This window comes from Sulfurimonas sp., from assembly GCF_028713515.1.
Classification (GTDB): Bacteria; Campylobacterota; Campylobacteria; order Campylobacterales; family Sulfurimonadaceae; genus Sulfurimonas.
Genome location: NZ_JAQTOD010000001.1, coordinates 288358 through 749730, shown reverse-complemented (window position 1 = coordinate 749730; position 461373 = coordinate 288358). Strand labels below are relative to the sequence as shown.

General features: G+C 34.5%; 444 protein-coding genes, 5 tRNA genes, 1 other RNA gene and 4 pseudogenes (2 of these 454 cut by a window edge). 211 read left to right on the top strand and 243 right to left on the bottom strand.

The genetic code is table 11. The annotated features are described in order from the left end of the window. The 8 genes from PHV22_RS03725 to PHV22_RS03690 all read left to right on the top strand — a co-directional run. Nucleotides 1-1687: the 3' portion of a flagellar assembly protein A gene (locus PHV22_RS03725; RefSeq protein WP_295023027.1), read on the top strand. 218 nt of this gene lie to the left of the window's left edge; the window shows 1687 of its 1905 coding nt (coding positions 219-1905); its start codon lies beyond the left edge, outside the window; the stop codon is at nucleotides 1685-1687. A gap of 12 nt (nucleotides 1688-1699) precedes the next feature. After that, entirely contained in the window at nucleotides 1700-2269 is a 570-nt protein-coding gene (gene ruvA, locus PHV22_RS03720) for a Holliday junction branch migration protein RuvA (protein WP_295023028.1), read from the top strand. A 13-nt stretch (nucleotides 2270-2282) separates the two neighbouring features. Then, nucleotides 2283-3320 (top strand): D-alanine--D-alanine ligase, encoded by a 1038-nt coding sequence (locus PHV22_RS03715; protein ID WP_295023029.1) that lies wholly within the window; start codon nucleotides 2283-2285, stop codon nucleotides 3318-3320. Beyond that, nucleotides 3320-4054, top strand: coding sequence for an alpha/beta hydrolase (locus PHV22_RS03710; RefSeq protein WP_295023030.1), 735 nt, complete (start codon nucleotides 3320-3322; stop codon nucleotides 4052-4054). Before PHV22_RS03715 ends, PHV22_RS03710 begins: the two co-directional genes overlap by 1 nt. Then, nucleotides 4055-5500 carry a UDP-N-acetylmuramoyl-tripeptide--D-alanyl-D-alanine ligase gene (locus PHV22_RS03705; RefSeq protein WP_295023031.1) on the top strand — a complete coding sequence of 482 codons (1446 nt, stop codon included), beginning with the start codon at nucleotides 4055-4057 and terminating at the stop codon, nucleotides 5498-5500. 47 nt (nucleotides 5501-5547) lie between these two features. Beyond that, the gene (locus PHV22_RS03700; RefSeq protein WP_295023032.1) at nucleotides 5548-6039 is read left to right on the top strand and encodes an HIT domain-containing protein; all 492 of its coding nucleotides are present in this window, start codon (nucleotides 5548-5550) and stop codon (nucleotides 6037-6039) included. Nucleotide 6040: 1 nt separating this feature from the next. Then, entirely contained in the window at nucleotides 6041-7354 is a 1314-nt protein-coding gene (locus tag PHV22_RS03695; protein ID WP_295023033.1) for a M23 family metallopeptidase, read from the top strand. A 154-nt stretch (nucleotides 7355-7508) separates the two neighbouring features. Then, nucleotides 7509-7910, top strand: a complete 402-nt coding sequence (locus PHV22_RS03690) for a DUF3617 family protein (RefSeq protein ID WP_295023034.1) — start codon at nucleotides 7509-7511, stop codon at nucleotides 7908-7910. A gap of 109 nt (nucleotides 7911-8019) precedes the next feature. Here PHV22_RS03690 and PHV22_RS03685 read toward each other — a convergent pair. The 5 genes from PHV22_RS03685 to ovoA all read right to left on the bottom strand — a co-directional run bounded on the left by PHV22_RS03685 (nucleotide 8020) and on the right by ovoA (nucleotide 11999). Next, a tRNA-Gln gene (locus PHV22_RS03685) sits at nucleotides 8020-8094 on the bottom strand. Nucleotides 8095-8112: 18 nt separating this feature from the next. After that, nucleotides 8113-8189: transfer RNA gene (locus tag PHV22_RS03680), tRNA-Met, on the bottom strand. A gap of 125 nt (nucleotides 8190-8314) precedes the next feature. Beyond that, nucleotides 8315-8539: a DUF2798 domain-containing protein gene (locus tag PHV22_RS03675; protein WP_295023035.1), complete on the bottom strand. Its 225-nt coding sequence runs from the start codon at nucleotides 8537-8539 to the stop codon at nucleotides 8315-8317. 179 nt (nucleotides 8540-8718) lie between these two features. Continuing rightward, nucleotides 8719-9903, bottom strand: a complete 1185-nt coding sequence (locus PHV22_RS03670) for a PatB family C-S lyase (RefSeq protein WP_295023036.1) — start codon at nucleotides 9901-9903, stop codon at nucleotides 8719-8721. Then, complete coding sequence (gene ovoA, locus PHV22_RS03665) at nucleotides 9900-11999, bottom strand: 5-histidylcysteine sulfoxide synthase (protein ID WP_295023037.1); 2100 nt, start codon at nucleotides 11997-11999, stop codon at nucleotides 9900-9902. Before ovoA ends, PHV22_RS03670 begins: the two co-directional genes overlap by 4 nt. A 158-nt stretch (nucleotides 12000-12157) precedes the next feature. On the opposite strand from ovoA, the gene PHV22_RS03660 reads away from it, so the two are divergent. The 9 genes from PHV22_RS03660 (at nucleotide 12158) to dsbD (PHV22_RS03620) (ending at nucleotide 22286) form a co-directional block, all read left to right on the top strand. After that, complete coding sequence (locus PHV22_RS03660; RefSeq protein ID WP_295023038.1) at nucleotides 12158-13186, top strand: bifunctional 3,4-dihydroxy-2-butanone 4-phosphate synthase/GTP cyclohydrolase II; 1029 nt, start codon at nucleotides 12158-12160, stop codon at nucleotides 13184-13186. A gap of 168 nt (nucleotides 13187-13354) precedes the next feature. Continuing rightward, nucleotides 13355-14074 (top strand): ribonuclease E inhibitor RraB, encoded by a 720-nt coding sequence (locus tag PHV22_RS03655; RefSeq protein ID WP_295023039.1) that lies wholly within the window; start codon nucleotides 13355-13357, stop codon nucleotides 14072-14074. A 9-nt stretch (nucleotides 14075-14083) separates the two neighbouring features. Continuing rightward, a complete protein-coding gene (locus tag PHV22_RS03650; RefSeq protein ID WP_295023247.1) occupies nucleotides 14084-15889 on the top strand; it encodes an MFS transporter in 1806 nt (601 codons plus the stop codon). A 25-nt stretch (nucleotides 15890-15914) separates the two neighbouring features. Next, nucleotides 15915-17099, top strand: a complete 1185-nt coding sequence (locus tag PHV22_RS03645; protein ID WP_295023040.1) for a saccharopine dehydrogenase family protein — start codon at nucleotides 15915-15917, stop codon at nucleotides 17097-17099. A 2-nt stretch (nucleotides 17100-17101) separates the two neighbouring features. Then, nucleotides 17102-17968: an HDOD domain-containing protein gene (locus tag PHV22_RS03640; protein WP_295023041.1), complete on the top strand. Its 867-nt coding sequence runs from the start codon at nucleotides 17102-17104 to the stop codon at nucleotides 17966-17968. 4 nt (nucleotides 17969-17972) lie between these two features. Beyond that, a complete protein-coding gene (gene nspC, locus PHV22_RS03635; RefSeq protein WP_295023042.1) occupies nucleotides 17973-19121 on the top strand; it encodes a carboxynorspermidine decarboxylase in 1149 nt (382 codons plus the stop codon). 11 nt (nucleotides 19122-19132) lie between these two features. Then, entirely contained in the window at nucleotides 19133-19687 is a 555-nt protein-coding gene (locus PHV22_RS03630) for a methyltransferase domain-containing protein (protein ID WP_295023043.1), read from the top strand. A gap of 88 nt (nucleotides 19688-19775) precedes the next feature. Beyond that, nucleotides 19776-20354 (top strand): thiol peroxidase, encoded by a 579-nt coding sequence (gene tpx / locus PHV22_RS03625; protein WP_295023044.1) that lies wholly within the window; start codon nucleotides 19776-19778, stop codon nucleotides 20352-20354. A 24-nt stretch (nucleotides 20355-20378) separates the two neighbouring features. Continuing rightward, entirely contained in the window at nucleotides 20379-22286 is a 1908-nt protein-coding gene (gene dsbD, locus PHV22_RS03620) for a protein-disulfide reductase DsbD (RefSeq protein ID WP_295023045.1), read from the top strand. A gap of 27 nt (nucleotides 22287-22313) precedes the next feature. On the opposite strand, the gene recO is transcribed toward dsbD (PHV22_RS03620), so the two are convergent. Further along, nucleotides 22314-22931, bottom strand: a complete 618-nt coding sequence (gene recO / locus PHV22_RS03615) for a recombination protein RecO (protein WP_295023046.1) — start codon at nucleotides 22929-22931, stop codon at nucleotides 22314-22316. 177 nt (nucleotides 22932-23108) lie between these two features. Here recO and gltB point away from each other — a divergent pair, with 177 nt between their 5' ends. The 9 genes from gltB to PHV22_RS03570 all read left to right on the top strand — a co-directional run bounded on the left by gltB (nucleotide 23109) and on the right by PHV22_RS03570 (nucleotide 34419). Then, entirely contained in the window at nucleotides 23109-27548 is a 4440-nt protein-coding gene (gene gltB, locus PHV22_RS03610; RefSeq protein ID WP_295023047.1) for a glutamate synthase large subunit, read from the top strand. A 1-nt stretch (nucleotide 27549) separates the two neighbouring features. Beyond that, the gene (locus PHV22_RS03605) at nucleotides 27550-28935 is read left to right on the top strand and encodes a glutamate synthase subunit beta (RefSeq protein WP_295023048.1); all 1386 of its coding nucleotides are present in this window, start codon (nucleotides 27550-27552) and stop codon (nucleotides 28933-28935) included. A 125-nt stretch (nucleotides 28936-29060) separates the two neighbouring features. Next, nucleotides 29061-29906 (top strand): acetyl-CoA carboxylase, carboxyltransferase subunit beta, encoded by an 846-nt coding sequence (gene accD, locus PHV22_RS03600; RefSeq protein WP_295023049.1) that lies wholly within the window; start codon nucleotides 29061-29063, stop codon nucleotides 29904-29906. Continuing rightward, complete coding sequence (locus PHV22_RS03595; RefSeq protein WP_295023050.1) at nucleotides 29906-30469, top strand: thiamine phosphate synthase; 564 nt, start codon at nucleotides 29906-29908, stop codon at nucleotides 30467-30469. Before accD ends, PHV22_RS03595 begins: the two co-directional genes overlap by 1 nt. Then, complete coding sequence (locus PHV22_RS03590) at nucleotides 30466-30924, top strand: 23S rRNA (pseudouridine(1915)-N(3))-methyltransferase RlmH (protein WP_295023051.1); 459 nt, start codon at nucleotides 30466-30468, stop codon at nucleotides 30922-30924. Before PHV22_RS03595 ends, PHV22_RS03590 begins: the two co-directional genes overlap by 4 nt. 8 nt (nucleotides 30925-30932) lie before the next feature. After that, nucleotides 30933-31289: an RNA polymerase-binding protein DksA gene (gene dksA / locus PHV22_RS03585; RefSeq protein WP_295023052.1), complete on the top strand. Its 357-nt coding sequence runs from the start codon at nucleotides 30933-30935 to the stop codon at nucleotides 31287-31289. Nucleotides 31290-31306: 17 nt separating this feature from the next. After that, a complete protein-coding gene (locus tag PHV22_RS03580) occupies nucleotides 31307-32323 on the top strand; it encodes a hypothetical protein (RefSeq protein WP_295023053.1) in 1017 nt (338 codons plus the stop codon). A gap of 15 nt (nucleotides 32324-32338) precedes the next feature. Beyond that, complete coding sequence (dusB, locus tag PHV22_RS03575) at nucleotides 32339-33292, top strand: tRNA dihydrouridine synthase DusB (RefSeq protein WP_295023054.1); 954 nt, start codon at nucleotides 32339-32341, stop codon at nucleotides 33290-33292. Further along, complete coding sequence (locus PHV22_RS03570) at nucleotides 33286-34419, top strand: hypothetical protein (protein ID WP_295023055.1); 1134 nt, start codon at nucleotides 33286-33288, stop codon at nucleotides 34417-34419. The genes dusB and PHV22_RS03570 overlap by 7 nt, the downstream gene beginning before the upstream one ends. Here PHV22_RS03570 and PHV22_RS03565 read toward each other — a convergent pair. The 3 genes from PHV22_RS03565 to PHV22_RS03555 are packed head-to-tail and all read right to left on the bottom strand — an operon-like array spanning nucleotide 34416 to nucleotide 36057. Further along, nucleotides 34416-35303, bottom strand: a complete 888-nt coding sequence (locus PHV22_RS03565; RefSeq protein WP_295023056.1) for a hypothetical protein — start codon at nucleotides 35301-35303, stop codon at nucleotides 34416-34418. The two genes, PHV22_RS03570 and PHV22_RS03565, sit on opposite strands and share 4 nt — an antisense overlap. Beyond that, a complete protein-coding gene (fliN, locus tag PHV22_RS03560; RefSeq protein WP_295023057.1) occupies nucleotides 35300-35635 on the bottom strand; it encodes a flagellar motor switch protein FliN in 336 nt (111 codons plus the stop codon). Before fliN ends, PHV22_RS03565 begins: the two co-directional genes overlap by 4 nt. Next, nucleotides 35632-36057: a chemotaxis protein CheX gene (locus PHV22_RS03555; RefSeq protein WP_295023058.1), complete on the bottom strand. Its 426-nt coding sequence runs from the start codon at nucleotides 36055-36057 to the stop codon at nucleotides 35632-35634. The genes fliN and PHV22_RS03555 overlap by 4 nt, the downstream gene beginning before the upstream one ends. 85 nt (nucleotides 36058-36142) lie before the next feature. Between PHV22_RS03555 and PHV22_RS03550 the strand changes: the two genes are divergently transcribed. Then, nucleotides 36143-36886 carry a sulfite exporter TauE/SafE family protein gene (locus tag PHV22_RS03550; protein ID WP_295023059.1) on the top strand — a complete coding sequence of 248 codons (744 nt, stop codon included), beginning with the start codon at nucleotides 36143-36145 and terminating at the stop codon, nucleotides 36884-36886. Between the two features lie 15 nt (nucleotides 36887-36901). Continuing rightward, nucleotides 36902-39742, top strand: coding sequence for an excinuclease ABC subunit UvrA (gene uvrA, locus PHV22_RS03545; protein ID WP_295023060.1), 2841 nt, complete (start codon nucleotides 36902-36904; stop codon nucleotides 39740-39742). A 32-nt stretch (nucleotides 39743-39774) separates the two neighbouring features. Here uvrA and PHV22_RS03540 read toward each other — a convergent pair whose 3' ends face one another. Further along, nucleotides 39775-40095: a hypothetical protein gene (locus PHV22_RS03540; protein WP_295023061.1), complete on the bottom strand. Its 321-nt coding sequence runs from the start codon at nucleotides 40093-40095 to the stop codon at nucleotides 39775-39777. 100 nt (nucleotides 40096-40195) lie between these two features. Between PHV22_RS03540 and PHV22_RS03535 the strand changes: the two genes are divergently transcribed. From PHV22_RS03535 to PHV22_RS03510, 6 genes are all read left to right on the top strand, one after another. Further along, complete coding sequence (locus PHV22_RS03535; protein WP_295023062.1) at nucleotides 40196-40927, top strand: molybdopterin-binding protein; 732 nt, start codon at nucleotides 40196-40198, stop codon at nucleotides 40925-40927. Between the two features lie 165 nt (nucleotides 40928-41092). Then, the gene (gene mscL / locus PHV22_RS03530; protein ID WP_295023063.1) at nucleotides 41093-41533 is read left to right on the top strand and encodes a large conductance mechanosensitive channel protein MscL; all 441 of its coding nucleotides are present in this window, start codon (nucleotides 41093-41095) and stop codon (nucleotides 41531-41533) included. Nucleotides 41534-41619: 86 nt separating this feature from the next. Beyond that, a complete protein-coding gene (locus PHV22_RS03525) occupies nucleotides 41620-42978 on the top strand; it encodes a circularly permuted type 2 ATP-grasp protein (RefSeq protein WP_295023064.1) in 1359 nt (452 codons plus the stop codon). A 3-nt stretch (nucleotides 42979-42981) separates the two neighbouring features. Continuing rightward, nucleotides 42982-43653, top strand: coding sequence for an alpha-E domain-containing protein (locus PHV22_RS03520; protein WP_295023065.1), 672 nt, complete (start codon nucleotides 42982-42984; stop codon nucleotides 43651-43653). A gap of 2 nt (nucleotides 43654-43655) precedes the next feature. Next, nucleotides 43656-44600, top strand: coding sequence for a M14 family metallopeptidase (locus PHV22_RS03515; protein ID WP_295023066.1), 945 nt, complete (start codon nucleotides 43656-43658; stop codon nucleotides 44598-44600). Continuing rightward, complete coding sequence (locus tag PHV22_RS03510; protein ID WP_295023067.1) at nucleotides 44597-45532, top strand: M14 family metallopeptidase; 936 nt, start codon at nucleotides 44597-44599, stop codon at nucleotides 45530-45532. The genes PHV22_RS03515 and PHV22_RS03510 overlap by 4 nt, the downstream gene beginning before the upstream one ends. 1 nt (nucleotide 45533) lies before the next feature. Here PHV22_RS03510 and PHV22_RS03505 read toward each other — a convergent pair whose 3' ends face one another. From PHV22_RS03505 to coaBC, 10 genes are read right to left on the bottom strand one after another with little or no spacing between them, the layout of a single operon-like run. Continuing rightward, a complete protein-coding gene (locus PHV22_RS03505; RefSeq protein WP_295023068.1) occupies nucleotides 45534-46466 on the bottom strand; it encodes a transglutaminase family protein in 933 nt (310 codons plus the stop codon). Between the two features lie 5 nt (nucleotides 46467-46471). After that, nucleotides 46472-48955, bottom strand: coding sequence for a circularly permuted type 2 ATP-grasp protein (locus PHV22_RS03500; protein WP_295023069.1), 2484 nt, complete (start codon nucleotides 48953-48955; stop codon nucleotides 46472-46474). A gap of 3 nt (nucleotides 48956-48958) precedes the next feature. Beyond that, nucleotides 48959-52330 carry a DUF2126 domain-containing protein gene (locus PHV22_RS03495; protein WP_295023070.1) on the bottom strand — a complete coding sequence of 1124 codons (3372 nt, stop codon included), beginning with the start codon at nucleotides 52328-52330 and terminating at the stop codon, nucleotides 48959-48961. A gap of 55 nt (nucleotides 52331-52385) precedes the next feature. Then, entirely contained in the window at nucleotides 52386-53120 is a 735-nt protein-coding gene (locus tag PHV22_RS03490) for a hypothetical protein (protein ID WP_295023071.1), read from the bottom strand. A 55-nt stretch (nucleotides 53121-53175) separates the two neighbouring features. Further along, nucleotides 53176-53886, bottom strand: coding sequence for a tRNA pseudouridine(38-40) synthase TruA (truA, locus tag PHV22_RS03485; RefSeq protein ID WP_295023072.1), 711 nt, complete (start codon nucleotides 53884-53886; stop codon nucleotides 53176-53178). Continuing rightward, nucleotides 53887-54897, bottom strand: coding sequence for an LptF/LptG family permease (locus PHV22_RS03480; RefSeq protein WP_295023073.1), 1011 nt, complete (start codon nucleotides 54895-54897; stop codon nucleotides 53887-53889). Further along, nucleotides 54897-55712 (bottom strand): A24 family peptidase, encoded by an 816-nt coding sequence (locus tag PHV22_RS03475; protein WP_295023074.1) that lies wholly within the window; start codon nucleotides 55710-55712, stop codon nucleotides 54897-54899. Before PHV22_RS03475 ends, PHV22_RS03480 begins: the two co-directional genes overlap by 1 nt. Continuing rightward, a complete protein-coding gene (locus PHV22_RS03470; protein WP_295023075.1) occupies nucleotides 55712-56389 on the bottom strand; it encodes a di-trans,poly-cis-decaprenylcistransferase in 678 nt (225 codons plus the stop codon). The genes PHV22_RS03475 and PHV22_RS03470 overlap by 1 nt, the downstream gene beginning before the upstream one ends. Continuing rightward, entirely contained in the window at nucleotides 56386-57144 is a 759-nt protein-coding gene (locus tag PHV22_RS03465; RefSeq protein WP_295023076.1) for a hypothetical protein, read from the bottom strand. Before PHV22_RS03465 ends, PHV22_RS03470 begins: the two co-directional genes overlap by 4 nt. Further along, entirely contained in the window at nucleotides 57141-58409 is a 1269-nt protein-coding gene (gene coaBC / locus PHV22_RS03460; protein WP_295023077.1) for a bifunctional phosphopantothenoylcysteine decarboxylase/phosphopantothenate--cysteine ligase CoaBC, read from the bottom strand. Before coaBC ends, PHV22_RS03465 begins: the two co-directional genes overlap by 4 nt. Nucleotides 58410-58566: 157 nt before the next feature. Between coaBC and PHV22_RS03455 the strand changes: the two genes are divergently transcribed. After that, complete coding sequence (locus tag PHV22_RS03455; protein ID WP_295023078.1) at nucleotides 58567-60924, top strand: fatty acid cis/trans isomerase; 2358 nt, start codon at nucleotides 58567-58569, stop codon at nucleotides 60922-60924. A gap of 55 nt (nucleotides 60925-60979) precedes the next feature. Here the strand turns inward: PHV22_RS03455 and PHV22_RS03450 are convergent, their stop codons facing one another. From PHV22_RS03450 to PHV22_RS03440, 3 genes are all read right to left on the bottom strand, one after another. After that, entirely contained in the window at nucleotides 60980-62326 is a 1347-nt protein-coding gene (locus PHV22_RS03450; protein ID WP_295023079.1) for an OprD family outer membrane porin, read from the bottom strand. 541 nt (nucleotides 62327-62867) lie between these two features. Then, complete coding sequence (locus tag PHV22_RS03445; RefSeq protein ID WP_295023080.1) at nucleotides 62868-63257, bottom strand: hypothetical protein; 390 nt, start codon at nucleotides 63255-63257, stop codon at nucleotides 62868-62870. A gap of 438 nt (nucleotides 63258-63695) precedes the next feature. Continuing rightward, nucleotides 63696-64217, bottom strand: coding sequence for a hypothetical protein (locus PHV22_RS03440; protein ID WP_295023081.1), 522 nt, complete (start codon nucleotides 64215-64217; stop codon nucleotides 63696-63698). A 194-nt stretch (nucleotides 64218-64411) separates the two neighbouring features. Between PHV22_RS03440 and PHV22_RS03435 the strand changes: the two genes are divergently transcribed. The 4 genes from PHV22_RS03435 to PHV22_RS03420 all read left to right on the top strand — a co-directional run bounded on the left by PHV22_RS03435 (nucleotide 64412) and on the right by PHV22_RS03420 (nucleotide 70595). Further along, nucleotides 64412-64882 carry a YhcH/YjgK/YiaL family protein gene (locus PHV22_RS03435; RefSeq protein ID WP_295023082.1) on the top strand — a complete coding sequence of 157 codons (471 nt, stop codon included), beginning with the start codon at nucleotides 64412-64414 and terminating at the stop codon, nucleotides 64880-64882. A 195-nt stretch (nucleotides 64883-65077) separates the two neighbouring features. Next, nucleotides 65078-67264 carry a flagellin gene (locus PHV22_RS03430; protein WP_299945755.1) on the top strand — a complete coding sequence of 729 codons (2187 nt, stop codon included), beginning with the start codon at nucleotides 65078-65080 and terminating at the stop codon, nucleotides 67262-67264. Between the two features lie 126 nt (nucleotides 67265-67390). Continuing rightward, nucleotides 67391-69616 carry a DNA translocase FtsK gene (locus tag PHV22_RS03425; protein ID WP_299945752.1) on the top strand — a complete coding sequence of 742 codons (2226 nt, stop codon included), beginning with the start codon at nucleotides 67391-67393 and terminating at the stop codon, nucleotides 69614-69616. 61 nt (nucleotides 69617-69677) lie between these two features. After that, the gene (locus PHV22_RS03420) at nucleotides 69678-70595 is read left to right on the top strand and encodes a manganese-dependent inorganic pyrophosphatase (RefSeq protein ID WP_299945749.1); all 918 of its coding nucleotides are present in this window, start codon (nucleotides 69678-69680) and stop codon (nucleotides 70593-70595) included. On the opposite strand, the gene PHV22_RS03415 is transcribed toward PHV22_RS03420, so the two are convergent. Next, complete coding sequence (locus tag PHV22_RS03415) at nucleotides 70592-71104, bottom strand: flagellar basal body-associated FliL family protein (RefSeq protein ID WP_299945746.1); 513 nt, start codon at nucleotides 71102-71104, stop codon at nucleotides 70592-70594. The two genes, PHV22_RS03420 and PHV22_RS03415, sit on opposite strands and share 4 nt — an antisense overlap. Next, nucleotides 71094-72752 (bottom strand): AMP-binding protein, encoded by a 1659-nt coding sequence (locus PHV22_RS03410; RefSeq protein ID WP_299945743.1) that lies wholly within the window; start codon nucleotides 72750-72752, stop codon nucleotides 71094-71096. Before PHV22_RS03410 ends, PHV22_RS03415 begins: the two co-directional genes overlap by 11 nt. Before the next feature lie 177 nt (nucleotides 72753-72929). Between PHV22_RS03410 and PHV22_RS03405 the strand changes: the two genes are divergently transcribed. Genes PHV22_RS03405 through PHV22_RS03380 form a run of 6 tightly spaced genes read left to right on the top strand, consistent with a single transcriptional unit; the run spans nucleotide 72930 to nucleotide 77347 of the window. After that, the gene (locus tag PHV22_RS03405) at nucleotides 72930-73178 is read left to right on the top strand and encodes an RNA-binding S4 domain-containing protein (protein WP_295023088.1); all 249 of its coding nucleotides are present in this window, start codon (nucleotides 72930-72932) and stop codon (nucleotides 73176-73178) included. Next, nucleotides 73175-74161, top strand: coding sequence for an anthranilate phosphoribosyltransferase (gene trpD / locus PHV22_RS03400; protein ID WP_295023089.1), 987 nt, complete (start codon nucleotides 73175-73177; stop codon nucleotides 74159-74161). The genes PHV22_RS03405 and trpD overlap by 4 nt, the downstream gene beginning before the upstream one ends. Next, entirely contained in the window at nucleotides 74158-74586 is a 429-nt protein-coding gene (gene tsaE / locus PHV22_RS03395) for a tRNA (adenosine(37)-N6)-threonylcarbamoyltransferase complex ATPase subunit type 1 TsaE (protein WP_295023090.1), read from the top strand. Before trpD ends, tsaE begins: the two co-directional genes overlap by 4 nt. Further along, complete coding sequence (gene lptB / locus PHV22_RS03390) at nucleotides 74564-75286, top strand: LPS export ABC transporter ATP-binding protein (protein ID WP_295023091.1); 723 nt, start codon at nucleotides 74564-74566, stop codon at nucleotides 75284-75286. Before tsaE ends, lptB begins: the two co-directional genes overlap by 23 nt. A gap of 15 nt (nucleotides 75287-75301) precedes the next feature. Then, on the top strand, nucleotides 75302-76570 hold the full coding sequence (locus PHV22_RS03385) for an RNA polymerase factor sigma-54 (protein WP_295023092.1): 1269 nt from the start codon (nucleotides 75302-75304) through the stop codon (nucleotides 76568-76570). A gap of 27 nt (nucleotides 76571-76597) precedes the next feature. Continuing rightward, complete coding sequence (locus PHV22_RS03380) at nucleotides 76598-77347, top strand: TIGR02757 family protein (protein ID WP_295023093.1); 750 nt, start codon at nucleotides 76598-76600, stop codon at nucleotides 77345-77347. Between the two features lie 10 nt (nucleotides 77348-77357). Here PHV22_RS03380 and PHV22_RS03375 read toward each other — a convergent pair whose 3' ends face one another. Further along, the gene (locus tag PHV22_RS03375; RefSeq protein WP_299945737.1) at nucleotides 77358-78554 is read right to left on the bottom strand and encodes a GGDEF domain-containing protein; all 1197 of its coding nucleotides are present in this window, start codon (nucleotides 78552-78554) and stop codon (nucleotides 77358-77360) included. A gap of 88 nt (nucleotides 78555-78642) precedes the next feature. Here PHV22_RS03375 and PHV22_RS03370 point away from each other — a divergent pair, with 88 nt between their 5' ends. From PHV22_RS03370 to PHV22_RS03360, 3 genes are read left to right on the top strand one after another with little or no spacing between them, the layout of a single operon-like run. Next, entirely contained in the window at nucleotides 78643-79461 is an 819-nt protein-coding gene (locus tag PHV22_RS03370; protein WP_295023095.1) for a thiamine-phosphate kinase, read from the top strand. 15 nt (nucleotides 79462-79476) lie between these two features. Then, nucleotides 79477-80553 carry a tRNA pseudouridine(13) synthase TruD gene (gene truD, locus PHV22_RS03365; protein ID WP_295023096.1) on the top strand — a complete coding sequence of 359 codons (1077 nt, stop codon included), beginning with the start codon at nucleotides 79477-79479 and terminating at the stop codon, nucleotides 80551-80553. 51 nt (nucleotides 80554-80604) lie between these two features. Next, nucleotides 80605-81435, top strand: coding sequence for a phosphatidylserine decarboxylase (locus PHV22_RS03360; RefSeq protein ID WP_295023097.1), 831 nt, complete (start codon nucleotides 80605-80607; stop codon nucleotides 81433-81435). Here PHV22_RS03360 and PHV22_RS03355 read toward each other — a convergent pair. The 10 genes from PHV22_RS03355 to folD all read right to left on the bottom strand — a co-directional run bounded on the left by PHV22_RS03355 (nucleotide 81415) and on the right by folD (nucleotide 89614). Next, a complete protein-coding gene (locus PHV22_RS03355) occupies nucleotides 81415-82014 on the bottom strand; it encodes a hypothetical protein (RefSeq protein ID WP_295023098.1) in 600 nt (199 codons plus the stop codon). The genes PHV22_RS03360 and PHV22_RS03355 overlap by 21 nt on opposite strands. 44 nt (nucleotides 82015-82058) lie before the next feature. After that, nucleotides 82059-83159, bottom strand: a complete 1101-nt coding sequence (gene ychF / locus PHV22_RS03350; RefSeq protein ID WP_295023099.1) for a redox-regulated ATPase YchF — start codon at nucleotides 83157-83159, stop codon at nucleotides 82059-82061. A 122-nt stretch (nucleotides 83160-83281) separates the two neighbouring features. Further along, a complete protein-coding gene (locus PHV22_RS03345) occupies nucleotides 83282-84697 on the bottom strand; it encodes a leucyl aminopeptidase (protein WP_295023100.1) in 1416 nt (471 codons plus the stop codon). A gap of 13 nt (nucleotides 84698-84710) precedes the next feature. After that, the gene (trpB, locus tag PHV22_RS03340; protein WP_295023101.1) at nucleotides 84711-85934 is read right to left on the bottom strand and encodes a tryptophan synthase subunit beta; all 1224 of its coding nucleotides are present in this window, start codon (nucleotides 85932-85934) and stop codon (nucleotides 84711-84713) included. Then, a complete protein-coding gene (locus PHV22_RS03335) occupies nucleotides 85934-86482 on the bottom strand; it encodes an adenine phosphoribosyltransferase (protein ID WP_295023102.1) in 549 nt (182 codons plus the stop codon). Before PHV22_RS03335 ends, trpB begins: the two co-directional genes overlap by 1 nt. 8 nt (nucleotides 86483-86490) lie before the next feature. Continuing rightward, nucleotides 86491-86823, bottom strand: a complete 333-nt coding sequence (locus tag PHV22_RS03330) for a hypothetical protein (RefSeq protein WP_295023103.1) — start codon at nucleotides 86821-86823, stop codon at nucleotides 86491-86493. 9 nt (nucleotides 86824-86832) lie between these two features. Continuing rightward, entirely contained in the window at nucleotides 86833-87270 is a 438-nt protein-coding gene (gene rpiB / locus PHV22_RS03325) for a ribose 5-phosphate isomerase B (RefSeq protein WP_295023104.1), read from the bottom strand. Nucleotides 87271-87282: 12 nt separating this feature from the next. After that, nucleotides 87283-87960: a site-2 protease family protein gene (locus PHV22_RS03320; protein ID WP_295023105.1), complete on the bottom strand. Its 678-nt coding sequence runs from the start codon at nucleotides 87958-87960 to the stop codon at nucleotides 87283-87285. Then, the gene (gene lepB, locus PHV22_RS03315; RefSeq protein WP_295023106.1) at nucleotides 87947-88756 is read right to left on the bottom strand and encodes a signal peptidase I; all 810 of its coding nucleotides are present in this window, start codon (nucleotides 88754-88756) and stop codon (nucleotides 87947-87949) included. The genes PHV22_RS03320 and lepB overlap by 14 nt, the downstream gene beginning before the upstream one ends. Then, nucleotides 88757-89614, bottom strand: coding sequence for a bifunctional methylenetetrahydrofolate dehydrogenase/methenyltetrahydrofolate cyclohydrolase FolD (gene folD, locus PHV22_RS03310; RefSeq protein ID WP_295023107.1), 858 nt, complete (start codon nucleotides 89612-89614; stop codon nucleotides 88757-88759). Between the two features lie 99 nt (nucleotides 89615-89713). Here folD and PHV22_RS03305 point away from each other — a divergent pair, with 99 nt between their 5' ends. Next, nucleotides 89714-90058: a c-type cytochrome gene (locus PHV22_RS03305; RefSeq protein ID WP_295023108.1), complete on the top strand. Its 345-nt coding sequence runs from the start codon at nucleotides 89714-89716 to the stop codon at nucleotides 90056-90058. After that, nucleotides 90055-90990 (top strand): aldolase/citrate lyase family protein, encoded by a 936-nt coding sequence (locus PHV22_RS03300; RefSeq protein ID WP_295023109.1) that lies wholly within the window; start codon nucleotides 90055-90057, stop codon nucleotides 90988-90990. Before PHV22_RS03305 ends, PHV22_RS03300 begins: the two co-directional genes overlap by 4 nt. A 23-nt stretch (nucleotides 90991-91013) precedes the next feature. On the opposite strand, the gene PHV22_RS03295 is transcribed toward PHV22_RS03300, so the two are convergent. From PHV22_RS03295 to PHV22_RS03285, 3 genes and pseudogenes are all read right to left on the bottom strand, one after another. Beyond that, entirely contained in the window at nucleotides 91014-91928 is a 915-nt protein-coding gene (locus PHV22_RS03295; RefSeq protein WP_295023110.1) for a cation diffusion facilitator family transporter, read from the bottom strand. Nucleotides 91929-92220: 292 nt separating this feature from the next. After that, nucleotides 92221-92610, bottom strand: a pseudogene (locus PHV22_RS03290) (arsenate reductase ArsC); the annotation flags it as partial. Further along, nucleotides 92607-92930: a metalloregulator ArsR/SmtB family transcription factor gene (locus tag PHV22_RS03285; protein ID WP_295023111.1), complete on the bottom strand. Its 324-nt coding sequence runs from the start codon at nucleotides 92928-92930 to the stop codon at nucleotides 92607-92609. The pseudogene PHV22_RS03290 and the gene PHV22_RS03285, both read right to left, overlap by 4 nt. Before the next feature lie 128 nt (nucleotides 92931-93058). On the opposite strand from PHV22_RS03285, the gene PHV22_RS03280 reads away from it, so the two are divergent. After that, the gene (locus PHV22_RS03280; protein ID WP_295023112.1) at nucleotides 93059-94312 is read left to right on the top strand and encodes an arsenic transporter; all 1254 of its coding nucleotides are present in this window, start codon (nucleotides 93059-93061) and stop codon (nucleotides 94310-94312) included. On the opposite strand, the gene PHV22_RS03275 is transcribed toward PHV22_RS03280, so the two are convergent. The 4 genes from PHV22_RS03275 to PHV22_RS03260 form a co-directional block, all read right to left on the bottom strand. Continuing rightward, a complete protein-coding gene (locus tag PHV22_RS03275; protein ID WP_295023113.1) occupies nucleotides 94309-95982 on the bottom strand; it encodes an NAD-binding protein in 1674 nt (557 codons plus the stop codon). The two genes, PHV22_RS03280 and PHV22_RS03275, sit on opposite strands and share 4 nt — an antisense overlap. 12 nt (nucleotides 95983-95994) lie before the next feature. Further along, nucleotides 95995-96372: a DUF6394 family protein gene (locus PHV22_RS03270; RefSeq protein WP_295023114.1), complete on the bottom strand. Its 378-nt coding sequence runs from the start codon at nucleotides 96370-96372 to the stop codon at nucleotides 95995-95997. A 61-nt stretch (nucleotides 96373-96433) separates the two neighbouring features. Further along, nucleotides 96434-96877, bottom strand: coding sequence for a YchJ family metal-binding protein (locus PHV22_RS03265; RefSeq protein ID WP_295023115.1), 444 nt, complete (start codon nucleotides 96875-96877; stop codon nucleotides 96434-96436). 15 nt (nucleotides 96878-96892) lie between these two features. After that, on the bottom strand, nucleotides 96893-97792 hold the full coding sequence (locus tag PHV22_RS03260; protein ID WP_295023116.1) for an AEC family transporter: 900 nt from the start codon (nucleotides 97790-97792) through the stop codon (nucleotides 96893-96895). Between the two features lie 88 nt (nucleotides 97793-97880). Here PHV22_RS03260 and PHV22_RS03255 point away from each other — a divergent pair, with 88 nt between their 5' ends. After that, on the top strand, nucleotides 97881-98699 hold the full coding sequence (locus PHV22_RS03255) for a TIGR01777 family oxidoreductase (RefSeq protein WP_295023117.1): 819 nt from the start codon (nucleotides 97881-97883) through the stop codon (nucleotides 98697-98699). Between the two features lie 58 nt (nucleotides 98700-98757). Here PHV22_RS03255 and PHV22_RS03250 read toward each other — a convergent pair whose 3' ends face one another. Beyond that, nucleotides 98758-99924 (bottom strand): MFS transporter, encoded by a 1167-nt coding sequence (locus PHV22_RS03250; protein WP_299945720.1) that lies wholly within the window; start codon nucleotides 99922-99924, stop codon nucleotides 98758-98760. Between the two features lie 178 nt (nucleotides 99925-100102). Between PHV22_RS03250 and PHV22_RS03245 the strand changes: the two genes are divergently transcribed. The 3 genes from PHV22_RS03245 to PHV22_RS03235 all read left to right on the top strand — a co-directional run bounded on the left by PHV22_RS03245 (nucleotide 100103) and on the right by PHV22_RS03235 (nucleotide 105875). Beyond that, a complete protein-coding gene (locus PHV22_RS03245) occupies nucleotides 100103-100732 on the top strand; it encodes an NAD(P)H-dependent oxidoreductase (RefSeq protein ID WP_295023119.1) in 630 nt (209 codons plus the stop codon). Between the two features lie 136 nt (nucleotides 100733-100868). Next, nucleotides 100869-103409: a bifunctional aconitate hydratase 2/2-methylisocitrate dehydratase gene (gene acnB / locus PHV22_RS03240; protein WP_299945716.1), complete on the top strand. Its 2541-nt coding sequence runs from the start codon at nucleotides 100869-100871 to the stop codon at nucleotides 103407-103409. A 96-nt stretch (nucleotides 103410-103505) separates the two neighbouring features. Next, nucleotides 103506-105875 carry a sensor domain-containing diguanylate cyclase gene (locus PHV22_RS03235; protein ID WP_299945713.1) on the top strand — a complete coding sequence of 790 codons (2370 nt, stop codon included), beginning with the start codon at nucleotides 103506-103508 and terminating at the stop codon, nucleotides 105873-105875. On the opposite strand, the gene lolA is transcribed toward PHV22_RS03235, so the two are convergent. Next, nucleotides 105865-106380 carry a LolA-like outer membrane lipoprotein chaperone gene (lolA, locus tag PHV22_RS03230; protein WP_295023122.1) on the bottom strand — a complete coding sequence of 172 codons (516 nt, stop codon included), beginning with the start codon at nucleotides 106378-106380 and terminating at the stop codon, nucleotides 105865-105867. The genes PHV22_RS03235 and lolA overlap by 11 nt on opposite strands. 225 nt (nucleotides 106381-106605) lie before the next feature. Here lolA and secA point away from each other — a divergent pair, with 225 nt between their 5' ends. Continuing rightward, nucleotides 106606-109173: a preprotein translocase subunit SecA gene (secA, locus tag PHV22_RS03225; RefSeq protein ID WP_295023123.1), complete on the top strand. Its 2568-nt coding sequence runs from the start codon at nucleotides 106606-106608 to the stop codon at nucleotides 109171-109173. Further along, nucleotides 109170-110372: an ABC transporter permease gene (locus PHV22_RS03220; protein ID WP_295023124.1), complete on the top strand. Its 1203-nt coding sequence runs from the start codon at nucleotides 109170-109172 to the stop codon at nucleotides 110370-110372. The genes secA and PHV22_RS03220 overlap by 4 nt, the downstream gene beginning before the upstream one ends. Before the next feature lie 38 nt (nucleotides 110373-110410). Here the strand turns inward: PHV22_RS03220 and PHV22_RS03215 are convergent, their stop codons facing one another. Then, complete coding sequence (locus PHV22_RS03215; protein ID WP_295023125.1) at nucleotides 110411-113596, bottom strand: AsmA-like C-terminal domain-containing protein; 3186 nt, start codon at nucleotides 113594-113596, stop codon at nucleotides 110411-110413. On the opposite strand from PHV22_RS03215, the gene mltG reads away from it, so the two are divergent. The 10 genes from mltG (at nucleotide 113556) to PHV22_RS03165 (ending at nucleotide 124475) form a co-directional block, all read left to right on the top strand. Next, nucleotides 113556-114482, top strand: a complete 927-nt coding sequence (gene mltG / locus PHV22_RS03210; protein ID WP_295023126.1) for an endolytic transglycosylase MltG — start codon at nucleotides 113556-113558, stop codon at nucleotides 114480-114482. The genes PHV22_RS03215 and mltG overlap by 41 nt on opposite strands. A 134-nt stretch (nucleotides 114483-114616) precedes the next feature. Next, nucleotides 114617-116815, top strand: coding sequence for an NADP-dependent isocitrate dehydrogenase (locus PHV22_RS03205; protein ID WP_295023127.1), 2199 nt, complete (start codon nucleotides 114617-114619; stop codon nucleotides 116813-116815). Nucleotides 116816-116954: 139 nt separating this feature from the next. Next, nucleotides 116955-117911, top strand: a complete 957-nt coding sequence (gene mdh / locus PHV22_RS03200; protein WP_295023128.1) for a malate dehydrogenase — start codon at nucleotides 116955-116957, stop codon at nucleotides 117909-117911. 4 nt (nucleotides 117912-117915) lie between these two features. After that, nucleotides 117916-119307 (top strand): class II fumarate hydratase, encoded by a 1392-nt coding sequence (gene fumC / locus PHV22_RS03195; protein ID WP_299945707.1) that lies wholly within the window; start codon nucleotides 117916-117918, stop codon nucleotides 119305-119307. Between the two features lie 43 nt (nucleotides 119308-119350). Beyond that, nucleotides 119351-120523, top strand: a complete 1173-nt coding sequence (sucC, locus tag PHV22_RS03190; protein WP_295023130.1) for an ADP-forming succinate--CoA ligase subunit beta — start codon at nucleotides 119351-119353, stop codon at nucleotides 120521-120523. A 5-nt stretch (nucleotides 120524-120528) separates the two neighbouring features. Then, the gene (sucD, locus tag PHV22_RS03185) at nucleotides 120529-121401 is read left to right on the top strand and encodes a succinate--CoA ligase subunit alpha (protein WP_295023131.1); all 873 of its coding nucleotides are present in this window, start codon (nucleotides 120529-120531) and stop codon (nucleotides 121399-121401) included. 166 nt (nucleotides 121402-121567) lie between these two features. Continuing rightward, nucleotides 121568-121903 carry a 4Fe-4S dicluster domain-containing protein gene (locus tag PHV22_RS03180; RefSeq protein ID WP_295023132.1) on the top strand — a complete coding sequence of 112 codons (336 nt, stop codon included), beginning with the start codon at nucleotides 121568-121570 and terminating at the stop codon, nucleotides 121901-121903. Next, nucleotides 121903-123057 carry a 2-oxoglutarate synthase subunit alpha gene (locus tag PHV22_RS03175; RefSeq protein WP_295023133.1) on the top strand — a complete coding sequence of 385 codons (1155 nt, stop codon included), beginning with the start codon at nucleotides 121903-121905 and terminating at the stop codon, nucleotides 123055-123057. The genes PHV22_RS03180 and PHV22_RS03175 overlap by 1 nt, the downstream gene beginning before the upstream one ends. Then, nucleotides 123057-123911 carry a 2-oxoglutarate ferredoxin oxidoreductase subunit beta gene (locus PHV22_RS03170; protein WP_295023134.1) on the top strand — a complete coding sequence of 285 codons (855 nt, stop codon included), beginning with the start codon at nucleotides 123057-123059 and terminating at the stop codon, nucleotides 123909-123911. The genes PHV22_RS03175 and PHV22_RS03170 overlap by 1 nt, the downstream gene beginning before the upstream one ends. A gap of 9 nt (nucleotides 123912-123920) precedes the next feature. Continuing rightward, on the top strand, nucleotides 123921-124475 hold the full coding sequence (locus PHV22_RS03165) for a 2-oxoacid:acceptor oxidoreductase family protein (protein ID WP_295023135.1): 555 nt from the start codon (nucleotides 123921-123923) through the stop codon (nucleotides 124473-124475). Nucleotides 124476-124565: 90 nt separating this feature from the next. Here PHV22_RS03165 and PHV22_RS03160 read toward each other — a convergent pair whose 3' ends face one another. Further along, the gene (locus PHV22_RS03160; protein ID WP_295023136.1) at nucleotides 124566-125183 is read right to left on the bottom strand and encodes a TetR/AcrR family transcriptional regulator; all 618 of its coding nucleotides are present in this window, start codon (nucleotides 125181-125183) and stop codon (nucleotides 124566-124568) included. A 177-nt stretch (nucleotides 125184-125360) separates the two neighbouring features. Between PHV22_RS03160 and rnpB the strand changes: the two genes are divergently transcribed. Next, an RNA gene (gene rnpB / locus PHV22_RS03155) (RNase P RNA component class A) lies at nucleotides 125361-125722 on the top strand. 323 nt (nucleotides 125723-126045) lie between these two features. Here rnpB and PHV22_RS03150 read toward each other — a convergent pair. Next, complete coding sequence (locus PHV22_RS03150) at nucleotides 126046-127605, bottom strand: SagB/ThcOx family dehydrogenase (RefSeq protein WP_299945701.1); 1560 nt, start codon at nucleotides 127603-127605, stop codon at nucleotides 126046-126048. Between the two features lie 101 nt (nucleotides 127606-127706). Then, entirely contained in the window at nucleotides 127707-128234 is a 528-nt protein-coding gene (locus PHV22_RS03145; protein ID WP_295023138.1) for a DUF1003 domain-containing protein, read from the bottom strand. 112 nt (nucleotides 128235-128346) lie between these two features. Between PHV22_RS03145 and PHV22_RS03140 the strand changes: the two genes are divergently transcribed. From PHV22_RS03140 to PHV22_RS03130, 3 genes are all read left to right on the top strand, one after another. Beyond that, on the top strand, nucleotides 128347-129057 hold the full coding sequence (locus PHV22_RS03140; protein ID WP_367187068.1) for a ferredoxin-thioredoxin reductase catalytic domain-containing protein: 711 nt from the start codon (nucleotides 128347-128349) through the stop codon (nucleotides 129055-129057). A gap of 9 nt (nucleotides 129058-129066) precedes the next feature. Next, nucleotides 129067-129579, top strand: a complete 513-nt coding sequence (locus PHV22_RS03135) for a ribonuclease HI (RefSeq protein ID WP_295023139.1) — start codon at nucleotides 129067-129069, stop codon at nucleotides 129577-129579. Nucleotides 129580-129708: 129 nt separating this feature from the next. Next, nucleotides 129709-131148 carry a YdiU family protein gene (locus PHV22_RS03130; RefSeq protein WP_295023140.1) on the top strand — a complete coding sequence of 480 codons (1440 nt, stop codon included), beginning with the start codon at nucleotides 129709-129711 and terminating at the stop codon, nucleotides 131146-131148. A 25-nt stretch (nucleotides 131149-131173) separates the two neighbouring features. Here the strand turns inward: PHV22_RS03130 and glmU are convergent, their stop codons facing one another. Next, nucleotides 131174-132478, bottom strand: coding sequence for a bifunctional UDP-N-acetylglucosamine diphosphorylase/glucosamine-1-phosphate N-acetyltransferase GlmU (gene glmU / locus PHV22_RS03125; RefSeq protein ID WP_295023141.1), 1305 nt, complete (start codon nucleotides 132476-132478; stop codon nucleotides 131174-131176). A 201-nt stretch (nucleotides 132479-132679) separates the two neighbouring features. On the opposite strand from glmU, the gene fliP reads away from it, so the two are divergent. From fliP to mog, 22 genes are all read left to right on the top strand, one after another. Then, on the top strand, nucleotides 132680-133417 hold the full coding sequence (fliP, locus tag PHV22_RS03120) for a flagellar type III secretion system pore protein FliP (protein ID WP_295023142.1): 738 nt from the start codon (nucleotides 132680-132682) through the stop codon (nucleotides 133415-133417). 4 nt (nucleotides 133418-133421) lie between these two features. Beyond that, entirely contained in the window at nucleotides 133422-134540 is a 1119-nt protein-coding gene (gene trmA / locus PHV22_RS03115) for a tRNA (uridine(54)-C5)-methyltransferase TrmA (protein WP_295023143.1), read from the top strand. After that, entirely contained in the window at nucleotides 134537-135535 is a 999-nt protein-coding gene (locus tag PHV22_RS03110; RefSeq protein WP_299945693.1) for a hypothetical protein, read from the top strand. Before trmA ends, PHV22_RS03110 begins: the two co-directional genes overlap by 4 nt. 9 nt (nucleotides 135536-135544) lie before the next feature. Next, nucleotides 135545-136951 (top strand): COG3400 family protein, encoded by a 1407-nt coding sequence (locus PHV22_RS03105; RefSeq protein ID WP_295023145.1) that lies wholly within the window; start codon nucleotides 135545-135547, stop codon nucleotides 136949-136951. Between the two features lie 334 nt (nucleotides 136952-137285). Further along, nucleotides 137286-138281, top strand: a complete 996-nt coding sequence (gene gap, locus PHV22_RS03100; protein ID WP_295023146.1) for a type I glyceraldehyde-3-phosphate dehydrogenase — start codon at nucleotides 137286-137288, stop codon at nucleotides 138279-138281. Continuing rightward, the gene (locus PHV22_RS03095; protein WP_295023147.1) at nucleotides 138281-139519 is read left to right on the top strand and encodes a glucose-6-phosphate isomerase; all 1239 of its coding nucleotides are present in this window, start codon (nucleotides 138281-138283) and stop codon (nucleotides 139517-139519) included. The genes gap and PHV22_RS03095 overlap by 1 nt, the downstream gene beginning before the upstream one ends. Before the next feature lie 155 nt (nucleotides 139520-139674). Beyond that, entirely contained in the window at nucleotides 139675-141345 is a 1671-nt protein-coding gene (gene glgP, locus PHV22_RS03090; RefSeq protein WP_295023148.1) for an alpha-glucan family phosphorylase, read from the top strand. 127 nt (nucleotides 141346-141472) lie between these two features. After that, nucleotides 141473-142669, top strand: coding sequence for a phosphoglycerate kinase (gene pgk / locus PHV22_RS03085; RefSeq protein ID WP_295023251.1), 1197 nt, complete (start codon nucleotides 141473-141475; stop codon nucleotides 142667-142669). A 4-nt stretch (nucleotides 142670-142673) separates the two neighbouring features. Beyond that, nucleotides 142674-145178: a sugar phosphate nucleotidyltransferase gene (locus PHV22_RS03080; protein WP_295023149.1), complete on the top strand. Its 2505-nt coding sequence runs from the start codon at nucleotides 142674-142676 to the stop codon at nucleotides 145176-145178. Then, nucleotides 145178-147175 carry a glycoside hydrolase family 57 protein gene (locus PHV22_RS03075; protein ID WP_295023150.1) on the top strand — a complete coding sequence of 666 codons (1998 nt, stop codon included), beginning with the start codon at nucleotides 145178-145180 and terminating at the stop codon, nucleotides 147173-147175. The genes PHV22_RS03080 and PHV22_RS03075 overlap by 1 nt, the downstream gene beginning before the upstream one ends. 9 nt (nucleotides 147176-147184) lie before the next feature. Further along, the gene (locus PHV22_RS03070) at nucleotides 147185-149215 is read left to right on the top strand and encodes an alpha-amylase/4-alpha-glucanotransferase domain-containing protein (protein ID WP_299945686.1); all 2031 of its coding nucleotides are present in this window, start codon (nucleotides 147185-147187) and stop codon (nucleotides 149213-149215) included. Then, a complete protein-coding gene (locus PHV22_RS03065; protein ID WP_295023152.1) occupies nucleotides 149208-150212 on the top strand; it encodes a UTP--glucose-1-phosphate uridylyltransferase in 1005 nt (334 codons plus the stop codon). Before PHV22_RS03070 ends, PHV22_RS03065 begins: the two co-directional genes overlap by 8 nt. After that, nucleotides 150205-151626, top strand: a complete 1422-nt coding sequence (locus PHV22_RS03060) for a glycogen synthase (RefSeq protein WP_295023153.1) — start codon at nucleotides 150205-150207, stop codon at nucleotides 151624-151626. Before PHV22_RS03065 ends, PHV22_RS03060 begins: the two co-directional genes overlap by 8 nt. Continuing rightward, nucleotides 151623-152465, top strand: coding sequence for an ROK family protein (locus tag PHV22_RS03055; RefSeq protein WP_295023154.1), 843 nt, complete (start codon nucleotides 151623-151625; stop codon nucleotides 152463-152465). The genes PHV22_RS03060 and PHV22_RS03055 overlap by 4 nt, the downstream gene beginning before the upstream one ends. Then, nucleotides 152458-153933 carry a glycogen synthase gene (locus tag PHV22_RS03050; protein WP_299945681.1) on the top strand — a complete coding sequence of 492 codons (1476 nt, stop codon included), beginning with the start codon at nucleotides 152458-152460 and terminating at the stop codon, nucleotides 153931-153933. The genes PHV22_RS03055 and PHV22_RS03050 overlap by 8 nt, the downstream gene beginning before the upstream one ends. Further along, nucleotides 153926-155851, top strand: a complete 1926-nt coding sequence (glgB, locus tag PHV22_RS03045) for a 1,4-alpha-glucan branching protein GlgB (protein WP_295023156.1) — start codon at nucleotides 153926-153928, stop codon at nucleotides 155849-155851. Before PHV22_RS03050 ends, glgB begins: the two co-directional genes overlap by 8 nt. A 263-nt stretch (nucleotides 155852-156114) precedes the next feature. Continuing rightward, nucleotides 156115-157164, top strand: a complete 1050-nt coding sequence (gene aroB / locus PHV22_RS03040) for a 3-dehydroquinate synthase (protein ID WP_295023157.1) — start codon at nucleotides 156115-156117, stop codon at nucleotides 157162-157164. After that, on the top strand, nucleotides 157165-158826 hold the full coding sequence (locus PHV22_RS03035; protein WP_295023158.1) for a mechanosensitive ion channel domain-containing protein: 1662 nt from the start codon (nucleotides 157165-157167) through the stop codon (nucleotides 158824-158826). After that, nucleotides 158823-160070 (top strand): tRNA (N(6)-L-threonylcarbamoyladenosine(37)-C(2))-methylthiotransferase MtaB, encoded by a 1248-nt coding sequence (gene mtaB / locus PHV22_RS03030; protein WP_295023159.1) that lies wholly within the window; start codon nucleotides 158823-158825, stop codon nucleotides 160068-160070. The genes PHV22_RS03035 and mtaB overlap by 4 nt, the downstream gene beginning before the upstream one ends. Continuing rightward, on the top strand, nucleotides 160057-161700 hold the full coding sequence (locus tag PHV22_RS03025) for an AAA family ATPase (protein WP_299945675.1): 1644 nt from the start codon (nucleotides 160057-160059) through the stop codon (nucleotides 161698-161700). Before mtaB ends, PHV22_RS03025 begins: the two co-directional genes overlap by 14 nt. Beyond that, entirely contained in the window at nucleotides 161687-162208 is a 522-nt protein-coding gene (bioV, locus tag PHV22_RS03020; protein ID WP_295023161.1) for a pimelyl-ACP methyl ester esterase BioV, read from the top strand. The genes PHV22_RS03025 and bioV overlap by 14 nt, the downstream gene beginning before the upstream one ends. Before the next feature lie 11 nt (nucleotides 162209-162219). Then, nucleotides 162220-162750, top strand: a complete 531-nt coding sequence (gene mog, locus PHV22_RS03015) for a molybdopterin adenylyltransferase (RefSeq protein WP_295023162.1) — start codon at nucleotides 162220-162222, stop codon at nucleotides 162748-162750. Between the two features lie 133 nt (nucleotides 162751-162883). Here the strand turns inward: mog and PHV22_RS03010 are convergent, their stop codons facing one another. The 11 genes from PHV22_RS03010 to sdhA form a co-directional block, all read right to left on the bottom strand. Next, nucleotides 162884-163144, bottom strand: coding sequence for a Txe/YoeB family addiction module toxin (locus tag PHV22_RS03010; RefSeq protein ID WP_295023163.1), 261 nt, complete (start codon nucleotides 163142-163144; stop codon nucleotides 162884-162886). Continuing rightward, nucleotides 163141-163392 carry a type II toxin-antitoxin system Phd/YefM family antitoxin gene (locus tag PHV22_RS03005; RefSeq protein WP_295023164.1) on the bottom strand — a complete coding sequence of 84 codons (252 nt, stop codon included), beginning with the start codon at nucleotides 163390-163392 and terminating at the stop codon, nucleotides 163141-163143. Before PHV22_RS03005 ends, PHV22_RS03010 begins: the two co-directional genes overlap by 4 nt. Before the next feature lie 136 nt (nucleotides 163393-163528). Further along, nucleotides 163529-163942 (bottom strand): GNAT family N-acetyltransferase, encoded by a 414-nt coding sequence (locus PHV22_RS03000; protein WP_295023165.1) that lies wholly within the window; start codon nucleotides 163940-163942, stop codon nucleotides 163529-163531. A gap of 90 nt (nucleotides 163943-164032) precedes the next feature. Then, a complete protein-coding gene (locus tag PHV22_RS02995) occupies nucleotides 164033-164857 on the bottom strand; it encodes a GyrI-like domain-containing protein (RefSeq protein ID WP_295023166.1) in 825 nt (274 codons plus the stop codon). 95 nt (nucleotides 164858-164952) lie between these two features. Further along, nucleotides 164953-165741, bottom strand: a complete 789-nt coding sequence (locus tag PHV22_RS02990) for a transposase (RefSeq protein WP_295023167.1) — start codon at nucleotides 165739-165741, stop codon at nucleotides 164953-164955. 148 nt (nucleotides 165742-165889) lie between these two features. Further along, the gene (locus tag PHV22_RS02985) at nucleotides 165890-166846 is read right to left on the bottom strand and encodes a hypothetical protein (protein WP_295023168.1); all 957 of its coding nucleotides are present in this window, start codon (nucleotides 166844-166846) and stop codon (nucleotides 165890-165892) included. A 488-nt stretch (nucleotides 166847-167334) separates the two neighbouring features. Beyond that, nucleotides 167335-167616: a type II toxin-antitoxin system RelE/ParE family toxin gene (locus PHV22_RS02980; protein WP_295023169.1), complete on the bottom strand. Its 282-nt coding sequence runs from the start codon at nucleotides 167614-167616 to the stop codon at nucleotides 167335-167337. Continuing rightward, nucleotides 167613-167858: a hypothetical protein gene (locus PHV22_RS02975; RefSeq protein ID WP_295023170.1), complete on the bottom strand. Its 246-nt coding sequence runs from the start codon at nucleotides 167856-167858 to the stop codon at nucleotides 167613-167615. Before PHV22_RS02975 ends, PHV22_RS02980 begins: the two co-directional genes overlap by 4 nt. 172 nt (nucleotides 167859-168030) lie before the next feature. Continuing rightward, nucleotides 168031-168912 (bottom strand): CoB--CoM heterodisulfide reductase iron-sulfur subunit B family protein, encoded by an 882-nt coding sequence (locus tag PHV22_RS02970; protein ID WP_295023171.1) that lies wholly within the window; start codon nucleotides 168910-168912, stop codon nucleotides 168031-168033. A gap of 10 nt (nucleotides 168913-168922) precedes the next feature. Further along, nucleotides 168923-169900, bottom strand: a complete 978-nt coding sequence (locus PHV22_RS02965) for a succinate dehydrogenase/fumarate reductase iron-sulfur subunit (RefSeq protein WP_295023172.1) — start codon at nucleotides 169898-169900, stop codon at nucleotides 168923-168925. Nucleotides 169901-169910: 10 nt separating this feature from the next. After that, complete coding sequence (gene sdhA, locus PHV22_RS02960; RefSeq protein WP_299945664.1) at nucleotides 169911-171623, bottom strand: succinate dehydrogenase flavoprotein subunit; 1713 nt, start codon at nucleotides 171621-171623, stop codon at nucleotides 169911-169913. Nucleotides 171624-171880: 257 nt separating this feature from the next. Here sdhA and PHV22_RS02955 point away from each other — a divergent pair, with 257 nt between their 5' ends. From PHV22_RS02955 to PHV22_RS02925, 7 genes are all read left to right on the top strand, one after another. Next, nucleotides 171881-172309 carry a CoA-binding protein gene (locus PHV22_RS02955; protein ID WP_295023174.1) on the top strand — a complete coding sequence of 143 codons (429 nt, stop codon included), beginning with the start codon at nucleotides 171881-171883 and terminating at the stop codon, nucleotides 172307-172309. A 26-nt stretch (nucleotides 172310-172335) separates the two neighbouring features. Next, a complete protein-coding gene (ilvA, locus tag PHV22_RS02950) occupies nucleotides 172336-173538 on the top strand; it encodes a threonine ammonia-lyase (RefSeq protein WP_295023175.1) in 1203 nt (400 codons plus the stop codon). A gap of 254 nt (nucleotides 173539-173792) precedes the next feature. Then, nucleotides 173793-175490: an acetolactate synthase large subunit gene (locus PHV22_RS02945; protein ID WP_295023176.1), complete on the top strand. Its 1698-nt coding sequence runs from the start codon at nucleotides 173793-173795 to the stop codon at nucleotides 175488-175490. Continuing rightward, the gene (gene ilvN / locus PHV22_RS02940) at nucleotides 175490-175966 is read left to right on the top strand and encodes an acetolactate synthase small subunit (protein WP_295023177.1); all 477 of its coding nucleotides are present in this window, start codon (nucleotides 175490-175492) and stop codon (nucleotides 175964-175966) included. The genes PHV22_RS02945 and ilvN overlap by 1 nt, the downstream gene beginning before the upstream one ends. Nucleotides 175967-176056: 90 nt before the next feature. Then, the gene (lpxD, locus tag PHV22_RS02935) at nucleotides 176057-177007 is read left to right on the top strand and encodes a UDP-3-O-(3-hydroxymyristoyl)glucosamine N-acyltransferase (RefSeq protein ID WP_295023178.1); all 951 of its coding nucleotides are present in this window, start codon (nucleotides 176057-176059) and stop codon (nucleotides 177005-177007) included. Nucleotides 177008-177053: 46 nt separating this feature from the next. Beyond that, nucleotides 177054-178751, top strand: a complete 1698-nt coding sequence (locus PHV22_RS02930) for an autotransporter assembly complex family protein (protein ID WP_295023179.1) — start codon at nucleotides 177054-177056, stop codon at nucleotides 178749-178751. Beyond that, entirely contained in the window at nucleotides 178751-181381 is a 2631-nt protein-coding gene (locus PHV22_RS02925) for a translocation/assembly module TamB domain-containing protein (protein WP_299945657.1), read from the top strand. The genes PHV22_RS02930 and PHV22_RS02925 overlap by 1 nt, the downstream gene beginning before the upstream one ends. A 5-nt stretch (nucleotides 181382-181386) precedes the next feature. On the opposite strand, the gene PHV22_RS02920 is transcribed toward PHV22_RS02925, so the two are convergent. Further along, nucleotides 181387-182253, bottom strand: coding sequence for a hypothetical protein (locus tag PHV22_RS02920; RefSeq protein WP_295023181.1), 867 nt, complete (start codon nucleotides 182251-182253; stop codon nucleotides 181387-181389). An 84-nt stretch (nucleotides 182254-182337) separates the two neighbouring features. Between PHV22_RS02920 and hemL the strand changes: the two genes are divergently transcribed. The 3 genes from hemL to PHV22_RS02905 are packed head-to-tail and all read left to right on the top strand — an operon-like array spanning nucleotide 182338 to nucleotide 184433. Next, nucleotides 182338-183630 carry a glutamate-1-semialdehyde 2,1-aminomutase gene (hemL, locus tag PHV22_RS02915; RefSeq protein ID WP_295023182.1) on the top strand — a complete coding sequence of 431 codons (1293 nt, stop codon included), beginning with the start codon at nucleotides 182338-182340 and terminating at the stop codon, nucleotides 183628-183630. Continuing rightward, complete coding sequence (locus PHV22_RS02910; protein WP_295023183.1) at nucleotides 183623-183949, top strand: AtpZ/AtpI family protein; 327 nt, start codon at nucleotides 183623-183625, stop codon at nucleotides 183947-183949. The genes hemL and PHV22_RS02910 overlap by 8 nt, the downstream gene beginning before the upstream one ends. Then, entirely contained in the window at nucleotides 183933-184433 is a 501-nt protein-coding gene (locus PHV22_RS02905; RefSeq protein ID WP_295023184.1) for a hypothetical protein, read from the top strand. Before PHV22_RS02910 ends, PHV22_RS02905 begins: the two co-directional genes overlap by 17 nt. On the opposite strand, the gene PHV22_RS02900 is transcribed toward PHV22_RS02905, so the two are convergent. Then, a complete protein-coding gene (locus PHV22_RS02900) occupies nucleotides 184430-185113 on the bottom strand; it encodes a hypothetical protein (protein ID WP_295023185.1) in 684 nt (227 codons plus the stop codon). The two genes, PHV22_RS02905 and PHV22_RS02900, sit on opposite strands and share 4 nt — an antisense overlap. Nucleotides 185114-185124: 11 nt before the next feature. Continuing rightward, the gene (rpoD, locus tag PHV22_RS02895; protein WP_295023186.1) at nucleotides 185125-186996 is read right to left on the bottom strand and encodes an RNA polymerase sigma factor RpoD; all 1872 of its coding nucleotides are present in this window, start codon (nucleotides 186994-186996) and stop codon (nucleotides 185125-185127) included. A gap of 164 nt (nucleotides 186997-187160) precedes the next feature. On the opposite strand from rpoD, the gene PHV22_RS02890 reads away from it, so the two are divergent. The 10 genes from PHV22_RS02890 (at nucleotide 187161) to PHV22_RS02845 (ending at nucleotide 193104) form a co-directional block, all read left to right on the top strand. Further along, nucleotides 187161-187625, top strand: a complete 465-nt coding sequence (locus PHV22_RS02890) for a globin (RefSeq protein ID WP_295023187.1) — start codon at nucleotides 187161-187163, stop codon at nucleotides 187623-187625. 76 nt (nucleotides 187626-187701) lie between these two features. Next, the gene (locus PHV22_RS02885) at nucleotides 187702-188523 is read left to right on the top strand and encodes a flagellar hook-basal body protein (RefSeq protein WP_295023188.1); all 822 of its coding nucleotides are present in this window, start codon (nucleotides 187702-187704) and stop codon (nucleotides 188521-188523) included. A gap of 3 nt (nucleotides 188524-188526) precedes the next feature. Next, a complete protein-coding gene (flgG, locus tag PHV22_RS02880; protein WP_295023189.1) occupies nucleotides 188527-189315 on the top strand; it encodes a flagellar basal-body rod protein FlgG in 789 nt (262 codons plus the stop codon). Nucleotides 189316-189451: 136 nt separating this feature from the next. Then, nucleotides 189452-189955 (top strand): 3-isopropylmalate dehydratase small subunit, encoded by a 504-nt coding sequence (locus PHV22_RS02875; RefSeq protein ID WP_295023190.1) that lies wholly within the window; start codon nucleotides 189452-189454, stop codon nucleotides 189953-189955. Continuing rightward, the gene (leuB, locus tag PHV22_RS02870) at nucleotides 189955-191022 is read left to right on the top strand and encodes a 3-isopropylmalate dehydrogenase (protein ID WP_295023191.1); all 1068 of its coding nucleotides are present in this window, start codon (nucleotides 189955-189957) and stop codon (nucleotides 191020-191022) included. The genes PHV22_RS02875 and leuB overlap by 1 nt, the downstream gene beginning before the upstream one ends. After that, nucleotides 191019-191267: a tetratricopeptide repeat protein gene (locus PHV22_RS02865; RefSeq protein ID WP_295023192.1), complete on the top strand. Its 249-nt coding sequence runs from the start codon at nucleotides 191019-191021 to the stop codon at nucleotides 191265-191267. Before leuB ends, PHV22_RS02865 begins: the two co-directional genes overlap by 4 nt. Then, a complete protein-coding gene (locus PHV22_RS02860) occupies nucleotides 191258-191644 on the top strand; it encodes a hypothetical protein (protein ID WP_295023193.1) in 387 nt (128 codons plus the stop codon). Before PHV22_RS02865 ends, PHV22_RS02860 begins: the two co-directional genes overlap by 10 nt. Further along, nucleotides 191641-192477, top strand: coding sequence for a formyltetrahydrofolate deformylase (gene purU / locus PHV22_RS02855; protein ID WP_295023194.1), 837 nt, complete (start codon nucleotides 191641-191643; stop codon nucleotides 192475-192477). Before PHV22_RS02860 ends, purU begins: the two co-directional genes overlap by 4 nt. 10 nt (nucleotides 192478-192487) lie before the next feature. Further along, nucleotides 192488-192958, top strand: a complete 471-nt coding sequence (locus tag PHV22_RS02850) for a tRNA (cytidine(34)-2'-O)-methyltransferase (RefSeq protein ID WP_295023195.1) — start codon at nucleotides 192488-192490, stop codon at nucleotides 192956-192958. After that, the gene (locus PHV22_RS02845) at nucleotides 192955-193104 is read left to right on the top strand and encodes a hypothetical protein (protein WP_295023196.1); all 150 of its coding nucleotides are present in this window, start codon (nucleotides 192955-192957) and stop codon (nucleotides 193102-193104) included. Before PHV22_RS02850 ends, PHV22_RS02845 begins: the two co-directional genes overlap by 4 nt. Before the next feature lie 2 nt (nucleotides 193105-193106). On the opposite strand, the gene ybeY is transcribed toward PHV22_RS02845, so the two are convergent. Further along, complete coding sequence (gene ybeY, locus PHV22_RS02840; RefSeq protein ID WP_295023197.1) at nucleotides 193107-193526, bottom strand: rRNA maturation RNase YbeY; 420 nt, start codon at nucleotides 193524-193526, stop codon at nucleotides 193107-193109. 38 nt (nucleotides 193527-193564) lie between these two features. Here ybeY and queC point away from each other — a divergent pair, with 38 nt between their 5' ends. Both queC and PHV22_RS02830 read left to right on the top strand, forming a co-directional pair. Next, entirely contained in the window at nucleotides 193565-194239 is a 675-nt protein-coding gene (gene queC, locus PHV22_RS02835) for a 7-cyano-7-deazaguanine synthase QueC (RefSeq protein ID WP_295023198.1), read from the top strand. Continuing rightward, entirely contained in the window at nucleotides 194220-194888 is a 669-nt protein-coding gene (locus PHV22_RS02830) for a M48 family metallopeptidase (RefSeq protein ID WP_367187070.1), read from the top strand. Before queC ends, PHV22_RS02830 begins: the two co-directional genes overlap by 20 nt. An 11-nt stretch (nucleotides 194889-194899) precedes the next feature. Here the strand turns inward: PHV22_RS02830 and PHV22_RS02825 are convergent, their stop codons facing one another. From PHV22_RS02825 to mobB, 5 genes are read right to left on the bottom strand one after another with little or no spacing between them, the layout of a single operon-like run. Next, nucleotides 194900-195895, bottom strand: a complete 996-nt coding sequence (locus tag PHV22_RS02825) for a hypothetical protein (protein ID WP_295023199.1) — start codon at nucleotides 195893-195895, stop codon at nucleotides 194900-194902. Further along, complete coding sequence (gene metG, locus PHV22_RS02820; protein WP_295023200.1) at nucleotides 195892-197826, bottom strand: methionine--tRNA ligase; 1935 nt, start codon at nucleotides 197824-197826, stop codon at nucleotides 195892-195894. Before metG ends, PHV22_RS02825 begins: the two co-directional genes overlap by 4 nt. Nucleotides 197827-197840: 14 nt before the next feature. Next, the gene (locus PHV22_RS02815; protein WP_295023259.1) at nucleotides 197841-198032 is read right to left on the bottom strand and encodes a hypothetical protein; all 192 of its coding nucleotides are present in this window, start codon (nucleotides 198030-198032) and stop codon (nucleotides 197841-197843) included. Then, the gene (locus PHV22_RS02810) at nucleotides 198016-198858 is read right to left on the bottom strand and encodes a class 1 fructose-bisphosphatase (protein WP_295023201.1); all 843 of its coding nucleotides are present in this window, start codon (nucleotides 198856-198858) and stop codon (nucleotides 198016-198018) included. The genes PHV22_RS02815 and PHV22_RS02810 overlap by 17 nt, the downstream gene beginning before the upstream one ends. Beyond that, nucleotides 198859-199362, bottom strand: a complete 504-nt coding sequence (mobB, locus tag PHV22_RS02805) for a molybdopterin-guanine dinucleotide biosynthesis protein B (protein ID WP_295023202.1) — start codon at nucleotides 199360-199362, stop codon at nucleotides 198859-198861. A 96-nt stretch (nucleotides 199363-199458) separates the two neighbouring features. On the opposite strand from mobB, the gene PHV22_RS02800 reads away from it, so the two are divergent. Continuing rightward, nucleotides 199459-199941 carry a hypothetical protein gene (locus PHV22_RS02800; RefSeq protein WP_295023203.1) on the top strand — a complete coding sequence of 161 codons (483 nt, stop codon included), beginning with the start codon at nucleotides 199459-199461 and terminating at the stop codon, nucleotides 199939-199941. 14 nt (nucleotides 199942-199955) lie between these two features. Here PHV22_RS02800 and PHV22_RS02795 read toward each other — a convergent pair whose 3' ends face one another. The 4 genes from PHV22_RS02795 to PHV22_RS02780 form a co-directional block, all read right to left on the bottom strand. Beyond that, nucleotides 199956-200240: a YggT family protein gene (locus PHV22_RS02795; RefSeq protein ID WP_295023204.1), complete on the bottom strand. Its 285-nt coding sequence runs from the start codon at nucleotides 200238-200240 to the stop codon at nucleotides 199956-199958. Further along, nucleotides 200237-201535, bottom strand: a complete 1299-nt coding sequence (gene gltX / locus PHV22_RS02790; RefSeq protein ID WP_295023205.1) for a glutamate--tRNA ligase — start codon at nucleotides 201533-201535, stop codon at nucleotides 200237-200239. The genes PHV22_RS02795 and gltX overlap by 4 nt, the downstream gene beginning before the upstream one ends. Nucleotides 201536-201697: 162 nt before the next feature. Beyond that, nucleotides 201698-202000: a sulfite:cytochrome C oxidoreductase subunit B gene (locus PHV22_RS02785; protein WP_299945640.1), complete on the bottom strand. Its 303-nt coding sequence runs from the start codon at nucleotides 201998-202000 to the stop codon at nucleotides 201698-201700. 12 nt (nucleotides 202001-202012) lie between these two features. After that, a complete protein-coding gene (locus PHV22_RS02780) occupies nucleotides 202013-203218 on the bottom strand; it encodes a molybdopterin-dependent oxidoreductase (protein WP_299945637.1) in 1206 nt (401 codons plus the stop codon). 125 nt (nucleotides 203219-203343) lie between these two features. Between PHV22_RS02780 and PHV22_RS02775 the strand changes: the two genes are divergently transcribed. Then, nucleotides 203344-204210: a LysR substrate-binding domain-containing protein gene (locus PHV22_RS02775; RefSeq protein ID WP_299945634.1), complete on the top strand. Its 867-nt coding sequence runs from the start codon at nucleotides 203344-203346 to the stop codon at nucleotides 204208-204210. 92 nt (nucleotides 204211-204302) lie between these two features. Here the strand turns inward: PHV22_RS02775 and PHV22_RS02770 are convergent. Continuing rightward, a tRNA-Glu gene (locus PHV22_RS02770) sits at nucleotides 204303-204377 on the bottom strand. Nucleotides 204378-204440: 63 nt separating this feature from the next. Then, complete coding sequence (locus PHV22_RS02765; protein WP_295023209.1) at nucleotides 204441-204650, bottom strand: hypothetical protein; 210 nt, start codon at nucleotides 204648-204650, stop codon at nucleotides 204441-204443. 397 nt (nucleotides 204651-205047) lie between these two features. Here PHV22_RS02765 and PHV22_RS02760 point away from each other — a divergent pair. Further along, nucleotides 205048-205129: transfer RNA gene (locus PHV22_RS02760), tRNA-Leu, on the top strand. 116 nt (nucleotides 205130-205245) lie between these two features. Here the strand turns inward: PHV22_RS02760 and motB are convergent. Next, the gene (motB, locus tag PHV22_RS02755) at nucleotides 205246-206079 is read right to left on the bottom strand and encodes a flagellar motor protein MotB (RefSeq protein ID WP_295023210.1); all 834 of its coding nucleotides are present in this window, start codon (nucleotides 206077-206079) and stop codon (nucleotides 205246-205248) included. Between the two features lie 12 nt (nucleotides 206080-206091). Further along, entirely contained in the window at nucleotides 206092-206862 is a 771-nt protein-coding gene (motA, locus tag PHV22_RS02750) for a flagellar motor stator protein MotA (protein ID WP_295023211.1), read from the bottom strand. Between the two features lie 293 nt (nucleotides 206863-207155). Between motA and flgA the strand changes: the two genes are divergently transcribed. From flgA to PHV22_RS02725, 5 genes are all read left to right on the top strand, one after another. Continuing rightward, complete coding sequence (gene flgA / locus PHV22_RS02745; protein ID WP_299945629.1) at nucleotides 207156-207914, top strand: flagellar basal body P-ring formation chaperone FlgA; 759 nt, start codon at nucleotides 207156-207158, stop codon at nucleotides 207912-207914. Next, nucleotides 207911-208429, top strand: a complete 519-nt coding sequence (locus PHV22_RS02740; protein ID WP_295023213.1) for a UbiX family flavin prenyltransferase — start codon at nucleotides 207911-207913, stop codon at nucleotides 208427-208429. The genes flgA and PHV22_RS02740 overlap by 4 nt, the downstream gene beginning before the upstream one ends. Before the next feature lie 2 nt (nucleotides 208430-208431). Continuing rightward, nucleotides 208432-208923 (top strand): pantetheine-phosphate adenylyltransferase, encoded by a 492-nt coding sequence (coaD, locus tag PHV22_RS02735; protein WP_295023214.1) that lies wholly within the window; start codon nucleotides 208432-208434, stop codon nucleotides 208921-208923. After that, nucleotides 208908-209483: a dTMP kinase gene (gene tmk, locus PHV22_RS02730; RefSeq protein WP_295023215.1), complete on the top strand. Its 576-nt coding sequence runs from the start codon at nucleotides 208908-208910 to the stop codon at nucleotides 209481-209483. Before coaD ends, tmk begins: the two co-directional genes overlap by 16 nt. Before the next feature lie 344 nt (nucleotides 209484-209827). Then, nucleotides 209828-210382 carry an HPP family protein gene (locus PHV22_RS02725; protein ID WP_295023216.1) on the top strand — a complete coding sequence of 185 codons (555 nt, stop codon included), beginning with the start codon at nucleotides 209828-209830 and terminating at the stop codon, nucleotides 210380-210382. On the opposite strand, the gene PHV22_RS02720 is transcribed toward PHV22_RS02725, so the two are convergent. Beyond that, entirely contained in the window at nucleotides 210379-211281 is a 903-nt protein-coding gene (locus tag PHV22_RS02720) for a protoglobin domain-containing protein (protein WP_295023217.1), read from the bottom strand. The two genes, PHV22_RS02725 and PHV22_RS02720, sit on opposite strands and share 4 nt — an antisense overlap. A gap of 94 nt (nucleotides 211282-211375) precedes the next feature. Here PHV22_RS02720 and hisS point away from each other — a divergent pair, with 94 nt between their 5' ends. From hisS to PHV22_RS02695, 5 genes are all read left to right on the top strand, one after another. After that, the gene (hisS, locus tag PHV22_RS02715; protein ID WP_299945622.1) at nucleotides 211376-212587 is read left to right on the top strand and encodes a histidine--tRNA ligase; all 1212 of its coding nucleotides are present in this window, start codon (nucleotides 211376-211378) and stop codon (nucleotides 212585-212587) included. After that, nucleotides 212587-214317, top strand: coding sequence for an FMN-binding glutamate synthase family protein (locus PHV22_RS02710; protein WP_295023219.1), 1731 nt, complete (start codon nucleotides 212587-212589; stop codon nucleotides 214315-214317). The genes hisS and PHV22_RS02710 overlap by 1 nt, the downstream gene beginning before the upstream one ends. A gap of 9 nt (nucleotides 214318-214326) precedes the next feature. Further along, a complete protein-coding gene (speA, locus tag PHV22_RS02705; RefSeq protein ID WP_295023220.1) occupies nucleotides 214327-216156 on the top strand; it encodes a biosynthetic arginine decarboxylase in 1830 nt (609 codons plus the stop codon). An 8-nt stretch (nucleotides 216157-216164) separates the two neighbouring features. Beyond that, nucleotides 216165-216866: a serine O-acetyltransferase gene (gene cysE, locus PHV22_RS02700; RefSeq protein WP_295023221.1), complete on the top strand. Its 702-nt coding sequence runs from the start codon at nucleotides 216165-216167 to the stop codon at nucleotides 216864-216866. A 69-nt stretch (nucleotides 216867-216935) separates the two neighbouring features. Next, the gene (locus PHV22_RS02695) at nucleotides 216936-218117 is read left to right on the top strand and encodes a pyridoxal phosphate-dependent aminotransferase (protein ID WP_295023222.1); all 1182 of its coding nucleotides are present in this window, start codon (nucleotides 216936-216938) and stop codon (nucleotides 218115-218117) included. Between the two features lie 52 nt (nucleotides 218118-218169). Here PHV22_RS02695 and PHV22_RS02690 read toward each other — a convergent pair whose 3' ends face one another. From PHV22_RS02690 to PHV22_RS02625, 14 genes are all read right to left on the bottom strand, one after another. After that, nucleotides 218170-219201: a DUF475 domain-containing protein gene (locus tag PHV22_RS02690; RefSeq protein ID WP_295023223.1), complete on the bottom strand. Its 1032-nt coding sequence runs from the start codon at nucleotides 219199-219201 to the stop codon at nucleotides 218170-218172. A 45-nt stretch (nucleotides 219202-219246) separates the two neighbouring features. Then, nucleotides 219247-221037 carry a penicillin-binding protein 2 gene (gene mrdA / locus PHV22_RS02685; protein WP_295023224.1) on the bottom strand — a complete coding sequence of 597 codons (1791 nt, stop codon included), beginning with the start codon at nucleotides 221035-221037 and terminating at the stop codon, nucleotides 219247-219249. Between the two features lie 415 nt (nucleotides 221038-221452). Then, entirely contained in the window at nucleotides 221453-221869 is a 417-nt protein-coding gene (locus PHV22_RS02680; RefSeq protein ID WP_295023255.1) for an N-acetyltransferase, read from the bottom strand. A gap of 34 nt (nucleotides 221870-221903) precedes the next feature. Next, nucleotides 221904-222521: a ribosome biogenesis GTP-binding protein YihA/YsxC gene (gene yihA / locus PHV22_RS02675; RefSeq protein ID WP_295023225.1), complete on the bottom strand. Its 618-nt coding sequence runs from the start codon at nucleotides 222519-222521 to the stop codon at nucleotides 221904-221906. Beyond that, nucleotides 222518-223012: a lipopolysaccharide transport periplasmic protein LptA gene (lptA, locus tag PHV22_RS02670; protein WP_295023226.1), complete on the bottom strand. Its 495-nt coding sequence runs from the start codon at nucleotides 223010-223012 to the stop codon at nucleotides 222518-222520. The genes yihA and lptA overlap by 4 nt, the downstream gene beginning before the upstream one ends. Then, a complete protein-coding gene (lptC, locus tag PHV22_RS02665) occupies nucleotides 223009-223530 on the bottom strand; it encodes an LPS export ABC transporter periplasmic protein LptC (RefSeq protein ID WP_295023228.1) in 522 nt (173 codons plus the stop codon). Before lptC ends, lptA begins: the two co-directional genes overlap by 4 nt. Next, on the bottom strand, nucleotides 223531-224025 hold the full coding sequence (locus PHV22_RS02660; RefSeq protein WP_295023229.1) for an HAD family hydrolase: 495 nt from the start codon (nucleotides 224023-224025) through the stop codon (nucleotides 223531-223533). Beyond that, nucleotides 224022-224594: an imidazoleglycerol-phosphate dehydratase HisB gene (gene hisB / locus PHV22_RS02655; protein WP_299945612.1), complete on the bottom strand. Its 573-nt coding sequence runs from the start codon at nucleotides 224592-224594 to the stop codon at nucleotides 224022-224024. Before hisB ends, PHV22_RS02660 begins: the two co-directional genes overlap by 4 nt. 3 nt (nucleotides 224595-224597) lie before the next feature. Then, complete coding sequence (locus tag PHV22_RS02650) at nucleotides 224598-225407, bottom strand: septal ring lytic transglycosylase RlpA family protein (RefSeq protein WP_299945609.1); 810 nt, start codon at nucleotides 225405-225407, stop codon at nucleotides 224598-224600. Next, nucleotides 225400-226626, bottom strand: a complete 1227-nt coding sequence (locus PHV22_RS02645; protein WP_295023234.1) for a lytic transglycosylase domain-containing protein — start codon at nucleotides 226624-226626, stop codon at nucleotides 225400-225402. Before PHV22_RS02645 ends, PHV22_RS02650 begins: the two co-directional genes overlap by 8 nt. Nucleotides 226627-226739: 113 nt before the next feature. Beyond that, nucleotides 226740-227516, bottom strand: coding sequence for a TatD family hydrolase (locus tag PHV22_RS02640; protein ID WP_295023257.1), 777 nt, complete (start codon nucleotides 227514-227516; stop codon nucleotides 226740-226742). Continuing rightward, the gene (locus PHV22_RS02635) at nucleotides 227506-229053 is read right to left on the bottom strand and encodes an AAA family ATPase (protein ID WP_299945605.1); all 1548 of its coding nucleotides are present in this window, start codon (nucleotides 229051-229053) and stop codon (nucleotides 227506-227508) included. Before PHV22_RS02635 ends, PHV22_RS02640 begins: the two co-directional genes overlap by 11 nt. After that, entirely contained in the window at nucleotides 229019-229903 is an 885-nt protein-coding gene (locus tag PHV22_RS02630) for an NAD(+)/NADH kinase (protein ID WP_295023238.1), read from the bottom strand. The genes PHV22_RS02635 and PHV22_RS02630 overlap by 35 nt, the downstream gene beginning before the upstream one ends. 69 nt (nucleotides 229904-229972) lie before the next feature. After that, complete coding sequence (locus PHV22_RS02625; protein ID WP_299945601.1) at nucleotides 229973-231925, bottom strand: EAL domain-containing protein; 1953 nt, start codon at nucleotides 231923-231925, stop codon at nucleotides 229973-229975. A gap of 252 nt (nucleotides 231926-232177) precedes the next feature. Here PHV22_RS02625 and aspS point away from each other — a divergent pair, with 252 nt between their 5' ends. From aspS to PHV22_RS02605, 4 genes are all read left to right on the top strand, one after another. Beyond that, nucleotides 232178-233932: an aspartate--tRNA ligase gene (aspS, locus tag PHV22_RS02620; protein ID WP_295020934.1), complete on the top strand. Its 1755-nt coding sequence runs from the start codon at nucleotides 232178-232180 to the stop codon at nucleotides 233930-233932. 159 nt (nucleotides 233933-234091) lie between these two features. After that, nucleotides 234092-234661 (top strand): adenylate kinase, encoded by a 570-nt coding sequence (locus PHV22_RS02615; RefSeq protein ID WP_295020935.1) that lies wholly within the window; start codon nucleotides 234092-234094, stop codon nucleotides 234659-234661. Nucleotides 234662-234965: 304 nt separating this feature from the next. After that, nucleotides 234966-235625 (top strand): S24 family peptidase, encoded by a 660-nt coding sequence (locus PHV22_RS02610; RefSeq protein WP_295020937.1) that lies wholly within the window; start codon nucleotides 234966-234968, stop codon nucleotides 235623-235625. A gap of 12 nt (nucleotides 235626-235637) precedes the next feature. Then, nucleotides 235638-237089: an SH3 domain-containing C40 family peptidase gene (locus PHV22_RS02605; RefSeq protein WP_295020939.1), complete on the top strand. Its 1452-nt coding sequence runs from the start codon at nucleotides 235638-235640 to the stop codon at nucleotides 237087-237089. A gap of 40 nt (nucleotides 237090-237129) precedes the next feature. On the opposite strand, the gene PHV22_RS02600 is transcribed toward PHV22_RS02605, so the two are convergent. After that, the gene (locus PHV22_RS02600) at nucleotides 237130-237435 is read right to left on the bottom strand and encodes a hypothetical protein (protein ID WP_295020940.1); all 306 of its coding nucleotides are present in this window, start codon (nucleotides 237433-237435) and stop codon (nucleotides 237130-237132) included. 101 nt (nucleotides 237436-237536) lie between these two features. Further along, nucleotides 237537-238733: a tetrahydrodipicolinate N-succinyltransferase N-terminal domain-containing protein gene (locus PHV22_RS02595; RefSeq protein WP_299945596.1), complete on the bottom strand. Its 1197-nt coding sequence runs from the start codon at nucleotides 238731-238733 to the stop codon at nucleotides 237537-237539. A gap of 76 nt (nucleotides 238734-238809) precedes the next feature. On the opposite strand from PHV22_RS02595, the gene PHV22_RS02590 reads away from it, so the two are divergent. Further along, entirely contained in the window at nucleotides 238810-239313 is a 504-nt protein-coding gene (locus PHV22_RS02590) for an ankyrin repeat domain-containing protein (protein WP_295020944.1), read from the top strand. A gap of 63 nt (nucleotides 239314-239376) precedes the next feature. Here the strand turns inward: PHV22_RS02590 and PHV22_RS02585 are convergent, their stop codons facing one another. Next, complete coding sequence (locus PHV22_RS02585; RefSeq protein ID WP_295020946.1) at nucleotides 239377-240042, bottom strand: DUF6166 domain-containing protein; 666 nt, start codon at nucleotides 240040-240042, stop codon at nucleotides 239377-239379. Nucleotides 240043-240358: 316 nt separating this feature from the next. Between PHV22_RS02585 and PHV22_RS02580 the strand changes: the two genes are divergently transcribed. The 3 genes from PHV22_RS02580 to PHV22_RS02570 all read left to right on the top strand — a co-directional run bounded on the left by PHV22_RS02580 (nucleotide 240359) and on the right by PHV22_RS02570 (nucleotide 242831). Continuing rightward, the gene (locus PHV22_RS02580; protein WP_299945592.1) at nucleotides 240359-241135 is read left to right on the top strand and encodes a TOBE domain-containing protein; all 777 of its coding nucleotides are present in this window, start codon (nucleotides 240359-240361) and stop codon (nucleotides 241133-241135) included. Between the two features lie 143 nt (nucleotides 241136-241278). Next, nucleotides 241279-241974 (top strand): molybdate ABC transporter permease subunit, encoded by a 696-nt coding sequence (gene modB / locus PHV22_RS02575; protein ID WP_299945589.1) that lies wholly within the window; start codon nucleotides 241279-241281, stop codon nucleotides 241972-241974. Further along, nucleotides 241974-242831: an ABC transporter ATP-binding protein gene (locus PHV22_RS02570; RefSeq protein ID WP_299945586.1), complete on the top strand. Its 858-nt coding sequence runs from the start codon at nucleotides 241974-241976 to the stop codon at nucleotides 242829-242831. The genes modB and PHV22_RS02570 overlap by 1 nt, the downstream gene beginning before the upstream one ends. A gap of 61 nt (nucleotides 242832-242892) precedes the next feature. Here PHV22_RS02570 and PHV22_RS02565 read toward each other — a convergent pair whose 3' ends face one another. From PHV22_RS02565 to efp, 13 genes are all read right to left on the bottom strand, one after another. Next, nucleotides 242893-244122, bottom strand: a complete 1230-nt coding sequence (locus tag PHV22_RS02565) for a hypothetical protein (RefSeq protein ID WP_295020954.1) — start codon at nucleotides 244120-244122, stop codon at nucleotides 242893-242895. Between the two features lie 31 nt (nucleotides 244123-244153). Continuing rightward, the gene (locus PHV22_RS02560; protein WP_295020956.1) at nucleotides 244154-244783 is read right to left on the bottom strand and encodes an HAD family hydrolase; all 630 of its coding nucleotides are present in this window, start codon (nucleotides 244781-244783) and stop codon (nucleotides 244154-244156) included. 6 nt (nucleotides 244784-244789) lie between these two features. Further along, a complete protein-coding gene (gene hemH, locus PHV22_RS02555; RefSeq protein WP_299945582.1) occupies nucleotides 244790-245740 on the bottom strand; it encodes a ferrochelatase in 951 nt (316 codons plus the stop codon). A gap of 2 nt (nucleotides 245741-245742) precedes the next feature. Then, nucleotides 245743-246444 (bottom strand): DUF2461 domain-containing protein, encoded by a 702-nt coding sequence (locus PHV22_RS02550; RefSeq protein WP_295020960.1) that lies wholly within the window; start codon nucleotides 246442-246444, stop codon nucleotides 245743-245745. Between the two features lie 10 nt (nucleotides 246445-246454). Next, nucleotides 246455-249580: a cytochrome c biogenesis protein gene (gene ccsA, locus PHV22_RS02545; RefSeq protein WP_295020961.1), complete on the bottom strand. Its 3126-nt coding sequence runs from the start codon at nucleotides 249578-249580 to the stop codon at nucleotides 246455-246457. Nucleotides 249581-249644: 64 nt separating this feature from the next. After that, entirely contained in the window at nucleotides 249645-249929 is a 285-nt protein-coding gene (locus PHV22_RS02540; RefSeq protein ID WP_295020963.1) for a hypothetical protein, read from the bottom strand. A gap of 61 nt (nucleotides 249930-249990) precedes the next feature. Further along, complete coding sequence (locus PHV22_RS02535; RefSeq protein WP_295020965.1) at nucleotides 249991-250980, bottom strand: HAMP domain-containing sensor histidine kinase; 990 nt, start codon at nucleotides 250978-250980, stop codon at nucleotides 249991-249993. Next, a complete protein-coding gene (locus PHV22_RS02530) occupies nucleotides 250980-252239 on the bottom strand; it encodes a M18 family aminopeptidase (RefSeq protein WP_295020966.1) in 1260 nt (419 codons plus the stop codon). The genes PHV22_RS02535 and PHV22_RS02530 overlap by 1 nt, the downstream gene beginning before the upstream one ends. Next, nucleotides 252232-252537 carry a DUF167 family protein gene (locus PHV22_RS02525; protein WP_299945574.1) on the bottom strand — a complete coding sequence of 102 codons (306 nt, stop codon included), beginning with the start codon at nucleotides 252535-252537 and terminating at the stop codon, nucleotides 252232-252234. Before PHV22_RS02525 ends, PHV22_RS02530 begins: the two co-directional genes overlap by 8 nt. Beyond that, entirely contained in the window at nucleotides 252537-252848 is a 312-nt protein-coding gene (locus tag PHV22_RS02520; protein WP_299945571.1) for a hypothetical protein, read from the bottom strand. The genes PHV22_RS02525 and PHV22_RS02520 overlap by 1 nt, the downstream gene beginning before the upstream one ends. A 9-nt stretch (nucleotides 252849-252857) precedes the next feature. Continuing rightward, entirely contained in the window at nucleotides 252858-256466 is a 3609-nt protein-coding gene (gene dnaE, locus PHV22_RS02515; protein WP_299945568.1) for a DNA polymerase III subunit alpha, read from the bottom strand. 152 nt (nucleotides 256467-256618) lie between these two features. Continuing rightward, the gene (locus PHV22_RS02510) at nucleotides 256619-256915 is read right to left on the bottom strand and encodes a hypothetical protein (RefSeq protein WP_295020973.1); all 297 of its coding nucleotides are present in this window, start codon (nucleotides 256913-256915) and stop codon (nucleotides 256619-256621) included. A gap of 149 nt (nucleotides 256916-257064) precedes the next feature. Beyond that, nucleotides 257065-257631, bottom strand: coding sequence for an elongation factor P (efp, locus tag PHV22_RS02505; protein WP_295020974.1), 567 nt, complete (start codon nucleotides 257629-257631; stop codon nucleotides 257065-257067). A 100-nt stretch (nucleotides 257632-257731) separates the two neighbouring features. On the opposite strand from efp, the gene tgt reads away from it, so the two are divergent. Together tgt and PHV22_RS02495 are read left to right on the top strand one after the other, a co-directional pair. After that, nucleotides 257732-258850 carry a tRNA guanosine(34) transglycosylase Tgt gene (tgt, locus tag PHV22_RS02500; RefSeq protein WP_295020976.1) on the top strand — a complete coding sequence of 373 codons (1119 nt, stop codon included), beginning with the start codon at nucleotides 257732-257734 and terminating at the stop codon, nucleotides 258848-258850. Continuing rightward, nucleotides 258834-259094 carry a VF530 family protein gene (locus PHV22_RS02495; protein WP_299945563.1) on the top strand — a complete coding sequence of 87 codons (261 nt, stop codon included), beginning with the start codon at nucleotides 258834-258836 and terminating at the stop codon, nucleotides 259092-259094. The genes tgt and PHV22_RS02495 overlap by 17 nt, the downstream gene beginning before the upstream one ends. A 76-nt stretch (nucleotides 259095-259170) precedes the next feature. Here the strand turns inward: PHV22_RS02495 and PHV22_RS02490 are convergent, their stop codons facing one another. Together PHV22_RS02490 and PHV22_RS02485 are read right to left on the bottom strand one after the other, a co-directional pair. Further along, the gene (locus tag PHV22_RS02490) at nucleotides 259171-259407 is read right to left on the bottom strand and encodes a YdcH family protein (protein WP_295020980.1); all 237 of its coding nucleotides are present in this window, start codon (nucleotides 259405-259407) and stop codon (nucleotides 259171-259173) included. Nucleotides 259408-259464: 57 nt separating this feature from the next. Then, on the bottom strand, nucleotides 259465-260685 hold the full coding sequence (locus PHV22_RS02485; protein ID WP_295020982.1) for a dihydroorotase: 1221 nt from the start codon (nucleotides 260683-260685) through the stop codon (nucleotides 259465-259467). A 172-nt stretch (nucleotides 260686-260857) separates the two neighbouring features. On the opposite strand from PHV22_RS02485, the gene PHV22_RS02480 reads away from it, so the two are divergent. The 5 genes from PHV22_RS02480 to PHV22_RS02460 are packed head-to-tail and all read left to right on the top strand — an operon-like array spanning nucleotide 260858 to nucleotide 265013. Then, nucleotides 260858-261220: a c-type cytochrome gene (locus tag PHV22_RS02480; protein WP_299945556.1), complete on the top strand. Its 363-nt coding sequence runs from the start codon at nucleotides 260858-260860 to the stop codon at nucleotides 261218-261220. After that, on the top strand, nucleotides 261217-262272 hold the full coding sequence (lpxB, locus tag PHV22_RS02475) for a lipid-A-disaccharide synthase (protein WP_295020986.1): 1056 nt from the start codon (nucleotides 261217-261219) through the stop codon (nucleotides 262270-262272). The genes PHV22_RS02480 and lpxB overlap by 4 nt, the downstream gene beginning before the upstream one ends. Continuing rightward, nucleotides 262262-263353: a DegT/DnrJ/EryC1/StrS aminotransferase family protein gene (locus PHV22_RS02470; RefSeq protein WP_299945552.1), complete on the top strand. Its 1092-nt coding sequence runs from the start codon at nucleotides 262262-262264 to the stop codon at nucleotides 263351-263353. The genes lpxB and PHV22_RS02470 overlap by 11 nt, the downstream gene beginning before the upstream one ends. A gap of 2 nt (nucleotides 263354-263355) precedes the next feature. Further along, nucleotides 263356-264264: a Gfo/Idh/MocA family oxidoreductase gene (locus PHV22_RS02465; RefSeq protein WP_295020988.1), complete on the top strand. Its 909-nt coding sequence runs from the start codon at nucleotides 263356-263358 to the stop codon at nucleotides 264262-264264. Beyond that, nucleotides 264264-265013 carry an acyl-ACP--UDP-N- acetylglucosamine O-acyltransferase gene (locus tag PHV22_RS02460; RefSeq protein ID WP_299945547.1) on the top strand — a complete coding sequence of 250 codons (750 nt, stop codon included), beginning with the start codon at nucleotides 264264-264266 and terminating at the stop codon, nucleotides 265011-265013. Before PHV22_RS02465 ends, PHV22_RS02460 begins: the two co-directional genes overlap by 1 nt. Nucleotides 265014-265060: 47 nt before the next feature. Here PHV22_RS02460 and metE read toward each other — a convergent pair whose 3' ends face one another. The 3 genes from metE to dsbD (PHV22_RS02445) all read right to left on the bottom strand — a co-directional run bounded on the left by metE (nucleotide 265061) and on the right by dsbD (PHV22_RS02445) (nucleotide 269564). After that, entirely contained in the window at nucleotides 265061-267337 is a 2277-nt protein-coding gene (metE, locus tag PHV22_RS02455) for a 5-methyltetrahydropteroyltriglutamate--homocysteine S-methyltransferase (protein WP_295020991.1), read from the bottom strand. A gap of 65 nt (nucleotides 267338-267402) precedes the next feature. Beyond that, nucleotides 267403-267588 carry a hypothetical protein gene (locus PHV22_RS02450; RefSeq protein WP_295020993.1) on the bottom strand — a complete coding sequence of 62 codons (186 nt, stop codon included), beginning with the start codon at nucleotides 267586-267588 and terminating at the stop codon, nucleotides 267403-267405. A gap of 194 nt (nucleotides 267589-267782) precedes the next feature. After that, nucleotides 267783-269564, bottom strand: a complete 1782-nt coding sequence (dsbD, locus tag PHV22_RS02445; RefSeq protein ID WP_299945543.1) for a protein-disulfide reductase DsbD — start codon at nucleotides 269562-269564, stop codon at nucleotides 267783-267785. 163 nt (nucleotides 269565-269727) lie between these two features. On the opposite strand from dsbD (PHV22_RS02445), the gene PHV22_RS02440 reads away from it, so the two are divergent. The 8 genes from PHV22_RS02440 (at nucleotide 269728) to PHV22_RS02405 (ending at nucleotide 279727) form a co-directional block, all read left to right on the top strand. Further along, the gene (locus tag PHV22_RS02440; protein WP_295020995.1) at nucleotides 269728-271314 is read left to right on the top strand and encodes a PAS domain-containing sensor histidine kinase; all 1587 of its coding nucleotides are present in this window, start codon (nucleotides 269728-269730) and stop codon (nucleotides 271312-271314) included. Then, complete coding sequence (locus tag PHV22_RS02435) at nucleotides 271311-272741, top strand: response regulator (protein WP_295020997.1); 1431 nt, start codon at nucleotides 271311-271313, stop codon at nucleotides 272739-272741. The genes PHV22_RS02440 and PHV22_RS02435 overlap by 4 nt, the downstream gene beginning before the upstream one ends. 144 nt (nucleotides 272742-272885) lie before the next feature. Further along, nucleotides 272886-274820: a thioredoxin domain-containing protein gene (locus tag PHV22_RS02430; RefSeq protein WP_295020998.1), complete on the top strand. Its 1935-nt coding sequence runs from the start codon at nucleotides 272886-272888 to the stop codon at nucleotides 274818-274820. 12 nt (nucleotides 274821-274832) lie between these two features. Next, complete coding sequence (locus tag PHV22_RS02425) at nucleotides 274833-275528, top strand: lysophospholipid acyltransferase family protein (protein WP_295021000.1); 696 nt, start codon at nucleotides 274833-274835, stop codon at nucleotides 275526-275528. Nucleotides 275529-275533: 5 nt separating this feature from the next. Then, the gene (locus PHV22_RS02420; RefSeq protein ID WP_295021571.1) at nucleotides 275534-276316 is read left to right on the top strand and encodes a pyridoxine 5'-phosphate synthase; all 783 of its coding nucleotides are present in this window, start codon (nucleotides 275534-275536) and stop codon (nucleotides 276314-276316) included. Further along, entirely contained in the window at nucleotides 276313-277263 is a 951-nt protein-coding gene (pdxA, locus tag PHV22_RS02415) for a 4-hydroxythreonine-4-phosphate dehydrogenase (RefSeq protein ID WP_295021001.1), read from the top strand. Before PHV22_RS02420 ends, pdxA begins: the two co-directional genes overlap by 4 nt. 60 nt (nucleotides 277264-277323) lie before the next feature. Continuing rightward, entirely contained in the window at nucleotides 277324-279324 is a 2001-nt protein-coding gene (locus tag PHV22_RS02410) for a diguanylate cyclase (RefSeq protein ID WP_295021002.1), read from the top strand. A 28-nt stretch (nucleotides 279325-279352) separates the two neighbouring features. Beyond that, on the top strand, nucleotides 279353-279727 hold the full coding sequence (locus PHV22_RS02405) for an EAL domain-containing protein (RefSeq protein WP_295021003.1): 375 nt from the start codon (nucleotides 279353-279355) through the stop codon (nucleotides 279725-279727). A 44-nt stretch (nucleotides 279728-279771) separates the two neighbouring features. On the opposite strand, the gene PHV22_RS02400 is transcribed toward PHV22_RS02405, so the two are convergent. Beyond that, entirely contained in the window at nucleotides 279772-280404 is a 633-nt protein-coding gene (locus PHV22_RS02400) for a YceI family protein (RefSeq protein ID WP_295021004.1), read from the bottom strand. Between the two features lie 172 nt (nucleotides 280405-280576). Here PHV22_RS02400 and PHV22_RS02395 point away from each other — a divergent pair, with 172 nt between their 5' ends. The 9 genes from PHV22_RS02395 to PHV22_RS02355 all read left to right on the top strand — a co-directional run bounded on the left by PHV22_RS02395 (nucleotide 280577) and on the right by PHV22_RS02355 (nucleotide 288604). Further along, nucleotides 280577-281635 carry a quinone-dependent dihydroorotate dehydrogenase gene (locus PHV22_RS02395; RefSeq protein WP_295021005.1) on the top strand — a complete coding sequence of 353 codons (1059 nt, stop codon included), beginning with the start codon at nucleotides 280577-280579 and terminating at the stop codon, nucleotides 281633-281635. Nucleotides 281636-281673: 38 nt separating this feature from the next. Next, a complete protein-coding gene (locus PHV22_RS02390) occupies nucleotides 281674-282933 on the top strand; it encodes a pitrilysin family protein (protein ID WP_299945535.1) in 1260 nt (419 codons plus the stop codon). Then, nucleotides 282930-283823, top strand: coding sequence for a 4-hydroxy-tetrahydrodipicolinate synthase (dapA, locus tag PHV22_RS02385; protein WP_295021007.1), 894 nt, complete (start codon nucleotides 282930-282932; stop codon nucleotides 283821-283823). The genes PHV22_RS02390 and dapA overlap by 4 nt, the downstream gene beginning before the upstream one ends. Further along, entirely contained in the window at nucleotides 283823-284590 is a 768-nt protein-coding gene (locus PHV22_RS02380) for an enoyl-ACP reductase (protein WP_295021009.1), read from the top strand. The genes dapA and PHV22_RS02380 overlap by 1 nt, the downstream gene beginning before the upstream one ends. 42 nt (nucleotides 284591-284632) lie before the next feature. After that, nucleotides 284633-285541, top strand: a complete 909-nt coding sequence (locus tag PHV22_RS02375; RefSeq protein WP_295021010.1) for a uroporphyrinogen-III synthase — start codon at nucleotides 284633-284635, stop codon at nucleotides 285539-285541. A gap of 72 nt (nucleotides 285542-285613) precedes the next feature. Further along, the gene (locus PHV22_RS02370; protein WP_295021011.1) at nucleotides 285614-286147 is read left to right on the top strand and encodes a hypothetical protein; all 534 of its coding nucleotides are present in this window, start codon (nucleotides 285614-285616) and stop codon (nucleotides 286145-286147) included. Nucleotides 286148-286322: 175 nt separating this feature from the next. Next, nucleotides 286323-286877: a CDP-diacylglycerol--glycerol-3-phosphate 3-phosphatidyltransferase gene (gene pgsA / locus PHV22_RS02365; RefSeq protein ID WP_295021012.1), complete on the top strand. Its 555-nt coding sequence runs from the start codon at nucleotides 286323-286325 to the stop codon at nucleotides 286875-286877. Beyond that, nucleotides 286874-287926, top strand: coding sequence for an RIP metalloprotease RseP (gene rseP, locus PHV22_RS02360; protein WP_295021014.1), 1053 nt, complete (start codon nucleotides 286874-286876; stop codon nucleotides 287924-287926). Before pgsA ends, rseP begins: the two co-directional genes overlap by 4 nt. A 3-nt stretch (nucleotides 287927-287929) precedes the next feature. Further along, nucleotides 287930-288604, top strand: coding sequence for a YggS family pyridoxal phosphate-dependent enzyme (locus PHV22_RS02355; protein ID WP_295021016.1), 675 nt, complete (start codon nucleotides 287930-287932; stop codon nucleotides 288602-288604). Between the two features lie 114 nt (nucleotides 288605-288718). Here the strand turns inward: PHV22_RS02355 and PHV22_RS02350 are convergent, their stop codons facing one another. The 3 genes from PHV22_RS02350 to PHV22_RS02340 form a co-directional block, all read right to left on the bottom strand. Next, nucleotides 288719-289549, bottom strand: a complete 831-nt coding sequence (locus tag PHV22_RS02350) for a carbonic anhydrase (protein ID WP_295021018.1) — start codon at nucleotides 289547-289549, stop codon at nucleotides 288719-288721. A 189-nt stretch (nucleotides 289550-289738) separates the two neighbouring features. Further along, a complete protein-coding gene (locus tag PHV22_RS02345; RefSeq protein ID WP_295021019.1) occupies nucleotides 289739-290290 on the bottom strand; it encodes a thiamine phosphate synthase in 552 nt (183 codons plus the stop codon). Between the two features lie 19 nt (nucleotides 290291-290309). Next, nucleotides 290310-290732 (bottom strand): hypothetical protein, encoded by a 423-nt coding sequence (locus PHV22_RS02340; protein WP_295021020.1) that lies wholly within the window; start codon nucleotides 290730-290732, stop codon nucleotides 290310-290312. Nucleotides 290733-290889: 157 nt separating this feature from the next. On the opposite strand from PHV22_RS02340, the pseudogene PHV22_RS02335 reads away from it, so the two are divergent. The 3 genes and pseudogenes from PHV22_RS02335 to PHV22_RS02325 all read left to right on the top strand — a co-directional run bounded on the left by PHV22_RS02335 (nucleotide 290890) and on the right by PHV22_RS02325 (nucleotide 295567). Continuing rightward, nucleotides 290890-293154, top strand: a pseudogene (locus tag PHV22_RS02335) (ribonucleoside triphosphate reductase). After that, a complete protein-coding gene (locus tag PHV22_RS02330; RefSeq protein ID WP_295021021.1) occupies nucleotides 293117-293818 on the top strand; it encodes an anaerobic ribonucleoside-triphosphate reductase activating protein in 702 nt (233 codons plus the stop codon). The pseudogene PHV22_RS02335 and the gene PHV22_RS02330 overlap by 38 nt, the downstream one beginning before the upstream one ends. A 45-nt stretch (nucleotides 293819-293863) precedes the next feature. After that, nucleotides 293864-295567 (top strand): nitrite/sulfite reductase, encoded by a 1704-nt coding sequence (locus PHV22_RS02325; protein ID WP_299945524.1) that lies wholly within the window; start codon nucleotides 293864-293866, stop codon nucleotides 295565-295567. Here the strand turns inward: PHV22_RS02325 and PHV22_RS02320 are convergent. Both PHV22_RS02320 and PHV22_RS02315 read right to left on the bottom strand, forming a co-directional pair. After that, nucleotides 295554-296231 (bottom strand): response regulator, encoded by a 678-nt coding sequence (locus PHV22_RS02320; RefSeq protein WP_295021025.1) that lies wholly within the window; start codon nucleotides 296229-296231, stop codon nucleotides 295554-295556. The two genes, PHV22_RS02325 and PHV22_RS02320, sit on opposite strands and share 14 nt — an antisense overlap. Continuing rightward, nucleotides 296228-297433, bottom strand: coding sequence for an ATP-binding protein (locus tag PHV22_RS02315; protein ID WP_299945521.1), 1206 nt, complete (start codon nucleotides 297431-297433; stop codon nucleotides 296228-296230). The genes PHV22_RS02320 and PHV22_RS02315 overlap by 4 nt, the downstream gene beginning before the upstream one ends. A gap of 167 nt (nucleotides 297434-297600) precedes the next feature. Between PHV22_RS02315 and radA the strand changes: the two genes are divergently transcribed. Beyond that, entirely contained in the window at nucleotides 297601-298947 is a 1347-nt protein-coding gene (gene radA / locus PHV22_RS02310; RefSeq protein ID WP_295021028.1) for a DNA repair protein RadA, read from the top strand. Nucleotides 298948-299113: 166 nt separating this feature from the next. Here radA and PHV22_RS02305 read toward each other — a convergent pair whose 3' ends face one another. From PHV22_RS02305 to PHV22_RS02225, 17 genes are all read right to left on the bottom strand, one after another. After that, nucleotides 299114-299305 carry a hypothetical protein gene (locus PHV22_RS02305; protein WP_299945518.1) on the bottom strand — a complete coding sequence of 64 codons (192 nt, stop codon included), beginning with the start codon at nucleotides 299303-299305 and terminating at the stop codon, nucleotides 299114-299116. Continuing rightward, entirely contained in the window at nucleotides 299306-299992 is a 687-nt protein-coding gene (locus PHV22_RS02300) for a hypothetical protein (protein ID WP_299945515.1), read from the bottom strand. 73 nt (nucleotides 299993-300065) lie between these two features. Then, nucleotides 300066-300407 carry a hypothetical protein gene (locus tag PHV22_RS02295; protein WP_299945512.1) on the bottom strand — a complete coding sequence of 114 codons (342 nt, stop codon included), beginning with the start codon at nucleotides 300405-300407 and terminating at the stop codon, nucleotides 300066-300068. A gap of 11 nt (nucleotides 300408-300418) precedes the next feature. Next, nucleotides 300419-300766 (bottom strand): hypothetical protein, encoded by a 348-nt coding sequence (locus PHV22_RS02290; protein WP_299945509.1) that lies wholly within the window; start codon nucleotides 300764-300766, stop codon nucleotides 300419-300421. Nucleotides 300767-301386: 620 nt separating this feature from the next. Further along, the gene (locus PHV22_RS02285) at nucleotides 301387-301743 is read right to left on the bottom strand and encodes a hypothetical protein (RefSeq protein ID WP_299945506.1); all 357 of its coding nucleotides are present in this window, start codon (nucleotides 301741-301743) and stop codon (nucleotides 301387-301389) included. Then, nucleotides 301743-302120, bottom strand: a complete 378-nt coding sequence (locus tag PHV22_RS02280) for a hypothetical protein (protein ID WP_299945503.1) — start codon at nucleotides 302118-302120, stop codon at nucleotides 301743-301745. Before PHV22_RS02280 ends, PHV22_RS02285 begins: the two co-directional genes overlap by 1 nt. A 1-nt stretch (nucleotide 302121) precedes the next feature. Then, nucleotides 302122-302253 (bottom strand): hypothetical protein, encoded by a 132-nt coding sequence (locus PHV22_RS02275; RefSeq protein WP_299945500.1) that lies wholly within the window; start codon nucleotides 302251-302253, stop codon nucleotides 302122-302124. A gap of 13 nt (nucleotides 302254-302266) precedes the next feature. Further along, nucleotides 302267-303025 carry a hypothetical protein gene (locus PHV22_RS02270; protein ID WP_299945497.1) on the bottom strand — a complete coding sequence of 253 codons (759 nt, stop codon included), beginning with the start codon at nucleotides 303023-303025 and terminating at the stop codon, nucleotides 302267-302269. A gap of 2 nt (nucleotides 303026-303027) precedes the next feature. Next, nucleotides 303028-304017, bottom strand: coding sequence for a hypothetical protein (locus tag PHV22_RS02265; RefSeq protein WP_299945494.1), 990 nt, complete (start codon nucleotides 304015-304017; stop codon nucleotides 303028-303030). After that, entirely contained in the window at nucleotides 304017-304427 is a 411-nt protein-coding gene (locus PHV22_RS02260) for a hypothetical protein (protein ID WP_299945491.1), read from the bottom strand. The genes PHV22_RS02265 and PHV22_RS02260 overlap by 1 nt, the downstream gene beginning before the upstream one ends. Continuing rightward, on the bottom strand, nucleotides 304424-304870 hold the full coding sequence (locus PHV22_RS02255; protein ID WP_299945488.1) for a hypothetical protein: 447 nt from the start codon (nucleotides 304868-304870) through the stop codon (nucleotides 304424-304426). The genes PHV22_RS02260 and PHV22_RS02255 overlap by 4 nt, the downstream gene beginning before the upstream one ends. Nucleotides 304871-304882: 12 nt before the next feature. Then, nucleotides 304883-305182, bottom strand: a complete 300-nt coding sequence (locus tag PHV22_RS02250; RefSeq protein ID WP_299945485.1) for a hypothetical protein — start codon at nucleotides 305180-305182, stop codon at nucleotides 304883-304885. Nucleotides 305183-305199: 17 nt separating this feature from the next. After that, complete coding sequence (locus tag PHV22_RS02245; RefSeq protein ID WP_299945482.1) at nucleotides 305200-305571, bottom strand: D-Ala-D-Ala carboxypeptidase family metallohydrolase; 372 nt, start codon at nucleotides 305569-305571, stop codon at nucleotides 305200-305202. A 23-nt stretch (nucleotides 305572-305594) separates the two neighbouring features. Then, nucleotides 305595-306995, bottom strand: a complete 1401-nt coding sequence (locus PHV22_RS02240) for a hypothetical protein (RefSeq protein ID WP_299945479.1) — start codon at nucleotides 306993-306995, stop codon at nucleotides 305595-305597. Then, nucleotides 306995-307231, bottom strand: coding sequence for a hypothetical protein (locus tag PHV22_RS02235; RefSeq protein WP_299945476.1), 237 nt, complete (start codon nucleotides 307229-307231; stop codon nucleotides 306995-306997). Before PHV22_RS02235 ends, PHV22_RS02240 begins: the two co-directional genes overlap by 1 nt. An 84-nt stretch (nucleotides 307232-307315) precedes the next feature. Continuing rightward, on the bottom strand, nucleotides 307316-307696 hold the full coding sequence (locus tag PHV22_RS02230) for a hypothetical protein (protein WP_299945473.1): 381 nt from the start codon (nucleotides 307694-307696) through the stop codon (nucleotides 307316-307318). 163 nt (nucleotides 307697-307859) lie between these two features. Further along, the gene (locus PHV22_RS02225) at nucleotides 307860-308825 is read right to left on the bottom strand and encodes a transposase (RefSeq protein WP_299945470.1); all 966 of its coding nucleotides are present in this window, start codon (nucleotides 308823-308825) and stop codon (nucleotides 307860-307862) included. A gap of 231 nt (nucleotides 308826-309056) precedes the next feature. Here PHV22_RS02225 and PHV22_RS02220 point away from each other — a divergent pair, with 231 nt between their 5' ends. From PHV22_RS02220 to PHV22_RS02200, 5 genes are all read left to right on the top strand, one after another. Continuing rightward, complete coding sequence (locus tag PHV22_RS02220; protein ID WP_295021030.1) at nucleotides 309057-309785, top strand: NnrU family protein; 729 nt, start codon at nucleotides 309057-309059, stop codon at nucleotides 309783-309785. A gap of 71 nt (nucleotides 309786-309856) precedes the next feature. Continuing rightward, nucleotides 309857-311224 carry a TolC family protein gene (locus tag PHV22_RS02215; protein WP_295021032.1) on the top strand — a complete coding sequence of 456 codons (1368 nt, stop codon included), beginning with the start codon at nucleotides 309857-309859 and terminating at the stop codon, nucleotides 311222-311224. After that, on the top strand, nucleotides 311221-312378 hold the full coding sequence (locus PHV22_RS02210; protein WP_295021033.1) for an efflux RND transporter periplasmic adaptor subunit: 1158 nt from the start codon (nucleotides 311221-311223) through the stop codon (nucleotides 312376-312378). Before PHV22_RS02215 ends, PHV22_RS02210 begins: the two co-directional genes overlap by 4 nt. A 3-nt stretch (nucleotides 312379-312381) precedes the next feature. After that, nucleotides 312382-313095 carry an ABC transporter ATP-binding protein gene (locus PHV22_RS02205; protein WP_299945465.1) on the top strand — a complete coding sequence of 238 codons (714 nt, stop codon included), beginning with the start codon at nucleotides 312382-312384 and terminating at the stop codon, nucleotides 313093-313095. Beyond that, complete coding sequence (locus PHV22_RS02200) at nucleotides 313092-314312, top strand: ABC transporter permease (RefSeq protein WP_295021036.1); 1221 nt, start codon at nucleotides 313092-313094, stop codon at nucleotides 314310-314312. The genes PHV22_RS02205 and PHV22_RS02200 overlap by 4 nt, the downstream gene beginning before the upstream one ends. A gap of 26 nt (nucleotides 314313-314338) precedes the next feature. Here the strand turns inward: PHV22_RS02200 and PHV22_RS02195 are convergent, their stop codons facing one another. After that, on the bottom strand, nucleotides 314339-314734 hold the full coding sequence (locus PHV22_RS02195) for a hypothetical protein (RefSeq protein ID WP_295021038.1): 396 nt from the start codon (nucleotides 314732-314734) through the stop codon (nucleotides 314339-314341). Nucleotides 314735-314986: 252 nt separating this feature from the next. On the opposite strand from PHV22_RS02195, the gene PHV22_RS02190 reads away from it, so the two are divergent. Genes PHV22_RS02190 through PHV22_RS02180 form a run of 3 tightly spaced genes read left to right on the top strand, consistent with a single transcriptional unit; the run spans nucleotide 314987 to nucleotide 315503 of the window. Beyond that, nucleotides 314987-315181: a Na+/H+ antiporter NhaA gene (locus PHV22_RS02190; RefSeq protein WP_295021040.1), complete on the top strand. Its 195-nt coding sequence runs from the start codon at nucleotides 314987-314989 to the stop codon at nucleotides 315179-315181. Next, entirely contained in the window at nucleotides 315124-315321 is a 198-nt protein-coding gene (locus tag PHV22_RS10180; RefSeq protein WP_367187069.1) for a Na+/H+ antiporter NhaA, read from the top strand. Before PHV22_RS02190 ends, PHV22_RS10180 begins: the two co-directional genes overlap by 58 nt. After that, a complete protein-coding gene (locus PHV22_RS02180; RefSeq protein WP_295021041.1) occupies nucleotides 315318-315503 on the top strand; it encodes a Na+/H+ antiporter NhaA in 186 nt (61 codons plus the stop codon). The genes PHV22_RS10180 and PHV22_RS02180 overlap by 4 nt, the downstream gene beginning before the upstream one ends. A 75-nt stretch (nucleotides 315504-315578) precedes the next feature. Here the strand turns inward: PHV22_RS02180 and glyS are convergent, their stop codons facing one another. Continuing rightward, complete coding sequence (glyS, locus tag PHV22_RS02175) at nucleotides 315579-317600, bottom strand: glycine--tRNA ligase subunit beta (RefSeq protein WP_295021043.1); 2022 nt, start codon at nucleotides 317598-317600, stop codon at nucleotides 315579-315581. 108 nt (nucleotides 317601-317708) lie between these two features. Between glyS and PHV22_RS02170 the strand changes: the two genes are divergently transcribed. Then, nucleotides 317709-319346 carry a SulP family inorganic anion transporter gene (locus PHV22_RS02170; protein WP_295021045.1) on the top strand — a complete coding sequence of 546 codons (1638 nt, stop codon included), beginning with the start codon at nucleotides 317709-317711 and terminating at the stop codon, nucleotides 319344-319346. A 97-nt stretch (nucleotides 319347-319443) separates the two neighbouring features. Further along, nucleotides 319444-319830: a class II SORL domain-containing protein gene (locus tag PHV22_RS02165; RefSeq protein ID WP_295021047.1), complete on the top strand. Its 387-nt coding sequence runs from the start codon at nucleotides 319444-319446 to the stop codon at nucleotides 319828-319830. 41 nt (nucleotides 319831-319871) lie between these two features. Here PHV22_RS02165 and PHV22_RS02160 read toward each other — a convergent pair whose 3' ends face one another. Then, nucleotides 319872-321440, bottom strand: coding sequence for an EAL domain-containing protein (locus tag PHV22_RS02160; RefSeq protein ID WP_295021049.1), 1569 nt, complete (start codon nucleotides 321438-321440; stop codon nucleotides 319872-319874). A 112-nt stretch (nucleotides 321441-321552) separates the two neighbouring features. Here PHV22_RS02160 and PHV22_RS02155 point away from each other — a divergent pair, with 112 nt between their 5' ends. The 3 genes from PHV22_RS02155 (at nucleotide 321553) to PHV22_RS02145 (ending at nucleotide 324858) form a co-directional block, all read left to right on the top strand. Further along, on the top strand, nucleotides 321553-322215 hold the full coding sequence (locus PHV22_RS02155; RefSeq protein ID WP_295021051.1) for a uracil-DNA glycosylase: 663 nt from the start codon (nucleotides 321553-321555) through the stop codon (nucleotides 322213-322215). A gap of 268 nt (nucleotides 322216-322483) precedes the next feature. Further along, nucleotides 322484-323446: an SLAC1 anion channel family protein gene (locus tag PHV22_RS02150; protein WP_295021053.1), complete on the top strand. Its 963-nt coding sequence runs from the start codon at nucleotides 322484-322486 to the stop codon at nucleotides 323444-323446. A gap of 233 nt (nucleotides 323447-323679) precedes the next feature. Beyond that, complete coding sequence (locus PHV22_RS02145; RefSeq protein ID WP_295021055.1) at nucleotides 323680-324858, top strand: hypothetical protein; 1179 nt, start codon at nucleotides 323680-323682, stop codon at nucleotides 324856-324858. On the opposite strand, the gene PHV22_RS02140 is transcribed toward PHV22_RS02145, so the two are convergent. The 5 genes from PHV22_RS02140 to PHV22_RS02120 all read right to left on the bottom strand — a co-directional run bounded on the left by PHV22_RS02140 (nucleotide 324835) and on the right by PHV22_RS02120 (nucleotide 328606). Beyond that, nucleotides 324835-325215 carry a YbgC/FadM family acyl-CoA thioesterase gene (locus tag PHV22_RS02140; protein ID WP_295021056.1) on the bottom strand — a complete coding sequence of 127 codons (381 nt, stop codon included), beginning with the start codon at nucleotides 325213-325215 and terminating at the stop codon, nucleotides 324835-324837. The genes PHV22_RS02145 and PHV22_RS02140 overlap by 24 nt on opposite strands. 11 nt (nucleotides 325216-325226) lie before the next feature. Next, nucleotides 325227-326408 (bottom strand): site-specific integrase, encoded by a 1182-nt coding sequence (locus PHV22_RS02135; protein WP_299945457.1) that lies wholly within the window; start codon nucleotides 326406-326408, stop codon nucleotides 325227-325229. Further along, nucleotides 326401-326748, bottom strand: a complete 348-nt coding sequence (locus PHV22_RS02130) for a hypothetical protein (RefSeq protein ID WP_299945455.1) — start codon at nucleotides 326746-326748, stop codon at nucleotides 326401-326403. Before PHV22_RS02130 ends, PHV22_RS02135 begins: the two co-directional genes overlap by 8 nt. A 100-nt stretch (nucleotides 326749-326848) precedes the next feature. Then, nucleotides 326849-327967: an AAA family ATPase gene (locus tag PHV22_RS02125; protein WP_299945453.1), complete on the bottom strand. Its 1119-nt coding sequence runs from the start codon at nucleotides 327965-327967 to the stop codon at nucleotides 326849-326851. A 21-nt stretch (nucleotides 327968-327988) separates the two neighbouring features. Then, nucleotides 327989-328606, bottom strand: coding sequence for a hypothetical protein (locus tag PHV22_RS02120; protein ID WP_299945451.1), 618 nt, complete (start codon nucleotides 328604-328606; stop codon nucleotides 327989-327991). Nucleotides 328607-328708: 102 nt separating this feature from the next. Here PHV22_RS02120 and PHV22_RS02115 point away from each other — a divergent pair, with 102 nt between their 5' ends. Next, a complete protein-coding gene (locus tag PHV22_RS02115; RefSeq protein ID WP_299945449.1) occupies nucleotides 328709-329461 on the top strand; it encodes a helix-turn-helix transcriptional regulator in 753 nt (250 codons plus the stop codon). A gap of 24 nt (nucleotides 329462-329485) precedes the next feature. On the opposite strand, the gene PHV22_RS02110 is transcribed toward PHV22_RS02115, so the two are convergent. Continuing rightward, a complete protein-coding gene (locus tag PHV22_RS02110; RefSeq protein WP_299945447.1) occupies nucleotides 329486-329650 on the bottom strand; it encodes a hypothetical protein in 165 nt (54 codons plus the stop codon). A 475-nt stretch (nucleotides 329651-330125) separates the two neighbouring features. Here PHV22_RS02110 and PHV22_RS02105 point away from each other — a divergent pair, with 475 nt between their 5' ends. After that, nucleotides 330126-330995 carry a hypothetical protein gene (locus PHV22_RS02105; RefSeq protein ID WP_299945445.1) on the top strand — a complete coding sequence of 290 codons (870 nt, stop codon included), beginning with the start codon at nucleotides 330126-330128 and terminating at the stop codon, nucleotides 330993-330995. A gap of 99 nt (nucleotides 330996-331094) precedes the next feature. Further along, nucleotides 331095-331943 carry a hypothetical protein gene (locus PHV22_RS02100; RefSeq protein ID WP_299945443.1) on the top strand — a complete coding sequence of 283 codons (849 nt, stop codon included), beginning with the start codon at nucleotides 331095-331097 and terminating at the stop codon, nucleotides 331941-331943. A 289-nt stretch (nucleotides 331944-332232) separates the two neighbouring features. On the opposite strand, the pseudogene PHV22_RS02095 reads toward PHV22_RS02100, so the two are convergent. The 11 genes and pseudogenes from PHV22_RS02095 to PHV22_RS02045 all read right to left on the bottom strand — a co-directional run bounded on the left by PHV22_RS02095 (nucleotide 332233) and on the right by PHV22_RS02045 (nucleotide 347775). Beyond that, nucleotides 332233-333422, bottom strand: a pseudogene (locus tag PHV22_RS02095) (IS256 family transposase). 70 nt (nucleotides 333423-333492) lie between these two features. Next, nucleotides 333493-334440, bottom strand: coding sequence for a restriction endonuclease (locus PHV22_RS02090; protein ID WP_299945441.1), 948 nt, complete (start codon nucleotides 334438-334440; stop codon nucleotides 333493-333495). Between the two features lie 46 nt (nucleotides 334441-334486). Beyond that, complete coding sequence (locus PHV22_RS02085; protein ID WP_299945439.1) at nucleotides 334487-336841, bottom strand: DUF2971 domain-containing protein; 2355 nt, start codon at nucleotides 336839-336841, stop codon at nucleotides 334487-334489. Nucleotides 336842-336888: 47 nt separating this feature from the next. Further along, nucleotides 336889-340023: a type I restriction endonuclease subunit R gene (locus PHV22_RS02080; protein ID WP_299945437.1), complete on the bottom strand. Its 3135-nt coding sequence runs from the start codon at nucleotides 340021-340023 to the stop codon at nucleotides 336889-336891. After that, nucleotides 340023-341240 (bottom strand): AAA family ATPase, encoded by a 1218-nt coding sequence (locus tag PHV22_RS02075; protein WP_299945435.1) that lies wholly within the window; start codon nucleotides 341238-341240, stop codon nucleotides 340023-340025. Before PHV22_RS02075 ends, PHV22_RS02080 begins: the two co-directional genes overlap by 1 nt. Before the next feature lies 1 nt (nucleotide 341241). Continuing rightward, entirely contained in the window at nucleotides 341242-342465 is a 1224-nt protein-coding gene (locus PHV22_RS02070) for a restriction endonuclease subunit S (RefSeq protein ID WP_299945433.1), read from the bottom strand. Then, complete coding sequence (locus PHV22_RS02065; RefSeq protein WP_299945431.1) at nucleotides 342462-344015, bottom strand: type I restriction-modification system subunit M; 1554 nt, start codon at nucleotides 344013-344015, stop codon at nucleotides 342462-342464. The genes PHV22_RS02070 and PHV22_RS02065 overlap by 4 nt, the downstream gene beginning before the upstream one ends. A gap of 167 nt (nucleotides 344016-344182) precedes the next feature. Further along, on the bottom strand, nucleotides 344183-344806 hold the full coding sequence (locus PHV22_RS02060; RefSeq protein ID WP_299945428.1) for a recombinase family protein: 624 nt from the start codon (nucleotides 344804-344806) through the stop codon (nucleotides 344183-344185). 384 nt (nucleotides 344807-345190) lie between these two features. Next, nucleotides 345191-345673 carry a Mov34/MPN/PAD-1 family protein gene (locus PHV22_RS02055; RefSeq protein ID WP_299945425.1) on the bottom strand — a complete coding sequence of 161 codons (483 nt, stop codon included), beginning with the start codon at nucleotides 345671-345673 and terminating at the stop codon, nucleotides 345191-345193. Further along, nucleotides 345663-347351: a ThiF family adenylyltransferase gene (locus PHV22_RS02050; protein WP_299945422.1), complete on the bottom strand. Its 1689-nt coding sequence runs from the start codon at nucleotides 347349-347351 to the stop codon at nucleotides 345663-345665. Before PHV22_RS02050 ends, PHV22_RS02055 begins: the two co-directional genes overlap by 11 nt. Then, a complete protein-coding gene (locus PHV22_RS02045) occupies nucleotides 347344-347775 on the bottom strand; it encodes a YegP family protein (RefSeq protein WP_299945419.1) in 432 nt (143 codons plus the stop codon). The genes PHV22_RS02050 and PHV22_RS02045 overlap by 8 nt, the downstream gene beginning before the upstream one ends. Before the next feature lie 250 nt (nucleotides 347776-348025). On the opposite strand from PHV22_RS02045, the gene PHV22_RS02040 reads away from it, so the two are divergent. Next, entirely contained in the window at nucleotides 348026-349051 is a 1026-nt protein-coding gene (locus PHV22_RS02040) for a WYL domain-containing protein (protein WP_299945416.1), read from the top strand. 200 nt (nucleotides 349052-349251) lie between these two features. On the opposite strand, the gene PHV22_RS02035 is transcribed toward PHV22_RS02040, so the two are convergent. The 3 genes from PHV22_RS02035 to PHV22_RS02025 all read right to left on the bottom strand — a co-directional run bounded on the left by PHV22_RS02035 (nucleotide 349252) and on the right by PHV22_RS02025 (nucleotide 352692). Then, a complete protein-coding gene (locus tag PHV22_RS02035; protein ID WP_299945413.1) occupies nucleotides 349252-350247 on the bottom strand; it encodes a hypothetical protein in 996 nt (331 codons plus the stop codon). 714 nt (nucleotides 350248-350961) lie between these two features. Next, the gene (locus PHV22_RS02030; RefSeq protein ID WP_299945410.1) at nucleotides 350962-352437 is read right to left on the bottom strand and encodes a hypothetical protein; all 1476 of its coding nucleotides are present in this window, start codon (nucleotides 352435-352437) and stop codon (nucleotides 350962-350964) included. A 12-nt stretch (nucleotides 352438-352449) separates the two neighbouring features. Then, complete coding sequence (locus tag PHV22_RS02025) at nucleotides 352450-352692, bottom strand: hypothetical protein (protein ID WP_299945406.1); 243 nt, start codon at nucleotides 352690-352692, stop codon at nucleotides 352450-352452. A gap of 114 nt (nucleotides 352693-352806) precedes the next feature. Here PHV22_RS02025 and PHV22_RS02020 point away from each other — a divergent pair, with 114 nt between their 5' ends. Next, a complete protein-coding gene (locus PHV22_RS02020) occupies nucleotides 352807-353058 on the top strand; it encodes a helix-turn-helix transcriptional regulator (protein ID WP_299945403.1) in 252 nt (83 codons plus the stop codon). Between the two features lie 62 nt (nucleotides 353059-353120). Here the strand turns inward: PHV22_RS02020 and PHV22_RS02015 are convergent, their stop codons facing one another. The 5 genes from PHV22_RS02015 to PHV22_RS01995 all read right to left on the bottom strand — a co-directional run bounded on the left by PHV22_RS02015 (nucleotide 353121) and on the right by PHV22_RS01995 (nucleotide 354681). Further along, nucleotides 353121-353366 (bottom strand): hypothetical protein, encoded by a 246-nt coding sequence (locus PHV22_RS02015; RefSeq protein WP_299945400.1) that lies wholly within the window; start codon nucleotides 353364-353366, stop codon nucleotides 353121-353123. A gap of 42 nt (nucleotides 353367-353408) precedes the next feature. Next, nucleotides 353409-353693 carry a hypothetical protein gene (locus PHV22_RS02010; protein ID WP_299945397.1) on the bottom strand — a complete coding sequence of 95 codons (285 nt, stop codon included), beginning with the start codon at nucleotides 353691-353693 and terminating at the stop codon, nucleotides 353409-353411. Between the two features lie 16 nt (nucleotides 353694-353709). Continuing rightward, the gene (locus PHV22_RS02005; RefSeq protein WP_299945394.1) at nucleotides 353710-353880 is read right to left on the bottom strand and encodes a hypothetical protein; all 171 of its coding nucleotides are present in this window, start codon (nucleotides 353878-353880) and stop codon (nucleotides 353710-353712) included. Nucleotides 353881-353882: 2 nt separating this feature from the next. Then, nucleotides 353883-354158, bottom strand: a complete 276-nt coding sequence (locus PHV22_RS02000; protein ID WP_299945391.1) for a hypothetical protein — start codon at nucleotides 354156-354158, stop codon at nucleotides 353883-353885. A gap of 94 nt (nucleotides 354159-354252) precedes the next feature. Continuing rightward, on the bottom strand, nucleotides 354253-354681 hold the full coding sequence (locus tag PHV22_RS01995) for a hypothetical protein (protein WP_299945388.1): 429 nt from the start codon (nucleotides 354679-354681) through the stop codon (nucleotides 354253-354255). A 177-nt stretch (nucleotides 354682-354858) separates the two neighbouring features. Between PHV22_RS01995 and PHV22_RS01990 the strand changes: the two genes are divergently transcribed. Next, nucleotides 354859-355617 carry a hypothetical protein gene (locus PHV22_RS01990; RefSeq protein WP_299945385.1) on the top strand — a complete coding sequence of 253 codons (759 nt, stop codon included), beginning with the start codon at nucleotides 354859-354861 and terminating at the stop codon, nucleotides 355615-355617. 76 nt (nucleotides 355618-355693) lie between these two features. Here PHV22_RS01990 and PHV22_RS01985 read toward each other — a convergent pair whose 3' ends face one another. From PHV22_RS01985 to PHV22_RS01940, 10 genes are all read right to left on the bottom strand, one after another. After that, nucleotides 355694-356611, bottom strand: a complete 918-nt coding sequence (locus PHV22_RS01985) for a nucleotidyl transferase AbiEii/AbiGii toxin family protein (RefSeq protein ID WP_299945382.1) — start codon at nucleotides 356609-356611, stop codon at nucleotides 355694-355696. Continuing rightward, entirely contained in the window at nucleotides 356598-357383 is a 786-nt protein-coding gene (locus PHV22_RS01980) for a type IV toxin-antitoxin system AbiEi family antitoxin domain-containing protein (RefSeq protein WP_299945380.1), read from the bottom strand. The genes PHV22_RS01985 and PHV22_RS01980 overlap by 14 nt, the downstream gene beginning before the upstream one ends. Nucleotides 357384-357902: 519 nt before the next feature. After that, nucleotides 357903-359225, bottom strand: coding sequence for an aminotransferase class V-fold PLP-dependent enzyme (locus PHV22_RS01975; RefSeq protein ID WP_295021194.1), 1323 nt, complete (start codon nucleotides 359223-359225; stop codon nucleotides 357903-357905). Then, the gene (locus PHV22_RS01970) at nucleotides 359218-360780 is read right to left on the bottom strand and encodes a nitrite/sulfite reductase (protein ID WP_295021196.1); all 1563 of its coding nucleotides are present in this window, start codon (nucleotides 360778-360780) and stop codon (nucleotides 359218-359220) included. The genes PHV22_RS01975 and PHV22_RS01970 overlap by 8 nt, the downstream gene beginning before the upstream one ends. An 8-nt stretch (nucleotides 360781-360788) precedes the next feature. After that, nucleotides 360789-362195 (bottom strand): sulfate adenylyltransferase subunit CysN, encoded by a 1407-nt coding sequence (gene cysN / locus PHV22_RS01965; protein ID WP_295021198.1) that lies wholly within the window; start codon nucleotides 362193-362195, stop codon nucleotides 360789-360791. Between the two features lies 1 nt (nucleotide 362196). Then, entirely contained in the window at nucleotides 362197-363108 is a 912-nt protein-coding gene (gene cysD, locus PHV22_RS01960; RefSeq protein ID WP_295021200.1) for a sulfate adenylyltransferase subunit CysD, read from the bottom strand. Then, complete coding sequence (locus PHV22_RS01955) at nucleotides 363105-363815, bottom strand: phosphoadenylyl-sulfate reductase (protein ID WP_295021202.1); 711 nt, start codon at nucleotides 363813-363815, stop codon at nucleotides 363105-363107. The genes cysD and PHV22_RS01955 overlap by 4 nt, the downstream gene beginning before the upstream one ends. Before the next feature lie 10 nt (nucleotides 363816-363825). Beyond that, nucleotides 363826-364056 (bottom strand): DUF2061 domain-containing protein, encoded by a 231-nt coding sequence (locus tag PHV22_RS01950; RefSeq protein WP_295021204.1) that lies wholly within the window; start codon nucleotides 364054-364056, stop codon nucleotides 363826-363828. A 5-nt stretch (nucleotides 364057-364061) separates the two neighbouring features. Beyond that, nucleotides 364062-364985 carry a cysteine synthase A gene (gene cysK / locus PHV22_RS01945; protein ID WP_295021206.1) on the bottom strand — a complete coding sequence of 308 codons (924 nt, stop codon included), beginning with the start codon at nucleotides 364983-364985 and terminating at the stop codon, nucleotides 364062-364064. Further along, nucleotides 364982-365428 carry a DUF4395 domain-containing protein gene (locus PHV22_RS01940; RefSeq protein WP_299945373.1) on the bottom strand — a complete coding sequence of 149 codons (447 nt, stop codon included), beginning with the start codon at nucleotides 365426-365428 and terminating at the stop codon, nucleotides 364982-364984. The genes cysK and PHV22_RS01940 overlap by 4 nt, the downstream gene beginning before the upstream one ends. A gap of 385 nt (nucleotides 365429-365813) precedes the next feature. On the opposite strand from PHV22_RS01940, the gene PHV22_RS01935 reads away from it, so the two are divergent. From PHV22_RS01935 to acpS, 3 genes are read left to right on the top strand one after another with little or no spacing between them, the layout of a single operon-like run. Next, on the top strand, nucleotides 365814-366074 hold the full coding sequence (locus tag PHV22_RS01935; protein ID WP_295021209.1) for a hypothetical protein: 261 nt from the start codon (nucleotides 365814-365816) through the stop codon (nucleotides 366072-366074). 44 nt (nucleotides 366075-366118) lie between these two features. Then, nucleotides 366119-366694, top strand: a complete 576-nt coding sequence (gene fliL / locus PHV22_RS01930; RefSeq protein ID WP_295021211.1) for a flagellar basal body-associated protein FliL — start codon at nucleotides 366119-366121, stop codon at nucleotides 366692-366694. Next, entirely contained in the window at nucleotides 366695-367060 is a 366-nt protein-coding gene (gene acpS / locus PHV22_RS01925) for a holo-ACP synthase (protein WP_295021213.1), read from the top strand. Here the strand turns inward: acpS and thiS are convergent. Genes thiS through PHV22_RS01900 form a run of 5 tightly spaced genes read right to left on the bottom strand, consistent with a single transcriptional unit; the run spans nucleotide 367037 to nucleotide 369446 of the window. Next, nucleotides 367037-367237: a sulfur carrier protein ThiS gene (thiS, locus tag PHV22_RS01920; protein WP_295021215.1), complete on the bottom strand. Its 201-nt coding sequence runs from the start codon at nucleotides 367235-367237 to the stop codon at nucleotides 367037-367039. The genes acpS and thiS overlap by 24 nt on opposite strands. A 19-nt stretch (nucleotides 367238-367256) precedes the next feature. Further along, entirely contained in the window at nucleotides 367257-367940 is a 684-nt protein-coding gene (locus PHV22_RS01915; protein ID WP_295021217.1) for a class I SAM-dependent methyltransferase, read from the bottom strand. Beyond that, nucleotides 367940-368566, bottom strand: coding sequence for an ATP phosphoribosyltransferase (gene hisG, locus PHV22_RS01910; protein ID WP_295021220.1), 627 nt, complete (start codon nucleotides 368564-368566; stop codon nucleotides 367940-367942). The genes PHV22_RS01915 and hisG overlap by 1 nt, the downstream gene beginning before the upstream one ends. Continuing rightward, entirely contained in the window at nucleotides 368560-369192 is a 633-nt protein-coding gene (locus PHV22_RS01905) for a type III pantothenate kinase (protein WP_295021221.1), read from the bottom strand. The genes hisG and PHV22_RS01905 overlap by 7 nt, the downstream gene beginning before the upstream one ends. Further along, nucleotides 369177-369446, bottom strand: a complete 270-nt coding sequence (locus PHV22_RS01900) for a hypothetical protein (protein ID WP_295021223.1) — start codon at nucleotides 369444-369446, stop codon at nucleotides 369177-369179. Before PHV22_RS01900 ends, PHV22_RS01905 begins: the two co-directional genes overlap by 16 nt. A gap of 167 nt (nucleotides 369447-369613) precedes the next feature. Between PHV22_RS01900 and PHV22_RS01895 the strand changes: the two genes are divergently transcribed. The 5 genes from PHV22_RS01895 (at nucleotide 369614) to PHV22_RS01875 (ending at nucleotide 376245) form a co-directional block, all read left to right on the top strand. Next, on the top strand, nucleotides 369614-370570 hold the full coding sequence (locus tag PHV22_RS01895) for an HD domain-containing phosphohydrolase (protein ID WP_295021225.1): 957 nt from the start codon (nucleotides 369614-369616) through the stop codon (nucleotides 370568-370570). A 199-nt stretch (nucleotides 370571-370769) separates the two neighbouring features. After that, the gene (locus tag PHV22_RS01890) at nucleotides 370770-372140 is read left to right on the top strand and encodes a TolC family protein (RefSeq protein WP_295021227.1); all 1371 of its coding nucleotides are present in this window, start codon (nucleotides 370770-370772) and stop codon (nucleotides 372138-372140) included. Beyond that, nucleotides 372137-372970: an efflux RND transporter periplasmic adaptor subunit gene (locus PHV22_RS01885; RefSeq protein ID WP_295021229.1), complete on the top strand. Its 834-nt coding sequence runs from the start codon at nucleotides 372137-372139 to the stop codon at nucleotides 372968-372970. The genes PHV22_RS01890 and PHV22_RS01885 overlap by 4 nt, the downstream gene beginning before the upstream one ends. Before the next feature lie 9 nt (nucleotides 372971-372979). Continuing rightward, nucleotides 372980-374563: an efflux RND transporter permease subunit gene (locus PHV22_RS01880; protein WP_295021231.1), complete on the top strand. Its 1584-nt coding sequence runs from the start codon at nucleotides 372980-372982 to the stop codon at nucleotides 374561-374563. Next, on the top strand, nucleotides 374563-376245 hold the full coding sequence (locus PHV22_RS01875) for an efflux RND transporter permease subunit (RefSeq protein ID WP_295021232.1): 1683 nt from the start codon (nucleotides 374563-374565) through the stop codon (nucleotides 376243-376245). The genes PHV22_RS01880 and PHV22_RS01875 overlap by 1 nt, the downstream gene beginning before the upstream one ends. Before the next feature lie 97 nt (nucleotides 376246-376342). Here the strand turns inward: PHV22_RS01875 and serA are convergent, their stop codons facing one another. From serA to pheS, 7 genes are all read right to left on the bottom strand, one after another. Next, nucleotides 376343-377932: a phosphoglycerate dehydrogenase gene (gene serA, locus PHV22_RS01870; protein ID WP_295021234.1), complete on the bottom strand. Its 1590-nt coding sequence runs from the start codon at nucleotides 377930-377932 to the stop codon at nucleotides 376343-376345. After that, nucleotides 377932-378411, bottom strand: coding sequence for a hypothetical protein (locus PHV22_RS01865; RefSeq protein WP_295021236.1), 480 nt, complete (start codon nucleotides 378409-378411; stop codon nucleotides 377932-377934). The genes serA and PHV22_RS01865 overlap by 1 nt, the downstream gene beginning before the upstream one ends. A gap of 5 nt (nucleotides 378412-378416) precedes the next feature. Continuing rightward, entirely contained in the window at nucleotides 378417-380069 is a 1653-nt protein-coding gene (locus PHV22_RS01860) for a 30S ribosomal protein S1 (protein WP_295021238.1), read from the bottom strand. Nucleotides 380070-380158: 89 nt separating this feature from the next. Continuing rightward, a complete protein-coding gene (locus PHV22_RS01855; RefSeq protein ID WP_295021240.1) occupies nucleotides 380159-380986 on the bottom strand; it encodes a 4-hydroxy-3-methylbut-2-enyl diphosphate reductase in 828 nt (275 codons plus the stop codon). 30 nt (nucleotides 380987-381016) lie between these two features. Further along, nucleotides 381017-382294 (bottom strand): 3-phosphoshikimate 1-carboxyvinyltransferase, encoded by a 1278-nt coding sequence (gene aroA, locus PHV22_RS01850; protein ID WP_295021242.1) that lies wholly within the window; start codon nucleotides 382292-382294, stop codon nucleotides 381017-381019. Beyond that, nucleotides 382291-384624, bottom strand: a complete 2334-nt coding sequence (gene pheT / locus PHV22_RS01845) for a phenylalanine--tRNA ligase subunit beta (protein WP_295021244.1) — start codon at nucleotides 384622-384624, stop codon at nucleotides 382291-382293. The genes aroA and pheT overlap by 4 nt, the downstream gene beginning before the upstream one ends. Continuing rightward, entirely contained in the window at nucleotides 384621-385628 is a 1008-nt protein-coding gene (gene pheS / locus PHV22_RS01840) for a phenylalanine--tRNA ligase subunit alpha (protein ID WP_295021246.1), read from the bottom strand. The genes pheT and pheS overlap by 4 nt, the downstream gene beginning before the upstream one ends. 134 nt (nucleotides 385629-385762) lie before the next feature. Here pheS and PHV22_RS01835 point away from each other — a divergent pair. Next, a pseudogene (locus PHV22_RS01835) lies at nucleotides 385763-386128 on the top strand (histidine triad nucleotide-binding protein); the annotation flags it as partial. Nucleotides 386129-386165: 37 nt separating this feature from the next. Then, complete coding sequence (locus tag PHV22_RS01830; protein ID WP_295021248.1) at nucleotides 386166-387353, top strand: murein transglycosylase domain-containing protein; 1188 nt, start codon at nucleotides 386166-386168, stop codon at nucleotides 387351-387353. A 214-nt stretch (nucleotides 387354-387567) separates the two neighbouring features. On the opposite strand, the gene PHV22_RS01825 is transcribed toward PHV22_RS01830, so the two are convergent. The 12 genes from PHV22_RS01825 to PHV22_RS01770 form a co-directional block, all read right to left on the bottom strand. Next, complete coding sequence (locus tag PHV22_RS01825) at nucleotides 387568-388032, bottom strand: OsmC family protein (protein WP_295021250.1); 465 nt, start codon at nucleotides 388030-388032, stop codon at nucleotides 387568-387570. After that, on the bottom strand, nucleotides 388033-389412 hold the full coding sequence (argH, locus tag PHV22_RS01820) for an argininosuccinate lyase (protein WP_295021252.1): 1380 nt from the start codon (nucleotides 389410-389412) through the stop codon (nucleotides 388033-388035). 108 nt (nucleotides 389413-389520) lie between these two features. Beyond that, nucleotides 389521-389862, bottom strand: a complete 342-nt coding sequence (locus tag PHV22_RS01815) for a cytochrome C (RefSeq protein ID WP_295021254.1) — start codon at nucleotides 389860-389862, stop codon at nucleotides 389521-389523. A gap of 93 nt (nucleotides 389863-389955) precedes the next feature. Then, nucleotides 389956-391770 carry a menaquinone biosynthesis decarboxylase gene (locus PHV22_RS01810; protein ID WP_295021256.1) on the bottom strand — a complete coding sequence of 605 codons (1815 nt, stop codon included), beginning with the start codon at nucleotides 391768-391770 and terminating at the stop codon, nucleotides 389956-389958. A gap of 31 nt (nucleotides 391771-391801) precedes the next feature. Then, nucleotides 391802-392761 (bottom strand): hydroxymethylbilane synthase, encoded by a 960-nt coding sequence (hemC, locus tag PHV22_RS01805; RefSeq protein WP_295021258.1) that lies wholly within the window; start codon nucleotides 392759-392761, stop codon nucleotides 391802-391804. Further along, on the bottom strand, nucleotides 392762-393589 hold the full coding sequence (locus PHV22_RS01800) for a thioredoxin domain-containing protein (protein ID WP_295021260.1): 828 nt from the start codon (nucleotides 393587-393589) through the stop codon (nucleotides 392762-392764). Continuing rightward, nucleotides 393543-393971, bottom strand: a complete 429-nt coding sequence (locus tag PHV22_RS01795) for an FxsA family protein (RefSeq protein WP_295021263.1) — start codon at nucleotides 393969-393971, stop codon at nucleotides 393543-393545. The genes PHV22_RS01800 and PHV22_RS01795 overlap by 47 nt, the downstream gene beginning before the upstream one ends. Then, nucleotides 393972-395273 carry a proline--tRNA ligase gene (proS, locus tag PHV22_RS01790; protein WP_295021264.1) on the bottom strand — a complete coding sequence of 434 codons (1302 nt, stop codon included), beginning with the start codon at nucleotides 395271-395273 and terminating at the stop codon, nucleotides 393972-393974. After that, entirely contained in the window at nucleotides 395270-396571 is a 1302-nt protein-coding gene (gene hemA / locus PHV22_RS01785; protein WP_295021265.1) for a glutamyl-tRNA reductase, read from the bottom strand. Before hemA ends, proS begins: the two co-directional genes overlap by 4 nt. Then, entirely contained in the window at nucleotides 396571-397458 is an 888-nt protein-coding gene (locus PHV22_RS01780; protein WP_295021266.1) for a polyprenyl synthetase family protein, read from the bottom strand. Before PHV22_RS01780 ends, hemA begins: the two co-directional genes overlap by 1 nt. Beyond that, the gene (locus PHV22_RS01775) at nucleotides 397445-397885 is read right to left on the bottom strand and encodes a hypothetical protein (protein WP_295021268.1); all 441 of its coding nucleotides are present in this window, start codon (nucleotides 397883-397885) and stop codon (nucleotides 397445-397447) included. Before PHV22_RS01775 ends, PHV22_RS01780 begins: the two co-directional genes overlap by 14 nt. Continuing rightward, a complete protein-coding gene (locus PHV22_RS01770) occupies nucleotides 397886-398167 on the bottom strand; it encodes a DUF2018 family protein (RefSeq protein ID WP_295021269.1) in 282 nt (93 codons plus the stop codon). 178 nt (nucleotides 398168-398345) lie between these two features. On the opposite strand from PHV22_RS01770, the gene PHV22_RS01765 reads away from it, so the two are divergent. Then, on the top strand, nucleotides 398346-399509 hold the full coding sequence (locus PHV22_RS01765; RefSeq protein WP_295021271.1) for an FAD-dependent oxidoreductase: 1164 nt from the start codon (nucleotides 398346-398348) through the stop codon (nucleotides 399507-399509). Here the strand turns inward: PHV22_RS01765 and PHV22_RS01760 are convergent, their stop codons facing one another. From PHV22_RS01760 to PHV22_RS01740, 5 genes are all read right to left on the bottom strand, one after another. Continuing rightward, nucleotides 399510-400850, bottom strand: a complete 1341-nt coding sequence (locus tag PHV22_RS01760) for an FAD/NAD(P)-binding oxidoreductase (RefSeq protein WP_295021273.1) — start codon at nucleotides 400848-400850, stop codon at nucleotides 399510-399512. 204 nt (nucleotides 400851-401054) lie between these two features. Then, nucleotides 401055-401906, bottom strand: coding sequence for an acetylglutamate kinase (gene argB, locus PHV22_RS01755; RefSeq protein WP_299945348.1), 852 nt, complete (start codon nucleotides 401904-401906; stop codon nucleotides 401055-401057). Then, nucleotides 401906-402811: a tetraacyldisaccharide 4'-kinase gene (locus tag PHV22_RS01750; RefSeq protein ID WP_299945345.1), complete on the bottom strand. Its 906-nt coding sequence runs from the start codon at nucleotides 402809-402811 to the stop codon at nucleotides 401906-401908. Before PHV22_RS01750 ends, argB begins: the two co-directional genes overlap by 1 nt. Nucleotides 402812-402822: 11 nt before the next feature. Beyond that, nucleotides 402823-403944 carry a DegT/DnrJ/EryC1/StrS aminotransferase family protein gene (locus tag PHV22_RS01745; protein WP_295021279.1) on the bottom strand — a complete coding sequence of 374 codons (1122 nt, stop codon included), beginning with the start codon at nucleotides 403942-403944 and terminating at the stop codon, nucleotides 402823-402825. Nucleotides 403945-403955: 11 nt separating this feature from the next. After that, nucleotides 403956-404762, bottom strand: a complete 807-nt coding sequence (locus PHV22_RS01740; protein ID WP_295021280.1) for an NAD+ synthase — start codon at nucleotides 404760-404762, stop codon at nucleotides 403956-403958. A 117-nt stretch (nucleotides 404763-404879) separates the two neighbouring features. On the opposite strand from PHV22_RS01740, the gene PHV22_RS01735 reads away from it, so the two are divergent. Continuing rightward, nucleotides 404880-405476, top strand: a complete 597-nt coding sequence (locus PHV22_RS01735) for an MBL fold metallo-hydrolase (RefSeq protein ID WP_299945341.1) — start codon at nucleotides 404880-404882, stop codon at nucleotides 405474-405476. A gap of 130 nt (nucleotides 405477-405606) precedes the next feature. Here PHV22_RS01735 and PHV22_RS01730 read toward each other — a convergent pair whose 3' ends face one another. Together PHV22_RS01730 and PHV22_RS01725 are read right to left on the bottom strand one after the other, a co-directional pair. Continuing rightward, nucleotides 405607-406362: an arylamine N-acetyltransferase gene (locus tag PHV22_RS01730; RefSeq protein WP_299945338.1), complete on the bottom strand. Its 756-nt coding sequence runs from the start codon at nucleotides 406360-406362 to the stop codon at nucleotides 405607-405609. After that, on the bottom strand, nucleotides 406362-406973 hold the full coding sequence (locus tag PHV22_RS01725; RefSeq protein ID WP_299945335.1) for a pyridoxamine 5'-phosphate oxidase family protein: 612 nt from the start codon (nucleotides 406971-406973) through the stop codon (nucleotides 406362-406364). Before PHV22_RS01725 ends, PHV22_RS01730 begins: the two co-directional genes overlap by 1 nt. 87 nt (nucleotides 406974-407060) lie before the next feature. Between PHV22_RS01725 and PHV22_RS01720 the strand changes: the two genes are divergently transcribed. After that, nucleotides 407061-408431 carry a PLP-dependent aminotransferase family protein gene (locus PHV22_RS01720; RefSeq protein ID WP_299945332.1) on the top strand — a complete coding sequence of 457 codons (1371 nt, stop codon included), beginning with the start codon at nucleotides 407061-407063 and terminating at the stop codon, nucleotides 408429-408431. 82 nt (nucleotides 408432-408513) lie between these two features. Continuing rightward, nucleotides 408514-409320, top strand: coding sequence for a hypothetical protein (locus tag PHV22_RS01715; RefSeq protein ID WP_299945329.1), 807 nt, complete (start codon nucleotides 408514-408516; stop codon nucleotides 409318-409320). A gap of 40 nt (nucleotides 409321-409360) precedes the next feature. Here PHV22_RS01715 and PHV22_RS01710 read toward each other — a convergent pair whose 3' ends face one another. Further along, complete coding sequence (locus PHV22_RS01710; protein ID WP_299945326.1) at nucleotides 409361-410668, bottom strand: 2-isopropylmalate synthase; 1308 nt, start codon at nucleotides 410666-410668, stop codon at nucleotides 409361-409363. Nucleotides 410669-410920: 252 nt separating this feature from the next. Beyond that, nucleotides 410921-411331, bottom strand: a complete 411-nt coding sequence (locus PHV22_RS01705; protein WP_299945323.1) for a hypothetical protein — start codon at nucleotides 411329-411331, stop codon at nucleotides 410921-410923. Between the two features lie 123 nt (nucleotides 411332-411454). Here PHV22_RS01705 and PHV22_RS10175 point away from each other — a divergent pair, with 123 nt between their 5' ends. Next, entirely contained in the window at nucleotides 411455-411610 is a 156-nt protein-coding gene (locus PHV22_RS10175) for a DUF1294 domain-containing protein (RefSeq protein ID WP_367187067.1), read from the top strand. A gap of 145 nt (nucleotides 411611-411755) precedes the next feature. On the opposite strand, the gene polA is transcribed toward PHV22_RS10175, so the two are convergent. The 7 genes from polA to PHV22_RS01670 all read right to left on the bottom strand — a co-directional run bounded on the left by polA (nucleotide 411756) and on the right by PHV22_RS01670 (nucleotide 419218). Continuing rightward, complete coding sequence (polA, locus tag PHV22_RS01700; protein ID WP_295021283.1) at nucleotides 411756-414473, bottom strand: DNA polymerase I; 2718 nt, start codon at nucleotides 414471-414473, stop codon at nucleotides 411756-411758. A gap of 9 nt (nucleotides 414474-414482) precedes the next feature. Further along, on the bottom strand, nucleotides 414483-415292 hold the full coding sequence (locus tag PHV22_RS01695; protein ID WP_295021284.1) for an HDOD domain-containing protein: 810 nt from the start codon (nucleotides 415290-415292) through the stop codon (nucleotides 414483-414485). A gap of 84 nt (nucleotides 415293-415376) precedes the next feature. Further along, nucleotides 415377-416102, bottom strand: a complete 726-nt coding sequence (locus PHV22_RS01690; RefSeq protein WP_295021286.1) for a sulfite exporter TauE/SafE family protein — start codon at nucleotides 416100-416102, stop codon at nucleotides 415377-415379. A gap of 9 nt (nucleotides 416103-416111) precedes the next feature. Further along, on the bottom strand, nucleotides 416112-416618 hold the full coding sequence (locus PHV22_RS01685) for a hypothetical protein (protein WP_295021288.1): 507 nt from the start codon (nucleotides 416616-416618) through the stop codon (nucleotides 416112-416114). A 180-nt stretch (nucleotides 416619-416798) separates the two neighbouring features. Next, the gene (locus tag PHV22_RS01680; RefSeq protein ID WP_295021290.1) at nucleotides 416799-417626 is read right to left on the bottom strand and encodes a tyrosine-type recombinase/integrase; all 828 of its coding nucleotides are present in this window, start codon (nucleotides 417624-417626) and stop codon (nucleotides 416799-416801) included. A 4-nt stretch (nucleotides 417627-417630) separates the two neighbouring features. Continuing rightward, complete coding sequence (locus tag PHV22_RS01675) at nucleotides 417631-418644, bottom strand: hypothetical protein (protein ID WP_295021292.1); 1014 nt, start codon at nucleotides 418642-418644, stop codon at nucleotides 417631-417633. Continuing rightward, nucleotides 418631-419218 carry a hypothetical protein gene (locus PHV22_RS01670; protein WP_295021294.1) on the bottom strand — a complete coding sequence of 196 codons (588 nt, stop codon included), beginning with the start codon at nucleotides 419216-419218 and terminating at the stop codon, nucleotides 418631-418633. Before PHV22_RS01670 ends, PHV22_RS01675 begins: the two co-directional genes overlap by 14 nt. Nucleotides 419219-419331: 113 nt before the next feature. Between PHV22_RS01670 and gatC the strand changes: the two genes are divergently transcribed. Continuing rightward, nucleotides 419332-419622, top strand: coding sequence for an Asp-tRNA(Asn)/Glu-tRNA(Gln) amidotransferase subunit GatC (gatC, locus tag PHV22_RS01665; RefSeq protein ID WP_299945316.1), 291 nt, complete (start codon nucleotides 419332-419334; stop codon nucleotides 419620-419622). A 98-nt stretch (nucleotides 419623-419720) separates the two neighbouring features. Next, complete coding sequence (locus tag PHV22_RS01660) at nucleotides 419721-420803, top strand: type IV pilus twitching motility protein PilT (protein ID WP_299945313.1); 1083 nt, start codon at nucleotides 419721-419723, stop codon at nucleotides 420801-420803. Between the two features lie 63 nt (nucleotides 420804-420866). On the opposite strand, the gene PHV22_RS01655 is transcribed toward PHV22_RS01660, so the two are convergent. The 8 genes from PHV22_RS01655 to PHV22_RS01620 all read right to left on the bottom strand — a co-directional run bounded on the left by PHV22_RS01655 (nucleotide 420867) and on the right by PHV22_RS01620 (nucleotide 432255). Further along, nucleotides 420867-423899, bottom strand: coding sequence for a CusA/CzcA family heavy metal efflux RND transporter (locus tag PHV22_RS01655; RefSeq protein WP_299945309.1), 3033 nt, complete (start codon nucleotides 423897-423899; stop codon nucleotides 420867-420869). Nucleotide 423900: 1 nt separating this feature from the next. Further along, a complete protein-coding gene (locus tag PHV22_RS01650) occupies nucleotides 423901-424953 on the bottom strand; it encodes an efflux RND transporter periplasmic adaptor subunit (RefSeq protein ID WP_299945307.1) in 1053 nt (350 codons plus the stop codon). Beyond that, nucleotides 424953-426197 (bottom strand): TolC family protein, encoded by a 1245-nt coding sequence (locus PHV22_RS01645; protein ID WP_299945304.1) that lies wholly within the window; start codon nucleotides 426195-426197, stop codon nucleotides 424953-424955. The genes PHV22_RS01650 and PHV22_RS01645 overlap by 1 nt, the downstream gene beginning before the upstream one ends. 176 nt (nucleotides 426198-426373) lie before the next feature. Continuing rightward, nucleotides 426374-427369 (bottom strand): SAM-dependent methyltransferase, encoded by a 996-nt coding sequence (locus tag PHV22_RS01640; protein WP_299945301.1) that lies wholly within the window; start codon nucleotides 427367-427369, stop codon nucleotides 426374-426376. Beyond that, entirely contained in the window at nucleotides 427359-428582 is a 1224-nt protein-coding gene (locus PHV22_RS01635; RefSeq protein WP_295021300.1) for a TolC family protein, read from the bottom strand. Before PHV22_RS01635 ends, PHV22_RS01640 begins: the two co-directional genes overlap by 11 nt. Next, nucleotides 428539-429723 carry an aspartate aminotransferase family protein gene (locus PHV22_RS01630; protein ID WP_295021302.1) on the bottom strand — a complete coding sequence of 395 codons (1185 nt, stop codon included), beginning with the start codon at nucleotides 429721-429723 and terminating at the stop codon, nucleotides 428539-428541. Before PHV22_RS01630 ends, PHV22_RS01635 begins: the two co-directional genes overlap by 44 nt. Next, nucleotides 429720-431453, bottom strand: coding sequence for a molybdopterin-dependent oxidoreductase (locus PHV22_RS01625; RefSeq protein WP_295021304.1), 1734 nt, complete (start codon nucleotides 431451-431453; stop codon nucleotides 429720-429722). The genes PHV22_RS01630 and PHV22_RS01625 overlap by 4 nt, the downstream gene beginning before the upstream one ends. Nucleotide 431454: 1 nt before the next feature. Next, the gene (locus PHV22_RS01620; RefSeq protein WP_295021305.1) at nucleotides 431455-432255 is read right to left on the bottom strand and encodes an HlyD family secretion protein; all 801 of its coding nucleotides are present in this window, start codon (nucleotides 432253-432255) and stop codon (nucleotides 431455-431457) included. Nucleotides 432256-432412: 157 nt separating this feature from the next. Between PHV22_RS01620 and PHV22_RS01615 the strand changes: the two genes are divergently transcribed. Then, a complete protein-coding gene (locus PHV22_RS01615; RefSeq protein ID WP_295021307.1) occupies nucleotides 432413-433360 on the top strand; it encodes a chemotaxis protein in 948 nt (315 codons plus the stop codon). A 55-nt stretch (nucleotides 433361-433415) separates the two neighbouring features. Here the strand turns inward: PHV22_RS01615 and PHV22_RS01610 are convergent, their stop codons facing one another. The 3 genes from PHV22_RS01610 to PHV22_RS01600 are packed head-to-tail and all read right to left on the bottom strand — an operon-like array spanning nucleotide 433416 to nucleotide 436782. Next, a complete protein-coding gene (locus PHV22_RS01610; RefSeq protein WP_299945291.1) occupies nucleotides 433416-434732 on the bottom strand; it encodes a sodium ion-translocating decarboxylase subunit beta in 1317 nt (438 codons plus the stop codon). Between the two features lie 4 nt (nucleotides 434733-434736). Beyond that, complete coding sequence (locus PHV22_RS01605) at nucleotides 434737-436554, bottom strand: biotin/lipoyl-containing protein (RefSeq protein ID WP_295021311.1); 1818 nt, start codon at nucleotides 436552-436554, stop codon at nucleotides 434737-434739. Nucleotides 436555-436563: 9 nt separating this feature from the next. Continuing rightward, nucleotides 436564-436782, bottom strand: a complete 219-nt coding sequence (locus PHV22_RS01600; RefSeq protein ID WP_295021312.1) for an OadG family transporter subunit — start codon at nucleotides 436780-436782, stop codon at nucleotides 436564-436566. Between the two features lie 135 nt (nucleotides 436783-436917). On the opposite strand from PHV22_RS01600, the gene PHV22_RS01595 reads away from it, so the two are divergent. Genes PHV22_RS01595 through PHV22_RS01585 form a run of 3 tightly spaced genes read left to right on the top strand, consistent with a single transcriptional unit; the run spans nucleotide 436918 to nucleotide 437738 of the window. Beyond that, nucleotides 436918-437208, top strand: coding sequence for a DUF3817 domain-containing protein (locus PHV22_RS01595; RefSeq protein ID WP_295021313.1), 291 nt, complete (start codon nucleotides 436918-436920; stop codon nucleotides 437206-437208). A gap of 52 nt (nucleotides 437209-437260) precedes the next feature. Continuing rightward, complete coding sequence (locus PHV22_RS01590) at nucleotides 437261-437557, top strand: hypothetical protein (RefSeq protein WP_295021314.1); 297 nt, start codon at nucleotides 437261-437263, stop codon at nucleotides 437555-437557. A 25-nt stretch (nucleotides 437558-437582) separates the two neighbouring features. Then, nucleotides 437583-437738: a hypothetical protein gene (locus tag PHV22_RS01585; protein ID WP_295021315.1), complete on the top strand. Its 156-nt coding sequence runs from the start codon at nucleotides 437583-437585 to the stop codon at nucleotides 437736-437738. 11 nt (nucleotides 437739-437749) lie between these two features. On the opposite strand, the gene PHV22_RS01580 is transcribed toward PHV22_RS01585, so the two are convergent. Together PHV22_RS01580 and htpG are read right to left on the bottom strand one after the other, a co-directional pair. Further along, nucleotides 437750-438256, bottom strand: coding sequence for a hypothetical protein (locus PHV22_RS01580; RefSeq protein ID WP_295021317.1), 507 nt, complete (start codon nucleotides 438254-438256; stop codon nucleotides 437750-437752). Nucleotides 438257-438397: 141 nt separating this feature from the next. After that, on the bottom strand, nucleotides 438398-440290 hold the full coding sequence (gene htpG, locus PHV22_RS01575) for a molecular chaperone HtpG (protein ID WP_295021319.1): 1893 nt from the start codon (nucleotides 440288-440290) through the stop codon (nucleotides 438398-438400). A gap of 172 nt (nucleotides 440291-440462) precedes the next feature. On the opposite strand from htpG, the gene PHV22_RS01570 reads away from it, so the two are divergent. Then, nucleotides 440463-440783, top strand: a complete 321-nt coding sequence (locus PHV22_RS01570; RefSeq protein WP_295021321.1) for a hypothetical protein — start codon at nucleotides 440463-440465, stop codon at nucleotides 440781-440783. A gap of 11 nt (nucleotides 440784-440794) precedes the next feature. Here the strand turns inward: PHV22_RS01570 and PHV22_RS01565 are convergent, their stop codons facing one another. From PHV22_RS01565 to PHV22_RS01525, 9 genes are all read right to left on the bottom strand, one after another. Continuing rightward, nucleotides 440795-441586 (bottom strand): shikimate dehydrogenase, encoded by a 792-nt coding sequence (locus PHV22_RS01565; protein ID WP_295021323.1) that lies wholly within the window; start codon nucleotides 441584-441586, stop codon nucleotides 440795-440797. A 6-nt stretch (nucleotides 441587-441592) separates the two neighbouring features. Then, on the bottom strand, nucleotides 441593-442996 hold the full coding sequence (locus tag PHV22_RS01560; protein ID WP_295021325.1) for an anthranilate synthase component I family protein: 1404 nt from the start codon (nucleotides 442994-442996) through the stop codon (nucleotides 441593-441595). A gap of 43 nt (nucleotides 442997-443039) precedes the next feature. After that, nucleotides 443040-443915 (bottom strand): SPOR domain-containing protein, encoded by an 876-nt coding sequence (locus PHV22_RS01555; RefSeq protein WP_295021326.1) that lies wholly within the window; start codon nucleotides 443913-443915, stop codon nucleotides 443040-443042. Nucleotides 443916-443999: 84 nt separating this feature from the next. After that, nucleotides 444000-444542: a DUF1882 domain-containing protein gene (locus PHV22_RS01550; RefSeq protein WP_295021327.1), complete on the bottom strand. Its 543-nt coding sequence runs from the start codon at nucleotides 444540-444542 to the stop codon at nucleotides 444000-444002. 12 nt (nucleotides 444543-444554) lie between these two features. Continuing rightward, complete coding sequence (locus tag PHV22_RS01545) at nucleotides 444555-445802, bottom strand: serine hydroxymethyltransferase (RefSeq protein ID WP_295021330.1); 1248 nt, start codon at nucleotides 445800-445802, stop codon at nucleotides 444555-444557. Between the two features lie 18 nt (nucleotides 445803-445820). Continuing rightward, nucleotides 445821-447335 (bottom strand): lysine--tRNA ligase, encoded by a 1515-nt coding sequence (lysS, locus tag PHV22_RS01540; RefSeq protein ID WP_295021332.1) that lies wholly within the window; start codon nucleotides 447333-447335, stop codon nucleotides 445821-445823. 13 nt (nucleotides 447336-447348) lie between these two features. Then, complete coding sequence (locus PHV22_RS01535; protein WP_295021334.1) at nucleotides 447349-447825, bottom strand: Fur family transcriptional regulator; 477 nt, start codon at nucleotides 447823-447825, stop codon at nucleotides 447349-447351. After that, nucleotides 447826-448464, bottom strand: a complete 639-nt coding sequence (locus PHV22_RS01530; RefSeq protein ID WP_295021336.1) for a CvpA family protein — start codon at nucleotides 448462-448464, stop codon at nucleotides 447826-447828. It lies immediately after the preceding gene. Then, on the bottom strand, nucleotides 448465-449379 hold the full coding sequence (locus PHV22_RS01525; RefSeq protein ID WP_295021338.1) for a GGDEF domain-containing protein: 915 nt from the start codon (nucleotides 449377-449379) through the stop codon (nucleotides 448465-448467). Nucleotides 449380-449536: 157 nt separating this feature from the next. Here PHV22_RS01525 and PHV22_RS01520 point away from each other — a divergent pair, with 157 nt between their 5' ends. Beyond that, the gene (locus PHV22_RS01520) at nucleotides 449537-450898 is read left to right on the top strand and encodes a class II 3-deoxy-7-phosphoheptulonate synthase (protein ID WP_366826232.1); all 1362 of its coding nucleotides are present in this window, start codon (nucleotides 449537-449539) and stop codon (nucleotides 450896-450898) included. A gap of 17 nt (nucleotides 450899-450915) precedes the next feature. On the opposite strand, the gene abc-f is transcribed toward PHV22_RS01520, so the two are convergent. Together abc-f and PHV22_RS01510 are read right to left on the bottom strand one after the other, a co-directional pair. Next, nucleotides 450916-452862 (bottom strand): ribosomal protection-like ABC-F family protein, encoded by a 1947-nt coding sequence (abc-f, locus tag PHV22_RS01515; protein ID WP_299945276.1) that lies wholly within the window; start codon nucleotides 452860-452862, stop codon nucleotides 450916-450918. A gap of 125 nt (nucleotides 452863-452987) precedes the next feature. Then, on the bottom strand, nucleotides 452988-454004 hold the full coding sequence (locus PHV22_RS01510; protein ID WP_299945273.1) for an aldo/keto reductase: 1017 nt from the start codon (nucleotides 454002-454004) through the stop codon (nucleotides 452988-452990). Between the two features lie 168 nt (nucleotides 454005-454172). Here PHV22_RS01510 and PHV22_RS01505 point away from each other — a divergent pair, with 168 nt between their 5' ends. From PHV22_RS01505 to PHV22_RS01485, 5 genes are read left to right on the top strand one after another with little or no spacing between them, the layout of a single operon-like run. Next, nucleotides 454173-455279 carry a homoserine O-acetyltransferase gene (locus tag PHV22_RS01505; protein ID WP_295021345.1) on the top strand — a complete coding sequence of 369 codons (1107 nt, stop codon included), beginning with the start codon at nucleotides 454173-454175 and terminating at the stop codon, nucleotides 455277-455279. A 10-nt stretch (nucleotides 455280-455289) separates the two neighbouring features. Beyond that, nucleotides 455290-455727 (top strand): thioredoxin family protein, encoded by a 438-nt coding sequence (locus PHV22_RS01500; RefSeq protein ID WP_295021347.1) that lies wholly within the window; start codon nucleotides 455290-455292, stop codon nucleotides 455725-455727. Next, entirely contained in the window at nucleotides 455724-456161 is a 438-nt protein-coding gene (locus tag PHV22_RS01495; RefSeq protein ID WP_295021349.1) for a hypothetical protein, read from the top strand. The genes PHV22_RS01500 and PHV22_RS01495 overlap by 4 nt, the downstream gene beginning before the upstream one ends. Next, nucleotides 456154-456366 (top strand): exodeoxyribonuclease VII small subunit, encoded by a 213-nt coding sequence (gene xseB / locus PHV22_RS01490; protein ID WP_295021351.1) that lies wholly within the window; start codon nucleotides 456154-456156, stop codon nucleotides 456364-456366. The genes PHV22_RS01495 and xseB overlap by 8 nt, the downstream gene beginning before the upstream one ends. Continuing rightward, on the top strand, nucleotides 456363-457151 hold the full coding sequence (locus tag PHV22_RS01485; protein ID WP_295021352.1) for a carbon-nitrogen hydrolase family protein: 789 nt from the start codon (nucleotides 456363-456365) through the stop codon (nucleotides 457149-457151). Before xseB ends, PHV22_RS01485 begins: the two co-directional genes overlap by 4 nt. Nucleotides 457152-457303: 152 nt before the next feature. Here the strand turns inward: PHV22_RS01485 and PHV22_RS01480 are convergent. The 4 genes from PHV22_RS01480 to asnB form a co-directional block, all read right to left on the bottom strand. Continuing rightward, nucleotides 457304-457380 (bottom strand) — tRNA-Ile (locus PHV22_RS01480). A gap of 66 nt (nucleotides 457381-457446) precedes the next feature. Continuing rightward, nucleotides 457447-458373 carry a glycosyltransferase family 4 protein gene (locus PHV22_RS01475; RefSeq protein ID WP_295021353.1) on the bottom strand — a complete coding sequence of 309 codons (927 nt, stop codon included), beginning with the start codon at nucleotides 458371-458373 and terminating at the stop codon, nucleotides 457447-457449. Nucleotides 458374-458445: 72 nt separating this feature from the next. Continuing rightward, nucleotides 458446-459564 carry a glycosyltransferase family 4 protein gene (locus PHV22_RS01470; RefSeq protein WP_295021355.1) on the bottom strand — a complete coding sequence of 373 codons (1119 nt, stop codon included), beginning with the start codon at nucleotides 459562-459564 and terminating at the stop codon, nucleotides 458446-458448. After that, on the bottom strand, nucleotides 459557-461373 hold the 3' portion of the coding sequence (gene asnB, locus PHV22_RS01465; protein ID WP_295021357.1) for an asparagine synthase (glutamine-hydrolyzing). 82 nt of this gene lie beyond the right edge of the window; 1817 of the gene's 1899 nt are visible here — the last part of the coding sequence; its start codon lies beyond the right edge, outside the window — the gene reads right to left on this strand; it ends in the stop codon at nucleotides 459557-459559. Before asnB ends, PHV22_RS01470 begins: the two co-directional genes overlap by 8 nt.

The window sequence follows — 461373 nt, the reverse complement described above, 5'->3', positions numbered from 1 at the left end:
AATGCTTCATAAGATAAGCGATGATGCTGAAATTTTAAATAAAAATTTTCAGATAAAACAGATATATGAAGTTAAAATATTTTTAAGAGAAAATGATTCTATTTTTAAAAATTTTAACTCAGCAGTCGGTGCAAATGCAACAAAGTGCAAGATATATCTAAGTATAAAAGCAGGTTCGAAAATTAAAGTTGATAAAACATTTGAGAAAGAGTTTGTGGACTATATAAATAAAAGTAAAGTTCGTGCTGGAATTTTAATCTATGTATTTGACAAAATGCTCAAAGAACTTGTTTTAAAGATTTCAGCACAAGCAAAAGTAGATGGAACTTTAAGCTATGATAAATCTATAACCCTCCTTATTGCCGAGTCTCATGAGCCGGTAGCAACAATACACGACAATCTGATTTTTCACTATAAAAAGGACACAACGCAGCCGATTAATGGTGCTATTGATTACTCCAAAAGAGGTTTTATTAATGGTGTTGGCGAAGGCAATCTGCTTATTGAGTATATAAAGCCAAAAAAAGGTCAGCCTGGTAGAAACTGCTCTGGAGAGTTTTTAGATCCAATGGAACCATTTGTTAGATATGCCCCTTCATTTGGCGTTGATGATACAATAAGTGTTATAGAGAAGGCAGACACTATAGAGTATGTTGCTAAAAAAAGTGGGTACATAGTTTTAGAAAATGGAGTTTATCAGATAAAGTCAGATTTGCAAGTGAATACCATAGATTTTAAAACAACTGGCTCAATCGTCTCTGGTTTAGATTCTGATATAGCTTTGAATGTAAAAGAGAGTGATTTTGAAAAAGATGCTATTGGTGAAGGAATGGAAGTTGAAGTAAATCAAATAGATGTAGAGGGGAATATTGGAGCCAGAGTAAAAGTTAGAGCAAGAAGAGCAACTATAAATGGTCAAACCCACAAAACATCAGAAGTTAATGCAGATGAGCTGACAATAACAGTACATAAAGGTTTAGCAGTTGGTAAAAATATTAAAATTGGACGATTAGAATCTGGAGAAGTTAGAGGTAGAATGGTTTCAATCGGACAAGCAGTCGGAGGAGATATAAGAGGTCAAGAGATAGAAATTTCTCTCTGTGGTTCACATGTTAAAGCGACCGCTTCAAAGCTTATAGAGATTAAAAAATTACAAGGAAGTGAAAATATTTTTACAATAGATCCGCTGGTTCATAAAGAAAAAGAGGAGCTATTTTCAGAAAATATGGATAACATAGATGAGCTTGGAAAAGAGACCAAAGAGATTGCTAAAGAGATAGTTAAATATGAAAAGTTAGTAAAAGATAACACAGCTGCATTCAATGAGATAAGAAAAAAATTAATTCACTATCAGCAAAACAAGATTGCAATGCCAGCGTCTTTTGTTGATAAGTATAAACAATTTCAAAAAATTCAAGAGCACTTAGAGTTAATAAAAAAAGAATATATTGAAAAGCAGGAGAGATTTAAATATTTAACAATGAAAATTGCCTCTTTTCAAGAGAGTATATTTGAAGCAAGAATTATAAATAGAGATAAATGGAATGGATATAATGAGTTGATTTTTAAGTTAGTAAGCCCATCAATAGACATAGTATATAAGCCGTTTGAGGGTTCAACAGAGCAGATTTTTGCTCTTGTTGAAACAGAAGAGGGAACTTTTGAAATTAAACCAGTACATGAGTGAGGTTAGTTTAGGATGATAGTTGGATTAAATGGCAAGGTTGAAAAAAAAGAGCCGTCTTTTGTGCATGTTGAGGTTAATGGCGTTGTGTATGAGGTTTTTATATCTCTGCAAACATTTTCAGCACTTCCAAAAGATGAGGTAAAATTGTTTATCTCCCACATTATTCGTGAAGATGCTCAACTTTTATATGGCTTTTTAGAGAGTGGCGAGAAAAATCTTTTTGAGAAACTTATAAAAATAAATGGAGTTGGTCCAAAGGTAGCGATGGCAATCTGCTCGACTTATACGCCGTCTCAATTTGCAACCGTAATAAGCTCTAGCGATATAAAAGCGGTGCAGAGAGTTCCAGGAATTGGACCAAAGAGTGCAGGGCGTATTTTGGTAGAGCTAAATGGTTTTGATGTTGAACTGCTTATGACAAAAGGTGAACCACAAAATCTAGCCTATTCTCAAGCAAGTGAAGCGCTGGAATCTCTAGGGTTTAAAAAAGATAAAATCTCAAATGCGCTCAGTTCTTGCAGCGTTGGCAGTGATACGGCTTCTCTCGTAAAAGAAGCTCTTAGACTTCTACAAACAATTTAATTAAGGAAAAATATTGAAATTAACAATTTTATTTGGCGGCGCTAGTTTTGAGCATGAGATTAGCATCGTGAGTGCGATAACAGTAAAGGGAAAATTAGCAGGATTTGATTTAGATTTTATCTTTTGTGATCAAGACCATCTCTTTTATTTGATAGACTCATCAAGCATGAAGGCTGTCACTTTTTCAAAAGGTTTGCATAAAAAAATGCCGCAACTCTCTTTGACAAATGGCGGTTTTGTTCAAAAAACTCTCTTCTCGTCAGTTTTACACACAGGTACGGTTTTAAATCTCATACATGGTGCCGATGGAGAAGATGGAACAATTGCTGCACTTTTGGACTTTTTCTCTATCAGATACATTGGACCAAGAGTTGATGCGAGTGTGTTTTCTTATGATAAAAGATACACAAAATGGCTCTGCAGTGCAAGAGGTGTAAAAAGCGTGGCTCATGAAGAGCTAAGTTTAAGTGAGCATAAAAATATAAATATCCAATATCCTGTTATAGTGAAACCAGCTTGTCTTGGAAGCTCTATTGGAGTGAGTATTGTAAAAGAGGATAGTGAACTTAGTTACGCTCTAGATAGTGCATTTGAGTATGATAAAAATATTATAGTTGAACCATTTTTAAACGGTGTAAAAGAGTACAACTTAGCAGGCTTTATGGCAGATGGTAAAATGTATTTCTCAATAGTTGAAGAGCCACATAAAGAGGAATTTTTGGATTTTGAGAAAAAATATATGGATTTCTCAAGAAGCGAGCAGGTTTTAAAAGCCGATGTTGATGAAGAGTTGGAGCTAAAACTAAGAATTAATTTTGAAAAAATCTATAGAAATCTTTTTGAAGGCTCACTTATAAGATGTGACTTTTTTGTAGTTGACGGCGAGGTGCTCTTAAATGAGATAAATCCAATCCCTGGTTCTATGGCAAACTATCTATTTGCAGATTTTAAAGAGTCTATAGCTCTTCTTGCAAACTCACTGCCGCACACAAAAAGAGTAAAAGTAAACTACGAGTACATTCACTCAATCTCTAAAGCAAAAGGTAAATAGTGGCGGTAAAATCTATTTTATTTAATCATCACACCTTGGATATTAGTTATGAAATTGTAAATCCTAACGCAAAAATTGATTTGATTGTTTTGCATGGTTGGGGTAGCAACAAGGGATTGATGAAGCAATCATTTTCACCATATATGGATAGTTTTCGCCACATTTATATTGATTTGCCAGGGTTTGGAGGAAGCACATGCAACTTGCCTTTAACTACGAGAGACTATGCAAGAGCAGTAGAGCTTTTAATGGTTCATCTAAATGCATCTAAAGATATTATTTTAGGGCACTCTTTTGGTGGAAAAGTGGCGCTTATTTTAGAGCCTCAAGTGCTTGTTCTGGTATCAAGCGCTGGCATCTATGTGCCAAAATCTCTTAAAGTTAGAACAAAGATAGTGATATTTAAACTTTTAAAATCATTAGGACTATCAAAATTTAGAGAATTTTTTGTGGCAGCTGATGCAAAAGCGCTGAGTGAGCCGATGTATCAGACATTTAAAAATGTAGTTAATGAAGATTTTTCCGAAGAGTTTTCTCTCTATGGCGGAAAGGCTCTTCTTTGTTGGGGAGCGGAGGACAGCGCAACTCCACTTAGCTCTGGAGAGACTATGAAGAGCCTTATAAAAGACTCCAAACTCATAGTCTATAGTGGTGATCACTACTTCTTTATGAAAAACGCTAAAGATATATCTAAAAATATAGAAGAGACATTTTTAAAAACATTGGAGCACTAGATGCAAAACTATGAAATCTTGGTGGCTTTTGTCACAAATGTATTTTTTGTAACCACGCTTGGCTGGTATCTTATAACAAATCTTCAATGGTATGACTACAGACTCTCTCGCGTTATTTTAAAGCACCACAAGCCGCTATGGCATATTTTTTACTTTCTAATCCCATTCGTTGCATATTACGCATTTCATGACTATTTTTACCTGTTTTTTTATCTAATACTGTTGCCAGCTATGTTTATTTGGCATAAAAAATTGGATAAGAAGCTTATTTTAACTTGGAGAGTCAAGAGATTTCTAATTCTTCTTATCTCTTTGGTGTTGCTTTTTGATGTGTTATGTACTCTGAAATCAGCATGTCATGTTTACAGTGTGTTTATGCCTTTAGCTACTGCTTATATGGGTAGTTTTTTGATAGAAAAATTTCTGTTTATGGCATTTAAAAGAGAGGCAAAAAAAAGGCTTCAAAGTATTGCCAACCTTCAGATTATAGCCATCACTGGAAGTTATGGTAAGACTAGCATTAAAAATTTTATGGCAGAGATACTAAGTAAAAAGTTTAGGGTTTATGCAACTCCTAGAAGTGTAAACACCATCGGTGGGATTATCAGAGATGTAAATGAGTCTTTACCACTTGATACAGAGATTTATATTTGTGAGGCAGGAGCCAGAGAGAGTGGCGATATATATGAAATCACTTCATTTTTAGAGCCACAAAGAGTTGTTGTTGGAAAGATTGGCCTAGCACATATAGAGTATTTTAAAACTCTTAAAAATATTATCACAACAAAGCTAGAAATCATACACTCCCCTAGGCTAGAGAGAGCGTTTATACACTACTCTGTAACAGATGAGCCACATGATAAAGTGATTTTTTTTGGGGATGAGATTCAAAATGTTGACTCAAATCTATATGGAACCAGCTTTGATTTAGAACTTGATGGAGAGATTTTATCTCTTCACACAAGCATATTAGGCTCTTTTCAGACAATGAACATAGCGGTTAGTGTGAGAATTGCTAAAGAGTTTGGCATGAGTAATGAAGATATAAAATTAGCAGTTAGCAAGTTAGCTCCAGTTGAACATAGACTTCAAAAAATAGTTGCAGGTGGAAAAATAATACTTGATGATGGATATAATGGAAATATAGAGGGAATGCTTGAGGGCGTAAGACTCTGTTCACTCCATAATGGCAGAAAAGTTATAGTAACACCTGGTTTGGTTGAGAGTAGTGACGAGCTAAACATAAAACTCATAGATGCGATAAACGAAGTTTTTGACATAGTTATAGTCACAGGCAAACTAAACGCGGAACTTTTTGATAAGCATCTGAAAGTAAAAAATAAAATTATGCTGCATGATAAATCCAAGTTAGTAGATGTTTTAGCACAAGAGACAGCCTCTGGAGATATAATCTTGTTCGCAAATGATGCTCCAAACTTTATCTAGGTAACACTGTTTTTTATTGAAAAAGTCTATTTTTATAAAGGATTATTATGAAAGATATTTTGTATGCCCCATGGCGGGATGAGTATATAAAAAGTCATGATGTTGAGGGCTGTGTTTTTTGCCATATAAGCCAAAATGAGCCGCTTGACGAAGAGTTACATGTTTTATATAGAGATGAATTTTGCTTTTTGGTCATGAATAAGTACCCATACACTCCTGGCCATTTTATGATAATTCCGCATAAGCATACGGATAAACTTGAAGATTTAGAGCCTGAAGTTTGGCTTCACATGAGCACTTTGGCTCAAAAAGGCGTAAGACTTTTAAAAGAGGGCATTAACGCTCATGGAGTAAACATTGGGATGAATCTAGGCAGTGCAGGCGGAGCGGGAATAGCTGAGCATATCCATATGCATCTGGTTCCAAGATGGGAGAGAGATACAAATTTTATAACCTCCATTGCCAACAATAGGGTCTATTCAACCGATTTTTTAAAAATTTATAAAAAAATAAAATCTCTAATACCGAAGTATATCTAGCTTGTTTAAAATCATCTTTTTTTGTACTATTTTTTTTGGTGCCATAAACGGTGCTGAATTTCCTCTGATTTATGCAAATCTAGGTGACCCACTCTACAAAACTATAATACCACTCTCAAATCTTTGTGATATTGAAGAGCTGGGAGATGAGGGAGCAAGATATATAAATGATGCAAGTGCCACCATGGAGCTGGGTCGCAAGGCTGAAGTATCAACCTCAGATAAAGATAAAAGAGAGTATCTCAGTAAACTGCGAATTCTTCAAAAGCAGTATGGCTATGTTTTAAATGTTTTACATAAAAATATCAGTATATCTATAGACAAAGATGAGTATGAACTTTTTTTAAAATTGACTAATTATGAGTTTGACAATCTACTAAAAAGTAGAGCTATATCACAAAAAGCTATTGAGTACTACAAAAAAAAATCATCAGATAAGAAGTGTCAACTTCTAGAAAAAAAGATGAAAACAGATAAATTAATACAGGAGAGTCAAAAAGAAGTTTTTGAAGAACCAACCACAACTACGCTGGTTTCAGATAAAAATGACTCAATATCTTCCGCAAAAAACAGTGTAGAAATAAGAGCTACAAAAGAGCAAAACTACATATCCATAACCATACAAAACAGTAATCCATACAAAATTACTCTCAGGGTTGATGGCAAATATGAGAATTTAGAGTATGACAAAAATCAACAAAATGAAGTAGTGGTTGATGCAAAAAGTAAAGTGGAGTATATAAAACTCTATTTTACAAAAGAGCCATACTCTTATAGCTTTACAACTAGCTGGATAATTGGTTCAAAAAATGCAATTCACGATGATAACTATATCTACAGACTTCCATTTGCAACAAATGCAATCTGCAGAGTAACACAGGGCTATAATGGGCAAAAATCACATAAAGGGCATGGCAAATTTGCTATTGATTTTGGGATGAGTGTTGGAACTAAGATTTATGCTGCACGAGACGGTATAGTTGTGAAAACAAAATCAGACTCAAATATAGGTGGTTTTGGAGAAGAGTATAAGAAATATGGTAATTTTATAACTATAGAGCACAGTGATTTTACATTTTCAACATATTATCATCTTATGCAAAATGGAGTGGCTGTTAAGGTTGGAGACTCCATTAAGAGAGGTCAGTATATAGGAAATTCTGGAAGCACCGGAAATCTAGATGGGCCACATTTGCACTTCGCAGTATTTAGAACAAAAGATGCAGGCTCGGTGGAGACAATTCCAATTAAATTTGAGTGTCAAACTGGGACAATTACAGAGCCAATAAAGGGAGCTTTTTATCAAGCTAAGTAGCTTTACAGAAGTGGTTATAAATAATTTTATTCGCCAATTTTAGTTTGTAGGAGATATTGCAAGTGGACACTCAACTCTTCATAAATCTTATTAATTTTGTAAGCTTGTTTTTAATACAATCTATAAGAGTCATAAAATATCAAAAGGATTTATAGTGGGTGGATTTATTCGCAACTTTTTTTTGTTTTCTTTTTTTGCAGTTGTATCGCTCAGTGCAAAAGAGTTAGATGTAGAAGTTGGCATATGGGAGTGGAAAAGCACTATGGAGATGTCAGGGATGTCGTTTGTATCACCTTCATATAGTGTTTGTTTAACAAAAAAAGATTTAGTACCAAAACAATCTGAAGAAAATAAAGATTGTAAAATGGTAGAAAACAAGATTTCTAAAAATAGTGTTTACTGGAAAATGGAATGTACAAACGATGGTGTTAAGTCCGTCTCAACAGGCACCATACTCTACAACAAAACAACAGCCAATGGTAAAATAGAAATAGATACAAACGGCATGACTATGATATCAAATATAAGTGGTAAACGCACGGGGGCATGTAAATAAGACTATTTGAAGTATTTTTCAGTGAAATGAGTAGAAAATTAGTGAGTTAGTTTAGGTGAAAATTGCACTTGTTGCTAGAATTGGCGTAGTGTTTAATGAAGTTTTAAAGTGGATGGGGTGAAGGGATTCGAACCCCTGAGTGTTGGTACCAAAAACCAATGCCTTACCGCTTGGCGACACCCCAGTGTTTAATTTGAAATGTTGGTTGCGGAAATAGGATTTGAACCTATGACCTTCGGGTTATGAGCCCGACGAGCTACCGAACTGCTCTATTCCGCGGTGTTTCAGACAGCTTTTGTGCTGTTGAGGCGGAATTATATAGCAATTGTCTTTGTTTGTCAAGGACTTTTTTGTAAAATTTAAAATCTATTTCACGACAGAGATGTAGCTGGAATGGAATATTTTTATCTTGATGCAATCTTCATTGCAATTTTGTGTGCAAATGGAAAAACAAGCAGTATGGTTGGGAATGCGATGATATATGCAACCAACCACGCATGAATCCAAATATTAACAAATCCATTTACTGGTCCAAGATTTATAAGCGTAATTGCTCCGGACATAATAAAGCTCATAAATCCAGATAGAAGAAACGCTTGAACCTGATGAAGATATTTGATTGAGACCATATTTTGAGCCTTTTTTATTTTAATTTAGTTAACTGATGTTGTATGCTAAAGTGAACAGATCCACTTTAGCAGGAGGGATTGCCATTTCTTCCAACCCCATAAAGCTAGGAAAAACAATTTTTTCGAGAAATACAAAGTGTGTTACGCTCCTTTTTGCAAAAGTGTGTAACATCAGTTAGCTAACTGTTTTTATATTCTTGTAGAGCTTTTTCCAGTTTTTCCAGTATAAGCGACATCTTTGTGGATGATACCGCAAAATTTAATCTCATAAATCCACTGCCTTCTCTGCCAAAATTAAGTCCAGCACTAAGTCCAAGTCCTGCTTTATGGATAAAGAAGTCTCTTAAACCTTTGCCATCAAGTTTCATGTCTCTACAATCTAACCATGCCAAATAAGTTGCTTCTATCGGAGTTATTTTTATAATTGACGGAAATTTTTCGCACAACTCTTTTAGCATAATATAGTTTTTTAGCAAATGAATTTTAATCTCTTTAAGCCACGCATCACCATTTTTATATGCACTCTCAAAAGCTACATGAGAAAGTGCATTTCCTTGGGCGAAGTGTATGCGGTTATAGCTTTTTAAAAATTTAGCATGTAACTCTTTGTTTGGTATAGCAACGCTACTCATGGCAAATCCTGCCATATTAAAGGTTTTTCCAACTCCAATAGCCGTTACGCTTATTTCCCTTGCTTGCTTACAGAGCGAGGCAAATGGAATATGGATATTTGGTTCATAGACCAAATCAGAGTGAATCTCATCGCTAAAAACCACAATATTGTGCTTTAGACAAACCTCTAAAATTTTCTCCAGCTCCTCTTTTTTCCAGACTCTTCCAACGGGATTATGAGGTGAGCAGAGAAGCAGAAGCTTCGTCTTTTCATCTATTTTTGATTTTAGATCTTCTATGTCAAACGAGTATATCCCATTATCATCAAGCTTTAGCGGATTTTTCAAAATTTCTCGATTGTGCTCCATAACGCTATGAAAAAAAGGCGGGTAAACTGGTGTTTGAACTATAACTTTATCGCCAATCTCGCTAAAAGCATCTATTGCGGTATTCATACTAGCTACAACGGAGTGTGAAAAAAGCATATCTTCGAGCTCAAATTCCACTCCATGAACCATTTTCATCCACTCTATCTGAGCCAAAAATGCACTTGCTGGCACCTCTTCATAGCCAACTATTGGATGCTCTAATCGCTTTTTAACTGCATCAATCACAAAATCTGGCGTGTCGATATCCATATCAGCAACCCAAAGAGGCTCTACATCCTCAGTTCCAAAGAGTTTTTCTCTTAGAGTATATTTTTCTGCGTTTGTGTTTTCTCTTGCTGCTGAAGTTGAAAAGTCATAACTCATCTTTTTCTCCAGACACTAACCTCTGCAACACTATGTTGGTATTTTCGTTGCGTCTCTTTTATGACAAACTCCAAATCCTCAACATGTAGAAATTCAAAATTTTTCTCCAGTATTTCTTTTAAAGTATTGATGGTTTTAATCTCTCTGCCACTATCATCTTTGTATCCACCGAGCCAAAACGCTTTTTTAGTGGAACTCTCTTGCCAAGTGTATGGAGATGTCAAGACTAAAATCCCATCACCATTGAGTCTCTCGTGCACGGTATCTAAAAATAGTTTTGGATTATAGAGTCTGTCTATAAGATTTTTTGCCAATATCAAATCATAAGAGTTAAAGTTTGGTTTCAAATTACAAGCATCACCTTGCCAAAAAGAGACCCGCTCTTTTATATTTTCATATCCAAGCTCCTCAATTGTTATTTTTTTGTTTTTGTATAGCTTACCCTCTTGATATGTTCTAAAAGCTATATAGCCATCATTTTTCAACTTTGAGCCAACTTGAATAAATCTAACTGAAAAATCAATACCTTCAACTTCTTGAAAACTTTTGGCTAGTTCAAATGTTGCGCGTCCCGTTGCACAACCCAAATCGAGCGCCTTATTTGTGTTTTTAACAAATCTTGAAGCTATTTTCACGCTCTCTTTTGCAAAATTTTTAACGCCAAAGTATTCATCTCCATACTGAAATTCACAATATTGCGAGACAAGTTCATCGCTCTCGTAGATGTCGGATTCTACTTTTGTCTTTGCATTTGAGATCACATATCTAAAGCCTGCGTTTTGATAAAAATGTTTTCTAAAAGCGTATCTGGAGTGCTTCATGATAAGATTTCCACTACTTGCCCAAGATGAGCCGAGTATAAGTACATGTCTGTTGTCAAAAGTGGGAATCGAGAAGTCATCATAAGCAGGATGTATCTCAAAGCCGCTAAAACCAAAAATTGGAGTTCTGCTCCACTGCCAAACATTTCCTACAACATCATATATGCCATTAAAATCAAACTCGTTTACAGGACATGAGCTAAAGTAGTGATAAAAATTCAGATTTGCTCTGCTCTCATGAAAATCTGGAATATCTTCTAATTTTGCATGGTTATAAATCAGTCTATACTCTGCTTCACTCGGTAAAGAGTAGGTTACGCTATCTTTTTCTCCTTTATATCTACAAAAAGCCTCTGCTTCAAGTGCGTTTACATCTACAGGCCAATCAAGTGGCATCTTGATTTCTCTGCTTAGGGTTCTGTATTTGTAAGTATCGCCACTCTTAACCCAGAATGATGGATGTTTAGCGCCGCTTATTTTTAAAAACTTTTTGCCCTCGTCATCCCAATATTTGTCATTTTCATATCCACCATCTTCTACAAACGACATATATTCGCCGTTGCTTACAAGGTATTTTGATACTTGAAATCTTTCTATGTTCTCTTTGTATTGTCCATATTCATTATCCCAGCCATAAAGATTGTGCGACTTCTCTTTTCCTAAGATTACAGCTCCACTGTTTATCTGAACCATCTCATTTTTTGGAGTTTTTGAGCTGTGAGAGCAGATATTAAACTCATTTACATCTTTTATAAACTCCAATGGCATCTGTCTGTGTAACACTAGCGATGTTTCTATGTGAATTCGCTCATGCTCAATTCCCATAAGTATAATCCACATATCACTATCTTGGGTTATTGGCAAAGTTAGTGGAATGTCCATGATAAGTTCATTTACTAACTCCCTGACTTTTGCTCTATAATCCCTCACATCGGTAACATTTGGCCATTTGATGTTTGTTGAATCCATATCATCCCATACCATCTCATCAACACCAACTGCAAATATTGACTCAAATTTAGGATTGATTCTCTCTTTGATTATTCTCATATTTATTAGCTTGTTTACAAAAAAAGTTGCAGTGTGACCAAAATAAAATATCATTGGATGTCTGGTAATTTCTGATTTTTTATAGAAAACAGTGTCATCTTTTAACAGTTCAAAAATCTTCTCAAAAATTGAAAATGTATTGTTAAAATAATCTCTAATCTCTTCCCTTTTTGCTTTTGCGTCCGTCCCATCAAGGGTTACTGGGTATAAACTAAAATTACTCAAAAAATGCCTTTGTGCTTAGTGTGGTTATTATTGTAGCGAATAATTAAGATATTTTTTTAGATTGAAGTACTTGTGAAGCTAAAAAACACTCACCAATATCAAACTGCGATTAATCAACAATTTTATATAATTAGCGAACTTTAAAAGAAGAAGAGTTTATGACACCAACAAATAGAGTATTAGAAGCTATAGAAGAGATAAAAAAAGGAAAAATGGTCATCATGATTGATGATGAAGATAGAGAAAATGAGGGCGATTTAGTTTACGCATCTGCTTTTTCAACACCATCACATGTTAATTTTATGGCTACACACGCAAGAGGTTTGATTTGCGTTGCGCTCAGCAAAGAGATAGCAACCAGACTGAATTTAAATCCCATGGTAAGCTCAAACACATCATCGTATGAGACGGCTTTTACGGTCTCTGTTGATGCAAGAGGTGCGGCAACTGGAATATCTGCACATGAGAGAGATGACACTATTAAGATTTTAGCTAACCCAATTAGCCACGCTGATGAGTTAGTTAAACCTGGACATATTTTCCCGTTGATTGCTAAAGATGGTGGAACACTTGTTAGAACTGGACATACAGAGGGTTCGGTTGATTTGTGCCGCCTAGCAGGGCTTAGTCAATCATCTGTTATTTGTGAAATTATCAAAGAAGATGGAACAATGGCAAGACGAGATGATCTTGATATTTTTGGTGAAACGCACAATCTTAAAACTGTTTTTATTTCTGATATTGTTGAGTATCGACTAGCAAATGAGCGACTTGTTAGTGAGATAAGTGTTGAGGAGATGGAATTTTTTGGTGTAAAAACTAACAAACATACTTTTAGGGATCACGATGGAGTTGAGCATACAGCCATAGTGTTCGGCAAGGCCGGTGAAATTGCTAATGTAAGAGTTCACAATATAATCCCCGACATAGAGTTGTTGCTAAATCAGAAAAAATATAACAATTTAATAAATTCAATAGAGTATTTGAAACTAAATAGTGGTGTTTTAATCTTCATCAATAAACCAAATCATCACGATAATGCAACAATGAAAGAGTTTGGAATAGGCGCACAAATACTAAAATCACTAGGTGTTTCGAAGATGAATCTTTTAACCTCAATGAAGCAGGCTGACTTTGTTGGTCTTGGCGGATTTGGTCTTGAAGTTAATGAAATTATAGATATATAATTTGATGTTACGCACTAAAGTGAACAAGTCCACTTTAGTGGGAGGGACTGCGGTCCCTTCCAACCCCCTAAAGCTACGAAAAACAAGTTTTTCGAGAAATACAAAGTGTGTTATGCTCTTTTTTACAAAAGTGCGTAACATCAGAAAATAAAATAGAGTTGGTTGTAGATGAGAGAAATTTTTAGCAGAATAGAAGATGGTAAAATAGTAAAAATTGAGGTTGTTTTTGGTGCAAAAGAGTATCAAGAGCTTAACCCATGGTTGTTTAGTGTATTTATAAAATATAACTCATTTAATGATTCTGATGACGGAATAGATGAGTTTTTTGAGACAAAAGAGGCGCTTATAATTGCGCTTGAGCATCAAGACCAAGCACACTTTGTCGGTAACAGACTTGTTGATGATTGGAGTGAGCTTTACTTTTACGCACCTGACTCCAAGGGACTTGATATAACAACCATGAAGATTTTAAAATCAAGCGGATATGTTTATGAGAGTAGCGTTGTAAAAGATGCAAAGTGGGAGTTTTTTGATTTCAATATATTTCCAACAGAATTAGAGATATGCATTATGCAGAGCAACAAAATAGTTGAACTTTTAGAGGAAGAGGGCGATAATCTCTCGATAGCCAGAGAAGTTGAACATTATGCTTCATTTGATACCCCAACTCAAAAAGATAGGTTTGTAAGAAAAGCACTGGACGCTGGATTTGTTTTTAAAGATGATATAAGTAGTGAAGAGTTTGACCATGGTGTGGCACTTACAAAAGAGCACAGTTTAGCGGAAGAGGAACTCTTAGGCGTCATAGCGGAGATTTTTGCCCTTATAGAAGAAGAGCGAGGTGAATATGAACTTTGGAGTACAACTTTAGCGCAAGAGCTTGAGTAAGTGAAAAAAATGTTTGCTATCGCTGGCGTTATAAACTACCTTTTGGTAGCTTTTTTAAACGCCTTTACTGATTTGGGTCATAAAATAATCATTCAAAATACAATCTTCAAAGTTTACGATGGAAACACGCAGATAGTTCTAACGGCAATCGTAAACGCGCTTATGCTTCTGCCTTTTATACTGATGTTTTCGCCATCTGGTTTTTTATCTGACAGATTTGCAAAAAATATCATCATGAAGTATTCTGCACTTTTTGCTGTTGTTATAACGCTAGTCATAACATACTCATATTATCAAGGGTGGTTTCTCTTGGCGTTTGCTATGACTTTTATGCTTGCACTTCAGAGTGCTCTTTATGGGCCTGCGAAGTATGGATATATAAAAGAGTTGGTTGGCGAAAAGTTTTTAAGTGCAGGAAATGGCGCAGTTCAGGCGACTACTACGGTTGCTATACTTTGTGGAATTATTTTTTATACGGTGCTTTTTGAGAATTTACTGGGTAATAACTTTACTTCAAAAGAGGATATATTAAAAGTCATAGCGCCTTTGGGTTGGCTGTTGGCATTAGGTTCTGTTGTTGAATTTTTATTGGCATCTAGACTTCCAAACAAGATGGTGGAAGCAAGCAAAAGAGAGTTTAAACTGCTTAGATACATTGGAGGCGCATATTTAAGAAAAAATATGTTGATGATAAGGCGAAAAAAAGAGATTTATGACTCTATTGTAGCATTAGCTCTGTTTTGGTCAATATCACAAGTTGTTCTAGCTATTTTTGGAGAATATGCAAAAAGCAATGTTGGCATAACAAATACAATAGTGGTGCAAGGTCTTCTCTCACTTGCTATTTTTGGGATAGTTTTTGGTTCAGTTTTAGCTGCAAATCTCTCAAAATATTACATAAATATGGGCTTATCGGCACTTAGCGCTATTGGAATTACTATAGTTGTTTTTTTGGTTCCTTTTACAACTTCAACCCCATTTTTAGGTATAGAGTTTATATTTTTTGGGCTTTTTTCAGGTTTTTTGATGATTCCTTTAAATTCAAAGATACAGCTTTTATCTTCAAATGTTCATCTTGGAACTATACTCGCCGGAAATAACTTTATACAGACTATTTTTATGTTTGTTTTTTTAGTTTTGACAACAATTTTTGCATATTTTGGAATGGATGCTAAGATTTTGTTTTATCTTATGGGTATTGTTGGCATATATCTTAGCTATAGGCTTTTGAGACGATATTTCGTAGCGCTGCTTTGGGCACTTTTGGAGTTAATCCTTAAAACTCGTCATAGCTATAAATATATTGGTTTAGAAAATATTCCACAAAATAAAGGAGTGCTGCTTATTGGCAATCATGTAAGCTGGATTGATTGGTTTGCTATGCAGTTGCCAATAGAGAGGCGGATAAACTTTATGATAGATAGAGATATATACCATTGGAGACTCTTTAATTGGTTGCTTAGAGCAGGAGAGGCTATTCCTATATCGACAAAAGCTGCCAAAGACTCATTTGAAGAGGCATCTAAAAGACTAAAGAGTGGTAAAGTTGTTGCCATTTTTCCAGAGGGTGGGATAGCTGATAGTTTGGATGTTGGAAAATTTCAAAGAGGTTATGAGTTTATAGAGCTTGGAGATGCTGTGATTGTTCCTTTTTATATAGACGGCGTTTTTGGAAGCTTATTTTCAAGATATAAGGGCGAAAGTAGGAGAAATTTTTTTACAAAAAGAGAAATTATTGTATACTTTGGCGAACAAATTTCAACAAAAATCGCAGCTGATGAGCTTAGAGAAGTAGTTATAAAATTAAAAAGATAATATAAATTTAGGAGATAGACTTTTTATGAGAACAACATTGATAATCGGTGCAGGCGGAGTTAGTAGAGTAGTTGTGTACAAGTGTGTTCAAAACGCTGATGTATTTGGAAAGATAGTGTTAGCAAGCAGAAGCATCGGTAGATGTCAAGATATTAAAAATGAACTTCCAGATGCAAATATAGAGATTGCGACAGTTGATGCTGATAAAACAGAAGAGGTTATAAAATTAATCAACTCTTGCAAACCAGACATTGTTATAAATGTTGCACTTCCTTACCAAGATTTGGCGATTATGGACGCTTGTATTGCTACAAAAACACCATATTTGGACACTGCAAACTATGAGCATCCAGATGAGGCAAAATTTGAGTATAAACTTCAATGGGCAAGAGATGAAAAGTTTAAAGAAGCTGGAATTATGGGGCTTTTAGGCTCAGGATTTGACCCAGGGGCTACAAATGTTTTTTGTGCCTATGCTCAAAAACACTATTTTGATGAGATTCATACAATAGATATTTTAGATTGTAATGCAGGAGACCATGGATACGCTTTTGCAACAAACTTTAATCCTGAAATAAATCTTCGCGAAGTCTCTGCAAAAGGACGCTATTGGGAGAATGGAAAGTGGATAGAGACTGAGCCAATGGAGATAAAGATGGTTTGGGATTATCCTGAAGTTGGAGAAAAAGATAGCTATCTGCTCTATCATGAAGAGATGGAGTCGTTGGTTTTAAACATCAAAGGGTTAAAGCGAATAAGATTTTTTATGACATTTGGGCAAAGTTATTTAACTCACATGAAGTGCTTGGAGAATGTTGGGATGTTAGGGATAGAAGAGGTTGAACACAAGGGCATGAAAATAGTTCCAATGGAGTTTTTAAAAACACTGCTTCCAGACCCAGCATCACTTGGCTCTCGTACAAAAGGTAAAACAAATATAGGTGTTGTTGTTGAAGGCATTAAAGATGGCAAAAAAAGAAAGATATATATCTATCAGGTAAAAGATCATGAGGAGTGTTTTCGTGAAACAAACTCTCAAGGTGTCTCTTACACAACGGGTGTTCCGGCTATGATTGGTGCAAAACTTATGTTAAAGGGCATCTGGAGTGGTGTCGGAGTGTTTAATATGGAGCAACTTAATCCAGATCCATTTATGCAAGAGATGAACACTCAAGGACTTCCTTGGAAAATTATTGAGCTAAAAATATAGTCATGACTTTTAAAAATATCATAACAGACATAGAGTCTTTAGCACCACTTTCAAATACTGCCTTTATGATACAGCAGGTATATAGTTGTTCAACAGAAAATATAGATATCATAAAGCTTGTAAAAATCATAGAGGATGACGCGGCATTAGCCGCTAATATCTTAAAGATGATAAACGCTCCAATCTTTGGTTTTTCAAAGAAAATAGCTTCAGTATCACAGGCAGTAACTCTTTTTGGAACAGATATTATTTATGGTTTAGTTCTGAAATACTCAGCACAAGAGCAACTAAAAGCAGATACATCCATCTATGGGATTGATAACAAAGTGTTCAATGATGTTTGTCAGCTTCAAAGCAATCTAATGCTTCAGTGGTACTCAAAAATTGATTTAAGACATGCTCAACTTATGGCTCCTTTAGCCTTAATTATGGAATCTGGAAAACTTGTTTTAGCCAATGAAGTTATGAGAAGTAATTATGTAAAGAAGTTTAAGCTTGGATACGCAAAGAGCGATGATATTGCTAAATTTGAGCATGAGATTCTAGGTACAACTACATATTATATTAGTGCAATGTTGTTTGAGCATTGGAACCTTGAGCCGTTATATGTCAAGATACTAAAAGGTCTTGATTTTGAAACTAATGGTGGTGAAAAAATTGAATCATTTATAAACTCACTCGATGTTATCAGAGTAGCTGTAAACTTAAGAAATGTACTAACTAAAAAATCCATAAAAGAAGCGTCTTTGGTTGTTGAAGATCTTGGATTTGATCCTGAGTATTTTATAAAAGTTGCAAATAGGGTTAGGGCGCAATATGATAAGGTGCTGATAAATAGAATAAAAAATATTAAATTAGAACAAGAGTAGGGTGATGAACAGATTAGAAACAATAGCCACTCCATACTACATGTGTGAAGAGTCGCTACTTAAGAGAAACCTTGAAATCTTAGATTATATCCAAAAGCAAAGCGGAGCCAAAATAATCTTGGCTCTTAAGGGTTTTGCTATGTGGAGCACATTTGATTTGGTAAAAAAGTACCTAAAAGGGTGCACTGCAAGTGGGCTTCATGAGGCTCTTTTGGCAAGAGAAGAGTTTGCAAAAGATAGTAAAATTTTGGAAGTGCACACATATTCGCCAGCTTATAAAGATGAAGATATAGATGAGATAGCACGGATATCTGACCATATAGTTTTTAACTCTCCAGCTCAGCTGTTTCGTTATTGTGATAGAGTAAAAGAGATAAATCCAACTGTAAGCCTTTCTTTAAGAATAAATCCTGAGCAATCATCTTCTCCAAAAGATATCTATAATCCATGCGGACTTTACAGCCGTCTTGGAACAACACTCGAGAATTTTGATGAGAGTGTGCTAGAGCACATTGATGGACTTAATTTTCATGCGCTCTGTGAACAGGATGCCGATGCCTTAGAGGATGTTTTAGTGGCATTTGAAGAGAAGTTTTCAAAGTATTTTAAAAACTTAAAGTATATAAATTTTGGTGGTGGACATCATATAACTAAAAAAGGGTATGACATTGAGAAACTCATAGCCATCATAAAAGAGTTTAAAGCTAAATACGGCGTAACTATTTATCTCGAGCCTGGTGAAGCAGTTGGATGGGAAACTGGAGTGCTCGTTAGCACTGTTTTAGATATAGTTCACAACAGAATGGATATAGCTATTTTAGACACTTCAGCAGAGGCTCATATGCCAGACACTCTCGCTATGCCATACCGTGCAATGGTGCGAGAGAGTGGCGAAGCGGGTGAAAAAAAATATACATATCGTTTTGGTGGAAACACATGTTTAGCGGGAGACATCATGGGAGATTACTCTTTTGATAAACCTCTGGAAGTCGGAGATAAGGTCATTTTTGAAGATCAAATCCACTATACATTTGTAAAAAATACCACATTTAATGGTATAAAACTACCATCGTTAGTTATAAAAAGAGAAGATGGTGCTTTGGATTTAATAAAAGAGTTCGGTTATCAAAATTATAGAAATAGATTATCTTGAAGGAGATTAAAATGATAGATGATAAACAAAGATGGAATGAGAGATATTTAGAGAATCCTATGCCACAAACTGTCTCGCCTTTGGTTGAAAAATATGTAAATCATGCCAAAGTTGGCAATGCCATTGATGTGGCGTGTGGAACTGGAAGAAATGCTCACTATTTAGCAGAGCTAGGTTTTATAGTTGATGCTGTTGATATCTCTGACTATGCTTTAGGCAGAGTCAAAAACAGCTCAACTATTACTAAAATAGATGCAGATTTGGATAAATACAACCTAATCCCAAATAAATATGACTTGATAGTAAATATAAACTATTTAAATCGTCGTTTGGTTTCTCAAATGAAAGATGCACTAAAGAGTGGCGGAATTATTATTTTTGAAACTTTTATAGTTGCACATGGAGATTTTAATCTTCCAACTACAAATTTAGATTTTCTTTTACGAAAAAATGAACTTTTACACTCTTTTATAGGATTAGATGTTATTTATTATGAAGAAAAAATTGATATAAATTTAAAAGGAGAGAAGATTAAAATCGCTTCTCTTGTTGCTAAAAAAATATAATATTTTATTATGATTTATTATAGTCTAGTATAATATTTTATAATTAGGTATAATAACTTATTATTTTATTATAAAGGATGTGTAGTAGATGAAAAGAGTGCAAATATTTTTTCTTTTTATGATTTTTTCAACGCTATTAGCTGGATCTAATGTTTCAGTTAATTATAATGGTGAAAAGGTTGATGTTAAAGGAAATTTTCCGAGTGTTGGTAAAAAAGCACCGATTGCTCGTGTTACAGGAACTGATTTTTCCATAAGAACTGTTGGGGGTAAGAGCAATAAAGTTCAGGTAATTGCAACTGTACCCTCAATTGATACACCAATATGTTCAGCGCAATCAAAAAAATTTGATGATGAAATCAAAAAGATTCCAAATGTTGATATGATAGTTGTCTCTATGGATCTTCCGTACGCAGATGATCGTTTCTGCAAGGGTCAAGGTATTAAAAACATAACAATCGCTTCTGATTTTGCTTACCAAGAAGTTGGCAATAAATATGGTGTAGCTATTGCAAACGGAGAGTTTAAGGGTTTGCTTATTAGATCTATATTTATTGTTTCAAAAGATGGCAGAATTATTTATCAAGAAATTGTTCCAGAGATAAATGTGGAGCCAGATTATAATAGGGTTATTGAAGCTATTAAAACTGCTAACTCAATGAAATAGATAAATTAAGTGCATTGCTTAATTTTGAATAGATTCAGAGTTTTTATAAAAAATATTTTAGTTTTGTTTTTTCTAATCTTAGTTATTTTACCATCTGTTTTATTCTCTAAAGCAGATGAGTTAGCTAAGGTGAATGTAGTACAAGATAAAAATAATTTTAATATAATTATATCCACAACAAAAAATTCATATATTTTAGAAGATACTCTAGATGTTAGTGTGTCCGGTAAATCAGCTCTTTTAAATAGTGCCTTTTATCAAGATTCAGAACTAGCTGATGGTCATAATGTTTTTTGGAATAAAACAAAAATTAAAATAATTGTTAACTCTAAAGCCGATGAAAAATTTACGATTAAGACCACCTACCAAATCTGTAATGATTTGCATATATGTTCAAAACTTCAAAAAAATGAGAAAACATTTACAATCTCAAAGCCGATAGAAACCGTTGTCGTAGATGAAGCAAAAAAATATGTCGTTGATAGTAGTAAAAATATTGAAGAGATAGATTTGTGCGCCAAGCAAGATATATGCCCTAAGATTTCTGAATTATTGCAGTCATCAGAATTTAAAGCAAAAGCAGCAAATCAAAAAGAGAACAAGAGTACACAGGGTGCTAAAAAGGTAGTTAGTGAACAAGATAGTATTGTTGATATGATTAAGAGCAGCAATTTACTCTTTACGCTACTAACATTTTTTGGTTTTGGATTGCTTTTGGCGTTTACACCATGTATGCTTCCCGTTATTCCTATATTGTCTGCGGTTATTATCTCTAAGAAGGAGCGTATAAGCACTAAAGAAGGTTTTTTGCTCTCTTTGACTTATGTTGTATCTATGTCTGTAGTTTATGCATTTGCTGGTGTTGTAGCTGCTTCCTTAGGAAGTAATATACAGGCCTTTTTTCAACAAACATGGATTATTATAATTTTTAGTTCTCTATTCTTTTTGCTTAGTTTGGCGATGTTTGGGACATTTTCAATAGAGATGCCAAAGAAAATTCAAACATTTCTTAATCGTAAAGCTACTTACGGGAAAGATAGGACATACTATGGCGTTGTGCTTCTGGGTATTCTCTCGGCACTCATTGTTGGGCCGTGTGTTGCACCGCCATTAGCTGGTGCGCTTATATATATTGGGCAGACGGGAAATGAGTTAATTGGAGGACTTTCTCTATTTTTTATGAGTCTTGGTATGGGGGTTCCGTTACTTCTTATAGGTGCTGGTGCTGGTAGGTTTATACCAAAGCCTGGGCCATGGATGGTTGATGTAAAGCTATTTTTTGGTTTTACTATGATTGGTTTTTCTATATGGATTCTTTCTCGTATATTAGAGCCACAAATTGTTCTGTTATTGTGGGGTATATTGCTTGTAGCAATAGCTATTTTTATGAATATTTTTGAGAACAAAGCTTGTGCAAGTATTGACAGTATATATCATTTAAAAAAACTGATTGCATTGCTAATTTTAATGTATGGAATTATACTTATGGTTGGTTCTATTGCTGGTGCAAGCAGTATAAAAGATCCATTGGAACCATTTAAGACAAGGCTTACTCACTCTGAAATTGCTTCAAGGGTTTCGTTTAAAACAATACTATCTGAGCAACTGGACAGTGTTGTGAAAGAGTCATCCAAGCCAATAATGGTAGTTTTTACTGCAAAATGGTGCGATAATTGTAAAGAGCTTGAAGCAAATGTATTTAGTCATGATGATGCAATGCAAGAGCTAAAAGAGTTTGAACTATTTAAGGTGGATATTACTCAGCTAAGCGATCTTGATATAGCGCTATTAAAGAAATACTCTCTTTTTGGTCCTCCTGGTATGATATTTTTTGATAAAAACAAGGAAGAGCTAAAACAATACCGTTTGTCTGGCAAAAAAAAGAAAAAAATCTTTATTGAGCATATACGAAAAGTGAAGAGTAGTTTGTAAAATCCTCTAACCACTTAAATTTTTTATTTATAACCCTTCAAGTAAAACAAGCCATAGGCTATCTATCTCTTTGTCACTAAGAAAAAGAGTAGATTTATTTAAAAACAGCTCCATAAAAGCACTTTGGCTTATACCTAGTTTACGACTACACTCTTTGTGTGTTGGTAAAAAAGCTCTTAAAAGAGATATATCATCATCTATTTTAAAAGAGCATAAAAAACAGCTCAACTCCTTGTGAAGTCTTCCTTCGTGCTCTAGAAGTTTTACATAAGATTCAATGGCAACTCTTTTTGGATTTTGTCTATTCCAGTTTTGTGAAGCACTCTCTATGAGATTGAAGTAAAATTCATCTAGTTCAGATGCATCTTTTAAGTGTTTGTAAAATAGAGCTAAAAAATCTTGCCACAATCTTAAAAGTTTATAATCATTTATCCACTTGTAGCCTATATGAATTACATCTTTAAGTCTAAGTATTGTTGATTTTGCAGAATTCTCTTTTTCATAATCAATTTTGAAGCCAAGATTTATAACCCCATGTCTGGCACCATAAAATCTATAAAGGATGTCTAAGCTCTCTCTTGATAAAATAACTACTATTAAATCTTCATCTTTAACTTTATTGAGATTTAAAATAAATCCTTGCATCTTCCGCTTCTTTTATACACAAATTTTAATTTTTAACAAAAATTTATCTAAGAATTATACTTCTTTAAACCTTTAAATAGTAGAATATAAAGATTTGTCTTCGTATAGACTAAGTTTCTTTAAAAGAATATTAAATTCATAAAGAAATTTGATAAATTATTAAATTTAGGAGTGAAAATGGTTGAACATCATGACTTATTAAGATCATTTAAAGATAATTGTGGTTTTGGGCTTGTTGCCAATATTAAAAATATAGCTTCCCATAAAGTTTTAAATGATGCAATAACTGCATTAGAGAGAATGATGCACCGTGGGGCTGTTGCGGCAGATGGAAAAACTGGTGATGGAAGTGGACTTCTTTTGTCATTACCAGAAGAGTTTTTGCGAGGGGAAGCTTCTGCTAATGGTGTTGAGTTGCCGATGCAGTTCGCAGTTGCAGCTGTTTTTACAAAAAACATAGCAAACATCCAAGTGTTAGAAAAAATTTGTGAAAACAATGATTTAAAGATTGTTTTTACTCGTATTGTGCCTGTTGATACAAAAGCTCTTGGAAATCAGGCCATGGAATCTTTGCCAAATATTATTCAACTTTTTATAGCTCCAAACTCCATTATAGCCACAAATAGATTTGATGCACTTTTATACCTATCTCGCAAAGAGTGTGAGCATAAACTAGTCAATGATAAAGATTTTTATATCGCATCTATGTCTTCAAAAGTTCTTTCATATAAAGGGCTTGTTATGCCTACGCATATAAAAGAGTTTTACAAAGATTTACAAGATGAAAATTTTAAAATCTCATTCTCTCTTTTTCATCAAAGATTCTCAACAAATACACTTCCAGAGTGGAGGCTTGCTCAACCATTCCGTGCAGTTGCTCACAATGGTGAAATTAACTCTGTTGAGGGCAATCGTTTTAATGTTGCTATAAAATCAGAATCTATTAAAAGTGAAGTTTTTACAGATGAAGAGATACAAAGAATTCTTCCAATACTTCAACTTAACGCATCAGATAGTGCCAGTGCGGATAACTTTTTTGAGTTTTTGATAGTAAATGGTATGGATTTTTTTAAAGCTGTTCGTGCAGTTATCCCTGGAGCTTGGCAGAATGCTCCTCACATGGATGCAGAACTTCGTGCATTTTATGAGTTTCACTCTACTGTTTTTGAGGCTTGGGATGGTCCAGCTGCATTTTCTGTAACAGATGGTCGCTATATTGGGTGTGTATTGGACAGAAATGGTCTTCGTCCATCAAAATATATAGTTACAAAAGATGATAATCTTTTAATTGCCAGTGAGTATGGTGTTGTTGATATTGCAGAAGAGGACATAAAAGAGAGAGGTCGCCTGCAATCTGGCGAGATGATAGGACTTGACCTGAAATATGGAAAATTACTTAAAAATGATCAAATAAATGATTACATAAAAAGTTCAAATCCATATATGAAGTGGCTAAATGAGCATATGATTTATCTACAGGAGCATGTTGATGAGCAGTATGTAACTCAATGTAATTATGATAGAGAAAATTTTATAAACAAGCAGCGATATTTTAACTATACCCACGAAGTAATTGAGCAAGTTATTGAGCCCATGATAGTGGAAGGCAAAGAGGCTGTTGGCTCAATGGGTGATGATACTCCTTTAGCTGCTTTTTCCATTAAGCAAAGATCATTTACTGACTTCTTTAAACAAAAATTTGCTCAAGTAACAAATCCACCGATTGATCCAATCCGTGAAAAAGTTGTAATGAGTTTAAACACAGGCTTTGGCGAAGTTCATAATATACTTGATGAGTTGCCATCTCACGCACATAGACTAAAATCAATTTCTCCTATTGTTACTTACGAAAAGCTTCAAGTTTTGAAATCATTCGGAGATCCTAAGTCGCCTCGTTATCAATCTTTTTATAAAAATGAGAAATTTTCTACAGCTTACGATAACAATCTAAAAGATGCGCTAGATAAATTGGTGCTAGATGCTATAGATGCTGTGAAAAATAGGGGCATCAGAATACTTATTTTAGATGATGGTGAGTTTAGCAAAGAGAAGAGGGTTATTCCGATGGCTATGGCTATTGGAAGACTAAATATTGCCCTTTTAGATGCAGGTGTTCGTCATCTTGCATCTATGATTGCAGTAACTGGAGAGGTTTTTGACTCACATGGAGCTGCCGTTTTGATTGGATATGGTGCTAATGCAATATATCCAAATCTTCTTTTTGCAACAGTAGCTGAGCATGTAGAGAGATCAAAGGCAATTACTATTAGTTGCACTGAAGCGTTAAAGTTAGTTCATGAGGCGCTTAATGCAGGTCTTTTAAAAATCATATCAAAAATGGGTATCTCTACAATTGCTTCATATCGTAATGCGGGTCTTTTTGATGTGATGGGGCTTAATAAGGAGATAGTAAAAGATTGTTTTAGCTCATCTCATGCGGTACTGAGTGGACTTAATTATGAAGATATTGACAAACGACTTATTAAGTACCATACAGATGCTTTTGAAGAGAGTGGATTCAATAGAATCTTTCCTTTAAATATTGGTGGTTATTACAAGTTTTACAACGGACAAGAACATCATGATTTTGGTCCAGCTGTGATTCACGCTATCCATGCGACGGCTGGAAGTGGAGATAAAAAAGATTATGAAGTACTTAGAGATTTGGTTAACAAAAGAGGTCTAAAATTTATTCGTGACTTCTTTGAGTTAAAATCTGACAGAAAACCAATTAACATCTCTGAGGTTGAACCAAAAGAGGCTATCTTTAAGCGATTTGCTTCAGCGGCTATGAGTCTTGGTTCTATCTCACCAGAAGCACATGAGACTATTGCAATTGCCATGAATAGGCTTGGTGCGCAATCAAACTCTGGCGAGGGTGGAGAAGATAGTGAAAGATTTGGGACTGAGCGAAACTCTAAAATTAAACAGATTGCATCTGGTAGATTTGGTGTTACTCCGGCTTATCTAAGAAGCGCGGAAGAGATTCAGATAAAAGTTGCTCAAGGTGCAAAACCTGGCGAGGGCGGTCAACTCTCTGGGTATAAAGTAAGTGCGTACATTGGGAAGCTTCGTCACACTGTGCCGGGAGTTACACTTATATCTCCACCGCCGCATCATGATATCTACTCCATAGAAGATTTGGCTCAACTTATTTTTGATATGAAGCAGGTAAATCCAAATGCAAAAGTGGCTGTTAAGCTTGTTTCATCTATTGGAGTTGGAACAATCGCTGCAGGTGTTGCAAAAGCGTATGCTGATAAAATTATTATTTCAGGTGGAGATGGCGGAACGGGTGCAGCACCTCTTACTTCTATAAAATTTGCTGGTAATCCTTGGGAGCTTGGATTAAGTGAAGCGCACAACGCTCTAAAAGCAAACAATCTAAGAGGGTTAGTTGAAGTTCAAACGGATGGCGGACTGAAAACTGGCTTAGATGTAGTAAAAGCTGCGCTACTTGGTGCAGAGAGTTACGCATTTGGTACTGGAGTATTAACGATTGTTGGTTGTAAAATGCTTAGAATATGCCATGTCAATAAATGTTCTGTGGGTATTGCAACCCAAAATGAGACTCTTCGTCAGGAGTTTTTTAAAGGACATGTAGATCAAGTTATTAACTATTTCACGCTTATGGCGGAGGATATCCGCTCTATTATGGCTGAACTTGGCTATAAAACAATGAAGGAGATGATTGGTAGAGTTGATTTACTAAAAGTTGTGGATGATGAGTTTGCTCAAAAGTTTGATTTTTCATCAGTTCTTCATCAAGAGAGTGGTGTAAATACATGTCAACAAAAATTCAATAACCCTTTTGATGACAACAGCTATGAAAAAGAGATTTTAAAAGAGGTTATGGGCGCTATAAAACATCCAGAGCATCCAATGACTTTAAATAGAGAAATAGCAAATGTAAACAGAAGTTTTGGAGCCCTAATAAGTGGTGAGATAGCACAATATTATGGTGATAACGGCTTAAAAGCAGATACTATCAAAATCAATCTAAGCGGTATATCGGGACAAGCATTAGGCGCATTTTTGATTCCGGGTGTTTCAATCTACTTGGATGGTGTCGCAAATGATTATATCGGTAAAGGTATGCATGGCGGTAAAATAATCATCACTTCTAAAAACGAGGGTGAAGCGTTTAGTGCTGGCGGAAATACATGTCTTTATGGTGCTACTGGCGGCAAACTCTATATCTCTGGAAGTGTTGGCGAGAGATTTGCGGTTCGTAACTCTGGGGCATTAGCCATTGTTGAGGGAACTGGTGATAACGCTTGTGAATATATGACTGGTGGTATCGTTGTTATTCTCGGCAAAACAGGAAATAACTTTGGCGCTGGTATGACTGGCGGTGTTAGTTTTGTTTACGATAGAGAGCATAAATTTATAGAGAGTGTTAATCGTGAGTTGGTTGAGGCTGTTCGCATTGATATGGATGATGGTGATGAAGCTAGACACTATCTAAAACGCCTTCTTAAAGATTATGCAGTAGAGACACAAAGTAAAAAAGCAAAAGAGCTTCTTGAAAATTATAGAGTAGAGGTTCGAAATTTTTGGTTAGTTCGTCCTAAAAACCTAAAAAAATTACCTATGAACCTAGAGATTGGAGATTAATATGAGAGAATATTTAACAATTGAGAGAGTTGAAGCTAAGAAGAGATTAGTTGTAGAGAGAACAAAAGATTTTGAAGAGATTTATGATATTTTTGGTCAAAATGATGCCGCTTCACAGAGTGAGAGATGTATTCAATGTGGAGATCCGTTTTGTCTAAATAAATGCCCACTTCACAACTATGTACCACAATGGCTAAAAGCTGTGAGTGAAAAAGATTTGGAATTTGCATTTAAACTCTCAAACGAACCATCTCCATTTCCAGAAGTTATGGGCAGAGTTTGTCCTCATGATAGACTTTGTGAGGGTGCTTGTACTCTAAATGATGGTCATGGTGCTATTACAATCGGCTCAGTTGAAACTCACATAACAGAAGAGGGTTTTAAGGCTGGTTATAAGCCAGAATTCCCAGGAGTTACAACTGATAAAAAAGTTGCAATTATAGGAAGTGGTCCAGCAGGTCTCTCTGCGGCAACATATCTTCTTCGCTCAGGAATTGCTGTTACGGTTTATGAGAGAAGTGATCGAGCAGGCGGGCTTTTAACTTATGGAATTCCAAATTTTAAGTTGGATAAAAAGATAGTTGAGCGCCGTGTAAAGTTTTTGCAAGAAGCTGGAATGGAGCTTGTGTTAAATTGTGAAGTTGGAAGAGACATCTCGTTTGAAGAGATAGCAAGTACACATGATGCAATGTTTATTGGAGTTGGAGCAACTAAAGCTAAAATTGCTCATATAAATGGCGAAAATGCAAAAAATGTTTATAAAGCTATGGACTATTTAACTGCTATTCAGAGAAAGATTTTTAAACTTACATATGATAAAAAATTTGATTTTAAAGATAAAGATGTTGTTGTAATCGGCGGTGGTGATACTGCTATGGATTGTCTAAGAACGGCAAAAAGAGAGGGTGCGAAAAGTGCAACTTGTCTTTATCGTCGCGACGCGCATAATATGCCAGGAAGTCAAAAAGAGTATAAAAATGCAATAGAAGAGGGTGTTAATTTTATGTTTTTTGCCTCTCCAAAAGAGATTGTACTAAACGAAAATGCAAATGCAATTGCAGTTGAGGTTATTAAAACTACACTTGGTGCAAAAGATGAGAGTGGACGACAAAAGATTGAAGAGGTAAGAGGCAGCGAGTTTAGAGTAAATGCTGATATTATTATTTTATCTTTAGGCTTCAATCCAGAAGTCCCACCGTTTTTGCATGAAAATGGTATTGAGACAAACAAATGGGGTGGAATCATCATCAATGAAGAGACTTTTGAGACAACAACTGCTGGAATTTATGCTGGTGGAGATTGCTTTAGAGGTGCTGATTTAGTTGTGACGGCTGCATATGATGGTCGTGAGGCTGCTAGAAATATCTCTAAAAAACTACTAAAATAAACAAATTTATTTTTCCCGCTAACCCCTATATCATGGGAGTTAGTGCTGCTAAAAATTAAATAAACTCACAAACAAATCACAAATTAGATATAATTCCGCTTTATTTGTAACTACAAGGATACTCTATGAATCTCTTAAGCATTTTTTCTAAAAAAGTCGAATTGAAACAGCCTGTAAAAAATGAAGCATCTTCTCACTGGGTAAAGTGTCAATCTTGCCAATCTCTCATGTATCACAAAGAGGTTGAAAATCAAAAATTTGTATGTCCAAAATGTGGTTTTCATATTCGCATAGGAGTAACTGATCGCATCGCTCTTTTGGCTGATGAGGGGACTTTTGTGGAGTTTGATGGTAGCTTAAAACCCATAGACCCGCTAGAGTTTGTTGATAAGATATCTTATAAGCAGAGAATTGCAGATGCTACAAAAAAAACAGGTAAAACATCATCTGTTGTAAGTGGCGAGTGTATGATGAACGGCGTACCTGCACAACTTGTTGTGTTTGACTTCGCATTTATGGGTGGCTCTTTAGGCTCTGTTGAGGGTGAGAAAATTGTTCGCGCAATCGACCGTGCAATACAAAAAAGGCAAGGTCTTATAATCCTTAGTGCAAGCGGTGGTGCTAGAATGCAAGAGAGCACATTTTCACTCTTGCAGATGAGTAAAACTTCAGCAGCACTTGCAAGATTAGCAAGTCACAACCTTCTTTATATCTCTGTTTTAACTGACCCAACTATGGGTGGCGTTAGTGCTTCATTTGCTACACTTGGCGATATAATCATCGCAGAGCCAGGCGCTCTCGTTGGTTTTGCCGGACAGAGGGTTATCGAGCAAACTATAGGCTCTGCTCTTCCTGATGGATTTCAACGAGCAGAATTTCTACTTGAAAAAGGTTCTATTGACATGATTGTAAATCGTGGTGAGCTTAAAAAAACACTCTCAGACTTACTAGCACTTTTTAAAGTAGCATAGTGATACTTTATGCTCTTTGCGACCAAGAGTTTCTGGATAAAAAAGCTCTCTTGGTTGAGGAGTTTGTGGAACTTGCAAAATCACAAAATGCAGAAATTTTACAGTATCGAAACAAGAAGGATGATACAGAGTTTATAAAACAACAACTTGTAAAAATTAGAAAAATATTTGATGGTGTGTTGATAGTGAATGATCTTTTTGAACTTGCAGAGTATTGTGATGGTGTACACCTCGGACAAGATGATTTAAAAATGATAGATAAAGATATTTTCAAAGCCGTAGAAATCGTAAGAGCTACGATAGGTGAAGATAAGATTTTAGGTATATCAACACATAATGATTTTGAAGTAATTCAAGCGAACGATATGGACCTAAACTACATAGGTTTGGGTGCTTATAGAGATACAAATACAAAAAAAGATGTAAACAATATCTTAGGTAATAAACTTGATGGAATAGCCTCTAAATCCAAGCACCCAGTTGGCGCAATTGGTGGGATTTTGCTAGATGATAGATTTTCGCATGTAACATATCTCGTAATTGGAAGCGGACTGCTTAAATGAATATAGATATTGTCTCTATAGCCAAAAAAGAGCATTCAACTTATGATCCGCTTTACAAAGAACTAGAAAAAATGATTTCTCGTTTTGCAAAAGTTAATGACATAGAGATATTTAACAAAGATATACTAAAAGCGCATACAACTTCGCCACTTGCTTCAAAGCAGGTATATACAAAAGTTTTAGAGCCATATTTATCAAAGAGTTTCAATATAGCTCTTCATCCAGATGGAAAAATAATAGATAGTTATGAATTTAGTAAGCTACTTGATGGTAAAATTGCAATTAAATTTTTTATTGGCGGAGCTTATGGTTTCGAGGATGAATTTTTAAAGCGTAACGATGCTGTTATAAGTTTAGGTAAATTAACTATGAGCCACAAGATAGCAAAAGTTGTTTTGCTTGAGCAGGTTTATAGAAGTTTTTCAATACTAAGTAATCATCCATATCACAAATAAGGGAAAAAGTGCAAGATAGTGAATTAAAATACTTTAAAGAAATTTTAGAGGGTAGAAAAGAGCAGATAAAGAAAAATATTTTAGGTGTAAATGAAGAACTTTTACAACTAAGTTCATTAGAGTTAAATGATGAGGGCGATTATGCTTCTGTTGGAAATAGTTCAATTGTTGAGAGTGCTATAGTTCATCAGCAAGAACAAGAGTTAAAAGAGATTAATGTTGCTTTAGGGAAAATAGCAAATGGTGGTTACAATGTTTGCGATATGTGCGAAGAGCCGATTGGTATTCAGAGATTAAAAGTTAAGCCACACGCAGCTTACTGCATAGTTTGTAGAGAGATTGTAGAAAAATCTAGAAAAATCTAGAAAATAAGGATTGGATTATGCAGATTAAACGATATACGATTGCAACGCTTATGTTTGTTGTTTTGGTTGGTTGGTTTGTCTTCGCTTATGTAACAAAAGAGAGCATAAGTGTTGACTTTTTTGGAACAATGTTGCCATCGCTACCTATTGCTTTTTTGGTTATTGTTCCATTAATTACCTTTTATATCGCAACTGTTGCTCATATGTTGTTTCACTCTCTTATAAGTATTTTAAATCTACAAAAATATAAAAAAGATCACCAAACTCTAGTTGATGCAATAGTCGACGCTTATCTTGGAAAAATGAATCGTTCACATAAGTTTAAAACTGAGAGATATAAGCTTCTTGGTACGATTGTTGATAACGCTACAATTTTGCCTTTAGGTGAACTTGAAGTAAATATTGATAACAAAAAGGTAAGCGAAGTTATAGGGATAATAAACAGTATTAAAAATGGTGAAGTGGTGGATCTTAAAAAATACTCACTTCTGATTTCTAATAAGTTTGTTATCCAAAATGAGAGAAATAGATATAAAAAAGGTGAGATAAGTGCCGAGCATATAATCAGTAGTAGCAATAAATATGACAATACTCTTGCGCAAGAAGTATATGTAGATTTTGTAAAAGATGCTCCATTTTATGCTATTGAGAAGTACAAGAATTTTTTAACAAAAGATGCACTTTTTGAGATTTTATCAAGAGTAAATGCCGATAAGAACACTTTAGATGTATCAAACGAAGCGCTAATGTCACTTTTTAGTGAATTAGAGCTTAACTCAGATGATTATATAAAAGCATCTCAAAAACTCTCAAGAGGAATGATTCCAGAGCAGAGAATTAAGCTATTTGAACAGTTAAGTGTTGAAAATGAAAACACAATGGAAGCTTACCTGTTTACACTTTTTGATCTTGAAATGTTAGACCCAGCAAAAGAAATTTTGGGTAATTCTCAAAATAAAGAGTATGTCTATTTTAAAGCATATAGCTCGTTAAGAGATTGTGGTAAGCATTTTGACATTAATCTTTTTATGTAAATTATAATTGCCAAAATGTTAAAAAAATTATCTTTCGATAGTCCAATTTATGTTTTGGCGCCACTTGCTGGATATACAGATTTGCCATTTAGAAGTGTTGTAAAAAAATTTGGAGCAGATCTTACTGTTAGTGAGATGTTAAGCTCTAATGCTCTAGTTCATGGCTCCACAAAAACTCTCCATATGATAGAAAAAAGCCCAAATGAAGATCCATACTCTGTTCAAATAGCAGGCGCTGAAGTTGATGTTATAAAAAGAGCTGTTGAGATTTTAAATGAGCAAGATGGTATTGATGTAATTGATTTAAACTGTGGATGCCCAGTTCCAAAGGTGGTTGGTCATGGAAGTGGAAGTTCACTGTTGCTTAATCTCCCACTTATGGGTGAGATAATAAAAACTATAAAGACAACTTCCAATAAAAGCTTAACAAGCGTAAAGATTAGACTTGGTTTTGAGAAAAAAAATCATATCGAGATTGCTAAGATGGTAGAAGATAGTGGTGCTGATTTTATAGCTGTTCATGGAAGAACTCGTGCTGGAAAATTTAGGGCGGCTGTTGATTATGACGCTATAAAAGAGATAAAAGAGAGCGTTGGTATCCCGGTTATCGCAAATGGAGACATAGACTCATACGAGAAAGCAAAATGGGTTTTAGAGCATACTGGTGCGGATGGTGTAATGATAGGAAGGGGCGCGGTTGGTGCTCCTTGGATTTTTCATCAACTCCGCACTGGGAATAGTGACATTGACAATAATCTTAAGCACGCTATAATAATGGAGCATTTTGATAAGATGATAGAATTTTATGGTTCACATGGCGTGCCCATGTTTAGGAAGCATATACATACCTACTCTAAGGGTTATGGTGGAGCATCTGCGCTTAGAAATATGATTAATCATATAACGGATGTTAATGAGTGTCGCGCTCTGATAGATAATTTTTTTAAAAATAGTGAGATAATTTGTTAGATATAAGCAAATCAATTAATTCCCTTGATGATAGTGATATAGCGGATAATCTGCTTCATTATGATTACAATGTTAAGCATCTTTTATCGCTTATAGAGAGTGGCATAGATAAAGAAGATCCGCTTTATCTTAGCTCTTATCGCTCTTTTGAAGGTGAAGTATTTGAGAATTTTGTTTATGAAAAACTGCTTAGATATGCACTTACAAATGATCATGTTGATAAGTTTGTACTAAAGGGTTTTCATCAAGATAAATCAAAAGCTCACTCAAACACTCTCTCGATTAGTGAAAAACAGCAGATAGTTTACAGAACAAAGAGCAGAGAGATTAGTGAATTTGATGCTATGTTTATTACAAAAGATAAAGAGTTGTATTTTGTAGAGATGACACTTGTGAAGTCTGTACTTAAACTAAGGAAAAGACTTAGAAAGAAAAAGGCGTTATTGGAGATTATCTTTCCAGATTTTGAGATTAAAGCCCTTATTATTTTAAACGATGGAGCTACTGGTGTTAAGCAGTTTCCATCATATTGTAAGGTTTGGATTACAGAAGAGTTTTCAGCTAAAAATGTATTTGATTATATTGTAAGCAAAGATAGCAAAAAACTAGTTTCAAAACAGAGAGTAGAATCGCCAAAAATGATAGAGGCAGAGTCTCTAAAGTTGTACCCTTTTAGATATTATAATACTATGAGCTGGATTACAAAAAATCTTAGAGGTAGTAAAAAACATATATTAGATATGAATTTTTTAATGAGTCAAAAAGTTCAAAGATATCATGACTTGTACAATAAGTTTTATATAGGTTATATAGATGCAAAAGATATAAGAGATGAGCTTGGATTAGATAGCAAGTGCGATGATGCCCAAAGAGTTATAATTGCAATTGAGAAAAAACATTCAGATGAGATTGTCTTAACATATTACACGCAACTTGGACGAAAAAATCTACTTTTATATACTTTTGATAACGGTAAGGTCGTAAAAGAGAAAAAAGACCCTTATGGTATTACGATAACTGAAGTTTATCATATAAGCAAGATGATGGACGAGAGCTACAAGTTAAGCATTCAAAATTTAGACATCATAAAAAAGTTGTTAGAAGATAGATTTAAAAGAGCTCTCTAGGCTTCGTAAAGCATAGATGCGGCTCTCTCTTTGTAGGCTTGAATCGGCTCTTTTTTCTGCTCACTCATATTTAAAAAATCATTTAACTCTTTATTTCTATTTTGTAAGACGGTATTGAAATCATCTTCTGTTATGGGTTTGTTGTCTGTAAATTTATCAAGAAGTATATTGCTTTTGCCAATTAGAACAAGATAACTCTGCTCCCCAAATTCTAGTAAAACAACACTGTTCTCGCCATTTATAGGCTTTTGAAATTTTATACTAATCTCATTATTGTTTAGTTTGATATCTGGCGCTTGATATTGAGTTTTAGCTGTTTTTTGTGGATTATTATTAAATAGCCATGAACTATTTAGTTCTAAACCTTGTTTTGTAGCAATTCTTTTTTTAATAAAAAATAACAAGATAATCCCAGCGATAAGAACAGTTATCACTATATAATAACTTTGAGATACGCCCTCATCTTTTTTCGTCGGCAGAGAGCCAAGTTGTGCCACTGGCTTATCCATCTCATTTTTCTCAAACGAAGCCTTAGAGGCAAATCTTAGTCTTAGCCCATAAGCATCAGATGTTTTTGATGCTGATAAGATTGTAGAAGGAGTAACCACGGCAACTATTCTAGTGTTGTTATCCGTTGGGGTAATACTTAAAGAAGTTATGTAGTTTGAAGTGACTGAGTTTAATTTTTCAGACTCTATGGTTGCATCTTCAAGCTTTATTATAATGGAAGAGTCACTTTTTCCCTGCTTTATGACACCGCTGTACGGGGTGTCAAATGTTATCATTACATCAACTCTATCTTCTCTTTCATAAATATTGTAACTCAAAATTTTAGAAGCGTATAGTGAGAATGGCAAGATAGCGAGTAGTAAAAATTTAATCATAATTTCTCTTTTGAAAGGTGATATAAAACTGCACTAGAATCAAGGATTTCATTTATACGAATGGCGAGATTTTTCTCATAAACCATAACTTCGCCTTTTCCTAGAATACGACCATTTACATAGGACTCAACACTCTCTCCAGCTGGTTTTTTTAGATCTATTACGGAGCCCTTTTTTAATTTCAGAATCTCCTCTAGAGAGAGTTCTGTTTGACCTAAATCAGAAACAAACTCAACTTCCATATCCAACAGTCCAGAGTAGTCCATCCACGCCAACTCCTCTTCCGAGTTGAAGGTATGTGATGATTTGTCATATTTATTTTTACTAATCAACTTAATTCCTTGATTGCAATAAGCATCTCACAGCCTTGGATTCTTATAGCCTTTATCTTATCATACTGAATGTCAAATACACTCTCTTCTTTAAAGTAGGGCGTTGACATTGAGTACATATTGCTATTTGTCTCTTCTGCAATAACTTTAGCACTTCCTACAATAAGGTTTAGAGTCTCTAGTAACATATCAACAAGTGTCTCTTCATCACTCTCATCCTCTTCTAGAAAAAGATTAGAGATTTTTTGTATAAACTCTTTGTTGGATGCAATATAAACTCTATGCTTTATCTCTTGGAGTGTTTCTATATCAATATAAGCAATAAGTGTTCTAGTTTTTATGATGTTGTCATGGATTTCAAATGGCTCTCTGATTTGATGTGCACAAAAATTTTGTGAAGCTTCAATTATTTTTTCAAACATTTCCTAATCCTCTTTATGATACCTCGTAGAATATCAAAAATAAAATTAAAAAATAGTTTGGTTATAATTCACGAAAGGTTTTCAGTTGACTATAGAAATTTTAGAATTTATTTTGTTGGGCAGTGGCGTAGGATTTTTGTCTGGATTTTTTGGTATTGGTGGAGGAACTATTTTGGTTCCAGCACTCCTTTATATGGGATTTGTCACCAAAGAAGCCATTGGGATATCAGTTGTTCAGATGGTCTTTAGCTCTATTTATGGGAGTTATTTAAACAACAAAAAAGGCTCGCTTGATATTGCTATGATTTCCACAATAAGTATTGGTGGATTTTTTGGTGCGCAGATTGGCGGTATAGTAACATCAAGTATGAACGACAAGACGCTTGAGTTTCTATTTTTGATATTTGTTATTTTTGCGATTATTAGAATGTTTTTTAAAGTACCACATAATCACCCACAAAAAAATGTAAACAAGATTATACTTTTTATGCTTGGTGTGGTTGTTGGTATCATTGGTATATCTATTGGAGTTGGAGGAAGTATAGTGCTTGTTCCTGTGTTAGTTGGGTTTATGCATGTGGAGTTTAAAAAAGCTATCTCTGCGGGGCTGTTTTTTGTAATGTTTTCATCTATTTCTGGTCTTATTTCCCACTCAATGAGTGGAAATATTGATTTTAAACATGGAATTTTAATCGGTGGAGCATCTCTTGTTGGCGTTCATTTTGGGGTGATTCTTCATGGCAAGGCAGAGTCGGGATTTCAAAAAAAATTATTAATAAGTTTTTATCTTATTATTGTAGCATACCTAGCAAAAAGATTGTTTTTTTAGAGGAAATAAAAATATATGAAAAATTTAGATGTAATCAAAATAACTGGTGCAAGAGAAAATAATCTAAAAAATATCTCACTAGAGATACCAAAAAACAGACTAGTAGTGTTTACTGGACTGAGCGGAAGCGGTAAGTCAACTTTGGCTTTTGATACGCTTTATGCGGAGGGGCAGAGACGATATATGGAGTCGCTGTCATCTTATGCGAGACAGTTCCTTGATCGCATCACAAAACCTGATGTAGATAAAATAGAGGGGCTTACTCCAGCTATTGCAATTGATCAAAAAACAACTTCTAAAAATCCCCGTTCGACAGTCGGAACAATCACGGAAATATATGACTATTTTAGACTTTTATATGCTCGTGTCGGTATTCAGCACTGCTATAAGTGCAGTAAAGTTATCTCCCAGATGGGTGTCTCGGATATTATAGCCGAAGTTGCAAAACTCCCAGAGGGCTCAAAGATAGTTCTTCTTGCACCGCTTATCAGAGAGAAGAAAGGCTCTTTTGCTGATGTCTTAGAGTCACTCGTACATAAAGGGTATGTTCGTGCCATGATAGATGGTGTGATGATAAGACTTGATGAAGAGATTGAGTTAAGTAAAACAAAAAAACATACTATCAAAGTCGTGATAGACAGAGTTGTTGTAAATGAGCAAAACAGAGAGCGGATTGCAGCGGATGTCGAAAAGGCGCTAAAAGAGAGTTATGGTGAACTTGAGATTGATATTTTAAACCATGAAGAGTTAGGTCTGAAGGAGTCTAGCAGATACTACTCTGAGCACAACGCTTGTTTTGATTGTAAAATAAGTTTTGATCCACTTGAACCATTGTCTTTCTCTTTTAACTCTCCAAAGGGTGCATGTAGCGAGTGTGACGGACTTGGACTTCGTTATGCGCTTGATCATGATAAAATAATTGACATTGACCTGAGCGTAGAAAAGGGTGCCGTTAAGATAGTTTATGGATTTAACAAGGGCTACTATTTTACATTTTTAAAAGGATTTTGTTCTGCAAACAAGATAGATATAACGGTTCCATACTCATCCCTCCCTGAACATCAAAAAAAAGCGATTCTTCATGGCGGGATAGATGAAGTTTCGTTTTTGTGGAAAAGCCATGAAGTAAAAAGAGTGTGGCCAGGGATTGTAAAAATAGCGTACGATATGTTTAAAGATGAAAAAGAGTTAGCTGATTATATGAGCGAAAAAACTTGTAATATCTGCGAAGGACATAGACTAAAAAGAGAGTCTTTAGCCGTGAAAGTAGGTAAGAGAGGAGTAGCAGAGCTCTTAGATATGCCAATTTCAAAAACATACGAGTGGTTTAATAGTGAAGAGAATTTTGCTTACTTAAATGATCAAAACAGAAGAATTGCACAACCTATTTTAAATGAGATTAGAGAGAGACTATACTTTTTGTTTGATGTCGGGCTTGGATACATTACTTTAGGAAGAGATGCTAGAACCATTAGCGGTGGTGAAGCTCAAAGAATCCGCATCGCAAGTCAGATAGGAAGCGGCTTGACTGGCGTTATGTATGTTCTTGATGAGCCAAGTATCGGACTTCATGAGAGAGATACACTAAAACTTATCAGAACGCTTAGAAGCTTGCAGGAAAAAGGCAATAGCGTTATAGTTGTTGAACATGACAAAGAGACTATTGAGAATGCTGATTTTATAGTAGATATTGGTAATGGGGCTGGAAAATTTGGTGGGGAAGTTGTATTTAGCGGCACGCTGGATAAGTTAAAAAAAGCAAAAACACTCACAGCAGATTATCTTTATGGACGAAAAAAAATAGAGTATTTTTATAGACGCGAACAGAAAAATTGGATAGAGATAAAGAATGTAACTGTAAACAACATTACTAATCTCAGCGCAAGAATCCCACTTAATAATTTTGTTTGTATAACTGGTGTAAGCGGAAGCGGAAAAAGTTCTCTTATGCTTCAGACTCTCCTTCCAACCGCTAGAGAACTTTTAAATCATGCCAGAAAAGTAAATAAAGTTGCAGGTGTTGAGATAACTGGACTTGATAAGGTTGATAAAGTTATCTATCTAGACCAAAGTCCAATTGGGAGAACTCCAAGGTCAAATCCTGCAACATATACGGGTGTTATGGATGAGATAAGAAATCTTTTTGCACAAACAAAAGAGTCGCAAATAAGAGGTTACACAAGCTCAAGATTCTCTTTTAATGTTAGAGGCGGAAGATGTGAGAAGTGCCAAGGTGAGGGAGAAATCAAGATAGAGATGCACTTTTTGCCAGATATTATGGTTAAGTGTGATGACTGTAATGCCTCAAGATACAACCAGCAAACACTAGAAGTTCTTTATAAAGCAAAAACGATATCTGATGTATTAAATATGAGCGTTGATGAGGCTTTTGAGTTTTTTAAACCGATTCCAAAGATTCATCAAATATTAAAAACATTGGTTGAGGTTGGTCTTGGATATATCACGCTAGGTCAAAATGCCGTAACTCTCTCAGGTGGTGAAGCACAGAGAATTAAGCTAAGCAAAGAGTTAAGCCGAAGAGATACGGGGCAAACCCTCTACATCCTTGATGAGCCGACAACAGGACTTCATTTTGCGGATGTAGATAGACTGACTGGGGTTTTACACAAATTTGTAGAGCTTGGAAATAGTGTTTTAATCATTGAGCATAATCTGGATATGATTAAAAATGCTGACTATGTTATAGATATGGGACCAGAGGGCGGAAGCGGTGGTGGACTTATTATAGCTGAGGGAAGTCCTGAAAAGTTAGCTAATGAGTATGAAAAAACAGGAAGTTACACAGGAGAGTATCTTAAAAAAGAGCTTGCTTTGCATAATACTAAATCTAGCTAACTAGATTTAGTATTGGATTATTTAACAGACAGCTATTTGTTTTCTTCTTCTTCGTCGTCATAATCTTCTTCATAAAAATCATCTTCATTCTCATCACCATCATCTTCTTGTGCAGAAGTTATGTCATCGATAAGCTCTTTACATTCATCTTCTTCAATATCTCCACTTTCTATATCTCTTAGGACATCTTGAAGGTCTTCTTTAAATTCACGAAGCTCTTCTATCTCTTCTTTTGCATCTTCGCCAGCCTCTTTACTGTCTGCAATTTCTTCAAAAATCTCGTCCAATCTTTCATCAATATCTGGAATAACACTTTTTGTAATTAACTCTTTTAATTCTTGCGCGTATGACATAAAAATACCTTTATAAATAAAATTTTGAAATTATACTCTACATAAGAGTAAATCAGGCTGGATATGAGCTACAATAAAGAAAATTTAGTAGGTGTTTGAAATGAGAATATATGCGTGTATTATTGGTAGTGAGATATTAAATGGTAGAAGAGTTGACAAGCACTTTGAGTTTTTAAGAGAAAAATTAAGTGAATATGGACATGAGCTTTTTGCATCTTTTGTCATAAAAGATGATAGAGAGTTGATTGCAAATATATATAATTTGATTAAAAATGATAAGGAAGCAGTTATGTTTTCCTTTGGAGGCATTGGCTCTACACCTGATGACTTAACAAGAGCCATAGCTGCGGAAGTTTTTACATCAAGCAAACTAGAAAAACATAAAAAATTTGAGCAAGATATTATTGACAGATTTGGTGATGAAGCGTATCCATACAGAATAAATATGGCAAATTTGCCAAAAAATTCTGAGTTACTTTTCAATCCCATAAATAATATGTCAGGATTCTCACTAGAAGATAGATACTTTTTTACTCCCGGTTTTGTACAGATGTCGCATCCGATGGTTAGTGCTGTTATTGAGAGATTATTTAGCAAACATATTCAAAAATATAGATTGACGCTTATTGCTCAAACTAGCGAAAATACTCTTATCTCTGTTATGGAGAAGGTGTCCCCAGAGGTTGAATTTTCATCTTTGCCGATGATAGAAAATCAAAAAATATCTGTTGAGATTTCTCTGAGTTCAACAGATAAGTTGCTTGTGGAGAAAAATTTTAAGCTATTTACTGACTTTTTGGATAGTTCAAATGTATCATACGAGTTACTGTAAAGTAAAATTTTAGCTTTTATGGTTATATTATTCTTAAGCTAGAGCTTAAAATGGAATGCTCGCCATCAGTTAGATGAGTACCAACTTGGTGAATATCAACATGTAAAAAAGATAAAATAGTTTCCAGCTATGATAAAATTGCTTATTATCAAAAAGAGGTTATGAATGTTTGAAGAGTTTAAAAAGTTTCTTATTAGAGGAAACATGGTTGATATGGCGGTTGGTTTTATCTTTGGGGCGGCGTTTGCTACTCTCGTGCAGTCTCTTGTTAAAAATATAATTATGCCACCCGTGGGTATGCTTCTTGGAAAGGTTGATTTTTCAAACCTCTTTATCGCGCTTGATGGAAACAGCTACAACACAATTGCAGAGCTTGAGAAGGCTGGCACTCCTGCTATTAAGCTAGGCGTTTTTGTAAATGACACTATCTCATTTTTGATTTTAGGAACTGTTATGTTTATACTCGTGAAGAGCTATAACAAACTAAGAGCTAAAGATCTAGAAGCTGCGCCGCTTCCACCTTCTGAAAAAATCTGTAGCCAATGTGCTATGAGCATTCCAGTTGCTGCAAAAATATGTCCATATTGTTCAAACAAAGAAGTTTAAGTAATCTCTTTGTATCTATAATTTAAATTAATTCCTCTTTTTTGATGGTATAATTATTTGAAGCCATAAATTGGAGGTGTTCATTGTTGGAAAAATCGACAGAGTCGCATGAGAAGTTTTGGGAGATTTTTTCAAAACAAGATAGAAAAAAAATAGATGAATTTCAAAGATATATGGATAAATTTGCAATAAATTTTAATCTCTACAAAGATGGTAATTTTATAGAGAGATCACTTCCTTTTGATGTCATCCCGCGCATTATCTCAAAAGAAGATTTTTCAAAAATAGAAAAAGGGTTAATCCAGAGAGTAACCGCATTAAACATGTTTTTAGAAGATTTGTATACAGATGAGAAGATTATAAATGACGGAATAATTCCTAGAGAGTTTGTGCTTCAAGCAAAAGGGTATCTGGAGAAATTTAAAGGTTTTTCACCCTCAAAAAAAATAAGAACTCACATAAATGGCATTGATCTTGTTAAGGATTCCGTAAATGATGAATGGGTTATTTTAGAGGATAATTTAAGAGTTCCTAGTGGTTCCAGTTACCCGCTTTCAATTAGAGATACATATAGAAAAATATATCCTGACTTTTTTGAGACCATGAAAATTAAGCCAATTAAACAGTATCCAAAATATATAGCAGATGCCATGAATTATGTAAATTGCGGAGGGATAAATATTGTTTTATCGCCTGGTAGATTTAACGCAGCTTATTATGAGCATAGCTATTTGGCAGACAAGATTGGTGCTGAGTTAGTTCGTGCTCATGAGCTCAAAGTAGTTGATAAAAAGTTATATTTTAAAAACTATAATGGAAAGCTTGTGAGAGTTGGTGCAGTTTATAGAAGACTTGATGATGATTTTTTAGATCCAACATTTTTTAATCCAGAGAGTCTCATCGGTGTTCCTGGCTTAGTTGAGGCTTATTTGAGTAAAAATGTTGCAATAATGAATGGTATTGGAAATGGTGTTGCTGATGATAAGGGGATATACTACTTTGTTCCTAAAATGATTAAGTACTACCTTGGTGAAGAGCCAATACTGCAAAATGCACCAACTTATTTGCCATATTTCAAAGAAGATATGGAGTATGTTTTTAACAATATGGAAAAATTAGTTATAAAAGATGTTGCTGAAGCTGGTGGATACGGAGTTTTGTTTGGACACACTATGACGGCTACTCAAATAGCGGATTTAAAGCTAATTATTAAAGCAGACCCCAGAAGATTTATTGCTCAAGAGCTGATAGAGTTTTATGATGAGAAGTGTTATATTGACGGAAAATTACAGGATAGAAAAGCAGACTTTAGAGCTTATGTTGTAATGGGTGAGGATGTTAAGGTTTGGGAGTGCGGGCTTACAAGATATGCTCTTGAAGCTGGAAATTATCTTGTAAATTCATCTCAGGGTGGCGGATTTAAAGATACATGGATTATGGAGTAGAGTATGAAACAACTGTTAACAGCAAATGTAGCTACGCACTTATACTGGCTTGGAAGATATCTAGAGAGAATTGAATCAACGCTTATTTGGGTAATGAAGGCTTATGATTTCGTAATAGATGTTGATAAAAATGCTGGGATTGCCCTTTATAAAAAGTTCGGCATAGATTTAGAGTATTCGGACTCACAAAGTTTTTTAAATAATGCACTTTTGGGTGAGCATACAGCAAATATATATAGCTTAACTTCGAAGGCAAGAGAAAATGCAATTATTTGTCGCTCTCAAATAGATGCGGAAGCGTTTGGTGAGATTATGGAGTTAAACAGTATTTTTGATAAAGCCTACAAGAATAAAATAGACATAAATCATCAGTGTATTGACAGTGCACACTCTCTTATTCGTGAGATTTGGGGGTCGCTCTCAAGAAGGAAAAGCAGACAGTCGAGTGACTACTTTTTTAGACTTGGAAAAATTGTTGAGGAGCTTGATTTTTATCTGAGGTTTGGTGCGGATAGAGATATAGTTGAAATAGTGATTAAAAACATAGATGTAATTATAAAAAAACTTTCATGTGAAAGCGAGTCTGATGCCAAAGAGTATCAAAGCTTAAGTATGGAGCAAGAGAACATTATGTTTGAGATTGATAAGAGAATCGCAAAAATAATAGTAGGATAGTAATGCAGGTAAAAGAGATATTTTCATCGCAACTGCCAGTAGGTGAGACACTTAGCATAAAGAGAAGCAGGTTTGAACCGTTTAAAAAGAGTGATAATTTAAAAAGAATAAGCATAGTGAGTGGTACACACGGGGATGAGCTAGAAGGTCAATATGCTATCTATCTTCTTACTTCTTGGCTAAGTGAAAACCCGGATGCTATAAGCGGAATTATAGATATATATCCGGCAGTAAATGCTCTTGGAATTGATACTATCACTAGAGGGTTTCCTCTTTATGAGGTTGATCTAAACAGAGTCTTTCCAGGTGGAGAGGATGGATTTTTACCTGGACAACTTGTTCACGCCCTTGTGCAGGATGTAAAGGGGAGTGACATAGCAATAGATATACACTCATCTAACATCTTCTTAAGAGAGATACCGCAGATAAGAATTAACAAGGAGTTTTCAAACTCAACGCTTCCTCTTGCAAAAGAGTTAAACTGTGATTTTATCTGGATTCATGACGCTGTTACGGTTCTAGAAGCTACTTTTTCACATACAATGAACTCTTTGGGGACAAAAACCCTAGTTGTAGAGATGGGTGTCGGTATGCGAGTTACAAAAGAGTATGGAAAACAGCTTTTGTGCGGGATGTTGAACCTTATGAAAAAAGAGGGGATTATCACTACCGAGAAATCATTTGAGGCAAGAGAGCCATTTTTGTCCGAGGTTGGAGAGGTATTTTATCTTAACTCCCCATCAAGCGGACTATTTGTTCCAGCCCTTGACCATTGCGCAATTATCAAAAAAAACGAGAAAATAGGTACGATAGTTGAGCCACTAACTGGCACTGTTTTAGATACGCTTTATGCCCCAAACGGCGGTATTTTGTTTACTCTTCGCGAGTTTCCGGTTGTTTATGAGGGTTCGCTGCTTGCTAGAATCTTTGGAGAAAAAGATAGATGAAAATAGTTGAAATAGCAAAATTTACCTCTTTAAATCGTGCCCCTTTGGTAATTGAGGGTTATCTCTTTGAGGGGAGTGACCCAGAGGCTCCGAGCGTTGCCGTTGTCGGCGCTATGGAGGGAAAAAACATACTTCCTCTCTACACTGCCTCAAAGTTAGTCGATTTTCTAAAAAATAAGATTCAAAATGAAGATAAGATAAAAGGAAATATACTTATTATCCCATCTATCAACAGCTATGCGCTAAATATTAACGAGAGATTTTGGCCATTAGATAAAACAGATATAAATATGATGTTTCCTGGGTATGAGCTTGGAGAAACAACACAAAGAATAGCAAAAAAAGTGTTTGACGCAATTTGTGGTTATAACTATGGAATTATTTTGGAGAGCAGAGATGATCTCTCCAACTGTATTCCGTATGTCAAGCTTTTTAAATCTGGTTTTGAGGATATAGAGGGTGCTAAAACATTTGGTTTTAGACTTATCAGTCATAAGGAATTAACCCCAATAGATACTGTTACGCTTCAGTATAATTGGCAGCTTTGGGAGACAAAAGCCTACTCTATAATTTGTCCGAATGCAAATCAGATTGACATAAATAGTTCAAATGAGATTTTTGAGGGTATTGTTCAGTTTCTTAGTAAAAATGGACTAATAGGGTATAAAGTTTTAAATGGTTTTGAGTCAACAGTCGCAACACAAGATGAGGTCGAGATAGTAAAAGCACCCAAAAGCGGTATCTTTATTACTACGAGAAAAGAGGGTACTTGCGTAAGTAAAGATGATGTGATTGGTCAGATTGTTCACTCTCTAAATGGGGAGATTATATATAATTTCCTAGCACCATGTAATGGAATGATTGTCTGCTGTTATAAAAATGGTTTGATTTTAGAAGGTACATTGACATTTAGGCTAATTGGGAGCGGATGAGTTACTGTGATTGCATCTGCATCTGCTGTCTCATAAGCTCCTCTGCATCTACTCTTTTTACATCTACCATAACACTAAGCCGGCTGCTTCCACTGCTTGAAACCACTCCCTTTAGAGGCGATATGTCGTTATAGTCTCTTCCTGAACCTAAAATGATATGTTGATCAGTCGGGATTATATTATTAGTTGGATCAAAATTTGCCCATCCTGCATTTGGTATATATACGCTAAACCAAGCATGTGATGCATCTGTTCCAAAAAATTTCACCTCACCATCTTGCGGCTTTGTTTCGATATACCCGCTTACATATTTTGCAGGCAATCCTATGGCTCTTAGAGCTGATATTGCGAACTGCGCAAAATCTTGACATACGCCTTTTTTTGCCTCGAAAATTGTCTCTATCGGTGTTGTGATAGTGCTAAATCCGCTAATAAACGCAAAATCATTAAAAATTCTTCTCATAAACTCATCCGTTGCTTCAAAAATATCTCTGTTTTTATGAAACGACTCAAGAGCATATTTTTTTATAGCCAAAGAGGCATTTGGAATAAGTTCCGACTCAAAAAGAAACTGTTTTGCGCTTATGTCGTCCGAATGAAAACCGGAGAGTCTCTCCAGCGCTTTAGCATAGGTTATACTGTTTCGCATAATAGAGTTAGTGTTGTTTTGTATTAAATCCGTATAGAGATGAACTTTTGATTTCCCGACAACACTTAAAGATTGGTGAGGCTCTCTGATAAGGAGATGTTTGTTGTTGTTCCCAAACATATCTACAAACTCAAATGACTCAAAAACTTCAGGTTCTATCTCCATAGAGAAATTCAGTAATTTTTGATACGCACTCTCTCTTGGTTTTATTCTTGCTATGTTGTGACTAAAAGTTACTATGCTTTGGTAGTCAAATATTGTTCTGTGGTAAATTTCATAAATCATTTTTTTTACTCGTCATAATGGGAAAAATATGTTTTTGTAAACTCGTTTGAGCACTCTGAGAAGTAGTTTGACAACTCAGATAAAGCACTGTCTAATTTCATATAAACAGCTCCATCGTCATCCATTGCCATCATATCTTTTATGTTTAGTTGTTCTAAAAATATGCGTGCCTGATTAATAGGTTTTTCATAATTTGTTAGATAATTTTTAGATTTTGGAAGCAGTTTGAAATCTTCTGCCAGTCTATCTGCCATATGTGCAATAGACTTTGGAAATTGCCTGTTGAGCACTAAAAATTCTACTACGCTCTCGAGCATTAATGAGCTTTTATATTGCGCCCTGTAGGCATTCATACTCTCCATAGAGTTGAGCATCGCTTCAAGGATATCATATGTAACGGATTTGCTTAGTCTTAAGCATAACATAGATCTGGCTTTTGAGATAAGTACTAAGGTACATTCGATGTTGTATCCTATATCATAGAGTATTAATCCCTGCTCTTTAAATATACTATCTCTAACAAGCTCTTTGTAGGCTATAAGATAGATAAGCAGTTTGTCGAGATCATTGGCAACTTCAATGCTTGTAGAGTCTGTTTTAGGTATAAATTGACCGAGCTCTCTTTGTATATTTTCTAAAAGTTTAGTGGATTCTATAGCTAGTAGATCTTTTAAGCTTATGTTTGAGTTTGAGAGCATATATATTATCGATGAGAGCGAACCACTATATGAACTGTTTTTAATTACAGATAAAATTTCAACCATCGGATCTATGTCTATTTTATCCTCATCTAAAAACCCGGGATATGTCATAGTTAGATGTGTTAAGGCTTTTTGTAGAATATCTTGCGCTTTTTTCGAATTTGAAATCTCGTAGCGATACAGATTTGTCAATTTTTTTACAATGAAAATTATAAATCTTGTTGTGTATATTGCTCTAGAGAGGTATCTTCCCAGCCAAAATAGATTTTCCGCTCTAAGTGTTGAGATGTTCTCTATGGCGGTAACTATATATTTTGTGTGTCTTGAAGCATCATCTTGATACTCAATTTCGTCTTTGCTTGAGAGTATCCATAAATCTTTACTTGTTCCGCCTTTTTGCGATGAGACTAGAGGTGCATTCTCAACATGAGATACCCTGACAAGTCCGCCATCCATAACACTATAGCTATCACTGTTTTTTAGACAAAATGTTCTAATAAGTGCATTTCTTGGCTCAATCTTGCCATTGCCGTAGTATGGTGTTGTCGAGAAGCTTATCTCCTCTTGTGCTATATATTTGCTTGGGTTTTGTCTTATGAGTTTAGCGAGACTAAGAAGCTCTTTTTTTGTTAAATCTTTTCCGAAATAGACTACACTCTCTTGTGTGGTATCTATTTTTTTTATTATTAGAAGGTTTAGATTTTTTAGAACAAATTTTAACTCCTCTTTTTGACCGCACCACCATGTTGCGACTTGAGGAAGGATTAGCTCTTCTTGTAGAAAATACTCCGCAATCTTGTTCATAAAAGGGTTCAGCTCTCTGTTTTCTAAGATGGCACTGCCTATTGGGTTTATGACTCGTAGGTTATTTTGTCTAATCGACTCAATAAAGCCGGCAACACCGAGTTTTGAGCTGCTGTTTAACTCAAGAGGATCGCAAAATCTATCATCAACTCTTCGCAGTAGCGTATCTATTTTTTTAAGACCGCCGAGGCTCTTTAGCCACAATGCGCCATTTTTGCTAAGCAGGTCATCACCTTGCACTAGGTTTATCTCCAAAAAGGAGCTTAGATAGGCATGCTCAAAATATGTCTCGTTATATGGTCCGGGGGTTAGTATTGCAGCCGAAGATGTGTCGCCGTTTGTTAGATTTTTGATCAGCTCTTTAAATTCATCAATAAAATGAAACAGCTTTTTTGTGTTTATATTTGGATATAGCTCTTTTGAGATGATATTCATAGTGAGTCTATTTTCTATTGCATATCCAAGCCCTGAGGGTGCTTGTGTTTTATCGCCGATAACCCACATCTTGCCATCAGGTCCTCTTGCGATGTCTGTTGCATAGAAGTAGAGATTGAAATCATCCCTCTCCCCAAGATTAAATACTTCAGTCGCATAACCTTTGTCTGTATAGATAATCTCAGCCGGAATGATGCCGTCTTTGATTAACTTCTGCTCGGAATATATATCTTTGAGGATTAGATTTAGAAGTTTTGCTCTTTGGACTAGCCCTTTTTTTATCTGCTCCCACTCACCCTCACTTATAACAAATGGTATTGGGTCTAGGCTCCATGAGCGGTTAGTAATATTATCATTCCCATATATGTTGTAAGTAACACCATTATCTTGCAGGTGCCAATCGATATCTGCTTGTTTTTTATTTAGAGTCTCTAAACCGGCAGACTCAAGAGCCTCAAGTATGTTTTTCCAATAATCTCTTATGTTACGGTTGCTATCAAACAGTTCATCAAAAGATGATTCCGAAATATATGAATCAAAAAGAGCCATGATTTACTGTTTTGCCCATTTTCTTCTTAAGTCAAGCGTGTTTGGATACTCTAGACTTTGAGGCACATGCTGATATAGAAATTTTTTCTTCTCTTTGGAGCTCTCTTTTGCTAAAACTGCTCTTTTTGTGCCGTTGATTTCCACTACCGATTGTTTAACGATGGCCGATGAGATATACTCAATCTCGCCTTGCGTATGGTTAAAATTCCAAAATCTATTTGTGCGTCTTGACTCTGCTTCATAGCTGTTTACCGGGAAAGTATCATATGTTCGCCCACCGGGATGAGTGACAAAATAGCTCATGCCGCCAATGGAGCGTTGGTTCCAAGTATCAACCACATCAAAAACAAGCGGAGTATCAACACCGATTGTCGGATGAAGAGCCGACCATGGTTGCCACGCTTTATATTTTACTCCGGCGACAAACTCTCCCTCAACACCCGTTGGACTTAGCGGAACAACAACGGAGTTACATGTTAGAACAAATCTCTCCGGTGTAAAATTACTAACCTTTACTTGAACTCTCTCTAGTGAAGAGTCGACATATCTTGCCGTTCCCTGCGAGCCGCTCTCTTCGCCTAAAACATTCCAAGGCTCAATTGCTCCGCGGAGTTCAAGATGAAAATTCTCAACACTCGCCATTCCATAAAGCGGAAATCTAAACTCAAAAAATGGGTCAAACCAATCAAGTCTGAACTCATATCCCTCGTTATTTAAAAACTCAACTATATCTCTGATATCCTCTTTAACATAGTGTTCTAACAAAAACTTATCATGAAGCTGTGTCCCCCAGCGAACAAGTTTATGCTTATACGGTTTTCTCCAAAACAGTGAAACAAGTGTTCGCACAAGAAGCATTTGCAGTAGTGCCATTTGCGGGTGCGGCGGCATATCAAACGCACGAAGCTCTAAAATGCCCAGCCTCCCAGAGCTAGAATCCGGCGAATAGAGTTTATCTATGCAGAATTCAGAGCGATGCGTGTTTCCCGTGATGTCTGTTAACATATGGCGAAACAGCCTATCCGTAAGCCAAAAAGGAACTTCGCCATCTTCTGGGATTTGTGAAAATGCAATTTCCAGCTCATAAAGATTCTCGGCTCTCCCCTCATCAACGCGCGGTGCTTGAGATGTAGGACCGATAAACGCACCGGAGAAGAGGTATGAAAGACCAGGATGATGCTGCCAAAATGTAATAAGGCTTCTTAGCAGTTCTGGGCGTCTTAGAAGCGGGCTGTCCGATGGCTTCATGGCACCGATTGTTACATGGTTTCCTCCGCCCGTTCCGGTGTGTTTTCCATCAAGCATAAACTTCTCGGTTCCAAGGCGAGATTTTCTTGCATCGTCGTACAGTTTTAAAAGATTATCGCTCAAATCTCCCCATGAAGTCGCCGGTTGGATATTTACTTCAATAACCCCTGGGTCAGGAGTTACTTTTATGGTGTCAAGGCGTAAATCATGAGTAGGTTCATACCCCTCCAGAACAACTTTTATGTTTAGGTTCTCGGCAACTGCCTCAATGGATGCCGCAAGCTCTAAAAATGGTTCAATGCTGCTAAGCGGTGGCAGGAAGATGTGTAGCTTCCCGTCTCTTATTTCAATGTTTAGTGCAGTTCTAACAAAGATGTGTTCTTCATTGTGAGTTATTTGGAGTTCTTGCAACTCTTTTAATTTTTTTCTTGCTTGCTTTCTATATTTTGCAAGCTTTTGCGCATCTGCAAAAAAGTCAGATTCAAAATTTGCCGGAACTTCCGCTTTTGGTTTCTCCATCAGAGAATCCATCGGAAGCCTAAGCCCCAGAGGCGAATTTCCAGGGATTAGATAGAGTTCTCCTCTTCTAAATGCCCATCCGGAACTTATCCATTTTTCTTGCGAAAAGTTTAGCGGCAATACAAATCCAACCGGATTGTTTAGACCGTGAGAGAGAGCTTTTGCTATATTTTGTCTCTCTAGTGAATCCTTCAAATCAACTTTCATTATGTCGATGTCTATCGGCAGAGACGCCTCTTTCATAATGTAGTAAAACGGGTCTTCATAGGCTTTTAGAATATTTTTTCTATTTACGGACAAAGCAAGTGCTAGAGTGTTTATAAACATCTCTGCATCTTCGTTTGTATAGTTGTAACTCTCGTTCATATCTGCAAACAACTCCGGATTTTTCCAGATATTTTTTCTATCTTTTCTCCAGATAATCGAAGTTTGCCATCTCGGAACAGGTTCTCCAGGGTACCATTTTCCCTGTGCGTAGTGAAGCAAACCGCCTCTGGTAAATGAGCCAAGAAGTCTGCGAGAAAGTCTGTCTGCAAGCTCTCTTTTGTGTGCTCCATCAGCCTCTGTGTTCCATTGCGGCGATTCCATATCGTCAATCGATACAAATGTCGGCTCACCGCCCATGGAGAGTCTTACATCGTTTCGCTTAAGTTCGGCATCAACATCAAATCCAAGCTTGTAAATATCACTCCATTGGTCATCTCTGTAAGGTTTGGTTACGCGCGGAGACTCAAAGATTCTAGTCACCGTATTTGAGTAGGTAAATTCTGTTTCACACTTATCGCTCATCCCCTCAATAGCGTGCGCACTCTCAAACGATGGAGTACAAGCAAGCGGGATATGACCCTCTCCTGCAAAAAGTCCGCTTGTTGAATCAAGTCCAACCCAGCCAGCCCCCGGTAGATAAACTTCAGTCCAGGCATGCAGGTCTGTAAAATCATCCTGCGGACCGCTAGGACCATCAAGCGACTCAACATCGGCTTTTAACTGCACAAGATAACCAGAGACAAATCTTGAAGCAAGACCTAAATGACGAAGAGTTTGAACAAAAAGCCATGCGTAATCCCTACAGCTTCCAAGCTTTTTATTTAGTGTAACTTCACATGTTTGCACACCAACTTCTAGCCTGATAGTATATTTTAGATGTTTGTAGATTTCTGAGTTAAGATAGACTAAAAAGTCAATGATCGGACGAGGTTTTAAGTCAAGTGAATTGATAAACTTTTTGAGTTTTTTTCCATCTTCTGTAATCTCAAGATATGGAACAAGCTCTTTTTGTAGCTCTTTGCTGTAGATAAAAGGGAAATTTTGTGCCGATTCGTCTACAAAAAAATCAAATGGATTTATAGATATCAAATCCGTGATAATCTCGACATCAATCCCAAACTCTTTTACTTTTTCTGGAAAAACGATTCTAGCTAGATAGTTTCCAAATGGGTCTTGTTGCCAATTTATGAAGTGGTTCTCAGGCGTAATTTTTAGTGAATATGCTTCAATCGGTGTTCTGCTATGAGGAGCAGGACGAAGTCTGATGATATGTGGTGAGAGCGAAATATATTTGTCATATTTATAGTGTGTTTTGTGAGATAGTACAACTTTTAGTGACATAATTTTCCTTTTGTTCTATTTTGTGCACGCTCAAAGAAGCGTGCAAAGTCAGCTATTAACTGACTTTAATTATCGAAGGCGGGAAAGTTGCAAATGCTTTTTTGAAAGCATTTGCTCTGACATCTTTTAATTTTCCAGTTGCAACTGGAGGTAGGAAATACGCTATCTCTTGACTCTCTTTTGCATCGTAGTTGTTATCATACATAAAAGCAACTTCTTTTCCTAGTTTTGTCGCCTGCGCAGATAGATTTCTTGCATAAGCGATAATGTTCTTATGATGTTTGTCATACTTATTTCCAGAACCAAAGAAAACAAACTTGCCAGTTAGACGGATATTTAGGTAATCCTGATAGTTTAACTCTCTATCGTAGCGAGTGAGTTGGTTGCTGTTATATCCGCCTAAATCTTTATCGAATTCCTCTAAAATTGGCGTTGGCTCAATGTCTGGTCTGTTTATGTTAAAAAGATACTTGATCTCAATCAACTTTCCTCTATATCCATTTTTTATAGCAGATGAGAAGACATTGCAGTTGTTGTCAAAGTTTAGTTCATGAAATTTATTATCAAACACAAAACCTTGAGATACTAGTTTTGTGTTAGTGTTGTATCCAACTGGGGCAATTGTTGGGTTGTATAAAAATATAGTCCCAGCAACCGTTTTACGCCTGTTTTTAAGCATATCTTCAAGTTGCGCTATATCTATAATCTCATCGCTCTCTTGAATGTAAATGTACTGTTCTGTTAGATACTCGATGTCGAAGTTTGTTGAAAATTTTCCAAATGTTTGCAAGTTAAATCCTAGTTGATGGAGCCTGGTATTATATTATTGGTTTATTATACTATAACTAGTATTTTATTTTAGCTAGGTAGAGTCCATTTGCTGGCGCTGGTTTGATTTTATAGTTTTTTTTACACTCTAATTTATCTCTGATTTCATTAGTATTAAGCTTTAAAAGTGCTCCAACCATTAGCCTTATTTGACTTCTTAAAAATCCATTTGCTTCAAAAGTTAAAACAATACACTCTTTATGTTTGTAAGCAAAAGCTCTATAAATGGTTCTGTTTGTTGTTTTAACATCGCTACCACTCTTCATAAACTGCTTAAAATCAAACTCACCACAAAAAAGTTTTATCTTTTCTTTAATCTCTTCAAAGTCAACAGAGTCCAAAAATGTAACAAAATCATCCTCAAAAGGATTACTCTGCCCATGCTTGATTATGTATCTATAAAGTCGTTTTTTAGCACTATATCTCGCATGAAACTGCTCATCAACCTTTTTTATTTTTTTAACATAGATTGAGTTTGGAAGCATCTCGTTTAAAACTCTCTTTAGTTTTTCTAAGTCATTCCAAAATGGTGGTAAGTCAAGATGACAAACCTGTCCAGTTGCATGAACGCCTTTATCTGTTCTGCCACTCGCAACAGCTTCTGAATCAATATGTAATTTATTTAGAGTATGCCTCAGTGCCCCAAGAATGGTATTTTGAGAGCTTTTTTGTGTTTGTGAGCCTAGGAAGTTTGTTCCATTATAAGATATTGTTAATGCGCATCTCATCTAAAACTTTGCAACAATTGTTCTTTTGTAGATGAAGTAGGTCGTGATAAACCAGCTAATCAGTATGATAGGAACAGAGTAAGCACCAACAATCTCTTGAAAACCAAGAGCAAGTCCATAGTAAAGAAGTACACTTAAAAATAGGTATAGATAAACCTTTCCCTTTTGGTGCCTAACATGAACAATCCCAATACTGGCAATTAAAAACAGAGTCAGCAGTGGAAAAAAGCTGAGAATAGAGTTTGTTATAAGCATTTTTCTGTTCTCTTTACTTAACCAATATTCCAGCGGTGTTTGATAGACTCTCTGCTGATTATCCATAGTGTCATTTATAAACATCGTCTCAAAGTTTACTTGTGTAAATTTATCTTTTGAGTAGTTGTAGCCCTCACCAGAGATTAGCTTTAGTTTTAAAACTCCAGAGTCATTGATAACAAACGCTTTTTTTGCTTTTACAAAAATCTCATCTTTTGTTTCGCTTTTGTTAAACAACACTACATCTGAGTAACTCTTGTCTTTGTTTTCCTTGTTTATGTAAAGCAACCAATTACCAAATTTATGTCCAAACTCTGAGGCTGAGAGATTAAATTTTGCCTCACTTTTTTTATATGATAGGAAGTTTTTTGAAAGAATTTTAATATGTGGATATATCATGTAAAAATTAAATATCAGAGTTGCAGATAGAAGTGCAGCTGGGAATAAAAAAACCTTTAGTATTGTTTTTGGCTCTATCCCAAGAGAAAAAATTACAACGATTTCATTATCATTTGAGAGCTTAAAAAGAGTTAGAGTTGCTGCTACGAAAAAAGAGATGGGTAGTGTGTAAAAAAATAGCTCAGGAACCATAAACAAAAACAGAGTTATCATCTCCCATAGGCTTAATTGAATGATTGCCGTATATGTGGCGAGTTTAATTAAGAAAACAATAGATGCTATAAAAAATAGAGGTAAAAATATGGATAAAAAAGTGATAAAAAAAGATTTTTTTATATACTGAGTTAAAATTTTCATTAGTAATTTGCTTCTATGTAGGCTAAAATAGGGCTATCAAACATATATATTATAAAAGTGGCTATTGCTAAAAATGGTACAAATGGGACTCTCTGTTCCTCTTTTGAGCCTCTTTGAACAAGCAACATAACAGGAAGGGCGAGAAGAGCTGATAGGAAAATGGCAACTAGCGTTAGTTTAACTCCAAGCAGAGCACCCATTGTTGCTGCAACCATTATGTCACCTTCGCCCATCGCTTCTATAAATGGGTATCTGTGGTAGTTTTTGCTCCATGAAGTTGTATATTTTTTTGATTTTCTGCGTGCTGATGATGTTAAAATATATGAGAGTCCAAAACGAAGCAGAGTAAATCCACCAGCAAAAAGCAGGGCATTTTGAAGATTTGTAACTACTCCACTAAAGCTCCAAGCCCCAAAAATTGCAAATAAAATAGCTAAAAGATTTAGTGAATCTGGAATCATCTTATATCTAAAATCTATCATTGAAAGTGCTAAAAGTGTTAAAAAACTAAAACCAATAAAGAGAGTATGAATATTTATGCCAAATTTAGTAGCTAGTGCTAAAAAAATAAATCCAGAGATAAGTTCAATAAGCGGATATTGAGCCGAAATAGAAGATTTACAAAAAGAGCATTTGCCTCTAAGGAACAGCCAAGAGATAAGTGGTATATTATGCCAAGGTTTCAGCGGACTGTTACAAGTTGGGCAGTGAGAAGCCGTAAAAACAACACTCTCGTCTTTTGGTATGCGTAAAATTACAACATTTAAAAAAGAGCCGATAAGTGTCCCAAGTATAAAAACAAATAGTGGTTCCATTACTTTAATCCTCCAAATCTTCTCTCAATTTTTGTAAAATCTTTTATAATGTTCTCTAGATTAGAGGTTGTAAAATCTGGCCAAAGCGTGTCTGTAAAGAAAAGTTCAGCATATGCTGCTTGCCAAAGAAGAAAGTTTGAGAGCCTATGGTCTCCACCGGTTCTTATAAGCAAATCAACATCATGTTTACAGTCGAGCGCATTTCCTAGCATTGCTTCTGTTATGTCATTCTCGCAGTTTTTTATCTTATTTATGGCTCTTAAGATCTCATTTTGAGAGCCATAGTTTAGAGCCAGCGACTGAACTAAACCATCACAATGTGCAGTTTTTTCTTCAACATTCTTGATGGTTTCTTGAAGAGATTTTGAAAATGCTCTGATATCACCTATTGACTCAAATTTAACATTATTTTCTATATAAGTTTGAAGCTCACTTGTCAGATATTTATCTAGAAGTTTCATTAAAAACTCAACTTCAAGGCGAGGTCGCTTCCAGTTTTCAGTTGAAAAAGCATAAAGAGTTAATCTCTCAATATCTTTGTTGGCTGCACAAAAGGCAGTTATATCTTTAACAACTTTTGCCCCAATCTCATGCCCATAAGCTCTTTTTTTGTTTTTAAGTTCAGCCCATCTGCCATTTCCATCCATGATGATGGCGATGTGTCTCGCTTGATTCATATGCTTATATCCAAAATACACTCCATATTTGCGTTGTAGAGAGGTTCAATTTTTTCTAGAAGAGAAATTTTTACGCCATAAGATATATCATTTATGCTGTTTTGTAAAAATTGTTTACTTCTCTCAAACGCTACGCTAAGCTCTATGCTTATTTTGCCCTCATCTAGCCAAATAAGCCCAGAAATAGGACCTAAAAATTCTAGTGAAGCGTAAAAATCTATAGCCGTTTTTTTAGTCTGCTTATTGTACCTTTTTTTAAATTGTAAAATAGAAAAATAGCCTTGATAATTAAGCGGAATCGTGAGTGTTTGGTTTTGAAGGGAGAGTAGCATCGAGGCTATGTTTGTAAATTCGTCCTTGTTTGTTGCGCTATTTAATTGCTCTAACAAATCGTATTTAACTATATTTTGGGGATTTTTAGAACTTAAAATAGTTTGCAAATCTTTTAGTGAATACTCCAAAGATGAGCTTTGAAGATTTTGAAACGGTAGTGGCTGCTTCATAGGATTTAGGAGTTTTGGAAGTTCATTTTTTTTATGTGAGAGAAGTGCCCAGTACCTTTCGCCTTCGTTTAGGGGCTTATCGCTTTGCGCCGTGAGAGCATCTTTTGCGGATGAGTTTTTCTCACTAACGAGATATTTTCCATCCCCAAGAGATTTTAAAACATCAATAGAGAGTAGTTTCACAAGCGCTTTCGCCTCATTAGGATTTGTAGTAACTAGGTTGAGGATAGTGCTTAAGGCTGAGATATTCATAAACTCTTTGCGTGCTCTATGATCTCAAATGCAACGCTTAGTTTGTCTGCACTCTCTAGTGATTCTGTCTTATCTGCCACGATAAAATCTATTTTATTTGTATCGCTTCCAAAACTTTGTGAATTTTTTAGAACATTTAGACAAACTGCATCAACGCCTTTGTTTTTAATCATAGCAGAGGCGTTAGATAAGGCATTTTGTTCATCCATTTCAGCTTTAAAACCAACCGTTATAATGTCTGTTTTGTCAATCGAACCTAAAATATCAATATTTTGTTTTAGTTTCAGACTCCACTCTTTACCAAGAATCTCTTTTTTTATTTTTCCATCTTGTGCAAACTCTGGCACAAAATCACTAACAGCTGCCGCCATAAATAGATACGGTTTTTTCTGAATAAGATGGATTTGTTCATCTCTCATAAGTGATGCTTTAGAGAGTTTGCCTTTTTTTGCAACCCTAATTGAGTCACTCAAATACTCGAGCATCTCGGCCGAACTCTCAACAGCTATTGTGTAGAGCTCTTTTGGCAGTTCAGGTTCAAATTTTGTAGCTATTAGGTTTACATCTGCACCCATACAGTAGAGTGCCGTAGCGATGGATGATGCCATTTTTCCGCTTGAGTAATTCGAGATATATCGCACATCATCAATCTTCTCGAGCGTTCCGCCACCAGTTACTATAACTCTTCTGTTTTCCCAGAACTCTTCTTTTAAAAGAGCTCTGGCACAGTGCCAAAAAATATTTAGTGGCTCTGCCATCGCACCATCACCAACAGTTTTACACGCTAACTCTTTTACTTGAGTGTCGATTATCTCATAGTTTGCGATGTTTAGCATCTTTAAGTTGGCTTTTGTTATTGGATTTTCAAGCATATTTGTATTCGCAGATGGAGCAATGATTTTTAGATTTGGATAGGCCAGGGCGCACTGCAAGAGCATGTTGTCAGCTATGGCATTTGCTAGTTTTGCTATGGTGTTTGCAGTAGCTGGAGCTATAACAAACAGATCCGCCCACTGCGTTGTTTTTATATGGTTGTGATTATCCGCCCATGACTCATTTGTGTCATCTAGTACTCTATTTGAGCTAACAGCTTCAAATGTTAGTGGTGTTATGAATTTTTTTGCACTCTCACTCATCACAACTCTCACATCAGCTCCAGCCTTAACAAAAAGTCTAACAAGCTCAAGTGATTTGTAGATAGCGATAGAACCAGTAACACCAAGAACTATTTTTTTATTTTTGAGTAAATTTGATGGGATAAGCATTTTTAAATCCTTTAGGTGTGGCATTATACCAAATCTTATATTTTAGATAAAATAGTGAATAATACCAAACTACATTAACTACACATACTTAAGCAGGATTAGGTTTTGTGTATAGTTAATTGAATTTGGTGTAGGTACCTTTTAAATTGGAAGTTTTATGAAAAATATCTTTTTTCTTATCGTAACTGCTCTACTTTTTTCTGCCTGTTCCGTTGAACCACTTAAGCCAATCATCATAGAAACTTCACATAAAAGAGTTGATTATATTAAGGATGTGAAACCAATACTTGACAAAAGATGTGTGGTTTGTCACTCGTGCTACAACTCCCCATGTCAGCTAAAACTTAGCTCATTCGAGGGTTTAGATAGAGGCTCATCTAAAGAGAGAGTTTATCTTGCCGAACGACTATTTGCGCAAGATCCATCAAGGCTGTTTGTAGATGCAAAAAATACCAAAGAGTGGAGAGATAAAAAGTTTAACAGCGTTACAGAGAGCAAATCTAAAAAGGGTACAAACAACTCAGTGTTGCTTCATCTCTTAAATCACAAAATGAACAATCCAAAAATTGTCGGAGACTATTTTAGCGAGAGTGATAAACTTAAATGCTCAAGAGATGTGGATGAGCTAGCTGAATTTTTGGATGACAACCCAAATCAAGGTATGCCATTTGGATTTCCAGCACTAAAAAAAGATGAGTTTGAAACTATAGCTGCGTGGCTAGACCAAGGTGCAATCTCTCCAACGAAAGAGGAAAATATAGCGATGAAAAAACCATCTGACAAAGCTCAAAAAGAGATAGATAAATTTGAGGAGTTTTTCAACAATCAAGATGCAAAAAATATCATGAGCGCTAGATATATTTATGAGCATCTATTTTTGGCACATATAGTGTTTAGTTCGGCTCCAAATGAGTATTTTGAGCTTGTTCGCTCCAGCACTGCATCGCCGAAAAAAGCAGAGATTATCCCGACTCTTAGACCTTATGATAACCCAAAGATAGAGAGGTTTTATTATAGATTTGAGAAAATTCACTCAACAATTGATTATAAAACCAACATAGTCTATAAGATGGACGACAAAAAACTACAAAGATACAAAGAGCTCTTTATTGAGCCAGAGTGGACAGAAAAACCGCATGTTATGACTTATGATTTAAATACCAGCACACAACCGTTTGTTGCTTTTGAGCAAATCCCAACTCTATCAAGATATAAATTTTTGTTAGATGATTCTGAATATATAGTGCGAACATTTGTACATGGTCCGGTATGCAAGGGTCAAATAGCTCTAAATGTCTTAGACGACCATTTTTGGGTTATGTTTATGGATCCAAAATATGATTTATCAATCAAAGATAACAACTTTTTAAAGAGCCAATATAAAAATCTTGTTATACCTATAAGTGAAGGAAGTACAGTTGGACTCATTCATGCGATTAGTGATCGTTATAATGATGCTTCGATAAAATATAGTGAAGATAGACAAAATATGTATGATTTTTTTTATAAAGATGGGCTTACAATGGAGAGCATCTGGAGAGGCGAAAATGCCCCTGATTCTCCACTTTTAACCATCTATAGACATTATGATAACGCTTCGGTACATAAAGGCGCACTAGGCGCACTTCCAAAAACTGCTTGGATTATTGACTATCCGCTTCTTGAGAGGATTTACTACTCACTAGTTGCTGGCTTTGATGTTTACGGAAACGGCGGACATCAGTTGGTAATTAGAAGATATGCAAATAGGTTGAGAGTTGAAGGAGAGGTTAATTTTGTAAATCTACTGCCAAAAGAGGATAGAAAAAATATGATTGACTCTTGGTACCTTGATGCTAGCGATGATGAAAAGTTTTCTATATCGAAAAATGAGACGGGTATAAAGTATAAAAAAAATAACTCAAAAAGAGAACTCATAGAAAAAGTTGTTGAAAATCATCTACTAAAATCAACAAATATAAGTTTTGACGATATTAACTATCGCCAAGAAGATGAGAGAGTGGTTCCAATGCCAAAGACATTTAGTGTAGTTCAAGACTATATAGATGGATTTAAAGCGCTAACCAAAGATGGAACTGCATTTGCAAGATTTGTAAACTGGCAAAGTGCAAATTCTGCCTACATAAGAATCAAAATGCCAAAAGAGTTGGGTATGCAAGACATCGTGATTTCCGCTGTTTTAAACAGATGGCACAACAATGTCTCGTTTATGTACAACGAAGAGAGCAGGCTTGATGCGTCTAAAAATTATTTTGATTTTATAAGTGGTTTTGTGGGAGCATATCCAAACCTATTTTTTGTAATTGAGTATAAAGATCTACCAGATTTTTTTGATATGATTAAAAATTTTAAAGATAATGAAAAGTATATGAGTAGGTTTTCAAAATACGGAATCAGCCGTGACAGCAAAGATTTCTGGGAAAACTACGACTGGTTTCAAAATGAATTTAACAAAAGTAACCCAATAGACGGCGGGCTTTTTGATCTAAATCGCTACTACAATAAATCTTTTTAGTTTGTTTGACATTTGTAAAAAAGCGCCTAAGCGCTTAATTATATGGTTGTTTGTTTTAGAATTTATAGTTTGCGATAATGCGATATTGAGTAAGTTTGTCATTTTGAGAGATGACACTGCCGTTCGCGCTAGCAGAACTATTTTCTTTAACCCATATTCCTTTGAAGTCTAAAGAGAACTTATCTTTTGTGTACCCAATAACTGCATTTATATCCTCTTGAGCTTTTGGGAAGATGCTGTTGTTGTAATGCGCATACTCTAAAACAGCTTTAAACCCTTTAACTCCAGTAAAGTCAAACTTTTGAGCTACTCCTAGTTTGATGCCTGTTGTGCCACCAATATAGGCAGTATCGCTTGTTAAGCCTTTCCCATAATTAGAGATAAACAGATCATTTGAGGTGATAGTGTTTGTGAAAAGTGGCGTTCCATCCCACGGAAGAACCAACGAATCATGTTTCCCACTACTACTTGCCACATTGCTATATGCCACTATAAGAGTTGTTTCTTGATGTGTTAGTGAAACTTTTGCTCCAATTGCCTTAGCGTTAATCTCGCCTCCCATAATAGCTTTTGCGGCGGCACTGTTTGCATTTCCTATGGAATCCTGCATGATGCCCTGCATAGAAGCGCTGCATGACCAGTCGTTATCAAGTCTGTTTTTAACCATCACATCCGCATATACTGAGTTCATAAAATCTGGAGCATAATAGTCATAAATATGAGTAGAAACATCTCTGTTTTTCCAACCTAGAGAGATAGGAACAATATACCCGCCATCATCACCGGTAATCGCTCTAGTGTTTGCGCCAAGTGCATGTTCTATGATATTTGTAAACACATTGGAAGTACGCTGTTTAAAACGATCAATATATCCAGCACTTACTTCTATGCCGTTCTCAAATGTTGCCGTTCCCATGGCGCCTTGCACCGTACTAGGAAGCATTCTTACATCTTTTGCATCAATGAGCGGTGTCTCTATTATCTTGCGTCCATACCAGATATTATAACTATCTTGAGCATATTGAGCGTATGCTTCTCCTAAAACAGAAAAACCATCATCTGCGTTAGAGGCGTTTGTATTTCCGTTGACTCTAACTCCATTATCACGCCCAAGGATTGAGGTGTCAACATTTGCTGGATTGCTTGGAGTTGCAAATGGATTTGTAGTCATAAATGTCGCGCCAATCTTTAGTCCATAGAGTGATCCTGTTGTATATCCAAGTTGACCACCGACTGAATTTGCGTGTTGAGAAGTTTGTGTTGCGCCAGTCTCTTTTGCTGTATTGATGTAATAGTAGCGAATATTGCCATGCGCTTTCCCATCCTCAAACCATGTATTTATGCTATCTGAAGCTTGAAGTGAAAATGCGCATAGTACTGATACAATAATTATTTTATTCATTTTTTGCCTTTTTTTACTGATGTTACGCACCAAAACAGACTTGTTCTGTTTAGTGCTTAGTATCAGTTGTTTAGTTAAAATTGTAAGCAACAACAAAGAGCTAATACCATACTGTCTTATAGCTTTTTGTTATTTTTATAATACTAGCAAGAATTACTAAATATAATAATAGTATTTGGATTTATTGGCTAAATTAGGAGTTTGTTTGTGTAAAAACTTAACATATTTTATATACTATATTTATCTGAGAAAACTAAATATCTATATTTTTCTAATATATAATGTTTGTTTGTGGTGTAATTTTAGATTATTTTTAAAGAAGGGGATAGTCACTCACGAGAAAGCGTGAAATCAGTCCCTTTTGTCAAAATGATACCAAGCGCTGTTGTTGGGCTTATAGATATGCAAAACAAAAGGTATATATTTATATTCCGATTGACTAGTTTTAAACTCAAAAGAGAGTGTTGCTTTTTCAGTAATCTAAATTTTTTCTAATAAAAGTGGAGATTCACTCAATGGATGTAGTTGAGTGTAGTTTTCATTAAAGTTCAAAATGTGCAAAAGCACCCTCTACGCTCAACACATTTTTATAGCTAGTCTTTGAAATTCTTACATTTTTTGTATTTAAGTCACACACCGCAATACGAAAGTTTGAACTCATGTATGGTTCAACAATGCATATAATCTTGTCATCAATTTGCCTTGTCGCATGAATAACACCGCTAAGTGTATGAAAAAAATATTTTGGATAACTCAGAGGCGTGATTTCTACAACCTCCGCAACTATTTTTTTACCAAGATTTTGTCTAATGAGATTAGCATCTTCATAGTTATCAAACTGAATACACCAGTCGTCAAACTCTTTATTGAAGCGTTTTAAACCCTCATCCAAAAAACCGCCTGCCGCTGATTGTAGAGCAAATATACTCATTTGGTAAATCCTATAAGAATATTCATAATTATACTCGCTAGCCTCTTTGATATCCTTTACAGTTCCACAACTAACTCAAACATCATTTTTGTCTCTAAAGTTATAAAAAAGTGGAGATTCACTCATAGGAATCCCAACTTTTACAGATATCGACATGAGGAAATAAAATGACAAAAAACAAGAACAACTACCTGTGCCAGTTGCAATACTTACAGAGCGGTAAATATATTGTATTAAGAAAACAAAACTGTTTGAACGAAGTGAGTTTTCTGTTTTTAGTAAGTTATTTACTGTTTTTTAGGAACCAGACAGAGTCTGACTCGAAGCCGTTGCAAGAGCTTTTTGCTTACTTTTTTGTGAAAAAAAGCATGAAAAACTAGCTTGGAGATAAAAATTACACCCCCGCGAGTGAATAAGTACCAATCGTTTAGCTGAGAGTTAGTTATGTCCAATAAACAAATCTGGATTATTTTCAATGTTATTTTGTAATTTTTTATATTCTGTTTTTGGCAAGTTTGCAACACTATCTTTGTCAACAATTTCAATATTTACCACACTGCTATCACCATCTTTTCGCAAATATTTTAGTACAAGTTTTCCAAGAGCGTAAACTTCTTGTTTGATTATTTCATCGTTTTCATTGTAGGTTATACTCTCACCATGTAGCTTGCCATCATCGTATGTCTTGGTGCTTTTTACGCTGTTGTTTGCTTTAGCAATAGAGTATTTTGTCTCAATGCCATGCCTCTTCTCTTGTACAAAATATTCTAACTTTGACAAAACACCTTTTACACTAAAGTGTTTAACTTCTTTGATGCCATTTTTTACGCTAATAAGCTCCCTAACATAAGCGTCTTTTGCATTGTAGTAGTGCTTTGTAATGAATGTATCGCCATCTATATAGGTTTCAGTTTGTATGTTTTTGCTTGGATAATTAGTTATTTTATGTTTTTCTTTCATGATAATCCTTATAGATGGAATTATATCAGGATAGATTTAGTGTGAAGATTTAAAAGTCTGATTTTTTTTATAGACTAAAAACTTGAGAAAAAGCATCATAAAAGTCCGTTTATCTGTGGCTAATGATATCTACAAATATGTTATGATTTTAACCTGATGAAACAAACCGCATCAAGCCCATATGAGAGAAAAATATGATTATAGATAAACTACAAAATGCCAAACTTTACTATTTTGGTTCGGCATGGGAGCGGGCTTTTGAGTTTTTGAACTCTTTAACTCCAGATACTTTGGAAGGAAAATATGTGATTGATGGCGAGGATATTTTTGCAATCATTATGAGTTACGAGACTACTGTGGCGGATGAGAAGATTTTTGAGTCACACCGTGAGTATGTGGATATCCAGAGTGTTATTGTTGGAAGCGAGCGGTTTGAGTGTGATTTTGCAGATGCTCTAGAGGTAGAAACCCCTTATGATACTTTAAAAGAGGCGGCATTTTATAGACGAAATATACAGGGGCGGGTAATTGTGGATATTTATCCCGAGACATTTTTGATGCTCTATCCAAATGATGCGCATCTAGCTGGAGTTATGATTGGCGACAGTTCTAAGAGTGTTAAGAAAGTTGTTGTAAAGATACGAAAAAGTTTGCTTGAGTGCTGATTTTGAAAAAGTATCTTAGAGTTATTTTAGTGTGTTTTAGTTAATTTAAAGGGTGAGATAATGAACTGCTTTACATATATAATAAAAGATAGATGATATTTGCCGATATTGCTGTAATAAGATATTAATTATGGAACCTATATTGCTTTAGTAGGTTAAAAGTTTGATAATCTAAAGATTGAGGTGAGGTTTATTATGAGAGTAACATCCAGTATGTATTATAAAAATATCAACACCGAGAGCTCTAGAGCTAACGAGAGGCTGTTCGATGTAAATAAGCAGATTGCTTCTGGGTTGAAGATTCAACATGCGAGTGACGATGTAAATGTTTTTAGTAATACCATGAGATTAGACAATGAAATTACTGCTCTTGGGCAGATTAAAAAGAGTACAGAAAGTGGATCCAAGATAGCGAATCAGACAGATACGACTCTAAATGATTTTGAAGATTCTCTTAGTCAAATGAAGTCACTTTTAAATAGAGCTGCAACAGGGACAAATAGTAACGCTTCTCTTGATGCAATAGCAAAAGAGTTGCGCGGACTAGAGAGTCATTTAAAAAATCTGTCAAATACCTCAATAAACGGACAGTATATCTTTTCAGGCTCAGCAACCGATACAAAACCGATTTCAGATAATGGAATTTATAATGGTAATAGTGCTTCAATGAAATCTTTTTTGGGCTCAAATGTTCAACAGCAGTACAATATTTCAGGCTCAGAGCTGTTTTTGGGAGAAGAGATACTTACCAAAAAGGAGATAACAACAAATGTACCACAGTACAGTTTGTCTGCAAAATACCCAGATTTTACAGATAAGACAAAAACTGGCACAGATGAAGTTATCACTGCAAACAGTAAGATTCGTGACTTGATGGGTGATGTGGATAACGATATTGATAGTACTAACGCGAAACATCATTTTTATATAAGTGGTATAAAAAGTAGTGGAGAATCTTTTAGTCAACAAATCTCAATGCGTGATGATGAGTCTATGCAGTCTTTGCTGGATGGGATTGGCAAGGCCTATGGCAATACTCCAAGTTTGAGCGTTGTAAATGTTTCTTTAAATAGTCTTGGCGAGATTGTTATAGAAGACAAACTTAAAGGATCTAGCAAGTTAGATTTTCATATGGTTGGAGCAACTGATTTAAGTAGAGATGCCTTTCATGATGGTGGTGATGTTGGCGATGGTATGTATGGGGCCAATATTGGAAAAATTGACAACCTAGATGGTGGTGAAACTGATTTTAACAAAATAATATATGGTGTATCGACGGCGTCGAATCCAAAACTATTTGTAAAAGAGTTTGTAAAATCAGATCTTTCTCCAGCTTCTGGTGCGGCTTCAAATATAGGTGGATTGCTTTATGATAGAACACAGTTTGAAAAAAATGGAGCAAAACTATCTTCAAATGTGTCCCAGATAGTTAAAGGCTCTAATGCCTTTGCCTCACCATCTACAAAAATTTCAGAAGTCGCTGATATATCCAAAGGAACAACAACAACTGATGATGATACTCTTAATTTCACTCAATTAAAATTAGCAGGTAAAGATGTTTACGGCTCTGCATTTAATGTTCAGATTGATCTTAGAGATACGGTCAATGGTGGTTCAACATTCTCTCTTGATGGCGGAAATACAAACTACAGTATTTATAACACGCAGACACCAAGAACAGCTATAAATGCCGATGATATGACATATAAGCAGTTAATGGATGTTGTCAATATGGTTGCTACGGGAAATATCCCAAGTTTAGCTAACGACATTACAGCTTATGATAGTGCTATTGAAAATGCATCGTTGATTGGCAATACAAAACTAAGCTACGATGGTAAGATTGAGTTTGAAGATATTAACAGTACAAATACAAAAGCTAGCATCTCTATGTTTGATTCAAATAGCGGAAACTTCAATATAAATAATGATGGAAATGGTGATGGTACAACAGATAAAACAACCTCTTCCGCTTTTACTTTCAACTCCAACAGTGCTCTTGTTATTCGTGACTCAAAGACAGATTTTTTTCAATCAATAGACAAAATAATCAAAGCCGTAGAGAGTTATGATATTCAGCCAGATGCACTAAATGGAGATAAAAAAAACATAGGTATACAGAATGCACTGAAGTTAGTAGATGATTTGAGTAATCATATATATGGAGTGCACTCAAAAATTGGTGCTCAATCAAACGCACTTGCAAAAGCCCTAGATAGAACTAGTACTCTAGAGATAAGTACAATGACGCTTCGATCATCATTTATAGATACTGATCAAGCAGAGTCGTATCTGAAGTTAACACAACTCTCAAATAATTATCAAGCTATGCTCTCTACGGTTGCAAAAATCTCAAAACTTAGTCTTGTTAATTATCTCTAAATATCTTTTATGAAATAGACTAAACCTAATCATCTGCGCATATTTAAGAGTGTAGTTGGTTGAGTTTAGCAACGGTTTAGGCTATACTTCTTTTTTAAAAATCATAATTTTAAAGGCAATAATAGCTTGAGAGACACAATATTTATTATCACATTTGGTTTACTGATTTATCTTGGATTTGCAACAGTTTTAGGCGATAACGCTATTATGGGGAGTTTCGGCGCTATATTTGCGTCAAACAATCACTATTATTTTGGTTATATTTCTTATGTTTATATTTTTGCTCTATTAATCCCGCTCTATTTTTTCTATAAAAATAGCACAATAGATTTGAGAAAAATAGAGCTAATGATGGCTCTGTTTTTAATCCTTTTCTCTTTGTTGTTAGCTCAGGCACTTCTTTTTAATGGTGCATTAAAGGGAGTAATTGGTGAGAGTTTTATAGTTGGTATCTCACCGTTTATCGGGGTGTTTGGTGTATGGATTTTTTGGTTAATTATCACCGTCGTTTCAATTGTAATAGTTGCAAACAAAAGTGCTCATGAGTTAGTTGCTATTTTTAGTGCAATTGTTCAAAAAAAAAACTCACAGAGATTGGAAGCCAAACTCAAAAAAAGATTAGAGACACAAAAAGATGATAAAGCTAAAATAGCTACTAAAAGTGTGCATGTTGAAGAAAAAAAGGAAGAAATCAAAAGAAAAATAGTAAAAAATACTCCACTTGATGATTTTAACGAAGAGATAGAAAAGCCTGCATATCTCAGACATAATGAGACTATCAAACCTCAAAACAGTGATGAGAAATTACACCAAGAAGATTTGCCACAAAGCAAGCCTCATAACATCTTAGAGCTTGTTAATGAGATTAAAGAACATACTGGTGCAATCATTATTGATGAGCTGGAAGAAAATACAAAACTTTTAGAAGGAATCGAAAAAGGAGAGGTCGAGAAACCTAAAAACTTTACTCTTCCTTCAGTTGATTTTTTTCAAAAGCCAGATGTTACATCACACAGCGTTGATGAGAGTGAGGTTGATGGCAAAATCCGTTATCTTATAGAAAAATTGGCTCATTTTAAAATAGATGGAGATGTTGTAAGAACTTACGCTGGACCAGTTGTTTCAACTTTCGAGTTTAAACCTGCTGCAAATGTTAAAGTATCTAAAATACTGAATCTTCAAGATGACTTAGCGATGGCTCTAAGTGCTGAGACTATCCGCATCCAAGCGCCTATCCCTGGAAAAGATGTGGTTGGCATCGAGATACCAAATGACACAGTTGATACAATCTATATGCGTGAACTCCTAGATAGTCAGCTCTTTAAAGAGTCATCTTCGCCACTAACTATTGCTCTTGGAAAAGATATTGTAGGTCGACCATTTGTCACAGACCTTAAAAAACTTCCGCATCTTCTTATAGCTGGAACTACTGGTAGTGGTAAGAGTGTTGGAATAAACTCTATGATTTTGTCTCTTTTGTATAAAAATTCGCCAGATCAGCTAAGACTTATCATGATAGATCCAAAAATGTTAGAATTTTCCATATATAACGGCATCCCACATCTTTTAACACCTGTCATAACAAAACCCAAACAGGCGATTGTTGCGCTAAATAACACTGTTTTAGAGATGGAGCGTCGTTATGAACTTATGAGCGATACAAGAACTAAAAACATTGAAAACTATAATGAAAAGATAAAAAAAGAGGGTGGCGAATTTCTTCCATATATTGTTGTTATTATAGATGAGCTAGCGGACCTTATGATGACGAGCGGAAAGGATGTTGAGCATTCAATAGCGAGATTAGCACAGATGGCAAGAGCATCTGGAATTCATTTGATTGTAGCAACACAAAGACCATCTGTTGATGTTGTAACGGGCTTAATTAAAGCAAACTTACCATCTCGTATATCTTATAGAGTAGGGCAGAGAATAGATAGTAAAATCATCCTAGATCAACAGGGTGCAGAATCACTTCTTGGGCGTGGAGATATGCTCTTTACGCCTCCTGGTTCAACTGGATTAGTTAGACTTCATGCACCTTGGAGCACAGAGTCTGAGATAGAAGCTGTTGTTGAGTTTATCAAGTCGCAAAGAGAACCAAACTATAATAAGAGTTTTTTAGTGGAAGATAGTGAAAGCAAAAGCTCTTCAGGCGAGACATATGAAGAGTTAGACCCACTCTACGAAGAAGCAAGAAATGTGATTCTCTCAGATAGAAAAACATCCATATCGTACCTTCAAAGAAAGCTCCAAATTGGATACAACAGATCTGCTAGAGTGATTGAACAACTTGAGGCTGAGGGCGTTTTATCCCAAGCAAACTCAAAAGGAATTCGAGAAATTTTATAGAAGCAGAAGTTTCACTTTAATCAAATTTGATATAATCTCAAAAAAATAAAAGGCTAAAAAAATGTCAACATATATTTTTGGACACACGAACCCAGACTCTGATTCTATTGTCGGAGCTATCTCTCTAGCGTACCTTAAAAACCAACTAGGTGAGGATTGTATCGCTGTTCGTCAAGGTGAAATTTCCCCAGAGACGGAGTTTATACTTAAAAAGTTTGGAGGAGTTAAGCCAGAGCTTAAAACTTCATTTACAGGAGAGAGCGTTTATATAGTTGACTTCTCAGATATTGCTCAAGCTCCAAAAGATATAGCAGAGGCTACAATCTTAGGTATAGTGGATCATCACAAACTTGGCGACTTAACAACTGACACGCCATTAGAGTGTTGGATAAGACCTATTGGCTGCTCAAATACAGTCATAAAAGAGATGTATGACTATTATAAAGTTGAAATACCAAAAGATATAGCTGGAATGATGATGTGCGCGATTTTAAGCGACACTGTAATCTTTAAATCTCCAACATGCACAAAAATAGACACGAAGGCTGTAAAAGATCTTTCTGTTATCTGCGGTATTGAGGATTATAAGGCTCTTGCTATGGAGATGTTTATAGCAAAATCACAAGTAGAGGGCGCATCTGCTCGAAATTTAAATACAAGAGATTATAAACCATTTGACATGAATGGCACTAAGGTTGGTGTTGGTCAATTAGAGATGGTTGATATTTCTGTTCTTGATAGCAGAATCGATGAACTTTTTGCCGATATGAAACTTATGAAAGAAGAAGATGAACTTCATACTATTATGATGCTCTTAACTGATATTATGAAAGAGGGATCAAAAATCTTGGTTTTAAGCGATGATGCATCCAAAGTTGAGAGCGCGTTTGGTATAAAACTTGAAAATAACCAAGCTTGGCTAGAGGGTGTTTTGAGCAGAAAGAAACAGATTATTCCATTTCTTCAGCCACAGTTTTAATACATAATAAATTTATTAAAATAGATCTCTTCAACCTTTATGGTTGTTAGATTTTTATTTAAAGTCACTATTATTTCTTGCTTCATCTTTTTATTATCTATTGTAGTCATGGGACTTGCAAACATAACGCTAATAACTCTATCTCTTAAAATAGAACTTTTTGCTTTAATCTCGTCTTCTATGCTATCTTCTATTTTAAAGATACCACTACTATTATCATTTATTTTTTTATATTTAAACGATATGTTTGCTTCAAGCTTTCTGTTGTCTGCCAAAACAAAGAGAAAATCTCCTAGATTTATAAACTTGTCATTCGTAACAGTTGCCTCTAGGCACTTGTTATCGCTCTTGTGTGTATCTTTTTTAGATGTAGATTTATCTTTAAAGTTAAACATTTTAATATATGATGAGCTTGAAATTTGAACAACTAAAGCTATTGATAAAATTACAATTAGCGCAATGGTTACTGAAATAGCTTTTTTTATATTTTTATCTATTTTAGTCCACATATAAGTATCTTTTTATTTTTTTTGTTGGAGTTTTTATAAATGGTTCTAACTGCTCCTCAAATTTAACTATCCTAGAAAAAGATGAAACTTGTGAATTTACATTATTGCGCATCTCTTCAAGATAGTTAGCTATATCTTTTCTTACTTTTTCATTTGAGCTGTTTAGCGCATCAAATTTTTTATTAACAAACTCTTCGTCTAGATGAACTTTGGCTACTATTTTTCCGCCACTCTCAATCACAAGAGATTCCACAACCGCTTCTTGTTGATTTATAATAGATTCTATCTGTTCCGGGTATATATTTTCACCACTAGAGCTTATGATTACATTTTTACTTCTTCCATCAATAAACAAGAAACCATCGCTGTCTATATAGCCCAAATCACCAGTCAAAAACCATCCATCTTCCATAACCTCGGCAGTTTTTTGTTTATCTTTATAATAGCCCATCATTACACTAGGTGATTTAACTAATATCTCTCCACTCTTATCATTTGGATCTGTTTTTTTTATCTTTATCTCAACTCCTGCAAAGGCAGTTCCGGTTGATTTTAATCTTGGTTTTTCGCCAATAACAGAACCAGCAATTAGTGGGGCAGTTTCTGTTATCCCATAGCCAACTATATATGGAAAATTTGCTTCTATAAGAAACTCTTCCACAAAAGGAGAAAGAGCTGCTCCGCCAATAGCAAAAAATTTTAGTCTTCCTCCAAATATTTTTAGTAGCTTTTTACCGGCTATCCTGTTTAATATCTTTCTAAAAAATGGTATTTTATAAAGATGTCTCATGATAAAAGAGCTGTTAAATTTTTCTAAAACTTTGTTTTTGTAAATTTTCTCTATTATAAGTGGAACGCTAAACATCATAGTTGGCTTTACACTGCTAAATGCTTTTATGAGAATAGATGGCGTAGGAATTTTATCAATATAGTATACACTGCTTCCATGAAGTACTGGAACTATCATTCCGGCAGTGCACTCAAATGTATGTGCTAACGGCAAGATAGATAAGAAAACATCAGAAGGCAGTATTTTTACTTTAGAAAAAGATGACATAGCATTTGTGACAATATTTTTGTGTGAGAGCATAACTCCTTTTGAGTTACCTGTCGTACCAGATGTGTATATAATTGCTGCTAAATCATCTTCTAGCGGTTCTGTAGAGATTAGATTTGCCTCGCTTAGATTATCCGCTATGCTATAGTTTGATGGTTTGTTGATTATTTTTAATTCATCTATATTTATGATGAGTTTTATTTCTGATTCTTTGCTATTTTTTATTATCTTAAACTGTTTGTCTGATGTAAAAATAGCTCTTGCTTCCGAGTGTTTGAGTATGCTAATAATATCTTCTGGATGAAAATCTACAAGTACAGGAACAACCACTGCTCCAAAATATGTAATAGCAAAGTATGCAACGCCCCAATTGGGCATATTCTCGCTAAGAAGCAATACTTTATCACCTTTTGAAATGCCATTTATCTGAAGGAGCTCAACTGCTTGTTTTACTCTCTCCATAAACTCGCCGTAACTCATAGCACTCTTATCTACCATACCAAAAGATGGTCTCTCTTTGTAGAGCCTTATAGAACGATTTAATAGATTTGGGAGTGTGTGGTGGTTTAAATCATTATAAGGATAATTCATCTCTCTACTTTATTGTGGTTTTATAAAATATGATTATACATATAAAACATAAAAATATAATTTTTTAAAACTATTTTAAATTTAGCAAAATTATAATGCAAAAATTGTTCCAACTCTTACATTATTTTCAGTTTTAATACTCTACAATACACAAACAATACAATAAATGGTTGGGTGATGAGAATAGATAAGTTTTTAAATTCAGTAAATATCACAAAAAGACGCTCAGTAGCACAAGATATGATAGATAATGGCGTGGTTTTAGTAAATGGCATAGTTGCTAAAGCTAGCAAGAATGTAGAGGTTGGAACTGTAATAACTATCAATTATTTAGAACATATTAAAAAATATGAAGTCTTACAGATACCATCTGTAAAGTCAACACCAAAATCACTTCAAGATGAGTATATCAGGGAGTTATTATGAACTATGAAGAGACAAAAAAAGCATTTACTTCTCTTTTTAATCACGAGATGAGCAATACGCAGATGAGGGATTTTCTACTGAGTGTTAAGCTTGATAAGAGCACCTCTGCGCAGAGTATCTCCGCAGCTGCAGAAGTTATGAGGTCTTACGCAATTCTTCTTCCTATCCAAGATAATCTTCGCGCCTCCGTAATTGATATTGTCGGAACAGGTGGAGATAAGATAGGCAGCTTTAACATCTCTTCGGCGGTTTCAATTTTGGTGGCATCTTGTGGTAGTTTTGTTGCAAAGCATGGAAGCCGCTCTGTTACCTCAAAGTCAGGTAGTGCGGATTTATTCGAAGAACTTGGAATAAGACTAGATTTAAGCATAGAAAATAGCGCAAAATTGCTTCAGGAGAGCGGCTTTACTTTTATGTTTGCGGCAAATTACCACCCTGCTATGAAGTTTATTATGCCTATTAGAAAAACTATAGAAGATAAGACCATTTTCAATATTTTAGGACCACTTACAAATCCAGCTGGTGCTAAAAAATCACTTATTGGTGTTTTTGACAAATCTTTTGTGACTAAAATGGCGGAAGCCCTTCAAGATAGTGGCTCAACCTCAGTCATGGTGGTTAGTTCAAAAGAGAGAATGGATGAGATAAGTATTAGCGATATTACTTATGCTGCTCAATTTAGTGGAGGAGCTTTAAAAGAGTTTATAATTGACCCAGAACAGCACAGAATAAAAAAAGCACCTCTAGAGGCGATAGTTGGAGGTGACTCAAAAGAGAACGCGAAGATTTTATATGACATTTTTGGTGGCACAGCAACAGATGCGCAAAGAGATATAGTGTTAATAAATGCAGCTGCAGCACTTATGGTAGATGGTTTGGCTCGTGATTTCCAAGATGGCTTAGAGATGGCAAAAGAAGCTATAGAAAAAGGAAAAGCCAAAGAAAAACTAAAAAATATTATTGAAATATCAAATAAATTATGATAAAAAATATAGTAAAACTAGATGGTATTATCTTAATTATTGAAGAAATATTTAAAAATTTCAATAATGGTGTGATAATTTTAAGAGGTGATCTCGCATCTGGAAAGACAACTTTTGTAAAAGAGGTTGTAAAGTTTTTAAAAGTTAATGAGGAGGTTACTTCACCTACTTTTTCACTTCAGCATTGCTATGGAGATAAAATATTTCACTATGACATATACAATCATGGACTAGAGCACTTTATATCTTTAGGAATGTTAGAGGAACTAGACAGGGACGGACTACACCTTGTGGAGTGGGGTGATGAGGAACTTGTAAAAATACTTGATTTGGCAGATATAAACACTTTAGTTATAGATATAGAAAAAATTTCAGATGATAAAAGAGAGTATAGGATAAGTTATGCACACACTAAAAGCAATTAATCTAAATAAAAAAATAAAAAATTTAGAGATAGTAAAATCTATGAGTCTTGAAGTAAATAGTGGTGAAGTTGTGGGACTTTTAGGCCCAAACGGAGCAGGTAAAACAACTACTTTTTATATGATCTGTGGCTTAGTTGAAGCCAGTGGAGGGAATGTCTATTTTGATGATGAGAATCTATCTGGTATGCCACTTCATGAGAGGGCTTTAAAGGGAATCGGATACCTTCCACAAGAAGCTTCTATCTTTAAGGATTTGAGTGTTGAAGAAAACTTGCTTGTAGCTGCTCAAGTTACTATAAAAGATAAAAAAGCCCAAGAAGATCGAATACTTGAACTTCTTGATATGTTTAACATTGAGCCGATTCGTTACCGTAAAGGTATAAGTTTGAGTGGTGGAGAGCGTCGTCGTGTTGAGATTGCAAGAGCTTTGATTAATTCGCCAAGATTTCTGCTCTTAGATGAACCATTTGCTGGAGTGGATCCAATCGCAGTTATGGATATACAAATGGTTATAAAACAGCTTGTTTCTTATGGTATTGGTGTGCTCATAACTGATCACAATGTTCGTGAAACTTTGGATGTTTGTGATAGAGCTTATGTTATTAAGTCAGGTGAGCTTTTAGCAAGTGGTACCAGCGATGAGATAGGTCAAAATGCAGATGTTCGCAAGTACTATTTAGGCGAGGAGTTTAAGCTTTAAGAAGCTTAAAAAAATATGGCAACATTAAGACAGAGTGGCAGTTTAGAAAATAAGCACAAGCTTTCAAATACACTTCGTAATTGGTTGCCTATTTTGCACTCAAGTTTAAGTGATTTGAGTGAGGTTATGTCGCCTTTTGTTGAATCAAATCCGCTGATTGAAGTTAAGTCTGGATTTGAAGTAGATTTTGAAAAAAGTATCCCAAAAAAAATCATAAGTGGTTCCGTAAGCAATAGCAGAACTGAGCACATAGAGGCACTTACGGTAGCTTTTCGTTCACTTTATGATGTGTTGGACGAACAACTGGAGGCCCCACTTTTCACAACACCATCCTCACAAGCAGTTGCAAGATTTGTTGTGGCAAATCTAGATGAAAATGGCTATTACGAAGGAGATAGTGAAGAGTTTTGTGCAAAGCATAATACTAGTTTAGATGAATTTGAGAAAATTCGCTTGAGATTCGCGTATGTTGAACCAGTTGGAATAGCAGCAAAAAATCTCTCAGAATCATTTTTGTTTCAACTTGATAGTTCAGATGTAGATGATAAGGCTTATGGCTTGTGTGTGAAAGTAATTAAAGACATTGAAAACATATATAACTATTCGGATGAAGAGAATTTCAGTGAAGTTATGCGAGTTTTAGGTACCTTTAAAAACCCACCTGCCATTGAGTATCTGGAAGAATCAGCACAAGTTATACCAGATTTGATGATATTTTTTAATGAAGATGAATCTGTTGAAGTAAAGTTAAATGACGCATACTACCCCGTTATAACAATAGATACTAACTATAGAGTTGAACATGACTATGTATCGCAAAAGATTAAAGAAGCAAAAAGTTTAGTTGATGCCCTTGAGATGAGAAAGGCAACTCTTTATAAAGTTGGACTTATGATAGTTGAGTATCAATATGAGTTTTTTACAGGTGGGGCAATCATGCCACTAACTTTAAAGACTTTAGCGGATGAGTTTGGGCACAACCCATCAACCATATCAAGAGCAATTGCAAACAAGTATATAGCCTGCAATAGAGGTGTTTTTGCGATGAAAGAGTTTTTTACTACAGCCATAGATGATGATGTCTCAAATGCAGCTATAAAAGAGTTTTTAATTGGAATTGTCAAACAAGAAAATAGACTAAAACCACTTAGCGACATGAAACTTCTGGAGTTAATTCAAGATAAATTTAAAGTAGTGATGGTGCGAAGGACTATAGCAAAATACAGAAAGCACTTAAATATCGCAGGTTCAAGTGAGAGAAAAAAATTATATCATCTGCATTAGGAAGAAATTTACAAGATAGGTTGATTTATGAATGTTAAAGAACTACTAGATGCAGAAGTTGCTAAACGCAATTGCGAAGGTGAGATTTGCGAAGATAGGCTAGACCCCATAATGGTGGCTCACAGACACAGAGATGAGATTATTTCGCTTGTTTGTGCACTTTTTGCTTATGGAAATGTAAAGCAGATTGTAAAGTTTTTAAACTCATTAGATTTTTCTCTGCTTCAAAAAAGTGATGAGGAGATAATCGAAGCTCTAAAAAATCACTACTACAGATTTCAAAAATCCAATGATATTGCAGTGCTTTTTATAGCACTTAAAAGATTAAGCGAAAAAACAACACTGGAAGAGGTTTTTAAAACTGGATATAACAAAAATAAAAGTGCGATAGAGGGTATAAACAAGCTAATAGAAACGCTGCAAAATCTCTATCCGTACCAATCACAAGGATATAATTTTCTAATCTCTCAAGTAACTTTAAAAACAAAAGGAGCAGGTGCACTAAAGAGATGGATGATGTACCTTCGCTGGATGGTAAGAGAAGATAGCATAGATATGGGTTTGTGGAGCGGGATTGATATGGCGGATTTGATTATCCCGCTTGATACACATACTTTCAATGTTTCAAAAAAGCTTGGGCTTTTGAGTAGAAAAAGTTATGATTTAGAAGCTGCAATCGAGCTGACAAGTGCACTGAAAGCATTTGACAACAAAGACCCACTTAAGTATGATTTTGCACTTTATAGGATTGGGCAAGAGAGATTGCTAGAAGAGTAGAAGGTGAACCCTAGAGTTCACTATGGGCTACATCTCTGATTTGAGAAATTCTATCTCCACCTGCTTTTTGAGCATAAAGCATTATTGCCTTTGCTTGTTTTATAGCTTCTTCGAGATTCGTATTATTCGGCTTTATAATATATCCGCCGCTAATAGTTATCTTAACTTCTCCATTAAAATTTAGTTCAGAGATACTTTTTCTAATAATATCCATATCTCTAAATGACTCTTCTTTATTTTTACGAGAAAGAATAACGGTAAATTGTTCACTATCCGTTCTTCCTATAACATCTGTAGCTTGCTCGTTTAGTGATAGCGAAAAAGCTATCTTTTTCAATACGCCATCTATAAATTCTTGAGGATACTTTTTATTATTTTCTGAAAAATTATCAATTTCAAAAACAGTAACTGATGTATAACTATTATCTTTCATCCCTTTTTTTTCAGAATACGAATTCATTAGACCTCTTAAGTTGTTTATGCCAGTAAGTGGATCAATCATTGCTGGATTTTCAGATGAAATGGGCTTTCTCTTCATTCTCATTGCGATTGAATCAGCTTCTTTGGTAGATACAATGTAGCCTTTTTGTTCAGTATTATATAAATATTCTAAATCTTTATATACCAGCTTTAATTTTTTTCTATACCAAAAGGTAACCAACAAGACAATAATAAACTCTGCAAAAGAGATGTCTTTATGGATATCAAATTTTAATTTATCATAAGCAGAGGCTCTTAATAGTAATAAATCTATATGACTTAAAAGAGAATTTTTGCTTATTTGTAACTCTATCTTTTTTTCTTCATTCTCTTTCTTATTTATGGAGCTTATAGAATAGTAGTCATTTGCCTTTTTGTTGAAGGCTACTACGAGAGAATCCAGTTTGTCTAAATCTGCCAGATAAACATGACTATTCATGATTATGTATTTTTCTGCAAAATTATACTCATATAAATTACGAAGTTTTTTAGTGTTGTCTTGAAGCTGAGCACCTTGTCCGCTTAGTTTAATCAAAGATAATTCAATATCATCAAGCGATAGCTTATCTATGGAGTTAACAATTTCTTTTTGACTAAAAAGAGTATTAATTTTTGCATATGAATTATCATAATCAATTAGCATAAATACACTTATCCCAATAAAAATAGTTACTAAAATAAGATAGTTAATAAGGTTGTTAAATATGCTTTTTATTGAGTATTTCAAGGTGATTTTCCTATATAGATGGTATAATATTTACTATTTTATATGCATTGGCTTTAATTGTAACTTAAACCATTTTTAAGAAGTGTCATTGAATCTAGAAAATTACTTTATTTCACTGTTTGATAGCGACCGCATTGGTGATGATGGTGCTTATATTGATGGCTTCATTTACTCTAAAGATGCATTTTTTGAACATGTTCATTTTAAAACTAAATGGATGAGTTATTATCAGATTGCATCAAAAGCTATGATGGTTAATCTCTCGGATGCTATTGCTATGAATGCAAAGCCAAAGTATGCACTGCTGAGTGTTGCAATGCCAAAAAGTATCACAAAAGTACAAATGAGAGAACTTTTTTGTGGCTTTAGAGATGCTGCTTCTAGCTATGGCGTTGAGATAATTGGTGGTGATACCATTAGTAATATAAAACTAGATATAACCATAACAATTATCTCAAAAACAGATAAGCCACTCTTTAGAAAAGGCCTGAGAGATGGGCATTTAGTGGCATATACTGGTAATCTAGGCAGAAGTGCCAAGGATCTAAAAAAATTAATGAATCTTGGTGAAATTCATAAAAAATCAAAATTTGTGAACATAAAACTTAGAGACAGATTTGTATCAAAAAGTGCTAGGTTTTTAAGTTCAGCTATGGATATCTCTGATGGCCTTTTTAGTGATTTAAATAAACTCTCATCAGCAAATAAGATGGGTTTTAAGTTTAAAAAACCAATATCTAAACAGATTGGCTGTAGCGGTGAAGAGTATGAGATGCTTTTGGCATTTAACAAAAGGGATAAAAAAGCAGTTTTAAGACGAGCCAAGCAGAGCAGAACGCCGCTAAATATCTTTGCAAAAAGCATTAGAGGTAAATATAAAAATATGTGTAAAGCACATCACTTTTAAAATTAGGATTATAATATGGATAGATTTTACTCTTTAAACCATGCTAGTATCGACTTTCACTTTAGACAAAACAACAGAGATTTTGTTGTTGATGAGTTACCTCTTTATGAGTTTTCAGGCGAGGGCGAGCATCTTGTTCTTCATGTAAGAAAAAAAGATCTCTCTACTCTTGAGTTGGTTTCCATCATTGCTAGATATTTAGGAATTAAAAACAAAGAGATTGGTTATGCAGGGCTAAAAGATAAACATGCTATGACAAAACAGTACATCTCAGTCCATAAAAACTTTGAAGCTAAAATGGATCAATTTTCTCATGAAAATGTAAAGATTTTGTCAAAAACATATCATCTTAACAAGATTAAAATAGGACATTTAAGAGGTAATAGGTTTTTTATTAGACTAAAAAAAGTAAATCCAACTTCTGGTGTGAAACTAGATGAAGCTCTAAAAAATATAGCAACATTTGGTATGCCTAACTTCTTTGGTTTTCAAAGGTTTGGAACTGATGGTAACAACCATATAGATGGAGAAAAAATCGCAAAAGGTGAGAAAAGAGAGAAAAATCCAAAGATAAAACAACTGCTTATAAACGCCTATCAGAGTCATCTTTTTAACCTTTGGTTAAGTAGAAGACTGGAGATTAACTCTCTAGTTGGTAAATTTGAAGCAAAAGAGCTTGAATCACTTCTCAATATTCCAAACGGTGAACTTTTAAAAATGAAATCTCAAAAACATCCATTTAAGCTAATGAACGGCGACATCATGGAGCATTATCCACATGGAAGATTGTTTGATTTTGATGGACAAGATGAAGATCGCATTAGATTTATGGAAAAGAAGATCTCTCCAACTGGACTTTTGTGTGGTAAAAAAGTTAAGCTCTCTTCTGATATTGCTGGAGTTATAGAAAAAGATTATAACGATACGATTGATGAAGATGGAGCAAGAAGATATGCTTGGGTATTTCCTGAGAATGTTGAGGGAAGATATAAAGAAGATGAAGCGCACTATGAGCTAAATTTTTCTCTTCCAAAGGGATCTTATGCGACGGTATTGCTCGAAGAGCTGGCAAAGCGCAAACTCGACAAGTAATATAAAACTTTTTTTAAGTCAGAAATTTATAAATTATTAGGAAAAATATATATGAGCAAACACATCACCTCGGCAATTTCACAAAGTTTTGCAAAATTTGCAAATAAAAAATTCTCAAAACCAATGCAAAATTTTATAAATAGTTCTTATGTAAATATTATGGGGCTTGATATGAGCGAGTTTAAATCGCCTAACAGCTACAACACTTTAAATGAACTATTCACAAGACGATTGATAAAAGATAGAGATTATTCGCCAAACTATGATGACTTTATATCGCCATGTGACTCGTTTATCTCTGAGTGTGGGAATCTGAAAAGTGATTACGCACTTCAGATAAAAGGCATGAGATACAAAAGCGATGAACTTTTAGGAAGCAATTTTACTCAAGAGGAGAAAAATATAGTTCATAACGGAGTGTTTGTGAACTTTTATCTATCCCCAAAAGATTATCATCGTTATCATATACCGATGGATTTAAGGGTTTTAAAGGCTGTGCATATTCCTGGTAAATTTTATCCAGTAAATATGCCCTCGCTTAAAAAAAGAGTAAATCTTTTTGTTGAAAATGAGCGAGTTGTGATACTGTGCGAGACTAATGAAAAGAAAAGATTTTACATAGTGCTTGTGAGTGCTTTAAATGTTGGAGTTATGAATGTTAGTTTTGAATCAAAAATAAAAACAAACAGTGATGCAACCAAGAGTAGTGCTTATAGTTATGAGGGTGTTTATTTGAAAAAAGGTGATGATTTTGGTTGTTTTGAAATGGGCTCAACAATTGTTATTCTTGCAGAAAAAGATATGTTGGAGCTAAGCGTTAAAGCTGGGCAAAATGTTAAGTATGGACAAAATATAGCAAAGTTAAGAGTTTTTAATCACTAGCTTTGTATAAAGTTTTCCATCTTGCATGTAGATTTGTATTTCCGTTTCTATGGGGTTTTTTAGTACGCTTAGCGCACCTTGGATAGAGTGAAAAACATGATTGAAATTTTGGAACATTGGTGTTATAAGATAATCAATGTGATCTCTTTTTAAAATATCAGCCAAAGCATTAATGGCACAGTAATACACATTTTTGTTAATTGATCTTTGAATCATATAATCATGCATTATTCTTATATTGTTTTGAAGAGCCACTTTATCTGCTTCTGATAAAATTTTATTTTCATGAGCCCTTTGAATATTGTGCTCTATTTCACCTTCAATATTATGATTTTGTTTTTCAAGCAAAGATTCTATATTTGGACAAATTTTTTTTATCTCATCTTCCATCTCTCTTTCTGAGAGTCTTTTAGAGTCAATATCATAGTTGTAAACTCTATTTTCGATATATGGGTGATCTAGAGCGTTGATAAGCTGTATAGCTATGTTTAAATAGCTATATTTGTCATCTTTGTTATTATCAAATTGGATTCCAGTATGTGAAATAATAGGTTTTGGTCCGACATATTTTAATTTCATATAAAAACCTTTTTTGAAAGATTGTTTTTATATTGTACTATTTTTTAAATATTAAATCTAAAGTGCATGACATCACCATCATTTACTATATACTCTTTACCTTCTAATCTCATTTTTCCAGCTTCTTTGGCTTTTGCTTCACCACCAAAAGCAACAAAATCATCATACGCTATAACTTCTGCGCGAATAAATCCTTTTTCAAAGTCATTATGGATAACTGCTGCTGCTTTTGGTGCGGTTGTATTTTTGCGAATTGTCCATGCGCGAACCTCTTTAACACCAGCTGTAAAATAGCTCATAAGACCAAGTTTATCAAAACCTTTTTGAATAATTTGCTCTAATCCTGATTCAGCAACACCAAGATCTCTCAAGAATTCATCAGCCTCTTCATCATCAAGACCAATCAACTCCTCCTCTATTTTTGCACAAAGCTTTATAAGTTCACAGCCGTTTTTAGCTGCATGCTCTTTTAATTCAATAACATATTTGCTATCTTCAACTAAACCATCTTCATCTACATTTGCCCCGTACATTATCTCTTTTTGAGTTAAAAATCTAACTTCACGATTTAAAAGCTGATATGTTTCGCTATCGGCTTGAGGGTAGTTTCTAGCTAAATTTCCATCAGCTAAAAACTCTAAAAGTTCTTCTGCCATAGCTAGAGATGCAGCGGCAGTTTTGTCTGTTTTTGCATATTTTTTGAGCCTCTCCATTCTATTTTGCAAAACTTCAATATCTGCTAAAATAAGTTCGCCTTCAATTATAGATACATCTCGCAGAGGATCAATTCCCCCCTCTGTGTGGACAATATTGTCATCTTCAAAGCATCTAACTATCTGTAAAATTACCTCTGTTTCACGGATGTTTGATAAAAATTTATTTCCTAAACCTTCGCCCTTGGATGCACCTTTTACAAGACCTGCAATATCCACAAAGTCTAGAATTGAGTGTTGAATTCTCTCTGGTTTTACTATTTTTGCTAAAGCATCAAGTCTCTTGTCTGGAACAGGAACAACTGCTTTGTTTGGTTCGATTGTACAAAATGGATAGTTTGCCGCTTCCGCGTTTTGTGCTTTTGTTAAAGCGTTGAAAGTTGTTGATTTGCCTACATTTGGAAGTCCTACAAGACCGATGCTTAAACCCATGATTAAAACCTTTTTTTGTTTGATTAAAAACGCAAAAGAAACATGTTTCCTTTGCTATGTTAGCCGATATGGCACTAAAACTTGTCTGTTTTGAGGCAGAATAAAACGATTGATCTTGTTTGCTACTTAATATCCCTCAAAAATTGTGTCATTAAACGAACCCCAGCTCCTGTTGCACCGTAAACATTACAATCCCATGGAGCTTCTGTGTATGCAGTTCCGGCTATATCAAAGTGCATCCACTTGTTTTTGTTCTCTTCTCTTATAAATTTATCCAAAAACATACCTGCCGTTATTGCTCCACCGTAAGGTTTTGAAGCTGTATTGCTTATGTCCGCTATTTCGCTTTTTAGTAGTTTTTTGAGATGGCTGTTAAACGGTAGCGAGCTGATAAGTTCTCCGGCATCACTTCCTGCTCTTGAGAGGTCATGTTTTAGTTTATGTGAATGACCCATTAGTCCTGTTGTGTACTGTCCAAGAGCAATCATACAAGCCCCTGTGAGTGTTGCAAAGTCAAAAATATAATCAGCATTTACCGCATCTTGTGCATAGTCAAGAACATCGGCTAGCACTAAACGACCCTCGGCATCTGTATTTCTTACCTCAATTGTTGTTTTACTTCTTGAGACTAGAACATCATCAGGCTTATAGGCATTTCCGCCAACCATATTTTCAACTGCGCCTATAAAAGCGTGAACTTCAATGTCAAGTTTTAGTTCACTTACTGCTTTTATCATCCCAAGAACTGCACATGCTCCAGCCTTATCCATCTTCATAGTAACCATTGAAGTTGGTGCTTTTAGACTTAGTCCACCGCTATCATATGTCAAACCTTTGCCAACCAGGGAGATGATTTTTTTAGGATTTTCTGGTTTATAGCTTAAATGAATCAAAGCACTTCCATGAACCGAAGCACGACCAACCGCAAGCATGGCACCCATATTCTCTTTTGCTAAATCATCTTCTTGAAGAATGGTGCATTGCAGTTTATTATCAACCGAGAGTTTTTGTGCAAGCATCGCTAGTGTTTGCGGGTTAATCTCTTGCGGTGCTTTGTTTACTATATCGCGAGTAAAATTTGTAGCGTTTGAGACAATTATAGCCTCGTTGAAAATAGTTTCTAATTTTTCAAAATCCAAATCATCAGTTGTTAAAAATATTTCTTCAAGTGCACTTTTTTTCGGTTTTGATTTGTACTCATTAAACTCATAGCCACCCAAGACAAGTCCTTCAACTAGAGCACTTAGTGTCGATTTGCTGATAACACTTAGTTTTGCAGATATGAAGTTTGAAGATTTTAGAGCTTTTATGGCGCAAGCAGACGCACTTCTTAAGTCATCGCTTTTTTTACTCTCAACACCACAAAAAAGTATAGTTTTCTCATATAAAAAACATGTTGAGTCTTGCTCGGCTTTAAAACCAGCCTGCTTTAAGATTTTTGCCTCTTTATGGCTCTCTAGATCATCTTTTGTTAAGAACTCTACTAACACTTCTGCAGAGACTTCCGATATATTTTTGTTTACTAATTTAATATTCATTTTATCCTCATTTTTAATTATCAAAATTTAGCATCTCTTTTGCTTGGATCATATCTTTATCCCCACGCCCAGAGATATTTACGATGATAAGTTTATCTTTTATATTTTCTATTTTTTTGAGATATGCAATTGCATGAGCGCTCTCAAAAGCGGGAATAATTCCCTCTTTTCTTGATAGCCACACAAATGCATCTAACGCCTCTTGGTCTGTCGCATAATCATAACTTACAGATTTGTTGTCATGATGAAATGCGTGTTCGGGACCTATTCCTGGGTAATCAAGTCCTGCTGAGATTGAGTGAGCTTCTAAAATTTGCCCGTCTTCATCTTGAAGAAGGTAGCTCATTTGACCATGTAAAACTCCAGGACGACCTTTTTTTAGGGAGCATCCATGTTTATCTGTTTCAACTCCAAGACCCCCAGCTTCGATGCCTACGCATCTAACTTTCTCATCCTCTAAAAAGTGTTGAAATGCGCCAATTGCGTTGCTTCCACCACCAATACAAGCGATTACAAAGTCCGGTAAACGATTCTCTTTTTCTAGTATCTGTGCTCTTGCTTCATAACCGATAATGGCTTGAAAGTCTCTAACCATCATAGGGTAGGGGTGAGGTCCTGCAACTGTGCCAATTATATAAAAAGTGTCTCTTGCGTTTGTGACCCAGTGACGAATTGCATCATTCATCGCATCTTTTAGTGTTTTGCTTCCACTCTCAACTGAATTTACTTTTGCGCCAAGAAGTTTCATACGAAAAACATTTAATTCTTGCCTTGCTACATCTTTTGCACCCATAAATATTTCACACTCTAGACCCAAAAGTGCACAGATAGTTGCAGTTGCAACACCGTGCTGACCAGCACCCGTCTCGGCTATAATTTTTTTATAACCTAATCTTTTTGCCATCAGACCTTGAGCGATAACATTGTTTACTTTATGCGCGCCTGTGTGGTTTAAGTCTTCTCTTTTTAGGTAGATTTTTGCACCAAGCTCATCAGAGATATTTTTCGCATAGTAAAGTGGAGAAGGACGACCGACATAATCTTTGAGATAGTAATCAACTTCACTCCAGAACTCTTTGTTGAAACGGATAGTCTCATACTCGGACTTTAGCTTTAAAAGTGCAGGCATTAGCGTCTCAGGAACATATCTTCCACCAAAAGCTACGCTCTCGTCAGAGAAAACTCCGAAGTGCCCATTTTCATCTGGATCAAATTTAGATGCGGATGGGATGTACATTAGCTAACCTTTACTACGGAATAAACAGGGCTTGTTTCACTTAGTTTTTTTGCCCCATCCAAGAAACTAAGCTCGATTATAAAACAAGCTTCCACGCACTGAGCACCTGCTTGTTTTATGAGCTTTGCAGCAGCATTTGCGGTTCCGCCTGTTGCAATCAAGTCATCTATGAGTAAAACCTTTGCATTTGGAATCCCACTAAAAGCATCTATATGAACCTCTATCTCATCTATACCATACTCTAGCGCGTATTTTTCACTTATGGTTGTGTATGGGAGTTTACCTTTTTTTCTTATTGGTACGAAGCCAATTCCTAGCATTTGTGCAAGTGCTGCACCAAATATAAAACCTCTAGCATCAATTCCAGCAATATAGTCTAGATTGCACCCTTTGTATTTTTGATGAAGATGACCCATAAGAACACCATATGCTTCTTTATCGTTTAGGAGTGTTGTGATATCTTTAAATACTATTCCAGCTTTTGGAAAATCTTTTATATCTCTTATGGAGTTTTCTATAATTTCTCTATCTTTACTGCTTAGTGTCATTTTATTCCTTATATTAGAGCGTCTATGCGTGATTCGAGCGCTTTGATTTTGTTGTTTAAGCGATCTATATCGCCTCTATGTTTAGTGTTTCTCTGTTTTAAAATTTTAAGTTCATTTCTTAATTTTATCAGCTCATCATTTAAAATATCAACATTCCCAAGTGCTCTCTCAAGTTGTATTTGGTACTTTCTGATAAGTATTTCTGCTTCTTGAAGTGTTAGTTTCATAAGCTCATTGCTTCGTTGCTCTTTGTTTGTAATACTTTTAAAGTAAAACATCTTAACAAAGAGGTATATAGAAAGTATTGCTAGCGTTGTTAAAAGAGACCATTCAAAAAACATCTATTATCCTTAAACTTTTATAGCTTCAATTTTATTTACTCTATCAAGGTGACGACCACCATCAAAACCACCAGCAATCCATGCATCTAAAATAGACTCAGCAACGCCATATCCAACAACTCTCTCTCCATAGCATAAAACATTTGCGTCATTATGACCTCTTGCAACTGTTGCTGTGTATGCGTCATGGCAGAGTGCCGCGCGGATACCATGATGGCGATTTGCTGCCATGCTCATGCCAATTCCAGAACCGCATATTAAGACACCATGAGCCTCTTTATCTGCTAAAACAGCGTTACAAACTTTTATGGCATAATCTGGATAATCAACTCTATCTTTGTTAAATGGACCAAGGTCTATAACCTCATGACCTTTTTTTTTCAACAGCTCTACCGTGTAATCTTTAAGGTTTAAACCAGCGTGATCGGTAGCAATATAAAATTTCATTTAATCTCCTTTTTATGGTAGTAATAGATTAAGAATCATCCGCACAGGCATCAAAAGTAGATAATCTTTTAGTGGTGTCATGATGATTATAAGAACTACAAAGATACTATATCTCTCGTTTTTATAAAAAAATTCAGCAACGCTGTTGATTTTGTATTTTAGTGATAGGTGCATAACGAAATGTGCACCATCAAACTGAGGAATAGGAAGTATATTGAAAACCGCTAAGAAAATATTTATAATAAGCAGTTGATACACAAGAAGATAGCTAAATATATAAAACATATCATCCGCTGATGTTGGTTGATGCATAGCAACAATAGCCATTGATGCAAAAACGGCCGTAGTTAAGTTAAAAACAATACCCGCCAAATCAACTTGCATAGCTCCGCTGTACCCAGCATTTCTTATAACTGTTGCCATATTTACAGGAACTGGCTTTGCCCAGCCAAATAAAAATCCACTATCGGCACCAAGGAGCATCGGTAAAAAGTACATACTTAGAGGAACTATGATTGTGCCAACCATATCCACATGAACTAGTGGATTTAGAGATAGTCTCCCTGCGTTTTTAGCGGTAGAATCACCGTATTTGTTTGCTACCCAGCCATGCATAATCTCATGACCAATAATAGCAACAGCCAAGGCGATAACGGCGGTTAAAATCTTTAATAAATCAATAGACTCCATGATCATCTTTATCTAGTCTTTTTCTCTCTTCAATAGCTTTGTTTAGATGTTCTGGTTGCTCTAGATCAGTTGGAGTTTTACCAACTCTATCCCATCTAATCTCCCATTTTTCATCAACGCTAAAATAAACAAACCAAGGAGTCCCTTCTATATTATCATAAGGAACTGCTCCCCAGAAACGGCTATCGTTTGAGTGGTCGCGATTGTCACCCATCATAAAGTAGTTATCTTTATTGACTCTTATTGGAGCAAAATTAAAAATTTCCATAGGGTGTTGTCCATCGTCAATAATTTTTTCATCATGATGAATACCTGGGTGCTCTTTTTCGTATGGATTTTTAACCCAAAGTTTTCCAACAAAAACAATTATCTCATAGTTTTTAAAATTGTTTTTAATCCACTCATCACCCTCGTGAAAGTGTATATATAAATTTTTATCTACCAAAAAAAGCTCATCATCAGGAAGTGCTACACATCTTTTTACAAAGTGTTGTTTAATATTGCCTGGATATCTAAAAATTACAATATCACCTCTTTTTGGCTTCTCTCCATCCATAAGACGAAGTTTGTCGCTCCATGGCATGATAGATGTTTCTATAAAAGGAAGGTGTGGCATCGGGATGCCATATGCAAACTTTTTAGCAAAAAGGTGATCCCCTATGAGAAGTGAATCTTTCATGGAGCCAGAAGGGATTCTAAAAGCTTGCGCAATAAAAAATATAACAAAAAGAACTATTATTATGGTTCCAGTCCACGAGTTTGAAAATTTATATGTTTTATGTAGGAATTTTTTCATTTATACTCTTTTGTGTGATTGAATTTGTGCAGCTTTTAGTGTATTGCTCAGCAACATGGCGATTGTCATCGGTCCAACTCCGCCTGGAACGGGTGTAATATATGAGCATTTTTTACTAACCTTTTCAAAATCAACATCTCCAACCAATCTGCCATCTTCATTTCTACTTATACCAATATCCACGATGATTGCGCCATCTTTTACCATATCTTCTTTGATGAGATTGATAACGCCAACCCCAACAAAAATCATATCAGCGTTGAGGGTGTGTTTTTTGAGATCATCTGTGAAAATATGACAAATCTCAACCGTAGCATCTTTGTTTAAAAGTAGTGCAGCCATAGGCTTTCCTACGATGTTAGACGCGCCAACAACTACACAGTTTTTACCTTTTACATCTATGTTGTACTCTAATAAAAGCTCCATTACGCCAAGCGGTGTACATGGAACAAAACCGTCTAAACCAGTCGAGAGTCTTCCGACATTGTATGGATGAAAGCCATCCACATCTTTGCTCGGCTCAACAAGCTCAAGTATTTTTGTTGTATCTATTTGTGGTGGAAGTGGAAGTTGTATAAGAATTCCGTTTATATTTGGGTTGTTGTTCATCATGGTTATTGTGTTTTCTATGGCATCTTGAGAAATATCCGATGGCATCTCGTGAGTAACTGAGTAGAAGCCAACTCTATCGCAAGCTTTTTTCTTCATGTTCACATAAGCCGCACTAGCTGGATCTTGCCCAACTAAAATCACAGCTAGCCCTGGTACTAAACCAGTATCACTTTTAAATTTTTTAACTCCAGCCATTACGCTGTTTTCTATTTTAACTGAGAGTGTTTTGCCGTCAAGAAGTTGCATCTAAACCCCATAAATTATTTTTTTGGTATTATAGCGATTTATTTCATAACCAAAATAAAATGCTAATATGGTTTTGAAAAACAGACTAAAGGTTACTCCGTGAAAAAAATAGTATTTTTCTTATTTCCGCTATATATCTTTGCTGCAACTGACTTTATAACTCCTATGGAATATGCGTCTTCACTATATAAAAACCCAAGAGGCATAGGTTGTCACAAGTGCCATGGTGACAATGGCGAGGGTAAAATAGTTGCTACATATATTCATAAAAAAGAGAAAAAAGAGTTTGGTGGCTCAATCATTAACAATCTTGACTATGATACATTTTATAGAGCTTTGAATGTCAGAAAAAATGGTATGCCTAGATATTTTTTAACAGACAAAGAGATTCAATCGCTATACTTCTATCTCCAAGAAAAACAGAAAAAAGAGAATAAAAAGTGATAGATAATTTCGAGTCAATAAAAAAAGCATATGACGCAAGAGATTTAAAAGCGCTAGATGCGTTTGCGGTAGCAAAATCAAGGACACTTAACAAAAAAAACGATTTTCGCTCGGCATTGATGCTCTCATGCAATAATCTAAATCATCTACTAAAGATAGAATCACTCGAAGCTGACTGTATAATTTTAAATCTTGAAGATGGCGTAAGCAAACAAGATAAGCACTTTGCACTTGTACTATGTGCAATATTTTTGTCATATTATAGAGAGTGTAGTAAAAAACTAGTTGTTAGAGTAAATGCGCTTAACCAAGGTGGATACGAAGAGATAACCTACCTAAATCAGTTTTCGCCAGATGCGGTGAGGGTTCCAAAAATAAGAACAAAAAAAGAGGTTGAGCTAGTTAATGCACTTTTAAATGATGATATAGAACTTCATCTCTCTATTGAGACAAATGAGGCGTGGCAAAATCTGTCACAACTCAAAATTGACAAAAGAGTTACAACATTTTATCTAGGCATTTTAGACCTTTTTGCAGAGATGGGACTCTCTCAAAGCCTTATAAGCAGAGATAACCCAACGGTTTTATATATGCTTTCTCATTTTCTAGTAACTTGTGAGACTATGGGAGTTAAGCCTGTCTCTTTTGTGTACCAAGATTATAAAAATTTAGCAGAGTTCTCACGGTGGATTGAACTAGAGAAACGGATGGGTTATACTACAAAAGGGTGTATATCTCCAGCGCAGGCTGAGCTTGTGAACCAAGCATTTGTAGATGAAGCAAAGCAGATACAAAGGGCTCATGCTATTGTTAAGCTGTTTGAGCTTCATAGAGATGAGGGCATAACTGGCTTTAGTGATGAAGAGTTTGGTTTTGTTGATGAACCAATATATAAGGGTGCTTTGGCACTTATTGAAAAATCTCGTCTATAAACACAGATAGAGAGATCTAAAATCTAATGATGATGATCACACAAAATTTCATGTGTTGCATACTTTAGTGTCTCTGGTTGAAGCAGAGCGTGCGTTATGCCAAGATACTTTAGTGTCTCACGAATCTTCTCTAAAAGTGCTTCAACCTCTTGCAGTCCAGGATTATCATAAAGAACAAGGTGCATAGAGCAGTAAAACTCTTTTGAGTTTGGGCGCGAAATATGTAAATCATGAATACTATGAACTTCATCAAATGCCTTTACTATGGTGATAATTTTTTCAGTTGAGTCGCCATTTACATCCATTAAACTTAAAAAAGATTGTCTCAAAACAGCATAAACTCCCTTTAAAATAAACAGTGAAAACAAAACCGAGAGAAGTGGGTCAATCCACGAGATGTTCCATAACCAAATCGCAACTCCACCAAAAACAACCCCTAGGGATATTGCCGCATCAGCCACCATATGCCAGTAAGCGGCGGAGATATTGGCATCATGATGATGTTCATGAGTCTCTTCACCATGCGAATGGCTATGCTCCATTCCGCTCTCTTTTAGAAGCAGGACGCTTATGGCATTTGCTACAAGTGCGATAGATGCGGCAATAATTACAATTGGTGCATTGATATCTGTTGGATGGAAAAACTTCTGGATTGACTCAAAGATGATAAAAATCATTGTCGTCGATAAAAAAAGAGCATTAACAAATGCCGCCATCATCTCAGCACGAATAAATCCAAATGTCATAGCCTCGCTAGCGACTCTGCGACCATAAATAAGAGCAATAAATGTGATAGTAACTGCTAAAACATCGCCAAGATTATGAAACGCATCAGAGAGAAGTGCCATTGAGTTTGCATAAACACCAGCGCCGACTTCAGCAACAACGATAATCATATTAAGAAGAAGAACAATTTTTATCTTTTGCTCTTTTGTCATTTTAAACTCCTGTTTGCTTTAGATGCTGCTATAAAACTTTTGATTTTGAGAGTGCGGCTTCTATCTCCTCTTTGCTTATTTCTCCGCTGATATTTAGCTCTATAGAGCCATCTTCTCCATCAACTTGCATATCAGTGATTTTAGATTTTGTCTCATCATCCATACATTCACACTGTCCATTTTTGCAGTTTTGTACCATCGTAAAAATGCTTGCTTTTGCAACCGCACCTGTAAAATTTATCTTTACTCCACTGTTTGTTTTCATAACTTTTTTTCTGATTGGATTAAAGAACTCTTCTATTTTTGGCAGTAAAACTGTCTCTATCTCACTGTATATTTTCTCAAATGCCTCATATTCTTTGCCGTCTGGATCTTCAAAACCTACATGGATTTTAGGAGTAGGATGCGGAAATATTGGGCAGGTTTCTTTTGCACTGTCGCACACAGTAATTATGAGGTCAAACTGCTTATCAATAACAGCATCTAGAGTTTTAGAGTGATAATCATCTCTCCATATACCCTTTTCTTCAAGTAATTTTTTGGCGTTTGGATTTACACTTCCACTAGCTTTTACGCCAGAACTAAAAGCTTTTACGCTATCGCTCATTTTTGCATTTATAAGCGCTTCTGCGATGATTGAGCGGCAACTGTTGCCAGTACAAAGGATAAGAACGGTTTTCATAATTTACACTCTCCAGTTTGTTGTGATTTTTTAAGTGGTGGAAGTTCAATTCCAAGAGAACGGATTTCAGCCAATGCCTCAATTCTAAATTTATCTAGTGGGCTTCTAATAGAGTAGTGCGCCCATGTGCCACATCTCTCAACACGCAAAAATCCTCCATCTTTTAGGATTTTCAGATGACGCGAGAGACGAGATTGAATCATCCCAAAACTCTCTTGCATATCACAGACACACAGCGCACCATGAGTATCCAAAAAAGCAAGCAGTTTTATGCGAGTTTCATCATTTAGCGATGAGATAGTTTTCAAAAATATTTCCATTTTTTAACCTCCGAATGAGGTAGTTTAACAAAATAAAAATAATATATCAAGATATGTTGATATATAAATTAATATTGTGGTACTATTTCGTTATCGTAGCAGATACTACACGCCAAGGAGTTTATATTATGATTTTAGCAATAACGGTTTTTTTAGTAACGCTAGTTTTTGTGATATGGCAACCACGCGGTCTGCAGATTGGAACAACGGCTGTAGTTGGTGCAGTCGTAGCACTACTGCTTGGCGTGGTTAGTGTGACCGATATATGGACGGTAACCTCAATCGTCTGGGATGCAACGCTCGCTTTCATAGGGATTATAATCCTCTCAATGGTGCTTGATGAAATTGGATTTTTTGAATACGCGGCTTTAAAAATGGCAAGATTTTCTGGCGGAAACGGGCATCTCATGTTTGTTTATATGCTTATACTTGGAGCATTGGTTTCTGCTTTTTTTGCAAATGATGGCGCAGCGCTCATTCTTACGCCGATTATTTTAGCAAAAATGAAGCATCTAAAAATGGAGCCGTTGCCAATTTTTGCTTTTTTAATGGCTGGCGGATTTATTGGTGATAGTGCTTCTAGTCCGTTAGTCATCTCAAATCTCACAAACATTGTGACAGCTGGATACTTTAACATCGGGTTTTGGGAATATGCACAAAATATGTTTCTTCCAAATCTTCTCTCTATTTTTGCATCTATTGTGGTTTTGTTGTTTTACTTTCGTCACTCGATTCCCTCTCGCATTGACATCAGGGCTCTTGCAACTCCAGAATCTGTTATTAAAAATATGACTATGTTTCGTTTAAGCTGGTGGTTTTTGGCGTTGCTTATGGCTGGTTATTTTATTGGGGACAGATATCACTTGCCAGTCTCACTCTTTGCTCTAGGTGGAGCACTGATTTTTTTAGCTATCGCGACCTACTTCAAAGCAACAAAACCAATTATGACAATAAAAGCGGCGCCATGGCAGGTGGTATGGTTTAGTATCGGTCTTTATGTTGTTGTTTATGGTCTTAAAAATGCTGGAATGACAACATATCTATCATCCATTATTGTTCATATGCAAGAAGCTGGACATATTTATGCTGTAATTGGCACTGGATTTCTCTCAGCAGCCCTTAGTTCGGTGATGAACAATATGCCAACTATTATGATTATGGATATTGCCATAGCTAAAACTGGCGATACAGCACTAGCTTACGCAAATATTATAGGCTGTAACTTAGGACCAAAAATGACTCCGATTGGTTCTTTAGCAACACTTCTATGGCTTCATGTGTTGGCGCAAAAAGGTGTAAAAATAGGTTGGGGTGAGTATATGAAAGTTGGATTGATAATAACTCCACCTGTGCTTTTAGTTGCACTTATTGGACTGATTTAATTATTTTTATCTCTCCAAGGCAGTGAAAAACGGCTCTTTTCTACACCGTCAATAACATAACATAGTTCATAGTAGTGATTAACAATAGTTTTAAAGTACTCTAGACTCGCTTGTGTAGTTGCAAAAAGTAGATGATCACTCTCTTTAAGTAATGTTTTATCATCAGGCAAAAGGATAAACTCTCCATCTGCTCGCTTTAGTCCAAGCATAACAATTTCCAAATCTTCTCCATCACGGTAAGGGTTTTCGAGAAGTTGCCCAATAGTTACGGATGTTTCTTTGAGGTAGTTACTTAATGCATACATCTTTTGCTCGCTAATCTCCATTTCTATCAGTGCTGGTCGTTTATTCACTCTTTTAGTAATTCGCAGTAGTGTGTCAATAAACATATCTTTGCTGTATTTCGCAATTTCATCAATAAACTGATATGTCATTGGACGATCAATATAGTTATAACCATCAAGTGCCGTTATTTGGTCAAGTACAAAGATTTTATCAACCCGTAGGTTTGAGAAAAGACTTCTCTCTTCAATCTCATTTTCACGAACGATTGCAAAAATATTTGGATTTAGCGCACGAGCTGTTGCAACAATCGAGAGATTTATTGCATCATCATTGGTTCCAGCAATAATGCAAGAGGCGTTCATAATGTCTGCTTGCATAAAAAACTCCTGATCAGAGGAGACTTTCTCATGAGTATCTTTGTTTATATCGAGATATGTGTAGTTGATGCTATTTCTATCAAGGGTGTTTTGGATTGTTTTGCCGAACCTGCCGCGAGAACATACAATATATTTTCCAGTTGGTAAGATATCGCTTTTGCTAACATGCAGATTTCCACCCTGAACCCAGCTGAGAAGATTAAATAGATATGGCGATTGTAAGGCAAAATCGATTCTTTTTGCAATTATGGAGAATGCATCTATTACATGATTTACGCCAATATTGATTAGGTTTTCTCTTCCTTGTTTGAGACCTGATTTAGCAATAATCTTAATATTTTCATTTAAAATACGCCCGCGTACTGAAATTTTAAGATTGAGCTGATCATCATCAAAGAGAGTAACAATAAACTTGCATCTAGGAGATTGAATGCCTGATGATATCAAAACATCAGTCATAGAGGCATCAGCTACAATAGCAGGAATGGATGGAAGATATAGTTCGCTATTTAATGATTCAATTTTTTCAAAATTTTTATCAATAACTACAATGCGGTAAAGATTATCTCTGTTTAGTTTATCAATAAGCAGTTTGCCAGCATCAGTATAACCACAAAGAATAATAAAATCTTGTCCGAGATGGCGAACTTTTCTTCGAAAAGCATTCATTTTTAGTGCATATATAAATGTTTTATCTTGCACTAATGCGATGATAGAACCAAGCGCATAAAGCCATGCGGGAACCGTAAGATACATAGTGAAAAGAACTATCATTCGTTGAGTATATGTAAATGCGTATGGAATCTCACCAAAACCGATGGTTGTCGCTGTGTAGCCAACAACATACATTGCATCAAAGAAGCTTAAGTAGTATGGTTTACCTTCTGGAGTGATTCCAGATACTAGAGTTAATAGAAGAACAGGGAAGGCATGTGCAAGATTTAGAACAATGAGAGGTGCTCTCATTTTTCGTAAAAAAAGCCAGATAGATGATTCGTTATTTTGCATCACTGAAAATAGTTATCGTTTAAGAAGTAGTGTTTCACCTACAAAAAGTACTACTGAAATAATATTAGCAATCAATGCTCCAACAGCCAAAGAGACAACAATAGTAAATAGCTCTGGTGTCATGATGCTAGTCATATTGACAATACCCCAAAACAGTGCGGCGGCAATTAGCTGTAAGTCCGCAACAAAGCTTGTTGCAAGTAGTACCGAACCAGTCTGAGTCTTATCTCCAAGTTTCATTATGGTGGCGATTATATTAACCGTGATGGCAGCAAATAGCTCATAAACGCTGTGATAAGCAATCACATCAAAGTCGCCATATACAAAACCAAAATTTAGTGTTAATGAAAAGATAATAAAAAAGCCAGATATAACTTTTTCTGAGTTCATGTTGATTCCTTGATTTTATTGCTAAATTGTAACATTTCAAGAGTGCAACGAACCTTATAGGCTAGATTTTAAAACAGCACTTTTTATATTTCTTATTGCTTTTGCAGGGACACGGTTCGTTTCTCTCTATCTTAGAGTTGAAAAGTTCCCCATCTATGTATAGCCACATCCCATTTTTAAAGATAAAATTGCTTCTCTCATGTTGGACTTTTACTCCATCTCTGTCTCTATAATAAGCTTTAAACTCAACCATATTTTTGGCTTCATTTATGATATCTAGTTTTAACCACACAACGCTTGATGAAAACTCTTGAATCAGTTTTATATCATCTTCATAACGATTTTCATCTACTGTAGTGGTGACTAAATACGCACCATTTCCCAAAATATAGGCACTATATCTGCTTCTCATAAGCTCTTTTGAAGTTGATGGTTTTGATGAACAGTTTAAAAATGGCTCACAACACTCATTAAATTTTTTTTGACTATCACAATAACACTTCATGGCTAGTGATGCCTCCTAGATGATGATATGATAAACAATCCAAGTAGTAAGAAACGAAAGAAGCGTTCCGTATCCTATGATGGATGAGCTGAGTCGTGGAGCTAGACCTGACATACTTGCGACTGCACCAGCGGTTATCATAGGTCCCATACTCGCTTCCATTATGGACACCTGCGAAGCTAAGTTTTGCCATGAAAATAGAGCTGTTATGCCGTAAGCGATTATGGGTGCGATGATGAGTGTTGTCATAAGAGCAAGTGCAAATGGCTTTAGCTCATCTGCATGAATTTTAAACTTCAACTGAAGTCCAACCGCAACAAGAGCAAGAGGGACTATGGTATTTGAGAGTGAAGTAAGAACACTTAAAACTATAGGATGAAACGAGGTTCCTATGAAAAACAGTGCCACAAGAAGAGATAAAAATGGCGGAAATGTTGTTATCTTTTTAAGAATGGCGCCTATGTTTACATCTTTTGTATTTGAATAATAGACTGATACAAAAGTTCCATATGTTGATAGGGCTATAAAAGAACCCAATTGGTCATACATTAAAACATATCCGAGAGCTTCTTCCCCAAGATAGGCTCTAATAATAGGAATACCTAAGAAGGAAGTATTCCCAAGCACTCCTACTAGCATCAGAGCACCTGTTGTGTTTTTTGTAAATCCGAGTAATTTTGAAGTCTGAAAAATAAAAAGAGCGCTAAGACTCATGACACTCCATGCTATTAAAACTGGTATAACAACTTCATAAGAGAGGGTTAATTTTGGTATTTGAAGCAGTGCCATAGCAGGGAGCGATATATAAAGAATAAATTGATTTAAGATGATATGTGTATCTTTTGGAAATATATCTGCTTTGTTGATAATATATCCAATAAAAAGAGCAGTGAAAATAAGGGCGAAGTTTTCCATAAAATATCTTTTTTCATTAAGTTTGGAAGTATATAATCTTTATTATGAGAAAAGATTTAGAGTGTAAAAAACAGCGGAGGTAAAGTTTATGAAAATTGCATTAACGGGGGCGAGTGGTTTTGTCGCCGCACATTTAAAAGAAGAATTTAAAGATTGTGTAGTCATAGAGAGAAAAGATACTCATGAAGAAATTTTGTCTAAGCTGGATGGTATCGATGTTGTTATAAATCTAGCTGGCGCGCCCATTATAAAGAGATGGAGCGAGGAATATAAAAAGGTTTTAATTGACAGCAGGGTTTATAGCACTAAAAAGCTAGTAGATGCTATAAATGAGTCAGATGTAAAACAGCTGATCTCTACTTCAGCAATAGGGGCATATCCTGATAATATAGCTTGTGATGAGAGTTTTGTTGGATATGGAAATGACTTTTTAGCATCACTCACAAAAGAGTGGGAAGCTGAGGCATTAAAATGCAATAAACCAACCGCCATTGTCCGTTTTGGAGTTATTTTAGGTGCAGATGGCGGAGCTTTGGCTAGTATGCTTACCCCGTTTAAATTTGGAGTTGGCGGGATAATTGGAGATGGGAAAATGATGATGAGCTGGATTGATATAGATGATTTGGTTCGAATCTATGGTTTTATAATAGATAAAAAACTCACAGGAGTTTATAATGCCACTTCGCCTAAACCTGTTACAAATTATCAATTTACAAAAACACTTGGTAAAGTTTTGAGTCGACCTACTATTTTTCCACTGCCAGAGTTTGTTTTAAAACTTATTTTTGGAGAGGGTGCATCGGTTTTAACTGGTTCAAAAGAAGTTTATCCAAAAGCGCTAATTGATGCTGGATTTGAGTTTAAATACAGAGATATTAACTCGTCTTTAAAGCATCTTTTGGGGTAAATTTAAAATTGTTATAGTTTAGATTTTTTTTGGTATTCATTACAACCCAACGGTTGCGTTAATGGCAAAGTAAATGACGACGCATCATAAAAAGGGCAATCGCCAAGAATATTGCCGAAACTGCAGCAATCATAAAAGGATAAATACTTCCGTAGTGATCCCACAGCCATCCAGCAGCCGTCAATGAGATGAGGGTGGTGATCCCGACCGCCGTATAATAAACCCCATAAGCTGTTGCTTTTAGCTCATTGGGCGCTGTATCTGATATAATCGCTTTTGCTAATGCGTTAAACCCTCCTGCAAAAAATCCGTAAATTCCAAAACCGAGCCATACCCCTGCAACTGTCCCTGAAGCCATAGCAAGTGCTCCTAAACCAAAAGCTAGATAGACAATAGAAAGAAGAGTCGCTTTACCGAAGCGATCCGCCATTTTTCCAATAGGGATAGCAAATGTTGATTGAGTAAGATTATATAACGCATAGGAAAGAGGGATCATTGCCAATGCAAGACCGTTAGATTCGGCTTTAAGGAGCATAAATGAATAGTTCATTGCAAAGAGGCTAAAGAGGCTCTGAAATCCGACTAGCCAGTAAAATTCGCCAGGAAGTGATTCAGGATGAAAGCGGCGTACAGCAGGGGTAAAAGGGGCATCTGTAACGAGAAAGATGAGAATCCCCATCGAGATGAGTCCAGGGATGAGACTGATAGCAAAAATGCTTCGAAATGTTCCTTCACTCTCCCCCCAGAGATATAAAAGGGCAAATGCGGTCAATGAACCTGCTAATGCACCCGCACCATCCATCATTTTGTGAAATCCAAAGACAAATCCGCTAATCTCTTTTGGAGTGGAGGCACTGATAAGAGCATCGCGTGGTGCGACTCGTACCCCTTTTGCCAAACGATCCCCAATACGGATAGTTGCAATCATCGAGGAACTCTGGGCAAAAAAAGCGAGCGGCTTGATAATGTTGGACATCCCATATCCAAATACCGTTAACCCTTTGCGTCGACCCAGACGATCGGAGTAGAATCCTGATAATGCAATCAACATTGCTACACCGAATTCTGCCAGACCTTCAATCAAACCGATTTCACTTTTGCTTGCATGTAAAAACCTTTCTAAAAAAATCGGCAGAAGTGGGAGAATCATCTCTGTGGAGAAATCAGTAAAGAAGCTGTTAGCACCTAGGGCAATGATATTACGATTAAGGGATAAGAGTTTCATGCTTGTAGCTTAACATTATAAATTTTCATCTCACTGGTAATTTTAAAATGACTTGAATTGAGCCATTTTTATTTATTTTAACTTTTTTGAAAATAAATTTCGTTGAAATTTTGTCTTTATTTTTTAGACCATTATAATATACTAAATTTTAAAAAAGCCACTAAGAGGAGAAACAGTTATGAGTAAAACATTTCAAGAGGCTATGGATTTTAGACATGCTTGTAAAATTTTTGATGAAGATAAAAAAATATCTGACGCAGATATAAGAAGTATACTGGAGGCAGGAAGAGGCTCGCCATCATCTTTCGGTATGGAACCATGGAAATTTCTAGTAATTACAAACAGTGATTTAAAGGCAAAATTAAGACCTTTTTGTTGGAATCAAGTTCAGATAACCAGTTGTTCGCATCTTGTTGTTGTTTTGGCTGCAATTGATGATGCTAGAGTTGAGAGCGGTGTTGTGAAAAAGAGATTTTTAAGGAGAGAGATGAGTCAAGAAAAACTTGATTCTTATATGAATCTATACGCAAATCATCTTCAAAAAACGCTAAGCAGTGATGAAAATATCTATGCTTGGACTTCAAAACAGTGCTACATCGCTTCTGCAAATATGATGACATGCGCAGCAGTTTTAGGGATAGATAGTTGTCCTATAGAGGGGTTTGAGAAGGAGAGCTTGGAGGAGATTTTAAATCTTGATACTAAGAAATATCAACTAGCATTACTGTTACCATTTGGATATAGAATTAAAGAGCAGTCAAAACAGTTGAGAGTTGATTTTGATGATGTTGTAGAATTTATTAAGTAGGAACTAGTATAACTTTGTTACAAAAAATCACACTATTTTGATTGGGTTAATATCTTTTGAGTAGTATTGTAACATATGATATCTACTGTTTTTATATTTGGATATAATCCGACAAATTTCACAAACAGGAACTATTATGGCATTTTTAGAAGAGTATAAGGCACATATATTAGAGAGAGAGAAGCTTGGTGTACCACCGCTTCCACTTTCGGCACAGCAAACAGTAGAAGTAGTTGAGCTAATCAAATCAAACTGTAATGATGAGCTGCTAGATTTGTTAACAAATCGTGTCTCACCAGGTGTTGATGATGCTGCGTATGTAAAAGCTGCATTTTTGAACGATATTGCGTCTGAAAAAATTAGTGTAAGTGCAATCTCTGCGGCTCATGCAGTGAAAATGATGGGTATGATGCTTGGTGGTTACAATGTTAAGCCACAAGTTGATGCATTAACTTCTAAAAATAGTGAAGTTGTTGATGCTGCCAAAGAAGCACTTAAGCATACTTTGCTTGTTTATGATGCATTTAATGATGTTGAGGAGCTATATAAAGCTGGAAACAGCGCTGCTATTGAAGTTATGAACTCATGGGCAAATGCTGAGTGGTTTAGTTCAAAACCAGCGTTAGCGGAAAAAATAACTGTTACTGTATTTAAAGTTCCGGGTGAGACAAATACTGATGATCTCTCTCCTGCATCAGAAGCGTTTACTCGTTCGGATATTCCTCTTCATGCAAACTCTATGCTTGCTGCAAAAATGCAAAATCCACTAGAAACAATTAAAGAGCTTAAAAAACTAGGACATACAGTTGCTTATGTTGGTGATGTTGTAGGAACTGGTTCAAGCCGTAAATCTGGTGTAAACTCTGTTCAATGGCACATGGGTGAAGATATCGCTGGTGTTCCAAACAAGCGCACTGGCGGCGTAGTTCTTGGTAGTATTATCGCTCCTATTTTCTTTGCTACATGTGAAGATTCTGGTGCATTACCATTGGAACTTGATGTTTCACAGATGGAAACTGGGGATGTTATTGATATATTTCCATACAAAGGTGAAGCGCATAAAGATGGAAAATGCATTGCTACTTTTAAATTAAACCCAAATACTATTACGGATGAAGTTCGTGCAGGCGGTCGTATCCCACTTATTATTGGTCGTGGATTAACTTCGAAAGCTCGCAGCATTTTAGGGCTTGGCGTATCAGATATGTTCTTAACTCCAGAGCAGCCTGCTGATAACGGAAAAGGCTATACTTTAGCACAAAAAATGGTAGGAAAGGCTTGTGGTATGGCTGGTGTCCGCCCTGGAATGTATGTTGAGCCAACCACATCAACTGTTGGCTCTCAAGATACAACTGGACCAATGACAAGAGATGAGATTGTTGAACTTGCTGCACTTGGATTTAGTGCTGATTTAGTTATGCAATCATTCTGTCATACAGCAGCATATCCAAAACCATCAGATATTGAAATGCATCATACTCTCCCAGAATTTATCTCTAAGCGTTCAGGTGTTGCACTTCGTCCGGGTGATGGTGTTATTCATTCATGGTTAAATAGAATGGTGCTTCCAGATACTGTTGGAACTGGTGCAGATAGCCATACTCGTTTCCCAATCGGTATCTCTTTTCCTGGTGGATCAGGAATAGTTGCATTTGCTGGTGTAACTGGTTCTATGCCTTTAACTATGCCAGAATCAGTTCTAGTTCGTTTTAAAGGTGAACTACAGCCTGGAATCACTCTTCGTGATTTAGTAAATGCTATCCCTTATCAAGCGATTAAAGAGGGACATTTAACTGTTGAGAAAAAAGGTAAGAAAAATATTTTTGCTGGTCGTATCTTAGAGATTGAAGGTATGCCAAATATGAAGTGTGAGCAAGCATTTGAGCTTTCAGACGCGTCTGCGGAGAGAAGTGCTGCTGCATGTACAGTTCTGTTAAATGAAGAGCCTGTGATTGAGTACTTAAAATCAAATGTTGCACTTTTAGAATCAATGATAGAAGCTGGTTACAAAGATAGTCGTACAATTGCTCGTAGAGTTGAGAAGATGAAGGAGTGGTTAGCGAATCCAACACTTATGAAACCAGATGCAAATGCAGAGTATGCGGCGATTATTGAAATAGATTTAAACACAATCACTGAGCCTATTTTGGCTTGCCCTAATGATCCGGATGATGTTGCTACACTTAGTGAAGTTTTGGCATCAAGTCGCCCAACTAAGATCGATGAAGTATTTGTTGGTTCATGTATGACTAATATTGGTCACTATCGCGCACTTGGTGAAGTTTTAAGAGGTGAGGGTGCTGTTCCTACAAAACTATGGGTTTGTCCTCCAACAAAAATGGATGAAAAACAGCTTACAGAAGATGGTTATTATACTGTTTTTGGTGAAGCTGGTGCTCGCACGGAAATTCCAGGATGTTCACTATGTATGGGAAATCAAGCTCGTGTTAGTGATGGCGCAGTTGTGTTTTCAACTTCAACTCGCAACTTTGATAACCGTCTGGGTAAAGATACTCAGGTTTATCTAGGTTCAGCTGAGCTTGCTGCAGTATGTTCGATGCTTGGCCGTATCCCAACAAAAGAAGAGTATTTAGAAAAAACTAACAAAATTGTTGGTAAAGAGGACGAGATATACAAATATCTTAACTTCAATCTAATCAAAAACTACAAATTATAAAAATAAGAAAATATCACAGAACTCTCTGTGATAAAAAAATAATTTTTTTGCTACAATCATATTAAAAATCTATTTTTAATATGATTTGGAGATGTAATGCAAAAAATATATAAATTCATTATCTTGATTTTACTCCTCTCTGGCGGCTCCCTTTTTCTATTTACTCAGTTCGTATTAAATTATAATCAACAGATCAACAAAACAAAAAATGAGATTAATGGTCTTGCTTTTGCGCAAAAATTACAATTTTTTATTCTAGATATTCAAAAAATAAGAGGTTATGGGCAGTTTGAAAAAGAGTTTTTAGATGATGCGGAGTCTAAGTTAGTGCAGGATGAGATTAGATTCGTAACCCTAAGTATAAAAAAAGATATTAATGAGCTCAAAGCAAGTCAAAAGCTATACCCACAAATATATGACACACACTATAACTCCATAATAGAGGAGCTTGGCGAAACGCTAGGCTCTAACCAAGACAGTGAGATAAAATTTAAAAAACTCACTTATATTATTGAGCAACTAAAAGAGAAGATGTATTATCTTGGCTTTAAATCAGAGCTTCTGCTAGAGTCTGATAATGATAAATACTATTTAGTAGATATGATGTTAAAACATATTCCAAGTCTGATAGAGACAGTTGCTAAGATTCGAGGCGAAGCTTCAAGAGCTATGCTTGAAAACTCGGCCACAAGTGAACTTAAATACTCTCTTGCTAGTAGCTGTTCATCATGTAAAGATAGCAGTAAGCAGATTATGAAAATCTTAAATGACATGAATGAAAATGTGGAAAAAACAAGATTGATTGCTCTATTGGATGGAATTACTTTAGAGTCACAAAAAATGCAGGAGTATATTAAACAAACAGTTGTTTCCGATAATGCAGATTTAAATGCATTTGAGTTTTTCAAAGTATCTACTGATGTCATAAATAAAATACTGGAGTTTTATAAAACCGATGCTGAATTTCTAAATAAACGATTAAATGACAAGCTAGATGCATTAGAAACAGCAAAACTAAAAGGAATAATTATTGGCGTAGCGGTTGTTTTGTTTATAATTTTGATGATATTTTCAATGATTAGAAGCTCGCTTCTTTATATAAAAAGTGAAAAGCGAATAAAAAATAATTTAACATCAATAATAAACCTTAAAAACAGTCTTGAAAAATGCAGTTCGATTCAGGATATATCATCAACTTCACTCTATTTTTTTGCAGATAAATTTAATATCGTTCAGGGAGTAATCTATCTTTTTAATGAAGAGAACAACAAGCTATATCTAGCTTCATCTTATGCAACAAACAAAATGCAACAGATTGTTGAGTTAGGAGAAGGTTTTGTTGGTGAAGTCGCTGTTCAAAAGCGACATATTCATACACTTATGAGTGATAGCAAAAGAGCGACTGGAATAGAGTCTATTATAATAAGCCCATCAAGTATTTATACAGTACCTCTAATAAGCTATGATAAACTTTTTGGTGTATTGCAACTAGGGTTTATAGATGATAACAATATAGTCCACAACGATGACTTTAAATATTTTATTGATATGATTATTGGTTTTTTACGAGATGCAAAAAATTCTGAAACAAGCCGGAAATATATAGATCTTATAGATAAATATGTCATTACTTCAAAAACAAATACAAAAGGTGTTATTACTGATGTTAGTGATGCATTTACTAAAATTACAGGCTATACAAAAGATGAAATTATAGGAAATTCACATTCAATAATTAGGCATCCAGATACTGAAGATGTAATATATGAAGATATGTGGAAAATCATAAAAAGTGGAAAAATATATAAAGGAGAGATGAAAAATCTCAATAAGGCTAATAAGGAGTATTGGGTTGACGCAACCATAACGCCACTGACTGATAGATATGAAAATATATTGGGCTACTCTGCGATATATCACGACATAACAGATAAGAAAAGAATTGAAGAGTACTCTATAACGGATGCTCTCACTGGACTTTACAACAGACGCTTTTTTGATATAACATTAAGTAACGAATTAAGAGTCTCAAAAAGAGAGAATAAAAACTTAATTCTGTTGATGGTTGATATTGATTATTTTAAACAATACAATGATACTTATGGCCATTTAAAGGGAGATGAAGTTCTTAAGGCAATATCTTCGGTAATGAAAACATTTTTTAAGCGAGCAAATGACCATGTTTATAGATTAGGTGGTGAAGAGTTCGCAGTTTCGTTTTACTCGAATAATTTGAAGAACGGGCTCGATAGAGCAGAATCGTTGAGAATAAACATAGGGAACCTAAAAATAGAACACAGCACAAGCCCAATATCTAAATATGTTTCAATTTCGGCTGGAATCTCTTTTATACCAAAAGAGTGCGTTATGGAGATGAATGAGATATATGAAGCGACAGATAAGGCGCTTTATAGGGCTAAAGAGAATGGAAGAAATAGGATTGAAGTATCATCTGTTAATCTCTAATCATATCGTATGTCAAAGGATATGATGGAGCAAAAGTAGTTTCACTAATTTTTTGATTTTGCTTTTGATTTTTAAACATTATTTTAACTCTATTTTCGAACTCATCAATATATGAGATTGATTCTATAAAATTTGCATTTTTTACTATTTTGAATTTTGAATTTTTATAGCTTGTTTCATATGTGTTTTTTTTAATCTCTTTTGAGTTACTTATCATTCTAAAAAAGTTAAAATCAGATTCAACTTTTCTAAATATGACTTGCTCTATTTCTGGCTCAACAACTGTCACCTCAAAACTATTAATATAAATCTCTTTTTTTACTGGCTTTAAATATGTCCACCGTACACTTTGAGGTTTTGAGGCAAACATATGCCCACTGTATGCAAGAACTGTATTTTTTTCATCTGTAATTGTCTGTGTAAAATCAGCTTCGAATGTATTAATATTCTCAAGAGAAGCAAATGCCTGAGATAATAGCATCATGATGAAAATTATTGACTTCATTTTGTTCCTTGTATTTTTGAAAAATTATATCTAAGCAATCGTTTACATATCGTTTGGTATCAATAAAAAAAATATAATTACTCACAACTTAAATCTCTATATTCTGCTGTGTAACTAGTATGTCTAAAGGTTTGATTTATATAGTTATAATTATATCTGTGTTAAAATAAACGCAATTTCAGTGATAGATAATTACAAGGTTAGCTATCGATAATAAGGTTGAAAATGCTACAAGCATTACTAGGTAAAGTGTTCGGTACTACAAATGACCGTGAGATAAAAAGATATATAAAAATAGTTGATAGCATTAATGCTCTTGAGAGCAGATACAAATCTCTTAGTGATGATGAATTAAAAAATAGTTTTAATGAACTTAGAGATAGTGTTTTAAGTAAAAAGATAAGCTTAGATGATGCCCTAATCGACTCTTTTGCAATAACAAGAGAAGTTGGTTCTCGTGTCTTAAATATGAGACATTTTGATGTTCAGCTCATCGGTGGAATAGTTCTACATGAGGGTAAAATTGCAGAGATGAAGACAGGTGAGGGTAAAACACTGGTTGCAACCCTAGCTATTGTCCTTAATGCAATGGACGGAAAGGGTGTTCATCTTGTAACTGTTAATGATTATCTGGCAACAAGAGACGGTAATGAGATGAGACCACTCTATGAATTTCTTGGTTTTAGTGTTGGTGTTATACTTGAAAATATGAATGACTTAGCTATAAAAAGAGAGATCTACGCAGCAGATATAACCTATGGAACAAATAACGAGTTTGGATTTGACTATCTAAGGGATAATATGAGCTATTCAGCTGAAAATATGGTTCAAAGAAGCCATAATTTCGTTATCGTTGATGAAGTTGATAGTATCTTGATTGATGAAGCCAGAACGCCTTTGATTATATCTGGACCAACAAACAGAATTATGCAAAACTATGTAGATGCGAACAACATTGCACTTAAACTTGAAAAAGATACTCACTTTACGGTTGATGAAAAAGATAGAGTTGTTTTGATTACGGAAGATGGAATAACAAAAGCTGAAGAGTTATTTGGTGTTGAAAATTTATATAGTGCAGAAAATGCATCTCTACCACACATGCTAGATCAAGCTTTAAAAGCTAACTATCTTTTTGAAAAAGATGTTGACTATGTCGTAAATAATGATGAAGTTGTGATAGTAGATGAGTTTACAGGTCGTCTTAGTGAAGGTCGCCGTTTCTCGGAAGGTCTGCATCAAGCGCTTGAAGCAAAAGAGCAGGTTCACATAAAAGAAGAGACTCAAACACTTGCTGATATAACATTCCAAAACTATTTTAGAATGTACAACAAACTAGCTGGAATGACAGGAACAGCGGAGACAGAAGCATCTGAGTTTGCTCAAATCTACTCATTAGATGTTGTCTCAATCCCAACAAACATACCTATTTCAAGAAAAGATTTAAATGACTTGATTTATAAAACAGAAAGAGAAAAGTTTGAAGCTGTAATTGAAACTATAAAAAAATTATCAAAAACAGGTCAGCCTGTATTGATAGGTACGGCATCAATTGATAAATCAGAAGTCCTTCATGAAATACTAAAAAAAGAGAAGATAGCGCATACGGTTTTAAATGCTAAGAACCATGCTCAAGAGGGTGAGATTATTAAAAGTGCTGGTGTAAAAGGTGCCGTAACGATTGCCACAAATATGGCTGGACGCGGTGTTGATATTAAAGTTAATGATGAAGTTAGAGAGCTTGGTGGACTTTACATTATTGGAACAGAAAGACATGAAAACCGCCGTATAGATAATCAGCTTCGTGGTCGTAGTGGACGACAAGGTGATGCTGGTACTACTCAATTTTATCTTAGTTTAGAAGATAGTTTGCTTCGTATATTTGGAAGTGATAAGATTAAGAGTATTATGGAAAGACTAGGTATCGAAGATGGTGAATATATAGAGTCAAAGATGGTAACTCGTGCAGTTGAAAAGGCTCAGAAAAAAGTTGAAAATATGCACTATGAGGGCAGAAAACAGATTGTTGAGTATGATGATGTTGCAAATGAGCAGAGAAAAATAGTATATAAATTTAGAAATCAGCTGATTGATAAAAACTTTGATATTGGTACAAAAATTGATGAAATTAGAGCTGAATATATAGAGCATCTCTTTTTCGAGGCAAATATTTTTGGTAGCGGCACTAAAGAGGATTTTAACCTAGAAAAGTTATCAAAGATAATTAAAGAAGAGATAAATCTAGAGTTAGATATCACGGCTCTCTCTTCTTTTGAGTATGATGAGTTACTAAAAGTAGTCACTGATAGCGTTAAAAAATCTTATGATCATAAAATGAGTGTAATTGATAGTGAAACTGCAAGCAATATTGAGAGAGAGCTTTATTTAAAAGAGCTAGATAGTGCTTGGAGAGAACATCTTTACGCTATGGATAATATGAAAACTGGAATTAGACTAAGAGCCTATAACCAAAAAGACCCATTAGTCGAATACAAAAAAGAGAGTTATGGTCTTTTTACAGAACTTGTAAGTAGTATTAAGTTTAATGCAATCAAAACCCTTCAAATTATCCAATTTAGAATGGAAGATCCAGAGGAAGAAGCGAGAGAGGCTGCTGAACATTTAGAGCTACAAAGAAGAGTTGATGAGTTTGCTACAACGCAGATGAATCATCAAGAAGAGACGGACAATAAAAAAGTCTCTAGAAATGAAGATTGCCCATGTGGAAGCGGTAAAAAATATAAGCAGTGCTGTGGAAAAAGTGGTCCAAAAAAAGGTGTTTTTGCTTCTTGAAAAATTCAATAGTTCCATATCTTGTCAAGAGATTTTTACGCTTCGATAAAGAGCAACCATTTATCTTCCTATCGGCACTTCTTGCGTTTTTGGGGATATCTTTGGGCGTTATGGTGCTTTTGATTGCAATGGCGCTTATGAATGGTTTTGACAATGAGTTCAAGAAAAAACTCACTATTATGAACTATCCATTAACTGTTATGCCTAAGTTTTATGGAGCAGTTGATAACAATCTGCTTGTAAGCTTAAAGGCAAAATTTCCAGATTTAAAATTTAGTCAGTATGTTCAGTCTACAATTATGGCAAGAAGTGGGTCTGTCTTGGAGGGTGGTTATATTTTTGGAGTTGATTTTGACAGCGAGGCTCAAGTTAACAGTATTCTAAAAAAAGCTTCAGCGAATAAAAAATTTGAAAAATTTGATGTTATCGTGGGTAAATCACTAAAAGATGAATTTTCTCTTTTTGATGGTGATAAAGTTATGTATATATTTACAGATGTTGAGCCGGGCGGACTCTCTATCACCCCAAAGATAAAAAGATTCCAACTTAAATCAGTTTTTGATTCTGGGCTCTCAGCCTACGACAAAGCCTATAGTTATACAACAATTTCTTCACTTCAAGCTATTTTAAACCTGCCAAGTGGTCAATATGATGGAATTCACATTTTTTCAAACAATCCACAAGAAGATATTCTAAAAATCAAACAATTTCTACCAGAAAATGTTGTTATTAAAGGTTGGTGGGAAGAAAATACAAACTTTTTTGCGGCGCTAGAGTTGGAAAAAGCCTCACTTTTTATAGTTTTAATGCTTATTATTTTAATAGCAGCAATTAATATAATCTCTTCACTTTTAATGACTGTTATGAACAGAAGAAGTGAAATTGCTCTGCTTTTGTCTCTTGGGGCAACAGCTGTTGAAGTAAAAAAAGTATTTTTATATCTCGGTATAGTTATAGGCGTTAGTGGTATTTTGGCTGGAGTTGCTTTTGGTATGGGCGGAATGTGGATTCTTAGCACTTTTGATATTGTCCATCTTCCTAAAGATGTTTATCCAACCACAACTCTTCCGCTTGATTTGAGTGTTAAAGACTTTGTGCTTATTGTTATTGGTGCATTTGGGATTGTTGTAGCATCATCATACTATCCTGCCAAAAAGGCAAGCGAAGTGGATATTTTAACTGTTCTTAGAAATGAGTAGAAAAACCAACATTAAACCAAGCAAGATAGTTAATTGGTTTAATGTGGTTGTTTATCTTTATCTTTTTTAAATAGCTCAAATGGATACATAAGTGTTCTTTTTATAATATTCAGAGGTGCCACAGCTATATCTCTAGCTATTTGTGTATCTACTTTTGGATCATTAAGCGCTCCTGTGACTTTTAATGAAGTAGATATTGCATTGTTTTCCAGCAATATATATCCAACTACTGGTATTTTTGCGATAGAACTACCAAGGTCAGTTTTTAAATTTAAATCTAAGTTTACGGTATTATTTTTTATGCTAGCTTCCCCAAGACCGACAATTGTGACCTCTTTTGACATAACAGAGATATCATCTATCTTGTAGACATCATTTTTGTATTTAAAATTTATATAGGCGCTAGTAGTATCAAATCCGCTTCTGTTATATCCAGGAAGGGAGAATGTCACAAGAGATGGTATTGTGTTCACAAAAGCAAGTACATTGTTTAACACTTTGTGATCTTTAATTGTTGTGTTTTTAGCTTCAATCAGTCCACTGTATTCGTCAACTGAACCGTTTATTGAGAAGCCAAATACACCACCACTAAATTTTGATAAATATGAGATTTTTTTTGCAAACTCATCATCAAAATCTTTGCCATTTAGGGTGAATTTATCATTATAATATGTTAGGTTAGCACTTCCTTTCTTGTGAGTCAATTTGGCTGTTAAAATTTTATCAAGATAACTGAGATTTATTGCGTCAGAGATTATATGTCTATGCTTACTTAGGAATATATTGCTATTAAATGCATCAAAATAAAGCTCTTTATCATTATTATTTTTGACCCTATTTTCTACAATATTATTTGGTGTGCTATCTTTATTGATATCCACAAGCAGTCTTATTAATTCATCAAAGTTTATTCCAATATTTTTAGCTTTTATTTTTATGTCATCCCCAATTAGTACATCCACCGAATTGTTTACACTAAAAGAGATACCTTTTGTTTTGTTATTTATCTCTCCATACGCCATATAGGTTTCTACTGGATTTTCACCGTTAACCAAGACTTTATATTTATAGTTTGTATGCGCAGAAAAATTTATATTTTCCTCATCATCCTTGTTGTAAAAATTTATATTTCCATTTGTTATTCCATATTTTTTTAAAAATTCAGAATTATTAGCTATCTTATCTATGGATTTAAATTTTAGTTCCCACCTGTTTTGCGCCATAACATACTCAATGTCATAATCTTTTGAGTTTATTACTGTTTTGTTATCCCTGTTTTCAATATTTAATCTTATATTTTTATCTTTTTTAAATATCTCTTTTAAGTCATTATCAACAAAAGCAATATTGTACATATCTGTGATTCCGCTTGAAGTTGATGTATTGTATTGCGCATTTATAGATGTTTGTATTAGTTCATTAACATTTAATTGCATATTTTTTATCTGTAGTAGACCATCTGAAATATTTAATTTTGCATTTTTTAAAGAGCACTTTTTATCAGCAACCATAAGATTTATATTACTATTTGATAAAAAAGTAAAATTGTTATCATATGTAAATTTTATTGGTAGTGACGACTGATTGAGTTTGATTTTATTGTAGCTAAATTTAGATAAGTTGATATCTACATTGGCTCTTAATGGCTTTAAGTATAGGTTTCCTGAGGCAGAGGCGGATAAAAATCCACTTGATTCTATTGATGTTTTTGGTATCATTATCTTTAAATTTTTTGTATCAACCAACGATTGCATTGGAGAAACTTTTATTAAATTATCTTTATAGTTCCACGAGGATTCACCAATCTTTATAATCTCCTGTTTTGGAGAGATGCTATAAAGTATGTTTAATGGTGTTTTAGTGTTTGTTAGCTCTAAGCCTATTTCGCTAAAAGCTATTTTGTTGACCTTAAAACTTAAATTTCCACTGGACTCTTTTGTGTTAAAATCTATATCCAGGTACGAAGAGGCAATATCTTGATACTTTGCAAATATATTTTTTGCTTTTACAATGGAGTTGTCCAAAGAGACATTTGCATCAAAAATATCAATATTTAGCCCTTGATATTTTATCTGCGCATTTTCAGTTTGAAAGTTGCCAGTTGCCTTAACATCTACTGTTCTTAGATTTATATCTAGCGTTAAATTAGTTTTGAGCTCACCTTTCGTCTGCAGCAAGGGTAGGTTTATTTTATAGTGATTAAGAAGGTTTAACACATCTTGATTTGCTTGACCAGTAAAAAGTAGATATATAGATAGCAGTTCTTCTTTTTTTGAAAAATCAATCTTTAGCCAGCTCTTATCAAGAAAGAAGTTGTATGTGTGTGTATCTTTTGGTTTTATATATAATACGCCATGAAGTAATTCAATATCTGTCTTACTTGTATTGATTGGCTCTAATTTTGCATCATATCTGTATACAAGGTTGTTGGCGGTTGCTTTTAGTGATATATTTTTATATGCGTCTTCCGTTTTACTGTATTCAACCCATCCGTGAAAACTTTCTAGTGACAGATCTGAGAGTGTCATGGCATCATAAAGCCAATATTTAATATCTGGTTTAAAATTAAATATATCTACTATTTTTTTTATATCTTTTATATTGCTTGGAGATTCTATGTTGTAAAAAAATTCTTTCATATTACTAGTAGCATATAGTTTGAGTGGAGCATTGTCATTTATGCTGATGTTTAGAAGCGAAGTAAGTTCGGCTTCACTTGAGGTATCATATATTAAATTGCCATCTATTTTTATATCTTTTTTCTTGTCTTGAAGAGACTCTATATTTAGATTTAAGTATTTAGAAGAGAAAGATATGGAACTTTTTAGATTAAAGTCAGCAGAAGAGAGCGTAAATAGTCCACTTTTGCCATCCAGATACTTAAATGAACCAGACATATCATTGTAGTGAATTGTCTGCACTGATATTTTTTCAAACCAGTGATTAAAAAGTTTTATGTACTTTAATAATTTTTTTATATCAGTGAGTTCTATAGGCGGTTTTTTTGGATCTGTCTCTTTTTTTATGTTTATTTCATCTATCGTTACACTTAATTTATTGTTCCATTTCACATCTATTTTTTTAATGTTTATGTTTGGAAGCGATACATTATTTAGATATACTCCATTTAATAAAAGTAGAAATAAGACAGAGAGTGTTACAAAAATGATAGAGAGAGTGTTGATGAAAAAAGAGTGGATTTTAGAGATTGTATTAATAATCATTTTAACTTTCATGTACTACCTAAACAAGCCTATAAATTCCCCAAAAGTCATATATGTACCTGAAGGTTCGATAAACAAGATTATAACACATCTGGGCAACAAAAACTACAATGTAAATAAACTAGATTCGCTGATTTTAAGATTTATGGGAACACCGCAGTATGGATGGATTAATATAGGTGCAACTACAAATACAAAAGCTGATTTTTTATATAAATTAGCAACCTCAAAAGCCGCGCTTAAGGAGATAATGCTTATTCCTGGTGAAACAACTTATATCTTTTTAAATTATCTAGCAAGTGAACTTGCTTTAAATAGAGACTTACTTCAAAGCGAATACGACGCTCAGTCCAATAAGCCAGAAGGTGCTCTTGTTCCAAATACATACAAGTTTCCTTTTGGTATAACCGAAAAGATGGTTATAAAAATACTACTATCCAAATCCATTATTCAAATGAAAGAGGCGTCAATTAAGATATTTGGTAACTACGATGAGAAAAGATGGTTTCATTTTGTAACAGTTGCTTCAATTATACAAAAAGAGTCGGCAAATACTAGGGAGATGCCAATAGTTAGTTCTGTAATTTACAATAGACTTAAGCAAAATATGAAGCTTCAGATGGATGGAACACTTAATTATGGTAAATACTCACACGAAAAGGTAACCCCAAAGAGAATCAAGGATGATTATTCCCCATACAATACATATAAGTATAGTGGCATTCCTGCCTCTCCTGTATGCAATGTAAGTTTTGATGCAATTAAAGCAGCTATATTTCCAGCACAGACAAAAAACCTCTATTTTATGAAGTCTAGCAGAGGAACGCATGATTTTACTAGTAACTATTCTACACACTTAACCAATATAAAGCGTGCTACTAAATGAAACATAAACTAAAAATAAATGAATCATAGTCGCTTTATTTAAGTATGTTATTTATCTGGTGGTAATATACATTTCATAAATTTTTATGAAAATTATTTATTTATAAAAATAAAATATTACCCCAAGGAGTAAAGATGTCAAAAATTATTTGGTCTAAAATTGATGAAGCACCAGCTTTAGCAACATATTCACTTTTACCTATAGTAAATGCTTTTACACAAGCAGCAGGAGTTGAAGTTGAAACTAGAGATATCTCATTGGCAGGTAGAGTTATCGCCACATTTCCTGAGTTTTTAAGTGATTCACAAAAAATAGCTGATGATTTAGCATTTTTAGGTGAGGTTGTTCAGCAGCCTGATGGAAATGTTATCAAGCTTCCAAATATTTCAGCGTCTATTCCTCAGCTTAAAGAGTGTATTGCTGAACTTCAATCTCAAGGTTATAAACTACCAGATTTTCCAGAAAATCCATCAACTGATGCGGACAAAGAGCTTTTAGCTAAGTATTCAACTTGTCTTGGTTCAGCCGTAAACCCAGTTCTTCGTGAAGGCAACTCAGACAGAAGAGCTGCAGCTGCTGTTAAGAATTTTGCAAAGAAAAATCCACATAAATTAAGAGCATTTTCTGAAAATTCTAAAACATATGTTTCTCACATGAATAGTGGAGATTTTTATGAGAATGAAAAATCTGCAATTAAGAGCGGTGATGGGAAAGTAAGAATTGAGTTAAATGGTAAGCTTTTAAAAGAGATTTCTGCATCTGATAAAGAAGTTTTAGATGGTACTTTTATGTCGAAAAAAGCACTTAGAGCATTCTATGCGAAAACTCTTGAAGAAGCAAAATCTAAAGATGTTTTATGGTCACTTCACTTAAAAGCTACCATGATGAAAGTTTCAGATCCTATCATGTTTGGACATGCTGTTGAAGTGTTTTTTAAAGATGTTTTTGCAAAATACGCAGCAGAGTTTAAAGAGATTGGTGTAAATGCCAATTTGGGACTTGGTGATTTATATAAAAAATTAGCAAAACTTCCAGCTGATAAAAAAGCTGAAATAGAAGCTGCGATAATGGCTACTTATGAGATCCAGCCTGCTATGGCAATGGTTGATTCTGATAAAGGAATCACAAATCTTCATGCATCAAATGACATTATTATTGATGCTTCAATGCCAGTGGTTGTTCGTGATGGTGGAACTATGTGGAACGCTGCTGGCAAAGTGCAAGAGTGCGTATCTGTAATTCCTGATAGATGTTACGCAACAATGTACAAAGAGATAGTTGATGATTGTGTAAAAAATGGTCAATTTAGTGTATCTACTATGGGAAGTGTTGCGAATGTTGGACTTATGGCACAAAAAGCTGAAGAGTATGGTTCTCATCCAACTACTTTTGAGATAGCAGAAGATGGTGTAGTTAAAGTACTTGATACTGATGGCTCAACTTTAATGGAATTCAATGTTGAAGCTGGCGATATTTGGAGAATGTCAAGAGCTAAAGACATTCCAATTAAAGACTGGGTTAGACTTGCAGTTGAGAGAGCTAGGCTAACAAAAACACCAGCTGTTTTCTGGCTAGATGAAAATCGTGCTCATGATGCAAATATGATCAAAAAAGTAAACGAATACTTAAAAGATTATGACACGACTGGTTTAGAGTTGCCAATACTAGCACCTGAAAAAGCTATGACTTATTCACTAAAAAGAGTTAGAGCAGGGCTCGATACCATATCTGTAACTGGAAATGTTTTAAGAGATTATCTAACTGACCTTTTCCCAATTTTAGAGCTTGGAACATCTGCAAAAATGCTTTCAATCGTTCCTCTTTTAGCTGGTGGCGGTCTGTTTGAAACTGGTGCCGGCGGATCTGCTCCTAAGCATGTTGACCAATTCTTGGCTGAGGGACATTTAAGATGGGATTCTTTAGGGGAGTTTTTAGCGCTTGCTGAATCTTTAAGATTTATTGCTCAAAAAAATAACTCTAAAAAACTTGAAGTTGTAACTGCAGCTTTAGATATCGCCAACAACGCATATCTTGATAACAACAAAGAGCCGAGTAGAAAATGTGGAGAGCCTGACAATAAAGCATCTCACTTCTTCTTAGCTCAATTCTGGGCTGATGCACTCGCAAAACAGACAGATGATGCAGAGTTAGCTGCTAAGTTTGCTCCCGTTGCTGCTGCACTAAAAGATAACGAAACAACAATTATTTCTGAGCTTCTTTCAGTCGAAGGAAAAGCTCAAGATATTGGCGGATATTATCATCCTGATGACGCTAAGGCTGAAGCTGCAATGAGACCATCGGTAACGCTAAATAGTATTGTAAATAAAATCTAGTACTATTTGATTACAAAGAGAATTATTTCTCTTTGTAATTTTTACTTTTTATATGAAACTTTTTTAGTATTATATAAAAGGCAAAATTGTCTTTAGTTTAGTATTGATATGATTTAATATTTTAATGCAAGGAGTCTAAATGAATCAAGGAAAAAGAGTAGGGATCGTTGGTGCTGGTAATGTTGGCGCAACAGTGGCTTACTCTCTGGCTATGCTTGGAGCATGTCATGAAATAATCCTTAGAGACAATAAAATTGATATAGCACGCGGTAAAGCGCTGGATATGAGTCAAGCTGCTTCAGCTGTTAGAAGTCATACGATTGTGACCGTGGCTGAAGAGATGTCTGATTTGTCAGATTGTGATGTTGTGATTGTAACAGCTGGAAGTCCTAGACTTCCAGGCATGAGTCGTGATGATCTTCTTATGATAAATGCAAACATCACAAGAGAGGTTATTTTGGGTGTCGCTAGATACTCCCCAAATGCGATAATCATAATGGTTTCAAATCCGCTTGACGCTATGACTTATGTTGCGCTGAAAGAGAGTGGGTTTGAGAGAAGTCGTGTTATAGGAATGGCTGGTATACTTGATAGTTCTCGCATGGCTAGTTTTATACAAGAAAAGCTAGGATACGGCGGAGGTCAGATTCGTGCATCTGTGATGGGTGGACATGGAGATGATATGGTTCCTCTTCCTCGCTACTCTACTGTGGCTGGGGTCCCACTAGCTGATATTTTAAATAGAGATGAAATTGATGAAATAATAACTCGTACTCGTAATGGTGGTGCAGAAATAGTGAGTTATTTAAAAACTGGCTCTGCTTATTATGCACCCGCAAAAGCAACATCTATAATGGTTGAAGCAATCTTAAAAGATACAAAACAGATCTACCCATGTGCTGTGTTTTTAGACGGTGAGTATGGTTTTAGCGATGTTGTCTCTGGTGTTCCGGTGATGCTTGGAGCAAATGGAGCTGAGAAAATCATAGAGATAACCCTTGATGACGCAGAAAAAGAGATGTTTAGAGGCTCTTGTGAATCAGTAAAAACATTAATTGAAACATTAAATAAAAATAATTTTTTTGAAGGAGAATAGTAAAATGAAGACGCGTACAGAAAAAGACACAATGGGAGCAATCCAAGTTCCAATAGATGCATATTGGGCAGCTCAAACACAAAGATCAATTGAAAATTTTGCAATTGGTGAAGAGACCATGCCTTATGAGATAACAAGAGCTTTCTCTTATCTTAAAAAAGCGGTTGCTTTAGTAAACAGTGATTTAGGCAAACTCGATGCTAAAAAAGCAGAAGTAATTGCACAAGCTGCTGATGATATGTTAAATGGTAAACTTGATGGAAATTATCCTCTTGTTGTTTGGCAGACAGGTTCAGGAACTCAATCAAATATGAACCATAATGAGGTTCTTGCAAATCGTGCTACTGAGATTCTTGGAGGCGATTTTAGGGTTGAAAAACTTATTCATCCAAATGATGATGTAAATAAATCTCAAAGTTCAAATGACACTTATCCAACAGCTCTTCATGTTGCTGCTGTTATTGCAGTTGAAGAGAGAGTTTTGCCTGCGATTGCAAAACTCAAGGCAACACTGATTGATAAATCCGCAAAATTTGAGTCAATTGTAAAAATCGGACGAACACATCTTCAAGACGCTACTCCAATCACGCTAGGTCAAGAGATAAGTGGTTGGGTTGAGATGTTAAATAAGTGTGAAAAAATGGCTAAAACTTCTTTAGAGGCTGTTCGTGAACTTGCACTTGGTGGAACTGCCGTTGGAACTGGACTTAACGCTCATCCAGAGCTAGGCGAGAGAGTTGCTAAAAAACTAACAGAACTAACGGGTCATCAATTTATTACTGCACCAAATAAGTTTCATGCGCTAACTTCACATGACGCATTAGTATTTGCACATGGTGCACTAAAAGCACTCTCTGCTGATATGATGAAAATTGCTAATGATGTTAGATGGTTGGCGTCAGGTCCTAGATGTGGTATTGGCGAAATTGAGATTCCAGAAAATGAGCCAGGTTCGTCTATTATGCCAGGAAAAGTAAATCCTACTCAAGCTGAGGCTGTAACTATGGTTACTTGTCAAGTTTTTGGAAATGATGTTGCTATATCTATGGGTGCATCCCAAGGTAATTTCCAGTTAAATGTTTTCAAGCCAGTTATTGCGTATAACTTTTTACAGAGCTGTCGTTTGTTAGCCGATTCAATTGTCTCTTTCAACGATCATTGTGCGGTTGGAATTGAGCCGGTTGTTGAAAAAATTGATCACTACTTACATAATTCACTTATGTTGGTTACGGCTCTTAATCCACATATCGGATATGACAATGCAGCAAAAATCGCAAAAACTGCTCATGCAAACAAATCAACCCTTAAGCAAACAGCAATAGATTTAGGTCTTTTAACTGCTGAGGAGTTTGATAAGTATGTTATACCTGAAGACATGATTTCACCCAAGGCTTAAAAACTAGAGTAGTGTAAAAACCCATTTAAAACAAGGAGAATATATGAATATACATGAGTATCAAGCAAAACAAATTTTTGCTAAATATGGTGTCCCGACACCAAAAGGAATGTTAGCTAGTTCTGTTGAAGAAGCAGTAGAAAACGCAAAAGTACTTGGTGGTCCAGTTTGGGTTGTAAAAGCTCAAATACATGCAGGTGGTCGTGGTTTAGGTGGCGGTGTCAAACTAGCTCGTTCACTGGATGAAGTTAAAAAATACGCTTCTGAAATTCTTGGAATGACTTTAGTTACTCATCAAACAGGACCAGAGGGAAAATTAGTTCAGAAATTATATATCGAAGATGGTGCTGATATTAAAGATGAGTTATATTTAGGCGTTGTTTTAGATAGAGCAAAAGAGATGCCAATCATAATGGCTTCAACTGAGGGCGGTATGGCAATTGAAGATGTTGCTCATAATACTCCAGAGAAAATTATTAAAGTTGCAGTAGATCCAGCTGTTGGTTTTCAAGGTTTTCACGGTCGTGAGCTAGTTTTTGGACTCGGGATTACTGATCCAGCAGAGCAGGGCAAGTTTATTAAATTTGCAGCGGCGCTTTATAAACTATACCTAGAAAATGATGCAGAGATGATTGAGATAAATCCACTTGTAAAAACAGGAAGCGGTGATTTTATAGCTCTTGATGGAAAAATGGGATTTGATGATTCTGCACTTAGTCGTCATCCGGATATTGAAGCTATGAGAGATATATCAGAGGAAGATGCTGACGAGATGGAAGCTGCAAAATATGGTCTTTCATATATACCTCTTGATGGTGAAATCGGTTGTATGGTAAATGGTGCCGGTCTTGCAATGGGTACTATGGACACAATCAACTATATGGGTGGAACTCCAGCAAACTTTTTAGATGTTGGTGGAAAAGCTAATGCAGAAACAGTTGCAAAGGGCTTTGAGATTATTCTTAAAAATAAAAATGTTAAGGCTATATTTGTAAATATTTTTGGTGGAATTGTTAGATGTGATCGCATTGCCAATGGTATCCTTGAAGCTACAAAATTAGTAGATGTTCATGTTCCAGTAATCGTAAGACTAGATGGTACAAATGCGCCAGAAGCAGCAGAAATTCTTAAAAATGCAAATATTGCAAATATTATAACAGCAACAGATTTAGCAGATGGTGCCGCAAAAGCAGTAGCTGCAGCGAAAGGAAAATAATTTATATGAGTATTTTAGTAAATAAAGATACAAAAGTTATCGTTCAAGGTTTCACAGGTAAAGAGGGTACTTTTCATGCTGAGCAGTGTTTAGCTTATGGAACAAAAATTGTTGGTGGTGTTACGCCAAATAAAGGTGGTCAAGAGCATTTAGGTAAACCAGTATTTAACACAGTTAAAGATGCTGTAAATTCAACTCACGCAACTGTTTCTATGATTTTTGTTCCACCAATGTTTGTAGCAGATGCTGTAATGGAAGCTGCTGAAGCTGGGATAAAACTTGCTGTAATCATCACAGAAGGTGCGCCTGTTCGTGATATGCAAAAAGCAAAAGCACATGCAAACAAACATGGAATGATGACAATCGGGCCAAACTGTCCTGGTATTATAACTGCTGAAGAGTGTAAGATTGGAATTATGCCTGGTATGATTTTCAAAAAAGGAAATATTGGACTTATCTCAAAATCTGGCACACTTACTTATGAGGGTGCAAATCAGGTTTGTAGAGAAGGATTTGGTATAAGCACTGCTGTTGGTATCGGTGGAGATCCAATTATCGGTCTTTCATACAAAGACCTTCTTGCAATGTTTGAGGCAGACACAGAGACAAAAGCAATTGTTATGATTGGTGAGATTGGCGGAGATTTAGAGATTCAAGCAGCATCTTACATCAAAGAGCATATCACTAAGCCTGTTGTAGCTTTTATTGCTGGACAAACTGCTCCTGCTGGTAAGAGAATGGGTCATGCTGGTGCTATAGTGAGTGGTGGTGCTGGAACAGCTAAAGAAAAAATGGCTGCACTAGAGGCTGCTGGTGTAAAAGTTGTTATTTCGCCTGCTGATATTGGAAAAGCTGTAGCGGAAGTTTTGGCTAAATAACTTATCTTGTGCGAGCCCCGTAATGTAACATATTTTGTTATTTAAAGGGCGCTATTAGCACAATTCATAGTAATGTTAAGAAAAATTAGATAACCTAATTATGAAAAAGGTAGCGCTATAAAAATAGTGTAGATGAATCTGCATTTTAATAAAAATAGGAGAATAAATGGGAACTTTTAAAACTGAAAACCCAGGTAATCAGCCTGTGTGGATAAACACAAGTAACTGTAAAGCGTGTGATATTTGTGTTTCTGTATGTCCATCTGGTGTACTTGGTATGGTGTATGAAGTAACATCAACTTTAGGGGCTATGATATCTATAAATAATCCTGAAGCTTGTATTGGTTGTAGTGAGTGTGAGCTTTCATGCCCAGATTTTGCTATATATGTAGCAGAAAAGGCGGATTATAAATTTGCGAAACTAACTGATGACTCTAAAGCTCGTCAAGCGGCAATCGTTGCAAATAATTATATGTCACTAACTGAAAAAGGAGTTAAATAATGGCAAGAGAAGAAATTTCAACTGGTAATGAGCTATGCTCAATGGCAGCGATTGATGCTGGAGCTATGTTTTTTAGTGGATATCCAATTACTCCATCATCTGAAGTAATGCATGTTGCATCAGATTTATTACCAGAAGTTGGTGGTAAGTTTATTCAAATGGAAGATGAAATTGGTGGTATTTGTGCTGCACTTGGCGCTTCTATGACTGGTGTTAAATCATATACTGCAACTTCAGGCCCTGGTATTTCACTAAAAGCTGAGCAGATTGGTTTAGGTTTTATTGCCGAAATCCCACTAGTTATTGTAAATGTTATGCGTGGTGGCCCATCAACTGGTCTTCCAACTCGTGTTTCTCAAGCAGATATTGGTCAGGCGCAATATCCAACTCATGGTGATTTTGCTTCAATAACTCTTTGTGCAGGTAGTTTAACTGAATGTTATACGCAAACAGTTCGCGCGTTTAACTTAGCTGAGAAGTATATGACTCCGGTTTTCATACTTTTAGATGAGACAATTGGTCACATGCACGGAAAAGCTATAATTCCAGATCTTGCAGAAGTTAAAGCAAGTATTGTAAATCGTGCAACATTTGATGGTGCTCCAGCTGATTATAAGCCTTATGATGTTCCAATGAATAAACCAGCAGTTTTAAACCCAATGTTTAAAGGTTACAAATACCATATCACTGGACTACACCATGGACATGAGGGTTTCCCTACGGAAGATGCAGTTCAATGTGAATTTAATATTGAAAGATTAGTTGGTAAAATAAATACAGTTGCTGCTGAGAATGATGGTTTAGATGATTTACCAGATTATGAGGAGTATATGCTAGATGATGCAGAAGTTTGTATCATAGCTTACGGATCAATTGGTCTTGGTGCATATGAAGCTGTTAATAAGCTTCGTGAACAAGGTATTAAAGCTGGTATGTTTAGACCAATTTTATTATGGCCTTCACCAGCTAAAAGATTAGTTGAAATTGGTGCTAAATTTAAAGATAAAATTTTTATTACAGAATTAAACATGGGTCAATACTCAAAAGAGATAGAGAGAGTAATAAAACGAAATGATTTTACAACTCTATTAAAAGCAAATGGTCGTCCAATCGCACCTGCAGAAATGGTAGCAAAAGTTAAGGAGATGATGTAATGGCATTTAATTATGATAAATATTTACGCGTAAATAAGATGCCAACACTTTGGTGTTGGGGATGTGGTGATGGTGTTATTTTAAAAGCTACTATCCGTGCTATTGATAAAATGGGATGGGATATGAACAATGTTTGTGTTGTTTCAGGCATTGGATGTTCTGGGCGCTTTAGCTCATACATTGATTGTAACACAGTTCATACAACTCATGGTCGTACTATTGCGTATGCAACTGGTATCAAACTTGCGAATCCACATATTAATGTAATTGTAGTTGCTGGTGATGGCGATAGTCTTGCAATTGGTGGTAACCACACAATTCATGGTTGTCGTCGTAATATAAATTTGAATTTTATTCTTATTAATAACTTTATATACGGTCTTACAAATTCTCAAATATCTCCAACTACTCCTCAGGGTATGTGGTGTGTATCTGCACAAAATGGTAATATTGACCCAACTTTCAATGCAAGTAATCTTGCAATTGGAGCAGGTGCATCTTTTGTTGCTCGTGAATCAATGATTGACCCTAAGAAACTAGAAAAAATTCTTGTTAAATCTTTTGAACACAAAGGTTTTAGCTTTGTTGAAGTTTTATCAAACTGCCATATTAATCTTGGTCGTAAAAACAAGATGGCTAGTGCAATGGAAAACCTTAACTGGATTGACAGCATTACGGTTGGTAAGAAAAAATGGGATACACTCCCAGAAGATGAGCAGTTAAACTTGCTTCCAACTGGAGTATTAAGACAAGTTGAACAACCTGAATACACTGATATGTATGAAGAAGTTATAAAAGCTGCTCAAGGTAAACGCGGTAAGATTACTCAAGCTGATTTTGTGAAAAAGATATAGGGGTCTACTATGAGAAATTCTTTAAGATTTACTGGTGTTGGCGGTCAAGGTGTTTTGTTGGCTGGTGAGATTATGGCTGCGTGTAAAATCAAAGATGGTGGAAATGGTTTGAAAACCGCAACATACACATCACAAGTTCGTGGTGGTCCAACAGTTGTTGATATAACACTAGATGACAATGAAATTCGTTACCCTTATGCAAATGAAGGTGAGATAGATTTTATGCTTTCTGTTGCAAATGTGAGCTATAACCAATTTAAAAATGGTGTTAAACCAGGTGGAACAATTGTTGTGGATCCAAACTTAGTCCACCCAACAGACGAAGATAGAAAAAAATGGATAATTCATGAAATTCCAATTATCACAATAGCAAAAGAAGAGGTTGGTAATGTTATTACTCAATCAGTAGTTGCACTTGCAATTACAAATACTATGACAAATGTACTTTCAAAGCAATCATTGATTGATACTATGCTTTCTAAAGTACCAGAAAAAGTTCATGCTGCAAATAAGCTAGCATATGAACTTGGCGAAAAATACGCAAACAAAGCTATGGGTAAATAGTTTTAAAAAACAAGTGAAGGCATCCTTGAAAGAGGGTGCCTTTTTTAAATGAGAGCTGTAATATTATTTAGTATCTAATACTTAATAATATTAAATTTTTATTCCTTCCCAGAAAAACTCAACATGTTTTTCAAACTGAGTTGAGAGATTGTTGGCAGAGTTGCTATCAAATCTCATAAGTGTTACCTGCAATCTAATATAGAATAGGGTAGAGATAAACTCATATGCAACCAACATAGGATCAGATGATTTGATAAGTGAATTTTGCATCATAATAAAGAAAGCTTCTGATAGTACTTTTATGTTTTCATTATGAAATTCGCTCATAAACTGCTCTCTAAGCTCTCTGTTTTGGAAAAGCTCAATCATAAGTAGTCTAAACATATTTTCGCTGCTCTTATCAAATGTAAGCAGCTTATACTGCATCGCATATTTTTGTATAAAAGCTTTTCCTTTTATCGCTGATTCTTTAATATTTGATTCATCTTTAGAGAATGGTGTAGTGAAGATATCTTTTGCAACAGACAGAAATATCTCCTCTTTATTTTTAAAGTGATTATATAAAGCACTCTCTCTAATTCCTACTTCTGAAGCTATTTTTCTAACGCTTGTACCTTTGTATCCATGCTCAGAGAATAGGGATATCGAAGCTTTTAATATCTTATCTTTAGTGCTTACTTTTTTTTGAACTACCGTACTATTGGGCATTTATGAACCTTTCTTAGTTGTATGAACAACCGTTAATATATCTAGAATTATATATGAACAACTGTTAATAATAGCTTATTCAAAAAGAACAACTGTTCATATATTATTTTTCTTTAGTGAACAGTTGTTCTTGTATCATTTTAAACGAAAAGCAAAGAAGATTCTAGTAATATTTCGTAGGTACAACAGATAGTGACTTGATGAATTTCAAGAGGAAAGTCCGAGCTGCTATAAGAAAGTGTTCCATTTAACTAATGGCCGTAGTAATACGAGGGAAAGTGCAACAGAGAGCAGACTTCTATCATTTATGATAGTAAAGGTGAAAGGGCGGTGTAAGAGACCACCAGTCTCTATAGTAATATAGAGAGCTTGTAAACCCAACATGGCAGCAAGAAACAGATGGTCAGCTTCTTAATTGTAGAGAGATGTAGAAATACATGGTATCTGCTTATGCTACTGTTTCGCTAGAGTTACTATGTAAATAGTAAAGTAGATTAATACTATCAAAACAAAACTCGGCTTATAGTTGTACCTACTTCTTTAAAAGTCTTATTTTAGGGTTTATTATCATTTTTTAAATTGTTACCTATTTGTTGCAAATGCCATTATTAAATAAATAAAATTAGCTCCTGCGCGAATGTTTTAAATCAATCAGCTTTATATAACTATCCATATTTAAAAGTAGTAAAGATATATTTTATTGTATTAACGACTATTTTGCTCACAAGAGAGTTCAGTTTTTGTTTTGAGGATAGACTGTAACTGATGGGTTATGTAGCATAGATGTTGTTGAATCAGATTATTTCAAACAGAACCCATGATATTCTTTAATATTTATGCAATAAATCATATTTATTTTTTATTATCTGTTTTCATAAGCAACTCTTGTCTGGATTCTACTGTCTGTGTAGCCACGACCGACTGTAAAATGGTATAGAGTTTGAAAGCGATTATCTCTTAATCCTAGCATGTTGTGAACCAAATCATCTAAAAAGCATCCAATTCCAGTTCCTTTTAATCCGATAGAGGTGGCTTCAAGATAAAGCTGTTGGCCAATAGCACCACACTCCCAATGAAGTTCTTTATATCTATGGGCGCCATGAGCTTGTAGTTGATCTGAAAAACTACATAACATCCCAAGGCTAAAGGCCCCATCACTAGCTATCTCTTGCGAGCAACTTACCGCTTTAGAGCTCACTCTTAAATCTCTCTCTTCTAATAGAAAAAGGTTCTTAAGTTCACTCTCTTGCCATTTGAATGATGGGTATGTATGCTCTTTGAGCGCTTCTTTATCCGCGCTGTTTCTAACTAAAATATATAGACCCTCTTTGTACTCTTCTACTCTATGCACAAATAAAACCAAGTGAGCCGAATTTTCTTTGCCATCAAGTGAACCATAAACACTTTTTAGAATCGTATGAAACTGCTTTTTTGTTATAAGAGAAGTCTCGGCTTCCATAACATGAACGCTTCTTCTGTTTATGATGACTGCTTTAGACTCCATTGTTGGTTCTCTTAAGACTTTGCTTTGTTGCACACTCTTTTGAGGTACTTGCATAACAGAGGTTGCATTTTCTACTTTTGGGATTATCTCCCACTCTTGCATTTTAGAGCTTAGCTTGTTTGCGATGCCATCATACCTTAATGGAAGGTTCTCTAACAACGATTCGATGCTAAGCGAAGAGCTAACATTTTCTGTAGAGACAACAAGGAGCATATCTGCGATTTCGCTCTCAAAAAATCTATTTTCCTGCTTAAGTCCTAGTAGATAATTGAGATCCTTATCACAAATATTATCAAGTCTTGTCAGTTTCCAACCTAGCATTTTGGCAGAAATCGTAAGAGCTTGCATGGCGTGACCGGCATCTAGATTTGTATATCTAAATGCTCGCTCACCATATTTCCAAACCTCTCTCCATGAAATGCTAGAGAGCCCAACTAAAAAGCTACCATCTGGTAGCTCATCCCAAAAAGAAGTCTCAAATTCCGCCAAAATATCAAGTCCATGATTTTTTGGAGTATAGTGAAAGATTGTGCTTTTGCTGTTTTGTTCTTCAAGTACTGGAGGCAAAATCACATATGCTTCCGTTGGCTGTAAATTGCCACTAGAGGCGTTACATCTGAGCGCCCATGAACTTTCTCCAGAAACTTTCCAAACAGCAATTCCCATAGAAAACTGTAAAAGCTGAGATAGCGACTCTCTGACGAGCGGTGCACATGGTAAATCTGAGTCTAGCAGATGATAAGGAGGAGTTGTATTTTCTAGCGCCAAAGGCAAAACTATATTTTTTGCGCCGTTATAGCTTCTAAATGGATCCGGTTGAGTAGCCCAATCCATATAGCCAACAGAGCGAGCATACTTCTGTTGTGAATGTTTTGTATCTTCGTGATAGAAAAAGAGTGTTTGTAAGTTTTTATTCATGCAACAATTTTAATTGTTTTTTCTTAAACTATTTAGATGAAAAAATATGGTTAAATAATTTTAACTTACTTTTCTATTTTGGAGATATTGGAAAATGAAAGTTACTTATTGTTTTCTACAAATTTAGCGTGAACTTCTCGTGTTAAAGACTCTATATGTAGGCTTAATTCTTTAGTAAATTCAGTTAATTCTGTATTTTTTTGAAGTAGCTCAAGTAGGCGTGCTGTTTGTTCGCTTTCATAAACTTCACGCTCTTTGCTCTCCTGTGCGATAGCTTCTCTATGTTTTGCATCTGCTTCAGAATTTGCTTTGTCTCGTTCTGCTTGACGCGTTTGTGCTAAGAGTATGAGAGGTGCTGCATATGCGGCCTGAAGGCTAAATGCAAGATTTAGAAGAATAAATGGGTATTGGTCAAATTTTGTAAACCCTAAAACATTTATGGTGATCCATAATGCAACGATGGCTGTTTGTGCAACTAGAAAAAAAGGTGTTCCAAAAAACCGCGCAAAAGCTTCTGCTTTTAAAGAGAACCAATCATTTCCAAATGTAGATGAAAGGTAAGAGTGAGGCAGATGAAAGCGAAAATAGTGATTTTTTGCTTTTTGTTTTTCTGAATCTTCAATATTCACTACATGCTCCTTGATAATTAAAATATTTAATTCGATATACTATTTTAGAAACATTATATATGACTTTAGTGGAGATTTACCAATTAAAGCCCAATTTAGTAAAATCTGTTTAATGCACCATATATCTGTGAAGGTGTATAACTTTGGCTATGATTGCAGCTACATATGCCTCGTTCAGAGAAAAAAAGGAAAAACAACAGTGCTTAAAATGATGATAGGATTTTTTAAAGATCTATGGAAGTATCGACGCCAAGTAAAAAAACAAGATAAGTGGATGCAAAAATATATAACACAGAAAAACTACGCTCTCAATCCTAGCTGGATGATGAGCACAAACCTTAAGGTATGGTTGAGTGATATGGAAGCAACTTTTGGACAACGCTTTTGTCCATGTTTTGAACCATCAAGTGATCCAGTGTTAAATAGAAAAATGATGTGTCCTTGTGAATTTGTTGAAGATGAGATTAGGGAGTATGGAACATGTCATTGTGCTCTGTTTGGTAGGGCTGATTTGGACAAAGCGGGCTGGAATGCTTCATCAAAAAGATTGATGCAAGAGTATCAAGTACCATTGAACCTAAAAGATGGTGTGCTTGACGCAAGAGGCAAACCACTGGATCCTCGACGAAATTTACCTATCCCAGACGCGATGCATCAGCTAAAATCTGCTCTAAATAGTTATGGCGGGAACTCTTTAAAGATAATTGTCTCCACAAAACAAGAAGTTCTAAATTTGGAGAAAATAGCCTCTTACCGTAACTATAAATTTACACAAGCAGAGCATCAAGACCATCATGAAGTAACACTACAACTTAAAGATTAGTAGCTATAAGTGATAAATAATAAGTCTAAATTTTTTCTCTTTACGGATGGCAGTATAAATCCACAAACGCATGTTGGTTATGGAGCTTATCTCTTTCTGAGCGAAAATCAGCTGAATCTTGCAGTATCTATGAATGATGTGAAAATAAAGAGATTTGAAAACAGTAACTCCTCAAAGCTTGAACTTGAAACTCTTTTGTGGGCTTTAGGTGAGATTAGTCTCGATGGCTGTAAGCTCACCATCTATACGGATTGTCAAAATACAATAAGCCTAAAAGATAGGCGAGAGCGCTTTAAAAAAAATGATTATATGAGCAAAACAAACAAGCGCATAAAAAATCATGAGATATATAGAGAGTTTTTTAAAGCAATTGATGCTATTGATTGTGAGTTTGTAAAAGTAAAAGGGCATAAAAAGAAAGAGAATAAAGATAAAATTGATAAAATATTTACTTTTGTTGATATAGCCTCAAGAACTGCTCTAAGAAAACTGTATCCACATAAACAAACAACACCCCTTTAGACTTGTTATATAAAAGAGATTGTGAGTTTATATAGCAATTGGTGTTTGATTTTCTTAAACTATACACAAAATAAAAGCCACTCTTTTTTATCTAGCTTCTTTTAATATTTCTAATGGTAAAAGCTTGTTATGAAATTTTCAAACTTAAAACTAACCACACCATACTTAAATCTTGAACCTATTTTCTACTGTGAAGTGGAGCCATCACCTCTAAAAAATCCATTTGTAATCTCTGTCTCAGACGATGCCGCAAGGCTTTTAGGAGTTGATGAGGAGTTGATGCTTGATGATAAATTGTTGGAGATAATTAACGGTACAAAAAAGCTAAAAGGTTCAAAACCGTTTGCCATGTGTTATGCCGGACATCAGTTTGGCTACTTTGTTCCACGCTTGGGTGATGGAAGAGCTATAAATCTTGGCAAAGTGAATGGGCAGAATTTGCAACTCAAAGGTGCAGGACAGACGCTCTATTCTAGGCATGGAGACGGGCGAGCGGTTTTGCGTTCTAGCATAAGGGAGTATCTTATAAGTGAGGCTATGTATGGGCTTGGAATTGCCACTTCTAGGGCCTTGGCAATTATCGGAAGTGATAGTGATGTTGCTAGACAAACTTGGGAAAAGGGTGCCATAGTGCTTCGTCTCTCTCCAACTTGGATCCGTTTTGGGACATTTGAGTATTTTTATGCAAAAGGTGATTATGAGAGACTGCAGCTTTTGGCTGATTATGTTATAGGTGAGTCATTTGCACATCTGAAAAACACAAAAAATTTATATCTTGAGATGTACAAGCAGATAGTGAAAAACACAGCCGCAACCCTTGCTCATTGGCAAAGCGTAGGCTTTAACCATGGAGTTATGAATACAGACAATATGTCTATTGATGGACGAACAATTGACTATGGACCTTTTGCGTTTTTGGATGATTATGAGTCCAATTATGTTTGCAATCATACGGACACAGAGGGCAGATATAGTTTTAAAAATCAACCTGGAATCGCTCATTGGAATCTTGCCAAACTTGCAAATGCACTCTCGCCAATTATAAACTATGAACACTCTTTGGAAGTGCTGGAAGAGCATTTTGGCACTACTTATGAGAGTAAATATTTAGAGCTCATGTATAGAAAAATGGGACTTTTTGACACTAAAGAGGGTGATATAGATCTGTTAAAGCTGATGCTTAGTTCACTAGAGAGAGCAAATATTGATTTTTCCATGTTCTTTTATAAGCTATCAACTTATAGTGGTAAAAAAAAGTATATTTTAGAGATAGCAGTTTTTCAAGAACCACTGCAAGAGTGGCTTGAGTCTTATGATGAGAGGTTAAGATGTGAGAGTTTACGGCAAGATAGACGCCATGAAGAGATGCTAAAAGTAAATCCAAAATATGTACTGAAAAATCATATCTTGCAAGAGGCGATAGAAAAAGCAGAGAGACATGATTTTGGTATGGTAAACGATTTGCTAAAGGTTGCACTCAATCCCTTTGGCGAGCATAAAGATTTGGAGTACTTGGCAAAACCAACGCCACTAAGCTCTAAAAATATCAAACTGAGCTGTTCTTCATAGAGGTGCAAATAGAGCTGTTTAACCTCTATTTTTTACAAAAAAACTTAAAATAGAAACCTTTGATTGTTCTAATATCCACTCTACTTATAGCCAAGGAGCCACTCTCTATTTTACCGCTTGTAACGGTAGTTCCAGCGGCTATCATGACATTGTCTTCTATGATTAAAGGTGCCACAAGTTGGCTATCACTTCCAACAAAAACATTTTTGCCTATGATGGTTTTGTACTTTTTGATGCCGTCATAGTTACAAGTAATAACGCCTGCACCAATATTTGTCCCCTCATTAACTTCTGAGTCGCCAATATAACTTAGATGACCAGCTTTTACGCTCTTGAGTGAGCTTTTTTTAATCTCTACAAAATTTCCTATATGTGTATCTTCAATATACGAAGCAGGGCGTATATGCGCCATTGGACCGATGTCTGAGTTTTTTATAATGCTATCCTCAATAACGCTGTGAGCTTTTATATGAGACTCTTTTATGAGAGTGCTTCCAGTTATCCGACATCCATTCTCAACAATACACTCACCCTCAAAAACTACTCCCTCTTCGATGTAAATAGTTTGAGGAAGTTGCATTATGACGCCGTTTTCCATCCACTCTGCTTTGATTTTATTCTGCATTAAAACCTCACTATCAGAGAGGTCTTTTTTTGAGTTCACTCCCTTAAAATGCTCTTCATCAACTAAAAGAGGAGTTATTTTTAACCCATCTGCTCTTGCCATAGAGATAACATCCGTCAAATAGTACTCTTTTTGAACATTATCATTTTTTAGCAGTGGGATATATTTCTCTAAAATGGTTTTAGAAAAGAGATAAATCCCTGCATTTACGGTTGTTATTTTTAATTCATCCGCTGAAGCATCTTTTTGCTCAACTATCTTTTGAGCCTCGTCATTTTGTATGATAACACGACCGTATCCATCCGGGTTTTGTAGGTCAAAAATTGACATAATAATATCGCTTGATTTGTTTAGAAATCCTTCTAATGAGGACGCAACAACAAGTGGCATATCGCCGTTTAAAACTAAAACTTTCTCATTTTTAACAACGACACCTTTCATCGCTCCGCCAGTTCCTGGGAAATTTTGTGCATCTTGGGTTACAAAGTTTATATCATCAAAATATCTGCCCATCTGCTCGACTACAGCCTCTTTTTGATGTGCAACAACAACTGTTACATCACTGCTTACTTCTCTAGCTGTTTTTATGATGTGATAAAGCATCTCTTTGCCACAAACTGTGTGTAAAACCTTTGCTTTTGGCGATTTCATGCGACTACCTTTTCCAGCCGCTAAAATTACTATACTTATACTATCTCTATTCATTTTATTTCCATTTTATTTGATGGTAAAAGTATATCTTTTTGAGGCTTGTAATTGAAATTAAAATATAAAAAACTCTCCCTTTAATGATTAGCCTAATAATTTTGTGGTATTATTGCCAGATTTTTAAAGCTCAGATTATTTTAGTGAGCAAGATTGAACAGTCCTGATTTTATGGACAATAAACAAGGCAATAGGTAAGTGATGTTAAGAATTATTCTTCTAGTTTTAGCCATAAATATTGCTCTTTTTGCTGCTAATTCGCCAGTTATTCCTACTATGAATTTTGAGTTATCTGCTCCAAACAGCCCACAACAGCTTGTGAGTTCACTAAATGTTTTAGTTCTTTTAACTATCCTCTTTTTAGCACCGAGTATGGTTTTGGTTATGACAACTTTTACAAGATTTGTTATTGTCCTTGGTTTTTTACGCCAAGCTATGGGAACGCAACAAGTTCCACCTACACAAATTTTAGTTATGCTTGCTATGATTTTGACATTTTTTGTGATGGAGCCAGTTGGGACAAAAGCTTATCAGGACGGGATTAAGCCATATATAGAAGAGAAAATGGGTTACGAAGAAGCTTTTGATAAAACAACTTTGCCATTTAAAAATTTTATGATTAGAAATACAAGAGAGAAAGATTTGGCTCTTTTTGTAAGAATCAGAAAGATGGAAAATCCAAAAACAGTAGCCGATGTGCCACTCTCTGTAATCATCCCTGCTTTTGTAATTAGTGAGCTTAAAACATCATTTGAGATAGGATTTTTACTATTTTTACCATTCTTGGTAATTGATATGGTTGTTGCATCTATCCTCATGTCAATGGGTATGATGATGCTTCCTCCAGTTATGATTTCGCTCCCCTTTAAGATACTTATTTTTGTTCTGATAGATGGTTGGAATCTCATTATCGGTAATCTTATTGCCTCCATCAAGTAAGAATATGAATTGTAAATATTTTGGAAAATGCGGTGCCTGCGTTATTTATGAGGGCGACTATGACTCTTCTTTGAATCAAAAACTGCTTTTAAATCAGCAGAGGTTTAAATCTTTTTATGATGGTGAAATATCAGTTTTTAGATCACAAACAGCACATTACAGATCTAGAAGTGAGTTTAAAATCTGGCATACTGGGGAAGAGATTAGCTATGCTATGGGCAATCTAGAGAAGAATGGCTCTATTTTGATTGATGAGTGTCCTCAGGTAAATCAGTTTATTTTTGAGTTAATGCCGAAACTTTTGCTTGAAATCAGAAGTGAAAATATCGACTTTAAGCTCTTTGGTGTTGACTTTTTAAGTTCAAGTAGTGGTGAGATTGTCGTATCTTGTCTTTATCATAGAACTCTTGATTCGTTATGGCAAGAGACAGCTACTAAAATCTCAAAGAAGTTAAATATCTATATCATAGGTAGAAGTAGAGGACAAAAAGTTGTAATTGGGCAGGATTACATTACCGAGACGCTAAATATTCAAAATAGAAAATATCAATTTAGACATATTGAAAACAGCTTCACACAGCCAAATGCACAAGTAAACGAGCAGATGGTTTCGTGGGCGCTAGAGAATCTCTCAAGCGTTGGTGGGGATTTACTTGAGCTATATTGTGGGGCTGGAAATTTTACAATCCCATTTGCAGATAAGTTTGAGAAAGTTTTAGCAACGGAGATATCAAAATCATCAATCAATGCCGCCAAAGAGAATATGCGATTAAATGGTGTGCAAAATATAGAGTTTGTGAGAATGAGTTCAGAAGAGTTTGTAGATGCACTTGATGGCGTAAGAGTTTTTAATAGAATGAGTCATGTTGATATTAATACATATGATATCAAAAGTATCTTTGTTGATCCCCCAAGAAGCGGGATGAATGAGCTAACTTGTCAATTCGCATCTAGGTATGAGTATATACTTTATATATCTTGTAATCCAGAGACACTATATAGAGATTTGGAGGTTTTGTCTAAGACACACGAGGTCTTAGAGATGGCTCTTTTTGATCAATTTCCATATACGCACCATGTTGAAATGGGTGCAAAACTAATTAAAAAAGGAAAAATCAGATGAAAATATTATTTATATTTATATTTTTACTATCATCACTCTACTCAGATGAAGCACAAAGGATTGAGACTATCATTAAAGATATTGCTCAGTTAAGAGGTGATTATGAGAAGTGCCAAGCTAAATTGCAAAGCAAAGAGTCTCTTAGTGCTCAAAGTAGAAGTTATGTTGCTCCAAAAATAAAAGAAGATAGCTCTAAGAGCAGAGAGTTACTTGCAAGAATTAATAAATTGGAGAAAACAGTAAAAGAGCAAGAAAAACTTTTAAAAACCAAAGAAAATAGAATAAACAATCTAATAAATGAGCTAAAAATTTGTAGTTCTAAAGCAAATACAGAGCAAAAAAAACATAAAAATGAGCTTGAGCATCAAAAAAATATAGCAAAAATTGAGAATTTTAAATTTGCAAATAGAGAACAATCTAAAGAGAAGATAGCAAAAAAAGAGCAGCAAAAAGTGCTAGAAAAAACAGTTGTTCAAAACAAAACAGTTAAAAAAGAGCAACCAAAGTTAGATGAAAAAGTGGTGCCTCAGAAAAGTATGGCAAAAAAAGAACAACTAAAATCAATTGAAAATATTCAACCTAAAGAGAGTGAAACAAAAAAAGGACAGCTGAAACTGGTTGAAAAAACTTTGCCAGAAGAAGATGTTTTGAAGAAATTACAAGATGTAGCAGATAAACATCGCCCAGAAAATAGTTCTAAAAAAGTAAATGAGAGCATAAAAAGCTCACAACTGCAAGGAGTAATAAAATTTGAACCGACATCTTTTCGCTTAAATGCCAGAAGTTCTATTTTTAATGCAATTAATGGTACCAAGGTTGATGAGTGGGAAAAGGATAGAACATTTACTTCTAATCAAAAAACAGATAATTGGATTAAAATAACTGGCTATTTTATTGATAGAAAGTGGCAAAGCACGGGCGAACAGATGTGGATAAGAGAAAAAGATGTTTTTAAAAAAAATATTTCAGATAATATAATTTCACAAAATAAATAAAAGATTGATATGAAAAAGATTTTAATAGTCAGTAATAGCGATACATCAAAATATTTTTTAGATAGGGTACTAGAGACATATATCAGTGATAATATGTACTATATTATAGAAGCAAAAGCCAAAAATTATAAAGATGTAAACCCATCTCGCTTTAAGTTTTATGAGTTTGATCCAACAAACTTTTACAAGTTATCAAACCTACTTAAAATGGATTTTACTCAAATAATTGTACTTATGGATGATATGCTTGAGATGCAGTATATTTTAAAGAATATTAGAACAGTTAGAAAAACAGTTAGAATCATAGTTTTAAACAAGTGGAGCATTGAGAATGAGGACCCTAATACGGTTTTTATAAATTCAGATGAAATCTTAGCTCAAAAACTTCTCAACTATCTGCCAAATGTTCCAATAATAGCGCAAAATATTGGAATGGGCGAGGGTGAAATAATGGAAGTTTTAGTTCCATTTGGAAGCTCATTTGTTTATCGCCATATTGGAGTTATAGAGCAGAAAGATTGGAGAATTGTCGCGATATATAGAAATAAAAAACTTATTTTTCCGAATCGTAGAAGGATGATTCAGCCGAACGACCTGCTTTTGCTTATGGGAGAACCAGCTGTTTTAAAGTCTGTTTATCTTGCAATAAAAAGAGAGCTTGGTCAGTTTCCAGAACCATTTGGTTCAAATATTTACCTCTATATTGATATGAATCTTCTAAATCTAGAAAGTGCTGAAAAACTAGTAAGAAGGGCGATGCTTATACATGAGAAACTTGGCAAAAAGCTCATTATAAAAATAGTAAATCCTGGGCATATTGAGACTATTTGGAAAATAAAAGAGTACAGAAGCAGTGAAGTTATTGTTGATATAGAGTATGCCTTTGAAAACCTAAAAGAGAGATTTCTTAGTGATATAAAAACTCTACACATAGGGTTGGTTATTGTCTCAAAGGAGCACTTTAGAGATGAAAAAAGCAGACAAACACTGTATGAAGCAAATGTACCTGTTTTTAAAATCGCCGATAAAGCACTATCTTCAATAAAAGATGTCTCTATAATACTTGGTGAAGATAGAGAAATTGAGAATATCTCTTCAACTATTTTTGATGCTTCTGCTCAAATGGGTCTCAATATAGAGCTTTATAATTATCTCAACGAGCATCAAGAGGAAAAAGAGCAGGTTATTGAACATTTTAATAATCTATCATCAATTTTTTCAAAGAGCATTAAAGTTGTACAAGGTAGTGAAAATCCAATCAAGGCGCTGAGAAAAAGAGATAATTTTATACAGATTTTATCCTTTTCAAAAAGCATTACGGAGTCAAGATTATCTTCACTATTGTCAACAAACAGCGAAAAGTTATACTATAAGTTTGATGACTATCATCAGATTTTTATTCCTACTCAGATGTAATATTGAGCCCAATAAGTAATAAGTAAATATAGTTCAAAAATTCTAATATCTGTATTGTTGCTATAGACTTACAGGCTGGTGATTTGTTGATACTACTTCAAAAATAGATCTGCACACCATTTTAAAGCAGTACTATAAAAATTAATCAGATAATTAAATATAAAAATAGCTATTTTGTTTTATGTGAAAATTGCACCCGATTTTAGAATTGGTAAAATAAATTTCACTAAAAATTTAAGCTATTGCAGAGTTTAGAATGTTTCACTTTTTAACAACTGTTTTATATATTTTTGTTAGAATGGTTTGGTATATTTTAATTTTTATAGGAGTTTTTATGGCACTTAAAGTAGCAATTAATGGTACGGGGCGAATAGGGATTATTGTAGCTAAAATTATTTCACAACGAAGTGATGTTGAGCTTGTTGCTCTTAATACAACGGCGAAGCCAGAGATGCTTGAGTATTTGTTAAAATTTGACAGTGTCCATCGTGGTGTTGATGCAAAAGTAGTTGATGCAAACACTATTGCCATAGCTGGTAGAAATGTTAGGATGTTTTGTGAACGCGATATTAGCAAAGTTGATTTTGGTGGCACTGGAGCAGAGGTTGTGATTGAGTGTACTGGTGTATTTTTAGATCAAGTGAGTTGTCAAAAACATCTAAGAAATGGTGTGCGCAAAGTTGTAATGTCGGCCCCAGCAAAAGATGATTCGCCAACCTATGTTTTGGGTGTAAATTCAGATAACTACAAAGGAGAGGCAATTATTTCTAATGCAAGCTGTACAACCAACTGCCTAGGACCAATCTGCAAGGTTCTTGATGACGCTTTTGGAATTGAAAATGGTCTTATGACAACAATACACTCCTATACTAACGATCAAAACATCTTAGATACAAAACACTCTTCTGATCCTCGCAGAGCTCGTGCAGCAGCACTAAATATGATTCCTACATCGACAGGAGCAGCAAAAGCTATTGGCAAAGTTATGCCACAGCTTCTTGGAAAATTAAATGGCTATGCGATGCGCGTGCCGACGCCAGATGTCTCTGTTGTTGACCTGACGGTAAATCTTAAAACCAATGTAACAAAAGAGGAGATTGATGTCGCATTTAACACTGCTGCAAATGGGATGCTAAAGGGTCTTCTTGAAGTAGATAGTGATAAGCGAGTGTCATGCGACTTTATAGGATCAACTTATAGCTCAACTTATATCCCAGATATGACCAGCGTTGTTGATGGAAAGACAGTTAAAGTTTTAGCATGGTATGACAATGAGTGGGGATATAGCAGTCGCCTTGTGGATATGACGGTTCTTATAGGAAATCATTAATGCTGTACTTCACAAACCATTTTGATACAGCATTGATTGATCCTTTGTTGCTAGAGAAGGGGTTTGAGGCACTTAGATATGAGGCCAATAGCAATCAGGTTGGATACTATAATCTTCCAGTAGTGTCACAAGCTTTTGTTGCTGAAGCATCTCTTTTGCGTAGTGAGATTGATAAAGAGATTAACACAATTGCTATTATTGGAATTGGTGGCTCTTCGCTTGGGATTAAAGCAATAGAGCGGCTGCTTCGTCCAAGCACTCCAAATACAAAAAAAATTATCTATCTTGAAAATTCTGATCCAGTTAGTATTCAGCATGAAATTTCAGAGATTGACCCAAAACGAACTCTTTTTATTATTGTTTCTAAATCTGGCGCAACCATAGAGACTCTTTCTATCTTCAAATATCTTATTGTAATATTTACTCTTATTGTTAAGGATTCAGAACAGATTTTAGTGATTAGTGACGAAGATTCGATTCTCTCTCGTTTTGCAGATGAGAACCATTTACGCCGTTTTGTGATTCCTCATAATGTAGGAGGTCGTTTTTCAGTCTTGAGTGCTGTTGGAATTGTGCCATTAACGATAGCTGGATTTGATACTCAAAAATTGTTATTGGGAGCACAATCTTTTTTAGAGAGTTTTTGGAGTAGAAAAGAGGATCATCTTCTGCAAAAATCAGCCTATTATGTATCAAATAGTGAGCGATTTCCCATAAATGTTCTCTTTGCTTATTCTGATATGTTTGAAGAGTTTGGAAAATGGATGGTGCAACTTTGGGGCGAATCGTTAGGAAAACGAAACCGCAATGGAGAGCGTGTTGGTCTAACGCCAATCGCATTAATCGGTTCGGTAGATCAGCACTCTTTTTTACAGCTCATAATAGATGGCCCATTAAATAAGACAGTGACTTTTATGCACATAGCGCACTCCATGGAAGAGTTGATGATACCAAAATTATCGCTAAAGTATTTAGAAAAGTCAGATTTTCTTAATGATCACTCATTTAATGAGCTTATTAATGCTCAGTGTATGGCAACTATGCAGAGTGTTATCGAGGACGGTGTGAGTGTTGATGAGATTCTTTGGAGCCAGATTAATGAGCAAACAGTAGGAAAGATGGTGATTTACTATGAACTTCTTACCTCTGCTAGTGGTGCTTTATTTGAGGTAAACACATATGATCAGCCTGGTGTTGAACTCGGAAAACAAATCTTAGCAAATCATTTCAAAAATTAAACAGACAATAAAGTTCACCTCTTTAATCTCTATGAGATGAGACAAAAATAAGCAGTATCTATTGTTATATGCAGTGTTTTTTAATATCTAACATCAAAATGAGATAAATTTATATACAATAGGTTTATAAGATTAAATAATAAAAGTGAGAAAATATGATTCTGAACGACTATGAAATAGATTCAAAATATGCTACTAGTGTTGCCTATTTTTCAATGGAGTTTGCCATTGAGCAAGCACTAAAAATTTATTCAGGTGGTCTGGGGTTTTTGGCTGGATCACATATGCGAAGTGCTTATGATTTGCGTCAAAATATAACTGGCGTTGGTATCTTATGGAGCTATGGCTACTATGATCAATCACGAAATGAGGATGATAGCCTTAGGGCTGAGTTTATTAGAAAGAATTACTATTTTTTACAAGACCTTGGAGTTAGAGCAACAGTAAATATTCACTCAAAAGATGTGCATATTAAAGCTTTTTATCTTCCGTCTGATGTGTTTGGTTCTGCTCCACTTGTACTGCTCTCTACGGATATTCCTGAGAATGATTTTCTATCTCGTACAATCACACATAAGCTCTATGACGCCAACGAGGATACTCGCATCTCCCAAGAGATTGTACTTGGAATAGGTGGAGTGAAAGTTCTAGAATCTCTAAGACAAAAAATTGATATTTATCATATGAATGAAGGACATGCACTGCCTTTAGTCTATGAGCTTTATGCAAAATATCGTGATATTAATGAAGTTAAAAAACGAGTTGTTTTCACAACACACACCCCAGAAGACGCCGGAAATGAACAGCATAATATTAATCTCTTGCATAAATTTGGTTTTTTTAATGGCCTAGATTTAGAAACTGTGCGCTCAATTACAATGGTGCATGGCGATATGTTTAACTTAACGGTTGGGGCATTAAGATTATCTAAGATTACAAATGCCGTATCAAAATTTCATGGTGAAGTTGCAAATCGTATGTGGCAAAATTGTGAGGGCAAATCAGAAATCATCTATATCACCAATGCTCAAAATCGTCGTTTTTGGACAGATAAACTAATGATTTCTGCTCTTGATGAGTATGAAGATTATGCTCTTATTGGGCGAAAAAAGCATCTTAAACATCTGCTTTTTAACCTTGTTGCCAATCAGACAGGAAAAGTTTTTGATCCTGATGTTTTGACAATTGTTTGGGCTCGTCGTTTCGCTGAATATAAGCGCCCAGGGTTATTAAAATATGATTTTGACAGGTTTAGAACTCTTATGGAGCGAACCGATAAAAAAGTACAGGTAATTTGGGCGGGAAAACCTTACCCATTTGACACAAGTGCCATTAATGCGTTTAATGAACTTCTGCATATTAGTCGTAACTTTAAGAATATGGCGGTATTAGTTGGTTATGAATTAGAGTTGTCAGCCATACTTAAAAAAGGTGCTGATGTCTGGCTTAATACACCGCGAGTTTCTCGTGAAGCAAGCGGCACTAGTGGGATGACTGCAAGTATGAATGGAGCTGTTCACTTCTCTACAGATGATGGATGGCATCCAGAGTTTGCTAAAAATAGAATAAATGCCTTTACTATACCAACAACCAGTAATAATATTAGCATTGAAGAACAAGACTACCTTGACAATAAAAATATGATGGATATTCTTGAGAATGAAATCATACCAATATACTATAATCATTTAGATCAGTGGACACAGATAATGAAAGCAGCAATGACTGATGTTATCCCTGCGTTTGATTCGGGTAGGATGGTATACGAATACTACACTAAGATGTATGACTATAAAGTAAATGCAGAAACTCATCAAGCGGTGTAGTTTTATAAAAATTCTATCAATTAGTTGTTTTAAGAGTGGAATAATGCCATCGTTTGGCGCACAGCTTAAATCAACTATTTAAGAAACATATAACAAAGGTGGCAATGTGATTAATAATATTGTGATAATGAACAGAGTAAAAAGTTTAAGAAATGTTAATGTAAGTGGAAAAAGAGTTTTAATTCGTGTTGATTTTAATGTGCCAATGGATGCGCAATTTAACATCTCTGATGATAGTCGTATTCGCGCGGCACTTCCTACTATTAACTACTGCATTGACAATGATGCTCACTTTATCATTTTAGTGAGCCACTTAGGTCGTCCAAAAAATGGATATGATGAGCGTTATACTCTTAAACATATCCAAAAAAGATTAGAAAATTTGATTCAAAAACGAGTTGAATTTATGGATGATTTAGAGACACTAAAATCACAAAATGTTCAAGATTGTGCTAAGAGAATTTTTTTGCTTGAGAATGTTCGTTTTAATGAAGGGGAAAAAAAGAACGACCCAGAATTTAGTAAGCGCTTAGCAAGTTTGTGTGATATTTATGTTAATGATGCCTTTGGTACTTCTCATCGTCGTGAGGCATCTAACTATGGAATAGCTGATTTTGTTAAAACAAAAGTAGCTGGTTTTTTGATGGTAAAAGAGATTGAAGCATTTGCAAAAGCATTAGAAAAACCAATTCGTCCAACTGCACTTATTGTTGGGGGATCTAAAGTGTCATCTAAAATTACTCTTCTCTCATCTATCATGCCAAAGATTGATAAGTTGGTTATTGGTGGAGCTATGAGCAACACATTTCTGCAAGCACTTGGTTATGATATGAAAGCTTCTTTGGTTGAACCAGATTTTATAGAGACAGCCAAGGAAGTTCTAGAAGAGGCAAAGCAACATAATGTTAGTGTTTATTTACCAGTAGATTTAGTTATTGCTGATTCGATTGATCACCCAGTAGTTATTGAAGTTGCACCTATTCAAGATGTTTTGGACGGGTTCCATGCGGTTGACATTGGACCTGCTACACTTAAGCTTTTTTCTGAGGTAATTGAGCTTTCTAACACAATTATTTGGAATGGACCGATGGGAATTTATGAAAAAAGCCAGTTTTCAAAAGGTACATTCAAGTTAGCTACTACTATTGCTGACTCTTACGCATATAGCATTATTGGCGGAGGAGATACTGCTGATGCTGTCGAGAAGGCTGGTGAGAAAGATAAATTTAGCTTTGTATCGACTGGTGGAGGGGCAAGTTTAGAATTGCTTGAGGGTAAGATTCTTCCTGGATTTGAAAAACTTGACATTAAAGAGGAGGGTTAAACAGATGAAAGCTGTAGTTATGGCTGGTGGATTTGGTACTCGAATTCAGCCACTTACAAACTCTATACCTAAACCAATGTTGCCAATTATGAATCGTCCAATGATGGAGCACACTATTGTGAGCTTGAGAGACTTGGGAGTTAAAGAATTTATTATCTTGCTCTATTTTAAACCAGAGATTATCAAAGAATATTTTGGTGATGGAAGCGCGCTTGGTATCAATATCACATATATTACCCCAGATAGTGATTACGGTACGGCAGGTGCAGTAAAAAAGGCTCAAGAGTATATAGGCGATGAGAGCTTCATAATTATTAGTGGCGATTTGGTTACTGATTTTAATTTTCAAGAAATTTTTGATTATCACAAGGCAAAAAACTCTAAATTAACAATCACACTTACCTCCGTTGAAAACCCGCTTGAATTCGGTGTGGTTATCGCCAATGAAGAGGGTAAAATTGAAAAATTTCTTGAAAAACCAAGTTGGGGAGAGGTGTTTAGTGACACAATAAACACCGGTATTTATATTATTGAACCTGAGATTTTAGACTATATTCCAGAAAATGAAAATTTTGATTTTGCTAAAGATCTTTTTCCGCTTTTGATGCATAAGGGTGTTGACTTGATAGCTGGTTATGCCCAAGGATATTGGCGTGATGTTGGAAATCCAGAGAGCTATCGTGATTTATATGATGATATCTTTAGCAAAAAGATAAAATTTCAACTTAGTGGTAAAGCAATTAAATATCCAGATGGTATATTGCTCTATGATGAAAACACTCAAATTGATAAAAGTGTTGAAATTACTGGAATTGTGCTTATTGGAAAAAATGCAACAATAGAAAAAGGTTCAAAACTTAACAATGTTGTTATGGGAAATAGCGTTCATATTGGCGACTCTTCTAAAATTTCAAATTGTATTATTTGGGATGATGTAGAGATTGGTAAAAATGCAAAGTTAGACGGATGTGTTATCTGCAATAAAAATAAAATTGGGAAAAATGTAACCGCAAGAGCAGGGTTAATTTTAGCTGAAGAGTGTGAGGTGGGGGAGTTAGTTACAATAGAAAAAGATGTAACGATATGGCCTAGCAAAGTAATTGAAGATGCAGCAATCGTTGGTAGAAGTATTATTTTAGGAAGTAAATATAAAAATTCAATCTTTGAATATGGCATGGTTGTTGGAAAATCAAATGTTGAACTCTCATGTGAAATGGCAACAAAACTAGCCGAAGCGTTTGGTGCACAACTCCCGCTCGGTTCTACGGTATTGGTTTCGCGCCATCATGGTAGAAGCTCGCGAATGCTTAAGCGGGCATTTTTGGGTGGTCTTCTATCTGCTGGTGTTAATGTTGTTGATTGTAATGCCATGCTTACAGTTGTTATGCAGAGCAGAATCTCCCTTAATGATAACTATGTAGCAGGTGTTAGCTTCCATCAAAAAATTAATGACCCTACTAGCACTGTGATTACTTTTTATAACAGTGAGGCATTGCGGATAAACAATGAAGTTGCAAAAAAAGTTGAAAAAGCATTTTTCAAAGAGACATTCCGTCGTGTTGAATACTCACAAATAGGACAAATCTACGAGATTGATCAAAAAAAAGAGTATCAAGAGTATAGAAAATCAATAGAGTCAGTACTGCAAGCGCGGCAATTTAAGTGTCATGATTGTCGTATCGCAGTTGATCTTACACATGGACTAGCGGCAGAAATTTTCCCTGATATATTAAATGATTTAGGAATTGAACACATTATGTTTAACTCCTATGAGGATGATAAACGACTTTTAAATATTGACACTCTACTAAAGAGATCATACGAAGATATGGGAGCTGTAGTTAGAGCTCTTCATCTTGATGCTGGATTTATTTTATACCCACATGGACAGCGCTTAGATATAGTTTGTGATAACGGGGTAACACTCTCAAAACAGACAGCACTACATGCAATACTAAGTCTGCTAGACATGGAAGCTAAAGTGTTAGGGACTAAAAAAAGTGTATTTTTACCGACTTGGGCAGCAGATATTATGAGGTTTGAGCATTTGATCATCATATATGGACAATCTTCAAATTTTGAAGTATCTGAGCTAAAAAAATATGATTTGGTCTCTACTGAAAATGGGAATTATACATTTACTGAATTTTCAGCGCATGGTGATTCAATGTACTCAACATTGAAGATTTTAACTATGATTTTAACGCTTGGGCAAAAACTCTCTGATATTGTAAAGTCATTGCCAAAGTTTTTTTACACAACCATTCAACTTGAGTGTCAACAATCACTTAAGGGCAAAATGATGCGAAAGTTCCTTCAGCACGCAAAAGGAAAGAGGTCATCAACACTTAATGGGGTTAAAATATGGCTTGACGAAGATGATTGGATTTTAATGATACCTGATCAATATAACGACAAGCTAAATGTCACTGTTCAAGCCGTAAACGATGAAAAAGGTGAATATTATATGCAAAAATATAGAGAAAAAATCAAGGAGTGGAAGGCATAATGGGAAAGCCGCTTCTTAATCTCTCTTTTTTTTGGCACATGCATCAGCCAGATTACAGGGGACTTGATGGAGTGATGAAGATGCCGTGGGTATTTTTACATGCAATCAAAGACTACTATGAGATGCCGTGGCTACTGAGCGAGTATTTAGGGCTTAAAGCAACTTTTAACCTTAGCGCCTCACTTATTGAGCAGATTAAGCTTTATGATAAACCGATTGAGAATGACTATTTTTTAAGTCTCTGGATACAACATCCATCAATGCTAGATGCCAATGAGCGAGGGTGGCTAATTAAACTTATTGGTGCTATGCAGTTTGAGACGATGGTTCGACCGATAGGCAGATATGCTGAGCTTTACTACAAGAACAATCTAAGTGATGATGAGTTTATTGATTTGGAAGTGGTATTTATTTTGGCATGGTGTGGGAACTATCTACGACTTCATAATACTTATGTGAAGATGTTATTTGAGAAAAAGCAAGGATATACGCAATCCGACAAAACTATTTTGCTCGAATCTCTTGCTGAGTTCATTAAAGGTATACTCCCTTTTTATGGCGAACTTCAAAAACAGGGAGTAATCTCTATCTCAACAACCCCATATTTTCACCCAATATTACCACTATTGCTGGATATGCAAAATGCTTCTTTAGCAAACAGCGCAACAGCACTGCCAAGTGGAGCTTTCTCACTACAAGAAGATGCAAATGAGCAAGTTGAGCGCTCAATTGTACTCTATAAAGATACTTTTGGATGCAATCCAAATGGATTTTGGCCTGCAGAGGGCGCAGTTGATGAAAAAAGTGTTCTAATCTATAAAAAGCATAACATCAAATGGATAGCAACAGATGAAGCTATTTTATACAAATCATTAAACAGATATGACCCATCGGCACACTATCAGCCATATATATTTAATGATGTTGCCATAGCTTTTCGCGACCATGGACTAAGTGATCAAATTGGTTTTGAGTACCGTCATAAAGATGCAAATGAGGCGAGCGGACAATTTATGAATGCACTTGAGCAAATAGCACAAAGTGAAGTTAATCCGACAGTTTGTGTTATCGTTGATGGAGAAAATGCGTGGGAATTTTACGAGAATAATGGATTGAATTTTTTCAAATCCCTCTATGGTTCTCTCTCTTCATCCTCTTGGTGTTCTACGCTAACAATGGATGAAGTTGCATCTCTAAAAACAGCAGGTCATCTTGACGCCCTTGCTCCTGGGAGTTGGATACATGGTACTTTTGATACATGGGCAGGACATCCTGAAAAAAATCGAGCTTGGGAGTTTATATTTGGCGCATATCGTGATATGAAAGAGCACTCAGAAAATATTAGCGATGAAGTTATGAAAGAGATTCGTTATCATCTATTGGCATCAGAGTGTAGTGATTGGTTTTGGTGGTATGGAGAGGATCATTTCACTGGTTTTTCTATCGAATTTGATAAACTTTTTCGTGATCATCTAATTCGTATATATCAACTTTTAGATATTGCTATCCCAAAAGAACTGTTTGAGCCAATCATCTCAAGCATTAAACCAAAACCTTTTTGGATTAAACCAATCAATGCTATTTCACCGACGCTAAGTGGAGGAAAGACACTCTTTTTTGAGTGGATGGGATGTGGTGTGATAGATGAGCGCCACGCTTTTTCAACTATGGATCGCCTGCGTGGCCCAGTTGATATTATGTACTATGGTCTTGATAAGAACAGGATTTATTTTGCGTTAGAGGGGAGTTTCAGTAAGTTTAAGGAACCACAAATTAAAGTGAAGATAGCTGAGTGCAAAGAGACAGTTATAGTGGAGCCAATTATACTAAATAGGCGAGTTGAATTTTCGCTTTCACGAGACTCTTTAGATGGATTAAAGTCTATTCATCTGCGTATTTTTCTTCTAAATGAGGCAAAAACAGTCCAAAGTCTTCCAGGGTTTGGAGTCTTAGAGCTAAATTTAGATGATTATTTTACAACTAACTGGTTTATTTAGGAACACGCTATGAAAACGACACTGCTATTTGGTATCCACATGCATCAGCCGGTGGATAATTTTGAATGGGTAATAGAACTAGCCATAAAGACCTGCTACGAGCCTTTTTTTGATGTGATGAGTCGTTACCCATCATTTCGTTTTAGTGTTCACTGTAGTGGTTGGTTAATGCAGAAAATAGAAGAGTTGCGTCCATCACTTTATGAGCAAATAACAACATTAGCAAAAAATGGAAGCATAGAGTTTTTTAGTGCAGGATATTATGAACCGATTTTAAGTGTTATCCCATCAAAAGATCGCGTAAGTCAGGTTGAACGGCTAAACGCATCAATAGAGGAGCGTTTTTCTCAAACTCCACATGGTTTATGGCTAACGGAGCGAGTGTGGGAATCCTCACTTATTCCAGACATCGCTAAAGCTGGTATCCGATATACAGTTATGGATGATTACCATTTTCAGTGTGCTGGATTTGATGAAGATGTGCTTGATGGGTACTACATGAGCGAAGAGGGCGGAGTTGAGATGGGGCTTTTTCCTATTAGTAAAAAACTTCGTTATTCGATTCCGTTTTTAAATGTAGAAACTGCCATTAATGCAATTAAATCCTTTAATCGCGAAAACAACTCTGTTGCAATTATTTTTGATGATGCTGAAAAGTTTGGAATGTGGCCTGGGACTTACGAGTGGGTTTATGAGAAAAAATGGCTAGAGCGATTTGTTGAGGCGATTTTAGCTGATGAGATGATTACAACAAGCCACTATGGAGAGTATTTTGCATCTAATACTCCTCGTGGAATCGCCTACTTGCCAAATGTTTCGTACTATGAGATGGGAGAGTGGAGCCTCAGAGCCGATGATGCACTTGCTCTTGCGGCGCTTAAAGATGAGATGGGTTTTGAGCGCTATGAAAAAGAGGGAGTTAAGTTTCTAAAAGGCGGGATTTGGAAAAACTTTTTTGTCAAATATCCTGAGAGCAACCGACTGCATAAGCGGATGCTTGAACTCTCTCTTGCATATCACGAAGAGGGTGGAGATTTCCAGACACAACTCTACAAATTACAAACAAATGACTCTCTGTGGCACGGTGTTTTTGGAGGGCTCTATCTTCCCAATTTGCGTGATAACAGCTATCGTTATTTGATAGAGTGTGAAAACATCCGTTATGGTAAAAAAAAGGGGCTCTTTTGTGATTTTAATGAGTTAGATGGTTTTACTAAATACAAATTCGTAGTACCAAAACTAATAGTACGGTTTGACTCTGCTCATGGTGGGCAGTTGGTTGAGTTGGATGACAGAGAAAACTGTTTTAATTATCAAAACACTCTTACGCGCAGGAAAGAGGCATATCACAAAAAACTATTTGATGCACCAAAAGAGCCATCAACACAAAACGAAGATGGAATCAATACTATCCATCACTCATCAGTTGAAATAAGCGATGTATTTCGTGACGCGCTGATTTACGATTGGTATCTCAAAAATTCATTTATTGACCATATCAGCGATGAGTATTTTAATGAACAAAATTTCCGTTACTGTAATTTTAATGAACTAGGTGATTTTGCCAATCAACCTTATGAGTCATCTCAAGCAAAAAACAGTGTGACATTTAAACGCGATGGCGGCATATATAAAGACGATAAATCCGCTACAACTCTAGAGAAAAAATTTACTTTTAACTCAGATAAAATAGACTTTTCACTTCACTTAAAAACTCAGGCCAAGGGAGAATATACTTATATAATGGAGCACAACTTCCATTTTTCTGAATATGAACAGCTTTGTATCAATGGAGAAGCACTTCAAGAGAGTTTAACGATAGAATCAACTAATACTCTTGAAATCCTAGACCTCTATTTGAAGAGAAAAATAACCATTGAGGTTGATAAACCTTTTAAAATTCACTACTTTAAACTCCAAACACTCTCTCAAAGTGAGCAGGGGTTTGATCTTAGTATCCAAGGAGTTAGTATAGCTTTGGTATTTGACTTTGAGACAACAGTTGAGCTTAACGGTGCATTAGAGATAGCCCATGTCTGAAATTCGCTATAATCAACTGCACGACACTTATGTCATTATGGCTCCACAGAGACTTCGCCGTCCAGATTTTGCCACAATTAAAACACAAGCTGAAAATGACAGACTATGTCCGTTTTGTGAGGGAAATGAAGCTTTTACACCAAAAGAGATATTCGCTATGCGTAATCCTGAATCTATGGCAAATCATAGAGATTGGTATACTCGTGTCATTCCAAATCTATATAAAGCCGTAGAGATAGAGGCTCCATATCAAAAATATGATGGAAATTTTGTGCATTGGGATGGATTTGGTGCGCATGAGATAATTATTGACACGCCTTCTCATAAAATATCTATGAGTGAGTGGAGCCTTTGGGAGATGGTTGTTTGGTTGAAAACTCTGCGTAGTCGTGTTGAGGATTTGCGCCGTGACCATAGACTTGTCTTTATCTCACTATTTAAAAACGAGGGCGCAAATGCTGGCTCAACTATGAGTCACTCTCACACACAGTTGATTGCTCTGCCTATTATCCCAAAAATTCAACATGAGATGAATGTACGCTGTTGTGAATATTTTGAGAAAAATTCACAAACACTTATGGAGTCGATAATCCTAAATGAAGAAGAGGCAAAAGTTCGAATGGTTGAGAGCTATGGAGAGTTTAGTGCATTCTGCCCCTATGCAAGCAGTTACCCGTTTGAAGTCATCATAAGTTCGAAAAAAAATATTGGTCAAATAGATACTATTAATGATGTTCATATTAATGAGCTAGTCACACTTCTTTTTTCCATAATACAAAAGATGAAAAACATACATGGAGATGTCCCATTTAACCTTTGGATCTCTACTCCTCCACTTGGAGTAGATGCTCCATCATCTGAGCCATATCGACTAATGATTCGTATTATGCCGCGTATCTACCGACTAGGTGGGTTTGAAGTTGGCACACAGATGATGATTAATCCAGTAGAGCCAGAATTCGCAGCTAAACTTTTAAGAGGAGAAGAAGATGTCTAGACGCATATTGTTTGTATCGAGTGAAGTATATCCTTTTGCAAAAACTGGAGGATTAGCTGATGTGTCGCATAGCTTACCGCGTGCTCTAAATGCTATCTATAATGTCGAAGTTGTGATGCCCCTTTATCGCTCTATTGATAAAGAAAAATACAACATCTCTCCTTGGGGGAAGCCTTTTGATCTGCTTATGGGAGGAGTTTCTTACCCACTGCAATTTCATAGCTGTACATTTGAGGGAATTAAGTATCTTTTTATCTACACTCCTTGTTTGTGTGATAGAGAGTTTTTATATGGAACGCATGAGGCTGGTTACGAGGACAATGCTATCCGTTTTGGGCTTTTTTCTTGGGCAATTATGCTGTTGCTAAAAGGTGAACATTATGATATTGTCCATCTAAATGATTGGCAGAGCGCATTGGTTGCTCTGCTAGTAAATGAAGAGAGTTTGATTTCAACTAAAACTATCTTCACTATTCATAATCTAGCCTATCAAGGGGTGTTTGAGCACTCTGTTTTAAAATTCATCGGAATAGATGAGCGATATTTTACGATGGATGCTCTTGAGTTTTATAATAAAGTGAATTTCATAAAAGCTGGAATCGCTTACGCACAAAGCGTTACAACAGTCAGTCCTACTTATGCAAAGGAGATTTTATCTCATAAATATGGATGTGGACTGGAGGGTTTTTTAGAACTTCATTCTTATAAACTAAGAGGCATACTCAATGGCATTGATGCAGAGCATTTTTCCCCTGTTAGTGACACGGCTTTAGTTGCTACCTATAATAGCGTAAAAGGCAAACGAGTATCTAAGAGTGCCTTTTTAAAGCACATTAAACTCAAAGGAGTGACAAAACCACTTTTTGTGTTTATTGGTCGTTTTGCTGAGCAAAAAGGGATGGATTTGTTGATTGAATCTCTTGATAAAATTGCCCATATGGATTGCAATATCGCACTTTTAGGGGAAGGTGCAAATCACTTTCATGAAGAGCTAACGCTTCTCTCTCAGCGCCATAAAAATATACATTTAACGATTAAGTATGATGAAGCATTTGCACATCAGATGTACGCCGCAAGTGACTTTTTACTGATGCCATCACTTTTTGAGCCGTGTGGTTTAAATCAAATGATTGCTTTTGCTTATGGGTCTATCCCAATCGTCCACCATGTTGGAGGATTGGCGGATACTGTAAAGCGTTTTGATGGTTATGATGCTGCGAGCTCGTATGGATATGGAGTGCTGTTTAACACCCCAAAATCTCGTTCTTTTGTAGGGGCAGTTCAAAAAGCACTTGATCTTTACAGTGATAAAAAACTCTTTGAAGAGATTGCCAATCACAATATGAAATGTGATTTTTCTTGGACGAAAAGCGCGAAAATTTATAGCGATCTTTATGAGAAACTTCTAAAATGAAAAAACTTTTTATAGATGTTGGTGGCACCTATCTGCGAAGCGAAATCTATAGTGACGGAGTGGTTTTGCAGGAGAAAATCAAAACTGATTCTACAGGGTTAATGCAGTATATTGACACTATAATTATGGCTCATAATGATATTGAATTTATTGGGATTTCGTACGCTGGGCAGGTAGATGGTGGGGTTATTATTGCTGCTCCAAATATTCATATTGATGAATATGAGATTATGCACCGTGTAAAAGAGCGCTATGGCGTTGAGCTTAAGATTGACAACGACCTCAACTGTGCTATTTTTGCAGAAGCGGAGTATTGGAAATCAGATAATATCGCTCTGTTGTTTGTAGGAACTGGCATCGGTTCAGCAGTTATAGATAACAAAAAATTAGTACGAGGAAGTAGAAATATCTCTTACGAAATAGGGCACATTCCCTATAGGAAAGCTCCATTTTTTTGTGGATGTGGACGAAATAACTGCATTGAACTCTACTCATCTGGCTCTGCTATGGCTAAATGGCTAAACTATTATGGGAGCAATAAACTTTCAAATCTTACGGAGCTTAAAAATTCACAAATCAAAGAAGAACGCCAAGTTGCAGAGAATTTTGAGCAGGGACTACTTTATGCCATTGGAACGCTAATAACCATCTCTAATCCAGAAATAGTTGTTTTAGGTGGAGGTGTTATAGCTCAAAATTCTTATCTAATTGACTTTATAAAAGAAAATATAAAAAATTATGCGCTAGGTCCATCCCTAGAATCACTTCGCATCGAACAGAGTTTTTTAGAAAATGCATCACTTGAGGGTGCAAAATTATTAGGAAAAATTTATGAATAAATTAAAGATACTCATAGCAGCCTCAGAGGTTGTTCCTTTTGCCAAAACTGGCGGTTTGGCTGATGTGGTTGGCGCACTTCCTAAAGCGCTCCACTCTCTTGGACATGATGTGCGAGTGGTTATGCCTCGTTATTATGTTGTAGATATCAAGAAGTATAAGTTAAAACCATTAGTAGGTGCCCTTGGAGTTCCTATGGGAATTATGGGCGAAATTTGGGCTTTGGTCTATGAGGGAGTTTTGCCTGATAGTGCGGTCCCTGTATATTTTATTGAGTACGAAGATTTTTTTGGTCGCAGTGGTCTGTATGATGATGGTGTAAATGGATATGATGACAATGATAATAGGTTTATCTTCTTCTCGCGTGCCGTGATGCAGTTGGCAAAAAAGCTTGAGTTTCATCCAGATGTGATTCACGCAAATGATTGGCATACCGCAACTATACCAATGCTACTAAACACAATTTACGCGTTTGATAGTAATTTCGCCTACACAGGCTCTCTTTTGAGTATCCACAACCTCCAACATCAAGGGAAGTTTTACAAAGGAGTGATGGATGTTATGGGAATCGGCTGGAATCACTTTTATGAAATGCAAGAGCATGACAGCGTAAATCTTCTTAAAGGTGGTATCGTTCACGCAGATGCAGTGAGTACAGTAAGTCAAAAATATGCGCAGGAGATTCGCTCAAACGAGTTTGGTTGGGGGCTTAATGGGTTGATTGACTCATACTCATATAAACTTCATGGGATACTTAATGGCGTAGATTATGATGAGTGGAATCCTTCACTTGACTCATTTATTGCCAAAAAATTTGATACTAAGAATATGAGTCCAAAGGCTATCTGTAAAGCGGATATTCAGGCGAGTTTTAACCTTCCCCAAAGAGGAGATGTCCCTCTGATTGGATTTGTTGGCAGGTTAGTTGAGCAAAAAGGAATCCACCTGCTTGCATCTGCTATTTACAAAATTTTAGAGATGGATATTCAGATTGTGATGCTAGGTGCAGGAGAGAAGTGGGCTGAGCACTTTTTTGGAGAAATTGCGTTTAAATATCCCGAAAAATTTAGTTGTTACATTGGATACAGAAATGATTTAGCACACAAAATAGAAGCTGGAAGTGACCTCTTTTTGATGCCTTCACTTTTTGAACCATGTGGATTAAACCAAATCTATAGCCTTCGCTATGGAACACTTCCCATTGTTCGCGCAACTGGTGGCTTAGATGATACGATTGAGAGTTACCACAACGATTCAAAGTACGGCAACGGATTTAAGTTTACCGATGCTACGCCAGAGGCTCTTTTTAATACAATTGGCTGGGCTGTTTATACCTACTATAACGATAAAGTAGGATTTGATAATTTGCGTAAAAATGCTATGTCCGCACGCTTTGACTGGATTGCTGCAGCTAAAGAGTATGAAGCACTTTACTATAAGATTGCAAAAGGGAGAAAAGGACATGTATAATCACCCTATATATCACGATATATCTCTGCTTAGCGAGATGGATATTTACCTATTTAAACAAGGTAATCACACTAAACTTTACAACAAATTTGGGGCTCACCCAATGGAGCGTGATGCAGAGATGGGAGTTCATTTTGCAGTGTGGGCTCCAAATGCGGCGTCTGTAAGTGTTCGTGGCGATTTTAACCACTACAGCACAACAACACACCCTTTGGCTCTTAGGAGCGATGATTCTGGGATTTGGGAAGGGTTTGTTCTTGGTGTTACAATGGGAGTTACCTACAAATATCACATTGTCTCAAAATTTCATAATATCATCCATGATAAGAGCGATCCTTTTGGATTCTATGCAGAAGTGCCAGCAAAATCAGCATCTAAAGTTTGGAATATTGATAAAAATGTTTGGAACGATGGCGAGTGGATGGCAAATAGATTTAAGAAAAATGCACATGACGCACCAATCACTGTTTATGAGATACATCTAGGCTCGTGGCGAAGAAAGGTGGAGGAGGATAATCGCTCTTTAACTTATTTTGAGCTGGCAAATGAGCTTGTAGAATATCTTAAGATGATGAATTATACTCATGTTGAGTTTATGCCACTCACGGAATTTCCGTATGATGGCTCATGGGGATATCAAGTTGTTGGATATTTCTCAGCAACAGCGCGTTTTGGAACTCCAAATGATCTTATGTTTTTGATTGATACTCTTCATCAAAATGGCATTGGCGTTATTATGGATTGGGTGCCTTCACATTTTGCGGTTGATATGCATGGACTTATAAACTTTGATGGAACGGCACTTTATGAACATGACGATCCGCGTCAAGGTTTTCATCCTGAGTGGGGTAGCATCATCTTTAACTATGGACGAAATGAAGTGCAGTCATTCTTGCTAAGTTCCGCAATGTTTTGGTGTGATAAATATCACATTGATGGGATTCGCGTTGATGGAGTTGCATCTATGCTCCATCTTGATTATGCGCGCAAAGAGGGAGAGTGGATACCAAATAAACATGGCGGAAATAAAAATCTTGAAGCCATAGAATTTTTAAAAAAGCTAAACACGCTCATCTATGGTGAATTTTGTGACATTGTGATGATTGCTGAGGAATCAACTGCTTTTCCGATGGTAACTCGTCCTGTTAGCGTTGGAGGATTGGGATTTGGATTTAAGTGGAATATGGGCTGGATGCATGACTCACTAAAATATATGAGTTATGACCCAATCTACCGATCGCATCATCATCATCAGCTCACATTTAGTATGTGGTATGGATTTGATGAAAACTTTATGCTGCCGCTTAGTCATGATGAAGTTGTCCACATGAAAGGCTCTTTGATTAACAAGATGCCAGGCGACAACAACCAGAAATTTGCCAATTTACGCTCTTTGTATGCTTACATGATGGCTCATCCTGGAAAAAAATTGCTCTTTATGGGAGGCGAAATTGCCCAGTTTGCAGAGTGGAATTTTGAGCGCTCACTTGATTGGCATCTGCTTGAGTACCCTCTGCACAGTGGTTTGCAAAAAATGGTTAGTTCTCTAAACCAACTGTATCGCCTTGAGCGAGCTTTACATCTATATGATGAGAAACGAGAGGGGTTTGAGTGGATTGATGATAGAGACTACAGCCACAACTGTATCAGCTTTATGCGCAAAAGTGATAATCCCCTTGAGACTATTTATGTTGTTTGTAATTTCTCTGATATAACGCGAGATGGTTATCTTTTAGGTGTTCCCCATGAGGGAGAATACGAAGAGATATTTAACTCTCAATCCACTGCTTATGATGGGTGGAACATTGGAAACACTAAACCAGTTCAAGCAACCAGAGAATCAGCCATGGGAAGAGAGCTTTCCATCTCGCTAACTCTACCTCCGCTTGGGGTAATTTATCTGAAGCGTAATAGCTAAGAGTGTCATAGGTATAGAGATTTTTATCTATACCCAGATAAAATAGAAAGCTCCACTAAAGATAGAAAAATGAAACCGCGCCACCCTAAAGAGACGCAAAAAACAGCTAAAAAAACTAAAGAAAAATAAGCACTCTTTAAAAATTTAAAATAGTTTTTTAATTTTTGTCTATATCAGATTCTTGATTTGGCACTTTATTAGCGATTTATTAGTATTTTTTAAGTATCATCTACGAGATTATATAAATTATTTATGGATAAAAAATGCAAGTAAATATCGCTCTTAAAAAGATTGTTGATGATTCGTATGACATTACAATCGACACACTTCCAAAGCTTCATTTTGATAAAAAAGTAGCTATTGTTACAAACTCCACTATCTCTAAACTTCACTTAGGGTATCTTCTTTCAAAAATTAGTGCAAAAGAGCTTCATGTCATAACTTTAAAGGATGGCGAAGAGTATAAAAATCAAGAGAGTATAGATGAGATTTTAAACTCTTTGTTTGAACATAGATTTAACCGTAAATCTATGTTGATTGCCTTTGGTGGCGGTGTTATTGGTGATATGACGGGATACGCTGCTAGCATCTATCAAAGAGGGATTGATTTTATTCAGATTCCAACAACGCTTCTCTCTCAAGTAGATGCAAGCGTTGGTGGCAAAACTGGCATGAATAATGCCTTTGGGAAAAATCTTATTGGCTCTTTTCATCAACCAAAAGCGGTCTATATCGACCCATATTTTTTAACGACTCTACCAAAAAGAGAGTTTGGTGCTGGTTTTGCTGAAATAGTCAAAATGGCAGTTACTTTTAATGAAGTTTTTTTTAAATTTTTAGAGGGCGCAAATCTTGATGATAAAGAGATTTTAGTTGATGTAATAAAACAAGCCGTACAAACAAAAGCTAGTGTTGTGGCGCAAGATGAGAAAGAGCATGGGCTAAGAGCTGCTCTTAATTATGGGCATACTTTCGGTCATGTTATAGAAAATGAGACTGCATATAAAGAATTTTTACATGGTGAAGCGGTGGCTATTGGCATGGTGATGGCAAATGAACTAGCTGTTGAAGTCGGACTCATGAACGCCGAAGAAGCATCCAGAGTTAAGGTGCTTTTGGAAAAATATGCACTGCCGGTGTCTTACGAGATTAAAGATGCAGATGCTTTTTATGAGCTTTTCTCTTTGGATAAAAAAAGCTCTGATTCATCGGTAACTTTTATTTTGCCTCGTGGAATAGGTGATGTTGTTATAACTGACAAGATTGATGCTAGCACTGTTGTTTCTGTTTTGAATAGATTTGGAGATAGATAGATGAATAGAACACTGTTTTTATTGCTGATTGCTTCCACATTGCTTTTTTCAGCCACCATTAAACAATTTGATTCAGGCAGTAAACAAAAAACAATAGAGCTCACAAAAGAGCAAAAAGAGTTAGAAAAAGAGAACTTTAAAAAAGAAAATGTTTCCTTATATTTGTCTGATTTAAAAACAATTGAGGCAAAAATAGCTAACAAAAATAGTGTTTGGATAAAGAGTCGTGACTCATACCTTACATCATTGGAAGTTTCCAAAAATTTAGAAAAAGTAAAAGAAAAAATCAGCTATCTTCAAAGAAAACCAGATAAATCACTAGATGAGATTGATGAGTTAAATACACTTGTTTCAAAAAGAAGTATTTTGATATCACAAACAAGCGAGTTAAAAAAGAAAGATGGCTCTCCATTTTCAAATCTACTAACTCCGCCAATCATAGAAAAAGCACAGCCAATAACCAATCCAATTGATATATTTACCGGTATATCTCACATTAAGGCACTAGAAAAGAATTTTGATGACTATGAATTAAAAAAGAAAGAGCTTAGTGAAATTATCGCTCTTTTAAAATCAGAAATGCAAATATACAAAGAGATAGAGAAGTTAGACCCAGAAAATAAATTTTTAAGCGATATTAAAAATAAAAATAAGCAACTTGAACAGTTTGAAATTGCCATAGATACAATGGTTGTCGCTTCTGAGGTCTACAGACAGAGGCTTGATATTGTAGAGATAGAAGTTGATAAAAGCATAGATGCACAGATAATCAAGCTTGTAAAAATAGGAATAACTGTTCTAGTAATATTTGTTATATTTTTTCTTCTTAAGCTCTTCATAAAAAAATATATCACCGATAATGATAGATTTTATATGGCCAACAAAGTCATTACTTTTATAAATTTTACTCTGATAATTTTAATTGTGTTTTTTAGTTATATTGAGAATGCAGGATATCTAGTAACAATACTTGGATTTGCATCTGCTGGTATCGCTATTGCCATGAAAGATTGGTTTATGAGCATATTGGGATGGCTTGTAATAGTGTTTGGCGGTAGTATTCGCGTTGGAGACAGAATCCGTGTGGATATGGATGGTATGCAGTATATAGGGGATGTTATGGATATTTCGCTTCTTCGCATGACTATACTAGAAGATGTTACTTTAACTTCTATTATGAAAAACAGAAGAGCCGGAAGAATTATATTTGTACCAAATAATTACATATTCACTAGAATGGTTGCAAATTACACACACGGTTCTTTAAAAACTGTTTGGGATGGTGTTCAAATAACCATAACATTTGATTCAAATCATAAAAAAGCCATGCATCTTTGTAGAGAAATAACAAAAAAATATGCCAAGGGCTATACTGATATAACTAGAAAGCAGTTGGGTAAATTGAGAAGTGAATATAGTCTTAAAAATACAAATGTGGAGCCTAGAATATTCTCTTTTATAGAGCCAAACGGTATATCTATTGACTCTTGGTATTTGACTAATGCTTACGGTACATTAGTGTTAAGAAGCACTATATCTACTGAAATTATTGATGCTTTTAACAAAGAAGATGACATTATAATTGCTTATCCTACTCAAAAAATCAATATTGAAGGTTCTGAGACAAGAGCACTTTTTACAGAATTCGGAGATGTTCAGTGAAGCAAAAAGTATATTTTAAAACATTCGGCTGTAGAACAAACCTTTATGACTCGCAAGTTATGATGGGCGCTTTAAAAGATTATGACATTACAGAAGATGAAAACGAAGCAGATGTTGTTGTTGTAAACTCTTGCACCGTTACAAACGGTGCCGACTCCCATGTTCGCTCATATATCTCGCAAGTAGAAAAAAATGGCGGGGCTAAAATATTTTTAACAGGTTGTGGAGCGCATACAAAGGGTGAAAAACTCTTAGAACAAGGCAGAGTTTCAGGCGTATTTGGTCAAAGTGAAAAGCTAAAAATAGATGAGATGTTAAAAAGAGAAGAGCCATTTTATGAGCTTGGCGATTTAAACTACATAGATGAAGCTGTTGTTGATGATTTTATCGGCAAGAGCAGGGCGTTTATAAAGATTCAAGAGGGTTGTGACTTTCGCTGTTCATACTGCATAATCCCATCGGTTCGTGGAGATGCCAGAAGTATGCCAGAGAGCAGAATTTTAGAGCAGATCACAAAGCTTGCAGGAAATGGCTTTGGAGAGTTTATCTTGACGGGTACAAATGTTGGAAGCTACGGACAAAAAACAGATAGTTCTATAGCATCTCTTATGAAAAGAATCTCACAGATTAGAGGTGTTAGACGCATTAGACTTGGGAGTGTGGAACCTGTTCAGATGAGCGATGAATTTAAAGAGATTTTGAGTGAACCTTGGCTTGAAAAACACCTGCATATTGCACTTCAACACACCTCTCCTCAGATGTTAAAGTATATGAATAGACGAAATATTTATAAAAAAGATAGAGAGCTGTTTGAGCTCTTGGCAGAAAAAGGGTTTGCGATAGGAACTGATTTTATCACAGGGCATCCAGGAGAGAGCCAAGAGCTTTGGGCAGAGGCTATGAGAAATGCTAAGGATTTGCCACTAACCCATCTTCACGCATTTACCTACTCAAAAAGAGATGGGACACCAGCAGCAACCATGAAACCAGAGGTAAGTGGAAATATCGCAAAAGAGAGACTTCATGAGCTTGAAACACTGGTTGTATCAAAAAATCTTGAGTTTAGAAAGAGTTTTAGCGGGGAACTTGATGTTTTGGTTGAGAGTGAAAAAGATGGTTTGTTTGTAGGATACGACCAGCATTTTAATAAGATAATTATTGAGTCCGATGAAGATTTGGTTGGAAACTGGATAAATATCACAAAGTATGACGCAAGAGAGGATGCCAACTATGCTAGAGTCTAAATCAAACAGAATTGCACTCTATACATCTGCTTTTTTGATAATCATCTTGATTTTATTTGCAATGTTAAGAGATAGCGCAGATCCAATAACACTTAATAATGCAACTGATATTTTAGAAAATCACAAAGTGAAAAAAGTGATAGTATCTAAAGAGTATGTATATCTTAAAACAGACAGCGAACTATATAAAATTGCTTCTTCACAAGTCACCCCAAAAATGTTTGTAGATTATGAAGTAGAAGTGCAAAGTGGTCCAAGCATCATTGTTTATCTTCTCTTTTTAGTTTTGTTTTTGGGCATCGGCTCTCTTATTTTTAGATGGTTTCAAAGAAGCAACTACTCCATAGGTACTAAGACAGAACAAAATTCAGCAAAATCAATGCTGGAATCATCATCTGTAATTGAATCAATCAAGAGTGATGTATCCTTTGGCGATATTGGTGGCATAAGTGATGTAAAAGCAGAACTTGAAGAGATTATAGACTTTATGAAAAATCCAAAACGATATAAAAGTTTTGGTGCTAGAATGCCTCGTGGTGTTCTTTTGGTTGGTCCTCCGGGGGTTGGAAAAACTATGATAGCAAAAGCTGTGGCACACGAGGCAGGTGTACCGTTTTACTATCAAAGTGGTGCATCTTTTGTCCAGATTTATGTTGGGATGGGAGCAAAGAGAGTTCATGACCTTTTTACAGCTGCCAAAAACAACTCTCCTGCTATTATATTTATAGATGAGATAGATGCTGTTGGTAAAAAAAGAGATGGACAGAGAAATGATGAGAGAGAAGCCACTCTAAACCAACTTCTTACAGAGATGGATGGTTTTGAGAGTTCTAGCGGTGTAATTGTTGTCGCAGCTACAAACAAGATAGATGTCCTAGATTCGGCACTTCTTAGAGCTGGACGATTTGATAGAAGAGTTTTTGTAGAACTTCCAACAAAGAAAGAGAGGGAGTCAATCCTCTCTAAATATCTAAGTAAAATACCAAACAATGTAGATTTAAAAATATTGGCAAATATGACAGTCGGTTTTAACGGCGCATCATTGGCGGCACTGGTAAATGAAGCAGCACTCCTTTCAATCAGAGAGCAAAATTTTCAAGTTACATTAGAGCATTTTCATCAAGTCAAAGATAAGGTAATGTTTGGAAAGAAAAAACTCCAGATTTTAAGTGAAAAGCAAAAAGAGTATCGCATAACTTACCAATCTGGAAAAGTTATCTGCGCTACTTACTTCGACTTGCCATTTGAGAAATTGATGCTATCAAGCGAGAAACTTACCCCAGCAACTGATGAGCCATTGATTGAGCATGAACTAGAATCAAGAGTAAAGATGCTCTTAGCTGGTTTAGTAGCTTGTGATATAAAATTTAAAGAGCATGTAAGCAGTGCCAAAGATGATTTGGATGAAGCAAAAGAGATAGTCCATAAAATGCTCAAAGAGTATGGCATGGGAGCAACGCTTATCTCTAAAAATGGTGAAGCAGAGGTTTTGATGAGTAGGTTATATGAAGAGACAAGAGTTTTTCTTAGTTCTATGCTTTTGGTTATGAGACAAGTTGAGAATATTCTTTATGAGAGGGAAAGCATAACAAAATCGGCAGTTAGAGGGTTGATAGATGAAGTTTTATAGTGGATTTTCTCTAAAAAATGATGAGCACTTCTTCAAGGAGTATATAAATAGTTCAGATTACAGTGTTTGCGGATTTAGCTATGGAGCTACCAAAGCACTAAAATACGCTAAAGAGCAGTTAGAGAACTCCAAAAGAGTAGATACTCTGCAACTGTTTTCCCCAATATTTTTTCAAACCAAAAGTAGAGAGTTCAAAAAAACCCAGATTTTGGGCTTTATTAAAGATAAAAAAAGCTATTTGGAGGAGTTTGTAAAAGTTGCTTTTTATCCATACCCAAAGAGAGATTTGGAGCATTATGATGCAAGCTTGGATGAACTTGAAGAGTTACTAGATTATGTGTGGGATGCAAAAGAGCTACATTTTTTGGTTAGTAAAGGTATAAAACTAGAAGTTTATCTTGGCGGTGAAGATAAAATCATAGATGTCGTTGGAGCAAGAGAGTTTTTCTTAGAAGTAGCAACTGTGACATATATTAAAAATGCAAACCATTTTTTACAAACGAATTAGGAGATATTATATTGAGCAAGATTAAGATAGGCGTAATAACGGCAAGTGATAGAGCAAGCAAAGGCATATATGAGGATATTTCAGGAGTAGCGATTCAAGATACTATGAAAGATTATCTAAAAAGTGAGTTTGAGATAGTTTACAGATGCATCCCTGATGAGCAAGATATTTTAGAATCTACAATGATAGAACTTTGCGATAAAGAGGAGTGCTGTTTGGTCGTTACAACAGGCGGAACAGGTCCAGCCCTAAGAGATGTAACTCCAGAAGCAACTGAGAATGTATGCGAGAAGATGATGCCGGGATTTGGTGAACTAATGCGTCAGGTGAGTCTTAAGTATGTACCAACAGCAATCCTATCTCGCCAAAGCGCAGGCATAAGAGGCAAAAGCCTAATCATAAACCTACCGGGAAAACCAAAATCAATAAGAGAGTGTCTAGATGCAGTCTTCCCAGCAGTTCCTTACTGTATCGACTTGATTGAGGGACCATATATTGAAACTAACGAGGAAGTTATAAAAGCTTTTAGACCTAAAAACTAAGTGCTATAAATTTTGCCTGTGTCTAAAATAGTTGAAACTATATTGTATATTTGTACCTAATCATCAAGTCTCATTATATCTTTTAGTAAGTTTGTTTGGATTTCGTTTTGTGTAAATTATTGCTAGTAGTTAGTTAGTAATGAAATTTGCATTGCGCAATCACAAGCAAATCGTCAATTATTTTATAAACCAGCCTATGTTCTGCGGTTATTCTTCTAGAAATATATCCTTGATAGTTTTCTTTTAGTCTCTCAGGTTTACCTAATCCATTTGAGTCAATCGGATTTCTTTTTATATCCTCTATAAGCAGATTGATTCTTTTTACTATTTTTTTGTCATTTTGCACCCAAAACTGATAATCTTCCCATGTATTATCAGAAAATCCAATAATCATAACTCAATTTCTCTTTTTGAAAATTTTAAATTCTCAATTTGATCCATGGATTCATTTAGTCTATCTCTATTGTTTTTGGATGAGAGCAGATACATGGTCTCTTTCATAGAACTATACTCCTCGTAAGAGATCAAAACCGCTGATTTGTCATCTTTTGTTGTGATGATATACTCATCAAAATCATCACAAACTTTGTTGATAAGATCTCTTAAATTGTTTCTAGCTTGTGAATAAAATACTGCTTGCATATTAAAACTCCTAATTGACAAGATATTGTCATTTTATCTTAATATTTTTAGGATGTCAATTTTTCTAACTTCCATATTGTTAGTGTTGGTTATATACATTTCCATTGAGGACGATGAGAACAAGCAACACATCTGTTTATACTATCTTTTTATCTCTCGCAAGAGTCCAAGCTGAAGCGTGTTGTGTAAATCCTACTTTTGGATAATACTCTGTTGCGCTTGGTGCAGATAGTAAAATAATTTTACATTTTTCACCCAGTTGTTTTTGTGTCATATCTATAAGTTTCTTACCAATGCCTTGTGCCTGATATTCTTTATCTACCGCTAAATCAGATAAATAGCAACAGTAGTTAAAGTCAGTTACTGACCTAGCTACACCAACTATTTTTTCATTCTCGGTTGCTATAACAATAATATCTGCATGCTTTATCATGCCATTAATGCACTCTTTGTCATCAATAGGTCTTCTTTCGCCTAAAGTTGAACGATTAAGAATATCTATAAATTCATTTTCTGTTAGGCTTGGATTTAATTTATACTCTATATTCAATGTAAGTTCCTTTTGGTGTATAACATTTTACTTGAGAAATATGAATCCCGCTAGGGTAAACTATTTCTTTCCAAAGTTTTGTTATCAATATCAGTTAATTGGTACATAAAGCTCTGTTCGTAAATCTTCTTCTTTTATTCCTGTAGGGTCAAGATTAAGATATTTTTGAAATGATGGTTCATCTCTTAAACTTACACCACTTTCAACTATCCAATCACCTATGTTTCTAAAAGTTTCACCTATAAGTGCATAAGAACCTTTATGCATAAAAAGAGCATATTTACCGCCGGCAATTTGTTTGATAGATACTTCTCCCATTGGATTTACACTTTCATTTAATTCCAAACAAGCATCATATCTCAAATTATGTTCTTCTATCACATTTGGATTATCATGAGAAATACCATACCGTGCAACTGCTTTTTCAAATAGCTCATTCTGACTAACAAATGTTACCATCGTTTTCCACGCCTCATCAGCAGAATGCATATAACTTCCAGTTTTTCTCACATACAAAACATCAATAGTTTCTATCTCTACAATTTTTGGTTCTAACATTTTGTTTCCTTTTTTCTTTTTTGCATTTTTTGAAAACTCTTTTGGAGTTATCTTAAAATGCTTTTTAAAAGCTTTAGAAAAAGAAGCGTGAGTTTCATATCCGCTTGTTTGTGCTATTTGGGTGATGCTTAGATTTGTTTTAAATTTCATTGTTGTACTTGAAAGTCTTACTCTTCTTATATAGTCACTCAAATTCTCATCAATTACAGAGCTGAAAATTCTATGAAAATGGTATTTTGAAAAACTTGCAACTTTTGACAACTCTTCAAGAGTTAAATCATTATTATAATTTTGTTCAATATAATAAATAACTTTATAGATACTTTGAAGATATTCATCTTTAGTTGTTTTTTTCATAGAACCTCTTTTTAAAACTTTGTAGGAGAATTATAGGAAATAGCAAAATTTAAAACTACTCTGAGATTGCTATTTTTATGGATAATGTTTGTAAATTACACCCCTTTGAGTGAATCTCCACTTTTGCTTTTTACAACTTTACATATCAATGATTTTGATAGATTCAAATATGAGGCTATGCTTACTTGAGAGTAACCGTCTTGGTATGCATTAAGTATTGCTAAGTTTCTATCTGAATTTGTGGAAATATCATAAAAATGCTCTTGAAATTGTTTTTCTTGCTTCACATATAAAATACCATCTTCTTTGAGTATTTTTTGCTTCTCTTTTGTTTTTATACATTGTAGCTCTTTGTCATTCATAGGTTCTCCTAAAAATTCGTTCAAAGTTTTGAGGTCAAATTGTTTGATTAAGATAGAATCACTACAGCATGGATAGTAATCTTTTGCGTTAAAAATCAGAAATGATAATGTGTATGGATAAGCACCTATCTTATGAACCATAGAGGCCTCAAGAGGATTGTTTTCAATATATCTGATTAGTGAATAAAGATAGTTTTCAGAGGTAATGTATTTTGATTTGTATCTATCTTGCCATAGATGCCCACTGCGTTTATATTTTTTGTTAAAATATTTTGCATAGTTTGCGTTAACTACTCTCATAAAAGATGATAGATTTTCCTTTTGTGTCTCTATCAGAAAGTGATAATGATTGTCCATTAAACAGTAATCATGTAGTGTTGTCTTATAAAGCATGGCACTTTTATTGATGATTTGTAAAAATATTTCTTTATCCTCATTGGAGTTGAAAACATCACAACGATTTACTCCACGATTTACAATATGATGATAACCAGCTAAGTCCACTCTTAATCTTGTCGGCATTTGTCAATCCTATATTTTAATCATGCATCTTAGCCATTTATATTCATTACAATAAAATATATGGCAAATTGAAAGATTTTAGTTTAGTTGAAATTTAGAGTATATAATTTTTTGATAAAAAGTGGAGATTCATTCACAGGGGTGTAATTTAAAAAATTGGGAAAGATGGAAGAAATAATAAAACTATAATAGCAATAAAAGAAATAATAAAAAGAATAGGGCCAAACAGTATATTCTGTGTTCTAATATTGTATAAATTTGCATTACGCACATAGTTGATACCCTCTTGTTTGGCTCTAACAAGCTCGAAATCAGAAATAGTTTCTAATGGGGTAATATATGCAGAAATTAATTTTTTCAAATCATTAGGTTTTACAAAGAGTAGTGGAGCAGAATTATAATAATCTTCGTATAATTTTTTGAGCTCTGAGAAGTAATCTTCTTTTTCAATGCTTTTCAAAGTAGGTAAAGATTTAAGAAATGCAAAAATTTTATCAAGTTTTGAATCATTTTTTATTAAAAAAAGTCCATCAATAGTAATTAACATAGCAAAAATCATTAGTAAATACCAGATTATATTTATAGATTTGAATCGTTTGGTTATTGTTGGATTTTTAATTTCATTAACGAACGTGATCGTTTTAATTTCTTTAATTTTTTGATGGATATTCAGTTTGATTGGTTCAGTTGAAAAAATTAAGACATTTATACTTTCATCTGGATTAAATAAATCCCATTTAATAGTTATTGAGTCATTTGTATGAGTTAGTAGATGATTGTTTGATGTTACTTTTAAAATACTATTTTTATTACCAATAGATATTTGGATTGGCTCATAAATATAATCTCTAGTTAATGCTCTTTTCCCAGTATTTTTTAGTGTATATTTAGTTAGGTAAAGAGAGTTGATTCCAACCCCATTATATGCCATAGTTAGGCCAATATTAGAATGTTCATTTTCAATAAGTTTTTCTTCACTTTTCAAAAAAAGAGATAGCTTATAATCTTCTAATGAAACTAATTCATTATAAAAAGACCAAACTCCACCTACTACTCCTATGAAGATAAGTAATGCATATATTGACCTTGCCATTATTTTGAACATTGAAATTCCATATTTTTAAATCATTGAAATATTATATCTAATATTAATTACACCCCTGTGAGTGAATCTCTACTTTCACTTTTCACAACTTTACTTATTAATGATTTTGATAGATTCATGCTTACTTGAGAGTAACCGTCTTTTCTAGTTTCCACGCTCTGTGATCGTCAGTATTAGTTGTGTGTGTTCCCATCGAAGACGATGGGAACGAGTAAAAGGTGGAGATTCATTTACAGTAGTGTAATTTTATGACAAATTGAAAGACTGTAGTTTAGTTGAAATTTAGAGTATATTATTTTTGACAAAAAGTGGAGATTCGTTCACAGAGAGTAATCTAATATTTACATATAACATTCAAACTCAGTGGCATGCCGCTTGAGGCATATACCTATGTAGCGGAGGACTTATAGCCTTATTGGCTTACTTTTTCGAGTTTTGAAAAAAATGCCCCTGTGAATGAATCCCTACTTTTCGCTCAATCTGTTCTGTTATGACGGTTTATTTTTATTGAATATTTTCATTATTTCTATAGTATTTCTTTCTAATACCACTTGATAGACTATAGTATATTTTTTATATGTCATGTCTCTTACATCTTTATCATTAAAATACTGTGATGGCGGATACATATATGGGTTATTTGGAATATTTTTGATGTTTTCTTTTAGCTCTTTAGCAAATTTTTTGCTAGCGAGTGGCTTATCGTTTGCTATATTTTTGAGTATATCTTTTAATTCTTTAGAAAATTCTGGATTATTTATAATTCTCATTTTTTCAGAGTTTCTACATAATTATCTATATCATCCCAAAAATCATCATTTTCTATCATTTTAATTTTACCATTATCAATATCATTTTTTATTTGATGTAACTCTTTTTGTCTCTCATAAAAATATGGGTCACATTCTAAGTTTTTATCTTTTGCGATGGCAATATGCTCACTATGACTATTAACATACTTCATAAACTTCTGAACATAATCATTTTTAATTTGCACTGCTATTGTTTGCATAATAAACTCCAATAATTTATTGATATACCATTTTATCAAAACTTAAGTGAATTTCACAAAAATTAAAATTATACTGTGAATAAATTTTCATTTTAACAACTTCTGAGACTAATTTACGCGATAAAAGGAGGAGAGAAAGAAAACAGAGAGAAAACCTCTCTATTTTTTAGTTTTAGATAAAGTTAACTTCCGTAACATGGTGTTTTAGTCCAAGTTCGGCTGGAGTACATCCAAGAGCCAAGCCTATCATCTGTTGCATGTGAAGAACTGGGAGTGAAACTTCTCTTCCGATTGCTTTTGATGCGTGGTGTGCTTGCGTGTCTAGTTTTAGGTGGCAAAGTGGGCATGGTGTTACCATCATGTCTGCGTTTTGGTCAGTTGCACCTGCGATAGCATTTCCTGTTAGAACTGCTGCTGTGTGCGGTGCTTGTAGCTCGATGTGGAAACCACAGCACTTATTTTTTTGCTCATACTCAACATTTTTACCACCACAAGCGATAATCAAATCATCAAGTGAAGTAGGGTTGTATGGGTTTTCCGCTGTTTTGTGAGACTCGTTGTGAAGCTCAGATGGGCGGATATTATGACATCCGTAAAATGGAGCTATGTTGAATTGGCTAAGAGGTTTTACAACCATCTCTTTGATTTTATCTAAACCAAAATCATCAATAATTGCATAGAGGAAGTGAGTTACAAGTGAAGTACCCTTGTACTCTAAGCCAACTTCTGCAAGTTTTTCATTTACTCTTGCTTTTAGCTCTGCATTGTTGTCGAGTCTGTGTTTTGTCATAGCTGTGTTTAGTTGACAAGTATTACAGATTGTTACCATTGTAAGCTCATGTTTTTCGGCATAAGCTATATTTCTAGCGTTTAGAACAAGAGATAAAAAGTCATCATAATCTTGTAGATGCGAAGCACCACAGCAAGATGCTTCTGTTAGTTCGATTAGTTCTATGTTTAACTTGCGAGCTACTGCCATTGTTGACATCATCTGTTCTGGAGTACTCTGTTTTGCTGTACATCCTGTAAAAAGTGCATATTTTAATTTTTTCATTTATCTACTCCTAGAACTTTACTGTTGACGATGATTTTATAAGTTTTTGAATCTCATCTAGATTGTCAGATTTTGGCATATTCCAAGGCATTGTTATTTTACCTTTTCTAAACATTTGAAGTGCGACAGGTATATGTTTTACGATTGATGGACCCTCAGAGTATAGAACTAAGCCGCCCTCATCAAGCACACCGCGCTTTTTGATTGAGTGGAAGAAACCAACGGCGTGGCGAGTTGCAACATTGTTTTTCGCAACACCTTTTTTAAATGCCATTTGGTGTAGTTTTGTGATTTTTGAGATAGGGTTTACATCTTTTGGACAAACCTCTGCACACTCAAAACATTTAGCACAATCCCAGACACCTTGTTTCTCTTCATTTACCGCTATAAGTCTATCTGCGTCACTATCGCGAACATCGGATTCAAAGCGATATGCCGCAGCAAAAGCAGCTGGACCGAAGAAATCTTCATTTATCTCAACAACAGGACAAGCGTAGTGACATGCACCACACTGAATACAAAGATCCGCTTCATCTAACTCTTCTGCTTCATGAGGCGATACAAGATTTTCACAAGTCGGAGCTTCATCTATGTCTGCAACAAGGTAAGGGTTCACTTTTGCATGTTTATCCCAGAAGTCAGCCTTATCAATAATCATATCTTTAACAGCTCTTTTTGTACTTAACGGCTCAATTGTAAGCTCGTTTCCAAAGTACTCAATCATAGTTGTCATACTCTCTTTACAAGCAAGAGTTGAACGACCATTTACTTTGATAGCGCAAGCCCCACAGATGCCATGACGACAGCTACGGCGGTATGAAAAGCTACCATCATGATCCCATTTGATTCTGTTTAATATGTCTAAAACAACCTCTTCAGATGTAACATCCATGCTGTAGTTTTCATAGTATGGAAGATAATCATCTTCGGCATTGAAACGAAATACTTTAAAATTTACTTTTTGTGTGGTGATTGTATGTGTACTCATGCACCTCTCCTTAATAAGTTCTAGCTTTTAACTCATGTTTGCCGAGAACGACATCCATATAATCAAGCGTAATATCACCATTTTCATCCATATAAGCCATTGTATGTTTTAAGAACTCTTCATCGTTACGAGTTTCAAAATCTTCTCTATAGTGTGCGCCACGACTCTCGTTTCTAGCAACAGCACTCTCAACAATGAACGCAGAGTAATCAATCATATGACCAAGCTCTATAGCTTCTTGAAGTTCTGTATTGAATACTTTTGATTTGTCTTTAATGCGAATATCTTTATATCTTTGACGAAGCTCTTTTACTTTAGCAATAGCGATTTCAAGAGTCTCTTTTGTTCTAAATGCACCAGCATTTGCAGTCATACACTGTTGTAGCTCTTCGCGAAGAGCAGGCACAGTCTCATGACCATTTTTGTGTAGTAGAGATTCGATTTCATGCACAGCAGTTTTTGCATCTTCTTGCGTTGCAACACGAAGTTTAATGTCGTCAATTTCGCTAACCATTGTTTTACCAACATAACGACCAAACAGAAGTGCTTCAAGAACTGAGTTTGCTCCAAGACGATTTGCTCCATGAACAGATACGCAAGAACACTCACCAGCTGCATAGAAACCTTCAATCAATTCTGAGTTGTTTTTACGAACATTTCCAGCGATATTTACAGGAATTCCACCCATTGAGTAGTGAGCTGTTGCAGAGATTAGAATAGGCTCTTTAATCATATCAAGACCTAAGAATGTGATAGCCAAATCACGAAGCTCTGGAAGTCTTTCCATGATTTTTTCACGACCAAGATGAGTAACATCTATAAATACCGCATCTTTTCTAGGTCCAACACCGCGACCCTCTCTGATTTCATTTAAGATTGCACGAGAAACAACATCACGAGATGCTAACTCCATAGCACTTGGAGCATACTTTTCCATAAATCTCTCGCCTAAAGAGTTAAACAGTTTTCCACCTTCACCACGAGCAGCTTCAGAGATTAAAACACCATTTCCTGAAAGTCCAGATGGATGAAATTGTACAAACTCCATATCTTCAAGCGGAAGACCATGACGAGCTACAATAGAGAGACCGTCACCAGTGTTGGCGTGAGCGTTTGAGTTGATTTTGTATGCACGAGCATATCCGCCAGTGGCAAACATTACCGACTTAGCGTTAAAAATCGCCATTTCCATATCTCTAATGTTAAAAGCTACAACACCTGAAACTTTGCCATCTTTGTAGATTAAATCCGCAACATACCACTCATCCCAGAACTTAACGCCAACACGGAAAGCTTGTTCGTATATGGTTTGAAGAAGAGTAAGTCCTGTTCTATCTTTTGCATAGCATGCACGAGGAGAAGATTGCCCACCAAAAGGTCTTTGAGCGATTTTGCCATCTGGCGTTCTACTAAATGCAGCACCCATTCTCTCAGCCCAACGAATAGTCTCTGGAGCATTTTTACACATAAACTCTACAGCATCTTGATCAGCTAAATAGTCGCTTCCTTTTACTGTATCAAACTCATGAAGCTCAACACTGTCTTTATCACTAAAAGCGGCATTTATGCCACCTTGTGCAGCACCTGAATGGCTTCTTAGTGGATGAAGTTTTGTAATGACAGCAACTTTTTTACCTGCATTTTGTAGCTCTCTTGCAGCAGCACAGCCAGCCAATCCTGCACCAACTACAATCGCGTCGTAAGTATAAATGGGAATACTCATATAGCTTTCCTTTGTTTTTTAAAATGGTCAGGATTTTACAATCTCTACCCTTTATCTAGCCTAAATATGCGACTTTAATGATATTAATTACATATATATTTCTATTATATTTTTCTAACTTATTTTTATTATAAGAAGCAGATAAATTTTTATATAATATTGTTTAATATCTAAAATATTAATACTTTTATTTTAATTTATCTTAAAAGATATAGTCACTCTGGTATAATCACTGATATTTTTTTAAAGGATGTCTTATGGAGTGCGAATTTCCACTAGTAAATTCAAATAAAGAACAAATCAGAGAAATTTTTAAAACAACTAAAACAATTGCAATATTTGGCTTATCACCCGATGAGACAAAAGATAGTAATAGAGTGGCGAAGTACCTAAAAGAGCAGGGCTTTAAGATAGTGCCAATCTACCCTAAAGAGGATGAGATTTTAGGTGAGAAAGTTTATCGCACACTTCTAGAGGTACCTTTTGAGATAGATATGGTTGATGTTTTTAGAAAGCCAGATGCACTTCATAGCGTTGCTGATGCTTGTATAAAACGAGGCGATGTTAAGATTTTTTGGGCTCAAAAAGGAGTTGTAAACAACGAAGCTGCGCAAAAAGCTAAAGATGCAGGAATGCAAGTTGTTCAAAATATGTGTACGATGGTAGAACATCGCGCACTTCAGTAGAAACATCCATAAAAAAAGGTTTTTAGTTGTTAGATATAAATAAAATATATGAAGCAAGAGATCGAATAAAGGGCGTAATCGTAGATACTCCTCTCTCATATGCACCAAATCTTAGTCAAGTTGCAGAGTGTCAGGTTTATCTTAAAAAAGAGAATCTCCAAGTGACTGGAGCCTTTAAAATAAGAGGTGCGTATAACAAGATAGCAACTTTAAGTGACGAGCAACGGGCATCTGGTGTTGTAGCTGCGAGCGCTGGAAACCACGCTCAGGGAGTAGCACTCTCAGCCTCTTTGTTTAATATAAGGGCGGTGATTGTTATGCCAGAGTCAACACCTCTTACTAAAATAAATGGTGTCAAATATTATGGCGCAGAGGTTATCCTAGCTGGCGGAAATTATGATGAGGCTTATGCCTATGCAACTAAGTATGGCAAAGAGAATTCACTTATTTTTGTGCATCCGTTTGAAGATGATGAAGTTATGGCAGGTCAGGGCACTTTAGCTCTTGATATTTTAGATGGTTGTAGCGACTTTGATGCTGTCATTATTCCCGTTGGTGGTGGTGGACTTATCTCTGGTATGGCAAAGGCGATTAAGAGTAGAAATCCCAAAATTGAAGTGATTGGAGTAAGTGCCAAAGGTGCTCCAGCACTTAAAAACTCATTTGATTTGGGTCAAGCCATTGATAGTTTAAGCGTGAGAACTATTGCGGACGGAATTGCTGTCAGAGACACTTCAACTATTACACTAAACTATATGCTTGAGAGTGTAGATAAATTTGTAAGTGTTGATGACGAAGAGATTGCAAGTGCGATGCTGTTTCTGCTGGAGAGACAAAAACTTGTTGTTGAGGGTGCTGGTGCGGTTGGTGTTGCTGCGCTTCTTCATCATAAACTAGAGCATCTTAAAGATAAGAAAGTAGCAGTTGTGCTTAGTGGCGGAAATGTGGATGTAACACTGCTCTCTGTGATTATCGAAAAAGGATTGTTGAAATCCGGTAGAAAAATGAAGCTAACCGTTACGCTTATCGATAAACCCGGTTCGCTTATGCGTTTTACGGAGATTTTACAACAACTAAATGCCAACATAGTACATATTGCATACGATAGAACTTCTGTTTCTCTTGATTATGGCGATGCAAATGTTACGGTTCATGTAGAAACAAAAGGTGAAGAGCACCAGCAGATGATAAAAAAAGTACTGAAAGAAGAAAATTACATAAGAGAGTAGCAGTTAATTAAAAATATAAAAAGATACACATTGTTGTTAATTAACAGATTATGTAACAATGTATATCGAAGTTTTTTTTTAAATATTCTGTAATAGAGTTAAATTCAACATCTCAAACTCAACTCCTCATGAATAGTTAGATGTCATATACAATGATTAAGTCCGTATTATAGTGGAAAACTAGATTTAGCTTTAAACTGCGATATAACTTGATTTGATATAATTAAACAATTTTTTTAAATAGGAGACTTCTCATGCAAATTAGTGGCGCACAGATGGTCATTGAGGCTTTAATCGCAGAGGGTGTTGAGACAATATTCGGCTATCCAGGCGGAGCTATTATGAATGTCTACGATGAGATATATAAACAAAAAACTTTTAAGCATATTCTAACGAGACATGAGCAAGCCGCAATCCACGCAGCCGAAGGATACTCAAAGGCCAGTGGAAAAGTTGGTGTTGCTATTATAACAAGTGGCCCAGGTTTCACTAACGCCGTAACAGGTTTGGCTGACGCGTATATGGACTCTATTCCGCTTGTTGTTATTAGCGGACAGGTTCCTATGAGTCTTATTGGTACGGATGCATTTCAAGAGATTGATGCTATTGGAATCAGTCGTTCTTGTACAAAGCATAACTATCTTGTAACAAACGCAGCTGACCTTCCTGGAGTTTTAAAAGAGGCGTTTTATATTGCTTCTAGCGGTCGTCCCGGTCCTGTTCATGTTGATATACCAAAAGATGTAACGGCACAAATTGCAGAATTTGACTACTCAATTGAGCTAGACCTTGAAACATACAAGCCACACACAAAAGGCAATCCTCGTCAGATTAAAAAAGTGATGGAAGCTATAGCAAACGCTAGAAGACCGCTTTTTTATCTTGGCGGAGGTGTAATAAATTCAAATGCAGCATACGAAGTAAGAGAGCTTGTTAAAAAAACAGGTATTCCGGCTGTTGAGACTTTTATGGCTAGAGGCGTTTTGAGCCATGATGATGAACTTCTTGTTTCTATGCTCGGTATGCACGGCTCATATGCCGCAAATATGGCGATGAGTGAGACTGACTTGGTTATTGCCCTTGGTGCTAGATTTGATGACCGTGTAACTGGAAAGCTATCTGAATTTGCTAAAAATGCAGGTGTTGTTCATGTTGATATAGATCCAGCTAGCATCTCCAAGCTTGTAAGTGCTGATTATCCAATAGTTGGTGATATTAAAAATGTTGTTTGCGAGATGCTTGAGCAGTCGATAGTGATAAAAGCCGAGAAATATGAACAATGGAGAAAGACAATCAAAAATTTTGATGAGCTTCATCCATTGGCATATCATGATGACACTGAAAATATAAAACCTCAATGGGTAATTGAAAGGGTAGGCGAACTTCTCGGAGACAGCGCAAATATCTCAACAGATGTTGGACAACATCAGATGTGGAGTGCGCAATTTTATCCATTTTCTCGTCCACGCCAGTTTATAAGTTCTGGTGGACTTGGAACCATGGGCTTTGGTTTCCCTGCTGCCATAGGTGTTAAAGCAGCATCTCCTGAGAAAATAAGTATAAATTTTACAGGTGATGGCTCTATTCTTATGAACTGTCAAGAGTTGATGACTGCCGTTGAGCAAAAATTGCCAGTTATTAACATTATCTTAAACAACAACTATCTTGGGATGGTTAGACAGTGGCAAACACTATTTTATGATAAAAGATACAGTGAAACAGATTTAAGTATTCAGCCTGATTTTGTAAAACTCTCAGAAGCTTTCGGCGGAATCGGATATAAAGTTGCCACAAAAGAGGAGTTTGATATAGCTCTTAAAGATGCGATTGAGAAAAATATTGTAGCCTTTATAGATGTTGCCGTAGAGAGACTTGAAGATGTTATGCCGATGGTTCCATCAGGTGGTTCACTTTACAACATGATGCTACTAGAGAAAAAGGAGAAAAAATAATGCAAGACGAAAATGCAAGAAGAGTTATCTCTGTTATAGTAGTTAATGAAGCTAGCGTGCTTTCTCGTATTACAGACCTTTTTTCTGGTCGTGGGTATAACATAACATCTCTAACTGTTGCTCCAATCCCAAACAGTAAATACTCTAGACTAACCATAGTAACATCTGGTTCAGTGAGAGTAATAGAGCAGATAACAAAACAGCTTCATAAGCTTATACCGGTTTTAAAGGTTTATGAACATGCTGACTTGGTTGAAAAAGAGATGGCGTTGATAAAATTTCCAGTAACTGAAAATATCACAGATATAAGCACTCTTTGTGCTGCTTATAATGGCAAAATTGTAAATGCTAGTGAAAATATAATTATAGTTATGGTCGCAGACGAGCCAAAAAGAGTTGAAAACTTTTTAAATCTCATACAGAGATATAATCCTAAAGAGATAGTTAGAAGTGGCTCTGTAGCGCTGGAACGCTAATATATTTTTAGTCAAAGTGGCGTGATAAATACTATAGATAATGAATAATCCAGGGTAAAATTGCAGAATTAAATTCTTAAGGTAGTTAGTATGAAAATAAAAGAGATAGCTTTCATAATTGGTGCAGAGTATCATGGCGTGGACTTTGAGGTAACTAGAATGAACACTCTCGCCGACGCAACAAAGGACGAGATATCTTTTGTTTCAAACTCGAAGTACATAAAAGATATTCAAAACTCTAAAGCTGGTGCGGTTATTGTAGATGAGGCAACAAAGGTTTATGTTCCAGATGGTTGTGTCGCTTTAGTTGTTGATTTTCCATACTATCAAATGGCAACTTTATCAAAACATTTCGCTCCACCTATTGAAGAGAGTGATTTACAGCCTGCCATAGTTGGCAAGGGTACCACTGTGTCGCCAAAAGCTGAGATTGCAAATGGTGCTGTTGTCGGTAAAAACTGCACCATTATGGCTCATGTTTATATTGGTTGTAAGGCTGTAGTTGGAGATAACACTATAATTTACCCAAGTGTTACAGTTTATAGAGATTGTAAAATTGGCAGCGACTGTATCATTCATGCAAACACAACTATTGGAAGTGATGGCTTTGGTTTTGCTACTTCTAGGATGGGTGAGCACAAAAAGATTTATCAAAATGGAATCGTTATCATTGAAGATAATGTTGAGATTGGAAGCTCCACCACGATCGACAGAGCTGTTTTTGGTGCAACACTTATAAAAAAAGGTGTCCGTATAGATAATCTTGTTCAAGTCGGTCACAACTCTATCATAGGTGAGCACTCTGTTCTTGTTTCTCAAACAGGAATCTCTGGCTCAACAAAAATGGGTAGAAATGTTGTTATGGGTGGACAAAGTGCAACAGCTGGGCATCTTGAAATAGCTCCGTTTACAACAATGGCCGCAAGAAGTGGTGTAACAAAAAGTATAAAAGAGAGTGGCTTAACCTTCGCTGGCTTTCCACTTATGGAACATAGGATGTGGCTAAAGCTTCAAGCAAGGCTATCAAAACTAATCAAATAAAAAGCACAATAGAGCCAGTGCTATTTTTTTCTAAACCGGAGTTTCATTGAAGAGAAAATTACTTATATATTTTTTTCTCTCATCGCTGCTTTTTGGTGATAAATTGCCTCTTTTGCTTGAGGGGAACAAGAAAATAAGCTCAAGAGAGTTATATAAGTCTATCAATCTAGAAAAACCATACTTTTATGAGTTTGGAAAAGAAGAACCATCTATCAACATAAAAACAGTCTCGCTGATAACTCAAACACTTAAAGACTACTACAAAACAAGAGGTTATTTCCATGCAGAACTTTCACACAGTAGTAACAACAAAAATATAACTATCCAAATAAAAGAGAACGAACCAACAATCATCAAAGATATAGCGATTATCTCAGATATAAAGCTCGATGGCACGCTAAATATAACAGATGGAGAAGTTTTTGACGCAGATAAGTTTGCACAAAGTAAAAAGGATATAACCACCATGTATGCAAATAAAGGCTTTTGCGATATTGATCTGGAATCAAAAGCATGGATTGATAAAGAGGAAAACAGAGCATATATTGTTTATGAAATAAAACCAAAAAATATATGTCATTTTGGAAAAATAGAAGTAGTTGGCTCTAAAAATATAGATAAAAATATAGTAAAATCTCTTTTAAAGATAGAAGAAAATGAGCAATTTTCTCTAAATAAAATCGCACAAAGTTATGAAAATCTGTATGCAAATGACGGCATATCAAAGGCTATTATAGATACAACCATCCACTCTGAGGACAACAAGGTTGATGCAAAAGTAACGATTACGGAAAATGAGAAGCCGATTCGTTTTCAGGCCAGCATTGGGGCTAGTAGTAATGAAGGTGCTATGGCTAAACTCAGTATAAAACATAGAAATTTCTTTGGAAATCTAAAGACATTAAGTCTAAATACAAGAGTAACTCAAATAAAGCAAGAGATAACTACAAACTTTGATATGCCACTAAATAATAAAAATTCTATGGGGACAGAAGTTGGTTTATCCAATGAAGATTTTATAAGTTTTAAAGAGAAAAGTAGTTTTGGTTCTGTTTATACCAGACAACTTTTCTCTTCTAATACCTTTAAGGAGAGTCTAGTTTTTGATAGTTCTGTCTCTTATGCTAGTGAAAATATTTATGAATTTCCAAATAAATCACTTTTTGTAATATCTCCAAAATTAGAGTGGGGATACGATGTAAGAGACAATATTTTTGACCCAACACATGGACACTACATAAATGCAGAAATAGCTGGTTCTGTGTTGAGCAATATCTCAGATGCCTCGTACTACAAATATAAGATAGATGGTGGGTATATTATGCCTGTCTCATCTCTAATCTTGGCTTTAAAGGCAGGTTATGGCTCAATGGATGTACAAGAGGGTAGCATTCCAAACTCATACCACTTTTTTGCAGGTGGTATGAATTCAAATCGTGCATATGGATATAGAAAATTAGGTCCAGTAGATAGCCAAAACAATGCAGTTGGCTCAAACTCTATTTTTGAAACAACAGCTGAGCTTAGATTTAAAATTTATGGAAATGTTGGAGGCGTTGTTTTTAACGACAACACTTTTTTAGGAGATGGAACCACTCCTGATTATAGCATTGGCTACTATAGCGCTGGATTTGGGGTTAGATACAAAACCCCGATTGGACCATTGGCGATTGATTTTGGATTTAATGTTGATAATCCAAGAGAGAATTATGCCGTACACTTTCATATTGGAGAGTTATTTTAGTGAAATACCTATATCTTTTTCCAAGATTTATCACTCTTGTTTCGCTTACAATTTTAGGAGCCATCTTCTTTTTGCTGTTTAGTAAAAGCATAGTTCCTTATCTAGCAAAAGAGTATTCGAAAGATTTTGGCATAGAGTATAAAACTATCAAAGGAACCATATTTGACGGCTTTATCGTTGATGAATTTAGATATAAAAACGAAGTATCAATTGGAGTATTGAAGGTAGAGTATAATTTTTTATCACTCCTTAGCCCAACTCCAACGCTAAAGAAGATAGAAGCAGAGGGAGTTGCTTTAGATATAGATGAGATACAAAAAGATAAGACTAAAACAAAAATAATAGCTTTTAACATATCGAAATTAACAGTAAAAAGTGCAAAAGCTATTTTTCATAGTAACGAATATCTGTTTGATTTGAATGGCTCAAAGATAAACTATAGAGATGAAAATGTAGATATGGCTACAATTTCTTCAAATTTAAAGACACCACAAGCAAATGCTTATATCAATGGACATATAAAATCTAACAACATTATTGTTGATGCGGATGCAGAATTAAGCAAAGATATAACTGATAAATATTTATACTTCATAAAAGTGGTACCTAAAAGATTAAATGCTAGAGTTGACATAACTAAAGATAGAGTGATTCTTACAACAAAACTAAAAGATATAGCAATAAACAGCGAGCAAAATATAAGCATAAGCAATACTGATATAAATCTCTCATATTTTATAAAAAAAGATAATTTTTACCTAAAGACGAAATATAACCTATCCTACAATGAGCACAGAGCTAAAATAAAGCAAGAGGTTTCATTTAATACAAAAAAAGAGTATAGCTCAAATGTTGATCTGAGTATAACCTCGCAACTACCGCAGTATCTACTAAGAAATATAAAAATTACGATAAATGGTAATGTTAAAAAACATACTGCAAATATCAGCGTTGGTAACACAAAAGCAAAGTTATCGACAGTTGATTTTAAAGATTTTTTGTTTGATTTGGATTGGTTGCATTTTAGTGCTACTGGCAGTTTAATTAAAAATGGGGATGAACTCTCTTTAAATAGTATAATTTTTCCGAAAAAAGATAGCAGATTTCTCAAGAATATCGATATTAAAAAGCTTCTTCCTATAACTTTAAGTGCACACCGAAAAAACAAAACGACAATGCTTAAGATTGATGCAAATATATTTAATATTGCGCTCAACGAAAAGAGCGCAAAAATAGAAGGTTCTGGTAATTTAGGAGCAAGCAGATTCGCTCTTCTTGGAGACTTGAATAGCAAAACTCTAGAGATAAGATCAAAAGCAAGATCTCTAAAGAAATTTTTAACAATTTTTGGTGTGGAGCAAAACAGTAAAGAACTTGAGTATGAAGCCTCCTTAGAGGCACAAGCAACTCTCTATTTTGGGGATAAATTGGCTGTTAAGGGCAGGGTAGATGTACCGTTTTATAGAGTCAAAATGAAAGATGATGAAAAGTACAGTGGAGATAATGGATTTTTTGAGTTCTCTTTCGTTGAAGGCGAACTCAGTATTGATAGATATGATTTTATGGTAAGAGATTATAAAATTTACTCAAATAAAAAATCTAAAATATTGATAGATTCTCAAAATAATTTAGAGTTAGTAGAATTTTATCTGTTTGATAATTTGCTTATACGCGGCACCATCTCGCCATCAAAAAAGATAGCAGATCTTGAGCTAAAAAGTGATGGGTATCATTACAGAAAAAAAGATATAGATATAACGCTCAAAGCAGACCTAAAAGGTAGTTTTAACGCCAATGGCAAGCAGGATATTAGTGGAGATATCACTATCTTGGATGGTGAAATCAGCTATGTACTTCAAAATGATTATAAGATAAGTGATGAGGATATTATCATTATCCAAGATTTAAAAGAGAAAAAAACAAACACAAATAGAACTTTAAATATTCATATAGACTCAGCTAAACCAATCAGATACAAAGTAAAAGGAATCGACCTTTTGTTTAAACCAGATATTGTTGTATACCAGAACGATACAAAAGGTGTGCAATTCTTTGGCATAATCTCTATAAATAGTGGTAAGGTTAAAGTTGAAGACAATATATTTGAGTTTGATAAAAGTGAGATATATCTTTATGGAGAGAGACCATTAAACCCACATCTAAACCTAACTCTTCATTTTCAAACACCAGACAGTAAAGAGATAGAAATTTATATCACAAACACAATGTCCTCGCCAGTAATTCTATTTTCATCAAAGCCAACCATGAGTCAAAACGACATCATCTCATATATTCTTTTTGGAGAAGCTTCCTCGGAGCTCTTCAATAATAATGAGAAAAACACAAATAAAATTTCATTAAATACACTCTTTTTAGGGACTGGTCTTAAAAATATGTTAAGTGAAAAAACTGGAGTCAGAGTTGATACGTTAAGTATTTTAACTAACAAAACTGGAAATTTGGGATATGAAATTGGTGCTAGATTTAACAAAGATTTTAGACTAGTTTATAAAAATAACACCATTTCAAGCATAATCATCCAATACAATCTAAGAAAATCTTTAAGATTTGATGTAGAAGTTGATGAAAACGATCAAGGTGTCAGCATAGTTTATGTGAAGGATTTTTAAACTCTTTATCTACCCATATTGTAGTAGACATTATATCTGATAAGTATCTTTTCAGTTGGTCGTGGATACCTGCTGTACGCGTACTCAATAGTCTCTTTAGTCGTATCATCTAGTACATAAAACCCACTATTTTTTAGAAATTTAAAATCGCTCATGTCTCCATTTGGATGAAGATAAAACTCTATCACATTTACTCTATTTGCATTAAAATCTCTTGGTATATTTACCCTTGCAACCCTAGTTAAAACCTCTTGTGTTATTCTTCTCATAACCTCTTGATTGTCAATAATATATTTTTGTTGCCCAGCTGTTAATTTTGAAAATTCATCTCCATATAGCTCTTTTATACTACTGCTAATGCTGCTACCGCTTTTTTGTATGCTTTTTTGTTGTTGAGATACCTCTGAAGATCTATCTTCGCTCATCCATGCCAATGGATCTTTTGGTTTTTTTGGCTCAACATGTATATACGCTTCTTTTTTTGGAGGCGACTCTTTTGTGGGTACTGGCTCTGGCTTTGGTTCTACCTTTGGTGCTTCTGTAGCTTGTGATTTTTTTTCTACTTCTTTTGGATCAAACTTAATAAACTCTTTTTTTTCTGGTTCTGCTTTACTCGATTTATTCATCTCTTTCAATTGTTTACCATGAGGCATAGCAGCTGTTTTTTCATCAAGAGGCTTTGGTTGCTCTTTAGCTGGAGTTGGCTCTTTGTCCCTTTTTGGCATCTCTTTGAGGGATATTTTGATTTTGTTCTCTTTTGGTTCAACTGATTTTTTTATATCATGCTTTATACTACCTAAAAACAGAAATAGAAGAAGTAGTAAAGCGTGAATAAGAAGTGCCACAAAAAGTGCAAAGTATGAACGATTCAAGGTACCTCTTTTTTTAAAAAGGATTATATCAAATCAAGATTAATGCTACTTCGCTATAATTGCAAAAAATATTAAGGTATTCAAATGAGTAGAGATGGTTCACTAAAAGCTTTTAAGGAAGCACAAGATTTAATCCCAGGTGGAGTTAATTCACCTGTTAGAGCATTTAGTAGTGTTGGTGGAACTCCCCTGTTTATTAAAGAGGGTAATGGCGCATACTTGACTGATGTTGATGGCAACAAATATATTGATTATGTTCAAAGCTGGGGACCTCTTCTTTTTGGACACAGAGATGAGAGCATTGAAAAAGCTGTCATAGAGGCTGTAAAGCATGGACTTAGTTTTGGCGCTCCGACTCAGGCTGAGAGTGATTTGGCAAAACTTGTTATCTCTATGTTTGACTCGATTGAAAAGATTAGATTTGTAAGTAGTGGAACAGAGGCAGTTATGAGTGCCATTCGTCTTGCTCGTGGATATACTAACCGTGATGATATTGTAAAGTTTACAGGGTGTTATCATGGTCATAGTGATTCACTTTTAGTTCAAGCTGGAAGTGGGGCGGCTACATTTGGAAACCCAAGTTCTCCTGGAGTTCCAGCAGATTTTACAAAACATACACTTTTAGCAGAGTATAACAATATAGAGAGCGTTAAGAAGTGTTTTGCTGATTCTAAAAATATTGCTTGTGTCATAATAGAGCCAATTGCTGGAAATATGGGACTTGTTCCTGCCGATAAAGAGTTTTTACATGAGTTGAGAAAACTTTGTGACGAGAATGGAACTTTGCTTATTTTTGATGAAGTCATGAGTGGTTTTAGAGCATCCGTAAATGGTGCAGAGTCTATAACTGGAGTTAAACCAGACATAGTTACACTTGGCAAAGTTATAGGTGGCGGTATGCCGGTGGGTGCTTTTGGCGCAAGAAGAGAGATAATGGCAAAACTCTCACCAGAAGGACCGGTTTATCAAGCAGGAACGCTAAGCGGAAATCCAGTTGCTATGGCGGCAGGGTATGCATCATTATCAAAATTAAAAAATAATGCAAAAATTATTTCAGTTCTTAATGAGAGAGCAGAGAGGCTTATGAACGGTATGCAAAAAGAAGCATCTTTGTGTGGAATCCCAATGCAGATAGATACAAGAGGAAGTATGTTTGGATTTTTCTTCAACGAAAAACCTGTAAAAAATTTCGCTGATGCTTGCAACTCAGATGCAGAACTTTTTGCTAAATTTCATGCGGGTATGATTAATGAAGGTTTTTACTTCGCATGCTCACTTTATGAGACAGGATTTATTTCAACTGCCATAACTGATGAGATGATAGAAGATACCATCAGAGCGAGTGCTAGAGTATTTAAAGCTATTACAAATGGCTGAGAAAAATAAAGAGGAGCAAAAAGCTCCTAGAATAAAACCTATTATAGAGGCGGCTGATAATCTATCTTTAGGAATTTCTATAGTTGTGGCAGTTGCTATGGGTGTGGGAATCGGGATACTGCTTAAAAAATATACTGGAATTGGATGGACACTGTGGATAGGTATTTTTATAGGTATTGCTGCAGCTATCTCAAATGTTTATAAGGCTTACTCAAAGCAGATAAGAGAGTATGAAGAGCTAGCAAAAAAACCTCGCTACGCTATCAAGAAAAAGCTAAAAGAAGATGATGACGAGGATTATGGTGAAAAAAACTATTAGATTTATAGCTCTTGTAGAATTTTTTATTCTTCTTACGAATATAATTTCATTTGAATTTTTTATTAATCTTCAAATCTCATTTCTTAGTAGTTTTTTTATTATCTTAGGTTCGTCAATCGCCTATAAGAAGATGATAATAACGCAAGTTTTAGCAGAAAATATAGATGAAAAAAGAGACATTCTTGATGAGATAGAAGATCCGTATGAACTTTTTAATGATGAAAAACAAGAAGAGTCATTAGTAGAAAAGGATTTTAAAGATGTGATCAAAGATGAGAGAGAAAAGATAAAAATTTTAAATATAAAAGATATCAAAAAAGGCTCAAAAGCTGGTTTTTCACCATTTAGACTTGTTCCATATCTGTTTTTAATTTTAGGATTTATTGCTCTAAAAAACAATGAACTTTTAAATATTGCAGTGTACCTTCCATCATTACTGCTAGGTATAGTTATTGGGCATATCGCTTCTAAAGATTTTAACTAAGCAGTAATCATTGGAATATTTATGAGTATACTCTTTTTTATCTCTATATAAAAACTAGCAGTCGCCGTTAAAGCCTCTAAAGTATTTATTTTTTGTTTATCTATAATTTCTGCACTTATTTCAATAGAAAAAATACTATATTTTTTATCCTCATATTTTATATGCTCACCAACTCTATAAAATATTTTTGTATTTATTTTACTGTTTTGCTCAAAACACTCATATGCTTTACTAAGAACTTTTATAAAACTGTTTGAGTCGATTGTAATCTCTGGGATAGTTGGGTCAAAATCTTTTGTAAACTCTATTTTTGAGTTGATGGATTTGGATGAGATACACAAATCAACTAAGGCATAGATATTTATAAGCTCGCCACTTGGTTTTGGTTTATTTATCTTAAATGATGGTGTTCTGTATAGTTTTATACCTATTTCATTCTCATTTTCATATCCAATGGTAATTGCAAAAAAGCTATATCTTCCAAATTCTAACTCTATAAATGTTGTCTTAAAACCAAACGAAACATTGGCATAAGTTGTTGCAATACTAAAGAGCTCATCCGTAGTTGCAACGCCTAAAAGAAACTGAGCCTCAGAGTTCAAGGACAATACTTTTGCATTTTTATCAAAAATAACAAAAGGATTGTAATCGTTTTCTATCCACTGTTGCTCAAAAGTCATCTGTTATTTGACTACTCTTCCATATAATTTTTAAGTTTTCTACCAACTTTAGGATGTTTGAGCTTCTTAATAGCACTTGATTCTATCTGACGAACTCTCTCCCTTGTAACATTTAACTCTTTGCCTATCTCTTCTAGGGTTCTATCAGATTCATCATCCATAATTCCAAAACGAAGTTTTATAACAGCTTTCTCTCTCTCATTTAGTTGTTCTAAAACACTCTCAATTTGAACTTTTAAATCATCTTTTAATATCGCATCTGAAGGAGATAGTGATGTTTTATCTTCAATAAAATCACCAAATCTTCCATCATCTTCGCTTCCGATTGGAGCTTCAAGGCTTATTGGCTCTTTTGTGATTTTTATTACATTTTTAACTTTCTCAACAGAGAGTCCAACCTCTTCGGCAATTGTCTCAACATCAGGCTCTTTGCCATTTTCTTGAAGATGTTTACGGATAATTTTGTTGATACGGTTTATAGTCTCAATCATATGGATTGGAATACGAATAGTTCTTGCTTGGTCTGCAATAGCGCGAGAAATCGCTTGACGAATCCACCAAGTTGCATATGTTGAAAACTTATAACCTTTTTGGTATTCAAACTTATCAACCGCTTTCATAAGTCCAATATTTCCCTCTTGGATAAGGTCAAGGAACGGTAATCCACGATTTGTGTATCTTTTTGCGATTGATACAACAAGTCTAAGATTTGATTTTGCCATTTTAGTTTTAGAGATTTCAGAGATATTTTTACCTCTTTTAATCTGCTCTAAAATATCCATAAGTTTCTCAGGTTCCATGTCAAAACTATTTTTTGATGCCTCTTTGGTTTGAACTAGTTTTTTAATCTCCATGTATGTGCTAACCATGGTCGCCTCTGGAACCATACCGGAAATATCTTCTTTTGTAAGATCACAAATTTTGCTTATCAAAACTTTATGATTAGCCTTTAGAGTCGCATTAAAAAGTGGAAGTTTATACTCCAGTCTTCTTAACTCTTTATCATAACCCTCATCACTCTTAAGCGCTGTCTCCATAGCTTTAACAAGCTCATTTATAAGCTTTGAAGTTGGTCCTAGTTCTAAAAGTTTTTCTTTTAAGATAGATTTTTTGAATGTTACATTTAAAAAGTATTGAAAAATCTCTAAAGTAAGTTCGCCATCTAAATTTTCTGGCATCTTCTCAGCGAGCTTTATCCACTCTTTTTTTGCTTTTTCTAACTCTTTAAAGCTGATTGTTACTTTTTCAACCCTTGTTTTATCTTTTACAGTTAAAACCTTCTCTTTCTCTTCACCTTCTTCATCATCTTCGTTTTCATCAACCTCTTCGCCGCTATCTGCATCTTCTTCTTTTTCATCTTCAAAGCTTCTAAAGAGCTCTTTTACTCTTCTTTCACGGTTGATGAGAGGCTCTTTATAGTCTAAAATAAACTCTATCAAGTATGGAACAGAACATATTGCATCTATAATAATGCTCTCTCCACCCTCGATTTTTTTAGATATCTCTATCTCTTCTTCTTTGCTTAAAAGTGGAATTTGACCCATTTCACGAAGATACATACGAACTGGCGAATCAGAACGAGACCACTCAAGAAGCTCATGCTCTTTTAGTATGTCAAACTTATCTGTTTCATTATTTTCAAGCATCTTTCTTTGAGCATTTTTTCTAGCTTGAGCTTCTTTATCATTAAGAAGTTTTGCATGCTCAGAAGAGGTAAAAATACATGATTTGTTTTTTACTGCAAGTTTAAACATATTGTTTATCTGTGCAGTTGATGGCTGTTTGTCAAAAAGCTCTATGATTGATTCGTAAGTTAAACACTCTTTTGATTTCTGATTTGCAAAAAATGCGTCGATAGATTTGTTGAGATCTTTAGCTGTCATATAGATTATGCCTTATGGAGTTGAAGGATTTTTAAAAATTGGATTATACCCAAATATTTTAATTTTGTGTTTTTTATGGTAAATTTGTATAAAATAAAAATTTATTTTGGAATGTTCCCTATAAACTAGACAGTTTCTAATCAAATAAAATAGCAGGGGTAAATATGAGTTTTGAGATAACAAAAGCAACCAAGGGTGAGAGAGTGAAGTTTAATAATCCTAATCCTGCCTTTTATGAAGCACTAGGTTACAATGGCATGCAGGAGCTTATGTATAAATTTTATGATGAAATCTACCATGGTGATATTGCTCACTTTTTTCCACAAGATCATGGAGAGTTTGAAGAGGTTAAAAAGAGGAATACAAAGTTTTTTATTCAAATCTGTGGTGGACCCTCTATTTATGATGATGAGATGAGAGGCAAGGATTTAGACCAATACATGATTGATATTCATAAAAACTTCTCTATATATTTAAAGTCTAGAGATGAGTGGCTTGGTACATTTAGAAGCGTGCTTATGGAACTAGATATTGACCAAGCCATAAAAGATGATTTTTGGGACTATCTCGATAAGTTTTCAAAACTTACGGTAAATAGGTGGCCAAAAGAGTCTGCTTATCTTTACTAAGCAGATATTTTACTCAATTAACACAACTTGGAACACACATTGCTTTAGCTACAAAAAACAGAGCTAAAGGGCACCTATGCAAAGTGGATATTATAGTTCAGCGGCTGGTATGGTCACTCAATTTAATCGTCTAGACACTATTTCAAACAATCTTGCCAATATGAACACTATTGGTTTTAAAGAAGACAATATAGTCATAGGAGATTTTTTGCGTCTTTATAAAGAAGCGAGGGATGATTTACCACTTGCAAATCAAACCAAAGAAGCAGCTCAATTTCTAAATAGATCTCTAAATAAAGCGCCACAAATAGTAGATTCATACACAGATCACTCTCTTGGCGTTATGCAAAAAAGTGACAATCAACTAGATTTGGCTCTCTCCAAGGAAGGTCTCTTCTTTTTAGTAAAAACACCCCAGGGGATTAGACTCACACGAGATGGTGCTTTTACAGTAAATGATGAAGGAACAATCACAACTAAGGGCGGTTTTGAGGTTTTGCCAAGTGACTATTTTACATCTAAGAAATCTATGCGAATAAATCAAGAGGATACTGCTCTTCAAATAAGTAAAAATGGCGAGATAGTCACAGCCATACCAAATAGTGCTAAGTTTGCTCAAGGAGCTAAATTTTTTATCGCCCAGCCAGACAATATGGCACTTTTAAAAAAAGAGGGCAATAACCTATATAGATATGATGGGGAAGGTGAGCTAAAGAGTGCAGACAACAGTGGTGCTGTTCTACAGGGTTTTGTTGAGAAAAGCAATGTTAACGCAATTGGTATGATGACACAAATGATAGAGACTAACCGCCTAGTAGGGATGTATCAAAAGGCTATGAGCACACAGATGGATGATATGAACAACGACGCTATAAATAAAATTGCCAAAAAAGGATAATCTATGATGCAATCACTCTACACTGCTTCTACCGGGATGATAGGAATGCAGACACAAATAAACACGACTGCAAATAATATTGCCAATGTCAACACGATAGGTTTTAAGAAGTCTCGTGCAGAGTTTGCTGACCTTATGTACAAAGTAATGGAGTATGCTGGAACTTCAACAAGTGATGCCACCAAAAGTCCTACTGGTATAGAGGTTGGTCTTGGTTCCAGACCTACAGCTATCAATAAAATATTTGCAGAAGGTAGCTTAAAGCAGACAGATAATCAACTAGATATTGCAGTTACCGGCAGAGGTTTTTTCAAACTTGAGCTTCCAACTGGCGTTGAGACATACTCAAGAAACGGTGCTTTTAAAGTTGATCAAAATGGAACACTAGTAAATAGTGATGGATATAAACTTCTTCCTGAAGTTGTTATACCGCCAGATGCAACAAGTATAACAATTGGTACAGATGGCACAGTTACTGTTGTTCAGCCAGGACAAGCTCAAGCAGCTCAAGTTGGACAAATTACGCTAGTTAACTTTATAAATCCTGCCGGACTTCACTCTATGGGAGATAATTTGTATGTTGAGACAGATAGTTCTGGTCAACCGTTAGAAGGAACTCCAGGTTTAGACGGCTTAGGCAATTTAAGACAAGGTTTTGTTGAGCTTAGCAATGTTGAACTTGTTGTTGAGCTAACTGATTTGATAACGGGACAACGAGCCTATGATTCAAACTCAAAAGTTATCACAACCAGTGATGAAATGCTACAAACTACAAACAATCTAAAAAGATAAAAATCTCCTAAAAACAGCTTAATACTATTAAATATCAAGCTGTTTATCCCCAACTGTTTTTTTATGTTTTATTAAAATAAAATTTCATTTTAGCTACAATCGCAAACTTAATTAAATAAATACTTAGGATTTTTATATGCAAAAAGCAAATATTGACGGGAAAGTTTGGACTTTTGGAAAAGATATTGATACAGATTTAATTATAGCAGCACGCTATTTAAATACATCAGTACCAGAGGAGTTAGCTAAACATGTGATGGAAGATGCTGATCCAGAATTTGTAGCTAAAATGAACAGAGGCGATGTTATAGTTGCTGGTGAGAATTTTGGTTGCGGAAGCTCTCGTGAACACGCGCCAATCGCACTAAAAGCTGCTGGAGTCGCTGCTGTGATTGCTCCAACTTTTGCAAGAATATTTTATCGCAATGCATTCAATATGGGGCTTCCTATATTTGAACTAAAAGAGAGTGACGAGATAAAAGAGGGCGATGAGATAACTGTTGATATGAATAATGGAACAATCACAAACAAAACAGCAGGTAAAACTTACAACTTTATTCCTATTCCAGCATTTATGCAAGAGCTGATTGACGCCGGTGGATTGATGAATTTTGCTCAAAATGAGATTAAAGGTAAATAATGAAAACATACAAAATTGCACTAATTAAAGGTGATGGAATCGGTCCTGAGATTATAGATGAAGCGGTTAAGGTTTTAGACTTCCTTTCATCTTGTTTTGATTTTAATTTTGAGTACAAAGAGGCTTTGATGGGAGGTTGTGCTTACGAAGCAACTGGCGATCCTCTGCCTCAAGAGACTATTGATATCTCACTTGAGAGCGACGCTGTTTTATTTGGCGCAATCGGTGGATTTAAATGGGACAACCTTCCTCGTGAAAAAAGACCAGAGAGCGGACTACTGAGATTTAGAAAAGAGCTTGGCGTTTATGCAAACCTTCGTCCAGCAATAGTTTATGATGAACTAGTAAATGCTTCATCTCTTAAGCCGTCTATTGTTCAAGGTGTCGATTTGATGGTTGTTCGTGAACTTATTGGTGGAATCTATTTTGGTGAGCCAAAAGGGCGAGATGAAAACAGAGGCTGGAACACCATGGTTTACACGCGTGATGAGATAGTAAGAATAGCTCATCACGCGTTTAAAATAGCTATGACAAGAACTAAAAAAGTGTGCTCAATCGATAAAGCAAATGTACTTGATGTTTCTCAACTTTGGAGAGATGTTGTTACTGAAGTAGCAAAAGAGTACCCAGAAATCGAGCTTTCTCACATGTATGTTGATAACGCAGCTATGCAGCTTATCCGTGATCCAAAACAGTTTGATGTAATGCTCACAGGGAATATTTTTGGTGATATTTTAAGTGATGAGGCAAGTATGCTCTCTGGCTCTATCGGACTTCTTCCATCTGCTTCAGTTGGTGCTAAAATAGGAGTTTATGAGCCAATTCATGGTTCGGCTCCAGACATAGCTGGTCAGGGCATAGCAAATCCAATCGCTACAATCTCTTCTGCGTCAATGATGCTTAGATATGCGTTTGGCGAAAATGCGGCGGCAGATAAGATAGATAACGCTATAAAGTTGGTTTTAAAAGAGGGTTACAGAACAAAAGATTTAGCACAGTTTGATGCTAAAGTAGTCTGCTCAACAAGCGAAATGGGCACCATTATTGCCAACTATGTAGCAAAATGAAAACATTAACTCTAGCAAATATCTATGAGCTTCAAGGATTAAAAGATGATGCTCTTGAAATTTACAAAGAGATTTTAAAAAAAGACCCAGCAAACAGCGATGCAAAAATTGCTATCAGAAGACTCTCTGGAATGAGAAAAAAGTTTCTAAATGTAAATGCAGAGATGAAAAATTTCTTCCTAAGGATGGAAGAAGAGATTGAGTTTTATGAATTTGAAAGGTGGTTGTTAAAATCATGGAATTAAAAGATGTAATACTGTCAACTTTAGCAGAGATGGAAGAGATAGGGGTTGAGAAAAATAGTTTAATACAAACGCATGAATTTAAACAAAAAATAAACTATGAGCAAAACACAAGGGAAGAGTATATATCTGAGCGTGAGCAAAAATATGAGCCTTTAGTGGAGGCTCAACCTGAAATACAACGAGAGCAAAACAGTAATAATGAACTATTTTTCTTAGAATCAATAAGAGAGAGAATGCTTGTCCTTTTTGAGGGGTTTCAAGCACCAAACAACACAAATATAGAAGCAAAAGTAGATATGACGCTTAATTTTTTAGAGTATGTTTTAGTCTCTATCGATTCTAGAGTTAGCGAGATTGAAAAAGGATCTAAGAAATGAGTCAATACAGAGTTTTGATAGATGCTGATGATGAAAAAGGGTTGGTTTATAAAGTTTCTACAGTTTTTTACAATAATGATCTGAATATATTGTCAAATAGTGAGTTTGTCGATAAAGATAATAATAAATTTTTTATGAGAAGCGTTGTTGATGGTGAGATAGCACTAGATAAACTAAAACAGCTTATTGTAGAAATATTACCGAGCAATGCAAATGTTAAAGTTATAGAACCAAAGAAGAAAAATATAATAATTATGGTTACAAAAGAGATGCACGCTCTAGGCGATATTCTTATCCGTCATGAAGCAGATGAGTTAGAAGCTAACATCTTGGCTGTTGTATCTAATTATGATGAGCTAGAATCTCTTGTTGGTAAATTCGGAATCCCTTTTATCACTATCTCACACATTGATTTAAGCAGAGACGAGCACGAAAGTAAAGTTTTAGAGTGTTTAGCCCAGTTTAAAGATGTTGATTATATTGTTTTAGCAAAATATATGAGAATTCTAACACCAAAATTTGTAGAAGTGTATGAGAATAAAATTATCAATATTCACCACTCATTTTTACCTGCATTTATAGGCTCGAATCCATATAAGCAGGCTTATGATAGAGGCGTGAAGATTATCGGAGCAACATCACATTTTGTAAACAACAACCTTGATGAAGGTCCAATTATTGCGCAAGAAGTTATCCGAGTAGATCACGCTTACAGCTGGAGAGATATGCAACGCTCTGGCAAAGATGCAGAAAAAGTAGTTTTATCTCACGCCATCAAGTTAGCGCTTGAAGATAGAATCTTTGTTTTTGCAAACAAAACAGTAATCTTTTAGGGTAACTTTTTTGTTTAATATAGTTTTAGTCAATCCTCAAATACCAAACAATACAGGTGCAATAGGGCGCTTGTGCGTAAATGCTGGTGCAACGCTACATATCATAAAGCCGATTGCATTTGATATTGATGAAAAAGCCGTAAGAAGAGCAGGACTTGACTACTGGCACAAGTTGGATCTAAAAGTTTGGGAAAATATAGATGAGTTTTTTGCTAACAATGAGATAGAAGATAATGCACATTTTGCGACTACAAAAACAGATAAACCTTACTTTCAAGCAAGTTTTAAAAAAGGTGATTTTATATTTTTTGGAAGCGAAACAGCAGGTATTGCGGAAGAGATTTTAAATACATACAAAGAACAAAACATAACAATACCCATGACAAAAGATGGCAGAAGTTTAAATCTAGCAATCAGCGCTGGCGTGGTACTTTATGAAGCTATAAGACAAAACTACAATCAGTTCATGGATATAGAGTGAGCACAATAATCAACATAGTCGTAATCTCTCTTTTTATTCTGTTTATGATTTTTATTTTTGGCGGCTATCACAAAAATAAATCATCTAAAAGAGAAGAGTTAAGGGAGCTAGAAGAGATGCAAAGCAGTGAGAATCTTAAAAAATAAATCTACTCTTGCGTTCTAACAATTAAACTCTTAGGAAGATTAAACTTCTCTATAAGCCTAGCTTCTTCGTCTCTCATCTCTCCGCTATCAACCTCATGATCAAAACCAAGTAGATGCAGTAGTCCATGTATAAAAAGAAGCCCGCACTCATCGTTTATGCTATGACCAAACTCTTTTGCTTTATCTTCTATATGGTTTGCTGAAATTACGATACTTCCAAGTGGAGCAAGCGGCATCTCCTCAAATGGAAAACTAAGCACATCAGTATCTTTGTCAATGCCTCTAAACTCTCTATTTATCTCTCTTATCTCTTTGTTATCTGTGATGATAAGCTCTATCTCTTTTTTTGTTAGAGAGAGTGCGATATTTTCTAAAATATCTATATCTATTTTAAGTAAAGTTCTGTTATCAAATTCAATCATAAACGCGATTATATCAGATATTATGCTAAAATATTTTTATGATTTTAACAAATAAAAAAGCCGTCTGCGTTATGAGTGGTGGCATGGATTCAACACTTTCTGCATACATGATGAAACATGATGGGTATGAAATTATTGCCCTGCATTTCAACTACAGCCAAAGAACTCAGTCGAAAGAGCTTGCCTGCTTCAACAGTATCTGCAACGAATTAAATGTTACCAATAAGTATGTACTTGATTTGGATTTTTTTGCTCAGATTGGTGCATCTGCATTAACTGATAAAAACATAGAAGTACCAACTGGTGGTATAGAGCACGGTATTCCAGTAACTTATGTGCCTTTTAGAAATGGAATATTTTTAAGTATGGCAGCTGCAATTGCAGAGAAAGAGGGTGCTGAAGCTATATGTATCGGTGTTGTAGAAGAGGATAGTAGTGGCTATCCTGATTGTAGAGAAACTTATATAAAAAGTATGCAGGAGAGCATAAATCTTGGAACAAAAGATGAAACAAAAATAGAGATAAAGATGCCGTTGGTTCATCTTAGTAAATCCCAAATAGTTCAAAAATCTCTGGAATTAAATGTTGCATTAGGTTTGACTTGGAGTTGCTATAAAAATGAAGATGAGGCCTGTGGCGTTTGTGATAGTTGCAGGCTAAGATTAAATGGTTTTAAGTTAACAGGAGTAAAAGATCCAATTAGCTACAAATAGAATACACTTCAAAGATTTACAAATCCAGCATATCTGTAAACCAAGACTAAAAAACAGCTATATAAGTGTTAAAAAAAGTGGCGAAATTACACTTAAAACCCCAAAAGTATCAAGCATATTTATCCAAGATTTGCTTACAAAAAAAGAGTTATGGATAAGGGAGCGACTATTTGCGTTAGAGCAAAATCAGCCAATAAAAGTAAATTTAGAGGATGAAGTTTTACTTTTTTATGAAATCATCAGTATTGATATGGATGAAGCTAGAGTCTTAAGAGAGTATCTTGAAAAAATCAAAGTTCAAAATGAAAAAAATATTTTAATCTGTTATGATAAATTTTATATGTCTTATGCGAAAGAGTACTTACCATCAAGAGTTGATTATTTTGCAAAGCTTATGAACCTAAGTTATAGCGAGTTAAAGTTTAGAAAAATGAAGGGCAGGTGGGGAAGTTGTAGCTCAAAAGGAGTAATTACTCTCAATACTCAACTGATTAAAATTGATAAAAAAATAATCGATTTTATAGTTGTTCACGAGCTCTCACATCTAGTACATATGAACCATTCAAAAATGTTTCATGGTTTAGTTAAACAGTATATTCCAGATGCAAAAGCATTAAATAGGGCTTTAAAAGAAACTAATATTATGTGATGCCATAAAACTTAAAACTCAAACAATAGTTGCTGTTTACTTGTTGTTGGTCTATTTAACAGTGATTTATCAACGCCTACAATAAGAGCAAAATGAAAAATAGAACTCTTAAGTATCTCTATTATCTCTCTCTCGTCTTTGTAATAAAAAATATTTTCATCATTTTCACACTCTATATTTTTTGGAATTATATATATTATTTTTGCCCAGTTTGCATTTTTTTGAAGAAATTTAATTTCTGAGTGAATTAGTTGGCTATTTTTTTCAAAAATCAACACTTTATCGCTTGTTCCAAACTCTTTTGGTTCAAAATTTCTGTTAGTAAATACCGCCATAAAGTGCTCAATCGGTACAAATTTTTTAACCCTATACTCTATTTTAAGAATTTCTAGTGTATTTAAAAGCTCTTCGAGGTATGGTATAAAAAAAGGCGACAGTAGTTGTCTTTCGTAAAAAATATTTTTAAATATAAAAGATGTTTCAAAAAGTGTTTGCTCCATAATTTCAATAGGCTCAACTATTGTTTGTGGTAGTTCTTTTATGGAGACAAATATATCTTTATTTGTTAGGGTAGGGCAAAACAGTACAGTAGCTCTATCTTCAATGTTCCAGAGTTCTTTAAATATGACTCTAACATTACCAGACAGAGCAAGAAAGTTTGTTTGGGTTATGATTTGCAAAGAGAGCTTCAGTATAATTTCATTACACTCGTAAACAGTAACTTCTTTTTCAATCATCTTAAATCTGATTAACAGATTTAATGCAACATCGAGATTATCTACTTTTACCCAAGCAATTTCACTATCACTTACTTTAGCAGAAGTGTCAAAAACTACACCATACGCACCATTTAAAACAGCTAGCTCAATCTCGCCACTGTCATAAGCAAAGAAAAGATCTCCTCTTTTTACTTTTGAAGCTTCAAAGATTATGTTCTCAAAACTGTTTATACATGGTTCGTTTATAAGTGTAGCATTTGTGAGTGCTAGAAAATTTTCAAGTCTCATCCAATAGGCGTGCCAGCTTTTTTAGGCTTTTCTGGCCTAATTAGAGATAAGCCATCCTCATCTTTGGCAGCAAGAAGCATTCCTTCTGAGAGCATTCCCATAAGTTTTGCGGGTTTTAAATTTGCGACAACACAAACTTGCGTACCAATAAGCGACTCGGCACTATAAAATTCTTTGATTCCAGCCACAATTTGTCTGATTCTGCCATCACCCAAATCAACTTGAAGTTTTAGCAATTTAGTACTTTTAGGAACTTCCTCGGCCTCAAGAACAGTGCCAACTTTTAGAGATGTTTTAAAAAACTGACCTATCTCTATTAGATTATCTTGCTCTTTTATGCTCTCTATTGTATTTTTACTCTCTTCTTTTAGTAAAACAGGCTGAGCTGCTGGAGCTTCTGGCATTAAAGGCTCCTCTACACGAGGAAACAGAGGTGGAACTTTTTTAATACTAAATAATTTTAATAATTTTCTATCTAATACAAGCTCTCTATAGCTAATATTATCAATTGTAAAATTGAGTGCATCGGCTATAATATTTGTCGTTTTTGGCATAACTGGGCTTAGCATAATTGCGGCTTTTGCGAGTATATTTGCAACCAACGCCACTGTTGCAGCTGCTTCATCTTTTTTACCATTTTTCATCTTAACCCATGGCGCATGTTCTTCGATTGCTTTGTTTCCAATCGAAAACAACTTCCATAACTCTTCCAGATATCTATGTGCTTGAACTTGCTGCATTAGAGAATCAAGTGAATCAAGCACGATATTCATGGCATCTAGCTCTTTTTTGTGGTACTTTTGTACATCAACACTGTTAATTTCATAGTCTGAATACTTCTCGCTCATGCCAATAATGCGGTTTAGGAGATTACCAAGATCATTACTCAGCTCAGAGTTTATTCTATCTATAAAAGCCCGCTGTGAAAAATCGCCATCTTGGCCAAATGGAACTTCTCTAAGCATAAAATATCTTAAATTTTCAACCCCATAAGCATCTGCAACCTCTTTTGGAGCAACAACATTTCCCTTAGATTTTGACATTTTCTCACCATCTCTAGTCCACCAACCATGCGCACCAATATGTTTTGGAAGAGGTAAATCAAGGCTCATTAAAAAAGCTGGCCAATAGATAGCATGAAAACGAAGAATATCTTTGCCTACAAATTGAATAGATGCTGGCCAATATCTCATATTAGCATCATCTTTTCCATATCCAAGAGCCGTAATGTAGTTCATGAGAGCATCTAACCAAACATACATAACATGTTTGTCGTCATTTAACGACTCTGGCATTTTAACGCCCCAAGTAAAAGATGTTCTTGTTACAGAGAGATCACGCAAGCCAGTCTTTACGAAGTTTATAACCTCATTTGTGCGAGAGCGAGGAAGAACAAAATCTGGATTATCTGCATAATGTTTTAAAAGTGCACCTTCATATTTTGAGAGTCTGAAAAAATAACTCTCTTCTTTAACGATAGTCGTAGCTCTTCCACAATCAGGGCAAAATTGACCATCTATCAGTTGCGTTTCAGGGAAAAAAGTCTCACAGCTCACACAGTAGTGACCCTCGTAAAAATCTTTATAAATATCACCTTTTGCGTACATAACTTCAAATGCCTTCTGGACACCTCTTTTATGATCTTCATCGGTAGTTCTTATAAACTTATCATAACAGATATCAAACTCATCCCATAAATTTTTAAAAGTAGCACTGATTTCATCCGCAAACTGTGCAGTTGATTTATTGTTTTTTATAGCAGACTCTTCTATCTTCTGCCCATGCTCATCAGTTCCAGTTAAAAAGTATGTATCTTCTCCCTTTAGCTTCTCATATCTAGCCATAGTATCTGCGATAAAGGTCGTATAAGCGTGCCCAATGTGAGCCTCGCCATTTACATAGTATATGGGTGTCGTTATATATTTACTCAATTTTTTATCCTCATCTAAAATTCAAATCCGCCAGTATCGCCTTTTGACATACTGTTGTAAACTGATTTTACATAATCAGTTCTTAGCTCACAACTAAAATACTCTTTGCAGTCACTACAACTCTTTAGATTTTTACTGCTTTGGCACTCTTTAACTTTGATTATCATCTCATCAAGATGAAGATCAAATCTATCTTTGTTTTGCATAGACATCTTTTACTCTTGCGGTTTCATATTTTGAGCCGAAAAAGCAGACTGCTGTATCATGAATATGAGCATGTGAGAGCGTCATTAAATCATTAAAACCATCAATTGCCTCGCCACCAGATGTTTTAAAAATAAAAGCAAAAGGGAAAACTTCAAAAAGTTTGCGAAGCTTACCATTTGGTTTGTCGGAGGTTCCAGGATAACTAAATAGTCCGCCACCTTTTAAGAGTATTTGATGTAAATCAGGAACCATTCCGCCAGAGTATCTTAGACGATAGCCCTCATTAAAAAAACTATCAACCATTTCTTTATGATAAGGTGCCCAGTTTTGTTGGGTGCCGCCAGGTGCGTTAAGATTGCCTTTCTCTTTTAAGCGAATCTCTTTTACAAACTCAAACTCACCTGCTTGAAGTAGATAAAGCTTTGTTTTGTTCTCTGCAAAAACCATCTCAACTCTTGGTCCGTAAACAACATAGCAAGAAGCAACCATATTTTTAGAGCCGAAATCATTTTCATAAATTCCAAAAATAGAACCTACACTAAGATTTACATCTACCAACGAAGAGCCGTCTAATGGGTCGTATGCTATGAAATATTTTCCATCTTTATGCATTGGCATAGGAAGCTCTTTCTCTTCGCTGGCAATTGTATTTACTGATAAAACTCTTGAGAACTCTTCCTCAATAATCATATCGCACTTAATATCAAGCTGAAGCTGAGTCTCTCCAGAGCTATTTTCTTGCTGTGAATAGCCTATATCTTTAACATCTATAGCCTCTTTTATTCTTATTGCGCTTCTTTGAATGGCGTCAAATATATCTCTCAATTAAACTTCCTTTGCGTTTTTTAAAATCCACGATATAACATTATCGCAGTTATTTACATCTAAAATATCAATATTCGCTGGTAAATCATATTTTTTAATATCTATGCTGTTATCCGTTGCCAGAGCATCCATATATGGAAAATAGTCACAATCTAGTGAATTTCTAAACACGCTTATTCGCGGTAGTGGTAGGTTTTTAAGTCCCTCAACCAACAAAACATCAAAATCATCAAAAAGTCTAATCATCTCATCAAGTTCTTTTTGTTTTTTTGAAAAATATGTCGTTCTGTTTGGGGAAGTGACAATAACTTCAGCACCAGTATCCGAAAACTTGTAGCTATCTTTCCCCTCAACATCGAATCTAGCCTTGTCTTTTGGATCATGCTTGATGATAGCAACAGCTTTTCCATGCTCATGAATAAGCCTTCTTGCTACTTTTAATATAAGTGTAGTTTTTCCACTATTTGATGGACCTGTAAATGCGACGGCTAATCTTTTTTTCAATCAATATCTCTTTTATTGTTTAAGTGATTATACAAAATAGTCTTTAAAAACTGGTTTAACTAAGATATAATTCCTCAATTTTCAACAGGATTAAAAATGAAATATTTTTTTATAATCTCTATATTTTTGCTATTTTTCACAGGATGTTCAGAAAAAAATGCGTTTGTTAAATTTAAGATGAGCAAAGATGAAGAGCAAAGTGTTTCAAGTTTACAAACAAGTCAAATCAAATTTAAAAATGCAGAGATTGCTGGAGTTATTTCGGCTGTATATTTAAATGAGATTTATCCAGAAAGATTTAAAGAGTATGACTCATTTTTTGTATATATCTACATGAAAGACTCAAAAAACACAGACTCCATAAATCCTAAAATAAATCTAGAGATGAATGAAGCAATACCTAAAAATATAACAGAACTCTCAAGCAATAATGAGTTTACGCATCTAGTAGATATTAAAAGCAGTTGGAATAGATACTATTTAGTTGAGTTCGAGAAGGATTGCAATACGCTTAATCTTACTTTTGATAATGGATTATCTATGTCTAGTGTATTAAAATATATAAAAGGCGATCAGTAAGAAACCCATACGCCCTAAAGCGTATGAAGTAGCGAATTTATAACTACGATAAGAAGCTGCAGCGCAATTATAATAATCATTGGGGCCAAATCTAGGCCGTTAAAGTTTGTTTTTATATATTTTCTAACCAATCTATATGCCGGATTTGTAACTCTATATAAAAACTGAACTATTGGATTATATGGGTCAGGATTAACAAAACTAAGAAGCGCCGTTATAATAACCAACCATATATATATATTTATAAGGCTTAGAATGATAGCACCAAACCCTTGTATGATTTCCACTAATATGCTCATTTAACAATCTCCCCAATATAATTTTTCAAATATTTATAGACAGCAGCTAGATCTGGTCCATGCTCAACTCCAGTCAATAAAAGGCGAAGTGTTTTAAAGAAATCCTTTCCTTTAAGTCCAGACTCTTTCATGATGAAGTTCTTAAAATCATCATATTCCTCAAAGTATGGTGCCTTTTTAATAGTTTCGATGAGGATTAAAGATGCTTCCTTAAACTCTTGTGGAATCTCTTTATTTGCAAAAATAGGAGCTATTTTAGCTCTTAACTCTTTTATAGTTGAAATCTCTTCAAGATATACTTTTGCTAGTTCGCCTATCTCAATATCTGCAAAACCAACATATCTTGATAGCTCTTTTGCATCTAGATTTTTAAGATGCTCTTTGTTTATATATCTTAACATGTCAATACTAAAGCGGGCAGGGGATTTTGATACACTGTCTAGATTGAACCACTCTACTGCTTCACTCATATCAAAAATCTCTTTGGGAGGTTTATTTCCCATGAGAATTAGATAGTTTGCTATAGCTGATGGTAAAAAGCCCTCTTCTAAGAGCCATTTAACGCTCGAAGCATCATCTCTTTTACTCATCTTTTTACCATCATCGTTTAAGATAATAGGCAGATGCGCGTACTCGATTTTTTTACTGTAACCTAAAGCAGTGCGAATATGATCCTGTTTTGGTGTGTTGCTCATATGGTCTTCGCCACGAATAATTAAAGATATATCAGCTAGCATATCATCAACTGCACAAGCAAAGTTGTACATAGGTGTTTTATCTTGTCTCATAATTATAAAGCTGTCAACCGCATCTGGCTCGAAACTAACATCACCTTTTATGTGATCATGAACAACCACTGTACTGTCTGGTCTTTTGATTCTTATAGTAAATGGGTTTGGATTATCTATAACTAACTCATCTGGTAAGTTTCTACATGCATCGTCATATCTATATGCAGTTTTGCTATCTTTAGCTTCTTGTCGTTTTTTATCTAGCCAATCAGAAGAGCAAAAACAGCTAAATGCTTTTTTGTCATGTATGAGTTGAAGCGCCATAGCCACATGAAAACGAATATTTTCACTCTGATAAATAACTTGTGAGTACTCTATGCCAAAGAGAGCTAACATCTCTAATATCTCTTGGTCTTTACCCTCTATATTTCGTTCTTTATCGGTGTCTTCAATTCTGATGATAAGCTCTTCGCCTCTCTGCTTTGAAACAATATAATTAAATATAGCAACTCTCAAATTGCCTATGTGCATATCGCCAGTTGGGCTTGGTGCAAATCTTAACATTAAAAATCCTATGAATAATTTTTTTGTGATTTTATCGTAGCTAAGGTTTTGTTTTGCTTGATTGTTTTATTGTGCCGAAAATACGACAGTTTCGAGGAAAATTGAACTTCACAAAATAATTATCGTCCAGCGTTAGCTGAACTGCTCAATACAAATAGAAAACTATTTACCATTACCATAGTAAGTAGTTAAATAATTTTCAATAGTTTTTGCATCTTTGTCGGATATAGGTGCTTTAAACGCATCTACCATTTTAATAATTTTTTCTCTCCAAAAAGCACGAGGCTGTGGTCCTTGGTTTATAATATATCCAAAAGAGTGACACATAAGACAATTTGTATTAACCTCTTCAAAGCCTTTGCCCATTTTAATTGAGTATGAAACATATGGAACTTCTATGTTCTCTTTTACTTGCGCAAAAAGCGATGTTATTGTTAGAATTGTTATAAGTATAATTTTTCTCATTCCGTCTCCTTTTTATATGACTTCAACGGTCACAATATCTATGCCGTTGTATTTGTAACCACCATGGTTCCATAAAACATTTTGGGCAAAAGGTTGTTCATGTCCAAATCTATCCACAGCTTTTGCCATAATTTCCAGTTTACCGTATGTTTTTGGCTTAAAACTGAATCTAAATGTTCTATAGGCATAGCGTCCTCGTGCATCATTATCAAGCAGTGATGCTTCCCAAGTTGTACCACCATCTAAAGAGATAAGAACATTCTGTATACCAATCCCACCATCAAAGGCAACACCACGAACTACAAGTTGTGAATTAATTGTGATTGTTGACTTGTCTTCTGGAAAGCCGATAACAGACTTTATATTCATCCTTGTAATTGGCTTTGTTTTTTTAACCAAATTGTCAGGTAGCTCACCTTCTGTTATGTTATCTGGAACGCGATAAGCCTCATCCATAAAGAAATGGTGCTGATAATCACTTGTTACAGTGATATTTTTAAGCATTTTGACCCAGCTATCAGAAAAGTATCCAGGAAGAACAAGACGAACAGGATAGCCGTTAAGATATGGGAGATCCTCGCCATTCATCTGATAGGCAACTATGACATGGTCGTCAAGCTCATCGATATTAAGTTCACGCACAAAACCAGGGGTTTTATAATAAGCGGCGGTTTCCATACCATTAAATCCTATCCACTTGGCCCCATCTTTAAGTCCTGCTCTATGCAGAAGATCACTTAATCGCACACCTTTCCATTTTGCACAACCCATTGCTCCGCTACCCCATTGAACACCGCCAGTAATAGGCACAAATGCCGAACGACTATTTCCACCGCACTGCAAAACAGCTGTGACTTCTACTTGCTCAAAGTCATGTTTCAACTCATCAAGAGTAATAATATAATCCTTTTCTACAAGTCCGTTGACGCTAATAATGAACTTTTTAGGATCAATATATGTAGGAATTTCGGGCATATGCCATCTCACAAAAAACTCATCATTAGGCGTAATGGCTTGAGTAAAAACATCACGCGGAGCCTCTAAAAGCGGAGGGCGATCTGAATGTGTAATCATTGGTCTTTTTTCTGGAAAATTAAACTTTAATATAGGCTGATTATCAATCGGCTGTCTCATCTTAACTTCACCACCAAAAGCACTAGCGCCAAGAGTAGAAACTCCTACAACAGCGGCAGTTTTAAAAAAATCTCTTCTTTTCATTAAGTATATACTCCTTATCTTTTTTGGGAAGTTTATCGCAAAGTATCGCTTATCGATATATCTATTTTTTCATCTTCTTATTCAATTTTTTTGTATATAATTTTAAAAGTCACAAAGGAAAAGTAATGTTTACACTCAAACAACTTGAAGTATTTATCTCATTGGCATATAAACAAAAAGTGATAGATGTTGCTATGGAGTTTCAATTAAGCCAGTCCGCAATCTCAATGTCCATAAAAGAGCTAGAGAGCATAATTGGTGAGAAGTTATTTGAACGCATCGGAAAGCGTTTGACTCTCAATGAAAGAGGAGTACTTTTCTTAGAGCTAATCACCCCGCAGGTCGATGCTTTACGCAAAATTTACGCTAATTTTTCCTCACAAAAAATTGAAGGAAACCTCCGGCTGTGCGCAAGTGCAACAATAGCGAACTATCTTATTCCAAAATATATCAACAAATATAACGAGACACATCAAAATGTAAAATTTTCATTAAAATCCACCAACACAAACGATGCAATAAAGTTAATCAAAGATGGAACTTACGATATTGGCTTTATAGAAGATAGATGTAATGATGAGATGCTTATATGCAAAAAAATAGCTTCGGACGAGCTTGTCGTTGTTGTTGCAAACAGTGAACTTGCCAAAGTCAAAGAGCATTTTATAGATACTCTCGCTAGCATGCAGTGGATTATGAGAGAGGTTGGCTCTGGAACAAGGTCAACATTTTTAAACACAATATCTCCAGAAAATATTAACATATATATGGAATTTGACCATACAGAAACTATCAAGAATTTTCTAAAATTGAGCCCAAACTATATTAGCTGTCTGCCTCGTATCTCTGTTGAGCAGGAGTTAAAAGATGGCTCTCTTTTTGAGCTTCCGATACGAGGATATGATTTTAAACGCGATTTTATTCTTATAATGAGAAAAGAGAAAAAAAACAGTATGCTGGCTAACGATTTTATGAAGTTTATTTTACATTAAATAGAAGTTCTTCCAAGAGAAAAATAAATATAACTCAATAAAAGTTTAAGATTTGGAAACACTTGTTTTGTTGATTTTAAAAAGTGAGTGAGTGGTGACCCCGAGGAGAATCGAACTCCTGTAACATGGATGAAAACCATGGATCCTTACCGCTAGACGACGGGGCCACTATTCGGTACTAAACCGAGCCGAAATTATATATATATCTTTCTTAATAAATCATAAAACTATCAATCTTGATGCTTTTTAAACTTCTCAAGCCATTCTAAGTCTGACTCTTTTGAGTGCTCTTTTTGATTAAGCAGAGAGTCTATAATGCTAATCAAAGTATTTTCATCCATAAACTCTAGAAGAGCAGGGTTTATAGTCGTTTTATGTATGCCATCATATGTGTTTAGAAGGTTCTCTATATCGTTTATTAGTTGTTTTTTTCTGCTCATTTTTTCCTCTGTATTTACATCTTCTTAATATTTTTTTTATTTTTTGCAAATTATACACAAAGCAACATCAAAGTGTTTTTGAGTAAAACTTATCATCTTGAACAGCCTGTTCCTAAAATTTATATTTTCATCTATTTTCCTTATAAATTTAATTTTATACTTAGTTAGCTTTTTTTTCTACATAAGGTCTAGCATCTCTTGTGTCTTTATTTTCATATCTTTGGTTTCTTTATAATCAAATCCTTTTTGGTTAACATAATGTAAATTCTCTTAAGTAATACATACTCCACTTTTATTCTTTTATAGTGTGATTATTAAGGTAATTTTATGATGATGGCTTATGTGTATATCTTATTTTAATATTTCTTTTTGTATAATCTCAGTCTTAAAAAGAAAAGCCGCTGTGGTGGAATGGTATACACGCTCGATTCAAAATCGAGTTCGAAAGAATGTCGGTTCGAGTCCGACCAGCGGTACCACACCTTTTAAAAATTAAAATCTTAACTCCGCCAACTCTAGCAACAATCAAATAAACACTTACTTCATCTTAATATTGCCAATCTACAATAACAAATACTCTTTAATATATAAATTACTACTTTTGAAGCTTGCTTAGTGCATCTAAGATATCTTTCTCTTTCTCTTTCACAAGTGGTGTATCTTTAGAGATAAATATATAGAACTCAACTCTTCTGTTTTTCGCCCTATTCTCTTGCGTTGTGTTCTCTGCTATTGGTTTCGATGAGCCAAAACCTGCCGTAGATATTCTCTCAGCAGATATGCCGTTTTTAATTAATTCTTGTGCAACAGTCTCAGCTCTTTTGTTAGACAGCTCCATACTATTGCCTGCTGCTGGTTGAGCATCTGTATACCCACGAACAGATATATCAATATTTTCAGGAAGCGTTTTAATTATTTCAGCGATTCTTTTTAAAAAAAGATGGATATCCTGATTGCTTATAGCAGCTGAAGAACCAATAAAAGGCACAGAGGTAGGTAGTTTTAACAGTACGCCATCCATGCTTTGCTCCAGTGAGCCTTCGCCACCAGCAGATGCATCTTTCAACTCTTGCTGAATCTTAACAATAGAATCATTTATGCTTTTTTGTTCTTTTTTTTCATTTGAATCAGAAGAACCGCCATTTTCTAAAACAGAACTTCCGTTATTCTTACCTTTTGCATCAGGGTCAAGCTTTTTCTCTTCTGGAGTCATTTGCTGTACCGGTGTAGCTCGCTCAGGAGTAGGTGCAAAATCATAAATTTTTATAAACTCTTCTTTTACGGCCTTCATTTTTTCTGTATTTACAGAAGCAATAGCAAAAAGAGCAATAAAAAGTGCCAACAAGAGACTAAAAAAGTCAGCAGTTGGAACAGCCCATTTTTCAGCTGGTGGACAAGCCGGACATTTTTTACATTTTTTCTTTGCCATTATTATGCTTTGTTACTTAAATTGACTATGTTTTGGTTCTCCAGGAGGGAGAAAGTTGAGTAATTTTGCCTCAAGCGTACGAGGATTATCACCATGTGTGATACCAATAATGCCCTCTAGAATCAACTTTTGTTCTTTTACAATATGGTGTGATTTAGCTATCATTTTTGCTCCCATTGGACCAAATAAAACATAAGAACTAAAAATACCAGTTACAGTCGCTGTAAACGCCCCAGCAATACCGATTGCCATCTCAGGTGGATTGTCTAGCTTTTGAAGAGCCAGAATTAGACCCAAAACTGCTCCAATAAGACCCAAAACTGGTGAAGTCTCTCCTGCTAGAATCCAGTAATGGCCACATCCATGATAGTAGTGTTCAGTCTCTTCTATAGTTAGCTCAAGTGTTTCTGTGATGGTATCAATCTCATTACCATCAACCGCCATACTAAGTCCTTGTTTAAAAAATTCATTATCCATTTGCATAACTTTAGGCTCTAGTGATAGCAATCCTTCACGACGAGCCATAATTGACAAATCAATTATCTCTTTAATTCTTGCTTCTAAATTAATTGGAGATTTTTTAAAAATCATTCCAGCATTCTTAAAAGCACCCTTTATATATTCTACATCAGTACTAACCATAGCAGCAAGAAGTGTTGTTGGCATAATGATGATAAGAGAAGTTATATGAACAATATGAACTGGATTTCCACCCTCCATCAAGTCACCAACAGAGATGGTTGTTATAGCGCCTAGTATTCCGAGAATAACCGTTAAATCCATATAAGTCCCTTTTTTATGCGATTAAATCAAATTATTTATTTTTATGTTCCGCAGTATAGCAAATATTTCAATATAGCAATCTTATTAAATTTTATATTAGCGTTAATTATCAAAATAATCTCTATTATTTACACAATATGTTAGAATTGTAAAAAAAATAAATCTGAGTCAAAATAATGTCAAAAAATTTTATACTTTTTATTTTCCTCTGTCTGAGCCTATCTGCAGACAACTTGATAGTTTTAAATAATACTTATTATGTAAAAAATCATAAAATTAATCTTAGTACTATCGTGCCCAATCTCTCAACTGACTCCGAACTATATACAATCGAGGAAAATAGGCATTCACTAAGAATAAAAACAGCAGATTTATTAAAAATATTAAAAATAAATGGCTATCAAAATTATACTTCCAAGCATCAGTATATAAATTTTATTGTAAAAAGCGATATTGACACATCTAAAATTAATCTAGTGCTTAGTGATTATTATAAAGAAAAATATAGAGATATTAATATAAAAGAAATCACAATTACTCCAATGAGCTACACAGTAGCCATACCTGAAGGTTTTACAGTAAATATTCAAAAAGATAGTTACTTGTCAAAAAAAGGAATACTAAGCATAAAAACTCTAGAAAATAAAAAAATATTTTTAAACTATATAATAGATGCGGAAATAAGCCTATTTCTAAGCTCAAAACAGATTAAAAAAGATGATGAAATTTCACTGTCAAATAGTTCTAGAAAAAAGGTAAAATTAGAAAAACTCAAAGATACTCCAGTGCAAAACATAGGAACCAGCTCATATCAAGCTAAACACTACATAACTGAGAATATGATTTTAACTACAAGAGATATTAGAACTTTAGTTTTAGTGAAGAGAAACTCTTCTGTCAGCGTTAGCATAAATGATGAAAATATGGTTATCTCATCTGAAGCAAAAGCCTTAGAAGATGGTGCATTAAATGATACAATTGACATTCAAAAGAGCGATAAAGTCAAATTAAAAGCTAAGGTAATTGGTAAAAATATGGTAGAGATAATATGAAGATAGTAGTAGCTTCTAGCGGTGCCAGTGGTGTTAATCTGGGAATAAAAATACTTAAACTACTTCCTGAAAATATAGATAAACATTTTATAATGAGCGAAAACTCCAAAACAGTTTTAGATAAAGAGATGGGTATAAAATATCATAAAAACGAAAATATATCGGCAAACATTGCATCTGGTTCTTTTGGCGTAGATGCTATGATAATTGCACCCTGCAGTATGAATACATTAGCAAAAATAGCATGCGGAATTGCTGATAATCTAGTTACTAGATGTGCAAGTGTGATGATAAAAGAGCATAAAAAACTAATCTTGGCACCTAGAGAGATGCCATTTTCCGCTATTGCATTAGAAAATATGCACAAACTAGCTTCTTTGGGCATAATAATTGCTCCACCAGTTATGGCGTACTACTCAGAACAACAAACACTTGAAGATATGGAAAATTTTATTATCGGCAAATGGTTTGATCTGCTTGGTATTGAAAATAGTCTTTATAAGAGATGGGAATAATATTGAAAAAAATAGCACTCTATCCTGGTACTTTCGACCCAATAACAAACGGGCACTTTGACATCATAGAGCGGGCTTTAGGACTTTTTGATGAAGTGATAGTTGCAGTTGCTACATCTCAAGATAAAAAGCCAATGTTTGCATTAGAAGAGCGAATATATATGACCAAAGAAGCCGTAAAAGATTTGAAAAATGTAAAAGTGCTTGGTTTTGATAATCTAACAGTTGAATTTGCAAAAACACACAATGCTACCGTCTTGATTCGAGGTCTTCGTGCTGTTAGTGACTTCGAATATGAACTTCAACTTGGGTATTTGAACAACTCACTTGATAACACAATTGAGACTGTCTATCTTATGCCAAAACTTCAACACGCCTTTATAAGCTCCTCAATTGTGAGAAATTTACTAAAATTTAACGCGAAAACAGAGCATCTTCTTCCAAATGAGGTGCAAAAAATTATAGGAAGTATGAATTCATGTACATTGCAATAGAGGGAATTGATACGGCTGGCAAAAGCACACAGATACAAAAACTACGCGAGCATTTCAAAGATGCAATAATCACAAAAGAACCTGGTGGCACAGAAGCTGGAAAAGAGATAAGAGAAATAGTTCTTAGTGCTAAAACAAAGAGTAAAAAAGCTGAGTTTCTACTCTTTTTAGCTGACCGTGCAGAGCACATAAAAGAGGTAATTGAGCCAAATTTAGGAAAGATGATTATCTCTGATAGAAGTGTTATAAGTGGCGTTGCTTATGCTTTAGTTCAGGGTGAGATCAGTGAAACCGCTATAGTTCACTTAAATAGATTTGCTACAAGTGGGATATATCCACAAAAAGTTTTTCTACTTAAACTAACAAAAGAGGCACTCTCTTTTAGACTTTCACAAAAAGAGTTAGATGGCATTGAACTAAGAGGTGTGGAGTATCTTTTAAAAATTCAAGAAGCTATTATAGAGGCCTCAAAACTCTTAGAGATAGAGCTTGTACTCATAGATGCAACTAGAGACATTGACTCCATAACACAAGAGATAATAAACAGCATAAATATCTAACTAATTTTATACACTTTTTTAAAATTATTGATTCTTTATCTTTTAGCTACTATTTTATGCTGCATCGAAATATCTTCCTTAAAGTTCTTGCGCCAATTTCTTAAACTCTCTAACTAGAGCCAACTGTCTACTTGCCACATACTCTGTTAAGAGTTTTTTTATTTTGACATTATTATCAAATAATAAAATTATCATAAACTCCCTTTTTAACTCACTCAGATTTATTACCTTTGCTTTTGTATTAACTATAAATTGGACGATTAACTTAATATTGATTTGCATCAACTTCTATTACCAAAAAAATATCTATTATTCTTTATTGTTATGTAAAAAATGGAGATTGGATGCGCCTTAGAAACTACTTCAATAGAATGAAATCAAAAGATATTCGACCTCATAGAAAACCGTTAAACAAAATAGCATGGTCCGTTGTGGGTGCATTTATTGGCATATATGTAATGTCAATTTTTAGCAACTCTTTTTCAGTAAAAGATAGCTTCTTTCTTCTTGGATCATTTGGAGCATCTGCAGTTTTAATATATGGTGCTCCGGAGGTGCATTTTTCACAGCCAAGGAACTTAATAGGCGGTCATGTTTTATCCGCTTTTATATCAGTATTTTTAGTAAAATCATTAGGTGGTTTTTTAAGCTTAGAACTTTTATGCTCTCTTAGCGTAGCTCTTTCAGTTTTAGTTATGCATCTAACACTCACTATGCATCCTCCAGGTGGAGCAACAGCTCTTTTGTATGTGATTGGGAGCGAGCACATACAATCACTTGGTTGGCTATACCCTTTCACGCCAATCGCACTTGGAGTATTTATAATGCTTGCGATTGCTCTTATTGTAAATAATATGTCAAACAACACAAAAAGGCATTATCCTCTTTATTGGTACTAAAGGGGTGCTTTATTTTTTACATTTACAAGCCAGTACGCAATAGCCAATGAGACAATTACGGCACCTATAATTAAAAGCTCATTTCCTTTTTCCGAAGAGAGAGAGTAGATAAGAATTTTTCTAATGAGTGCTGCCATTGCAAGCATTATAAAAGCACCTATCGCAAAACCTTTTCCTTGAAGATGATTTATCTCTTCATGTATAAGCTCTATCGCAGCCCACAAAACAAGCAAACTTCCCAAAACAGTTAAAATTCCCTTCTCTATTCCTATATCTGAGGCAAAAAGCAGATAGATATCATACGAGAAAAGCCCAATAGCAAAAAAGGCGACAAGTGCTAAGGAGCCTGCTAAAAAGAAGTTTATGTATGAGTTAAATTTTTTAAGACCACTCAAAATTGTCTTTTCAAACTTTGACAGAGATAAAAATTTGCTAAGTTCTTCTTCTCTGTAAGAACTCGTTAGTGTGTCAAGATTTATATCTACAATTTTCTCAACTGCACCTATTGTTTTTAGGAGAGGCTCTTTATCTCTTACACTTTCCTCAATATTTTTAACTATAAATGTTCTTACGAAAGTAAAAGCTGCATTAACATAGTGAGTTGGAAGCCCTATTCTTACATGAACCTCACCTATCTTATACAGATACATAAAATATTGTAAATCATACTTTCCACAAAATAGATTTACAAACCACTCTTTAATTTTTTCCCTATGATAGTCAATAATTTTCTGATTTTTAAGAAATTTTGCAGTTGAACCAAACCCCCAAATATAGTCATAAAACTCATCTATAAACTTCTCTGAAAGTTCACTCATTCTAGGCTGCAGAGCTGCTAAGATGCGAGACTCATCTTCTGTAAATTTGTAGTGTTCCTTTAAACTCTCATATCGTTGCATCCCCAGCCTTTTTTTTGTTCATATTTTGTTATTATACGCAAAAAAATGGTATTCTTTCAATCTTAAAAAACTGTGTTATGCGTAAAGGGGTAAGATGATCAGCTCGTTAAGAGGGATGAATGATATTTTAAGTGATGATTATGAGAGATTCACATACTTTATAGAGATTGCTACAAATGTTGCAAAAAGATATGGTTTTCACTTTATAGAAACTCCACTGCTTGAAGAGACTGCGCTTTTTAAACGCTCAGTTGGCGAATCAAGTGATATTGTCGGCAAAGAGATGTATCAGTTTATAGACAAAGGTGAAAATGATGTTTGCCTTCGCCCAGAGGGAACAGCAGGCGTTGTTCGAGCTTTTGTGCAAAAGAAGCTCGACCGTGCTGGTGGCTTGCACCGATTTTTTTATCATGGCGCTATGTTTCGTTACGAGAGACCTCAAAAAGGAAGACTTAGACAGTTTCATCAATTTGGAGTTGAGAGTTTTGGAGAGGCAAGCGTTCATGAAGATGCTACCATGATTATGATGGTTAGCGATATATTAAAAACACTTGGTATTGGCTATAGGCTCCAACTAAACTCTCTTGGCGATGAAAATTGCATGCCACAGTATCGTACATCTCTTATAAAATTTATAGAGAGTATGGAAGATAAAATTTGTGAGGATTGCCAAAGAAGAAAAACCACAAATCCAATCCGCGTTCTTGATTGTAAAAATCAGGCGTGTCAAGAGATTTATAAAAATGCTCCGAAATTAGTAGATAACCTCTGCGATGGATGCAGTAATGACTTTACAAAACTTAAAAAAATCCTTGAGAATAATGAAATATTATACGAAATAGATACAAATCTGGTTCGCGGACTTGACTACTACTCAAAAACTGCATTTGAGTTTGTAAGCGATAATATAGGAAGCCAAAGCGCTATTGCTGGCGGTGGAAGATACGATAAACTTGTCGAGTTTTTAGATGGCAGAGCAACCCCTGCTGTTGGCTTTGCTATTGGCATCGAGAGGCTCATGGAGCTTATAATTATGCCAGAGAACGCAAGGAATGGATACTATATAGGAGCCATGGACACAGAGGCTATTGATATAGTTGTTGAGCTTGCACAAAAAAAACGAAAAACAGAAAAAACGGTGATTGACTACAAAGTTAAAAATCTACAAAATCATCTAAAAGCTGCTGATAAAGTTAATGCGAAATATTGTGCAGTTATTGGCTCACATGAGATGAAAAACAAAACGGTATGGATAAAAAATCTAGAAGATAAGACCGAACAGATAGTTGAAGTGAAGAATTTTTAATGGAGTTTATACATAATATATGGGATTTTTTTATAAATTTTATCCAATTTTTTATTCTTATTGCTATACTTGGGCTATTTGTCTTATATATTTACGATAGATTTGTTCAAAGAAATCATGCCTTACTTGTAAATTATCCAGTCATTGGAAGGATGCGTTATTTTTTTGAAGCGCTCAGGGAGCCTTTGCGCCAATATTTTGCAGAAGAGACATTTTATGAGTCAAAAGATAAGGTTGACTGGGTTTATAAAGCCGCAAAAAATGTACCTAATTACCAATCATTTTCCATCTCTCAGCCTCATAGTGATTTTAAATTTATGATTAAACATACAGCTCATGTTTTAAATGATGATGAGATAAAACAAGACATGAGTGTGGTGTTTGGCAAAAACAGAGAGATACCATTTATTTCACACTCTCCAATTATCCGTTCAGCTATGAGCGATGGCGCAATTAGTCCAGAGGGTATTCGTGCATTTGCGCTTGGTGGTGCTAAATCACATCTAACGGTGAACACAGGAGAAGGCTCTCTTACTTCTAATCACCTCTTCACACATAAGCCGGATTTGAAAAATTGTGATTATTTAAATATTATCTATGGTACTCCCGTTGCCGAACTTGCTTTTAAAATTGCCACATTTTTATTTAATCATGCGGTAGCAATAAAGTGGTATAGAGCTATTTTACTCTTTGGCAACAAGACTAAAAATACATATATTTACGACACTCCCTCGCATGTGCTCTTCCGCGTAAACTGGAGTGCTCCTATTGAATCGTTTCCAAAAGAAGTACCAACAGATATACCAAATATAATTTTTCAGATTGGCTCAGGACTTTATGGCGTTCGTGATGAAAATAGCAAGTTTGATGAAATAAAATATCAAAAAGTTATGAAATTTTGTCGCATGACAGAGATAAAAATAGCTCAAGGAGCAAAACAGACTGGCGGAAAATTGGCTGGGTCTAAAGTAACTGCCGATATATCATACTTCAGAGGTGTTCCCGAAGGCAAAGATGCCTTTGCTCCAAATAGATTTCCGTATGCAGACACAACCTCCGATTTACTTGATTTTGTTGAGAGACTACAAGTTTTATCAAAAAAACCAGTTGGATTTAAGATAGTAATCTCTGATTCTACTTCGATTGAAGAGCTAGCAAAAGAGATTTTGGCAAGAAAATTAGCAAACAGAGCACTACCGGACTTCATAACCGTTGATAGCGGAGAAGGTGGAAGCGCCACCGCACCTCTTGAACTTATGGAGTCAATTGGTCTTAATACAAATGATGCCCTTTATGTACTAGATACTGTACTTAAAAAATATGGCATTAGAGATGATCTAAAAATTATTGCAAGTGGTAAGATTTTAACTCCCGATGACGCAATTATAACAATGTGTATGGGTGCCGACGCAGTTGGAATAGCAAGAGGCTTTATGATGAGTGCAGGATGCATCCGCGCTAGAATGTGTTCTGGTTTTGGCACACATGTCTGCCCTGTTGGTTTAGCTACACAGGATGAGAGAAAAAGGGCTTCATATCTTGTTGTGAAAAAAGGATTAGAGATTGCAAACTATCATAAAAATCTCTTAAAAGGGATGAAAACACTGCTTTCAGTCATGGGAATAGATCATATAAGTAAGATAAATAAATCTCATCTTACTTTTAAAAATGCAAACGATGAGATATTTTTCGATGTAGATCAATATTTTCATAAAAAATTACGAGTATAGGTTAAAAATATGACAAACTTTGGGTTAGATATATGGTCAAATAAGAATTTTATTATTGAAGATGGGCAGATAAAATTAAATTACAAGTGCATGCCATCTCTTTTAAAAATAACAGAAGATATCAGGGATAGAGACATTAGAGGTCCAATACTTCTTAGATTTCCACATCTTATTAAAAAACAGATAAGAAGTCTTTATTGGTATTTTGATAAAGCTATAAAAGAGAACAATTACAAGGGTAATTTCAATGCTGTTTTTCCACTTAAAGTAAATCAGTTTCCCTATGCCGTAGAAGCTGTTACAACTCAAGGGGAAGAGTTCAACTATGGGCTAGAAGCTGGCAGTAAAGCTGAGTTAATTTTAGCTATGAGCAAAACACCAAATGGCTCAAATATTACAGTCAATGGTTTTAAAGATAAAGAGATGATTTTTTTGGGATTTATTGCTGCTCAAAGCGGACATAACATTACCATAACTATAGAGGGACTTGGTGAGCTAGAGACAATTATAGAAGTTGCTACAGAGTCAAAAATTAAGGTTCCAAATATTGGAATTCGCATAAGACTGCACAGCTCAGGAAGTGGCGTTTGGGCAAAAAGCGGTGGAATGGATGCTAAGTTTGGCTTAACTTCAACAGAAATTCTTGAGGCGGTTTCACTTCTTAGAGAAGCTGATTTATTAAACAATCTAACAATGATTCATTTTCATATTGGTTCTCAAATGTCAGATATTGCTCCACTTAAAAAGGCTCTAAGAGAGGCGGGAAATATCTATGCAGAACTTAAAAAGATGGGTGCTGATTCGCTAAACAGCATAAATATAGGCGGTGGTTTAGCGATTGAATATGATCAGCATACACACACAAAAGGTCACAACTACTCAATAGAAGAGTTTTCAAGCAGTGTTGTCTTTTTGCTCGCTGATATCATGAATACAAAAAAAGTTTCTCATCCTGATATTTTTACAGAGTCAGGAAGATTTATTGTGGCTTCACATGCAGTTCTTATTGCTCCTGTCTTAGAGCTGTTTTCGCAGGATTATCAAGAACAACATCTAAGAATAAAAGATAAGAACCCTCCACTCATAGAGGAGCTTTTAGAGTTAAATCAACTACTTAACAATAAAAATTGTATAGAGTACCTTCACGATGCACTTGATCATATGGAATCACTACTTACTCTTTTTGATTTGGGCTATATTGACCTAAAAGATAGATCTAACGCTGAAATTTTAGTTCACAGCATCATCAAAAAAGCGCTCTATCTTAAATCTGCTACACCAACTGATGAGCTAGAGAGGCTTCAAGAGAAACTTCAAGAGAGATATCTAATCAATGCTTCTATATTTCAGAGCTTGCCTGATTACTGGGGTCTTGGACAAAATTTTCCAATTATGCCGCTAAATCATCTTGATGCAACTCCGCTTCGTGCTGCATCTCTTTGGGATATCACATGTGACAGTGATGGCGAAATTGTCTTCAACCAAGATAGACCACTCTACCTTCATGATGTAAATCTTGATGAGGAAGATTACTTTTTAGGATTTTTTAATGTTGGTGCATATCAAGAAACACTAGGCATGAATCATAACCTATTTACTCATCCAAATGAATATACCATAAATATTAGCGATAGCGACTATGAAATTATAAATGAAGTAGAGTCTAAAAATATTTTAGAGATATTAAGCTCTATCGGATATGATGAAAATGAAATTTCAAATAAACTTAAAACTGATTTGGCAAATAGTATATTTATAACCGAGCAAGAAAAAAATGATACACTTGCAAAACTTGAGTTATATTTAAATCAAAATGGTTATTTAAGAACTACACTTTAAGGTATACAATGGGACTTTTTGCAGAAATAAGGGAAGATTTTTCAAATGCTTACAAAAATGACCCAGCACTAAACTCTGGATTAGATTTTTTATTTAATTATCCTGGTGTTTGGGCTGTTGCATGGTATAGAATTGCGCACAAGCTATACAAAGCAGATTTTAAGAGTCTAGCTAGAATAATTATGGGACTTAATCAAATTATTACAAATATTGATATCCATCCTGGTGCTGTTATTGGAAAAAGAGTCTTTATAGATCACGGAATTGGCGTTGTTGTTGGTCAAACTGCAATCATAGAAGATGATGTTGTGATATATCAAGGAGTAACTCTTGGCGGAGTCTCCCTTGAACTTGGAAAGAGACACCCTACCATTAAAAAAGGCGCCGTGCTTGGAGCTGGTGCAAAAATACTTGGAAACATAACCATTGGTGAGTATGCTAAAATTGGAGCAAATTCAGTAGTTGTAAAACCAGTGCCCGACTGCTCAACAGCTATTGGAATTCCTGCCCATGTTATAGAAAAAGGTAGATGCAAAGATCCATTTATGCACAATATGCTTCCTGATATAAATAAAGAGATGTTTGAATATCTACTAAGAAGAGTCGCCGTTTTAGAGCATATTCTAATGGAAGATAATAAAAATCTACTAGAAGAAGATTTAGAGTTAGAAAATATTTACGAATCATTCATAAAAGCCATGAAAAATTAAAAAACAACCCTAAAATATTAAAGATTTTTAAGTATAATTCCAATTATTTTTCATATACAAAGGGTTTATATGCTAACAGATCGCGTTAATTCACTATCTGAATCAATCACGATTGCTATTGCAACACTAGCTCAAGAGTTAAAAACTTCTGGCAAAGATATCATTAGCTTTTCTGCAGGTGAGCCTGATTTTGACACCCCACAAGTTATTAAAGATGCAGCCATAGAAGCAATCAATGATGGATTTACAAAATATACACCAGTTGACGGGATTCCTGCACTAAAAAAAGCAATTGCAGACAAGCTTTTCAAAGAAAATGGTCTAATATATGCCCCAAATCAAATAATCACAAATAATGGTGCAAAGCACTCACTTTTTAATCTCTTTGCAGCGGTAATCCAAAAAGGTGATGAAGTTATCATTCCAGCCCCATATTGGGTTACCTATCCAGAGCTTGTTTTGTATCATGGTGGAGTTGTGGTGGAGATTCATACAGATGACAATAACTCATTTAAGATGACTCCAGAACAACTTAAAAATGCAATTACACCAAAAACCAAGATGATAGTTTTAACCTCCCCATCAAATCCAACTGGTTCAGTATATTCAAAAGATGAGCTAATGGCTATTGGAAAAGTTTTAGAGGGGACAGACATATTAGTTGCAAGCGATGAGATGTACGAAAAGCTTATATACGATGGAGAGTTTACTTCATCCGCTTCTGTAAGTCAAGACATGTTCAAGCGAACAATAACCATAAATGGTCTTAGCAAATCAGTTGCTATGACTGGATGGAGATTTGGTTATATGGCAGCTTATAACTCAGATATCATTCAAGCAACAAAAAAACTTCAAAGTCAAAGTACATCAAATATTAACTCAATCACTCAAAAAGCTGCCATTGTTGCCCTAAACGGTTCAGCTGATGCCGATATAGAGATGATGAGAAAAGCGTTTAAAGAGCGAAGAGACGAAGCAGTTAAGCTCATAAACGCTATTGATGGACTTAGTGTCGTAAAGCCAAATGGTGCTTTTTATCTCTTTATAAATATAAAAAAAATTAGCAATGACTCTATGCAATTTTGTAAGGATTTGTTAGAGAGAAAAGGTGTGGCACTAGTTCCTGGGGTTGGTTTTGGAAGTGAAGGATATGTAAGATTTAGTTTTGCAACTGATATAGAAAGTATTCGTAAAGGAATCAAGAGAGTTGAAGAATTTGTAAAAGAGTTAAAAAAACCAACTGCTGCTTAAGCTTGTTTCAAACAGGGTGCCTGTTTTTATAAAATAAGCACTCCTAAAAAATTTAGACTTTATCTCTCCTGTGCCTAATCGACGACCAAATAGAGAGCGCTATAAAGACTAGTCCGATTGTTCCCGTAAATAACTCAGATATATGAAATTTCAAGCTAAGTATCATAATCAATGCTAAAGCGCCAATAGCATAGTGTGCTCCATGCTCCAAATATTTATACTCATCAAGAGTATCTTTTTCTACTAAAAGAATAGTCAAGGATCTCACAAACATTGCTCCAATCCCAAGACCAAGCATAATAACGACTATATCTTTAGTTATTGCTAATGCTCCTATAACACCGTCAAGAGAAAACGATGCATCTAGCACTTCTAGATATAAAAATCCACCTATGCTTCCTTTCTTTACAATATCACCAACAGAAAAATCACTGCTCTTGTCTTTTAAGACAGCGCCAAGGATATCAACTCCAACATAAGTTACCACACCAAGAAGTCCAGCAAGCAGTACGGATAATTTTTGCTCAACCGGCACTAGCATCAAAGACATCAGCAAGGCGATAAGTGCTACAAAAATTGAGATTGAGTTTATCTTTCCAAGCTCCATCAACTTCTTTTCTGCAACTTCTATCCAATGAATATCTTTTTCATCATCAATCAAGAAATTCAAAAAAACAAGAAGCAGAAACATTCCTCCAAAAACAGATATCTCGGCATGATGTGATATTAGTTTGTTTGAATATTCAGCCGGATTATCTATGGCTAAATTCCACACTTCGACAATGCTCAAATCTGCTGTTTGAGACACTATAGCCAGCGGAAAAAGCAATCTCATACCAAACACTGCAATAAACATACCAGCAGTCAGAAAAAGTTTTTTCCAATACTCATCCCAGTTTTTAAGGATAGAAGCATTAACAACGGCATTATCAAAAGAGAGTGATATCTCCATAATACTAAGTATTATTACAATAAATATGACATTAACAACACTTTTTATATCTCCACCTGTCTTAAAACCCCACCATCCTGCAATTAGCAAAGATATAAGTGTAAACACAAAAGTAAATTTAAAATATTTCAAAAACAAATCCTTTATTTATAATAGACAGCATATGCAAAGCAAAAGTTATATTTTTTTTATATAACCTAGCTCCAGAAGCTTGTCATATATATCTGAAACTATCTTTCCAGTAGCTGCGCCACCATGGCCACCATGTTCCATCATTACAGTAACGATATACTGAGGGTTATCATATGGTCCGTATGTTGTAAACCAAGCATGTGAACGAGTGTAATAACTCATGTCATGTTCGAGTGTTCTATTTTTTATATTTTGCAATATTCCAATTACCTGTGCTGTCCCTGTTTTTCCAGCAAGTTGAACTTTCGAGCTCACATAAGCCTTAGCTGTTCCACCAGGTGCATTACAAACCTCATACATTGCTCTTTGTATAAGTGGTAACTTTTCAAGTTCATTGGCATTTAATACGCTTTCATATTGAGGGGCCACCTTTTGAACACCTATAGATTTTGCAAAAAATGGGCGAGGGAGTTTTCCTGTAGCCATCAAAGCGGTATACTGAGCGATTTGCATTGGAGTTGTTAAGAAATTACCCTGCCCTATAGATGTGTTTAGCGTCTCTCCTAGTTGCCATGATTGGTTATATCTTTTTTTCTTCCACTCTCGAGATGGAACAGTACCTAAAAATTCATTTGGCAAATCTACACCAGTTTTTCTACCAAGTCCATATCGCATAAGTCCATCACTCATTTTTTTGATACCCAACTGCAAACTTCCCTTATAAAAAAAATCATCACAGCTTTCTCTGACAGCCTTCACAATTCCAACACCACCATGTCCATGGTCTTTCCAACATCTAAATACTCTGTTGCCAAGAGGAAGTTCACCCGTACAGTAATTTCCAAAATCAGCACCTAGCTCTGGAGATGTGATATACAATAGTCCAAGACCAGTTTTTATAGTAGAGCCAGGAGGGTATAGTCCGTTTACCAGCTTGTTTGTAAACGGTTTTTCCACTGAAGTTGATAATTTATCCCAAATTTCATGAGACACACCAGAAACAAAGGTGTTTAAATCATACTCCGGAAAACTACCAGCAGCTAAAATAGCACCATCTACCCTCATTACAACGACGGCTCCAGATTTACCAACAAACAGAGCTGATATAAAACTTTGCAAATCCATATCAATATTTAAAGTAAGCCTGGTGTCTTCTATTGGCTTAGAGTTTGATATCTCTTCAACTATCTGGTTATTTGCATTTACTTTTATCTCTCTCTCTCCAGCTGAGCCTTGCAGGTAGGAATTATAATATTTTTCCACTCCTGTTTTACCGGTATAACCTATAAGCTCCTGCAGTTTATCTTTAGCTACATCTTCTTTGTTTGCACGAGAAACATATCCAACAACATGTGCTGCAATATCCCCATACGGATATAACCTTTTTGGAGCAATAACTATTTTTACATTTTTATTTAAATTTAAAAAAGAGTATATTGGTAGCATCTGCTCATAGGATACAAAAGGAACAATATCTATAAAACTATGATTGTAAAAAGAGTCAAATTTTGTATATTCATCAATCATCTTTTTTTTATCTAAATTTGGTATAAGTTTTATCAAGCTGTCAATCTCTTCATTGAGTATATATAAATTTTTTTTAAGAGCCAAATGTGGTGCCAGTTGTATTTTAAATCCAAGCTCATTTATTGCTATAGGCTTGTCATTTATATCTATAATTTCACCTCTGACTGGTGCAATTTGCTCTATTTTTATACTATTGTCATTTGAGAGTTTTTCATAATAACTGTTTGACTCAACAGAGAGAAAAAAAACTCTTGCAAGTATAGACAACCATACAGACGCAAAAACAAAAAGGATAAATTTAATTTTCAAATTATGCTCACAATAAAAAAGTCAATAATCATATAGTAAACAACATAATAGTTAAGACCAGGCAAAGGTAACATAAAAATATTTGATAAAATATAGTGAAAAACAAAAAAGCCAATATAAATAAACAGAACCATTAGGCCTCTGGTGCACGAGGCGCAGCTGATAACTTTTACTATATTTGGCATTATGTACCTATAAATTATTAAAAAATAGATAATTGTGCTAAAGAGCACATAACCATTTTCTGCCTCAAAGATAAGCAGACATATAGAAATCAAGGCTAAACTTAAGCTGTCGTTTTTTTTAAGTGCAATAGTAAAAAAAACAAATATCACAGCAAGAAAATGCGGCAAAAACTGGTAAACACCACTTAATGCACTATATATCATAAATAAAATGACATATACGAATGAAGTTAGATAGTTTTTATTAATGATACTTCGTTGCATATTGGGAAATGTTTACATTTAATACAGTCAGCCCATATTTTATGTTCAGGAATAGACTCTTTTGGGATTTCAACAAATCCAAGTTTTTCAAAAAAAGATTGTCTATATGTAAGTGTGAGAACTTTTTGGATATTAAAAAATCTAGCCTCATCCAGTGCTTTTGATATTAGATTTGCGCCTACACCTTGGCTTCTATAACTCTCCTTAACTATAAGTGATCTTATCTCCGCCAGTGATGCGGCATGTATATGAAGCGCACAAAATCCAACAAGCTCATCACCATTTTTCGCTAAAATATATGATCTAATGTTTGTTGCGATTTCATCAGAACTTCTAACTAAAATAACACCAGACTCAACCTCTGGCTGAACTAGACTTTGCATATCTTCGATATCTGATAGCTTAGCTTTTATAAACTCAATCTTCACTATCTTTCTCCTTTAGTATCTCATATATAGTTTGTACAACTTTTTGTAAACCTTTCTTTTTGGAGCTTGAAACAACAAGAGCATTGGGAAATTCTCTCCTTAGCGCGTTCTGCTCTTTTTGATTTAATTTATCAATTTTTGTAAAAATCTGAACAATAACTTGATTCTCTTTTATGTTGTTTAGTAAAAAACTAGAAACATCTGTGTCTATCTCTAGATTTGGATGTCTGCAATCCACTAAATGTATAAAGATTTTTATCTGCTCTCTTTTTGATATATAATCAGTTAGATTTCTCTCCCAATCATACTTCATAGATTTCGCTACTTTTGCATAACCAAATCCAGGCAAATCAACAAACTTTGCAAAACTTTTTTCCGAAGTTTCTCTATCTATAAATGTAACATCAAAATAGTTTATAAGCCTTGTTTTTCCTGGTGTAGATGAGACTTTGGCAAGGTTTTTATGGTTTACTAGAGCATTTAAAAGTGAGCTTTTGCCAACATTAGATCTCGCCATAAAAGCAACTTCATTATATTCGGATGCTTCTGGGGCACCAGCTATCGTAGCTGCTGATGTTGCAAATTTTGCGTCAACTATATCAATCATTTTTCTTTATTACTCTTCTTTTTCTTCTCTTTTTCTTCAGGCATATCAAAAATCATAACAACTGGCTCGTCTTTAACACTATTTGCATATGCTTTTCCTTCAATAGTTTTTAAAACTACTTCGTCACCAATTATCTCTTTTCTCTCATTTATCTGCTTTAGATGAACGCTCTGATAAAAATAGTACTCTTTCACCTCTGGAATATATACAACTTTTTGTGCTTTTCCTACATACAAGGCTTTTTCTTCCGTTAAAACACTAAATGATGCATTACCTTCTGCAATATACTTTATTGGCTTTTGTTCTGCATCTGTATAGATAGTAACTCTTGAAGCATTGAGCTCATCATTCCCCTTAATTACATTTACTGTGCCTTCAAATATAGAAATACCTTTTTTCTGATCCGCGTTAAAAGATTTTGATTTTACTCTTAGTTCTTCCGAAAATAGTGCTGTTGCCATAAAAATTGTCAGTATTACTATTTTTTTCATTTTTTACTCTCCTTAAGTTGAAATATTGCAGAAATATCTTTTGCAGATACACTATTTAATTGATTGTTGTATTTCAACTCTCTACCAACAACACTATTTTTAGCTCTATGAATTAAATAATCCCCATCCGCTCGCGCAATTGTTGTTATCTTGTCGTAAACGGCTTTTTGAGTCTCAAAAGTTAAGCCATCCTCCCTGAAAAAAACTACATCGCCGTCTAAATAAACAACTTTATCTTTATAAATTCCATTTTTTGCTTTTATATTTATCATATATTTTTTTGAATTATCGGTATAATCTATATTTTCAACCGTATCTCTATCAGCATACTTTGTTGCTTTGTCGCCTTTTATAAAAGTTTTCAGACCGTTGACATTTAACTCATACATCAAAAAATTAGATATATCAAAAACTGGCACATCCACAAATTCTCTCTGCTTAATATAGATTGGCTTAAACATTGCGAATATCGCCAGCAGTATTGAAGCTACAAGCACAAAGAAAATATTTATATTCATCTATAGCCATACAGATAGAAATTCATCTTTTTGATCGTTTTCTCTTACTAACATATCTATCATTTCTCTAGCGGCTCCATTGCCACCATTTCTGGATAAAACAGTATTTACAATCTCTTTTATCTCATCCACTCCATCTTTTGGAGTAAAGCTTCTACCAACAAACTTCAACATCTTATAGTCATTTATATCATCACCAATAGCAGCGATTTCATAAGATTTAAGGTTTAGCTCTTTGGCTAACTCTTTTAGTTTTGTATCTTTATCTTTTATCCCTTGAAATAGATATTTGATACCAAGTTCTTCTGCTCTTATCTCAACTATTTTTGAATTTCTTCCTGTAATTATTGCCACATCGTTGCCCATCTTTATCCAAGTGCTTATGCCAAGGCCATCTTTTACATTAAAAGTTTTGCTCTCAATCGCGTCAGCAGAGTATATAAGTCCACCATCGCTTAAGCAGCCATCAACATCCAAAATAATCAGTTTAATCATAAAACATCTTTTGTGCTTGGAATTCCAACTCTGTCATTTTTTTGAGTTGCGCGGCGAATTGCTACAGCTAACGACTTAAATGCAGCCTCTATGATATGGTGTTTATTTTTACCTCTAAGAGCAACTATATGAGCACTTATCTTGGCATTTAAAACAAATGCTTTAAAAAACTCTTCAACCAATTCTGTATCAAATGCTCCGACTTTTCCAGAAAGATTAACCTCATAAACTAAATATGGACGATTACTTAAGTCCAAATCACAACTAACACATGCCTCATCCATTACTATATTTGCACTACCAAATCTTTCCATACCATTTACGGGATATATGGATTGGGCCAAGAGGGAGCCAAGAACTATACCTACATCCTCTACGCTATGGTGATCATCTATATAGGTGTCGCCTTTGCAAACGATATCTAAATCAATCAAAGAGTGTTTTGAAAAACTCTCAAGCATATGATCTAAAAAACCAACACCTGTGTCAATCTTGCTAACACCAGTACCACTTAATAAAAGCGAGATTGTTATATCTGTCTCTTTAGTTTTTCTGCTTTTAGTAATCATCTCTTAATCCTCTCTTGTGATAAATGCGTGTTTAAAGTTCCCAAGCGCTATATAATCTCTAGCCTCAGCTTCGCTTTTAAACCCTTTTAACCAAACCTTATACATTCTATCGCTGTTTGTTTGTATATCTTTTATGATAGTTTTATATCCATCAGTATTGTTATACTTTTGCTGCGTTGTAATAGCACCTTCAATCTTAGAGAAAGAACCAATCTGGATAGCAAACTCATCAAGCGATTGCGCTCTAGGAGAGCCCTCTAGCTCCTTATCTGTAGGGATTTTTCTATCTTTAGCATCAAAACCAAGCACCTCTATTGCAACAGGAGCAGTGCCAGCTGCGATTAAATCAATTTTTTTTGCCGCACTGTTTGATAGGTCTATAATTCTTGTTTCAACAAAAGGTCCTCTATCATTAATTCTAACGACAGCGCTAAGCCCATTGTTTTTATTTGTAACTTTTACAATAGTATTCATGGGTAGCGTTTTGTGAGCCGCCGTCATATCATACATATTATAAGTTTCCCCATTTGAGGTTGTTTTACCGTGAAAATCTGGACCGTACCAACTTGCATTTCCATTAAATTCATCACCAACATTTACAACTGTTGGATAATACTTTATACCTCTTATCTCGTATGGTTTCATAGTTGGATGAATGTAATCCTTCTTGTTTATAAAAGATGAATGTGAATCTCTATCTGGTGAGTAAGTTTTTGTTTTTTCATCATTTGTAAATGTTCTTGTTCCCCTAGTGCTACATCCAGCAAAGATAATAATCACAGAAACAATTAAAATAGTAGATATTTTATTCATACAGTCTTATCCTTTCACCAACGGTTACCAAATCATCTTTAAATGCGTTGTGAAGCTTTAGCACTTTGATACTTACCTGATTTTCTCTTGAGATTGATTTTAGCGTATCTCCATTTTTTACCAAATAGTAAAAATTGCTATTTACTTGAACATCTTCTAAGCTGTTATCTATTGGGATTATTAGCTTTTGTTGTTTTTGAACCTTCGCTTCTTTTAGTTTATTAAAATCAACTATAACATTTTGAGAAATGTTATACATTTTACTTATTTTTAAAAGGGTTTCTCCATTTTTAACAATATGAACTTTATATCTATTTTGGATATCTTCTGCAAAATAGCTCTCATTGAATTCAGAGAGTTTAATATATGGAATATGTATACTATAGCCATCTTCATACGGAGGAATAAAGTCGTATTTTAGATGTCTGTTTAATTTTCTTATCTCTTGTATTGGGATTCCGGTTAACTCAGAAACTCTAAAAAGTGACTCGCCAGCTGGTAGTTTTATTGTTGAAGTTGAAGACGCATTCGCACGATTTAGAAGGTATTCATACTTGTTATTTATTAAAAATTGTTCATCATTACCCATTAGTGCAAGTTCAACAATTTTTCTGATGTACATCCTGCTCTCTTTTGGCAGATATTTTTTTTCAGGGTCAAGCAAAACCGACAGCTCATCACTCCCTGCTTCTTGAATAGCTTGAGTAACCCTTCCTCCACCGCAATTATATGCAATTGCGGCTAAATACCACTTCCCAAATCTTTGGTGTAGCTGTGATAAAAATTTTGCGGCCGCTTCTGTTGATTTTATAAAATCTCTTCTCTCATCAACATAATCATCAATTTTTAGTCCGTACTCTCTGCCAGTTTCAGGCATAAATTGCCAAAATCCTGCTGCTTTTTTATTTGAATACGCTCGTGTAGAAAAGTTTGATTCAGCCATGGCTAAAAAAAGAAATTCTGGAGGTAAAGAGTACTCTGCAATAATTTTTTTTATAATTGGGATAAATATATAGGCATCTTCCATGGCTTGGAAGAATTGCTGTTCTTTAGAAATAGAATAACTACTGTTTCTCATTTCATTCATAGTTTGATCATAAAGAAAGGATGCCTCTATGTCGAATGACTCTAGTATGGCAACCTCTTTTGTTGAGTTTGATGTATAAATTAAGTTGGCACTTAGCATAATTGGCAGTAAAATTAATATAAAAAATCTCAATACTAGCCCTTCTTTTAAATTTTTGAAGTAGATTTTACCTAAACCAATATTAAAAGTAGTTAAGCAACAGTAGCGTTAAGCGCCGATATTACACCATAAAATTAAGATAATAATTAAGAAATGCTAAATATTTTAAAAGCGTTTTTTGAAGTAATATCTTTTACTTCGTCAAGTGATATATCTAGCTGTTTCGAAATCTCCTGGGCAATAATTGCCGTATACGATGGCTCATTCCTCTCACCTCTATGTGGCATCGGAGTCAGATAAGGTCCATCTGTCTCTATCAAGAGTCTATCATGAGGAATTTTTGGTAAAACTGCGACTAATTTTTTAGCATTTTTAAATGTTATAACGCCGCCTATACCAAAATAAAAACCCTCTTTTGCCAAACTTAAAAGTTCTTCATCGGCGTTGTAGCAGTGTAAAACTCCACCAACTTCTTTTGCATTATGCTTTATCAGTATCTCTTTTGAGTCTCTTGAAGCATCTCTAATATGCACAATCAGCGGTTTTTTGTATTTTTTTGCCAGTTCAATTTGAAATATAAATAGCTCTTTTTGTTTCTGCTTTTCTATCTCTTTCTCTTCATGTGTTCCCTCAAACCTATAGTAATCAAGCCCACATTCACCAACAGCAACGCATCTCTCATGCTTTATATATTTCTCAAAATCAAAACCATCAAAAGCGCTCATGTCATACGGATGGATACCAACAGCAAAATAGACATCACTGTTTGCCTCCGTTATCTCTATGGCTCGTGCAAGAGTTTTAGGATCTGCTCCAGGGATAACAAATCGCCATACACCAACCTCTCTCGCTCTGTTTAAAACTTCATCTAAATCATCAAAATATCTACTATCATCAAGGTGTATATGAGTGTCAACTATCATTTTTATCACTTGTTTGCATAAGTTCTCTTGCAAAATTTTTAGCTTCGTCAGTTACGCTGGAACCGCTTATGATTCTAGCTATTTCATTAACTCTGGCTTCCAACTTCAACTCACTAACAAGCGATTCTTCGCCATTTTTATATATTAAGAAGTGCTGATCTCCCATAGAAGTGAGCTGTGGTTGATGTGAGATAACAAATATCTGAAAATGTTTTGATAACTGTTTTAGAACTTTTGCAACACTCATCGACTCTTCACCACTTAAATTAGCATCTATCTCATCAAGCATTAAGATACCACCATTTTTACTCATAAACTCTGATTTTAGTGCCAAAATAGCTAATCTTAGTCTGTTAAATTCACCAGTGCTGATCTTTTGCAAATCAGTATTGTTTAACTTGATTATAATTTCATCTCTACCAGATGTGCCAAGTTCGGTTTCTCTGATTTCTACTTGCGCATCTCTTAAGTATAATTCGCTCAGATATCTATTTAAGTTATCTTGAAGTAGCTCCAACTCCGCGTGACGAAGCTCACTTATTTTATTCGACAAATCTTCTGTTTTTCTACCGAGAGTAGCTTCGCTAAGCACTAAATCATCTTTTAAAATTTCTATATTTTCATACTTTTTAAGCTCTAAAATTTTTTGTTCTTTATACTTTAGTGCCTCTTCCACGCTTCCATATCTTTTTTTAATCTCCGCCAACGCCTCGATACGGTTTAAAATCTCTTCTATATCAACTTCATCAAGAGCACTAAATTTTTCCTGCGCGTTTTCTAAAATTGCCCTAACTTCATTCATTGCATCTGAGAAAAAAGAGCTCTCAACACCAAGCGAATCAAACGCCACAAAAACGCTGTGTTCATGCTCAAATATAGAGTTTGCCAAAGATATATTCTGAAGAACTTTTTCTTTCTTTGATAGCTCTTTTTTAATCTCTAAAAGCTCTATATCCTCTGAAATTTTTGGATTTATATCTTCAATCTTTTTTATCTCAAAAATTGCAAATTCTTTAAGCTCAACTATTTTTCTCTGTTCTTCTTCAATTGCAAAAAGTTCTTTTTTAACTCTTTTGTGTTCTAAATAAACAGCAAGATATTCATCTTTTAGATCATAAATAGCGTTATTTTTATCCCAAATTCTGCTATCTATGATTGAGAGTAAATTTTCATTTTCAAAATCACTAAAATCTTTTAGCGATAGATGCCTCAAATAAGTTGAGGCTAGAGTACTCATATCTTTTTTCGAGACACTCTGGTTGTTTATGAAGTATCTAGATTTCTCTTTTTTTATATGTTTAAAAACATTTATATCGCTATTTTCTATACCTACATCCTGAGTATCCAAATCCCATGTAACACTGGATTCACACAATGCTGCATCGCATGAAGCACCACCAAGAGATGAGAGTATTGAGCTCATTAAAATAGATTTACCACTACCGCTCGGACCCGTAAAGACTATAAGTCCAGAGTTTAGATTTAGCTCAATCTCTTTAAAACTAAGATAATCTTTCAGAAAGAATCTTTCTATCATTGCCCCATCCTAATTTTTCTTTTAAAACATCAAAATAGTTAAACTCTTCTTTGTGAATCAGTTTTACAGTTTTTGAAGCTAATTTTATATAAATGCTCTCTCCAAGACCTAGCTCGTGCATATCTTGTCCATCTATGATTATCAGCGCATTCTCTTCTGATGCTCTTAGTTCTATAGCAAATTTACCTGGCAAAACGATTGGTTTTTGGGTAAAAGAGTGTGGACATATAGGCGTTAGCGCAAATACATCCGTCATAGGAAAGAGCACTGGGCCTCCAGCGGAGAGGTTGTATGCCGTTGAGCCTGTTGGAGTGGAGACAATAACACCATCTCCGTAGTAAGTATTAAAGGATTTAGAGTCAATCAGAGTCTCAATATGTATCATATTTGAAACACTCGTTCGAGTTAAAACAACATCGTTAAATGCGTACATCTTTACTTTTTTTGACTCTTTAACAACCGTCACCTCAAGTATCGCTCGCTCGTCAATCCTATATTCACCCTTTAACATTTTTTTAACAAAAGAGTCAAGTTGCTCGATAGACAAATCAGCTAAAAAACCCAGATTCCCTGCATGAATACCAAGGATTGGAATGTTAAACTCAAATGATTTTCTAACAGTTGAGAGCAGTGTTCCATCGCCACCTATTGTGATTAGAAAGTCTGATTCTATGCAGATTTTATCAAAACTCTCTCCAGCAACACCAATCATAAGAGCACTCTCACTCTCAAGTACTACCGAGATATTATGACCAACAAATATAGCTTCTAGCTTTTCATAGTCGTCTCTTAACTCTGGTGTTGATGGTCTTAAAACTACACCAACTTTATTAAATTTTTTACTATTCAAAAAAGACTCTTTTATAATATTTTGTGGATTGTACACATTTATAGATAAAAAATAAAAAAAAACATTTTGTCATATATCTATATCACCAACTAACTCACTTTTTGGCTCCCCAATATAATACCCTTGAGAATAGTCAATACCAAGCTCAACAACTTTATCATGTATCTCTTTAGAGCTAACAAACTCAGCAATTGTTTTAAGATTTTGTTTTCTTGCAAAATCTATAATTATTTTTACAACCTCTTCACTATCCTGATTTATTATAATATTTTTTATCATAGAACCATCTATTTTTATGTAATCTGGATGTAATTTTATTAGATATTCAAAGTTAGAATATCCTGTTCCAAAATCATCGATTGCAATTCTACAAGAGTTGTGTTTAGCTTTTCTTATAAACTCATACACATTGTCTACTCCCTCTAAGCCCTCGCTCTCAACTATCTCATACACAACTCTTGAATTGAATCGTTTATCGCTCATTCTAAAATCAAGAAGTGAATTTATCTCTATATTTGAGATATCTTCCATTGTAATATTGATTGAAAACTCTACATCTACATCCTTGAATTTTTCAAATGTATTTTCAATAACTTTTTTTGTAATTGAGGTATACTGCTTTGATTTTTTTGCAATATCTAAAAACTTATATGGAGAGATGATGGTTCCATCAACATCAACCATTCTAACAAGCGATTCATACTTCTCTATTTTCTTTGTACGATTGTTGTATATTGGCTGATAATAGTTAATAATTCTATCTTCACGCAAAGCATCTTTTACCTTTTTATTCCACACAATATTATTTTTTATCTCATCTTCAATGCCAAGAGTTTTATCGTAAATCAAAAAATTAAGATTTCTTTTTTTAAGTTCTTTGAGAATCATATCGGCACTCTGGATGATGTACTCTTTTGACTCAAAAGAGACTGCAACGCTGAGTTTTATGGAGGCTTTTAAATCCTCAAAACTATATACATAAATATCTGCTTCATGTAAAATTGACTCAACAAGTGATAGAAAATAATTTCTATCTACATCATCAGCCAGCAAAACAAATTTATCGCTAGCATATCTATATATAAATGCTTTTTTATAGACTAAAAGTTTTATATTTTTTCCCAATTCTTTAAGTATATAGTCGCCCATCTCATGACCATAAAAATCATTTATATCCGAAAATCCATCTATATCAAAAATTGCCAAAGATGGATTTTTTCTGTTTTCCAAATCTACTATAAATTTTGCTCTATTATCAAGTCCGGTTAAAGCATCTGTCGATACAGACTTAATAAGCTCTTTTTTATTATCGCGAAGCTCATTTAGCGCCATCTGGATATCATTAGTTTTTATATTTATATCTTTTTCAAGCTCCCTATTGTAATTGTTTAATATTCTGTATGTTACAAAAAGTAAACCTGACAGCAATATGAATGCAATAAAATCAAAAGCTAGACTTATTTTTTTTTGAATATTAAAGAATTCGCCAATATGCTTTGTTGGAATCTTAACGCTTACAACTCCTCTAACATCATTTAGCTTATATCCAAACGCACCACTATACTTTTTTGCTATAAATGCAGGTGCACTATCTCTGCTGGAGTGGCATACTAAACATGACTCTTTAATTTTTAAAACAGATGTATAGAGATAGTAATCTCCATCTCTTTTCTCTATTTTTTTAAATGTCTCTTTTAAGTCTGGATTATTCTTATATTTTTCAATTGCCTCTAACTCAAGAGCATCTGCATTGTTTAACTGGTTTCTTGCATTGTCTGACACCGTTTTAACGCTTATCTTAAAATCATTATTATTTGAAAAATTTTTACCTATTATTGTTGATGAATATGCAGGAAGTACTGGTAATGTTTTATCGTTTAATTCTAATCTGCCATCTACAAAAATAGCTTGATAATAGTGCCTATATTCACTCATATAGGTATTTAATATTTTAGCTTGCTGATATGCGAATCTCTCCTCGTGATTGTCGTATGTTTTTTCGGATATAAAAATTTTAGACACAGCAAAAAGAATATTAATTGTTAAAAAAATAGTTAGTAAATATTTTTTTTGTTTTTTAAGAAAATTTACCAAATCCTGCTTCATCTCTTTGCCTTAAATTACTATTTTTTATATTATTGCTTTCGATTATATCGCCATTAACTTAATAATTAACTTATTTTTAATTAGAACAAAAAGAATAAAGTAGCTCTAATTGTTCAATAAGTCCTATTTAGATACAATCGCGAAAATTATTTATAGGACTCTATTATTATGAGAAGTCATTATTGTGCAGAATTAAACGAGAAAAATGTAGGTGAAAATGTTGTTTTAGCCGGCTGGGTAAACAATCATCGTAATCATGGTGGTATTATTTTCATAGATTTACGCGACAAAAGCGGATTGATTCAACTTGTTTGTGATCCAACAGATAATGTCGATGCTCACAAGATTGCAGATAGTGTTCGTGATGAGTTTGTCCTAATTGTAAAAGGTAAAATTCGTCATCGTGGCGAGGGTTTAGTAAATCCTAAGCTAAAGACTGGTGCAATTGAAGTTGTTGTAGATGAACTTATAATCGAGAACAAAAGTGCTACAGTTCCCTTTACTATTGGCGACAAAAGTGTTGGCGAAGAGACAAGGCTTAAGTATCGTTACCTAGAACTCAGAGATCCTGATCTATACGAATCATTTCGTCTTCGTTCAAAAGCAGCTATTGCAGCAAGAAACATTCTTGATGCAAATGGATTCTTAGAAGTTGAAACACCGATTTTGACAAAATCAACTCCTGAGGGCGCTAGAGATTATTTGGTTCCATCTCGTGTTCACAGCGGAGAGTTTTACGCACTTCCGCAATCTCCTCAACTCTTCAAGCAACTTCTAATGGTTGGCGGATTTGATAGATATTTTCAGATAGCAAAATGTTTTCGTGATGAAGATTTAAGAGCAGATCGTCAACCTGAATTTACTCAAATAGATGTTGAGATGAGTTTTTGTAATCAAGAGGATGTCATTAAAGTAGCAGAAGATTTGCTTATCGCTATGTTTGGTGCGTGTGGCATTGAAGTTAAACCACCATTTAACCGCATCAACTATCAAGATGCTATGGAGTGGTATGGTTCTGATAAACCTGACTTAAGATATGACCTCAAAATGGTAGATGTTATTGATATTTTCCAGAGATGCAGCAATGAAATTTTTACAAAAATTGCTTCATATCCACAAAAAAATCGCATAAAAGCTCTTAGAGTTCCGAAAGCTGACCTCATTTTCTCAAAAAGAGAGATGAGTAGTTTTGAGGACTTTGTAAAGAAATTTGGTGCTGGCGGGCTTGGATATTTTCAACTCAAAGAAGATGGACTAAAGGGTCCACTTGTTAAGTTTTTCAGCGAAGAAGATATTGATTTAATCATAGAAAGAACTGAGCTTGAAGTTGGTGATGTCGTTTTCTTTGGTGCAGGTGAGAAAAAAACTGTGCTTGATTATATGGGAAGATTTAGAATTTTTATAGCAGAACACGAGAAAATGAACCTTATAGATGAAAATAGATTTGAGTTTGTGTGGGTTGTTGATTTCCCAATGTTTGAGGTTGAAGATGGAAAGATAAAAGCACTGCATCATCCATTTACGATGCCAAAAGATACAAACAAAGAGAACCTTGAAGAGATAGAATCTATCGCTTACGACATAGTTTTAAACGGCACAGAACTCGGTGGCGGAAGTATCCGTATCCATAAAGAAGAGCTTCAAGAAGAGATATTTAAACTGCTTGGAATCGGCGAAGAAGAAGCTAGAGAAAAGTTTGGCTTTTTACTAGATGCGCTTAAGTTTGGCGCTCCTCCACATGGCGGTTTTGCAATCGGATTTGATAGACTCATGATGTTAATTTTGAAAAAATCGAGTATCCGCGATGTTATAGCATTCCCTAAAACTCAAAAAGCTTCTTGTATCCTTACAAAAGCACCAAGTGAGGTTGATGCTATTCAACTTAGAGATTTGCATATCAGACTTCGCGATGTCAGTAAATAACCACTAAAACGAACAAGTCCGTTTTAGTGAGAGAGACTTACCGTCCCTTCCAACCCCATAAAGCTACGAAAAACGAGTTTTTCGAGAATTACAAGGTATGTTGCGCTCTTTTTTACAAAAATGCATAACATTAATAAATAAATTCAAAAGGAGAAAAAAATGAAAAAACTATTTTTAATTATTGGCGCCCCAGGCTCAGGAAAAACAACGGATGCAGAGCTAATCTCTGCAAATAATGACAACATCACTCACTACTCAACTGGAGATATGTTTCGCGCAGAAGTTGCAAGTGGTAGCGAGAGAGGCAAAGAGATAGAGTCATATATTTCTAAGGGAAATCTTGTTCCTATAGCTATAGTAATTGAGACAATTGTTGGCGCGATCAAAAAAGCTCCTACTGATGTTGTTGTGATTGATGGCTATCCAAGAAGCACAGAGCAGATGAATGAGCTAGATGCATACTTAGCTAAAGAGAGCAGCGTTACGCTTGTTAGCGTAATCGAAGTTTTTGTAAGCGAAGAGACTGCTAGAGATAGAGTTTTGGGTCGTGCTCGTGGCGCTGATGACAACAATGAAGTCTTTGACAATCGCATGAAAGTTTACACTGATCCACTAGTGGATATTCAAAATTTCTACAATGCTAAAAATATCTTAAAAGTCATAAGTGGCGAGGGAACTATCGCTGAGATAGTTTTAGAGATGGAAACATTTGTAAAGTCTAAAATCTAAACACCTCTACAATACCAAATCCAACTAATTTTATATTTTAAAGTCTAGTTGGATTGGTTCTTATTAAAATAATCTACTTGCAAACACTTCAACCTTAGCTTCAAATATCTCAAATAAACTTTTTGCATTTTCTATAATATGTACCATGACAAATCCTTATATTTTTTTAATTCACATATCATATGAAATTCTAAAAATATTTTAAAAAATATTGCAATTTGTCATATTTTTTTTGACTAAATACAAAAATAGTATTATAATTCTACTAATACAGCCAATAAGAGCTATTTTGAAATGAGATAAAATGAAAAGTTTTTCAGATATAGTCGAAGAGATTAAGAGTATCGTATCTACTGAATTCAGTGATAAAAAGATTTTTGACAAGGATATAGCAGATATACTGCAAATATCACAAATGAACTTTGCAACAATGAGAAAGAGAAACAAGATTCCTTTTAGTGAACTTCTTGATTTTTGCGCAACTAAATCAATCTCCATAAACTGGCTACTCTACGGTCAATCTCCAGAGAGTTTAGTTGAGGCAACAAATAAATTTTTTGTTATCAAATACTTTAATAATATCAGCGCTTCAGCTGGTGGTGGAGCTGATGCTCAAGATGAAGAGACAAAAGGACTTGAGATACCAAGAGAGTTTGTATTCATGCTTGGCGGAGAAAAAGAGCTAAAGTACATTGAGGCAATAAATGTGTCTGGCGACTCAATGGAACCTACTTTTAGTTATGATGATATAATTTTTGTAAACAAAAACAAGACAGACTTTAAAAAAGGTGGTATCTTTGCTTTTAAAACCGAATCTGGACTTTTTATAAAGAGATTTCAAAAAAGAATAGACGACAAAGTTGATATAATTTCAGACAATCAAGTCTACTCCAAACAAACGCTTCATATATCAGAGATAGAAATCATTGGTAAAGTTGTAAGCAAATTTGGCAGTGTCAATTAAAAAGGTTTTATTTTGAAGTATATTATTTTAGTTATATCTATTTTCATTTTTACTGGCTGTCTTAACAGAGAAGTTGAGATAGAAAGAGTGAATTCTAACAAGATAGCAAGAGAAGAAAAAGACCAAAATATAAGTAAAATTGAAAATAATACAATCAAAGAAATACTCATAGATAGAGATAACAACTCAACAAAAAATGAGATGATAGATAAATCCCAAACTTCAAAAAAATTAGAAATTAAAGATCTAACTACTATACCCCAAGATGTAAACTTTTATCTTAAAGATCTTGACATTAACGAAACAATCTATACTATACAAAACAGATACAAACAAAACTACTTCAGAGTATGGAATAGTAAAAGTCCGTCAGAGGATTTAAAGTCCATAAAATGGCCATTTAACGCTTATCGTGCTGAAAAAAGTTATGGTGAAAATTTCCAGCCTTTAAAGCAGATTTTTTTTGACGAGATGCTTTTAAATTCAAATTTTGAATCATTTGCAACTGTTAATGAAAATGCGATAACTACCAAAGAGTGTAGTTTAAGATCATTTCCTACAATAAAACCTCTTCTTAAAAATCCATCAATAGCAGGAGAAGGCTTTCCATTTGATTATCTTCAAAATAGCTCAATCCACGCAAATGAGCCAATTTTAATATCTCACTACTCCCTAGATAAAGAGTGGGCATATGTCTTTAGTAGCTTTGCATCTGGATGGATTAAAACTGATCAATTTGCAATAATAGAAGATGATATAAGTCATGCACTGCAAGAATATGATCAAATAAGCATAACAAAAGAGGATATTCCTATTTATGGCGATGATGGTGAATTTTTATTTAAATCAAAAGTTGGTATGCTTTTTCCATTAATATCAGAAAATGGAGAGTCTTACACAATTCTAACAATTTCATCATATAAAAATTCAAAACCTCTATATCTAGAATCAAAAATATTAAAAAAATTTGCAACTAAAAATATATTAAAATTAAATAGAGATAACCTAAGCGTGATTGTAGGCGAGGTATCAAGGACAAACTACGGCTGGGGTGGTATATATGAACAGAGAGATTGCTCATCAATGATGAGAGATTTATTTACTCCATTTGGTATATGGCTTCCAAGAAATTCATCTCAACAAAGCAAAATTGGTAAAGTAATCTCGCTAAAAAATCTAACAGACGAAGAGAAGATAGAGACTATAAAAAATAGTGCTGTGCCATTCCAGACACTGTTTTATAAAAAAGGACATATAGTTCTTTATGCTGGAGTATATAATAATGAAATTATTGTATTTCATAATGTATGGGGAATAAAAACTAAAAAAGATAACATTGAAGGAAGAATTGTTATAGGCAAACCAATTTTTAGTACTCTAAAGCTTGGAGCAGAACAAGAAAATTTTGATATTAGCAGCGAAATGCTAAGAAATTTAAAAAGCCTAAATATAATTACACGCTAGCTATAAAATAAATTACCTATTTTTTTGCTTGACTTAAACTTTACGCCTTTATATCAAGAAGCGAGCCAAGCATACTATCGTATGTTTTTATTGCTGCAACATTTGAATCTACTGCTCTATTTGCAATTATTTGATTGGGAATCTCTTTTGCTAAATCAGTTTGACTCTTAAGCGAACCATTACTGTCTGCTTTTCTGATATTTGGTGTTACAGAATTTTTTGAATCTTGAATCTTTGTATCACTTGGTACAAACCCATCTGTATTAACATTTGCAACATTGTTGGCACTTACATTAAGCATAGTGGTATGAGCTTGAATTGATGAAATATTATTTGAGATATTCATAACAAATCCTTTTATGTATATTTCTAGTCATAGAAACTTTATGACTTTCTATGACTATTATAGTTTTGTCAAACTAAAACTATTATTATTAAAATAAACTACTAATGCAGATCTGCATTTAATTTAACTTCTCTTATACTTCTTTGAACAAGGTAAAGTCCAGTTTGAGAGTTCTGTCTAAAATGAAGCCCATTTAACCCTGCAAGCTCACTGCCCTTCATTATATTTGATAGCTCTGCTTTTGGGTTCACTGCCTGAATCTCGGATATCTCTTCATCGTTGATATGTATCTTTGTTCCTGCCAAAACAGCTAATCCAGCATCTATAATACAGCCATCGCCAAGAGGAATTCCGCAGGTTGAATTCGCACCTAGAAGTGTATTTTTACCTATCGTAATTGGATTTCCATCTGTTCCACTAAGTACACCCAGTATTGAAGCACCACCACCAACATCACTTCCAGCTCCAACTATAGCCGAACTAGAAATTCTACCCTCAACCATTACTGGACCCGTTGTTCCTGCATTAAAGTTTATATACGAAGCACCTGGCATAACTGTTGTTCCAGCTGCCAATTGTGCTCCAAATCTAACTTTTGAAGTATCTAGTATGCGAGTATTATCAGCTGGGATGATATGTTGTAAAAATCTTGGGAATTTATCTATGAAATCAATATGAGGATATTCACCTGAGAGTTTTAACTCTATCTCAAACTCACGAAGATAATCAAGTTCTATTGGCTTACCGTTTGACCACGCAAGGTTTTGAAGTACTCCAAATGCACCATTAAGGTTTAGGCTTCTAAGCTCAACTTTAGCTTGTGAGATTGCATATAGTTTTAAATAAGTTGCCTCAACACTCTTTAGCGGCTCATCATCAAAGATAAATACAACTTTAAATTCGCCATCAAAAGAGCCTCTATTCATAATTTGATTATAGAGAGCAGATATAACTTGAATATTTTTATGAGCATCTCCGTACGCTTCGTCAGAGTAGACAGAAAAAGCGTTGAGAGCACTTTTTAAAAACTCACTATTTATATCACAAACAACTTCACTTTTTGAAAAATCTACGATAGTGCCCTGCTCTGCCAATGCTTTTATAAAAATGGCTGCGCTTCCAAAATTTTCATTCCAATTAATTACCGGATAAGTAGCCTGAAGTGTTTTTCCAATCTCTATCTTTCCCAAATCTACTCTACATACACCAAACGCCAAAGGATTTCTATATCCAGCGGTTGTCGTTTTTATATCTTCAATTAGTGCTTTAAAAGCATCTTGCGTTTCTATGATTTGCATAAATTCTCACTTAAAATTTTAGTTTGGCGAATTATACTTAAAATATAACTAATAACTATTTCTATATACTGCTGACATGAACAAATGGATTGAATTATTAAATAACAACAGTATCATTGATATTAAAAAATATCTAAAAGATGGTGCTGATATAAATGAAGCTAATGAAAGTGGGGAATCAGTTCTAGCAATGTCACTCAGATATGGGTGTGACCTTGATTTAATTATGTTTCTTATAGAAAACAAGGCAGATATATATGATTTTGATGACAATGGGGTAACTATTTTTGACATGGCAATATCTTACAATAACATAGAGATTGTAAGATATTTTATTAGTAATGGAATAGATGTAAATGAAACAAAAAGAAAAAGTAGATTTACACCTCTAATGGCCGCTACATGTTATGGAAGAGTTGAAATTGCCAAAATACTTATAGAAAATGGAGCAGACAAAAATGCTGTTGATTCCAAAGGTATAAGTGTTACAGACTTTGCAAGAAAGATGAATAAAAAAAGTATTTTATCTCTTCTTGAGTATGATGATAGCCTACCTAAAAATAGGTCTTATGCTAGATGATTGCTAGCTTATAAACCTACTTTTATTATAAAACAAATCTTAATTAATTTTTAGCGTGCAAAATCAAGATACATTTAACAATTTTGTAAAGCTTTTATAACTATCTATAATCTCTTTGGTTTTCTGATTTTGGGCATAAAACTCTATCGCCTTTTTCCCAAGTCGTGGAATCTCATTTTTTACAGCCCAACTGCTTACGGTTCCCTCTGGAATCTCCAAAATAGAAGCCAACTCTTTTTGAGTTATCTTAAGCTCATCACATGCTTTTTTGACAACATTGCATTTTTTCTTTGATGTTTCATCTCTCTTTTTTGGTATCGTGTCTCGTGGAATTAATGTTCTGAGGTTAATATTTATTGGCATTCTAGAATTTTTTTCATCTGTTTTACTATTATCTAGAACTTTTTCTGCTACTTTTTTATGATTAGACATCCATCTTACAACATCAGAAGCAACTAAAATCCAATCTTTATAATTTAGTTCTTGAACTGTGTCAGCAGTAAATTCTATATAGTTTTCTCTAGCAAACTCTTCATCACTTAGTTGAAATAAAATAGAAAAAGCAAGCTGCCTAGAACCAGAAGAGCTATTTCCCCAATCAAAACCGCTGTTACACTCACTGAATATCTCATATCTTAATGGTAGCTCAAGCTCCCCGTATGTTACAAATTTCGCACCAAGAAAAGTTCTATGACCCTTAAAAACATGATTATTTCTGATAAACTCCATCTTCTACCTCTATAATTTAAATGTATAACTTCGGTTCATTTTCTTATCTTCTTTATTTGAATGTAGAAAAGAGTGTCTATAACCTGCGTATATTAGAATGATGAGCAATAATAGTACCAATAACCAAACAAACATGACAGATTTCCTTGACTTATACTTTTTAAAGAGTGTTAAATTATATCGGCATCACCCAATATATGTTTAACATTAAAATACTTTATGGTTAATATTTATCTATATGCACAATATTTTTTCATAATATTCATAAAGCTTAAAAGGATAAATATCCTATAATTAAGCAAATTAAGGATATATCATGAAAATAGATGGTCGATTTTGGCTCACTAAAGATGGACAAAGTTTTTTAGGCTTGGGTCGCATTGAACTACTTGAGAGAATTGATAAAACTGGTTCTATTCTTGCAGCAGCTAAAGAGATGAAAATGAGCTATAAAGCAGCATGGGAGCGAATCAATGGAATGAATGCTCTTGCTGATCAGCCACTTATCGAGAGAATGACTGGTGGCAAGGGAGGAGGAGGAACAAAGCTCACCCTCTATGCCCATGAACTAATCGCCACTTTTTATCGTCTTAATGAATTACATCATCAATTTATCGACCGTTTTTCAGAAGCAGGAGACAATCCTGAGCATTTAGCACAAATACTTAGTCGTACTTTTCTCACAACTAGCGCACGAAATCAACTTCCATGTAGTTTACAAAATATCCAACTCAATGGTCTTTACTCAACGCTCACCCTCTCTTTAAACGGTACGGATACGCTCTTGTCCACTATTACAACTAAATCTGTAGAAAATATGGGACTAGCGGTAGGATGTACTCTTTATGCAATAATAAAATCAAGTGATATAACTGTAGTATCATCTCAATCCAACCTAGATGATACAAATAATATTTTATATGGAACAATCGAATCCATTAACGGTGTTGAGAAAAATAGAGAGATTATCCTTCGTCTTAAAGGTGGCACACAACTCGTTGCGCTCGAGAGACAACCATCTGTTTGTGATTTAAAGGTTGGTTCACAAGCTTGTGCTATCATCTCTCCTATGCACATTATCATCGGCATATAGACTATTAAGGGAAATTTTAAGTGTTTGTTCTATAATTCATTATATCTTTAGAAATACAACGAAGAATACGAATAAGCAAGTTTTAAACTAGCATCCTACAATAAGTTTAAATTTGTAAATAACACAACTACTAAGGCATATCAGTGAGTGAACATATTTTTTCAAGTTATGAATTTTGGGAACCTTTCCTTTTGACACTAAAACTAGCCCTAATAACTACCATTTTTTTATTTATAATAGGAGTTCCACTAGCCTATTATCTAGCATTTAGCCGTAATCGTTTTATTTCAATAATAGAAGCCCTTGTGGCAATGCCACTTGTTCTTCCTCCATCAGTATTGGGGTTTTACTTTCTATTGGCATTTAGTCAAGATGGTTTTTTAGGAGGAGTTTGGAAAGAACTATTTGGACATCAACTTGCATTTCATTTTGAAGGCCTAGTAATTGGCTCAATTGTCTTTAGTCTTCCATTTATGGTCCATCCTATTTTAGCTGGACTAAAAGGAGTAGATACTAATCAGATTGAAGCATCTTACACAATGGGTAAAAGCCGTCTTGCAACACTACTCAAAGTGATTCTTCCTACCATCAAGCCATCACTTATTGCAGGAGGAGTAATCTCATTTGCTCATACTGTTGGAGAATTCGGCGTGGTTCTTATGATTGGTGGAAATATTGATGGGGAAACAAAGGTGGTATCTATCGCTATATATGATCAAGTAGAGACGCTTAATTATATAGTTGCGCATGCTTACTCTTTGATTTTATTTATCTTCTCTTTTGCGGTTTTATGGTTTGTATATCTTAAAACAAATAAACACCGTCTAGGTGGATTGTGATGATTAAGATAGATATTAAAAAGATGCTCAATGGTGCATATGGGATAATCAATTTTGAACTATCCCATACATTTGAAAAAAATGAATTTTGGACAATTTTTGGAGAGTCTGGAATTGGAAAAACAACTCTGTTGAGAATGATTGCAGGTCTTGAAATCCCAGATAGTGGAACCATTGAAGTGGACGGCGTTGTATGGTTTGATAGTAAATATAAAATAAATCTAACACCGCAAAAGAGACGCGTTGGTTTCGTGTTTCAAAGTTATGCACTTTTTGAACATATGAGTGTTTTAGAAAATCTTCTTTTTGCTCAACCTACTCCAGATAAAATAAAAGCTACAAAAGTTTTGGAAATTATGGGACTAAGAGACTTAGCCTCTCGTAATCCACAAACACTCTCTGGAGGACAACAACAAAGAGTTGCACTAGCTAGAGCAATCGTTCAAGAGCCAAAAGTGTTACTGCTTGATGAGCCACTCTCATCTCTTGATACAATCACCAGACTAAGGCTTCAGGATGAGCTTAAACGAACCCATGAACAGTTTGGACTGTTGACACTTATGGTCTCACATGATCAAAGTGAAGCAATTAAGCTTTCAGACCAAATACTATGGATAAAAGATGGTATAAAGTTTAAAACTGGCTCTCCCAAAGCCCTGTTCTTGCCAAAAACATTATCAGGCGGATTCTCCTTTTTAGGGAAAATTATTTCTATAGAACATCGTGACACTTCAAGTATGATAATAGTAGAAATTGGGCAAAATTTAATAGAAAAAAAAGTTACTCAAGAAGAAGCTAGCACTTACAGCGTTGGGCAAGAGATAACCATAGTTGCCAAAACATTCGATTTAATATAATTATTAATGATATTAAATAAAATTCTCTATCTTTTTCCAGCATAATTGTAAAAATTCACAATTATGATAAGTAACCTTTTTGCAGATTTATCTTCTTGGAGAGTATCTGTACGCTCTCAGTTATGTTGTCTCCAGCTATGTGATAATGCTCGTGAAGTTTTTCTATAGACTCTTCTATCTTAGTGCTTAAACTATGGCTTAAATCATCTATCTGGCTCTTCATCTCTTCTATATGTTTTATCTCTGTATATCTCATGTCTCTTACAATAAAAGTTAACTCCGCCTGTGCCTTAACATAATCCGTTTTTATATCCTCAATCTCGCTTACCAAATCTTTTACAACATGATAAGTGTCATGCAATCCACTGTTTTGCTCTTTTATTTCACTCATCTTTTTAGACGATAAAACCATCTGTTTCATTATGATTTCACTCTGTTCTTTTATGACGCTGAGCTTGCTTTCACTCTCATATAACGCCGTATTCATACTCTCTGTATGGGACTTAAGAGATATTAGTTGCTTCTCAAATATTTTTGCAACTTCTAACAGTTGACCTGAAACACTACTTACAATATCTTGCGAAACAGTGCTTGAAATAGTTATCACGCTATTTTTAAGTCCCTCTAAATCACCAATCATTTCATCTCTGTCATCAACTGCTTTTTGAAGCGTGCTTTTTACCTTGTTGAAGTGGTCTTGTTCTGTTATACGAAGTATGTCTATATGTTTATGAAACACATCATCAAGGGATGGCAACTGCACCTCAGTGAAGTTCTCAAACAACTTTGTTATTCCTTTGTGCCATCTCTGCATCTCATCAAACTTCTCTAAAAATTTATCTTGATTTATCTGAATTGCTTCTAGAACTTTTATATCTTTTTTAAACTTTTCTCTCGTGTCATGTTGTGCCAATCTATCTTCATTTTGGTTTGTTATCATCGCTTTTTCTAGGTCTGAGGCAAACTCTTTTAACTGTGTAATCTGCTCAATTAGTGCTTTTGTAAACTCAAACTGAATCTTTGATTGCTCTGATTGTTGTGTTTGGTGCATGATGTTCATAATCATATACAGAAGAAGTGAGACAAAAAGTGGAGAGAGTGATCCTTTTAATACAAGAAAAATATCACTATTATGTGGCTGAATCATAAAATGAACAACACCACTAAGCGCCCCAATCCCAAGCATTAACGGCGCATAATTAATCTTATTTGGTTGTTTAAGTATAGAAGTTTGTCTTAAAAAAAGCAGTCCCATAAATACAAATGCTACCAGTAAATCAATATCAAACAAGATTTATCCTTTTATAATTTTGATTATTCTATCATAAAACTATCTCTAATATCTCTTTTGGATTCTTTAAAGTCACTCCACCAACGCCATTGGAACTAAATCCCCAAGTTACAAATATTGGAGCTATTCCTGCATTTTTAGCACTTAACATATCTTTGGAATTGTCTCCAATCATCCATGCTTTATGACTATTTTTATTAAAACCGTAAAACTTTAAAATAGTGTTTAGCATCTCAGGATCTGGCTTGATGGCTTTAACTCTGTCTGATCCGATTACTATGTCAAACAACTCATAAACACCAAGATGGCTCAACATCCTAACGGCAAACTCAGTTGGTGCATTTGTTGCAACAGAGATCTTAACGCTGCACTCAACCAATCTATGCAAAACTTCTTTTACACCACCATAAAGATATGAGTTTTGCACACACTGCACCGCATAATGCTCCTCAAAAAGCGCCTTATCTTCACTAAGGTAAATATCACTATTATAAAATAGTTTTGCCAGATTTCTATCGTGCATATTTATGGCATCAACCACAAACTCTTCGCTTAATGGTGGCAATTTATGATTGATTTTTCTTGTGTGGTTTATGGAAATTGTTATATCTTTTTTGGAATCAAGAAGCGTTCCATCCATATCAAATATAACTACCTTCATAATGTTTTATTGCATCTTGTGGTATATCTCTGCTAGTGCATCAACAAAAATATCACTATCGTTTAGGCATCTACAAACTCTATAATGTTTAAAACCAAACTCATGCGCTAGCTCTCTATACTCAATATCTAGCTCATAATCTGTCTCTGAGTTGTCTATTGTAAAAGATATAGGGTAGATTATAACGCCGCGGTTTCTTATATACTCTAACTTCTCTTCAAGGGATGGTTTAAGCCACTTCATTGGACCTACTTTTGATTGATAAGCTAGATGAATCTCATGAAAATCCATACCTTCATCTTTAAGTAGATTACTTAGAATCTCTACATGTCTATTTATATGCTGCTCATAAACATCACCATTGTCAATTATTTTTTGAGGCAGGCCATGAGCTGAAAAAATAATATCAAACTCAGAGCAAGGATCATCACCTACAGCTTCTTTTATTCGCTCTATAATAGCTCTGTTAAATGTTTGATTTTGAAAAAAGTGTTTAATCTCACTTAGTATTGCATCTCCACCGAACTCCAAATAGACCTCTTCAAAATCTTCCAAAGATGATTTTGTTGTAGTTGTTGAGTACTGCGGATAGAGCGGTATCAGATATATTCTATCAATCTCTTCTCTGTTTAATCTCTCTATAGCTTCCTCTGCATATGGTGGAGTGTATCTCATAGCAAAATCAACTACAACACCGTTTCCAACTCTGCTTTGAAGTCTCTCTACAAGATTCCTGGTATGGCTTACGATTGGGGAACTTCCACCAATCTCTCTGTAGATTCCTTGTGATTTCTCAGCTCTGCTGAAAGTGATTAGATTTGCCAATATGCTTCTTAGAAAATCACTTTTAAAGGTTAATATATTTTTATCATTAAACATATTTTTTAGAAAAACTTCAACCTCATCAAGGTTATTTGGTCCACCCATGTTAAGTAAAACTATTGCCTCTTTTTTCAACTTTAATCCTCTTTAACTCTCAAACTTATCTCATACACTATTTGCTGCAAAGGCAACATATCTTCGTATATTTTATAGAGTGTACTAATCAACAGCTCACCATCTTCTACAAGTCTAGGTTCTAAAATTTTATATGTTGCCATACCTTTATATAGGCTCATATCAGCACTTTTCATACCACTATTGAACTCCCGTGGATATTTTTTATATCCTTTTTCAACAGTACTATATCCAAGCAAATTCATCTTCTGCAATAGTGCATCCAATTCAACTCTTCTTTTCTCACTCTTTATATACTCACGGTAAGCATCGAGCATAGGTTTGTTAAACCATCTAACTCCAACCGCCACAAAAAGCTCATCTGGAGAAAAGTGCATATAAAAAGATGATTTTTGAAGCCTGCAACCACTCCAACCATTTTGTGGGATAATAATCCCAACTTTTGATTTCATAGGCTCTTTATTTGCACCCATACGACGAATATCACGGTACATCTTAAAAAGAGACTTATTTATCTTTGGTTCAGGAGTGACATTTGGCTCTAGCGCCATCAAATGCTCACCCATCTCAACCACAAAAGCCTTGGATGGATTTAATATAACTTTCTCATACTCATCTCTATGAGCCTCAAACCACTCTTTAGAGTTATTTTTACGAATAGCCTCTAAAAAAGGGATAGCACCTTTAAAACCAACAAAATCCAACTATAAACCTTTAGGCTAATTTTCTATTTCTAAATGCAAGTGCAATTACTATAAATATTATTGCATAAGTTATAGGTACAAAATCAGGAATAGGTACTGGGTCGCCTTTTGCATATGAGTGCATTCCTGCAAGATAGTAGTTCACTCCAAAGTAGGTCATAATAACTGATGTGTAAGCTAACAGAGAAATCACACTGTAGTTAAATTCAGTATAAATTGTTTTCATAAATCTCAAGTGGACTACAACTGCATAGATAAGTATAGTAACTAGTGCCCAAGTCTCTTTTGGGTCCCATCCCCAGTATCTCCCCCAACTCTCATTTGCCCAAACGCCACCTAAGAAGTTTCCAAGAGTTAAAAATGCCAAACCTATCATTAAACTCATCTCATTTATCGCATTTAGCTCTTTTATAGACGCTGATACATGCTGGTTGTTTTTATTATTTTTCAATGCAAAAAGTATGATTGTAATAAATCCAAGAAGAGCGCCAAGACCTAAAAAGCCATAGCTGGCAGTTATAACAGCAACATGGATACTCAACCAATAAGAGTTAAGAACAGGAACTAAGTTTGTAACTTGTGGATCCATCCAGTTAAGATGAGCCACAAAAAGTATAAGACCCGTCAAAATAGCCGTTGAAGACATAGCCACAGATGAGCGTTTAGCAAAGACAAACCCCGCTAATACGGTTGCCCAACTTATATAAATCATAGACTCATAACCGTTTGACCAAGGTGCATGTCCAGATATGTACCATCTAAGCCCAAGTCCTAAGGTGTGCACCGCAAAAAGCATAACAAGCAGACCTAATGCTATGTTTGAAACTAAAGAGAGTTTTATTTTAGGATTTAATATTTTTGCAAAACTTAATATAAGAAGCATAAAGCCGAGCAGGAAATATACAGGGTATATCTTCTCAAAAATATTTGTTTTGTTATAAAACATTTCTGCTTTAATTCTATTTTCAGATGGAATGAGAGACTTACCGTAAAAATATTGATACTCTACAATCTTCTCAATTGCACTATTTGCCTTACTCCAATCTCCTGTTGTAATAGCGCCATCCAGAGATGAAAAATATACAATCATAATATCTTTTACTTTTTGTGCATCTGCTGGAGTAAATGTTTGAAGTGCTTCAATAGTCGGAAACCATTTTTTTGCATGGTCGTTTGGCTTTGGCCATATTTTCATCAATGCACCAGAGTAGACAGAGTATGAAATATTTACTCTCTCATCTATTTTTAAAACAGCTTTATCAAAAAGGTCTCTATGTTTTGGCTCTTTTCTTGTTGCATTTTCAACTGCTTCGCCTAGTTTATATCCCTCTAAAGTATCTGGATTTTGAAAAAATTGCACAAAAGAGGCATATTTTGCATCAGATTTTGCACCTATAAGTCTGTTAATGACTTCATCTTTTGTGTAAATTATCTTTAGTTCTCTGTATGCCTCAGGCTTAATCATCATCCCTAAAACAACTTGATTTGGAGTTAGCTTTGAGTTTTGAATCTCTACAGATGAGCCTCTGTGCATTTTTGCTAATATCTCTGTTGAGAGCGTATCCATAGGCTTCATTCTGCCGCCACTATCTTGGATGATTAGCTTGCCAAATTTATCTGCATGCTCCTTATCAAAAGAGAGAACTGTTTTTATGATTGGATCCAACTCCTCTGCATGAGATGGAGTCAAACCAAAAAGCAGACCAACGGACAGTAAAATCCCAAGTGTTGCATTTTTACTAGCTTTTTTTGCTTTTTCTGAGAGTTTTGAAAACCTATTTTCTCTTGAAAATAGCGACCAAAACATACCTAAACCTAAAAGAAAATAGCCAATATATGTTGGTAGTGTTCCAGGGTCTTTATTTACAGACAATACTGTTCCTTTTTCATCTTGATCAAATGAAGATTGGAAAAATCTATATCCGCGATGCTCTAAGATGTTATTCATAAAGATTCTATATGGGAATTTAATATTTTGCTCGTTATCTATCAACTCAACTTCACTTGCGTAAGACGCAGGAGACATTGAACCTGGGTATCTATCTAGTTCAAATTTAAGTAATTTTACACCAAAAGGAACAGCTATCTTTTTTGAACCATAAGAGACGCCAACGACAACTCCGCCAACCTCTGTGTTAAACTCTTTTGCCATAAGTCCAGATTGTCCAAAAACCATAACATTTTTTGAAACATCACCGACCTTTATGCTGAACTCAAGAGCATCTTTTTCTGGTTGCATTGCCGTAGCTTCTGGATTTGATACAAGTTTCATGTCTGCATGTTTATAGAATTTACGAAGTACAAAATTACTTCCATTTACTCCAAAAAGTACTCTTGGAGCAAGCAGCTCTTTTTCAGTTGGAGCTAGCTGCCCCTCTTGCTTTGTATCCATTTTTAGATACTTTAGTGGCATTTCATGTTTCATATAAATATTTTCACCATCGCTAGTAAGCGAAATAACTGGACGAAGAAACGATTTACCAGACTCAAAGTCAAGCACTATGGAATCATTCTCATATGACTCACCTTTTCTAAGTTTTATTGGTTCACTGCTACCAGCTCCAGCTACCATCATCTCAAGAACTTCTAAACCACCAGATTTTGCCTCTTCAAGCTTCTCAATTGCATCTGGAATATAGTTTAGTAGTTTAACTTCTACTTTTTTATTTTCAATATTAAGAGTTGAATCTAACGAATTGTCTTTTCTTTTAGATAGATAAACTTTTGATGAAGTTGAGACATTTTTATCCCCAATTCTCGCATTTACATCAAAATACGCATCTGAACTTATCATAGTGCTTGATGTATTACCCTCTCTAATGTGCATAGTTCCCTCAAAACCAATAAAACGAGTTACTGCAGCACCTAGTACAATAATTAAAAAAGAGAGATGAAAGATAAAAATTGGGGCTTTTTTGATAGTGAACATTTTGTGATGGACTATATTGTAGACTAAATTCAAAGAGAGTAGTCCGAGCAAAACCTCAAACCATCTGGCATTATAAATCTCTGCTTTTGCAGTCATAGTACCAAAATCATTTTCAACAAATGTTGCGTATCCTATAGCAAAAGCAAAGATAAGCATCATAATTGCAGCTGTTTTGATGGAGCCTAGTGTAGATAAAAAATATTTCATAGAAATCCTTGTTTTAAAGGGGTATTCTATTGAAATTTAGATAATAAAGTGTTAAATTATGTGACTAATCAATTTTAAAAGTTATTCTAAAGTCACCGCTTTCAAGTTCAACTGCTTCATGCGAGATTGTTAGTGGAATTTTACTATAAAGTGGAAAAGGTTCATGAAAAAATATACCAACCAGTCTATCATTTTTATCATTTAGTAGTGATAATCCAACCATAGTATTTACCATCGGTTCTGGTGGTTGACATTTTGTTGCATTATACTCATAAAAAGTAAGTCCATCTTCTTCATACTTATAAAAATCCAGTGTTGCTCTTGGAACCGCTATTAACTCTCTGCTCATATTTTCTCCTTGATATTAATTGTGTTGCATTCTAACATATTTTTAAAATTATAAAATTGATTTATGCCCCTAAACTTATCTCGAAACCTTTTCTCTCTCCACTCAAAAGTTCAACACTCCCACCATGCGCCTCAGCTATTTGTCTTGAGAGAACAAGCCCCAGTCCGTTTCCTTTGATTTTTGTACTCTTAAATGCCTCAAACAACTCTTTTTTATTCTCGATGCCAACACCACTATCATAGATATAAAATTTATGAAAATTTTTATTTTTCTCATAAACTATCTCAACTACACCACTATCATTTTCATCAAGCTCAATTGCATCTATAGCATTGATTATAAAGTTTGAAAAGAGCATTTCAAGGAGATTTTTATCTGCATTTAACATAAAATTTTGCTCTGGAAATATAAATGCTATATCTTTTGAATAAGCATAATAACCAATTGCCATATCAATGGACTCTTTAAGATCACTCCAAGCAAACGAACTCATGGAAGTTTCAACTCCCTTTGAAAACATAAGCGTGGATTTTATAATTCTCTCAATTCTATAAACTGACTTTTGAATCTCCTCAACAATGGCTATATTTTCTGGAAGCACTCTTTTTTTGAGTGTTGAGCTTAAAAGCGAGATTGAGCCTATCGGATTTCGTATTTCATGGGATAGATGCGCTGCCATCTGCCCCATGGTTGCGAGGTTCTCTTTTCTTTTTTGCTCCGTTATATCCGTTGCACTCAACATATATTTATCTTTATATACTGAACTCTTAATTAGATATGAGTGAGAGTTGAACGAAAGTTCATAATCACTGTTTTTTGATTCCAAAAGCTCAACCAAATGACTAAGAGATTTAGCCTGTGAGTTTTGCAAAAATAGTGTACCGTCTTCATTGAAAACCCATATAGCATTTGGCAAAAACTCTACAATTTTCTCAACACTATCTTGCAAAAGCTCATACGAATTTTTAAGCTCAGTAAACTCTCTCTCAACCTTATATGTCTGCTCTATTAAAATATTTAGCTCATCAGCCGTTACGCTTTGCTCTTGCATTAAACACCAAAACCTAAGAGAATTTTATAGAGCGAATACGCATCATCTCTTCCGCAAAGCTCTCTTATGGAGTGCATTGCAAGCGTAGGAAGTCCAATATCAACAGTCTCAATTCCAAGTCTTGTAGCTGTGATTGGTCCTATTGTTGAACCACACGCTATATCGCTTCTTGTAACAAAATTTTGAGTCGGCTCGCCAAGTGATGAAGCAACATTTAAAAATCTTGAGACTGTTTTGGAGTTAGATGCATATCTCTGGTTAACATTTGATTTTATTACAACACCTCCGTTTATACGCGGTGCGTGATTTTGGTCATGCTTATCGGGAAAATTTGGATGGATAGCATGAGCATTATCGGCTGAAATCATGATGGATGAACGGATCATATTTACAAAATCATCATAATCAGCAAACATTTTATGCAGTGTATTTTCCAAAAATGAACCAGCCGCACCAGAGGTTGAACCGCTTCCAACTTCCTCGTGATCACTTGCAATAAAGAGCATAGGAACATCGTCACTAACACTACAAATAGCCACCATTGCAACATAGCAACTAAGAAGATTATCAAGTCTGGCACTAGCAATAAAATCATCATCCAATCCTATAAAAGACGCATTTTGCACATCATAAAAACTAAGTTCGTTTGCATATAGCTCAACTACATCATCAATGCCGTTTCTACCAAGTTCATCTCTTAAGAATTGTTCAAAATCAAACTCGCCTGCCGTTGAAACAATCGGACAGACATCTGTTTGCGGATTTACTTTTTTACTCATATGCACATCTCTATCCAGATGAATCGCCAAAGATGGAATAATTGCCATAGCTTTTTTAACATCTATGAGCGTTTCTTTGATAATATTTTGGCTATTTAAGTATGAAACTCGCCCGGCCAAAGACAAATCTCTATCAAACCATGGATTAAAAAGTATTCCGCCATAAGGTTCAACTCCAAGCTTTACCACTCCATGTTCTTTTATGATTGGATTTGGTTTTAGCTTTAGATTTGGCGAATCAGTATGAGAACCTATAATAGTATAGTTTAAACTGCCGGTATATGTAAAAGCTATGATAGAAGAGTCATTTCTAGTTACAAAATATCTCTTTCCATGCTTTAAATCCCATTTGCCAAGCTCATTAAGCTTCAAAAAACCTGCATTCTCAAACATCATTGCCATATTTCTGGTTGCATGAAAAGGCGTAGGTGAAGCATCTAAAAAGCCAAGCAAACCATCATTAAAATCATTTTTATTCATACTTAATCTCCTTTGGAAGTTTTTTCGGTGCCTTAATGCGAAGCTGTTTATGGATGCTCTCTCGTCCGTAAACGACCTCAAAATCGGATATTTTTATACCAAACTCTTTTGCTAAAAAAGCCACCATATAGTCAGTTGCCCTGCCGGCCACAGGTTGAGCTTTTACGCTTACTTTTAGTTGGTTGCCTTTTACTTTTCCTATAACATCCTTTTTAGCTGCAGGTGTTCCAAGGATATTTAAAACCAAAATATCCCCCTGCCATTCGTAAAAGAGATGCTCTAAATTTTTTGCTTTCACTAGAAAAACAGCCAAACCAGAAGTGCAAAACCTACAAGAAGATTAAACCAACTCATTCCATCTTCAAATGCCATTACCAATAACTTATAATATTGCTCTTCCAAGAGCGGTTGGGAAACCAAAAGTTGTGTTTTTGCGAACTGTGTGATTTCGGCTCCCCAGATGTATGCAACAATCTCTGGAACAATAAAAAAGAGAATAGTTCCACCTATGCCCCAAAAATTTTTTTCCGGTTTCATAGAGAGAAGCGCTTTTTGTGTGTTTGGGTTTTTAGCTATTTCAACCACTTTTGCTTTTATTTTATGTCTCATTTTATACCTCTAAGAACCCAAAACATCAATAGCATCATTGCCCTCAAGCAGAGCAACTATCTTACTATCAACCCCAATTGCTGACTCTATAACAACATTTTGAAGTTTTGAAATAATGGTTAGTTTTAGCTCTCTGTTTCCTGGATTTTGTCTAACTAAAGTGTAGAGCTCATCTAAAATCTTTGTGTCACTATCAAGTCTTATAGCCAGATGAATGGGCTCTCTTATAACTTCTCTTATCTCTTTTTTAGTTTTCTTGGTTTCTTTAGCAGCCTCTTTTAGAGTCATAATCTTGCTCACACTAACTCTTGTAAACATATCTGTTTGAGTAACTCTCGCTTTAAATGCAACAGGTTCTTGCAAATCCATCTCGTTCAGTTCATCAAGCTTGTCTGAGAAGAGCATAATCTCCATGTTTCCATGAAAATCCATAAGATTTACAATCCCAAACTGACTTCCTTTTTTGGATATTTTCTTCTGTATATCTTCAACCTTGCCTATCAAGATAACATAAGAGCCATCTTTAACATCCGGCAGTTCTGATGAGAGTGTATAATCAAGCTCACCCATCTTTTCTCTAAACTTATCAAGAGGATGTCCTGATACATAAAAACCTAAAGTCTCTTTCTCAAACTCCAAAATCTCTTTTAGTTCGTACTCTGGGGAATTTTGTAGCCTAAGCTCGACAGTAGTTATCTCTGTATCATCCCCAAAAAGACTTCCAGAAGCATTCTTTTTGGCAATAGAGGCATCTCTTGCAGTCTCAACAATAAGTTCTATCTGATCTAAAAGAGCCTTTCTGGAATATCCAAATCTATCAAAACCACCAGACTTTATGGTTGATTCTATAAATCTTTTATTTACTTTTGATGAATCTATACGGTTTACAAAATCCTGCATAGATTTAAACTCTCCCTCTTTTTCCCTTGTCTCTATAATTGAAAAAACAGCACTCTCTCCGACTCCCTTGATTGCACCTAAACCAAAAATAATCATATCTCTGTCATCTTTATTTACTGCAGAAAATTCTAAATAGGAGTCATTTACATCTGGTGGGGATAGCTCTATACCCATTCTCTTTGCTTCATCGATATAGTGAACAACTTTTTCTGTTTTATCTTTATCGGATGTTAAAAGCGCTGCCATAAACTCATTTGGATAATATGTCTTAAGCCACGCAGTCTGAAAAGTAACCATAGCATAAGCTGCCGAGTGAGATTTGTTAAAACCGTATCCGGCAAATTTTTCAATCAAATCAAAGAGTTTAGAGGCTTTGTCATAATCATAACCCTGTTTTTGTGCTCCGGAGGCAAACTCATCATTAAAAACAGACATATCTTTTTTCTTACCCATCGAACGACGGATGATATCTGAATATCCGAGAGAAAATCCACCAATAGTTTGAACAATCTGCATAACCTGTTCTTGATAAACGATGACCCCATAGGTGTTTTTAAGTATCGGCTCCATAGCATCAAATGTGTACTCAATTGCCTCTCGCCCATGTTTTCGCTCTATAAAACTATCAAGCATCCCAGACTCCATAGGTCCTGGTCTATATAGTGCTAAAACCGCAATCAAATCCTCGAAGTTATCTGGTTTTAACCTCTTGTTTAAGTCCTGCATCCCAGAACTCTCTATCTGGAACATCCCAACAGTGCTACCGCCTTGAATAATTTCATAAACTTTTGGATCATTCTCGTTTATCTCATACCAATTCACTTCCTTGTTGTATCTTCTTTTTACAAGCTTTATGGCATTATCTATAACATCAAGGGTCTTAAGACCCAAAAAGTCGAACTTAATTAAGTCAACATCTTCAAGATAGTTAAGTGAGTATTGGGTTACAAATGTAGTGTCGCCTGATGGTTTATATATGGGAGTTTTTTTCCAAAGTTCTTCATTTGATATTACGACACCGGCTGCATGTATGCCTGAGTTTCGTTTTAAGCCTTCTAGTTTTTTAGCAAATTCCCAGACTCTTTTTGCATTTACATCACCCTCTATCAACTCTGCAATTTTAGGCTCTTTTTGAAAAGCTCCCTCTATAAACTCGCCTTTTTTCTCTTTACCGTTTAGTGTAATACCTAGTTCATCAGGGATAAGTTTTGCCATTTTATCGGCTTGAGAGAGTGGCATATCAAGGACACGGGCGACATCTCGAATAACCCCTTTTGCTAATAGAGAACCAAAGGTGATGATTTGAGCAACTTGATTTCGCCCATACTTCTCAACTACATAATCAATAACTTCCCCACGGCGAGCCTGCATAAAATCCATATCAATATCGGGCATACTGACTCGTTCAGGATTTAAAAATCTCTCAAAAAGCAGTTCATACTTCATGGGGTCAATATCCGTGATGTCAAGAGAATAAGCAACCAAGCTACCAGCCGCACTTCCCCGTCCCGGTCCGACAGCTATGCCTTTTTCTTTTGCAACTTTAACAAAATCCCAAACTATAAGCATATATCCTGGAAATTTCATGGAGTTGATAACATTCATCTCAAACTCTAATCTTGCTATATACTCCTCATGTTTTTCCTGCGGCACATGCTTTAGTCTGTTTTGAAGCCCGATTTTACATCTATATATAAAATACTCTGCATCGTTTTTATCGGCACTGCTTTTCCAAGCTCTTTTTTGCTCTTTTGTTGCGTTGGCATCTAGCTCTTCATCATCCAAACTATCAATATCTAAGCCATCATCTTTAGCATACTCTTGTGTAAATTTAAAATTGGGTGGGATTGGATCTCCAAGTTTTAGCTCTAAATTACATTTGTTCACTATATCTTGTGTATTTGCTATGGCTTCTGGAATATCGGCAAAAAGCCTAGCCATCTGCTCGGGGCTTTTTAGATAAAACTCATGTACTGAGTGACGCATACGATTTGGGTCATCATAAAGTTTATTCATGCCGATACACATAAAAGCCTCATGATACTGAGCATCATCAGGATAAGTGTAGTGAGTGTCGTTTGTCGCAACTACTTTTATATCTAGTTCTTTTGAGATGCGAAGTATCTGCTCGTCTATATAAAGCTGATCACCAATCCCATGACGCATAATCTCTAAGTAAAAATCATCTCCAAAAATTTCTTTATACTCTTTTGCTACTTTTATAGCCCCATCATAACCAAGTGCACCGTTTCTAACATTTCTATCATTTGCCAAATTTAAATGCCAATTAACCTCGCCCTGCAAACAAGCAGAGGAACATATAAGCCCCTCCGAGTGCTCGCGAAGTTCGTTTTTATTTATACGCGGAAAATAATAAAATCCATCTATAAATGCTTTTGATGAGAGATACATGAGATTCTCATAACCTATTTGATTTTTAGCATACAAACAGATATGAAACCGCTGTTTTGTGCTCTTATCATCAATAGTTTCTCCGTTATGGATATATCCCTCTATTCCAATAATCGGCTTAATATCAGCTTCTTTCATCTGTTTATAAAAATCAATTGCACCAAACATATTTCCATGATCAGTCATAGCAACAGAGTTCATACCGAGAATTTTTAGTTGTTTAACAAGATTTGTGAGTTTGTTTGCACCGTCTAAAAGAGAGTATTCAGTGTGCAGATGCAGGTGTGTAAATAGCTGGGTGCTCATGAGAGATTAACCTTTTTTATATCTATTTGTTGATTTTATAAGAGATTGAATTATAGTGATAATGACTTAATATGAGGTAATGAGTAGAGTTCAACAATGTTATAAAGCTATGAATATATTTTTTTGTTGAAGCATGAAAACTAGAACACACTTCAACTTACTATTAAAAAATATTTTGTTAGAATCAAAAAATAGCTTGTAAAAAACTTACTTTTTCTGAACATAGATTCTACACCAACCCTCTGGATTAATTGTGCCTTCAACCATCTTACACTCTTTGGTTTGTGAAAGAAAATAGGTACAAGTTGCACATTTTTTCCATCATTTGGCATATCTTGATACTTGAATGTTGCTTTTGGCACTTTCGCATAAAGTGGAGTTGTACTCCAAGTTACCAAACCTAACATTGCTGCATACTTTAAAAAAACTCTTCGCGATAAAGCTTCCATAACACTATCCTTTTATAAAGTAATTTAAACTCAAAAAAAACAATATTCCTGCTGCTCTTAAATTATAGTAAGTTTTTATATTTAGATAGTTATTGAAAGATTTGTGCAGTTAAATGTTTTGGAGGTGAGAAATCTCACATCCAAGATGGTTATTTTACTTTTTCTAAATACTCACCATCAACCGTATTTACTCTGATTGTATCGCCTTCTAACACATGATAAGGCACTTGAACAACCGCTCCACTCTCAAGAGTTGCTGGTTTTTTACTTCCGCTTGAAGTATCACCTTTAAAGTTTGGTGGAGTCTCTGTTATAACAAACTCCATAACCTCAGGAGCAGAAACAGAGATAGCATTACCTTTATAGAAAATCATATCAACACTAATGCCATCTTTAAACCATTTTGAAGCATCATCACACTGATCATATGAGAGAGGAATCTGCTCATAAGACTCGTTATCCATAAATTGGAACGATTCACCATCGTCATAAAGATACTGCATAGTCTTAAAAGTTATTTCAGGAACTTCAAATTTATCACCTGCGTGAACAGTTTTTTCAACAACTTTACCATTTAAAAAACTCTTCACCTTCATACGAACAAACGCTGCACCTTTGCCCGGTTTAACATGTTGAAATTCCACCACTTTATATGGTACTTCGCCTATAATAAGACGAACATTTTTCTTAATATCACCCATTCCGATAGTTGCCATAAACACACCTTTTGTAGAAACAATTTTCGTGATTTTACATAAAAGAGCCTTAGAATGGTATAATATGACATATTTTAAAATAAATAGGATTCTAACAATTATGCAATTTACACTAGATGCCACCTCAAAAAATGCAAGAGCTTGCACCATTGTAACTGCTCACTCAACTATAAAAACCCCAGTATTTATGCCAGTTGGAACACTTGGAAGTGTTAAATCTTTAGATATGCAAGATGTAGTTGAACTACTAGGCGCGGAGATAATCCTAGCAAATACCTACCATATGTATCTTCGTCCAGGTGATGCAACTGTTGCAAAGATGGGTAAACTTCATGGATTTACAACTTACCCTAAAAGCTTCTTAACAGACAGCGGCGGTTTTCAGGCATTTAGTCTTAGTGGCATAAGCAAACCAAAGGCTGATGGAATTGAGTTTCGTAGCCATATTGATGGAAGCAAACATTTTTTTACACCAAAAAAAGTTATAGACATTGGACACAACCTTGGCTCTGATATCATGATGATACTTGATGATTTAGTTGCTCTTCCTGCAACGCAAGAGAGAATCGCGCTAAGCATTGAAAGAACTACTGCATGGGCAAAAGAGAGTATTGAATACTTTAGAGAGAAGCAAAAAGAGGGCATTGGATGCGAGCAAAATATCTTTGCAATCATTCAAGGCGGAACAGATAAAGCTTTTCGTACAAAAAGTGCAACTGAACTTTGCGAGCTTGATTATGATGGTTTTGCTATCGGCGGTCTTAGTGTTGGCGAATTAAACAACGAAATGTATGACACAGTAGAGCACACAACAAAATATATGCCAAAAAATAAACCAAGATATCTAATGGGTGTTGGAACTCCAGAGGATTTAATAGAAAATATCGAAAGAGGCATCGATATGTTTGACTGCGTTATGCCAACAAGAAATGCCAGAAATGGAACACTTTTTACCTCTTTTGGCAGACTGAACATCAAAGGTGCTATCTTTAAGGAGGATGAGGCTCCTGTTGATAGCGAGTGCAAATGCCTTACATGTCAGAGATACTCAAGAGCATATCTAAACCATCTTTTTCGTGCTCGTGAATTGACATATTTTAGGTTAGCTACTATCCATAATCTTCACTACTACCTCAACCTTATGAGAGAAGCCAGAGAGGCGATTTTAGAGGATAGATACAGTGAATTCAAAGCAGAATTTTATGCAAAAAGAGGCTAATATGCAAGAAGAAAAAGGTGTACAAAAAAAACCAACAAATCCGCTCCATGGCATGACTTTAGAGAAAATCTTGATTATTTTAGTTGATCATTATGGCTGGGAAGAGCTTGGAGAACGCATCAATATACGATGTTTCAAGATGGACTCATCCATAGGTTCATCACTTAAATTTCTAAGAAAAACAGATTGGACAAGAGCAAAAGTAGAAAAACTCTATATTGATTCAATAAAAAAGTTCAAATAATGGAGAGTGGGAGTGAAGTTTTAAAAGATAGAAGTGTTTAGAAAAATTTAGATTTATAATCCTCCAAAAGGATGGATTATAAACTATGCTCTTTTTTGTATGCCATCAAAATACTATACGCTTCATCTTTTAACATTAGCTTCTCTTTTTTAAGAACTTCTAGTTCCATATCCGTTAATACTAACTCTGAGTTTTCAGCTTTTGTTATTTTGTCATCAAGCTCATTATGTTTATGAAAAATTTTCATAAAATGAGCATTCTCAGACTCTTTCTCTTTCATGTGAGTAATAATATCGCGATATTCATGTAGCATTTGCGTTCCTTAATTTTTTTGAAATATTATCATATCTATATTTAATCCATCCAACACTCAATTAAATTTAGTAACTTTCTCACCTTGAAAGCTCATCATGACAACTCCACTTAGCTCTTCACTATCATACAAAGATTGTTGATGCTTTATAACAATGTTCTCTTTTGGGTTAAAAAGTAAAGCATTTACACTCTGCCCTACTTTTATCACTCCTCCACTAAGCCCTATTGAATCTGCTGGATTTTTAGCGCAAAGTTCAACGAGTTTACTCATGGAGATGATTTCACTCTTTACTAGTTTTGTATAGTAAATAGAAAGTGCATGATGTAACCCATCACAACCATAAGCGGCATCATAAAATGCTACCTCTTTATTTACTACAGAACTTGGTCGATGAAGTGTCGTTAATAGATCAATTTGACTATTTTTCAGCGCTTCAATCAGCTCCAATCTATCATTTTCACTAGCTAATGGTGGATTTAATTTTGCAGTGGTGTTGAAATCTCTACAAGCTTCATCTGATTTTACTAAATGATGGATTGAAACTTCACATTTAACATCTACACCATCTTTTTTTGCTTGACTTATTAAGTAGATTGAACGAGGGGATGCTATTGCTTTAAAGAGGATTCTTATTTTGAAATGTCTCGCTATTTCTATCATACGAGAGACATGTAGAACTTCGCTCAAATCAGGTATGCCGGCTAAACCTAAAGAGAGACTAACATCTCCACCCAACATTACACCGCTACTAGCAAGCGAGTTATCTTCTGCCTTACAAAATAGTGTAACGCCGTACATTTGACAATATTGAGCAATCCTAATAACTAAATCATTTTTAGCAGTTGTACTCACAAACGGTGCAACTGCTCCTCTTTTTAAGAGTATAGCAATATTACTCAGTGTGGCATCACCCTTTAATGTATTTATCATCAAATCAACTTTTGCACCTTTTAATCCATCAAGTCCATTTTGAGCAAACTCTAAAACTATCTCATCATCTATTGCAGGTTTACTATCTGCATTTAAAATAATATGCCCTATCCCGCCATTAAGAGCTTCATTTGAAATAGTTTTTATATTTTTAGTATTGAGTGTGGAGTCTTGAACTCTTATGTTTGTGTCCATCAGAAGCGGTATAAAATACGCACCATCAGCATCTATGATGTTTGAATCCCTTAAACCAGAAGCGATTTCAGTTATTAACCCTGCATCTATCCGAATATCCGCTCTTCTTTCGCCATTCGCATCACAAACTATCGCATTTGATATTACCATTTCAATCCACCTTAGATATATTGTTGAAATTATAGCAAAGAGTTTTCTCAAGCATATAGTTACTTATTCTAATTTTTTTATATATAAAAGTTTGAGTTAAATATTGCGACACTGTATTTAAATGGCAATATAGATATAATTACAAATATATTAAATTTACAAAGGTTAAGAGTTGCGTTTTTTTGTTTTGTTATTCCTATTCTTTTTATCTGTTAATGCGAATCAATCCTATGATGATGGCAAAGCTGCATATATGCAAAAAGGGTGTAACGGATGCCATGGCAACAGAGCTGAAGGGCTAAATGAGTATCCAGCTTTAGCTAATCGTGACAAAAAATATATGACATATAAACTAAAGAGATTTCGCTCTAAAAAATCTGACAATCAGCAACAGGAGATGATGGTTCCTTTTGCTGTTAATTTAAGCAACAAAGACATAGATAATCTAACAACATTTATGCGTGATTTTAAAGAGAAAAAAATTAGTAAAAAGTATAACGACAGTTTTATAAGAAGTGGAGATGGTGGTTCATGAAGATACTTGTTAGTGCATTAGAGCACTCTGCAAATCTGCATCTTAAATCTTTAAAAAAAGAGTTAAGTGATGATGTGGAGTTTATTGGCATCTTTGATAAAGAGCTTGGCGAGAGCATAGTTGATCTAAGAAGTTTAGCGATCATGGGATTCGTTGATGCTATAAAAAAATTACTATTTTTCATAAAATTAAACAACAAAATGGTTGATTTAGCAAAAGATGTAGATAAAGTTCTGCTTATAGACTCATCTGGTTTTAACCTTCCCCTTGCCAAAAAAATCAAGAAAAAGTATCCAGACAAAGAGATAATTTACTACATTTTACCTCAAGCTTGGGCTTGGAAGAGCGGGCGGATTTCAGTTCTAGAAAAAACCATAGACCATCTTGCTTCAATTTTACCTTTTGAGAAAGATTACTACTCAAAAACTGCACCCATAACTTATGTTGGACATCCTCTTCTTGATCAAATTACAAATTTTAAAGAACATTTAAGCCCTAAAATAGAGCATATTGCTTTTATGCCAGGGAGCAGAAAGGGTGAAATTAGAAAATTAATGCCAATTTTTATAGAGCTTCAAAAAAAACTAAATGTCAAAGCAACAATCATCATACCAAAGCACTTTTTAGAAGAAGAAATAAAAGAACTATATGGTAATATTTCGGGTTTTAAAATAGCCCATGATGCACACAAAACGCTTTATGAAGCTGATTTTGCGTTTATTTGTAGCGGAACGGCTACACTTGAAGCATCACTTATTGGGATACCTTTTATACTAACTTATATAGCTAAATCACTCGACTACTTTATAGCGAGCAGACTTGTGAAGCTTAACTACATAGGACTTAGCAATATAATGTTTGATAAGTTTCAAAATAGAGCCTTGCATCCTGAGTTTATTCAAGATGATGTAACTCTCGAGAATCTTATCAAATCTTTCAATGAGTATGATAGAAGTAAATTTTTAAATGATTCAAAATCACTAAGAACTTATCTAAAACATGGCAGTTCAAAAACAGTAGCATCAATAATAGAGGATAGAAATGAAGATTAATTTTATAGACTTACAAGCACAGTACAAAGAGTATAAAGATGAGATAGATAGTGAGGTTTTGGAGGTTTTTTCCTCTGCACAATTTATTGGTGGTGAGAAACTGAACTCGCTAGAGAGAAATCTTTCAGAGTATACAGGTTCAAAACATTCGATTGGCTGCAGTAGTGGAACTGATGCGCTTCTTCTTGCTTTAATGGCGCTTGATATTGGCGTTGGCGATGAAGTTATCACAACTCCTTTTACTTTTATTGCAACTGCTGAAGTTATCGCGCTTTTGGGTGCAAAGAGTGTTTTTGTAGATATTGACGAGACTAGTTACAACATAGATGTTACTAAAATTGAGAGTGCAATAACAAAAAATACAAAGGCTATCATTCCTGTTTCACTTTATGGTCAATGTGCAGATATGGATGCCATCAACGCCATAGCAGACAAACACAATATCCCAGTTATCGAGGATGCATGCCAAAGCTTTGGCGCAACTCAAAATGGTAAAAAATCTTGCAATCTCTCAACCATCGGATGCACTAGCTTTTTCCCATCAAAACCGCTTGGTGCTTATGGTGATGGCGGGGCGATTTTTACAAATGATGATGAACTGGCTTCAAAAATGAGAATGCTTTTAAATCATGGTCAGAATGAGAGATACAAGCACAAGTACATCGGCATAAACGGTCGTCTTGACGCAGTTCAAGCGGCAGTTCTTGGAGTAAAGCTTAAACATTTTGACAAAGAAGTAAGATTGAGAGATGAGATTGGAACAAGATACAGTGATCTTTTAAAGGGTTCTGATGTAATAACTCCAAATATCGCACCCCAAAACAAAAGCGTATTTGCTCAATATTCAGTAAGGGTAAAAGATAGAGAGGCGATGATTGCAAAGCTTAGTGCTTGTGGCGTTCCAACTGCTGTTCACTACCCGCTTCCGCTTCATCTTCAAGAAGCATTTAAAGATTTGGGCTATAAAGAGGGTGATTTTCCAGTGAGTGAGCTTGTCTCAAAAGAGATTATGTCACTACCAATGAGCGCTTATTTGAGCAAAGAAGAGCAAGATTTCGTTGTTCAGACAATTAAAGGTTAATTTTGAAAAGAGTTGCAATTGCAGGGCTTGGAGTAATGGGGAAAAACCACTATAACACGCTAAAAAATATAGATGGCGCTCAGATAGTCGGACTTTGTGATGTTGTTAAAAACGGGGAGTTTAAAGAGCCATTTTTCACTGATTTAGACACTATGCTTGATGAGGTAAAGCCAGATGCACTCATTATAGTTACACCAACTTTTTTACATAAGGATGCAGCGCTTAAATGTACTTCTCGTAAAATTGATATCTTTATAGAAAAACCTGCTGCTTCAAGTGTTGAGGAGGCAAAAGAGATTCTTCTAGCCGTAAAAGAGAGTGGTATAAAAAGCTGTGTTGGACACATTGAACGATACAACCCTGTTGTTATGTCGCTAATACGAGAGATAAAAGATCATGAGATTCTCTCCATCTCAATCACTCGCAGCGGTGCTTTTCCTGAGAGAATTGCAGATGTCGGCATACTTACAGATTTATCTGTTCATGATAGCGATTTGATTAGATTTATCACAAAAAAAGAGATACTAAAGAGTGCTGTATTTAAGTCTCAAAAGATTCATAAAACTCATGAGGATAATGCTATTTTGGCATTTGAGCTTGAGGGAAATATTATTGGAGATATTACTACAAACTGGCTCACACCTTATAGAAAAAGAAGCATTGCAGTAGCTTGTAGAGTGGATGAGTTTAGTAAAATCAAATATTTTGAAGCAGATTTAATCTCACAAACCCTAGATGAGAGGGTCAATATTAACCCATCTTCACACATAACAAAAAACTGTTTTGTTCAAAGAAGCAATGCGCTAGAGTCTGAATTAAAAGCCTTTATAACTTACATAAACGGTGGCGAGAGAGGCTCTTTGGCGTCCATCGAAGATAGTATAGTAACTTTAGAGATTGCGAGTAAATAATGATAAACAACCAAAATATTCATAGTTCTGTTACCATAGAAGATGGTGCAAAAATAGCACCAGATGTTGTTATAGGTCCATTTTGTTCTATTGGAAAAGGCGTAGAGATAAAATCAGGATGTACGCTAGAGGCAAACATAATCTTAAAAGGTAAAATCAGAATTGATGAAGATGTCAAGATATTTAGTTTTGCAATTATTGGAAATGATAACTCAGAGATAGAGATTGGTACAAAAACACATATCAGAGAGTTTACTCAGATAGGTTCACAAGAGAGCGAAGATGGAGAAAACAGAAAAATTATCATTGGTTCAAACAACTTTTTGATGGGATATGTTCAGTTATCTAGTGGCGTAGAACTTGGGGATTTTTGTATTATCACAAATGCTGTTAGACTACTAGAAAATGTTAAATGCCACGAGAAAGTTATAGTTGGTGGACTTAGTATCATCGAAGCAAATAACACAATCGGCACAGGAGTTATGATAGGTGGTGCATCCGTTGTAACCACCGATATACCACCTTTTGTGCTAGTTGAGGGAAACAAAGCTACTATAAAAGGGCTAAATATTATTGGTCTTAGACGAAGAGTGGAAAACAAAGATGATATAGAAGAGATTAAAGCGATTTATAAAAGAGTTTTAGGCGATGGCGTTGATAAAGTTATGGCACAAGAGATCTTAAAAACACATCAAAACGAGTATATTAAACAACTAACTTCTTTTATTATCTCTAGCAACCTAGAATAGATAAAAACCCTCTTTGCTATTTTTGCAAAGAGGGTTTTTCATAAAAACTAACCGTTGAGTTTTTCTCTTACTATCTTAACCGCTTCAACCATATTTTTAAGGCTCGGCTTTACCTCTTCCCATTTTCTAGTCTTTAGTCCACAATCAGGATTTATCCACAACTGCTCTTTTGGTAGAACCTCTAAAAGTCGCTCTATTTGATCTACAATCTCCTCCACAGTTGGAACTCTTGGACTATGGATATCATAAACTCCCGGACCTACTTCATTTTTATATGCTGCATTTTTAAATATCTTTAAAAGTTCATTTCCGCTTCTTGAGGTCTCTATGGAGATAACATCTGCATCCATATTTTCTATGGTGTCAATTATGTCATTAAACTCACTGTAACACATGTGAGTATGTATTTGGGTCTGCTCTTTTGCACTGCTAACAGCTATTTTAAAATCTCTAACAGCCCACTCTTCATAGATTTTTATCTTTTCCTTTCTTAGTGGATACCCCTCTTTAAATGCAGCTTCATCAACCTGTATGATTTTTATACCAGCATTTTGTAAGTCATCTATTTCATCGCTTAGTGCAACTGCTATCTGTTTTGAAACCTCGCCTCTTGGCATATCATCTCTTACAAACGACCAGTTTAAAATCGTAACAGGGCCGGTTAACATTCCCTTCATAATATGCTTGGTACGGCTTTGCGCATAAACTATCCAATTTACTGTCATAGGGCGAGGTCTGCTTATATCGCCATAAATAAATGGTGGTTTTACACATCTGCTTCCATAACTTTGAACCCAACCATTTTGGCTAAATCCATATCCGCTTAACTGCTCACCAAAATACTCAACCATATCATTTCTCTCAGGCTCTCCATGAACCAAAACCTCTAAACCGTACTCCTCTTGAAAAGCTACACACTCATCTATATACTTTTTCATCTCTGCTTCATAACTCTCTTTTGAGATTAGCGCAGCTTTAAAATCACTTCTTGCCTTTCTCAACTGTGGAGTTTGAGGAAATGAGCCTATCGTAGTAGTTACCAAATCTTTATATCCTAAAAGCTCTCTTTGAAGGGCGATTCTTTTTGATGCTTCCCCATCTCTTTGAAGTAATGCGAGGTTTTTAACTCTTTGTTGTACTGCTTTATCGTGAATAAGGTTTGAGTTTTTTCTACTCTCATTTGCTTGGGCATTTTTGCATAACTCATCTTTTTCTGCTTGGTTTAAACCATCTTTATTAAAAAATAGTTTTGAGATAAGTGAGAGTTCATCTAGCTTTTCAAGTCCATAACTAAGCCACTCTTTTATCTCACCGCTCATCTTCTGCTCATATTTTTTGCTAAAAGGAACATGTAAAAGCGAACAAGATGTAGAGATTAAAATATTTTCTTTTTTCACAACTTTAGCTATGTCTTCTAAGAAATGGATAGTTTTTTCTATATCACATCTCCAAATATTTCTGCCATCAACCACTCCAGCTATAACCTTTTTACCGCTTGAGGCAATAATTTCAAGCGAATTAAGATTTTCATCTCCATATAAAAAGTCAAGCCCGATAGCCCAAATAGGCGTATGAACCAAAATTTTTGTAGCCTCACTTGAGTGTTCAAAATAGGTAACGACTGCTAGTTTTATGTTTGTTGAAACTTTGCAAAGTCTTTCGTAAGTAGGTTTTATGAGACTCAGCACTTTTGTATCCAACTCTTTTACAAAAATTGGCTCGTCTATCTGAATAGTTATCTCATCATCAAGAACAGAGATGCTCTCTAATAGTTTCTCATAAATAGGCACTATCTTGCTCCAGAGCTCATAAACATCACCATAATCAACTCTTTTGCTAAGTCCTAAATAGGTAATGGGTCCAATAATGTTTATCTTTGTTTTTATGCCCAGCTTTTTTGCTTCATTGTACTCTGCTATGATTTTTGAAGCATCAAGTACATAATTATCCTCCAAACTTAACTCTGGAACTATGTAGTGGTAGTTTGTATTAAACCATTTTGTCATCTCCATAGCAACACATGAGTTGTTCCCTCTTGCCATCGAGAAGTATAAATCTTCATTTTTTAGGCTCTTAAATCTCTCTGGAATGGCTCCTAGCATAATTGAAGTGTCAAGCATATTGTCATAAAGCGAGAAATCATTAGAGCTTATAAACTCTACTTCCGCATCTCTTTGATACTCCCAATGTCTTTTCTTTAACTCTGCTGCTACACCTAAAACATCTTCAAATGAGCGTTTTTTTGCCCAAAACTCCTCTAAAACTCTTTTTAATTCTCTTTGCTCCCCTATTCTTGGGAAACCTATGACGAAATTTTTTGACATCAGAATATCCTTGTTTATCACTGTTTTTTTTATTTTGTTTTGTTTTGATATTTTAAAAAATGATGTTAAAGAGGAGGATGAACGCCTGTGCGTCTAAACGCAAAGTAAGTTGTGTAGTATGGACATCGTGGAATAAAGTGATTTATCAGAAGAGAGAGTCTTGTTTTTATGGCAAAAAATATATTGCAATAGCAAGGCTTAGAGACTAAAAGTTGTTTTAGCAGTTTGAAATCATAAATATTTTCAATCATTTTTTTTAAATCTCCTCCCTTTGATAATTTTTTTGTAATTGTATCGCTTTTTTTATGTTATACACCAAAACGAACAAGTCCGTTTTTGTTAGAGAGACTGCTGTTTCTTCCAACCCCATTATCATAGAGTATGCCATTGGTTAGCATACCTAAAAGCTATGACAAAGAAGTTTTCGAGAATTAGCTATTTTTGGCTATATTGTGTTTAAAATCTCTAGAAAATTATTTGCTTCAATAAAACCAATTACCGTTTTTGAACTTATAATATTTAACTCTTTATCAAAAAAGATAATAGCGGGTGGACCAAAAACACCATACTTTTTACTTAAATCTTTTTGTTCTTGTGTGTTGTCTGTCAAATCTGCTCTAATTAGAATAAACTCACCCATTTTTGCTTTTACTTTCTCATCTGAGAATGTAATCTCATCTAGCTCCTTGCAAGAAGTACACCATTTTGCACTAAAATCTAGCATTATTTTTTTACCATGATTTTTAGACAGAACTACATCTAACTCTTTTATGGAACTAACTTTTATAAAATTTACTTCCTGCGAATTTTGTTTTGTTGAAGCTGATAGTGTGGACTGTTTTAAAAACTCCAAAGGTTTAGTCATACTTCCTGAGCCGCCCATGAGTCCTACAAATAGAGCTACTGAGTAGATAAATATTATCATACCCATGCTTTTTCTAAATATATGCGCGCTGTTTTCAAATGCTCCAAGATAGAGCCCAAAACTTATTCCAAGCATTGAGTAAAGCAGCACTACAACAGAATTATCTACTACTCTCTCTAGCATCCAAATAGCAACACCTAGCATCATAACACCAAAGACAGCGCTTATCATTGTCATCCATGCCCCAGGGCGAGGCATAAATCTACCTGCACTCACTCCAACTATAATCAGTGGTGCACCCATGCCGATACTCATTGAAAAAAGTGCCATCCCTCCAAGAAGCGCATCTCCTGTTTGACCTATATAAACCAACGCTCCAGCAAGCGGTGCCGCCACACAAGGTCCAACAATAAGCGCCGAAAAGAAGCCCATAATAGCAACGCCAATAAATCCACTTCGATTGCTATTTGAGCTAACTTTTGCCACAAGTTTATCTGGAAGCTTTAACTCATAAAAACCAAACATACTGAGTGCTAAAGCTACAAATATTGCCGAAAATGAGTAGATTACAATAGGATTTTGAAGTGCGGACTGAAGATTTGAGCCAAAAAGACCAGCTAAAACCCCAGCGATTGTGTACGCAATTGCCATAGCAAAAACATAAATAACCGATAGAATAAATGCTTTTTTAGTTGTAAGTCCCTCTCCATGAGAGATGATTATGCCAGATATGATAGGAATCATTGGAAAAACACATGGAGTAAGAGAGAGTAAAAGACCAAAACCAAAGAATGTTAAAAGCACCAACAGCATATTGCCGTGTTTTAAGCTATCTGCAATCGTATCGCTTTCTGAGAGTTTTTGCTGCTTTACTTTTGTATTTTGTATTATATTTTTCTCATCTATTTTTTTAAGCAAGCTACTCTTTACTTCACCACCATCAAGCTTAGAGCTATCCACATCAAACTTAAAAATCTTGCTCTCTGGCTCATAACAAAGCCCCTGTTCTGAACAGCCCTGATATGATAATTTGAATTCAACATTTAAAACACCAGTTGCACTTGGCTCTTTTTTGAGGTTCACTATAAATTTAGGTGAATTTTTATAGATATTATCCTCTCCATGTTTTATAGTTTTTGGAGAAACTATATCTTTTATAGTAATTCCATTTTTACTAGTGATCTCTAACTTAAGGGCGCTCTCATAAAGATATATCTCATCCGCAATACCTACTATTGCTTCTATTTGCATCTTATCGTTTAGTTTTGCGGTTGGCTTAAATGCCTCCTCTGGCATCAAAAACTTTGGCTGAGCAGCAAATAAAAAGGTAGATAATAAAACAAATGAGATGATTTTTTTCATGAGAATCTTTCAAATAGTGTAATGTGGTAAAAATTATATCAAATTTAACATCAACAAAACAATTTTTTAGGTTTTATAAACTCTAAATGTAATACGATTTATTATAATTTTATTTTAAACTTCATTGCTGTAACATAACAAAATCTACCAAAGGGCAAAAGAGATGAACCAAGAGATTCTTACACATCATGACACCTTAAGGAGATTTTTTAAGCAAAAGATAAAAGAAAACCACCCACAATTTAGATATTACAAATCCATTTTTAACATGACATCAAATTTGGTTGCGGTTACGGATGGTGACACTATTATTGACGCAAATAAATCATTTATAGATTTTTTTAAAAGTCAAAATATTGATATTTTTAATCCCCCTTTTCAGCTGTCAAACATTTTTAAAAAAATAGATAGATATGGATATATATATGATGGGTATCTAGATCAGAGATGGTTTAATCTTGTGGACAATCAAACCAAAGATTATTATCGCGTTGGAATAGATAAATTTGACAAGCTTCATGAATTTAATATTTTAATAAAACATTTTGAACCTGCCCAAAATATATTCGTTGTAGTACTTACTGATATCACTAAAATTATGAACTACAAATATATTTTAGAGGATGATTTAAAATCTACATATAAAAGCAAAGATGAAATTCAATCATTTTTAAAACAATACAACAACGCTATTGATGTATCAAACATAGTAATAAAAGTAGATATTGATGGCAACATTACCTATGTAAATGATGAGTTTTGCAAAACTATAAAACATACCAAAAGTGAGCTAATAAATTCAAATATTAAAATTCTATGTTATGCCGATACAGACTATCTGCTCTATGATTCCATCATTAAAATTATAAAGAATGGAGAAGTCTGGAAAGGCGTGATCAAAAACATAGACAAAGATGGGGATATCCACTTTTTCAACACAACCATTATTCCTATAAAAGATTTATCTGAGCAAATTGTAGAGTACCTTTTAGTGCAAAACGAGATAACTGAGCTAGTAAAAGCCAAAGAAGAGGCTATAAATAGCCTTGAGATAAAAAACAGGTTCTTTGATAGAATCTCTCATGAGCTAAGAACTCCGCTCAATGCAATTTTAAATTTCACAGATCAAGCATTAGAAAGTTATGATGAGATTATAAAAGATAACGAAACAAGAGAGCTAGTTAAGATGTATATAGAGCGGGCTTACAAAAATTCTGAAAATCTTTTAACTCTAATTAACTCATTATTGGATTTATCAAAAATTAACTCAAACAAAGAGCATTTCAACTTTGGCACTCATGATATTGTAAAGCTCACAAAAGAGGCATACGAGAACTGTTCTAGTTTAAAAAATAAGAAAAATATAGAGTATAAATTTAAAGTAGATTTTAATTCTGGATTAATAAGATGTGATAATCTAAAATTTGGTCAAATTTTAACAAATCTTATATCAAATGCACTTAAGTTTACAGAGTCTGGATTTGTATCTATTAATCTTAGTGAGATTAGCCATGGATATTTGATAGAGATTAAAGATAGTGGGATTGGTATACCAGCTGATAAGCTATCTTGCATTTTTAAACCTTTCGAGCAAGCAAGAGATAGCGATATTGGGACTGGGCTTGGTCTAAGTATTGTTGAAGAGTATGCAAAGGCAATGCGGATTACCATAGATGTACTCTCGTCTGATGGCGATGGCAGTTGCTTTAGTTTGAAAATAGATAAAATAGAAAAAGAGGATACAAAATGAACAACTTAAAGCTTCTTATCGTGGATGACATAGAGGACAATCGCTTAGTTTTAAGAGCTATATGTAAAAAATTAGATGGTTTTGAGATAAAAGAGGCGCAAAATGGACTTGAGGCTATAGAGACAACTAGATCTTGGCACCCACACTTCATACTTATGGATATCATGATGCCGATAATGGATGGTCTTGAAGCATCAAAAATTATAAAAAAAGAGTATCCAGAAACTATAATAATGGCAGTTACTGCTGTTATAGATCCACAGATTGAAAAGAAAATGATGTCAATAGGAGTAAGCGCATATATACGCAAACCAATTGATAAAAATCTAGTTCGTTTTAAACTTCAAAACTTCTCTTCACTACTTAATTCAAACAAGGGTACATTCAATACACTTTCAAAAAAAGAGGCACTAAATCCTTTTTCTTCAGATATTCGTAACTTTAAAACTATATTTGACATTACAGATGCTGAAGCGATGATGGATTTTGGAATGTGGATACTAGAACGAGGTCGCAACAGCACAGCAACCTCATGTATAAGAATCGACAATTCAATAGAGTTGTTCTATGAATTTATGCACCAAGTAGTTACAACTAAAAAACCTCTAAGTATTATTGCAGAAGAGAGTTTTGAAGAGCTATTTCTTACTATGAGATTTCAAGAAAAAATTGAGTTCTCGTCCAAGATAACCTCACTAACAAATGAGATGGGAAATGATTGTATAGTTAATGAAAATTTTGTCTGCATTCGTCTAAAGATATATGATAACCAATATATGCCGGTTAAAGAAGAGCCAACAGCAGAAATTAGTAACTGTGAGATAAAAAAAATAGAAGTTTCTGAAAATTTAGACTTAGAAGCCCAAAAAGCAGCTCTTCCAGAGAAAGAAGTAAGAGCTATTCATGCCAAAGAGAGGGAACTACTCCATCAAAATTTTGCTAAAAAAACTACCGCTGCAGAGTATGTTCAGGATATAGGCGGAGATATTATGGAGGAGATTAAAGATTTAGCGAGTTTAGATGAGGAGTGGAAAGATAAATTGTCAGCATTTTCAGAGGAGCCAACAAAAGAAAATCTTTATGATTTTGCGGATAGTGTTCTAGGTTCTTATGTTGGTGCAATTAACTCTCTTTTTGAATTTGAGGCATTTGCTTATGCACTTACATCACTAAGGGCTTTTTTGAAGGAAAAAGCAGACAACATCATTCAGTACCCAGAGAAGGTAAAAATGTTAGTGATGCTTTTAGAGCATCTAGGTTCCGATCTTGAAACATGGAGAGAACATATATTTAGTCTACAAGATACACAAGATATACACTATTTAGATAGTTCATTCTTTAGCTCATGTATACAGATTGAGGGGCTTATAGACGACAAAGAGATGGGAACTGATAACAATAATGACAATGATATGGAATTTTTCTAAAAAACTAGCAATCATAGAGCAATAACTACATCCGAAAAAAATAATCTCAAATATATTCTCTTTTATTTGGATTATTTTTTTCTTAAGAGTAAAAAAAGTGATATTTCTATACTCTACAAAAAAATAATCAACTAAAGAGAAAATATGTCAAATAGACTAGAAAAAGAAGACTCACCGTATCTACAACAACATAAAGAAAATCCGGTAGATTGGTACCCTTGGTGTGATGAAGCATTTAAAAAAGCAAAAGATGAAAACAGGGCTATCTTTATCTCTATTGGATATAGCTCATGTCACTGGTGTCATGTTATGGAAGAGAATGTTTTTGAAAATAGTGTTTGCGCAGATATACTCAATGCGAGTTTTGTCTGCATCAAAGTTGACCGCGAAGAGCGACCAGACATAGATAAACATTATCAGGAGGTTTATACTCTACTAAACCGCAGAGCTGGTGGATGGCCTACTTCTATCTTCTGTACGCCAGAGAACAAACCATTTTTTGCAGGAACTTATATACCGCCCGAGTCGAGAGAAGGAAGCGTTGAGGGGATGGGGTTTATTGAACTTACAAAACTAATAGCAGATAAAATCTCTCAAAATGATGAACAGATTATAAAAAATGCCGAGGAGATTGAGAGTTTTTTAAACCATAAAGAGCATCCAAAAGAGGCAACAATACTTAAAGAGGATATTGTTAAAAACTTTATGCTTCAAGCTAAAAACAACTATGACACTAAATATGGCGGATTCTCAACCGCTCCAAAATTTCCTCATGCAAGCACGCTTGGCACACTGCTAATCATTGACAAACTTTATGATGACCCATCAGCAAAAGCGATGGTTTTAAACACACTTAGAAATATGAAAAAAGGCGGAATGTACGATTTAGTAGATGGCGGATTTTGCCGTTACAGCGTTGATAACGAATGGTTAGTACCACATTTTGAGAAGATGCTTTATGATAATGCCCTACTCTGTGAACTATACACAAATGCCTATTTAACCTACAAAGATGACTCTTTTTTACAAACTGCCAAAGAGATTGCGGAGTTTTGGAACAATCATATGAGCGAAGATGAACTCTTTTATAGCGCCAGCGATGCTGATAGCGAGAGCAAAGAGGGAACTTACTTTGTCTATAGTTATGATGAAGTTTATAAAGTTTTAAAAGAGAATAATTATACAAATATAGATGAGATTTTGTCACAACTAAGCATTACCAAAGATGGTAATTTTGAGGGTAAAAATATTATAAGATTTAGAGATACGGACATGCCTCATGGTTTTGAGAATATAAAATTTCTACTCCAAAAATTAAGAGCCAAAAGAGAGTATCCGTTTATAGACAAAAAGATTCAGACTTCATGGTCAAGCATGATGATAAAAGCCCTGTTTACGCTTGGTGAACTAGATAGCTCTTACAAACAAAAGGCCATCAAGAACCTTGATGCACTCCTTGACACTATGTTTAAAGACACTAAACTCTATCACACAACGCTTATACATAAAAACCCTAAAATAGAGGCTTTCTTGGAGGATTATGCCTATCTATCTCAAGCACTGATTGCCGCATTTAACTCAACTCAAAATGAACTATATCTTATAAAAGCTCAACACTTCACAAACTTAGCATTAGAGAAGTTTTACAACAAAGGAACATGGAAATTTAGCATAGGCGAGTTTGAGACAAAAGCGGAGATTTCAGACAACACCTATATGAGTTCAATTGCCATCATTATTGATGCCCTGCTCTCACTAAGTACACTTCTAGAAGATGAAAAATATGCTCATTTCGCATATAAAACACTCGAGTATAACTCGTTTGAGTTAGCAAGAAGACCGATAATCTACCCATATATGTTGCGTCAGATGCTAAGGCATTTAAAGGGCGATAGAGTTATAAAATCAAGTATTAAAAACCTAGAGCAAAATGCACTTGAGCTTAGCTCTCTAAAATATCCATTTATCCAAAAAAAAGCTACCAATGAGAGTGGCTTTATGGTTTGTGGAGCCAGCAGTTGCTTCGCTCAAACAAACGAGCATAACAAAATCAATGATATAATTAAAAATAGTTTTTAATTAGGATTGATTTTGTTAAAAAAACTTTTTAAATATTTTTTTATGATTAAAGAAGGCTACAGATATATAGCTGTTTTTAAAAAAACATTCTTTCATCCTTTTATCTCCGAGAGCTTTTTATACAAAGAACTCTCAAAAAGTCGTCAAAATTTCTCAAATGGTGTCTTAGAGTTTTTAAATATTGAGGCTAAAATTATTGGCAATATACCGACAAAAAATCATATACTCTACGCTATAAACCACCGTTCACTGCTTGACATGATAGTTATGGAGAGTATATTTTACAAGTTTAACAAAACTGGGACTTGGATAGCAAAAGAGAAACTCTTTAGTGCCATTTATGGTGATTTTTTCAAGTATAGCGGATGTATAAGTGTTGATATAGAGAATAAAAAAGGGCTTTTTGCATTTTTTAAAAAGATAAAGGGAACTCTTGCGAAAGTGGATGATTTAAACATCTATATCTTTCCTGAAGGTGAGAGATACGGTGGAGTTGGGATTAAAAGCTTTCAAAACGGAGCCTCAAAGATAGCCCTTGCAAATCATCTTGAAGTGGTTCCTGTTTTTATAAACGATACTTTAGAAAAAGTACTTAAAAATTCCCCTTTTAAAGAGAGAAAAATAGTTGAAGTCTTTTTTGGCGAGATTATTAAAGCAGAAGCGTTAGAAGAAGAGTACAACAAATTTATGACAAAGGTAACAAATTGAACAGTATGAAACTAGGTGTAAACATAGACCATGTAGCAGTTTTAAGAGAGGCACGGAGAGTGAATGACCCAGAGATACTACAAGCTCTTTTTGTTGCATGCAAGAGTGGAGCAGATCAGATAACCATACATTTAAGAGAAGATAGACGACACATACAAGATGTTGATGTACAAAATATTTTAAAGCACTCTAGTTTGCCAGTAAATCTTGAGTGTTCCATAAATAGAGAGATTTTAGACATCGTCTGTGAGCTAAAACCGCACCGCGTGACGCTTGTTCCAGAAAAAAGAGAGGAAGTTACAACAGAGGGTGGGCTTGATGTTTTTAGATATGAAGATGAGATAAAGTACGCCATAGAGCAGTTGCACGACTCTTTGATTCCTGTTTCGCTGTTTGTAGATCCAACTATAGAAGCTATGCAAAAATCCAAAGAGTTGGGCGCTGAGATAGTAGAGCTTCACACAGGTGCTTTTGCAAATCTTTTTGCCATGCTAAACTCATCGCTTCCTCACTCAAACCACTCCGTAAAAGAGCTTGAATTGCCTAGATATGAGCTATCAAGCAGACTGGAAAAAGCAATAGACAACATCCAAAAATCAGCCGCTTATGCCAAAAATATAGGTCTTGAAGTTGCCGCTGGACATGGACTTAACTATCACAATGTCTCTTGTATGATGGGTATCAAAGAGATAACAGAGTTAAATATCGGGCAAAGTATAGTTGCAAGAGCTGTTTTTAGCGGTTTAGCAACTGCTGTAAAAGATATGAAAAAACTAACCACAAGATGAAGCCTCGCATCGCAATTAGTGTTGGTGACTTAAATGGCGTTGGAATTGAGATAGCATTAAAATCGCACCAGAAAATTTTGGAGTTTTGCAGACCGATTTACTGCATAAACTCCCTCATGTTGAATCAAGCTACGAAACTCTTAGGCGTACAAGTTCCAAAAAATTTTGAGATATTTGCCATAGATGGCGAGTTTTTTATAGAAGCAGGAAAAACAACTGCGCAGAGTGGAAAATACTCATACGACTCATTTTTGAGTGCGGTTAAACTCTGTGAGCAAAAGAGTGCCGATGCTGTTGTAACAATGCCAATCCATAAAGAGGCATGGATGATGGCTGGAATCAGATACAAAGGTCACACCGACCTACTCCGAGACTACTTCAAAAAAGATGCCATCATGATGCTTGGATGCCAGATGATGTTTGTGGCACTTTTTACTGAACATATACCACTAAAGGATGTAGCATCATCCATAAAATATAAAAAGTTAAAACAGTTTTTTTTGGATCTTCACAGCTCAATTTCAAAAGAAAAAATTGCTGTTTTGGGTCTAAATCCACATGCTGGCGATAACGGAGTACTCGGCAACGAAGAGCTTATAATCACAAAAGCCATAAAGAGTGCCAATCTAAAAATTGGTTTTGAGCAGTTTGTTGGTCCAATTGTTCCAGACATAGCTTTTACGCCTCGTTCTAGGGAAAATTTTTACTACTTTGTCGCGATGTATCACGATCAAGGTCTAGCACCTCTTAAGGCACTATATTTTGATGAGAGTATAAATATCTCACTAAATTTACCAATCACTAGAACTTCAGTTGACCATGGGACAGCTTTTGATATTGCTTATAAAAATATTGCAAACACTCTTAGCTATGAAAATGCAATAAAAAGCGCAGTTAATTTTTGCTACAATCAAAACATTAAACAAAAAACAAGCAGAGAGATATGATTTCATCCAACAAAAATCTACTTGATTTCTATCGTAATCTTTGGTTTAATTCTCGCATTTATGTTATGGCGTATCTACAAATCTCTTCAAATGGTACTAGGAGCCTCCCTCAATGAGCTTTATACTACCATTAACGCAATAGGAAGCGGGGATTTTTACTCCCCCATTATAATACCTTCAAACAAAAAAAGCAGTATCTTTGGTTGGCTTTATGAGACACAACAACAACTCTCAAAGTTAGAGACAAACAGACAAAAATCAGAGAATGAAGCCAATCGCCTCACACAACTATATATAGCATTGAGTCGGTGTGATCAAGCAATCGTTTACTCTACTAATGAAAACGAACTTTTTAAGGTTATCTGCCAAGATGCAGTGGAGTTTGGCGGTATGCTAATGGCGTGGATAGGTATGTATGACGAAAAAAAACAAGAGCTAAAACCTACTTTTTACGCTGGAAGTGGAACAGAATATCTAAAAAATCTACATATCTCAACTAGTGCAAACAGTCCAACAAGTCATGGACCCACTGGAATTGTATTTCGTGAAGATAGACCATACTGGTGTCAGGATTTTCAAAATGATTCTGCAACTGCACTATGGCATCAAAAAAGAGAGCAATTTGGATGGAGGGCTTCAGCTGCTCTTCCACTTCATCGTGATGGTTTAGTTATTGGTGTCTTCACTTTATATGCTAGCGAGGTTAATGCTTTTGATGAAATGGCACAAAAACTTCTCATAAAAATGGCTACAGACATTGACTTTGCTTTAAAAAACTTTGACCGCGAGGCTGCAAACAAAAAAGCAGAAATTTCTCTAAATATACAAGCACAAGCTATGGAGCAAAGTTCTAATATCATTATAATTACAGATTTTAAAGGCAACATAAGCTATGTAAATAGTGCTTTTGTGAAGGCTACTGGCTACACAGCTGAAGAGGCAATAGAGAAAAATCCACGCTTTTTAAAATCAGGCAAAACGCCACTAAACGCGCATGATGATATGTGGTTCTCTATTACCCGTGGTTTATCATGGCAAGGAGAGTTTACCAACAAAAGAAAAGATGGCACAGAATATACATATTTTATCAGTGTCTCTCCTGTTGTGGATACAAATGGTCGCACAACACACTATATTGCCATAGAAGAAGACATAACACAGCAGAAGCAAACCACGGAAAAAATTCATTATTTAGCAAACTATGATTTACTCACTGGATTACCAAATCGAGCACAACTAAATGACCGGTTCCAATATGTGCTTAATCTTGCAAAGCATAATGACCAAAGTTTTTCAATCATGTTTATTGACCTTGATCACTTCAAAGAGATTAATGATACTCTTGGGCATTCTATCGGTGACGCACTGCTAGTTGAGATTGCAAGACGCTTTGGGTTACTATTGCGTGAAGAAGATACAATAGCAAGACTTGGTGGAGATGAATTTGTCCTACTCTTCCCAGATACCGACGCAAAAACCTCTCTGCTAATAGCACAAAAATTGCTAAAGATTACGGCTGAATCTTTCCTTGTTAATGAATATGAGATTATAGTAACGGCTTCTATTGGGATAGCTCTGTATCCTTCTGATGGTTTAGACATAGAAACTCTCTCTAAAAATGCAGATGCAGCTATGTATCGCGCAAAACAAGAGGGTCGCAACAACTACTGCTTCTTTACACAAGAGATGCAAAAACGCTCTACTCGTACCCTTGTGCTAAGCAATGCACTACATCATGCGCTTGAGAAAAATGAGCTATATCTAGTCTATCAACCACAAATATCACTTAAAAATGGAAATATTATTGGTGCTGAAGTCCTCCTACGCTGGGAAAATCCACAGCTAGGAATAATCTCACCAGCGGAATTTATCCCTATTGCTGAAGAGAATGGATTAATCATCTCAATTGGAGAGTGGGTACTGCGCACTGCTATTGCTCAAACAAAAATATGGGTTGACAATGGTCTTGCGATTGTAGTTGCAGTCAACATCTCTTCCATCCAATTTCGTCAACCAAATCTCTCTAGAATAGTTACAGCTATGTTAAAAAAAACAGCCTAGCACCAGAGTATCTCGAACTAGAACGGCTATGCACAACCCACAAATGGCTATTTCTATTATGAACAACCTTTATGAACAAGGCATACGAATGTCAATTGATGATTTTGGAACTGGATACTCATCTTTAAGCTATCTCAAGAAATTTAAAATATATAAGCTTAAAATTGATCAATCTTTTGTCCGTGATATCAGCACAGATGAAGAGGACAAGGCAATCGTAAGTGCAATAATTCAAATGGCACACAGTCTTGGGCTGGAAACAATTGCTGAGGGTGTAGAGACGATAGAGCAGTTAGAATATCTAAGAGAACAGGGATGTAATGAGATTCAAGGTTATTTTTACAGCAAACCACTTCTACCAGAGCAGTTCAAAATATTCAGCGAGCAACACAAGAGCAGTTAAACAGACACTCTTAACCAATGAAACATAGTTAAGAGTGGGTTGGTTTACTTTAAAGGTTTAGCATTACAGACAAGTGCTTCTATCTTTGTTTTAAAACTTATCGCTACATCGCTCCATGTTTTTCCACCATGAAGATCAAAACAAGCTTGATTTATTGAACTTAGTGCTTTGTTTGCGTTAAACTCTAAGATGTCAATTACACCAGTTGCTTCAAATACACTATCTTTGAAACTGTATTTCATTAGAACTATTTTCTTAACACCGTTCATATCTATCTCAACGCTAACAATACCAGTTCTTGGGGCATCTTTTATTTTTTCGTCAGCTTTAATATCTACTATTTTTGCCTCAATATTTTTTTGACTCATCATACCAAAGAAAAATTTAACTAGCTTCTCATCACGACCTTGATTTTTTGAGTTAACAGTTGTTGTGTCTATCACAACAGTTGAACCAACCAAAACAGAACGAAAATTATTTCCACTTTTGGCAACTGGGGTATATTTCACACTATCAAAAGAGCCACCAACTCCAACTTTAGCTGGCGTCTTATATCCAGTCCAACCAACCTCTACTGCTCCAACTTGGGAGAGCTCACAACCACTTTTTTCACTTGCACCAACTGACGAGCCAAAAGCTAAAATGGCAATAACAGCCAACAATACTATTTTTTTCATACGAATCCTTTTGTTATTATTGAAGGAGTATAACCGCTTTTTCTTACACTAAAATGAGTAAAAATATTTATATTCAACGAAGCTACACTAAACTCAACACAATAACAAAATAGGCTCTCTTTTACTTTTTTTTAGTATAATCTCTAAATTTTTTAAAGGTTAAACAACAGATATGATTGATTACCAAAGCATCAAACCTTGGCTTTTTAAACTAGAGCCTGAAAACGCTCATAAACTGGCAGAATTCGCTCTTAGGGTGCCAAATGTTTGCCAGATTCCTTTTAACTCATTTTTAGGGTCTCATTTCATCACAAACAGCGTTTTAACACAAGAGCTTTTTGGTCGTACATTTTTAAATCCTATTGGACTTGGTGCTGGGTTTGACAAAAATGCCACCATGATTCGCGGTATGCAGATTTTGGGTTTTGGTTTTACTGAGATTGGCACTGTTACGCCTAAACCTCAAAATGGAAATCCAAAACCTAGAATGTTTCGTCATATTGACGAAGAGAGCATCCAAAATGCTATGGGATTCAACAATGAAGGGCTTTTGGAAGTAAAAAAGAGACTGGAAAAAAGGTTTCCTTTTACAACTCCAATCGGCATAAACATTGGAAAAAACAAAACGACACTTGATAGTGAAGCAGTAAATGACTATATTTCGTTGATAGAGGCTCTACACACTCTTGGCGATTATCTGGTTATAAATATCTCCTCTCCAAACACTCCTGGGCTTCGCGACCTGCAAAATGAAGCGTTTATAGCAAAGCTTTTTCAAGAAGCAAAAGCAATAACTTCAAAGCCAATTCTACTAAAAATAGCACCTGATATGACAGAAGAAGATGCGGTAACGCTTACAAAGCTAGCGGTTGAGTGCGGTGCAGATGGAATCATCGCTACAAATACGACAGTTGATTACTCACTCGTTAAACACCCAAAAGCTATCGGTGGGCTTAGCGGTGCAGTTTTGAAAAAGAGAAGTTTTGAGATATTTGAAGCGGTGGCAAAAGAGCTTTATGGAAAAACAGTACTTATCTCAGTTGGCGGGATTGACTCCGCACAAGAGGCATACAAACGCATAAAAGCTGGAGCATCGCTTGTTCAGATATATAGTGGGCTCATATTTCATGGACCTGATATGATAAGAGATATAAATCTTGAACTAACAGAGTTAATAAAAGCCGATGGGTACGACAACATAACAGAAGCCATAGGCGCTGACAGAAGATGAGACAATTTTTAATTTATATACTAATTTCAGGAGCCTTAATGGCATCATCACTACCAAAATATGAGACGAAAACTCTAGAAAATGGCTTGCAGATAGTTGTAATTCCGCTACAAAACAACACAAATGTTATCAGTACAGATATATTTTATAAAGTTGGTAGCAGAAATGAGGTTATGGGCAAAACAGGCATAGCACATATGCTTGAGCATATGAACTTCAAATCCACTAAAAACCTTTCTGCTGGGGAGTTTGATAAAGAAGTTAAGAGTATGGGCGGAGTCAATAATGCTTCAACAAGTTTTGACTACACTCACTACTACATAAAATCAAGCAGTGACAATCTTGGAAAATCTCTAAAACTTTACGCAGAACTTATGCAAAATCTAAATCTAAAAGACAAAGAGTTTCAACCTGAACGCAATGTTGTAGCAGAAGAGCGCAGATGGAGAACTGAAAACTCTCCACTTGGATATCTCTACTTTGCAATGTTTAATAACGCTTACACTTACCATCCATACCACTGGACACCAATTGGATTCATGAACGATATCCAAACTTGGACACTAAAAGATATAAAAGATTTTCACAAAACTTACTATCAGCCAAACAACGCAGTACTTATGATAACTGGTGATGTTAAGCCAAAAGATGTATTTAAAAAAGCAGAAAAAGAGTTTGGCGGTATCAAAAACAGAGTAAAAATTCCTGAAGTTAAGTTTATAGAACCTGAGCAAAATGGTCCAAAAAGAGCAATAATCTACAAAGAGAGTGAAGTTGAGATGTTAGCTATGACTTTTCATATTCCAAACTTTAAAAGTAAAGATCAAGTCACTCTAAGTGTGATTTCCGAGATTCTTTTCTCTGGAAAAAGCTCAAGACTATACAAAGAACTCATAGATAAAAAACGCCTTGTAAACAGCATCTATGCTTACAATATGCAAAATATTGACCCAGGTTTGTTTATATTTTTAGCATCGTGTAACCCAGATGTAAAAGTCGAAGATGTTGAAAAAGAGATAATCGCGCAGATAGAACTTATCAAAAATGAAAATGTTGAATTAAGCGAGATTGAAAAGGTAAAAATCAACACAAAATCTGATTTTATATACTCGCTTGAGGGTTCAACTTCTGTAGCGGAACTCTTTGGAAGCTATCTTGTCAGAGGAGATTTAACACCGCTTTTAACATATGAAGATGCTATAGAGAAGATAACAGTTAAAGATGTGAAAGAGGCTGCAAATAAGTACTTTGACTTTAGTAAATCAACAACGCTAATTTTGAAAAAAGGCAAAAAATGAATCTAGTAACAGGCTCAACAACGGCCCTGATAACTCCTTTTAAAAATGGAAAATTAGATGAGCAAAAATATGCTGATTTGATTAAAAGACAAATAAACAATGGAATAAATGCTGTTTGTCCAGTCGGTACAACCGGCGAGAGCGCAACACTAACTTATGATGAGGATAGAATCTGCATGGAGATTGCAGTAGCTGTCTGCAAGGGAACTAACACCAAAGTTTTAGCAGGTGCTGGAAGTAACTCAACTGCAGAGGCAATTGAAGCGGCAAAAACTGCTCAAAAGTGTGGAGTTGATGCTATATTTTCAGTTGCACCGTACTATAACAAGCCATCTCAAGAGGGACTTTATCAACACTACAAAACGATTGCAGAGTCAGTTGCAGAACTTCCTTTTATGCTTTATAATGTCCCTGGGAGAACTGGAGTTGATATCCAAGCAGACACCGTTATAAGACTTTTTAATGATGTTAAAAATATATACGGCATAAAAGAGGCAAGCGGAAACATAGAGAGAACTATTGAGCTTCTCTCTCGTAGACCAGATTTAAAAGTATTTAGCGGTGATGATGCGATTGACTATGCAATACTTGCTAACGGCGGCGCTGGTATAACTTCTGTTACATCAAATCTACTGCCTGATTTTAAAAGTGAACTGGTTGCAAAAGCCCTTAGCGGTGATTTTGCATCTTCAAAAGTTCTTAACGATAAACTATTTCCCATCAATAAAGTCCTCTTTATTGAGTCAAATCCTATCATGATAAAAGCAGCTATGTTTATCGCAGGATTGATTGATACACTTGAATACAGACTTCCACTCGTTGCGCCAAGCAACGACAACTTAAAAAAATTAGAAGCTGTGATGAAAAACTACGAAATTAAAGGATTATAATGACTGGAAAAACTCTATTTATAAGTGGCGGAACTCGTGGAATTGGCAAGGCGGTTGTATATGCGTTTGCTCAAAAAGGGTGTGATGTAGCATTTACTTATGCAACAAAAGCTGATGCAGCAAATGAGATAATTGCCGATGTTGAATCAAAGTATGGCGTAAAAGCTAGAGCCTATAAGCTTGATATTTTAGAGCCTGAAACATACAAAGATGTTTACGCAGAGTTTGATAAAGATTTTGACAGATTAGACTTTTTTATCTCAAATGCTATTATTTCAGGTCGCGCGGTTGTTGGCGGATTTGGTCCATTTATGAGGTTAAAACCAAAAGGGTTAAACAATATCTATACAGCGACAGTTGATGCGTTTGTTGTTGGTGCACAAGAAGCAGCTAAGAGAATGGAGCTAACAGGCGGCGGAAGCATCATAAGTATGAGTTCTACCGGCAATCTTGTATATACTCCAAATTATGCAGGTCATGGAACAAACAAAGCTGCGGTTGAAGCTATGGTTCGTTATGCCGCTGCTGAACTTGGTGAAAAAGGCATTCGTGTAAATGCGGTAAGTGGTGGACCGATTGACACTGATGCACTAAAAGCATTTCCAAATTATGAAGAGGTAAAGAGTGAAGTGGTAAGACGCTCTCCTCTTTCTCGTATGGGAGAAGCTGAAGATTTAACGGGAGCATGCCTTTTCTTGTGTTCAAATAACTCCTCATGGCTTACGGGACAAACAATCGTTATTGATGGCGGAACAACTTTTCAATAAGTAAAATTAAAATATTTACCTACAAGATGTTATCATCCACCCATGAAAAAGATTGAAAAATTGATTGAACATTTAAGCCTCATCTACTATGAATATGATGGGGCAACTAACTCATTTATATTAGATAGAAACTACTCAAACGAGCATATATTCGAGGAACTCATAAAAATAACATATATTTTGAGTAAACATAATATAAATTTTTTTGTAGATGAACATAAATCCTTAGTATTAAACAGTAAAAACAGTTTATCTTTGAAAATAAAAAGAGTTATAGGCTCGTTTATACAAAACATAAAAAACAAATCTTTAAATATATATGTACTAAATGATAAAAAAGTAAAGTGGGCTAAAAATCTCCCTATTATCAAGATAGAGAGCATAAATACAGCTTTCGACATCTCATCATATGACGCACTTATTTTTACCTCAAAGAGCGCAGTATATTCACTAAACTCACATAATCAAGAGTGGAAGAGTAAGCCACTCTATGTCATAGCTCCTCAAACTGCAAAAGTTGCAAGTAATCTAGGCGGTAAAATAAAGTTTGTAAGCAAAGAAAAACATGGGGATGAGTTTGCAGATGAGCTAATCCCTCTTTTAAAAAATAAAAAGGTGCTCTATATAAGAGGCTCCAAAGTTGTCTCAAACTTAGTGGAAACGCTAAATGAAAATGGTGTTATCTGTGATGATGTGATAGTTTATCAAACAGTATGTGTAAACTTTAAAAAGAGGATAAAACTTCCAAAAAAATCTGTAATAATTTTCTCTTCTCCATCCACAATAGAGTGTTTTTTAAAAAATGCCACTTGGGATGAGAGCTACAAGGCTGTATCCATTGGCCACACCACCAAAAAATATTTTCCACCATACATAACTCCAGTTGTTGCCGACACACCTTCGCTTGATTCATGCGTGAAAAAAGCTATAGAGCTGTTATCAAAAAAGTAGAGTATTAGTGCTTTATTTCATAAAGCACTGTATAATGCTCGACTGTACAAATCAAAAAAAAAGGAAATTAACATGAAAAACATAAAAATAAAATTAGCTATTTTATCTTGCTCTTTAGTTATTAGCTCAAGTCTAGTGGCCGATGCAACACTTCCTCCACCGATTCAAGATGTTGTAAAAATGGAAAAAATGGCAGGTCCTGCAGGAGCATTTACAACAAAGGAGAGTTTCCCAAAAGATTACTTTTTGATGCCAAAAAATCTTCCATATCTAGTTGGTATGACTCTTTATGACAACTCAAGCGCAAAGTTAAATCTATCAAAAGAGCAGATTGATGCTATTTTAAAGATTAAAGAAGAGCTCTTATCGAAGGCAACAGAAAAAGCTCTCATTATTAAAAAACTAGAACTTGCTATGATGCAAGAAATTGGTCTTAAATATAAATCTAAAAAAATCAAAGAGCTTTATCCAACTGTTGATAAGATAGCAAAACTAAGAGCGGAACTTACAAAAATGCATCTTGTTTGTATAGAAAAAGTAAAAGCGGTTTTGACACCCGCGCAGTTTGAAGAGATGTTAGACTACGGTGTAGTAAATATGTTTTAAATTATAGAGTCAATTTTTTTCAAGAATTGACTCTATCTGCAATATCTATATCCTCAAATCAAAACTAATTATTTCAAATTATCAGTAATTGTTTTTATCACAAAAGCAACAAATATATCATCAAGCCTATCTTAAGAGCCTAAAAGTTAAAATACGCGAAAAAACAAGGCTTTTTTTGTTAAATCTTCCTAATCTATTAGCATTCTTGCGTATTCTTTTAGCTCCAATTATGTTTTGGATAATTCTGAATCCATCTCTATTTACGGATGCGGGTTATCACATTTCATGGAGTTACTTTACGGCTTCGCTCATCTTTGTACTAGCTAGTGTGACTGATTTTTTTGATGGTTATATTGCCAGAGAGTGGAACCAAATGACTATGCTTGGAGCAATCATCGACCCACTAGCTGATAAAATGCTTACAATAGCTGCTTTTTTAGGACTCATGATGGTTGGTTCCGCTAGTGCTTGGGCTATATATATCATAATTATTCGTGAACTCTTTATCACAGGCATCCGTACAGTTGCACTTAGTGAGGGTCTAGACATCAAAGCCTCTTGGTCTGGAAAAGTAAAAACCGTTCTGCAGATGATTGCGATTGGCTTCTTACTTATGCACTGGTCATTTGGAACTGAACTTTTATGGCTTGCAGTCGCACTTACGCTCTACTCTGGTTTTGAGTATCTTTGGGGATTTAAAAAAGCCATTTTAACGAGGAGCAACAAATGAGTTTTTTAGTATCTTTAGCAGTTTTATCTGCGCTAATATTTTTTCATGAATTAGGTCACTACTTTGCAGCTCGTGCCGTAGGCATTCGCATAGAGGTTTTTAGTATAGGATTTGGTAAAAAAATCACTTCATTTAACAGATGGGGAAGCGAATGGAGGTTAGCACTTATCCCACTTGGCGGGTATGTGAGGATGAAAGGTCAAGACGATAGCGACCCAACAAAAAAAAGTTATGACAGCGATAGCTACAATGTAAAAACTCCACAACAAAAGATTTTTATTCTTTTGGCTGGTCCACTTGCTAACTTTGTTTTAGCGTTTGTTCTCTACTTCATAATTGCCATCGGAGGACCAAACATCCTCTCTCCAGTTATCGGAAAAGTGCTTAAAGACTCTCCTGCTTTTGTTGCTGGACTAGAGAGCAATGATACGATTTTATCTATAAATGGGGTAAAAATTGAGACTTGGGAAGAGATGGCAAAGAACATCGAATACTCATCGGATTCACTCAAGCTAGAGGTTTTAAGAAATGGGCTAATACAACAGATAGTATTGATACCAAAAACAACAATTACCACAAATATGTTCAATGAAAAAATCCAAAAAAAGATGATAGGAATTGGAAGTGCGGGAATTACTCACAAACTTCAACTCTCTCCAAATGAACTTTTTTCTTACGCGAAAGATCAAACAGTTTTCGCCTCTACTCTAATTTTTACAGGGCTTAAAAAACTCATAGTCGGCGAGGTTCCAGCAAAAGAGTTAGGAGGTGTTATCTCTATTGTTAAATTAACATCTGATGCAACCGATGCTGGATGGATGAGTGTTTTGTTTTTTGCAGCTCTTATATCTGTAAATCTAGGAGTTTTAAATCTCTTACCAATTCCAGCACTTGATGGCGGACACATAATGTTCAACCTATACGAACTAATCTTCAGACGAGAAGCGAGCGAAGCAATAGTTATAAAGCTAACAATAGCGGGTTGGGCTGTTCTTTTTATGCTTATGGGACTTGGGTTATACAACGATATTAATAGACTAATAGGATAAAAGATGAACATTGAAGAGTACAAGCTATATATTGACAATATTATTAGAAGAGTTGAATTTGCAAGAGTTAGAGTAAGTGGGCATCACATAGTTAAAATTGTAGCGATTAGTAAATACTCTACAACCGAAGAGATAGAGGCGCTATACAAAGTTGGTCAAAGAGCATTTGGTGAAAACAAAGTTCAAGATCTAAAATCAAAGAGTAATGAGCTTGAAGATTTACCACTTGAATGGCACTTTGTTGGCAATCTACAAAAAAATAAGATTAACAATCTTCTAGATATAAACCCAGATTTATTTCAATCACTTGACTCCATAGAGCTGGCAAATGAACTGCAAAAAAAGCTTCACGAGAGAGATATGACTCTGGATACACTCCTTCAAATAAACTCCGCAAAAGAGGAGAGTAAGCATGGAGTTATGCCAGAAGTTGCAATAGATATATACAGAAAGATTCAAAAAGAGTGTCCAAACATATCTCTAAGAGGTGTTATGAGCATTGGAGCTCATAGCGAGGATAAAGCTGTAATAAAAAAGAGTTTTGAGTTAACTCACGCTATTTATAAAGAACTAGGAGATGCGTCAATCTGTTCTATGGGAATGAGTGGGGATTTTGAACTAGCAATTGAGTGTGGGTCCAACATGATTAGACTTGGCTCAATTTTATTTCCTAAGTAACTTCTTTAAAATTATTATCTTACATATTCACTCTGAAGTATTTACTTCAGAGTTTTGCTTGCTTAATAATCAGCAATCTCTTTTAAATAATTTTCCTTTAAAGGAAGTTATAATTTAATAAACTACTTTTCTAGCATTGATTGGCTGAATAGGTCTATTATTGTTGTGCTCAAACAGATCTAAAAACTCTTTTGTCTGCTCTTTTGATATGGTAGTATAGTTTTTAAGAACCATCCATCTTACGCCCTCACTACAAGGTGGAGTTGTTAATGAACCATCAAATCTATAGTATCCCTTATCTTTTGGTAAAAGTGCGTTTACTTCGCTAGCTGGAATATCTAAAGACTCTTTTTCTCCACCTTTTTTAGGCATCTTTGCCCATACTTTTTTCAAAAATGGATTTTCAAGACCATCTTCAAACATTAGTGCAACTACTGCCAAAGAACCATCTTTTGTGGCGTGAACAAAATGCCCCTCAAGCGGAAAATGTTCACCATTAATCTGATTTTCACTTGGTGTATGAAAGTGAAATTGAATCAATGGAAACTTAATTTCATCCACAGTAATACTACTTCCTTCATCAAAATTAACCTGAATAGTGTGTCCGTTGTTAATTACGGATGATATACTAGTTTTATAATCAAATCCAATCTCTTCCAAGCTATGAGCCTGAACTGTAACACTTTTTGTAATGTTAATAGGAGATTGACTTTTACCATCTTTACATAACTTGTGCTCATCTGAGAGTAAGCCCCAATTTTCTGGTCCCGCATGACCCGTATAACCCCAATGAGTTGCATGCTTTTTATCCACTTTTTTGGTTGAACTCGTAACAGAGTCAGTTTTTTTGGTGTTTATAGATTTACTTATAATCTCACCAGACAACAAAGCAGAACAAACGACAACAGATAGTAGAGATTTTACTAGAATATTTGGTACCTTCATATTTTAATCCTTTTTTTTATTTTAAAAAATAACTATAACTAAAATAAATAAATTATTATCATTATAAAATAACTTTTTATAATACACATAATCATAAAATAAATATTTATTTTCATTAAAATAGGCTATATTAGGCATTAAAAGCATACTAAGTTAGCAAATTATTTAATTATTTTATTTTATGTTATGTTACAAAAAGTATCTAATAGAAGCAAATCCATAAGCATTTGTTTCTTGCAAAATATCAACCTGCGATTTATTTACTACTCCACCAAGAGCGAAAATTTTAATATTGCACTTACTTAGAAGCCCTATTAAATCATCTAGCCCTTTTGGCTCGCCTTTATTTGGTGAAACAAATATTGGACTATATGTAACTGCATCAGCACCGAGCTGTTGGGCTTCTAGAACTTCATTATGAGAATGTGTGCTGATTATAACTTCAAGCCCTAAGCTCTTGGCATAGCTTATCTCACCAAACTGCTTTGAATTTAAATGAACTCCAGTCGCATTTAATTTTTTTGCTAAATCTATATCTTGATGAATAAAACTTTTAACTGAATTAAATTGATTGCAAATTCTTATAAACTCAATAGCTAACAAATCATAGTTTGGATTTTCTTTATCTCTAAAAAGTACATATTCTGGCAAATATTTTGTAAGTTTTACTTGTAGAGTTGTACTAAATATAGCAGTGTCATTTGTATATAACTCTTGTGATGTTATGAGGTACTTTTGCACAAAACTATCTTGGTGATTACTATTTTTTAAGAGAGGTAAAATCAACTTTTTTTACATCAATATTTTCTTGATATATATTTTTTAAAATATTAGTTTGATGTTCCAATCTATTAAGTAAGTATTGCTCAGTAAAATCGTATTTTGATTTTGCGTAACTTATATAGTCTTGTAAAAACTCTAACTTTTTCATATCATCATCAAAGTAGATACCACTAATGATGTCCTCTATAATCTCATATTCATGAGTACACTCTCTTAAAAAATCATACGATAAATCAATAGTTTTCATGCTGTCTATCGCTCTTGAGAATGCAAAATGATTATAAAGCATACATCCAACAAAATACTCTATATCAGACTTTTCAAACTCACTATACTGATGACTCTCATCACTAAAATGCTCATGCCAAATTTCTAAAATTTTTTCTATTTTTTTATCCATCTAAAATTATACCAACCATTTTTTTATAACATTATATTGTTATTTTTACAATGATGATACATAAAAACAAGTAGTGACAAAAGCGTGACACATTTCATCATTGAAGTTTAACCACTCATTATATAAACTACTAAAATTTATTTTTTTGGAGCAAGCTATGATTGAGAGTATTTTAAAAAGAGATGGTACGCACAAAGAGTTCTTATCATTTAAAATTGAAGATGCTATCAAAAAAGCTTTTGCTTCTCAAAATGTGACCTACGACAGTTCAATATTTTTCAATGTTTTAGAAAAACTCAAAAGCAAAAGAGTTGTTGCGGTCGAAGATATACAGGATTTGATAGAAACTGAACTCTTCAAAGCTAGATATTTTGATGTAATGAAGTCATTTTTACTCTATCGACACCTACATAAACTTCAAAGAGATAGCCTACTTGACGAAGATACGACATACATTAACTCCACGCAAACAATTGAAGAGTATATTGGCGGAACTGACTGGCGCATAAAAGCCAACTCAAACACAGGTTACTCAAATGCAGGACTTGTAAATAATACAGCAGGTAAAGTTATAGCGAATTACTGGCTCGATAAAATCTACTCCAAAGAAGAAGGTTATGCTCACCGTAATGGTGACTATCATATCCATGATTTAGATTGTTTGACTGGGTATTGTGCCGGATGGTCACTTAGAGCGCTACTGGATGAGGGTTTTAATGGCGTTAGGGGCAGAGTTGAGAGTGATGCACCTAGGCATTTTCGCGAAGCTCTTGGTCAAATGGCAAACTTTCTTGGAATTCTTCAAAGCGAATGGGCTGGAGCACAAGCTTTTAGTTCATTTGATACATACTTAGCACCTTATGTTTTTAAAGATAAACTCTCTTATAGTGATATAAAAAAAGCTATTAGAAGTTTTATTTACAATCTCAATGTACCCGCCAGATGGGGACAATCTCCGTTCACAAATATCACGATAGATTGGACAGTACCAGAGGACTTAAAAGCACAAATTCCAACATCAAAACAAAATCACATCTTTAAAAATCTAAAAGATGCCGAGCTTGAGAATGAAGCACTTGCAAGAGGTTGTAAAAATCTTATAGATATGACATATAAAAACTTTCAACCTGAAATGAACCAAATAAATAGAGCATACTATGAGATAATGACAGAGGGCGATTTAACTGGGCAACCTTTTACCTTCCCTATTCCAACCGTAAACATAACTGAAGATTTTGATTGGTATGGAGAAAATACTGATGTGTTATTTGAAAATACAGCAAAAGTTGGTTCATCATATTTTCAAAATTTTATAGGATCTCAATTTAAAAGAGATATCGATGGCAAACTGGTTCCAAACGAAGAAGCATATAAACCTGGACATGTAAGAAGTATGTGTTGTCGTTTGCAACTTGATCTTAGAGAGCTACTAAAAAGAGGTGGTGGTCTCTTTGGTAGTGCAGAGATGACTGGAAGTATAGGCGTTGTAACTATCAATATGGCGAGACTTGGATTTTTATATAAAGGCGACAAAGATGCTCTTTATGCTCGCCTTGATCAACTTATGAATCACGCAAAAGTAACACTAGAGAAAAAGCGTGTATTTATACAAGAGATGTACGACAGAGGTCTTTATCCATACACAAAAAGATATCTACCAGGATTTAAAAACCACTTCTCAACCATTGGTGTTAACGGCATAAATGAGATGATAAAAAACTTTACAAGCAATGGATTTGATATAAGCTCTGAGCAAGGAATTGAATTTGCAATAGAGATATTAAACCATATGAGAGATAAAATGGTTGAGTATCAAGAAGAGTCTGGAAACTTATATAACCTAGAGGCAACGCCTGCTGAGGGAACAACATACAGATTTGCCAAAGAAGATAAGAAAAGATATGGAGACTCTATCATACAGGCTGGATTTGGTGATAATATATACTATACAAACTCATCACAAATTCCAGTTGACTTGACAAATGACCCATTTGAAGCACTTACTCTTCAGGATGACTTGCAGTGCAAATATACTGGAGGAACCGTTCTTCACTTATATATGCAAGAAAAAATAAGTTCAACTGAAGCTTGTAGAAAACTAGTGAAAAATGTAATAACAAATTTTAGACTTCCATACATCACAGTAACTCCGCTCTTCTCAGTTTGTCCTAAACATGGATATATCGCAGGCGAGCATGAGTACTGTCCAAAATGTGATGAAGAGATTTTGAATGAAAATAGTTTATCTTAAACAAAGGAGGAGAACAAAATGAGTAAAACTGAAGCTTTAATAATGTTAAAAGACAAAAGACAAAAGTGTACTGTCTACACAAGAGTTATGGGTTATCACAGACCTGTTGAGAGTTTTAATTTAGGAAAAACTGGTGAACACAAACAAAGAAAACAATTCACTGAGTGCTAAAACAATATACGATTTAACATCATTCACTCACTTAGACTACCCTGAGCATCTTGCGTGTATAGTGTGGTTTAGTGGGTGCAATATGCGATGTGACTACTGCTATAACAAAGATATAGTTTTTGCAAAAAATGGAAAATACTCCCCTGATGATATTTTAACCTTTCTAAAAACTAGAGTTAATCTGCTCGAAGCCGTTGTGCTATCTGGTGGAGAAGCATCTTCATACGACTTAATATCATTTTGTCGAAAGATACGAGAACTTGGTTTTAAAATCAAACTAGACACAAATGGAACAAACTTTACACACATAAAAGAGCTATTAGAGCTAAAACTGCTCGACTATATAGCACTTGACTATAAAGCACCTGAATCAAAATTTACGCAAATTACACACTCAAACAAATATGATGAATTCTCAAAAACGCTGGACTTGTTAATAAACACAAAGTTTAATTTTGAAACAAGAACAACAATCCATAACGAACTTCTTGATGCCGATGATATAAACAAAATCATCCTAGACCTAAAACAAAGAGGCTACAACAGACCATATTATCTGCAAGAATTTTTAGATACAGGTTCAAATATTGGAAATATCACAGCACCAAAAAAGAAATTTAATAGTTCACTTTTACTCAAAGAGATTGAAATTGTCTTTAGATGACCTATATCAATAAAAATTATTTTAATTATTAGATAAAATACCTCTATGGAAGAAAAATTAAATAAAAGAGAGCGATACAAAGCTCAACTAAAACCGATTGATTACTATAAAGATTTTGATAATCTTGACTTTGAGAGTCTAACAGAAATAGATAGATTTTATCTTCAGGACTTTGGAATATTTAACACAAATTTTCTTGAAGATGAGTTTACCATCCGCATCCGTATCCCAGGCGGAAAAATCAGTGCGGATAATTTTCAAAAGATAGCCAATATTGTTGATGAGTATAATCTAACTATTATCTTGACAGCAAGAAGTGGCATTCAGCTCCACGGCGTTGAGGCAGAGAATGTTTTAGAGATACACAAGCGCATAAATATTCTTGGAGTATCCACATGGCAGAGCTTTGGGGATAATGTTAGAAATATTATTACAGATGCCTACGATGGATGTGGGGAGTTCTCTGAAATAGAAGCTTATCCTCTCGTTATGGCAATGCATAACTATATTATAGAAAATCCTCGCTATGTCGGGATGTTGCCTCGTCGTATCTCTGTTGGAATATCTGGTAATCGCTCAAATGTAAGCTCATTTTTTGCAAATGATATATACTTTGGGCTTGCAAAAAAAGATGATGTTTTTGGATTTAATGTATATTTGGGTGGTAAAAATACAGAAGTGGCAGTAAGCGCTGATATATTTTTACTAGAGAGTGAAGTTTTTGATTTTTTTAAAGCATTTATTGAATCTTTTTACATTCATGGTTCTCGCTCTTCTAGGGCAAAAACTAGAATCTTTCATATGATTGAAGAGATTGGTATGGATGCCATTAAAGCTTTCATACAAGATGAGTATAAAAGTGATTTTCAAAGCAAAGGTGAGTTAATCTTTGAAAAAACAAAGTTTAATGAGTTTCATAAACTAAAAAATGGTAAATACGGATTTTGTTATCAAACAGATTTTTCAAGGTTAACAACTAGCGAAATAAAAGATATAGCCTCATACGCTACTACAAACTCTCTAGAAATTAGACTTGGAATGGATCAAAATATCTATCTAATCGGTTTAGATAAGCCATCAACCACACTAAAATCACAAGCACTAAGCAGTACTATCATTGCGTGTGCTGGAAATCTTTGTCCATATGCAGTTTGGAGTATTAAAGATGAGACTTCATATCTTCCGCTTGATAAGATAAATAAGCATGGTATCGAGGTTGGATTTTCTGGCTGTGCGAAAGGCTGTGGAAGGCATAGACACACAGATATTGGTCTTATAGGTTTAAAAACAAACAACTTTGGTGACACAGAGGGAGGAGCTAGAATCTTTTTAGGAGCGGAGCACTCAGATGGTAAAGCTACTTCGAGACAACTATTTTCTATGGTTCCATTTTTTCATCTGAATCGTGTTGTCTCCATTATTATTGAGCTATTTGAACTAAGCGGATATGATAATTTTGAAGAGTACTCAAAAAAAGTTTTAAACAGATATTCAGAAGAGTTTTTATCTTTGTGGGTATTGGCTATTTTTGAAACGAATCGTATGATTGCACTGCCACAACAGAAGCAAATAGAGAGCTTTGAGCATGAGACGGCACTACTTAAAAAAGAGTTTGATGGCTTGGATTTCTTTGATTATATAGATTCAAACTTTTTCAACTCTGTTAGCTATTTATCTAAAAAATTATGGACAATTGAGGGAGCTAGTCCCATCTACAAGCCATCCATAGATAGAGTTAATTTTCGTTAATTGTAAGCTTGTATCCAACTCCAGTTATATTTAGAACTAAATCTTTTGAGGTTTTTTCTCTAAATCTGCGGATAAAAGTTCGAACTCTCTCATCGCTCGCCTCTTCATTCCATAGTGTTTTTTTAATTGTTATAACATCAATAACTTCACATTTTTGTCTAAGCATCAAGGATAAAAACAGTATCTCTTTTTTAGAAAGTGCTATAAATTTATCATTCTTGTAGAGTGAATTTGATGATTTGTTGAATGTGAACTCATCGCCAAGTCCAATTAATTTATTTGAAATTTTTGGAATAATCTGTTCAATATACTCTAAGATATCATCTGGTTCAAACGGTTTCATAAAATATTTTGAGACACCAACATCTATCGCGCTGAGAAACTTCTCTTTCTCGCTAAAAGCACTTAGCATTATAATTACAATATTTGGATCAATCTGTTTTAACTCTCTTGCCATCTCTAATCCAGATAAGTTTGGCATCTCAATATCAGTTATCACAATATCTGGTCTTCTTTTTTTAAAAAGTGCTATACCTTCTAAACCATCTTTTGCGATAATAAAACTATGAAAATTCTCACCTATTGCATCTTTTAGCAATCTTGTAATATTCTCCTCATCCTCCACAAGCAGCACTTTAAGATCTTTTATTGCTCTATGTTTCATACTGACGCCAATGGAATTTTTATACTAAATGTTGTTGTTTGCTTTTTGCTTTTTGCATCTATTGTCCCATGTAAGCCCTGCTCACAAATCATTTTTGACATAAATAGTCCAAGTCCAGTTCCACGACTTTTATGCTTTGTTGTGAAATATGGCTCAAAAATTTTGTCTATATTATCTTTTTTTATTCCACCAGCATTATCCTCTACTTCAATAATTGCAAATTCATGGTCTTTGCGTAGAGTTATATTTATCTCTTTTATCAAAATACCATTACTTATAAATGCATCTTTTGAATTATGTATAAGGTTTATGATAACCTGCGTAAGCTCATTTTCAACCCCAAGAACTTCGATATCAACAAGATCTGTTTTTATGTTTATGGCTTCTTCTTTTATGATGTTATCCAAAAGAACTAGTGATTCTTTTATGCTATTGCTAATGTTAAAATAATTTTTTGCTTTATTTGGTTTAAAGAAGTTACTAAAATCATCTATAGTTTGAGACATATTTTGTATGATATTTTTGCTCTCACTGTAAAACTTTGCCACACCATCAGTGTTACTATTTTGAGCAGATTTTTTTATATTAAATATAGTTAGACTAAGCTCTGTAAGCGGTTGTCTCCACTGATGTGCTATATTTGCTAACATCTGTCCAAGACTTGCATGTCTTGATTGCAAAAACATAACTTCTTGCTTATCCTTATTTTTCTCTATTTCATCTTTTACACGCTTTTCTAAGGTTTTATTTAATTTTTTTAGCTCTATTGTCTGTTCTTCAACTCTTTTTTCAAGATTTCTGTTTAGCTCTTCATACTCCTGTTCTTTTTTCAAAAGCTTATCTTTTAACATTACCTCTTGTGTCACATCATATCTTATTGCCACAAACTCAACTATCTCATCATGTTCATCAAGTATAGGAATTATTGTGGTATTTAAATAAAAAACTGAGCCATCTTTTGCTAGATTTTTAACAGTATCTTTATATATATTTTTTGCATTTATGGTATCCCAGAGAAGTTTAAACTTCGCAGGATTAGCATCTGGATCTTTTATAATGTTGTGATTTTTACCAATGAGTTCGTCTTTTGCATAACCGCTAATAGCGCAAAACTCATCATTTACAAATGTTATGATTCCATCTATATCTGTTTTTGAGATTATATTGCTCTTTTCTATTGCCCGAATAAACTGTTTGTGCATAATTTATTTTACTTTTTATTGAACTTTTATCACCATTTTATCTAATTTATCAATTAAAATTCTTTCATACTGAGTCTAATTATTAAAAAAATATTTCAATTTGTCATATTTTTTAGTTGCGTACACAAAAGTAGTATAATTCTTCAATTACCAAAACAAGGCAATTTATGGCAAAGATTAAAGCACTATTTGAGTGTCAACACTGTGGGTTTACAACTCCAAAATGGATGGGAAAATGCACAAATTGCAACGCTTGGGACTCATTTATAGAGCTCAATGAACATCAGCAAGAGGTAGTTAAAAACAGCAAAATTGCCTCAAACTCAGCTTCAAAAGCAATCAGCATGAACAAGATCATAGAGAGTGAGGTTTTTAGATATAGTTCACTAGATAAAGAGTTAGATATGGTTTTGGGTGGCGGTATTGTCCCTGGTTCTCTTACGCTAATTGGAGGAAGTCCTGGAGTTGGCAAATCAACACTTCTACTGAAAGTTGGAGCAAATATAGCATCACTGAATAAAAATGTTCTTTATGTAACTGGTGAGGAATCAAGCGGACAGATAAAACTTCGCTCAAATAGACTTGGTTCAAACCAAGACACTCTTTTTCTGCTAAGTGAAATAAGACTAGAGCAGGTTTTAATTGAGCTAGAGCATAGAGAGTATGAATTTTTAATCATAGATTCTATCCAAACCATGTACTCCGAAAACATCTCATCAGCTCCTGGTTCTGTTACTCAAGTTAGACAGATTACATTTGATTTGATGCGAATTGCAAAGGATAAGGGAATAGCTATTTTTATTATCGGGCACATCACAAAAGAGGGTTCAATCGCTGGACCACGAGTGCTGGAACATATGGTTGATACGGTTTTATATTTTGAAGGCGATAGCTCACAGGAACTTAGAATATTGCGAGGGTTTAAAAATCGTTTTGGACCGACCAGTGAAATTGGGGTATTTGAAATGAAACATAATGGGCTTATCTCTGCCACCGATGTTGCATCAAGATTTTTCAACCGCAACTCAGAACAAGCAGGTTCTGCACTTACGGTAATCATGGAGGGTTCTCGCCCAATAATCTTAGAAGTTCAAGCACTAGTTTCAGAATCTCACACAGCAAACTCAAAAAGACAAGCGACTGGCTTTGACAACAACAGGTTAAATATGCTTTTAGCACTTCTTGAGAGAAAATTAGAGATTCCACTCTCTGGTTATGATGTATTTATAAACATAACTGGTGGAATCAAAATAACTGAAACTTCAGCTGACTTAGCAGTTTTGGCTGCCATTATCAGCAGTTTTAGAAATCGTGCGATCTCAAAAGATAGCGTTTTTATAGGCGAAGTCTCTCTTGTTGGCGATGTTAGAGATGTATATGCTCTAGATATTAGGCTAAAAGAAGCATCAATGCAAAATATTTCAAAAGCTCTGGTACCAAAAAAACCACTGGAGAAAACAAAAATAAAAACATTTATTGTTGATGAAGTTACAAAACTTTTGCAGTGGTATTAACATTAAACTGCACAAAATCAAATAAATTTAACTATACGATATAATATAGAAAATTCTGTGATAAATGTCAAGTAAATTGACTTTATAATACAAATTCTTTATTTTTAAAATTTTAACTGTTTTTTTATGTTTTTATCAATATAGAGCTTTAAAAGCCTAATTATAACTATTTATAAACTCTATTTTCTATTTTTTCAATATCTCTAATAATAGTTTGTTGATTCTTTTCTAAATGTGATAAGCGGAGGTCGAGAGAAGTGAAACGAGAACTAACGCCGTAAATCATCTTGGCAATATAAGAAAGTATTGTAAAAATACCAATGAGTAAAGCAATAACAGCAGAGGAATCAATACCCATCTAAGCCAACTTTATTAAATGAAGATATGAACCTGATTGAATAGTAACAGCGGAACCACTAACTTCGCTGGAAAATTGTATTTGACAATTACCAGAGTTTGAACCAGTAATTATAATACCTTTTATAATTGCTGTATGATTAGAATTAGCAGAAGTTACACCAGTGCCTTTTACATTACCAGAATTTAAAGGAATTAAAGCACTAGGAAGATTTAAAGCCAATCGAGTAGATGATTGTATATTAACAATAGGGACAACAATCTCAACTAAATTTTGAGAACCCAAAGGAGTTAATAAACCAAGATTTAAACCAGTAGTAGTTACAGAACTTTGAAAGGTTACAGAACAGTAAATTTCATAAACACTATCAGGAAGAAGAGATAAAAATAACTCATTTATATCAACAAGAGTAGATAATGTAGTTTGTTGTATCGAAGTAGATAATATTTTTTGAAAAGGTATCGAACCTGTATCACCTTTATCGCCTTTTTCACCTTGAATACCATCAACACAAATAGGAGGGTTATCAATAATAGAAGTTAAAAAAGTGTTCATCTGAATTAAAGAGTTTTGAGCGTTTTCTAAATCTAAAAGAGTAGGATATTGCAAGTCAAAAATAGGAGTGATTTCAGAATCTAAAATGCCCTTAACAGTCAAAAGAAGCTCAAGAGCGTTATTGCTTGTCATAATTTAAAGCCTTATTAAAAAATATTATAAAATACAAAATGCTACAAAAAAGTAGCAAATTGTAAAAAAATGATTAGTAGCTAGTTGCTCTCATTGAAGTAATAACAACTTTATCAGCTTTTACACCGTTAAAAGTTTTACCCTGAAGAGCAATAACAACATCACCCTCGTCTTTAGAAGTTGGAATTACAAAACGCAAATAAGTTTTTGCGAAAGTAGTCTCATTTTGAAGCATGACGGTAACATCACGAGCAGTTGAAACAGCATCAGAGCCGATTTTTGAAGTCTCTTCAAAAACATCATACTCACCATCAAGAACAGCGTCAGCAAATGCAAGTGCAGAAGCATGACCGGCAGGAACATAAGAAAATAAGCGTTTTTCGCCTAATTTATTGATAATTAAAGATTTTGCCATTTTTTTACCTCCTAGTTTCTATCATAAAGAAGATTTGCATAATCTGCTTTAGTGTTTACATCATAAGACGCATCGAATGCACCAATAACAACAGCTTCAATCTGAGAGATTCTAGCAGTAGATTTAGCGTGCGGAATTGTGAAAGAACAACTTACTTTAGTAGCTCTATCGCCACAACTCATCTTTTTTTTATTAAGAGAAGCTGGATAAACAGAAACAGAACCACCAGAAGCTTTCAAGTCATAAGTCATGACTTCACCCTCTAAAATAGCCTGCAAACCTGCAAGGACGGCAGTTGTAGCGTCAACAGTAATATGAGCAACTGATTTGCCCTTGATACTTTGTTTAATATATGCCATATATAAACCTTTTTTTTGGATTTGTTTTTTTAAAACGAGAAAATTTATATAAATAATTTTTGTTTGTAAAGTGTAACTTTTTAAGAGAAAAAGAGCGTTGATACAATAGTTTTAAAGGGGTACAAGTTGCACATAGAAGCAAAGAGTGTAAAAACTTTTTGAGAAATTGAGGTTTGAGGATATTCGGCTTTATTTACGCCCTATCGCACTATCGCTTGTAACCCTTTTTTTAAGAAAAAAAGTGTCTTTAGTTTGATGGAAAGATTTATGAAAGATGAGATTTTTCGCTTTTTTGGATCTTCGCAAGTGGCAAAGCCACAGCCGAAGAAAAAAGCTTTAGAAAATAAGAGAAGATTAATTTGATTAAAATTTAGGTAGAATTTTAGGAGATTAGAATAAGAGGGAATTTATGAGGTTGATTTTGAGTTTGTTTAAAATGTCTTTAATGATATTTATAGCTTTAAATGCAATAATTTTTGTAATTGGCTTTACTGCATCAATGGAAAAGCATAATATAGGAAATAGCTATTTTAACTTTTTAATATTAACAATTATATCAATAGTAATAACTTACAAAATAGGTAAATTTATACTATCGATAGGAAAAGAAACGCAAGAATCTATTTTTTAAACAGAGAGCTAGTTACACTATCTACTTTTAAGCCATCAATTTCCATATTTATTTTAGCAGAATTAAAGATATCAACTTCATCTTTTGAAAGTTTGAGATTCTGCATGACTATTTGTCTGGATTTTCTAGAAGCATCATTTTTTAAAAATCCCTTATATAAACTTCTGTAATTGAAATCATCAATAGGCGGAGTTGTTTCGTCTATATACTCAACTTTTAATATCTCTGATACTTGCATAGTTGTTAAAGTGTTATAGTGAGCTAGAACACAAGCAACATTTTTAAATTCGCCATGAGCAACTAGAGTGCGTTTACCTTGTTTTAATTGTATTTTATAGTTTGGCATTATGTAGTAATTTCCAAAATAGAAGAATAAGAAGACAAAACAGAACTACCACTAAGAGATACTGTAGTAGTCTTCCAAGTATAAGGAAAACCAGAAGCTAATCGACTATAATAATCTAAAGTAATTTTAAAATTATTACCACCAATATAAATTAAATCTCTAAAAACATAACTAATACGATTAGAATCATAAACAGGTTGAGAAGCAAGAAAATCAAGATTTGAAAAAAGAGTAGAATAAATACATTTTTTTATATCTCCATTAAATATTAATCTCAAATTACAATATTTTTTAACACCATCTACAAAAATATCAGATTGTGAAAAAGAAACACTAAGTCTAACAATTTTATCACAGATACAAGAAAGAGGAATCATATTATAAAATCTGCTCTAAGGATACACTAGACAAATCGCCCATAAGTGCAATAACAAGAGATTGCAATAACCTCTGAATATCTCTTAATCTTGTTAACTCTTCTAGTGCCATATCTTCACAATTAATTGCCATTTTAACCCCTTTTCTATAATGCAGATGTAGGCTTATGAACAAAGCCTAATCCGTTTATGAGTTGAAACATTTGCTCAGACAAACCAGATATATTACCTGCACTATCTTTTACAAACATAAAATCAGCTATTTTATTCATATCTTCGACATTTACAATGGTGGCAGTATCACGACCTAAAACTTTTCTGATGATTTGTTCGTCAGTTGCAGTAAATGACTTTGTAAACAGTTTAAACATTAAAGTTTCATTATATCTTGAAGCCATAGAGTTACCTAAATCGTGATGAAGTTTCTCTTTGTTGACTAAATGCTCTTTTTCAGCAATACCAGTGTTATACATTTGAACGCTGTTTGTTGTTGAACCATTAGCGGTAACAATCGCAGTAGTGCCCTCAACGACAACTTTAGATAAATTTATATCATCACTAAAAGAAGTTTGAAATAAACCTAATTTTTTAAAAAGTTTTACACCTTTTAATTTACCCTGTAATTTTTCTTTAGCTTTTGTTGCAACTGATGAACCTAAGATAAGAGCAACTAAACCAGAAGCTTTCAAAAAAACAGCATTAATCAAATTTTCTTGTTTTTGAATCATCATGAAAATTAAACCGCTTGTTAAAATTGTGATAGAACTTGCTAAAGCCTCTTTGACAATATCGCTATGTATATCTTTTGTAAAATCTTTAATTTGATTTTGAGCCTCTGGATATGCAGTTGCATATAAAATGTTTTCAAAAAACTCACTAGCAGAATTTTGACCTATTGAATTCATACTCAAGGAGCAACCTCCTTAAGATATTCTGTAATTCTTGGATATTTCAACAACTCAGATAAATCTGGCATTTTAAAGATTGAGTTATAATCATCATCATCTAACTCAAAGGTATTCTCATCACTATTTTTTTTAGCTACTACGGCGTCTTTATGTGCTCTGTACATTTGAGGAGATAAAGCAGGGATATCATTGCCGAAATTTTCTAGTTGTATTTCTGTGGTTTCTTTGGTATAGTAATCTAGTTTTTTAGTAACTAAAGCAAGTTCATCTCTGGTTCTTGCAGTTACAGAAACTAAATCTTCCAAAGTAGAGTTTAGTTTAAGTTGATTTTCTAAAGTTAACTCATTATATGCAATAGTTGTATCTAAAGCGTTTTGCGAATGTATTGTCGTTAAAGTAGCACCCTCTTCCATTTTAGAAAATTTATAACCCTCCCACTCTAATGAATTATTAAAATTGTCTAGATTAGCACTTTCAAAAGCTCCTCTAATTTCATTTGATAAAGCCATCTCATTAGCTATGCCAGCCAAAACAGTAACAATCTCAGAAGAACTATCTCTTAAAGCTTGAAAACCCTCATATAAAACAGTAGCAACTAAAACATTACCCTCATTTATATTTTTAGCAATCTCTAAGCTTTGTTCACTAGAATCTCTTAAAATTCTATTTAAACTAAGTTCTCCAGATAATGGCTTAGGATTATAAGGAGTAGAATCAGGAGCGGAGGGAGTTATATCAGATGATGGCAAAGGCTCATAATCTGATATACCTTTTTTTCTTAAAATTGATTTAGCACCATCTACGAGAAAGTCTACAACATCAAGACCAGTAGAGACATAAGGAATATTACCTCCATATTTTCTAATATTTTCAGGAGTTAAAAAAGGATTAATATCAGGTACAACATTAGGATAATATTTCTGAGGGTTAGTATTAGAATTTGAACCATAATTAACAACTGCAATCTCATACTTACTTTTTATAGACATTATAAAACCTTATGAAAAGAAATATGGCCAGATGGAAAATTTGAAGTATATTTAACACTATCTACTATATAACTCACTGTATAAACAATTATAAAATTAGTTAAATCAACAGGGAGCATATGAGAACTCTCAACAATACAAGGAATGTTATCTAAACCAACAACATCAACCAAATCGCCAGCTTTAAAAGCTTTTAAGCTCATATCGTCAACAAATGGAATATTATTATCAAAATAAACTTTAATACCGTCAGCAGTTGGAAGAGAAGAAATCTTATTTTCTATTCTATCCAAGACACTAATTAGTTCAACAAGCTTATTATTTATATCAGTTAAATCACAATTAACAACACTAGAGGGATTATTATCACCCTCGCTATAACCAGATGAATAATCAATAGAGTAAATCATGTTTGAGGAGCCACAACAATAGCAACATCAGAAAAAGTAAAAGATACTTCAATATCACTCATCTTAACTAAAAGAAAACAATCAAAGGGAACAGGATTAGAATCAGCTCGATTAATGTCAAAATCAAAATAAGTACCGTTTTCGTCAACTAAAGCAAGTTCTAAACATTCAGGAATCGCAGAACCTCTAATTAAAGTAATATCAACAAAACTACCAGACTGCAAAGAAAAGCATTTAAACTCAGTTTCATTTAACAAAATATTAAACGATTGAACACCAGACAAAACATAATCAGAAGAATCAATCATAAGTGAAGCACACTCACGAGCAAGCAAATAAGAACAACTATTTAACAAAACAGAAAACTGCATTAAATACTCAAAATTTTTATCAACTTGCAAAGAACTCAAAGGGGTATCTAAATCTTTTCTATAAACTAACATTTTTTTTGCTCCTTAACTAAGCATTTTTGATGTCTTACCCATAAAAGCAGACATAGATTTAAGATTTTCTGACAACATTTTTAGTTGTTCAAAATCAACATTTTGAGAAGCTATCATCCTATCAAGACGCATAGCAGTACCACTTAAACCGACAACAGAATCAGATAGAAAATCATCATCCACAGTTTCCATATTAGATGTTAAATTGCTTGCAAGCATTAAACCACCACCTATTGCAGGATTAAAAATCGTTGCAACCTTGCCAATATTTTGAAGAACACTTGAAACAGTGCCATCTCTTAATAATTCCATTAAATTATCTTTCATTTTTAACCCTCGTTATAAAATATGATATTCATAGGTTTAGACATATCAACATCAGCGTGAACAAAGTCTTTATATATGCCGATTCGTTTGAAACCAGCTTTTAAAAGACCAAAAACAATCTTAAATCTTTGCTCACTGTTTGATATATGAATATCTACAGCAAAACCGTCAAGATGTGCAGAGTTTGGCAAACCGCCAACAAGTTTATTATGAGCAACGCAAGAACAGCCACGATTTAAGAAAAACGGCATACCTGCATAATCTCTAGCAGTGTTTAATATGTTTAACAAAAATTGTTGCATATTGTTGAGACCGCAACCACATTTACAATCAAACTCCTCTTTTTTGAAGAATTTGCCATAATTTTTATCCATTTTTTGGACTCCTTTTTTTTAATTTAAAAACCATAACTTCGCCTAGTATCTAAGCGATTAACAAACTCAGGACTAAAGTTTGTATCGTAGAGGGGAGCGACACTATCATAAACAATATCGCTGATATTTTGTTCTAAATGTTTATAGCTTAGAGTATTTAGAACACCGTTTGAAACTAAATAATCAGTGCGTTCAAACCAATCTAACTGCTTATTCATAGAATCTTCAATTAGTGATATATTTTTCTTCTTGAAATTTTCTCTGTTTGCTTCCATAAATGCTCTTGTAATTGTCTCTTGGTCTAGTGAACCGTAATGTTTAGCTACAGTTGAAAAAACGCTCTTTATGCTATTTGTTACATAATCAAATGAACCAGACTTTGGCATATTAAATGCGGTACTAATCTGCTTTGAGTTGTAAGAGTTCCATAGCTTCATATCATCCCAGAACTTAACATTATCAGCACGGTTGAAAATCTTATATATTGCATTTCTTGAAATTATTTTCTCAGTACCATTTTTTAAAGTTCGTTTACCTCTTAAGATGTTGAAAACATCATTGTCAGAAATATCTTTTAATCTAAAATCAGTCATTGAACGATTCCATAAATCAGGAATAGCGTTTAAAAGATTTGAGTAATCATCAAGAGTACTACCATCAGAATTAACAAGCTTTTTTAATTTAGCTCTTCTTATTTGTACCTCAATACGCCAGACTGTAGCGTCAGGGGTGTAATTAAGTTTATGTTCCCAAAGTAGAGTTTTAGCAAAGGCTTTATTTTTAAATTTATTTATCTCAGTAGTTTTATTGTAAACCCTTAAGTGATAATCTCCACCGCCAAAGCTAAAGCCAGAGAAAGAAGTAACACCACCAAAGGCGGAGGCTTTGGAACTATCTGTAATATCCTCATGTGTTTGTGCATTTCGAGACCTTGTTTTTATTTTGAAAAAATCTAAATGCGTAAAGTTATAGCCTTGAATATCAGTTGCTAAATGAATCTCACTTATTGAGATTTTATAATCAGCTAAGATAAAATCACTTATAAATTTATTTACAATTTCTAAGGCTTTGATGTAGCCTTTTCTAGCTAGAAACTCAGCTCTAAACTCTACTTTTACAACTGGACTAGGCATAACCTTATTTTTACTTTTTCTAAGTGCTATAGATACATCATTGTTTGCAATAACTACACTAAAACCAGTTACGGAAGTAGGCAGTATATTAAATTTGTAAGTGCCAAAATCATAGTTTAAAGATTTAGTATCGCCATAATCGTTTCTGATACTTTGAGCTTGTTTTTTTAATGAGATTAAATCATCTAATGCTCTGTTAAATGTATGAAATTTTAAATCATCAATACTGCGTGATATGTAGTAATGAGTTTTTAGAGTGTCAATGTGTTGTGAGATTATGTTTACTGACATTAACTAATCTTTAAAAATTCAGAAATATTTTTATAAGGACAAGAAAAATCATCTTCACAATCATCATCTTTGACAAAATCAGACAAAACAGCAACAATTAAAGAATTCATTGATATAGATTCTTTAATGCATATCTTTTGAATATCATCTTTTAAAGATGAGGGCAACTTCAAACTAAAAGCAGTTTTATCAGCTGAATTTTTTTTAACAGATTCGATTATTTTTAATTTATCCACTTTGAAACCCTTTTGGCACTTTTAATTTTTTGGCTAATTAGACCCCCTTGTTAAACCAGTGGGGGAACACTGGAAATTCTAATTTTAAAGAATTACATACGAGTGAAAAACATCTTGAATCTTTCCAAATTTAAGACCTTTAGCACCAGTAAATAGAACACGCATACCTATTTGTAAATCATCAAACCATTTTTCTTCTACTTGGACATCTAGTTCACCACCCTCAAACGCAAGAACTACATAATAATAAGAGTTCCAATAAGCAGGACTTCCATCTTCATTAAAGATTGGCTCTTTAGTTTGCTTATCAACCTTTGGCTTTGGCTGAGTTTGATTTTTAGCACGAACTTGACCAGCTAGATTAATCTCATTTTTAGAGATTTTTTCCATATATCTTCTTGTTATCTCTTCTACATCTGCGACACTTGTCGGAACTTTGTCAAAATCTTTTATATCATTACTCATTAGTAAACCTTTCTTTTTAAATCTTGAAATGTGTGTTTCTCGATTTTATTGTGTATTGTCTGCCTACAGACAAATGACTCTCTTGCCAAACTACTTTTATTAATTGATTTGCCCTCCTTTAAGAGTTTTAAAAAACCCTTATATATTTGAATATCTACTTTGTTCATAATTTAATTTTTGTATTCTCTTTTAAAGTTCTCTTTGTGTAGTGCGAGAGCTTAATAACTATAGCTTTTAATAGATGAGCCATAACGCTAACTAATGCAACCTTTGAGGGCTTGCCGTTGTCCTTTAACCTTTTATATTTATCTTTTAAAATCTCATTAGTACGAAGAGCAGAGATTGCAGACATATACAACAGTTTTAAGACTTGTGGGTCACCTCGTTTTGAGATTTTGTCTTTTTTATATACAGAAGTACCGCTCTGATATGAGATAGGATTCAAACCGAAAAAAGCGTTTATTTGCTTTAATGTAAATTTGTCGAAATGATCGTAAAGCATAGGGATTAAATAAAGTAGAAGAGAATCGCCTACACCGTCAATATCGTTTTTAACTTGTTTAGCTTCAGGACATAACTTATAGAGTAAATCTATAGTGTTTTTTTGAACTCTGTCTTTAGTAGTTGTAAGATAATCTTTAACATCTTCTAAATCAGTTAAAACAGTGGAAACATCAGGATTTAATTCTATAGCGTGAATTGAGTTTTTAGTTTGTCTTATTTGTTTATCTAACAAAATCAATGATGATAAAATAGGAGTAAATGTGTCACGAATTGGAAACGATAAATAATCAGACAAATCGCCAACTGCTAAAAATTGAGCAATAGCATAGCTATCTGTTTTATCAGTTTTACCATGTAGCGATAAAACTTTCCTAAAATTTGCGATAACGATTGGTTTTAAAATATAAGGGTTAAGTCCGTTACTTGATAGATACCTTTCAAGTTTTTTATGATAATTTCCAGTGGATTCAAATCCTACAGATGTAACTTTAAAATTATTATAAATAACTAGGAGATTAAAAAAACCAATTTCACTATTATCAAAAATATGATAATATGGCTCATTATTTATAAGCAAACAACAGTCAAGAGTGTCTTTTGATACATCTATGCCGAGAATATTCATAGTGAAACCTTATTTTCTATTTGAGCTCTAAGGCTCTGAATTCTGTCAAGGTTTATTTCACCAGCTTTATTTTCCTTAAGAGTTCTAAGACCCTGAATTATATGTAAGCTTTGAATGTGAAATAATAGTAGGTTTTTAAGAGATTTATTAAGAAATTAAATCAAGTTTAAAAACTTGATGAGGATTATAGAAAAATTATATGGTCAATAATTCCGCAATAGAGGTAATCTAATGAAGCATTTAATCATTTTTATATATGGAATTTTTGCTTATCTGTTTGGTCTTTCCACATTGGTTTGGTTTTTGTTATTTGTTGGCTCGTGGGATTTTCTTCCATCACATATTGACTCTATGCAGACAACCTCTTTTGAATCAGCACTGACTATAAATATCACTCTTGTTATTTTATTTGCTCTACAACACTCCATCATGGCGCGACAATCATTTAAAAAGTATATAACAAAGTTTATACCGATATCAGCGGAACGAAGTACATATGTTTTGGTTTCAGGAGTCTTTTTATCTCTAATTTGCATCTACTGGCAAGGCATTGACGGTTATCTTTGGCGAGTGGATAATCAAGTGGGACAGATTATATTGATATCTATCTATATTTTTGGTTGGACATTTTCCGTAGTCTCATCATTTTTAATCAATCATTTTGAACTCTTTGGGCTAGAACAAGTCTATCTAAATCTTAAAAATAGAGTTGCACCAGAAATTACATTTAAAGAGAGCTCTTTTTATAAATTTATAAGACATCCTATACAGCTAGGAACGCTCATTGGAATCTGGGCAACACCAAACATGTCATACACCCACTTGATGCTATCAGTCACTTTCACTAGCTATATCTTTATTGGTTTATATTTTGAAGAGAAAGACTTAGCAAAAACTATTGGCAAAAAGTATGAAGCCTATCAAAAACAAGTACCTATGATAATTCCGTTTATAAAATAAGCATTAAATCTCAACAACTAGAAATTAATATTGTGTTAAAATGAGAAAATTCAGAGTGAGGAGTTATTATATTGGCGCAATATCTAAAAATTTGGCTGTTAGTTGTTTTTTTAATCTCCAAAACATTAGCAGACAGCGATCCTTTTAGTGTCCTAGAGGGACAAAATCCAAACGGTTGCTCTGTCTTGGACTTAAGCCAACCAATTAAACTCGCCGATGCCGTAGCACAGGCACTATGTGCTAACCCTCAAACTCATGTTGCTTGGGCAAATGTCCGTTATCAGTCTGCACTAGTTGGGACTTCTAATACAAATTATTACCCTACCCTAACAGCAAACATTGCCACTTCAGAAAATCACGATAGTGGCAAATCTGTTGGCTCGCCAAACTACTCTAAGCTGAATGGAAATGTGGTATTTAACTATCTTTTATATGATTTTGGAAATCGTGACGCACTTCATAATCAAGCCACATCAGCTATGCTCTCATCTAAAAACAGCTATGAGAGTGCAGTTCAATCTGTTTTTTTTACAACCGTGCAGTCATACTACAATCTCTTTGCTGCACAAGCATCACTAGAAGCGTATATAAGCGCTGAAAATGCTGCTAAAGAGAGCTTAGATGCTGTGCAAACTAAAGTAAAAGCTGGCATAGCTGTTCCAGCAGATAGGCTTCAGGCCCGTGCCTCTTACGCACAGAGCATTTTAACTCGCGTTGGTGCAGAAGGTACGCTTGCTCTTGCTAAAGGAAATTTTGCAGCTGCTTTAGGGTTAGATGCTCAAACTTCTCTTGCTGTTTTACCGCCTCAAAATAGTAAAAACAGTCCTATTCCAGAAAATAGACTTAACGATTTAGTAAGTAAAGCCAAAGAAATGCGTCCTGATTTGGTTGCTGCTCGGTCGGATATTAAAACAGCAGATGCTGCAATCATCGCCGCCAAAACTTCCGCGATGCCAACCATTTCACTAGCTTCATCAGTAAATGCTATGGATACATCAGCTTCTACATCAACAACAAGCTCAAATATAGGCGTTAATCTCTCTTTTCCAATTTTCACAGGATATGCCACAACATACAAAATTGCTGAGGCAAAAGAACAAAAAGGTATCAAAGAAGCATTAGCTAAATCACTTGAAAAACAAGTTACGCTGGATGTTTATACTGCTTACACAAATCTGCTTACTGCAAGCAATCAAGAAGCACTAACCGATGACTTAGTTGTGAGTGCTAGCGCATCTTATGATGTTTCTCTAGGGCGATACAGAGCTGGAGTTGGAACAATTTTAGATGTTGTATCTTCACAGGCACTCTTATCAAGCGCAAAACAGCAAAAAGTTACAACTCTTTATCTGCTTGCCATAGCGCGAATAGCCTTAGCAAGAGCTCTTGGCGATAAAGAGCTAATGAATAATGAACTAAACAAAGAGGTAGGTCAATGAAAAACGCAAGTGTGGCAAAGTGGATGTTAGTCGTCATAATTACGATTTTAGGTGGCTTTGGATATTGGTGGTTTATGATATACAAAGCACCAATTAAAGAACGATTTAAACAGGAGAGCATTGAGCGAGGAGATGTTCTTCAAACAGCTTCAGCCAATGGAACACTCAATCCTGTTGTTCTTGTAAATGTTGGCACACAAGTATCTGGAACAGTAAAAGAGCTTAAAGTTGATTTTAACGATCATGTTAAAAAAGGAGAGGTAATGGCAACCCTTGATCCATCACTTTTTAACGCACAAATTGCTCAAAGTAGTGCCAATGTTGCAAATGCACAATCCAGCGTTGCACTAGCAAGAGCAAACAAAAATCGCTCTCATGAACTTTTTGAAAAAGAGTATATCTCAAGGCAGGATTATGAACACACTCTACAGACACTAGAATCAGCCGAAGCCTCTCTTGCCTTAGCTAAGGCTCAGATGCAACGAGATCTTACCAATAAAAACTACTCTATTATAAAATCGCCAGTATCAGGTGTTGTTGTGGATAGGCAAATTGATGTTGGTCAGACTGTAGCTGCTAGTTTCCAAACACCAACACTCTTTAAAATAGCTCAAGATTTACGAAAAATGCAAATTGATGCTAATTTTGCCGAAGCTGATATTGGTCAAATCAAAGTCGGTCAAGATGTTACTTTTAATGTTGATGCTTTTTCAAATAGAACATTCAAGGGAGTTGTAAAGCAGATTCGTTTAAATGCAACAATTACCTCAAATGTTGTAACCTATGATATTGTCGTCTCCGTAGATAATCCACAACAGATTTTATTTCCAGGAATGACTGCTTATGTGACAGTTATTGAAAATCGCCGCACTAATGTACTGCTTGTTTCGAATGCGGCACTGCGCTACGACCCAGTACCTAATAAAAAAATAGGCAAGAAACAAAATGGATTAGCAGATGCAACAAAAAGGCATGTTTATATTCTTGAAAATGCTCAACCTAAAAAAATCAATATATCTGTTGGCATAACGGATGGAAAATATACAGAAGTAACAGATGGCGCTTTAAAAGCTGGAGACAAAGTGATTGTTGGTGAAAACAAAGATGATAGTGCAAAAGATAATAAAAACAAATCATCATTGAGATTATTCTAGATTATGTCCAATATTATGATTAAAATCAAGAACCTAACTAAGAGCTATTCCACTTTTGCTGGTAAGGTAGCAGTTCTTAGAGGTATTGATTTGGAGGTACAAAGTGGCGAATTTTTAGCGATTATGGGTGCATCTGGATCAGGTAAATCTACCTTAATGAATATCCTAGGATGCCTAGATGCTCCAAGTGGTGGAATTTATGAGCTAAATGGAGTCAATGTACAAAATCTAAATAAAAATGCTCTAGCATCATTTCGAAATCATATAATCGGATTTGTTTTTCAAGGGTTCAATCTTCTTCAGCGCATGACACTGGTTGACAACATCGCTCTTCCACTGGTTTATGCTGGCATTCCAAGAGAGCAACGCAACGAGAGAGCTAATGCTATGTTGATAAAAGTTGGTTTAGAAGGATATGGGACATATCGCCCAAACCAAATCTCTGGCGGTCAGCAACAACGAGTTGCAATTGCCCGAGCTTTGATTAATCATCCAAAACTTATTCTAGCAGATGAGCCTACCGGTAACCTTGACACAAAAACAAGCCAAGAGATTATGGAGTTGTTTAGTGAGCTTAACATAACAGACGGAATTACTGTTATTCTTGTGACACATGAGCTGGATATTGCCCAATATGCGCGACATATTATCCATGTCAAAGATGGACAAATTAATTTTCGTGAACCAACTAAGCGCATGAAAGAGATAGAAAAATGATCTGGTTTATGCTACGCGAAGCATTTGATGCCATGATAGCAAATAGAATGAGATCTTTCTTAACTATGCTTGGGATGATGATTGGCGTTGGCGCAGTTATAGTTATGTCAGCTATTGGAACGGGGGCTCAAGATGTGGTCGAAAAGTCAATCTCTTCTATGGGTAGCAATCTATTTATTGTTCTCTCTGGCTCAACTACATCTGGTGGAGCACGAATGGGAAGCGGTGCTACACCAACGCTCACACTTAGTGATGCAGAGGCAATTGCTGAACTCCCGTCTATCGGAGCAGTCGCACCAATCGCACCTGGGACAGCACAGGTTGTTTATGGTGCAAATAACTGGAGCACAACGATAATTGGCTCAACTCCAAGCGCGCTGATTGTAAGAAATTGGGAGCTAGAATCTGGTTATGCCTTTACAGATGCTGATGTTCGCGGAGCAACTAGAGTCGCTATAGTGGGTCAAACAATAGTTGAAAACTTGTTTAAAGATGAAGACCCAATCGGCAAAATGATCAGAATTAAACAAGCTCCATACCAGATAGTTGGAGTTTTGACTAAAAAGGGGCAGAGCTTAGATGGACGAGATCAAGATGATACAATCTTGGTGCCAGTCACAACAGCACAACGCAAATTATTTGGGTCACAATTTAAAGGAACAGTCCGGCTTATAATGGTTCAAGCTATCTCAGCAGAACAGATGGATGAAACCGAAAAAGCTATGATGGAACTGCTGCATCAGCGCCACCGCATAAGAGATAATGCAGAGGATGATTTCTCTATTAGAAACTTAGCGGCAATGGCTGCTGCTGCGGCTGATACTGCTGAAGTAATGTCACTAATGCTAGGTGCGATAGCCTCAATCTCACTACTTGTGGGAGGCATAGGAATCATGAACATCATGCTTGTCTCAGTAACTGAAAGAACAAGAGAAATTGGCATCCGAATAGCCATTGGCGCACAAGAGAGAGATATTTTACTTCAGTTTTTACTCGAAGCGCTTATGATATCGTTAATTGGGAGCTTGATTGGGATACTACTTGGTGTTGGTGGCGCACTAATAGCTGAGCGTTTTTTCTCAATGTCAGTTATCTTCACCTCACAATCCATCCTAAGCGCCTTTGGAGTAGCTGCAATGGTAGGAATTTTCTTCGGCTTCTACCCTGCCCTAAAAGCCGCTAAAATGGTGCCTATTGATGCGTTGCGTTATCAGTAAAGAGCCAAAGTCTAATTCTTGTTTCTTTATTTAATCAAAAAAGTTTTTAAAAGGAGTTCTTCTACATACTCCTCGGTCTGATACCCATATATCTCTTCAACTATTTCAGATGCTTTTTTATCGTTTGACTTAATCATATATGTCATAGGATATATTATGATTTTAAATCCAAACTCTTTTCTCAATTGTGAAAAAATTTCACTTCCCTTCTCAACTTTAAAAAATTTTATATTTTTGCTATATTTTTCTACAATCTTGCCTTGCAACTCTATTTCATATTTTGTACACCAAGGACATCCCTTTTTTTCAAAAACCAAGAATACTAGGCTATTCTCTTTTAGTTGCGAGAGTGATTTTAAATCTTCAATAGCATTAAGCGGTATATATAAAAACAATAGTATTATCAAAAGTAGTTTTTTCATCTTTTCCCCTTTCTACAATCTACCCTATTTTTGCATATAAACAATTAAAAGAAAGGTAAGTTCTATCAAAAAAGCTCAATATCTTCCCATAAAAAGGTGAAATGCTTACAAAGCAGATTATATACAAGCTCATTTACAAATTAGAATTTAAAAACGATAAGGGAGTCTAGAACTCGATAGCAATTAATATTTAAGATTTTATCCCATTTAACTATATAAGACATAATCAAAACACAAAACAGAGGAGTTACTATGAAACTATACGCGCCTTGGCAGAGGGCTTTTGAGAAAATAGCTACTCCTTTTGAGTGGTTTCTTCATGCTCAAACAACTACTGGGCTTATTTTAATGCTTATGACAGTCGTTGCTTTAATCCTCGTAAACTCACCATTTGCAGATGCTTATCTACACTTTTTTCACATAAAAATAGATATTTTTATAGGATAGTACGGTTCTCAAAAAGTATTCATCACTGGATAAATGATGGACTTATGGCAATCTTCTTTTTTATAATCAAATTAGAAATAAAAAGAGAGATTTCGGTTCCCAATCAGCTAGGCTTGAGCACTCGCTTCATCTTCCTGTGAGTTTAGTAGTTATTCCTATTTTTGCACTCGCCAACACCAGTGTTTCAATCGATTTTTCATCAGCATGCGAGACTCTGCTTCAACCCATCTCTTCAAGAATCATAATCTGGCTTATTTTTGGAAAAGATAGGAATTTTAGCGGCATCTCTACTTGCCGGATTACTTGGTTTTATCTGGCTTAGATATGTTGCAGAAGGCTCAAGCTAGAGAAGTTTTTTACTTCCGAGCTAGAACCCAGAAACAAAAAATAATTACTATTAAATCGTAATCTCTTTAATATCCGCAATCTTTAAAATACTCTTATAGATTGACCCAACAAGCGCTTTTCTGTTGTTTTTAACACTCTCATTTTCAGCATTTACCATAACACTCTCAAAGAAAGTATCGAGCTCAGGCTTAAGTCCCAAAAGTGCATCTAACTCCTCTTCGTAAGAGTTGTATTTAACACTAACGACTTCCTTATATCTTCTATCTAAGCTGCGCTCAGCTTCTTCTTCAAACAATTTTGCATCTACGCTCAAGTCTACCGACAAATCAATATCTTTTGTAATGTTTGATACTCTCTTAAAAGTAGAAAATGCCTCACTGAAGCCTTCGCTGTTTACCATTGTGTTTAGTGCGTATATCTTTTTACCCATAGCAACCAACTCTCGCTCGCCAGTTACAAAAACTGCTTCTATGATAGATGGATTTACTTTATAAAACTGCTTTATCCGCTCTAAGAAAAAGATTTCTAATTTTTTTGTATCAAAATCACTGTAGTTTTTAGACAACAAATCCATAGTTTTAACTATATCAAACTCAAGTTCATACTTCTCTACGATTCTTACCAAACCATTTACGGCACGACGAAGGGCGAATGGATCACGAGAACCTGTTGGGATTTGATTCACACTAAAGAGTCCAAGAAGAGTGTCTAGCTTTAAGCTCATAGCAACAATCGCACTCATGAGGGTTGATGGAAGTGGGCTATCTTCACCATTTGGTAGATACTGCTCTTTGATGGCAAGTGCAACTTCTGCACTCTCACCCTGCTCTAAGGCATAGTAGCAACCCATGATGCCCTGCAACTCTGTAAATTCATAAACCATCTCACTTGTTAAATCAGCTTTGGCGAGCAATACAGCTCTTTGTAGTAAAGAGTTTTCAAAACCGGCTGGTTTGTAGATCTCAAACAACAAATTTGCTATCTTTTTTTCTCTCTCTATCTTGTCAGCCACACTGCCCAAACCATTAAAAAATGCAACTTTTTCAAGCTCTGTGGTGCTTAAACCTTTTTTTAAGTCATTATCATAAAAGAAAAGCCCATCCGACAAACGAGGCCTCAAAACTCTCTCATTTCCCTCTATAACTTTTGAGAAATCATCGGTTAGTGCGTTTGAGACGACGACAAATTTATTTATAAGTTTGCCATCTTTAAAAACTGGAAAATATCTCTGATGCTCTTTCATTGAAGTAATAATAACCTCAGGTGGCAATCTTAAAAATTCTTTATCAAAAGAACCAAGAAGCGGCGTTGGATGCTCTGTAATAGCTACAACTTCTTCAAGCAAATCCTCATCAATTTCTATTTTTATACCATTTTTCTCTTCAAGCTTTGCAAAATCACTTAAAATCTTCTCTCTTCTCTCATCGGCAAAAAGTGTTACTCCACCTTTTTTAAGAAGCTCAAAATAGTCTCTTGCACCACTAACACTAACCGCTTCAAAGTTACTTATACGATGCACAAAAGTAACTTTAGATGATTTTTTACCAAAGAGTTCCATCTCAACAAGCTCATCATTAAGCATCACATTTACCCAACGAATAGGACGGATAAAACTCTCTTTTAAACTTCCCCATCTCATAGATTTACCAAAATCAAGTGATTTTATCCACTCATCTATTATCGTTGGCAAAAGCTCTACTGAGGGCGCTCCTTTTAACTCTTTTTTATAGTAAATAATCTCTCTACCATCTTTTACTGTAGTGGATATTTCACTCATCAAAACGCCACACTTTTTAGCAAAACCAAGAGCCGCAGGTGTTGCCTCACCATCTTTAAACGCTACTGCAACTGGAGCGCCGAAAAACTCTTCCACACTATCATCTTGCAGAGTTTTAAACTCTCTATGCCAAAGCACCAAACGGCGTGGTGTGTAGTGAAACTCAAACTCGCCCAAAAGAGACTGTTTTTCTAAAATATCTACATACCTTTTTTCTATATTTTTTAGCTCTTTTAAAAGTGGAACGGCTGGTAGTTCTTCTACGCCGATTTCAATAAGTAATGATTTAAACATTTGCACTCTTTCATATTAATTACGCGATTTTACCTACTGTTTAGTTAAAAAATACTGTTTTTTGAGACAGGAGTGATACAATTCTAATTAAAAAAAATAGGTACAAAAATGAAAGAAATCTTTCAGCCAAAACTTTTCACTCTACTAAAAGAGGGCATCTCAAAAAAGCAGATAGTCTCAGATATATTTGCAGGAATCATAGTTGGTATTGTAGCGCTTCCCTTGGCTATTGCTTTTGCGGTGGCTAGTGGAGTCTCTCCAGAAAAAGGTCTTGTGACAGCAGTCATCGCTGGTTTTATCATATCTTTTTTAGGCGGAAGCAGAGTTCAGATTGGCGGTCCAACGGGTGCTTTCGTCATAATCATTTACGCGCTAGTTGAGAAATATGGCATCGATGGGCTTATAATCTCAACTATTATGGCTGGAGTTATCTTAGTGATTTTTGGATTACTAAGGCTTGGTGCGCTACTTAAGTACTTTCCATATCCGCTAATTGTTGGTTTTACAAGCGGTATCGCGGTCGTAATTTTCTCAACACAAGTCAAAGATGCACTTGGGCTAAATATAAACAAATTACCATCAGAATTCTTGCAAAAATGGGGCGTTTATCTCTCAAATATCCAAGATACAAATCTTTACGCACTTGCAATCACAATCGTAACCATCCTCATTGTTATCTACTCTAAACATCTAACAACAAAGGTTCCAGGCTCTTTTGTGGCGATAATTGCCATAACCTTAGTCGTTACAATTCTTGATATTCCAGTCTCAACAATAGAATCTTTTTTTGGAATAATTCCAAACAACATCAGCTTCACTCTGCCCCATTTAGATTTTAGTAACCTCTCCATGTATATTGCCCCTGCCCTCACCATAGCGCTTTTGGGTGGCATAGAGTCTCTACTCTCGGCGGTTGTTGCAGATGGCATGATAAGCTCAGTTCATCGCTCAAACACTGAATTAATTGCACAAGGTATAGCAAACATAATAACACCATTTTTTGGTGGGATACCAGCAACTGGAGCAATTGCAAGAACTGCCACAAATGTCAAAAATGGTGGAAGAACACCCATAGCGGGGATGGTTCACGCACTAACACTTCTTCTAATTATGCTACTTTTTGCTGATTACGCAAAACTAATCCCGATGTCATGTTTAGCTGGAATCCTTATCGTGGTTGCCTACAACATGAGCGAATGGCGCTCTTTTGTCTCAATTTTAAGGGCTTCTCCGTTTGATGTGGTTGTTCTTTTGGCAACTTTCTTCTTGACGGTATTAGTAGATTTGACTATTGCCATAGAAGTTGGAGTTGTTTTAGCATCGCTGCTATTTATGAAAAGAATGGCAGATATTGAGACTATACTTCCAAATGAAGAGCGAAGTGAGCATGTGGAAAATTACTCAAATATTCCCAATGGTATCGCTGTTTATGAGATAGGAGGACCACTATTTTTTGCATCAGCAAAACAGTATGCGCAAACAATAAGAGACATAGGTTTTTCAAGCAAAATCCTAATCATTCGTATGCGCCTTGTTCCGTTTGTTGATGCCACTGCCCTTAATAATCTAAAAGAGACCATTAGAACACTAAAAAATGCCGGAATCATTGTAGTTATGTCAGGAGTAAACTGTGGAGTTTATAAAGATTTAGAACAAAACCACATAGCTACACTTATAGGTAAAGAAAATATTCTTAAAACTTTTGAAGAGGCTCTCTCATACGCAAAGAGCATACTAAAAAATTAATCTTTTCTTAAACAAGATAAATACGCTCTTGTTTATGTTTGTGTAAAAGTTTTTATAGTTACAATATCACAATTTAAAAACATTAAAAGGATTAAAAATGCCAACAATCAACCGTTATGTAGATATTGACACAGTAGAAAGAGAAAGTAAAAAAGATTATATTGACCGTCACTCACCATTTATTCACTGTGAGAGCAGTGCTAAAGAGGGAGAGATGTTTAGCGTAACTGTAAAAATGGGTAACGAATACACTCATCCAGATGATTTTGACCACTACATAGCAAATGTAGCTCTTTACAATGGCGAAACTCTTTTAGCTCGTGCTGATTTTGTTGCTGGAACTCTAGCAAATATGAAAGCTCATGCAACGGTTACTTTCAACATTATTCCAACAGGAAGCAAGTTAAAACTAACTGCTCAAGCATACTGCACAAAGCACGGTATCTGGGAATCAACTCCAGTTGTTGTAGAAGTAACTAAATAATTACTACCTGCCTTGGATTTAACTCCAAGGCAAAATAAAAACTACTTTAAACTCACAGATGGTGAATCTATATAAAACCCTTGCGAATAATTAACCCCCGCGTTTCTTACAATATCAAAAACAGTGCTTGAGTGGACATACTCGGCAATAGTTTTTATCCCGAGCTTATTTGCAAATTCAACAATTGTCTCTACAATAAAAAGTGAACTTGTGTCAATATCTATATTTTGAATCAAAGTACCATCAATCTTTATATAATCTGGATTCATCTGAGTTAGATATTTAAAATTAGAATATCCACTTCCAAAATCATCAATAGCTATCTTAGCCCCATATCTTCTAACTTCAGATACAAATCGCTCAACTCTTACAAAATCTTCTATAGCATCTGACTCCAACAACTCAAATACCACTCTGTTTGAAGCTTTTGAATTTTTTAATTTTTTTACTATAAATTCAAATAGCTCATAACAAACAATATCTTCAATAGAGAGATTAATACTAAATTCAAACTCATTATTCTCGAAAGTCTCAAATGACTTATCTATCATAATCTTTGTTATATCTTTATAGAGCTTTATCTTTTTTGCAACAGGTATAAATAGCGTTGGTGATATGATTTTTTCATTTTTATCAACCAATCTTGCCAGACACTCATATTTTGATATTTCACCAGTTCTACTATCTACTATAGCTTGAAAATATGGAATGATTCTTGAGTTTACAACGGCATCTCTGATGATACCCGAGAGCATTAAATTTCTCTCATAATCATTCTCAAAATTCATCCGATTTTCATATATCCAAAAATCTTTTCCACTCTCTTTTGCATACTTTAATGCCATTGATACTTTTGAGAAAATATTTGTTTTGTCAGCATTTGCACACGATGCAAGAGTAAAATCAATATATATTTTTATATCCTGATACTCAATAACAATATTTTTTAATTTTTCATAAAGAGAACTTAAATACTCTTTTAACTCATAGAATCCTATGTTTTCATCCATTATAAAAGCAAATTCATCACCAGAATATCTGTATAGAGTGTGTTGTGGTAAATTCTTTTTAAGATACTTTCCAACATGCTCGATAACATAATCACCAATTATATAGCCATAGAAGTTATTTACCATTTGAAAGTTATCTATATTAAATATTACTAACGCAAAATTTTGCCTATCATCTAAATCACTTCTTAGCTTATATACATTTGGAAGATTTGTTAGATGATCCGTAAAATATCTGCTAAAAATCTCATCTCTATATTTTTCTATTATTAAGTCTTTATTTTTTGTCTGTACAAAAAGTTTTTGAAGCAAGTCATGGTTAATATCTTCTATATTAAGCAAGCTATCCAATGAGTAGAGAACTAAATTTGTTTGATTTCTGTTTTCGTGTTTTAGAAGTACTATCTGTGAATTTTGCAGTTTCTTAGAGATAGCATCTTTTAAATTTTGAACTAAAACAGTATTGTGTATAAAAGAGACTATGTGAACAAGAACTCTCTTGTTTTGAAAAATTTCGATACTTTTAATAACACTATCTATATCATTTGATGAATTTAATATAAATTCACTAATCTCTATTTCACTATTATCTAAACTCAAAAAATACTCCAAATAAACACGCGTTACACCATTCTATCAAAAAATTATAAAGTTGCTTTTAATCGCTCTTTAAATAAACTTCCTATCTTACTTCAGTTTCAAAAGGTTACTATTGAAATCATTTCAAAATCTACTTCTACTTCAAAATTTATATAGATTAAGAGCTGTTGGATATGAATATAGTGACTCATTTTTTATCAATCAAAAAAGCATCAATAAAACAGCTCTCACCATCGATGAACTAAACAAAGAGATCTCAACATGTCATCTATGCGACTTAAGCAAATCAAGAACTCAAAGCATGAGCGGATATGGCAATCCTAACGCTGAGATAATGATAATTGATTATACCGTTTCAGCAAATGAAGACAATACAAACTCATACTACTGTGGCAGATCTGGAGAGGTTTTAAAAAATATGATTCAAAATGTTTTATGTCTATCAATAGAAGATATATATTTTACCCATGCTGTAAAATGCAAACCACTAGGCTCAAATATGCCATCAATTTCGGAATGGGACTCATGCAAAAACTATCTTCTTAGACAGATAGAGTTTATAAAGCCAAAAATAGTTGTAACACTAGGTGAAGAAACATACGCCAAAGTTACATCTGAGAATAATAACTTTCAAAGCGTCAGAGGACATGTTATAGATTTTAAAGAGTATAAACTCATACCAATCTACCATCCAAATCATCTTCTTAGAAATCCTAAAGATAAAATGGTTGCATTTAATGATCTAAAAACTATAAAGAGCTGTTTGGTAAATTAAAACGAGGCTAACTACAACTAGCCATAATCCAGACCGCTGAATCCACTCTTTTTTTGGCTTTGTCTTTTTCTAATATATAGAAAAAAGTAATATATCTGAGTGCTCAATCTTCATAATATGCTCCTTAAATTATAATTTTTTATCGACAAACAATAGACATTTCTTAGTGCCATCTATAGGGAAAAGATTTTTATTTTAGTATTGACATTTATTATAAATTTCACTATTATTTATAATAATTATAATTTTTAATGATTAAGGATTCTAAATGGAGAGTGTAATTGAGCTAAATAGACTAAAATTTTTTCCAGTTATGATGTTTGCCATAATCATGGGACTAAGTGGTCTTACCATAACATATCAAAAAGCTGCTCTATGGCTTGGCTTTCCCTCTTTGATAGGTGAAATTTTAATCTATTTTACAACCGCTATCTTTCTAGTTGTTTTATCAATCTATCTAAAAAAAGCGCTTAAATACAAGATGGCTGTAATAAACGAGTTTTCTCATCCAGTAAGAATAAACTTTTTTGCAGCTATTTCAATCTCCATGTTGATGCTAGCCATTATATACAAAGAAGAGTTCTCTTTTGTAAGTGCCATTTTTTGGTATCCTGGAATGCTTTTACACTTCTATCTAACCATGTATACCATCTCTTTTTGGATAAATAAAAATCAACAACTAGACCACTCAAACCCTGCTTGGTTTATTCCAATTGTTGGAAATCTTTTGATTCCCGTTGGTGGCATTGGATTTGTTGATATTGATGTTTTGGTATATTTTTTCAGTGTTGGAATTTTCTTTTGGGTTATCCTCTTTTCTGTAATACTTAACAGAATAATTTTTCATAATCAACTAGCCGTAAAGTTTATGCCGACACTTTTTATCTTGATTGCACCTCCAGCAGTTGGCTTTATATCCTACTTTAAAATATTTGGAATTGTTGATACTTTTGCTCTTGTACTGTTTAACCTTGCTCTATTTTTTACACTTTTGGTTCTGTTTATGTATAAAAATTTTATAAAAATAAAGTTCTTTATCTCGTGGTGGGCTTTTGTATTTCCAGTAGCTGCAATGACAATAAGCACCATGTTGATGTATCACATAAAAGGATCTCTATTTTTGGAAATTTTATCCTATGTAATGGTGACCGTTACAACTATAATTATACTAATCGTTACATATCAAACAATTGTGCATATTGGCAAAAAAGAGATTTGTATTCAAGAGTAGAACTTTAAAAGAAAAAACACTGTTTATGGACAGATGTCCTATTTTTGTGTTAAGTTTTTAAACAATTAGATGTGACGCTCAAATTGATTCTAAGTTCATGATGGCTATAATAATCCATAATAAAATATCCATACTTTATTCATAAATTACTTTTCAAAGCATGGATTTAAAGCTTTAAAATTCTCAGCATAGACTTGCGTTAAGAATTTAAACAAAACCATAAAAGGTCGTCTATGATAAAGAAACAGCTACTATTTATTCTGCTTCCATTCCTGCTCTTTGGTGCTCCAGAAGGTGAAACAAAAGCCAAAGCAGATACAAAACCAAACATTGTAATAAAAAGAGTGGGAAATATCTCTCAACAAAAAAAACTCCCAGAAACAAAGCAAGAGACAAAACTAACAGAATCTGAACAAAAACTTAATATCAATTTACTAGAATCTAAGTCAAAAGTTTGCTCTTCACTAAAAATAGCAATGCTGTTACCATATAAAAAAATAGGGAGATATGCTTCATCAACAACAAATGCCTCATTGGCGTATTTAGTATCAAAAAATAGACCTTTTGAACTAAAAGTTTACAAAATTGAAAATGAGAGTTTTGAAGAGATATCAAAAGCATTTAAAAAGATAAAAGATGATGATTTTTGTTATGTAGTTGCTACGCTGACACAAGAAGGTGCGGATGTTGTTGCTAAAGTCAATCCAGATATTACAGTATATTTTCCAGCTATAAATAAAAAAGATGCAACAAGTAACTCGAAGTATCTATACTACGGAGGAATCGACTACAGGGCACAAAGCGATATGCTTTTAAAGTATGCAAAATCTCCGCTTATTATATTTCATGATGAGTCAAGTGTTGGTAAAAAACTCTCTTTCTATCAAGAGAAGAAAAATGGTGAGCTATACAAAAAATCAACCACAACCCAGTATCTGGTTCCAGAAAAAACAACGGCTCTAGACAAACAGCTTAGCAACAACAGAAGCATTCATAACAGTTCAGTCATACTAAACACTCCGATTGTAAAAAGTGGAATGATTGTCTCTCAATTGACACTATTTAATACAGATGCAGTAAATATCCTCTCCACTCAAACGAACTACAACCCGCTACTGCTCTCAATGACGCAGTATCAGGACATAAAAGATATGATAATAGCAAACTCAATCACCCAAAGCAGAGATGTTCTTATAGAGACAAATGCGCTACTTGATAATGATATATTGTATGATTGGATAAACTACACAACTACGGTTGGCGTAGACTTTATTTACAATACCGTATATAAAGAAGATAGAGAGTACGACATAGATGTCATAAACAACCAAATAGTCTATCCGATAGAGCTATTACAGCCATCTTTCACAACCTTTAAACCATTTATATCAGACATCAAAGAGATTCAGTAACATCTCTTTAACACCAGATGTAATCTTTTGGGGCTTTGCCTCATGCGATACATAGGCTAAAACAATCTTTAATTCAAATATTTTTTTATTATCTTTTAAAACAACCTGCAAGAGCTCAAACGAAGCATTTCTCATCTCTTTAAGTACGGTTGCAACTTCAAGCTCATCACCAAACTTCGCACTACTTATGTAGTTTGCCTCTAACTTTTTTGCCACAAAATGACCACTCTCCAAGATGGGATTCAAACCTTTTTTAAAAAATATATCACTCCTAGCTCTTTCACAAAAGTTAAGATAGTTTGAGTGATACACAACGCCACCAACATCGGTATCCTCGTAATAGACTCGTATTTGCACTCTATAATCCCCTATTTATCTATGTTCTCATCATCATTATTTTCAAACTTGACCATAAACTTGTCTATTTTAGCTATTTTCTTAAGCCTGGTCTCATCGTCTTCTTGAATGAACTTTGTATATATTTTCAATGTAATAGAAACATCTTTATGACCTAGCATTTTTGAAACCCAAGTAATATCCGCACCCTTTGATATAAGTTGTGATGCAAAAGTATGTCTCAAATTATACAATGGTCTATCTTCAACCCCACTTTTCTTTAATATCTTATCAAAGTTCACTCCAACTATATCGTGAGCATAAAATGGTTTTTTTGATTGATTTATAAAGATATATTCATATTTTCCAGTTAATTCTTTTTGTCTCAATAATGCTTCCTCTGCAAGGGTGAGCATATCTATACCTCTATCGCTTGAGTCTGTTTTTGTACTGCCGTCTTTAATTTCCTTTGGTTGTTTAGATCTTATGCGTGTTCTTTCAACATCAATTTTTTTTCTTTCAAAATTTATATCACTCCACTTTAAAGCAACAATTTCTCCTGGTCTCATCCCAGTTGCCACCATAAATTGGATAAAGTTTTTCATATAACCATTGGCATTTTCAATTATTTTAGCCAGTTCTGTTTCTGTAAAAGGATTTATTGCAGTTGTTGGTCTATTTAACTGAACTTTAGGTGCAGTAACTTTTTCAAGTGGATTTTTTAAAACAAGGTCATTGTGAAGAGCTTTGTCATAAATAGAAAACAAAATAGATCTAAATTTTTGAACAGTTAGGTGCTTATACTTTTGTAAAAGTTGATTTTGCCACTTTTCAATCTCTAAAGGTGCGATGCTTTGCAATTCTCTTTTACTAAAATATGGTGCGATATGATTATTGTAGTGCATGATATTTCTTTCTAAAGTGTGGGCTCTAATTTGTGTTTTTTGCAACTCAAAAAACTCATCAGCAAAATCTTGAAGTGTCCAAGTTTTAACCTCTTCTTCTATGCCAATAGGCTCTTTTCCCAATCCTTCATAAATATCAGGAATTACTTGCCTTTTTATAACTTTTAAATTTTCAGCTGTTGCTTTTAGCTTTGTAGTACCTCGCTGTCTTTCTCCAGATAGCAAATAAAAATCCAAATACCAATGTCCAAATTGCTCTTTGATTGTAAATTTTAGTTCACCATAAACATATTTTATATTTTTAGCCATTTGAAACAACCTTTCGATTATTCAAAAATTTTGAAGCAATAGGATTTAAAGTTTTTTCTACTTTTTTAACCTCATATTTGCGATGCTTTAACTCTTGTTTGAATTTTATAATTCCCTCTGGAATAAACTCTTCTTTGCCATCCTGATTATTAAAATAGTGTATTTCCTCTGTAAAACGACCATCTTTAATGTATGTTGATACTGTTGATGTAGATACACCCAAAAATTTGGCAACCTGTTTTTTTGTATTAAGACTTGATATTGTAAGTTGCAAAAGTTCCTCTTGAAAATCAAGTTTTTGTAAAATTTTCACCAATGCTTCTTCTAGTGCTTCAAACATATTTTTCCTCCAGTTCTTTGTATGTATTCATAATTTAAAAAAGTTTTAACTCTTCGACAGTCTTTGGTTCGCACTTTGGCAGTTTTGCAAGTTTTTCAGCTTAACTCTCAAGGCGATAGAAGATTGCATTTTTTTCACTTGGTTTTTGCTCATAGATCCATTTTCCTTTATCTCCCCAAACTTGCAACCATTTGATAGCTTTTTTCTGTCCCACTTTATAATCGCTAAAAAACTTTACCTTTTCAAGGTACGATAACAATTCGCTTTGGTTCATCTCTCCATCTTCAAGTGCATCGATTACGTACATTACAAACTTTGACTCTCTTTGACTGATATTGAAAGTGTCATAATCAACTTCTTCTGCTATTTTTCTCTCTTTAGTCATATATGCTCTCCCTTTGATGTCATAACGACTTGCTTTTTGCGGATGAAGCAAGATACAAGAGTTAAATTCATTTCGCTCAATCATGTAGGTATAATCTGCAAAATTTTCAATTTGTTGGGTATCTGCAAATACTCCAGCCTTGTTTGTGTGGTGTACCAAAAACGATCCGCCACCTACATCACGAAGCATTTTTTCATATTTGTATAAATAATCTGTATCGATAAAACCTCTTTTTTTCTTAGCAGTTAGCGTAAGTGAATCTTCAATTACTAGATAAGTTCTCTCAGGATTATTTTTTTGCTCAATGACTGTATCTCTAAGTAAATTTTGCGAGGCTTCTGAAAAGTAATCTGAATTTTTTCCAGCATACAAAAATCTCTTATTATGCCAATGCATCAACGATTCAATTCCAAGCTCTTTTATTTTACTGACACTCATATCTCCATCAATATAGATGATATAAACATCTTTAAAGCTCTCTAGAATAATTGAACACAAATGCACTACTAAAGTTGTTTTACCGCTACCACTTGGTCCTATTAGCACTCCAATGCTTCCTTTTGGTATGAGATTTGGTATAAGCCACTTTATTTTGGGTGCAAATTTAATATCATCATAAGTGTAAAAAAAGTTTTTATGCTTCTCTTCTAAAGTTATATTTACTTTTAAAAGATCATTTTCTAATATTAATCTTTCATTTTGCAACGCCTCTTTTTCACTATCATTGAGATAGTGGTATTTGTTCAAAAGGATTAAATCAATTTTTTCGATAAGCTCAGGAATCCTTTGCTGCTTTTTGATTTTTTCTTCTATTTTTGTTAGTATGTCATCCATTTTGGTCTCCTGCGACGATTATCAAAATACAAAAACAAGCTGGAGGTGGCCGCTTTCAGTTTGTTCCTTTTTATACTTTTGCAAATTCATTACCTGGGCTCCTACTATTTCCGACATCTCAAATTTAAACTTTTTACAGAGATATTCCACATCAAAGTGATCAAAATCTTCATCAAACATTGAGTCTACCAACATTTTTTGAAGTCCATTTTTTAAGGTATCTCTATCAAATTTTTCAAGCTCTATAAGCTCAAGAACTATTTTTATGTCGTTATTTGATTTAATGTTTTCGTGCAATTGTGCGAAACTTGGTGCACAATAGAGTCTAAATTTTTTATTTGTAGTTATGTTTCTCATGTTTGCTAAGATTCGTCGGATTAGCCAAGTGATTGCATTATCTATATTTTCACATTCTAAAAATCTTTTTATCCCTTTTAAATGTGATTTTTGAAGCTGGCTTCTTAACATCTCAACTCCCTCGCCATATGCAAAATCAAAATCAGCAAATAAAATTCGCTTTGATTTAGCAATTTTATAAATATCATCTCTTGCTAGTTCTGTAATTGAATTAAAGTTGTTCAATAAATCATCAACAGTTTTTATTTTACCGCTGTGTCTTATAACTTCAATTAGTTGCATTAAATCTCCTTTTTTTGTATAATGACTAAAATAAAACTATTAAACTTAAATAGTTTATTTGGAATATTATATTACATATGTAATATTATGTCAAGGACTAAAATGGAAATTTTTGAAAAAATTAAATTTATTAGAGAATCTGAAAAACTAAATCAAAGAGAATTTGCTGAGAAATTAAATGTTACCCAATCAACAATAAGTAAATATGAGAAACATGAAAGAACACCTGATTTTTATGTGTTAAAAAATTTATTTGATATATTTAATGTTAATCCTGATTGGATTTTTTCTGATATTGAACCAGCTTTTTTAGATATAGATGATAATAATATCACTATGCAGAATCAGCAACTCATTAAAGATATTGATTTGATTTTAACCCCTGAAGAGTTCAATATTAAGTTAAATGAAATTTTATTTGAAGATACAATTAAAAGAATTGCAAGTGATGACAAAGAAAAATCACCTATTAGAAAATTTTTAGAAGCAATTAAACTAGAAGGGCATATCCCTTTCAGACCGCTCCTGTTTTTATATTATATTTTCAGATATGTAAGAGATAATAATGAAGAGTTAAACAATCTCAAGCTGGATAAGTCAGAACGACCTTATCAATCATATTTAATAGATTTAGTTAAAAGATATAGTGTATTATCATTTAAAAATAATCCTGCATTTACTTCACAAATCAAAAAACAATTTGAAGCATCAATTAGCATGTATTTAGAAGAGGAAGACTGCAAAAGATTAATTACTCATTATGAGCAAGTAATTAAAAATATTGAATCAAAAATGACTCCAATGATAGTACTAGCTCATAGAAAAATTGATACTAAAACTTTATTCCCTAGATAAAAATAGATTTTTAAATATCATATGTTAGATACTATTTCTAACAAAATGATAAAAAGCGTTGTAACTGATTTTACCTTCTTCGGGTAAATCAGCATTTATTAATCTCCAAGCTGATCTTATAGATACTCCTTTTAAAATTAAATTTTTAATTTCCTTTCTATACTTTTCCATTCTACTTTTTGCTGCCATTTGTTGACTCCTTTAAAAATTTATATCTATATTCATATTTTCACAAACAAAAAATATGAATGTCTTTAGAACTTTTATTTTAAAGGAGAAAAATTTATGTAGGAAATAGACTTACCAATCTATCAGAGTATTACAAAGCTAAAATTATTGAGTAGCAAAAGCCAAAGTGCGTTTAGATATTTTGAAAATACAACACTCAAAACATAGGTGCGCTTTTATAAAAAGTGCCTAAAATATGGATATTTATAGAGTAAGATTTAGTAACAAGTGCACTAGCATTTTCCTAACAATTTAAATGTCCATAAAATAGGGGTTTTTTGAATAAGTAAATCGGAAAGCTAGGCGCAAAAATGTACAAATATAGTAAAAATTTGGTAGTGCGCTATGAAACGCACTCCAAATACTTCGTATAAGTATCGGAAATCAAGGCGCGGTTTTTGCAGAAAAACATTGACACACTTAACAGGATAGAAAAATGTTGAAAGAAAAAAGAGAAAGCTTCATACTAAACAAAGAGCATTTAGGAATGTTTCTTGATGATATAAGAGATGATATAATAAACTACAGTGAAGAAGCTTTAGAGCTTGAGTTCAACCCAAGTGAGTACTATGCTTTTGAGAGAATAATCAATCTCATCCACGATAACACACCTGAAAACAAAGACAACTTCATAAAAAAAGCATACCAAAAAGTTCAAAAGAAAGTTTACAATCTAAACCAAAAAGATCCAGACCAAGATGGCAAGACTCCTTTTGAAAAAGGCATTGTGACCGCTACTAAAAATCAATACAAAAGAGTCAATATGGGAATAATAGAACCAAATGAATACAACAACAAATCTATTCTCATTCGTTCATACATAAACCTCAATGCCGATACAAATAATCAAAAAGCAAACTATGCTGCCGCACACTATTTCAGAAAAAAATATAGACCAATTGTCAAAGAAGCTATGAAAAAACTTCGTAATAAATATCACACTTTTAAGAACACTATTCCTGCACAAGAGTTCAAACAAAATATGGATACTGGTATTTTTAAAGACAAAATTGACTACGAAAGATTGTTCAAATATGTTTCATGTTTTGACATAAAACCGACTAAAGAAACCTTTGAGTTGCTAAAAGGCATTGTCTATATCTTATGTCTAAAGCACAATCCAAGTCTTGTTCCTGAACACTACAAAAAATCATTGGGAATAATTGGAAAAGAGTTCATTCCAATCAACAAAGATAGCGAAGAAGATATAAAAGCCAAAGAAGCACTATTAGAGCTAATGGAAGATATGGAGCTTACTCCAGAAGAGTTTGAGAAACTAAGAAAGAGCATGTCAGATGAACTTTAAATCTTTGCTTCCATTAATGTTTTTGTTCTTGCTTTCTTCTTGTAACTTGAACATGTTTATTTTTATGATAATATAATATAAAAATAAAAAAGGTAATATATGTTTAATAAACTACTAATAGCAGCCCTACTCACTACTTCATGTTTCTTTGCAAATGATATCGAACAAGTTCAATTAAAAAATGAACTATTAATAGATGGATTAACTCTTTTTAAAGAGTACAAAACGGATTTTAACGATAATAAAAATAATCCAATTGTGGTGAAATATAAAAATTGTACTTTTTTTGGCAGAGGAAAGCCTGATTTAGGTGATGGTAATAATACTCATGTAAAGGGGATTCTCTCGGAAGCACTATGTAAAAAAGATTTATACACAAACGAATATTACAAGCTTATTGGAGATATTTATTCAGCTAATGCAGAAGATAAAAATCTACCGGCTAAAGTACAATGGTTTACAGATAAAAGAAAAATTGAGTTTACTGTTATAAACAACACGCCTGTGAAAATTAAAATCGATATGATACTTTCAAAAGAAATTTTATCTGCAGGAAACTATACTTTTAACTATGTGATAACTAAAAATAATCAAGTCGTTGAACATCAACGGTATTTTTATGGTAATACTATAGATATAAGCTTAACAAAAGAGACAAGATGTAGCAAAACAAAGTATTTTACAACTGGATTTGTTCTTAAATGTAAAGATAACCTCTATGGAAATAAATCAGTTCCATGTCAACTTGTATCATACAAAGTCAAAGATTATTCAGAAGAGATTGCACGAAATGTAAACGACATAGATTGTGAAAACACGATACTAAAACAATTAAGTAAAATATACAATTTTAATATTTTACTTGGAGAAAGTGGCCAAGAAGAAATTGTTTATTTAGATGACGGATATAATCTAAATTATAATTATTTCTTCACTCCTCTTGATTAAAATTCAGTACATAATCGAAAAAGAATATATGCAATAAAAATGAATAATTTGAAAGATAAATGTAAAAAACAAGAAGAAAAATACTTAGTATATTAATAGTAAAAAAAATATTGGCCTTAGTTTTGATGAAAAGTTAGAGTATAAATTAGCTTCGATGAGACGGGACGGGACCGTTAAAAATTCTTCATATACGTTTAGTATCAAATATCTTATCATTGGTTAATAAGTATCTAGACATTAGGTAGTGTTCAAGATTCTGTGTCAGCATCGAGTAATTCCTAAAATTGTATCATAAATTTAATGCGTCATCAAGCCGTCCGTCAAAGTGGATGGCTAATTGAGAGATTGTTAAGCTCCAGTTTCTAATCGGCATTGTCCATTTTTGCTGGGCATTTTGAATCCCCATATAAAGTAGTTTTAGCAGGCTATCATCATTTGGAAAAGCACCTTTGGTTTTCGTTAGAGTCCTAAACTGGCGATGGACTGATTCTATGATATTTGTCGTATAAATGACTCTGCGTATATCCTCTGGATATTGAAAATAAAGAGACAAGTTATCCCATTTGTTTCTCCAAGATTGAAAGACGATAGGATATTTTTTACCCCATTTTTCTTCCAATTTATCAAGCTCAAACTCCGCTTCTTCTTTGGTGAAAGCCTGATAAACGGCTTTGAGTTCTTTGGCGAATTGTTTTTGATTGGCAGAACCAACATACTTGAGGCTGTTGCGTATTTGATGGACGATGCAGAGTTGCACTTGAGTATCTGGAAATACTGAGTTTATGGCTTCTGGAAAGCCTTTAAGTCCATCTACCGAAGCGATGAGGATATCTTTAACTCCACGGTTTTGTAAGTCAGTAAGTACCTGTAACCAGAACTTAGCGCCTTCGCTCTCGTTTAGGTACATTTTTTGCCATCCACACGCACGCCCAGCACTGTGTAAAATGCTTTTGAGATATAACGCCCATCTTCTTTTACTTTGTAGTGAATAGCATCTAAAAAAACAAATGGATAAACAGCCTCTAAAGGTCTTGTTTTCCACTCTTGAAGCATTGGTATGATTTTATCTGTTACGGCACTTATAGTAGCTTTAGAGAAGCCTACACAATAAAAATCTTCAATATGTTTGGCTATCTGAGAATAGCTGTTGCCCAGTGCAAAGAGCGAAAGAATCTTCTCTTCGATTTCACTTGTAATACTGGTTTGATTCTTCTTTACGATTTCAGGCTCAAAGCTGCCGTTGCGGTCTCTTGGAACATCAAGTTCAAATACTCCATGATCACTTTTCATAGTCTTTGAACTATAGCCATTTTTTCGGTTTCTTTGGAGGTCTTGAGAGAGATGAGAATCTATCTCAGCTGCGAGTGCAGCTTCTGTGAGCTGTTTTATGAGTGAGCCTAAAGCTCCATCTGAGCCACCAATACTTTTACCTGCTTTTATATCACGAGCAAATTGCTCTACATCTATTTCTATCTTCATATCTGTGTCCTTGGGTATTTGTTATTTTACCCGATTGACACAGAATTCTGAACGGTCCCAGACATTATTTTTATCCATTCTCAGATGTGTTGTCATCTTCCATAATATCCCAAAAATCACTATCAAGCTTTTTGATTTCTATGACTTGTTCTGTTTGCATACCAAGTGAATAATCATAAATATACTTCGCTAACTGCTCACCGTCTATAAGCACTAATGTTGTATTGTTGTTTAATTTATTTACATATTCAATAGCATTTTTATTAAAGCTTGAAGTTGTGATAAACACACCTTTATTTGATTGTGCGACGGCTAATGCACCAACAAATTTGTTTAAGTCTTCTCTGCCAATTTTATTATCTCTTTGATATCTCTTTGCTTGTATATAAATTCTTCCAAAACCTAATATATCTTCTTTAATGATTCCATCTATGCCGTTATCATTTGAGTATTGTGTAACTTCTCCAGAGTTTTGTATTTCACCACCATAGCCCATTTTTTGTAATAGCGCAACTACAAGCTTCTCAAACTCTCTAGGTGTTTTGCTTATGATAGTATCTAGTATATCATTGTAAATTTTATTCTTGATTTTTTGAAAAGATATTTCGATAGTTTCTGATGGTGTAAGATCATCATTAAAATCATCTATATTAGCTACTGATACATTCTCATTAGCAATATTGTTTATCTCTTGATTTCGTTGTTTAATTTTTTCAGTAATGTAATTATTTATTATATCTGGAGTAGCCAGTATTTTTATTCCATCTTCAGTAATTTCATAATGACCTCTTTTAGGCTTTTTTGTTAGTCCCGCCATGTTTAAATAACTTAACGCCCAGGATATTCTGTCGTAAAATATTGGACCATTACCACTATCATACATTTGTATAAGCTCATCATGCACGAGATTAAACTCTTGGGCAAGTGGTGCTTCAAACTCTTTTAGCTTCAAAATTCCTTTTTCTTTTAAAAGTTTCAGTGCTGGTACTCTTATCTCATCATGTGTTGGTATTGGCATAGTTAATCCTCACTTTAATATCTAATTTATTCTGTTTACATAGCAATTATATTTCAACTTTTTCTATAATTAATTTCTGCTCAGATATTTTTGCTTTAAAAAAATTAATTTTTCTATTTTGTTTTTTTTCTATTTCTAAAATTATTGGTTTTAAAATAGTTTTATTCTGGAATTTTAAACCAAAAGTTATAGACTCAATTTGTAATGCAATTATATTTTTTTCAAGAGCTTCATTAATATCAAAAGTATAGAATATTTTTTGTTTCTCACCATAATGTAATAATCTCACTTCTTTTTCATATTCCCAATCTTCTGATTTTACAGTCCAATATTCGATGATATTATCAAATATTTCTTTTTCGTCTAAGTTAGTATTTTTATACTTCACTTCATCTTTTCCGACATAATATGGCAAATATAAAAATTTATACCCTACACATATCCCTGTATGCTCTTGCGTGTAATGTGACCACATTAGTTTATTGTCATTTATTTGAGACAAAGAACATAATTTAAAATCATTCTTGTTTAACTTCAAGTTTTTAAATTGTTTTTCCAAAGATTCTGATGCAACATCAAAGGGATCATTTAGTTGATCAGGATTTGCAAAATACAAATAATTCTCTGACAAGCCAGATAATCCATTTATAGAAAAACTTTGATATTTATATAAAGTTTGTGCAAAAAACATTGTTCTAGAATCTTTTTGATACGAATTGTAAAATATAAAATCCTTTATACTTTTGTCAAATAAAGCTTTTTTATCTTCTTTGGATTCTTTTATTTTCACTAATAATAATTCAGCTTCACCGTAAAGATTTACAAAATATTTTTCTGCCAATTCAATTGATTTTTCAAGATATTTAATTGCTTTTTTGAAATTATATTTTGTTAGATTTACTTTTTTATAATGTAACTTACCAAGTTCTAAATAATATCTTGGATTTTCTGCTTCATTTTTAATTCTATTCTTAAAAATACTGATTCTTTTATTTATAGAATCTAAATCCTCAAAAGCTGATAAGTAATAAAGCTCTCTATCTTCAGTAATGTTTATTTTTCTTATTTGTATTTCACTATATAACTTTTTATGTACTTCTATAAATCTATTATTTATCCTTTTTCTACACTGTTCTGTAAGTTTGTAATACTTATTATCAAATTCAATATTTAACTTTTTAATATATTTTTCAAAATCACGATATAAAGACAAGTGATGATAATCAAAACCGAAAAGAAATCTTGGTCCACTTAGTTCAAAATCATTTGATTCAATAATCTCATGATAGGATTGTTCTATCGCCTTCATCGTTTCTTTATAATAATTTGAAATATACAAAAAATAAATATCTTTTTTCAATTCTTCATGATGATTATGTAGTTTGTCAAAAATACCATTGAGAGTATTTATACTATCTATATATTTTTTTTCAATGCTTAATAGCTTTGCCTCATAAAATATTTTATACTCTTTATGAAGATTAGACTTTTCAGTTTTCAGTACATATTTTATTTCATCATAAGCTTGAAGTTTAAAAAGCTTTTTAATACCAACTTGCCAATTTCCTGAACTAAAATTAGTATAATAGTTTTTGTAGCAATTTATTGCCTTTTCTTTTTCATCCTGTTGCTCATAACATTCACCTAATATAAAATAGTCATTATTGCTTTTGTCATCTTTATTTTCGTAGTATTTGATTGCTTCATCATACTTTTTAGTTTCAAAACAAACTTCTCCATAAGAAATAGAGTTGGTTTTATATTTTCTTTCTTCATCTTCATTAAAATAATCATATAACCAGTTGTAATCTTTTTTTTGTGTATAGTAGAATAAATCAGTATGTTCTGAACCAAGACCATATAGTTGTTTGAGCTGTTGAGAATCATCTAAAAATTCATCTTTAAACCAAAGATTATTAAGAAACTTTTGTACGATTTGAGTATCTAGTATGTTTTTACTCAAAAATTCAAAACATTCTTTTGTTTTTTCTTCACAAAAAAGACTATAAAATTGTGTTTCAAGATTATCTTGATTTTCTTTTAATGCTTGATCTAATAAGTATTTAGATTTACCATATCTACTAAACCATGAGAAATGTTCAAAAGTTCTAAAATTTTCTTCTAAAAATAAATATAATTGAAAATAAGTTATCGATCTATTATTTTGGTTAATTTGCAGTATTTGATTGAAATATTTGTCTTTATTATTTTGTATTGTACTCTTAGAATTATGTTTTTTATGATGGCTAACCCAGCTCATTAAATCATATAAATAATAATATAAAAATAAAGTTTCTTGAGCATCTGGAAAACTAGTTTCTAATTTTTGGATATTTATTAATGCTTCATAGAAGTTTGATTTATATAAATTATCTATTATCGCTTTTTTTAATTCTTCCATTATATTTCTTTAGTATCATTTAATTTAATGTTGTTGAAATTTTTCAATTAAACCTTTCCACCAACACCTTTAAACTTCTCAACAAAAGCTGCAATTTTTTGGAAAACATTTTGTTTTTTAGTTAAATACTGCGGATTAAGTGGACTCATTTTAGGAAGAATCGCATTTAGTTCAGTTCCATTTTCAGTAGCATATTCCCGTTTCAATGATGCAGTAATATAACGCTTAGCAGCTTCTTCATTCAAATTTTCTTCACTAATTAACTCATTTGCTTCTTTTTGTTGCTCAACTTGTGCAAATTTAAAAAACTCATCAATTACACTAGCTTTATCACCAATCTCATCTAAATTTGTTTGATTGATAAAATCAACTATCAAAATCTCTTTTGCACGATTACCTAAACTAGCTCTAATTACTCTTCGCACCTCTTCTACCAACGCTACTTTGTCTTTAACTTTTTTATTGTGTTCAAAGATTAGCTCTAAAATATAATCAAGATTAATCTCTTGAGATTTAAGTAAATCAATCTCAAATACTATATCATTCCAATCGATAGTAGAATCTTCTTTATTTTTAGAGTCTTTCTCTCTTCTAATCCACTCTCTAATATCATTGTATGTTGATTTATAGTCTTGAATAATTCGCTCACTTGGTATCTTAATCTCTTGCATTTTACTCAAGTCTTCATCACTCAAGTAATGCTTTGTTTTAAATTCTTCAACAGCTTCTAAATCACTCATATCCAAATCTTGAAGTAGCTTTAATCCAGCAAACTCATCATAGTTTTGTAAAACATTTTCAGCTTTTAAGTATTCACCAAATAGCTTTGCAAAATCTTTTTTCTCTTTTTCTCTCTCTATAACATCTGGATTAGGGAATTTTTGTTGTAGTTCTTCAATAATATCAAGATAACCTCTTCTAGCTTCACCTGAAGATGTATCTGTAAAACCTTGCATATATTCATCATAGCTTTTTTCTAAAACTATATTTTTTGTATTATCATCTCCAAATGTCCTAATCGCTTCGATGGTTGCTTGTTCTAAATCTCTAAAGGTTACAATATTTCCAAAAGTCTTAGTAGCATCATAGATTCTATTAGTTCGTGAATATGCCTGCATCAAACCATGGTATCTTAGATTTTTATCTACAAACAAAGTATTTAAAGTCGGTGCATCAAATCCAGTTAAAAACATACCTACAACGATAAGTAAATCAACTTTTTCATTTGGCTTTAGAGAGGCTCCGCTACTATCTTTTCCTTTAACTCTTTTTGCAAGGTCTTTATAATAGTTTGCAAACTCTTTACTTTCTACTCCATAAGTAGTTCCAAACATTTTATTATAATCATCAATTGCAGCACTCAAAAACTCTTTTGCACTTGCATCCATTGCAGTTGGTTCAAAATTTTCATCAGCAATATCTCCTATTGCATCTTGTGTCTCATTTGCAGCGAATGAAAAAATAGTAGCAATTTTCAGAGGTCTCTCTTTACCTTTTTGCAAGTTTTTAAAAGCTTCATAATAAAGCTTTGCAGCATCTACACTACTAACAGCAAACATCGCATTAAAGCCTTTAGCCCCAACTTGCAAACGATGTGTTTTTTGATTGAAGTTGTTTAAAATATACTGAGTGATTTCATTAATTCTTACAGGATGCAATAATGCTTGTTTGTTCTCAAAAGCACTTAGTTTTTTCTCATCAGTTTCACCCTCAAAATCTTTAAATTGAGGTCTTACATCATTATAATCCACTTTAAACTTCAATACTTTTTCATCTCGTATAGCATCGATAATCACATACGAGTGCAACTCAAGACCAAATACACTTGCAGTATCTTCCGCACCTAAAGCATTAACTCCTGCAAAAATAGGAGTTCCAGTAAAACCAAATTGATAAAACTTTTTAAACTTCTTCTTTAGATTTTTTTGTGCTTCACCAAACTGGCTTCGATGAGCCTCATCAAATATAAAAACAACTTGTTTGGTGTATATCTCTAAATCATTTTCACTTTTCATCAAGTTATTTAGCTTTTGGATAGTTGTAACAATAATCTTATTATCATCTTTTTCGATATTACGCTTAAGCCCTGCTGTACTATCTGAGCCATTTACACTATCAGGTGAAAATCGTTGATACTCTTTCATCGTCTGATAATCAAGGTCTTTTCTATCTACTACAAAAAACACTTTATCTATAAAATCAAGCTCAGTTGCTAACCTTGCCGCTTTAAAGCTTGTAAGAGTTTTACCGCTTCCAGTTGTGTGCCAGATATATCCACCACTTTCTAAGCTACTCCATCTTTTTGCTTCGTAAGAACTTCTTACTTTCCGAATAAGCCTCTCAGTTGCTGCTATCTGATATGGTCTCATAATAAGCAAAGTATTGCTAACATCAAAAACACTATAGTGAATAAGCACATCAAGCAGGGTATTTTTTTGCAAAAATGTAGCGGTAAAGTCTTTCAAATCTTTGATAAGTGTATTATCAGACTTTGCCCAGTTCATCGTAAAATCAAAGCTATTTTTATCTCTTTTTGTAGTATTTGCAAAGTATCTGCTATCTGTTCCATTTGATATGATAAAAATCTGTAAATATTTATACAAAGAGTTTTCAGCATTAAAGCTCTCTTTTGAGTATCTATGTAGTTGATTAAAAGCTTCTCTTATGGCAACACCTCGTTTTTTTAGCTCTATTTGAACCAAAGGCAAACCATTTACTAATATAGTCACATCATATCGATTGGCTTGTGTTCCTTTTTGAGAAAACTGTTTGATTACTTGTACTTTATTTCTAGTGATATTCTTTTTATCAAGAAGATAGATGTTTTTGATTCGCCCATCATCAAATACAAAATCATAGATATAGTTATCGTGAATTTTACGAGTCTTTTCTATAATATTATCACTTGGTTTATCTAAATACTCCTCTACGAAACGACTCCATTCGCCATCTTTAAATTCTACACGGTTGAGTTCTTGAAGTTGTATTCTCACATTTTCCAATAATTTTTCAGGAGTGTTTATATCACTTTCATATTTGACACCTTGAGCATCTAAATCTTTTATAAGCTCATTTTCCAAATCAATTTCACTTTGATAAGAGCTACCCTCTTGGTCAATCTTTGTATATTTATCTAAAACGATAAAATTATTTGATTCTGCTATTGTTTTAGTTTCCAGCATTAACTATCCTTTTTACTTGAACTATCCGTTAAGTCAGGTTCATATAATTTCTTGATATGAGAAAGTAAAAATTTTAAAGTTGGTTTATGACGCTCTTCAACGTCAATAATTTCATCATTAGAGAGTTTAGAATGACTATAAAGATTAATAACTCTTGCATAAACATTTTCATCATTATTATCAGGATCCATAGGCAATAATTTTCCCCAGCCATTTTTACCAAAAAATGTAGCAGTTTTTTCTAATATATTTCGGACATAATTAAAATGATATTTACGAATATCTTTTGTTTCAATTGCTTTTTCAATTTCTTTTATAAGATAATGATGATAAGCAAATGGAGAATCATTTTGCTGTTTTTTTAATATATAACTTCTATCTTCTAATCTATTTAAAATATACTTTTTATATTCTTTCCCATCTAATTCATGATGAAGAACATTATAAAAAAGAGGATTATGTGTAGTTATAATAAATTTAATATTTGAGGTATCATCCTTAATTAAAGTTGACAAGTCAATAGCTAAATCAATTAAGTGGTTTTCATCTAAAGAACTTACAGGGTCATCTATAAAAATATATTCCATATTATCAAAGTCATTAGTAGAACGTTCACTAACTTCAGAAATATTTAACTCTAAAATAATTTGCTTAATGAATGAGTAAAAGATACTCCAAATAAAAATACTTTCTTCCCCTTTAGATATTTTAATATTTTTAGAGCTAGTATTATCTCCTCTTTCATATGAAAAAGTTACCTCCGAGTAAGCTGGTATAATAACCTCTTTGTCATTTTCATCTCTTATTGTATATTCTTCGTTGAATTGTGGTGTTAATTTGTCATCATTGATATATCGTTGAAAGTTTTTTATTATATTATTTGCATTTCCTTGAGTTTTTAGAACCCATTTAGTAAATGCATTATTATGTATTTTTAATTTTATTTTATCATCATTTTTCAAATCATTATCCCAATAAAATAAATCTTCAGTAAAAGCATTGTAATAAATAATTTTTGTAAGTGCTTCTCCCTCTTCACTATCTTCTATTTTAGGAGCAATTAATTCTTTAAATTCTTTTGAAAGTCTTGTTTTCCCAGTACCATTGAAAGCATAAATTAATTGGGCTTTAAGACTATAAGACCTTTCTTCTTGTTTATCAACTTTATGAACTGCATCTTTAAGTTTCTCTGCAATTTGTTTTAAGTCACTTCCCATGTTATACCCCTACTTCTTTTTTTGGAAATGTCAAAAGCAAATCTCTGTAATACTCATATTGCTTTTGTCTTAATGCTATCTCTTTTGGTAACCCCTCACTTATTGAGTTTGTAATAGTGTCAAATTTATCGAGGATATTTACTATTCGCATCTGTTCTTCTAAAGATTTTTGAGAATTATCAGCATATGGGATTGGAATTTGAAATTTTGCTAAATCTGTAGCAGATACATCAATAACCTTAGCACCTTTTGCATATTTCATTTTTTGAGAAAAAAACATTGATGTTTGAGTATAGTAAGTAAAATATTTACCTAAAATTTGATTACTAGGTTTAAAAATAGTTGCATGTCCACCCGTTACAGCTTCTAATTCACCAAGATAAGACAATGCTTTTCCAACATCTTCTAAGTTTTCACTTGTATTTGTGATAACAACATCACCCTTATTAACTTTTCTAAGTTTTTTTGCTGTTTCAGTAGAAACAAAAGATTTTGTTTCAGTTGTTGAAGTGCCGTAATAAGTATATATTTGTCCATAATGAATCGCAGGTACTCCCGTTTCTGTAAAATCACTTTTAGGTAATCCATTTCCACGAACCAATTCCCCAATTTCTCCTAATGGCTTAAACTCAACTTCTCCATCTTCAAAAGTCAATAATTTATCTCTATAATAACTATATTGTTTTTTTCGTGCACGAAGCTCTGCTGTAAGCTCTGCTGTAAGCTCTGCTGTAAGCTCTGTGAAATTGTCCAAAATTCGGACAATTTCACTTTGAACCTCTGGTTCAGGTATTGGTATTAGTTTGTTAGAAAAATCGCTAATCCACCGACGCTTATGGTCTCCATCTGTCAAGTCACTAGGTAAAGTATTTAACCAATAATAAATATATTTTAGTAAAACTTCTGATTCATTTTTTAATGTTATCATCTTCATCGCTGACGACTTTGCTTTAAAATCAAAATCTACCCATTTATTGGCAGTTGTAAAATCATCGAAGATAATTACGGGAGTCTCAGATGCTTTAAAAATCCCTTTTGTTTCATCTGTATAACCAAGAATAAAAGTTTTACCTGCTGTTAAAACAGGTGTTTTGAACTCATCGCTATAGTTTTTTGTTTTAACTAAATATTTCGTAGGCTGTTCATACTCAGCAACATTACCCAAAGGCTTCCACTCAACCTCTACACCCTCAAGCAGTTCTTTTATAGAGATTTTCTCACTCACGCTTCAATCTCCGCTACAATTTTATCTATTTCACTTCTAAGGTTATCTATTTTTGATACAGTTGTTTTTAGTTCAGTATTTAGCTTATTTATATCTACTATTTCTCTTGTATCTTTTGCTTCTACATACGAGCTAACGGAAAGGTTATAATCATTTAGGGCAATTTCATCATTATCCACACACTTAGCAAAATGAGCAATGTCAGCTTTACTATCAAACACTTTCATAATCTGTTCGATATGATTATTTTCACCCTCATAAGTTAAGATGTTGTTATTTGTTTGTTTCTTATAAAGCTCACTTGCATCTATAAATTGTGTTTTATTATCTGTTTTATGTTTTGAAAGAACTAAAATATTAACTGCTATTGATGTTCCAAAAAATAGATTTGGAGCAAGGGAAATCACACTCTCTACATAGTTTCCATCTACGAGATATTTTCTTATCTTAGCTTCTGCTCCACCACGATAGAAAATACCAGGGAAACAAACTATTGCCGCTCTTCCTTTTGGTGAAAGATAACTAAGGCAATGCAACACAAAAGCAAAATCTGCTTTTGATTTAGGTGCTAATACACCAGCGGGAGCAAATCTATCATCGTTGATGAGTGTAGGGTCATCACTACCTATCCAGTTTACAGAATATGGAGGATTAGAAACTATTGCATCAAATGGCTTATCATCTCCAAAATGTGGGTCTATTAGAGTATTACCAAGTGCTATGTTAAATTTATCATAGTTGATATTATGCAAAAACATATTCATACGAGCTAAGTTATAAGTAGTGTGGTTTATCTCTTGTCCAAAAAAACCATCTTCAACTATGTGTGCATCAAAGTGCTTTTTAGCTTGTAGAAGTAGTGAACCAGAACCAGCAGCAGGATCATAGATTTTATTAACTTTCTCTTGTTTGTGCATTGCAAGTTGTGCAATAAGCTTTGATACACTTTGAGGAGTAAAAAACTCTCCTCCTGATTTACCTGCATTTGCTGCATAATTTGAGATAAGAAACTCATAAGCATCACCAAAAAGGTCTATGTGATTATCTTCAAATTTACCAAAGTTAAGACCTGCTACACCTTTTAAAACTGAACTTAAACGACTGTTTTTATCTTTGACTGTATTTCCAAGTCTGTTGCTTGTAGTATCGAAATCTGCAAAAAGTCCTTTGATGTCTGACTCTGATGGATACCCATTTGCCGAACTTTCAATAGCAGAAAAAACCGCACTTATATCTGTATTGAGATTTGGATTTTCATTGGCATTTTTAGCAACATTTACAAATAGTTGGCTTGGATAGATAAAGTAACCTTTTGTTTTGATAGCATCATCTTTGATTTCAGGAGTAATCACGCTATCAGGCAGTGAAGCGTAATTAACACTCTCATCACCACCCTCTATATAGTTAGCAAAGTTCTCACTAATAAATCTATAAAACAAAGTACCTAAAATATATTGCTTAAAATCCCATCCATCAACGCTCCCTCTTACATCATTTGCGATTTTCCAAATTTGATTTTGTAGTTCAGCACGCTGTTGGGTACTTGTCATTATTAAATTCCTTTTTATCTTTGTAATTATATTCTATTAAAATTTGCCTGATATGATCATAACATGGCATGTAAACAAGTGATATTGTTTGTAGTTTCAAAAACCTTGTCTCTTAGGGTATTTTGTAAATTCTTCTAACATCACCCTAGGTACTTTTTGCTTCATTTTTATTTCTCCTTATCTAGTTTATTTTTTACATATTCGCTAAGACTTTTAATAGTTCCATAGCCTAAATGTTTTTTTGAAATATTTGTAAGAGTTACCCCAAGGTTATGAAGCTCTTTGATTTTATCTCTGTCTTTATCGTAAATGCTTCCTTGAATAGTTCCTACTGGCTTTCCAAGTTTTATCCCATTAGCTTTTCTAGCCTGCAGTGCTTCTTTTGTTCTTTTGCTTATGAGATCTCTTTCAAGTTGTGCAAAAGCTGAAAATATATTAATCTGAAAGTCTGTAAAAGGATTTTCTTCATTAGGTTTTATAAAAAGTTGTTCTTTGAGGATATGAAGATTTACGCCAAGTGCTATGAGTTGATTTACAATTGTGACAACATTTACTACACTTCTTCCTATACGACTAAGTTCAGATACTATCAGATGATCACCGGCTTTTAAAGTTTCAAAAAGTTCATTTATCTTTCTATCTTCATCTTTTTTGCGACTGCTCATCTTCACTTCGATAAAATCAACTTTGCCAAGTGCGTTTTTATTTACATAATTTAAAATTGAGTGTTGTTGATTTTGTAAATCTTGTTGGTCGGTACTAACTCGAATATACCCAATAGTTTTTGCCATTTTTACCTCATTTACCTATTAAAGCAATTGTAACATAAATAGTTTTATATTTTTACTGTTTGTATATACTTTTATTAGTAAAAATAAAATATTATCTAATGAACATTAAAAGGTAAAATAAAGCATTATTTTGATTATGTGCATCTTGGAGAATGTCTATTTGGAATTGAAATTTAACACTTTTACAGCAGGCTATATTTTTTAAAGAAAGATTAGATGAAGCTTTAAATGTCTGATTTGAAAGTCACTTGTTTTGCTCCATAATCCCTTAAGGTTTATGAAACTTTGCAGTTTTTACTTTTTGAACACTTTGTGGAACACGGAAAACACATTGTTGTTGAATTGTGTTCCAAATATAAGAGATAATTGAATACATAAAACTGTCTAGTTTATAGGGGACATTCCAAACTTTCTTTTTGTCTTAATGCCATTACATACTCCTATCCAAATTAAAATATCATTTTTAACTTTGAGCCCCAAAATAATATAGATTAAAAAGTTTTGATCAATTGATGAATTAAAATAATTTTTTGAAAAAGTGTAATAGTCTATTAGTGATGGTTTTGGATTAATTTCTGGATGTGTGTGCCAGTCACCAAGGTAAGTAACAGTACCTTTGCTTTTTTTCCAGATTTTGTTAATCTCTTTTTGAATATATTTTACATCCATTTCATATCTATTATTACGTTTTAACTTTGATGGTGATTCAATAATATTAGTTATTACTACTAAGTTTTTGTTTGGGTATAGCTCGCCCATAATTACTCCTCCTCTTTCTGGTGTTTTTAAAGTTTGTGAGTATTTAGGTAAGACATCTAGGAAACTTTGATTGATATTAATATCCAAGTTGTTTGTATTAAATTTCAAAGTCATCATCATTCCAATATTTAACACTATTTGATTGAGCTTGATAAAGCAATTCGTTTTTATATTGTGTTACATTCCCATATGAACTAATGGCTCTACTTAGTCTCTTATCCAAAGCTATATCAACTACAAATTGAGCCATCTTATTTATATGTTCATCAGCGGATAAATGTGAATATGGCATATAATCTGAATTACAACCTACTTCATTCTGTATTAAACCAGAAGCAAAATCTTGAATTAAGATACTCATGTCTTCTGTCTTTTGTTCATATGAGTTCGATACTATTTTTTGATCTACATAAAATCCATGACCAGCGACAGCATTTGCCTCAAGCCAACATATAAACATCGGTGATAGCTCATCTCGTATAGTTAATTCTGCAAGATATGGTTCAACTGAAGGTTCATCACTTCCAATGGTTCCAATTATTAAATCAGCACTTGAGAACTCATCTATACACTGTTGAGCACTTTTGTCTATTGCTTTTACATCCATATCAATAAACTGCGACTGTAAGACTGTTTGCATAGCAACAACCTTCTTTTTTCCCACTTCACTAATTCCTAGAAAATGACGACCGATATTACTACTTTTTAATTCATGTGGATCAACCAAGATAATATTACTTATCCCACTTTTACATAACTTATAAGCCAAGTTACTACCAACTGAGCCGCATCCTAAAATTGCAACAGTAAAATTATTTTCTGCAATATGTCTTGTGCTATCATTACCACCTCTTTGCATCAACCATTTCCTCAATATAGATTTAATATTTATTCCTTTAAAATGGATATTCTCATACCTCTTTGTAAAGAAAACTTGATATTTACTTTTTTTCTCAATTAACTTTTCGTCTTTAATATCTAATAAACTAACAGCAGCATAATGTTTTTCTCCATTGGGTAAATCAAGTCCTATAATCAATACGCTCCAAATATTTTGGTTGCTTTGTAACTTTTTTAAGAACTTTACATGTCCACTTTTGTAAAACAATCTCATTAGATCTTTATAAGTAGATGGAAATGGCAAAGAAAAATGACTTCCAATATCAATATATGGGCATATAAGCTTATTCACTACATCGTACTTAGAAAACTCTACATATTTATCAATTACATGAATATCATCATAGAGAATAGCCTGCTGTTGTTCATCATCGGATTTTAATATTACTAATGACAACATACTTCTATCTTTTGGTTTAGTATCAATATGCATAAATATATCTAGATTGATGCTTCGTGGCCAATAACTATCAAATTCTTCTAAGAAGTCTCTTTTTTTATCAAATACATCATCAGATAAATCAATACATAATTTCTCATATTTATTATATGCATGATGAATTAGCTCCTGGGAGTTATTGCAATAAAGCTTTTCATTTTCTTTTTGAAAACACATTCCCGTTAAAGTTCCAATATCTTCCTTTTTAGGTCTTTCAATATGTGGATGATAAAACACCATATCATTATTAATAGTATAAAACTTTGGATGGCTTGCAGGGACATCACTTGGAACCTCTATTAATGTATCAAACTCTTTATTTTTTGTTACGATTTTACCTCTCATAAGAAGTTGTCCAGCTAATGCTGGCTCAACTCTTGAGAATCCTTCTTCAAGAAGGTATCCTTCTATTGACTTCTGAAATACAGTAAGTTTCTTGTTAGGCATACTTATTGCTTTTACTTCTTACAGGGTTGTTGGTAATTACTGGTCCTTCACTACCATTATCACCATCTGAACCTGTTTCATCCACTAAACTTGCTTGTGCTGCATATTTGATAACTGCTTTGATACCATGCTCGCAAGCGTTAGTACTACTATACATTTCGCTAACACCTATAATTTCGCCATTCGTTGCTTTTAATACAAAGTATGGTTCATCTGCTTTAGAAGTACGTTTTTCAAAATGTTCTTCAACTATTCCATTAACTCTTGTTGACTCTATACCATTTCTAGCATTTCTACTTGTTGTATAATTTTCACTACTTAATATAGTTTCATGATTTGGTGCTTTAAGCACATAGCGATACGGTTGCGTGGCATTTATATTTTTTGTTAAAACATAGTATCCATTTTTTTTGTCCTCAGCCATTTCGACTCCTTTTAAATTAGAACATATTGTTAACACATAAAAGTGCACCTACTTTACTTTGTGAACTTACTATTCCACACCTATATTCTACATTGAGCAGGGCCGATAATTTTCGGCTATATTGTTTTAATGCCCATAATACTGTAGAATACAAGATTGTTAAAGATAGCAAAATTATTGTATGAATCTTTAAAATGTTGCAAAATACAATGTCACTCTTTAAAATAAACTAATATTATGGATGTAGACTATGACAAAAAAGAAGAAAGCTGAAGAAGTTATACCTGATGTAATAAGAAGATTATCCAATAATGAAGCTATATCTACTAGTGACATTTCAAAAGAATATAATGTGTCAGAATCATCATTTAAGGAAAGACTTAAAGATGTCCGAGAAACATTTTATGAACATTTCTTTGAACCTGACAAAGGCACAGGTAAGTGGGTACGCACTGAACCATCGTTTCTTGAAAAAATGTTACTTACGCCAGAAGAAACTGTGGTATTAACAGGTATTTTACGGAATAGAAAATCTTTTGGGGAAAAACTTGCCCCTTGGGTTGATATTATTGTTGATAATTATGTAAAGAGAACTAAAACATCAGTTTTTAAACAAGATGTATTAGAAAAGATAGATGATGATTTGGAAATAGTTTTTGCTCGATTAAAATATGCTATAGAAGAGAAAAGAAAAATAAAATTTAAGAACAATGACGGATACATAGTTATGTATCCATACAAGATTATTAATCTTGAATACTATTGGTATATCTTGGGATATGAAGATTATTCAGAATATTGGATTGAAATAAAGAAAAAGCCAGAAATGACGAATAAAGTAAAAACATTTACGATAGCAAATATAAGAGATCTTGAAATACTAGATGACACATATAAGTATGATTTTTATAAAACAGAGAAAGAGTTAAAGAATGCTATGAACGCTTTTTTTAGTGTTGATGATGGTAGTGAAACTATAGAATTATTAGTCGTTAATTGGTTGGAAGATTATATCAAAAGAGCACCGTATTTTAGCGGATGGAGAAAAACTGACGAATATGAATTAATAAAAGATGAAAAGTATGATAAAGATATTAAATATATAGTTTATGAGATAAAGTCTAGTAATAAATATTACCAAGATGTTATCCCAACTATTTTGAAATATATTCCACATATTAGAGTTCGAAATGATGAAAAATTAGCTACACAAATTTTTGATGAAATTAAAAAGTTTGCAAATGCACACAATCGAAGAATAGAGGATATTGTTTAAATATCTTTTACGACAAATTTGCAACCAAAATCACAATAAAATTACAATAATCCGGAAAAGTAGACCGGCTTTAGGTGGTATTATTAGTTTAGAATGAGAGTGTAAATCTAACTGTGTAAACCTTAAAAAATAGATCTATTTTCTATAAACAGTGTCTATGAAAGTGAGCGCATTCCAAGCAGACAGTAAATTTTTTATATTTAAGCATCCTTAAGAATTTCTTCCCCAAGCAAATGCCATATCTCAGCTGTATTATAATCGCTCTCACTATATTCTTCATGATATGGGTATTCTTCAAGCAGTTGTTGAATCATTTGGTTTAATTCTCCTTTGGGCCATTCGGAAGATTTATTTTTATAAAGTTTAATTGAAATCAATGATAACAAGTGATATCGCAATAATTCTTTTTTTATATTAAAATCATCTTTTATAGTTGATACTAAATAATTACCATATGGGATAGCAGTTATCAAATAATTTTCTATTTCGTTAAATGGATTTATTCCAGGTTCTATGTTTAGTTCATCTATTGGGGTATGCATTTCAGAATTTGTCAAAGAACCTATAGAATCGCCAAATTGAGACAGTTCTTCAATATTTAAATGAAATTTATCTTGTCCTATGTGAGGTAAATCAATTCTTATCCAATAATATTTATAAGAATCAGACAATATGCATGATATCCTCGTTGTTGCGGAAGAACGAGTTCGAGCTGAAACTTCTTCTTTATCTAAAGGCTTAGGTTCTATAACGATATGCCAAATATCAAAAGTAAGGAATTTTTTATAGAGAAGTGAAATTAAAGATTTAATTGCTTTTTTTATTTTTATATTGTCTTCTTTTTTATACAGCTCAAGTAAAGAATAAAAAAATACATTAGAAAGAAATAATGGCTTTATTTTGTATATATCAATATTTAAAAACATCTGTTTGTCTAATTCATCGTTAAAAAATGTACCTTTTTCAAATATATTATAATATTCTAGTGAGGTTTTTATGTTATTACGAAGTGGATAATTCTTTAAATAAGAAGAATCTGGGTTTAGTAGTAAATTTATTTCCCTAGAAACTTCTATTGACAATTCAATCATTCTTGTTGATAAGGATTTAGTTATTTCCATGAATTTTTCAATACCAACCTCTCTTGAAAAAAGAAGACTTCCAATATATTCAATATTATTTTCTATTTCTTTCATTTATTGCTTCCTTCTATACATCTATACATCTTACATAAAATAGCTTTAAAAAGTAAAACAATGTGATTTTTTTTTGAAATTGTCTTCTTGGTATCAAGATTATTTGAATAAATGATTACTGTGCCCTAATTGTGCCCAAAAACGACTAAAAATGAAGAAATTGAAAATTTTGATAGAGCTACAAAGTCATTGTTTGCGGTCATTTGTAGTTTTTATTATGTTGTTTTAGAATTTCCAGTATCCGGAGCCATAGTAACTTCTTATAATAAAAGAATTACTTAAGTTCAACAACCTGTAGGTTTTGGAACATCTCTAAGTTTCAAACTAAATTGCCCAACTATAATATAATTTTAATGAGTATCGGTTACTGACACAAAACGCTGAACAATCTCACAAAACCTTAGCATTATTGTTGTATTTTTTATCTATTGATAGATTGTTGAATTAATACTAAATATTGAAAAGCTATTTTTAAAAAGTTGTTATTACAATGTTTTATTAGTAGTTTAGTATTACTGATTTAATATTTTTCCATTATTTAAGTATATGTCCTCGGCTCACATAATGGATACAACAAAGTCTATATTTGAAAATAAGATCCTTAAAAAGAAAAAGCATCCTGATGATAGGATTGATGAGTGAAAAATAGTGTATTACAGGCGCTTACTAGTCGCCTGTAATATTTAAAAGAGGGCAATGTGAATGTAATGGCGCTTACCTCACAGCTTTTAATAGCATCTCATCATCCTTTGATATAACAATCTTTGTGCCTCTACCATTAGGATTTTGAGTGCACTTTGCAATCATTCCTGATTCTTCAAATAATGTGATTGCCTGTCCGTTAGCTTTGCAGTTTTGAATTAAATTTTGTTCAATTTTTTGTAATTCACGATGCGCAACCTCCATGTCTGCTTGTTGGCTTTCGCCAATATATTCCAAATCTTTATTAGCACATTTTTTAAAGTTTAAAATACGTTTTGAAGTATTTGAAACAGCTATTACGCTAGATAAAGCACAATCATCAACTATGCCATTATAAGAAGTGTCATAGTTCACCAACGTAGAAGTTTTAAAAATATCTTGTTTATATTTGATCGTATTTAGTGCTAAATCCGTTTCTAATTTTCCTGCTTGCTTTGCAGCTATGTTATCGGCAGAACTTAACTCTTGTGTTGTATTTTTAGGAGCTATCAACTCGCTTGTAATTGTTGGATTGATATTATTTTCACTTAAAAACAATCCTGCCTCTTTTTCCACTAGCTTTAACTCACTACGATCATGAATCAGCTTGAAGTTATCATTATTGGAAGTATTTTTGCACCAAATGTACTCTTTATCATCTATGACATATGATGGGCGGAATTTTCTTGAATTATTATTATCAATTATTCCTTTTAATTTTTTGGCAATATAGTTATTCAACTCCATTGTATTACCATCGGTAGATTGACTAGAGATAAACACTTCCCCATCGTTAAAACTACATAGTCTATTTACTGTATCAAATAAACCATAGTTGTGTTTGCCTACTCCATCTGAGAGCATATCTTTAAAAGAGAGCCTGCTATGATATTTTTTGCTTTCTTCGTTTGCGTTTATCCATTTTTTTATGTATCCAAGTTTTTGTTGTTTGTCATGCTCTACATAGTAGTATCTAAAAAAAGAAGCCCTATAGCCTTGCATAGCCTTTTTTTGCGTCATATCTACACTATCAATAACATCAAGTATACGAAAGCCGTCTTTATCTGATTTACACTCATAAAATCCGCTATATGTTCCTCTCTCTTGTGCTTTAATGCTTTTAATAACATCATCATCTGTGGCAGCATGAAATAACGCACCAAGCATATTGTTTATAGCTTCACCACGTTGTCCATCAAAATGTCCCATATAATCAATAACAACATCGCCAAAAACATTTTTGCCACCAATGCTGTTGCAATAACCAACAGAATCCTCTATAAATGTTTTCATAGATTTATCGCCTTTTTGATCATACCCAAGCATGACATTCTCATCTTTTGTTTGAAAAATCGTAGTATTTTCATTTTCTGCAAAAATACCAAGTAAAGCACGACTATCTGGATGTTTCTTAATCATATAGTCTTTTAAATCAACTGCTTCGTCTGAAGCACTAAGAACAGATGCACAGACAAAAAGCAAACTTATACCTTTTTTCAATAAACTCATTTAACATTTCTCCTATTTTTTTAAAATTAATTTGAATGCAGGATTGAGGGAGTGGCTAATCGAAATTAACTCCGTCTTAATAGCTTCCGCAGTAAGTTCGGCTTGTTCACGCATTTCTGCTTTTTTAGCATTAATCTCTTCAAGCTCTTCTTCTGTATAAGGGATAATGCCTCTTCTCTTTAGCTCTCGCTCTTCTCTTTCAATATCTTTTCTTTTTTTCTCAATCCACAATCTATCTTCTTCTGAAAGTGCCATTTTGAACCCTTTGTTTTATTTTTATAAAAAGCAACAGTCTTATTATGTTCTATAGAACATTTCAAAACAATTCTAACAACTATAAACTTATACATACTTTACCTATAGGACATTATGCATATTTTGAATGATTTGACTCCAGCAGAACTAGAAAATTTCTATCGAGATATTGGGAAAAATGTCAAAAATGCAAGAAAAGAAAAAAAGATTTCTCAAATGCAGTTAGCGCTAGCTATAGGTCATAACTCTGTTGGACACATTGCAAAAGCCGAGCTCTACAAATACGACAAACATTTTAGTTTAGAGCAGCTTTTTAAAATATCTCGTATTTTAGACATATCTTTACATGAGTTAATACCGGAATAGAAAATAATTTTCCTAAATGCGTACATTTTAAACAAATATTTTTCTATTTTGCTCTTCTTTTTCTAACATTCAGACTGATTCACAAACTCTGTATTCTCATCAAAAACCTCCACTCCATAAGATATTAAATCAGTATCAAAATATTTATACATCGCATCAGCGATTTCGCAGTTTACAACTTTTAAAATCCCCTCCGTATGTTCTATAATCTCATTTCCACTGTTTATAGCATAAGATAGAAATACTCTATTTAGCTCATCTTTTTTAATAAGCATCCTATAGTTTTTTAAAATCAGATAATTTTCCATTAAAGACTTTCTTTGACATGTACAATATTTTGTGCAAGACAACTACTCTTCCACCACACAAAGTCTTATCTCCAAGAGCATATCATCTCTTTTAAAGTACTCATTTTTATACATCTCCCAGTTGCTGTTTTTACTTACAAGCATCTTTTGGTTATTAGTAATGCCGGTTGAGCAAAGGAGCGTCTTTTGATTTTCAAACGCCTCTACTTTTTCATCCATATCGAATGAGTTCATATAATTAATGCCTAGTTTTAGCAGATATGCGATTCCCATAAATATGCTTCCAACGATAACTATGATCACCAAACTCTCTAAAAAACGCTTCATTTCTTTGTCTCCTTTGTTAAAACAGCTTCATAAAAAGCTCTCTAATCTTGCGGTATCGCTCATACTTTACTATTACGACTACTACACCTATAAATATACCAATCCCTAGATATAGAAGCAGCGGCGGCTCATTTGAAGGCGGAAGAAACTCTCTTATAAGTATCAGTGTATCTTGATTTAAAACCATTGCTACTCTCTTTCATTACACCTAGATATGGAAACTATCTTGTCTTCTTTGACAAACTCATCTTTTTCTATACTCCATCCGTTTTTGTTGCTTACCAAAAAACTATCATAGCCGTCTCTGCATATAAACTCTTGATTGCTCTGCAAAAAAGCTTTTTTCTTATCGTCATTATCTAGTTCTAAGATGTACCCGAACACTTTAAAAAACCCTAATAGCATAAGAAGAAAAACTCCTATTGCTACTGCTGCTACAATTATCTTCTCAACTTTTTTTTTCATTCTTGCACCTTTTTTGGTTTTTTATAGTCTCTTGTATGGAAGCGTTTTTAAAAACATCAAAGTGCTAAAAACAAGAAGTGCAGTTTGGAGTTGCTCAGGCATCATTTTTTAACTCACTTTTATCTTCCGCAAACTCATGTGAGAGAATCTTCTCTCTTTGGATGATGCAGTACTCCTTGTATCTGCAGATATATTTAGAGTGCACTTCTCTCTTATGCACTCCCGAAACCGTGTATGTTCCAAAGAGCCAGAAGAGCGAACTCTTTTTTATAAGCTCTTTTGGGTGTTTGCAAAGAAGCTTTTCATAATCACTTCCCATAGCGCTGTGTTCACTATAGATTGTCTGTCTTCCCTCTATAGTATAGATGCCATCCTCGTTCAAGGAGAGCGTTGCATCGAAAAAAACACTATGCATCTCTCTATGCCCTATATAGTAAAAACGTTCGTCTACGGGATTGACAAGTATCTCTCTGTTGCGCTCACGTATTAAGATATTGACATTGCTGTAGAGTATCTTTGGCATTGAAATTCCTTTTTAGAGTTTTTTTGAAGTTATTAATACAACCACTCTTGAGACTTTAAATTTAACTACCAATTTAAAATATTTGTGGCTAGTAGAATTGTAGCTCTCTTATTCTTAATTTTTTATTTAACTACCAAATTATGATATAATTAGTCACTTTTAAAAAAGGGGTGTTGTTTGAAGAGTTTTTCAGAGTTCCTTCAAGAGCTTGTTCCAGGATTTGAAATAGTTAAACTCGCAGATTTGACATGTAAAATTGCGAATATCTCTAAGGTACGCATAGGTGATGAGAAAAAAAGAACATTTATTGAGTATGATGAGATTTCACTAAACGACTTGGATCTACTCGGGGTAATTCAAGTTCCGCCACAGTCTAAAGATTTAGGTCCTGCAAATGCCACCTCTATCCGTTCACAAGCGCTACAAGAGAATGATTTAGTTCTTACACACAGAGGAACTCTCTTTAAGGTCGGCATTGTTGGCAATCATTATAGAAGAGTTATTGTTGGAAATAATTCTATGATACGAATTCAATTTCATAATAAACACAAAGCAAAAGAGCTGGCGTTATTTGTGCAGGCATATCTTCAACTGCCAATAGTAAAAGAATACCTAGGCAATCAGATAACATGCGAATCCAAAGAGAGGCGCATTCTCAGTTCGGCGATGCTTGCCAACCTTCCCATACCTAATTACAAAGAGAGTGAAAAATTCTCTTTTTTAGAGCTTTATTATAGACGTGCCGAAATGTGCTATCTAGCTCAAAATATTTTACAAGAGGCTGAGCGCATTGTAAAATATACACAGGAGCTAAAGAATACTTCTATATTTGATGCGATAAATCGTGAAAATTCCATAAATGAGATTCTTTACAAGGATGATACACAGCTTAAGGTCTTAGAGAAAATATTAAATGAGGTCAGAGAGATAAAATAAAAGTAGTTAATGCTATCTCGAAGAAGAACACAGATAGATATCTATAAAAGATTAATTTGAGTGTTATATTTGATTGCTATTTATGCAAAACTTTCTCTAATTTTTCAATTGCTATTAATCTATCTGCCTTCCCCATCTTATCCAAATTAAGTTGCTTCCATTTAATTGATGGAAGTTCAATTATATTTTCATATGGTAAAAGCTTCCAGTTAGGACTTCCCTTTTTAAATCCAATTAAAAATTCTTTGTGCTTGTGTGTCAATTTTTGGTTTATTGTTGAGATAAGCTCTTCTCTTGTATCTTCAAGTACTTTTAAATCTACTGGTTCAATAGTCATACCAACAAACTGCTCTTCATAGATTTTACTAATATCAATTAAATTTGGTTCCAAAATCTTTGAAATCGGCTGATTTGAGCTTATAAGATAAACAATAAACACATCCATCAAACTCTCACTTATTCCTTCATTATCTAAAAGTCCTCTAACATCAAAAAAATCTCTCGGATGTTGTCGATCAAGTGCTGCACATATTTTACCAGCATATAAATCATCAAAATGTACAACACTTGTCATAGCAAAACCGAATATCTCTTGGACTTTCAATGTATTTTGCATCATCTGAGGCTCTTTTACTGTACCTCTTGTGACAGGAGAAGCTTCAATTTTGATTCTAACCCCTTTCCTTTCAACTTGAAGTTTTGAAAGTTCACTATTATTTCTTTGATACAACCTGTTTACTTTTGAAAATTTGATTTGTTTTTCAATTTTTTGTGCAATCTCTTCAAAAATCATTGAAATATTTTTTAAACTCTCATCCCTTGGTTCAACTGGCAAATACATTAAATCGATATCAACTGAGAGTCTTGGAAAATCTCTTATAAACAAATTTATAGCTGTACCACCCTTAAGTGCAAAAAAATCATCCATAGTAACATGTGGCAAAACTTCTATAAGCAATTCTACTTGTTTAAAATAGATACTATTTTGATTCATTTGTAAAACCTTTCGGTATCGTGATAAGATATTTTTTATCCATTATTCCACCTTTTACTATCTGCATTTTTCCACTGCCAAACTCTATATCATCTATTTTTACAAACTTTTTCCATTGATGATTATAAAAATCCATCAAAAAACAAAATAATCTTAGGACTTTTTTACTTTCACATTTAGCTAAAAGCTCGTTGATGAGATTTGGTCTAAGGGTTGTTAATCCTTCGAATATCTCTGCTACAAACTCAAAACTCATCCCATCAACTTCTACTAGATAAAGTAACTCAAATATTGCTCTCTCAGGCGTTGAAATAGTTATCTCATATTCTTGAATATTGGATGAGATTTTTTTCAAACCTATTGAATCAAAATATGGTTTTTTGTAAAGTACTACTTTATTTGAAATATCAATATTCTTAAGCCATGCAGGAAAATTATTTTCTCCATACAAGGTCATTTTATTCTCATCTCCAAAAAGCAGATAGTGTGCAAACCCTTGAAGTTCTAATGCTTTCAATCCACCAATATGATAGAGAAGCTCCATAAAACTTTGAATTCCAACAACTAGACCTTGCCATGTGTAGTTTTTTGGATTTTGTATATAAGCACTTTTTCCTAAAGTATGAAGCCAACCGCTATTGACATATTCATATCTTAATTGTCTTGATATACCGTTTTTTTCAAGCCATGAAGCAGATACTACAACTCCGCTTGGTAACAATTCATATAGTTGTTTTAATTTTGTATTGTTTTGTATAGTCATAGTTGACATTTTACATTATTCTAAAACAAAGTTTACTTAATGTTTTATAAATATATAAATATGTAAACTTAAACTTTACATATAGTACATTTATTGAAACAAAATAAATTAGATAACTATAGATAGGGATTATTAATGCAAAACTGCATAACTTGCCAAACTGCGAAAGATCAACAATAATGAGTACACGATGAGAAGAATTTTATTCTCTATGAAAAGATTTTAAACTGTTAACTTCAAAAGTAAAATTTCAATGTATATTTTTTCAATATTCCTTGTCTAAAAACTTGACTATTTTATCAAAACAATCAATTTTAGAGAAGAATAAAACTTGATAACAATCCCTTGAAATAGAGATTTTATAATTTAAAAGATGCAAAAAATGTCTTCATAATAGACTCTTATTTTCAACTTTCATACCCTACTTTATACGATTTTTTTTACTTCTTAATATCTTATATTTTTTTACTATAAACTTTACCAAAATTATCAACTTTTAGTAAAGTAGTTTTTTGTAATAGCTAAAATCTAATTTTGATTTCTTAAAACCTCAACACTTTTTTTGATTGCTTCAAGAAGATTGAGGATATCCCCCCTTTTTTGTGAAAAATGTATGCTTATCCTAACCCATCCTGGTTTATCTGCCAATACAATCTGGTCTTTTAGCCCAAGCAAATCATGCCCATAAGGTCCTGCGCATGAACAGCCAGCTCTTGTCTGAATGCCATATATTTTAGAGAGGATTTTACATATGTCGTATGGGTTTAGATTGCCAATATTGAAAGAGACGATGCCTATATTTTTCTCTTTTTTATTACCATATATTTCACAGCTCGGTATCTTTTGAAGTTCGTTTATAAATAGTTTTAATAGTTTACTTTTTTGCTTATCTATAAAATCAAAACCTATCTCATTTCTAAGCTGATACGCTAAAGAGGCTCTGATTAGCTGCAAAATACCAGGAGTGCCTGCATCTTCTCTTGTCTGCAAATCACTATCATAAGAGTGCTTTGTCTTGCTGACATACGAGACTGTTCCTCCTCCTGCAAATGTTGGTGGCAGCGAGGAGTCAATGATATTTTTATTTATTATTAACAGCCCACATGAACCAGGACCCCCTAAAAGTTTATGAGGGGACAAGAAGAGTGCATCAAATAGATTGCAATCTATGTTTATATATGGCGAGGATGCAGCTGCATCAAAACACACAACAGCATTATATTTTCTCAGCAACTTTGATATTTTTTTATATGGGGTTATGATGCCTGTTACATTAGATGCCACACAAAAAGAGCCTATTATATCTCTGTCTATATTTTCTTTTAAAATCTCTTCAAATTCCTTAAAATTTATCAAACCATTCTCATCAAGTCCAATCCGTACAACCTCGCAAAACGCCTCTCTATAACTAACCTCATTTGAGTGGTGCTCATACGGTCCCACAACAACCAATGGCATATCTTTTTTGTCTATATCTATTTTATATCTCTTGATGGTCGCTGGTGGAATATAGATACCTACTAACTCTTGAAATCGTTTTATGGCTGCCGTTGCACCACAACCGTTTGGTATGATTATAAACTCTTCACTAAGCTCTAGGCTCTGATATAGATTTTCTCTTGCCTGAACATAATATTCACTCGTCGTAGCCGCCATTTTTGCCTCTTTGGAGTGCGTATTTGCATAGGTCTGCAGTACTTCCATAAGACGCTCTTCGACAAGGTCATATGCTAAACCAGAAGCCGTATAATCAAAATAGTGTTTTTTATGTAAACCAATTGTATGACAAAGAAGTTCATCCTGAATCTCCTCTTTGTTTTTAAGAAGTGGGCGAAATATATCTTTAACCATGAGTTGTTCTTCCTATGGCGTAACTATGAAAGTTTTTATAATCACTTTTAATGTAATCTTTTATTAACTCTTCAACTATCCTAAGGGCATCATCTGGAATAAATTTAATGCCGGTTTTTCTCCCGAAGTTACTTTTTTCACCCTCAAGATAACCTCCCAAAATAAGCTCAAATCCAGATACAAATTTTCCATTCTCCTCAACTTTACATCCAAGCAGTCCAACATCAACAATATTTGGATGCGCACATGAGTTGGGACATCCATTAACGCTAAAAGAGATTGGCTCATTAAACTTTGGAAATCTTTTTTCCAGATAAATTATTAGTTTTTCAGCCAACTCTTTTGTCTCAGAAATTGCAAATTTACAAAAATTCATACCGGTACAAGAGAGGGTTCTTGCCCTAAATGGTGAAGGATAGGCTTCAATCCCTATCTTTTTAAGCTTTTTTACCATTTTTGGAGCATTTACGGTAGGAACATCTGCAATTACAAAATTTTGTGTTGTTGTTAATTTTATATATGTAGCATTGTATTTTTTTAACAACTCTAAAAGCCCATACAGTCCATCAGCTCCGATTCTTCCACCGACAACAGAACAACCGATATAGCTTCTACCATCCTCTATGCTATTGTGTATCCCAAAGTGTTCTCTTTTTTCGTATGGAGTGCACTCCTGTAAATCCTCTTTTTTTAAAACAAAATCTATATTTTTATGTAAAATTTCAATAAATTTTTCAACTCCCCATAAATCAAGCAGATGTCCCAATCTCGCTCTGTTTCTGTCGTCTCTATTTCCATATTTTTTATATATCTCAGTTACGGCTTTAGTAACCGCCAGAACTTGCGGTGGTCTAACATAACCTATATAAGAAGCTATGCGCCTGCTTGAAGCAAGACCACCACCGACACTTACATCAAAAAATATCTCACCATCTTCAGTTTCTCTTGCATTAAAACTCAAATCATGTATCTCGTGAGAAGTGCAGTACTTATTGCATCCGCTAATACTTACTTTATATTTTCTAGGAAGATTTGACAACCTAGGATTTGCATCAAAATATCTGTTAATATTTTTAGCTATAGTTTTTACACCGTATATCTGCTCTTTGTTTATTCCATCCACAGGGCAAGTAACAACATTTCTTGGAACATCACCAGCTGCAAAAACTGTTCGCAGATTAACTTTTGTTAATTTTGCAAAAATCTCCGGTAAATCTTTTATTTTTATGAAATGAAACTGTATATCTTGTCTTGTCGTAAAATCTGCAGTTTTTCTTGCATAATTATCTGAGATATAAGCAACAGCCTCTATCTGTTTTAAATCGAGCTCACCTTCAAAAAGCTTTACTCTTAACATAAAATATTGTGTTAAGTCATCTTTATCCTGAAGGTTTCTATTTTGAGTATAGAGTCCATACCATTTAAAACGGTCTATATCTTCCATATCAATCTCTTCGTCACTCTTAGCATAACGATATATATCGTTTAAAACATCAAGCCCATCTTTGGCTTTTTTTATCCGCTCAACTCTTTGAGCTTTTGTCTCTTTTATCATTTTAACTCCTAAAAAACCTCTCTGCTTTGCCAATGAGGAAAATGTTTTCTCACCAGTGCATTTAACTCAACTTCAAACTCACTAAACTGTGAAACCTTTGCGTTATATTCTGATTTTTGCACAATCATTCCAGCTCCAACAGTATTATTTGTAACTCTGTCAATGACTATAAAACTTCCCATTACCTTGTTTTTGCTATACGAGTCATAAGCCAAAGCACTCTGCAAATCAAGTTTTGCATGTCCTATTTCATTAAGATTTAGCAGGTTTGCACTCTGTTGTTCAAGAGTGTTTACATCTGTTTTGTAGTAAAACTTATCTATGCTTCCAACACTCAAAGATGAAGCCCTTTTTATAAAATACTGTTTATGCTTTAGCAGTGGCTCTTCACTCATCCAGACAATATTTACATCAAATGTATCACTGCTATCTGGCTGTTCATCGCTTTTTACTATGATATCACCTCGGCTTACATCTATCTCATCTTCCAAAATAATCGTAACTACCTGCTGAGCGTATGCGTAATTTAAATTCCCATCATAGGTCACTATATCTTTTACCCTTGAGCTCTTTTTTGAAGGCAAAACCGTAATATTGTCGCCGACACTTACAACACCCGAAGAGATAGTTCCGCAAAAGCCTCTAAAATCAAGGTTTGGTCTGTTTACATACTGAACCGGCATTCTAAAGTGAACTAAATCTCTATCACTTCCTATCTCTATGTTTTCTAGCAGATGCAAAAGTGTCTCGCCTTTGTACCATGGAGATTTTTCACTCCTATCAACTACATTGTCACCATTAAGTGCCGAGAGAGGGATAAGCGTTATGTCATCACTAAGCCCAAGCTCTTTTGCAAAAGAGAGATAGTCTCTTGATATCTTCTCATATACATCTTGACTAAAACCGACCAAATCCATCTTATTTACGGCAACTACTATATGTTTAATCCCAAGCAATTTTGCTATAAAAGAGTGTCTTTTAGTTTGAGTTTGAATCCCGTATCTTGCATCTATTAAAATAATCGCCAAATCCGCCGTGCTCGCACCCGTTGCCATATTTCTAGTGTATTGTTCATGCCCAGGGGTATCTGCGATGATAAATTTTCGCTTATCAGTTGTAAAATATCTGTACGCAACATCTATAGTAATCCCCTGCTCTCGTTCACTCTGTAAACCATCAACCAAAAGCGAGAGGTCAAATTCTCCCTCAGTTGTACCGCTTTTTTTGCTATCTTTTTTTATGGCTGCTAGCTGATCTTCAAAAATCATCTTTGAGTCATGCAAAAGCCTCCCAATTAGCGTACTTTTACCATCATCAACACTTCCGCTCGTAATAAATCTAAGAAGCTCTTTATTCTCATGTTCTTTGAGATAGCTCTCAATATCCTCTGCTATTTTTGTCTCTAAAACTGACATGTTAAAAATACCCCTCTATTTTTTTCTTCTCCATTGAACCACTAGAATCATTGTCTATAACTCGTCCTTGTCTCTCGCTAGTCTTCGTTAAAAGCATCTCTTGAATAATCTCCGGCAAAGTTTTTGCATTTGACTCAACCGCTCCAGTTAGAGGATAACACCCCAAAGTTCTAAAGCGAACAATCTCCTCTTTGATGACCTCGCCATCTTCAATTGGCACTCTCTCATCATCCACCATTATCTTGACTCCGTCTTTTTCAACGATTGCTCTTTTTTTTGCAAAATAAAGAGGAACAATAGAAATCCCCTCTAAATAAATATACTGCCAAACATCAAGTTCCGTCCAGTTTGATAGCGGAAAAACCCTTATGCTCTCACCTTTATGGACTCTTGCATTATACAAACTCCATAGTTCTGGTCTCTGATTTCTTGGGTCCCATCTGTGGTTTTTATCCCTAAATGAGTAGATTCTCTCTTTTGCTCTAGACTTCTCCTCATCTCGTCTTGCTCCCCCAAATACCGCATCAAACTTGTACTTGTTTAGAGCCTGTTTAAGAGCCTGCGTTTTCATGATGTCAGTATGAACTGCTGAGCCGTGAACAAATGGATTTATATCCTTCTCTATACCCTCGGGGTTGGTATGAACTAGAAGCTCAAAACCCTCCTCTTTGGCTCTTTTGTCACGAAACTCTATCATCTCCTTAAACTTCCATCTTGTATCTACATGCAGAAGCGGAAACGGCAGTTTTGCCGGAAAAAAAGCTTTGAGTGCGAGATGGAGCATCACGGCGGAATCTTTGCCCACAGAGTACATCATCACGGGATTGTCAAATTCCGCTACCACCTCTCTGAGTATATGAATCGATTCCGCTTCTAGCTGTTTTAAATGTGTCAATCTCTTTGTATCTATCACTTTTTATCCTTTATGTGCAGTCCGCACTCTTTGTGCCGTGAGTTTTCCCACCACCATCTTCCACTTCGTATATCTTCGCCCTCTTTTACAGCTCTTGTGCAAGGTTCGCATCCTATACTCGGATACCCTTTATCATGCAGAGCGTTATATGGAACTTTGTTGTTTTTGATATATTCCCAAACATCCTTCTCGCTCCACGAAACTAAAGGGTTAAATTTAATGAGAGCATTTCCTTCATCCCACTCAAAAAGACGCATCTCTTCACGCGTAACACTCTGTTCGGCTCTAAGTCCTGTAATCCAAATATCAACACCATTTAAAGCTCTCTTTAGAGGTGCTATTTTTCTAGCATAACAGCACTCTTTTCTGTTTTGAACTGATTCGTAAAATCCATTGGCTCCCTGCTCATAATATAGCTTTTCTACATCTTTGCTCTCTGGAAAATAGACAGTTATTTTTCTGTTATATTTTAAGTTTGTGCTACCCATAACATCATATGTCGATTGCGGAAGCCTTCCTGTATCAAGAGTAAATATACTCACCTCTTTATCAATCTTAAATATCATATCTGTAAGCACTTGATCCTCGGCTCCAAAACTTGTTGAAAAGGAGACTTGACCCTTATAGGTTTTTAAAAACATCTCTAGAGTTTCTCTGGCTGAATATCCTTCAAATTGTTTAATAAATGTTGTTATATTTTCTTTCATAATATGTTCCCTAAATACTGTAATCATTGCTCGTTGCCTTGTATCTTCCAAGACCTATTTTATTCCATACTCTCTCATGATAATAGTACAAAATCATTTTTGTAAAGAGCTCAATAGAGCCGATTGATGCAGCCATTTTAAGACTGCCTGTAACAAGATAAGATATAACCATCGTATCAAGCGTTCCAACCGCTCTCCATGAAACAGTTTTTACAATGGACCTATATGCTTTTTCTTGCATTTTGATTATCCTTTATTGTCATATAATCCAGAGCTTAAATATCTCTCTCCAGTATCACACAGGATGGTAACAATTGTCTTAAATCTGTTTTCGGCTCTTTTGGCGACCAGCGCAGATACAAACACATTAGCACCTGAAGATATACCAACTAAAAGCCCCTCATTTTTTGCTAGCTCTCTTGAGGTATTGATTGCATCTTTATCGCTCACTTTTATTATCTCATCATAAATAGCACTGTTCAACACTTCTGGAATAAATCCTGCACCAATTCCCTGTATTTTATGCGAACCAACTTCCTCTCCTGAGAGCACAGCTGAGTTTTCTGGCTCCACTGCAATTATTTCAATATTTGGATTATATGCCCTTAACTCGCTTCCTATTCCGGTTATCGAGCCACCAGTTCCAACGCCCACAACTAAAATATCAATTTTTCCATCCGTATCTTTTAGTATCTCTAGTCCTGTTGTTTTTCTATGTATATCAGGATTTGCCATATTAGAAAACTGCCTAAGAATCAAGCTGCAATCTAGCTCTGCAGCAATTTTTTCAGCCATGTCAACCGCACCAACCATTCCATATTTGGCTTCCGTTAAAACAACTTTAGCTCCCAATGCCCTTAAAAGCTGAATTCTCTCAAGACTCATTGAGTCGGGCATAGTTAAAATAAGCTTCAACCCCAAACTTGCGCATACGCTCGCTATTGCAATTCCTGTATTTCCGCTAGTTGCTTCAATAACTGTTGTGTTTTCAGTAATGAGTCCCTGTTTTAACGCCTCTTGAATCATATTATTTCCAATTCTGTCTTTTATGGAGTGTGTTGGATTCATAAACTCACACTTACCTAATATAAGTGCATACTCACTAGCAGTTTTTAGTTTAACCAAAGGAGTATTTCCGATAAGCTCCGTTACATCTTTTGCGTATCTCATAATGACACCACCTCGATACCTTTATGTTTTAGCAACTCATAAAACTTACACGCTACACACTCGCTATCTATTATCTCAACTGCTTTCCAAATACCAAAAACCACAATCAACAAAAAAGAGATATGAGTCTCTCTAAAATATTCTGCAAATAAAATAATAAACAGTATTGTCAGTCCAATATGCGACGCAAACTCTTTGGCTAGCTCATCTGCAGGTTTTTGCTTTAACCCAATCAACCTTACTACCTGCAAGGATATTATGTACAAGGGACTAAGAAAAGGTGCTACATAGATACGCACAAAAAAATCATAAATTAAGATATAAATAATAGAGATATCCCCAATAAATAGATAAATACCTATTAAAAAAATTACCAGCGTAGCATGTATGCGAGTCTGATTTTCATCAACTATGTTCAATCTTTTATTTTTAATTTGTCTCATTTCGTCTCCCATTTATATAATTGAGCGAAAGTATAGTAAATTAACACAACAATGTCAAGCGATATTGTTGTGTTGTTCATGACTAAATTACTATACTTATGATAAAATACTGTATATAAGGTAGTTAAATCACATAAATAAATATCTTAATCACAAGTAAATAACTATACATTATTTATGATATACAATATACTTTGCTTGTTAAATATTCAACGAGGTAGAGGAGCATTTCATTTTAAAAAATATTGCTAGGTGTTGCGTCAACCATAAATTATATTTGTTTGATTACTTAACTAATCAAACCTAGCGCAAATAGCAACTCATTACGGGATATTTTATATATTAATTGTATAATTTTCAATATTAATGAGTAAAGGGAATAGAGATGATAGATGCTGAGTTTAGAAGTGAAGAAAAGTTTGTCAAATTATCCATAGCATATAGAGGGGAAGAGGAGAGTAAGCTTGTCTGCTCTACAATTGACTCCATTGTTGCAAAGCATACTTTAAAACCAGAGATGTATACATGTAGCATATCTAACGGGAGAGAAGTTCTTGTAATAGAATATCATAATGATCCAAACCGTGAAGCTGGTGCCATCTTTGAAGAGATAATGAAAACTCTTAACATTGACAAATGCAACTAAAAAAATATTTCTGATATATTAAAAACACAAGATAAGGAAAAAAAATGGCAGAAGAAAAAAAAGAAAGTAAAGAAGCATCAGAAAAAACAGTAAAAAAATCAAATATGCTGATGATAATTATCATAGCTGTATTGGTGTTAATAATAGTGGCAGGTGCCGTTGTAGCAGTTCTTTTAATGAGTCATGATGGAGAAGATGTAAACACCAAAGGTACTCATCCAGCTACAGAGCAGAGTGCATCTCATGGATCAGAAAACCCTGCACCAAGCAAACCAAAAATAAGCTCAGAAGATGTGGAATCAAGAAAACTAAGTCAAATAGGCACTCTGTATCCACTAGAGACATTTACTGTAAACTTAAAAAGCGAAGATGGCAGAAGATATCTCAAAGCAGCTATCTCATTAGAGCTAGATGGCAAGGAGCTTGATAAAGAGCTAGAGACAAAAACTGCAGTTTTAAGAGATAGAATCATTAGAATTTTATCATCAAAAACACTTGAAGAGATCTCTTCAAAAAAAGGTAAACAGCAAGTCTCAGATCAAATCATTGAAACGCTTAATTCTATGATTGTAGATGGAAGCATAAAAGGTATATATTTTACGGAATTCGTTATCCAGTAGATGATTGGGATAGATCTTGTAAAAACCTCTCGCATAAATCGTTCTTTAGAGCGATTTGGGCAAAAATTTCTTCAAAAATTTCTCTCAAGCGACGAAATAACTTTAATCAAAAATCATAAAACAGTATCTGGATTTTGGGCAGCAAAAGAGGCGTGCTCCAAAGCTCTTGGAGTTGGGATTGGTTCTGAATGTGGTTTTTATGATATTAAAATTTACAAAACAGAAAAAGGTGCTCCAAAGATATCTCTATCACAAAGAGTTGTAGAAAATTTTAAAATTAAAGATATTAGTTTATCAATAACTCACGATGGAGAGTATGCAATAGCCGTTGTGGCAATAGAATCAACCGCCTCCAACAAAATCTAGCAGTTCTAATTTATCATCACTTCTCATTGGGTAACTATCCCACTCTTTTTGCTTTACGATCTCCATATTAACAGCCGCCGCCATAACTTTATCAACAAGCCCTAACTCTCTTAGGACTTCGCCCAAAGTTAGTTCATCCTCAAACTCTTTTTGTTCACCATTAATTATTAGCTTCATATCTCTTCTTTAAATGGAATCAATTTTTTTTAAAAATCAATAGTGTTTTATCTTTTGTATCGTAGAGAGAAAAAGTCTGCTTTTCTACAAGCTTCAACGCCGATAACTTCTCGAAGACTTTGATTTTATGATAATACTGAATAATTGTGTCTTGATATTTTGTGTACGAAGCATCTTGATTTTTCTCAAAAAAAGTAAATTTTGTATGAAGCTCATCGTTTTCAAACAGAGCATCTACTACTAAAAATTCTTTATCATTTTCACTACTCATTGTGCCTTCAGCGACATCACGAAAGCCATAAAGGGTGTTTATATCCGCCATAAAAACTCCACTCTCATTTAGTTTATCTGCAACTGCATCTAAGAACTTCAACAACTCCGCTTCATTTAAAAAGTTTAGTACATCAAATATCGCGACAACTGCATCATATTTTCCATCAACTTTGCTTACATCCAAACACTCAGCATCAAAGCCATGTTCCTTGCACTCTTCAACCATAACAGCACTTAAATCAATCCCTTTGCATTTAACACCATCGCTAATCATACGCTTCATAAAACCGCCACGACCACATCCAACATCTAAAAGTGTTTTTATGCCATACTCGTCTAATTCTGAGCGATAAAGATCATAAAGAGCCTCAGTCGCCTCTTCTATGCCTAAAAGATGTTCGGTTTTTGCATAAAGGTCTAAATTTGTCATTATTCTTTTTGCTCTGCTTTTATAACTGTTTCTATCTTTTTATATATGTCTAAAATTTCATCTTTTTTTGCAATATAGCTATTTTTATTGGCAATCAGATAAGTTGAAGATCTCATAATATCCTCCACAACCTCTAAGCCATTCTGCTCCATAGTAGCACCAGTTTCTACAACATCAACTATCATATCAGCGAGTCCAATTAGCGGTGCAAGCTCTATTGAACCATAAAGCTTTATAATATCTACAGAAACAGCACGCTCTTCAAAGTAGCGCTTCGTGATATTTACCATTTTTGTTGCTACTTTTATTTCAGATTTATTAAGATCAAGTTTTTCACCCTTTTTCATACCAATAGCAACTTTACAAACGCCACGCTTTAGGTCTAAAAGGCGAATAACATCAAGTCCCTGCTCTTCCAGCGTGTCGAGCCCAACCACACCAATATCTGCTGCTTGATGAAAGACATAAGTAGCTACATCTTGATTTCTCACAAGCAAAAAACGAAAATTTGGAGTATCTAGTATTAATTTTCTATCATCGAAAGCAAAACTATCACCAAAAATAGTCTCAAAAATCTCTAAAGTCTCTTTTGCAATACGACCCTTTGGAAGTGCAACTCTTAGCATAAATTAGCCTTTTTCATAATATTTTTCATACCTTTAAATATCAATAACTCATCAACAGATGCGCTTTTAAATATTTTACTAAACTCTTTTGCATATCCACCAGTCAGGTAAATCTCCATATTGTGCGACATCACTTCAACAAAAAGTGTTTTTATAAATCCATAACTTATAGCGTCTTGCGAGTTTTTTGGCATTTTATCTAAATCAAGCTCAAAATTAAATGAGCACTCAAGCGCACTTGATATATTTTTGTAAGCCTCACCCATAGCTTTAACCCCAGGATATATAAATCCGCCCTGAAAAATCCCATCTTTTACAAGATCTACAGTAATAGCGCTTCCAGCATCTACAACTATGCCATTTTGGATTGCCTCACACGCCGCAACTCTATCTATCCCCATACCCTTGTAGTATTTTAATGTATCTATATACAGTGACAAATCAATCCAATTTTCTAAAAATTTTACTCTGCTTTTTAAATTGGAATTTACACAAATATAGTAAATTTTTTCTGTAATTACAGATGGGCCAAATGAAGTAACGCTCTCTTTGTAATCTCTGCTTCCATCAAAAAAATGTACAGAGGTATTTCCAATATCGCAAAGAAGCATTATTTTATCTTCCAACCTTGAGCCAAAAATGCCTCTTTGGCTTTTGTGCAAAGTGGAGCATCTATAAAAATTATTTTGTGTTTAAAATTATGTCCGCAATAAAGTGTTAATTTTGTATATATCTCTTCAAATTTATGTAAATCTTTCATAAGTAGTTTACTCTTTTGACTAACGGCAAAAATAGCCCAAAAATAGCCTGTAATGTCCGTTGCTTTATAAATTTTTATTCTATTTCTTACACCTAAATCCTTAGGAGCAATTTCAATCATTTTTTTATAAATTTTTCCCTGTTTTCTTAAGGAATCCACAACAATTTGCATTTTATATATTGCCTTAATAGAGTATTTTTAAATTTTAGAATTTTATTTTATCTAATTTATACTTTAGCAATCAACAATAATTAGATATAAAAGGTTGGTCGAGTACAATTATACTTATGAAACTTATAAGACACAACTTAATTATTATCTCAGATTATGATTACTACAACATAAAAGATTTGAAGATTGGTACCGCTACAGAGCTAGAGCTTTTTATAAAAAAAGATGAAGATTTCTATATGGTGATTGAAGTTGGCACTCAAGTTACAGAAGAACTTTATGCAGAGATAACTGGATATAAGTACATATATATATTAAAAAAAGAGATTGCCAACAAAGCCATTGCTCATGATAATTTGAGAGATTTAATTGACGAGAACAGAGATGATTTAAAAAAAATTATTGATATTTTATATGAGTTCAATAATCAAATTTTTGATAATTTTCTTAGTAGCAAAGAGAATAAAATTGATTTAGAGAGTGTTAAATCCATCGTAAAATCAACTATTTTCCTAATTAAAGATAAACAAGAATTTATTCGCGATATAATGCCCTATCTATCGGTTGGCGACAAACTATCAAATCACTCACTGCATGTAGCAATGTATACAATAAAGCTCGCAGCACTACTTGATTTTGATGATAATAATCTTATAAGGATAGGAACAGCTGCGCTTTTGCATGATGTTGGTTATAAAAATATCTCTAATGATACTTTAAATAAAACGACCAGATTGAGTGACAAAGAGACGCAACAAATCCATCAACACTCTCAATATAGTATAAATATACTTTTACAAAACGGTATAGATGATCTGCTTATAATAGATGGGGTCTTGCACCATCATGAACGATATGATGGTAGTGGTTATCCAAGAAGGTTTAAAAAAGATAGAATATCAAACTTTGCTTCTATTTTAGGAATCTGTGATGTTTTTGATGCCCTAACAAATAGCAGACCACACAGAAAAGAGTTCAAAACATTTGATGCGTTAAATATGATGCTAAAAGATCCATCAATGGTCAATAAATTCAATATAAAATATCTTCTACTTGCCATAAAATCACTCTAGTATCAAGTACTTATTGCTCCTTGGCAAATCTATGCTTAGGTTTAATATAAGAGTCAATACAATATAATTGATTTTCATCTATAAAATGCCTGTTTTAGAAAAGTAGTAGTAAAAAAATAAAAGTTAATATCTTTATGATATAACAAAACTATATATATGTTATAATTACACCTTAATTTACTAATAAAAAAGGATAATTTTGAAAAATAAATTTACTTCTCTTTTCATAACACTATGCACTAGCGCCTCTCTTTTAGCTGCTTCACAATCTCTTTCATTAGATGAAGCAGTAGAGATATTAAAAAATCAAAATCTAGAGATTAAGAGTGCTACCTTAGACATAGAAGTTGCTACTCATGATGCCAAAAGTGTTTCAGGGAGCCACTTGGGTAAGCTTGATTTTATACAAGATTTTGCAAACTCAAACGATGCTGGGAATGTTTTTGGCTTTAAACTTACTTCAAGAGAGGCAACTTTTGGGGATTTTGGTTTTTCTGATTTTTTAACACCTCCGCCAGGAACAACAAACATACTTAATGTTCAGCCACATGATTTAAACTATCCAGATTCAAGAAACTTTTTTCAAAGCAAACTAAAGTATGAAATTCCTGTTTTTACTGGGTTTAAAATAACGAGTTACGAAGAAGTTATGAACTCTATTAAAAAAATCAAGAAGCTTGAAAAATCACAAGTTATAAGTGAAAAAATATATGAAACAAGAAAAAGTTTTTATGATATGGCGCTACTTGAAGAGTCTATTTCAAATCTGAAAGTTATTCTTCAAAACATAAACACTCTTGAGAATATAACAAATGAGATGATTAGCAGCGGCTATGCAAAAAAAATTGATTTGTTAGAAGTTAGGGCCAAAAAAGGTAATGTTGAGAGACTGATTTCACAATTGGAGTTAAACGAGAAATTACTTTATCATTACATAAGTTTTTTACTAAATCAAAAAATATCATCTATTCAAACATCAGCGCTAGAGATAAAAATGCCATCTATGACTAATAGTGAGATATTAAATAAAAACCTAGACATTCAAATGGCAAATAGTGCTTTGTCTATCAAAAAAAGTATGATTAGCGTTTCAAAATCATCTCTGTATCCAATGGTTGGGGCATTTGCGGAAGTAGCAACTGCTGATAATAACTTTCTAGGAAATGCAGGCGATCATTCTTCTTATACAGTTGGCGCTAGAGCTACTTGGAATATATTTAACGGTGGCATAGATAGTGCAAATATTGAAAAGTCAAAAGCAGAATATTTAAAGACAAAAACGCAAGTTGAACTTGCAAATAGTGGTATTGAGCTCAAAATTGAGAAGATAAGAACAGAGATAGACAGCTTCAATAAAGATATAGAATCGTTAGAAAAAGAGTTGTTACTTGCTGATGAAATTTATAAAAATTACGAGACAAGATATAAAGAAAAACTCTCTTCAATGAGTGATGTGGTAATAAAACAATCAGAACAGATTCAAAAAATTCTACAACTAGAAGAGACAAAAAATAAGCGAAACGAGAGAGTTTTTGCACTTGAAAAATTAGCAAATGGAGAAAATAAATGATAAACAATAAACCACAAAGCGTAAAACTACTGAATGGTTTCAGTAGAAAAATCATAATACTCGGGCTTATGACAGCTTCGCTTATGGCAGAGAGCATAACGCTCTCAGGGGCAGTAATAAGTGATAATAGGAAAATGATAACAAGTCGCTTTATGGGCTTTGTGACAAATGTAAAAGTATCAGAGGGTGATTTTGTTAAAAAAGGGTCACTTCTTTATACGATTGATTCAAAAGAGATTGATTCTGCACTAACACAAGTGCAACTTGGTATTTCACAAGCGGAGTTATCACTTCAGATGTATAAAAATCAACATACAAATATAAAACTAAACCTTGAGCGTCACAAAAGACTTTTAGAAAAAGATATGGTTTCAAAATTTGAAGTTGAAAATTTAGAGTTAGCTGAAAAAAACTTAACAGATATGATAACTATTTCTACAAAACAGGTGGAACAGGCACAAGCTAGATTGCTTGAAGTAAAAAATCAATATCGTTACTTAAATGTTACAGCTCCTAATGATGGTGTTATTGTAAGTAAAAACATCAATGTTGGCGAAATGGCTATGCCTGGTATGCCTGCATTTGAACTATCGGATTTAAGTAACCTTAAAATTTCTGCTGAAATTTCAGAAGACAATCTTTCAAGCATAAAAGAGGGCAAAAAAGTAATTGTAAACATACCGTCAAAAAACATTAAAACAACAGGAATAATTAGCGCGATTATCCCTAGCTCAAACCCTATGACACACTCATTTAAGATAAAAATCTCTTTTAAAAATATATACAAATCAATCTATCCAGGTATGTATGCTACCGTTGTTGTTGAGTAAGGCCTGAAGATGAGTAGTTATAAACCAACAGATATTGCAGGAAAACTAGCATCTGGATTTATCAGAAATCCGCTGACTATTATCCTTGGTATTTTCGTTCTAGCTATTGGGTATCTATCACTTAGTATTATGCCTCGTGAAGAGAATCCTCAAATGGTAGTAAGTGGTTCCACTGTTATCGTTGCACTCCCTGGAGCAAGTGCCGCAGAGATTGAGAAAGTAATAGTTAGACCGCTCGAGAGAAAGCTAAAAGAGGTCAAAGGAGTTGAGCACATATCTGGCATGGCCATGGATAATGTAGGGATAGTCAACGCTGCATTTTTTATAGGTGAAGCCAAAGAGGGTTCAAACTTAAAAGTGTATGACAAAATCATGCAAAATGCTGGAATGTTTCCAAAAGGTGCTATGAATCCAATCATAAAACCATTAGATATCGATGTGGATATTCCAGTTGTATCTGTTGCTTTTTATTCAAAAAATGAAAATATGAGCAAGACAGATTTGTATGATAAAGTAAAAAATATACAACACCATATAAATGGACTTAAAAATGTTGCTGTTACAGAGCTAAAAGGTGGAAATAAACATCAATTTAACATTGAAGTAGATTTGCAGAAACTCTCTGGATATAACATCTCTATGGGACAAATAGTTCAAGGAGTTGAGTCTCTATCATACAGCGTTCCAGCTGTAAAAAATAGAACTTCATCAAATGAAATTGTAATGCTTGGTGTAAAAAATGCCATTGAGAGTGCCGACGATATTGGCAACATAATCGTTGCTCAATATATGGGTTCGCCAATTTATTTAAAACAGATTGCAAAAGTCACAAACTCTTATGACATACAAAACTTTAAGTCAGCAACTATCAGTAAAAAAGACGAAAAAGGAACTTTTTCCCCTCTTGCAAATCAAGTAACTCTAACGGTGTCAAAACTCCAAGGAACGAATGCTGTTTTAATCGCAGATGCCGTTAAAACAGAACTTAAACATTATGAAAAACTTCTGCATAAAGACGGAATAAACTATGTAATTACAAGAAATGATGGGCAAAGAGCCGATGAAGCAGTTAATGAACTAGTTTTTCATCTCTTGCTCTCCATTGTAATTATTGCAATTTTACTTGTTTTAGTGCTTGGCTGGAGAGAGTCTCTTATAGTTACATTTACTGTCCCAGCTATTTTGGCTATTACTCTATTTGTGGCGTATTTGAGCGGGCAGACTATAAACAGGATTACCCTCTTTGCATTTTTGCTCTCGCTTGGACTCTTAGTGGATGCAGCCATTATTGTTATAGAAAATATTCATAGACATTATCACTCTAAAGAGTCTGAGCATAAAAGTGTGGATGATATCATGATTGAAGCCACAGATGAGATTGGAGCACCTACCAATATCGCAACTCTGGCAATTATCATGACAATGGTTCCTATGGCATTTGTTGGACAAATGATGGGACAGTTTATGAAACCAATCCCAGCAAATGTTCCTGTGGCACTTATTGCATCGCTTTTTATTGCTTACATATTTACACCATATTTAGCAGTTAGAATATTGAAAAAACCAAAATTTTATAGCGAGGAGAAAAAATAATGTTTGAAAAATTTGAACACACTGTTCTTGGCGGTATTCAAAGTCCAGCAAAAAGAAACTTAATTCTCTTAGCAACTCTTGTAGCTTTTATCTTATCAATACTGATGATAGCACCAAGTAAAATGGTTTTGGCAAAAATGCTTCCAGGCAAAAACAACGATACATTTACAATATATACAACACTCGCCGAGGGAAGTTCAATAGAGCAGACAAAAGAGGTAACTGAGTGCGTCTCTGGATACATAAAAAAAGAGAAAGAGATAGAAGATTTTGAAATCTTTTTAGGTATGGGAGCTCCGCTTGATTTTGCAGGACTCATAAAAGGTTCACACTTTAAAAATTCTGAAAATGTCGCTGAGATTGTTGTTAACCTTGCAAAAAAACATCACAGAACAGAGCCGTCATACTTAATGGTTCAGAGAATGAGAAAAGATATACAAAATAGTTGTGCCTCTATATATAAAAACAGCACAATAACTTTCGTTGAACCTCCAGCTGGTCCTCCGGTGCTTGCAGCCCTTGTTGCTGAAATATACGGGAGCAACACAGACGGGATAAGGAAGCTATCAAACAAAGTCGAGAGTATATTTAAAAAAACCAGTGGTTTAGTTGATGTAGAAGTTATGCAAGATGAAATCTACAACACATTTGAAGTAGAGGTTGACAGCACTAAAGTCTCTCTCTCTGGAGTAAGTGTAAAACAACTGAATGATGTATTGTATTTAGCATTTGAGGGTATGCAAATAGCTGTAAAGAACTCTGATGTTATCAATGATCAAGTTCCAATTTACCTATCTCTTAGCAAAGAGTCAAAAAAATTCTCCTCTAAAGATTTAGAGTCGCTTAAGGCTAAACTCTCTTCTTTGAAGCTCATGAACCAAAGAGGGATGATGGTCTCCATCACAGAACTAGTAAAAATTGTGCCTAAAAAATCCAATCCTATGATTATGAGTAAAGATTTGCACCAAATTACAAATGTCATGGCGGAGACAGATATGGTTTCACAAGTTTATCCTCTCATGGATGCAAGAAATGAGATACTTAGTAAATTTAGTAGTGAGTACAATATACAAAAGATAGGTCTGTTTGATCTTGAGCTTATAGATAAAAAGACAGGAGAAATTTATAAGATTGTTTGGGATGGAGAGATGAAAGTAACACTTGATACTTTTGTTGAACTAGGAGCTGCATTTATCGCGGCACTCGTACTTATATTTTTACTTATGGTAATTTATTATAAGAGCTATACTCTAAGCGGAATCATACTTTTAGGCTCATTCTTGTCAATTATAGGAGTAATAGTTGGTCACTTCATAATGAATATATTTACAGCTGATACATTCTTTTTAACCGCTACTTCACTTATTGGATTTATCGCCCTAATAGGAATCAGCTCAAGAAACTCTCTTCTGTTGATAGACTTTACAAAATCACTTATGAGAGATAAAAAAATGGCTAAAGCGGAAGCCATAGCATGTGCAACAGCAACTCGTGCTAAACCAATCTTTCTAACAGCCGCTGCCATCATTCTAGCTTCAACTCTTCTAGCTGGAGACGCTGTTTTTGGTGGACTTGGCGTTTCACTTATCTTTGGAACTATTGCTGCAGTTGTTGCATCTTTGATAATTGTTCCTATACTTATGTTTAACGCTGATCTAAAAAGACATTTTGGTTTAGACTAAAGTGGGAAACTGTAGTTGTTATATTATAACAACTACATATAGAATTTTTATGTAGAAATAATCTTCACAAATCTAAAGATTTGTGAAAGAAATCATATTATAAGCGAGCGTATCTAACACTTATACAAGCATCAATTTTCAACAGCTCATCCAGCGTATCGTCACTAATAATACTATCAACTAAAATAACAGCTAGGGCTTGCTTTTTATCATTTCTTGCAAGTGAAAAATCTGCGATATTTACATTGTACTTTGCCAAAGTTGTTCCAATTTGCCCAATAACGCCTGGTACATCTTGGTTTTTAAGTATTATCATGTCACCTTTTAGTGCTACTTCGATATCAAAACAATCAATAGAGACAATTCTAAAAACATTATCGTCAAAAATTGTAGCACCTATCGTAGTCGTCCCGCCCTCAGCAGTTGTAAGCTTTATTGTAATTAAATTTTTATAAACAACTGAGTCATTTAATGCTTCAAACTCTACTTTTATGCCCTTTTCTTTTGCAACAAAATCAGCATTCACATAGTTAATCGTATCGTCACTCATTTGACTCATAGCACCAACCGCCACAAATGTAGAGAGAGAATCTACAAATTTTGCTATTTCGCCTTGACCACTAACTTTTATTGCGATTATTTGAGATTTGTTAAGCTGAGACTCTAAAAAACCAATCTTTTGCCCCATCTCTAAAAACGGTTTAACAAAAGGTGGAATTTTTGATTCATCAATTGGAAGATTCATAGCATTGGGATACGATATTCCCTTTGCAGCTTGTATCGCATTTGCAGCAGCTTGAACACCAATATTGTATTGAGATTCATAAGTGTTCGCTCCTAGGTGTGGAGAAACCGTAACATTATCAAGGTCTAAAAGTGGATTATTTATTGCTGGCTCTTTCACAAAAACATCAATTCCTGCAAATCTAATTTTACCATTTGTAAGCCCTGTATAGAGTGCTTCTTCATTGTAAAGACCACCTCTAGCACAGTTAATCAAAACAACACCATCTTTCATTTTAGAAATCTCAGCACTATTGATTATATTTATAGTTTCTTGATTTTTAGGAGTATGGATTGTTATAACATCACAAGCTAAAATATCATCAAAATTTTTAGTATATGTCATATTTAAATCAGTTACTTTTGAAGGGTTTATGTATGGGTCGTAAGCGACTATATCCATCTCAAACGCAGCAGCTCTTTTTGCAACACGAGAACCAATATTGCCAAAGCCAATTACTCCAAGTTTTTTACCTTTTAGTTCATAACCATACCACTTCTCTCTTTTCCAAACTCTCTCTTGCTTTAAGTGGTTATGTGAATATGGAAACATTCTTACACAAGATAACATATGCGCCATTGTAAGTTCAACCGCAGCAATTGTGTTTGCAGTTGGTACATTCATAACAATAATACCTTCTTTTGAGCAGCCAGGAATATCTACATTATCAACACCAACTCCAGCACGGACTATTGCTTTCATGTTCTTTGATGCTGCAATAAATTTTTCATCAACATCAGTAGAACTTCTTGTTATTGCTACATCAGCTGAAGCTAAAATATCAAGTAGTTTTATTTTATCTTCATCTGCTGCCATGATAAAATTTATATTTTTATCATTTCGAAGCATTTCTAATCCAGCTTCATGAATGTGGTCACAAACCACTATGGTATGTTTTTGCATTATATATCCTCTTTGATTAGCCCTATTTTGGCTGAAATTTGATAATTTTTTAGAACTACAACAAGAGAGTTTAACTTCTCTTTGTCTTGGGAGTAAACATATAGCTCAACTCCACTTTTGTCTTGCTTCAGATAATATTTTAATTTATGTTGTTTGAGTTCTTCTTTTAAACAAAAAAGCTGATATGGATCTAAAGATTGTGCGGAGAGTTTGTATACTGTTCTGGTTGCTACACTTTCATTTAAATCAATTTTTATAAAAACTTCATTAACTGGGTAAAAATATCCAAGTTTTTCTGTTTTAGAAAAGTAGTCTAACCAATTTTGCTTTAGCTCTTTTACAGTAACTTCACTTTTATGTTTTAATTGAACATCATCTCTTAAATTCTCATTTGAATTTATAGAAATAAAAAAAAAGATAAGAAAAATAGCTACCCCAATTGCAATAAGCGGAGTAAGCCACTTCAAAATCTTTTGCATGCTATCTACTTGAATTTATCTTTAATCAAATCACCCAACGAGTGTGATTCATTGTCGTTAATATCTTCTAGCATTGCTTGATTTTTTATGTAATCTAATTTTTTAACAGATAGGCGGATACGGTCACGACGAGTATCTATAACCGCAATAACTGCTTCAATTTTTTGACCAACAGAGAGTTCACTTTTAACAAGCGGAGACAAATCTTCATCACGAATCAACGCATCAATTCCATTTTCTAAAGATACAAATACACCAAATTCTTTAATATCTCTAATCGTCCCACTAACAACAGCATTTATTTTATGTGTAGTTGCAAATTTATCTATTGGACTCTCCAAAAGAGCTTTTCTGCTTAGGGATATTTTTTGATCTTCTGGGCTTATTTTAGCAATTTTTACTTCAATCTCTTCGCCGACTTTTAGTAAATCTCTACATTTAACATTTTTATCCCAAGAGATATCTTGATTGTGTAAAAGTCCTTCAACTCCAGAAATGCGGACAAAGGCACCAAAATCAGTCAAAGATGTAACTGTTCCTGTTACACAATCTCCCTCTCTGTGTTTCTTCATAAAATCATCAAATGGCTTAGGTAAAAGTCTCTTTAACGAAACACGAAGTTTATGAGTTTTAGAATTTATTTCAATAACTTCAACATCAATCTCTTGACCAACACTTAAATAATCAGCAGGATTTTTAACATTTTTATCCCATGAAATCTCAGATATATGCAAGAAGCCTTCAATGTCATTTCCTAAATCAACAAATACACCATAAGCTTCAACATTAGAAACAGTTACAGTAATAGTGTCACCCTCATCAAGCTCACTCTCAACTTCTGCCCAAGGATCAGATTGAACAGCTTTTATAGATAGCGAAAGATGCCTCTTGTCTTTATCATATGAAATAGCTTTTACAGTTATAACATCACCATCTTTATAGAGTTTAGATGGATTAACTGGGCCTTTATAGCTAATTTCATTATAATGAACTAAACCATCAACCCCGCCAACATCAACAAACATTCCATAGCTGGTTATTTTCTTGATTGTTCCCTCAACGATTGCGCTTTCTTCTAAAAGTTTGTCTATGATGTCTTTTTTCTTTTTTCTCTCTTCATTGAATAGTTTTCTACGAGATACAACTATAGAGTTTTGCTCTTCATCAATCTTAACAACTTGAGCTTTTATTTTACGACCAATTACTTCATCTGTCTCCTTAAAGGCAGCCAATGAACGAGGCATAAAGAATGAGATATCATCAGCTTCAACTACAAAACCACCACGGTTTTTCTTAGTGATAATACCTTCAATAATAATCTCTTCAAAATTCTCTTTGTTTTTTTCAATAAAATCAATAGTTTTTTGTAACTCTAAAACTTTTTTATAAGATATCTTAGGACGCTCATTGTAGTATCCAGTTACCATTACTTTGATTTTATCACCAGTTTTAAATTTTAGCTCTCCATTTTCACTGATTTCGTCTAAGCTCAGAACTCCTTCTAGCTTATCGCCAACACCTACTAATGCTCTGTTTTCAGCAACCTGAATCTCAACAATCTCGCCCTCTACTATACGACTAGTCTCTTGCTGTTTCTCGCTTGCTGCAAACATTTCTGCAAAATTTTCTTCTTCAAATAATTCGTTATCGAACGCCATTACCCATCCTCTTGTTACATAAAAATTTCGTGATTGTATCCTATTATTAATAATTTTCTTATTAATAATAGGAGATTATAAAAGTGATATTAACAATTTTTTTCAATTGAATTAACAACACTCTGTATAATCCAATCTGGAGTAGATGCACCAGCACTTATTCCACAGAACTCTTTATTTTTAAACCATTCATAGTCTAAATCATTCTCATCTTCTATATGATAGCTATCTTTGCAGTTATCCTTTGAGATGCTAAAGAGTTGTTTTGTATTAGATGAATCTTTTCCACCAATTATTATCATAATATCAGCTTTAGTAGAGATCTTTTTTACAGCTTCTTGATTTTCAAATGTTGCATTGCAGATAGTGTTAAATACTCTAACTTCTTTGTAGCGAGGAATCAAATAATTAGCAACTTCCATGTAATCTTCAACGCGTCTTGTTGTTTGTGCTACTAGTGCTATTTTGTCTTTCAATTTAACATCTATAAGTTCTTTTGAGGATGTTACAACTATAGCACCAAAGGTTGCATAGCTCTTAACACCTTTTATTTCAGGATGAGCCTCGTCACCAAAAATAATTATTTCATATCCAGCCTCACTCATCTCCTGACAAATTTGCTGTGGCTTTGTTACATAGGGACAAGTTGCATCAACAACATCTACTCTGTTTGCTTTTAGTTCTGCTAGCTCGTCCTTAGGTATTCCATGAGTACGAATTACAGCTTTGTCGCCAGATAAAAAACTCTTATGATTATTTGCCAAACCAACATTAAAGTCTTTTTCTAATCTTTCAATCTCTTTTGAATTATGGATTAATGGGCCATATGTTGTTGAGTTTTTATTCTCTTCGGCAATTTTTATAGCTCTTTTTACACCAAAGCAAAATCCATAATTTTCAGCTAATTCAATTTTCATAACTGTTTTTCTCCTTAGTAAAAAAGGTTTTTATTTATCTATTCTAGTAATTTTTTCAACTATTTCGAAAAAGTTTGGAAACGAGGTGTTGATACAATCAATATCCTTAACAACCATTCCGCATCTCATTCCAGCAATAATAAAACTCATAGCAATTCTATGGTCTCCATGGCTGTTTATTGTAGCTTTTTTTAACTCTCCACCAACTACGCTATAGCCGTCTTCAAACTCTTCAACCTCTATGCCACAAGCCCTTAGACCATTTACGACAGTTGAGATCCTGTCACTCTCTTTTACACGAAGTTCCTCGGCATTTTTTACAATACTAATACCATCCGCACACGCAAACGCTATAGAGAGTGCTGGAAGTTCATCTATGAGCCATGAAATATTATCTTCAATAGTAATTGCTTCAAGCGGAGCATACCTTACATGTATGTTTCCGATTGGCTCATATTTACTCTCCGTAATCTCATACTTTATATCCGCGCCCATCCTCTCTAACGCTTTAAAAGCTTCAATTCTTGTTATATTTAGGGTGACGCCTTCCAGAATAACATCAGAATCAGGAGTTATGGCAGCAGCAACAGCAAAGAAAAATGCACTTGATGGATCGGCTGGAACTCTAATATTAAGAGGATTTAAAAGTTTTTTCATAGGCTTGATTATCGTAGTTAAACCATTCACTTCAATCTCTGCACCCATTCCCTTTAGCATTCTCTCCGTATGGTCACGACTTAGCTCTGGTTCACTATATGTGCATACTCCATCTGCTCTAAGAGCAGCCAGAATCATGGCACTTTTAACTTGCGCTGATGCAATTTTGCTCTCATAATTAAAGGCTTTTAAGGAAGCTCCTCTTATGCTTAGCGGAGCCAAATCTCCGTTGTTTCTTCCATCAAGCTTTGCACCAATATCGCGAAGTGGAGCCGTTACTCTCTTCATGGGACGGCGACGAAGATACTCATCTCCACTTAATATAAAATGACCATCTGCAGAGCTTAAAAGTCCACAAAAAAGTCTCATTCCTGTTCCGGAATTACCACAATCTAAAATTTCACTACTCTCTTTTATACCACCTGAACTTATCTTGATTGTAATACCATCATCACTAACTATTGCGCCAAGATTTTTAACGATACTTAGTGTGTTCATGGTATCTTCGGCCCTTAAAAAATTAGTTATCTCACTTGTTCCCTCTGCCAGCATTGAGAACATAGCACATCTATGGGATATAGATTTATCAGGAGCAATATCAGAAATAGAGAGTGAAAATTTACACGATTTAGTAACTTCTACGCTGTTCATCTGAGTCCAACTCCGAGTTTATTTTTAAGTGACTCCAAGATGCTATCCATTACACTTGAAATATCATCCTCTTCTAATGTTTTTTCAAAAGATTGTAAAATAAAACGGATAGACAAACTCATATTTTCACCAAGAGATTTATCGCTATATTTATCAACAACATAAAAACGGACAAGCTCACTGCTTGCGGATGATTCAATTGTTGATTTAACTTTTTCATAACTCATTTTTTTTGGCATTATGATACTTAAATCTCTAAAAGAAGCTTGATATTTTGATGATTTTTTTGCTCTCTTTAGCTCATTTGGAAGTTTGTCAAAATCAAGTTCGCACATAAATGTTACATCTAAATCATAGCAATTTTCAACATCTGGATGAAGACGGAAAAGCTCTCCAATTGGCTTGCCATCTATTAACACTTTAGCACATTGGTATATGTGAGATAGTGAATGTGCTGTATTATATTGTTGTAGTTCAAAACTACCTACGATATCAGATAATGCTTGAGCAAATAGTGCAAAATCAACCTTCATAGGTTTTCCAGAGTTAGTTAAGTTTTCAGACTCTCTGTAACCACTAAAAAGCATCGCCATTTTCATCGATTCTTCTCTTTTTGAATTAAATACCGAACCAACTTCAAAAAGTTTTATTGATGAGTAACCATTTTTACTATTATGAGATGCTGATTTTAAAAGCCCTGTAAGCAGCGTTGTTCTAAGCGTATCCAAAGTGCTGATAATTGGATTTAGCAGCTCCAAACTTTCATCAACTGTCTCGAAACCATATTTTTTTAGAGTTTTTTTATCATCAAAAACAAAACTTACTGACTCAAAAAAGCCACTATAGGCTGCTTTGTGTCTATATATTGATCTCTTTTTATAGCTAAAATAGTCATCTTTTAGTCTGTTTTCTTCTGTAAATGCAAAAGCTTTCGATGGAATATTATCAATCCCAACAAGACGAACAATCTCTTCAGCTATATCTTGTTTGTTGTATATATCATGTCTAAATTTAGGAACCAAGACAACGAAAGAGTCAGTTGAAGATTTGATTTTGTTAAAGCCTAGATTCTTTAATATATTTGCAATTTTTGCCTTGTCAATATTTGCACCAATAATCTCATCAATCTCAGATTTGGTTACATTTATTATTCTATCCTCATCTACTTTGGCATACTCGATTGCACCACCATAAACAACTGACGATGAGTTGAGCTCGATGAGGTTTAGGCAAAAATCAAGGCCTACATTTAACTCAGGTTCGCTTCCTCTTGATGTTTTATAATATAGTGCGTCAGAATTTATTTTAACTTCTTGCATTTTTCTAGAAATTATCTCTGGCGATATATAGCTCGCTTCAATAAAAATAACTCCATTATCGACGCTAATTCTAGACTCCTCATCCTGAATAACACCTACAACAGAAGCCCTATTTTGTGCCATAACACAAACAAATCCATTATTATCTTTGACTAACTCTATTTTTGCCATGCTCTCTTTATTTACAGAGAGGAACTCATGACTATATGCTCTTAAGATTACGCCGCTGCTATGTGTTGCATAGAGCAATATAGAGTCTATATTTGTGGATTTTTTCTCATTAATTTGAGCTAATCTGAGCTTTATAATAAAAGGTAAATTTATATTTTCTACATCCACAGCCTTGTATCGCACAGAAACATCTAGATTATTTTCATGAGAGAAAGTTAAAACTCTACCAATACCAACTCTTTTTTCTTCATTCTCTTTTATATTTTTATCTTTTAAAATTCTATCATATGCGGCACCTAGGTCTCTAGCAACACCCCTTATGCTTAAACAGTCACCACGATTTGCTGTTAGTTCTATCTCTATTATATCATCATTAAAAAAAGTGTTTGTGCAAACCTCTTGACCTAGCTTAAACTTACCGATACTGCCATCAAGCTCTAAAATCCCATCTTGCAGATCTTCTAGTCCTATCTCACTCGCAGAACATATCATACCATCTGATTCGATACCGCGAAGCTTTACCGGTTTTATTACTAAACCACTTGGCATTACAGCGCCGATAGTTGCTACAACGACGGTTAAACCTGCTCTAACATTAGATGCACCGCATACAATTTGACGAGTACTCTCTCCAATGTCAACCTGACAAACACTAAGTTTATCTGCCTCTGGATGCTTAACACACTCAAGAACTCGACCAAATATTATCTTGTTTGGAATTTTATATGTTTTCACGCTATCAACTTCTAAACCTATTGAGTTAAGTGTTTTAACCAAATCATCTGTCGTGATTCCGCTTAAATCAACCCACTCATTTAACCAACTTTTAGTAACTATCATCGAAACTGCTCCAACAACTTAATATCTCCCTCAAAAAGCGAGCGAAGATCTCCTATTTGATGGATAAGCATTGCAAATCTCTCAACACCTAAACCAAAAGCGTAACCACTTACATTTTTATATTTAACTGCTTCAAACACATTTGGATCAACTATTCCACAACCCAGAACTTCCAGCCAACCAGTTTTTGAACAAACCCTACAGCCATCTCCACTACAAAAAACACAAGAGATATCTACCTCCGCCGATGGTTCAGTGAAAGGGAAAAAAGATGGACGAAATCTGACTTTTACATCACCAAACATATACTTTAAAAAATCCTCTAAAATATACTTTAGATTTGCAAATGAAACTTTCCCCTCTTCGTCCACTAAAAGACCTTCAACTTGATGAAACATAGGCGTGTGTGTAATATCATAATCACGGCGAAAAACAGCACCTGGAGCTATCATACGAATCGGTGGTTTTGTGCCCATCATCGTTCTTATCTGAACTGGCGAAGTATGTGTACGAAGAAGCATCTCGTCTTTAAAATAAAATGTGTCTTGCATATCACGAGCTGGATGATATTTAGGGAGGTTTAGAGCTTCAAAGTTATTGAAATCATCCTCAACCATATTCCCTGTTTTTATAGCAAAATTCATACTTGAAAAATACTCAACAATTCTATCCATTGTCTCAATCACAGGATGAAGAGCTCCTGCTTGACTTTGTGAACTAAAAAGAGATACATCAATAGCTTCAGCCTTCATGGCCTCTTGCAACTCTACTGTTTGAAGAACTATTTTTCTACTGTTTAGCTCATTCATAAGTTCATTCTTGTGAATATTTAACTCTTGTGCTATTTTTGATTTTTCTTCATCTGATGCTGTTTTCATTTTAGCAAACTCTTCCGCTAAAACACCCTTTTTACCAAACACAGATATGCGAATATCTTCGATGCTCTCAACACTCTGTGCCTCTCTTATTGCGTCATACCATTTTTTCAAAATTATCTCACTCATTAGAGGAAAATATCCTCTTAAATTTTAATATGGATTATAGTCAAATATATTTTACATATAGCTTCATTTACCTGTTTGTATGCTAGAATAAAAGAATTTTTTTATATAATTAGCCCACAAGAACAAGAAATAAAGGAAAGAAAATGTGTTTATTTTGCAAAATATCTAATCATAAAATTCCATCAAATACAGTACTAGAAAATGATGAATTTATAGCATTTCATGACATAAATCCAAAGGCTCCAGTTCATATACTTGTAATTCCAAAAACTCATGTTGAAAGCTTTAATGATGTAGATTCAAATATAATGGCAAAAATGACACTTTTTATTCATGAAGTTGTTAACGAAATGAACCTCAAAGATAGCGGATATAGAGTTATTACTAATGTTGGCGATGATGGTGGGCAAGAGGTAAAACATCTTCATTTTCACATACTCGGTGGTGCAAAACTAGCTTGGACGCACTTAAGCGACACCGATCCTAAAGTATTTTTATAACATTAACACTGTCTTTAATTAAAAAAATGGAATTGAAATGATTAAAAAAATTATAATAATCTCCTCAACAGTAACTCTGCTTAGCGCCCAAAGTGCGGATGACTTTGCAAGAGAGCAGATGCAAGGATTTCAAAAAGAAAACTCTAAATTTGATACATTCAAAAAAGAGACAAATAGAGAGTTTGAAAACTATAAAAAAGCTCAAGAAAAAGCAATACTTGATTACAAAAAAGAGGTTGGAGCCTACTGGGATGATCCAAAGCTCTCTGATAAAAAAAATTGGGTCTCTTATACTTTAGATAAAAAAATAAGAACCAGCGTGGATTTTGAGCATGAAAAAATAACCATTGAGGTAATCTCTTCAAACCCAAACGAAGCGAGACAAAAACTCCGTCAAGCCCTAGCAAGAGTTGTCACTATTGATACAAAAAAGGTCCAGGAGAGTGATCCATTAGAGCAAAAACTACAAAAAATAGCTAAGCCAGATGGTATTGTTGACGCCCCAACAAAAGCAGAACCGATACTCTCTGGTATCATGCTTGGAAAATCGCCAACACAAAATAGTTTAAAAGAGTTTGTAGATAAAAATACAGACGATCTAGATATATCATCAAAAGAATCAAGCAAAATTAGAAATGATAAGATTTACACACTAAGCGTAAAGATGCCAGACAATGCAACACTAGAGAGGTCAAAAATATTTTATAGTGATGTAAAAGAGCATTCACTTAAGCAACAAATACCTATCTCATTAATTTACGCTGTTATACATACTGAGAGCTGCTTTAATCCATATGCAAGATCTTTTATTCCGGCATATGGTCTCATGCAAATAGTTCCAAGCAGCGCAGGATTAGATACATACCAATTTTTATACAGTGAAAAGAAATTGATGAGTGATGAATATCTATATAATAGTACAAATAATATAACTATTGGTTCTGCATATTTACATATACTTTATTACAAATATCTAAAAGAGATAAAAGATCCACAAAGCCGTCTTTACTGCACCGTTGCGGCCTATAATACTGGTGGCGGAAATGTAGCATGGGCATTTGTAAAAAGCAATGACATGAAAAAAGCAGCGTTAATTATAAATAGTATGACAGCGGATGATGTATACAATAAGCTTCTTAGTGACCTAAAATATGAAGAACCGAAAAATTATCTTAAAAATGTGCTTAGTAGAATTACCATATATGAGAAAATTTATAGTGAGTAAATATTTAAAGAGGGTGGAGAAATTCTAAAAAAGCGATTTAGAATTTTCACCCCATTCTCTTCTGCTGAACATGGCTTTTAGTTCATAAGTAACTATTGCCACAATAGCAAATAACAGTAGTACAAAAACAGCTTCTAGCATAATATCTCCTACATAAGACCATGTTTATTTAGTCTATATGCAGCATTAGCATTAACTATACCAACTTACTAGATTAGCTTGGGCAAGACTCTATTTTTCCCAAATCAATCTTTGCTCCACCACCTGAAATCATCTTTTGGTTTTCACAAACAATGTTTCCATTGTGAATTATAGAGTATGAAATCTCCGTTGTGTCTCGGATAGTATTTATAGTTGAACAGTATGTCTCCAACGATGCCATAACCCATCTTGAAGCCATTATATCATCAGCATCTGAGTTGAATCTATATGTCAAATGAAGCTGATTGAACTTTCTTGGTTGTTCTTCGTTTCTGACAACTTCGCCATCTATAGCCAAATTAGATACCGTTTTACCTTGATTTTTAGGTAGCAAAACTATGTCAGTTGCACTGCATGAGATAACTCCTGCTAGAAAATACTCAACAGGTGAAATTGTTGGGCAGTCGATTATAAAGCTACTTTTTTCAGTTTTTGCTTCAAACTTCATTCCATCTTGGTGCGATACGGTTACTTTCATCTACTTCTCCAAAAAAGTTTTAAAATATTGCAGTTGTTCTTTTGTTCTGATGCTAGCAGTTCCACCGGCGGAGGTTCTCGCGTTCATTGAGTTTGTGATGGATAAAAATTCCAAAACATCACCACCTATTCTGCTATCTATATCTTGAAGATACTTGAGCTCAATATCGCTTAAGTCAATTTTCAACTCTTCACTTTTTGCAACAGCTTTTCCTGTTATAAAATGAGCCTCGCGGAATGGAATATTGCATTTTTGTACCAGATAATCAGCTAAATCCGTAGCGCTTAAATGCCCAACCTTAGAAGCTTTGAGCATGTTGTGAGGTTTTACCTGCATAGTTTTGATTGCTTCTTTTAATATCGCTAAAGATATTTCAGCAGTCTCAACTGCATCAAAAACACCCTCTTTATCCTCTTGCGTGTCTTTGTTATACGCCAAAGGAAGCCCCTTCATAACAGTTAGAAGTCCCATAAGTGAGCCATAAACTCTTCCTGTTTTTCCGCGTAAGAGTTCTGGAACATCAGGATTTTTCTTTTGTGGCATAATAGAAGAGCCAGTCGAGTACTCATCGCTAAGCTCAACAAATGCGAACTCATAACTAGACCACATAACAAGTTCTTCGCTGAGTCTCGATATGTGCATCATCATAGTTGAGATGCCAAACAAAATCTCTAATGCGAAATCCCTGTCACTAACAGTATCTAGACAGTTGATGCTAACTTCATCAAATCCCAAAAGTTCCGCTGTCATATCTCTATTGATATTATGTGGTGTTCCAGCGAGTGCAGCACAGCCAAGGGGAGAGACATTGTTTCTTTTATGTGAGCTTTCAAATCTCTCAATATCTCTTTTAAACATTGACAAATAAGCACCCAAATGAAAACCAAAGTTAATTGGTTGAGCATGCTGAAGATGTGTCATCCCTGGGAGCAAGGTTTCCGTATGTTTATGAGCAACCACTAAAATCTCACTCATCAAAAGTTTAAGAGCATCAACTATCTCTAAATTTTTTCTCAGAACATAACGACGAAAATCAACCGCAACTTGATCATTTCTACTTCTTGCGGTGTGAAGTTTTTTTCCAGTATCGCCAATAATTGCCGTTAGGCGCTTCTCAATAGCCATATGCAAGTCTTCATCTGAAATCTTCCACTCAAATTCGCCTGATTCTATCTCTATCATAACTTGACTCAAACCATCACTTATTTGGTGAAACTCTTCTGTGGTTAAAATTCCTTGTTTGGTTAGCATTGCGGCATGAGCCAATGAACCCTCAATATCTTCACGATAAAGTTTTCTATCAAACATAATAGATGCATTAAATTGATCCAAGAGTGTTGAAGCAGTTGCAGAAAAACGACCTGACCACATTTTGTCCATGATTTCTCCAGTAGTAAAAAGTTCGGTATTTTAGCTAAATTATATGATTTTACAAAATTAAAGAGGGACAAAAACAGATAGAGAAAACTCTACCTGTGAAGATTTATATTAATTACAAGCTGGTACATTTCCACTATCTTGCGCGTACTCTTTCATAAAATCTTTCAAGTGTTTAGCACTACTGGCGAAGTCATCACTCTGAAAATATTCAACAGATGGTTCAGCTTTTCTATTTTTGCTTTCAATATGAATTTGGGCCAATGCCTCTCCACCATTTCTCATTAGGCTTGCCCACTCTCTTTTTTTCTTAGTAGCTATAAACTCTTGTCCAGCATGATGACAAATTACACACTTTTTAACATACTCTTTTTGACCTTTATAGACAGCAGCACTACAATCCATAGAGCTCAAAAGAAAAAAGGACGATACGACGATTAAAAATTTATTCATGAGTTAGCCTTAATAATAATTAATTATAGTACACAACTATTTATTATACGAACCTTATAAAATAGCACAAAGAATACTTTTTTTCACATGCAGCTATAATTGAAATTTTTTATATATTTTATCATCTAAATCCCAGATGTCTCTTTGCTTTAATGACTCAACAACAGACTCTGTACAGTCAACATCATCTGGCCACTCTCTAGTAAATCCATCTAACAAATTTTTTGTTGTTCCATCAATAGCAACCATAGGATCTGATATATAAATATCTCTAATAGCATCCATATTGTTAGTGACTCTCCAAATTAACATATATGGATTAAAAATATCATTTTTAAGCTCATCAACAAAAATAACTACTCTTAAATTTGAACTTAGTTTAGTAAGCGCATTAAAATGCTCTTTTACATTTTTTGTTTTTTTAATGGAGATTACCGTAATTGGATTTTTAGTTCTTCTCATATACTGATGGAGGTCTACTGTATCTGGCACAAGTTCTTTTACTTTAACAAGAAGTTCCTCATCACCCAAAAGCTCTGGAGGCTCAATTCTTTTTCCAACAGTTACATCAATACCAAGCTTTCCACCAACTAAAGACTCTGGCGAAGAGTGATCAAGTGCGTCTAAAATTCCCTCTGAGATAAAAAGTGATTTTGGAGTAAATCTATCTAATATGTATGAAGTTAGAGATTCGTAGTTGTCTAATTTAGGAGAATTTTCATCTAAGAATATAGCATGTTTTACAAAACTCATCTGCCCTGCACCCCAAAATGCATGCATAAACTGTTTGGCGTGACCTTTATAATGTGGTTGCATTTTTGCCAAAATAAGGTTATGAAAACCTGCATTTTCTGGCATATGATAATCAAGTAAATCAGGTGCGGTTGTTTTTAAAAGTGGAAAAAATATCTTCCCTGTCGCCCATCCCATATACTTATCTTCCAGTGGCGGCTTCCCAACAACTGTAGCTAAAAAAGTACGATTTTTTTTCATAGTAATCGCACTTACTTCCATAACTGGATATGACTCTTTTAGTGTGTAGTAGCCAGTATGATCTCCAAATGGACCCTCCATTCTCATATTTTGAGTATCAACCCATCCCTCAATTACATAATCAACATCTTGCGGTATATAAAGTGGGGTCGTTAGAGATTTTACTAATTTTGCTGGCTCTTTTTTGATAAGTCCATACATAAGTAGCTCATTAACACCATAAGGAAGTGGAGCGGTTGCACACCAAGTATAGAGCGGGTCTCCACCGATAGCAACACTTACAGGCATTTTTTTACCAGCTTTTTGATACTGATCAAAGAAATGAGAAGAGTCTTTATGAATCTGCCAGTGCATACCTAGATGATTTTTATCATAAACTTGGAGTCTATACATACCAAGATTTACCATATCGCCATCAAGACTCTGCGTATAAACCTGCCCCATAGTAATAAAAGGTCCACCATCTTGCTCCCAAGTAGTAAGAACTGGCAGTTTAGACAAATCTATATTTTCGTCCAGATATTTAATCTCTTGACATGCGCCTTTTGATTTTAACTTTTTAGGAAATATATTTTTAAGCGCAAACAAATCACCTGCCATAGATAACTTATCCATAAATTTAGCTGGTGGTTTCATATGAAGAAGCTTTGTTATCTCATCAGCAACAGACTCTATAGTTCTGCCAAAAAGTAGTTCACACCTTTTGTATGAGCCAAAAATATTCATAGCAACAGGCTCTTCAAATTTTAAGCCATTCTTTTTATCAACAACGCTAGTAAAAAGAAGTGCTTTACCGCCATCTTTTTTCTTTACCTCTGCATATGCTAAATGAGGAATCTCAAGATAAATATCAAGCTCATCACTAATAATTCTCAACTCATTATTTTTTTTTAACAGTTCTATAGTTTTTTTCATAGTTGTTCTTTTGTTTTATTTTGTGATACTGCTATAATCTCTGTGGCATTTCATTTTTAAATGCTATCTTCTGTGCATCATCGAGTAACTTTATAGCACCATTATCTATCATAATTTGAGCCATCTCAAATCCTAGATTATCAGACTCCTCAATATTTCTAACTATTTTTTCTTGCATTACATTTGTACCATCTGGAAATCCAATCATTGTTCTAAAAGTAATAACATTATCATTTACAACAGCATTACAAGCTACGGGAGCCGAGCATCCTGCTCCAATTTTAGAGATAAAATCCCTCTCTATTTTTGTACAAATAAATGTTTTTTCATCTCTTAGACTAAGCGCTATCTCTCTAACTTTATCATTACCACAAACTATTTCAATTCCTAAGGCAGCTTGTCCCATCGGTGGTATCATCATGTCGAGTGACAATTTTTGTGCATGTGGAATATCTTTTAGCAGATCCAATCTATGAAGGCCGATAAACGCTAAAATAATTGCATCATACTGCCCTTCTTGAAGTTTTCTAAGTCTTGTATTTACATTACCTCTTAAATCTTTTACTTTTAGATCTGGTCGTTGTCGCAAAAGTTGCATTCTTCTTCTTAAGCTAGTTGTTCCAACCACCGCGCCATGAGGCAGTGCATCAAGACTCTCATAGTTGTGTGACAAGAAAACATCGCTTTGATCTTGCCTTGCAGTAACAGCTACCAACTCTAAACCTTCAGGTATGTAAGTTGGAACATCTTTTAGGCTATGGACAGCTAAATGGGCATTTCCCGCCAACATCTCATCCTCGAGCTCTTTTGTAAAATGTCCCTTTCCACCAATCAGTGCCAATGGCCTATCTAAAACTTTATCTCCGTTACTTACAATCTCGTTTAATTCTACTGTAATTTCTGGATAAGAGGCTTCTATTCTATCTTTGATATGATAAGCTTGCCAAAGTGCAAGTGCTGATGCTCTTGTTGCAATTGTTAGTTTTTTCATCTATTTTGCTTCTTTATATCTGTTTTTTGTTTTATCGACCACACCGTTAAAAAACATAGTTGGTGTTCCATTAACCATAAGCGTGTCGGCTATTTTCATGTCGCTCTGAAAGTGAGTCGTGACCGCTGGCAACATTAAATCAGCCATAGTGATTTTAGAGTTCATTACTTTGTTGAACTCAGCCAAAATAACCTCATTAGAACGCTCTTTTGGATTTATTTTTACTTTATAAAGATTTAGCACAACATCTTTTACGCCTTTTAATTCTAACGCTATTGCTGCTTGAACTAGTTCAACTGCTGCTGGGTGGAGTGACTGAAGTGGAAAATGATAATAATATACCGCATATTTACTTGGATCTTTTTTCATATATTCCAGCGCAGTTGGCACAAATTCTCTACAAAAAGGACAAAGTGGATCAGAAAATATTACAACTTTATGTCTAGCATTAGCATTTCCATAAATTAGATTCTCTTTTTTATAATACTCATTTTTAAATGGTAAAGAAACTAAATCACTTATATCTTGCCTACTATTTAAATCAGCTAACTCTTTAGTTATTAGAGTTCCATTTGAAAACCAAAGCATTTTCTGAACAACCTGTCTACCATCTTGCTTTAAAATTGCATCTGCTTCAATGTAATACGCACTCCATCCCTTATGTTCCTTAATCTCTATAATATTAGTTGTATTTACTTTTATAGATTTAATATTTGGGTTACTGCCGAAACTATCCTTTAGATACTTTTCAACTTTGTTCTCATCACTTGCATAAATAACACTACTTAATATAGCTATTGTCGCTAATAATTTCAACATCAATGACATCTGATTCCTTTTCTCTATAATTTTTTTCAAATTTTTCTTCTTTAGTGCTAAATTTTACACTATAACGGTTAACGACCATTGAACTAACAGCACCAAATTGCAACAATAATCCGACTATATCTGTTAAAAATCCAGGTAAAATCAACAAAAAAGCACCTAAGATTGTAAAAAGATTTAATCTCTCAAACTCTCCTACATTTATCTGATTGCGAGACAATTTGCTCATATTTTCAAACAGAGTGTTTTTGAAATTTATCAGTATCACTATACCAATAAAAGCACTAACTATAATCTCTAAAAAAGTAGCAAATCCACCAATAGCAGAGGAGATATTGATGGTAATCATTAACTCTAAAAAAAGATATAGTAAAAAATATACCATTTATAAAAGTTCTAAAATCTTAGTTTTAATATCTTGAGCATTAATGGGGGTTATCTCTTTCGTTTTTCTATCAAAAATCTGAACAACACCATTTTCTAGCTCTTTGCCAATGATTACACTATATGGAAAACCAATAAGTTCGGCATCTTTCATCTTAAAGCCAAATCTCTCTTTTGTATCATCAAGCATAACTTCAACATTCAAAGATTTTAGATTCTCATAAAGCTCTTCGGCTAGTTTTACTTGAGCCTCATCTTTGATGTTTGAAATTATGATATTTACAGAGTATGGTGCGCTCTCCTTTGTCCAGATACAACCACTCTCATCATGGTTTTGTTCAATAATTGCCGCCATAATTCTACTGACGCCCATGCCATATGTTCCCATAATAAACGGTTGAGCTTTGCCATTTTCATCCAAATAGTGAGCCTTTAAAGGTGCCGAATATGTGGTGCCTAACTTAAAGATATGCCCAACCTCTATCCCTTTTGTAAGAGAGAGTTTTCCGTCACAATTTGGGCATATTTCATCACCTTTTATATCTTTAACGCTTGTGAAAATAATATCTTTTTGAGCTTCATCGCTGGCACCTAAAAATATCTCTATGTTTGCACCATACTCACAGCTATCACAAACAGCCAGAGTATCTTCGCCACTTCCAGCAATTACCATCAACTCTTTTGAACCGCTTCCACCAATAGCGCCACTATCAGCTTCAACTACTCTAAAATCAAGCCCAAGTCTGGCTAAGATTTTTTTATATGCTCTCTCCATTGCATCAAATTCTCTATCCAAATCTTCTACTGAAGAGTGAAAACTATAACCATCCTTCATAAGAAATTCACGACCTCTCATGATGCCAAATCTAGGTCTTGCTTCATCACGAAACTTGATTTTCATCTGATAAAGATTTATTGGGAGTTGCTTATAGCTTGTAACACGGTTACGAACCAAATCAACCATCATCTCTTCATGTGTTGGACCCAAAACAAACATATTATCTTTTCTGTCGTGGAATCTCAATAACTCTTTGCCAAACTTCTCGCTTCTTCCACTCTCTTCCCATAGAGTAATTGGTGTCACAAAACTGAGCTCAACCTCTTCACATCCAGCATTAGCCATCTCTTGATTTATCACATTTTCTATTTTTGTGATTACTTTTTTTGCCATTGGCATATAGCTATAAAGTCCGCTTGCAACTTGAGAGATAAATCCTGCTCTGCTAAGATAGATATGACTAGCTAAAGTCGCGTCTGATGGCGCTTCTTTTGTTGTTGGTATAAAAGCTCTACTTCTTCTCATCTTTTTCCTTCTGCTCTATTTAGCTCATGTTCACACTTATACTTATCTAATATCTCTGTTTTATCTTCTTTTATTAGAAATTGAAGCGCACTTGTTACCATATCAGATTTTGATTCTTCGGATACACTCCTCATTTTCGAGGTCATATCATGAAGAAATCTTTTTATAGTTTGTTGGCTCATTTTATGAACTTGGGCTTCATACTCTTTTGGAATATACCCATTTCTCATTACTCTATTTGATTCTTCTCTTGCGGCTTTAAATGCTTTTTCGTAAATCTCTTTTATCATAGGTTCTATATTCAGAGTGTCTAACCACTCAAAAAACTCAACAGTACTTCTCCCAATGATTCCATGTGCTTTTCTGGCACTATCTTCACGGATAGATTTGTTTTCATCTACAATAGTTTTTAAGTCATCAATATCATAAAGGTTTATGCGTTCACCTTTATTGTAGTCGATATCTCTCGGAAGTGCCATATCGAACCAAAACCTATCAAAATCACAAGCCTTTATAATCTCATCGGTAATGATTGCTTTTGGTGCAGAAGTTGCTGTAAAAAGAATTTCAAACTCATTTACTGCATTTGGCAACTCTTCAAAATCTAGTACTTTTACTGAGCACTCCTCTGCTAGTTTTATAGCTTTTTCTTTTGTTCTGTTCATTATATAAACATCTGCTCCACTAGAAGCGAGATGCTTTGCTGTTATCTCTGACATCTCTCCAGCACCTATAATTAGAGCTTTTTTGCCACTAACATTATCTAAGACTGATTTTAATTTTGAAACAGCTACACTAGCTATAGAGACTGGTTTAGATGAAATATCCGTAGCATTTCTAACTTTTGCAGCACACTTAAACGCATTGTGCATGGCACGAGCTAGCTTTTGACCACAAAATCCGCTGTCGTATGACAATCTAAAAGCATCTTTGAGTTGTCCTGCAATTTGTGTTTCGCCAATAACCATAGAATCAAGTGAAGATGCAACAGCAAAAAGATGATGTATGGCACTACTGTTATCATAGACATCTGCCCTTCCCTCTAGCTCATCAATAGATATCCCAGCTCTTTGTGAAAGAGTAGTAAAAATATATTCTGTCGCTTGTGCGATATCGCTACAGCTACAAAAAACTTCCATTCTGTTGCATGTAGAGATTAGAATAGCCTCGTTTATAGCATCACATGAATTTAATTTTGTTAAGCAACCCTTAACATGATAATCATCTGGATAAGAGAGTTTTTCTCTAACCTCAAGAGTTGAATTTTTGTGTGAGAAACTTATGTTTAAATAGTGCATCAATAACTTCTTTTTATCATGGTTTGTAAAATATTTACGAGCTCAGTATCATTTTTTACTGCATTCATTGCTTCATTCGAGAGAGAAACTGCTAGCTCAAAAGATTTTTCTATAGTTTTTTGTTCTTGCATCTTCTGTTTTATCCAAGAACCATCAAACTCATTTAGAGTTTTAGCATGTAGAGAGAGTAGTCGTTTTTTATCATCTTCATTTGAGAGCTTATAGAGATAAATATACGGCAGCGTGCATTTACCCTCTACAAAATCGTTCAAAGCAGGTTTACCGAGAGTTTCTTTGTCTGAAGTAATATCTAAAATATCATCAATTATCTGAAAAGAGAGACCGAGATTTTTTCCATAAAGAGCATAAGACACGGCATCTTTGCCAACTAAAATGGCACTAGATTCAGCAGAAGCTTCAATCAGAGTTGCAGTTTTTAGATAAAGCATCTCTAAATATTTATCTTCATCACTATTAAAATTTTCAGCCATTTTGACATCCATCATCTCGCCTTTACTCAAGGCCGTGACAGAAGAAGAGACAATTTTAGCGATATTTTCACCAAAAGAGGTAAGCTCACTAAAAGCTTTTGAGTAGAGAATATCTCCAAGCATCACAGCAGTTTTGCTTCCATTTGTTGCATTTACCGAAGCAACCCCTCGTCTTATAGTTGCTTCATCTATAACATCATCATGAAGCAGACTTGCAGCGTGGATTAACTCCACTATAGCTGCAAGCAGAGGAGCTTTTTCATGCTTATCTGCTATTTTTAAAATCAATTTGGCACGAACTCTTTTCCCGCCAGAGAGAGTGTTAAAGAGATTGCTGACTTCATCATAATCTATCTCTTTGATTAATCTTGCTATTTCATTTTCAACTCTTTGCATTATCTCTCTTTAGCTCATTTTTTAAAAATTCTAACTCAACTTGCTTTTTTTTATCAAATAAAAAAAGATCAAACACTGCCTCTTTTTTTACATCATCAAACTCTTTAAATTTAACTAGTATATATGGGACTTCGTAGGCATCTAAACTTCTATTTTTTAAATCAAATCTAAAACTTTCGTTTTGATATCTTAGATAAAGTACATTTTGAGCAACGATTTTATCATACACCCTAAACATAACTAAGCCACCATTTTTATAAAGCGTCCATCTAAATACAAACAGTTTCTTTTTGTCATCATATTTTACAAGAATTTTCTTTTGTTCATCTTTTTTAAGCCTTATCTCCTCTTTTTGAGTAAACCACTCAGCAGATAAAGTGGTTGCTACAAAAAGAGCAACTAAATAAACACTTAAAAGTCTCTTCAATTATTCACTTTGTGATAATATCTTACCCATCAGCTCAATATATAGGCTCTTAGAGTAGTTCTCCACAGCATCTCTGTTTGATATTATAAATCTTGCAATATCAGTGTCAAAATCATCACCAAATTTTTCAGCCATCATAATCTCCATAGCTGCAGTCCTATCTATAAAATTTTGCAACTCCATTCTTACAACATCGTTGTTAGCATTAAACACAACATCCATCAGTTTGCTTTTTGGTGAACCCATAAATATGTCATCTTCGTCTTCAAATAATCCGTACATTATAGTTCCTATTTTTTAGCAATTATATCAGTCACTATAATAAGATTAACTTAACATACGACAAGAATAATATCAAACTTAATCAAAGGCGTTTTTTAGCTCTTAAACAACACAGCTGATTAACTCCAACACAACAAAGCTTAAATGGATTAAGCCCATTTTTTCTATAATTGCTACCATGAAAAAATATGATTATCTCATCATCGGTGCCGGAAGTGCTGGATGCAATATGGCATACCGTTTTAAAAAAAATGGTAAAAAAGTTGCGATTGTCGATAATGAGGGCATAGCAAAAGGTGCAAGCGGAGCAGCTGGAGCATTTTTATCCCCACTTCCTGGAAAAGAAAATTTATACAATACTTTCGTAAACAACTCTTTAGAATTTTCATTAAACTTTTATGAGAAGCTCTCTCCAGAATCAATCAAAAAAAATGGGGTTCTAAGAGTCACAAACGACAACTTTAGCGATGATAAATTACAAACTAATAACATAAAAAATAGATATATCTCGACCGATGAACTACAAAAAATATCTGAAAATTTTACTAAAATAGATGGGTACTTTTATGAAAATGCGGCAATTTTAGACCCTCTCAAAGTTTGCACAAAACTAATAGAGGGTTGTGATTTTTATAATAAAGATATTAAAGAGTTATTTCATGATGGAAATTGCTACAACTTGGAAGATATAAAAGCAGATAGTATTGTCTTGGCTCAAGGAGCAATTAAATCTTTAGTCTCGATTCCATATATAAAAATATCTCCAATTTTTGGAGTTAAAATAGATGTTAAAACAACTACAAAAATACCATTTAATATACATAAATCTATCTCTATTTCAACAAATAAAAACGATGAAACCGTTGCTATTGGAGCCACAAAAGAGAGACACGATACCACAGAAATGGAGTGTTTAACAACTTGTGACAAATGTAGCTTTAATCCAAATAGTCAGCAAGAGCAGGTAGAGACTCTTCTCTCTCTTGCCGACGAACTTATAAAACTTGATAATTTAGAAGTGGTTAATATTTATAAAGGTGCAAGAGCAACAATCAAGAGTTATTTTCCAGTTATTGGTAAAGTCATTGATTATGAAAAATCTATAAAAAAGTATCCGTCTATTCAAAACGGTACAAAAATTCCACCACAAATGTTAGAGTACTTTCCAAATCTTTATATCATAAATGCGCTTGGCTCAAGAGGTTTTGTAGTAGCCCCTCTGCTTGCAAAACTCTTATGTGAAGAAATTTTAGAGTCCAAAAAAATACCAAAAGAGCTCTCAAGTGAGAAGCTCTTTTACAAAATGGCAAGGAGTAAAATCTGTATATCTACTGTTTTGTGATTATTTATAAAACATATCTTGGTATAGATTACTTCCCCATCCAATAAGGGCTTTTCCTGCGTCAACTCCAGCTTTTACACGCCAATCTTCCATGGTTGCAGCATTAAAGAATGTAAAAGTTTTATCAGAATCATTCCACTTATAGTCAGTGTTTACAAATATTGCACGGGCTGGCTTAAGTGCAACTACCGAGTAGCATCTAGTATGTGGGGATTCCCATATATATTTTGTGCCTAAGATTCTACTAGCAATACTTCTTGCAACATTGTGCCCTTCTGTATTTGCTGTATTTCCTGATTTACTAAATGTCATAGGTCTCAAATCTCCAGAGCAAAAGACACGGTCATCCCCTATGACTTGATAAGTAATTTGATCGATATTTGCCTCACCTTTATTGATTCCATCCTTAGCAATACCTGCTATCTCTAGAAGCTTACTACCTCTAACACGCGGATAAAAAGCAGCATCTGAAAATGAGATATCATCACCAAAGTCAGTAGTAACTTTTTTGTTCTTCAAGTCAAACTCCTCAATAACAGTGCCAGGCATATAAGTAATATAATCCTTATACATTTCACTAAATGCAGAGTGGAATCCTTTTGCTTTTATGGTAATCTCAGGATTCTCATCCATTACAATTACTTTGCCCTTAATCTTATTCTTTTTCATATAATCAGCAATAAGACAAGCCCTCTCGTAAGGAGCAGGTAGACATCTGTAGTTTCCACCTGGAACTGTTAGTATAAAATTCCCACCTTTGAAGTTTTTTATTTTTCCTTTTATTGTTTCGTGCTCTCCATGATTTTGAAATCCTGCGGGATATTTTGTCCTTAGCTCATACTCAAGTGTTGCGTCACCTTTTGTCCATCTACTGTAATCATAGTCAATCCCAGACGCTATAACAAGGTACTCATAATCTACAGAACCTTGATTTGTATAGACTGTGCGTTTTTTTCTGTCAATATCATAAACAGATGCGTTAAAGTATGTATATCCATTATTGTTGGCTGCATCTAAAAAACTATGCGAAAGAAACTCTAGCTCAACACCACCTACCAACCAAAGGTTGCTGATTGGGCAAGAGACAAAAGATGTTCTTTGCTCTACCATAACAACATCCGCGTCAGGCACATACTGCTTTAATCTTTTTGCTACAGATAGTCCAGACCATCCTCCACCAATAACCACAATCCGTGGACCTTTACCGTTTTTTGGAAGCTTTGCAACGGGGACAACACCATTTGTGTTGGATAAATCATTTTTTAAGCTAGCTTCATTTCCTAAAACTGCAGTTGTCGCTACAGATATACCGACAAACTTTAATGCGTCTCGTCTATTCATTGACTCTCCTTCTCGTATTCATTTATTATGTAATTTGTATACGATGAAGATATTAGTATTAAAATACTTAATTTTTATGTACCGGTAATAATTAAACAATAAATTAATAAATTTTTAATTTATTATTAATAGCTGGCATACAAGCATATAAATAATTACTATGTCTATATGTTTAGATTAAAAATATTTGCGTACAAAACTAAATCACACAACTATCTGCGTACCTATGCCTTCTGAAGTAAACAACTCTAACAACATCGAGTGCTCTAATCTTCCGTCTATTATGTGTGCCTTATGAACTCCACCATCAATTGCTTCTAAACATGCATCAACCTTTGGAACCATTCCGCCATGGATAGTTCCATCTGCCTTTAGTGCCTCAACCTCAGCCTTTGTAAGGGTGCTCAATAGCTCTTTATTATTATTTAGCACACCTGCTGTATCTGTTAAAAATATGATTTTATTTGCTCCAATTGCTTTTGCAACAAATGATGCGCAAAGGTCTGCATTAATGTTAAAACCAGGATGTCCCATCTCTTCGCCAGCGGCTATTGGCGCAATAACTGGTATAAATTTCTCTGCGATAAGGTTTAAAATAACTTCAGGTTTTACGCTTGTAATATTTCCTGTGAATCCCCATTTTGCAAACTCTTTTGATTTTGCTGTAATAAAATGAGCATCTTTTCCGCTGATGCCTATAGCTTTTGCGCCATGAGAGTTTAAAAGCGAAGCTATCTCTTTATTAATCTCACCACTCAAAACCATCTCAACAATACGCATAACTTCTTTTGAAGTAACTCTCTGTCCATCTATAAATTTTGACTCAATATGTAAAGCTTCAAGCATCTCATTAATCTGTCTTCCGCCTCCATGAACAATAACAGGCTTAATACCAACAAGGTACATAAGTAAAATATCTCTTGCAAATCTCTCTTTTAGTTGTGGGGATTCTTGGGCGGAACCACCATATTTAACAACAATAATCTCATCTCTAAACTCTTGTATAAACGGCAATGCATCCAGTAGCGTTTTTACTGTTTCTATCTTTTTTTGCACTATTTTCTCCTATAATCATTAATAATATTAAAAACTCTCTCATCTACTTCCACATGTAAATCCAAAAGAGATATTGGAAGGGCAAACGACTCCACTTTTACATAATCTTTATATGTTAAAAGTATAGAATCAGCGCCATCTCGCCTTAAAATATCCTCTAGCTCACTTTTTGTAAATAAGTGATGATCTTCAAAGTAGTTTTTACTAAGCACTTCTGGCAAAAATGAATCAAGCCTGCCAGGTTTTGCTATAGCAGTTACTAGCGACATTTTATCACTTTTATTTTTAAGCTCCACTACTCTTTTAAAATCTATCTGCTCTTTAAGTATCACTGCCTCTTTTTTTGACCAAAGCCTCTCTCTAATAGGTCCAGATGGAATACAGGAGCTATTTACGCTATCAACATCAATCAAAAAGTCCAACTTTTTAATGTTGTGTTTTGAGTATCCATCGTCCAAAAAAATTATTTTTGCACCCAACTCTTTAGCTCTTAAGATGCCCTCTGCTCTATTTTCACTTACTATAACTATTGCATGTGGAATTTTTTGCGCATAAATCATCGCTTCATCGCCACTCACATCAACATTACACAAAACTTCATTACTGTTTTTTACTACAACTAAGCCTCTGCTTGCTCGTCCATAACCTCTTAAAACAACAGCGGAATTCTCATAATGCTGCGCAAGTGCGGTTACAAGCGGAGTTTTTCCACTTCCACCAACGCTAAGATTTCCAACACTAACAATATCAATGCCAAAATCATATGGTTTGCTCATTTTGTATTTCAAATAGACAATAAAACAGTAAATAAAACTAAGTGGTAGAAATAAAATAGAAAGGGATTTTTGAAATAGATTTGGGTCATAGAAATACTCTTCAACCCAAAAAACTATCTTTTTTTTCAACGCAGAACTTTTTAAACTCTTGTGTGCGAAATAGACTTAATCGTCTCAATCACAAACTTAACATCCTTGTCTTGCATCTTTGCATAAATAGGAAGTGACATTACTTGCTGAAATACTCTTAGTGCTGTTGGAAAACTATTTATTTTTAGTGAATATTTTGTCTTGTAGTATGACAAAAAGTGAAGTGGAATATAGTGAAGCCCTACTTCTACTCCTCCTTTTTTAAGTTCTAGTGCAAAAGAGTCTCTATTTTTATCAACTTTAATTATATAAAGAGAGTATGGATGCTCATCACTTATTACCGCTGGAATAGCTATATGTTCAACAGATTTTAACGCTTCATTATACATCTGGGCAATCTCTTTAACTCGTTTTAGATTTTTATCCTGCTCTTTTAGTTTAGATCTTATATATGCTGCATCAAGCTGACTCATAGAGTAGTCAAAGCCAATATCCGTTACATCATAAATATATTCGAGAGCATCGCTGTTGACCTGCATTGCATGTGAACTTAAAAGTTTTGCTCGCTCTATTATCTCTTGTGAACCTGAGACAATCATGCCTCCACTACAGATATCTTTTTTTAGATATGGAGAGAAGTTAAAACATACAATATCAGCACCCGTTGAGCCAATTTTTTTGCCTTTATAAGTCGCACCAAAAGCTTCGCTTGCATCTTCAACAATTTTTACATCATAAACAGTACCCATTCTATAGAGCCTGTCCAAATCAACGCACTGTCCAGCAATATGTGTAACAATAACAGCTTTTAACTTCTTCGCTCTATTGTCTTCAAGATAGCTCTCTAGTTTATCAAGATCAATATTGTATGTATCAGAGTCTATATCTATAAAAACGGGCTCGGCATCAAAATGGCGAACAACTTCAGCAACACTTGGGTGAGCATTTACAGAACAGACTACTTTATCGCCTCTCTTTAGATCAAGTGCTAACATTGCTAAATGAAGTGCTGCTGTACCGCTAGAAGTTGCAAGAGCAAAGTCTGCGCCAATATATGACAGAAACTCGGACTCTAGCTCATCAACTTGATTTATATCTTCATCATCTAAGACATCACTTACATTTGAGTGTGCATCTCGACTACTCTCATACTTATAAAATGGAATTTTCATTTTTTGAATCCTTATAGTGTTATATCTCGCGGATAGTTAAAATCATGATTAATTGTTCTTGATGTAAGCTTTGCAATTAATGGCATTTTTCTTTTAAATTGATTACGAAAAATTCTTGTGATAATCATATCCAACATCTCTTTATCGAACCCTTTTTTTATCATCTCATCTCTATTTACTCTATCTTCAACAAAAAGCTTCATTGCTTCGTCTAGTTTAGCATATGAGTAGCCCAAATCAGCTTCATCGCTCTGTCCATCCCACAAATCAGCTGATGGAGCCTTATTTATAATACTCTTTGTTACACCCAAATACTCCGCCAACTCATACACTTCACTCTTATACAAATCACCTATTGGATTTAAGGCACTCGCCAAATCTCCATAAAGCGTTCCATATCCCAAAAGAAGCTCACTTTTATTGCTTGTACCTAAAACCAAAGCGTTCTCTCTCGCTGAGATATCAAAAAGTGTTGTCATTCTGAGACGTGCAGATAAGTTGCCTTTTCTTAGATTATTCATATCAGGGTTTAGCTCTTCGTAAGCCCTTAACATCGGCTCTATTGAAGCAGTAATTGCATTTATACCAAAATCAGCGCAAAACTCATCGGCATCACTTAAAGAGGAAGCTGAAGAGTAGTGCGATGGCATCTTTACACAAAGCAGATCACTATCAAAAACTCTTTTTGCAAGAACTGCCACAACAGCAGAGTCAATCCCGCCACTAAGCCCAAGAACCACCCTATTTATCCCTGTTTTACGAACTTCATTATCTAAAAAATGTTGCAGATAAATTGTAATCTGCTCATACTTTTTCATCTCAAACCTTTATAAAACTTTAACAAAAAATATTATATCAAAAAATGGTAACCTACAAACTGTCACATTTCTATTCTTTCGTTACAATTTCAAAAAAATAATTCAAAGAGTAACAACATGAAGATACAAGTTAGGCCAATGGGTGTTTATCAAACCAACTGCTATATAGTTAGTATTGATGGGAAAGATTTTATCATCGATCCGGGTGTTGATGCAACTCCATGGGTTCTTGCGAATGTAACAAATCCAGTTGCTATACTAAACACACATGGACATTTTGATCATGTGTGGAGCAACGCCGAACTTCAAGAGAAACTAAAAATCCCACTCTACACACCAAAAGGTGATGTTATGTTGCTTGGTGAGAGTAGCTGGATGCCAGACTTACCGCCATCAAAACCTGATGTTGAAGTAAACGGTGATGAAGAGTTTGATTTCGATGGCGTAAAGGTAAAATTTAGACATTTCCCTGGACACTGTCCTGGGTGTTCTACTATCGAAATTGGCGACGCTATGTTTAGTGGGGATTTTATATTTGATAGCTCTATTGGACGAACTGATTTTCCATACTCAAGCCCACAAGATATGAAAGAGAGTCTAAGAAAATTTAAAGAGATAGCGTACGACAAAATCATCTATCCAGGGCATGGCAACACAACCACAATCAAAAAAGAGCAGCAACACGCTGACTATTGGATAAAAACACAGGGGTAGAGTTTTACTGTTTTAGCTGTTTTTATTTTTGCAAAAAAGCGTAGCTATAAATATTACCTGACAACTGTTTTTCTAGAAGTTTAATGTAAGTGAAATGATAAATATAGCTTATTTTCCTTTTATGTAGTAATTATTTTTTAAAAGGCTCTAATCCAAAATATTCTTTTAGAGCCGTCTCGTAATCAACCTCTAAAACTTCCAGTTTCCCCTCTTCAATCAGCTTTAGCTTGTTATCCACGAGGATTTTACGCCCCTTAGGGGTTTGCATGATGGCAATTTTTTTCTGCGTGAAAATCGTATCGGGGCTTGTCGCGTTGAAATAGTTTGCGAGGCTAAACTCAATCCACTCCTGCGGTTGGAGGGTAAAGCCGTACAGACGCTGCCACTCCCCCTGCACCATCGCGCCGAGCACATACTCAGCATCAAGTATTTCGAGTCGAAAACGATCGCCGTCCTGAACAGCTTCACCCTCTTCGATCACCATCGGAGCGCGTAGTGCGTATCCGCCAAATCCCGTATCGCACAGATAATTGCATCCATCGACTCGGACGATTAGAACCATGTGCGTTTTAGGACGGCGGGTCGGATAGAGCATCGAGCGAGCCCCCGCAAAATACCACTCGAACCCTATAGCGGTAAGTGCCATCGCAAACACGCCGTTGATCTCGTAGCAGTATCCTCCGCGACGGTTCACGATCACTTTTTCCACGATGTCCTCAGGTACCAATGATGGGATACACCCTGCTTGCACCTCAGTGTTTTCAAACACGATTGTGCGCAGTTGTCTCTGCATCAGTTGTGTGAGCGTTGCGACATCATTATTAGCTTCACCTTCAAATCCGATGCGGGAGAGGTAGTTAGAGAGGTTGAAGTTTTCGGCTGTCATCACAATTCCTTGATTTGAGTATGTTTTATAAGCGATATGGTTTCGTGATCGATAGCGCTATTTCGACCTTTTATCTGCTCCATTATTGCATCATGGCGAACTTTAGGTAAATTTTGCCCTGCTTTGACTTTGAGGGTGATGAAATCAGGCTCTATCACATACACTCCAGTTTTACTCATCATTTTCGTATAGATCGGATTTGCCGCATCAATCGGCTCATATCCACCTTCTGGCTGCATTTTTTCCATTAGTGCCGTAAGTCCGAAAGCTTTTTGCACGAGATCATCAATACGTGTCACCATTCCACCTGCAATGACCGAAACAAAAAATTGTGTCGCGGGACATGCCGAACGGGTATCGCTAAAATACGAGGGGATATACGCATAAGGTTTCACAACCGTAAACGAACATTTGGTATCTTCTCCAATCGCTTCAGCTTTTCGCCCTTGGAGTGCACCATGAAAATAAAACTTTCCATCCTCATAAGCAAAATTCACTGCTATACCATAGGGATTATCTCCACTAATGAGCGAGAGCACGCCGTATTCGCACTCACCTAAAAACGATTCAATCTCTTTTTTGTCAGTCACTTCAAACTCTGAGCGTCTCATCTATTTCCTTTTATTTTTTGTGATACTATATCGCTTATTTATACTCTTAACAAGTGACAAAATATTTCAATTCTATAGGGACAGTTTATGTATCTTCTCGACGCTACTTCAGATATTCCTTTGCATCTTCAGCTCTACAAAGCGCTCAAACACAATATTACCACCGACTTAAGCATTGGAAGCAAACTCCCATCTATCCGTAAAATCTCCCAAGAGTACAAGATTAGCAAAAATACCGTTGAATCCGCCTACGCACAGCTCTATGCCGAAGGGTATATCGAGAGCCGTCCCAAAAGCGGCTATTATGTCGCAGATGCAGATTTTCACCCTATTGGGATGATAACCAAAGACGAGACCTCTTCCAAACCCTCACCGACATACCGATACAACTTCTACCCTGTCCGATTATCTCGCGACCTTTTTCCTCTCAAACTCTACAAACGCCTTTTTAACCGTGCCGTCGATGAGAATCTCGACATGGGTACCTACCCCGATCCGCAGGGAGAATTTGCGCTGAGAGCAGAGATAGCGCGTTATCTCACAGAGTTGCGCGGCGTGCGATGCGACTCATCTCAGATTATAGTGAGTGGTGCGTTTATTGATGCGATGGGGATGATCGCCGATATACTCCGTCCGACCCATCCGCACTTTGCCATCGAACACCCCGGATACCATATCGCCAGAAAAGTTTTTGAACACCATCTCTATGATATTACCCCTATAGGTGTAGATGAAAATGGACTCATGATTGATGAGCTTGCCGAGTCCGATGCATGTGTGGTCTATATCACCCCCTCACACCAATACCCCACAGGTTCCTCCATGCCCGTCGCCAACCGTCTACGCCTACTCAAATGGGCACGCCAAAACGACGCCTACATCATCGAAGACGATTATGACAGCGAACTCACCTACCGCTCCCGTCCCATCCCCTCACTTCAAGGACTTGACGATGCCGAGCGTGTCATCTACATAGGTACGTTTGCAAAAGCCCTCTCCCCTGCACTGCGCATCGGATACCTCGTACTTCCCCGCCCTCTCATGAATCGTTACCGAGCCTTCCACGGTACGTTCGCACGAGTCTCTCTGATGGAACAAAAAACGCTGACACTGTTCATGCACGAGGGGCATTGGGAACGTCATCTGCGACGGGTGCGAAACCTGAACCGCAAGAAGCACGATCTGATGAAACAGAGCCTTATCAAACATTTGGGCGATGCGATTACTATAATGAGCGAGGGTGGCGGTCTATCGATCAATATCCGCCCCGCGTCAGACATCGACCTTGATCTATTACGACACAGGGCCGAAGAAGCGGGAATCAAACTCTATTTTGCAAAGAACCACTCAGGGGGAGAATGGGACGCGATACGGATGGGATTCGGGGGCTTTGAGATGGAGGAGATAGAGCGTGCGGTGGAAGCGTTTGCGGAAGTATTTTTAATTACACATCAATAGTTGCTTTGTGCTTTTTATTTGGCAAGCATAAGTTGTTTTAATTATAATAGTTGGGAATAAAAATTTAAGCTAAAGGAAAAATATGGACAAAATATCACTTATAGAAAATTCATATACTTTTGTCAATGAAGCAATATTAAATTCAAGAAAAGCTAAGAAAGACTCAAAATACTTATCATTTTCAATACTACATCTTATACAAGGTTTAGAACTAATGTTAAAACATCTTCTAAATCAAGAACATCCAATTTTAATTTATGAAAATATTGATAGTCCTAAAAACACTGTAAGTTTAAAACAAGCCCTTGAAAGATTAAAAAATATAGCTAATGTTGATATAGATTCAGATGAAACTAAAATAATAAATCGTGCGATTTCTCAAAGAAATAAAATTGTTCATCATGAATATGAACTCAATCCATCCCATCAATATTCCATATTTATACAATTATTTGAATTTATTCACTATTTCCATAAAAAGCATTTTCAAATTGAGCTACATGATTATATTGATAAAAAACTATGGAAAAGAGAATCAGAACTGTTATCTGATTTTAAAAATGAATGGGTTGAATATAGAGGGCAAAAACTACCAAATTATCTTCCATTAGAAATTGTATTATCTCAAAAATACACAGCATTAAAACAAAAAACAAATAGTGGATATAAATATTATTCTCGTCAAGTATATGGAATAAATAATGAGTTTCCTGAACATGACACATGTGATGATTGTGGTGTAAAAAAGGGAGAATATCATTTAGATATGTGTGATATAGAACGATGTCCAATATGTCATGGACAATTAATGATATGCATTATTTCTGATAGTAGATGTAATTTAGATTACTGGATATTAAAGAAAAAAGATAAGCTTGAAAGGGTATGAGCACGCGAATCTTGAATCGCGTACTCTAGTCACTCATCTTTTACAACCGTCTCATCCCCTCATAAATCCCTAATATCTCATCACTGCTGATCTCGCCGCCACGTGATTCGGAGATACGTTTCACTTCGTCGGCTATCATCGACTGCATATCTTTGGGAATCTCGATGCCATAAATCTCTTTTAAGATATAAGCGACGCCCCCTTTGCCCGATTGTGAGTTGATACGGATCGTATCGGTGTACTCCCGACCTATATCGCGCGGATCGATTGCCAAGTACGGGACTTCCCATCTATCGCTCCTCTGAGTACGACGATGCTCAATCCCTTTTTTGATTGCATCTTGGTGTGTCCCTGAAAACGCGGTATAGATAAGCGATCCCACATACGGATGACGTTCTGGGACGCTTTGCGCGGTAATCGCCGTGATACGGCTCAATATCTCATCGACTTTTTGGATATGAAGCTTCGGATCGATCCCTTGTGCGTAGTAGTTAAACATCAACGTCACCAAATCGACGTTCCCTGCCCGCTCGCCGTTGCCAAGGATCGTCCCCTCCACCCTCTGCGCACCTGCCAATACTGCCAACTCCGCACTCGCCACCGCACACCCTCTGTCGTTATGCGGGTGGACGCTGATGATGACACAATCACGGTGAATGATCTGTTTGCCCATCCATTCGATACGATCGGCATAGATGTTCGGCGAACACGCTTCCAAGGTGTTAGGCAAATTCAAGATCATCGGCTGTTCTCGCGTCGGTTGCCATACTGTGATCACGGCATTAGAGATGTCACGGGCAAACTCCAACTCCGTCTGCGAAAAGCTCTCCGGCGAATACTCGAATATCACCTCTCCCTCAAACGTCCCTGCTTCGCGTTTGATACACTCTACCCCTTGTAATGCCAACGCGATGATTTCTTCTTTACTCCGTTTAAACACAACATCGCGCTGATTCGACGCGGTTGGATTATAAAGGTGCATATTAATTCGCTTTGCTCCGCGCAATGCCTCGAAACTACGAATGATATGACGCTCTATCGAGGGAACGAGGATACCGATAGTGACATCATCGGGAATCAATCCTTCCTCTATCAAACGACGGCAAAAATCAAACTCCGTCTGTGATGCACTCGGATAGGCAATCTCGATCTCTTTGAATCCAAACTCAACCAACGCTTTGAAATACGCGATCTTTTGCTGGGTTCCCATCGGATTAGCAAGTGCTTGATTACCATCTCGTAAATCGGTACTAACCCACATAGGGGCAACTGTGGCAGACTTATCCGCCCACTCTCGATTCTCCAATTTTACCGTTGGATACGGCGTGTATTTTGTATGCGTGTGCATAGAGTTATCCTTAACTGTTTAACAATAAAAAAATGCCGACATATGGACGCATTACGCCCAAGATGGCAAAACTAAAGATTAAAAAAAGAAACGGGAAAAAAGGAAAATTACAGCAGGTTTAGCAGGAGGAGAGAAAAGCTCGCGATACGGTTGTCCGTAATTGGGTTTGAAATAGGCATGGTATGACTTTTCATGGTCTCTCCTTTTTATATGTTGTGAAATTGTAGCTTATTTTTGTACGTTTTAATACTCTTACGCATAAACGGAGAGTAAAAATTGCGATCGCAGTTCGGCAACGATGTCGGAAGAGCTGTGCGATTTTAAGACAAGGTTTTTATTGTTTTTGAGCTCGTCTTTGATGTTCGTTATGGTCTCTAACGCCGATTTTTTGTCTTTTTTATTGAGGGTATCGGAGAGCGTGTCCAGCTGGCTTTTAAGTTCCTCTTGCTGTTGACTTATCTTGGTGCTTCTATTTTGGGTAGAATTGGTCTGAACCAATTTGTCGGCTTCTTCTAACAGTGCTTTGGCACTCTCAAAATCACCGCCCTCGATCGATTTTTTCATTTTGTCCATGAACGTGTTCAATTTATCTTTGTCTTGCTGATAGGAATTGGTGGTGGTTGGGGTGGTGCTGTTGTTATAAGAACTGTAAACGGATCGCATCGTCTCTCCTTAAGGGTATCGATCGTCTTAGAAGCAAATTATATTCCTACAATCGACAATCCTTATATGCTATAATCCCCAACAATAAAAGCTTTCGTTCTTCTTTTTCTATTTTTTAATCTCGTGACATTCTTTGTATTTGGATACGATAAATATTTAGCGCGTACTAACCGTCGACAGGTCAGTGAAAAAACACTTTTGAGTCTTGCCTTTTTTTGGGGAAGCGTTGGAGCTGTTTTTGCACAAAAAATCTTTCGTCACAAATCAAAAAAAATATAGCATTGCCCAAGATGGCTTTTTATGTTTAATCAATATTATTAAAAACTACATTAACTAGGAGATTACAAATCATTTATATCGATATATCTTAAGTAAAATTGTTTCAAACTAGTAGTAAGTGTGTACTGAGTATTGCATCAGCAGATTACTTTAACTCACTCCAGTTATTACCAATATTCATACTAGCAACAAGAGGAATTCTTAACTCCATTATCTCCTCCATAATTGCTTTAAACTTTCTGCCGAGTTCATCTGCCTGATTTTCATCTACCTCAAAAATCAGCTCATCATGGATTTGCAGAAGCATTTTTGCATTTAGGTTTTTATGTCTAATCAAACTATCTATTTTATTCATACTGAGCTTAATCAAGTCACTAGCACTTCCCTGAAATACGCTGTTTACTGCTTCTCTCTCATAAGATGCTCTAAACATTGGCGATGCATTTTCATAGTCAAAATAGCGTCTGCGTCCGAGGATGGTCTCTACAAATCCTCTCTCTTTTGAACTATCAACTATGGAGCGAAAATAACTTTTTACGGTTGGGAATGATTGAAAATATTTCTCAATAATCTCTTTTGCCTCTTTAGTGGTTATGCTAAGAGTATCTGAGAGTTTTTTTTGTCCCATCCCATAAAGCAGTCCAAAGTTTACTGTTTTTGCTATATTTCTCTTTGCATCTGCTTCATCTTCGCCAAAAAGAGCCACGGCTGTTTGCCTGTGAATATCTTTGTTATTTTTAAAAGCATCAACCAAAACCTTATCCCCAGAAAAATGAGCCAAAAGCCTGAGTTCAATCTGCGAGTAGTCTATACCTATGAGTTTTTTCCCTTTTGGCGCAACAAAAGCCTCTCTTATTTTTAAACCAAGTGAAGTTCTCGCTGGTATATTTTGCAGATTTGGATTTTTAGAACTTAGTCGTCCCGTTGTGGTTCCTGTTTGTACAAAAGATGTATGAACCCTACCCTGCTCATCTTCATAGCTAAGTTTTAAAAGGGGCTCAATATATGTAGAAAAAAGTTTATAGACCTCTCTGTATTCCAAAAGATAAGGGATAATATCATGCGAATCACAAAGTTGACTAAGCACATCTTCATTTGTTGAGTATCCAGTTTTTGTCTTTTTGCCGACAGGTAAACCAAGCTTTTCAAAGAGTATATTTCCTAGTTGCTGTGTTGAGTTGATATTAAACTCACCACCAGCTTGCGTGTATATTTTTTTTGTCAGTTCGGCAAGAGTCTCTTTAACCTCTACTAAGAATTTCTCCAAAAATGCACGCTCAACAGCTATCCCATCTTTTTCCATATGAAGAAGTGTTTTTATAAAAGGCATCTCAACACTAAACGCCTCTTTTATTATGTGTGATGCATCTTGAAGCTCTAATTTCTCTAATAACAAAACATATAACTTTAGTGTCACAAACGCATCTTCAGCTGCATATTTACAAGCATCTTCTAAATCTACATTTGCAAATGTGTCATCTTTTTTTACAGTATCTTTAAAAGCTATCATTTGGTGATTGAGCAGTGTTTGCGAGAGTTTATCAAGAGAAAGTGCACTATCTGAGTCCACAAGCCAAGCCAAAATCATACTATCTGCATAAATTTCTAACTCATCATCTTCTAAAAATCTAGTTACAAAATGTAGGTCAAACTTTATGTTATGCCCAACAACACGGGATTTAAAGATTTTTCTAATTGCTTTTTTTGCAGCGTCTTTGCTTATTTGTTGTGGTACGCCAAGATAAAAGTGAGCAATCGGAACATAATACGCATCTTGTTCTTCAAAACAAAAGCTAAAACCTACAAGTGAATCTTTTTCATAATCCAGACCAGTTGTCTCCGTGTCAAACGCAACTATTGTATTCTCATCAAGCTTAGACAAAATAGCATCTAAGAGACTCTCATCAGTTATAAGTATTGGATTAAAATCAACACTCTTTGTTTTTGCACTTTGCTCATCTGCTATCTCTTGCGCTTGTTGCTTTGTTTCGCTACTAACCATATTTTTAGCATGCAAAACCCTTAATATTGCATTCTGTTCATACTTTACAAGCTCATCATAAATATTTAAAAACGGATGTTCTATATCCATTTTAAACTCTTCAAAATCAAAACTATCATAAACATCGTCTCTTAAGCTAACAAGCATTTTAGACATATAAGCCTGCTCTTTTGATTCTATAAGTTTCTTCTGATTTGCACCGGTAATATTTTCTATATTTTCATATATGTTATCAAGAGAACCGTACTCCTTGATGAGTTTTTCCGCCCCAACCTTTCCTATCCCTTTAACTCCTGGTACATTATCTGCACTATCTCCCAGAATCGACTGATAGTCTATAAACTGCTTTGGAGTTACACCATATTTCGCAAAACAAGCCTCTTCATCAACTGTTGTTCTTTTTATAGCATCTACTAAAACAATTTTTCCATCATCTATGAGTTGGTATAAATCCTTATCATGAGAGACGATACGAACAATATAATTTTGCTCTTTCGCAAACTTTACAACCGTGGCAATAACATCATCTGCTTCAAAACCAACTTTTCCAAGCGTCTTATAGCCCATTTTGTCAATCCACTCAATTGCGATTGGAAGCTGCATAATAAGCTCTGGTGGCGGTGCTTGACGATTTGCTTTGTAATTTGCGTCTATCTCATTTCTAAAAGTCGAACCTTTAGAATCAACTGCAAAAACTATGTAATCACTATCGTGTTGTTTTTGAAGAGTTGAAATAAAATTTATAAAACCAGTTAAAAGTCCTGTTGGAAAACCATCTCTGTTTTTAAGATGTTGTGGAAGTGCATAAAAACTACGAAAGAAAAAACCAAATGTATCTATTACCGTTACTACTTTGCTCATAAAATCTCTCTACAGCAAATCTAATACATCATCAATGGCATCTTCAAGTATCTCATGATCATAGCCAGCTTCCATTGCTTTATTGAGTCCGATATTTATAGCAACTTCACTAAGTGGCTTATTGATTGGTATTATTGTTTTTACTATATTTAGAGCCGTTGCATACTCTTTAGTCGCGGATGGAGCAGAGAGTGGGTTATCTGAGTACTTTATCATATCTATAAATTCTCCATCAAAACCCCAATGATTAAACACAATAGCTGCAATTTCACCACATGTATGCTCTGTATAAGATTTTTCAACTGCCGCTATATTATTTGAGTTTTCTATCTCACTGGCAAAACTCGTCATCTCATCTTGCTGAATAATCTCACTAGCTATAATAATTTTTCCCGTCTCTTGCAAAAAAGCTGCTAAATATAATTTTTCTGCTTTTTTAGCATCAACTTTCTTATACCATCTAAGCATTAGTGCAGCTTGAAGCGATGATATACGGGCAAACTCTTCTGAAGTTATTCTGTATGGTTGCATATCTACATTTAAGAGTTTCCTTATGGAATTACCTACGACTATTGAGCGAGTCATACTCATTCCAAAAAGAGAGACAGCTTGCGCAACACTTGTTATCTCTTTACTAAAATTATAAAGTGGAGAGCTTGCTGTTTTTAAAATATTTGCAACAATCATTGGGTCTTTTTCTATAGCTTTTGCCATCTCACTTATTGTGGAACTATCATCAGCATATATTCTATTTACTTCAAGGATTGTTGTTGAGAGCGGAGGAAGGGATTTAATACTATCAGCTATAGAAGTTTTCAATCAAAGCGCCTTTTTTTAGGTTTATTATATCATCAACTTACTTATACCAGACTCAACAAATTATGTACACATAGATACATAAGGCTAGTTAAGCTTACTGTTAACATGACACTCTGTAATAGATTTTGTTGGTCTTGTTATATAGTCGTATCCCTTATAGACAGTAAATACACCATATATTATTACAGCAAAAGAGGATAAGCTCATCATCATATTTCTAAAGTTTGTAGCACTTGAGAGAGTTGTTAAAAAGCCAAGAGAAAACATTGCAGGAGTGGTACTCAGCCCAAAAATCATCATCACAAACGCTCCATAAAATGGGCTTGCCGTACTTGCAGCAGTGATTGCAAAAAAGTAAACAAACCCACACGGCAGCAGTCCATTTAACATTCCAAGTATAAAAAAGCTGGAATTTGAGTGAGAGTTAAGAACTGCTCTAAAGGCTTCTTTATATATAGATGATGACGAAAAAGAGTGTTCTATTAGAGTTAAAAACTTTATCTTTCCCATGAGAGAGAGTCCTGCAAGAATCATAGCTAAACCTGCTACTAGAAAAAGTACTCCATTTGCATTGTTGCTAAAAGTTACCACGCCACCGAGCGCTCCAAATATTGCGCCGAGAATCGTGTATGTAAAAACTCTGCCAAAAGAGTAAAGCAGATGCGCTACTCCTTGAGATACTTTAGAGCTTTTTGGCTCAATCTTTATGGTTGAATATGCCAAAACAATTCCGCCACACATCCCGATGCAGTGCCCAAAAGAGCCAAGAAAAGCTATGCTTATAATTGTTAATATATTTACGGTTTCCATACTATTTTGCTATTTTCCTGAGAGTTGTTTTCTTATAAGTGGATTACGAAGCGTCTCTCCCCTTAACATCTTAAGTCGCATTGTATCAAAATCAACATACTCTTCTCTACTATTTTCATAAGCTCCAAATCCATTTCCCATAGCCGTTTTATCACTCAATGAGTAGTGAGCCACTCTGCCATCTATCCATTTTTTTGTATCTCTACTCATAACCCATATTTTTGCACCATCTTTAAACTCTTTGTCTTCTAGCCACTTCGCCATTCCACCGTGGTCATGAAAAAACCAAACTTTTCCACTTTTTGATATAACTTGTGAAGCATCTTTTAGGTCATTTATAACCATACCACAATCGCCATCCTGAAATGTATCTATCTGCATAGCAATGGGGAGCTGCGCTAAATCACCATCTTTGGTAACAATAAATTTTTTTACAGATGCGAGGGATAAAAATGTAGCAACAATAGCTATTGATATTATAGTAATAATCATAAAGGGCGCAAGTCTCTTTTTCATCTAATTATCTCCATGATTTTTTAGAAAATTTATATAAAAAGTGTCATATCTGCACTACATCAGAATGTGTGGCATAATTGTTTTGAATAAAAAATAGTGATTTTAGAAATAGTTTTGAAAATATACTATTTCTCATTTCTTACCTTAAATAGATAGATAATTTCTAGCAATAAGGAGGTATTAAAAATCAATTTTTGCCATCGGATGACAGACTTCTACTGTCTCTTTTAGATTCTCTTTTTGTATATGAGTATATATTTGTGTCGTTAAAAGCGAAGCATGACCAAGCAACTCTTGCACTATCCTTAAGTCTGCTCCACCAGAAATAAGCGATGTCGCATAAGAGTGGCGAAGCACATGCGGAGAGACTCCTAAATGTTTTTGAGTTATTTTATATGCAGAGATTCTGCTAAGTTTTTCGCCTTTGTAGTTACACCAGATATACTCATTTTTACTCTCTCTTGCCTGCATATAAAGCTCAACTGCACTTATTGCAACTTTAGCAACCGGAACCATTCTCTCTTTATCACCTTTTGTTTCTCGTATATGAAGCCAATCGCCATCTATATCATCTCTCTTTAAAGCCAAGCACTCACTAATCCTAGCTCCTGTTGCATATAAAAATAAAATTAAAGCATAGTCTCTAGCCCCAATCCATGAGTTTCTATCAATCAAATCAAGTGATGTTTGTATCTCTTTGTATGATAAAAATTTAGGCAGTAATTTAGCTATTTTGGAAAATTTTAGCTTTGTTTTTTCATCTGAAAATTGATTTTTATAGCAAAAATCAAAAAAAGCATTTACTGAAGAGAGCTTTCTGTTTAGTGTTCTTTTATTTTTGTAGACCCCCAAAAAACCAAAGAGAGTACTCGAGTCTAGCTTTACAAGTGGTCTATTGAGTCCATGCTCCAAAGCGAGTAAATCACTTTTATATGCCTCTATGCTCTTCTTGCTTAAGGCTCGTATAACGCTAATGTACTCTATAAAAGCTTCTAGCTCATTAGACAATAGGCTACTCTGCTGAGATATACTGGTTATTTATATAAAAAACTTTACCTGATAGATATATATACCCATCATCAATGCTTACCTTATAAACTCTATACTCAAGTAGATTTTTAGCAACTTCTATAACATAACCACTTTTTTCTAAAAGGTATAGTTTGTCACCGCTATTTACTATACCTAAAAGATGCGCAAAAGGGAATTTTATCTTTGCATTTTCTTTAAGTTCTGGCGTAAGAGAGATAACCTCACCCTGTTTAGTGGTTATAAAAATATTTTCTTTATCACTCACTGCGCCTCTAATATCATATGCAACTCTAATCTCTTTTTCTGCTAGAGAGAGTATCTTATATCCAGTCGCCGCAATAATTTTGTTATCAACTATATCAAAATAGATAATATTGTTAAACTGCTCTTCTCCACTAACAACAATTGTTCTTAATTTCTTTTTTGTTTTAGCGTTTATAATAACAATTTTTCCATCTAGAGTTGAAAAAGTTACCAAATCATCTTTAAAGTATGGTTTTACAATTTTTGAATTTACAGCAATTGGCGCATCACCGTTCTCCTTTAAAATCATTGCTTTAGTTGAGATTGAATATAGAGCCATTTCATTGTTTGAGAAAAGTACCGCAAGAGTGTCATCTTTTACGCTCGCAGATGCTATTGTTCTTTTTAGACTAAATTTTTGAGTTTTATTTAAATCTGCTAAATTATGCAGTGTTGTATTTCCATCGATATCTGCGCTAATAACCCAGCCATCACTATAGCTTATTAAATTATCATTTTTAGATATGTGTACCTTCTGCTCCACATCTAGCGCCAACACCCTATTATCTTCAATTAACGCAGCATCTTGAGCGATTTTTTTGATTACAACATCACTTTTACCGTGATTTTCCCAACTCCCAGAGATAAGCTTTGGTTTATATATCTCTTTCGAGCTACATGCACTAAGTAATATAGCAGCAGCTACGACAAATGCTAGATATATTAACTTTAAAATTTTACTTAACGCCATAGTGAAGAAGAGCCTTTGCTGTTTTACTTAAAGGTGACTCTTTTGGTATTTTTAGAAGTTTGTTATGAGCGTCTTCTATTTTATTTTCATTCATCAACATAATTGCACTTCTAATTAGCGCTAAATCTTTGAATATAGCGCCTTGTGTCGAAGCGTACTCATCAAGAGAAGATACACTATTTGCCAGCTCATATTTAGCCAAATCTCCAATTAGTGGTGCTTGTGAGTTTTCTAATTTCTTCATAGTTGTTAAATCTTTATTTGCAACTGCTTGCGAAAAACTCCACACTTCATAAAGATTGGGACTTAAAGATTTCAAATCATTTGAAACATCGCCATCTTTTGGATTTAAAAGAAGACTATCTAGTGCTATATTTGCATCTCTAATTTTAGTATTTTTATTTATCTCATAGGCAATATTTACACCAATAAACAAAATAACCATAACAACTAAAGCAATCATTGGTTTTTTATATTTCTTAATAAATCTCTCAGTGACTATCGCTTTTTCAAAAAATTTCTCTTCAGAGCTTAGCTCTTCTTTTACCATATTAATATTATCTTTTAAGCTCAAAAAACATTCCTCTATCTATAAAATATTCAAAATAGTATCGCATAGTTTGTTAAAGTTACATCAATTAGATGGATTTTTTAGTTAAAATTCTATCATCAAAATAAGGATTATATATGCAAGTAGATGACGCGTTGTTGACAAAATTAGAAAAATTATCATTTTTAAAAATTTCTGATGATAAAAGAGAGCAGATTATAACTCAACTATCAGAGATTGTTAACTTTGTTGATAATTTAAGTGAATTAAATACAAATGAGATTGATAGCAAATTTGCTGTGGGCAATGAAGCTACGCATCTAAGAGAAGATACAGTACAATTAGATGGTACAATAAACGAAAATATACTTAAAAATGCGCCACTATCTCAGGATAATTTTTTTATTGTTCCAAAAATTATAGAGTAACAGCAAAGCTTGTTTTAAACATGTAGTAGGATATAATAAATTTAATTCTTTAGATATAGAAAATAAAACTTTAGTAAAAAACAAAAAAAGGGATTATTGTGAGTGAAGAGGTAAAAAAATCTATTGATATAAAAAAATTATTAAAAAGTGTTCTACATTTTAAGTCTTCAGACTTGCACCTTGTTCCAGGCAGTGAACCACAGATAAGAATAGACAAGGCACTGAAGCCGCTAAATTTGCCCATATTGACCGCGAAAGAGGTTGAAGAGATGGCTTATTCTCTTATTGAAGATAAGCAAAAAAAGATATTTGAAGATAAAAATGAACTTGACTTCTCTTTTGAATTAGAAGATGTTGGTCGTTTCCGCGCAAACTACTATCGTACTATCGGAGGGATTGCATGTGCGTTTCGTATGATTCCAATCGAGATACCACCACTTGAAAAATTTAACAACAACCCAATCTTTAAAGAGCTTGTAAAAAAAGAAAAAGGGCTTATTTTAGTAACTGGACCAACTGGTAGTGGTAAATCGACTACACTAGCTTCAATGTTGCATGAGATTAATCTAACTGAAAACAAACATATTATAACAATCGAGGACCCAGTTGAATTTGTTCACAGCAACATCAAATCACTCTTTTCGCAAAGAGAAGTTGGCGACAACACTGCTTCATTTGCAACAGCACTAAAATTTGCACTAAGACAAGATCCAGATGTTATACTTATCGGTGAGATGAGAGATAAGGAGACTATTTCAGCGGCACTAACGGCGGCCGAAACTGGGCATATCGTATTTGGAACACTACACACAAATTCAGCACCTGCAACCATAAATCGTATTATAGATGTTTTTGATGCGGGTGAACAAGCTCAAGTTAGAGCCCAACTCTCATCCTCTCTTATCGCAATTATTTCTCAATCTCTTATGCCAAGAATCGGCGGTGGAATCGTCTCAACACAAGAGGTATTAATTACAAATCCAGCTATTCAAAATATTATTAGAGAAGATAAAGTTCATCAGATTTACTCTCAAATGCAACTAAACCAAGCTGAGACGCATATGACCACACAAACTGATGAACTTATAACACTTCTACAAAAAAGGGTTATATCAAAAGAAACCGCCATTAAAAGCTCAAATAGACCGGAAGAGTTAATGAAGATAATAGCTGCACTCTAGCTTCAAAATAATATAAAAATTCCAATTATCTCATTGGTATTTCCACTTAAAAATGGAAATACTCTAGTTTTTAGCGGTGTCATGCTTCACATATTGCAAAAGCGCCGGCATTAACATCAATAATATAAAAGTTCCTATCAGCATTCCCCCAACAACAACAATTGCTAATGGTTTTTGTACTTGTGAACCTACGCCCGTTGCCAGCGTTGCAGGAAGCAATCCAATTGAAGCAGTTAGTCCAGTCATTAAAATTGCTCTAAACTTATCTGAAGCGGTCTTAAAAATAGCCATTTCCATATTTTGTCCATTGTCGCGCAGTTGAAGATAATGTATGACAAAGATGGAAGCATTAAGAATACTAACCCCAAGGATTGATATAAAACCTACCGATGCGGAAACACTAAGGGATTGACCAAGGAACATTAAAAATATAAGACCGCCAAAAACAGAAAAGAGAGCTGCAGTCAATATTATAAAAGTATTTCTAAGTGATCCAAAATAGATAAAAAGCACTAATGTTATTAAAAATAGTGCAGAAGGTGTCATAACTTTTAAACGCCCAAAAGCACTCTGCATTTGTTCAAATCGTCCTGATAGACTAGTAAGATACCCTTCTGGCATTTTAACCGTCCTAATAACATCTTGAACTTTAGCTACAGTTCCAGATAAATCATTGGAAGCAACTGCAAATTTAATAGGTATTAAGCGTTTAAAATTCTCACGATAAATAAATGAAGCTCCCGTATCATAATAAATTTCAGTAATTTTTGAGAGTGGCACTATACCGCCATTTTCAAGAACAATAGGGATGTCCTTTATGTTTTCAATACTTTTTCTATAATAATCTGGAAAACGGACCACAAGATCAAATCGTTTATCCTGTTCAATGATTTTAGTTATTGCTCGACCATCCAATGATGACGAAATAACATCCATTAGCTCTTGAACATCAACTCCATATAAAGCTGCTCTTTCACGGTTTGCTTCTATAATAAGGCTCGGTTGTCCCGTTTCTTTAAAAATTCCAACATCAATTACACCATCAATTTTCTTTATTTTGGATTCAATCTCTTTTGCGAGACGATCAAGAATAAATAAATCATCTCCGAAAATTTTTATTGAATTTTCACCTTTTACGCCAGACATTGCTTCTGCAAGATTATCCTCTATGTACTGTGACACACTAATATCTGCTATTGGAAATGAAGTGCGCAGTGCTTGGCGAATTTCTTTTTCTAGCTCTTCTTTACTAATGCCACGATGCCAATCTTTGTAATCTTTAAGTTTTACAAAATACTCAGTATTAAATGGTCCTGTTGGATCTGTTCCATCCTCAGGGCGACCTGCCTGAAATTCAATTGTTTTTACTTCTGGATATTTTGCCAAAATATCACGCATTTTTTTGGAATTTTCATAACTTTTATTAAGACTTATGGAGTATGGAAAGATAGCGCGGATATAGAGATTTCCTTCATCCATTTTAGGTAAGAATTCAGAACCTAGAGTTGTACCTATCAAAATTGTAAGTGCAAAAATAACTCCAGTTGCGATAAGTGCCATTTTACTAGTAATTCTTGAAACACTTTGCATATATTTTTCTTTTAACCGCTCAAGAATTGGCGACACTCTCTCATGCGAATTAACCAAGAAACTAAACTTGCTAGCCAAAAGAAAACTAAATGTTAAAATAAACGCAAAAGCGATTGCATAAACATATGTTTTAGCCATAGGAAGAAAGATTTGAGATTCAGCTCCCTTCATGGCAAAAAGCGGAATAAATGCAAGGAAAATAATAAGGATGGCAAACATAATTGGCTTACCAACTTCACTTGCAGTCTCCAAAATAGCAAAAGTATGCTCACGACCTTGATGCTTTAAACGGAAATAATTTTCAATAACAATAAGAGGGATATCAACAATAATTCCAAAATCTATAGCGCCTAAAGACAAAAGATTCGCTGACTCATGCTGGTAAGCCATCAACGCAAGTGTATAAAGAAGAGACATTGGAATAATTGCTGCCACAATTAATGCTGCACGCAAATCACCCAAGAAAATAAGAATAACAACAAATACTAGAATCATACCGACGGAAGCTGTTTCTTTAAGCTTATCCACAACAGTGTGAAGTAAATCTTGGCGGTCATAAAAAGGGACGACTTTGATATCTTTTGGAAGTATTCCATTATTAAGTTCGTCAATCTTTCTATGCAATTCATCCATTGCAGCTACACTCGGTGCATTTTTACGAAGAACAACAACACCCATAACAATATCATTGCTCTTATCCAAGCCCACAAGACCTGTACGCGGCATTGCAGAGATTGAAACATCTGCAATATTTTTAACAAAAATAGGGTGATTGGCAATGGTAGCTACAATAGTATTTTCAATATCTTTAACGGTCTTTATAAGACCCACTCCTCGGATTGTATAATATTGATCTCCAAACTCTAATACGCGACCTCCAACATTAACATTACTTTTAGAGAGTGCTTCAATAACTGTGCTTAATGAAATTTTATATTTAACCAAATCATCTGGGCGAACAACAACAGAATATGCTTTTATTGTACCTCCGTAACTCCCAATATCAGCAATATTTGGAACAGTTTTCAGATATCGTGACACAACCCAGTCTTGGTAAGTACGCAGTTCAGTCATGCTGCGATTTCCCTTAACTTGATAACGCATGATTTCACCAATAGCGCTTGGAATAATCTCTGGAGTTACCCCTACTGGCAAATCTGCTTGGGCAAGCCGATTTAAAACCTCTTGACGAGCATCTTTATAGGACACATCATAAGAAAATTTACATTTAATATCAGATAGCCCATATAATGAAACACTATTAACATTATCAAGTCCAGGCATACCGGCTAGTGCAATCTCTAACGGTGCAGTAATCTGTTTTTCTATCTCTTCAGCAGAATGCCCTTCATTTGTGGTTACAATCTCTAAAATAGGTGGTGCAGGATCTGGAAATGCTTCAATATTGAGATCACGAACAATCAATATGCTCACAGCAACAGCAATAGCAGTAAAAAGCAATACGGCAAGAAAATTTTTTATAAAAAAATTGGCTAACCTTTGCATGTTACTCTTTATCCAAAGAGATTGCCTCTTTAGCAATCTCTACTTTTTTTGAAAGTCCCTTTATAAGCGAGAAATCATCTTTGGGATCATCACTAGCTAGAGTTACTGTTGTAGGAACAAATGCATCATTTTTTTTGACAAATACAATAAATTTTCCTTCTTTAAAAAGTAAAGATTTCTTGGGAATTGAAAATGCATCTTCTATTTCAATATTAGAAAGCACATCTACAAACATATTAATGCGTAACTCTGGAATATCAACCAAAGGTTTAATATAAACCTTATTTGTTTTATTTTCAGGATCCAATACATCACTGATATATGTAACCTTCCCCTCAATACTTCGCTTTCCTTCTAAACTTTTTATAATAACTTTTTTTCCTACAAAAAATGCCGATAAATCTTTTTCATATACAGTTGCAACAATTATTTTTTTATGAATATTTGCAATTTTTAAAAGTTGTTGCGCAGAATCATTAGATACTTTATCACCTATATGGGCGTTAATTTCATATACAACTCCATTAATAGGAGAACGAACCATTAAAGTTTGTCCCGATGAAGCTCCAATATAATTTAATTTTTGTATGAAACCGTTGAGAAGTGCTTTTGCTTGTTCCGCATTACTTTTAGATATACTTAGGTCGTTTGCAGTTATAGCCCCTATTTTAAAGAGTTCTGTATTCATAGAGTAGAGGTGATTTGCTTGAGTGTAGGCAGCCTCAGCGGACAAACGGCTGTTTTGAATATCACTAACATCAGAAGAACGAATAGCAACAAGTGATGAGTTTTTAGAAATTTTATCGCCTATACCAACATGCAATACATCAACAACACCCGATATTGGTGAAACTATTGATATTATTCCATCAGGAGAAGGTTGCACAGAAGCAGTTGCTTTTACCTCACTACTAAATTTGCCATATTTTGGCAATACTGTTGTAATTGTTGGTTTTATAGATACAATTTCTTTTGATTCAGCACTCCCTTTTTGACATCCAGAAAACAATATAAACAAAGCAGTGTAAGATAGAGCAAGTAATATAAATCGCATTAATTTCCTTTAAATTCTTTTAAAAATAGTTCTGAATTGAGTTTTAAGAGGGCATACGCACCATGCAAATCAACAAAAGCTTGATTCATTTTCCTTTGATAGTCACGATAACTTTTTTGAGCATCGATTAGTTCTAATACTGACATTCCCTTAAGAGCAAAAATCTTTTCTTCTTTTTCTTTTAACTCTTTTGCAGAACTAAATCCATCTCTCATTGCATTATATATTTTAATATATGATTGAACGGTTTTGTAACTTTGAATAATTTCCATCTTAGCGGCATCAAGTGCCCTATTTGAGAGGCTAACAGCTTGAAGAACTCCAATGCGAGCTTTTTCTATAGTTCCCTCATTGTGGTCAAAAATAGCAAGAGGAATAGAAGCACTAATGCCAACCAAAGGTTCGTAATTTGGTCCATAAGAAGAGTAATCAATACCAAAACTTATATTTGGTACAGCATTGGCTTTTTCAAGTTTTAGCGTTGCTTCAGTTATCAATAAATTCTCTTTTGCTGCCTTATAGTCTGTTCGCTCATTTATTCTATCTAAATATTTTTCAAGTGGCTCAATAGTGTTTATAGCACTTGATGGTGCAATTGCAATAATTTCTGATGATGGAAGGGCCAGCATAAAAGCAAGATTTTCACGATCCACCGCCAAAGAAAGAGCGCTATTTTCCACATCTTTTGCATAATCAATTTCTTGAAGTAATATTTTTTGATAATCTACTTGCGATAAAAAACCTCTATCAAATTTAGCTTTTGCAACAGCAACTATTTTCGCATAATCCTTTGCGTTCTCTTTCCCATCCGCTAAATCATTTTGATCATTTAATACTCCATAATAAGCATCAACTAAAGTTCTTAAATTTTTTCTAACAATATCGTCATATAGTAATCCGCTAAACGCTATAGAGCGATGCGCTAAATCAATCCTTCGTTGACGCTTATCTGCTGTCTCATATGTATGAACCAACAAGATACTTGGACTCATTCCAGTACCAGCTGAAGCATCGGTAGATTTCTTGCTAAGCTTCATATACTCATTTGAAATATTAAGAGTAGGATTTGGGTGTTCTTTTGCCGTTGTAAGGTCAGCATAAGATTTATCAGCCTCTTGCCGAGCAATTTTGAGCTCAACACTATGTTCCAGATATTGTTTAACGGCAGCATCAAAACTAAAAGTCTCTCCAAATAGAGATGGAACAATTAACAATAGCAACAATAAAAAATAAATAATTCTCAAATATGTGCCTTTAAAAAAATAATTCTTAGCGCAATGATATCAGACCACAAATGAAATTAGTAAATAGATAGTAAAAACCATAATATACATATATTCATTCTATCCACACAACCTATGTAATTTATTTTATGAACTACATTTATATTAGAAAATACATATAACAATGCTAAATAGATTTATAATCTATTTTGTCTAAACTTTATCATCTTAAAACGCTCGCCTAAAAAATTTGGCATTATTAATATTTTTACTTTTTCCAGTTCTTGCTTGTATATCTTCTCATCTGATTTTTCTTTCAATATCTCTAATAGATCTAAAATCCCCATGTTAACAAGTGCTGTCATTTGGGCTTTTAACTCTAAAAACTCAACACTTGCACTAACAAATGCATCTTTTACATGTTCAAAGGTCACATCATAAGTTATATCAGAATTTGCAAACAATTCAGCGCGGTTTATTTTTTCATCAAAAAATGGAATTACATTATGTTTTGCATATACTCTAATTGAAAAATCTGGTCTGGCACTCATCTCCCCATAATCAAAACTCATAAACTCAAACTTCTTACATGAGGCTGCCATATCTTTTGCAAACTCTTCATAACCTATGGCAATCTCGCCTCTATCTTTATAGTATTTTTTAGTTTTTTCTTCTGTAAAACTATCATCAATATCAAAAATTATCTCATGTCTCTCAACTCTAGCACACTTACCTTTGTAATACAGCTCGCAAGGAAAAGCATCAAATATCTCATTTGCCACAAAGAAGGCATTGTTGCACTTTAACTCTTTTAAAGATTTATAATGTGTTAATTTTACAACATCGCCGAAGCTCTCTTGGAAATAGTTTATTTGAAAATCTTTTAGTGAGTCGTATCGCTCGATGATTACAAAATCAAGAGTTTTTAGAAGTTCTGGTCTGAGTGTATATATAAACTCAACGATATCCGCCAAGAAATAGCCATGATGGGCGCCAATCTCGCAGACAGTTCCATCTTTAGCTAAAAATCCCTCATCAACTAACCTTATGATGTGATTTGCAATAGTTCCACCAAAAAATTTACTACTACTTACAGCAGTATAAAAGTCGCCATCTTTTCCTATACTCTTATATGTCATATAATAGCCATTTTCGCCATAAAGCCATTGGTTCATATACTCACTAAACTTCATCTGTGTACATCTCATAAAGTGACAGCAACTCTAGCTGCTTATCTAAGTCGAAAATCATAGAGTTAAGTCTAGCAATCTCCACTGAATTTTCTAAAATCTCTACATCATATTGTGTTTTATAGCCAGCCTTATATAGCTCTTTTGTATCGAGAAGTAGCTCGCTATACATGTCTATATTTTCAATACTTAACTGTTTTTTCTTCTGGAAACTCTCAATATTCTGCATAACCTGCTCAAACATAGCAGAGAGCTCTCTTTTTTTGTCTGTTTCTAATATTTTTGACTCCAGATACTCTAGCTTTGCCGTTTGTATATCGTCTGAGCTATTTATATTTAGTGGCATAGAAATTTTGAAGCCATAATTTGCATAATCCGTACTTCCACCACCCATAGTTACGCCACCAAAATTAAGATTCTCAATCTTATCCCAATTATATCCACCATATACATTTATAGATGGAAGGTATTTTGAAGTGGTAATATTTTTAGCATATCTATTTTTTTCTGTTAAACTTTTTGAAAGTTTATAAGAGATGTTGTTTGCTAAAAATTTATCTTCACTAATAAGCTCTAGATGCGGCAAAATTGCATCTTGGTAACTCAAATCACTTATAGTACAAAACTTTGAAACAGCTCTCTCTTTGCTGGCTTCTATGTCAAAAAGAGCCTGAATCACAACATTCCTATCTATGATTGCGCTATTTAAAAAGCCAGAATCAAGCTGACCATTTAGATAATCCTCTTTTTTTTGAGCAAGAGATATTTCTGAATTTTTAATCAAAAGTTGCTGTTTTTTTATATTCATATCGCTCTGTTTTATCTGCATCAAAAGAGAGATAGCATCTTTAATTAGTTTTCTTTTTGCAACATCAACTGAGTATTTGGAGTAAGTTCTAGATGCCTCTGCGAACTTGATTCCAAAATATATCCCGCCACTTTGAAATATAGGTTGATCAATAGTTATGGAAGTTTTTTTCGTAACCGTATCTGCATCATACGCCCCACTAACGCCATAGTTGTAGTTGAGCATCACAGGAGAAATCCAAGAGTTTCTTAGCTTATCACTGCTAGATTTAGTTTTTTCACGCTCTAGTTTATAATAATCCTGCTTATCTTTGGAGAGATAATTTTCTAAATTATCGTACTTCTCCTGCGCAAAAATCTGAGTGCTATATAGAACTAAGAGCGCGATTAAGGGCTTTAAAACCTTCATCTATTTCCTCTTTTGTAATTGTTAAAGCTGGTAAAAGTCTCAGCGTATCACGCCCTGCTTTTAAAACTATAACGCCCTCTTCTCTTGCATTTGTGATGATTTTAGTTAAAGTGTCAGCATCTTTTACACGCAAACCACACATCATACCGATGCCCACTTTTGATGTAAAAATATCTCTGCATGAGTCATAAAATTTCTCTAATTCAGCGTCAAAATAGTCTATACCTTTTTGTAACTCTCTGCTCTCATACATCTCATTTAAAATGTCCACAACTTCACAAGCAGCGCTTGAGCTTAAGAAATTACCACCAAAAGTTGAACCATGGTCTCCTGCACTAAAAATATCTTTTAGAGTTGTCATAACAACACCTATTGGAACGCCACCACCTAAACCTTTTGCAAGTGTTACAACATCAGGCTTGATGTCATAGTAGTTAGATGCCAAAAACTTCCCTGTTCTATAAACTCCAGTTTGAACCTCATCAATCATCAAAAGAACATCTTTTTCTTTTAAAAATTTTGCAAGTTTTTGAACTGACTCTTTATCTAGTGGTTGAACTCCTCCCTCTCCTTGAACAAGCTCTATCATAACGGCACAAGTGTGGTCATCTACCAAACTCGCAACATGGTCTATATCATCTGCATACACAAAACCATCAGGATAAGGTCCAAAATAGTTATGCATCTTCTCTTGTCCAGTTGCTTTTACGGTTGTAATAGTTCTTCCATGAAAAGAGTGTTGAAGCGTTATTACTTTGTACCTCTTTAGTTCGCCATCTTTTTCACCAAACTTTCTAGCTATCTTGATTGCACCCTCATTTGCCTCTGCTCCGCTGTTTCCAAAGAAACACATCATGTCATATCCACTAGCCTCAACTATCTTTTGTGCCGCACGCGCTTGTGGCGCTATATAGTAGAGATTTGAAGTGTGTGTTATATTTGAGAGTTGTTTACAAATTGCATCATTTACTCTTTTATTTGCGTGTCCTACACTACAAACCGCTATACCTGAAGCAAAGTCTATGTACTTTTTTCCATTGGCATCAGTAAGCCTTGCATTATCACCACTCACAAACTCAACATCTGCTCTTGCATAAGTTGGCAAAACGAAATTTTTATCTAAATCTTTTATGTTGTTCATCTTTTTATCTCTACCCTGTTTTCTTGAAATATTGCACTTTTTCCATCTTCGCTGTGCTTTGAAGTTGTTAAATTATTTACACCCTTAGTACCACTATAAATCATAATAGTATCGGGCCTCAAATCGCTACTATTTTTTACTCTTAATTCGACGCTTCCATTTATGGAGCTAATTGTAACAACTTCACCCTCACTAAATCCTAAAGAGTTGTGCAGATAGACACAATTTTCCCTGTTGAACTGCGAGTTTAGACTGGTTTGACTCTTTGGTGTTATAAGATGGAACTTTTCATTTGTATCCATTCCTATTTCAAACTCTTCTAGAAATAAAAACTTGCCATTTTTTGTGTCAAAACCATCTTGATACGGTATCTCTTCCCTGCTTTCTACATAGAAGACGCCGTCCATTTTCTTAATAGCAAAATTTTTAAAGTGATCTATATAAAACTCCTCTTTTTCTATCTCGATATTAAACTCTCTACACAAATAAGCACTCAAATCATACTCGCTAATTCCACTCTTACGCTCATCAACTTTTGGCATAAGCATCATCGCATTGTGTGAATATGATGTCCGCAAGTCATTTTTATACAAAAAACTCTTAGCGGGTATAACTAGATTTGCTATCTCGCTTGTCTCGTTTTCATGAAGTCCGAAATAGATTACATTTTGTAGTCCTGACATTGACTTTCGCACCCTTAGAGTATCTGGCATCTGAGAAAGTGGATTTGCGCCCTGAACAAAGAGTGTTTTGTAATCAGAAAATTCAGTATCTACTTTTGAGACTCTTTTTGCATCTCTAAAAAATGGCGAAGTGATTCCAGCTTTTGATTCACCAAGATATGCCACGCCACAGCCCTCCTTACCAAAAAGCCCCAGCATAACAGCAAATGCGTCGATGGCTCTCATAATATCAGCACCATCACTATATTTTTGTATGCCTACACCACAAACGATGGCTACTCTTTTGCCTCTAACCAGATCTAAAACTGCTCCAACTTCTCCAAGTGTCACATCTATCTGCTCTAGTGTTGCTTTTATTCTTATACTTTGAGTAAGCTCATAATACTCCTCATAATCACTTGCATACTCATCCAAATATTCAATATCACAACCATTTTCTATATGTAAAAAACGACTAAGTAGCATTGCTAAAAGCTTATCGCCACGCGGTTTTATCTGAATATACAAATCAGCAATTTTAGCTATTTTTGTTTTAAGAGGATCAATAACAATAATAGTTTTATCTTTAATAAGCGGTAGCAGATGAGTAGAAGTTGTGTGCGGATTTCTACCCCAAAATATCACAACCTCAGATTTTGCTATCTCTTGGATTGACATATTTTTATTGCTTCCTCTACCTTGAATAATCCCAGCTTCCCCTGCTCCGTCACAAAGAGTTCCATCTATTAGTGTTGCTCCAAATGAAGCAAAAAAATGATCAGTCACCTCTTGCATAAGAGCAAAGTTTCCAGAGCCACGATAGTGCAATATCTCACTTTTTTGAGTTAAGAAAATTATCTCTTTTAGTTTTACAATAGCTTCTTCTAAACTTATCTCTATACCGTTATATCTCGGCTTAGTTATGATTTGATGCTTTTCATAATGATTTAAATGTGGGCACAAAAAGCCATTAGTGTGTCCGGATTTCAGACCTTTTAACACACCATCATCATAAACAATCTCACATGCGTCATAACAATCCAGTGGACATGCTGTAGTTTTTTTCATGTTATTTATCTTCAACTTCAACTTTAACAAGTTTTGAAAATAGCTTTGGAGACTCTATAACTATCTGTGCCATATATTTTGATATATTTTTACCATCAGCAATACTCAGCAATCTTGATATTTTATATGATGTTTTAATACCATCAATATATATAACTTTTTGTTTTGCATTCGCTACATCCGCCTCATCAAGATACAGAGTAAGTTTTGCTTTAGATACATCTGCAACTTTTGCAATAGGAGTAGAAATTCCAACCACCTGTCCAGATTTTACAAGCAACTCATAAAGAGTAAATCCTTTGGCGCTTATTTTTTTATCTCTTAGCGTTCTTTGAAGCTGGACTTCTCTTAGCTTCATATCGCTAATTTGTATTTTTAGATTTTCAATCTCTTTTTTTGTGCTCAGATATAGATTTTCATTAGAGACAAGGTCATAAAACTCTTTATCTTTTTCCACAGTGGATTTAAACTTTAAACCCTCTACTTTCTTATAATTTTCTCGTTTTTTACTCAAAGTATCAGATAGATTTAACAAGACGCTTTCGTTAACTTTTATAATCTCTTTTATGGAGATAATTTTGCTCTGAATGTAACCCAACTCTTCTCTATCAACTTCTGAATCTATCACGACAAAAGCAGAGGAGGAGAGTTTTGTGCCGACTAGATTTTCATCAGCACTGATAACCAGTCCAGCGACGCTTGATGATATATTTCTAAGCTCAAATGGCTCAACTTTCGCATAGTAAACTTTCGCAAAAGAACAAGTAACCACAAAAGTAAGAGCTATAAAAATTCTAACCATACAAAATCCCTTTTAGCATAAATAATTAGTGCTGATTTTACCACTTCATTACTAATATTTAAGCATTATCCATTTATTTTTTTGGTATTATAAAGCAGTATTTAATAAAGTATATTAACTCAAAAAATATTTCTAAAATATACCAAAAAGGAGAATTATGTCTGTCTTGGATAATGTAGATTCTGCCACAAATCTAGCAAAAAATAATGAGTTACAACTACTTGTGTTTAGAGTGAGTGACAAATCAGACTCTGCTTACTATGCTATCAATGTTTTTAAAACCAGAGAAGTGGTGGAGTCAAAAAACCACTATTTAACCCAAATTCCATCTTCGCATGCGATGCTTGAAGGCACAATAGTCCTTCGCGGATTACAAATCCCAATACTTAATCTCCCATCATGGCTTGGAATAGCCCTCACAAGAGAAGAGTTAGGTAGATCAAATATACTTATTTGCGACTTCAATGGAATAATTATTGGTCTTAGAATAATGTCAGCCTTTAGAGTAATCAAGAAAAACTGGAACGAAATGCACGCGCCAGATAGCTATAGAGTTGGTGATAACAATGTTGTAATCAATGACACAAGATTAGAAGATGGCAGTATTTGTCTGATACTCGATTATGAGAAACTCCTAGCAGATGTTGTTCCGCAAGCTATGGTAGATGTTAATGAATCGCCTCTAAATTTATCAAAAATTGAAATCCCTATAAAACTTAAAAATGGTATTGTTTTAATTGCTGAAGATTCAAAAACAGCACAGAAACATTTAACCCAGATTTTTGAAAACTCTCAAATAAAAATGAAACTTTTTAACAATGGGAAACTTCTTGTTGATTATATAAATGCTCTCGGAGACGATGTTTCACGGATTCCAGCTATAATTACGGACATAGAGATGCCGGAGATGTCTGGATTTACAGTAGTTAAGCTCTTAAAAAATAATCCCAAAACAAAAAATATTCCAATAATCGTAAATAGTTCTATGACTGGAAACAATAACAAAAGAGAAGCAGAAGTTTTAGGAGCAGATGGATTTATAGATAAAACAAAAAGCCATAATATCTTACCGTTAATAATTAAAATTATGACGAAACCAAACTAAGTAAAAAAAATTGCAAAACATAGCACCTCTTATAAAGGCAAGAGGCGCTATGAACCTATTTAAATATTGACAGTATCACTCCAGCGGCAATAGCTGAGCCAATAACACCTGCAACATTTGGACCCATCGCATGCATCAAGAGCATATTTGTTCTATCATACTCCAAGCCCATCTTGTGCGAAACACGAGCAGCCATAGGAACAGCAGAGACGCCAGCTGAACCAATCAGAGGATTTATTTTACTTCCAGGAAAAAGGTTCATTATTTTGGCCATTATAATACCAGAAGCCGTTCCAACAGAAAAAGCAACAATCCCAAGAGCTAAAATTGCAAGCGTCTCCGCCACTAAAAACTGATCAGCCACAAGTTTAGAACCGACAGCTAGACCTAAAAATATTGTAACAGTATTGATAAGTACATTTTGCATAACATCAGAGAGTCTATCTACAACACCAGACTCTTTTAAAAAGTTACCAAACATAAAAGCACCGATTAATGGGGTTGACTCTGGTAAAATTAAGATAGCAAGCACTAGAACCATAAGCGGAAATATTAGTTTCTCTAGACGCGAAACATGACGAAGAGTACTCATCTTTATTTTTCTCTCTCTCTCGCTTGTTAGCGCTTTCATAATTGGAGGTTGAATGATTGGGATCATCGCCATATATGAGTATGACGCAACAGCTATTGCTCCAAGAAGCTCAGGAGCAAGTTTTGTTGCAATATAAATTGATGTCGGACCATCTGTGCCACCGATTATTGAAATTGCAGATGATTGCTGAAGAGTAAAGTTGAAAATATCTGTGTACTGAGATAACACCACTGCACCAATAAGAGTTCCAAATATACCAAACTGAGCAGCACCACCTAAAAGAGCAGTCTTTGGGTTAGATAAGAGTGGACCAAAATCAGTCATTGCTCCAACACCCATAAATACCAAAAGCGGGAAAAGTTGATTTGATAAACCCATACTATAAATAATTCCAAGAAGTCCATCTGGGCCACTTATGCCAGCTATTGGTATATTTGCAAGAAGACCACCGAAACCTATCGGCAGGAGTAGAAGCGGTTCAAATTCCTTTTTTATCGCCAGATAAAAGAGCACAAATGTGACCAGTATCATAATCAGGCGTCCCCAAGTTTTATGGAAATCGCTCATCTGTTCACCATGGGAGTTTAACTCATCTGGACTTGGATTAATAAACGCATTTATTCCCGTTGACTCTAGAAATCCAACTATCATTTCAGAGAAGGGCTTTGGGATATAGTTCTCTTCTTTTTCAACACTAATACTTGAAGAGACATTTGCATAAGCACTATTTAAACCAAACAACATAAATAGTACAAAAAACTTTATTATGACTTTTTTCATATATCTATCCTAGCACAGCTACTATCTGACCTTCAACTACTTTATCATTTGTAGCAACATTAATAGACTTGACTACACCACCTTTTGGTGCAATAATATCAATTTCCATTTTCATAGATTCAAGTATTAAAATAACATCACCCTCTTGAACACTCTGACCTGGATTAGCAACTATCTTCCAAACACTTCCAGGTAAAAGCGCTTTGATATTTATCCCTGAAACCGCTGCAGCTACTGGAGCAGTTGGTGCCGCTGGAGTTGATGTACTCTCTCCATTTACTGCTGTTACTTGAATGTTTGCATCACCCTCAGCCACTTGAACACTAAATTTTTGACCATCAACCACTACTGTATAATTTCCGCTACCCATATTTGACTCTCCCTGCTCTGTTTTTGTTTCTAATTTTTTCATCTCTGATATTTTACGAACATTTAATTCGCCCTTACCCTTTAAAAAAGCAATTCCTTTATCTTGACATGCTGCTGCAATAAAGATGTTCTCTTCTGTGATTTCAACATCCTCTTCTTTAAGTCTATTTATCCAAGTCTCTACAGATTTACTCTCATCAGCATTTGCTAAATCAAGAGCTTTCTCGGTAGTGGGCGGCAAACCTAACTTCTCAGAAGCAATTCTTACAATCTCAGGATCTGGTGCAACTGGAGTTTTTCCAAAATATCCAAGAACCATTCTTCCATAGCCTGGAGCAATTGCATTCCATGGACCTTGCATAACATTGTTTAGTGCTTGTTGAAAATAAAATTGAGATACTGGGGTTACAGATGTTCCATAGCCACCCTTTTCTACAACTTCCGTCATAGCAGCTATAACTTCTGGGAATTTATCTAATATACCATTATCACGCATCATCTGTGTATTTGCAGTTAGCGCACCGCCAGGCATTGGCGAAAATGGAATAAGTGGAGAAACCATAGTTGCTTCAGGAGGCATAAAATAGTCCGCCAAACAAGATTGTAACACTTTCTCGTAAGTTAATATTTTGTTAATTTCTAATCCGCCAAGATCATAATTCATACCTTTTGTAGCATGAATCATAGTTAAGATATCTGGCTGACTTGTTCCTCCACTAACAGGAGAAGCCGCCATATCAATTCCATCAACACCAGCCTCAAGAGCAGCTATATAACCAGCAACAGATACGCCAGCTGTTTCATGTGTGTGAAGACGAAGATGTGTTCCCTCTGGAACTAACTTTCTTGCCATCGTAATAGTTTCAAACACTTTTTGTGGATTTGATGTTCCAGATGCGTCTTTAAAACATATACTGCTATATGGGATACCACTATCTAGGATTTCACGAAGGATTTTCTCATAAAACTCAGCAGTATGCGCACCATGACAACCAGGAGGAAGATCCATCATTGTTACAACAACTTCATGCTTAAGTCCATGATGCACGATTCTCTCACCAGAATATCTAAGATTTTCAATATCATTTAGAGCGTCAAAGTTTCTAATGGTCGTAGTTCCATGTTTTTTAAACATTTTTGCATGCAAGTCTATCAAGTCTTTAGAACCAGTATCTAGCATTACTGTATTTACTCCACGAGCAAGAGTTTGAAGGTTTGCATCAGGACCCACAATACTCCGGAATTTATCCATCATCTCAAACGCGTCTTCTCTCAGGTAAAAATACAGGGACTGAAATCTCGCCCCACCACCAAATTCAAAGTGAGTTATTCCTGCATTTTTTGCCGCGTCAACAGCTGGGAAAAAATCATTCATCAATACACGACCACCAAAAACTGACTGGAAGCCATCTCTGAATGTTGTATCCATTACATCTATAAATTTTTTTGCCATATTTACTCCCTAACTTCTATGATGTTTTATTGCAGCTACAATCGCTGCAACAATTTTTTGATTATTTAATTGATTATTTATCTCTATAGGATCTGCTTCTGGGTACTGCTTGGTTAAAATAGCTGACATAGTATTCATTGCCACTATCATTATTGCTATAAACAAGAAAACAGTTCCTGTACCTAACAGCATAATTTTAGCACCCTCTACAACAAGATTAGTTTCCATAAATACACCTTCTAGCTACAAATTTATATAATTGTATGATAAATATGTTTAAAAAGAGTTTCCATTTTTCTTATAAATTTCTAAAAAAAGTTAAAAAGATAATACAATTCGCCAACAAAACAACCAGGAGTTTTTATGATAAAAAATAGTGTTAAAAAATTTGGACAGATCAACACAACAGAAGGATACTCATATATTATATTGCTTTTTATCGCGATGCCTATGAAATATTTTTTTGCATTTCCAATCGCCGTAAAAGTTGTTGGTATGATTCATGGAATTTTATTTATAATATTTTGTTTTTTGCTCATTAAGGCTTCTCTTGATGCAAAATGGTCACTTAAATATACTCTCATATTTTTTCTGGCATCGCTTGTACCGTTTGGAACTTTTTTTACAAAAGAGAAAATAAAAACTTATGAGTAAAAAAGTTTATTTTAGATAAAATTTTTTACTATTTAAACAAGGAATTTTAACAATGATCGCTGGAATGAATGAGCAAGATTTTTTTGCATATATTATTTTTGGAATAATTTTAAACTTTACTTTTTCAATCTTTTTTGGTGTATATCTAAGTAAAAACATAGGTGTGCACGAGATGATAGAATCAAAAGGCAATAAAGAACAATCACTTTTAGTGTCTATATCTCTTTTTATTCCATTTGTAAAAATGATTATTACACTTTATAGAGTTGCAATACTGCAGCTTTATTTTCTAGACAAAGGCTACTCTCATAAAGAGTTTTGGATCTATATGACAACCAACCGCTCTTAATAGATAAAATAAAGGTGAATTTATAATGAGTGATTTTAAACTAAAAATTGTTCTTGCTATCTTAGGTGCAATTATTTTTTCGTTTTTATTTATCATACTTGCATTTGTTTTACCAGTCACAAAGGAAGACAAATCAACTTTAAAAAAACAAAAAGAGTTTAGTTGGCACACAACGCAATAATAAGTATATCTTTATAGGGAATTTTTTACTCGTATTAAACTCAATGTATCATATGCGCATTTCGGATTTAATTTTACCGCCAATATCTCCAAAGCCTTTGCACACAAACGAAGATAATCAAGGTCCGTTTTAGACATAATGACTTCCAGCACTATAGACGCATCCTTAATCCTAAGATTTCTTGCAACACCAAGGTTTTTATGTGCAAGATTTACTATATCACCATAATCCAAGTCAATGTTTTTACTGCTATCATCTATTAGTTTGTCTATATATTTATCAAATTTTGATTTTGATTTTAATATTTGTATAACATAATCTTCAACAAGCTGAATAACCTCAGATCTATCTAAACATAGCTCTTCCATAGCTTCTAAGATGTCATATCTATATTCAGCTATATCTAAATCTTTAAAATATTTATCTAAAAAGTAGTTTCCATCATCAAGCATCTTATCAATTAAAATGCGAAGCTCAGCATTTTTCTGCTCTCTTTTCTCTTTGTATATATTAATCATATTTGTAAGATACCATAATTATCTTATCTATTGACTAAAAAGTAATAATAAAAATTATTATAAAGAATTTTGATATTAAAAGGATAATGGTTGCAATCATTAAAGAGTTCAAATAACACAAAAGAGTGTTATTTGTAAATATTATATAGCTTTACTTATAATTCTGTTTAATCTAGCGATAAATTCTGCTGTATCACCGAGCTCTTGACCATCAAAAAGTTTCGCTTGATCTAGTAAAACATGAGCAGCATCATTAATAAGATTTTGATCAACTGATTCTTTTAGCTTGATTATAAGCTCATGCTTAGGGTTTATCTGAAAAATTGGAGCTGGAGCCGGCACATCAGCGCCTTGTCCCATTTGTCTCATCATCTGTGCCATCATGTAAGATGGATCTTCTTTATCTACCTTTATTGCAACAGGAGAATCAGTCAAATCAAATGTTGTCTCAACAGACTTAACGCTATCTCCAAGAGCGTCTTTAAACTCTTTTACTAAGCCTTCATAAGTTTTTGCAACTTCCTCTTCTTCTTTTTTCTCTTCATTACTCTCCTCGAATTTTGCATCAGCAACTGGAACAAGCTTATACTCTTTATACTCAGTTACCATTGGGAATATAATGGCATCTATCTCTTCGTTTAAAACTAAAACATCAATTCCACGAGACTTAAATCTCTCTAATGATGGTGAATTTTTTAACATACTTAATGTGGTTTTACCAGTGATATAGTAGATCTCTTTTTTATCAGTATTTACATTTTTAACAAACTCTTCTATATCTATTTTTTCACTTGAATTTAGTGTGTTGAACTGTAAAAGTTCTAGAATTTTTTCACGATTTGAGAAATCATTATAGAGTCCCTCTTTTAAAACATTGCCAAATTCAGCATAGAATTTACTATACTTTTCTTTATCATTTTTAGCCAATTTTGCAAGTTCTGAGAGTACTTTTTTCACAGAAGCGTTTTTAATCTTTGCCATTACTGCGTTTGATTGTAAAATCTCACGAGAAACATTTAATGGAAGATCTTTTGAGTCGATTACACCGCGCAGAAATCTCAAATATGTCGGCATTAACTCTTTTTCATCATCTGTTATGAAAACACGGTTTATGTAGAGCTTGATTCCTGTTTTATAGTCAACTCTATAGAGATCCATAGGCGCTTTACTTGGGATGTAAAAAAGTGTTGTATACTCAATAGCGCCCTCCGCTTTGTTGTGCATCCACGCCAAAGGCTCCTCTGAAGAGTGAGCGATTGAGCTGTAAAAATCCTTATACTCTTCATCTTTTATCTCATTTTTTGAGATTGTCCAGAGTGCATTAGCACGATTAATTTGAGTATTTTCTATATCCGTTCTTGATGGCTCTATCTCTTTTCCATCTTCATCTTTTTTAGCTGAAACATATTTTTCTTTATCCATAAATATTGCGAATGGAATATGATTTGAATATTTTTTAACGATAGATTCTACTCTATGAGCCTCTAAAAATTCCATCTCGTCATCATTTAGATACATAACAATAGTGGTTCCGTGTCCGTCTTTAGTTGCACTCTCTAGCTCAAACTCACCATCGCCACTGCTTGTCCACAAATACGCGCTCTCTTCACCTGCTTTTTTTGATGTAACTTCAACTTTGTGCGCAACCATAAAACAAGCGTAAAAACCAACACCAAATTGACCAATAAGATTAGAATCTTTTTTCTGATCGCCTGACATATTTTCTAAAAATGCTTTTGTACCAGATTTTGCGATAGTTCCAAGATTATTCATCAAATCATCTTCATTCATACCGATACCGGTGTCGCTAATCGTTAAAGTTTTAGCCTCTTTGTTAGCTATGATATCTATGCGTGGAGAGAAACTTACATTTTTATATGCGTCATCAGTTAAAACTAACATATTGAGTTTATCTAGCGCATCTGAGGCGTTTGAGACTAACTCACGAAGAAAAATCTCTTTGTTTGAGTAGAGTGAGTGGATCATTAAGTGTAAGATTTTGTTTGCTTCTGTTTGAAATTGATGTTTTGCCATTTATATGTCCTTTTTTGTAAAAATTCTTGTAAGTTTAACAAAAAAAAGTAAATGCTAAGAAGATTATCAACTAAGTTTAGTCTTTATGACTAAACTTATCTTAGTGTAATAAAACAATAATTGGAATATATAAAATTAATCTGCTATAATTTACCAAAAAAGGTGATGCCTTATGCAGCCAGATTTTATTGAATTTATAAAACCAACTCCAAAACTACAGACAAGAAAATGTAAAGTTATCGCTTTTTTGATTGGGATTTTTTTGCGATTCAGCTCACCTTTTATTAGCTTAGTGGCGTGGTATTTGTATGACTACTTTATTGCTCTTCTTGCTCTTGCTCTCTCATTTATAGCTGTTGGGATTATTGGTTCTTATCTTAGAAACAGCTCGCTTCCAGCGAATAATAGAGAATATCGATATAGTGATGCAGAAATTGCCATCTGGTACACAAACAACATCTGTTTTAAGGAAAACTATAAAGAGGAAGAGTGAAAAAATTCTCTCTATATTGCAAAGCTTCTAGACATATATTTTCTGATATCCACTAAATCTAACTCATGATTTACAAACAAATCGTTTGCCAAAATACCCTGCTCTAAAAGCATATCTGCGCCGTCTTTAAATCTTATGTTTTTATTTTTTGCAAGACGCAAGAATGGTGTTAACTTGCCGTAAATTGCATCTGCTACAAAAACTGTATTATCCAAAATAACTTCAATAATCTCTTTAGGAGCAGGAAGTTCTTCATCCTTTAAACCAGCACTTGTTGTGTTTACTACCAAGTCATAACTACTTAGTTTAAACTCTTCCCATGAGTAGCAAAACTGAGCTAGATTTTTAAAATATGTCAGTTTATCCGCACTTCTGTTTAAAATAGTAACTTCCATATCTTCTTGCACAAACCTAGACGCTAACGCTTTTGCTGTTCCGCCAGCGCCCAAAATAAGTATTTTTTTTATCCTACCAAACTCTTTTATGGAGCAGACAAAACCATCAGCATCGGTGTTATAGCCTACGAGTTTGCCATTTTCATTTACAAGAGTATTTACAACACCTATTTTTTTTGCAAAACCTCTAACTTCATCGCACGCTTCAAACGCCACTTCTTTATGTGGAACAGTTACATTTGCCCCACTTAAACCTAAAGAAAAAAAAGTCTCTCTTAGTTTTAAACCATCGCTTAGATGAACTCTTGTGTAGCAAGCTCTATAATTTAAGTTTTTAAAAACACTGTTGTGCATAAGCGGGGAACGAGAGTGCTCAACTGGATTGCCAAAAATAGCAAATAGTTTCATAGCGTATTAGTCTAAATCTTCAAGTGAATGAACAAGTGCACCCAACTTGTTTTTAACTTCCAGATACTCTAGCTCATTTTGACTATCAGCAACCACTCCAGCACCAGCTTGCAGGACAACCTTATCTTTTTTAACCATAGCAGTTCTTATAGTTATAGCGCTGTCCATATTTCCATCGAAACCAAAGTAACCTATACTCCCGCTATAAAAACCTCTTTTGATTCCCTCATACTCAGCTATAAGCTCCATTGCACGGATTTTTGGTGCACCTGTCATAGTTCCTGCTGTAAAAGTTGCCATAAAAAGATCAAACATATCTTTATCGTCATCTAGCTGTGCAGTAACATCTGAAACTATATGCATAACATGAGAAAACTTCTCAATATGCATCATATTTTCAACCTTAACGCTCCCAGTTTTTGCAACACGACTCACATCATTTCTACCCAAATCTATAAGCATCAGATGCTCTGCGAGTTCTTTTGGATCATTTAAAAGTTCGTACTCAAGCTCTGTATCTCTCTCTCTCGTGCCGCCTCTTTTTCTTGTTCCAGCAATCGGGCGAAGCAGAAGTTCGCCATCTGTTAGTCTAACCATAACCTCAGGAGAGCTTCCAACTATGTTAAAATCTTCATACTCCATTAAGAACATATAAGGCGATGGATTTTTTGTTCGTAGGACTCTATAAAAACTAAATGGATCAACTTTTATATTTCTTGTAAAACGATTTGTCATGAGGATTTGAAAAACATCCCCACTTCTTATCATCTCTCTGGAATTATCAACCATTTTGAAAAATTGCTCTTTAGAAAACGCAAAACTGCCCTTATCATCTCCAATATTTTTCTTCATAGGAATATACTCATAAGAGCTTTTTAGTTCATTTTCTATCTCATCAAACTTGTTGCTCATCTCTAAGATTGTACTAATAAGAGAGATTTTATGATTTTTATGAGAATAAACTAAAACGATTTTTGGAAGCATCAAGTCCAAGTCTGGAGTATTTAACTCATCCCGAAGATTGCTCATACTTGAGTTTAATTTCGGCTCAAAAACTTTTACCATGTCATAACCAATATAACCTATAAAACCATCAACATAGCCAATTTTTAGCTCTTTTGACGCGCTTTTGTATATGCTAGTATCTATATTTTTGTAGTACTCTTTTAAAAAAATAAATGGGGAGTAACTTTTGGCATGAGAGGCACCATTGGCATCTGTGTAGATTGTTTGATTGTTTATATATTGGAGTCTTTCTCTAGCTCCAATACATATAAAACTATAGTTTCCATCACTACCACCAGCACTCTCAAAAAGATAAGAGATTTCATCTTTAAAAATTGATTTTAATTTTGCATAAACAGCGATTGGGGCCAACTGATCTTGAGTAAATTGCTTGGAATAAATCAAAGTGATACCTTGTGAGAGAGTTTGCTCCAAAGGAGGAGCATAATTATTGTATTTTAGTTAAAAATGCGCCAGGCTCTACAGAACTTCTCACAGCCTTTAGAGCCTCTCTTGCTTCTTTGTCGCTACCAAAAGGACCAACTAAAACTTTACTGAGCTCAGTAGAGTCATTTTTTACTTTATGAAATTTATATTTATATCCTAATTTTCCAATAGATTCTAACAAGTTTTTGTTAGGTTCATTTTTTGTGAAAGAGCCAACTTGAATATAATAAATCTCGTTACTATTACTCTTTAGCTCTTGAGATGGCTTAATAACTATTTTTGAAGGCTCTGCTTTTACACTCTCTTCAACTTCTTTTTTCTTTATAGTTTCTTTAACTTTCTCTTTTTTTACAACTTCTTTAGGAGCTTTAATTTCTTTGACTCTCTCTTTTTTTACAACTTCTTTAGGAGTTAGAATTTCTTTAGTTTTCTCTTTTTTTACAATTTCGTGAGCGGGCATACTCTCTTTAGTTTTCTCTTTTTTTATAATTACACTTGAAGGAACTGCTTCTACGCTATCAGGGCTAACTATCTCTTGGGGAACAACATCTTGCATCACCTCTTTACTACTCTCTTCTTTTAGTTTTTGTGCAATTTTTTCAAGTGAATCACCATTTTGAGTTCCGTCTTGAATAACTGGAACTTCTTCAAAAAGTGGCTCATTTTCTGCTACTTTTGGTTTTTTTATCTCTGGTGCTGGTGGAAGAATTGCCTGAGGAAGGTTATCGGTGCCCTTTGAGGTAATAGTATTCATTAACATAACAACAACTATTAAAATTATTCCCAGCGTAGCAACAGCTAAAACAATCTTTTTGTTATTTGTTGAAGATGTATTTTTATTTAATATAATATCGTTTAGTTCACTTTTTTCTTCCATCTATAAACCCTTTTAAAAAATTAACTCTAATAATACCAAAAAATATATATTTTATGTCCAACTAAAAAATAGCTAGACCTATTACTACATATGTTTTGACCAAGAAGCTCCGCGCTCTTTTGCGTAAACATCGTATGGTATTGTCAAAATATTATACTCATCTGGCATATCGGCATTTGGGAACATTCTCCATTGATTGGGTTGTTTCGCTGCCAGTTTCATAGAGATCATTTTTCCAAGTTGAATAGCTTCTTGAAGAGTAGTATGTCCTTTGTGGATATAGACATGAAGATGCCCCTCTGTTTTTGTTTTATAGGCTGTGAAATTTATATACCCCTCTTCACGAAGAAGAAGTTGTGCCTTATGATAAAATCTCTCAGGATCTCTTCCGTTATAATCAATTACAATATTTTCAACTTTACCACTTTTGTTAATCAAAGAGTGTGCAACAGTAATCTCTCCCTTTAAATGCTGATTGATAACAGATTGTGAGAGAGTCGCGTTAATCTTCTCAAATTTATTATAAAAAGTACGACCTTTAAAGACCAATTTATCAACAACACTATCTTTTTTGACCCAGTAGTGATCAGTAAGCATTTTAATAAGAGCTAAATCCATTGCAACCATAGTGATTATCTCCTAGTATGTTGATTGATTATATATTACAAAATTCTGAGCCAACTCTTTTAACTCTTCTTTGATTTTTGTGTGCATGGCGATGTCATTTATATTATCAAGGACATCAGCTATTTTGTTAGCAATAAACTCAAACTCTCTCTCTTTCATACCACGAGATGTCAAAGCAGGACTTCCAATGCGGATACCTGAAGTAACGAAAGGGCTTCTTGTTTCACCTGGTACTGTATTTTTATTTACTGTTATTCCAGCATTTCCAAGTGCAATATCTGCATCTTTTCCTGAGAACTCGCGATTTATAAATGATACTAAAACAAGATGATTGTCAGTCCCACCACTTACTAAATCAAAGCCTCTTTTTAAAAGAACTTCAGCCAAGACTTTAGCATTCGCTTTAACTTGTTTTGCATAATCTTTCCATTCTGGAGACAGATTATATTTAAAACCTACTGCCTTAGCAGCTATCACATGAACAAGCGGACCACCTTGAAGAGCAGGGAAAATTGCAGAGTTCATCTTTTTTGCTATCTCTTCATCATTTGTCATAATCATACCGCCTCTTGGTCCCGCAAGAGTTTTATGGGTAGTTGTTGTTACAACATGGGCATGTGGAAATGGATTTGGATGCTCACCTGCAACTACGAGTCCAGCAACATGAGCAATGTCGGCGAACATAATAGCTCCAACTTCATCAGCTATCTCACGGAATTTTTTAAAATCTATCTCTCTTGCATAAGCAGAAGCTCCACAAACGATGATTTTTGGTTTAACTGCTTTTGCAATCTCCATAATCTTATCATAATTCATACGACCATCAAGCTCAACGCCATAAGTAAAACTTGAATAGTTTTGACCTGAAAAACTAGGTTTTGAACCATGAGTTAAGTGACCACCGTGACTCAAATCCATACCTAAAAGCTTATCTCCAGCTTTAAGTAGGCCTGCATAAACAGCGGCATTTGCTTGACTTCCAGAGTGTGGCTGAACATTAGCAAAGTTACATCCAAAAAGCTCACAAGCTCTATCTATCGCTAACTGCTCAACACCATCAGCATACTCACAACCGCCATAGTAACGCTTAGCAGGATAACCCTCTGCATACTTGTTTGTGAACACCGAACCCATCGCCTCCATTACAGCTGGAAGCGTAAAATTCTCAGATGCTATCATCTCTAAATGGTCAGTCTGTCTCTCCAACTCTTTTTCACATAACTCAAAAATTTCACTATCATACTCTTTTAAAAAACTCATACATTATCCTTTGTTTAATTAATTTTCTTCTTCACACTGCTCATCACTATGAAGTGGCTTCATGGCTGGAAATAGCAACACATCTCTAATGGAGTGTTCATTAGTCAGGAGCATTACAAGTCTATCTATGCCTATTCCCTGCCCTGCAGTTGGAGCCATACCATAGCTTAGTGCCTCTACAAAATCCTCATCCATCTCATGAGCTTCATCATCACCACAATCTTTTGATTCAACTTGAGTTCTGAATCTCTCATATTGATCAACTGGATCATTTAACTCACTAAAAGCATTTGCAATTTCACGACCAGCAATAAATAGCTCAAATCTCTCTGTTACATTTGAATCAATATCACTTCTTCTTGCCAGAGGCGATATTTCAACTGGATATTCCGTTATAAATGTAGGATTTATTAGTTTTTCTTCAACAAACTCATCAAAAAGTTCACCTTGAAGTTGACCCAATGATAAGTTTGGTTTTACTGTTATATTTTTAGATTTTAAAAACTCTAAAATTTTGTTTTTATCATTTACAACCTCTTGTGGAACTCCACCAATCGTGTACAAGGACTCAACAAGTGGAATTTCACTAAAGTCTGAAAAATCAACCTCTAAATCACCATAAGGAAGCATAGTGGGCAAATCTAAATGATTAAAAAGATAACGAAAATACTCTTTTGTAATCTCTATCAAATCTTTATATGTTTTATATGCCCAGTAAAACTCGATTGAAGTAAATTCAGGATTGTGCGTAGCATCCATTCCCTCATTCCTAAAGTTACGATTTATCTCAAAAACTGCTTCAAAACCACCAACAATCAATCTCTTTAGATATAACTCTGGTGCAATTCTTAGGTATCTATCAATACCGAGTGCATTGTGATGCGTAACAAAAGGTTTAGCGTTTGCACCACCGGCAATTGGGTGCATCATTGGCGTCTCAACCTCTAAAAAACCCTTATCTTCAAAAAATCGTCTAGTTAAAGAGATGACTTTTGAACGAGTTCTAAATGTTTTTCTAACCTCTGCATTCATAATAAGATCTAAATATCTTTTTCTATATCTTGTCTCTTTATCTGTAATTCCATGGAATTTTTCAGGTAGTGGCGCTATAGCTTTTGTGAGTAGTTTAAAGCTATCTGCATGCAGAGATAACTCGCCCATTCCAGTTACAAATGGGTATCCTCCAACTTCAACAATGTCGCCAGCTTCTATGTTTTTCTTAAATATATCGTTATAAAATCCTTCAACAAAATTATCTCTTGCTATATAAACCTGAAGAGTTCCGCTCTCATCCTCAATAGCAATAAAGCTTGCTTTACCCATAATTCTAAAGAGTTTTATACGACCACTTACGATGTAGTGTCTTTTTTCATCTCTTTGATTCTCTTTGCTTGCAACATCTGAATTTACATTTAAGTATTTCGCTATTGTTGTATTTCTTTTAGAATCATTTGAATATGGATTAACACCTATACTTCTAAGTAATTCTACTTTTTCTATTCTTTGTTGTATAAATTTATTTTCAAAAGCCAATATATTTTCCTTTTTATTTTGTCTTACAGTTCTTACAGATTCCATAAATTTGCATTGAGTGATCTCTCATTTCAAAATCTAACTCTTTTGCAATTTTTCGCTGTCTCTCTTCAATCTCTTCATCTACAAATTCTATAATCACTCCACACACAGTGCATATAAAGTGGTCATGATGGGATTTTGCACCGAGTTCATATTTTTTACCTTGTGCACCAAAAGAGAGTGAAGTAACCATGTCGGACTCTTCTAAAAGTGAGAGCGTTCTATATACTGTTGCTATTCCAGTGTTTAAGTTTGGAAATTTTTCTTGAATTAAGTTGTGAAGAGACTCCGGTGTTAAATGCTCATTTGAATTATATAGAGTCTCAAGTATAACCTCTCTTTGAATTGTAAATTTTAAACCATTCTCTTTAAGAAGTATTTTAAAATCACTAAGCAATTGTGTATACTCTACTGTTTTATCTCTGAAATTTGTTTTTAAATCAGGCATCTATTTTTCACCCTTGCTATTTAAGTTTTGAACTGCTTTTTCTTTGATTTTACTTTTTGCATCTTCTACAATTTTAAGCGTTGAATTGTCTATTGTTTTATTGATTTTATTTTGCTCTTCTTCCGCTTTCTCATCTACAGCTTTCTCAATATCCAGTGGCTCAAGTTTCATGATATAGCTACCGGTAGTAACCATTGCAGGAAAGAGTATACTGTTTTTCATAAATGAGTCTAGAGTCGTCCTTGTTGCTTTTACATTATATGCCGAATAAATTATTACAGAAGCGATGAAGAAAAACTTACTAGCAGAGAAGAAAAATCCTAAGATTTTGTCAAAAGCCCCAAGTCCACTAACAAAACTTAGCTTCTTGAGTGCCATCCCAGCCCCCAGCATAAGAAGCCAAAACAGGACTATAGTAAATAAAAAACCGCTAAAGCTGATTGCACTACTGCTTTGAAATTTAAATATAATATCACTTAATACTTGGCCAACGCTATCTCCAACTCGTGAAGCTAAAAAGATACCACCAACAATACCCACCAACCCAAATAGCTCTTTAAAAAAGCCGTTTATGATACCTTTGAAACCCAAAAAAAGAACTATTACTAAAACTACAATATCAAAATAGTTAAAATCCATCTATTCCATAACCTTAGTCAACTGATTTTTCCCACTATTTTTTGAAATATACATAGCTTTATCCACCCTAGCTATTAAACTATCTTTATTGTCATCTTTTAGCAATTTTGTCATTCCTATACTAGCTGTTATAGATATCTTTTCACCCATATAGATAAGATTATTAGAACTAACTAGTTTTAAAAGTCTATTTGCCATAAGTTCACACCCCTCATCACTATTACGATTCAGCATAATTAGAAACTCTTCTCCACCATATCTAAAAATTTTATCACCATCTCTTAGTGTTTTCTTTAAAATATTTGACACAAATATTAAAATTTTATCACCAGCCACATGACCATAAGTATCATTTATTTTTTTGAAATCATCTAAATCTAGCATAAGAAGATGAAGCTCATATGGTCTATCTTTATTTGAAAATATCTCATCTAAGCTTCTGCTTAGTTCTCTTCTGTTGAAAACTTTTGTCAAGGCATCAATACTTGAGGTATGTTCTAAAGTTGCTACCTTTTGTGATAAATCATAAATTATATCGTTTGCTTTTTTTATCTCATTTGTCATATGAAGTTGAATTTCACTAAATTTTACCTCAAGAGTTGGCAAATCAATCTGATTTGCAATACAATCTTCAAGCGTCACTTTATGCAGTTGCGTCAACTTTTCAAATTTATCATTTGTGGATTCATAAGATGTTAAACTATGTTCCACTAGCTCTTTGTATGAGTTATGAAAAGCTAATTTTACACGCTCTGCCGAATCTATCTTTTGACTATCAATATTGGAAATAATTTCAATGGCATCTCTTAGGTAGCCAATAACTTGCTCCTTTGATACATCTTTTTCTATGTCAATTTTTACAAGTAAACTCTCATAAACCTCTTCAACTAAGGCTTTTAAATCTTTTTTTTGCACTTTAGCTTCCAATCCAAAAAATTTTCTTATTATACATTCACAAGAATAAAAAAGAGCTTTGCATCCTACATACAGCCACAGAGCATAAGGCGCAAGTCAGAGCTATTTTAGGTACTTTAATGTAAACTAGCAAAAATTAAAACTATATAAAAGGTTTATTATGAGTCACTGGAGTCCTACAAGCTGGAGGGATAAACCCGCTTTACAACAACCAACTTATCCAAACAAGGATGAGCTTGAGAGAGTTTTATCAGAATTAAAAAATTATCCACCTCTTGTTTTCGCTGGCGAAGCTCGTTCTCTAAAAAGTCAATTGGCCGATGTTAGCCAAGGTAACGCTTTTTTACTCCAAGGTGGTGATTGCGCTGAGAGTTTCAGTGAATTTCACGCTACAAACATTCGTGATACCTTTAAAGCACTGCTTCAAATGGCTGTTGTTATGACTTATGCCGGTGGCGTTCCCGTAGTTAAAGTTGGCAGATTAGGTGGTCAGTTCGCTAAACCTCGCTCAAGCGACAGTGAAACCATAGATGATATTACGCTTGATGCATATCGCGGAGATATCATAAATGGAGTTGATTTTACACCTGATTCAAGAATTCCAGATCCACAAAGAATGATAAAAGCATATAACCAATCAGCTGCTACACTGAACCTAATCCGTGCTTTTGCATCTGGTGGTCTAGCCGATTTGCATCAAGTTCACAAATGGACATTAGACTTTGCACATCAAGGTGAAGTTAGTAAAAAATATGAGGCGTTAGCCGAGCAGATAGGAAAATCATTAACTTTTATGGAGGCTTGTGGAATTACCTCTAAGTCATACAGAACATTGCGAGAAACAGATTTTTATACATCTCACGAGGCGCTACTTTTACCTTACGAAGAAGCATTTACGAGAAAAGATTCTCTAACTGGTGATTGGTACGATACATCGGCTCATATGCTTTGGATAGGAGACAGAACTCGTCAGCTAAATGGAGCACATGTGGAATTTTTAAGTGGTGTTCATAATCCTATTGGCATCAAAGCAGGTCCATCAATGCAAGAAGATGATTTAATAAGATTAGTTCACAAGTTAAACCCTAAAAATGAAGCCGGAAGACTAAATGTTATAGTTAGAATGGGGGCAGATAAGGTTGGTGATGAAATAACTGGGATGCCAAGACTTATTCGAGCAATTGAGAGAGAAGGCATGAGTGTTGTTTGGAGTTGTGACCCAATGCATGGTAATACTATTAAATCATCAAACAACTTTAAAACTCGCCCTGTTGATTCAGTTTTAAAAGAGATGAAACAATTTTTTCAAGTTCACAAGGCAGAGGGAACTTTTGGTGGTGGAGTCCATCTAGAGATGACTGGTAAAAATGTAACAGAATGTATTGGCGGATCATTTGTAGTAACAGAAGAGGATCTAAGCTCTCGTTATCATACCCACTGTGACCCAAGACTAAATGCAGATCAAGCACTTGAACTTGCGTTTTTAATTGCAGATAGTCTCCAAGAAGCTAAACGATAATTTTTAAAGAGATAAATTTACAAAAAATTTATCTCTTCTTCTTTCTCCTGTATAATCAAAAGCTCTTCAACTTTTTGCTCATAGAGCGTCTTTAGCTCCTCAAGCTCTTTTGCTAGTTTTACTATTCCTATCTCTTCATAACATTTTGGATTTGCTAAACATCTGTTTTTTTCATCTATCTTTATTTCTATCTCATCAATCTCAAGAGGCAGTTTTTCTAGTGCTATTTTCTCTTTGAATGTCAGTTTAATTGCTTTTTGTTTCTCTTGAACCACTTCTGTTAATTTTGGTTTTTCAAGAGAGAGTCTCTCTATCTCTTCTAGCTCATTTAACTCTTTTTCAAGTTCTAAATATTCGGAATACTGTTGATATGACTCCTCTATCTCTTTATTTGATTTTATGATGAATAGTTTTTTTGCAATTTTATCCACAAAATATCTATCATGACTTACGATTATTACGGCTCCAGGAAATGAGGTTAACTGCTCTTCTAGAATGTTGATGGTTGGAATATCCAAATCATTTGTTGGCTCATCCAAAATCAAAATATCAACATCTTTTGTAAAAAGCAGAGCAAGGGCAATGCGGTTTTTCTCTCCGCCGCTTAGTATCCCGATTTTTTTATCTAGAAACTCCCTAGGAAACAAAAAGTTTTTCAGGTATCCGTAAACATGCATATCTGAACCGCGCACACTTACTCTATCTCCTCCATTTGGACAGAAAGTCTCTATAAGGTTTTTAGAATCATCAAGCATCTCTCTGTGTTGGTCAAAATAACCTATCTTAAATTCACCCTTTTTAATTTTTCCGCCGCTAGGTTCTAGTCGTCCAAGAAGAGTTCTTATGAGAGTTGATTTACCGCTCCCGTTCGCTCCAACAATAGCTATAACATCTTTTTGAAGTATGCGAGTTGTGAAGTTTTTTATAAGCTCTTTATCTCCAAGAGTTATGGATAGATTCTCAACTTCAAAAAGCATTTTTTGCTTATTTACACTCTTGTCACGATTAAAATGTTTTGCTTCTCTTTGTAATTCAAGTGAAATTTTTCTTATTTTTGATGGATTTGTTTTTGCATCTTCGCGAAGCTCTAAAAGTCTCTCTTTTCTACCCTCATTTCTTTTAAGTCTTGCTCTGACACCTCTTGAATACCACTCATTTTCCGCTTTTAGAGTCTTTAAAAGATTGTCATGCTGCTTCTCCAGCGTTCGCATATACTCCTCTTTTTGAGTCAAGTAGTTACTGTAACCACCGCTATATTCTCTTAGTGCACAATCCTCTACCTCGATTGATTTTGTAGCGATTCTATCTATAAAATATCTATCATGAGAGATAAAAACAAGTGTAAACTTCTCTTTTAAAATAAGCTCTTCTAAAAATTCAACCATATAAACATCAAGGTGATTCGTAGGCTCATCAAGAAGCAGAAGGTCTGGTTTTTGCAGAAGCAGTGAAGCAAGGGCGACTCGTCTTTGCTCGCCTCCGCTAAGCATTGCAATCGGCTTGTGCTCATACTGTTTGAGGTCAAAATGTTGGATTATCCGCTCTATTTTATCATCAAGATTCCAAGCGTCATGATGTTCTATATAACTAGATAATTTTTCATGCTCATCTATTAAGGCTCTATTATCAAAATTATCTCCAAGCAAAATGGAAAGTTCGTTATATCTAGCTTTTGCATTATTTAGTTCAGCCAAACCATCTTCAACTGCCTCTCTAACTGTAGCACCATCTTTAAACTCTGGTCTTTGGTCAAGCATTTTTATCTCTAAAGAGTTTCTTGTGAATCTCTCTCCGCCATCTTGCGCTAGCGTGCCGCTCACAATCTTCATAAGGGTTGATTTTCCGCTGCCATTTTTACCGATAATAACTATTCTCTCTCCCTCATCTACATGAAAGTTTATATTTGAGAGAATTTTCTGAGCAGAGTAGTGTTTTGAGATATCTATTAAGTTTATTAACGCCATCTATGTTTGCATTCCTATTTTTTATTGGGCGGATTTTATCGTTATTGGCGTTAATTGAAGCTTGCAGAAAAGCGAAGCCTTAGTAAGTGTATTTTTTAATTTTGCAAGAACTTCAATAAAAAATATCAACCCATTGGATAAGGTATTTTTGCATGAACTGCATCTAATTTTTGTAAAATCTCATCACTGAGTATCAAGTCCATCGCCGACAAAGAGGCATCTAATTGCTTCTCTGTTGTTGCCCCAATAATTGTTGATGCCACAAAATCAAACTGCTTACTCCACGCAATCGCCATTGTTACTGGATCTAACCCGACCTCCTGCGCAATATTAAGATATTCTTCCGTAGATGCTAAAGTTTTATCATTCAAAAAGCGTGATGCCATTACCCTCTGGCGCTGATTTGGAGATTTAACATAATCACTAAAGCGTCCTTGTGCATTAATATTTTGATTATATTTACCACTAAGCACACCGCCACCTAAAGGCGAATATGGTAAAAGCGATATCTTCTCTTCACGACACAAAGCGCCAATCTCTGTTAAATCACGACGATTGAGAAGTGAAAAATTGTTTTGAACTGATTCGAAACGGGAAAGTTTTTCATAGTTTGAAGTCATTAAGGATTTCATAGTTCCTCGAGCGGTATCATTAGAAGTTCCAATATAACGAACTTTTCCACTCTGTACTAATGCATCAAATGCTCGCATTGTCTCCTCTATCGGAACAATAGAATCTGGCCAATGCATCTGGTAAAGATCTATATAATCAGTTTTAAGACGCTTTAGCGAGCCTTCTATTGCTCGTTCAATATGAAAACGATCACACGCAGTAAGACCGTGACGAATTGGGGGAACAAACCATCCTGAGGCAGCACCTGCAACTTTTGAAGCTAAAATAATACTATCGCGCGGTTTTGTTTTAAGCCATCGCCCAACTATCTCTTCTGTAAGTCCGGCAAGTTTTTCTTCTGGGGGAATTGGATAAACCTCTGCCGTATCAAAGAAATTTACTCCGGATTCATACGCTTTATCCATGATTTTAAAAGCCATCTTCTCGTCACACTGACTTCCAAATGTCATAGTTCCAAGGCAAATTGGTGATACGCGCAAACCACTGCGACCAATATAACGATGATTCATTGATTATCCCTATAATTTTTGTCTAATTGTACTCAATTGTTCTTTTTGGTTCTATTACAAAATAAAACCAAGCGTTTACAAAAAATATTTTTATATAAACAGATACATCTTTAGGTTTTAAGGCATTTTTGCTAAAATAACATCACTATTTTTAAAAGAGCCAAAACTTTGTCACTAAACATAAAAACCAACACTAAACACTTTACAAATCCGCTTTATCTAGAGAGTGGACGAATCTTAGAACCTTATGATATAACTTATGAAACATACGGGACACTAAATGAAGATAAAAGCAATGTTGTTGTGATTTGTCATGCATTGACAGGTTCGCATCATGCGGCTGGAACCTACGAGAACGAAAATAAAATTGGTTGGTGGGACTCTTTTATTGGTTCAGGCAAAGCAGTAGATACTGATAAATATTTTGTAATCTGCACAAATGTGATAGGCAGCTGCTTTGGCTCCACTGGTCCCATGAGTCCTAAACATCCATCCCACGAGCCATATCGTTATAAGTTTCCGGTCGTAACTATCAAAGATATGGTTAAAGCTCAAAGAATCCTCTTTAGTGAACTTGACATCCATAAAGTTCACGCCATTATAGGCGGTTCTATGGGTGGTATGCAAGCGCTTATGTTCGGTATTCACTACCCAGATTTTGCGTCAAAAATTATCTCGATGGCGACAACCCATGCCACTCAAGCTTGGGCAATTGCTTTTAATAAAGTTGCGCAAGAAGCGATACTAAAAGATCCTGATTTTAAACAAGGATACTATGATCCACAAGTCATAAAAGAGAGTGGATTGGCAGGAATGGCGGTTGGCAGAATGGCTGGACATATCAGCTTTTTATCACAAGAATCAATGAGAGAGAAATTTGGCAGAGAATATAGGCTAACAGATGGGCTTTATGAGCTCTTTGGAAGATTTCAAGTTGAGTCCTATTTGGAGTACAATGGTTATAATTTTACAAAATGGTTTGACCCACTATCATATCTTTACATAACAAAAGCCATAAACATATATGATTTGTCTCGTGGTTTTGATTCTTTAGGAGAGGCTCTTAAAAAGATAAAATCCGAGTTACATCTACTTAGTTTTAGCAATGACCAACTGTTTAAAAACTTTGAGATGAAAGAGATAAGTGATGCGCTTAGCGAAGTTGGAAATACAAACCACTTCTACAAGGACATACAAAGTGATTATGGGCACGATGCTTTTTTGGTTGAGGTTGACAAGTTTAAGGATTATGTATCTGAAGCGTTAAAAAACTAAGGAGTTTACTATGAAGCTGTTTGTATTTTTATCTATTTTTATATCGTTAGTTTACGGAGCACAGATTGATGAGTTTGCCAAAAGTGTGAGCTACTCAAGAGATTATAGTGCTTCCATAAAAACCGCCAAAGAACAGAAAAAAATGGTGATGCTTGTTGTAGTTTCAGACTATTGCCCATGGTGCAAAAAGTTTGAACACAAAACGCTCGAAGATTCAATAGTCAAAGCAAGTATAAATAAAAATTTTACTCCTCTTGTTGTTGATAAGTTAGCAGACAAAGATAGTTTTCCACAAGAGTTTGCATCAAAACTTATTCCGGCGGTTTATTTTATAGATCCATCTTCACAAAAAAGTGTGCATGAGATTTTTGCATATATGAAAAAAGATGAATTTTTACAAAACACAGAAAAAGCTCTTAATGTGTTTAAACAAAAGCAACAAAAATGATTAAGTTACTGCTTATACTATGTTTTAGCACTCTACTTTTTTCAAAATCGCTCTACACCCTAGATAATGTAAAAAATCTTAACTTTTATCTTATAAATAAAACAGATTTTTTAAGTAGCGACGATAAAAAAAATATAGAAGAGACCATAAAAGAGAGACTTATAAAAAATGGTTTTGTCTTTGGAAAAACCGATGCTACACTCTTTTTAGTTGTAGTTAATGCCAGAGAGATTGGTAAAAGTTTTGCCATAAACATAGAGATTGGACTTGCAGAAGATGTTACTACTCGCAGGGCTGGAAATATCAAAACAATGGCACATACATATCTAGCTAGTGAGCTAATAGAGAGTGATAAACCTTATGAGGATACACTAGAGACTATAAAATTTCTACTTACACAGTTTTTAGAAGCATACAAGGATGATAATGAGTAAAGCAAAAGAAGACAAAGTCACTAAAGAGGACTTTGAGTCAAAATTACAAAGCGCAAAAGAGATACTTGAGACTTTAATGGACCCGCAAATAACGCTTGAAGATAGCGTAAAGGCGTACGAGAAAGGGATGAGCGAGCTTGAGATCGCACAAAAAATCTTAGAGAGTGCAGAGATTAAGATAAAAGAGATAAAAGGGAACTCATGAAGTGTGCCGTACTGCAACTAAGCGCGCAAGGAATGAGCTCTACTAAACTCTATAACTATATCCGCATTGCCGAGAAAAATGGAGTAAGAGTTCTTCTTTTGGGTGAATATGTGTTAAATCCATTTTTTAAAGAACTCCAAACACTCTCAAGCAGTATGATACAAGAGTTATCTGCACATCAAATAAAAGTCTTAAAAGAACTCTCAACAACCTACAAAATGACAATTATTGCGCCACTTATAATTGTAAAAAAAGATAAAATCTATAAAACAGTTGCAAAATTTTCTCCAAATAAAACTGCGTATTATCAACAGCAACTACTCATAAACTATCCACATTGGAATGAAGAGAAGTTTTTTTCTAACGAGATAAAAGAGCTACAAACACCTCTAATTTTTAAGATAGATGGTTTTAAATTTGCACTAATGAGTGGGTTTGAGCTCCATTTTGATGAACTTTGGAGTAAGATATCTCACAAAAATATTGACTGTGTTTTACTTCCTAGTATCTCTACATTTGAATCTTATGAAAGATGGAAAACACTGATTTTATCTCGCGCTTTTACACACAACTGCTACATTTTAAGAGCAAACAGAATCGGTGAATATGTTGATAAAGATGCTAGCTGGAATTTTTATGGTGATTCGCTGTTGGCTTCACCAAACGGTGAGCTACTGGAGCATTTGGGCAACAAAGAGGAGCTTATGATAGTTGATATGAGCCACACAGATGTTGTCCAAGCCAGAAGAGTGTGGGGATTTAAAGACGCTATTAGCAAAAGATAATAACGAAAATACACGCTTAAAGTACTACACTTTTTTAGAATTAGCTAAATTCTTGATAAACTAACTACTTAAGTCGGTAATAAACTTGAAATATTTAAGCTTTTTTGATTTTTAAAAATCTTTGAAGGTTAGTTGTAGATGGATTGTTAAAATGGTGGGTTCTGAGTGACTTGAACACTCGGCCGCCCCGTTATGAGCGGGGAGCTCTAACCAACTGAGCTAAGAACCCATTTTGTTTGTAGGGTGGAATTATACTTTAGTGTTCCTTACATTTTTCTGATTTATCATTTTATGTTTAGTTGCTTTTTGTTTGTCCATCTATATATTTAACAATGTAAAACTGCATTGCAATTACCGCAGGTAACGCTATCCATGCGCTAAAAATATAGACAAAAGAAAAAACTATTGTATTTATAATAATAGACCAAAGAACGACTCTCTTATGACTCCATCCTAGCTGAACTAATCTTTGATAGGCATGTTTTTTATGAGCCTGATATAGTTTTTCACCGCTCTTATATCTTCTAAAGAGTGTGATGGTTGCATCAAACCAAAAAAGAGCAAAAAGAGTTACCCATATCCATAGGTTAATGGTGTTTTGGTTTGCGTAGTATATAGTAAAAATTGCAACCGTATAGCCTAGGAGCGTGCTTCCAACATCTCCCATAAATATCTTTGCTTTGTGCCAGTTCCAAAACAAAAATCCTAAAACCGCTACAGCTAGGAGTATAAAATGATTTCCACCAAAAAATAAAAAACCAGCGATTGAGAGAAAAATAGCTTCACTTCCAGCGTAACCATCTATACCGTCTAAAAAATTATACAAATTTATAAACCAAATAATAAGCAAAAAAGCAAACATATTCACAATAATCTGATTATCTACACTAAAAAATCCAAAATCAATCCCATGTAATCCACCAAGAACATAAAGTCCACCAAGTGCTACGCCACTCTGAACAAAAATTCTAATCTTAGGGGGAAGTTCATATAAATCATCAAGATAACTAATCACCGAAATAATGACTCCAAACATTAAAGCATAAAAAAAGTTTTGCTCAATTTGGTTGTTTGCATAGAGATAGATAAGCCCAACAAACCATGTAATTGCAATAGCAACTCCGCCACCATGGGGAGTTGGAGTCACATGAGAGCTTCTTTCATTTACATGAGCAATAAGCGATTTTCTTATAGCATACTCTTTTATAAAATATGTAAGCACAAATGATAAAATAAACAGAGTTAAATAAATAGTGTACTCCTCACCAAGATTTCTATTACGACTATCATAAAACTACTCTCCACAAATCTCTCTTATATTTGTCAAATAGTTCTCTATAACTACTCCCTCATCAAACTCTCTTATCATCTTTTCTCGCCCTGCTTCTCCCATAATGGCTCTTTGCTCTTCTGTTAGATTTATCATCATCTGCATCTTAGCAGCCAAATCAGCTCCGCTTCTCACCTCGCATAAATAACCGTTAATCCCATCATCAATAACCTCTTTGCATCCGACTGCGTTTGTTGTTATAATCGGCCTTTTCATAGCACATGCTTCTAACAAACTTCTAGGCGTACCCTCTCTGTAAGATGGCAATACCACACAATCAGCATCGGCTATAATTTCAAAAACGCTATCGCTAACGCCAAGATACTTAACTAAACCATCTCTTACCCAAGCATCTAGTTCATCTTTTTTTATAGCACTACTATTTTTTATATCAACTTCGCCAAGTAGACATATCTCTATGTTTTTCTGTTTTGTCTTAAGTATCTTAGCTGCCTCTATAAGTTCAAAAATTCCCTTATCTTTAAGAAGTCTGGCAATCATCAAAAACACAAACAAATCTCGCTTCGTGCTTTTTTCTTTAGGTAGAAATTTTATCAAATCAACACCGCTGCCGGCAAGTAAGCGTGTCTTGCTTACATCAACCAATCCACCATCAACAAAGAGCTTTCTATCATCACTATTTTGGAAAAAAACTACACTATTGTACTCCAATGCTTTTTTATACATTATCTTGGCTATCTTTGTCACAAACGACTCTTTTATAAAAATAGTCCCAAGTCCTGTGATATTACTTATGGATTTGATACCCAAAATTCCAGAAACGATAGAGCTGTATATATTTGGTTTGATAGTGAAATTTAGAACAATATCTGGTTTAATCTTTCCATAAATCAGATACAACTCAAAAATAGTTCTTAAATCTTTTATTGGATTTATAGCATTTGCATCTATGTAGATGGCATAAACTTCAAATTCTCGTCTTAAAAGTTCACAATACTTAGCCTCATGTGGCACTATAAAGTATACTTGATAGTTACTATCTCTTAAGCCTCTGGCAAGATTGAGCCTAAAGTTGTATGCACCCCAAGCGCTATTTACGACTATTGCTATTTTCTTACTCAAGCCATCGCTCCTTCCACATCTGATACATCAAAATAAACCACACCTGTGTACCCAACTCTTCTCCGCCAAAAAATCTCTTTTTTAACTCCTGCACCTCATCAATATTAAATATCTCACAATCCAACTCTTCAATGCTTAAGTATCTCTCTACCTTATCTCTTAACTCACTCCTTAGCCACTCATTTAACGGTATCTGAAATCCAGATTTTGGCTTATCAACTATATTTTTTGGCAGATATTTATAGAGAATTTGTCTAAGCAGATATTTACCCTCTCTGTTCTTGTACTTTAACTCTATCGACACTCTTGCTAAGTACTCTATGATTCTATGGTCAAGCAGAGGTTCTCTACCCTCTAAGCTTACACTCATAGTAGCTCTATCGACTTTAATCAAAACATCATCGCTCATAAATATTTTATAATCTATTGCCATCATCTGATTTAAAAAATTTAAGTTATCTATCTTGTCAAACCCACCAAATAGCTCATCGCAGGCTTCTATTTTTAGAAGTTTTATAACACTCTTTTTATCTACATAGCTACTTGCATTTAAGAAAGACTCCTCTTTGGTTGCACTGTTTATTGCTCGTTTGAACTTGCTATACTTATCTTTAATATTGGTCTGCTTTAAACTTCTTGGCAGAGTGTTATTTATATTTTCTACCATCTTCTCACTAAAGAGATTTAGAGCACCTTTTAAAATATTTTTTTTAAATTTACTTGAAAAAACAGTTGAAAACTTATCTAAAAAAAAGTATTTGCTGTATCCACAAAAAGCCTCATCTCCACCATCAGAACTAAGAATAACACTCACGCTACGCTTTGCAATTTTTGACATTATCATCGTTGGAAGTGCCGAACTATCACCAAAAGGTTCATCATAATAAAAAGGCAAACTATCTACCAAATCAAGCATGTCGCTGTTTTTCATGTAGTATTCGGTGTGGTTTGTACCTAAAAACTTTGCGATGCTCTTCGCGTGTTCTGCTTCATTGTATCTCTCATCATCAAAGCCAATAGTAAAAGTATTTATCTCTCTATCATGTTTTTTTGCCAAGATTGAAGCCACAAACGAGCTATCATACCCACCACTTAAAAAAACTCCAACCGGAACATCACAAATCATTCTTAGCTCTATAGCATCAGACAAAAGAGCTTCTAACTCTTCTAAAATCTCCTGCTCGGATTTTCTAAAAGGCTCTTGCTTATAAAACTCATTCACATCCCAGTATTTGACTATCTTTTTTTGTAAACTTTTTAGGTCATACTCTAGATAATGACCCGCTTCAAGCTTATAACAATTTTTAAATATAGTATGCGGCGCAGGAATATAGCCAAATTGAAAAAAATATGGCAACACCTCTAGATTTTGATTTTTTTTAAAACTTGGATGTTTATGAAATGATTTTATCTCAGATGAAAAAAGAAACTCTTTCCCGTCATCATAGTAATACAGGGGCTTAACTCCAGCTCTATCTCGCACCAAAATAAGCTTATCGTGAGCTCTGTCTAAAATAACAAAAGCAAACATACCTATAAATTTATGTACAGACTCAATTCCCCACTCTCTATAGCTGTACAAAATCACTTCCGTATCACTATTTGAGATAAACTCATACTCTAGCGCTTCAAGTTCTGCTCTAATGGACTTAAAGTTATAGACCTCACCATTAAAAACTATGACAAAATTACCACAGTCACTTAACATTGGCTGATGTCCATTGGAACTTAAATCTTGGATGCTGAGGCGATTATGTCCAAAATTAATCCCGCTCTCCTCATCAAAATAGACTCCAGAATCATCAGGTC

Coding starts and splice junctions, on each gene's coding strand:
- PHV22_RS01590 (WP_295021314.1), top strand. CDS start 437,261: ATGATCGCTGGAATGAATGAGCAAGATTTTTTTGCATATATTATTTTT.
- PHV22_RS01995 (WP_299945388.1), bottom strand. CDS start 354,681: ATGCCAAAGATACTCTACAGCAATGTCAATATCTTAATACGTGAGCGC.
- PHV22_RS02105 (WP_299945445.1), top strand. CDS start 330,126: ATGTTGAAAGAAAAAAGAGAAAGCTTCATACTAAACAAAGAGCATTTA.
- PHV22_RS03495 (WP_295023070.1), bottom strand. CDS start 52,330: ATGTCACTAAAAGTTGTACTATCTCACAAAACACACTATAAATATGAC.
- PHV22_RS01550 (WP_295021327.1), bottom strand. CDS start 444,542: ATGGTTGCAATGGATTTAGCTCTTATTAAAATGCTTACTGATCACTAC.
- PHV22_RS02495 (WP_299945563.1), top strand. CDS start 258,834: ATGCAAAAAGAGGCTAATATGCAAGAAGAAAAAGGTGTACAAAAAAAA.
- PHV22_RS03235 (WP_299945713.1), top strand. CDS start 103,506: ATGCAAAAAATATATAAATTCATTATCTTGATTTTACTCCTCTCTGGC.
- PHV22_RS03250 (WP_299945720.1), bottom strand. CDS start 99,924: ATGAAACTCTTATCCCTTAATCGTAATATCATTGCCCTAGGTGCTAAC.
- PHV22_RS02085 (WP_299945439.1), bottom strand. CDS start 336,841: ATGGAAGAATTAAAAAAAGCGATAATAGATAATTTATATAAATCAAAC.
- PHV22_RS03295 (WP_295023110.1), bottom strand. CDS start 91,928: ATGACAAAAGAGCAAAAGATAAAAATTGTTCTTCTTCTTAATATGATT.
- PHV22_RS01500 (WP_295021347.1), top strand. CDS start 455,290: ATGAAGCTGTTTGTATTTTTATCTATTTTTATATCGTTAGTTTACGGA.
- PHV22_RS03580 (WP_295023053.1), top strand. CDS start 31,307: ATGCAGATTAAACGATATACGATTGCAACGCTTATGTTTGTTGTTTTG.
- PHV22_RS01605 (WP_295021311.1), bottom strand. CDS start 436,554: ATGGCAAAAAAATTTATAGATGTAATGGATACAACATTCAGAGATGGC.
- PHV22_RS02540 (WP_295020963.1), bottom strand. CDS start 249,929: ATGAGCAGAGAGTTAATAGCGGTTCCAAGAGCAACACTGGATTTTTAT.
- PHV22_RS03055 (WP_295023154.1), top strand. CDS start 151,623: ATGAAAAAACTTTTTATAGATGTTGGTGGCACCTATCTGCGAAGCGAA.
- PHV22_RS02375 (WP_295021010.1), top strand. CDS start 284,633: ATGAAAAAGATTGAAAAATTGATTGAACATTTAAGCCTCATCTACTAT.
- PHV22_RS02190 (WP_295021040.1), top strand. CDS start 314,987: ATGAAACTATACGCGCCTTGGCAGAGGGCTTTTGAGAAAATAGCTACT.
- rseP (WP_295021014.1), top strand. CDS start 286,874: ATGAGTTTTTTAGTATCTTTAGCAGTTTTATCTGCGCTAATATTTTTT.
- abc-f (WP_299945276.1), bottom strand. CDS start 452,862: ATGGCGTTAATAAACTTAATAGATATCTCAAAACACTACTCTGCTCAG.
- PHV22_RS01895 (WP_295021225.1), top strand. CDS start 369,614: ATGAAACTTATAAGACACAACTTAATTATTATCTCAGATTATGATTAC.
- mdh (WP_295023128.1), top strand. CDS start 116,955: ATGAATCAAGGAAAAAGAGTAGGGATCGTTGGTGCTGGTAATGTTGGC.
- gap (WP_295023146.1), top strand. CDS start 137,286: ATGGCACTTAAAGTAGCAATTAATGGTACGGGGCGAATAGGGATTATT.
- uvrA (WP_295023060.1), top strand. CDS start 36,902: ATGAAAAATTTAGATGTAATCAAAATAACTGGTGCAAGAGAAAATAAT.
- PHV22_RS02970 (WP_295023171.1), bottom strand. CDS start 168,912: ATGAAAAAATTAAAATATGCACTTTTTACAGGATGTACAGCAAAACAG.
- PHV22_RS02680 (WP_295023255.1), bottom strand. CDS start 221,869: ATGCAAAGTCTAGTTCAGCCAGAGGTTGAGTCTGGTGTTATTTTAGTT.
- PHV22_RS01815 (WP_295021254.1), bottom strand. CDS start 389,862: ATGAATAAATTTTTAATCGTCGTATCGTCCTTTTTTCTTTTGAGCTCT.
- PHV22_RS03675 (WP_295023035.1), bottom strand. CDS start 8,539: ATGGTCTCAATCAAATATCTTCATCAGGTTCAAGCGTTTCTTCTATCT.
- lptB (WP_295023091.1), top strand. CDS start 74,564: ATGCACACACTAAAAGCAATTAATCTAAATAAAAAAATAAAAAATTTA.
- PHV22_RS03170 (WP_295023134.1), top strand. CDS start 123,057: ATGGCATTTAATTATGATAAATATTTACGCGTAAATAAGATGCCAACA.
- queC (WP_295023198.1), top strand. CDS start 193,565: ATGATTTTAACAAATAAAAAAGCCGTCTGCGTTATGAGTGGTGGCATG.
- cysN (WP_295021198.1), bottom strand. CDS start 362,195: ATGTCAGTTTTAGAGACAAAAATAGCAGAGGATATTGAGAGCTATCTC.
- PHV22_RS01855 (WP_295021240.1), bottom strand. CDS start 380,986: ATGAAAATTGAATTAGCTGAAAATTATGGATTTTGCTTTGGTGTAAAA.
- PHV22_RS02030 (WP_299945410.1), bottom strand. CDS start 352,437: ATGAGTTTATTGAAAAAAGGTATAAGTTTGCTTTTTGTCTGTGCATCT.
- PHV22_RS03640 (WP_295023041.1), top strand. CDS start 17,102: ATGACTTTTAAAAATATCATAACAGACATAGAGTCTTTAGCACCACTT.
- lepB (WP_295023106.1), bottom strand. CDS start 88,756: ATGAAAAAATTCCTACATAAAACATATAAATTTTCAAACTCGTGGACT.
- PHV22_RS03335 (WP_295023102.1), bottom strand. CDS start 86,482: ATGACACTAAGCAGTAAAGATAGAGAAATTATAGAAAACTCCATAAGA.
- PHV22_RS03345 (WP_295023100.1), bottom strand. CDS start 84,697: ATGAATATTAAATTAGTAAACAAAAATATATCGGAAGTCTCTGCAGAA.
- PHV22_RS01640 (WP_299945301.1), bottom strand. CDS start 427,369: ATGAAGTTTAGTGAGTATATGAACCAATGGCTTTATGGCGAAAATGGC.
- PHV22_RS01510 (WP_299945273.1), bottom strand. CDS start 454,004: ATGAATCATCGTTATATTGGTCGCAGTGGTTTGCGCGTATCACCAATT.
- PHV22_RS02570 (WP_299945586.1), top strand. CDS start 241,974: ATGATTAAGATAGATATTAAAAAGATGCTCAATGGTGCATATGGGATA.
- dnaE (WP_299945568.1), bottom strand. CDS start 256,466: ATGAGCACCCAGCTATTTACACACCTGCATCTGCACACTGAATACTCT.
- PHV22_RS01940 (WP_299945373.1), bottom strand. CDS start 365,428: ATGAGACAAATTAAAAATAAAAGATTGAACATAGTTGATGAAAATCAG.
- PHV22_RS02595 (WP_299945596.1), bottom strand. CDS start 238,733: ATGCAAATCATAGAAACGCAAGATGCTTTTAAAGCACTAATTGAAGAT.
- PHV22_RS02045 (WP_299945419.1), bottom strand. CDS start 347,775: ATGGCTGAGGACAAAAAAAATGGATACTATGTTTTAACAAAAAATATA.
- PHV22_RS02210 (WP_295021033.1), top strand. CDS start 311,221: ATGAAAAACGCAAGTGTGGCAAAGTGGATGTTAGTCGTCATAATTACG.
- PHV22_RS02290 (WP_299945509.1), bottom strand. CDS start 300,766: ATGGCATATATTAAACAAAGTATCAAGGGCAAATCAGTTGCTCATATT.
- ilvN (WP_295023177.1), top strand. CDS start 175,490: ATGCAAGACGAAAATGCAAGAAGAGTTATCTCTGTTATAGTAGTTAAT.
- PHV22_RS03270 (WP_295023114.1), bottom strand. CDS start 96,372: ATGAACTCAGAAAAAGTTATATCTGGCTTTTTTATTATCTTTTCATTA.
- PHV22_RS02135 (WP_299945457.1), bottom strand. CDS start 326,408: ATGGCTAAAAATATAAAATATGTTTATGGTGAACTAAAATTTACAATC.
- motA (WP_295023211.1), bottom strand. CDS start 206,862: ATGGATTTAACGGTTATTCTCGGAATACTAGGCGCTATAACAACCATC.
- PHV22_RS01685 (WP_295021288.1), bottom strand. CDS start 416,618: ATGAAAAAGAGACTTGCGCCCTTTATGATTATTACTATAATATCAATA.
- accD (WP_295023049.1), top strand. CDS start 29,061: ATGAATCTCTTAAGCATTTTTTCTAAAAAAGTCGAATTGAAACAGCCT.
- PHV22_RS03205 (WP_295023127.1), top strand. CDS start 114,617: ATGTCAAAAATTATTTGGTCTAAAATTGATGAAGCACCAGCTTTAGCA.
- xseB (WP_295021351.1), top strand. CDS start 456,154: ATGAGTAAAGCAAAAGAAGACAAAGTCACTAAAGAGGACTTTGAGTCA.
- truA (WP_295023072.1), bottom strand. CDS start 53,886: ATGAGATGCGCATTAACAATATCTTATAATGGAACAAACTTCCTAGGC.
- PHV22_RS02775 (WP_299945634.1), top strand. CDS start 203,344: ATGTTTACACTCAAACAACTTGAAGTATTTATCTCATTGGCATATAAA.
- PHV22_RS02890 (WP_295023187.1), top strand. CDS start 187,161: ATGAGTTTTGAGATAACAAAAGCAACCAAGGGTGAGAGAGTGAAGTTT.
- PHV22_RS03440 (WP_295023081.1), bottom strand. CDS start 64,217: ATGAAAGAAAAACATAAAATAACTAATTATCCAAGCAAAAACATACAA.
- purU (WP_295023194.1), top strand. CDS start 191,641: ATGAGTCAATACAGAGTTTTGATAGATGCTGATGATGAAAAAGGGTTG.
- cysE (WP_295023221.1), top strand. CDS start 216,165: ATGGGACTTTTTGCAGAAATAAGGGAAGATTTTTCAAATGCTTACAAA.
- aspS (WP_295020934.1), top strand. CDS start 232,178: ATGAGAAGTCATTATTGTGCAGAATTAAACGAGAAAAATGTAGGTGAA.
- PHV22_RS03655 (WP_295023039.1), top strand. CDS start 13,355: ATGAGAGAAATTTTTAGCAGAATAGAAGATGGTAAAATAGTAAAAATT.
- PHV22_RS03110 (WP_299945693.1), top strand. CDS start 134,537: ATGAAAATATTATTTATATTTATATTTTTACTATCATCACTCTACTCA.
- PHV22_RS01570 (WP_295021321.1), top strand. CDS start 440,463: ATGCAGCCAGATTTTATTGAATTTATAAAACCAACTCCAAAACTACAG.
- PHV22_RS01875 (WP_295021232.1), top strand. CDS start 374,563: ATGTTTGAAAAATTTGAACACACTGTTCTTGGCGGTATTCAAAGTCCA.
- acnB (WP_299945716.1), top strand. CDS start 100,869: ATGGCATTTTTAGAAGAGTATAAGGCACATATATTAGAGAGAGAGAAG.
- nspC (WP_295023042.1), top strand. CDS start 17,973: ATGAACAGATTAGAAACAATAGCCACTCCATACTACATGTGTGAAGAG.
- PHV22_RS02165 (WP_295021047.1), top strand. CDS start 319,444: ATGCCAACAATCAACCGTTATGTAGATATTGACACAGTAGAAAGAGAA.
- PHV22_RS01720 (WP_299945332.1), top strand. CDS start 407,061: ATGTATCTTCTCGACGCTACTTCAGATATTCCTTTGCATCTTCAGCTC.
- PHV22_RS01635 (WP_295021300.1), bottom strand. CDS start 428,582: ATGAAGGTTTTAAAGCCCTTAATCGCGCTCTTAGTTCTATATAGCACT.
- PHV22_RS01865 (WP_295021236.1), bottom strand. CDS start 378,411: ATGCAAAAGATTTTGAAGTGGCTTACTCCGCTTATTGCAATTGGGGTA.
- secA (WP_295023123.1), top strand. CDS start 106,606: ATGCTACAAGCATTACTAGGTAAAGTGTTCGGTACTACAAATGACCGT.
- tgt (WP_295020976.1), top strand. CDS start 257,732: ATGCAATTTACACTAGATGCCACCTCAAAAAATGCAAGAGCTTGCACC.
- tmk (WP_295023215.1), top strand. CDS start 208,908: ATGTACATTGCAATAGAGGGAATTGATACGGCTGGCAAAAGCACACAG.
- PHV22_RS03025 (WP_299945675.1), top strand. CDS start 160,057: ATGCTAGAGTCTAAATCAAACAGAATTGCACTCTATACATCTGCTTTT.
- tpx (WP_295023044.1), top strand. CDS start 19,776: ATGAAAAGAGTGCAAATATTTTTTCTTTTTATGATTTTTTCAACGCTA.
- PHV22_RS02720 (WP_295023217.1), bottom strand. CDS start 211,281: ATGCAACGATATGAGAGTTTAAAGGAACACTACAAATTTACAGAAGAT.
- PHV22_RS03095 (WP_295023147.1), top strand. CDS start 138,281: ATGCTGTACTTCACAAACCATTTTGATACAGCATTGATTGATCCTTTG.
- PHV22_RS02885 (WP_295023188.1), top strand. CDS start 187,702: ATGCAAAGTGGATATTATAGTTCAGCGGCTGGTATGGTCACTCAATTT.
- sucC (WP_295023130.1), top strand. CDS start 119,351: ATGAATATACATGAGTATCAAGCAAAACAAATTTTTGCTAAATATGGT.
- PHV22_RS02225 (WP_299945470.1), bottom strand. CDS start 308,825: ATGAATATTCTCGGCATAGATGTATCAAAAGACACTCTTGACTGTTGT.
- PHV22_RS03175 (WP_295023133.1), top strand. CDS start 121,903: ATGGCAAGAGAAGAAATTTCAACTGGTAATGAGCTATGCTCAATGGCA.
- PHV22_RS01595 (WP_295021313.1), top strand. CDS start 436,918: ATGATAAAAAATAGTGTTAAAAAATTTGGACAGATCAACACAACAGAA.
- PHV22_RS01830 (WP_295021248.1), top strand. CDS start 386,166: ATGATTAAAAAAATTATAATAATCTCCTCAACAGTAACTCTGCTTAGC.
- PHV22_RS03280 (WP_295023112.1), top strand. CDS start 93,059: ATGATTTTAGCAATAACGGTTTTTTTAGTAACGCTAGTTTTTGTGATA.
- serA (WP_295021234.1), bottom strand. CDS start 377,932: ATGCAAAAACATACCATAGTGGTTTGTGACCACATTCATGAAGCTGGA.
- PHV22_RS03535 (WP_295023062.1), top strand. CDS start 40,196: ATGAGAATATATGCGTGTATTATTGGTAGTGAGATATTAAATGGTAGA.
- PHV22_RS02430 (WP_295020998.1), top strand. CDS start 272,886: ATGTCAAATAGACTAGAAAAAGAAGACTCACCGTATCTACAACAACAT.
- PHV22_RS03245 (WP_295023119.1), top strand. CDS start 100,103: ATGAGTAAAACATTTCAAGAGGCTATGGATTTTAGACATGCTTGTAAA.
- PHV22_RS01580 (WP_295021317.1), bottom strand. CDS start 438,256: ATGATTAATATATACAAAGAGAAAAGAGAGCAGAAAAATGCTGAGCTT.
- PHV22_RS01900 (WP_295021223.1), bottom strand. CDS start 369,446: ATGATTGAAATTGCTCCTAAGGATTTAGGTGTAAGAAATAGAATAAAA.
- bioV (WP_295023161.1), top strand. CDS start 161,687: ATGAAGTTTTATAGTGGATTTTCTCTAAAAAATGATGAGCACTTCTTC.
- PHV22_RS02615 (WP_295020935.1), top strand. CDS start 234,092: ATGAAAAAACTATTTTTAATTATTGGCGCCCCAGGCTCAGGAAAAACA.
- PHV22_RS03515 (WP_295023066.1), top strand. CDS start 43,656: ATGCAGGTAAAAGAGATATTTTCATCGCAACTGCCAGTAGGTGAGACA.
- PHV22_RS01655 (WP_299945309.1), bottom strand. CDS start 423,899: ATGCAAAGGTTAGCCAATTTTTTTATAAAAAATTTTCTTGCCGTATTG.
- PHV22_RS01935 (WP_295021209.1), top strand. CDS start 365,814: ATGATAGATGCTGAGTTTAGAAGTGAAGAAAAGTTTGTCAAATTATCC.
- PHV22_RS02610 (WP_295020937.1), top strand. CDS start 234,966: ATGAAAAGTTTTTCAGATATAGTCGAAGAGATTAAGAGTATCGTATCT.
- PHV22_RS03555 (WP_295023058.1), bottom strand. CDS start 36,057: ATGTTTGAAAAAATAATTGAAGCTTCACAAAATTTTTGTGCACATCAA.
- PHV22_RS02270 (WP_299945497.1), bottom strand. CDS start 303,025: ATGAATTCAATAGGTCAAAATTCTGCTAGTGAGTTTTTTGAAAACATT.
- PHV22_RS02100 (WP_299945443.1), top strand. CDS start 331,095: ATGTTTAATAAACTACTAATAGCAGCCCTACTCACTACTTCATGTTTC.
- PHV22_RS02470 (WP_299945552.1), top strand. CDS start 262,262: ATGAAGATTAATTTTATAGACTTACAAGCACAGTACAAAGAGTATAAA.
- lptA (WP_295023226.1), bottom strand. CDS start 223,012: ATGAAAAAAATAGTAATACTGACAATTTTTATGGCAACAGCACTATTT.
- PHV22_RS01800 (WP_295021260.1), bottom strand. CDS start 393,589: ATGTCATTGATGTTGAAATTATTAGCGACAATAGCTATATTAAGTAGT.
- PHV22_RS02490 (WP_295020980.1), bottom strand. CDS start 259,407: ATGCTACATGAATATCGCGATATTATTACTCACATGAAAGAGAAAGAG.
- PHV22_RS01630 (WP_295021302.1), bottom strand. CDS start 429,723: ATGAACAACATAAAAGATTTAGATAAAAATTTCGTTTTGCCAACTTAT.
- PHV22_RS02380 (WP_295021009.1), top strand. CDS start 283,823: ATGACTGGAAAAACTCTATTTATAAGTGGCGGAACTCGTGGAATTGGC.
- PHV22_RS02390 (WP_299945535.1), top strand. CDS start 281,674: ATGGCATCATCACTACCAAAATATGAGACGAAAACTCTAGAAAATGGC.
- radA (WP_295021028.1), top strand. CDS start 297,601: ATGGCAAAGATTAAAGCACTATTTGAGTGTCAACACTGTGGGTTTACA.
- glyS (WP_295021043.1), bottom strand. CDS start 317,600: ATGTTTAAATCATTACTTATTGAAATCGGCGTAGAAGAACTACCAGCC.
- PHV22_RS03070 (WP_299945686.1), top strand. CDS start 147,185: ATGAAAACGACACTGCTATTTGGTATCCACATGCATCAGCCGGTGGAT.
- rpoD (WP_295023186.1), bottom strand. CDS start 186,996: ATGACAGCTAAAGATCTCAACAAATCTATCGACGCATTTTTTGCAAAT.
- PHV22_RS03445 (WP_295023080.1), bottom strand. CDS start 63,257: ATGAGTATATTTGCTCTACAATCAGCGGCAGGCGGTTTTTTGGATGAG.
- lpxB (WP_295020986.1), top strand. CDS start 261,217: ATGAAGATACTTGTTAGTGCATTAGAGCACTCTGCAAATCTGCATCTT.
- PHV22_RS02600 (WP_295020940.1), bottom strand. CDS start 237,435: ATGAATATCTCAAATAATATTTCATCAATTCAAGCTCATACCACTATG.
- PHV22_RS02250 (WP_299945485.1), bottom strand. CDS start 305,182: ATGGAATTATTAAGAGATGGCACTGTTTCAAGTGTTCTTCAAAATATT.
- truD (WP_295023096.1), top strand. CDS start 79,477: ATGGATAGATTTTACTCTTTAAACCATGCTAGTATCGACTTTCACTTT.
- PHV22_RS02660 (WP_295023229.1), bottom strand. CDS start 224,025: ATGATTAAACTGATTATTTTGGATGTTGATGGCTGCTTAAGCGATGGT.
- trpD (WP_295023089.1), top strand. CDS start 73,175: ATGAACTATGAAGAGACAAAAAAAGCATTTACTTCTCTTTTTAATCAC.
- PHV22_RS01825 (WP_295021250.1), bottom strand. CDS start 388,032: ATGAAAGTAACCGTATCGCACCAAGATGGAATGAAGTTTGAAGCAAAA.
- PHV22_RS02875 (WP_295023190.1), top strand. CDS start 189,452: ATGCAAAAAGCAAATATTGACGGGAAAGTTTGGACTTTTGGAAAAGAT.
- pdxA (WP_295021001.1), top strand. CDS start 276,313: ATGAAGCCTCGCATCGCAATTAGTGTTGGTGACTTAAATGGCGTTGGA.
- PHV22_RS01610 (WP_299945291.1), bottom strand. CDS start 434,732: ATGAAAAAAGTCATAATAAAGTTTTTTGTACTATTTATGTTGTTTGGT.
- PHV22_RS03065 (WP_295023152.1), top strand. CDS start 149,208: ATGTCTGAAATTCGCTATAATCAACTGCACGACACTTATGTCATTATG.
- PHV22_RS03330 (WP_295023103.1), bottom strand. CDS start 86,823: ATGTTTTTTGAATGGTCTCTTTTAACAACGCTAGCAATACTTTCTATA.
- PHV22_RS03165 (WP_295023135.1), top strand. CDS start 123,921: ATGAGAAATTCTTTAAGATTTACTGGTGTTGGCGGTCAAGGTGTTTTG.
- PHV22_RS03505 (WP_295023068.1), bottom strand. CDS start 46,466: ATGATTTATGAAATTTACCACAGAACAATATTTGACTACCAAAGCATA.
- PHV22_RS02795 (WP_295023204.1), bottom strand. CDS start 200,240: ATGAGCATATTAGTGGAAATCATACAAGGGTTTGGTGCTATCATTCTA.
- PHV22_RS01690 (WP_295021286.1), bottom strand. CDS start 416,102: ATGGAAACCGTAAATATATTAACAATTATAAGCATAGCTTTTCTTGGC.
- PHV22_RS02295 (WP_299945512.1), bottom strand. CDS start 300,407: ATGGCAAAATCTTTAATTATCAATAAATTAGGCGAAAAACGCTTATTT.
- PHV22_RS01675 (WP_295021292.1), bottom strand. CDS start 418,644: ATGGCGTTAAGTAAAATTTTAAAGTTAATATATCTAGCATTTGTCGTA.
- PHV22_RS01555 (WP_295021326.1), bottom strand. CDS start 443,915: ATGGAAGAAAAAAGTGAACTAAACGATATTATATTAAATAAAAATACA.
- PHV22_RS01885 (WP_295021229.1), top strand. CDS start 372,137: ATGATAAACAATAAACCACAAAGCGTAAAACTACTGAATGGTTTCAGT.
- PHV22_RS03320 (WP_295023105.1), bottom strand. CDS start 87,960: ATGGAGTCTATTGATTTATTAAAGATTTTAACCGCCGTTATCGCCTTG.
- PHV22_RS02450 (WP_295020993.1), bottom strand. CDS start 267,588: ATGATTGAAAATATTTATGATTTCAAACTGCTAAAACAACTTTTAGTC.
- PHV22_RS02005 (WP_299945394.1), bottom strand. CDS start 353,880: ATGGTTTTAAATCAAGATACACTGATACTTATAAGAGAGTTTCTTCCG.
- PHV22_RS01880 (WP_295021231.1), top strand. CDS start 372,980: ATGAGTAGTTATAAACCAACAGATATTGCAGGAAAACTAGCATCTGGA.
- PHV22_RS03540 (WP_295023061.1), bottom strand. CDS start 40,095: ATGTCATACGCGCAAGAATTAAAAGAGTTAATTACAAAAAGTGTTATT.
- glmU (WP_295023141.1), bottom strand. CDS start 132,478: ATGAATAGAGATAGTATAAGTATAGTAATTTTAGCGGCTGGAAAAGGT.
- PHV22_RS02985 (WP_295023168.1), bottom strand. CDS start 166,846: ATGTTCAAAATAATGGCAAGGTCAATATATGCATTACTTATCTTCATA.
- PHV22_RS01780 (WP_295021266.1), bottom strand. CDS start 397,458: ATGCAAAGAGTTGAAAATGAAATAGCAAGATTAATCAAAGAGATAGAT.
- PHV22_RS02520 (WP_299945571.1), bottom strand. CDS start 252,848: ATGAGACATAAAATAAAAGCAAAAGTGGTTGAAATAGCTAAAAACCCA.
- PHV22_RS03150 (WP_299945701.1), bottom strand. CDS start 127,605: ATGAATAAAAACTTACAAACACTCTTTTTCTATCACGAAGATACAAAA.
- PHV22_RS02240 (WP_299945479.1), bottom strand. CDS start 306,995: ATGTCAGTAAACATAATCTCACAACACATTGACACTCTAAAAACTCAT.
- sucD (WP_295023131.1), top strand. CDS start 120,529: ATGAGTATTTTAGTAAATAAAGATACAAAAGTTATCGTTCAAGGTTTC.
- PHV22_RS03265 (WP_295023115.1), bottom strand. CDS start 96,877: ATGAAGTGTTATTGTGATAGTCAAAAAAAATTTAATGAGTGTTGTGAG.
- PHV22_RS01730 (WP_299945338.1), bottom strand. CDS start 406,362: ATGACAGCCGAAAACTTCAACCTCTCTAACTACCTCTCCCGCATCGGA.
- PHV22_RS02245 (WP_299945482.1), bottom strand. CDS start 305,571: ATGGATAAAAATTATGGCAAATTCTTCAAAAAAGAGGAGTTTGATTGT.
- PHV22_RS03700 (WP_295023032.1), top strand. CDS start 5,548: ATGAAAGATATTTTGTATGCCCCATGGCGGGATGAGTATATAAAAAGT.
- metE (WP_295020991.1), bottom strand. CDS start 267,337: ATGTCAAAAAATTTCGTCATAGGTTTCCCAAGAATAGGGGAGCAAAGA.
- PHV22_RS02285 (WP_299945506.1), bottom strand. CDS start 301,743: ATGCCAAACTATAAAATACAATTAAAACAAGGTAAACGCACTCTAGTT.
- leuB (WP_295023191.1), top strand. CDS start 189,955: ATGAAAACATACAAAATTGCACTAATTAAAGGTGATGGAATCGGTCCT.
- PHV22_RS03105 (WP_295023145.1), top strand. CDS start 135,545: ATGAAAAAGATTTTAATAGTCAGTAATAGCGATACATCAAAATATTTT.
- PHV22_RS02125 (WP_299945453.1), bottom strand. CDS start 327,967: ATGGATGACATACTAACAAAAATAGAAGAAAAAATCAAAAAGCAGCAA.
- PHV22_RS02315 (WP_299945521.1), bottom strand. CDS start 297,433: ATGCACAAACAGTTTATTCGGGCAATAGAAAAGAGCAATATAATCTCA.
- PHV22_RS03005 (WP_295023164.1), bottom strand. CDS start 163,392: ATGCAAGCAGTATTTTATTCACAAGCTAGAAACAATTTAAGAGATCTT.
- PHV22_RS01625 (WP_295021304.1), bottom strand. CDS start 431,453: ATGAAAAAAACTACAGCATGTCCACTGGATTGTTATGACGCATGTGAG.
- motB (WP_295023210.1), bottom strand. CDS start 206,079: ATGGCAAAGAAAAAATGTAAAAAATGTCCGGCTTGTCCACCAGCTGAA.
- glgB (WP_295023156.1), top strand. CDS start 153,926: ATGTATAATCACCCTATATATCACGATATATCTCTGCTTAGCGAGATG.
- PHV22_RS02740 (WP_295023213.1), top strand. CDS start 207,911: ATGAAGATAGTAGTAGCTTCTAGCGGTGCCAGTGGTGTTAATCTGGGA.
- PHV22_RS02355 (WP_295021016.1), top strand. CDS start 287,930: ATGAACATTGAAGAGTACAAGCTATATATTGACAATATTATTAGAAGA.
- PHV22_RS02900 (WP_295023185.1), bottom strand. CDS start 185,113: ATGACTTTTGAGCAACAGTGGATAGAAAACGATTACAATCCTTTTGTT.
- PHV22_RS01745 (WP_295021279.1), bottom strand. CDS start 403,944: ATGAAAATTCCATTTTATAAGTATGAGAGTAGTCGAGATGCACACTCA.
- PHV22_RS01615 (WP_295021307.1), top strand. CDS start 432,413: ATGTCTGTCTTGGATAATGTAGATTCTGCCACAAATCTAGCAAAAAAT.
- PHV22_RS01715 (WP_299945329.1), top strand. CDS start 408,514: ATGGACAAAATATCACTTATAGAAAATTCATATACTTTTGTCAATGAA.
- PHV22_RS02110 (WP_299945447.1), bottom strand. CDS start 329,650: ATGGCAGCAAAAAGTAGAATGGAAAAGTATAGAAAGGAAATTAAAAAT.
- PHV22_RS02975 (WP_295023170.1), bottom strand. CDS start 167,858: ATGCAAACAATAGCAGTGCAAATTAAAAATGATTATGTTCAGAAGTTT.
- PHV22_RS03645 (WP_295023040.1), top strand. CDS start 15,915: ATGAGAACAACATTGATAATCGGTGCAGGCGGAGTTAGTAGAGTAGTT.
- PHV22_RS03470 (WP_295023075.1), bottom strand. CDS start 56,389: ATGAATCAAGCGAGACACATCGCCATCATCATGGATGGAAATGGCAGA.
- PHV22_RS03160 (WP_295023136.1), bottom strand. CDS start 125,183: ATGCCCAATAGTACGGTAGTTCAAAAAAAAGTAAGCACTAAAGATAAG.
- PHV22_RS03510 (WP_295023067.1), top strand. CDS start 44,597: ATGAAAATAGTTGAAATAGCAAAATTTACCTCTTTAAATCGTGCCCCT.
- PHV22_RS02640 (WP_295023257.1), bottom strand. CDS start 227,516: ATGATAGTTGACACTCATATACACCTTGATGATAGTAGATATTTTGAT.
- PHV22_RS02990 (WP_295023167.1), bottom strand. CDS start 165,741: ATGCCGACAAGATTAAGAGTGGACTTAGCTGGTTATCATCATATTGTA.
- PHV22_RS01985 (WP_299945382.1), bottom strand. CDS start 356,611: ATGAATCAAAATAGTATCTATTTTAAACAAGTAGAATTGCTTATAGAA.
- PHV22_RS02825 (WP_295023199.1), bottom strand. CDS start 195,895: ATGAGACTTGAAAATTTTCTAGCACTCACAAATGCTACACTTATAAAC.
- PHV22_RS02535 (WP_295020965.1), bottom strand. CDS start 250,980: ATGCAAGAGCAAAGCGTAACGGCTGATGAGCTAAATATTTTAATAGAG.
- PHV22_RS03050 (WP_299945681.1), top strand. CDS start 152,458: ATGAATAAATTAAAGATACTCATAGCAGCCTCAGAGGTTGTTCCTTTT.
- PHV22_RS02015 (WP_299945400.1), bottom strand. CDS start 353,366: ATGGAAAATTATCTGATTTTAAAAAACTATAGGATGCTTATTAAAAAA.
- PHV22_RS03355 (WP_295023098.1), bottom strand. CDS start 82,014: ATGAAATTAAAATATGTCGGACCAAAACCTATTATTTCACATACTGGA.
- dusB (WP_295023054.1), top strand. CDS start 32,339: ATGTTAAAAAAATTATCTTTCGATAGTCCAATTTATGTTTTGGCGCCA.
- PHV22_RS02325 (WP_299945524.1), top strand. CDS start 293,864: ATGGAAGAAAAATTAAATAAAAGAGAGCGATACAAAGCTCAACTAAAA.
- trmA (WP_295023143.1), top strand. CDS start 133,422: ATGAATTGTAAATATTTTGGAAAATGCGGTGCCTGCGTTATTTATGAG.
- trpB (WP_295023101.1), bottom strand. CDS start 85,934: ATGTACATCCCATCCGCATCTAAATTTGATCCAGATGAAAATGGGCAC.
- PHV22_RS02350 (WP_295021018.1), bottom strand. CDS start 289,549: ATGAAGGTACCAAATATTCTAGTAAAATCTCTACTATCTGTTGTCGTT.
- PHV22_RS01770 (WP_295021269.1), bottom strand. CDS start 398,167: ATGTACGGATTATTTGAAGACGAAGATGACATATTTATGGGTTCACCA.
- sdhA (WP_299945664.1), bottom strand. CDS start 171,623: ATGAGTATTCCCATTTATACTTACGACGCGATTGTAGTTGGTGCAGGA.
- PHV22_RS01760 (WP_295021273.1), bottom strand. CDS start 400,850: ATGAATAGACGAGACGCATTAAAGTTTGTCGGTATATCTGTAGCGACA.
- PHV22_RS01860 (WP_295021238.1), bottom strand. CDS start 380,069: ATGGCGTTCGATAACGAATTATTTGAAGAAGAAAATTTTGCAGAAATG.
- PHV22_RS03590 (WP_295023051.1), top strand. CDS start 30,466: ATGAATATAGATATTGTCTCTATAGCCAAAAAAGAGCATTCAACTTAT.
- PHV22_RS02440 (WP_295020995.1), top strand. CDS start 269,728: ATGAACCAAGAGATTCTTACACATCATGACACCTTAAGGAGATTTTTT.
- PHV22_RS02995 (WP_295023166.1), bottom strand. CDS start 164,857: ATGAAAAAAACAACTAAAGATGAATATCTTCAAAGTATCTATAAAGTT.
- lptC (WP_295023228.1), bottom strand. CDS start 223,530: ATGAATATAAATATTTTCTTTGTGCTTGTAGCTTCAATACTGCTGGCG.
- cysK (WP_295021206.1), bottom strand. CDS start 364,985: ATGAGATACGCAAAAGATGTAACGGAGCTTATCGGAAATACTCCTTTG.
- PHV22_RS03080 (WP_295023149.1), top strand. CDS start 142,674: ATGAAAGCTGTAGTTATGGCTGGTGGATTTGGTACTCGAATTCAGCCA.
- PHV22_RS02170 (WP_295021045.1), top strand. CDS start 317,709: ATGAAAGAAATCTTTCAGCCAAAACTTTTCACTCTACTAAAAGAGGGC.
- recO (WP_295023046.1), bottom strand. CDS start 22,931: ATGCAAGGATTTATTTTAAATCTCAATAAAGTTAAAGATGAAGATTTA.
- PHV22_RS02370 (WP_295021011.1), top strand. CDS start 285,614: ATGAAAAACATAAAAATAAAATTAGCTATTTTATCTTGCTCTTTAGTT.
- PHV22_RS02255 (WP_299945488.1), bottom strand. CDS start 304,870: ATGTTAGTTTATAGAAAAGATTTAGATACCCCTTTGAGTTCTTTGCAA.
- PHV22_RS01970 (WP_295021196.1), bottom strand. CDS start 360,780: ATGATAAAAGAGACAAAAGCTCAAAGAGTTGAGCGGATAAAAAAAGCC.
- PHV22_RS02725 (WP_295023216.1), top strand. CDS start 209,828: ATGCGCCTTAGAAACTACTTCAATAGAATGAAATCAAAAGATATTCGA.
- PHV22_RS02765 (WP_295023209.1), bottom strand. CDS start 204,650: ATGAGCAGAAAAAAACAACTAATAAACGATATAGAGAACCTTCTAAAC.
- PHV22_RS03275 (WP_295023113.1), bottom strand. CDS start 95,982: ATGCAAAATAACGAATCATCTATCTGGCTTTTTTTACGAAAAATGAGA.
- yihA (WP_295023225.1), bottom strand. CDS start 222,521: ATGATTGATATAGTTGACGCAAAATTTGCAACATCAGCAGCTACGATA.
- PHV22_RS01810 (WP_295021256.1), bottom strand. CDS start 391,770: ATGAAAAAAACTATAGAACTGTTAAAAAAAAATAATGAGTTGAGAATT.
- PHV22_RS03415 (WP_299945746.1), bottom strand. CDS start 71,104: ATGTGGACTAAAATAGATAAAAATATAAAAAAAGCTATTTCAGTAACC.
- ruvA (WP_295023028.1), top strand. CDS start 1,700: ATGATAGTTGGATTAAATGGCAAGGTTGAAAAAAAAGAGCCGTCTTTT.
- PHV22_RS03060 (WP_295023153.1), top strand. CDS start 150,205: ATGTCTAGACGCATATTGTTTGTATCGAGTGAAGTATATCCTTTTGCA.
- PHV22_RS03410 (WP_299945743.1), bottom strand. CDS start 72,752: ATGAATTATCCTTATAATGATTTAAACCACCACACACTCCCAAATCTA.
- ccsA (WP_295020961.1), bottom strand. CDS start 249,580: ATGAAATATTTTTTATCTACACTAGGCTCCATCAAAACAGCTGCAATT.
- hemL (WP_295023182.1), top strand. CDS start 182,338: ATGAGTAGAGATGGTTCACTAAAAGCTTTTAAGGAAGCACAAGATTTA.
- PHV22_RS02080 (WP_299945437.1), bottom strand. CDS start 340,023: ATGCTGGAAACTAAAACAATAGCAGAATCAAATAATTTTATCGTTTTA.
- PHV22_RS03140 (WP_367187068.1), top strand. CDS start 128,347: ATGCACCATATATCTGTGAAGGTGTATAACTTTGGCTATGATTGCAGC.
- PHV22_RS02585 (WP_295020946.1), bottom strand. CDS start 240,042: ATGGAGTTTATCAGAAATAATCATGTTTTTAAGGGTCATAGAACTTTT.
- fumC (WP_299945707.1), top strand. CDS start 117,916: ATGAAGACGCGTACAGAAAAAGACACAATGGGAGCAATCCAAGTTCCA.
- PHV22_RS01735 (WP_299945341.1), top strand. CDS start 404,880: ATGAAGATACAAGTTAGGCCAATGGGTGTTTATCAAACCAACTGCTAT.
- PHV22_RS03260 (WP_295023116.1), bottom strand. CDS start 97,792: ATGGAAAACTTCGCCCTTATTTTCACTGCTCTTTTTATTGGATATATT.
- dsbD (WP_299945543.1), bottom strand. CDS start 269,564: ATGAAAAAAATCATCTCATTTGTTTTATTATCTACCTTTTTATTTGCT.
- PHV22_RS02980 (WP_295023169.1), bottom strand. CDS start 167,616: ATGAGAATTATAAATAATCCAGAATTTTCTAAAGAATTAAAAGATATA.
- hemC (WP_295021258.1), bottom strand. CDS start 392,761: ATGAAAAAACTAACAATTGCAACAAGAGCATCAGCACTTGCACTTTGG.
- coaBC (WP_295023077.1), bottom strand. CDS start 58,409: ATGCTTATCCCATCAAATTTACTCAAAAATAAAAAAATAGTTCTTGGT.
- PHV22_RS02025 (WP_299945406.1), bottom strand. CDS start 352,692: ATGGCACTTTCAGAAGAAGATAGATTGTGGATTGAGAAAAAAAGAAAA.
- PHV22_RS02945 (WP_295023176.1), top strand. CDS start 173,793: ATGCAAATTAGTGGCGCACAGATGGTCATTGAGGCTTTAATCGCAGAG.
- lolA (WP_295023122.1), bottom strand. CDS start 106,380: ATGAAGTCAATAATTTTCATCATGATGCTATTATCTCAGGCATTTGCT.
- PHV22_RS03670 (WP_295023036.1), bottom strand. CDS start 9,903: ATGAGTTATGACTTTTCAACTTCAGCAGCAAGAGAAAACACAAACGCA.
- ybeY (WP_295023197.1), bottom strand. CDS start 193,526: ATGATTGAATTTGATAACAGAACTTTACTTAAAATAGATATAGATATT.
- PHV22_RS02800 (WP_295023203.1), top strand. CDS start 199,459: ATGAAATATTTTTTTATAATCTCTATATTTTTGCTATTTTTCACAGGA.
- PHV22_RS02065 (WP_299945431.1), bottom strand. CDS start 344,015: ATGACAAGTACCCAACAGCGTGCTGAACTACAAAATCAAATTTGGAAA.
- PHV22_RS02090 (WP_299945441.1), bottom strand. CDS start 334,440: ATGCCAATACCAACACATGATGAGATAAGAGTACCAGCACTGAAACTT.
- PHV22_RS01795 (WP_295021263.1), bottom strand. CDS start 393,971: ATGGTATATTTTTTACTATATCTTTTTTTAGAGTTAATGATTACCATC.
- PHV22_RS02815 (WP_295023259.1), bottom strand. CDS start 198,032: ATGCAAAACAAAGATAGATTTGATCTTCATCTTGATGAGATGATAATC.
- PHV22_RS02955 (WP_295023174.1), top strand. CDS start 171,881: ATGGAGTGCGAATTTCCACTAGTAAATTCAAATAAAGAACAAATCAGA.
- pheT (WP_295021244.1), bottom strand. CDS start 384,624: ATGATAGTTACTAAAAGTTGGTTAAATGAGTGGGTTGATTTAAGCGGA.
- PHV22_RS02010 (WP_299945397.1), bottom strand. CDS start 353,693: ATGAAGCGTTTTTTAGAGAGTTTGGTGATCATAGTTATCGTTGGAAGC.
- PHV22_RS03565 (WP_295023056.1), bottom strand. CDS start 35,303: ATGATTAAATTTTTACTACTCGCTATCTTGCCATTCTCACTATACGCT.
- PHV22_RS02040 (WP_299945416.1), top strand. CDS start 348,026: ATGACAAAAAAGAAGAAAGCTGAAGAAGTTATACCTGATGTAATAAGA.
- PHV22_RS03500 (WP_295023069.1), bottom strand. CDS start 48,955: ATGGCTCTTTTTGATTCATATATTTCGGAATCATCTTTTGATGAACTG.
- PHV22_RS03455 (WP_295023078.1), top strand. CDS start 58,567: ATGAAAAATATCTTTTTTCTTATCGTAACTGCTCTACTTTTTTCTGCC.
- PHV22_RS01535 (WP_295021334.1), bottom strand. CDS start 447,825: ATGCCTGATTTAAAAACAAATTTCAGAGATAAAACAGTAGAGTATACA.
- hisS (WP_299945622.1), top strand. CDS start 211,376: ATGATCAGCTCGTTAAGAGGGATGAATGATATTTTAAGTGATGATTAT.
- PHV22_RS02710 (WP_295023219.1), top strand. CDS start 212,587: ATGGAGTTTATACATAATATATGGGATTTTTTTATAAATTTTATCCAA.
- tsaE (WP_295023090.1), top strand. CDS start 74,158: ATGATAAAAAATATAGTAAAACTAGATGGTATTATCTTAATTATTGAA.
- PHV22_RS02320 (WP_295021025.1), bottom strand. CDS start 296,231: ATGAAACATAGAGCAATAAAAGATCTTAAAGTGCTGCTTGTGGAGGAT.
- mscL (WP_295023063.1), top strand. CDS start 41,093: ATGTTTGAAGAGTTTAAAAAGTTTCTTATTAGAGGAAACATGGTTGAT.
- thiS (WP_295021215.1), bottom strand. CDS start 367,237: ATGAAGCTAATAATTAATGGTGAACAAAAAGAGTTTGAGGATGAACTA.
- flgG (WP_295023189.1), top strand. CDS start 188,527: ATGATGCAATCACTCTACACTGCTTCTACCGGGATGATAGGAATGCAG.
- acpS (WP_295021213.1), top strand. CDS start 366,695: ATGATTGGGATAGATCTTGTAAAAACCTCTCGCATAAATCGTTCTTTA.
- PHV22_RS02145 (WP_295021055.1), top strand. CDS start 323,680: ATGATAAAGAAACAGCTACTATTTATTCTGCTTCCATTCCTGCTCTTT.
- proS (WP_295021264.1), bottom strand. CDS start 395,273: ATGAGAAGAAGTAGAGCTTTTATACCAACAACAAAAGAAGCGCCATCA.
- PHV22_RS03520 (WP_295023065.1), top strand. CDS start 42,982: ATGAAACAACTGTTAACAGCAAATGTAGCTACGCACTTATACTGGCTT.
- PHV22_RS02590 (WP_295020944.1), top strand. CDS start 238,810: ATGAACAAATGGATTGAATTATTAAATAACAACAGTATCATTGATATT.
- PHV22_RS01565 (WP_295021323.1), bottom strand. CDS start 441,586: ATGAAACTATTTGCTATTTTTGGCAATCCAGTTGAGCACTCTCGTTCC.
- PHV22_RS02150 (WP_295021053.1), top strand. CDS start 322,484: ATGGAGAGTGTAATTGAGCTAAATAGACTAAAATTTTTTCCAGTTATG.
- PHV22_RS03215 (WP_295023125.1), bottom strand. CDS start 113,596: ATGATTATTAATACAATCTCTAAAATCCACTCTTTTTTCATCAACACT.
- pgk (WP_295023251.1), top strand. CDS start 141,473: ATGAACAGAGTAAAAAGTTTAAGAAATGTTAATGTAAGTGGAAAAAGA.
- PHV22_RS02340 (WP_295021020.1), bottom strand. CDS start 290,732: ATGGATAAAAAAATAGAAAAAATTTTAGAAATTTGGCATGAGCATTTT.
- PHV22_RS01585 (WP_295021315.1), top strand. CDS start 437,583: ATGAGTGATTTTAAACTAAAAATTGTTCTTGCTATCTTAGGTGCAATT.
- PHV22_RS01765 (WP_295021271.1), top strand. CDS start 398,346: ATGAAAAAATATGATTATCTCATCATCGGTGCCGGAAGTGCTGGATGC.
- PHV22_RS03380 (WP_295023093.1), top strand. CDS start 76,598: ATGAATGTTAAAGAACTACTAGATGCAGAAGTTGCTAAACGCAATTGC.
- PHV22_RS02485 (WP_295020982.1), bottom strand. CDS start 260,685: ATGGTAATATCAAATGCGATAGTTTGTGATGCGAATGGCGAAAGAAGA.
- htpG (WP_295021319.1), bottom strand. CDS start 440,290: ATGGCAAAACATCAATTTCAAACAGAAGCAAACAAAATCTTACACTTA.
- PHV22_RS02035 (WP_299945413.1), bottom strand. CDS start 350,247: ATGAAAGAAATAGAAAATAATATTGAATATATTGGAAGTCTTCTTTTT.
- mltG (WP_295023126.1), top strand. CDS start 113,556: ATGAAAAAAGAGTGGATTTTAGAGATTGTATTAATAATCATTTTAACT.
- lpxD (WP_295023178.1), top strand. CDS start 176,057: ATGAAAATAAAAGAGATAGCTTTCATAATTGGTGCAGAGTATCATGGC.
- PHV22_RS01725 (WP_299945335.1), bottom strand. CDS start 406,973: ATGAGACGCTCAGAGTTTGAAGTGACTGACAAAAAAGAGATTGAATCG.
- fliP (WP_295023142.1), top strand. CDS start 132,680: ATGTTAAGAATTATTCTTCTAGTTTTAGCCATAAATATTGCTCTTTTT.
- pheS (WP_295021246.1), bottom strand. CDS start 385,628: ATGAGTGAGATAATTTTGAAAAAATGGTATGACGCAATAAGAGAGGCA.
- PHV22_RS02405 (WP_295021003.1), top strand. CDS start 279,353: ATGCACAACCCACAAATGGCTATTTCTATTATGAACAACCTTTATGAA.
- PHV22_RS01650 (WP_299945307.1), bottom strand. CDS start 424,953: ATGCGATTTATATTACTTGCTCTATCTTACACTGCTTTGTTTATATTG.
- PHV22_RS03430 (WP_299945755.1), top strand. CDS start 65,078: ATGAGAGTAACATCCAGTATGTATTATAAAAATATCAACACCGAGAGC.
- PHV22_RS03180 (WP_295023132.1), top strand. CDS start 121,568: ATGGGAACTTTTAAAACTGAAAACCCAGGTAATCAGCCTGTGTGGATA.
- PHV22_RS02965 (WP_295023172.1), bottom strand. CDS start 169,900: ATGAGTACACATACAATCACCACACAAAAAGTAAATTTTAAAGTATTT.
- PHV22_RS03435 (WP_295023082.1), top strand. CDS start 64,412: ATGATTATAGATAAACTACAAAATGCCAAACTTTACTATTTTGGTTCG.
- PHV22_RS02300 (WP_299945515.1), bottom strand. CDS start 299,992: ATGACAAGCAATAACGCTCTTGAGCTTCTTTTGACTGTTAAGGGCATT.
- efp (WP_295020974.1), bottom strand. CDS start 257,631: ATGGCAACTATCGGAATGGGTGATATTAAGAAAAATGTTCGTCTTATT.
- PHV22_RS02560 (WP_295020956.1), bottom strand. CDS start 244,783: ATGAAGGTAGTTATATTTGATATGGATGGAACGCTTCTTGATTCCAAA.
- PHV22_RS02115 (WP_299945449.1), top strand. CDS start 328,709: ATGGAAATTTTTGAAAAAATTAAATTTATTAGAGAATCTGAAAAACTA.
- PHV22_RS02400 (WP_295021004.1), bottom strand. CDS start 280,404: ATGAAAAAAATAGTATTGTTGGCTGTTATTGCCATTTTAGCTTTTGGC.
- PHV22_RS01915 (WP_295021217.1), bottom strand. CDS start 367,940: ATGACAAATTTAGACCTTTATGCAAAAACCGAACATCTTTTAGGCATA.
- PHV22_RS01545 (WP_295021330.1), bottom strand. CDS start 445,802: ATGAGTTTTTTAAAAGAGTATGATAGTGAAATTTTTGAGTTATGTGAA.
- gltB (WP_295023047.1), top strand. CDS start 23,109: ATGGTTGAACATCATGACTTATTAAGATCATTTAAAGATAATTGTGGT.
- ychF (WP_295023099.1), bottom strand. CDS start 83,159: ATGGGTTTAAGCATCGGTCTTGTAGGACTTCCAAATGTAGGCAAATCA.
- PHV22_RS02200 (WP_295021036.1), top strand. CDS start 313,092: ATGATCTGGTTTATGCTACGCGAAGCATTTGATGCCATGATAGCAAAT.
- PHV22_RS02410 (WP_295021002.1), top strand. CDS start 277,324: ATGTTATGGCGTATCTACAAATCTCTTCAAATGGTACTAGGAGCCTCC.
- PHV22_RS02020 (WP_299945403.1), top strand. CDS start 352,807: ATGCATATTTTGAATGATTTGACTCCAGCAGAACTAGAAAATTTCTAT.
- PHV22_RS03255 (WP_295023117.1), top strand. CDS start 97,881: ATGAAAATTGCATTAACGGGGGCGAGTGGTTTTGTCGCCGCACATTTA.
- PHV22_RS02265 (WP_299945494.1), bottom strand. CDS start 304,017: ATGTCTATAAAAAGTAAGTATGAGATTGCAGTTGTTAATTATGGTTCA.
- PHV22_RS01955 (WP_295021202.1), bottom strand. CDS start 363,815: ATGAAAGAAAATATAACAACATTTATTAAACAATTTGAAGGATATTCA.
- PHV22_RS03450 (WP_295023079.1), bottom strand. CDS start 62,326: ATGAATAAAATAATTATTGTATCAGTACTATGCGCATTTTCACTTCAA.
- folD (WP_295023107.1), bottom strand. CDS start 89,614: ATGCAACTTCTTGACGGCAAAACACTCTCAGTTAAAATAGAAAACAGC.
- fliL (WP_295021211.1), top strand. CDS start 366,119: ATGGCAGAAGAAAAAAAAGAAAGTAAAGAAGCATCAGAAAAAACAGTA.
- PHV22_RS03420 (WP_299945749.1), top strand. CDS start 69,678: ATGTCAACATATATTTTTGGACACACGAACCCAGACTCTGATTCTATT.
- PHV22_RS01980 (WP_299945380.1), bottom strand. CDS start 357,383: ATGTCAACTATGACTATACAAAACAATACAAAATTAAAACAACTATAT.
- gltX (WP_295023205.1), bottom strand. CDS start 201,535: ATGTTAAGATTTGCACCAAGCCCAACTGGCGATATGCACATAGGCAAT.
- PHV22_RS02780 (WP_299945637.1), bottom strand. CDS start 203,218: ATGAAAAGAAGAGATTTTTTTAAAACTGCCGCTGTTGTAGGAGTTTCT.
- PHV22_RS03360 (WP_295023097.1), top strand. CDS start 80,605: ATGAGCAAACACATCACCTCGGCAATTTCACAAAGTTTTGCAAAATTT.
- PHV22_RS02230 (WP_299945473.1), bottom strand. CDS start 307,696: ATGAGTAATGATATAAAAGATTTTGACAAAGTTCCGACAAGTGTCGCA.
- PHV22_RS02050 (WP_299945422.1), bottom strand. CDS start 347,351: ATGCCTAACAAGAAACTTACTGTATTTCAGAAGTCAATAGAAGGATAC.
- PHV22_RS03480 (WP_295023073.1), bottom strand. CDS start 54,897: ATGAAAATTTTAACTCAGTATATAAAAAAATCTTTTTTTATCACTTTT.
- PHV22_RS02275 (WP_299945500.1), bottom strand. CDS start 302,253: ATGGCAATTAATTGTGAAGATATGGCACTAGAAGAGTTAACAAGATTA.
- PHV22_RS01600 (WP_295021312.1), bottom strand. CDS start 436,782: ATGGAAACTAATCTTGTTGTAGAGGGTGCTAAAATTATGCTGTTAGGT.
- PHV22_RS02060 (WP_299945428.1), bottom strand. CDS start 344,806: ATGGCAAAAACTATTGGGTATATTCGAGTTAGTACCGACCAACAAGAT.
- PHV22_RS02460 (WP_299945547.1), top strand. CDS start 264,264: ATGATAAACAACCAAAATATTCATAGTTCTGTTACCATAGAAGATGGT.
- PHV22_RS01740 (WP_295021280.1), bottom strand. CDS start 404,762: ATGAAAAAGTATGAGCAGATTACAATTTATCTGCAACATTTTTTAGAT.
- hisB (WP_299945612.1), bottom strand. CDS start 224,594: ATGATTACTAAAAGCAGAAAAACTAAAGAGACAGATATAACAATCTCG.
- PHV22_RS03650 (WP_295023247.1), top strand. CDS start 14,084: ATGTTTGCTATCGCTGGCGTTATAAACTACCTTTTGGTAGCTTTTTTA.
- PHV22_RS02860 (WP_295023193.1), top strand. CDS start 191,258: ATGGAATTAAAAGATGTAATACTGTCAACTTTAGCAGAGATGGAAGAG.
- PHV22_RS03630 (WP_295023043.1), top strand. CDS start 19,133: ATGATAGATGATAAACAAAGATGGAATGAGAGATATTTAGAGAATCCT.
- PHV22_RS02435 (WP_295020997.1), top strand. CDS start 271,311: ATGAACAACTTAAAGCTTCTTATCGTGGATGACATAGAGGACAATCGC.
- PHV22_RS02075 (WP_299945435.1), bottom strand. CDS start 341,240: ATGGGAAGTGACTTAAAACAAATTGCAGAGAAACTTAAAGATGCAGTT.
- dapA (WP_295021007.1), top strand. CDS start 282,930: ATGAATCTAGTAACAGGCTCAACAACGGCCCTGATAACTCCTTTTAAA.
- PHV22_RS01495 (WP_295021349.1), top strand. CDS start 455,724: ATGATTAAGTTACTGCTTATACTATGTTTTAGCACTCTACTTTTTTCA.
- PHV22_RS02120 (WP_299945451.1), bottom strand. CDS start 328,606: ATGCAACTAATTGAAGTTATAAGACACAGCGGTAAAATAAAAACTGTT.
- PHV22_RS03465 (WP_295023076.1), bottom strand. CDS start 57,144: ATGAATATCTCAGCCTTAAGCACTATCCTCAACCTAGTTACTACAAAT.
- PHV22_RS03035 (WP_295023158.1), top strand. CDS start 157,165: ATGAATAGAACACTGTTTTTATTGCTGATTGCTTCCACATTGCTTTTT.
- PHV22_RS02635 (WP_299945605.1), bottom strand. CDS start 229,053: ATGATAGAAAGATTCTTTCTGAAAGATTATCTTAGTTTTAAAGAGATT.
- PHV22_RS02305 (WP_299945518.1), bottom strand. CDS start 299,305: ATGGGTATTGATTCCTCTGCTGTTATTGCTTTACTCATTGGTATTTTT.
- PHV22_RS01485 (WP_295021352.1), top strand. CDS start 456,363: ATGAAGTGTGCCGTACTGCAACTAAGCGCGCAAGGAATGAGCTCTACT.
- argH (WP_295021252.1), bottom strand. CDS start 389,412: ATGGACAAAATGTGGTCAGGTCGTTTTTCTGCAACTGCTTCAACACTC.
- PHV22_RS03385 (WP_295023092.1), top strand. CDS start 75,302: ATGGCAACATTAAGACAGAGTGGCAGTTTAGAAAATAAGCACAAGCTT.
- PHV22_RS01530 (WP_295021336.1), bottom strand. CDS start 448,464: ATGGATTTTAACTATTTTGATATTGTAGTTTTAGTAATAGTTCTTTTT.
- PHV22_RS02910 (WP_295023183.1), top strand. CDS start 183,623: ATGGCTGAGAAAAATAAAGAGGAGCAAAAAGCTCCTAGAATAAAACCT.
- PHV22_RS02395 (WP_295021005.1), top strand. CDS start 280,577: ATGATTGATTACCAAAGCATCAAACCTTGGCTTTTTAAACTAGAGCCT.
- PHV22_RS03705 (WP_295023031.1), top strand. CDS start 4,055: ATGCAAAACTATGAAATCTTGGTGGCTTTTGTCACAAATGTATTTTTT.
- hemA (WP_295021265.1), bottom strand. CDS start 396,571: ATGCACTATTTAAACATAAGTTTCTCACACAAAAATTCAACTCTTGAG.
- PHV22_RS02000 (WP_299945391.1), bottom strand. CDS start 354,158: ATGAAAAAAAAAGTTGAGAAGATAATTGTAGCAGCAGTAGCAATAGGA.
- PHV22_RS02260 (WP_299945491.1), bottom strand. CDS start 304,427: ATGATTTACTCTATTGATTATTCATCTGGTTATAGCGAGGGTGATAAT.
- PHV22_RS02580 (WP_299945592.1), top strand. CDS start 240,359: ATGAAAATAGATGGTCGATTTTGGCTCACTAAAGATGGACAAAGTTTT.
- hisG (WP_295021220.1), bottom strand. CDS start 368,566: ATGCTAAGAGTTGCACTTCCAAAGGGTCGTATTGCAAAAGAGACTTTA.
- PHV22_RS01620 (WP_295021305.1), bottom strand. CDS start 432,255: ATGGTTAGAATTTTTATAGCTCTTACTTTTGTGGTTACTTGTTCTTTT.
- aroA (WP_295021242.1), bottom strand. CDS start 382,294: ATGAACAGCGTAGAAGTTACTAAATCGTGTAAATTTTCACTCTCTATT.
- PHV22_RS02695 (WP_295023222.1), top strand. CDS start 216,936: ATGCTAACAGATCGCGTTAATTCACTATCTGAATCAATCACGATTGCT.
- PHV22_RS02280 (WP_299945503.1), bottom strand. CDS start 302,120: ATGATTCCTCTTTCTTGTATCTGTGATAAAATTGTTAGACTTAGTGTT.
- PHV22_RS02205 (WP_299945465.1), top strand. CDS start 312,382: ATGTCCAATATTATGATTAAAATCAAGAACCTAACTAAGAGCTATTCC.
- PHV22_RS01705 (WP_299945323.1), bottom strand. CDS start 411,331: ATGCGATCCGTTTACAGTTCTTATAACAACAGCACCACCCCAACCACC.
- PHV22_RS03475 (WP_295023074.1), bottom strand. CDS start 55,712: ATGGAACCACTATTTGTTTTTATACTTGGGACACTTATCGGCTCTTTT.
- PHV22_RS02510 (WP_295020973.1), bottom strand. CDS start 256,915: ATGGAAGCTTTATCGCGAAGAGTTTTTTTAAAGTATGCAGCAATGTTA.
- PHV22_RS03405 (WP_295023088.1), top strand. CDS start 72,930: ATGAGAATAGATAAGTTTTTAAATTCAGTAAATATCACAAAAAGACGC.
- speA (WP_295023220.1), top strand. CDS start 214,327: ATGACAAACTTTGGGTTAGATATATGGTCAAATAAGAATTTTATTATT.
- PHV22_RS02530 (WP_295020966.1), bottom strand. CDS start 252,239: ATGAATAAAAATGATTTTAATGATGGTTTGCTTGGCTTTTTAGATGCT.
- PHV22_RS03660 (WP_295023038.1), top strand. CDS start 12,158: ATGACACCAACAAATAGAGTATTAGAAGCTATAGAAGAGATAAAAAAA.
- rpiB (WP_295023104.1), bottom strand. CDS start 87,270: ATGAAATTTTATATTGCTACCGATCACGCTGGTTTAAACCTTAAAGAT.
- PHV22_RS03010 (WP_295023163.1), bottom strand. CDS start 163,144: ATGATTATTGGATTTTCTGATAATACATGGGAAGATTATCAGTTTTGG.
- PHV22_RS03130 (WP_295023140.1), top strand. CDS start 129,709: ATGAAATTTTCAAACTTAAAACTAACCACACCATACTTAAATCTTGAA.
- PHV22_RS03075 (WP_295023150.1), top strand. CDS start 145,178: ATGGGAAAGCCGCTTCTTAATCTCTCTTTTTTTTGGCACATGCATCAG.
- PHV22_RS02220 (WP_295021030.1), top strand. CDS start 309,057: ATGAAGCATTTAATCATTTTTATATATGGAATTTTTGCTTATCTGTTT.
- PHV22_RS01710 (WP_299945326.1), bottom strand. CDS start 410,668: ATGCACACGCATACAAAATACACGCCGTATCCAACGGTAAAATTGGAG.
- glgP (WP_295023148.1), top strand. CDS start 139,675: ATGATTCTGAACGACTATGAAATAGATTCAAAATATGCTACTAGTGTT.
- PHV22_RS01975 (WP_295021194.1), bottom strand. CDS start 359,225: ATGGTTAAAGATATATTTCGCCCACTTCTTAAAAACAAAGAGGAGATT.
- aroB (WP_295023157.1), top strand. CDS start 156,115: ATGCAAGTAAATATCGCTCTTAAAAAGATTGTTGATGATTCGTATGAC.
- PHV22_RS03285 (WP_295023111.1), bottom strand. CDS start 92,930: ATGGAAATATTTTTGAAAACTATCTCATCGCTAAATGATGAAACTCGC.
- PHV22_RS02785 (WP_299945640.1), bottom strand. CDS start 202,000: ATGAGAAAAATTATACTTATAACAATTCTAACAATAACATCGCTTTTT.
- PHV22_RS03605 (WP_295023048.1), top strand. CDS start 27,550: ATGAGAGAATATTTAACAATTGAGAGAGTTGAAGCTAAGAAGAGATTA.
- PHV22_RS02650 (WP_299945609.1), bottom strand. CDS start 225,407: ATGAATAAAATATCTACTATTTTAATTGTTTCTGTGATTATTATCTTT.
- gatC (WP_299945316.1), top strand. CDS start 419,332: ATGCAAGTAGATGACGCGTTGTTGACAAAATTAGAAAAATTATCATTT.
- PHV22_RS02865 (WP_295023192.1), top strand. CDS start 191,019: ATGAAAACATTAACTCTAGCAAATATCTATGAGCTTCAAGGATTAAAA.
- PHV22_RS02195 (WP_295021038.1), bottom strand. CDS start 314,734: ATGAAAAAACTACTTTTGATAATACTATTGTTTTTATATATACCGCTT.
- PHV22_RS01950 (WP_295021204.1), bottom strand. CDS start 364,056: ATGCAAGAAAAAGCATATAGGTCCATTGTAAAAACTGTTTCATGGAGA.
- polA (WP_295021283.1), bottom strand. CDS start 414,473: ATGAGCAAAGTAGTAACGGTAATAGATACATTTGGTTTTTTCTTTCGT.
- PHV22_RS02130 (WP_299945455.1), bottom strand. CDS start 326,748: ATGTTTGAAGCACTAGAAGAAGCATTGGTGAAAATTTTACAAAAACTT.
- PHV22_RS02420 (WP_295021571.1), top strand. CDS start 275,534: ATGAAACTAGGTGTAAACATAGACCATGTAGCAGTTTTAAGAGAGGCA.